This window comes from Laceyella sacchari (genome assembly GCF_024927925.1).
GTDB classification, from domain to species: Bacteria; Bacillota; Bacilli; order Thermoactinomycetales; family Thermoactinomycetaceae; genus Laceyella; species Laceyella sacchari.
This window is the reverse complement of sequence record NZ_CP103866.1, coordinates 3,004,969-3,351,583: the sequence shown is the minus strand read 5'-3', so window position 1 is coordinate 3,351,583 and position 346,615 is coordinate 3,004,969. Positions and strand designations below refer to the sequence as shown.

Annotated in this window: 336 protein-coding genes, 2 tRNA genes, 1 rRNA gene, 1 other RNA gene, 3 pseudogenes and 2 riboswitches (1 of these 345 cut by a window edge); of the genes and pseudogenes, 264 read left to right on the top strand and 79 right to left on the bottom strand. The window is 48.7% G+C overall.

All coding sequences use genetic code 11. The features are described 5' to 3' along the window. Positions 1 to 48: 48 nt before the first annotated feature. From NYR52_RS16425 to rsmG, 9 genes are all read left to right on the top strand, one after another. Positions 49 to 288 carry a hypothetical protein gene (locus tag NYR52_RS16425; protein ID WP_157053265.1) on the top strand — a complete coding sequence of 80 codons (240 nt, stop codon included), beginning with the start codon at positions 49 to 51 and terminating at the stop codon, positions 286 to 288. A gap of 311 nt (positions 289 to 599) precedes the next feature. Then, on the top strand, positions 600 to 734 hold the full coding sequence (rpmH, locus tag NYR52_RS16420; protein WP_083464932.1) for a 50S ribosomal protein L34: 135 nt from the start codon (positions 600 to 602) through the stop codon (positions 732 to 734). Positions 735 to 853: 119 nt separating this feature from the next. After that, complete coding sequence (gene rnpA / locus NYR52_RS16415) at positions 854 to 1,219, top strand: ribonuclease P protein component (protein WP_022737280.1); 366 nt, start codon at positions 854 to 856, stop codon at positions 1,217 to 1,219. Between the two features lie 13 nt (positions 1,220 to 1,232). Beyond that, positions 1,233 to 1,484, top strand: coding sequence for a membrane protein insertion efficiency factor YidD (yidD, locus tag NYR52_RS16410; protein WP_132221864.1), 252 nt, complete (start codon positions 1,233 to 1,235; stop codon positions 1,482 to 1,484). 77 nt (positions 1,485 to 1,561) lie between these two features. Beyond that, complete coding sequence (locus NYR52_RS16405; protein ID WP_132222060.1) at positions 1,562 to 2,278, top strand: YidC/Oxa1 family membrane protein insertase; 717 nt, start codon at positions 1,562 to 1,564, stop codon at positions 2,276 to 2,278. Between the two features lie 5 nt (positions 2,279 to 2,283). Further along, positions 2,284 to 2,910, top strand: coding sequence for an RNA-binding cell elongation regulator Jag/EloR (gene jag / locus NYR52_RS16400; RefSeq protein ID WP_246026922.1), 627 nt, complete (start codon positions 2,284 to 2,286; stop codon positions 2,908 to 2,910). 204 nt (positions 2,911 to 3,114) lie between these two features. Continuing rightward, entirely contained in the window at positions 3,115 to 4,491 is a 1,377-nt protein-coding gene (gene mnmE, locus NYR52_RS16395; RefSeq protein WP_132221860.1) for a tRNA uridine-5-carboxymethylaminomethyl(34) synthesis GTPase MnmE, read from the top strand. Between the two features lie 17 nt (positions 4,492 to 4,508). Continuing rightward, positions 4,509 to 6,395 carry a tRNA uridine-5-carboxymethylaminomethyl(34) synthesis enzyme MnmG gene (mnmG, locus tag NYR52_RS16390; RefSeq protein ID WP_259436052.1) on the top strand — a complete coding sequence of 629 codons (1,887 nt, stop codon included), beginning with the start codon at positions 4,509 to 4,511 and terminating at the stop codon, positions 6,393 to 6,395. Positions 6,396 to 6,464: 69 nt separating this feature from the next. Next, positions 6,465 to 7,187: a 16S rRNA (guanine(527)-N(7))-methyltransferase RsmG gene (gene rsmG / locus NYR52_RS16385; protein ID WP_022737286.1), complete on the top strand. Its 723-nt coding sequence runs from the start codon at positions 6,465 to 6,467 to the stop codon at positions 7,185 to 7,187. A gap of 68 nt (positions 7,188 to 7,255) precedes the next feature. On the opposite strand, the gene NYR52_RS16380 is transcribed toward rsmG, so the two are convergent. After that, on the bottom strand, positions 7,256 to 8,719 hold the full coding sequence (locus NYR52_RS16380; RefSeq protein WP_259436051.1) for a hypothetical protein: 1,464 nt from the start codon (positions 8,717 to 8,719) through the stop codon (positions 7,256 to 7,258). 162 nt (positions 8,720 to 8,881) lie between these two features. Beyond that, entirely contained in the window at positions 8,882 to 10,081 is a 1,200-nt protein-coding gene (locus NYR52_RS16375) for a ParM/StbA family protein (protein WP_132221854.1), read from the bottom strand. Between the two features lie 329 nt (positions 10,082 to 10,410). On the opposite strand from NYR52_RS16375, the gene noc reads away from it, so the two are divergent. The 5 genes from noc (at position 10,411) to NYR52_RS16350 (ending at position 16,499) form a co-directional block, all read left to right on the top strand. Next, on the top strand, positions 10,411 to 11,244 hold the full coding sequence (noc, locus tag NYR52_RS16370; protein WP_181352819.1) for a nucleoid occlusion protein: 834 nt from the start codon (positions 10,411 to 10,413) through the stop codon (positions 11,242 to 11,244). A 1,115-nt stretch (positions 11,245 to 12,359) separates the two neighbouring features. Further along, positions 12,360 to 13,721, top strand: coding sequence for a reverse transcriptase family protein (locus tag NYR52_RS16365; RefSeq protein ID WP_259436050.1), 1,362 nt, complete (start codon positions 12,360 to 12,362; stop codon positions 13,719 to 13,721). A gap of 15 nt (positions 13,722 to 13,736) precedes the next feature. Then, complete coding sequence (locus NYR52_RS16360; protein WP_132221848.1) at positions 13,737 to 14,495, top strand: ParA family protein; 759 nt, start codon at positions 13,737 to 13,739, stop codon at positions 14,493 to 14,495. Next, the gene (locus NYR52_RS16355) at positions 14,488 to 15,345 is read left to right on the top strand and encodes a ParB/RepB/Spo0J family partition protein (RefSeq protein WP_132221846.1); all 858 of its coding nucleotides are present in this window, start codon (positions 14,488 to 14,490) and stop codon (positions 15,343 to 15,345) included. Before NYR52_RS16360 ends, NYR52_RS16355 begins: the two co-directional genes overlap by 8 nt. Before the next feature lie 17 nt (positions 15,346 to 15,362). Further along, on the top strand, positions 15,363 to 16,499 hold the full coding sequence (locus tag NYR52_RS16350; RefSeq protein WP_259436049.1) for an aminotransferase class V-fold PLP-dependent enzyme: 1,137 nt from the start codon (positions 15,363 to 15,365) through the stop codon (positions 16,497 to 16,499). Between the two features lie 68 nt (positions 16,500 to 16,567). Here the strand turns inward: NYR52_RS16350 and yyaC are convergent, their stop codons facing one another. Then, a complete protein-coding gene (yyaC, locus tag NYR52_RS16345) occupies positions 16,568 to 17,158 on the bottom strand; it encodes a spore protease YyaC (protein WP_132221842.1) in 591 nt (196 codons plus the stop codon). Positions 17,159 to 17,430: 272 nt separating this feature from the next. On the opposite strand from yyaC, the gene NYR52_RS16340 reads away from it, so the two are divergent. From NYR52_RS16340 to NYR52_RS16285, 12 genes are all read left to right on the top strand, one after another. Continuing rightward, positions 17,431 to 17,643 carry a DUF951 domain-containing protein gene (locus NYR52_RS16340; protein ID WP_022737297.1) on the top strand — a complete coding sequence of 71 codons (213 nt, stop codon included), beginning with the start codon at positions 17,431 to 17,433 and terminating at the stop codon, positions 17,641 to 17,643. 36 nt (positions 17,644 to 17,679) lie between these two features. Next, positions 17,680 to 17,802, top strand: coding sequence for a hypothetical protein (locus NYR52_RS16335; protein ID WP_259436048.1), 123 nt, complete (start codon positions 17,680 to 17,682; stop codon positions 17,800 to 17,802). A gap of 29 nt (positions 17,803 to 17,831) precedes the next feature. Beyond that, the gene (gene ychF, locus NYR52_RS16330) at positions 17,832 to 18,932 is read left to right on the top strand and encodes a redox-regulated ATPase YchF (RefSeq protein WP_022737298.1); all 1,101 of its coding nucleotides are present in this window, start codon (positions 17,832 to 17,834) and stop codon (positions 18,930 to 18,932) included. Positions 18,933 to 19,121: 189 nt separating this feature from the next. Continuing rightward, entirely contained in the window at positions 19,122 to 19,412 is a 291-nt protein-coding gene (rpsF, locus tag NYR52_RS16325) for a 30S ribosomal protein S6 (RefSeq protein WP_132221840.1), read from the top strand. Positions 19,413 to 19,462: 50 nt separating this feature from the next. Continuing rightward, a complete protein-coding gene (gene ssb, locus NYR52_RS16320; RefSeq protein WP_022737300.1) occupies positions 19,463 to 19,939 on the top strand; it encodes a single-stranded DNA-binding protein in 477 nt (158 codons plus the stop codon). A 41-nt stretch (positions 19,940 to 19,980) separates the two neighbouring features. After that, positions 19,981 to 20,208, top strand: coding sequence for a 30S ribosomal protein S18 (gene rpsR / locus NYR52_RS16315; protein ID WP_132221838.1), 228 nt, complete (start codon positions 19,981 to 19,983; stop codon positions 20,206 to 20,208). 113 nt (positions 20,209 to 20,321) lie between these two features. Then, positions 20,322 to 20,633 (top strand): MazG-like family protein, encoded by a 312-nt coding sequence (locus tag NYR52_RS16310; protein WP_022737302.1) that lies wholly within the window; start codon positions 20,322 to 20,324, stop codon positions 20,631 to 20,633. Between the two features lie 8 nt (positions 20,634 to 20,641). Beyond that, positions 20,642 to 21,547, top strand: a complete 906-nt coding sequence (locus NYR52_RS16305; protein WP_158283324.1) for a DUF2232 domain-containing protein — start codon at positions 20,642 to 20,644, stop codon at positions 21,545 to 21,547. Positions 21,548 to 21,678: 131 nt separating this feature from the next. Then, positions 21,679 to 23,643, top strand: coding sequence for a DHH family phosphoesterase (locus tag NYR52_RS16300; protein ID WP_259436047.1), 1,965 nt, complete (start codon positions 21,679 to 21,681; stop codon positions 23,641 to 23,643). Next, on the top strand, positions 23,640 to 24,086 hold the full coding sequence (gene rplI, locus NYR52_RS16295; protein ID WP_022737305.1) for a 50S ribosomal protein L9: 447 nt from the start codon (positions 23,640 to 23,642) through the stop codon (positions 24,084 to 24,086). The genes NYR52_RS16300 and rplI overlap by 4 nt, the downstream gene beginning before the upstream one ends. Positions 24,087 to 24,233: 147 nt before the next feature. Further along, positions 24,234 to 25,583 (top strand): replicative DNA helicase, encoded by a 1,350-nt coding sequence (dnaB, locus tag NYR52_RS16290; protein ID WP_132221832.1) that lies wholly within the window; start codon positions 24,234 to 24,236, stop codon positions 25,581 to 25,583. Positions 25,584 to 25,703: 120 nt separating this feature from the next. Then, positions 25,704 to 26,990, top strand: a complete 1,287-nt coding sequence (locus tag NYR52_RS16285; protein ID WP_259436046.1) for an adenylosuccinate synthase — start codon at positions 25,704 to 25,706, stop codon at positions 26,988 to 26,990. 196 nt (positions 26,991 to 27,186) lie between these two features. Here NYR52_RS16285 and rlmH read toward each other — a convergent pair whose 3' ends face one another. The 3 genes from rlmH to NYR52_RS16270 all read right to left on the bottom strand — a co-directional run bounded on the left by rlmH (position 27,187) and on the right by NYR52_RS16270 (position 29,176). After that, positions 27,187 to 27,666, bottom strand: coding sequence for a 23S rRNA (pseudouridine(1915)-N(3))-methyltransferase RlmH (rlmH, locus tag NYR52_RS16280; protein WP_259436045.1), 480 nt, complete (start codon positions 27,664 to 27,666; stop codon positions 27,187 to 27,189). After that, positions 27,663 to 27,875, bottom strand: coding sequence for a CxxH/CxxC protein (locus tag NYR52_RS16275; protein WP_132221828.1), 213 nt, complete (start codon positions 27,873 to 27,875; stop codon positions 27,663 to 27,665). Before NYR52_RS16275 ends, rlmH begins: the two co-directional genes overlap by 4 nt. A gap of 119 nt (positions 27,876 to 27,994) precedes the next feature. Then, positions 27,995 to 29,176, bottom strand: coding sequence for a S1C family serine protease (locus NYR52_RS16270; protein ID WP_259436044.1), 1,182 nt, complete (start codon positions 29,174 to 29,176; stop codon positions 27,995 to 27,997). Positions 29,177 to 29,511: 335 nt separating this feature from the next. On the opposite strand from NYR52_RS16270, the gene NYR52_RS16265 reads away from it, so the two are divergent. Further along, entirely contained in the window at positions 29,512 to 29,733 is a 222-nt protein-coding gene (locus NYR52_RS16265) for a hypothetical protein (protein WP_022737311.1), read from the top strand. Between the two features lie 29 nt (positions 29,734 to 29,762). On the opposite strand, the gene NYR52_RS16260 is transcribed toward NYR52_RS16265, so the two are convergent. Genes NYR52_RS16260 through yycF form a run of 5 tightly spaced genes read right to left on the bottom strand, consistent with a single transcriptional unit; the run spans position 29,763 to position 35,291 of the window. Continuing rightward, positions 29,763 to 30,560: an MBL fold metallo-hydrolase gene (locus NYR52_RS16260; protein WP_132221825.1), complete on the bottom strand. Its 798-nt coding sequence runs from the start codon at positions 30,558 to 30,560 to the stop codon at positions 29,763 to 29,765. Continuing rightward, complete coding sequence (yycI, locus tag NYR52_RS16255) at positions 30,557 to 31,333, bottom strand: two-component system regulatory protein YycI (protein WP_132221823.1); 777 nt, start codon at positions 31,331 to 31,333, stop codon at positions 30,557 to 30,559. Before yycI ends, NYR52_RS16260 begins: the two co-directional genes overlap by 4 nt. A 13-nt stretch (positions 31,334 to 31,346) precedes the next feature. After that, positions 31,347 to 32,744 carry a YycH family regulatory protein gene (locus NYR52_RS16250; RefSeq protein ID WP_259436043.1) on the bottom strand — a complete coding sequence of 466 codons (1,398 nt, stop codon included), beginning with the start codon at positions 32,742 to 32,744 and terminating at the stop codon, positions 31,347 to 31,349. 10 nt (positions 32,745 to 32,754) lie between these two features. Next, entirely contained in the window at positions 32,755 to 34,557 is a 1,803-nt protein-coding gene (locus tag NYR52_RS16245) for an ATP-binding protein (protein WP_259436042.1), read from the bottom strand. Between the two features lie 17 nt (positions 34,558 to 34,574). Then, on the bottom strand, positions 34,575 to 35,291 hold the full coding sequence (yycF, locus tag NYR52_RS16240) for a response regulator YycF (RefSeq protein WP_132221817.1): 717 nt from the start codon (positions 35,289 to 35,291) through the stop codon (positions 34,575 to 34,577). A gap of 189 nt (positions 35,292 to 35,480) precedes the next feature. On the opposite strand from yycF, the gene NYR52_RS16235 reads away from it, so the two are divergent. The 4 genes from NYR52_RS16235 to NYR52_RS16225 all read left to right on the top strand — a co-directional run bounded on the left by NYR52_RS16235 (position 35,481) and on the right by NYR52_RS16225 (position 37,415). Further along, entirely contained in the window at positions 35,481 to 36,068 is a 588-nt protein-coding gene (locus NYR52_RS16235; RefSeq protein WP_259436041.1) for a YheC/YheD family protein, read from the top strand. After that, a complete protein-coding gene (locus NYR52_RS16820) occupies positions 36,028 to 36,243 on the top strand; it encodes a YheC/YheD family protein (RefSeq protein WP_375163210.1) in 216 nt (71 codons plus the stop codon). The genes NYR52_RS16235 and NYR52_RS16820 overlap by 41 nt, the downstream gene beginning before the upstream one ends. Before the next feature lie 212 nt (positions 36,244 to 36,455). Further along, positions 36,456 to 37,046, top strand: a complete 591-nt coding sequence (locus NYR52_RS16230; protein ID WP_132221813.1) for a hypothetical protein — start codon at positions 36,456 to 36,458, stop codon at positions 37,044 to 37,046. A gap of 192 nt (positions 37,047 to 37,238) precedes the next feature. Then, entirely contained in the window at positions 37,239 to 37,415 is a 177-nt protein-coding gene (locus NYR52_RS16225) for a hypothetical protein (RefSeq protein ID WP_259436040.1), read from the top strand. Here NYR52_RS16225 and NYR52_RS16220 read toward each other — a convergent pair. Next, positions 37,376 to 38,758 carry a PTS transporter subunit EIIC gene (locus NYR52_RS16220; protein WP_132221809.1) on the bottom strand — a complete coding sequence of 461 codons (1,383 nt, stop codon included), beginning with the start codon at positions 38,756 to 38,758 and terminating at the stop codon, positions 37,376 to 37,378. The two genes, NYR52_RS16225 and NYR52_RS16220, sit on opposite strands and share 40 nt — an antisense overlap. A gap of 244 nt (positions 38,759 to 39,002) precedes the next feature. Here NYR52_RS16220 and NYR52_RS16215 point away from each other — a divergent pair, with 244 nt between their 5' ends. The 3 genes from NYR52_RS16215 (at position 39,003) to NYR52_RS16205 (ending at position 42,200) form a co-directional block, all read left to right on the top strand. Next, on the top strand, positions 39,003 to 41,093 hold the full coding sequence (locus NYR52_RS16215; protein WP_259436039.1) for an ATP-binding protein: 2,091 nt from the start codon (positions 39,003 to 39,005) through the stop codon (positions 41,091 to 41,093). A 191-nt stretch (positions 41,094 to 41,284) separates the two neighbouring features. Continuing rightward, positions 41,285 to 41,779 (top strand): YwhD family protein, encoded by a 495-nt coding sequence (locus NYR52_RS16210; protein ID WP_259436038.1) that lies wholly within the window; start codon positions 41,285 to 41,287, stop codon positions 41,777 to 41,779. 196 nt (positions 41,780 to 41,975) lie between these two features. After that, entirely contained in the window at positions 41,976 to 42,200 is a 225-nt protein-coding gene (locus NYR52_RS16205; RefSeq protein ID WP_054095810.1) for a hypothetical protein, read from the top strand. Between the two features lie 127 nt (positions 42,201 to 42,327). On the opposite strand, the gene NYR52_RS16200 is transcribed toward NYR52_RS16205, so the two are convergent. Further along, positions 42,328 to 44,364 carry a transglycosylase domain-containing protein gene (locus tag NYR52_RS16200; RefSeq protein WP_132221803.1) on the bottom strand — a complete coding sequence of 679 codons (2,037 nt, stop codon included), beginning with the start codon at positions 44,362 to 44,364 and terminating at the stop codon, positions 42,328 to 42,330. Positions 44,365 to 44,572: 208 nt separating this feature from the next. Here NYR52_RS16200 and speE point away from each other — a divergent pair, with 208 nt between their 5' ends. From speE to kamE, 12 genes are all read left to right on the top strand, one after another. After that, positions 44,573 to 45,412: a polyamine aminopropyltransferase gene (gene speE, locus NYR52_RS16195; RefSeq protein ID WP_029071957.1), complete on the top strand. Its 840-nt coding sequence runs from the start codon at positions 44,573 to 44,575 to the stop codon at positions 45,410 to 45,412. A 3-nt stretch (positions 45,413 to 45,415) separates the two neighbouring features. Further along, positions 45,416 to 46,288: an agmatinase gene (gene speB / locus NYR52_RS16190; RefSeq protein ID WP_132221801.1), complete on the top strand. Its 873-nt coding sequence runs from the start codon at positions 45,416 to 45,418 to the stop codon at positions 46,286 to 46,288. Positions 46,289 to 46,420: 132 nt separating this feature from the next. Next, positions 46,421 to 46,837, top strand: coding sequence for a YwiB family protein (locus NYR52_RS16185; protein WP_246026921.1), 417 nt, complete (start codon positions 46,421 to 46,423; stop codon positions 46,835 to 46,837). Between the two features lies 1 nt (position 46,838). Next, positions 46,839 to 48,509: an arginine--tRNA ligase gene (gene argS / locus NYR52_RS16180; protein ID WP_259436037.1), complete on the top strand. Its 1,671-nt coding sequence runs from the start codon at positions 46,839 to 46,841 to the stop codon at positions 48,507 to 48,509. Positions 48,510 to 48,780: 271 nt separating this feature from the next. Next, positions 48,781 to 50,253: a protein kinase domain-containing protein gene (locus NYR52_RS16175; RefSeq protein WP_132221795.1), complete on the top strand. Its 1,473-nt coding sequence runs from the start codon at positions 48,781 to 48,783 to the stop codon at positions 50,251 to 50,253. A gap of 175 nt (positions 50,254 to 50,428) precedes the next feature. Further along, complete coding sequence (locus NYR52_RS16170) at positions 50,429 to 51,796, top strand: sigma-54 interaction domain-containing protein (protein WP_259436036.1); 1,368 nt, start codon at positions 50,429 to 50,431, stop codon at positions 51,794 to 51,796. A 309-nt stretch (positions 51,797 to 52,105) separates the two neighbouring features. Further along, positions 52,106 to 53,155, top strand: a complete 1,050-nt coding sequence (gene kdd / locus NYR52_RS16165; RefSeq protein ID WP_132221793.1) for an L-erythro-3,5-diaminohexanoate dehydrogenase — start codon at positions 52,106 to 52,108, stop codon at positions 53,153 to 53,155. A gap of 63 nt (positions 53,156 to 53,218) precedes the next feature. Next, positions 53,219 to 54,490 (top strand): lysine 2,3-aminomutase, encoded by a 1,272-nt coding sequence (gene kamA, locus NYR52_RS16160; RefSeq protein ID WP_132221791.1) that lies wholly within the window; start codon positions 53,219 to 53,221, stop codon positions 54,488 to 54,490. A 21-nt stretch (positions 54,491 to 54,511) separates the two neighbouring features. After that, the gene (kamB, locus tag NYR52_RS16155) at positions 54,512 to 55,537 is read left to right on the top strand and encodes a lysine 5,6-aminomutase reactivase subunit KamB (protein WP_259436035.1); all 1,026 of its coding nucleotides are present in this window, start codon (positions 54,512 to 54,514) and stop codon (positions 55,535 to 55,537) included. Continuing rightward, positions 55,521 to 57,164, top strand: a complete 1,644-nt coding sequence (kamC, locus tag NYR52_RS16150) for a lysine 5,6-aminomutase reactivase ATPase KamC (RefSeq protein WP_158283321.1) — start codon at positions 55,521 to 55,523, stop codon at positions 57,162 to 57,164. The genes kamB and kamC overlap by 17 nt, the downstream gene beginning before the upstream one ends. After that, positions 57,133 to 58,737, top strand: coding sequence for a lysine 5,6-aminomutase subunit alpha (gene kamD / locus NYR52_RS16145; RefSeq protein ID WP_259436034.1), 1,605 nt, complete (start codon positions 57,133 to 57,135; stop codon positions 58,735 to 58,737). Before kamC ends, kamD begins: the two co-directional genes overlap by 32 nt. Continuing rightward, positions 58,712 to 59,476, top strand: coding sequence for a lysine 5,6-aminomutase subunit beta (kamE, locus tag NYR52_RS16140; RefSeq protein WP_132221783.1), 765 nt, complete (start codon positions 58,712 to 58,714; stop codon positions 59,474 to 59,476). The genes kamD and kamE overlap by 26 nt, the downstream gene beginning before the upstream one ends. 54 nt (positions 59,477 to 59,530) lie before the next feature. Here the strand turns inward: kamE and NYR52_RS16135 are convergent, their stop codons facing one another. From NYR52_RS16135 to NYR52_RS16125, 3 genes are read right to left on the bottom strand one after another with little or no spacing between them, the layout of a single operon-like run. Continuing rightward, a complete protein-coding gene (locus tag NYR52_RS16135; protein ID WP_132221781.1) occupies positions 59,531 to 59,887 on the bottom strand; it encodes a hypothetical protein in 357 nt (118 codons plus the stop codon). Between the two features lie 24 nt (positions 59,888 to 59,911). Further along, positions 59,912 to 60,196 (bottom strand): hypothetical protein, encoded by a 285-nt coding sequence (locus tag NYR52_RS16130; protein WP_102993677.1) that lies wholly within the window; start codon positions 60,194 to 60,196, stop codon positions 59,912 to 59,914. Continuing rightward, positions 60,193 to 60,987 carry a ParM/StbA family protein gene (locus NYR52_RS16125; protein ID WP_102993676.1) on the bottom strand — a complete coding sequence of 265 codons (795 nt, stop codon included), beginning with the start codon at positions 60,985 to 60,987 and terminating at the stop codon, positions 60,193 to 60,195. The genes NYR52_RS16130 and NYR52_RS16125 overlap by 4 nt, the downstream gene beginning before the upstream one ends. A gap of 636 nt (positions 60,988 to 61,623) precedes the next feature. On the opposite strand from NYR52_RS16125, the gene NYR52_RS16120 reads away from it, so the two are divergent. From NYR52_RS16120 to pyrG, 10 genes are all read left to right on the top strand, one after another. Further along, the gene (locus NYR52_RS16120; RefSeq protein ID WP_132221779.1) at positions 61,624 to 63,702 is read left to right on the top strand and encodes a (Fe-S)-binding protein; all 2,079 of its coding nucleotides are present in this window, start codon (positions 61,624 to 61,626) and stop codon (positions 63,700 to 63,702) included. Positions 63,703 to 63,975: 273 nt separating this feature from the next. Further along, positions 63,976 to 65,157 (top strand): acetyl-CoA C-acetyltransferase, encoded by a 1,182-nt coding sequence (mmgA, locus tag NYR52_RS16115; RefSeq protein WP_259436033.1) that lies wholly within the window; start codon positions 63,976 to 63,978, stop codon positions 65,155 to 65,157. A gap of 16 nt (positions 65,158 to 65,173) precedes the next feature. After that, positions 65,174 to 66,028 (top strand): 3-hydroxybutyryl-CoA dehydrogenase, encoded by an 855-nt coding sequence (locus NYR52_RS16110; RefSeq protein WP_132221775.1) that lies wholly within the window; start codon positions 65,174 to 65,176, stop codon positions 66,026 to 66,028. 28 nt (positions 66,029 to 66,056) lie between these two features. Beyond that, on the top strand, positions 66,057 to 67,199 hold the full coding sequence (locus NYR52_RS16105) for an acyl-CoA dehydrogenase (RefSeq protein WP_259436032.1): 1,143 nt from the start codon (positions 66,057 to 66,059) through the stop codon (positions 67,197 to 67,199). Positions 67,200 to 67,367: 168 nt separating this feature from the next. Next, the gene (locus NYR52_RS16100; protein ID WP_022737344.1) at positions 67,368 to 68,507 is read left to right on the top strand and encodes an acyl-CoA dehydrogenase; all 1,140 of its coding nucleotides are present in this window, start codon (positions 67,368 to 67,370) and stop codon (positions 68,505 to 68,507) included. A gap of 15 nt (positions 68,508 to 68,522) precedes the next feature. Further along, positions 68,523 to 69,497, top strand: coding sequence for a methylmalonyl Co-A mutase-associated GTPase MeaB (gene meaB, locus NYR52_RS16095; RefSeq protein WP_022737345.1), 975 nt, complete (start codon positions 68,523 to 68,525; stop codon positions 69,495 to 69,497). Beyond that, positions 69,460 to 70,122: a TetR/AcrR family transcriptional regulator gene (locus NYR52_RS16090; RefSeq protein ID WP_022737346.1), complete on the top strand. Its 663-nt coding sequence runs from the start codon at positions 69,460 to 69,462 to the stop codon at positions 70,120 to 70,122. Before meaB ends, NYR52_RS16090 begins: the two co-directional genes overlap by 38 nt. Continuing rightward, entirely contained in the window at positions 70,097 to 73,351 is a 3,255-nt protein-coding gene (gene icmF / locus NYR52_RS16085) for a fused isobutyryl-CoA mutase/GTPase IcmF (protein ID WP_259436031.1), read from the top strand. The genes NYR52_RS16090 and icmF overlap by 26 nt, the downstream gene beginning before the upstream one ends. 233 nt (positions 73,352 to 73,584) lie before the next feature. After that, positions 73,585 to 74,061, top strand: coding sequence for a DNA-directed RNA polymerase subunit delta (rpoE, locus tag NYR52_RS16080; protein WP_259436030.1), 477 nt, complete (start codon positions 73,585 to 73,587; stop codon positions 74,059 to 74,061). A 264-nt stretch (positions 74,062 to 74,325) separates the two neighbouring features. Continuing rightward, positions 74,326 to 75,945 (top strand): CTP synthase, encoded by a 1,620-nt coding sequence (pyrG, locus tag NYR52_RS16075; RefSeq protein ID WP_022737349.1) that lies wholly within the window; start codon positions 74,326 to 74,328, stop codon positions 75,943 to 75,945. Between the two features lie 84 nt (positions 75,946 to 76,029). Here the strand turns inward: pyrG and NYR52_RS16070 are convergent, their stop codons facing one another. Beyond that, complete coding sequence (locus tag NYR52_RS16070) at positions 76,030 to 76,605, bottom strand: ECF transporter S component (RefSeq protein WP_132221769.1); 576 nt, start codon at positions 76,603 to 76,605, stop codon at positions 76,030 to 76,032. A gap of 181 nt (positions 76,606 to 76,786) precedes the next feature. Further along, positions 76,787 to 76,925, bottom strand: a riboswitch (FMN riboswitch). A 214-nt stretch (positions 76,926 to 77,139) separates the two neighbouring features. Here NYR52_RS16070 and NYR52_RS16065 point away from each other — a divergent pair. Then, the gene (locus NYR52_RS16065; protein ID WP_132221767.1) at positions 77,140 to 77,457 is read left to right on the top strand and encodes a cytochrome C oxidase subunit IV family protein; all 318 of its coding nucleotides are present in this window, start codon (positions 77,140 to 77,142) and stop codon (positions 77,455 to 77,457) included. A 96-nt stretch (positions 77,458 to 77,553) separates the two neighbouring features. Next, positions 77,554 to 78,057 (top strand): GNAT family N-acetyltransferase, encoded by a 504-nt coding sequence (locus tag NYR52_RS16060; RefSeq protein WP_259436029.1) that lies wholly within the window; start codon positions 77,554 to 77,556, stop codon positions 78,055 to 78,057. Positions 78,058 to 78,153: 96 nt separating this feature from the next. Here NYR52_RS16060 and NYR52_RS16055 read toward each other — a convergent pair whose 3' ends face one another. The 4 genes from NYR52_RS16055 to NYR52_RS16040 form a co-directional block, all read right to left on the bottom strand. Continuing rightward, complete coding sequence (locus NYR52_RS16055; RefSeq protein WP_259436028.1) at positions 78,154 to 79,251, bottom strand: hypothetical protein; 1,098 nt, start codon at positions 79,249 to 79,251, stop codon at positions 78,154 to 78,156. 277 nt (positions 79,252 to 79,528) lie between these two features. Next, a complete protein-coding gene (locus NYR52_RS16050) occupies positions 79,529 to 80,455 on the bottom strand; it encodes a PIG-L deacetylase family protein (protein WP_259436027.1) in 927 nt (308 codons plus the stop codon). 218 nt (positions 80,456 to 80,673) lie between these two features. Beyond that, complete coding sequence (locus NYR52_RS16045; RefSeq protein WP_158283319.1) at positions 80,674 to 81,591, bottom strand: PIG-L deacetylase family protein; 918 nt, start codon at positions 81,589 to 81,591, stop codon at positions 80,674 to 80,676. A gap of 356 nt (positions 81,592 to 81,947) precedes the next feature. After that, positions 81,948 to 82,388 carry an SRPBCC family protein gene (locus tag NYR52_RS16040; protein WP_132221757.1) on the bottom strand — a complete coding sequence of 147 codons (441 nt, stop codon included), beginning with the start codon at positions 82,386 to 82,388 and terminating at the stop codon, positions 81,948 to 81,950. Between the two features lie 361 nt (positions 82,389 to 82,749). Between NYR52_RS16040 and NYR52_RS16035 the strand changes: the two genes are divergently transcribed. The 10 genes from NYR52_RS16035 to NYR52_RS15990 all read left to right on the top strand — a co-directional run bounded on the left by NYR52_RS16035 (position 82,750) and on the right by NYR52_RS15990 (position 91,297). After that, on the top strand, positions 82,750 to 83,115 hold the full coding sequence (locus NYR52_RS16035; protein WP_132221755.1) for a response regulator: 366 nt from the start codon (positions 82,750 to 82,752) through the stop codon (positions 83,113 to 83,115). Positions 83,116 to 83,141: 26 nt separating this feature from the next. Then, entirely contained in the window at positions 83,142 to 83,519 is a 378-nt protein-coding gene (gene kal, locus NYR52_RS16030; RefSeq protein WP_022737359.1) for a 3-aminobutyryl-CoA ammonia lyase, read from the top strand. A gap of 33 nt (positions 83,520 to 83,552) precedes the next feature. Beyond that, on the top strand, positions 83,553 to 84,377 hold the full coding sequence (kce, locus tag NYR52_RS16025) for a 3-keto-5-aminohexanoate cleavage enzyme (protein WP_022737360.1): 825 nt from the start codon (positions 83,553 to 83,555) through the stop codon (positions 84,375 to 84,377). Positions 84,378 to 84,457: 80 nt separating this feature from the next. After that, complete coding sequence (fba, locus tag NYR52_RS16020) at positions 84,458 to 85,312, top strand: class II fructose-1,6-bisphosphate aldolase (protein WP_022737361.1); 855 nt, start codon at positions 84,458 to 84,460, stop codon at positions 85,310 to 85,312. 74 nt (positions 85,313 to 85,386) lie between these two features. After that, positions 85,387 to 86,040 (top strand): fructose-6-phosphate aldolase, encoded by a 654-nt coding sequence (fsa, locus tag NYR52_RS16015; protein ID WP_132221753.1) that lies wholly within the window; start codon positions 85,387 to 85,389, stop codon positions 86,038 to 86,040. A gap of 747 nt (positions 86,041 to 86,787) precedes the next feature. Further along, entirely contained in the window at positions 86,788 to 87,750 is a 963-nt protein-coding gene (gene glpX, locus NYR52_RS16010) for a class II fructose-bisphosphatase (protein ID WP_132222054.1), read from the top strand. Between the two features lie 64 nt (positions 87,751 to 87,814). Next, complete coding sequence (gene rho, locus NYR52_RS16005) at positions 87,815 to 89,086, top strand: transcription termination factor Rho (RefSeq protein WP_022737364.1); 1,272 nt, start codon at positions 87,815 to 87,817, stop codon at positions 89,084 to 89,086. 97 nt (positions 89,087 to 89,183) lie between these two features. Further along, positions 89,184 to 90,161: a peptidoglycan DD-metalloendopeptidase family protein gene (locus tag NYR52_RS16000; RefSeq protein WP_132221751.1), complete on the top strand. Its 978-nt coding sequence runs from the start codon at positions 89,184 to 89,186 to the stop codon at positions 90,159 to 90,161. A 160-nt stretch (positions 90,162 to 90,321) separates the two neighbouring features. Beyond that, on the top strand, positions 90,322 to 90,522 hold the full coding sequence (rpmE, locus tag NYR52_RS15995; protein ID WP_029071962.1) for a 50S ribosomal protein L31: 201 nt from the start codon (positions 90,322 to 90,324) through the stop codon (positions 90,520 to 90,522). A 169-nt stretch (positions 90,523 to 90,691) separates the two neighbouring features. Continuing rightward, positions 90,692 to 91,297, top strand: coding sequence for a thymidine kinase (locus tag NYR52_RS15990; RefSeq protein WP_375163164.1), 606 nt, complete (start codon positions 90,692 to 90,694; stop codon positions 91,295 to 91,297). Positions 91,298 to 91,352: 55 nt separating this feature from the next. Here the strand turns inward: NYR52_RS15990 and NYR52_RS15985 are convergent, their stop codons facing one another. Then, the gene (locus NYR52_RS15985; protein ID WP_259436025.1) at positions 91,353 to 92,405 is read right to left on the bottom strand and encodes a CPBP family intramembrane glutamic endopeptidase; all 1,053 of its coding nucleotides are present in this window, start codon (positions 92,403 to 92,405) and stop codon (positions 91,353 to 91,355) included. 217 nt (positions 92,406 to 92,622) lie between these two features. On the opposite strand from NYR52_RS15985, the gene prfA reads away from it, so the two are divergent. From prfA to spoIID, 36 genes and pseudogenes are all read left to right on the top strand, one after another. After that, the gene (prfA, locus tag NYR52_RS15980) at positions 92,623 to 93,693 is read left to right on the top strand and encodes a peptide chain release factor 1 (RefSeq protein WP_132221747.1); all 1,071 of its coding nucleotides are present in this window, start codon (positions 92,623 to 92,625) and stop codon (positions 93,691 to 93,693) included. A 26-nt stretch (positions 93,694 to 93,719) separates the two neighbouring features. After that, complete coding sequence (prmC, locus tag NYR52_RS15975) at positions 93,720 to 94,601, top strand: peptide chain release factor N(5)-glutamine methyltransferase (protein WP_132221745.1); 882 nt, start codon at positions 93,720 to 93,722, stop codon at positions 94,599 to 94,601. A 74-nt stretch (positions 94,602 to 94,675) separates the two neighbouring features. Next, positions 94,676 to 95,308 (top strand): stage II sporulation protein R, encoded by a 633-nt coding sequence (gene spoIIR, locus NYR52_RS15970; RefSeq protein WP_132221743.1) that lies wholly within the window; start codon positions 94,676 to 94,678, stop codon positions 95,306 to 95,308. Positions 95,309 to 95,424: 116 nt separating this feature from the next. Beyond that, the gene (locus NYR52_RS15965) at positions 95,425 to 95,889 is read left to right on the top strand and encodes a GNAT family N-acetyltransferase (protein ID WP_259436024.1); all 465 of its coding nucleotides are present in this window, start codon (positions 95,425 to 95,427) and stop codon (positions 95,887 to 95,889) included. A gap of 104 nt (positions 95,890 to 95,993) precedes the next feature. After that, the gene (locus tag NYR52_RS15960; RefSeq protein WP_132222050.1) at positions 95,994 to 97,052 is read left to right on the top strand and encodes an L-threonylcarbamoyladenylate synthase; all 1,059 of its coding nucleotides are present in this window, start codon (positions 95,994 to 95,996) and stop codon (positions 97,050 to 97,052) included. Positions 97,053 to 97,204: 152 nt separating this feature from the next. Next, positions 97,205 to 97,768, top strand: coding sequence for a manganese efflux pump MntP (locus tag NYR52_RS15955; protein WP_259436023.1), 564 nt, complete (start codon positions 97,205 to 97,207; stop codon positions 97,766 to 97,768). A gap of 201 nt (positions 97,769 to 97,969) precedes the next feature. After that, complete coding sequence (locus tag NYR52_RS15950) at positions 97,970 to 98,617, top strand: low molecular weight protein arginine phosphatase (RefSeq protein WP_132221739.1); 648 nt, start codon at positions 97,970 to 97,972, stop codon at positions 98,615 to 98,617. A gap of 85 nt (positions 98,618 to 98,702) precedes the next feature. Beyond that, entirely contained in the window at positions 98,703 to 99,152 is a 450-nt protein-coding gene (rpiB, locus tag NYR52_RS15945) for a ribose 5-phosphate isomerase B (protein WP_022737376.1), read from the top strand. 5 nt (positions 99,153 to 99,157) lie between these two features. Continuing rightward, a complete protein-coding gene (locus NYR52_RS15940; RefSeq protein ID WP_259436779.1) occupies positions 99,158 to 99,718 on the top strand; it encodes a TIGR01440 family protein in 561 nt (186 codons plus the stop codon). Between the two features lie 64 nt (positions 99,719 to 99,782). Continuing rightward, positions 99,783 to 101,024, top strand: coding sequence for a serine hydroxymethyltransferase (gene glyA / locus NYR52_RS15935; protein ID WP_259436022.1), 1,242 nt, complete (start codon positions 99,783 to 99,785; stop codon positions 101,022 to 101,024). A 223-nt stretch (positions 101,025 to 101,247) separates the two neighbouring features. Continuing rightward, positions 101,248 to 101,877 carry a uracil phosphoribosyltransferase gene (gene upp / locus NYR52_RS15930; RefSeq protein WP_106341797.1) on the top strand — a complete coding sequence of 210 codons (630 nt, stop codon included), beginning with the start codon at positions 101,248 to 101,250 and terminating at the stop codon, positions 101,875 to 101,877. A 443-nt stretch (positions 101,878 to 102,320) separates the two neighbouring features. Further along, positions 102,321 to 102,536: an AtpZ/AtpI family protein gene (locus NYR52_RS15925; RefSeq protein ID WP_022737380.1), complete on the top strand. Its 216-nt coding sequence runs from the start codon at positions 102,321 to 102,323 to the stop codon at positions 102,534 to 102,536. A gap of 7 nt (positions 102,537 to 102,543) precedes the next feature. After that, on the top strand, positions 102,544 to 102,939 hold the full coding sequence (locus NYR52_RS15920) for an ATP synthase subunit I (protein WP_022737381.1): 396 nt from the start codon (positions 102,544 to 102,546) through the stop codon (positions 102,937 to 102,939). 10 nt (positions 102,940 to 102,949) lie between these two features. Then, a complete protein-coding gene (gene atpB, locus NYR52_RS15915) occupies positions 102,950 to 103,729 on the top strand; it encodes a F0F1 ATP synthase subunit A (RefSeq protein WP_132221733.1) in 780 nt (259 codons plus the stop codon). Between the two features lie 44 nt (positions 103,730 to 103,773). Beyond that, complete coding sequence (atpE, locus tag NYR52_RS15910; protein ID WP_022737383.1) at positions 103,774 to 104,001, top strand: F0F1 ATP synthase subunit C; 228 nt, start codon at positions 103,774 to 103,776, stop codon at positions 103,999 to 104,001. Positions 104,002 to 104,120: 119 nt separating this feature from the next. Then, on the top strand, positions 104,121 to 104,609 hold the full coding sequence (atpF, locus tag NYR52_RS15905; RefSeq protein ID WP_246026905.1) for a F0F1 ATP synthase subunit B: 489 nt from the start codon (positions 104,121 to 104,123) through the stop codon (positions 104,607 to 104,609). Further along, positions 104,606 to 105,151, top strand: a complete 546-nt coding sequence (locus NYR52_RS15900) for a F0F1 ATP synthase subunit delta (protein WP_132221731.1) — start codon at positions 104,606 to 104,608, stop codon at positions 105,149 to 105,151. The genes atpF and NYR52_RS15900 overlap by 4 nt, the downstream gene beginning before the upstream one ends. A gap of 33 nt (positions 105,152 to 105,184) precedes the next feature. Beyond that, complete coding sequence (gene atpA, locus NYR52_RS15895; RefSeq protein WP_132221729.1) at positions 105,185 to 106,699, top strand: F0F1 ATP synthase subunit alpha; 1,515 nt, start codon at positions 105,185 to 105,187, stop codon at positions 106,697 to 106,699. Positions 106,700 to 106,799: 100 nt separating this feature from the next. Further along, positions 106,800 to 107,672, top strand: a complete 873-nt coding sequence (gene atpG / locus NYR52_RS15890; RefSeq protein WP_132221727.1) for an ATP synthase F1 subunit gamma — start codon at positions 106,800 to 106,802, stop codon at positions 107,670 to 107,672. A gap of 87 nt (positions 107,673 to 107,759) precedes the next feature. Beyond that, positions 107,760 to 109,160: a F0F1 ATP synthase subunit beta gene (gene atpD / locus NYR52_RS15885; protein WP_022737388.1), complete on the top strand. Its 1,401-nt coding sequence runs from the start codon at positions 107,760 to 107,762 to the stop codon at positions 109,158 to 109,160. Positions 109,161 to 109,314: 154 nt separating this feature from the next. After that, positions 109,315 to 109,560 (top strand): annotated as a pseudogene (gene atpC, locus NYR52_RS15880) (ATP synthase F1 subunit epsilon); the annotation flags it as partial. A gap of 800 nt (positions 109,561 to 110,360) precedes the next feature. Then, complete coding sequence (locus NYR52_RS15875; protein ID WP_022737390.1) at positions 110,361 to 110,735, top strand: NADH-quinone oxidoreductase subunit A; 375 nt, start codon at positions 110,361 to 110,363, stop codon at positions 110,733 to 110,735. Beyond that, entirely contained in the window at positions 110,726 to 111,244 is a 519-nt protein-coding gene (locus tag NYR52_RS15870) for a NuoB/complex I 20 kDa subunit family protein (protein WP_022737391.1), read from the top strand. Before NYR52_RS15875 ends, NYR52_RS15870 begins: the two co-directional genes overlap by 10 nt. Further along, positions 111,241 to 111,957 (top strand): NADH-quinone oxidoreductase subunit C, encoded by a 717-nt coding sequence (locus tag NYR52_RS15865; protein ID WP_132221725.1) that lies wholly within the window; start codon positions 111,241 to 111,243, stop codon positions 111,955 to 111,957. The genes NYR52_RS15870 and NYR52_RS15865 overlap by 4 nt, the downstream gene beginning before the upstream one ends. Before the next feature lie 3 nt (positions 111,958 to 111,960). Beyond that, the gene (locus NYR52_RS15860; protein WP_132221723.1) at positions 111,961 to 113,061 is read left to right on the top strand and encodes an NADH-quinone oxidoreductase subunit D; all 1,101 of its coding nucleotides are present in this window, start codon (positions 111,961 to 111,963) and stop codon (positions 113,059 to 113,061) included. Next, positions 113,061 to 114,035, top strand: a complete 975-nt coding sequence (gene nuoH, locus NYR52_RS15855; RefSeq protein ID WP_102993639.1) for an NADH-quinone oxidoreductase subunit NuoH — start codon at positions 113,061 to 113,063, stop codon at positions 114,033 to 114,035. The genes NYR52_RS15860 and nuoH overlap by 1 nt, the downstream gene beginning before the upstream one ends. Positions 114,036 to 114,053: 18 nt before the next feature. After that, positions 114,054 to 114,506: an NADH-quinone oxidoreductase subunit NuoI gene (nuoI, locus tag NYR52_RS15850; RefSeq protein ID WP_132221721.1), complete on the top strand. Its 453-nt coding sequence runs from the start codon at positions 114,054 to 114,056 to the stop codon at positions 114,504 to 114,506. Then, positions 114,503 to 115,012 (top strand): NADH-quinone oxidoreductase subunit J, encoded by a 510-nt coding sequence (locus NYR52_RS15845; RefSeq protein WP_259436021.1) that lies wholly within the window; start codon positions 114,503 to 114,505, stop codon positions 115,010 to 115,012. Before nuoI ends, NYR52_RS15845 begins: the two co-directional genes overlap by 4 nt. Then, entirely contained in the window at positions 115,009 to 115,320 is a 312-nt protein-coding gene (gene nuoK / locus NYR52_RS15840; protein WP_022737397.1) for an NADH-quinone oxidoreductase subunit NuoK, read from the top strand. Before NYR52_RS15845 ends, nuoK begins: the two co-directional genes overlap by 4 nt. 77 nt (positions 115,321 to 115,397) lie before the next feature. Continuing rightward, positions 115,398 to 117,248: an NADH-quinone oxidoreductase subunit L gene (gene nuoL / locus NYR52_RS15835; RefSeq protein ID WP_259436020.1), complete on the top strand. Its 1,851-nt coding sequence runs from the start codon at positions 115,398 to 115,400 to the stop codon at positions 117,246 to 117,248. Continuing rightward, entirely contained in the window at positions 117,245 to 118,786 is a 1,542-nt protein-coding gene (locus NYR52_RS15830) for a complex I subunit 4 family protein (RefSeq protein WP_259436019.1), read from the top strand. The genes nuoL and NYR52_RS15830 overlap by 4 nt, the downstream gene beginning before the upstream one ends. 4 nt (positions 118,787 to 118,790) lie before the next feature. Then, the gene (locus NYR52_RS15825) at positions 118,791 to 120,308 is read left to right on the top strand and encodes an NADH-quinone oxidoreductase subunit N (RefSeq protein WP_259436018.1); all 1,518 of its coding nucleotides are present in this window, start codon (positions 118,791 to 118,793) and stop codon (positions 120,306 to 120,308) included. A 150-nt stretch (positions 120,309 to 120,458) separates the two neighbouring features. Then, positions 120,459 to 120,701 carry a DUF1146 family protein gene (locus NYR52_RS15820; protein WP_022737401.1) on the top strand — a complete coding sequence of 81 codons (243 nt, stop codon included), beginning with the start codon at positions 120,459 to 120,461 and terminating at the stop codon, positions 120,699 to 120,701. A gap of 71 nt (positions 120,702 to 120,772) precedes the next feature. Continuing rightward, positions 120,773 to 121,504 (top strand): YwmB family TATA-box binding protein, encoded by a 732-nt coding sequence (locus NYR52_RS15815; RefSeq protein WP_158283318.1) that lies wholly within the window; start codon positions 120,773 to 120,775, stop codon positions 121,502 to 121,504. A 19-nt stretch (positions 121,505 to 121,523) separates the two neighbouring features. Next, positions 121,524 to 122,825, top strand: coding sequence for a UDP-N-acetylglucosamine 1-carboxyvinyltransferase (gene murA, locus NYR52_RS15810; protein WP_132221711.1), 1,302 nt, complete (start codon positions 121,524 to 121,526; stop codon positions 122,823 to 122,825). A gap of 245 nt (positions 122,826 to 123,070) precedes the next feature. Next, a complete protein-coding gene (gene spoIID, locus NYR52_RS15805) occupies positions 123,071 to 124,102 on the top strand; it encodes a stage II sporulation protein D (RefSeq protein WP_132221709.1) in 1,032 nt (343 codons plus the stop codon). A gap of 36 nt (positions 124,103 to 124,138) precedes the next feature. On the opposite strand, the gene splB is transcribed toward spoIID, so the two are convergent. Further along, positions 124,139 to 125,161, bottom strand: coding sequence for a spore photoproduct lyase (gene splB, locus NYR52_RS15800; protein WP_132221707.1), 1,023 nt, complete (start codon positions 125,159 to 125,161; stop codon positions 124,139 to 124,141). A gap of 150 nt (positions 125,162 to 125,311) precedes the next feature. Between splB and NYR52_RS15795 the strand changes: the two genes are divergently transcribed. The 6 genes from NYR52_RS15795 (at position 125,312) to fabZ (ending at position 130,237) form a co-directional block, all read left to right on the top strand. After that, positions 125,312 to 126,001, top strand: a complete 690-nt coding sequence (locus NYR52_RS15795) for a M23 family metallopeptidase (RefSeq protein WP_132221705.1) — start codon at positions 125,312 to 125,314, stop codon at positions 125,999 to 126,001. 216 nt (positions 126,002 to 126,217) lie between these two features. Beyond that, positions 126,218 to 126,502 carry a sporulation transcriptional regulator SpoIIID gene (spoIIID, locus tag NYR52_RS15790; RefSeq protein WP_022737407.1) on the top strand — a complete coding sequence of 95 codons (285 nt, stop codon included), beginning with the start codon at positions 126,218 to 126,220 and terminating at the stop codon, positions 126,500 to 126,502. Positions 126,503 to 126,761: 259 nt separating this feature from the next. After that, positions 126,762 to 127,580 (top strand): DNA-directed RNA polymerase subunit beta, encoded by an 819-nt coding sequence (locus NYR52_RS15785; protein WP_158283317.1) that lies wholly within the window; start codon positions 126,762 to 126,764, stop codon positions 127,578 to 127,580. Positions 127,581 to 127,643: 63 nt separating this feature from the next. Next, positions 127,644 to 128,159 (top strand): CDP-alcohol phosphatidyltransferase family protein, encoded by a 516-nt coding sequence (locus NYR52_RS15780; RefSeq protein ID WP_022737409.1) that lies wholly within the window; start codon positions 127,644 to 127,646, stop codon positions 128,157 to 128,159. A gap of 83 nt (positions 128,160 to 128,242) precedes the next feature. Then, positions 128,243 to 129,577, top strand: coding sequence for an NAD-dependent malic enzyme (locus tag NYR52_RS15775; protein WP_054095792.1), 1,335 nt, complete (start codon positions 128,243 to 128,245; stop codon positions 129,575 to 129,577). A gap of 234 nt (positions 129,578 to 129,811) precedes the next feature. After that, positions 129,812 to 130,237 carry a 3-hydroxyacyl-ACP dehydratase FabZ gene (gene fabZ, locus NYR52_RS15770; protein WP_054095791.1) on the top strand — a complete coding sequence of 142 codons (426 nt, stop codon included), beginning with the start codon at positions 129,812 to 129,814 and terminating at the stop codon, positions 130,235 to 130,237. Positions 130,238 to 130,292: 55 nt separating this feature from the next. Here the strand turns inward: fabZ and NYR52_RS15765 are convergent, their stop codons facing one another. Then, positions 130,293 to 130,424 (bottom strand): hypothetical protein, encoded by a 132-nt coding sequence (locus tag NYR52_RS15765; protein ID WP_022737411.1) that lies wholly within the window; start codon positions 130,422 to 130,424, stop codon positions 130,293 to 130,295. A gap of 16 nt (positions 130,425 to 130,440) precedes the next feature. Here NYR52_RS15765 and NYR52_RS15760 point away from each other — a divergent pair, with 16 nt between their 5' ends. The 8 genes from NYR52_RS15760 (at position 130,441) to NYR52_RS15725 (ending at position 140,473) form a co-directional block, all read left to right on the top strand. Further along, a complete protein-coding gene (locus NYR52_RS15760) occupies positions 130,441 to 131,754 on the top strand; it encodes a glycosyltransferase family 4 protein (protein ID WP_259436017.1) in 1,314 nt (437 codons plus the stop codon). A gap of 192 nt (positions 131,755 to 131,946) precedes the next feature. Then, the gene (locus NYR52_RS15755) at positions 131,947 to 132,975 is read left to right on the top strand and encodes a Gfo/Idh/MocA family protein (protein ID WP_132221699.1); all 1,029 of its coding nucleotides are present in this window, start codon (positions 131,947 to 131,949) and stop codon (positions 132,973 to 132,975) included. A gap of 36 nt (positions 132,976 to 133,011) precedes the next feature. Then, a complete protein-coding gene (locus tag NYR52_RS15750; RefSeq protein ID WP_259436016.1) occupies positions 133,012 to 134,121 on the top strand; it encodes a DegT/DnrJ/EryC1/StrS family aminotransferase in 1,110 nt (369 codons plus the stop codon). A gap of 19 nt (positions 134,122 to 134,140) precedes the next feature. Beyond that, the gene (locus NYR52_RS15745) at positions 134,141 to 135,457 is read left to right on the top strand and encodes a nucleotide sugar dehydrogenase (protein ID WP_259436778.1); all 1,317 of its coding nucleotides are present in this window, start codon (positions 134,141 to 134,143) and stop codon (positions 135,455 to 135,457) included. A gap of 13 nt (positions 135,458 to 135,470) precedes the next feature. Further along, positions 135,471 to 136,217, top strand: coding sequence for an acyltransferase (locus NYR52_RS15740; RefSeq protein WP_022737416.1), 747 nt, complete (start codon positions 135,471 to 135,473; stop codon positions 136,215 to 136,217). Positions 136,218 to 136,240: 23 nt separating this feature from the next. Further along, positions 136,241 to 137,707, top strand: coding sequence for a lipopolysaccharide biosynthesis protein (locus NYR52_RS15735; protein ID WP_022737417.1), 1,467 nt, complete (start codon positions 136,241 to 136,243; stop codon positions 137,705 to 137,707). A 6-nt stretch (positions 137,708 to 137,713) separates the two neighbouring features. After that, positions 137,714 to 139,108, top strand: a complete 1,395-nt coding sequence (locus tag NYR52_RS15730; RefSeq protein WP_375163163.1) for an O-antigen ligase family protein — start codon at positions 137,714 to 137,716, stop codon at positions 139,106 to 139,108. A gap of 237 nt (positions 139,109 to 139,345) precedes the next feature. Beyond that, complete coding sequence (locus NYR52_RS15725; protein ID WP_054095789.1) at positions 139,346 to 140,473, top strand: glycosyltransferase family 4 protein; 1,128 nt, start codon at positions 139,346 to 139,348, stop codon at positions 140,471 to 140,473. A gap of 59 nt (positions 140,474 to 140,532) precedes the next feature. Here the strand turns inward: NYR52_RS15725 and NYR52_RS15720 are convergent, their stop codons facing one another. Beyond that, on the bottom strand, positions 140,533 to 141,441 hold the full coding sequence (locus NYR52_RS15720; protein ID WP_259436015.1) for an LCP family glycopolymer transferase: 909 nt from the start codon (positions 141,439 to 141,441) through the stop codon (positions 140,533 to 140,535). 270 nt (positions 141,442 to 141,711) lie between these two features. Between NYR52_RS15720 and NYR52_RS15715 the strand changes: the two genes are divergently transcribed. From NYR52_RS15715 to NYR52_RS15695, 5 genes are all read left to right on the top strand, one after another. Then, entirely contained in the window at positions 141,712 to 142,650 is a 939-nt protein-coding gene (locus NYR52_RS15715) for an NAD-dependent epimerase/dehydratase family protein (RefSeq protein ID WP_132221689.1), read from the top strand. Positions 142,651 to 142,870: 220 nt separating this feature from the next. Beyond that, on the top strand, positions 142,871 to 143,515 hold the full coding sequence (locus NYR52_RS15710; RefSeq protein WP_022737422.1) for a sugar transferase: 645 nt from the start codon (positions 142,871 to 142,873) through the stop codon (positions 143,513 to 143,515). 514 nt (positions 143,516 to 144,029) lie between these two features. Next, a riboswitch (SAM riboswitch) is annotated at positions 144,030 to 144,136 on the top strand. An 89-nt stretch (positions 144,137 to 144,225) separates the two neighbouring features. After that, entirely contained in the window at positions 144,226 to 145,191 is a 966-nt protein-coding gene (locus NYR52_RS15705) for a methionine ABC transporter ATP-binding protein (protein ID WP_132221687.1), read from the top strand. Beyond that, entirely contained in the window at positions 145,185 to 145,841 is a 657-nt protein-coding gene (locus tag NYR52_RS15700) for a methionine ABC transporter permease (protein WP_022737425.1), read from the top strand. Before NYR52_RS15705 ends, NYR52_RS15700 begins: the two co-directional genes overlap by 7 nt. A gap of 127 nt (positions 145,842 to 145,968) precedes the next feature. Continuing rightward, positions 145,969 to 146,760, top strand: coding sequence for a MetQ/NlpA family ABC transporter substrate-binding protein (locus NYR52_RS15695; protein ID WP_132222042.1), 792 nt, complete (start codon positions 145,969 to 145,971; stop codon positions 146,758 to 146,760). Between the two features lie 91 nt (positions 146,761 to 146,851). Here the strand turns inward: NYR52_RS15695 and NYR52_RS15690 are convergent, their stop codons facing one another. The 4 genes from NYR52_RS15690 to NYR52_RS15675 all read right to left on the bottom strand — a co-directional run bounded on the left by NYR52_RS15690 (position 146,852) and on the right by NYR52_RS15675 (position 151,079). Continuing rightward, entirely contained in the window at positions 146,852 to 147,481 is a 630-nt protein-coding gene (locus NYR52_RS15690) for a YigZ family protein (protein WP_035952298.1), read from the bottom strand. Between the two features lie 100 nt (positions 147,482 to 147,581). Further along, on the bottom strand, positions 147,582 to 148,616 hold the full coding sequence (locus NYR52_RS15685; protein ID WP_259436013.1) for an LCP family protein: 1,035 nt from the start codon (positions 148,614 to 148,616) through the stop codon (positions 147,582 to 147,584). A gap of 170 nt (positions 148,617 to 148,786) precedes the next feature. Next, positions 148,787 to 149,815, bottom strand: coding sequence for an LCP family protein (locus NYR52_RS15680; RefSeq protein ID WP_259436012.1), 1,029 nt, complete (start codon positions 149,813 to 149,815; stop codon positions 148,787 to 148,789). A gap of 205 nt (positions 149,816 to 150,020) precedes the next feature. Continuing rightward, the gene (locus NYR52_RS15675; protein ID WP_259436011.1) at positions 150,021 to 151,079 is read right to left on the bottom strand and encodes an LCP family protein; all 1,059 of its coding nucleotides are present in this window, start codon (positions 151,077 to 151,079) and stop codon (positions 150,021 to 150,023) included. A gap of 229 nt (positions 151,080 to 151,308) precedes the next feature. Here NYR52_RS15675 and NYR52_RS15670 point away from each other — a divergent pair, with 229 nt between their 5' ends. Next, a complete protein-coding gene (locus NYR52_RS15670; protein WP_259436010.1) occupies positions 151,309 to 153,027 on the top strand; it encodes a S8 family peptidase in 1,719 nt (572 codons plus the stop codon). A gap of 322 nt (positions 153,028 to 153,349) precedes the next feature. Beyond that, complete coding sequence (metK, locus tag NYR52_RS15665) at positions 153,350 to 154,555, top strand: methionine adenosyltransferase (RefSeq protein WP_132221677.1); 1,206 nt, start codon at positions 153,350 to 153,352, stop codon at positions 154,553 to 154,555. Positions 154,556 to 154,610: 55 nt separating this feature from the next. On the opposite strand, the gene NYR52_RS15660 is transcribed toward metK, so the two are convergent. Further along, positions 154,611 to 155,492, bottom strand: coding sequence for a metallophosphoesterase (locus NYR52_RS15660; RefSeq protein WP_022737433.1), 882 nt, complete (start codon positions 155,490 to 155,492; stop codon positions 154,611 to 154,613). A 469-nt stretch (positions 155,493 to 155,961) separates the two neighbouring features. Between NYR52_RS15660 and NYR52_RS15655 the strand changes: the two genes are divergently transcribed. The 27 genes from NYR52_RS15655 (at position 155,962) to NYR52_RS15525 (ending at position 182,482) form a co-directional block, all read left to right on the top strand. Beyond that, positions 155,962 to 156,705 (top strand): response regulator transcription factor, encoded by a 744-nt coding sequence (locus NYR52_RS15655; RefSeq protein ID WP_022737434.1) that lies wholly within the window; start codon positions 155,962 to 155,964, stop codon positions 156,703 to 156,705. Between the two features lie 70 nt (positions 156,706 to 156,775). After that, positions 156,776 to 157,207 carry a glycosyltransferase family protein gene (locus NYR52_RS15650; RefSeq protein ID WP_022737435.1) on the top strand — a complete coding sequence of 144 codons (432 nt, stop codon included), beginning with the start codon at positions 156,776 to 156,778 and terminating at the stop codon, positions 157,205 to 157,207. A gap of 189 nt (positions 157,208 to 157,396) precedes the next feature. Then, on the top strand, positions 157,397 to 159,094 hold the full coding sequence (locus NYR52_RS15645; RefSeq protein WP_259436009.1) for an ATP-dependent helicase ComFA: 1,698 nt from the start codon (positions 157,397 to 157,399) through the stop codon (positions 159,092 to 159,094). Beyond that, complete coding sequence (locus NYR52_RS15640) at positions 159,091 to 159,819, top strand: ComFC family protein (RefSeq protein WP_132221671.1); 729 nt, start codon at positions 159,091 to 159,093, stop codon at positions 159,817 to 159,819. Before NYR52_RS15645 ends, NYR52_RS15640 begins: the two co-directional genes overlap by 4 nt. A gap of 84 nt (positions 159,820 to 159,903) precedes the next feature. Next, positions 159,904 to 160,179, top strand: coding sequence for a non-specific DNA-binding protein Hbs (gene hbs, locus NYR52_RS15635; protein ID WP_022737438.1), 276 nt, complete (start codon positions 159,904 to 159,906; stop codon positions 160,177 to 160,179). 313 nt (positions 160,180 to 160,492) lie between these two features. Further along, complete coding sequence (locus tag NYR52_RS15630) at positions 160,493 to 161,266, top strand: basic amino acid ABC transporter substrate-binding protein (protein WP_158283312.1); 774 nt, start codon at positions 160,493 to 160,495, stop codon at positions 161,264 to 161,266. A 242-nt stretch (positions 161,267 to 161,508) separates the two neighbouring features. After that, entirely contained in the window at positions 161,509 to 162,195 is a 687-nt protein-coding gene (locus tag NYR52_RS15625) for an amino acid ABC transporter permease (protein ID WP_022737440.1), read from the top strand. Positions 162,196 to 162,200: 5 nt separating this feature from the next. After that, on the top strand, positions 162,201 to 162,923 hold the full coding sequence (locus NYR52_RS15620) for an amino acid ABC transporter ATP-binding protein (RefSeq protein WP_132221667.1): 723 nt from the start codon (positions 162,201 to 162,203) through the stop codon (positions 162,921 to 162,923). 204 nt (positions 162,924 to 163,127) lie between these two features. Further along, positions 163,128 to 163,325 carry a cold-shock protein CspD gene (gene cspD, locus NYR52_RS15615; protein ID WP_029071979.1) on the top strand — a complete coding sequence of 66 codons (198 nt, stop codon included), beginning with the start codon at positions 163,128 to 163,130 and terminating at the stop codon, positions 163,323 to 163,325. A gap of 238 nt (positions 163,326 to 163,563) precedes the next feature. Next, on the top strand, positions 163,564 to 164,121 hold the full coding sequence (gene hpf, locus NYR52_RS15610; RefSeq protein WP_102993599.1) for a ribosome hibernation-promoting factor, HPF/YfiA family: 558 nt from the start codon (positions 163,564 to 163,566) through the stop codon (positions 164,119 to 164,121). 235 nt (positions 164,122 to 164,356) lie between these two features. Further along, entirely contained in the window at positions 164,357 to 165,427 is a 1,071-nt protein-coding gene (gene wecB / locus NYR52_RS15605) for a non-hydrolyzing UDP-N-acetylglucosamine 2-epimerase (protein WP_132221665.1), read from the top strand. Positions 165,428 to 165,884: 457 nt separating this feature from the next. Further along, complete coding sequence (locus tag NYR52_RS15600) at positions 165,885 to 167,108, top strand: glycosyltransferase family 4 protein (protein WP_158283311.1); 1,224 nt, start codon at positions 165,885 to 165,887, stop codon at positions 167,106 to 167,108. 161 nt (positions 167,109 to 167,269) lie between these two features. Further along, on the top strand, positions 167,270 to 169,795 hold the full coding sequence (secA, locus tag NYR52_RS15595) for a preprotein translocase subunit SecA (protein WP_132221661.1): 2,526 nt from the start codon (positions 167,270 to 167,272) through the stop codon (positions 169,793 to 169,795). 107 nt (positions 169,796 to 169,902) lie between these two features. After that, positions 169,903 to 171,016, top strand: a protein-coding gene (prfB, locus tag NYR52_RS15590; RefSeq protein ID WP_132221659.1) for a peptide chain release factor 2 whose coding sequence is annotated in 2 segments (ribosomal slippage) — positions 169,903 to 169,974 and positions 169,976 to 171,016 — 1,113 coding nt in all. Because the reading frame shifts where the segments join, the coding sequence is not laid out codon by codon here. A 142-nt stretch (positions 171,017 to 171,158) separates the two neighbouring features. Beyond that, on the top strand, positions 171,159 to 171,947 hold the full coding sequence (locus tag NYR52_RS15585; protein ID WP_259436008.1) for an enoyl-CoA hydratase-related protein: 789 nt from the start codon (positions 171,159 to 171,161) through the stop codon (positions 171,945 to 171,947). Positions 171,948 to 172,170: 223 nt separating this feature from the next. After that, positions 172,171 to 172,929, top strand: coding sequence for a hypothetical protein (locus NYR52_RS15580; protein WP_259436007.1), 759 nt, complete (start codon positions 172,171 to 172,173; stop codon positions 172,927 to 172,929). Between the two features lie 16 nt (positions 172,930 to 172,945). Beyond that, positions 172,946 to 173,290 (top strand): c-type cytochrome, encoded by a 345-nt coding sequence (locus tag NYR52_RS15575; RefSeq protein ID WP_259436006.1) that lies wholly within the window; start codon positions 172,946 to 172,948, stop codon positions 173,288 to 173,290. A gap of 171 nt (positions 173,291 to 173,461) precedes the next feature. Then, positions 173,462 to 174,493, top strand: a complete 1,032-nt coding sequence (argC, locus tag NYR52_RS15570; RefSeq protein ID WP_259436005.1) for an N-acetyl-gamma-glutamyl-phosphate reductase — start codon at positions 173,462 to 173,464, stop codon at positions 174,491 to 174,493. A 16-nt stretch (positions 174,494 to 174,509) separates the two neighbouring features. Further along, positions 174,510 to 175,745, top strand: a complete 1,236-nt coding sequence (argJ, locus tag NYR52_RS15565; RefSeq protein ID WP_259436004.1) for a bifunctional glutamate N-acetyltransferase/amino-acid acetyltransferase ArgJ — start codon at positions 174,510 to 174,512, stop codon at positions 175,743 to 175,745. A 16-nt stretch (positions 175,746 to 175,761) separates the two neighbouring features. Beyond that, a complete protein-coding gene (gene argB, locus NYR52_RS15560; RefSeq protein WP_158283309.1) occupies positions 175,762 to 176,559 on the top strand; it encodes an acetylglutamate kinase in 798 nt (265 codons plus the stop codon). Next, positions 176,528 to 177,712, top strand: a complete 1,185-nt coding sequence (gene argD, locus NYR52_RS15555) for an acetylornithine transaminase (protein ID WP_132221645.1) — start codon at positions 176,528 to 176,530, stop codon at positions 177,710 to 177,712. The genes argB and argD overlap by 32 nt, the downstream gene beginning before the upstream one ends. 110 nt (positions 177,713 to 177,822) lie before the next feature. Continuing rightward, the gene (gene argF, locus NYR52_RS15550) at positions 177,823 to 178,776 is read left to right on the top strand and encodes an ornithine carbamoyltransferase (RefSeq protein ID WP_132221643.1); all 954 of its coding nucleotides are present in this window, start codon (positions 177,823 to 177,825) and stop codon (positions 178,774 to 178,776) included. 279 nt (positions 178,777 to 179,055) lie between these two features. After that, entirely contained in the window at positions 179,056 to 180,054 is a 999-nt protein-coding gene (pilM, locus tag NYR52_RS15545) for a type IV pilus biogenesis protein PilM (RefSeq protein ID WP_132221641.1), read from the top strand. Then, complete coding sequence (locus NYR52_RS15540; RefSeq protein ID WP_259436003.1) at positions 180,051 to 180,641, top strand: PilN family protein; 591 nt, start codon at positions 180,051 to 180,053, stop codon at positions 180,639 to 180,641. Before pilM ends, NYR52_RS15540 begins: the two co-directional genes overlap by 4 nt. Before the next feature lie 71 nt (positions 180,642 to 180,712). Further along, entirely contained in the window at positions 180,713 to 181,306 is a 594-nt protein-coding gene (locus tag NYR52_RS15535) for a hypothetical protein (protein ID WP_259436002.1), read from the top strand. Positions 181,307 to 181,696: 390 nt separating this feature from the next. Then, positions 181,697 to 181,903 (top strand): hypothetical protein, encoded by a 207-nt coding sequence (locus NYR52_RS15530; protein ID WP_132221635.1) that lies wholly within the window; start codon positions 181,697 to 181,699, stop codon positions 181,901 to 181,903. Positions 181,904 to 182,293: 390 nt separating this feature from the next. Continuing rightward, entirely contained in the window at positions 182,294 to 182,482 is a 189-nt protein-coding gene (locus tag NYR52_RS15525; RefSeq protein WP_132221633.1) for a hypothetical protein, read from the top strand. 28 nt (positions 182,483 to 182,510) lie between these two features. Here the strand turns inward: NYR52_RS15525 and NYR52_RS15520 are convergent, their stop codons facing one another. Continuing rightward, positions 182,511 to 182,882 carry a helix-turn-helix domain-containing protein gene (locus NYR52_RS15520; protein ID WP_132221631.1) on the bottom strand — a complete coding sequence of 124 codons (372 nt, stop codon included), beginning with the start codon at positions 182,880 to 182,882 and terminating at the stop codon, positions 182,511 to 182,513. A gap of 363 nt (positions 182,883 to 183,245) precedes the next feature. Between NYR52_RS15520 and NYR52_RS15515 the strand changes: the two genes are divergently transcribed. Beyond that, positions 183,246 to 183,434, top strand: a complete 189-nt coding sequence (locus tag NYR52_RS15515) for a hypothetical protein (protein WP_259436001.1) — start codon at positions 183,246 to 183,248, stop codon at positions 183,432 to 183,434. A 56-nt stretch (positions 183,435 to 183,490) separates the two neighbouring features. Here the strand turns inward: NYR52_RS15515 and NYR52_RS15510 are convergent, their stop codons facing one another. Next, positions 183,491 to 183,850, bottom strand: coding sequence for a helix-turn-helix domain-containing protein (locus NYR52_RS15510; protein WP_029071984.1), 360 nt, complete (start codon positions 183,848 to 183,850; stop codon positions 183,491 to 183,493). A 240-nt stretch (positions 183,851 to 184,090) separates the two neighbouring features. On the opposite strand from NYR52_RS15510, the gene NYR52_RS15505 reads away from it, so the two are divergent. The 11 genes from NYR52_RS15505 to NYR52_RS15455 all read left to right on the top strand — a co-directional run bounded on the left by NYR52_RS15505 (position 184,091) and on the right by NYR52_RS15455 (position 191,173). Next, positions 184,091 to 184,246: a hypothetical protein gene (locus NYR52_RS15505; RefSeq protein WP_259436000.1), complete on the top strand. Its 156-nt coding sequence runs from the start codon at positions 184,091 to 184,093 to the stop codon at positions 184,244 to 184,246. A gap of 77 nt (positions 184,247 to 184,323) precedes the next feature. Next, positions 184,324 to 184,713 (top strand): hypothetical protein, encoded by a 390-nt coding sequence (locus NYR52_RS15500; protein ID WP_259435999.1) that lies wholly within the window; start codon positions 184,324 to 184,326, stop codon positions 184,711 to 184,713. Further along, on the top strand, positions 184,614 to 185,120 hold the full coding sequence (locus NYR52_RS16815) for a peptidoglycan recognition protein family protein (RefSeq protein ID WP_375163209.1): 507 nt from the start codon (positions 184,614 to 184,616) through the stop codon (positions 185,118 to 185,120). Before NYR52_RS15500 ends, NYR52_RS16815 begins: the two co-directional genes overlap by 100 nt. 165 nt (positions 185,121 to 185,285) lie before the next feature. Beyond that, entirely contained in the window at positions 185,286 to 186,353 is a 1,068-nt protein-coding gene (locus NYR52_RS15490; RefSeq protein WP_259435997.1) for a phage major capsid protein, read from the top strand. 43 nt (positions 186,354 to 186,396) lie between these two features. Further along, on the top strand, positions 186,397 to 187,206 hold the full coding sequence (locus tag NYR52_RS15485) for an HK97 family phage prohead protease (protein ID WP_259435996.1): 810 nt from the start codon (positions 186,397 to 186,399) through the stop codon (positions 187,204 to 187,206). Between the two features lie 34 nt (positions 187,207 to 187,240). Beyond that, on the top strand, positions 187,241 to 187,447 hold the full coding sequence (locus NYR52_RS15480) for a hypothetical protein (RefSeq protein WP_132221573.1): 207 nt from the start codon (positions 187,241 to 187,243) through the stop codon (positions 187,445 to 187,447). A gap of 494 nt (positions 187,448 to 187,941) precedes the next feature. Next, the gene (locus NYR52_RS15475; protein WP_132222036.1) at positions 187,942 to 188,604 is read left to right on the top strand and encodes a TerC family protein; all 663 of its coding nucleotides are present in this window, start codon (positions 187,942 to 187,944) and stop codon (positions 188,602 to 188,604) included. Between the two features lie 121 nt (positions 188,605 to 188,725). Beyond that, positions 188,726 to 189,181 (top strand): hypothetical protein, encoded by a 456-nt coding sequence (locus NYR52_RS15470; RefSeq protein WP_132221571.1) that lies wholly within the window; start codon positions 188,726 to 188,728, stop codon positions 189,179 to 189,181. A gap of 8 nt (positions 189,182 to 189,189) precedes the next feature. Further along, the gene (locus NYR52_RS15465; protein ID WP_259435995.1) at positions 189,190 to 189,474 is read left to right on the top strand and encodes a hypothetical protein; all 285 of its coding nucleotides are present in this window, start codon (positions 189,190 to 189,192) and stop codon (positions 189,472 to 189,474) included. Position 189,475: 1 nt separating this feature from the next. Further along, positions 189,476 to 190,738 (top strand): glutathionylspermidine synthase family protein, encoded by a 1,263-nt coding sequence (locus NYR52_RS15460; RefSeq protein ID WP_132221567.1) that lies wholly within the window; start codon positions 189,476 to 189,478, stop codon positions 190,736 to 190,738. After that, entirely contained in the window at positions 190,739 to 191,173 is a 435-nt protein-coding gene (locus NYR52_RS15455) for a DUF350 domain-containing protein (RefSeq protein WP_132221565.1), read from the top strand. Between the two features lie 64 nt (positions 191,174 to 191,237). On the opposite strand, the gene NYR52_RS15450 is transcribed toward NYR52_RS15455, so the two are convergent. Beyond that, positions 191,238 to 192,116, bottom strand: coding sequence for a polysaccharide deacetylase family protein (locus tag NYR52_RS15450; protein ID WP_132221563.1), 879 nt, complete (start codon positions 192,114 to 192,116; stop codon positions 191,238 to 191,240). Positions 192,117 to 192,123: 7 nt separating this feature from the next. Continuing rightward, positions 192,124 to 193,083 carry a magnesium/cobalt transporter CorA gene (gene corA, locus NYR52_RS15445; protein WP_259435994.1) on the bottom strand — a complete coding sequence of 320 codons (960 nt, stop codon included), beginning with the start codon at positions 193,081 to 193,083 and terminating at the stop codon, positions 192,124 to 192,126. 172 nt (positions 193,084 to 193,255) lie between these two features. Between corA and NYR52_RS15440 the strand changes: the two genes are divergently transcribed. The 17 genes from NYR52_RS15440 (at position 193,256) to NYR52_RS15360 (ending at position 213,827) form a co-directional block, all read left to right on the top strand. Next, positions 193,256 to 193,591, top strand: a complete 336-nt coding sequence (locus NYR52_RS15440) for a hypothetical protein (RefSeq protein ID WP_259435993.1) — start codon at positions 193,256 to 193,258, stop codon at positions 193,589 to 193,591. Between the two features lie 15 nt (positions 193,592 to 193,606). Next, the gene (locus tag NYR52_RS15435) at positions 193,607 to 194,872 is read left to right on the top strand and encodes an argininosuccinate synthase (RefSeq protein WP_259435992.1); all 1,266 of its coding nucleotides are present in this window, start codon (positions 193,607 to 193,609) and stop codon (positions 194,870 to 194,872) included. Then, a complete protein-coding gene (argH, locus tag NYR52_RS15430) occupies positions 194,808 to 196,238 on the top strand; it encodes an argininosuccinate lyase (RefSeq protein WP_259435991.1) in 1,431 nt (476 codons plus the stop codon). Before NYR52_RS15435 ends, argH begins: the two co-directional genes overlap by 65 nt. A 243-nt stretch (positions 196,239 to 196,481) precedes the next feature. Continuing rightward, on the top strand, positions 196,482 to 197,168 hold the full coding sequence (gene ftsE / locus NYR52_RS15425; protein ID WP_022737502.1) for a cell division ATP-binding protein FtsE: 687 nt from the start codon (positions 196,482 to 196,484) through the stop codon (positions 197,166 to 197,168). After that, positions 197,158 to 198,057, top strand: coding sequence for a permease-like cell division protein FtsX (gene ftsX, locus NYR52_RS15420; protein WP_259435990.1), 900 nt, complete (start codon positions 197,158 to 197,160; stop codon positions 198,055 to 198,057). The genes ftsE and ftsX overlap by 11 nt, the downstream gene beginning before the upstream one ends. A gap of 36 nt (positions 198,058 to 198,093) precedes the next feature. Further along, positions 198,094 to 199,245, top strand: coding sequence for a murein hydrolase activator EnvC family protein (locus tag NYR52_RS15415; RefSeq protein ID WP_259435989.1), 1,152 nt, complete (start codon positions 198,094 to 198,096; stop codon positions 199,243 to 199,245). Positions 199,246 to 199,277: 32 nt separating this feature from the next. Next, positions 199,278 to 200,333, top strand: a complete 1,056-nt coding sequence (locus tag NYR52_RS15410) for a murein hydrolase activator EnvC family protein (protein ID WP_259435988.1) — start codon at positions 199,278 to 199,280, stop codon at positions 200,331 to 200,333. 151 nt (positions 200,334 to 200,484) lie between these two features. Then, positions 200,485 to 201,567, top strand: a complete 1,083-nt coding sequence (locus NYR52_RS15405) for a M23 family metallopeptidase (RefSeq protein WP_132221547.1) — start codon at positions 200,485 to 200,487, stop codon at positions 201,565 to 201,567. A 222-nt stretch (positions 201,568 to 201,789) separates the two neighbouring features. Then, complete coding sequence (locus NYR52_RS15400) at positions 201,790 to 202,875, top strand: M23 family metallopeptidase (RefSeq protein ID WP_132221545.1); 1,086 nt, start codon at positions 201,790 to 201,792, stop codon at positions 202,873 to 202,875. Positions 202,876 to 202,976: 101 nt separating this feature from the next. Beyond that, positions 202,977 to 204,440 (top strand): S41 family peptidase, encoded by a 1,464-nt coding sequence (locus NYR52_RS15395; protein ID WP_132221543.1) that lies wholly within the window; start codon positions 202,977 to 202,979, stop codon positions 204,438 to 204,440. Positions 204,441 to 204,517: 77 nt separating this feature from the next. After that, the gene (locus NYR52_RS15390; protein WP_259435987.1) at positions 204,518 to 205,660 is read left to right on the top strand and encodes a PDZ domain-containing protein; all 1,143 of its coding nucleotides are present in this window, start codon (positions 204,518 to 204,520) and stop codon (positions 205,658 to 205,660) included. A gap of 195 nt (positions 205,661 to 205,855) precedes the next feature. Next, positions 205,856 to 207,835: an excinuclease ABC subunit UvrB gene (gene uvrB / locus NYR52_RS15385; protein WP_132221539.1), complete on the top strand. Its 1,980-nt coding sequence runs from the start codon at positions 205,856 to 205,858 to the stop codon at positions 207,833 to 207,835. A 6-nt stretch (positions 207,836 to 207,841) separates the two neighbouring features. Next, positions 207,842 to 210,721 carry an excinuclease ABC subunit UvrA gene (uvrA, locus tag NYR52_RS15380; RefSeq protein WP_259435986.1) on the top strand — a complete coding sequence of 960 codons (2,880 nt, stop codon included), beginning with the start codon at positions 207,842 to 207,844 and terminating at the stop codon, positions 210,719 to 210,721. Between the two features lie 118 nt (positions 210,722 to 210,839). Then, entirely contained in the window at positions 210,840 to 211,040 is a 201-nt protein-coding gene (locus tag NYR52_RS15375) for an alpha/beta-type small acid-soluble spore protein (protein ID WP_022737514.1), read from the top strand. 288 nt (positions 211,041 to 211,328) lie between these two features. After that, positions 211,329 to 212,399: a permease gene (locus NYR52_RS15370; protein WP_132221535.1), complete on the top strand. Its 1,071-nt coding sequence runs from the start codon at positions 211,329 to 211,331 to the stop codon at positions 212,397 to 212,399. Positions 212,400 to 212,418: 19 nt separating this feature from the next. Next, positions 212,419 to 213,210: a TIGR03943 family putative permease subunit gene (locus NYR52_RS15365; RefSeq protein ID WP_158283302.1), complete on the top strand. Its 792-nt coding sequence runs from the start codon at positions 212,419 to 212,421 to the stop codon at positions 213,208 to 213,210. 281 nt (positions 213,211 to 213,491) lie between these two features. Next, positions 213,492 to 213,827 carry a phage holin family protein gene (locus NYR52_RS15360; protein ID WP_132221531.1) on the top strand — a complete coding sequence of 112 codons (336 nt, stop codon included), beginning with the start codon at positions 213,492 to 213,494 and terminating at the stop codon, positions 213,825 to 213,827. A gap of 119 nt (positions 213,828 to 213,946) precedes the next feature. Here NYR52_RS15360 and srtD read toward each other — a convergent pair whose 3' ends face one another. Further along, positions 213,947 to 214,576, bottom strand: coding sequence for a class D sortase, LPxTATN-specific (gene srtD / locus NYR52_RS15355; RefSeq protein ID WP_132221529.1), 630 nt, complete (start codon positions 214,574 to 214,576; stop codon positions 213,947 to 213,949). Positions 214,577 to 214,791: 215 nt separating this feature from the next. Between srtD and NYR52_RS15350 the strand changes: the two genes are divergently transcribed. The 7 genes from NYR52_RS15350 to NYR52_RS15320 all read left to right on the top strand — a co-directional run bounded on the left by NYR52_RS15350 (position 214,792) and on the right by NYR52_RS15320 (position 224,641). After that, positions 214,792 to 215,766 carry a PucR family transcriptional regulator gene (locus tag NYR52_RS15350; RefSeq protein ID WP_259435985.1) on the top strand — a complete coding sequence of 325 codons (975 nt, stop codon included), beginning with the start codon at positions 214,792 to 214,794 and terminating at the stop codon, positions 215,764 to 215,766. Positions 215,767 to 215,895: 129 nt separating this feature from the next. Next, entirely contained in the window at positions 215,896 to 217,005 is a 1,110-nt protein-coding gene (locus tag NYR52_RS15345; RefSeq protein ID WP_022737520.1) for an ABC transporter ATP-binding protein, read from the top strand. A gap of 69 nt (positions 217,006 to 217,074) precedes the next feature. Next, positions 217,075 to 218,010: an HPr(Ser) kinase/phosphatase gene (gene hprK, locus NYR52_RS15340; protein WP_259435984.1), complete on the top strand. Its 936-nt coding sequence runs from the start codon at positions 217,075 to 217,077 to the stop codon at positions 218,008 to 218,010. 554 nt (positions 218,011 to 218,564) lie between these two features. Next, on the top strand, positions 218,565 to 219,575 hold the full coding sequence (gene lgt / locus NYR52_RS15335) for a prolipoprotein diacylglyceryl transferase (protein WP_132221523.1): 1,011 nt from the start codon (positions 218,565 to 218,567) through the stop codon (positions 219,573 to 219,575). Positions 219,576 to 219,647: 72 nt separating this feature from the next. Next, on the top strand, positions 219,648 to 220,298 hold the full coding sequence (gene ppaX, locus NYR52_RS15330) for a pyrophosphatase PpaX (protein ID WP_132221521.1): 651 nt from the start codon (positions 219,648 to 219,650) through the stop codon (positions 220,296 to 220,298). Between the two features lie 5 nt (positions 220,299 to 220,303). Beyond that, the gene (locus NYR52_RS15325) at positions 220,304 to 220,801 is read left to right on the top strand and encodes an acyltransferase (protein WP_132221519.1); all 498 of its coding nucleotides are present in this window, start codon (positions 220,304 to 220,306) and stop codon (positions 220,799 to 220,801) included. A gap of 330 nt (positions 220,802 to 221,131) precedes the next feature. Beyond that, complete coding sequence (locus NYR52_RS15320) at positions 221,132 to 224,641, top strand: efflux RND transporter permease subunit (RefSeq protein ID WP_158283300.1); 3,510 nt, start codon at positions 221,132 to 221,134, stop codon at positions 224,639 to 224,641. 54 nt (positions 224,642 to 224,695) lie between these two features. On the opposite strand, the gene NYR52_RS15315 is transcribed toward NYR52_RS15320, so the two are convergent. After that, positions 224,696 to 225,025 carry a YolD-like family protein gene (locus NYR52_RS15315; RefSeq protein WP_259435983.1) on the bottom strand — a complete coding sequence of 110 codons (330 nt, stop codon included), beginning with the start codon at positions 225,023 to 225,025 and terminating at the stop codon, positions 224,696 to 224,698. Between the two features lie 150 nt (positions 225,026 to 225,175). Here NYR52_RS15315 and hfq point away from each other — a divergent pair, with 150 nt between their 5' ends. After that, entirely contained in the window at positions 225,176 to 225,412 is a 237-nt protein-coding gene (hfq, locus tag NYR52_RS15310) for an RNA chaperone Hfq (RefSeq protein ID WP_022737527.1), read from the top strand. 34 nt (positions 225,413 to 225,446) lie between these two features. Here the strand turns inward: hfq and NYR52_RS15305 are convergent, their stop codons facing one another. Beyond that, on the bottom strand, positions 225,447 to 226,532 hold the full coding sequence (locus tag NYR52_RS15305; RefSeq protein ID WP_259436776.1) for a quinone-dependent dihydroorotate dehydrogenase: 1,086 nt from the start codon (positions 226,530 to 226,532) through the stop codon (positions 225,447 to 225,449). A 118-nt stretch (positions 226,533 to 226,650) separates the two neighbouring features. Further along, on the bottom strand, positions 226,651 to 226,995 hold the full coding sequence (locus tag NYR52_RS15300; protein ID WP_022737529.1) for an EthD family reductase: 345 nt from the start codon (positions 226,993 to 226,995) through the stop codon (positions 226,651 to 226,653). Between the two features lie 446 nt (positions 226,996 to 227,441). Here NYR52_RS15300 and NYR52_RS15295 point away from each other — a divergent pair, with 446 nt between their 5' ends. The 20 genes from NYR52_RS15295 to NYR52_RS15200 all read left to right on the top strand — a co-directional run bounded on the left by NYR52_RS15295 (position 227,442) and on the right by NYR52_RS15200 (position 243,493). Further along, positions 227,442 to 228,005: a non-canonical purine NTP pyrophosphatase gene (locus NYR52_RS15295; protein WP_022737530.1), complete on the top strand. Its 564-nt coding sequence runs from the start codon at positions 227,442 to 227,444 to the stop codon at positions 228,003 to 228,005. A 94-nt stretch (positions 228,006 to 228,099) separates the two neighbouring features. Then, positions 228,100 to 229,296: an ATP phosphoribosyltransferase regulatory subunit gene (gene hisZ, locus NYR52_RS15290; RefSeq protein WP_259435982.1), complete on the top strand. Its 1,197-nt coding sequence runs from the start codon at positions 228,100 to 228,102 to the stop codon at positions 229,294 to 229,296. Next, positions 229,274 to 229,906, top strand: coding sequence for an ATP phosphoribosyltransferase (gene hisG, locus NYR52_RS15285; protein WP_022737532.1), 633 nt, complete (start codon positions 229,274 to 229,276; stop codon positions 229,904 to 229,906). Before hisZ ends, hisG begins: the two co-directional genes overlap by 23 nt. Further along, positions 229,903 to 231,189, top strand: coding sequence for a histidinol dehydrogenase (gene hisD, locus NYR52_RS15280; protein ID WP_259435981.1), 1,287 nt, complete (start codon positions 229,903 to 229,905; stop codon positions 231,187 to 231,189). The genes hisG and hisD overlap by 4 nt, the downstream gene beginning before the upstream one ends. Further along, positions 231,186 to 231,785, top strand: coding sequence for an imidazoleglycerol-phosphate dehydratase HisB (gene hisB, locus NYR52_RS15275; RefSeq protein ID WP_022737534.1), 600 nt, complete (start codon positions 231,186 to 231,188; stop codon positions 231,783 to 231,785). Before hisD ends, hisB begins: the two co-directional genes overlap by 4 nt. Continuing rightward, positions 231,785 to 232,402: an imidazole glycerol phosphate synthase subunit HisH gene (gene hisH, locus NYR52_RS15270; protein ID WP_022737535.1), complete on the top strand. Its 618-nt coding sequence runs from the start codon at positions 231,785 to 231,787 to the stop codon at positions 232,400 to 232,402. The genes hisB and hisH overlap by 1 nt, the downstream gene beginning before the upstream one ends. Beyond that, complete coding sequence (gene hisA, locus NYR52_RS15265; RefSeq protein WP_259435980.1) at positions 232,403 to 233,137, top strand: 1-(5-phosphoribosyl)-5-[(5-phosphoribosylamino)methylideneamino]imidazole-4-carboxamide isomerase; 735 nt, start codon at positions 232,403 to 232,405, stop codon at positions 233,135 to 233,137. A 7-nt stretch (positions 233,138 to 233,144) separates the two neighbouring features. Then, the gene (gene hisF, locus NYR52_RS15260) at positions 233,145 to 233,906 is read left to right on the top strand and encodes an imidazole glycerol phosphate synthase subunit HisF (protein WP_132221500.1); all 762 of its coding nucleotides are present in this window, start codon (positions 233,145 to 233,147) and stop codon (positions 233,904 to 233,906) included. Then, a complete protein-coding gene (hisIE, locus tag NYR52_RS15255) occupies positions 233,900 to 234,520 on the top strand; it encodes a bifunctional phosphoribosyl-AMP cyclohydrolase/phosphoribosyl-ATP diphosphatase HisIE (RefSeq protein ID WP_259435979.1) in 621 nt (206 codons plus the stop codon). The genes hisF and hisIE overlap by 7 nt, the downstream gene beginning before the upstream one ends. Next, on the top strand, positions 234,501 to 234,677 hold the full coding sequence (locus NYR52_RS15250; RefSeq protein WP_158283299.1) for a hypothetical protein: 177 nt from the start codon (positions 234,501 to 234,503) through the stop codon (positions 234,675 to 234,677). The genes hisIE and NYR52_RS15250 overlap by 20 nt, the downstream gene beginning before the upstream one ends. Positions 234,678 to 234,733: 56 nt before the next feature. Further along, positions 234,734 to 235,318, top strand: coding sequence for a hypothetical protein (locus NYR52_RS15245; RefSeq protein ID WP_259435978.1), 585 nt, complete (start codon positions 234,734 to 234,736; stop codon positions 235,316 to 235,318). Positions 235,319 to 235,690: 372 nt separating this feature from the next. Beyond that, positions 235,691 to 237,322, top strand: coding sequence for a tetratricopeptide repeat protein (locus NYR52_RS15240; RefSeq protein ID WP_259435977.1), 1,632 nt, complete (start codon positions 235,691 to 235,693; stop codon positions 237,320 to 237,322). Between the two features lie 13 nt (positions 237,323 to 237,335). Continuing rightward, positions 237,336 to 237,665 carry a thioredoxin family protein gene (locus tag NYR52_RS15235; RefSeq protein ID WP_259435976.1) on the top strand — a complete coding sequence of 110 codons (330 nt, stop codon included), beginning with the start codon at positions 237,336 to 237,338 and terminating at the stop codon, positions 237,663 to 237,665. 274 nt (positions 237,666 to 237,939) lie between these two features. Next, positions 237,940 to 238,890 (top strand): ROK family glucokinase, encoded by a 951-nt coding sequence (locus tag NYR52_RS15230; protein WP_259435975.1) that lies wholly within the window; start codon positions 237,940 to 237,942, stop codon positions 238,888 to 238,890. Between the two features lie 41 nt (positions 238,891 to 238,931). After that, positions 238,932 to 239,813: an RNase adapter RapZ gene (gene rapZ, locus NYR52_RS15225; protein ID WP_132221490.1), complete on the top strand. Its 882-nt coding sequence runs from the start codon at positions 238,932 to 238,934 to the stop codon at positions 239,811 to 239,813. A 2-nt stretch (positions 239,814 to 239,815) separates the two neighbouring features. Continuing rightward, the gene (mgfK, locus tag NYR52_RS15220) at positions 239,816 to 240,820 is read left to right on the top strand and encodes a gluconeogenesis morphogenetic factor MgfK (RefSeq protein WP_022737545.1); all 1,005 of its coding nucleotides are present in this window, start codon (positions 239,816 to 239,818) and stop codon (positions 240,818 to 240,820) included. A gap of 14 nt (positions 240,821 to 240,834) precedes the next feature. Beyond that, entirely contained in the window at positions 240,835 to 241,773 is a 939-nt protein-coding gene (gene whiA, locus NYR52_RS15215) for a DNA-binding protein WhiA (protein ID WP_132221486.1), read from the top strand. A gap of 22 nt (positions 241,774 to 241,795) precedes the next feature. Then, on the top strand, positions 241,796 to 242,053 hold the full coding sequence (locus tag NYR52_RS15210; protein WP_022737547.1) for an HPr family phosphocarrier protein: 258 nt from the start codon (positions 241,796 to 241,798) through the stop codon (positions 242,051 to 242,053). Positions 242,054 to 242,390: 337 nt separating this feature from the next. Then, positions 242,391 to 243,059, top strand: a complete 669-nt coding sequence (locus tag NYR52_RS15205; RefSeq protein WP_132221484.1) for a hypothetical protein — start codon at positions 242,391 to 242,393, stop codon at positions 243,057 to 243,059. A 77-nt stretch (positions 243,060 to 243,136) separates the two neighbouring features. Beyond that, positions 243,137 to 243,493 carry a hypothetical protein gene (locus NYR52_RS15200; RefSeq protein WP_259435973.1) on the top strand — a complete coding sequence of 119 codons (357 nt, stop codon included), beginning with the start codon at positions 243,137 to 243,139 and terminating at the stop codon, positions 243,491 to 243,493. Positions 243,494 to 243,732: 239 nt separating this feature from the next. Here the strand turns inward: NYR52_RS15200 and clpP are convergent, their stop codons facing one another. The 7 genes and pseudogenes from clpP to NYR52_RS15165 all read right to left on the bottom strand — a co-directional run bounded on the left by clpP (position 243,733) and on the right by NYR52_RS15165 (position 249,250). Beyond that, positions 243,733 to 244,323, bottom strand: coding sequence for an ATP-dependent Clp endopeptidase proteolytic subunit ClpP (gene clpP / locus NYR52_RS15195; protein WP_102993510.1), 591 nt, complete (start codon positions 244,321 to 244,323; stop codon positions 243,733 to 243,735). A gap of 592 nt (positions 244,324 to 244,915) precedes the next feature. Beyond that, a pseudogene (locus tag NYR52_RS15190) lies at positions 244,916 to 245,140 on the bottom strand (peptide ABC transporter ATP-binding protein); the annotation flags it as partial. A gap of 148 nt (positions 245,141 to 245,288) precedes the next feature. Continuing rightward, on the bottom strand, positions 245,289 to 245,753 hold the full coding sequence (locus tag NYR52_RS15185; RefSeq protein WP_259435972.1) for an SMI1/KNR4 family protein: 465 nt from the start codon (positions 245,751 to 245,753) through the stop codon (positions 245,289 to 245,291). A gap of 138 nt (positions 245,754 to 245,891) precedes the next feature. After that, positions 245,892 to 246,551: an amino acid ABC transporter permease gene (locus tag NYR52_RS15180; protein WP_259436775.1), complete on the bottom strand. Its 660-nt coding sequence runs from the start codon at positions 246,549 to 246,551 to the stop codon at positions 245,892 to 245,894. A 2-nt stretch (positions 246,552 to 246,553) separates the two neighbouring features. Beyond that, on the bottom strand, positions 246,554 to 247,366 hold the full coding sequence (locus tag NYR52_RS15175) for an ABC transporter substrate-binding protein (RefSeq protein ID WP_375163162.1): 813 nt from the start codon (positions 247,364 to 247,366) through the stop codon (positions 246,554 to 246,556). Positions 247,367 to 247,535: 169 nt separating this feature from the next. Next, complete coding sequence (locus NYR52_RS15170; RefSeq protein WP_259435971.1) at positions 247,536 to 248,741, bottom strand: S8 family serine peptidase; 1,206 nt, start codon at positions 248,739 to 248,741, stop codon at positions 247,536 to 247,538. A gap of 233 nt (positions 248,742 to 248,974) precedes the next feature. Then, positions 248,975 to 249,250 carry a hypothetical protein gene (locus NYR52_RS15165; RefSeq protein ID WP_259435970.1) on the bottom strand — a complete coding sequence of 92 codons (276 nt, stop codon included), beginning with the start codon at positions 249,248 to 249,250 and terminating at the stop codon, positions 248,975 to 248,977. Between the two features lie 209 nt (positions 249,251 to 249,459). On the opposite strand from NYR52_RS15165, the gene NYR52_RS15160 reads away from it, so the two are divergent. Next, positions 249,460 to 250,300 (top strand): IS5 family transposase gene (locus tag NYR52_RS15160; RefSeq protein WP_375163157.1). Its coding sequence is split into 2 segments (ribosomal slippage): positions 249,460 to 249,795 and positions 249,797 to 250,300, totalling 840 coding nucleotides; the frame shifts between segments, so codons are not numbered across the junction. Positions 250,301 to 250,480: 180 nt separating this feature from the next. Beyond that, complete coding sequence (locus NYR52_RS15155) at positions 250,481 to 251,071, top strand: BglII/BstYI family type II restriction endonuclease (protein ID WP_102993502.1); 591 nt, start codon at positions 250,481 to 250,483, stop codon at positions 251,069 to 251,071. A 1-nt stretch (position 251,072) separates the two neighbouring features. Here the strand turns inward: NYR52_RS15155 and NYR52_RS15150 are convergent, their stop codons facing one another. The 12 genes from NYR52_RS15150 to NYR52_RS15100 all read right to left on the bottom strand — a co-directional run bounded on the left by NYR52_RS15150 (position 251,073) and on the right by NYR52_RS15100 (position 260,225). Continuing rightward, positions 251,073 to 252,290: a DNA adenine methylase gene (locus NYR52_RS15150; RefSeq protein WP_223247990.1), complete on the bottom strand. Its 1,218-nt coding sequence runs from the start codon at positions 252,288 to 252,290 to the stop codon at positions 251,073 to 251,075. Between the two features lie 825 nt (positions 252,291 to 253,115). Next, complete coding sequence (locus NYR52_RS16810) at positions 253,116 to 253,304, bottom strand: site-specific integrase (RefSeq protein WP_375163161.1); 189 nt, start codon at positions 253,302 to 253,304, stop codon at positions 253,116 to 253,118. Positions 253,305 to 254,018: 714 nt separating this feature from the next. Continuing rightward, complete coding sequence (locus tag NYR52_RS15145) at positions 254,019 to 254,450, bottom strand: hypothetical protein (RefSeq protein ID WP_106341712.1); 432 nt, start codon at positions 254,448 to 254,450, stop codon at positions 254,019 to 254,021. Between the two features lie 212 nt (positions 254,451 to 254,662). Continuing rightward, complete coding sequence (locus NYR52_RS15140) at positions 254,663 to 254,863, bottom strand: hypothetical protein (protein WP_146130584.1); 201 nt, start codon at positions 254,861 to 254,863, stop codon at positions 254,663 to 254,665. Continuing rightward, on the bottom strand, positions 254,860 to 255,045 hold the full coding sequence (locus NYR52_RS15135) for a hypothetical protein (protein ID WP_106341711.1): 186 nt from the start codon (positions 255,043 to 255,045) through the stop codon (positions 254,860 to 254,862). The genes NYR52_RS15140 and NYR52_RS15135 overlap by 4 nt, the downstream gene beginning before the upstream one ends. A 15-nt stretch (positions 255,046 to 255,060) precedes the next feature. Further along, positions 255,061 to 255,693 (bottom strand): hypothetical protein, encoded by a 633-nt coding sequence (locus tag NYR52_RS15130; RefSeq protein ID WP_106341710.1) that lies wholly within the window; start codon positions 255,691 to 255,693, stop codon positions 255,061 to 255,063. Next, positions 255,672 to 256,067, bottom strand: a complete 396-nt coding sequence (locus NYR52_RS15125) for a hypothetical protein (protein ID WP_259435969.1) — start codon at positions 256,065 to 256,067, stop codon at positions 255,672 to 255,674. The genes NYR52_RS15130 and NYR52_RS15125 overlap by 22 nt, the downstream gene beginning before the upstream one ends. A 1-nt stretch (position 256,068) precedes the next feature. Then, positions 256,069 to 256,296: a helix-turn-helix domain-containing protein gene (locus tag NYR52_RS15120; RefSeq protein ID WP_106341708.1), complete on the bottom strand. Its 228-nt coding sequence runs from the start codon at positions 256,294 to 256,296 to the stop codon at positions 256,069 to 256,071. A 570-nt stretch (positions 256,297 to 256,866) separates the two neighbouring features. Continuing rightward, the gene (locus NYR52_RS15115) at positions 256,867 to 257,694 is read right to left on the bottom strand and encodes a TlyA family RNA methyltransferase (protein ID WP_106341707.1); all 828 of its coding nucleotides are present in this window, start codon (positions 257,692 to 257,694) and stop codon (positions 256,867 to 256,869) included. Beyond that, on the bottom strand, positions 257,684 to 258,520 hold the full coding sequence (locus tag NYR52_RS15110; protein WP_259435968.1) for a TlyA family RNA methyltransferase: 837 nt from the start codon (positions 258,518 to 258,520) through the stop codon (positions 257,684 to 257,686). The genes NYR52_RS15115 and NYR52_RS15110 overlap by 11 nt, the downstream gene beginning before the upstream one ends. A 54-nt stretch (positions 258,521 to 258,574) precedes the next feature. After that, entirely contained in the window at positions 258,575 to 258,850 is a 276-nt protein-coding gene (locus NYR52_RS15105) for a PqqD family protein (protein WP_106341705.1), read from the bottom strand. A gap of 214 nt (positions 258,851 to 259,064) precedes the next feature. Beyond that, complete coding sequence (locus NYR52_RS15100) at positions 259,065 to 260,225, bottom strand: radical SAM protein (protein ID WP_181352797.1); 1,161 nt, start codon at positions 260,223 to 260,225, stop codon at positions 259,065 to 259,067. A gap of 159 nt (positions 260,226 to 260,384) precedes the next feature. Between NYR52_RS15100 and NYR52_RS15095 the strand changes: the two genes are divergently transcribed. Beyond that, complete coding sequence (locus NYR52_RS15095; RefSeq protein ID WP_106341703.1) at positions 260,385 to 260,993, top strand: class I SAM-dependent methyltransferase; 609 nt, start codon at positions 260,385 to 260,387, stop codon at positions 260,991 to 260,993. A gap of 73 nt (positions 260,994 to 261,066) precedes the next feature. Here NYR52_RS15095 and NYR52_RS15090 read toward each other — a convergent pair whose 3' ends face one another. Together NYR52_RS15090 and NYR52_RS15085 are read right to left on the bottom strand one after the other, a co-directional pair. Continuing rightward, positions 261,067 to 261,378: a hypothetical protein gene (locus tag NYR52_RS15090; protein WP_106341702.1), complete on the bottom strand. Its 312-nt coding sequence runs from the start codon at positions 261,376 to 261,378 to the stop codon at positions 261,067 to 261,069. After that, positions 261,372 to 261,560, bottom strand: coding sequence for a hypothetical protein (locus NYR52_RS15085; RefSeq protein ID WP_106341701.1), 189 nt, complete (start codon positions 261,558 to 261,560; stop codon positions 261,372 to 261,374). The genes NYR52_RS15090 and NYR52_RS15085 overlap by 7 nt, the downstream gene beginning before the upstream one ends. A gap of 261 nt (positions 261,561 to 261,821) precedes the next feature. On the opposite strand from NYR52_RS15085, the gene NYR52_RS15080 reads away from it, so the two are divergent. From NYR52_RS15080 to NYR52_RS15070, 3 genes are all read left to right on the top strand, one after another. Then, positions 261,822 to 263,153, top strand: a complete 1,332-nt coding sequence (locus NYR52_RS15080; protein WP_181352796.1) for a tetratricopeptide repeat protein — start codon at positions 261,822 to 261,824, stop codon at positions 263,151 to 263,153. 406 nt (positions 263,154 to 263,559) lie between these two features. Continuing rightward, positions 263,560 to 264,400, top strand: a protein-coding gene (locus NYR52_RS15075; protein ID WP_375163146.1) for an IS5 family transposase whose coding sequence is annotated in 2 segments (ribosomal slippage) — positions 263,560 to 263,895 and positions 263,897 to 264,400 — 840 coding nt in all. Because the reading frame shifts where the segments join, the coding sequence is not laid out codon by codon here. A gap of 180 nt (positions 264,401 to 264,580) precedes the next feature. Continuing rightward, the gene (locus tag NYR52_RS15070; protein WP_102993502.1) at positions 264,581 to 265,171 is read left to right on the top strand and encodes a BglII/BstYI family type II restriction endonuclease; all 591 of its coding nucleotides are present in this window, start codon (positions 264,581 to 264,583) and stop codon (positions 265,169 to 265,171) included. Between the two features lies 1 nt (position 265,172). Here NYR52_RS15070 and NYR52_RS15065 read toward each other — a convergent pair whose 3' ends face one another. From NYR52_RS15065 to NYR52_RS15060, 3 genes are all read right to left on the bottom strand, one after another. Further along, entirely contained in the window at positions 265,173 to 266,390 is a 1,218-nt protein-coding gene (locus NYR52_RS15065; protein ID WP_223247990.1) for a DNA adenine methylase, read from the bottom strand. An 825-nt stretch (positions 266,391 to 267,215) separates the two neighbouring features. Beyond that, positions 267,216 to 267,404: a site-specific integrase gene (locus NYR52_RS16805; RefSeq protein ID WP_375163161.1), complete on the bottom strand. Its 189-nt coding sequence runs from the start codon at positions 267,402 to 267,404 to the stop codon at positions 267,216 to 267,218. Between the two features lie 468 nt (positions 267,405 to 267,872). Further along, positions 267,873 to 267,947: transfer RNA gene (locus NYR52_RS15060), tRNA-Arg, on the bottom strand. 217 nt (positions 267,948 to 268,164) lie between these two features. On the opposite strand from NYR52_RS15060, the gene rpoN reads away from it, so the two are divergent. The 22 genes from rpoN (at position 268,165) to NYR52_RS14950 (ending at position 300,193) form a co-directional block, all read left to right on the top strand. Then, positions 268,165 to 269,520: an RNA polymerase factor sigma-54 gene (rpoN, locus tag NYR52_RS15055; protein WP_259435967.1), complete on the top strand. Its 1,356-nt coding sequence runs from the start codon at positions 268,165 to 268,167 to the stop codon at positions 269,518 to 269,520. Positions 269,521 to 269,667: 147 nt separating this feature from the next. Then, complete coding sequence (locus NYR52_RS15050; RefSeq protein ID WP_022737559.1) at positions 269,668 to 270,705, top strand: sugar-binding transcriptional regulator; 1,038 nt, start codon at positions 269,668 to 269,670, stop codon at positions 270,703 to 270,705. Between the two features lie 55 nt (positions 270,706 to 270,760). After that, the gene (gene gap / locus NYR52_RS15045) at positions 270,761 to 271,771 is read left to right on the top strand and encodes a type I glyceraldehyde-3-phosphate dehydrogenase (RefSeq protein WP_132221472.1); all 1,011 of its coding nucleotides are present in this window, start codon (positions 270,761 to 270,763) and stop codon (positions 271,769 to 271,771) included. Between the two features lie 142 nt (positions 271,772 to 271,913). Beyond that, positions 271,914 to 273,098, top strand: a complete 1,185-nt coding sequence (locus NYR52_RS15040) for a phosphoglycerate kinase (RefSeq protein WP_022737561.1) — start codon at positions 271,914 to 271,916, stop codon at positions 273,096 to 273,098. A 16-nt stretch (positions 273,099 to 273,114) separates the two neighbouring features. Beyond that, entirely contained in the window at positions 273,115 to 273,876 is a 762-nt protein-coding gene (gene tpiA, locus NYR52_RS15035) for a triose-phosphate isomerase (protein WP_259435966.1), read from the top strand. Between the two features lie 2 nt (positions 273,877 to 273,878). After that, entirely contained in the window at positions 273,879 to 275,420 is a 1,542-nt protein-coding gene (gpmI, locus tag NYR52_RS15030) for a 2,3-bisphosphoglycerate-independent phosphoglycerate mutase (RefSeq protein ID WP_022737563.1), read from the top strand. A gap of 42 nt (positions 275,421 to 275,462) precedes the next feature. Beyond that, positions 275,463 to 276,749 carry a phosphopyruvate hydratase gene (gene eno / locus NYR52_RS15025; RefSeq protein ID WP_022737564.1) on the top strand — a complete coding sequence of 429 codons (1,287 nt, stop codon included), beginning with the start codon at positions 275,463 to 275,465 and terminating at the stop codon, positions 276,747 to 276,749. 178 nt (positions 276,750 to 276,927) lie between these two features. Further along, positions 276,928 to 277,161, top strand: coding sequence for a preprotein translocase subunit SecG (gene secG / locus NYR52_RS15020; RefSeq protein WP_054095753.1), 234 nt, complete (start codon positions 276,928 to 276,930; stop codon positions 277,159 to 277,161). A gap of 107 nt (positions 277,162 to 277,268) precedes the next feature. Then, positions 277,269 to 277,383, top strand: a 5S ribosomal RNA gene (rrf, locus tag NYR52_RS15015). A 293-nt stretch (positions 277,384 to 277,676) separates the two neighbouring features. Continuing rightward, positions 277,677 to 278,423, top strand: a complete 747-nt coding sequence (locus NYR52_RS15010; protein ID WP_259435965.1) for an alpha/beta hydrolase — start codon at positions 277,677 to 277,679, stop codon at positions 278,421 to 278,423. A 61-nt stretch (positions 278,424 to 278,484) separates the two neighbouring features. Further along, complete coding sequence (gene rnr, locus NYR52_RS15005) at positions 278,485 to 280,821, top strand: ribonuclease R (protein ID WP_132222026.1); 2,337 nt, start codon at positions 278,485 to 278,487, stop codon at positions 280,819 to 280,821. 141 nt (positions 280,822 to 280,962) lie between these two features. After that, positions 280,963 to 281,430 carry an SsrA-binding protein SmpB gene (smpB, locus tag NYR52_RS15000; RefSeq protein ID WP_022737568.1) on the top strand — a complete coding sequence of 156 codons (468 nt, stop codon included), beginning with the start codon at positions 280,963 to 280,965 and terminating at the stop codon, positions 281,428 to 281,430. 91 nt (positions 281,431 to 281,521) lie between these two features. Further along, positions 281,522 to 281,886: a transfer-messenger RNA gene (ssrA, locus tag NYR52_RS14995) on the top strand. 13 nt (positions 281,887 to 281,899) lie between these two features. Further along, positions 281,900 to 281,975 (top strand) — tRNA-Thr (locus NYR52_RS14990). Positions 281,976 to 282,319: 344 nt separating this feature from the next. Then, positions 282,320 to 285,628: an SNF2-related protein gene (locus NYR52_RS14985; RefSeq protein WP_259435964.1), complete on the top strand. Its 3,309-nt coding sequence runs from the start codon at positions 282,320 to 282,322 to the stop codon at positions 285,626 to 285,628. After that, positions 285,628 to 288,240, top strand: a complete 2,613-nt coding sequence (gene dpdF, locus NYR52_RS14980; protein ID WP_259435963.1) for a protein DpdF — start codon at positions 285,628 to 285,630, stop codon at positions 288,238 to 288,240. The genes NYR52_RS14985 and dpdF overlap by 1 nt, the downstream gene beginning before the upstream one ends. Positions 288,241 to 288,254: 14 nt before the next feature. Further along, entirely contained in the window at positions 288,255 to 289,082 is an 828-nt protein-coding gene (locus tag NYR52_RS14975) for a hypothetical protein (RefSeq protein WP_259435962.1), read from the top strand. A gap of 3 nt (positions 289,083 to 289,085) precedes the next feature. Continuing rightward, entirely contained in the window at positions 289,086 to 292,277 is a 3,192-nt protein-coding gene (locus tag NYR52_RS14970; protein WP_259435961.1) for a hypothetical protein, read from the top strand. A gap of 1 nt (position 292,278) precedes the next feature. After that, complete coding sequence (locus tag NYR52_RS14965) at positions 292,279 to 292,935, top strand: hypothetical protein (RefSeq protein WP_259435960.1); 657 nt, start codon at positions 292,279 to 292,281, stop codon at positions 292,933 to 292,935. Positions 292,936 to 292,945: 10 nt separating this feature from the next. Beyond that, a complete protein-coding gene (gene dpdJ, locus NYR52_RS14960; protein ID WP_259435959.1) occupies positions 292,946 to 297,430 on the top strand; it encodes a protein DpdJ in 4,485 nt (1,494 codons plus the stop codon). After that, positions 297,423 to 297,929 (top strand): phospholipase D-like domain-containing protein DpdK, encoded by a 507-nt coding sequence (gene dpdK, locus NYR52_RS14955; RefSeq protein ID WP_259435958.1) that lies wholly within the window; start codon positions 297,423 to 297,425, stop codon positions 297,927 to 297,929. The genes dpdJ and dpdK overlap by 8 nt, the downstream gene beginning before the upstream one ends. After that, on the top strand, positions 297,926 to 300,193 hold the full coding sequence (locus NYR52_RS14950; protein WP_259435957.1) for a hypothetical protein: 2,268 nt from the start codon (positions 297,926 to 297,928) through the stop codon (positions 300,191 to 300,193). Before dpdK ends, NYR52_RS14950 begins: the two co-directional genes overlap by 4 nt. Positions 300,194 to 300,273: 80 nt before the next feature. Here the strand turns inward: NYR52_RS14950 and NYR52_RS14945 are convergent, their stop codons facing one another. The 3 genes from NYR52_RS14945 to NYR52_RS14935 are packed head-to-tail and all read right to left on the bottom strand — an operon-like array spanning position 300,274 to position 304,655. Continuing rightward, positions 300,274 to 303,108, bottom strand: a complete 2,835-nt coding sequence (locus tag NYR52_RS14945) for a hypothetical protein (RefSeq protein ID WP_259435956.1) — start codon at positions 303,106 to 303,108, stop codon at positions 300,274 to 300,276. Continuing rightward, positions 303,038 to 303,754 carry a hypothetical protein gene (locus NYR52_RS14940; protein ID WP_259435955.1) on the bottom strand — a complete coding sequence of 239 codons (717 nt, stop codon included), beginning with the start codon at positions 303,752 to 303,754 and terminating at the stop codon, positions 303,038 to 303,040. The genes NYR52_RS14945 and NYR52_RS14940 overlap by 71 nt, the downstream gene beginning before the upstream one ends. Then, a complete protein-coding gene (locus tag NYR52_RS14935; protein WP_259435954.1) occupies positions 303,726 to 304,655 on the bottom strand; it encodes a tRNA guanosine transglycosylase family protein in 930 nt (309 codons plus the stop codon). Before NYR52_RS14935 ends, NYR52_RS14940 begins: the two co-directional genes overlap by 29 nt. Positions 304,656 to 305,024: 369 nt before the next feature. Here NYR52_RS14935 and dpdA point away from each other — a divergent pair, with 369 nt between their 5' ends. Together dpdA and NYR52_RS14925 are read left to right on the top strand one after the other, a co-directional pair. Further along, positions 305,025 to 307,034 carry a tRNA-guanine transglycosylase DpdA gene (gene dpdA, locus NYR52_RS14930; RefSeq protein ID WP_259435953.1) on the top strand — a complete coding sequence of 670 codons (2,010 nt, stop codon included), beginning with the start codon at positions 305,025 to 305,027 and terminating at the stop codon, positions 307,032 to 307,034. Positions 307,035 to 307,050: 16 nt separating this feature from the next. Then, entirely contained in the window at positions 307,051 to 307,611 is a 561-nt protein-coding gene (locus NYR52_RS14925; RefSeq protein WP_259435952.1) for a VUT family protein, read from the top strand. 130 nt (positions 307,612 to 307,741) lie between these two features. Here the strand turns inward: NYR52_RS14925 and NYR52_RS16800 are convergent, their stop codons facing one another. After that, positions 307,742 to 308,215 (bottom strand): tunnelling fold family protein, encoded by a 474-nt coding sequence (locus NYR52_RS16800; RefSeq protein ID WP_375163160.1) that lies wholly within the window; start codon positions 308,213 to 308,215, stop codon positions 307,742 to 307,744. A gap of 277 nt (positions 308,216 to 308,492) precedes the next feature. After that, a protein-coding gene (locus NYR52_RS14920; protein WP_375163146.1) for an IS5 family transposase occupies positions 308,493 to 309,333 on the bottom strand; the annotation gives its coding sequence in 2 pieces (ribosomal slippage) (positions 308,493 to 308,996 and positions 308,998 to 309,333; 840 coding nt in all). A 26-nt stretch (positions 309,334 to 309,359) separates the two neighbouring features. Between NYR52_RS14920 and NYR52_RS14915 the strand changes: the two genes are divergently transcribed. Continuing rightward, the gene (locus tag NYR52_RS14915) at positions 309,360 to 309,629 is read left to right on the top strand and encodes a hypothetical protein (RefSeq protein WP_259435951.1); all 270 of its coding nucleotides are present in this window, start codon (positions 309,360 to 309,362) and stop codon (positions 309,627 to 309,629) included. A 195-nt stretch (positions 309,630 to 309,824) separates the two neighbouring features. Here the strand turns inward: NYR52_RS14915 and NYR52_RS14910 are convergent. Next, positions 309,825 to 311,257 (bottom strand): annotated as a pseudogene (locus NYR52_RS14910) (IS1182 family transposase). A gap of 265 nt (positions 311,258 to 311,522) precedes the next feature. Here NYR52_RS14910 and NYR52_RS14905 point away from each other — a divergent pair. The 4 genes from NYR52_RS14905 (at position 311,523) to NYR52_RS16675 (ending at position 315,031) form a co-directional block, all read left to right on the top strand. Further along, positions 311,523 to 312,623: a hypothetical protein gene (locus tag NYR52_RS14905; RefSeq protein ID WP_259435950.1), complete on the top strand. Its 1,101-nt coding sequence runs from the start codon at positions 311,523 to 311,525 to the stop codon at positions 312,621 to 312,623. After that, positions 312,571 to 313,095, top strand: coding sequence for an AHH domain-containing protein (locus tag NYR52_RS14900; protein ID WP_259435949.1), 525 nt, complete (start codon positions 312,571 to 312,573; stop codon positions 313,093 to 313,095). The genes NYR52_RS14905 and NYR52_RS14900 overlap by 53 nt, the downstream gene beginning before the upstream one ends. Before the next feature lie 52 nt (positions 313,096 to 313,147). Then, positions 313,148 to 313,711, top strand: coding sequence for an imm11 family protein (locus NYR52_RS14895; protein WP_022737572.1), 564 nt, complete (start codon positions 313,148 to 313,150; stop codon positions 313,709 to 313,711). 1,029 nt (positions 313,712 to 314,740) lie between these two features. After that, positions 314,741 to 315,031 carry an N-acetylmuramoyl-L-alanine amidase gene (locus NYR52_RS16675; RefSeq protein ID WP_106341687.1) on the top strand — a complete coding sequence of 97 codons (291 nt, stop codon included), beginning with the start codon at positions 314,741 to 314,743 and terminating at the stop codon, positions 315,029 to 315,031. Between the two features lie 200 nt (positions 315,032 to 315,231). Here NYR52_RS16675 and NYR52_RS14885 read toward each other — a convergent pair whose 3' ends face one another. The 3 genes from NYR52_RS14885 to NYR52_RS14880 form a co-directional block, all read right to left on the bottom strand. Continuing rightward, the gene (locus NYR52_RS14885; RefSeq protein WP_259435948.1) at positions 315,232 to 315,666 is read right to left on the bottom strand and encodes a tetratricopeptide repeat protein; all 435 of its coding nucleotides are present in this window, start codon (positions 315,664 to 315,666) and stop codon (positions 315,232 to 315,234) included. Continuing rightward, positions 315,636 to 315,893, bottom strand: coding sequence for a tetratricopeptide repeat protein (locus tag NYR52_RS16795; RefSeq protein WP_375163208.1), 258 nt, complete (start codon positions 315,891 to 315,893; stop codon positions 315,636 to 315,638). The genes NYR52_RS14885 and NYR52_RS16795 overlap by 31 nt, the downstream gene beginning before the upstream one ends. Before the next feature lie 72 nt (positions 315,894 to 315,965). Beyond that, positions 315,966 to 316,806, bottom strand: a protein-coding gene (locus tag NYR52_RS14880; protein ID WP_375163144.1) for an IS5 family transposase whose coding sequence is annotated in 2 segments (ribosomal slippage) — positions 315,966 to 316,469 and positions 316,471 to 316,806 — 840 coding nt in all. Because the reading frame shifts where the segments join, the coding sequence is not laid out codon by codon here. Positions 316,807 to 317,048: 242 nt separating this feature from the next. Here NYR52_RS14880 and NYR52_RS14875 point away from each other — a divergent pair. The 3 genes from NYR52_RS14875 to NYR52_RS14865 all read left to right on the top strand — a co-directional run bounded on the left by NYR52_RS14875 (position 317,049) and on the right by NYR52_RS14865 (position 319,259). After that, complete coding sequence (locus tag NYR52_RS14875) at positions 317,049 to 317,600, top strand: imm11 family protein (RefSeq protein WP_259435947.1); 552 nt, start codon at positions 317,049 to 317,051, stop codon at positions 317,598 to 317,600. Positions 317,601 to 317,996: 396 nt separating this feature from the next. Beyond that, a complete protein-coding gene (locus NYR52_RS14870) occupies positions 317,997 to 318,455 on the top strand; it encodes a hypothetical protein (RefSeq protein ID WP_259435946.1) in 459 nt (152 codons plus the stop codon). Positions 318,456 to 318,578: 123 nt separating this feature from the next. Beyond that, positions 318,579 to 319,259, top strand: coding sequence for an EcsC family protein (locus tag NYR52_RS14865; protein ID WP_246026916.1), 681 nt, complete (start codon positions 318,579 to 318,581; stop codon positions 319,257 to 319,259). A 97-nt stretch (positions 319,260 to 319,356) separates the two neighbouring features. On the opposite strand, the gene NYR52_RS14860 is transcribed toward NYR52_RS14865, so the two are convergent. Next, complete coding sequence (locus tag NYR52_RS14860) at positions 319,357 to 320,844, bottom strand: DUF4153 domain-containing protein (protein WP_259435945.1); 1,488 nt, start codon at positions 320,842 to 320,844, stop codon at positions 319,357 to 319,359. A gap of 289 nt (positions 320,845 to 321,133) precedes the next feature. Here NYR52_RS14860 and NYR52_RS14855 point away from each other — a divergent pair, with 289 nt between their 5' ends. From NYR52_RS14855 to hutI, 6 genes are all read left to right on the top strand, one after another. Then, positions 321,134 to 322,351, top strand: a complete 1,218-nt coding sequence (locus tag NYR52_RS14855; RefSeq protein ID WP_259435944.1) for a Tm-1-like ATP-binding domain-containing protein — start codon at positions 321,134 to 321,136, stop codon at positions 322,349 to 322,351. A 12-nt stretch (positions 322,352 to 322,363) separates the two neighbouring features. Then, positions 322,364 to 323,197, top strand: coding sequence for a phosphoenolpyruvate hydrolase family protein (locus tag NYR52_RS14850; protein WP_132221434.1), 834 nt, complete (start codon positions 322,364 to 322,366; stop codon positions 323,195 to 323,197). 327 nt (positions 323,198 to 323,524) lie between these two features. Next, a complete protein-coding gene (gene hutH / locus NYR52_RS14845) occupies positions 323,525 to 325,051 on the top strand; it encodes a histidine ammonia-lyase (RefSeq protein ID WP_375163207.1) in 1,527 nt (508 codons plus the stop codon). Between the two features lie 36 nt (positions 325,052 to 325,087). Beyond that, positions 325,088 to 326,062, top strand: coding sequence for an agmatinase family protein (locus NYR52_RS14840; RefSeq protein WP_259435942.1), 975 nt, complete (start codon positions 325,088 to 325,090; stop codon positions 326,060 to 326,062). A 90-nt stretch (positions 326,063 to 326,152) separates the two neighbouring features. Continuing rightward, positions 326,153 to 327,817 (top strand): urocanate hydratase, encoded by a 1,665-nt coding sequence (gene hutU, locus NYR52_RS14835; protein WP_259435941.1) that lies wholly within the window; start codon positions 326,153 to 326,155, stop codon positions 327,815 to 327,817. A 56-nt stretch (positions 327,818 to 327,873) separates the two neighbouring features. Further along, on the top strand, positions 327,874 to 329,160 hold the full coding sequence (gene hutI / locus NYR52_RS14830; protein WP_259435940.1) for an imidazolonepropionase: 1,287 nt from the start codon (positions 327,874 to 327,876) through the stop codon (positions 329,158 to 329,160). A gap of 136 nt (positions 329,161 to 329,296) precedes the next feature. Here the strand turns inward: hutI and NYR52_RS14825 are convergent, their stop codons facing one another. Continuing rightward, positions 329,297 to 329,863 carry an NAD(P)H-dependent oxidoreductase gene (locus NYR52_RS14825; RefSeq protein WP_132221430.1) on the bottom strand — a complete coding sequence of 189 codons (567 nt, stop codon included), beginning with the start codon at positions 329,861 to 329,863 and terminating at the stop codon, positions 329,297 to 329,299. Positions 329,864 to 330,166: 303 nt separating this feature from the next. Between NYR52_RS14825 and NYR52_RS14820 the strand changes: the two genes are divergently transcribed. The 6 genes from NYR52_RS14820 to NYR52_RS14795 all read left to right on the top strand — a co-directional run bounded on the left by NYR52_RS14820 (position 330,167) and on the right by NYR52_RS14795 (position 335,166). Then, positions 330,167 to 331,129 (top strand): class I SAM-dependent methyltransferase, encoded by a 963-nt coding sequence (locus tag NYR52_RS14820; protein ID WP_259435939.1) that lies wholly within the window; start codon positions 330,167 to 330,169, stop codon positions 331,127 to 331,129. A gap of 211 nt (positions 331,130 to 331,340) precedes the next feature. Next, entirely contained in the window at positions 331,341 to 331,709 is a 369-nt protein-coding gene (locus NYR52_RS14815) for a DMT family transporter (RefSeq protein WP_259435938.1), read from the top strand. Positions 331,710 to 331,714: 5 nt separating this feature from the next. Then, on the top strand, positions 331,715 to 332,029 hold the full coding sequence (locus NYR52_RS14810; protein WP_022737971.1) for a DMT family transporter: 315 nt from the start codon (positions 331,715 to 331,717) through the stop codon (positions 332,027 to 332,029). Positions 332,030 to 332,146: 117 nt separating this feature from the next. Further along, positions 332,147 to 333,007 carry an HNH endonuclease gene (locus tag NYR52_RS14805; protein WP_194830640.1) on the top strand — a complete coding sequence of 287 codons (861 nt, stop codon included), beginning with the start codon at positions 332,147 to 332,149 and terminating at the stop codon, positions 333,005 to 333,007. Between the two features lie 68 nt (positions 333,008 to 333,075). Continuing rightward, positions 333,076 to 333,918, top strand: coding sequence for a GNAT family N-acetyltransferase (locus NYR52_RS14800; protein WP_102993473.1), 843 nt, complete (start codon positions 333,076 to 333,078; stop codon positions 333,916 to 333,918). A 405-nt stretch (positions 333,919 to 334,323) separates the two neighbouring features. Next, complete coding sequence (locus tag NYR52_RS14795) at positions 334,324 to 335,166, top strand: LPXTG cell wall anchor domain-containing protein (protein ID WP_223247988.1); 843 nt, start codon at positions 334,324 to 334,326, stop codon at positions 335,164 to 335,166. 57 nt (positions 335,167 to 335,223) lie between these two features. Here the strand turns inward: NYR52_RS14795 and NYR52_RS14790 are convergent, their stop codons facing one another. From NYR52_RS14790 to NYR52_RS14780, 3 genes are all read right to left on the bottom strand, one after another. Next, positions 335,224 to 335,784 (bottom strand): hypothetical protein, encoded by a 561-nt coding sequence (locus NYR52_RS14790; RefSeq protein WP_102993471.1) that lies wholly within the window; start codon positions 335,782 to 335,784, stop codon positions 335,224 to 335,226. Between the two features lie 418 nt (positions 335,785 to 336,202). Next, positions 336,203 to 336,346, bottom strand: a complete 144-nt coding sequence (locus tag NYR52_RS14785) for a hypothetical protein (RefSeq protein ID WP_189318905.1) — start codon at positions 336,344 to 336,346, stop codon at positions 336,203 to 336,205. Positions 336,347 to 336,406: 60 nt separating this feature from the next. After that, positions 336,407 to 337,978 (bottom strand): esterase/lipase family protein, encoded by a 1,572-nt coding sequence (locus NYR52_RS14780; RefSeq protein ID WP_259435937.1) that lies wholly within the window; start codon positions 337,976 to 337,978, stop codon positions 336,407 to 336,409. A 394-nt stretch (positions 337,979 to 338,372) separates the two neighbouring features. Here NYR52_RS14780 and NYR52_RS14775 point away from each other — a divergent pair, with 394 nt between their 5' ends. Further along, positions 338,373 to 339,722, top strand: coding sequence for an alanine/glycine:cation symporter family protein (locus NYR52_RS14775; protein WP_132221416.1), 1,350 nt, complete (start codon positions 338,373 to 338,375; stop codon positions 339,720 to 339,722). 47 nt (positions 339,723 to 339,769) lie between these two features. Here NYR52_RS14775 and NYR52_RS14770 read toward each other — a convergent pair whose 3' ends face one another. From NYR52_RS14770 to NYR52_RS14760, 3 genes are all read right to left on the bottom strand, one after another. Next, on the bottom strand, positions 339,770 to 339,967 hold the full coding sequence (locus NYR52_RS14770) for a hypothetical protein (protein ID WP_132221414.1): 198 nt from the start codon (positions 339,965 to 339,967) through the stop codon (positions 339,770 to 339,772). Positions 339,968 to 340,050: 83 nt separating this feature from the next. After that, a complete protein-coding gene (locus NYR52_RS14765; RefSeq protein ID WP_259435936.1) occupies positions 340,051 to 341,583 on the bottom strand; it encodes an MDR family MFS transporter in 1,533 nt (510 codons plus the stop codon). Positions 341,584 to 341,852: 269 nt separating this feature from the next. Beyond that, positions 341,853 to 342,101 (bottom strand): hypothetical protein, encoded by a 249-nt coding sequence (locus NYR52_RS14760; RefSeq protein WP_054095735.1) that lies wholly within the window; start codon positions 342,099 to 342,101, stop codon positions 341,853 to 341,855. Positions 342,102 to 342,284: 183 nt separating this feature from the next. On the opposite strand from NYR52_RS14760, the gene NYR52_RS14755 reads away from it, so the two are divergent. The 4 genes from NYR52_RS14755 to NYR52_RS14740 all read left to right on the top strand — a co-directional run. Next, positions 342,285 to 342,791, top strand: a complete 507-nt coding sequence (locus tag NYR52_RS14755; RefSeq protein ID WP_259435935.1) for a GNAT family N-acetyltransferase — start codon at positions 342,285 to 342,287, stop codon at positions 342,789 to 342,791. 337 nt (positions 342,792 to 343,128) lie between these two features. After that, a complete protein-coding gene (locus NYR52_RS14750; protein ID WP_259435934.1) occupies positions 343,129 to 344,184 on the top strand; it encodes a hypothetical protein in 1,056 nt (351 codons plus the stop codon). Positions 344,185 to 344,333: 149 nt separating this feature from the next. Then, positions 344,334 to 346,100, top strand: a complete 1,767-nt coding sequence (locus NYR52_RS14745; protein WP_259435933.1) for an HSP90 family protein — start codon at positions 344,334 to 344,336, stop codon at positions 346,098 to 346,100. A 13-nt stretch (positions 346,101 to 346,113) separates the two neighbouring features. Continuing rightward, positions 346,114 to 346,615 carry the 5' end (the start) of a hypothetical protein gene (locus NYR52_RS14740; RefSeq protein ID WP_259435932.1) on the top strand. It continues 1,640 nt past the right edge of the window, so the window shows 502 of its 2,142 coding nt (coding positions 1-502); the start codon lies at positions 346,114 to 346,116; its stop codon lies off the right edge, out of view.

Genomic DNA, 346,615 nt, shown 5'->3' with positions numbered 1-346,615 from the left:
TTGAACCCCTCCTTTGCGACAGTTTATTGACAAAATATGGACAGAGACGTGTCCAAACTGAAACAGATTTATGAAATCATTTATGCACAGGTTTTCCCCTGTATTTATAAGCGTTTGAGGCAGTTATCAACACAACTCACAGGCTGTGGATATTTTTTTTCACAGGCTGTGGAAAGAGACAAATCGACTTATCCACATTGTGTGGATAAAGAACCATCAAACGACAATTATCCACAAGAAAACAAAATAAGAATATCAAAAGATACCAGTATTTACAATGAAAAATAATAAGTTATCCACAATCCACAGGGGGTTCCGTCGACAGTTATTAACAGGTGTGGATGTTGTGGACAGATGGAGGATAATGTCGGGATAACGCATGGATAGAAAACCCTATATCCACATGTGGATAACTGCTTGTGCACAAATCCCGTTCCTTGACAGGGCACAGCTCACCTGGCTATAATGAGAGAGATTGCCCATCGGTATGTAATCCAAGTAAGTTACAGAAGGGAGGGTTCCTGGTTGATGGATTCCCTATCTGGTTACCACCATGGTTGCTTCACCAGATAGTGGGCTGATAAGACCAGGTCGTCTATATGAAACGCACTTATCAACCAAGCAAGCGCAAGCGCAAGAATGTCCATGGTTTCCGTGCTCGCATGGCAACCAAAAATGGTCGCAAGGTATTGGCGCGCCGCAGAAGAAAAGGAAGAAAAGTATTATCCGCTTAATGGCCACGCACTGATGTGGCCTTTTTTCCTATCTTCTTATATCCCCTCTGTTTAATTCGCCCGCTTTTGCTCTATAATGGTGATTGATTGGTACTTTTGTTTGGGAAGGAGCCGTCTCTTTGCAACAGGAATATCGTCTAAAGAGGCGAAACGATTTTACAAGGGTTTTTCGAGCAGGACACTCGGTGGCGAATCGCCAATTTGTCGTCGTGATGTACGCACGCAAGGATGAAGGGCTTCCGCGCATCGGTGTTTCCGTCAGCAAAAAAGTGGGAAACGCAGTAGTGCGCAACCGAGTGAAGCGGTTGATCAAAGAAGCGATGCGGGCTTGGACTTCCCATTTGCAACCGCACACCGACTTCGTGGTTATCGCCCGCAACCCCGCCAAGGACATGGATTACCATCAAGTGAGGTCAAGCCTTTACCATGTGCTGAACAAAGGAAAAGCCTTTGCGAAGAAGCCGCCGCATCCACTTTCAAAATAAAGAGGAGATCGGGATGAAAGCGTTCGCCCTGGGCCTAATAACATTTTATCGTCGGTTTATCTCACCTTTGAAGCCGCAGCCTACCTGTCGTTTTGTGCCTACCTGCTCCGAGTATGCACTGATCGCGATACAGCGCCACGGTGTTTTCGTGGGGGGGTGGCTCACATTGAAAAGGTTGCTCAAATGTCATCCCTTTCATCCTGGCGGATTTGATTATGTACCAGAGAAATCCGTGAAGCGGACGGAGAAACGGACGGGCCAATAATAAAATATGGAAGAGATGAGGGGGGCACTCCCGTGTTGAAACATAAGCGTAGCATCGCCATCCTGTTGTTATTTGTGATGGCTGTTGTCATGCTGACTGGCTGTACGCCAAATCAACAACAATATAAGATTGATCGTGAAAATCCAAGTTTGTGGCAGAAGTTCTTAGTTATTCCCATGTCTGAACTGTTGGACTGGTTTAAGGTGTTGCTCGGCAACTATGGCTGGTCGATCTTGGTGGTTACCTTCCTTGTGCGCTTGATCGTTTTCCCGCTCACATGGAAACAGCAGCAAAGCTCCAAAGCGATGCAAGAGTTGCAACCGCACATTGTAAAGATCAGAGAGAAATATAAAAACAACCAGCAGAAGCTACAGGAAGAGACAATGAAGCTGTTCCAAAAGCACAATATCAATCCCATGGCGGGTTGTTTTCCCATGCTGATCCAAATCCCCATTTTGTTCGCGTTTTACCAAGCGATCATGGGAAATGAGCATATCTTTACATCTGATTTCCTCTATCTTGAATTGGGAAGACCAGACCCTTATTATATTTTGCCTCTGCTCGCGGCATTTACTACGTATTTGCAATTTATCGCTACCGGTGCAGCGGATAATCCACAAACCAAGGTGATGCTGTGGATCATGCCGATCATGATCTTTTTATTGGCGTATCAGTTTCCATCGGCACTCTCCCTGTACTGGGTGTATGGGAACATTTTCACGATTATCCAGTATTTAATCTTCTTCAATAAGAAAAAAGTGAAGGGCAATGTATCGGAGGGGACTGCTCGTTGACGAAAGTGACCGTCGAAGCAGAAACAATCGAAGAGGCGCTCGATCAGGCCTGCGCCCAATTACAGACTTCCCGCGACCAGGTTTCCTATCGGGTGCTGTCTGAACCGAATAAAGGATTGCTTGGCATTATTGGTCGGCGCCAAGCTGTGGTGGAAGTCACGCTTGTGGAGGATCCCGTCCAAAAAGGGGTGCGCTTCCTGACGGAGTTGGTCGCTAAGCTCGGAGTGGAGGCGCAAGTACATGTCCACACACCACTTGATGAGCAGGATGCCGTGGTGTTGGAGTTGGTCGGGAAAGAGTTAGGGCCGCTCATTGGACGCAGGGGCCAAACGATCGAGGCTTTGCAATTGTTGACGCACACGGTGGCCAACCGGGGGGCGGAAACCCCGGTTCGGTTTCAATTGGATGCCGGCGGGTATCGGAAACGCCGCTTGGACCTTTTGGTGGGGGTCACCGAAAAGGCGGTGGCGGAAGCGCAAGCAAAGAAAGGCTCTGTGGAGCTTTCTCCGATGCCTGCGCATGAGCGGAAACTGGTGCATCTGATCGCCCAGAATCATGCGGGCATTGACACGCGGAGCATCGGCGTCGAACCTGAGCGCCGTGTGGTCATTGAGTGGACCAGCCAAAGCTGAATCACGAAGGGCTTATCGATATAAGAGCTGCTTTCCACTCATGATGCCGCGTAAAACGAAAAGCGCAATCATCGGGCTCATGCCACTGTTTACGAAAGCTCGTCTCTCCCCAAATCGGGGAGTTTTTTTGTTTACTAATCTGTTTTGCTTGCCGTTTCAGGCTATGCTAAGATTAACTATTAGGAAAATCTTAGAGGTGACACAATGGAGACGGATACAATCGCAGCGGTTGCGACACCGGCGGGCGAGGGAGGGATCGCCGTCATACGGGTGAGTGGTCCCGAGGCGGTGTCGATTGTCGACCAACTCTATAAAGGGAAAAAGAAATTGGCTGAAGTGGAGACGCATACGGTGCATTATGGGCATGTTGTGCATCCACGAACAGAGGAACGGATAGATGAAGTGCTGGTGACGGTGATGCGTGCACCGCGCACCTTCACCCGTGAAGATGTAGTGGAAGTGAGTTGCCACGGCGGGATGGTTCCCGTGCAAAAAACATTGGAAGCGTTATTTGCGGCCGGTGCTCGGTTGGCTGAACCGGGTGAATTCACAAAACGCGCCTTTTTGAATGGCCGGATTGACCTTTCGCAAGCGGAGGCGGTGATCGACTTGATCCGGTCCAAGACAGATCGGGCGGCCAAAATCGCTCTGTCTCAGGCAGAAGGGCGGCTTTCCCGCTTAATCAACAAACTGCGCAGCGAAATTCTGGAGACGTTGGCTCATTTGGCAGTCAATGTCGATTATCCCGAGTATGATGCGGAAGAGATGACCTCTCAATTTTTGGAGGAACGATGCCGTTACATATCTGGCCAAATCGAGAAATTGCTCTCCACCGCCAAACAGGGAAAAATCTATCGCGAAGGAATTCAAACAGCGATCATCGGACGCCCCAACGTGGGGAAATCTTCGTTGATGAATGCACTGACTCAAGAGAATAAGGCGATTGTGACGGATATACCGGGCACCACTCGCGATGTCATCGAAGAGTATGTGAATGTGCGGGGGATTCCCTTGCGTTTGTTGGACACTGCCGGCATCCGCGAGACGGAGGATGTGGTGGAGAAGATTGGGGTAGAGCGTTCGCGTCAAGCATTGCAACAAGCTGATTTGGTGTTGCTGGTACTTAACTTTGCTGAACCACTTGCCGAGGAGGATCGGCGGCTGTTGGAACTGATTGAGCGCCATACGGCAGTGGTTATTGTCAATAAAATGGATTTGCCGGGCCAATTGGATTTGGAAGAGGTCAAGCAGCTGATCGGCGACAAGCCATTGATTACCACTTCGTTGAAAGAAGAGCGGGGCATTGAAGATTTGGAAGAGGCGATTTCCCAACTCTTCCACTTGGGCAAGATGGACATGGGAGAGGGAACGTATGTGAGCAACGCGCGGCACATTCACTTGCTAAACCAAGCCAAGGAAAGCGTGGATGAAGTGATTCAGGGAATCGAAGCGGGGATGCCGCTGGATATGGTGGAGATCGACCTGAAGAATGCTTGGCAATACTTGGGCGAAGTGATTGGGGATGCCGTGGCGGAGGATTTGATCGATCAAATATTTTCGCAGTTCTGCTTAGGAAAATAGAAAATGGGGTGACAAAGATGACGACCTATGATGCTGGGCATTATGATGTGGTCGTGGTGGGAGCGGGCCATGCCGGATGCGAATCTGCTTTGGCTGCCGCCCGCATGGGGTGTTCCACCTTGTTGTTGACAATCAGCCTGGATACGATTGCGTACATGCCTTGCAATCCGTCCATCGGGGGACCAGCGAAAGGGCATGTGGTGCGGGAAATCGATGCGCTAGGTGGGGAAATGGGAAAGGTGATTGATAAGACCCATATCCAAATGCGCATGTTAAACACGGGTAAAGGCCCTGCTGTGTACGCATTGCGGGCGCAGGCGGATAAGGTGTTGTACCAGCGTGAAATGAAGAAAACCTTGGAAACGACGCCTAATCTGACAGTGCATCAAGGATTGGTGGAGCGGCTGATCGTAGACAACGGTGTGTGCCATGGGGTAATAACCCGCACCGGTGCGAAGTATTACGCCAAAGCGGTCGTATTGACTACTGGCACGTATCTGCGGGGAAAAGTCATTATTGGGGATCTTTCTTATGAAAGTGGGCCGAACAATCAACAGCCTGCGGTTGAGTTAGCGCATCATCTTTTGGAACTGGGGTTTGACATGGTGCGCTTCAAAACGGGAACGCCTCCGCGTGTGAACAAAAATACCATTGATACGAGCAAAATGGAAGAGCAACCGGGGGATAAGGAGCCGCGGGCTTTCTCATATGAGACGACCGAGTTTATCACTGACCAGCTACCTTGTTGGTTGACCCATACCAATGAGCGCACGCACCAACTTATCCGTGACAATTTGCACCGAGCGCCTATGTATTCAGGTGTGATTGAAGGAACGGGGCCGCGCTATTGCCCGTCGATTGAAGATAAGATTGTGCGTTTCGCTGACAAGGGACGACATCAGATCTTTATCGAGCCGGAGGGCAGGGAGACGATGGAGATGTACGTGCAAGGGCTCTCCACCAGTTTGCCGGAAGATGTCCAATTGTCGATCCTGCGCACGATTGAAGGGATGGAAAAAGTAGAGATGATGCGCACGGGGTATGCGATTGAGTATGATTCAATCGTCCCTACACAATTGTGGCCTTCGCTGGAAACCAAACGGGTGGAAAATCTGTTCACCGCTGGCCAATTGAATGGCACGTCGGGATATGAAGAAGCGGCGGCGCAAGGGATTATGGCCGGAATCAACGCCGCACGTAAAGTGCAAGGCAAAGAGCCGGTAATCCTTGACCGTTCCCAGGCGTATATCGGTGTGCTGATTGATGACTTGGTGACCAAAGGAACCAATGAGCCGTACCGCTTGCTCACATCCCGTGCTGAATACCGCTTGCTGCTTCGCCATGACAACGCTGATTTGCGATTGACCGACATCGGCTATGAAATCGGGCTGATCAGCGAGGAGCGCTATGCCCGCTTCAACAGCAAACGACAAGCAATTGCCCGGGAAATCGAGCGATTGCGTGAAACAAAAGTGCGTCCGACGCCTGAAGTGCAATCCATTTTGGTTTCCATGGGTACGACGGAAATCAATAATGCCGTTGAGCTGGCGACGTTGATCAAGCGTCCGGAGCTGGGGTATAAGGAGATTGCGCAGATGTCGCCGCCACCTGAGCCGCTGCCGGTCGATGTGGAAGAACAAGTGGAGATTCAATTGAAATATGAAGGTTACATTAAAAAAGCGTTGCAACAAGTGGAGAAGATGAAACGAATGGACGAGAAGCGGATTCCAGCTTGGGTCGATTATAGCAAGATTGCTGGCATTTCCTCGGAAGCGCGCGAGAAGTTGGAGAAAGTGCGCCCTCTTTCCTTGGGCCAGGCGTCCCGCATCTCCGGCGTCAATCCTGCTGATATCTCCATATTGATGGTTCATATTGAACAAGGCGGTAAAGCATACAGGGCCTGAATGAGTAACACTTAGCACGGAATTTAAAACGGGTCGCGAGCGGGCGGTCGGTTTTTAAGGAGGACGTTTATGCATGAGCTAGGCGAATGGCTCCGGGAACAGGTTGCGCCGTGGGGCCTGTTGTTGTCGGAACGCCAGCTACAACAGTTTGCGCTGTATTATGAGCATTTGATCAAAATCAATGAAGTGATGAATCTCACCTCCATCACGGATGTGCGGGAGGTGTATGTGAAACACTTTTATGATTCGCTCACCTTGGCGCAAGTGGTGGATGTAAGCCGAGTGACTTCGTTGATCGATGTAGGTACTGGAGCCGGATTTCCAGGGATTCCGCTAAAAATCGCTTTTCCGGAACTGAAACTGACGTTGTTGGATTCATTAAAGAAAAGGGTGGGGTTCTTGCAGGAAGTGGCGGATCTGTTGGAACTGGATCATGTCACTTGCGTGCATGGCCGGGCGGAAGAGGTAGCCAAACAAAAAGGGTTCCGAGAGGCTTATGACATGGCTACTGCCAGGGCCGTCGCCCGCCTCAATGTGTTGGCGGAGTACTGTTTGCCGTTTGTAAAAGTGGGCGGAACATTTGTGTCAATGAAAGGGCCGTCGGCAGAAGAGGAGATGAAAGAGGCCAAACGGGCATTACATGTGCTGGGTAAAACCACATGCCAACGCAAAGAGCTCGTTCTCCCTGAAGCGATGGGGACACGCAATCTTATCATGATGCAGAAAAGAGATCACACGCCCAAGGCGTATCCGCGCAAAGCGGGGACACCGACAAAACAGCCGTTGGTATGACGAACCTGAGAGAAAAAATAAAAGCCGAATGACTCAATGATGGTGGAGTGCGCATTCGGCTTTTCGCTTTATCCTAAATTGTTGATTAAACTGTGGAGGCCGCGCAAAGCGAGCTTCCTTTTTTCTATTTTGTCCATTTCTTGCCGTTTGCGGCTGTTTTCGGAATGGGGGGTTAAGAACTCTTCCCAAGAGTTGTAGCCGCCATAGGCATCTTCAAATTCAATGTCATCCCGTTTCAGGCTGGCATCCATTTCCGGCTCTTCGTCTTGAGAAGAGTCATGGCTAAATGGTTGCATGGTTGGTTGTGTGTTTTCAAATAATGGACCGTCCTCAAAGGCGAAAAAAGGAGATTGATGATTCGTTTGTTGTTGCGGTTGCTCTTCCCAAAAAGAGGCCGTATTTTGTTGCATGGGAGCTTTGTTGGCCCGATGGTCTACGAGCGACTCGATTTTCTGCTGGAAGCGGGCTTTTTTCTGGCGGTTCCGCCTGCGAGAGGAAAATGGCTCCAATGGTTGCGATTGTGTATCCGCTTCATATTGAATCCCTTGAGTTGCCTCTTGGAAAGAGGATGACTCTTGGTAAGAGATTGATTCCCGATAGGAGGATGATTCACGGAAAGGTGAGTGATGCATGGGAGCCTGCGATTCAAATGAGAATGGGCTCATGGGTTGTTGGTTGGCTTGCTGCCCATTGTCTTGTTGTTCTTGCCCGTCATGATCCATGTATTGAATGCGTTTGTTCGCTGCAAGACGTTTCCGTAGTTTCAAATCCCGTTCGCGATAAATAGGTTGGATCGGTTCCTCTTTTTTTGGTTCGTCATTGTCAGGTTGTTGGGCGGCATCTGGTTCAAAAGCCAAGGGTGTGAACAAGTTGGGCATGGAAGAGGGTTCTCCCCAAGGCGAATAAGAGAAGGTTTCCTGTTCTCGCTCCGGTTCGTCATCTTCCAAAGCGATCCGTTCCACCGGATAAACCGTATGTTCTTCTTTCTCTTCTTGTTCCGCTTGAAAGGGAATCCGATTTTTCCGTCGTAATCCTTTTTTGCGAGTTGAAGCGGGCGGGGTTTCTTGAAAAAAGCTATACGGACTAGCATATTCAACTTCTTGTGCTTCCAGCACTTCCCATTCTTCATCGGCCTGTTCCGTATCTTCCTCTAAGGGGTGAGTCTGGTAATGCGCCGATTCCTGGTAAGCCGTTTCCTCAGAATAAGAGATGGATATCTCCTCTTCTTCTTGTTTCACCTCGCCCCTAGCGACATGGATGGTGTGCGTGGTTGTTTCCCCAGTGGGTGTATGTAAGGTGGTTTGGTGCAAGGTCAATTTGAGATCCGCATCTGCATGTTCGCTAGCAGAGGAGGGTTCGTCAATTGACTCCCTATTTGTTAACGATTGGCTTACCAGGGTGGTAATCATGTTGGGAGTCAATTGGATGTAATAAGCCGTTTTTCCGCTCTCTTGCAATTTTCGGACGCTTTCGTGATCGGAAGGTTCCGTGCCGATGATGATCAAGTCGTACTGGGATTCATGTTGTGTCATTTCTCCCCCTCCTTTTTCGTAGCCAGGTGGTGAATCCCTACGCTCTGACAAGTTCTCCTGTTTTTATTATCGCTTTTTTTTCAAGCAATCGCTAGGGTTATTTTATAAAAATGGGTTTTAAAAGCATTCCCCCAAGGGTTTCCTTGGGGGTTGTGTATTGTTTCATTTTTTTACCGATTTACTGCCTTTTTTCTCGGTGACTGCAGCTGCTTCAGCGAAGGAGTCAGGTACATGGAATTCTTGATGAATTGTGGCTGCTGCTTCCAGCATGTCTTTGGTTGGTACTGCACGAGCTTTGGATTGGGCAAACTTGCACAGCCCGAAACCATTGGCGAATTGGGCTTCAATGCCGTAATCTTCAGCGAAGATCAGCTTGTCCCCGAAACGTTCACGGTAAAATGCTTTAAACGGAATGGAAGCCCCACCAGTTAGGATGATGTAGGTGATGTCATCCCCGTAGTCGAGACGGTTCCAAACTTCGTTGACCAACGCTTCACCCACTTCTTTGATGCATTCTTGGACGATCGCGCTAACGTCATGCACTTTCCCTTTGAAGCTGATCTCGCCGGAACGTACGACGCGAGGCAAACTCCAGATGGGATACTCTTTTCCGTTGGAATCCGGATCAGCTTGGCGAGTGAAGTCCAGCAAGCGTTTCGCCAACAATTCATATACGTTGAGCATGGCATGGCGGGAAGTGAAGCTTTGACGTTTGATGATGGTTTCTCCGTGCAGTGTTTCAATGTCCGAAGTACCAAATCCTAAGTCGTTGATGCTCACTTTTTGAATGAACAGATCCTCATTCAACAATTTGCCATCCCGATCCAAGGCGATGTGGAAGAGGGTGGCCATCGGCTGGCTGATTACGAAGAGATTTTCACGCTTGATTTCAAACTCAATCCGGCGCCATGGCAGGTTGCCTTGTTTCACTTCAAAAGAATGTTTACCGATGAGACGGCGTTTTAACTCATCTTTATAATCAATATAGCTATCCGTTGGCAGAGCGACGGACACTACCGGTTCCGTGCTTCCTTGCAACATCAATCCCGTGCTGACGCGGAACATGATCAGATATTCTTGCTCACGGAACCATGTAGGGCTGAATAACCGACGCTTATGGGAGTCGAACAGTTCATCATCGCCGGCTTGTTCAATGGCCAGCTTACCGCAGAACCATTCACGGTCACCTTCACGTTCACGATACATAATGTTATGTGGATCATTGTTATAAGTGATCTCCCCAACGCGGTTCGGAACGACCATGTTCCGAATAAACATCTTATAGAACTTGCCGTTGGCACGTGTGACGACTTTGGTGCCATAGTACCCTTGGTCATTCCCTATGTATACAGGTACACTCATTTTCAGATATCCTCCTCAAGTGAATGAAATGCCCTTCTTCCCACGATTCTATCAATTGTGAAGGCGAAGGGTCAACAGAATCAGACCAATATCTACAAAGATGTGCAATTTATGCAACAGCCAAAAAACTGACAAGAAAATCACACAGATTTGCGCGCGATTCATGCAATGAAACTATTTGTCACCAGAAGGGTTGCCGTGTTCCACGTGGAACATTTCCTGAACATTTTTTGAGAAATGGCCAGCGGGCAGGGTGTAATGTAACTGCCAGCGAATGGTATTAATAGATCGGGCTACTTCGAGATAACCGTAAGGTGGTGTCTGTGTCAATGAAACAACCGTTCACACGACTATTCGGTTTGGTGGATAAAGAGGACAAAAGCCTGGACCAAGTGAAGCACATTTCAGTGGAAATCATTGAGCCAAGCCCGTATCAACCTCGAACGGTCTTCCAAGAAGATCGAATTGATGAATTGTGCCAGTCCATTCGTTCGCATGGCGTTATTCAGCCGATAGTTGTGCGACGGAACGGGCACGGGGGTTATGAACTGATTGCGGGTGAACGGCGCCTGCGGGCAGTTAGAAAGCTAGGCATGGAAACCGTCCCGGCGATCATTCGCAATATGACTGACAACCAAGCGGCGTCGGCCGCCTTGATTGAGAATTTGCAACGGGAAAATCTAACGGCAATCGAAGAAGCACATGCGTATCAACGATTGTTGGAATTGAATCAGTTGACACAAGAAAGTTTAGCACAGCGCTTGGGTAAAGGACAATCAACGATTGCGAACAAATTGCGGCTGTTGCATTTACCTGAAGAGGTGCAAACGGCCTTGCTCAAGCGATCCATCACCGAGCGGCATGCCCGGGCGCTCTTGTCCCTCAAAGATGAGGCGCTGCAATTGCAGGTGTTGGCGGATATCATTGAACACGATTTGAATGTGAAACAGACGGAAGAGCGAATCAGCAAACTGCTGGCTTCCACGGAGAAAACGAAGAAAAGCCGGCGCAAGTCAGTGTCTCGCGATTTACGCATCGCCATCAATACGATTCGGCAATCAGTGGATATGGTGAAGCAGAGCGGCTTGCTGGTGCAGGCGGATGAACAGGAGCATGATGAGTTTTATGAGGTGATTATCCGCATTCCGAAACAGGGGGATTAAAACGATTTCATGATTTTTTCCTTTCGTTCTCACTTGACTATTATTAAAATAAAGGGAGAAAAGAATGAAAAGCGAGGCAACAAAGCTTCAAAGACGGTTGGACAGGATGGTTTCGCCAAGACGTCTGTGGAGGCGGTCGCCTCTTTTTCTTTACAAGAGCTTTGAAACGTCGTTGTAAGCGGGAAAAGGGAACTCGATCCCGGTTTCGCCCCGCATGAAGAGAAGAACGGCATGGAATGGAAGCGGCGTCGCTTGCCTGGAAATGGGTTGAAACGCCTTGAATGGAAAGGGTGGGTTTGTTTCCGGGATAAGGTGTTTGGCCATCCCCTTCTGCTTAATAGGCTGAAGTTTCATGAGGAAACAGGACGGCCTGAGAATGGAGAGCTTGAACGGTTTAGGGATGGGGAATAGCGGCATGCGGCACCTTTGCTTTACTCCAATCTCGCTACAACGATAGGCAGGAAAGCCCCAGTTCATGGAGCGGGGCGATGAATCCTCGAACATGCCAGCGGATGTTTGGGAGAAGAGGTGGAACAATGGGCAAAATCATTGCAATTGCCAATCAAAAAGGAGGCGTGGGCGTGCGTCCGTAAGGGGCGGTGAGTATCGCTTCAAAGGAAGCTCGGGATTAGAGAGAGATCCCGATGGTCGACTGACTTACCTGAGGGGGAAACACCGATCAGGGAACATCGCCTGTCAGTAACGCGCAAGGCTTGCATGGCTGATGTCAAGTGGATGCGCAAGACCAAGGAGTGATATGGTCAAGGCTAGACTGCTTGAAACCCAGTTTCCTTGCCTTAACCATCCGGGGTGCGCCAGCCAAGAGGGGCAAGCGCACAGGAAAGTTTGTCGGGAGCATTGCCCGCGCTCTTCGGCACTCTCTAACTTTCCTCGGCGTATCGACGATACGTAAAGGAGACGAACGGGAACCTAAGTCACTCCCTTGTACTCATCGTTCTAAACGGAGATCACCTAAGGTGAGGCTGGGTCTAAAGAAGAGCCCACTGTTTTCACTATGGTGACGGAGCCCCCATAGTAGTCTGAGGTAGGGAAAGCCTGCTACGTGGCGAAGGGGGGCAGGTTGTCCAAATGATAGTGTGCCGGAGGTATGCGTAATGCAGAGAGCCGAGGTCATCCTATCATTGCTAAGCCAAAAAGCGAAGGAACAGCCGCACTTTCGCTTTCGTCGACTTTACCGCAATTTGTTTAATCCCGATTTCTATCGATATGCGCTTACGCAGGTGCAGGAAACATCCGGTACGGAGGCCGATTTGGCACCGCACGGACAGGCTTACATAGCGATGATAGAAAAAATGATTCATCAATTGAGAACGGAGACCTACCGATTTGCCCCCGATGACTTTGGCAAGGTGGACGAGCCAGGGCGACAGCCCAAATGGGAAGATCGTTTGTTGCGCGGGGCAGTTATTCAACTTATTTCCGCAATCTTTGAACCGCATTTTTGGCATGGTTCGCATGGTGTCTACCCGATGCCTACCATAAAAGGCGCTTTGCGGGCCATACGTGAAGCGATTGGCGTGGATTGGTTGGTAGGAGGGGCACTTCCTGTTCATTGGAATCCAAACCAACAGGCTTTATTGCTGGAGTTGTTACGGGAGCGGTTGGAGGATGGGCGGTTGTTGGAGCTGGTTCGGCGTATGTTGAATGCCGATCGCTGGCAGATGACCGAGCGCACTGAACCGATCGTCGTTCATGCCGATGAGGAAAGGTTGTTGTTTCCTTGCCAGTTGCTGTTCCATGCGCTGGATCGGTGCATGCGGCGATATGTTCAAGTAGCATCATCTCCAATAGACATGCATTATATCCGATGGAACCGATATTTGTTTGTAGGTGTCAAAGGATCGAAACGGATGGCCCAAACACTTCGCGATCACCTGCATGATTGTCTGGAAAATGAACTTGGGTTTGAATCGTTCACGCCGTTGACGCTGGTTCATGTGCAAGACAAGCACCGGGTGCGGTTTGGCCCATATGAACTTGCGCCGGATTGCAGAGAACCAGGGCGACTTACTCCCTTGGTGCCACATGTGTCTATGCAAGAGCTTACGCGTCCTTTCCGCCGCGAAGGAAAGCCGGTGCGTCATCCAGGACGGCTCCACCTCAGTGTCCCGGAGTTGGTGAGCTTGTACGCCGGGGAGATGAAGGAATTATATCAAACGTACCGCTATGCGGCAGATGTAAGGGCCAAGTTGGGCAAGTTCCGTTATTATCACTATGGCAGTCTGCTTAAAACCATCGCCAGCAAAGAGAAGATATCGGTAAAACAAGTGTTGCGCAAATACGGTTCGCGCAAGTCGGGGGGCAAACAAACTCTTGCGGTAAAGGGGGAGACGGGGTGGATCTCTTATTTTAACGAACCACTCAGTCAGTGTTCTCTTATATATGAAGAACGGCTTAGGGACAACTGGAGAGCCGGATACATCGAAAGGTGTACGTCCGGTTCGGAGGGGGGCTGATAGAAACCGGCCCTTATCTGGGATAAGGGAACTGGCGCTGTCTGTCTACCCTACAAAACAACCACGTCAGTGAACTTGGCTGCAGCGATTGCGGCACTAGGGAGAAAAGTGTTGATTGTAGATATTGACCCCCAAGGGAACACAACAAGTGGGCTGGGCATAAACAAAGGGGATGTCAAGCACTGCATCTATGATGTGTTAATTGATGAAGCACCAGCGGAGCAATCGATCCTGCCGACTTTGTTGGAAAATCTTTTTTTGATTCCGGCCACGATTCAATTGGCCGGGGTGGAAATTGAACTGTCGCAAGTTATTTCGCGGGAGAAGCGATTGAAAAACGCCTTACAAACCGTGAAACACCGTTTTGATTACATCTTCATCGATTGTCCCCCTTCACTGGGGATTATCACCCTGAATGCGCTGAGTGCCGCCCAATCGGTGTTGATTCCGATTCAATGTGAGTTTTATGCGTTGGAGGGGTTGGGACAACTCCTTAATACCATTCGCATTGTGCAAAAGCATTTGAACAAAGGGTTGGAGATTGAAGGTGTTTTGCTGACCATGTATGACGCCCGAACCAACCTGTCTTCGCAGGTGATGGAAGAAGTGAAAAAATACTTCCAGACGAAAGTGTACAACACAGTGATTCCGCGCAACATCCGATTGAGCGAGGCGCCCAGCCATGGGCAACCGATTATCGTCTATGATGCGCGTTCGCGAGGGGCAGAATGTTACAATGAATTGGCGAGAGAAGTGGTGATGCAGAATGAGTAAACGTCTGGGCCGAGGATTGGATGCCTTGTTTTCGCAAGTTGACGTGAATGAGGAAGATGTGGTGACGGAGGCGGAGATCACTGAGCTGCGCCCCAATCCGTATCAACCTCGTAAGAACTTTGACGATGCAGCGTTGCAGGAATTGATGGAATCGATTAAGCAACATGGGATTGTACAACCCTTGGTTGTCCGCAAGAGCATTCGGGGTTATGAAATCGTGGCTGGGGAGCGTCGTTTTCGCGCGGCTAAGCTGGCTGCATTGCAGACTGTTCCCATTGTCGTAAGAGATTTTACTGATGAGCAGATGATGGAAATTGCGCTGGTGGAAAACATACAGCGGGAAGATTTGAATCCAATCGAAGTTGCCTTCGCCTATCAGAAACTGATGAATCATTTGGGGATTACGCAAGAGGAGCTGGCAGAACGAGTTGGAAAAAGCCGTCCGCATGTGGCCAATTTCTTGCGGTTGTTGCAATTGCCGGCGGAGGTGCAAGAGTATGTTTCACGTGGAACATTATCGATGGGACATGCTCGTACCCTGCTGGGGGTAAAAGATCGGGATATGCTGAAACGGCTAGCGGAAAAAGTGATCAAAGAGAAGCCCAGTGTTCGGCAGTTGGAAGAATGGGTGCAAAAGTTAAATGAAGTGATGCCCAAAAAGGAAGAGCGCAAAAAGAAAACTGCCGATCCATTCATCAAGCGGTATGAAGATGTGTTGCAACAAGTGTTTAGCACCCCAGTACGCATTAAACATGGGCGGAAAAAAGGGAAAATCGAAATTGAATATTACTCCGAACGGGAGTTGGAACGCTTGATCGAAATGTTAAATGGCGAGCGGGTGATTGAATAAACAGGGGGAAGAGGAAAGTGATTTATTTGGACAATGCGGCTTCGACCTGGCCCAAACCTCCAGAGGTAGCGGAAGCGGCGAAGACTGCTATTTCGGACTATGGGGCCAATCCCGGACGCGGAGGCCACCAATTGGCGCGCAGGGCGGAGCAGACCATCGCGAAAACCAGAGCCAAACTGGCACGTCTGTTTGGCGTGAAGGACCCCAATCGTTTTCTCTTTTGTTTTCATGCGACTCATGCCATTAACCAAGCGATTCAAGGAACGCTCTCGTCGGAAGACCATGTGATTATTTCTGGATGGGAACATAATGCTGTTGCCCGCCCGGTTACCGCGCTCGCCCAGACGAAAGGAGTTCGGGTCAGCGTGGTGGAACCTTCTGCATCAGGAGATTGGCTCACGGCAATCCAACAGGCGGTATCACCACAAACAAAAATGATCATCACTACCCATGGTTCCAATGTGACTGGAGAAGTGATGCCGGTTGTGGAGATCGGTCAGTATGCTCGAAGCAAGGGGATCCTGTACTTGGTGGATGCTTCGCAGACGGCGGGCTTGCTGCCGTACCGGCTTGATGAATGGCCCATTGATATGCTCGCTTTTCCAGGGCATAAAGGTTTGTATGGGCCGCAAGGCACAGGTGGGCTGTATGTGGCAGAAGGTGTTTCCATATATCCGCTTTTGTTCGGAGGAACCGGTAGCCGCTCAGAGGAGCTGGAACAACCGCTAGACTGGCCAAGCGGCTTTGAGAGCGGCACACTCAACACGCCCGGTCTTGCCGGATTGGGGGCGGGCGTGGATTTTGTGTTGCGGACGGGTGTGGAGTGCATTCATCAGCATGAAATGGAGCTGACCCGTTTGTTGTGGGAAGGACTGAAACGGCTGAATGGAGTGCAGCTATCCACTGAAGAAATGCCTTCGTTGCCGCTTTTCTCTTTCAATCTAGATGGTTTGGATGGTCAAGAGGTAGCGATGATCTTGGACCAACATTATGATATCGCTGTCCGGGCTGGGTTTCATTGCGCTGCTTTGAAGCATCGCAGCTTAGGCACGGAGGCGGGGGCTATCCGGGTGAGCCCCGGCTATTTCAACACCCCAGCCGAGATGGAATCGTTTTTAAAGGCCATTGCTGAGATTCAGCGTTATTTGTCATGATTCAGTGTACGAAACCAAGGCCGTCTGCTATAAGCAGGCGGCCTGCGTTTGTTGACCGAGCGTTTGGCTTACGCCGAGAGTGTGGGCATCTTTAAGCAGGCTTTTTTAATGGAAGTGGAGATGATTTCGGCCATGTTCATGACCAAGCTCAACCGGGTGTTTTGTAAGACGAAATATTCCATGAATCCGGATACGTTGACTATGCCGGTGATATGGATGTTTCCCACTTCTGGCAAGGATTTGTTTACTCCGGCTCCAGGCTTTAACGGCCCTAGACCCAGCTGGATGGAGCCTACGCTTTTAAAGTGGCCAAGACAAGCGTCTACGGCAATGACCAGCGAATGGGGATGGGCGGATGAGATGTTTTCTAACGTTTCTTCAAGATTGAGTGCGTGCACCGGATCATCCAGTGTGCCGTATATGAGCAGGCCGGGTGGGGGATCTTTGCGCAAAGCACTTCCAACCAGAGGGCCCAGCGCATCACCCGTTGAACGGTCGGTGCCGACGCAGACGCAAACGATGTCATGATAAGGGGCGAAAGAGCGGCAAGCAAACGCCAGATGATTTGCAAACTCCTCATCTGCCATAGGATGTGTATGTTCAATCCGAAAAGGATAGGTTGCTTTATGCGCTTGGCGGACAGAGGCATATTCGTTCATGGACAACCCTCCGAGAATCAATTCTGTAACAGTATACGGATTTGAGAGGGAAAATATACATAGGTTGCTAGATTATTAAAATAGATCGGAGAGTGAACCAAACAGTGTAGCCAACAGTCTCTAAAAAACAGCATATAATAGAAAATATCAGTCTGGTCGTGTAACAGGAGTTGCGGCAGTTAATAGCGGGAAAGAATCAAATACAAGCTGGTTGAATTTTGACCAGAGGCTTTCTATAATTGTAGCATTCACAGAAAAGAGAGTGATCTGAATTGCAAATGAAGCAATTTGGTCTTGGCGATGTCGTTGAAATGAAAAAGGCGCATCCTTGCGGAACGAACGCATGGAAAATCATTCGTATGGGAGCCGATATCCGCATGAAATGCACAGGATGCGACCATAGCGTCTTGTTGCCGCGGAGCCGGTTTGAAAAGAGATTGAAGCGCGTATTGGTGCCTGCGGGCGAACAGGATGCAAAAGAATAAGGATGAGCGGCCTCATGAATAAAGAGGCCGCTTTTTTTGTTCGGAGTACACGAGGTGATGATCCGCTTGGCCAATTCATCTGTTTTCCCGCTGATGGCACTCGGCCCCACTTTTCGCTATAATGGACAAGGATTCGAATATCAGTACGGTGTTCGGTGAGAATCGGACGTTAGAGGAGGAGCCAAAAGATGGCGTTAGCTACTGGAATTGTCGGTTTACCTAACGTAGGAAAATCCACGCTGTTTAATGCGATCACCCAAGCAGGAGCGGAGTCTGCCAACTACCCGTTTTGCACGATTGACCCGAATGTGGGGGTTGTCGATGTGCCGGATCCACGGTTGGATCGGTTGGCGGAATTAATCAAACCGCAACGGACTGTTCCCACATCTTTTCAATTTGTGGACATCGCCGGTCTGGTAAAAGGGGCGAGCCGAGGGGAAGGGCTGGGTAACAAATTTCTCTCCCACATCCGTGAAGTGGACGCCATTATTCATGTGGTTCGTTGCTTTGAAGATGAAAACATCACCCATGTGGCGGGCAAAGTGGACCCGGCTGCGGATATAGAAACCATCAGCTTAGAGTTGGTGCTGGCGGACTTGGAAACTGTTGAAAAACGGTTGGAACGTGTGAAAAAGCAGAAAAAGAGCGGGGACAAAGTGGCGGCGCAAGAGCATGCCATCCTGGAGCGGTTGCAACAGGTTCTGGCCGAAGGGAAACCGGCGCGTATGGTAGAGTTGGATGAAGAAGAACGCAAATTGATTAAGAGCCTGAACCTTTTGACGATGAAAAATGTCCTCTATGCGGCCAATGTGAGCGAACAGGATATCGCCAATCCCGACGAAAATCCCTATGTGCAGATAGTGAAGGAAATCGCTGCCGCTGAAGGAGCGGAAGTGGTACCGATCAGCGCCCAAGTGGAAGCGGAAATCGCCGAGCTAGAAGGCGAAGAGCGCGCTATGTTTTTAGAAGAGCTCGGCTTGGAGCAGTCAGGCTTGGATCGTTTGATCTCGGCTGCCTACAAGTTGCTCGGCTTAATTACGTATTTTACCGCTGGTGAGAAAGAAGTACGGGCTTGGACCATTCGCGAGGGCACCAAAGCACCGCAAGCGGCCGCAGTGATCCACACCGACTTTGAACGCGGCTTTATCCGCGCAGAGGTTACAGCGTATGAAGACCTGATCGCCTGTGGGTCCCAAGCGGTTGCCCGCGAGAAGGGATTATTGCGTTTGGAAGGGAAAGATTATGTCGTCAAAGATGGGGACATCATGACGTTCCGCTTTAACGTGTAGAAGCGGAAGTAGCTACAATCATTTTGCCACTTCCCAAGTTCTTCGCCTTACCTGTTTTTTGCTGGGAAGGTTCATTGATTTCTTCTCCGTTTTCTGTTACAATTACTAATCGTACTACGTATCAAACGTATTACTCCTTGCTCTGCGGCGCATAGCAGGGCCGTTTAAGTCCAAAAGGAGGTGTAGAGGATGCATAACTACGAAATCATGTTCATCGTACGTCCAGATGTGGATGAGGAAACCGTAAAAGTGACCCGTGATAAGGTACAAGCGACCATTACGGAAAACGGCGGTGAAATCACCAACGTCGACGAAATGGGCAAACGCCGTCTCGCTTACGAGATCAATAAACATCGTGAAGGTGTGTACACCGTGTACACATTCAAAGGCGAAGCGCGCGTTGTTGACGAACTTGATCACGTGATCCGCATTAATGACAACATTTTGCGTCACCTGATCATCAATATCGACGAAAAATAAGATCGATTGATATAGATGAAGGTTGATCATTAGCAAGGGAGAGGGGATCAATGTTAAATCGGGTCATCTTAGTCGGACGGCTCACCCGTGATCCGGAGTTGCGTTACACAGCCAGCGGAGTGGCGATCACACGCTTTTCCATCGCGGTGAACCGGAATTACACGAACCAGCAAGGGGAACGAGAAGCTGACTTTATCAACATCGTCACGTGGCGTGGACTGGCTGAGAACTGTGCCAACTACCTGCGAAAAGGCTCTTTGGTTGGAGTCGATGGCCGTTTGCAGACGGGCAAGTATGAAAACCAAGAAGGGCGCACGGTGTACACCACGGATGTGGTGGCGGAAGACGTCCGTTTCTTGGAGCCGAAAAACCGAAGCGAGTCGGTTTCCGATTTCGGCGGAGGTTCATTTGGCGGCAACTCCTACGGTGGAGGAAACAACAAAAACGTTGGCCGCAAACCGATGGATGATCCCTTTGCTGATGATGGCCAGCCCATTGACATCTCTGATGATGATCTGCCTTTCTGACATGTAAACCACTTGTTAAATAAGGAAGGAGGCAATTGCTCATGGCTCGTCGTCGTGGAAACAAGCGCCGCAAGGTCTGCTACTTCACAGTCAACAAAATCGATTATATCGATTACAAAGACACCGACTTGTTGCGCAAGTTTATCAGTGAGCGCGGTAAAATTCTGCCGCGTCGCGTAACGGGTACCAGCTCCAAGTACCAACGCCAATTGACCCGTGCAATCAAAAGAGCACGTCAAATGGCTCTGTTACCATATAGCAACGATTGATCGGCAAACAGGGGTGTGCGTCGCCCCTGTTTTTCGTATGTAAAAGAAGGAAAAAGTTGGACGAATGTGGAAGCATCTCCTAAACTTGTTTACATTTGAAGGAGTGCAACCATATGAGTCGGCCTGAACGGGGAGTGCAATTCGCTAAGAGCGTGAAAGTGATCGAATGGTTAAAAACCGAAATCCTTGATCAGATTGCCAACCTATTTCGGGGAATTTTTCATGCCAATCAGCATATGATGATAGATAGTTTGTCCAGTTTGGTTATTTCGGTGTATGTCATGGCGAGACGGATGGGTTTTTCGTTTCGCGAACTGGATCAGGCAGTAATTCAAAAATTACGCGAGCATATCCATGAAGGGCATCAATTGGAACAATGGTACGGTGATTTGTCTTCTTTGGAAGAATACGTGAATAAGAGGTGACAAGTGGTTTGTCTCAACAGTCTAAAGGGGGATGGAAGGATGGCCTTCTCGCTTGCGGAGGGTTTCTCTTCCTTCTCGTTTCTTTATTTATCCCTGTTCTTCAGTTTGTTGCGCTTTGGCTTCTTCCCCTTCCATTCCTCCTGCTTAAGGCTAAGCGACCTTGGTCGGCAACCCTGATTCCGTTCGGCATGTTGATTGTTTGGCTTCTCTTTTATCCGGTTCCCCTTTTTATTTGTTTGTTCCTGTTCGCTTGGTTGACTGGTAGCGTCATGGGGCATTTGGTTCGCAAGGAAGATGCGACAGGGACGGATGTAGTGTTGGGCGGCTTGGTGGCTGGGTTGGTTAGTTCTTGGATCATCCTGTTGGTGGGCCAAGTCGGTTTCCGGTTGTATTCGCAGTTGACCACGGTTTGGGATCAGCAATGGGCGGAAACGGTGCGCCTGATGGGGGAAAAGGGGATTGTTTTGCAAGATGCTGGGTTGTCTTTGTCAGTCGCTTTTCCGATCCTGCTGTTTATGCTCATCGTCCCGTCGGTGGTTGCAACGTTTTTAGTGGCTTCCCGCCTGCTGCATCGTGCGGGATTTCCCCGGAAATCTTTGCCGCCGTTTTATGAATGGCGCTTGCCCCGGATTTTTTTTACCGCGTACCTCTTGCTGATGATCGCATCGCTTGTGCAGCCAGATAACGAAGTGAGTGGTGATTGGCTTCTGGGATTCTTGTATTTGATGCAAATCCTGATGGTGTTGCAGGGTTGCTCGTTTGTGCTGTTTCTTTTGCAACGCCGTCGCGGTCGGGTCGGCTGGGGGAGCCATGCACTCGCGCTGGTGTTGGCCGTTCCGCTTTCTCCGCTGTTTATGTTGTTGGGGTTCATTGATACGGGAATTGACTTGCGGGGACGCCTGGCCAAAAAGTGAGATCCGATACGTTGGCGGAAATCCAAGTTTTGGCGGTGTGATCAGCAGGGGCGGGAGTTGCTCTATCCTATAACTGGGGTAAAATAAGAGTGAGATGAAATGCAGGGTCGACAGTTTGAGGGGATAGAATGATGCCAAAGTTTGTTATACAAAGATGGCATGGGTACCATATGATATTTGCCATGTGTTTTAGCCTGGTCTTAATCGCATTGCTTTCCATATACGAATGGGCTTATGGCTTGGTGGGCCTTGTACTTTTTGTCGTGCTGGCCTGGGTTTTGTACAAGGCGGAACGGGCTTTTCGCCATGATTTCACTGAATATGTGTTGACGCTAAACCATCGAGTCAAAAATGCAGGGCAAACGGCGATGGATGAGATGCCAGTCGGCATCTTGCTGTATGACCGGTCTGGTCGAATTGAGTGGCACAATCCGTTCATTGCAGGCATGGTGGACAAATGTGAACGAATGATTGGGGAACCGGTTGTTGATGTGTTTCCGCAATTGAAAGAAGCACAGGAGGCGGTTCCTTGCACGGTTGAATTGGAAGGGCGCGTCTATGAAGTAACCCATCAGCGCGAAGAGAGAGTGTATTTTTTTAGGGACATCACGCGGCTGGAGAGCTTGCGGCAAAAGCTACACAACGAACGCACGATTTTCGGGTTCATCCATCTGGATAACTTTGATGAGGCCGGACAAGGCTTGACTGATCAAGAGGCCACATTGTTGCTGTCCAATGTGGCGGGGACGATTTCCAAGTGGGCATTGGAATATGACATCACCCTCAAACGGCTTGATACAGATAAAATGTTTTTTGTAGCGGCGCAACAATCACTGGAGCGGCTGATGAAATCCCGTTTTGAAATTTTGGACGTGGTCAGGGAGATGACCAGGAAGAATAAGATTCCGATCACCTTAAGCATTGGAATCGCAAGCGTCGGGGACACCTTGGTCGAAAGGACGCAAAACGCCCAGGCGGCATTAGATATCGCGTTGGCTCGCGGTGGGGATCAAGCTGCCGTGAAACAAGGTGAAGAGACTGTTTTCTTTGGCGGCAAGACTAACGCGGTTGAGAAACGGACGCGGGTACGCGCCCGAGTGATCTCCCACGCGATGAGCAATTTGATTCAAGACAGCAAGCGCGTGATTGTCATGGGCCATACGCAGCCGGACATGGATGCGTTGGGGGCAGCCATCGGCGTTGTCAAGTTTGCTATGATTCATGATTGTGAAGCGCATATTGTGCTTGACGAAGAGAACGCTTCGATTGAACGGTTGCTGGCCGCTGTGCATAGCCACCCGCAATTGGGGGAGATGTTGATCCAACCCGAGCGGGCACTGTCCTTGGTGGATGATCCGGATACGCTTCTCATCTTGGTCGATACGCACAAGCCGTCGTTAGCGATGGATGCTCGCTTGTTGGAGCGGGCCCGCAAAATCGTGGTGATTGACCACCATCGCCGCGGCGAGGATTTTGTGAAAGATCCGGTGTTGGTGTATCTAGAGCCTTATGCCTCTTCCACTAGTGAATTGGTGACGGAGCTGTTGCAATATCAAGATCAGCGGTTGTCCATGGATACGTTGGAAGCGACGGCCTTATTGGCCGGGATTGTGGTAGATACGAAGAATTTCGCCTTCCGGGCTGGTTCACGCACCTTTGAGGCGGCATCTTTCTTACGCAGGCATGGTGCTGATCTTATGATGGTGCAATCATTGTTGAAAGAGGATTTGAACCAGTACGTCAAACGGGCGGAAATTATCAAGTCCACAGAAGTCGTGCGTGGGGACATCGCTGTCGCCATGGGTGACGAAACGACGGAGTATGATCAGTTGCTGATAGCGCAAGCGGCCGACACCTTGTTGAATATGCAAGGCATCCGCGCCTCATTTGTGATAGGCCGCCGTGGTGATGGATTGATCTCGATCAGTGCGAGATCGCAAGGGGAAATCAATGTTCAAGTCATCATGGAACAATTGGGGGGCGGAGGGCATTTGACCAACGCTGCTTGCCAATTGAAAAACGGTTCATTGGGCGAGGCCAAGTCGCGCCTGATGCAAGTGTTGCAAGAGAATTTGGATGGAGGGCCGGAGAAATGAAAGTCATTTTACAACAAGATGTGAAAGGCACAGGCAAAAAAGGGGAAGTCAAAGAAGTTTCCGAAGGTTACGCGCGTAATTTTCTGATTCCAAGGAAATTGGCGATTCCTGCCACTGATGGTAACATGAACACATTGAAAGAGCAAAAGCGCTTAGAAGAGAAACGCAAAGAAGCGGAATTGAAAGAAGCGCAAGCATTGGGCCAGCGCATTGACTCGTTGACGGTGAAATTGTCCACCAAGACCGGGCAAGGTGGTCGGGTGTTCGGTTCCATTACCTCCAAACAAATCAGCCAAGCGCTGAAACAGCAACATCAATTGCAAATTGACAAGAAAAAGATTCTGCTTGATGAGCCGATTCGCGCATTGGGTGTGACCAAAGTTCCCGTGAAGTTGCACCCCAAAGTGTCGGCGACGCTGTCGGTGCAAGTGGTGGAAGAATAAAACGGTGCGCATTCTGCATTCATGCGCGAACCGGGAAGCGGGCTCGCCTTAGGCTGATGGCGGGTCTGCCTTCTCTTCATCAAAGAAGTGATTTATAGCCCTCCACTCGCATGGAGAGCTTTTTTATGGAGCAAAGGGGGAGAAACGATGAGTGACTTGTTTGCTGATCGTCTACCTCCGCACAATCACGAAGCTGAACAAGCTGTGTTGGGTGCCATTTTGCTGGAGCCGGGCGTATTGGTTTCCGTTAATGAGCGCTTAAAGCCAGATGATTTTTATCGCCAGTCCCATCAACGCCTGTTTCAAGTGATGAATGAATTGGGCGAACAGGGAGAGCCCGTTGATTTGGTCACCCTGACAGCGGAGTTGCAAGACCGCAAGCTGTTGGAAGAAGTGGGGGGAGTGACCTATCTCAACGAACTGGCCAGTGCCGTGCCTACCGCAGCCAATGTCGAGTATTACGCCAAGATCGTTGAGGAGAAAGCGGTGCTGCGCCGACTCATCAGGACGGCATCCCAGATTGCAATGTCCGGTTATAGCGGCAACGATGAATTGGATCAATTGCTCAATGAAGCGGAACGGCGGATTTTGGAAGTATCGCAGCGCCGCATCCGCGGCAGTGGGTTTATCCCGATTCAAGACGCGTTGATGGAGTCTTATGAACAGATTGAAGCGTTGCACTTTAACAAAGGCGGCATCAGCGGGATTCCTACCGGATTTGTCGATCTGGATCGGATGACTTCCGGCCTTAAGGGATCGGAGCTGATCATTCTGGCCGCCCGACCAGCGATGGGAAAGACGGCTTTTGCGTTAAACTTGGCACAAAACGCGGCAGTGCGGAGTGGACAGACCGTGGCCATCTTCAGTTTGGAGATGGGGGCTTCTCAGTTGGTGTCACGGATGTTGGCATCGGAAGGGAACATTGACGCCCAAGCTTTCCGAACGGGGAATTTAAATGAGGAAGATTGGGAAAAGCTAACAATGGCGATGAGTACATTGAGCGAAGCGCCGATCTTTATTGACGATTCGCCGGGAGTGACTGTGTATGACATTCGCGCCAAATTGCGCCGCTTAAAAGTGGAGCGTGGCTTGGGATTGGTTGTGATCGACTACTTGCAGTTGATTTCGGGTCGCGGCGGCGAGAGCAGGCAACAGGAAATTTCCGAAATCTCGCGGTCGTTGAAATTGATGGCGCGGGAATTCGATGTGCCGGTTATTGCATTGTCGCAGTTGTCGCGGGCGGTGGAACAGCGGCAAGATAAACGGCCGATGTTATCGGACTTGCGGGAATCGGGCTCGATCGAGCAAGATGCCGATGTGGTAGCCTTTTTATATCGGGATGATTATTACAATGAGGATTCCGAGAAGAAAAACATCGCTGAGCTCATTATTGGCAAACAGCGGAGCGGACCGGTTGGCAAAGTGGAATTGCTCTTCCTTAAGAACTACAACAAATTTTTAAGCTTGGATATAAAGCAATCAGCTATACACGAATGATCGTTTATAATATTCCGATTAATGTTCGTGTTTTATTGACAACAACGCGGTAATATTGGTAAAATGAAGCGGTGCTTAAATTTGATGTTCGGAAATTGTACCGCTGAGGGGGAACAAACGATGTCCACGGTGGTTGTTGTAGGTACCCAGTGGGGAGATGAAGGTAAAGGGAAGATCACGGATTTCTTGGCAGAGAAGGCGGAGGTTGTTGCGCGTTATCAAGGCGGGAACAACGCAGGACACACCATTGTGTTTGGTGGAACCCGCTACAAGCTGCACATGATTCCGTCTGGGATCTTCTATCGTGACAAAGTGTGCGTCTTGGGTAACGGCATGGTAGTCAATCCTGAAGCCTTGGTGAAGGAGTTGGACTACCTGCATGAACATGGGATTGTCACCGACAACTTGCGCATTTCTGATCGGGCCCATGTGATTATGCCTTATCATTTGCGTTTGGATTTAGCTGAAGAAGCGAGCAAGGGCTCCTGCAAAATCGGAACGACAGGTAAAGGGATCGGCCCGGCCTATATGGATAAGGCGGCCCGGGTGGGAATCCGCATCAGCGATCTCTTGGATAAGGAATTGTTCCGGGTGAAGCTGACGCGGATCTTGGAGGAGAAAAACCGTATCTTGGAACGGCTTTATGGAGAAGAAGGATTTAGCTTTGAAGAGATTTATGAGCCTTATTTGGCTTATGCGGATCGGATTCGCGACTATGTCGTCGACACGTCGGTAGTGTTGAACGATGCCATTGACCAAGGAAAACGGGTCTTGTTTGAAGGGGCCCAAGGCGTGATGCTGGATATTGACCAAGGGACGTATCCTTTCGTTACGTCGTCCAACCCGGTCGCTGGTGGGGTATGCATTGGTTCTGGCGTCGGCCCGACCAAGATTCATCAAGTGGTGGGTGTAGCCAAAGCGTATACCACCCGTGTTGGTGACGGCCCATTCCCCACGGAGCTGTTTGATGAAATCGGCGATCAGATCAGAGAAGTGGGACGCGAGTACGGGACCACCACTGGCCGCCCACGCCGCGTGGGTTGGTTTGACAGTGTGGTAGTACGCCATGCACGTCGTGTGAGCGGCATCACTGGACTGTCTCTCAACTCGCTGGACGTGCTGACCGGCATCGACACGGTCAAAATCTGCACCGCTTATGAATATGAAGGGCAAATCATTGAAAATTACCCTGCCAATCTCGACATTTTGGCTAAATGCAAGCCGGTCTACGAAGAATTGCCGGGTTGGAAAGAGGATATCACGGGAGTGCGTAACTTCCATGACTTGCCTTTGGAAGCCCAGCACTATGTAGAACGGGTGTCACAGTTGACAGGGATTCCGCTGGCGATTTTCTCTGTCGGTCCGGATCGTGACCAAACGATCCAAGTGCGTCCGGTATACGCTTAATCATATAGACGCCGGCTTCGGCGAATAAAGAAACACACTGGCGATGAGACTTGTGGAGTCATCATCAGCCAGTGTGTTTTATTTTGTATCATCACGCATAAAGACAATGAGAAAACGGGGTTGGAGCCACTGGCTTATTTACAAGATGAAGCCTTAGACCGCTCGTTAACATTTAGGGACGAGTCCACGAAAAAACTTATTTATGGTATGTTTCGCCGCGGATGATTTTGAAGGCACGGTAGATTTGCTCCAGGAGGAAGATGCGGATCAGCTGATGGGGAAAGGTCATGGCTGAAAAAGACAGCAACAGGTCAGCCCGTTTTAGCACCTCTGGTGCGATCCCGTATGAACCACCGATGACAAAAGCGACATGGCTTTGTCCGTAGGTACCCAATCGCTCCAGTTTGATGGCGAACTCCGGAGAAGAGAGGGATTTGCCCTCAATGGCCAAAGCGATGAGGAAGGCGTCGGGGGATAAGGCTTTTAAGATACGCTCGCCTTCTTTGCGTTTGATCAGCGCCACTTCCGCTTCATGAACAGGGTCTTGTGCCTTTTCTTCATTCACTTCCACGATTTCCACTTTGGCATAGGGAGTAAGTCTTTTTAGATATTCATCGCATGCTTGTTTTAAATATTTTTCTTTCAACTTTCCCACGGTGATGAGTTGGATTTTCATGCGCCTTCCTCCGATGTCTCCTCTTGGTTAGCGAGTTGCAACACATAACGGGGAGTTTGTCCGCACCAAAAACATGTTGCTTGATTGTTCGGTTCGTCATCCATCAGTTCCATAAGGGGAGCTTGTTCATACATATCCACAATTTCATCAAGTGCAATGTCGACGTGCTCGTCGCATGCATACCATTTTTTCTTATCGGCAGAAGCCATTTGCTGTTTCACTCCTTACCGCACAGTAGTTATTCATAGGTTATCCACAATATCCACAAATTTATCAAAAGACAGGGAAAAGGAAAAGCCCCGTTTGTAAAAACGGGGCTTGAACGTTTTTATCTCAAGTTGCTTGGCGCTTCGCCCAAAGTAATCGTAGCAGTTTGTTTTTTGCCATCGCGGAAGTAGGTTACTTCCATTTTGTCATTGACAGCTTTTTTGGTGTACATGTATTGTCTGATATCCGAACCCTCTTTGACGGCTTGACCATCGAGGGCGGTGATGACGTCTCCCGGTTCCAAGCCAGCTTGATCCGCAGGGGAGCCAGGCTCCAACTCATACAGCGCCACTCCGGAAGTGATGTTGTTGGGGAGGTTGAGCTGTTGTCGAGCTTCTTGAGTGAGATCGGCGACATCGACCATTTGTACTCCTAAGTACGGGCGCGACACCTTGCCGTATTTGATCAATTTTTCAACAATCGGGCGTGCGTCATTGATAGGGATGGCAAATCCGAGGCCTTCCACCCCTTGTTCGGCAATTTTGAGGGTGTTGATGCCAATCACTTGGCCTGAGATGTTGATCAGGGCGCCGCCGCTGTTGCCGGGATTGATGGCAGCATCGGTTTGGATGACATCGGTGGTCGTTTGCTCATCCACTTTAAACGCCCGTTTGGGGGAGCTAATGACACCAGTGGTGACTGACTGGCCCAGTCCCAACGGGTTGCCGATAGCGATAGCAGGTTCTCCGGCAGTGAGTTGGTCGGAGTTGCCCAAGTCGGCGACGGCAGTCACATATTTGTCGCTGATTTCCAATACCGCCAAGTCTGTCAATTGATCTCCGCCCAGTAATCGCGCTTCGACTTCTTGATTTTTGTCGTTGCCCTTTGGAATGATCACCTTAAAGCGGCTACCACCTTGAATGACGTGATAATTGGTGATAATGCGCGCTTTGCCGTCAATCTTTTCAAAAATGATACCTGATCCGGAACTCTGTTGCAGTTCTTCGGTTTCAAAGAAATTAAATGAGCGTTTTAAGTTGATAACCCCAACCACGGCTGGAGCCGCTTTTTTGACAGCGTTGGTAATGTCTGAGTTCACCTTGACGCTGGTCACTTGTTTGTTGCCCACCGTGGTTTGCGGCAGGTTGCCATCCGCGGATGGAAGAAGCCCCATGCGCGTTAAGGATGGGCTTAACAGCAATACAATCAATCCCCCGATGACCGCGGATACGACCGAAGTGAAAATGGGACTGGCGGAGCGCTTTGGCTGTTTGTAATCCGGCTGTTCATCATAAAAACCCATGGCATTCCCTCCTTAAATTCAGGCCATATGTATGGGAGTGGATTCGCTCTCATTATTTCAACAACTCAAATGTATTATACTAAATCCCTATGTGGGGTGGTCTGGTTTTCAAAGAAACGTAAGGTTGTTGACACAGTTGGATCGAAACGGGCGAATCCAGGCTTTTGTGTACATATTTATTTTATAGCGGGTGTGTGAAGTTGATGTGGAGAATCATTGTTTTGCTTGTGTCAAAATGGCACAAGGAGAATGATACACAGATACAAGTTTGAAGAATAGGAAAAATGAGGAGAATAATAGAAGATAACTATTACAAGTGATTAGGAGATGAGAGAATGAAACAGGGAAAGCGACCCTCTGTCAATACGTTAAAACGGTTTGCTGGAGTTGATTTGGGCGCGCAGGTGGCTGATCTGAAATTGGCATTTTACCAACAGGGTTTGCTCTTATCGGCCTTAATCGACCTCCTCGTCGATAAAGGGTTGATCGAACCGGATGAGTTGGCGGAGTTGGCGACGCGGCTGGACAGGGAAATCACGGTGCCAACCGAAGAATAAAGGGAGTCCCATGTATGATGGGACTCCCTTTATTTGTCCTTTACCGCTCTTAGCGGGGTGGGGCGGTCGTCATACGTAGGCCACAGGTGGACATCACGCCCTACCTGCATGCCGGTTTCTTCTAGAATGTTTTTAACGGTCAGATGGGCCAACTCGCTTAAGTTGTTGTCCCGGCTCAAATGGGCCAGGTAGATGTTTTCACCCATCCCTTTAAGAATCTCGGTCAGCGCCACCCCGGCATCTTCATTGGAGAGATGGCCGGTGTCGCCTAAAATGCGGCGTTTCACATTCCATGGATACGTTCCCATGCGCAACATTTCGACGTCATGGTTGCTCTCCCAGACGATGGTGTGAGAACCGCTCACCCGGTCGATGATCCGTTGGTTTACATAACCTAAGTCAGTAACGATGGAGAGGAGGTCCTCACCGTGTTGGATGTGGTAGGCGACCGGTTCTGCAGCGTCATGCGAGATTGCAAATGATTCGACGCGCAGATCGGACAATTCCAGTGCCGCACCCGTTTCCAAGACATTTTGCAAGGATTCGGGGATATCCCCCACACTGCTTGGCAGGTGACGCCAAGTCGATTCATTCATATAGATGGGGATCTGATAGCGACGGGCTAAGACCCCGAGCCCTCGCACATGGTCGATATGTTCATGCGTTACCAAAATGGCGGACAGGGTGGATGGGTCCACATTGATCTGCTCTAAGCGCTGTTCAATCTGTTTGCCGCTTAATCCCGCGTCCACCAACACCCTGACGCTGTCGGATTCAATATAAGTGGAATTGCCAGTGCTTCCGCTGGCCAACACACTAAACTTCATGGCGTCTTTCCTTTGCTTTCAATAGATTGCTTGGGCACGATTTCCATTTTTTCTTTGGCTTCGCGCTTGGTGGCGTTTAAGTAAATCCAATTGTTGCCGAATTCAAACCGCCAATAAGGGACGAGAATGTATTCCTCTTTGGAACCACCATAGGCGGCACGGTAGCCGAGCTTGGGATTGGTGATGGAAGCCGGACCCTTTGTGTTCAGGTTGGTGATCACCTGGTAGAGCGCGCTTGGATAGGTCATGAGCTCCTCTGCTGTCGGCGATTGAGACAAGTCATAGTGTACCACATGGATGGCTTTGATCGAGGAAGCCGCCAACTCCACTTCCAACAATGCATCCAGTATGGGTCTCCCTTTGACATGCTGCATATAGATGCGTTTGTCTCGGCTGGTTTCCATCAGCTCATAATCGCCGAAACGAGGCACTTCCATGCTCAACAGCCGGTTTAACTCCCGCTCGTTGTGGAAGGTGAGGGGAGTGGCGTAGGTTTTGCTGTAACCATTCAGCTCATTTTTCTTCCATCCGGCCAGCCGGATCGGGGTGACGGTAGCTTTATACGCTGCCAGTGTCGTTGGTGTGTTGTCCGGCTCTTCCGGAAACTGGATGCGGCTCTTTTTGGCGATCTGTTTTAATTGTGCAAGCGAGATCTCTTCTGTTTCCACATAATCGGACTGCTGTTTTACCAGTTGGTTTAACTGCAGTCCCAAAAAGAGATTTAAGACGATGAAGGCGATAATCAAAATCGTTTTGGCGCGACTCCAATCCATGGAGATTTCCTCCCTATGACGTTGGCGAACCGATGAAGACCTGTTCTCCAGCCGTGGTGAGTACCACCCAGACAGGGGTGAACTGGACTGTTTTATCTTTCAGGTTATGGTTTGTCTCATAACCGGGATAGATGTGTTGGATGGCGGTCAAGGCGAGTTTGCGTTCGCTCAATTGCTGAAGCACTTCGTCCCGCCCGGGGAGCGTCGCCTCGCCGTCGCGGGCACCCTCGAGCATGTACACCGTTGACCGAGCGTACTGCTTGATCCCGTCTTCTCCACCGCTGGCCCCCGCTTGGAATTGCAACACATCGGGGTAGATCATCTGCCCGTCTTGCCGATTCCAGTATACGGGTAGGCCATTAATGATACGGCGGAAAGTAAGTTGGTTGGTGTCCCGTTCATCTTTGACCCGTTCCACACGGTCAAGCAAATAATCGCCTGTCCAACCGCGGTGCCGCTTGACAAAGTTGTTGACGTCGTATAACTGGTTCTCAACCAGTGGATGTGTCGATTCAGAAGTGGGAACATCTTCAGTGTATTGCAATGAACCCTTCTTATTATAAACGAGCCGTTGGGACCGAGCCATGTAAAGATTTTCATCATGGATGACGATTGGTTCCACGTCGGTTGATGTCAGCAAATACTCTTTGATGTCATCAATCTTGATTTGTTCCGTTTTATAACGCCACACCGGGAGCTTGGCTGATGCGGTCGGCAGATAAAAGATGCGTGACCATGGCTGTTTATCATTCGCTTTGTCCCAAGGCGCTTTGCCATTGGCCACCACCGGCGTTAGCTCCACTTGCGCGTGTTGCACAGCATGTTCCATCGTTTGTTGCAAGTGGGTCGGGTCCAGTTGCAATTGCGCTTGCAAGATCGTTTTGGCATCATCAGAGATCAGCCAAAGCTGGGGCTGACCGCCGCTTAGATGGAGCAGGATGCGGCTGATGTCGGCAGGTTGATGCAGGGAGAATTTCTCCAAGACCGACGTTTTGAAAAACGCATCCACCGTCTCCGAATGCATGTCGCGGGGGAATTGCAACTGGAGTGAAGGCCCGTCTAACAGGCGCTTCTTCCATTCTTCGGGTGTGACTTGGTTTACGGCCTCAAATTTGGTGATTTCTGCGCTTTTGATGCTTTCTACCAACGTGCGGTATTCCTCACTGTCGGAATGTAACCATGTCGCCCGGCCGCCCAGGTTGACGATCAATTGATACGGGGCGACAAATTGGGTGGATTTCTTTTCGTTGTATGTTTTGTCATTCGCCAAGACAGGAGGTGGCATGTTGTTGATCGGCTTCTGTTGGTATCCGGGCGAGTAAAACCACAAAAATCCCGTGAGACAGAAGCTGAGGGTGATGAGTAAGATCAGTACGACGGTTTTGATGTGTTCAACCCATTTTTCTTCCACTTGGGCTTATTCACCTCCGACTGACGGGGGGCAGTGTGAAGGTGACGACAGTGCCTTTTTGATAGATACTGTCAATCGCGATCGTCCCTTCATGCGCATGTACAATTTCTTGGGCGATTGCCAACCCCAGTCCGGTGCCCCCCAGACTGCGCGAACGGGCTTTGTCCACACGATAAAACCGCTCAAAAATCCGGCCCAAGTCTTGCTTGGGAATGCCGATGCCGGTGTCGGCAATGCCTACCTCCACCATGCCGTCCGAGTTACGCTTGGCGACAATCGCCACTGAACCGCCTTCCGGGGTGTATTTGATGGCGTTGGACACGAGATTGTCCAATACTTGCATCAGCTTATCCGGATCAGCGTACACACGGGGCAGGGAGCCATGAATGAAAAGCGTGAAGCTAATCTGTTTCTGCTGGCATTGGAAGCGGAAGCGATCCATGGTTTCTTCCAATATCTCGGTCAACGCCAGCGGTTTTTTGTAAAACTTCGATTTGCGAGCGTCAAGGCGCGAGAGATGCAACAAGTCTTGAATCAGGCGCGTCATGCGGTCAGCTTCTTGGCGGGCCACTTTGAGGAAGCGGACAGCCAACTCCGGATCTTCGACCGCTCCGTCTTCCAATGCTTCGATATAACTTTTGATGGTGGTCAAAGGCGTCCGCAGTTCATGAGACACATTGGCGACGAAATCTTTCCGTTGCCGGTCCAGTTTCTCTTGTTCAGTGACGTCTTCGAGTACGGCCACCATCCCGATCAAGTCATTTCCCTTCAGCTTGATCGGCGTAAAGTTAATCTTCAGCACCGTCTGGGTTTCCGCATCGGCATGGTGGTGTTCGACGAAAGTTTGCCGGGCTTCCTTCAGCGGCAGTTTTAACGGCTCTGATAAGGACAACACTTCTGTGATCGAGCTACCGAGCGTGATTTGGCGATCCAACAGTTTTTCTGCAGGAATGTTTTTCACAATGATTTTCCCTTGCAAATCGGTTGCGATCACACCGTCGCTCATGTTGGCCAGAACGGATTCCAGTTTCTCTGTTTCCTCTTCCTTTTCCTTGATCGCTGTTCGCAGATGAGCAGCCAGATCGTTGAAGGAGATGGCCAATTGGCCGATCTCGTCTTCACTCTTTACGGCCACTTGGCGGTCAAAGTCACCTGATGCCATCGCTTTCGTTTGTTCTCGAATCTCTTTGATCGGCAGGGTGATGGTGCGAGCCAAGATGATGACTAAGAATCCGGTCACCGCCAGGGCTACCGCTGCGATCTTGATTAAGATCTTGCTGATGCAATAGATGCGGTCATAGGTCGGTTTCAAGGGGGCTTCCAAATAGAGTGAGCCCAACTCCCGCTGTTGCCGATCCAGCAGTTTGGTCACGTATACTTGGTAGTCGTTTCCTTCCGCATCCTTCACTTTGGCGAACGGTTGCTTCTTATCCATCAAATCAGTGAGGCGGTTGGGCAGTTTAAATATTTTTTCGTTCGGCTCATTGGACGCGATCACCCAGTTGTTCTGGTCAATCACGCGCACGATGGTGAAATGCTGGCTAGTGTTGGGCGCCGCTTGCAACAGGCGGGCCCGCAACCGCTTGGCACGGTCGCGGTCATTTTCAGCTTTCGCTTCCAGTTCAGGCGAGACAATCAGGGACAGCACATATCCTTGTTCTTTCAATTGGGCGCGCAGGTCATTGATAAAAACCGATTCTAGTTGGCGGATGAAGTAGACGCCAACCAATTGCATGGCCATGATGATTAAAAGAATGTAGATCACGACCAGCTTCCACTGCACGCTGTTCATCAATTGCTTCCATTTCTTCATTGCGTTTACCCACCCATTCACCGATCTGCGCGGGGATCGCGAATCGTGTAACCGATGCCGCGCCGCGTGATGATGTACTTAGGCGCGCTCGGATCGTCTTCGATCTTTTCACGCAGACGGCGGATGGTCACATCGACAGTGCGCACGTCACCGAAGTAATCATACCCCCAGACGGATTGCAGGAGATGTTCTCTGGTCAGCACTTGATTGACATGTTTGGACAAGTAGAGCAACAATTCAAATTCGCGGTGGGTCAGGTCGATAACCCGATCTTGCTTGCTGACGATGAAACTGTGTGGGTCGATTATCAAATCACCGATGACCAGATTGTTTTTGGCAGGCTCCTCCCGCGTCGCTTCTTGGCGTTGCGACTGAGTGCGGCGCAAATTGGCTTTGATCCGCGCTAGGAGTTCACGGTTGCTAAATGGTTTGGTTACATAGTCGTCAGCGCCCATCTCCAATCCCAACACTTTGTCCAATTCCGAGTCTTTGGCGGTCAGCATGATGATCGGAAATTGGAAGTGCTGTCGCACTCTTCGACAAACTTCGATACCATCGGCGCCGGGTAACATTAAGTCCAGTAACATCAAATCCGGCGGCGCGTTGAGCACTTTTTGAATTGCTTCGTCACCATCATGGATGCATTCCACTTGGTAACCTTCTTTCTCCAAATTGAACTTAATAATATCGGCAATTGGCCGTTCATCTTCCACTACGTAGATTTTGGCGCTCACGTACAGATCCCTCCTGGACATAAAAAGCGTAAAATCATTGTCCCACAAGAACATTGGGAAAACAATCGCCCGCCTATGAAACTATTTTACCATCCCCGGTTGAGGGGATTAGGCAAAATTGGGTGAAAGGAGGATGACCCGATCTGGCGGAGGTGAATATAGTAAGGGGAGCGAAAGGATGGTAGATAAATGAGAAAAATGCCAAGGATGCAGTCGGTCCCCAGCAAATTGAAGAAAACGGCGGTGCTTTGGGAAAATGATCGAATCAGGCCTTACATCCCGGAAAGTCAAGCGTACAGTAGGAAGGAAGTAATTAACATGTTGCAACGCCATGGGTTTGTCTTTCTCAAACCCGACATTGGCGGCGGCGGGAAAGGGGTGGTCAAGCTAACCCCTGCCAAAAGAGGAGTAATATGTCAAACACTGAACGGCAGAAGAGAGTTGCCAGTACAGAGGGCGTTTAAATGGATTGAGCAGGAGATCATATCCGGAAGAAATTACATGGCACAACAAGGGATTCAAATGGCGAAAGTGGACGAGAGAAATGTCGATTTTCGCGTTCACCTGCAAAAACCGCAAAATGACTGGTTAATCACGGGTTTTTGCGCCAAATTGGCTCCTCCGGGGGGCTTGGTCACCAATCATTGTCGAGGAGGAACCCCGCTGGATGCAAGCGAGGTGATCAAACGCATTTCGCATTCAGTTGGTAAAAAAGAAAAAACATTAAAAAAAAGAAATATATGCAGTTTCCAAAGAAATAGCCAAAACATTAAATAAACGCTTTACAGGTTTAAAGGAACTTGGCATTGATTTGACCGTGGATGAGAACGGGAAGATTTGGATATTTGAAGTGAATACTGCCCCTGTGATTAAGATGTTTGAATGTTTGAAAGACAAGATCGCTTATCAGCAAATCAATCAGATTCGCTATCAAATGTCTGCTGAAAGCTAGCAATACCTTTACCTGATTAAATAAAAATTTAAAACCTGGCTTTTTGCCTTCGTATAGATTGTACATGCGTTAAGCATGTTTTTTTCGTTTCCGAGCATATATAACAGGATTCGACAAAGTATTCCCGTTGACGGTTTCGTAGTTCACCTGTTACCATTAATATTAATTCTAGGTATTTAAAATTTTTTGACCAATCCCGGAGGTGTATTTATATGTCATCCATTACCGTTGGCGTATATCTAGGAAAAAAGGATCGTCTGGTTCGTTATTGGTATGAAATCCTGCCGAAAGGCCAATTCCCGATGCTGGTGAAGTACTGCATCCAGTCCTATCTGCGCAACAACTATTTCCCCTTGCAATCGATCTGCGACTCTCGTCTGTTGAAGGAGCAAATCCAGAAGCGGAGCGAGTATGTGCCGACCCAGCGCAATGTCACGTTCACTCCGGAAGATGGCCCGGTTTATCAATGGATCAAGAGCTTGGAAAGCGGTTACCGTAGCGAGGAGATCAAAAACATCCTGAAGGAGACGGTGGTGCACACCCTGCTGAATGAGCAAATGCATTATCCACCACGGGCTGCAGTTGGACAATCCACCTATGGGATGGAAGCGCACGAAGCGCAAGGCGTCTACCATCCTTATGCTGAAGAGGCGCAAAAGTTCGCCTTGCTGAAGCGGGATCACATCGCGATGGAAGAGCCTTACGGTTGGGACAAGGTGAACAAGCATGTGGTGGAGAATGAAGTGGAAGGCAAAGACAAAGCGGCAAAGGGGTTTAACCATTTGGTCAATTATCTCGGATAATGGGGGCCTTTGGTCTTATCCGTTACGTCGCACAACGGGGCGAAAGAATAAATAAGGCCAAGGGCGACCAGCAATCCCCGCGGCGAATCAAGAACATCATGAGAATGAGGAGAAACGTGCGGTGGTTAAACTTAATTATTCAATTAGAATAAGTAGGGAGTCCGTGTCTTGATCCAAAGCGGGCTCCTTTTCATGTTCATTTGGGCGGCGGGCCGCTTGGGTGGCCAAATGAACATGAAAAAAACGCCTATGAAGGCGCGGGTGGGTTGCGTCGAGGCGCAGGCGGGCGGAGAGCTGTGGCCCACCGTCCGCTTGCGCGCGTTGCCAACTTATTGCAGAGACACCCCTTTGTTCGATGCCGGACTGTGAGACGAGAAGTGTTTGGCCATGTCCTCTTTGAAGCCAAAGAAATAAGTAAAGAAGAAGCCGGCCGCGTAAGAGATCACAATGCCGATCAGATATAGCATGATTTGATCCGGCTTGATCAGCAATGTGAGCGGCAACCCCGACACGCTGATACCAACGGAGGCCACTTTGAACACTGCTTGAAACGCGCCTCCGACCGCAGCTCCCAAACATGCGGTGATAAATGGGCGACCCAAGGGCAAGGTGACACCGTAGATCAGTGGTTCCCCGATGCCCAGAATGCCTACAGGTAAGGCGCCTTTGATCACATTACGCAACGTGGTGTTGCGTGTTTTGAGATAGACAGCGAATACCGCTCCTACTTGTCCGGCGCCAGCCATGGCGAGAATTGGTTGCAAGGGGTCGATACCAGTCGCGTTTAACAGCTCCATATGAATGGGAATAAGTCCTTGATGCAAGCCCAGCATCACCAAGGGCAGAAAGAAACCAGAGAGGATTGCGCCGGCGAACAAACCGCCTTGGTTTAACAGCGTCTGGATGCCACCAGTAAGCGCTTCAGACAGGAAGCCGCTGATTGGTTGCAAGGCGATATACGTGGAGAAGCCAGTGATTAGAACCGCCACAGTTGGAGTGACGATGATGTCAATGCTTTTGGGTACGAACGGACGAATGCTTTTTTCAAGCCAGACGATAAACCAGGCTGCCAACAGGACGCCGATCAACCCTCCGCGACCAGGGACCAGCGCTTCCCCGAACAGCTGGATGTTTTCGATATCGGGGAGAATGAAGAGGCCCCCCGCAATTCCGCCTAACGCCGGTGTTCCGCCAAACTCCTTGGCTGTGTTGATGCCGACAAAGACGGACAGGTATGCGAAAATGACCTTGCTCATGGCCTGTAACAACGGAATCACTGTGCTGCCTTCTTTGAGGCTGGGGAAGGAATGGATGAGCACATTGGTCAAGCCCATGATGATTCCGCCTGCAATAATGGCTGGAATCAATGGGATGAAGATGTTGGCGATTTTGCGCACCAGTTGCTTGGCGGTGTTGTGCCGTTGCACTTGGTGTTCTTCCGTTACCGTTGTGGAGGTCTTGCCGCTCAATTTGCTCAAGTGCGTGGCCACGCGCGTAACCAGCCCAGGTCCCAACACGATTTGGTACTCTCCGGCTTGCTCCACCACGCCGAGCACGCCTGGTATCGACCGCAATTGATCCAATTGGAGCGCAGACTCATCGCGCAAAGTCAGGCGCAGACGAGTCATGCAATGCGCAATACTCTGAATATTCTCCGTACCGCCGACTGCTGAAAGAATGGACTCGGCCAGGGAGATTTCCGCTTGGTTCATGGCGTCCCTCCTGGGTTTGGCTTGCAAACAATTAGAAGATATATTTATCTGAAAATAAGCCTATCATAACCTCATAAAATCGTCAAAGGTGTGATCGAAATATTAAATCTTATGTCGAAAGAGGGAAGATTGGGAGGATTTTTCATTTTACAGTGGAAGAGAATAACTAATAAAGTGGCATGTCTTGTAAAAATGCGTTGAATTATGGCATAAAAGTTGTGATATGAAGGGGTGGGTATTGGACGTGTTAGATATACAGGCGACCGAGAGCAAAGGTTGGTTATATTACTTTGTTGAGCAAATCTTCTCCCTACATCCGTCCCTCCATTGGATTAGTGTGGGATTAATCACAACGTTACTCAGTTTTCTGCTGGTGCTGAACCGGAAGTGGGTCAGTCATTTTCCACGTTATGGTTATATGGCATCCATTGTCGCCACGATTGCATTGCTTGACTTGTTTACGCAGACAATCCCTATTTTAACGGTATATTTAATTGTATTAGGATATGTATTATTTCGAGCATCTGATGAGAGAAACTATCTTATAACCATAAGTTTTTTTATTACTTACATATTGATATCTGCTTATACTGAATGGAGTTATTTGCGGGCGATCGAGCTGGTCAGCCACGGCTTGCTTTTTGTTTGGGTTGCGTGGATTAGCGACCAAGTGCGGGATCGGTTCTTTGAATTGAAGAAACAGAAAGAGAAAACGCGTCGCCTGATTGAACAGAAAAACGAGTCCAACCGACGGTTGAGAGAATTTCAGAAAGAGCTGGAAGAAACCTATCTGCGCGATTCGCTGACGGGCTTGTACAATTTTCACGGGTTTCAGGAGCAAGTGACCCGTGGATTGTCCCGATGCGCCCACTCCCTGTCCTATCATGTGGTTTGCTTTGATTTGACCGATTTTCGGCAAATCAATATGAAGGATGGAAACGACACAGGCGATCGGCTATTGGTGCAGATCGCTAACTTGTTAAAGCGACATTTGCCTCCTTCCGCGCGGATTGCCCGCTATGACGGAGATCAGTTTGCCATCGGGCTGATGGGGGATGGCGCGGTGTTGCGGCGTTTGATCGAAACAGTGGAGTTTGTCCTGGCCGAGGTGAAGGCCAATCATCCGTTGCTCAATTACTGTATGGCGTCAGCCTCCTATCCCACGGAAGCGAAGACAGGAGCGGAATTGATCCGACAAGCGGAAGATCGCCTGATGCTCGCCCAACGACAACGGCGCGACAAGGAGGAGGAGCACCGTCTCAGGCTGGAGAAGCTATCGGCGCTCGGGCAGTTGGCGGCCGGACTGGCCCATGAAATTCGCAATCCGCTTACATCGATTCGAGGGTTTGTCCAGATTTCCGCTGTCGAGTCGGAAGCGGTAAAAAAATGGGAATCAATCATTTTGCCCGAGATTGATCGCATCAACGACTTGTTGAAACAGTTTCTTAATTTGAGTGAAGCCAAGCCGGTGAAAGTAACCCGGTTTAATCTGAATCGCCTGATGAATGATGTACTCAGCCTGCTGCAACCAAAATCCCTCTTGATGGGACATGAGCTGATTGGCCATCAGCCGGATCAACCGGTAGAGATGGAGGCGGATGCCGAGCAGTTGAAACAGGTGCTGATCAATTTAGTGCAAAACGGGTTGGAGGCTTTGTCGGAAAAAGGGACAGTGCAAGTCTCATGGCAAAAGAGCGAGGAGCAAGTGCATATCCAGGTAATGGACAACGGAAATGGCATTCCTCCGGAATTGTATTCTCGCATTTTTGAACCGTTTTTCACCACCAAGGATGAAGGGACGGGAATGGGATTGGCCATCTGTTCCCGCATCATTGAAGATCATGGGGGAATCATGTGCGTTACCAGCACCCCGGGCTTGGGAACCTCGTTTAATATTCAATTGCCGCTGAAGCAAAAGACCTTGGGTGAAGTGGTGATATCTGAAGAATACCCGCCTGAAGCAGAGCCGGCGAAAGCGACAGTAGGATCATTGGTCGGTGCCCAAGAGGGGGCAGATATGGTGGCCTCACTTGAGGAGCCACAGTCAGTGCCCGAGCCAATGGAAGAGTCTGCGGAGGCAGAACAAAAAAAGGGAACGGAAGAACAAGAAATAGCGGAAGCAGATCAACAGGAGAGGGACAACAAGGAGATGAAGCGTACGGCGGAGAAGGCCGCTCGGAAACGGAAGCCGGGCAAGATGCAAGCTCCCAAAGTGGAGCCGATCAAGGACAAACAAAAGCGGGAAAAACACGTGCGCGGGGAAGTAACCGGCTCTCAGAAAGCTTCAGATGCGTCCACACCCTGCAATGAGGTGTTAGGCTTGGCCGGCGGATAACAGGTGGCGTTTCCCTCCCTGATCACCTTCCCGTTTCCCCCTTCTGCAAAAACGGGATTTTCGGCGATGAATCTTGTAAAATAAGTGGAGGGGGAAAACCGATCCGACGGATGGACGGGACAAACCCGAACGGCAAAGGGAGGTGAAGCGTTACGAAAGGGGAAACGCGCTTTCGTAACTGCTAAAAGCATATGGGCAACAAAAAAGATGTGCAATTCAATATTCTAAGCAACAAATCAACCACCCACGGGGCTTACCACACAGGCACCATCAGCTTGAGCAATCTTTCTTCCATATTGATCGAAGGAGATCAGGCTAAGATCGATCTCGGTTTGATTCACGCCAAAAGCGCGGTAGAGCGTGGTGTGAAGTTTACCAGCAATGAAGATGAAGTGCCTGGGGGCACCTTATATTGGGTCGTGTGGGTAGCGGTAGATCGTGATGAAAACGGCCCGTATTATGCCGGTGCCGCGGCTTGCCCGATGCGGATTGATCGGGAGAAACGCATCGGTTGGAAAAATCTCGCCTTTCATGTGAACCGCATGGATGATGCACTGAAACGGCGAGTCAAGCTGTCGGAAATGGGTGAAACGGAGAAGGCCGCGTTGAAAGAGTTACTCATCAAACACAATGAAGAAATGTGGAATAACAGCAAGGCGGAGTTAAAAGCGCAGCTTCCGTCATAAAATTGAACGAAATGTGAACAAACTTCATTCGCTATTGCCGCCTCATATGGGGCAGGAGTACACTAAGTAGTGGTTTCGGAATCTTTTGCTAGGACACAAAAAATGGCGGACAGTTGTCCGCCATTTTTTGTTTTTGTGATGGCATGGTAAATTTTCGCCTCTTTTGCGCAAGCTAAAGGATAGGGAGGCGGTAGTGATGGCAAATAACCATGAACATTTTGCGAGGCATGGCGGTACGCATTTCCGCGCCAATGTATCCGAGCAAGAGATTAACGAATTTGTGCGGTCCCTTCCTGAAGGGAAAAAAGAAAGCATGTATGAAGTGATGAAAGAGTTGGCTGCAGCAGGCAAAATCACGTTGCTGAATGATGGTGAATTTGCAGACGGCGAGGGACGCGTCGGCGGCAGTAACGAATGTTAAAGCAAACCTCCCCATGTCCTTGAAAGGCATGGGGGTTTTTTTGCTCATTGACAACTTTGTGGCCCACGCGCCATGCTAGCGCTGGGTGTGGGCCAATGTGTAGCTGTCCATCTTCATCGGATACGATCTACAATCGATTCCACCAGTCAGCCAACCGTTCCCAAAGTGACGGCTCCCGCTCCGGTAAACGGTGATGCGGTGCGATGATTTTCGGCTCGGTACCGCTGACGAAATACTCAAACCGGACTCGTTCACACAGCGGTGTTGCCAGTGTGCCGGTCTCTTCATCAATATAAACGCCTTTCACTCCTTCCGGAACGGGGAAGCGGCGGCTTGGGAACGGCTTGGTTGCCTCCTTCATATAATCGGCCCAGATGTACTGCGAATAACGGGCTTGATGGTGGGGAAGCCGTTTCCCTTGGTCATAACCGACCCAAGTGACTGTAACCAAATCAGGTGTGTATCCAGCCAGCCAACCGTCCCAGTCGGTCGTTCCTGTTTTGCCTGCGGCGGGGTGGGTGAATTGTTGGCGAACCCGATAGCCTGTCCCGCCCGGTTCAAACACGCTAGACAAAAGCTGAGTCAAGACAAAGGTGTGGGCGTCAGAGGCGACCCGCTCCGCTGGTTGTTGCGCTTGGATGATGGTACGGTTGAAAGGGTCGACCACTTTTGTGATGCCTATCAGGGGGCGGTGGATGCCGCCGTTGGCAATCGTCGCGTACGATTCGGCCATTTCGTAGGGCGAGACAGTGTAACTTCCCAAAGCCAATGAGGGGGTTGGTTTTAGCGGGCTTTTGATGCCGAGTTTCCGGGCCAAGGCGATTTCCCGTTCCATTCCGGTAGACAGCAGTGTGCTGACAGCGTAGATGTTGTCAGAGCGGGCAATCGCTTCCCTCATGGTGATCGGACGGTAAGCGTACTGATCCCGATAATTGGATGGCTTGTAAGTGCCCCCTTGGTAGACGAATGTAGTAGGCTTGCTCTCAATGCGTGTGATCGGGGTAAAACCTTGTTGCAACGCGCTAAGGTACAGGAACGGTTTGAATGACGAACCAGGTTGCCGTTTGGCGAACACGCGGTTGTACTGGGATGTCAGATAATCTTTGCCTCCAACCATCGCTTTAATGGCTCCTGTCCGGGGATCGACGGAGATCAAAGCCCCCTGCAATCCAGGAGTGGGTTCGGTGTGTTTTCTCAAGGCTTGTTCGGCTGCTTGTTGCATGCGGGTGTTGAGCGTGGTGTAGATTTTTAAACCACCTCGCCGCACCACAGCTTCATCCAATCCATACTGGTTCACCAACGTTGAAATGACATAATCCTGAAAGTAATTGGCTTTTAGTTGTTTGGGTTTCGTTTGGGGGGCGATGGCAAGCACGCGTTGTTTGGCTTGCTCGGCTTCTGCTAGGGAAATCGCCCCGTTTTTCACCATCAGGTCCAAGATGTGGCGTTGTCTGCGCTTGGCCCGCTCCAGATGGTTCCATGGGGAATAGTAAGAGGGGCCCCGGGGGATGCCCGCCAAAAACGCAGACTCTGCCAATGTGAGTTGCTCCGCTTTTTTGTTGAAATAAAGTTTGGCTGCTCGTCCCACGCCATAAGCGCCATGTCCGTAATAAATCTGGTTTAAATAAAGCTCCAATATCTGGTCTTTGCTGTAGTGGAGTTCAAGCTGGGCGGTTAACAGCGCTTCTTTGATCTTGCGAGCCCACGTGCGGTCATGGGTCAAGTAGAGATTGCGCGCCAATTGTTGCGTGATGGTGCTGGCCCCCTGCTCGATGCGCCCTTTTTTGATGTTGATTGCCATCGCCCGGAGAATGCCTTTTATCGAAAAACCGTGATGACGGTAAAAATCTTTATCTTCGGCAGCCAAAGTGGCGGAGATGAGCGAAGGAGGCAAGTCCCGCAAACGAACCGGGATGCGCGCTTCCCCTTCGTCTAGGCGTCCAAACACTTGCCCTGAATCGTCATAAAGTATGGACGCTGAGAAAAAGTTAGGGACGGGCAATGGACGCGACTTCAGATACAAAAGCAACAAACCGGATAAAAGAGCACCAATCACGAGTGTGATGATAAGGCTCTTTAATAACTTGTATCCCAAAGACAAGCCCTTCAGGATGAAAAGTAGTTTCGTTGATTCGTTTGGAGTGGCGTGTGGATGTTCCCTCATGTTTGCGGCTCCTTTTTCCGGTGTTTTCTTCCGTCTCTACTTAAACAGAAGCAAGAATATTATGCGGAGGTCGCAGGAAGAATATACCTGAGAAAAAGGTTGGTCTTATGGTTGAGGAAAATGATTGTAACTGATTCGCCCATGCATTATTCTTAGTAAGTTAGAGTTGTACATAGGAAAGGAGTAATCAATGATGGAAATGAGAGAAATGGATCTCTGGTACACAGAAAAACAAACGAAGAACCATGGAATCACGACGAAAATCAATAAGACGTTATATCACGATAAATCAGAGTTCCAAACGTTAGATGTAATTGAAACGGCCGAGTTTGGAAACATGTTGGTGCTGGACGGCATGGTCATGACCACCGACCGCGATGAGTTTGTCTACCATGAAATGATCACCCACGTTGCGATGAATACCCATCCCAATCCAAAGCGTGTGCTTGTTGTTGGCGGAGGAGACGGAGGTGCCATTCGGGAAATCTTGCGCTACCCGAGTGTCGAGCAGGCTGTGTTGGCAGAAATCGACGGCAAAGTGATTGAAGCGTCCAAACAATTCTTTCCCAAGATCGCCGGTGGGCTGGACGATCCGCGTGTGGATATCCAAGTTGCTGATGGGATTCAGCATGTGCGGGACAACAAAGGGAAGTACGATGTGATCTTGGTCGATTCGACGGAACCGGTCGGACCTGCGGTGGGATTGTTCCAAAAGCCTTTCTATGAGGAAATTTATGAAGCGCTGAAAGATGACGGAATCATGGTTGCGCAGACAGAATCCCCTTGGTTCAACCGGGATCTCATCCGCCAGGTTTTCCGCGACATTTCCAGTACTTTCCCGATCACCCGCCTGTATACGGCGAGCATTCCAACCTACCCCAGCGGATTGTGGAGCTTTACGATTGGCTCGAAAAAATATGATCCTCTGGCAGTGGACGAGACCAAGCTACATCGGTTCGACACCCGTTATTATCGTCCAGAATTGCATAAAGCGTTGTTCTCGCTGCCGGCGTTCGTCCTGGAATTGCTCCAGCCAGAGGGGGAATAATTGATGCGATTTGATGAGAAATACTCAGGTAATGTATTCATTGGTGCAAGTGATGACTTGGAGCAGGCGCAAGCCGTGTTGTACGGTATGCCCATGGACTGGACCGTTAGTTTCCGTCCCGGATCGCGGTTTGGACCGGCGCGGATTCGGGAGTCTTCCTTGGTGCATGAAGAATACAGCCATTATTTGGAACGGGAACTGACCGAGATTGTTTATTACGACGCTGGGGACATTCCGTTGGCTTTTGGCAATCCGGAGAAAAGCTTGCGGCAAATCGGTGATTTCGTCCGCCAAGTCTTGGACAAGAAGAAAATGCCGATCGGGATGGGCGGAGAGCATTTGGTCACTTGGCCGGTGGTGCAGGAAGTGTATAAAGATTACCCCGACTTGGCGGTGATCCATATCGACGCTCACGCCGATTTGCGTACGGATTATGAGGGGGAGCCGTATTCCCACGCCACGCCTTTGCGCAAAATCGCTGAATTGATCGGTGGGCAAAATGTGTATCAGTTTGGGATTCGGTCCATGACTAAAGATGAAGTAACTTATGTCAAAGAAGCGGGTATTCACTTTTATCCATTCGATGTGCTTGAACCGCTGGAAAAATGTTTGCCATCCTTGGCTGGCCGTCCCGTCTATGTGACCATCGATATCGACGCGCTCGATCCGGCTCATGCGCCGGGTACGGGAACGCCGGAGCCTGGTGGCATCACTTCCAAAGAGATGTTGGCGGCGATTCACGCCATCGCCCGTTCGGAAGTGAATGTGGTCGGCGCTGATTTGGTCGAAGTGGCACCGGCTTATGACCACAGTGAACAAACCCCTGTGGTAGCGGCAAAGCTGATTCGGGAAATGCTGCTTGGGTTTGTCAAATAGACCGCATTGACCCACACTCTTCCCTCCCTCACACAGGGCAGGGAAGCTTTTTTATTCGTCTGGCAAAAAAGTCCCGACCAGTGTTAAGATACAAGTATTAAAAAATTGGGGGAGGCTGGCGCTTTGATCCCAGTGAAAATCCACATCCAATCGGTCATACAGCAAGAAGCGGGACAAGAGCCGGAAGTGATTGAACAAGACTTGGTCGGCAAGTTTGAGGCCAAGGCGAATGGAGAATGGACACTGAAGTACAAAGAATATGAGGGAACCGTCGAAGAAGTGTTCACCTCTGTCCGATCTCATCAAGACCATGTCACCATTTCACGGCAAGGGCCTGTATCATACAGACAAACATATTGGCCGGGCAAAAAAGTGGAGAGCATCGTACACACCCCGGCAGGCAAGACCGAAATGGAAGTGAAAACCCTGTCCTACCGACGCGGTCGCGTGGAGACGGGGGGAGAGATTGCGTTTTCATTCGAATTGACGATGGGCACGCAAGAGTTGGGCAAATACCAATTGAGTTTGAAGTGGATGGAGGACGAGTGAAATGAATCCGCTTGAACAGATGAAGGAAACATTGAAACGAGAGATCAGGCAAGCAGTCATCCGCACCGGGCTGGTAGCGGAAGAGAGCGTGCCGGAGATTCTGTTGGAAGTGCCAAAGGAAAAAGCGCACGGAGACTTCGCAACTAACATCGCGATGCAATTAACCCGCATCGCCCGCAGAAACCCGCGCGAGATCGCGGCACAAGTCGTGGACGAGCTTGATCGCGGTGCCGGCAACATCCGCGATGTGCAAATAGCTGGCCCCGGCTTTATCAACTTTTTTATGGACAGATCCTTCTTGGTGCGCGTGTTGGAAGAAATTAAGGAAAAAGGGACGGCTTACGGCCATTCCAACACCGGTCGGGGAGAGAAGGTAAATGTGGAGTTTTGCAGCGCCAACCCGACCGGCCATCTGCATTTGGGACATGCCCGTGGTTCCGCAGTGGGTGACGCCCTCAGCAACATCTTGGAAGCCGCCGGTTACGACGTAACCAGAGAATATTACATCAATGATGCCGGTAACCAGATGAATATGCTGGCCCTTTCGTTGGAAGCGCGGGTTTTGGAGGCGTTGGGCCAAGATGTGGCTTTTCCTGAAGACGGTTACCGCGGTCAGGAGATTATTGACATCGCGAAAGAGTTGGCTCAGGAGGAAGGGGACCGACTCTTGCAGATGGAGCGGGAAGAGCGTTTGGCTTATGTAAAAGAAGTGGGCAAGCAGAAGCTGTTGGCCAAGATCAAAGCCGACTTGGAGAAATACCGGGTTAAATTTGATGTTTGGTTCAGCGAACTGTCCTTGTACGAAGCGGACGCGATTGAGCAAACGATTGCTGAACTGAAAGAAAAAGGGTATACCTATGAGGCAGATGGGGCGTTGTGGCTCCGCTCGACAGCATTTGGCGATGATAAAGACCGTGTCTTGATTAAACAGGATGGGTCATTCACTTACCTCACACCGGACATTGCCTATCACCGTGACAAGTTAAAGCGCGGCCATGACCGATTGATCAACATCTGGGGAGCCGATCACCATGGCTATATACCGCGGATGAAAGCGGCGCTCAACTCCTTGGGGCATGATGCAGATCAGTTGGAAGTGGTTATCACCCAGATGGTGAAGCTTTATCAAGGCGGCGAACTGGTTAAGATGTCGAAGCGTACGGGTAAAGCGGTGACCATGGAAGAATTGATGGACGAAGTAGGCGTGGATGCAGCTCGTTACTTTTTTGTGATGAGAAGCCCAGATGCGCACCTTGATTTTGATATGGATTTGGCCGTGTCCCAGTCCAATGCCAATCCCGTGTATTATGTGCAATATGCGTCGGCCCGGATCGCCAGCGTATTCCGCTTGGCCGAGGAGAAGGGGATGGAGCCTTCCTGGGATGCGAACGTGTTGGCGCGTCTCACCTTGGAGCAGGAATTGGATCTGATTCAGAAGCTGGGCGAGTTTGCAGAAGAAGTAGCTGTCAGCGCCCAACAGTTGGCGCCACACCGGGTTGTGCGGTATTTGTATGATTTGGCGACTTTATTCCACAGCTATTACAACGAACATCGCGTGATCACCGATGATGCAGAATTGTCTCAGGCGCGGCTGGCCCTGTTTGCGGGTGTGCGCCAAGTCTTGCGAAACGGGTTATCCCTGATTGGCGTGTCGGCACCGGAACGGATGTGAGCAACTCATCCAACCCTCATCATTTCCATCCGGGAGTGATGGGGGATTTTTTTTTGCGCAAAAACTGATATGATGATGACAGACACCTTTTTCCCTCTCTATCATTTTCAAAAAAATGTAACATCCATTAGGGGATTCTAGATTGATAATAGAAGTGCAGGAAAGATTGTTAGTAGATGGGAAACCAAAGGAAAAAGCAATTAATTAAACAGCAAACCGGACAGTGGTTACGCTGAAAACATGAACGTAATGAACACAAGGAGAATGTCCGATGGAAGGAACAGTGCTGGCTGGAAGGTACCAGGTTCTTGAGCGCATCGGTGGCGGCGGCATGGCTGTCGTCTACAAAGGGAGAGACTCGCTGTTGGACCGGTACGTGGCGATCAAGGTGATGAACCAATCTTTCAGCCATGATCAAGATGCAGTTCGCCGATTTATTCGTGAGGCAAAAGCAGCGGCAAGCATGTCACACGCCAATATCGTCAATGTGTATGATGTAGGGCGTGAGGATTCGATATATTTTATGGTTATGGAGTATGTCAAAGGCCCCACCTTGATGGATATGATTAAGAAAAAAGGCCGATTTGGGGCAGAGGAAACGATTGAAATCGCTATCCAGATTTGTGAAGGAATTCACCATGCCCACCTAAAGGGAATCATTCACCGCGACATCAAGCCCCATAATATTTTGGTGGCGCCGGGCAACCAGTATAAAGTGACCGACTTTGGTATCTCTTACTTTCCCCGGGTGTCAGCGATCACGCAGACGGGGTATGTGATGGGATCGGTTCATTATTTTTCTCCGGAACAGGCGTCCGGTACCAAAGTGAGCGCCGCTTCCGACTTATATTCGCTCGGTGTGGTTTTGTATGAAATGCTGACGGGACGAGTGCCGTTTAATGGCGGGAATTCCGTCTCCATCGCATTGAAGCATATCCATGATCCTGTGCCTGATCTCAAATCGCTTAACAGCGAGATTCCAGAACAATTGGCGGAGGTGATTCACAGAGCGTTGGCCAAAGACCCCGAACAGCGCTATCAATCGGCGCGACAGATGAAAGAGGCGCTGGAGGAGGTATTGGCATCGATCCGGCAAGTGGATGCCTATGTGGAAACGTATGACATCAAGCCGCGAAGGACAGCCACGCGCAATTGGGGTAAACGTTGGTGGGCGGTTGCTGGCTTGGCGGCAGTGTCATTGGTGTTCATCGGGTTTCAATTGGGCAACTTGGAAGGGAATTCCGCACCTCTTCCCGATCCGGCCAAACAGCAACAGGCGGAAAACCAAAAACAGAGTAGTGGTGCATTGCCTGACAACACCAAAAGGAATTATAAATGGTGGAAAGAAATACCCAAAGAGTCTCGTAAGCAAAGCGAATATTTCCGTGATGTAAAAGTAACTGGGAAAGACGGCAATTATATTGTTTCATTAAAAGTGAATAATGAATTAGACAGCGAGTTTCATTATGATATTTTTGTGGTTGACCAAACCAATTCCCGCTTAGTGGACCCGGGCGTGTATGTCCGGTTCAAGAAAACGCCAAACGAAAAATGGTCCGATGTTCGTTTTCCTGTGCGTTTTCCCGCGGCTTGGTTGCAGACGACGATCAATGGAATTGTCAAAATCGAAATGTACCAATCCAAGCGGGTAAAAGGCAAGCAAAAGCGCATCGGCTCGGCGGAAGCAGTGTTAGAATTAAAAGGCGAACTCCCCGAATTTGTGCGAAAAGATGCCAAGGATTAAGGCATCTTTTCTTTTTTTATGGAATTGGGGTGATTCTGGACAAATAACAGAGTCCTTCGTTAGAATGGATATGATGAATTTTTGTCAACCAGTGACCATTTTTCGGCAGTCGGATCGGAAGCGGAGGAAAGGAGAGTTGTCTCATTTGATGATTACCCCCGGGATAAAGCAGGACATGATCGTTGAATTTCTTGAATGTTTGGACGAAGGGGTCCATATCGTCAATGCGGAGGGCAACACCATTTACTACAATAAAGTCGCATCGCAACTGGATGGCATGCCTGCGGATGAAGTAATCGGCATGCATGTGTTGGAAGCGTTTCCATCCTTGACCCATAAGAGTAGCACCTTGTTGAGTGTGCTGAAAACGGGGCAAGCGCTGGAAGAGAGGGAGCAAACGTTCATGAACCGCAAAGGTAAGCGGGTGACAACCATCAATCGTACGATTCCGCTTAGATCCAAAGGGAAAGTGGTCGGGGCGGCAGAGATATCCAAAGATCTGACCCGCATGAAGGAATTGTCGGATCAAGTGCTTCATTTGCAGGAGCGCATACGGCATCCGCGGGGGGCACGCGAGCAGGAGGTGAAACGTTTTTACTCTTTTGATGACATTGTGACTCAGAACCCGTTGATGCTCAGAGAGATTGAGCGAGCCCGACGGGCCGCCCGTACGCATTCTCCTGTCTTGGTAATCGGGGAGACGGGTACGGGTAAGGAGTTGTTTGTGCAAGCGATTCACCGTGATTCGCCGCGGCGCGATCAGCCATTTATCGTTCAGAATTGCGCCGCTATTCCCGCTTCTCTGTTGGAGGGCATCCTGTTTGGTACGGCGCGTGGTGCTTTTACCGGAGCGGAAGACCGTCCTGGCTTGGTAGAGCTGGCAGATGGAGGAACCCTCTTTTTGGATGAAATCCATGCGATGCCGATTGATTTGCAGGCCAAATTGTTGCGGGTGTTGGAGGATGGGCAAGTGCGGCGCGTGGGCGGAACCGAGTTACGTTCGTTTGATGTTCGGGTGATCGTGGCCACCAACGAGGACCCTTTGTTAAGCATTAAGGAAGGGCGGTTGCGCCAGGATCTTTATTACCGAATTCATGTGGTAGGGATTCATCTCCCTCCCTTGCGCGAACGGCCGGAAGATATCACTTGCTTAACCCACTATTTCTTCAGAAAGCTAAAAGGGCAGTGGCATTCACCAGTAAATCGCATCGCTGATGAAGTGATGGAAGCGTTTGTTCGATATGATTGGCCAGGCAATGTGCGGGAGTTGGAGCATACAGTGGAAGGAGCTTTAAACCTGGCATTGGAAGAGGAGTTGCAGCTTGTTCATCTCCCTCGCCATTTCCAGGCGATTGAACCGACCCAAGTGATTCGGATGAAAGGGAGTGGAGGTTGCCTGCGCGAAATGTTGTGGGACGTGGAGGCACGGCTGATTCGTGAGGCATTGGAGGAAGCTGGCGGCAATGTGTTGCAAGCGGCCAAACGGCTGGGCATTCCACGCCAGACGCTACAGTACAAATTGAAAAAGCTAAAACGCGGCTAACTTTTTTTTATAACGGGCACGAACCAGATGTGTCTGGTGCATAGACCAGCGGCTTTAAAACCGTTTTCCATTTGCTTCATGTGTGACGAGGCGCTATTTGGAAAAGGTTTTCCCGTTGCATCTACCTCTTGATTTGCCAGATACGCCCTGGATGAGTTGCCCGTTTTTGCTTGTGTTACAAGCTGACTGCCCATATTTGGGCAGTTTTTTTATGGGGAGGTGGAAAGAAACGTGGAAATATGGGCTCTGCTTCAATGGCATGAAAATTGCATGATATGAGAATGGAAACCGGCGGAAGGGGGAGAAGGTTTGCGAAAAGAGGGTCACCACTATGGTTTGCACCGGGTAGTGGAACCGGCGGGTGTGTTGCCCCAACCGGCTTGGAAGTTGGATGCCACACCTGAGATTTGGGAGAATGAACTGCTGATTGACGTAGAGCGGTTAAATATCGATTCGGCTTCATTTCAACAGTTGAAAACCGAGGCAGAGGGCGATCCAGAACGGATTAAACGGCGCATTGTTGAGATCGTGAAAGAGCGGGGAAAGATGCACAACCCCGTCACCGGTTCAGGTGGAATGTTGATCGGTACGGTGGCGGAAGTGGGTTCGGCGTTTCCTGACCATACGCTTGCCCCGGGCGCCAAAATCGCCTCGTTGGTTTCTTTGACGCTGACTCCGTTATGGTTGGAAGATGTGAGAGAGCTATCACTGGAAACAGGGCAATTGAAAGTGACTGGCAAAGCGGTGTTGTTCGCCAGCGCGCCATATGCCGTGTTGCCGTCCGACATGCCTGAGCCGGTCGCTTTGGCCGCGCTTGATGTATGTGGCGCACCGGCGCAAACTGCTCGTTTGGTTCAACCGACCGATACAGTGGTCATCATGGGAGCGGGCGGAAAGTCAGGCTTGTTGTCTTTGTACCAAGCTTGGAAAAAAGCGGGGCAACAGGGATGTGTGATTGCTTTGGAAGCAAACCCTGAAGCGTGCCGCCGCATCGAAGCGATGGGATTGGCTCACCATGTCGTATGTTTGGATGCGACTGACCCCTTGCAAGTGCTGGAGACGGTATCCACGCTTACCCGGGGCCGCTTGGCTGATGTGACCATCAATTGCGTCAATGTGCCTCGCTCGGAGTTGCCGGCGATCTTGGCGACGCAAGAAGGTGGCGTGGTGGTGTTTTTCAGCATGGCCGTCCAGTTCACGACGGCGGCCTTAGGAGCCGAAGGAGTGGGAAAAGACGTACAGATGATGATCGGCAATGGATATGTTCCGGGACATGCCGCCTTGGCGTTGGAGAGCCTAAGGGAATGTCCGGCGCTTTATGATTGGTTTTGCCAACGATTTTCTTCGCAGATAGGGTGATCGCTTGTCAGATGGTGTGTGTGACGCGAGAGAGAACGGATAAATGAAAGGGGATGGAAGCAGATGCGTGATTGGCGCGAGATTGAACTGTGGAAAGATGTGACGGAAGAACAGTGGAACGATTGGCTATGGCAATTGACTCACACGATTCGCAATTATGATGACCTGAGCAAAGTGATTAATCTGACGCCGGAAGAAATCAAAGGAGTGGACATCTCTAAAGAGACGATTCCGCTCAATATCACTCCCTATTACGCCTTGCTCATGGATCCAGACGACCCCAAAGATCCGATCCGGATGCAATCGGTGCCCATTTCTTCCGAGTTGTATCGCACATCGTACGACATGGCCGATCCGTTGTTGGAAGACACGGATTCCCCGGTGAAAGGGCTGACCCATCGCTACCCTGACCGCGTTCTCTTTTTGATCACCAACCAATGCTCCATGTATTGCCGTTATTGTACACGCCGCCGCTTTTCGGGCCAAATCGGGATGGGTGTCCCCAAAAAGCAGATGGACGCTTGCATCGAATACATCCGCAATACGCCGACTGTCCGCGATGTGCTACTCTCTGGAGGGGACGGTTTGTTGGTCAATGACCGGATCTTGGAATATCTGCTGAAAAACCTGCGGGAAATCCCCCATGTGGAAATCATCCGGATCGGCACAAGGGCACCCGTTGTGTTTCCGCAACGCATAACGAAAGAATTGTGTGCCATTTTGAAGAAATACCATCCGGTCTGGCTTAACACGCATTTCAACCACCCCAAAGAGTTGACGCCAGAAGCGCGCCGGGCATGTGAGATGTTGGCTGATGCGGGTGTGCCGGTCGGGAATCAATCTGTCATTCTGGCCGGAATCAATGATTGCCCCCATGTGATGAAAAAACTGATGCATGAATTGGTTAAAACGCGCGTAAGGCCTTATTATATCTATCAATGTGACCTTTCGGAAGGGATTGGCCATTTCCGGACTCCCGTGTCCAAAGGGTTGGAGATCATCGAGTATTTGCGCGGCCACACTTCAGGATACGCCATTCCTACGTTTGTGGTGGACGCACCAGGAGGCGGCGGCAAAATCCCGCTCAGTCCCAACTACATCATCGCACAGACACCATCTAAAACGGTGTTGCGCAACTTTGAAGGGGTTATCACCAGTTATCCGGAGCCGGAGCATTACCATCCGCACGACTCAGAGAATTGTGAGTATTGCCGGCAGGCCGGGGATCAATTGGGTGTAGCTGCGCTGTTGAGTGACCAGCGGATCAATTTGGAGCCCAAACAATTGACCCGCGAGCTACGGCGGAAACAGGGGGAAGCACTGGGAAAAAGATGAGCAAGAGGGTTGTGGTGGCGGGTGAAAGAGAAAACATGTGAGAAAACCGCAATTGTCGGTGTGGCGAAAAACGCAGGGAAAACCACGGTTCTAAGCGCTTTTATGGAACAGTGGTCCCTGTGTGGCCCCCTGGGGGTGTGCAGCATCGGCATTGACGGGGAGGAACGGGATGCGTGGAGCGGAAGGCCGAAGCCGCAACTGTATGTTCCTGAAGGAGTCTGGGTGGCGACGACGGGTGCGATCATTGATCAAAATCCCGGTCATTTTGCGGTTTGGGAAGGAACCGGGATTACGACCACGTTGGGAGAGGTGTGGATCGCGCAAACAACGCGGCCAACCCAAGTGAAGCTGGCTGGCGTCCATACGCGGGAAGAGGCGCATCGGGTGATCGAAGGCTTGCAACGAGCCGGAGCACGAAGGATTGTGGTGGACGGCGCTTATGACCGGCGCATGGCGGCTAGCCCTTGGGTTACCGACTCCGTGATTTTGGTGGTGGGTGCCAGCCTGGGCACGTCGATGAGCGCATTGGTGTCTAAGACAGCAGAGTGGTTGCGCCTCTTTTCATTACCCGTCTGTCCAGAATCCGACCGTGAGGCGCTTACTCCCTTGTTGGTTCACCGTGGGGTGTATCGCAAGCGGGAAGGTAAATGGCAATCTTGTGCGGCATCGACCTTGATGGAGCAGGAAGCCCTGACCACCGAAGTCCTGGAGGCGGAGGCGGTGGCGTTGTCGGGTGCATTGACAGATCGCATGTTGCGCCACATGATGCAGCAAGGATGCCACCCGCGATTGATTGTATCTGATTGGACCCGTATCTTTACTGATCCCGTTCTTTTGCGGCGTTATTTTGAGCGGGGCGGGTCCATTGAAACGGTGCGGTCAGCGGTGTTGCGCGGAGTGGCGGTCAATCCTGTGTCGCCAGAAGGCCATGTGTTCCCGCCGCAAGAACTGAAGGCGCGTGTGGCCGAGTTGTGTAAGCCAGTGCCGGTTTTTGATGTATGGCGTGATCCCTTGGAGGAAGGAGGGGGTCGTGATCTATTGCGATGAAACGACATGGTCGGAGTTGGATGTAGCGTATTGTTGGAACTTGTGGCAACCTCTCACGCCGATGGGCAAGCGGGCCAAACGGCGGGCGCGCCCTTTTCGTCCGGGTGAAGAGCACGAGTGGGAACAAGTGCTTCGTGAACAGGATGAAATCAACAAATGGCTGGCGACCCATCCCCGTTGCCAAGCACTTGTTTCGCGTTGTTTGGAGAAGATGCCGGACATCGAAAACCAATTGGACAAATTGGGTGCGGATGAGGTGTTGGGGCTGACTGATTGGTTCCACATGAAACAATTTTTGTGGCAATTGGGCCAACTGCATCACCTTATACAGGAGCATCGGTGTTCCGTCGTTTCCCTGATGCCGGAAGAAGATGTTCCGCTTGTGGAACAGTGCTTGGCGCGACTTAATCCGGGTACCAATCGGACAGCCGCTTTTTGGATTGATGATGCGTATGATGATGATTTGCGCCGCTTGCGGCAACAATGGCGCCGCATGGAAATCAAGGAGCGGGAGCGCGTGGAACAATGCAAGCGGGAGATCGAGGATACGTATGGGATCCGCCGGAACCGCTTGGGAACTTGGACGATTCCGCGCCACACGCCTTTGGAAGAAGCGTTGCGCCGGGACCGGCGGGTCGTGTGCGAGGCAGAAACGGCATATGATGTCACATTTCGTTTGCCAGAAGTTGTTGGTCAAGAGATGGCGAGGTTGCAAGAGCAAGTGGAAGAGCGGGAACAGGCGGTATGCGTCCGGTTGACCGAAGAATTCAGGCGCGTGTATTCCCGTTTGCGATACTGGATGCAGCAGGTGACACACTTCGATTTGCAATGGTCCCGCTATCATGCAGGAAAGAAGTGGGCCGGTGTGCGGCCAGTGTGGGATGGAGACCGGTTCATCCTTGAGGGAGCCATCCATCCAGGCATCGCGCAAGACATGGCGGCGGAAGGGAGAAGCGTGACGCCGATTGATCTGGAAGTGGGCCGTGGTGTCACAGTAATCACTGGGCCTAACATGGGTGGCAAGACCGTCGCCTTAAAAACGGTGGGGCTGATTGCTGTCTTGGCTCATTATGGATTGTTTGTGCCTGCCACCGCTTGCCGGTTGCCCTTGATGCATTGGATTGCCAGCACGCTGGGTGACGGGCAGTCTACAAAGCAAGGCTTAAGCCGCTTTGGGGCGGAAGTGGTGCGTTTGACAGAATGGTTGAGCCAACCGGGAGAGGGCTTGCTTTTGTTGGATGAGATCGGCAGAGGAACCAATCCACGGGAAGGGGCGGCCTTGGCGCAAGCGATTACCAGCCGGTTAAGCGATGGGAATGATTGGGCCGTGCATGTGACGCATTATCATGAGGTGAATCAGTTGCCCGGCATCCGCCGTTACCGAGTGGCCGGCTTGTCATGGATGGATTTAGAGCGGGAATGGCTAGGGAGTGAAGGAACGTGGCGGGAGCGGTTGCACCGCCATATGGATTATCGACTGATTCCGGTGCAACGGGAGGAAGAGCTTGGTACCGACGCCCTCCACTTAGCCCTGCTCTTGGGGTTGCCGGAAGAGATTGTGGCGGATGCGGAACGACGATTGGGGAGTGGGGAAGATGAAGGGAAAACTGCGGCTGAATCAGGCTGATATCGATCGGGCCCGGGAAGCGGCGCGAGTGATTGCAGCAGATGTGGACCAATATATCTCCACCCGCACAACAGTGGCGGTGGAGCGGACTGTGCTGCGGTTGTTGGGGATTGACGGCATTGACCATGAGGGTGTGCCGCTCCCCAATGTGATCGTCGAACAGCTGCTGACTGAAGGGAAGATCGCTTCCGGGGCGGCGTTTTGGGTGATTCAGGCGATGTTGGCACATCGTCTCTCTGCGCAGGAAGTGGCGGAGAAAGTGGCGCGGGGGGAACTCCATTTGTTGCAAGTGCCCCCTCTTCCACGTGAGGAGATTCAGCGTGAAGGAGAGCGATTGGCCCGTGAGGCACTGGACTTGATCCAAGCGCGGCGGCGGGAACGGGAAGAGTGGATTGAGCGCATCGGCGAAGGGCGGCAGCCTTATCTCTATGTGATCGTCGCTACCGGAGACATTTATGAAGATGTAGTGCAGGCGAAAACAGCGGCGCGGCAAGGGGCCGATATTATCGCCGTGATCCGGAGCACAGGGCAAAGCTTGTTGGATTATGTGCCGTACGGGGCAATCCGTGAGGGATTTGGGGGAACGTTTGCTACACAGGAGAATTTCCGGATCATGCGGCGGGCACTGGATGAAGTAGGTGAGGAAGTGGGACGGTATATTCGGCTGTGCAACTATTGTTCGGGGTTGTGCATGCCGGAGATTGCGGCGATGGGAGCGCTTGAACGGCTGGATGTGATGCTAAATGATGCGCTGTACGGCATTCTTTTCCGTGACATCAACATGCAACGCACCCTGATCGACCAAGCGTTTTCCCGTATGATCAACAGCTATGCCGGGATTATCATCAATACCGGGGAAGACAATTATTTGACCACGGCAGACGCAGTTGAAGCGGCCCATACAGTGACAGCCTCTCAATTCATTAATGAACAGCTAGCTCTCTTGTCCGGACTGCCGCCTGAACAGATGGGATTGGGGCATGCATTTGAGATGAACCCCGACTTGGAGGATGGATTGCTGCTGGAGATCGCCCAAGCACAATTGGCGCGCGAGCTCTTCCCTGACGCCCCGCTTAAATACATGCCGCCAACCAAGCATATGACCGGTAACATTTTTAAAGGGCATGTACAGGATGCTTTGTTTAATCTGGTAAGCATCCTGACGGGGCAGGGGATTCAATTATTGGGGATGATGACGGAAGCGATGCACACTCCGCACATGCATGACCGCCAATTGGCTTTGGAGAGCGCGCAATACATTTTCAACAATGGACGCCATCTGGGTGAAGAGCTGTTGTTCCGTCCGGGGGGACGGATCGAACAGCGGGCGTCTGAGGTGCTGAAGCGGGCAGGGGATTTGCTTCAGCAAGTGTGCGAAAGCGGGTTGTTCGCGGCTTTGGAGCAGGGCGTGTTTGCCGATGTGAAAAGGTCGCGGGTTGGCGGCAAGGGTTTGCGCGGCGTGGTGGAAAAAGAAGTTGATTATTACAATCCGTTGGAGGCGGAACTCCGCAGAAGATTGGGATTGCCGGAGCGGGAGGGAAACGGGAATGAGTGTGGACTTTACCAGAGTTAAACCTTATGGGGACACCATGAATGACGGGGTGATTCAACTCAGTTTCACGCTGCCCGTTCCGGCGGGAGAAGAAGCCCGGGAGGCGGCGCGGCAATTGGTCACCAAGATGGCAATCGATGAACCGCAAGTGTATCACATGAAAGACTTGGGTGAAGGGTACACCTTTTTCATTGTTTACGGCAAATGTAGGGTGGATGTTGATTACAGCCGGATTCAAGTGCCCAAAGTGACAAGTAAAGTGATGGACTTTTATGAGATCAACCAGTTTATCCGCGAGCAAATCGGGCGCAAGCTGGTGGTGATCGGCGCTTGCACAGGCACCGACGCTCATACCGTGGGCATCGATGCGATCATGAACATGAAAGGGTACAACGGGGAGTATGGCTTGGAACGGTATCCTGAAATCGAGGCATACAATTTAGGGAGCCAGGTAGAGAATGAGGAATTGATCAGCAAAGCGTTGGAATTGCAGGCGGATGTGTTGCTGGTCTCACAAGTGGTCACCCAAAAAGGGGTGCATGTGACCAACTTGACACAACTGGTGGAATTGCTGGAAGCGGAAGGATTGCGGGAGCGGTTTGTTTTGATCTGTGGCGGCCCGCGTATTCATCATGAATTGGCGTTAGAGTTGGGATTTGATGCTGGATTTGGGCCAGGAACTTTGGCGCCGCATGTGGCTTCCTACTTTGTGCAGGAGATTGCGCGGAGGGAGCGGGCGCGCAAGGACACCCGTCGGTGATAAAAAACGGTTTTCTCCATGTTCAGTGGAGAAAACCGTTTTGCGATGTTTGGATCAAAATGGAAAAAGTCGATCTTCTGGCCGCACCTTCGTCCCTTGGTCCATGCTTTTAACGCGGATGAGATAATAAGACTGGAAGCCGCCTCGCGCAATGGGAGTAATTTCAACCAGATCTTTGTAGGCCAGGTGTTCGATGATAATCGCTGTCTGAGAATAAGCGTAATCCAATATTTTTGATAAGCGGTAATGGGAAGTGATGAGGCTTCCCGGTTCCAAGGTGACGCCAAATGTGGTGTCTTTTGTCGGTTCGGTCGCGGCTAAGCGGCACAATTCATAGTACACAAAGCGTTCCTTGGGGGTTAATTTCTCCGCTACATCATAAGGCACGCTAAAGGAATACGGTTTATTCACTGCATTTCACTCCTGAAGTTGGTATCAAAAATCAAAGGGCATGCCGCTCGCCTTGATTTGTTGAAAGGAAGAGGAACGTTCCGCTTTTGGAGTAGGAAGGGGGTTGTTGCTTCCGCCAGCCTGCAACAACGGAGAAGCGGAGAGTTCATCTGCTTTCAGCTGTCCCATGCAGTAGGCGAATAGCAGATTCTTCACCAACCCCGAAAAGTTGATGTCCTTGCGGTCAATAAATCTCAACAACTCCAGTTCCACCGCATCTTCGGTGTTAAACGAGACTTGCCGCCGTTCCCGCTTCTTGTATCCGCTCATTCACCAAGGGTCTCCTTTCCTAACGCGTAGTACCCTATCGCATTGGCAAACTGCGGATCTTCAAATGTGGTGGAATAGATGAAGCCCACGCGTTTGAAGGGTTCCAGCAGATCTTGTGCTTTGCCGCCGATCAATTCGACCACGTCGGTCGGCTCCCACATGCCTCCCAGATGGCCCACCAGCATGGCCGCCATCTCTTCCGGATCGGCTTCCCGCACATTGTCCCAACCTTTGGGGATCGTTCCGCTTTCCCGGTCGATGAAAATCCCGTCTTTAAATGTTGCGTAATTGGTCGTGCGGGCTCCGGGGTCTACGATCCGCACCGTCCCCATCCGGCGGTGAATCCAATAGGCCGCTCCCCCCTCAATCGTAATCGCTGCTTTTTTAATGTTGATCTTGCGATATGTACCATTCAGGATCACTTCATGCTCTCCCTCTAGCTTGGCTCGCAACCTTGCCCGTTCGTCATCTCTGTACATATTGATCGGCACACCGGTAACCAGCTTGACGTCTCCTAGTGCTCCTGCTTGGAACAATGCTGTCAAAATCAACAGAACGGTCTCTATGTTCACTTTGCTTTCCGTCATCATCTGACGCGTGAACGAACCCTCCCGTTCAGCCAATTGTCCAATAAAATAATCCTTTCCTTGATATCGGATCTCCATATCATCCTCTAGTGTCTGGATAAAGTTACGCTGCCTTGCTTTTGACACTTTGGAAGGAAATGTGAACCTACGGGTTCCCACAATGGTTTTCACATATGCGCGTCCAGCATCTACCGCCACTAACATTTTCTGGGCCACCTTTCTAGGTTGTGTTGACGACAGTCAGGACAATTGTCTTTAAAATATATTTCTTGTGTACTCTTGTACGGACTGTCGTCTTCAATCTGAGAAGTGTTGTGCACCATAGTCATGACTATTGTCAGCAATGGGGCGGGAGATCAGGACTGTCGTCCTGACTATAGTCATATTATAAGAGAAATAGGAGGGTTTGCGCGTAAAATAATTTGTGAACGACATACATCGTCCTTTTTGTCCAAAATATGAACAAGAAGAATGCAGTGAAAGACACCTTTGTTTTCAATTTGTTCACAAATCAAGGTGAGGACTTGGAATCATTGGCTTATCACTTGGGCGTAAGAAGCTTGCAAAGGGAGAAAACAGGAAAAAGAGTGAATAGAAAGTGGATAAAAAGTGAGCAAAAAGTGAAAAACCTATCTTTCAGGCATTGTCACATATTTGACAAGCAAGCTATACTCATATCACAACAATCGAACCAAAATTCCCGTAAGGAAATATTTTCTCTATATAAAAAATACAATGACAAATGAATGAACAACCACTCATTTTATGTTAGAATGTTAGCGAAATAGTATGAAAGCGAATTCAATCATTCATAAAGATGATGTGGAAGGGGAGAGGACAATGTCGCTGTTTGAAGTGGTCAATCTGGTTTTGTTTATTGCCGTTGCGGGTTATGCTTTTTATCTTTTCGGCAGTGTGGTTTATCGGCGGTATATGTACGTCCGCTTGGGGAAGCCCGCTGACTTTTCCTTGGATGTCAAAAAAGCGCTCGACGAAGTGTGGATCAATGTCTTTGGACAGAAGAAGTTGTTGAAAGATACCAAAAGCGGCATCATGCACGTGGTGATGTTTTATGGATTCATTGTGATCCAATTTGGGGCGATTGATCTCTTCATCAAAGGATTGGTGCCTGGCAAACATCTTCCACTGCCCGCTTATCCGGTGTTTACCTTGATCCAGGAAATCACTACCTTCCTCGTACTGCTGGCGACGCTATACGCTTACTACCGTCGTTACATTGAGAAATTGCCGCGATTGAAGCGCGGGTTGAAATCCGGCTTGGTCATTATTTTCCTGACGAGCTTGATGGCTTCCATCCTCTTGTCGGCGGCCTTTGAGAAAGTTTGGTTAGGGCATGGTTCGTCATGGGATACGCCGATTTCTTCCGTGCTAGCTAGCCCATTTCTCGGTTGGATGAGTGCAGACGCCGGCCAAGTGCTGTTTTATGTATTCTGGTGGATTCATGCTTTGGTTTTGTTTTCCTTTTTGGTTTATGTTCCCCAGTCAAAACACTTTCATTTGCTGGTCGCTCCGCTCAACGTCTTCCTCAAGCGGCAACAACCACCAGCGAAGTTGTCTTTGGTCGATTTTGAAGATGAAACGGTTGAAGAGTACGGCGTAGGAAAGATTGAAGATTTCAATCAGAAGCAATTGATTGATTTGTATGCCTGCGTAGAATGCGGGCGCTGTACCAATGTCTGCCCCGCAGCAGGAACAGGGAAGATGTTGTCTCCGATGGATTTGATGGTTAAGATGCGTGACCACTTGACCATGAAAGGGGCGGCAATCACTTCCAAAACGCCGTGGGTGCCCAACTTCGCCTTCGCCGAGGCAAACCAAGCTTCGTTGCGGTTGGCAGGTCAGGGTGAGTATCCGGTAAGCTTGATCGGCGATGTCATCACAGAAAAGGAGCTGTGGGCTTGTACCACCTGCCGCAACTGTGAGGATGCCTGCCCGGTGATGAATGAACACGTAGACAAAATTATCGATATGCGTCGCTACTTGGTGATGACGGAAGGGAAGATGAACGCCGAAGCTTCCCGGACGTTCTCCAATATCGAGCGCCAAGGTAACCCCTGGGGTATCAACCGCAAGGATCGCGACAAATGGACGGCAGACGCAGAAGTGAAAGTGCCCACGGTCAAAGAAGAAAAAGAATTTGAATATCTCTTCTTCGTCGGTTCGATGGGATCGTTTGACAACCGCAGCCAGAAAATCAGCCGGGCGTTAGTGAAGGTATTGCATCACGCAGGCGTCAAGTTTGCGATTTTGGGCAACAAAGAGAAAAACTCCGGGGACACGGCCAGACGGATGGGCAACGAGTTCTTGTTCCAACAATTGGCCGCTGATAACATCGCTTTGTTTGAAAAGCATCAAGTGAAGAAGATCATTACCATCGACCCTCATGCTTACAACACATTTAAAAATGAGTATCCTGATTTGGGCTTGACGGCGGAAGTGTATCATCACACGGAAGTGTTGGCTGATTTAATCAAAGAAGGGCGCATCAAGCCGACCAAAGAGGTGAAAGAGCGGATCACCTACCATGATTCCTGTTATTTGGGCCGTTACAACGGTGTATTCAGCGCGCCCCGCTACATCCTGAGCCAGATTCCAGGCGTGGAAGTGGTCGAGATGGAACGCAATCGCGAAAACGGCATGTGTTGTGGCGCCGGTGGCGGGATGATGTGGATGGAAGAAACAGAAGGGGTGCGGGTGAACGTTGCGCGTACGGAACAAGCGTTGCAAGTAAATCCGACGGTGATCGGCAGTGCTTGTCCTTACTGTCTCACCATGCTGTCGGATGGTACCAAGGCCAAAGAAGTGGAAGACCAAGTGAAAACAATGGATGTGGTCGAAATCTTGGCCTTGTCGCTGGAGTTTGATTCAGAAGCTGAGGTGGCGGACGGGGTTCACTAAGAAATAACAAAAGCATGTCTGAGTGAGACACGCTTTAGAAAAGGCTGTCGGAATTAAAGCGACAGCCTTTTTTATGTGCAAAACCACAGTGGAAAAGAGCGCGCAACTATGCATCGAAACAGAATTAAATATGTTATTTGAATAGAAGAATTCGATTAACTATTGTTAAAACAGAATGGTTGAGGTAATCTGGAAATGAAGGCGTTTTCATTGTGCCGAAGTGCCGAACGAACGCTCGATAGAATGAAAATCAACCTTTGGGGGGTGCCGATCATGGCAGAAACCGTGATTTTAGGAGGGGCGCGTACGCCGTTTGGCAAGTTTGGTGGAGCATTGCAAGGAGTGACCGCGGCGGAGTTGGGTGGCGTTGCCATCAGAGGTGCGTTGACGAAGGCGGGGATTCCTGATGAAGCGGTGGAAGAAGTAATCATGGGTATGGTTTTGCAAGGGGGAGCAGGACAGATCCCTTCCCGGCAAGCGGCGCGCCATGCGGGTTTGTCTTGGGAAGTGGGTACGGAGACGATCAACAAAGTCTGTGCTTCCGGCTTGCGTAGTGTCACACTCGGCGACCAAATCATCCGGGCGGGTGACGCAGATGTGATCGTCGCCGGTGGGATGGAGAGCATGAGCCAAGCTCCATACATGCTGAAGGGCGCGCGGTTCGGTGAGCGCATGGGTCATGGGGAGTTGACGGATTTGATGATCCATGATGGGCTATGGTGCGCTTTTCACGGTGTGCACATGATCGTGCATGGAAGTCGGACGGCGAAGGAACAAGAGGTGTCTCGCGAAGAACAAGACGCTTGGGCACTGCGGAGCCACCAAAAAGCGCAAGCTGCTGTCGAAGCAGGATGGTTTGCGGAAGAGATCGTGCCGGTGACAGTAAAGGCGAAACGGCAAGAAGTGGTGGTGGATCAGGATGAATCGATCCGGCCTGATACCAGCTTGGAGAAACTGTCCAAACTGAAGCCGGTGTACGACACCAACGGAACCATCACTGCCGGAAACGCGCCGGGAGTGAATGATGGAGCGGCCGCACTTGTCGTCGCTTCATCCAAACGGGCCGCTGAGCTCGGAGTCCCACCACTGGCCACAATCGTGGGGCATGCCGCTGTTGCCATGGAAGCCAAAGATTTCCCCATCACCCCTGCTTACGCTGTGAAAAAATTGCTCAAAAAACACGGCTTGACCGCGGATCAGGTCGATTTGTACGAGATCAATGAGGCGTTTGCGGCCGTCGCTTTGGCCAACATGAAGTTGTTGGGAGTCAGCGAGGAGAAGGTAAATGTGAATGGTGGCGCGGTTGCTTTGGGTCATCCGGTGGGAGCGAGCGGAGCCCGTATTCTATTGACGTTGATCCATGAATTAAAGCGTCGCGGTGGCGGCTTGGGTGTAGCGGCTATTTGCAGTGGGGCTGCGCAAGGGGATGCCATTTTGGTAAGAGTGGATGGATAGAAAGGAGCGAGTGGAGATGGAATTGCAACGTGTAAGTGTGATCGGCGCTGGCCAGATGGGCGGTGGTATCGCCCAAGTGGCTGCGCAAGCCGGATATCAAGTGGTTTTGCTTGATACGACAGAAGAACGTGTGCAAGCCGGTTTGGAGCGGATCGGCAGCTTGTTGTCGCGCAGTGTGGAGAAGGGCAAACTGTCGGCGGAGGAGCGGGAAGCCATTTTGGGACGGATCACGCCCACCACGGATCTGGCTGTGGCAGGTAAGGATGCCGACTTGGTCATTGAGGCCGTGGTGGAAAAAATGGAGGTGAAAGCCGAGATTTTCACGCGCTTGGATGAGTACTGTCCGAGTCATACGATTTTGGCCAGCAATACCTCGTCCCTGCCTATCACAGAGATTGCCGCGGCCACCCGTCGCCCGGAGCAAGTGATCGGTATGCACTTTATGAACCCCGTGCCGGTGATGAAGCTGGTAGAAGTGATTCGCGGATTGGCTACAAGTGAGGAGACATTCCAAGCGGTGATGGCGGCAGCGGAACGGATGGGCAAGACGCCTGTGGAAGTGAATGATTATCCTGGCTTTGTGTCCAACCGCATCTTGATGCCCATGATCAATGAAGCGATTTTCGCCGTCTATGAAGGCGTGGCTACGCCAGAAGCGATCGATGAAGTGATGAAATTGGGCATGAATCATCCCATGGGGCCGTTGACGTTGGCCGATTTCATCGGCTTGGACACCTGCTTGTACATCATGGAAACGCTTTATGAAGGGTTTGGCGACAGCAAATACCGCCCCTGCCCGTTGCTCAGAAAATATGTGAAGGCGGGTTGGCTGGGCCGTAAGAGCGGTCGGGGCTTTTATTCATACAGCTAAGGCGAGGCAACAGGAGGAGTGGAGAGGGATGCACTTTCTGTTAACGGAAGAACAAGAAATGATGCGCAGAATGGTGCGTGACTTTGCAGAGAAAGAGATTACTCCTTATTTTGAATCCATGGATGAAGGAGATCAGTTTCCGCGGGAAGTGATCCGGCGCATGGGAGAGGTTGGGCTGATGGGCATCCCCATCCCTGAAGCTTATGGTGGAGCGGGAGCTGACTTTTTGTCTTACATTTTGGCTTTGGAGGAAATATCCAAGGTTAGCGCTACGGTTGGCGTCATATTGGCTGTGCACACATCTGTGGGAACGATGCCGATTTTAAAATACGGCACAGAAGAACAAAAGCAAACCTATATCCCACGGATGGCCCGGGGGGAATACTTGGGGGCGTTTGCGCTAACTGAGCCACAGGCCGGATCGGATGCCGCGCGCATTCGCACACAAGCCCGCCGCGTCGGGGATCGGTATGTGCTGTCAGGGAATAAGGTGTTCATCACCAATGCGGGTGAAGCGGATGTATATGTGGTGTTTGCGGTAACCGACCCTGACAAAGGAACCAAAGGCATTTCGGCATTTATCGTGGAGAAGGACACCCCAGGTCTCACCATTGGGAAGAAAGAGAAGAAGATGGGGATGGGCGGGTCCAATACCAGTTCCTTGATTTTTGAAGAGATGGAAGTGCCGGTTACGCAGCGGTTGGGTGCAGAGGGGCAAGGCTATGAAGTGGCATTGTCCAATTTGGCTGGCGGCCGGATCGGTATCGCTGCGCAAGCGCTGGGAATTGCGACAGCGGCATATCGAGCCGCGCTTCAGTACGCCAAGGAGCGCAAACAATTCGGCAACACGATCAGCCGCCTGCAAGCGATTCAGTTTAAGCTGGCTGACATGGCTACTGAGATTGAGGCTGCTCGCTTGCTCACTTACCGCGCGGCTGTGTTGCGGGAAGAAGGGTCCAACTGCAAGAAAGAAGCGTCGATGGCTAAAATGTTCGCCTCAGATGTGGCCATGCGCGTGACCACAGAGGCGGTGCAAGTGTTTGGTGGATATGGATATACGCGGGAATATCCAGTGGAACGGCTGTTCCGTGACGCGAAGGTGACACAAATCTATGAAGGAGCCAATGAGATTCAGCGGCTTGTTATTGCCAATGAAGTGCTTTCGTCCTGATAGAATTGTAGAAATCCTTGCTCATGGATATGGAAGCGAATAGGAAGGGAATTAGGAGCGCTATCACATGTAGCATCCACCATCCGGGCGTGTCCAAACAGGTTGTGGCTTCTTTCGCATAGTTTTTTTGCGGACGCGCCCTTATAACAGAGATCAGGAGGGCAAAATATGCAGTTTCGATTGTCAGAAGAGCATGAAATGATGCGCAAAATGGTGCGCGAATTCGCTTTGCAAGAAGTGGCACCAAGTGCAGGGGAGCGGGATGAGGAAGAGCGGTTTGACCGGTCTATTTTTGACAAGATGGGTGAGTTGGGCTTGACCGGAATTCCATTTCCAGAGCAGTGGGGTGGTGCCGGGGCTGACTATCTCAGCTATGTGATTGCCGTGGAAGAATTGTCCCGCGTGTGTGGATCGATCGGTGTGACATTGTCGGCGCACATCTCTCTAGCAAGCTGGCCCATCTACAAGTTTGGCACTGACGAGCAAAAAGAACGGTTTTTGAAACCGCTTGCTGAAGGAAGCAAATTGGGCGCGTACGGGTTGACCGAGCCTGGCTCCGGCTCTGATGCCGCCGGGATGAAAACGACAGCGGTACGCGACGGTGATGACTATATCCTTAACGGAAACAAAATCTTTATCACCAATGGTGGAGAAGCAGAAATCTATGTCGTGTTTGCAGTGACTGATCCGTCCAAAAAGCACAAGGGCATCACTGCCTTCATCGTAGAGAAGGGTACGCCTGGGTTTTCCATCGGCAAAAAGGAGAAAAAGCTGGGTATCCGGTCGTCACCGACCACAGAAATCATTTTTGAAGATTGCCGCATCCCGGCCAGCCAGCGGTTGGGAGAAGAGGGGCAAGGTTTCAAAATCGCCATGATGACGCTGGACGGTGGGCGCAACGGCATCGCTGCTCAAGCGGTTGGTATCGCCCAAGGCGCCTTTGACGCGGCTCGTGATTACGCCAAAGAGCGCAAGCAATTCGGGCAACCGCTAAGCAAACTGCAAGCCATCCAATTTAAGCTGGCGGATATGGCCACGCAGATTGAAGCGGCGCGTTTGCTGACGTATCAAGCGGCTTGGTGCGAGTCCGAGGGGCTTCCTTATGGCAAGGCTTCGGCCATGGCTAAATTGTATGCGGGGGATATCGCGATGCAAGTGACCACCGAAGCAGTGCAAATCTTCGGTGGATATGGGTACACCAGGGAGTATCCGGTCGAGCGGATGATGCGCGACGCCAAGATTACGCAAATCTATGAAGGAACCAACGAAATCCAACGTGTCGTCATAGCCAATTATTTATTGAAATAAGCGGGAGGAACGGCGATGGAGACATGGCTGACACAGATCAAGGAGGGAAACAAACGGCAGATCGCCCGCCTGATTAGCCGGATGGAGAATGGGGACCCCGAGAAAGAAAAGTGGTTGGACGCATTGTATCCCCATACAGGCAATGCCCAATTGATCGGCGTCACCGGTTCACCGGGCGCTGGCAAAAGCACTCTCATCGCCGCCTTGATCCGCCTGTTGCGCCACATGGGAAAAACAGTGGGGGTGTTGGCGGTCGATCCGACCAGCCCCTTCACTGGTGGGGCCATCTTGGGGGACCGGGTGCGGATGACGGAACACGCGTTGGATGAGGGAGTTTTCATCCGCAGCATGGGAAGCCGGGGAGGATGGGGCGGTTTGGCCCAAGCCACCTCAGAGGCAGTCCGTGTGCTGGACGCGGCAGGGTATGATGTTATCTTGATCGAGACTGTGGGTGTAGGTCAGGCGGAGTGGGACATTATGCATCTGGCTGATACCGTCACACTGGTGTTAAACCCGACGGCGGGCGATGTGGTGCAGGTGTTTAAAGCGGGAATCATGGAAATCGCCGATCTGTTTGTTATCAACAAGGCTGATCTTCCCGGGGTATCGCGCTTAAAGCAGGAGATACAAGATTTGTTGGCTTTATCCAAGCATGACGCCCCATGGCACCCGCCGATCATTGAAACATTGGCGACAGAGGAGAAAGGGTTGGAGGATTGGTGGGAAGCGGCGGAACGACACTATGCCCATCTGCGGGCGCATGGCTTATTGGTGCAGAAGCGGAGAGCGCGTATTGAAAAAGAAGTGAGCGACTTGGTTTTTTCCGCTTGGCGGGAACGTTTCAAGGCCAAACAACAGGCGCCCCGCTTCCGGCGGGATATCCAGGACGCATTGGATCAACGCATCAGCCCGCATGAGGTGGCGCGCCGTTGGCTAAAGGAGGAATTACGAATTGAAACGCAATTCCAAGCTGATCCCGTCGATGATTAAGGATCAGCGCCTGATCGCGGAGCGGCGGCGGCAGATCATCGAAGGGGCGGTTCGGCTGTTTGTGAAAAAGGGATTTCACAAGACCACGACGAGGGAAATCGCGCGGGAGTGCGGTCTGTCGATCGGCACGATGTATGAATATATTCAAAGCAAAGAAGATGTGCTATATCTCGTTTGCGAAGACATCCACTCCGATTTGGAAAAGCGTTTGTTGGAAGTGGTGACCGAGTCTGATTCGGGGATGGAATCCCTGCGCAAAGGGTTGAAACAGCTGTTTCGCGTGATGGATGAAATGCGTCCGTTGGTGCTGTTGATCTACCAAGAGACCAAGTCCTTGCCGAACGACAAGATGAAGTATGTATTGAGCAAAGAAGAGGAAATCACAGGACTTTTTGAACGGATTTTGCAAAAAGGGATGCAGGACGGAACGATCGGCATCGACCCATCTTCTATTAAATTGATGGCACATAACATCATGGTGATGGGACAGATGTGGACATTCCGCCACTGGTCGCTCGGTAAGCACTATGACGTGCAGGAGTACATGGATCGGCAGATGGCATTGTTGCTGGGTGAGTTTACCAATGGAGGGAAGCGGGATGGAAACAGAAGTGATTCGACCTAAACATGCGGTGCGATTTGTGACGGCAGCCAGTCTGTTTGACGGGCATGACGCTTCCATCAACTTGTTTCGTCGCCTGTTGCAGGCATCAGGGGTGGAAGTAATCCATCTGGGTCACAACCGTTCCGTAGATGAGATTGTGGAAGCGGCAATCCAAGAGGATGTCCAAGGCATCGCGGTATCGTCTTACCAAGGAGGCCATATGGAGTTTTTTAAATATATGGTCGATTTGTTAAGGCAGCGGGGTGCAGGACACATCAAGGTGTTCGGGGGAGGCGGGGGCGTCATTATTCCCCAGGAAATAAAAGAGTTGGAGGCGTATGGCGTCTCGCGAATCTTTTCCCCGCACGATGGCCGCCAGTTGGGATTGCAGGGGATTATCAATACCATGGTGCGCGAAACCGACTTTCCGACGGTTGGTGAGATCACATGGGAAATGGACGCCCTTTCTGAAGGGAACACGCAAGCGATTGCGCGTCTCATCACAGCGGCGGAGGAAGTGGCTGAGGCGGATGGAGGGCTCGATCATCTCCGCCAGGCGCTGGATGAATTGCGCCTCCAACCACCGGTGGACAAAGTGATTCCTGTGGTGGGGATCACCGGCACAGGGGGAGCGGGAAAAAGCTCTTTGACCGATGAATTGGTACGGCGCTTTGTGGAGGACTTCACTGATAAAAAAGTGGCGGTACTCTCGGTGGACCCCTCCAAGCAAAAGACGGGAGGCGCCTTGCTGGGTGACCGTATCCGCATGAACGCGGTTCACCATCCGCGCGTTTATATGCGGAGCTTGGCCACAAGGAGAACGCGTTCGGAGTTGAGTGCCGGCATCCGGGATGCCATTACTGTGTTGAAACGGGCCGCATATGATTTGATCATCGTTGAAACCAGCGGAATTGGGCAAGGCAACGCGGATGTGGTAGGGATCAGCGATGTGTCCTTGTATGTGATGACCTCCGAATTCGGTGCCCCCTCCCAGCTGGAGAAGATTGAGATGTTGGATTACGCTGACCTGGTCGCCATTAATAAGTTTGACCGCAAAGGTTCGGAAGACGCGTTGCGCGACGTCAAAAAACAATTCCGTCGCAATCACGGGCTGTTTGACGCGCCGGATGAAGCGATTCCTGTCTATGGCACCATGGCTAGCCGGTTCCATGATCCGGGGACAAACCGGTTTTACCGGGCACTGATTGAAAAAATCAATGAGAAATGTTCGCTCGCATGGCAAACGACGTGGGATCGCAACGAGGATGATGTGACCAAGGGGCATGCCATCATTCCGCCGGAGCGGACGCACTATCTGCGTGAGATTGCGGCCACCGTTCGCAAATACCATGCGGAATCCGAGGAGCAGGCTCGGCTGGCCACCCAATTGTACCAGCTGGAAGGAACCAAAACGTTGCTTGCGGACGATGATGATCTCAATAAGCGGCTTTCGGCCAAAATCAAGGAAATCGAAGAGCGGTTGGCGCCAGAGAGCAAAAAGGCGTTGGCGGATTGGCCAAAAGTACAAGAAGCGTATCGGCAAGACGTGTTTATCACCAAAGTGCGGGATCGGGAGTTGCGGGTGCCCCTCTTCACGGAAACATTGGCCGGTTCGCGCATCCCCAAAGTGGCCCTGCCTAAGCTAAAGGATTGGGGCGACTTGTTGCGGTGGTTCCGCAAAGAGAACTTGCCAGGTCACTTCCCCTTCACTGCGGGTGTGTTTCCGTTTAAGCGGACCGATGAGGACCCGAAGCGGCAATTTGCGGGAGAAGGAACACCTGAGCGCACCAACAAGCGCTTCCATTACTTATCTAAAAATGATACAGCCAAACGCTTGTCTACCGCGTTCGACAGCGTGACCCTGTATGGAGAGGACCCTGCTGAACGGCCCGACATCTACGGGAAAATCGGGGAATCCGGGGTGAGCATTTGCACGCTGGAAGATATGAAAAAGCTGTATGCTGGCTTTGATTTGTGCGCGCCCAACACCAGTGTGTCGATGACGATCAACGGGCCCGCGCCCATCATCTTGGCGATGTATTTTAACACCGCCATTGCCCAACAAGTGGATCGATTCCGGGAACGGGAAGGCCGGGAACCGACAGCGGAAGAAAGAGAGCAAATCAAAGCAGAGACGCTACGCAGTGTGCGGGGAACGGTGCAAGCCGATATTTTGAAAGAAGACCAAGGGCAAAACACCTGCATTTTTTCGACTGAGTTTGCCTTGAAGATGATGGGGGACATTCAGGAGTATTTTATTGAGCATGGAATTCGTAATTATTATTCGGTCAGTATCAGCGGTTACCATATCGCTGAAGCGGGCGCCAATCCCATTACCCAGTTGGCGTTCACCTTGGCCAATGCCTTCACGTATGTGGAGTATTATTTAAGCCGGGGGATGAAGATCGACCAATTCGCCCCCAACTTGTCCTTCTTTTTCAGCAACGGGTTGGATGCCGAATATTCCGTGATTGGCCGTGTTGCCCGTCGGGTGTGGGCGATCGTGATGAAGCATCTCTATAAGGGCAATGAGCGTAGCCAAAAGCTGAAGTATCATATCCAAACGTCCGGCCGTTCACTGCACGCCCAGGAGATCGATTTCAATGATATTCGTACCACATTGCAAGCGTTGATGGCTATATATGACCAGTGCAATTCGCTCCACACCAACGCTTATGACGAAGCGATTACTACGCCAACCGAAGAATCGGTGCGCAGAGCCATGGCGATCCAATTGATCATCAACCGGGAATTGGGATTGGCTAAAAATGAAAATCCGTTGCAAGGCTCCTTTATCATTGATGAATTGACTGATCTGGTGGAAGAAGCGGTATTAAAGGAATTTGAGCGGATCAGCGATCGGGGCGGCGTGCTTGGAGCGATGGAAACGCAGTACCAGCGCGGCAAGATTCAAGAGGAATCGTTGTATTATGAAATGAAAAAGCACTCGGGCGAATTGCCGATTATCGGTGTGAACACTTTTGAAAATCCCAATCCGCCGGCAGAAACGGTAGAGATCGAATTAACCCGGGCTACACCGGAAGAGAAGCAAGCGCAAATTGACCGGCTGAGGGCGTTTCAACAGGCGCACCGCAATGAGGCGCCGGAAGCGCTGGAACGGTTGAAGGAAGTGGCTCGAAGCGGTGGCAACTTGTTCGCGGAATTGATGGAAACGGTGAAAGTGGCGAGCCTTGGGCAAATTACCCACGCCTTGTATGAGGTGGGCGGTCAATATCGGCGAAACATGTAGATGGATTCCTTTGCTTTCAGCCCTGTGGGCGCAAGAGCTCAGGGCTCGACATGGAGAGCCGCGCAAGCCTATTTGTTTGCGCCCGGCATTCTTTGATGGATGCCGGGCTTTTTCCATGCGTAGGGATGTTTTTTAGGAAGATTGGTTGACTTCAACCGTTTTTTGGATAAAATAGTTGTACGAGAAACATAGGGATTTTGTGGACTTCGCCCTGAGGGAAGGATGTGTCCAGGTTGAATGACAACCTCGCTTTAGAAAAGATCAAAGAAACGTCGATGGTTGATCTAGCGTACGACCTGCTCAAGCAAAGAGGCGACGCGATGCAATATAGAGACATCATGGCGGAAGTTGCGAAGAAAAAGGAATTTACCCAAGAGGAAGTTGAACAATATATCGCGCAATTGTATACGGAAATCAACATTGACGGACGCTTCGTTTGTGTGGGCAGAGGCACTTGGGGCTTGAGGGAATGGTATTCGACAGAGCAGGCAACCGATTCCGCTGTGGCCATGAACGTAAAAGACGACTATTTAGACGAAGATTTGGATGAAGATTTGTTTGATGCAGATGACGAGGATTACGGAAATGCCGGCCTGGATGAATTGGATGATATCGATGTGCCTTATGCCGACAAAAACACGTCTTTTGACGGTGATGAGGATGGATTGCCTGACGAAGACGTGGAAGACGACGAGGAAGACGAGCTTTAATCCTTGACAAATAAAGGTACGTGAGATAAATTATTTTTTGGGCTCATTATGAACGGAAATGAGAAGAGCGCCCCTGCATTCGGGGGCGCTCTTTTCTATTTTGTGCAGTATTTTCAACCGCTACGACAGGCAACCAACCTTTTTTCAGTGAGTGCCTCGTAAACAAGTGAAGCGATTGAGAAAAATGGTTGCGGGCCTGAACGCGAGATTTTGAAATGCTTTCAGCGAATAGGGGCATCCTTAGATACAGGAGGAAGATAAAACATGGCAAAATACATTTTTGTGACCGGAGGCGTGGCATCCTCCCTTGGCAAAGGTATCACGGCTTCCGCATTGGGAAGATTGTTGAAAAACCGGGGGCTCAAAGTGACGATTCAAAAATTTGATCCATATATCAACGTCGACCCGGGCACGATGAGCCCATACCAACACGGCGAAGTGTTTGTGACCGACGACGGTGCGGAGACCGACCTCGACCTCGGCCACTATGAGCGTTTTATTGATATCAACCTGAGTAAAAACAGCAATGTTACGACAGGGAAAATCTATTCTGCCGTCATCAACAAAGAGCGCCGCGGTGATTATCTGGGTGGGACGGTACAAGTGATTCCGCACATCACCAACGAAATCAAGGATCGCGTTTTCCGGGCGGCGCGCGAAACAGGTGCCGATGTGGTCATCACTGAGATCGGTGGTACCGTTGGCGACATCGAAAGCTTGCCGTTCTTAGAAGCGATTCGCCAGATTAAAAGTGATGTGGGCCGTGAAAACGTCATGTACATCCATTGCACGTTGGTGCCGCTGATGAGAGCCAGCGGCGAATTGAAAACCAAACCGACGCAACACTCGGTCAAAGAATTGCGTAGCATCGGGATTCAGCCTAATGTCATCGTCTGCCGCACCGAATATCCGTTGGCTGAAGAAATCAAACAGAAGATCGCTCTGTTCTGCGACATTGACCGTGAAGCCGTGATTGAAATGTGCGATGCGGAAACATTGTATGAAGTGCCTTTGATGGCGCAAGAACAAGGATTTGACCAAATTGTGGTCGACCACCTTGGCTTGGAATGCGGCCAAGCAGATATGACAGATTGGATCAAGCTGGTCAATAAAGTGAAAAATTTGGCGCATACCACCCGCATTGCCATCGTTGGTAAATACGTCGCTTTGCACGACGCATATATGAGCGTGGTGGAAGCATTGCGCCATGCCGGGTTTGAGCGCGACACCGATATTGAGGTCAAGTGGATCAATGCTGAAGAAGTGACCGATGAGAATGCCGCTCAGCTGTTGGGGGATGTGAACGGGATTCTGGTGCCGGGTGGATTTGGCGACCGCGGCATCGAAGGGAAAATTGCTGCTACTCGCTACGCTCGCGAAAACAACATTCCGTTCTTGGGCATTTGCCTAGGCATGCAGATGGCTTGCGTCGAGGGTGCCCGTCATGTGCTTGGGCTGGAGGGAGCCAATAGTTCGGAAATTGATCCGTCCACCCCTTATCCGATTATCGACATTCTCCCTGAGCAAAAAGAGATTGAAGAAAAAGGCGGCACCATGCGACTCGGCCTCTATCCGTGTAAGCTTATGCCAGGTAGCGTAGCTCACCAAGCGTATGGTACGGATCTGGTGTACGAGCGCCATCGCCATCGGTATGAGTTTAACAACGAGTATCGCGAGGAGATGGAAAAAGTGGGTTACCGCTTCTCCGGCACCTCGCCAGACGGCCGGTTGGTGGAAATTGTGGAGTACATTCATCACCCTTGGTTTGTCGCAGCCCAATTCCATCCTGAGTTCATCTCTCGTCCTAACCGTCCGCAACCGCTTTTCCGCGGGTTTGTGACGGCTGCGCTAAACGCGAAACTGAAAGAACATGTGAATGCCTAATTTCAACTGCCAAACGGCAACAAAAACCCAGTCACGCGGGATGTTCCCTGTTTGACTGGGTTTTTCTATGGTCAAAGGCGCTGTTCAGAAACTTAAGCGCCGTTTCAGATGCGGTTGTAATTTCAAATAAAGCGGGATGAAAATCGCGGTCACAAGTACGCCTTTAAGTAAGTTAAACGGGGCAATACCATACATGATTAAGGCGAATTTTTGTGAACCGGTCACTGTCCAATGGATCAGTTTGCTGTAAAGCGGGAAGAAGACATACCAATTGGCCGAAGTCATGACGACTGCGCTGATCACCGTGGCGGTGGCCAAACCGTATATGAGCCCTTTCAGTTCTCCCACTTTGCGACCAATGATGGAAGTGACAGCGACAAAGACGCTGCCGGCGAGGAAATTAGACAATTGACCGACAGGGATAATGCCGGTTTCACTGCCGCTGAAGAGGAAGTGTAGGAAGTTCTTGAAGAACTCCACCAACACCCCGGCCAACGGCCCATAGAGAAGTCCTGCGATCAAGGCAGGAACTTCGCTGAAATCAATTTTTAAAAACGTTGGAAAGCCGGGCAACGGAAATTCAAGTTTTTGCAAGATAAATGCGATGCCCGCCATCAAAGATAAAAAGATCATTTTTGTCAGTGCTTGCGATCGTTGCATCAGAACACGCTCCCTCGTTTGTGCTTCTGATGACAACGGGTACGAAGGCCTGAAAAAGCTAAGAAACCCCGAAAGATGGTGTGGCCATCTTCGGGGTATCAGAAAGAAAGGTGCAAACAACCCATTTTTGTAAAAGGGCAGACTCCACCCTGGGTCGTGTACCTTGATTTTCGTACGCGTCATCATCCTTCTCCCATCCAGACTATACTGTCGGCTTCGGAATCACACCGAATCCACCGCTTGTAAGCGGGTCACGGGCTTAGGGAAACGCCGTTCCCATCACCGCCGGTCGGGAATTTCACCCTGCCCCGAAGGATATCCCTATGTTATTGTCTTGTATTCCTCATTTTTATATTATAAATGACTCCAACACGATCGGGAAGGGGATTCTGTTAAATACGTTTGCATCTATCAAGCGATTAGGGAGGATGGCGGGAAAAGACCAGGGTATCCCGATGGGTGACTATATCTATCGCTTATGGTTAGAAAATTCATTATAATGAAATAAAAAGGTGGAAAGGCGAGGTGGTTGGAATGGAACCGCAATTGCAGCAGCAAACCCAGCGGCCGGTGAAACCGAAGGAAAAGCCGGAAACGGCATGGCGCTATGTCCTCTCGTTTATATGGATGATTTTGTTCACGGCGATTGCCTTCGTCGTAGTCGGCGGAGGACTGGTTGAATCCAAAACGGCCATTTTTTGGGTGCTGATCATTTCGGCTTCAATTCAGGTAGTGCTACAACTCTTCACATTCATGCACCTAGATCAAAAAGGGTATGGCATTGTGATTGTGTTCATGGGGGTAGGGTTGGTGATCGCGGTCGTGTCCGCCGTCGGCATGGTGTTGATGTAATGCCCAGAGAGGGGAGCATGTCTGGTATGTTCTTTCTCCCTGGTGGAACCCTAGAGATAGATTCTGCGGGTTGAAGCGAGGGAGGCAAGATGCAACATGCGGTTAGTACATGCACATTTGGATCAGTTCGATGAGATCTTGGAGATTTACCGGCATGCGACACGCAAGATGAATGAGCAAGGCATTAGCCAATGGGCGGATGATTATCCCAGCGAAGAACTGGTTAAGGACGACATTCAGAAGAGAAATCTTTACACCCTGCTCGATGAAGATCGGGTGGCGGCTGTCGTCGTATTGGATCAGGAATATGAGGATGACTATGAAAAGGTTTCTTGGTCAGATCAATCTGGGCGTTTTTTGGTGGTGCATCGACTGTGCGTCAACCCGGCCATCCAAGGAAAGGGAGTATCCCGCATATTGATGGAGGAGATCGAACGGTTTGCCAAGGAGCACGGGTACACCAGCATACGATTGGACACGCAGATCAAGAATGAAAAAGCGATGCGGCTCTACAAGGTAAATGATTATGAGCAAAAGGGGATCATTTACCTTAGAGGGAGCGACGATCCGCACATGGCGTTTGAGAAGCAATTGGACTAAACACCGGCAACCTTCCTCTTTGTGAAGGTTGTTTTGCGCATCCAAACAAAAAAACCGCCCACGGGGTAGTGATCGTGTGGGCGGACGGGATGGGTGTTATCTTCTTTTCGCTTTGACCACGTTGATTTGTTCCATTTCCCTCTGGGTGAGGGGTTGCGTATAAGCAAGGCTTTTTCTCGGAGCCCTTTTAAGGGAGCCTGCTTCCGGTCTGGCGGAAGAGGTAGCTGGGATGGCAATTCTCAACCCGAACGTCTGCATGGCGTATTGAATGGGGAAGCACAACGAACGGGTCATGTTGGAAGTGGACGAGTAGTGAACAGCGGCGGCGTAATCGGAACCATTGAAACCTCGCCCAATCCAGACGGACCCGGAATCACCGGGGCCTCCCACGACGCCATCCCCTTGAACGATGGTTTGGTTTTCAAACGTGCCGATCCCGAACGGATATTGGATACGCGTTGTGGCGTTGATGGACTCTACAGTTCCTGTGCCGTATCCCGATGTACGCCCAGTCTTCCTGAGACGCAAGCCCACAGGGTAGCTGACGAAATGACCTGACAACACAATTCGTTGTCCTGTGTTGCCCAACAGATAACGGGGATCCAACAGGCTGTTTTGGTCGGCTATGGCGATGGAAGCGTCCAAGTAATTGACAGACGTCGTACTGATAATTACCGATTGGTATGTTCTGCCGATGCGATCCGTTCCTGGTTGCCCGCCATCCGATCGGCCCGGCTGAATCACTTCATGAAAAGAGGTGTCATTGGTCGGATTGAGCACATGGGCGTTGCTCAGCACATACAGGCGCGACGGATTGGGGTAGTTGACGGTAATCACTCCCGCCGTGCCGGTGCCGGCAGTGGCCGTGCCCACGCTGACTCCCCCGGGGACCGGACGCAATCGGGTTTGATAGATTGGTTGGGCTGCAACCAATTTGTCTGTGTAGAATCCTCCACTTTTGATGAAACGGATCGGAACGTTGGATGCGGTACCCACGGTTCGTTCCATGGTAGCTTTCAAAGTGGCTAGCCGCTTTGAAGAAATGTTTCTCTCCACATAAACAATGGTGCCAGCTCCTTGGGACGGTTTTCGTGGGTTGGCATATCCCACACCAATCCCGTGCACTTCACTGTGGCTTAACACTAACTTAGAAAGCTTATTTTTTTGCGAGGTAGCTTCAAAGAAAGTAGCCATATTTCTACTCCTTTCAATAGTGATACTCTAATTTATGAGATTGGTTCTATATTTGATAGGAGTAGAAAAACATTTTTATAGAATAAAAAGAGGGAATTGGGCGCTAGATATTGCCAATAAAAAAGCAAGCGTCTGCTTGCCAGGATCTAGCGACGGAAACGCCGTCCGTTTTCCAACCGCTTCCGCTCCCATTTGGGGTGTGACGGGCTGATCACTTTGACTAGTATAGATGTGATTTGTTGATGAAGAAGCCGCCGTACATGATCGCTGGGTATGCCTAGCTGTCAAAATGGGCTTCAACGCGGATGTTTTTCATAAATGACTCAAACTGGTGAGGAACGCTGTGTAGCCCCAACGCATGCCAACCTTGGCTGGGTTCCCAACGCAGATAAATCCGGGCGGCTTCCAGGATTTTGTTGCGATCTCGGGGGTCGATCACTTTAAGTTGTACGGTTTCCACAGGTGGGCGGCGTTTGGTGAAACGAGACTTGTATATGGACAGGAAATAAACGGTGTCCGTGGGCTTCATTTTCCCTTCCAATTCATATTTCCGCATGATTTGTCCCAAAAACGCATGGTCACGGTGATAATCATATCGACTCATCGTTCTGAAAATAGCGTGGGGATAGCGGGACAAAAAGTAATCATACACTTGGCGCACAGCGCGTTCTGTAAAGCGTCCGTTGACCAGACTGCGCACATGTACGCGGTCGCGGGGAATGCCCAGTCGCTCCGCCGCTGCGTAAAACTCCCTCACCCGGTCGCGGGCTAGATCCTTAGGGCTGTAGTAGCCGTCGGGGTCATTGACGTCAAGCGCGCTGTGATACGTGTTGTGCCAAACGCAATAAACAGGGATTTTGACCACTTTTCCTTTTTTTGCCACTTCACGGAAGCCGTTGATTACGAAGCGGGCTCCGCTGTGCTCGCCGCCGCTCATCAACACCAAGTGAACTTCGTAACCCATCCGTTGCCGATTGACGATATCTGGTGACATGGACAAGATTTCGTCATCGGCATGGGGCACAAAATAAATGGCTACCGGGCGAGGTTTTGGCTGGTTCACGGGAGCGGAGCGAGGGATGGGGTGGCTTTGTGCGGCCACGATTTTGCCCAAAAAGAACCCAACCATGGCGAGATTGATCAGAATGAGGGTTAACCAGAAGATAACCCTGCTCTTTTGTTTCACTCCAGCAGCTCGTTTCATGCCCATCTTCCTTTTTCGCGAACCAATGTCGAATTTTGAAGATTCATTACTTTTCATCATAATCCATTTTAAGGAAAATGGGAATAGCGGCCCGAATGTAAATACGCTCGTCCGTTTAGCAGTGAAAAGACCGTGAAGACGGTGATACACCCGCTTTCGGTTCTCAGATTCTTGCGTGCAAGAAAAAAGAGTCCCCCTCTGTAGGAGACCCTCGTAGATCAATAATGCATGATCATTGATTTATCTCTAAAGTAAGAGTCGAATTGTTGTGGAACGCTATGGTAACCCAGCGCCAGCCACCCTTTCAGCGGCTCCCACAGGCTATACACTTCCGCAGCATGTTGCAGACGCTTTGTTTCTTCTTTTCCCATCGGTCCTACCTTTATCAACTCAACAGGCAACTTGCCGTACTTGGTGAACCGAGTTTTATAAATGGATAGAAAATAAGCCGTATCCGTGGGATCGATTTTCCCTTCTTTTTCATACTTCATAAGCACTTTGCCCATCATGGCATGATCGGGGTGATAATCGTATGGACTCATGGTGCGGAAAATCGCATGCGGATACCGGGCGATGAATTCATCGTAAATGGCACGAAGCCCTTCTTCGGTAAATTTGCCGTTGACTAATTCATAGGTGTGGGTGTTTTCTTTAGGGACGCCCAAGCGGCGGGCAACTTCATAAAATTCGCGGATTCTCGCATCGCCAAACTCTTTTGTATCCAAATAATGATCTGGATCTCTTAGTTCATCAGCACTGTGATACGTGTTGTGCCAATGGCAGAAGACGGGATGCTTCACCTTCTTTTTCCCTTCCCACATTTCCCGGAAGCCGTTGACCACGAACCGGGCTCCACTATGCTCACCGGGGCTTGCCAATACCATCTGGATGTCATAACCCATGCGTTGGTGGTTGACAATGTCTGCTCCCATGGAGAGCAATTCGTCATCTGCGTGTGGTACAAAATAGATAGCGACTGGTTTTGGTTTTGGCGTGCTGGTGTCCAAGATTTTTTGTGGCTTGTTTTCTGCGGACACGATGGACACCAAAGAACAGCCCAACAAGGACAGGGTAAGAATGGAGAAGGCAGCGAATAGTGAAAGTCGTAAAATGTTTTTGCGTTTACACAACTTCATGCCCATCGTCCTTTATATCTAATTTTATATGTGATGATAACAGGTGGTTTTTATAGGAAAGAGGGAATGTCTTTGGGAAATGATATCTACTCAATCATAATACATTCTGAGTCGTTTAGTGATGACAAGATAATGACAATAAAGAGGTTTATTGTCATGAAAAATGATAAATCGCGCGTAAGATTTAAAAGAGGCGGATGAAGGTCACATAGGGGAAGCTGGTTGGCGTGGTGCTTGGGCCAGCGGGGATGCAAAAGCCGAACTTCGGCAACGGGTATGGGTGAAGGCGCAGGGGTGTCGCCGTTCAGTACTTGGGGACCGTTGCCTGCGTTCGGCGGTGGATGTAGGAGGTTGACTTATTGTTCTATTTGTTGCTTTAGACGTTGCAACTGTTTGACATGATGAAAGCGGGAAGGCAGGAAGGCAAACCATTCCTTTGGTTTTGACACCGCTGTCCGGGATTGGACTGTGCACTTGAAGTGTAGTCGGCATTGCTTGGATGTCAGAGGTTCCAGTCGATAAATGATTTCTTCAGAGAGAGAACCTTTATTTATTTTCACCCCATATATGTTCGGACGATAATATTCGATCACTTCCCCATCAAGCTCCAAGGTGTTTTTGCCTTGGCGCACGGTTTGGGTGAACCGAATGCCAACCGGATTCTCCGGATTGTAAAGCTCCAGCCATTTGGTCTCCAGTAGCTCGGTTTTCCACTCTTGTTGTTTTTGAGGGTCCACCAGCCAATGAAAAACCTCTTCAATGGGTGCGTTAAATTGAATTTGATAGGTAAATTGCATGGCTTTCCTCCTTTGTCAGTGCCAAGGGTGCGGCTCGAGCGATGCCGTCAGCACGCTTGCCAACTATGAATAGAGTAACATGTTCCAGATTTGATAGAAAACCGAAATGATTGAAACCGATTTTCATGTTTTTTTGCTTCTTTGCAGGAAATAGCGTTGCAGATAAAAAATAATAGTCATACATATTCACTAAGATAAACTAATAGACCCAGGGCGTGTCTGACAAATCGCGGAAAAACCTTTTTCATGTAAGTGCCTTGTCACGTGTGAAGCAAATGAGTAAACGGGTTAGCACCGCAAAAAACGCCCGCATAAAATCCAGTTAGAGAAAAGCCGAGCTGAAGGGAGGGGATCGTCGCGCATGAATAATAAAAAAGTGTTGGTGGTCGACGACCAATATGGCATCCGCCTGCTGTTGAAAGAAGTGTTTTCAAAAGATCAAATCCTCTTCTATCAAGCGTCCAACGGCAAGCAAGCATTGGAGATTATTCAGATGGAAAAGCCAGACCTCATCCTGCTGGACATGAAAATGCCAGGAATGGATGGATTGGAGTTGTTGCGCCGATTGCGCAAGTTTGATGCCAAGGCTAAAGTGATCATGATGACGGCGTATGGAGAGTTGGATATGGTGGCGGAGGCGAGCCGTCTTGGAGCGCTGACCCATTTCACCAAACCGTTTGACATTGAAGAATTGCGTTCAGAAGTAATCCGTCATTTGGCTTCATGAATTCAATGCGGAGAGAGGGAGACAGCATGATTGAATCGAAGATCCGCTTGCGCCTCAGCCAAGCGGACGCGCACTATGGCGGAAATTTGGTGGATGGTGCCAAAATCATGTCGCTGTTTGGCGATGCGGCCACGGAGATATTAATCAGGCATGATGGGGATGAAGGGTTGTTTGTGGCTTACGATATGGTTGAATTTCTGGCGCCGCTGTATGCAGGCGACTTTGTTGAAGCGGTTGGCCGTTTGGAGAAAGTCGGCAATACCAGTCGGAAAATGATATTTGAGGCGTACAAGGTGATTGAAGCAGGAACAGATCCTGCCCGTCCGTACGCAGCACGCGTACTTGAACAGCCTCTTTTGGTTGCCCGTGCTTCCGGCACGTGTGTGGTACCAAAAGGACGATAGGCTGGTTTTTTTGTGTTGGGAGGGGGATACATCATGAAAAAGTTAGTCATCACAGCGGCTTTGGTCGGAGCAGAAGTGACCAAAGAGGATACGCCTCATTTGCCGGTGACACCGGATGAGATTGTGCAGGCGGCGGTGGAAGCATGCCAGGCCGGCGCCTCGATCATTCACCTGCATGTGCGGGATGCGGAGGGACGGCCAACACAAGATAAAGAGATTTACCGTGAAGTGATAGAGGGAATCGAACGGCATACAGATGCCATCATCCAAGTATCCACTGGTGGGGCAGTGGGCATGTCGTCGAAAGAGAGGTTGCAACCATTGTCGCTTCGGCCTGAGATGGCTACGCTCACCACGGGCACGGTCAATTTTGGGAATGAGGTATTTATGAATTCGCCGGAGCAACTTCAATTGTTTGCGGAGGAGTTTGAGCGATACGGCGTCCGGCCCGAGTTTGAAATTTTTGATGTGGGCATGGTGGCTAATGCGCTTCGTTTGGTAGAACGCGGCTTTTTTACAGGGCATCTCCACTTCGATTTTGTGATGGGTGTGCCTGGGGCCATCCCCGCGACGCCGGAAAACCTGCTGCACTTGATGCGCCAGTTGCCGGAAGGAGCGACATGGAGCGTAGCCGGAGTGGGTCGCGCGCAATTGCCGATGGCAACACTTGGCATCCTGTGGGGCGGGCATGTCCGCGTGGGTTTGGAGGATAATATTTATTACAGAAAAGGGGAGCTGGCCACCAATACCCAATTGGTGGAACGGGTCGTCCGGCTGGCAACGGAATTGGGAAGACCAGTCGCCACACCGCAAGAAGCGCGGCAGATCTTACACCTCACCCGCAATAACTTTTATTGATGCGATTACCCAATTCGAATTCGTAGTGTTATAATGTCGAAATGACACAATAAGTTTATCTATTTGAAGGAGGCTTTCACATGCCGCTTGTATCAATGAATCATTTTTTACCTCAAGCAAAAAAAGAAGGATTTGCGGTGGGGCAGTTTAACGTGAACAACCTGGAATATTTCCAGGCGATCACTGAGGCTGCCAAAGAGGAGCGCTCTCCGCTTATTTTCGGTGCAAGTGAAGGCGCCATTCGTTATGTTGGGTTGAACAACATTGTCGCCCTGGCGAAAGTGGCTGCTGAGGAATCCGGACTGCCGATTGCATTGCACCTTGACCACGGCAGCAGCTTTGAGATGGTTATGAAGTGTATCCGGGCTGGTTTCTCCTCCGTAATGTTTGACGGATCACACTATCCATTTGAAGAAAATATCCGTTTGACCAAAAAAGTGGTCGAAGCCGCCCATGCCGTCGGTGTTTCTGTAGAAGGGGAATTGGGTACCATCGGAGGAGTGGAAGACGATCTGGATGTGGCAGAAGAGGATGCGACCCTGGCCAATCCGGAACAAGCCATCCGCTTCTGGGAAGAAACCCGCGTAGACGCGATGGCGATTGCTGTTGGTACAGCTCACGGTATGTACAAAGGCGAGCCAAAAATCCGTTACGACATCATCGAGAAAGTGGCCAAAAACATCGATGCGCCCATCGTGTTGCACGGCGGTTCGGGTGTACCGGATGAATCGATCAAGAAGGCCGTTTCCCTCGGTGTGGGCAAAATCAATGTGAACACGGAAAACCAAGTAGCCCAAGTGCAAGTGATCCGGGAACTGCTTGACAAAAATCCGGACATGATCGATCCGCGCAAATACTTGGGACCGTCCCGTGAAGCGATTAAAGAAGTGGTTAAAGGCAAAATGCGCCTGTTTGGAAGCTCCGGCAAAGCTTAATTTCGCCCTGGGCCAGATACAGTTGGCCCGGGCTTTTGCCCAATCATTCAGTTGTTAACGAAGGGGATGGAGACATGAAGTTTTTCTTGGATACCGCCATCGTAGATGAGATTCGCCAAGTGAACGAATGGGGATTATTGGCCGGGGTGACGACCAATCCCAGCTTGGTAGCCAAGTCCGGCCGTGTATTTGAAGAAGTGCTGTCCGAAATCTTGACCATTGTGGATGGGCCGGTGAGCGCCGAAGTGATGAGCCGCGAGGCCCGGGGCATGATTGAGGAGGGGGAGAAACTCGCTCGCCTTTCTGAAAAGATCACCATCAAGATCCCCATGACCATTGAAGGGTTGAAGGCGGTTCACCATTTCTCTAAGAAAGGCATCAAAACCAATGTCACGCTTATTTTTTCCGCCAACCAAGCGTTGATGGCAGCACGTGCCGGGGCTACGTTTGTAAGTCCGTTTGTGGGACGCTTGGATGATATCAGTCAAGACGGCATGCAGTTGATTGAACAAGTATCCGCGATTTTTGATACGCATCGCATCGACACCGAAATCATTGCGGCCAGCATTCGTCACCCTATGCATGTGACCCAGGCGGCTCTGGCTGGCAGCCATATTGCGACAGTGCCTTACAAAGTGCTGGAGCAGATCGTTCGCCATCCCCTGACGGATCAAGGGATTGAAAAGTTTGAAGCCGACTGGAAAAGCGCGATGAAGAAGGGCAAATGAGCATGCGGAAGGCGGGAAAGGGATTCCCGCTTGCGGCCACTTCTGCCCAGAGCGGCCGTCTTTGGCGCGCTTAAAAGTCAGCCCAATCGCTCCGGGGCTTCCATGGGGTGTTTGGATAGGGGGGCGATTGGGCATACCATGGTTAAAGATGGGTTGAATTGAAAAAAGAAACATGTTTTTCTTGGAAAAGGATTTCGCGCATGCAAGGCGAAGATGTTTTGTGTACACTGTAGATTCACAAGTGAAACAAATGTTCATCAACATCTCTCTTCTTTTTTCTGCTAAAGTAAAGTAGTTGGGGGTACTGTTGAAAGAATAAAACGTTACCGGTTACTGGAGAGAATGTTTTGTTTTCCGTCTGTCTCCATACAACCTGCCCTTCATTCTGAATTGTTCCATCGTTCTCCTGCGAACTATCTCCTCTCAATCGAAGTTGACGCGGGTGCGCCGCTGTCAATCATTGCCATTTTCCCTTTTCAGCGTGTATCTGCCACGTGGGTTGCATGCCGTGCGTTTGATTGTCACAGGGAGAAACCATCCTTCATCCTGTCTTTTTTCTTTCTTTTGCCACTTATTGTTTTCATACGGTGGAACCTTGTTTGTGACAACCGAACCAACTCGCAACCCAGCCTACATATGCACGGATAGGCCGTGGATGGAGTATGACCTGTCGGGTAAAATGTGATACTCTAATCCTATACATGTGACATACTAAATGAAGATGCGAGGGGATTACACATGGCAATGATGGAACGAAGTTTGACAATGGAATTGGTTCGCGTAACAGAAGCAGCGGCGATCGCTTCAGCGCGGTGGATGGGATTCGGGAAGAAAGATGAAGCTGACGGGGCGGCCACGGAAGCGATGCGCAAGGTGTTTGACACCATTCCGATGCGCGGCACGGTTGTCATCGGTGAAGGGGAGATGGATGAAGCGCCCATGTTGTATATCGGGGAGCGTCTCGGTTTGGGGTACATGCCGGAATTGGATGTCGCTGTAGATCCGCTTGAAGGAACGAACATTGTAGCCAAAGGGTTGTGGAATGCTCTCTCCGTCGTTGCGGTGGCTGATCGTGGGTGTTTGTTGCATGCGCCTGACATGTACATGGACAAAATCGCGGTAGGGCCGAAAGCCGTTGGTTTGGTTGATCTTGATGCACCTGTGGTTGACAACTTGAAAGCGGTGGCACGCGCGGCGGGCAAAGACATGGATGATTTGGTTGCCGTGGTGCTGGATCGTCCGCGCCATGCCAAACTGATCGAGGAAATACGGAACGCCGGAGCACGGATTAAGCTGATTCCAGACGGAGATGTGGCAGCGGCCATTCATACGGGCTTCCCAGATACGGGCGTGGACATTCTATTTGGCTCTGGTGGAGCCCCGGAAGGTGTGTTGGCAGCTGTAGCTCTTAAGTGCTTGGGTGGGGAGATTCTCGGGCGCCTGATGCCGGAAAACGAGGAACAAGTTCAGCGTTGCCTGAAGATGGGCATTTCCGATCCAAACAAAGTGTTGCGCATGGACGATCTCGTCAAAGGCGACGATGCCATCTTTGCGGCGACTGGGGTGACTGATGGCGAATTGTTGAAAGGTGTCCGTTATCAAGGGAACTTGGCGAAAACGCATTCCGTTGTAATGCGCGCCAAAACAGGAACCGTGCGTTTTATGGAAGGTACCCATCGACTTGAGAAAAAACCAAACCTTGTTTTATAATACCCTTCTTCCTCTCTGTTTGGCGGAGGAGGGATGAAACTAGAATCGAGTGGTGATGGTACCCATGGAGCTCACCTTGAGCGAATTGGAGAATCGCCGGTTGGTCGACTTGTACAAACTGGCAAAAGAATATCAAATTCCTTATTATTCACAGCTGAAAAAGAAAGAACTGATTTTCGCGATATTAAAAGCAAAGGCGGAGCAAGACGGGTTGATGTTCATGGAAGGCGTGCTCGATGTACTGCCGGAAGGGTACGGTTTTTTGCGGCCGATCAACTTCCTGCCCTCGTCGGAAGACATTTATATTTCCGCTTCCCAGATCCGTCGCTTTGACCTGCGCTCAGGCGACTTGGTATCGGGAAAAGTGCGTCCGCCGAAGGAAAATGAGCGTTATTTTGGTTTGTTGCATGTGGAGGCGGTTAATGGCGAAGATCCGAATGTCGCCGCCGAGCGACTGCACTTTGCGGCGTTGACGCCTCTTTATCCAGAGCAACGCTTGGTATTGGAGACGACGCCGGAGCGGATATCGACGCGAATGATGGACTTGATCGCCCCGGTGGGATTGGGGCAACGCGGTTTGATCGTAGCCCAGCCCAAAGCAGGGAAAACGATGTTGCTCAAAGAAATCGCTAACAGCATTACAGAGAATTATCCTGATATCGAGCTATTTGTGTTGCTGATTGATGAGCGGCCCGAAGAAGTGACTGACATGCAACGCTCCGTCAAAGCGGAAGTGGTGAGCTCCACGTTTGATGAGTTGCCCGAAAACCATATCAAAGTGGCTGAGTTGGTGTTAGAACGGGCGCAACGGCTGGTAGAGCACAAAAAAGATGTCGTGATTTTGCTGGATAGTGTCACACGGTTGGCCCGCGCTTACAATTTGGTTATCCCGCCGAGCGGGCGCACATTGTCCGGGGGGATTGATCCCGCTGCGCTCCATCGTCCCAAGCGGTTCTTTGGAGCTGCCCGCAATGTGGAGGAAGGCGGAAGTTTGACAATTTTGGCGACGGCTTTAGTCGAGACTGGTTCCCGGATGGATGATGTCATCTATGAAGAGTTCAAAGGGACAGGCAATCTGGAATTGCATTTGGATCGCAAGTTGGCAGAACGCCGCATCTTTCCTGCGATCGACATTCGTAGATCCGGCACGCGCCGCGAAGATTTGCTCTTGAGCAAGACGGAGTTGGAAAAATTGTGGGCGCTGAGGAAATCGCTTAACGATGCGCCGGATTCCACGGAGGCGCTTGTCAAACGGCTGAAACAAGCCAAAACCAATGAGGAATTCTTAGACTCCCTTGAGTTGAAATCCCCCCGCCAAACCACTCCCGTATCATGAGCGGTACATTTTACTGACATATCGAGCGAGTGCCTCACATAAGATGAAACCGGGTGAATGTATACCCGACACTTTCATCTTTTTGTGAGGTGCTGACATGTCTTCCAAACGCGCATTGTTGGCTTCTTCCCTCGCTGTTACCACATCGGCCTCATGGATGTTCGGTACAGACAGACATCCGGTTGTCTCCGCGGAGATGCTGGAGGGAGCGGATGGGGAACCTGAGCAGAAACAGATAGCCGAGGAAGCGATCTTTCAATATCTCAATCCGGTCATGGCTGTGGCCGAAGGAAATCTGGCCGCCAGGGTGGAGACAAAGCCATTGGTTTACGAGGTGAAGCAAGGAGACACCCTGATGGAGATCGGCCAGCTATTTGGCTTGGATTATCAAGAGATTGCCCAAGTCAATCGGTTACCCGATCCCGACCAATTGCGTGTAGGGCAAAAGCTGACGATTCCGCTGACCAAAAAATGGATTCGCCTTAAACAGAGCGATTCCGTCGCGCGGTTGGCCAAAGAGTTTAAGACAGTGCCGGAGCTGATCCGTTATCTCAACCCGGAACTGGCCAACACCGAACTGACATATATTGGCCAATTGATCGCCGTTCCGGTGCGGATGGCCCTCCCGCCGAAGAAGGTCAAGGAAAAACGCGGAAATGCGGCGCGATTGGCGACAACACCAACGCGGCAATCGAGCGGGGAGTTTATCTTTCGTTGGCCTGTAGCCGGTCAGGTCACCAGCAATTTTGGTTGGCGTAATGGGCGGCAACATAAAGGAATCGATATCTGGAGCCCGGCGAAAGAAAAGGCGGAGATTCACGCAGCGCTTAGTGGACAGGTTGTCCAAGCGGGGTATGTGAACGGATATGGGAATTTAGTGGTCGTGGATCATGGCGGAGGCTGGGTCACGTACTATGCGCACTTGAGCCGGATTACAGTTAGCAAAGGCGAGCAGGTCGCGACGGGGCAGGTTTTGGGCTTTATGGGGATGACCGGCAGGGCAACCGGGTATCACTTGCACTTTGAAGTGCGCAAAGGAGATAAAGCGATTAACCCATTGCGGCTATTGAGATAATTGGCATTCATTTATTTTTTGTGGACAGACATCGCCTTGCTTCCTGCTGTTAACCATGCTATAATGTTGCAGTGATTTTCTAGAAATCGTGCGAATAACTTCTCTGCATTTTGCGGGGAGTGAGTCACAGATGGAATGGCTAGGAAAAGAGGTGAAAAGCATGAAAGCAGGAGTTCATCCGGCATACAAATTGACGACTGTTACCTGTGCATGTGGAAATACATTTGAAACCGGATCTACCGTTGAGAACTTGAGAGTGGACGTTTGCTCCGAGTGCCATCCTTTCTTTACCGGTAAACAAAAAATGGTAAACGCGGGTGGTCGCGTAGACCGTTTCAAAAAGAAATACAACCTCAAATAATGAGATTGTTGGCGTTAAAACCTGCCAGGCAAGCCGATCGTTGGAAGCTTGCCTTTTTTGTTGCGTAGAAAGTTGATCCAGGGACATCCTGGATTTTTTTGTGCGGGAAAACTTGTAACTATCCGTTTTCGTCAAGATCGGTTAAAATGACAATTTGTAACGAATACGGATGGGAGGAACGATAGTGAAAAGCGAACGGCTTTACATCAAGCGCCAGGGCTGGATCGAGATTATCTGCGGTGGGATGTTTTCCGGGAAGAGTGAAGAGTTGATCCGCCGGATTCGACGCGCCAAAATCGCCAAGTTGCAGGTGATGGCATTTAAGCCGGCCATCGATGACCGCTATCACACTGAAGCGATTGCTTCACACAATGGTTTGATTGCCGATGCCCATCCGGTTAGCAGCGCAACGGAACTCATGTCGCTGATCACATCGGAAGTAGATGTGGTGGCTATCGACGAAGTGCAATTTTTTGAACCGGAGATTGTAGAAGTCTGCCAGGATTTGGCCGATCAAGGGAAACGCGTAATCTGTGCGGGACTGGATCAGGACTTCCGCGGAAAGCCATTTGGCCCTACCCCCCTCTTGCTTTCCGTTGCCGAGTATGTGACTAAGTTGCAAGCGATCTGTGTGAAATGCGGGGCTCCGGCCAACCGGACCCAACGTTTGATTGATGGCCGGCCCGCCGCCGTAAATGATCCCGTCATCCAAGTGGGGGCTTCTGAGCAGTATGAAGCGCGCTGTCGCCATTGCCATGAACTGGTTGTCCGCTGAATAAAAAAATCTCAACACAGCCATGCGCGTGTTGAGATTTTTTGCCGTTTGGCCCTTATCCAGCCAGCATATAGAGCAGGCCGAGGGTGATGTTGTAGGTTGCATGGATGACCATGCTCAACGTAGTGTTGACGCGTAGGCGAGCATACGCCAACACCAGCGCCACGAAGAAAATCATCAGGGTGGACAGGCTGAGCCCGTAGTTAGTGTGTACCAAAGCGAACAATACGCTGGTGTAGACGATGCCAAAGCGGGGCAAAAGTGCTCCGCGGAAGATGAGTTCTTCACCCAAAGCGGCCGCCAATCCGAGTGTGAGCACACCGGGAATGGAATCGAACAAGGGACCCAGCAACTTGGTGGTCAGATCGTTTGCATTTTGGTCTACGATTGGACCAAGTAGGGTTTCCACCCATGTTATCAAGGCTGGAAACAGGGTGAGCGCAGCGCCAATGCCGATCCCGGCAAGGACTTGTTTCAATGTGAGAGGGCGCATACCAAGGCGCTCCAGCACTTCTTTCCCATCGCGGCGGGTCAACCACCCTGTTCCGATAAAGGCGAGTAAGGCGAATAATATGTTTTGCGACCAGATGGAGGCAAACGTATAGGACGCGGCCACATTTGGCGCGGTGGCGTCATTGATCAGGCCGAGTCCAATGGCAACGGTGACGAAGAGTTGGACCCAGACCACCATGCTGAAAGATAGCGCCATCGTATGTACACGATGAGCAGGGTCGATCGGCAGGAGCTTTCCGGCCAAGAACCGGCGCAACGACGGGATGAAGACAAGCATGCCTATCAAGGACGGAATCCACAAGCTCATTCCGATGGCTGCGTGCTGGCCAGCAAAGTGATTGATGAGGCGTTCAGAATAAATGCCTTGGAGGGTATGTGCCAGCTGCTCGCCTTGGAAGTGGGCGATGAGGCCAAGCAAAAAAACGATGGCAAAACTGAGAGCCATCAACATATAAAGAACCAAGGCGAACTCTTTTCCTTCGCGCGGATGCTCTGGTGTGCGCGAACGCTCGGCGAGATTGACCAAATAGAACAAGATGATGATCGGGCCAAACACGGTCAGGTTTTCAATGATTGCAGAAAGTGCTTCGTACATGTATCAGTGTTCTCCCTTTAATTTTTCTGTCATTTTCTATCATCATAACATTATCATTGGAACGGTGTCTTTGGTTTCTTCCAAAAAAGGTGCGGGATGTGGTACAATCAAATAACGTGTTTATAGAGTCGGATTTGCATGGGCGTTGGCGTTGGGTGGGAAAGCGCATCCAAATTCCAACGGGTCGGCGATTTTATGATATGTGGGAGTGAGAACTGTGTTAGATCGTTTAGAGGCGATTCATCAGCGATATGAAGAACTGAGCCGCTTGCTATGCGATCCCGAAGTTATCAGCGATAGCAAGAAATTGCGGGAATATTCCAAGGAACAATCGGGATTGGAAGAGAAAAATCAAGCGTATCTGGAATATAAAAATGTGGTTGAACAATTGCGCGACGCAAAGGCGATGTTGGAAGAAAAGCTGGATGATGAGATGCGCGAATTGGTGAAGGCGGAGATCGAAGAATTGACGGCGAGCAAAGAAGCGTTGGAAGAACGGATCAAGATCCTCCTGTTGCCAAAGGACCCCAACGACGAGAAAAACGTCATTGTCGAGATCCGTGGTGCGGCCGGCGGAGAAGAGGCGGCGTTGTTTGCGGCAAACTTGTACCGGATGTACACCCGTTACGCCGAACGCCAAGGTTGGAAAGTGGAGCTGTTGGAAGCCAATGCGACGGGATTGGGCGGATTTAAGGAAGTGGTCTTCTCGATCCAGGGACGTGGCGCTTACAGCCGGTTGAAGTATGAAAGCGGCGCCCACCGTGTGCAGCGCGTGCCGGAAACGGAATCAGGCGGTCGGATTCACACCTCCACGGCAACGGTGGCGGTGTTGCCGGAAGCGGAAGAGGTGGAAATCGAAATCCACGATAAAGATTTGCGGATTGACACCTTCTGTTCGAGCGGCCCAGGTGGCCAAAGCGTGAACACCACACAATCGGCAGTGCGGATCACGCATATTCCGACGGGCATCGTCGTATCCTGCCAAGATGAGAAATCGCAGAACAGCAACAAGGAAAAAGCGATGCGGGTATTGCGGGCTCGGCTGTACGACCTCAAGCAACAGGAAGAGAACGCCAAGCTGGCCGACGCTCGTCGTAGTGCGGTTGGAACCGGGGACCGGAGTGAGCGGATTCGCACGTACAACTACCCGCAAAGCAGAGTGACGGATCACCGCATCGGCTTGACCCTGCACAAGCTAGATTTGATTTTGGATGGTGACTTGCAGGAAGTGATCGATTCCCTGATTTTGCATGAACAGACGAAACTGCTCAGCAAAGAGGCGCAGTGAGCGAGTGAACCAAAGGAGTCGGTGGGATGCATAGGGAATATACGCTGAGAGAAGCCTATCGCCGGGCTTCTTCTTTTTTGCAGGACAACGGGGCAGAAGAAAATGCAAATTTTGAGGCGGAATTGCTGATTCGGCGCCTGGTAGGCTTGGATCGAACACAATTCTTCATGCGTTTGTCTGACCCGTTTCCGACGGACTTGGCAACAAAGCTGGAGGAATGGCTCAGGCGGCGGGCGTCCGGGGAGCCGTTGCAATACATTGTGGGTGACCAGGAGTTTTACGGAAGGGTGTTCCAGGTTAGTCCGGCTGTGCTTATCCCCCGGCCGGAAACCGAATTGCTGATTGAAGCGGTGATTGATGAGGCCGAGCGGCGCTTTGCCGAGGATGAGTTACGCGTGGTTGATGTGGGGACGGGCAGTGGCGCGATCGCAGTGACCTTGGCGCTGGAGAAGCCGCAATGGCAATTGACGGCGATCGACTTATCTGTCTCTGCGCTGGAAGTGGCGCAGATGAATGCTAAAAGGTATGGGGTCAGAGAGCAAATCTGCTGGCTTCAGGGCGACTTATTGGCGCCGCTGGGGGCAGGACTATCCGATATCGATATTCTCGTCTCTAATCCGCCGTATATTCCGTCTCAGACGGTTTATGAGCTGGAGCGGCAAGTGCGCGACTTTGAACCGTACCTTGCCTTGGACGGTGGCGAAGATGGCCTCTCACCCTATCGTCGGATGGTGAGCGCCCTCGCTTCGGTGAAAGCGGGTCCGAAGCTGATCTGCTTTGAGATCGGGGCCGACCAGGGGCGCGCAGTGGCAGAGCTTTTGGCCAGTGTCTGCCAAGAAGTGACGGTAAAACAAGATTTGGCTGGACTAGATCGCATCGTCGTCGGGTGGCGTTCTACAGTAGGGTGAAAATTACAAAAACATGTATAAACGGGTTGTCCCCCTGTCCATACTTTGGGTAAGGACAAGGGGGAGGATTTTAGATGTGCAAACGGACTATTTTTTTATTTTTGTTGAGCGGTTTTATCTTGTGTTCTTTTGTTCGTGCGGAATCGTCCGCAGTGGTCTCCGGTCGTAAGGCGCCGGATCATCCGGAAAAGGGGATTCCGGAACAAGCGATACGGTTACGCATTTTGGCTAACAGCGACCAGTTGCAAGATCAGTGGTTGAAGCGCAAAGTACGGGATGAACTGGTAAAAGAGATTGAGACTTGGGCTGAGCAACCGGACGACATCGAAGAAGCTCGGCAGTTGATTCGATCCCGTCTGCCCCGTTTTCAGGCATTGGCCGAACACACTGTCGCCCGACATGGATTTGATTATCCGGTTAAAGTTGATTTTGGGCGCGTACCGTTCCCGACCAAGCTGTATGGAGAAAAGATATATCCGGCTGGCAATTATGAAGCGTTGCGCGTAACAATCGGGCGAGGAGAAGGGGAAAATTGGTGGTGTGTGCTGTTTCCGCCTTTATGCTTTATCGACATGAGCAACGGTGACGCGGTGGAGCCACCCCCGGAGTCGTTGTCCGCCTCGCTAGAACCGACCCAGCCAGCACAACCCAAAGAAGAGAAAATCCAAGTGCGGTTTTTCCTGTTGGATAAGCTGTTGAAAAAATAAGCGTAGAAAGAAGATATCCCTGCATAGAGCGCTTTGCTTACTGATTTTTGTTCTACGCGTTTGCTCCCTGTCATACCGTCATATTGTAGGACAAGCGAGACAGGGGGCAAGGTTGTATGTTCGTGATACGACGGGCCATTGAGCGAGACGTCTTTCAAGTGCGCAAATTGTTGAGGGAAGCCGGACTCAATGATAAAGGAATTGATGAGCATATCGATCATTTTTTTGTGGTGGAAATGCCCGCGGATGAGGGAGAGACACCGCAATTGGCCGGGGCGGTAGGCATAGAGGTCCACGGACAGTATGGGTTGTTGCGTTCGTTTGTGTTGGAGCGGGCGCCGTGGAACACCAAAGTGGGCATGAACATGATCCAAATCCTTCTGTCCTATGCGAGCAAACTGCGCTTGTCGCATGTGTACCTGTTAGCGGGCGCTTCCCAGGAATTTTTCACCCAATTGGGTTTTTCGGAAATTGCATTTGACGAATTGCCGGTGGATATCCGGGAATCTGAACATGTGGAACGGTCCCGGAACCAAGGAACGGCAATGGTGTTCTGCTGCGTCCCTTCCCATCAGCAATGACGGCTGGTGTCTGAATTCTTTTCTCTATTGTGTTAAGATAGGTGGACAGATGTGACAGCGGATGAGGAAAAGGAGAATGGATTGTGGAATGGATAGAGACACGCTTGAGCCGGGTGGTTGTTGATGAGGGAAAGGGAATCGCGGAATTGCGCGGTAGGGTAGAGATTCAGGAGGCGGCCAACATCCTCAAGCGAGGGGGATTGGTCGCTTTTCCAACAGAAACGGTTTACGGATTGGGAGCGATCGCTACCTCCGCGGATGCGGTGTCCGGCATTTACAAAGCCAAAGGGCGCCCCTCAGACAATCCGCTTATCATTCACTTGGGAGCGGTGGAGCAGGTGGGTGACTGGGTGGAATCCGTTCCGCCCATCGCTGCTGAATTGGCCCGCCGGTTTTGGCCCGGCCCGCTGACGATGGTCTTTCGACACAGAGGCAACTTGGCGTCCAATGTGACTGCCGGTTTGCCCACTGTTGCAGTGCGGGTGCCGGATCATCCACTTGCTCAGGCGTTGCTGTTGGAAACGGGAATTCCCGTTGCGGCTCCCAGTGCCAACCGCTCAGGGCGCCCCAGCCCCACGGAAGCTCTGCATGTGTGGGATGACCTGCGGGGAAAAGTAGCCCTGATTCTTGACGGAGGTGCGACCGGGTACGGCTTGGAGTCAACGGTTGTCGATGTGACTGGGGAAGTGCCTGTCCTGTTGCGCCCGGGTGGGGTGACGTTGGAGCAGTTGCAAGCGGCAGTCGGCACAGTGGAGGTGGACCCCGGCTTGGTTCGTGACGATGAGTCTCCGCGCTCCCCAGGGATGAAATATCGCCATTATGCACCGGAAGGGGACGTGTGGTTGGTGCGGGAGCCTTGGGCTGAAGTGAAAGAGGCGCTACAACGTGAAATCAGCCGTCAGCAGGATCAAGGGTACCGGGTGGGGCTGTTGGTGACCGAGGAACACAGCGACCTTGTTACGGCGGATGTGATTGTTCGCTGTGGATGGCGCCGGGACCCGCTCAGTGTGGCTCGCGGATTGTACCATGCATTGCGGGAGTTTGATGAGCAGCAGGTAGATGTGATCTTCGCCGAGACTTTCCCTGAGGAGGGGATATACCGGTCCGTAATGAACCGCTTGGCCAAAGCGGCGGCAGGGAAAACACTCGATTTGTGCAAGTAAAAGCCAGATGGTTGAGCCGTCTGGCTTTTTGTCAATTCTTAAGGGGCAAAGGCCACGGTCGTTGGAGGTGCGTTGAGTCCGTCATCTCGACAGTTCTTTTTTCTTGGACGAGGGCATACCATGAGACGAGGACTTGGACGGGAGGTGCGGATATGCCGCTGACGACTGTGGAATGGGGGCAACTGTTCACCCTCTCCATGATCGCCCTTGCGATGGGGACAGATGCGTTTTCATTTGGCGTCGGCATGGGCATGAAACGGCCCGCGGTTGGTACCATTTCCAAGTTGAGCGCATCCGTCGGTTTTTTTCATGTGTTGATGCCGCTCATCGGCATGGCGATTGGGCAGTTGCTGGGCAAAGTGATGAAAGATGTCGCAGTCATGGTGGGTGGCGGAATGTTGTGCTTTTTGGGCCTATCTATGCTGTGGCATGTGATCAGGGGCGAGGAAGAGGATGAGCGCTCTCGCATCTCCTCATGGGGAAGTATCCTGCTTTTTTCGCTCAGCGTAAGTTTAGATTCTTTGTCGGCTGGCCTCAGTCTGGGGCTGTTCGATGCGGATATATGGTTGACCTTGTTGTTGTTTGGTTTGTTCAGCTTTGCCATGACCGGGACCGGGCTGGTACTGGGAAGATTCATGGGAGGATGGATTGGCACCTATGGAGAGGTGATTGGCGGAATGATCCTGATCTACTTGGGATGCAAATTTATGATATAAGCCCCCTATTGCCCCAAAATATTCCTTTGAGTAAAGTAGATGATAAGGATGTTTATTTTTAATTAAAATAAGTTTATCCACTAGTCTCGTCGGCAAAGAGACGCGGGACGCAAAGTTGCAAATGCGCTGGCGCGATGGCCGAAATGAGATGTCCGGTTGCCCCCGGGCGTGCGAGAATAGGTGGAAGCGAGGTGAATAAATGTGCGTAAGGTGTTGTTTGTCTGTACCGGAAACACTTGCCGAAGCCCGATGGCCGAAGCGCTGTTGCGGAAGTGGGTTGAGCGGGAGCGGCTGGATGTGGATGTGAAATCGGCTGGGATATCGGCGTTGGACGGAGCTGCGGCGTCGGAGCAGGCGACCCAGGTGTTGGAAGAGAAGGGGATCGCTCATTGCCATGCATCAACCCCGCTGTGCAAGGAGTTGGTGGCGTGGGCTGATGTGATCTTGACGATGACCGCACAGCACAAATCGTTTATCATCCACGATTTCCCCGAGAGCGTGGATAAAATTTTCACGTTAAAAGAATACGCTTTCGGTGGTTCAGAGCAGGTTTCGGTACATCAAGCGTTGGATCGGTTATATGCGGAGATGGAAAGCCATCGGGCGGCGGTACAAAGCAGGTTTTCACTCAAAGCGGACGAGCCTTGGCCAAAAGAAGCAGAAGAAGCGTGGATGAAAGAAGTGGGCCCGCTGCTGGCTGAGGAAGAACGGTTATTGCGGGAATTGAAACAGATGGCATTACAGCAGGACATCGCCGACCCCTATGGTGGATCGGTAGAAGAATACCGGGCATGCGCCGGGGAGATCGAGGCGGCGATCGAGGCGATCGTGGCCAAATGGAGGGAATGACCGGATAGGAACGCCCAATTCAAAGCGCCAGCAGGGGAAGCACTGCGTTATACTGGGGATGGATGTTTCCAAAGGAGGAATAAACATGCGTATACTACTTGGCTCCGACCACGGCGGCCTTCGGTTGAAGCAAGAAATCAAGGATTTGCTGGATGAAATGGGCATCCATTACAGCGATGTTGGCTGTGACTGTGCGACTTCTGTCGATTATCCAGATTATGCACGTCCGGTCGCGGAAAAGGTGGCTAGCGGTGAATATGACTTGGGTATCCTGATCTGCGGAACCGGCATTGGCATGTCCATTGCCGCTAACAAAGTCAAAGGCATTCGCTGTGCAGTGGTGAGTGATGAATTTTCCGCTCGCATGAGCCGCGAACACAACAACGCCAACATTTTGGCCCTTGGGGAGCGCGTTGTTGGCCCCGATTTGGCCCGCTCGATTGTGCGAGTGTGGCTAACTTCTGAATTCCAAGGGGATCGGCATGCCCGCCGCGTGCAAAAGATCCACGAATTGGAAGGGGCTCTCCAGTCGTGAACGGAATGGAACGGCTGTCCGCAGAAATGAAAGATGCCATGCGCGAGCTGGTGGCGGCTGCCGGTTTGACGGACAAGCATGTGGTGGTCCTGGGAGTGAGCACGAGCGAAGTGGCCGGGCATCGGATCGGTTCGCAAGGGAGTGACGAGATAGCCGCGGCTTTGTTTGCAGGCATGCGGGAGGTGCAACAAGAAGTCGGTTTTCATTTGGCTTTTCAATGTTGCGAACACCTGAACCGAGCACTTGTCGTCGAGCGAGCAGTGGCAGAGCGGTTCGGTTGGCAGGAAGTGATGGCGGTACCTGTCCGCCACGCAGGTGGCGCGATGGCTGCTTATGCTTTTCGGCATTTAGCTGACGCGGTGTTGGTGGAATCGATTCAAGCTGATGCTGGGATCGACATCGGTGACACGCTCATTGGCATGCATCTCAAGCCGGTGGCTGTGCCGGTTCGTCCTGGGCGGAAAACGATCGGCGGCGCGCATGTGACCATGGCCAAAACCCGTCCAAAGCTAATTGGTGGCGCACGGGCAGTTTATGTACGGGAAATTGAAAAAGTGTCTCCTTAAAACCGAAAGATCTGTTAAAATGAGGATTGGAATGTTAAGTTTTTTATTCGAGGGGGCAGGTTGAATGGAACAGTTAAAGCGGAAAGACCCACAAGTGGCTGAGGCAATTACCAACGAGTTGCGCCGCCAACGGGACAAAATCGAACTCATCGCTTCTGAAAATTTCGTTTCTGAAGCGGTAATGGAAGCGATGGGAACGGTATTGACCAATAAATATGCGGAAGGATATCCTGGCAAACGTTATTACGGCGGTTGCGAACACGTGGATGTGGTGGAAGATCTGGCGCGGGAACGGGCCAAACAACTGTTTGGTGCCGATCATGCCAATGTGCAGCCTCATTCAGGGGCGCAAGCCAATATGGCTGTGTACTTTGCGGTGTTGGAACCAGGTGATACCGTATTGGGCATGAACTTGGCGCACGGCGGCCATTTGACCCATGGCAGCCCGGTCAACTTCTCCGGCCAGCTGTATAAATTTGTTGCATACGGCGTTGATAAAGAGACGCATCGAATCAACTATGAAGAAGTGCGCCAGATGGCACTTGAGCACAAACCGAAGCTGATTGTAGCCGGGGCAAGTGCCTATCCGCGCCAAATCGATTTTGCCCGCTTCAGAGAGATTGCTGACGAAGTGGGGGCGCGGTTGATGGTGGATATGGCTCACATCGCCGGCCTCGTGGCGACGGGCCATCACCCAAACCCTGTGCCGTATGCTGACTTTGTGACCACCACCACCCATAAGACATTGCGCGGTCCGCGCGGCGGGATGATCCTTTGCAAGGAAGAATTTGCCAAAGTGATCGACAAATCGATCTTCCCCGGTGTCCAAGGCGGGCCACTCATGCATATCATCGCCGCAAAAGCTGTCGCCCTCGGCGAAGCGTTGTCCGATGAGTTCAAGTCTTATTCCCAAGCGGTGGTGGACAACGCTGAACGCTTGGCTGAATCGCTCAGAGGGCATGGCCTGGAACTCATTTCTGGCGGTACCGACAACCACCTGGTGCTCATCGATGTCCGCAACTTGGGCTTGACCGGGAAAAAAGCGGAGCACCTCTTGGATGAAGTGGGCATCACCTGCAATAAAAACGCGATTCCATTCGATCCGGAAAAACCGTTTGTCACCAGCGGAATCCGCATCGGGACGGCGGCGGTCACCAGCCGTGGCATGGGTGTGGAAGCGATGGAAGAGATTGCCGCGATCATCGCGCTGACCTTGAAACACCCCGAAGACCAAGCGAAGCATGAAGAAGCAAAACAACGTGTAGCCAAATTGACAGGTGCATATCCTCTGTACCCGAACAAATAAAAAAAGCGGAGCAGCCCTGGGAGCCAAGTGCTCTCGGGGTTTTCGTGTGTGTAGACAGGTGGCGTAGCGCACCCTCTTCCAGGGCTTTTTTTGCACCGTGGGAAATTTAACCCAACATGTGGCAATAATAATCTAAGAAAAGGTTGTCTCGCGGGGAACCTTATGGTTAACTATCATGGGAACAAAATTCGAAGACATTCAAGACAGAAAGAAGGGCGCTAACATGGGGAATGTTTATGTATTCGATCATCCACTTATCCAGCACAAGCTCACATTTATTCGGGACAAGCACACCGGAACCAAAGAATTCCGCGAGTTGGTGGATGAAGTTTCCGCACTGATGGCTTATGAGATCACAAGGGATATGCCGCTTAGAGAAGTGGAAGTGGAAACACCAGTAGCCAAGGCGAAGTGCAAAGTCTTGGAAGGGAAAAAGCTGGGGCTAGTGCCGATTCTGCGTGCAGGATTGGGGATGGTAGACGGCATTTTGAAATTGATTCCAGCTGCCAAAGTGGGGCATCTCGGCCTGTACCGCGATCCGGAGACATTGGAACCAGTGCAGTACTATTCAAAAATGCCATCCGATATCGGTGAACGGGAACTGATCGTGATCGACCCGATGCTGGCTACGGGGGGATCGGCATCGGCCGGGATTCGCATCCTGAAGGAAATGGGCGCGAAACAGATCAAGCTGATGTGCCTGATCGCGGCGCCGGAAGGTGTGGACAGAGTGCAAAAAGATCATCCGGATGTAGACATTTATGTGGCAGCCATTGATGAGAAGCTGGACGAAAAAAGTTATATCATCCCAGGATTGGGTGATGCAGGAGATCGGCTGTTCGGCACCAAATAATAACAAGGCGGCGCCGGGGCCCGCGGTCAATTCGCAACATGCGTTTGCCTGTGCCCCCGCGCATGAGCGACCTTAAGGGGGTTGAAGCCGCATCTATCCATTTGACCTGTTGGATCGCTCTAGCATGGGAATCTGCAATCGGATCTGGTTGTTTATGACGCGATGTTGAGAACAACGTCTGTTCATATGTCAATAGTGAAATGGTGAATGACTTGTTCTATGATGGCGTCAAAACCCATAAAAATGCAGTAACAGAAAGCCGTTTTTCAAAATAACGACTTTTTTGTCACATATGTTTTTGAGAAAACGTTGACAAAAAGGATGAGGCTTCGTTACTATAGGCAGGGGAAAGGGAAGTTTTCCTAAGATTCTCCGAACGAATTCCAAGCAACCGGAAGCTGTCTGCCCTTTTCTGAAATCCTTCCTACATATGGGGGTTTTTCATGAAAAATGACACGAATCTGTGGCGCATTGCCGCGTTGGTCAGTTCAATTGGCACGGAGATCGTGTTGTTGACTGTGGGCGGGGCTTGGGTGGGGAACAAATTGGATGCCTTGTGGGGCACCAAACCATTTTTGCTCCTCGCAGGTGTGTTGGTCGGGCTTGGAAGCGGTTTTATCACTGCTTTTTTCACTTTGAAAGCATTTGTGAAGGAATGAACTCCTCATGGATCCATTGCATACCATTCGCCGACGAGTGGTGATCCTCACAGCCGGATTCCTCGCGTTACTCTTAGTCCTATGGTTACTTACTCCGTATAAGAAAATGGTCGCTGGAGCAGGCCTTGGCTTGTTGGTCAGTCTGTATAACGTCTTGTATATGGCGCGTAAAGTGCGCCTGGCAGGAGAGACGACTTTAGCGACTGGTTCCACCAGACATAGAGGAACAGGCATGATCAATCGTTATCTCATGGTTGCCCTTGCGATACTCGTCGCTTTCAAATATCCGATGCATTTTGATGTCCGCACGATTGTCGTGGGGTTGCCAATCTGCTATATACTCATCATTGTATTGGAGTTTTGGGAGGTTCGAAAACTCCGAACCACGTCAGGAAAGGGGTGAAGCTGGATACATGGAAAAAACACCAAAGCTAGTGTTTGACTTAATGGGTTTGCAAGTAAAGCTGGACGTGACTGTGATGATCACCACGACGATTTGTTGCATCCTAGTATTCCTCATCGCCATGTTGGCCACTCGCCGCTTGGCAATGGTTCCGACGGGTATGCAAAACTTTGTGGAAATGATCATTGAGTTCACCCAGGGTATTGTCCGTTCCAACATGGATGCCAAAACAAGCGAACGCTTTTATGGCTTTGCTTTCACGCTCTTTTTGTTCATTTTTATCGCGAATCAGATGGGACTCATGTTTAACGTGGTGACCGAACACCATGAACCCATACCTTTCCTGGGAATTGAAGCAGCGGGAGAGCATCATGGTGAAGCGGGCAAGGAAGCGGAGCATCATAATGCCTACGCTTGGTGGAAATCACCGACTGCTGACATCAACGTGCCGATTGCGATGGCTTTAGCAATCACGATTGTCGCTCACTTCCTGGGGATCAGAAAGTCACCCAAGAAGTACGCATCCCATTATTTCCAACCATTCTCTTGGATGTTCCCGCTCCACATCATCGATGAAGTCGCTAAGCCCGTCACACACGGCTTGCGTCTATGGGCGAACATCTTTGCCGGTGAGATTCTGATCATCGTGTTGCTCAAAGGCGGGTTCTTGACCGGAGCACCGCTGATCGTATGGTTGGCGTACTCGGTCTTTGTCGGAACGGTGCAAGCGTACGTATTTACAGTGTTGGCCATTGTATACATGTCACAAAAGTTGGCTGACGACCATTAATCAACGACTCAAAAATTGATTTAATTTTTAAGGAGGATTTTATTATGGATTTGACGATTATTGCTGGTGCTATCATGTTGTCTTTTGCCGCTATCGCGGGTGCATTTGGTAACGCTTGGGTGTTTGGACGCTATCTGGAAGGGATTGCTCGTCAACCTGAAGTTCGTGGTATGCTGTTCACCCAAACCTTCATCGGGATCGCTTTGGTAGAGGCGTTGCCAATTATCGCAGTTGCTTTCGGCATCATGGCTGTACTCGGCATCATCGGCTAATGTCTTCACCAATGCAATGACGGGGAATATGTTTTTCTATTCCCCGTCTGCTTATGATTAAGCCTTTTATTCGTAATTTGCATACACAAGTTCCCGCAAGTCTGAAGGGAGTGAATCAAGTGTTAAGTATTGAATGGGGTACGATGGTATTCCAGCTTATCGCATTTATCATTTTAATGCTGCTCGTTTCCAAATACGCTCTTCGTCCAATGCTGAACACCATGAGGCAACGTCAAGAGCACATTGACGGCCAGATCAAGGCTGCTGAGAAAAGCCGCAAAGAAGCGGAGGATCTCATCAAAGAGCAACGCGAAGCGCTGGAAAAAGCCCGCCTAGAGGCGAAAGAGATCATCGAACGCGCCAAAGCGCAAAAAGAGCGTGAAGCGGAAGAGATCATCGCCAAAGCGCAAGAGCGCGCTGAGAGCATGATCAAAGAGGCGACCAATGAAATTCAACGCGAGAAAGAAAAAGCGCTTGCCAGTTTGCGCGATGAAGTGGGTGCCCTGTCCGTTCAGCTCGCATCCAAGTTGATCGAGAAAGAACTGGATAGCAAAGCCCAAGCTGAGCTGGTGGGTCGTTATCTCGAGCAGGTAGGCAGAGTGCAATGACCAGCTCGGTAGTAGCGAAGCGATACGCCAAAGCATTGTTTGAGGTCGCCGCAGAACAGAAATGCTTGGATGGCGTGGAGCGAGATTTAAAAAAAGTGACGGCAACATTTAACGCTTCCCCTGAGCTGGTGGCGTGGGTAGGCCATCCTTCCACTTCCTCCGCCCAGAAGCGTGAAGTGTTTGACAAACTGTTCGCGGATGTGAACCAATACACGAAGAACCTCTTGTACGTATTGGCTGACCGTCGCCGCGAGAACATCGTGTTCGACCTGGCGCAAGCGTTTAATGAGTTGGCCAACGAAGCGAGAGGGATTGCTGAAGCGCAAGTGACGACCGCGTTCCCCCTCACCGAGGAGAATAAGGCGGAGATCGTTCAAGCGTTTGAACCGATTATTGGCAAGAAGATTAAAATTACCGAAAAAGTTGATTCCGACATCCTGGGCGGTGTGATCGTGCAAGTGGGCGACCGGTTGTTTGACGGAAGCCTGAAGACGAAGTTGGCCCGTTTTCAGGATGGGTTGAAGCTGGGCAGAATCGGATAGAACATACAGACGGAAAGATTGGGGTGAACCATTATGAGCATTAAACCGGAAGAGATCAGCTCCCTTATTAAAGAGCAGATCAAAAATTACCGTGCCGAAGTCGAAGTGACCGATGTAGGCACCGTTATCAATGTCGGGGACGGTATTGCCCGCGCGCACGGCCTGCAAAATGCCATGGCTGGTGAGCTGGTTGAGTTCAGCAATGGTGTGATGGGTATGACGCTGAACTTGGAAGAAAACCACGTAGGTATCGTTATCTTGGGCCCATATCAAGATATTCGTGAAGGAGACCAAGTGAAACGCACGGGTCGCCTGATGGAAGTACCAGTAGGTAAAGCACTGTTGGGTCGCGTTGTAAACCCGCTCGGACAGCCACTGGATGGTAAAGGTCCGATCGAAACGACTGAATTCCGTCCGATCGAGTCGGAAGCACCTGGCGTTATTGACCGTAAATCGGTACATGAGCCGTTGCAAACCGGGATCAAAGCGATTGACTCCATGGTTCCGATCGGTCGCGGTCAGCGCGAGCTGATCATCGGCGACCGCCAAACCGGTAAAACCTCGGTGGCGCTTGATACCATCATCAACCAAAAAGGCAAGGACATGGTCTGTGTTTACGTGGCGATCGGCCAAAAGGCTTCTACCGTCGCGCAAGTGGTAGAGAAGTTGCGTCGTTTTGGTGCTCTTGAGTACACCATCGTCGTTGTGGCTGGCGCATCTGACCCGGCTCCGTTGTTGTTCTTGGCTCCGTATGCCGGATGTGCGATGGGTGAATACTTCATGTACAACGGCGGACATGTACTCTGCGTATACGATGACTTGTCCAAACAAGCGGCTGCATACCGTGAGCTGTCTTTGTTGCTCCGTCGTCCGCCAGGCCGTGAAGCGTATCCCGGGGATGTATTCTACCTGCACTCCCGCCTTTTGGAGCGTGCAGCGAAACTTTCCGATGAGCGCGGTGGCGGATCGTTGACAGCCCTGCCGTTCATTGAAACCCAAGCGGGTGACATCTCCGCTTATATTCCAACGAACGTGATCTCCATCACCGACGGACAAATCTTCTTGGAGTCCAACCTGTTCCACTCCGGTGTGCGCCCGGCGGTAAACGTAGGTACTTCCGTATCCCGCGTAGGTGGATCTGCACAAATCAAAGCGATGAAAAAAGTGTCCGGTACATTGCGGCTGGACTTGTCCCAATACTACGAGTTGGCGGCGTTTGCGCAATTCGGTTCTGACTTGGATAAAGCGACCATGGCGAAGCTGGAGCGCGGGAAACGCGTTGTAGAAATCTTGAAACAAGGTGAGCATGAACCGCTGTCCGTTGAGAAACAAGTAGTCTCTCTCTACCTGGTAACCAAAGGCCATTTGGATGAGATCGCGGTTGAAGACGTTCGCCGTTTCGAAGCGGAGTTCCACGCTTTCCTTGATGCGAACCATCAAGATGTGCTGAAAGACATCGTTGATAAGAAAGAGCTGAAGGAAGACAACGAGAAGAAACTGCTCGAAGCGATTGCTGCGTTCAAAAAAAATTTTGTGGCATCTAATTAAGCAGGAAGACAAGTTTTCACTGCCGGCGCTCGGTTGAGCCGCTCACGTGTAAGAAAGCGGCGGCTCGACGAACGATCGGCAACAGAAAGGCGGTGAACACATGGGACAATCGATGCGGGACATTAAGCGGAGCATTAAAGCTAAAGAGGATATCAGAAAGACGACCAAAGCGTTGAAACTGGTATCTGCGGCCAAACTTCGCCGCGCACAGGAGCAAGCGCAGGCGGCGCGTCCATATGCGGAGAAGTTGCGCGATGTGATCATCAACATCGCTCAAAATACGGCAAATGCCAACCACCCGATGCTCGTTTCCCGTCCGATCAAAAAAACCGGTTATCTGATCATCACTTCGGATCGCGGCCAAGCTGGCGGCTACAACTCCAACCTGTTGCGTATGCTGGTGTCTGCTCTGAACAAGCGCCACCAAAGCAAAGATGAGTACGTGATCTTTGTGATCGGGCGCAAAGGACGCGATTTCCTACGCAAACGCAATTACCCTGTCATCAATGAAGTGACAGGCTTGCCCGATTCGCCAACGTTTGCCGATGTGAAAGAAATTGCGGAGCAAGCCGTTCGTTTCTATGCAGAAGAGAAGTTTGATGAGCTGTACCTCTTGTACAATGAGTTTGTTAACCCAGTGGTTCAGCGTCCGACGGAAAAACGCTTGTTGCCGCTGGCTGGGGATGACTTGGCGGGATCCAGCCAAACTGGAAAAACCATTTACGAGTATGAGCCATCCCAAGAAGAGGTGTTGTCCACTCTGCTTCCAAGTTATGCAGAAGCACTTATCTATAGCGCTCTTTTAGATGGTAAAGCGAGTGAACACGCTGCTCGGATGAACGCGATGAGCAATGCGACCGACAATGCTACGGAAATGATCGAATCGCTGAAGTTGCAATTCAACCGGGCACGGCAAGCGGCAATTACGCAAGAGATTGCGGAGATCGTCGGTGGGGCGGCTGCGCTGGAATAGAAGAAGCGATGAGTTGAACGAAACAACGATTAGCGGGTTGGCCATCCCGTTTTGATAGATGTAAATGCAGTTTAAGGAGGGAACGAGATGAGCACTGGACGTGTGCTTCAGGTAATGGGCCCGGTTGTGGACGTGCAATTTGAAAGCGGCCAATTGCCTGAGATTTATAACGCGATTAAAGTTAGACGTAACGATGGAAGTGAACTGGTGTTAGAAGCTGCCATTCACTTGGGTGACAATATTGTTCGTACAGTAGCGATGGCTTCCACCGACGGATTGGTTCGCGGCATGGAAGCGGTTGATACAGGTAAGCCGATCAGCGTTCCGGTAGGCCGTCCGGGATTGGGACGTGTATTCAACGTATTGGGTGAACCGATCGACGAAGCGGGTCCGGTCGTTTCAGACGAATACCTGCCCATTCACCGTCCGGCACCGAGCTTTGAGGATCAATCCACCCAAGCGGAAATGTTGGAAACGGGTATTAAAGTCGTTGACTTGCTTTGCCCATATGCAAAAGGTGGTAAGATTGGTCTGTTTGGTGGTGCGGGTGTAGGGAAAACCGTACTTATCCAAGAATTGATCAACAACGTTGCTCAAGAGCACGGCGGTTTGTCTGTATTCGCAGGGGTAGGGGAGCGTACCCGTGAAGGGAACGACCTGTACCATGAGATGAAAGATTCTGGTGTAATCAACAAAACGGTGATGGTCTTCGGTCAGATGAACGAGCCGCCGGGTGCGCGGATGCGCGTGGCTTTGACTGGCTTGACCATGGCTGAGCATTTCCGTGACAGCGAAGGGCAAGACGTGCTGTTGTTCGTAGATAACATTTTCCGCTTTACACAAGCAGGTTCTGAGGTGTCTGCGCTGTTGGGCCGCATGCCTTCCGCGGTAGGTTACCAACCGACCTTGGCTACGGAAATGGGTCAATTGCAAGAGCGGATCACATCTACCAAAACCGGTTCGATCACATCGGTTCAAGCGATTTATGTACCGGCGGACGACTATACCGATCCGGCTCCGGCGACCACCTTCGCTCACTTGGATGCGACCACCAACTTGGAGCGCCGTCTGACCCAAAAAGGGATCTATCCGGCGGTAGACCCATTGGCATCCACTTCTCGTATTCTGACCCCAGACGTAGTCGGGGAAGAGCATTACCGTGTAGCTCGCGGCGTACAGCAAATCCTGCAACGCTACCAAGAACTCCAAGACATCATCGCGATCTTGGGTATGGATGAGTTGTCTGATGAAGACAAACAACTGGTAGCCCGTGCGCGGAAAGTAGAGAAATTCCTTTCTCAAAACTTCCACGTGGCTGAGCAATTCACCGGCCAACCAGGTGTGTATGTGCCTGTGAAAGAAACGGTTCGCAGCTTCAAAGAGCTGTTGGAAGGCAAACACGACGATCTGCCAGAAGATGCGTTCTACATGGTGGGAACCATTGACGACGCGATCGAAAAAGCGAAATCGATGGGTTACACCCGTTAAACCATAACATTCTGCCTGGCGGAGAGGAATCGGGTTTCTGCCAGGCAGTTTTCTTAGCTAGCCTCAACTCGAGATGGGGAGGTGAATCACTGCTACGGGGTGCGTCGCTTGGCTGATGCCAAGATGACACCCGAGGGAGTAGCAGGACGCCCACATGAGCAAAATTCAGTTGGACATTGTGACACCTGAAAAGGTCGTCTACTCAGAACAAGTAGAAATGGTCATCACCCGTGCTGCGAATGGGGATGTTGGGATTCTCCCAAAACACGCCCCCTTTGTCAGCCCGCTCAAAGGGGATACGGTGCGCATTAAAAAAGACGGTTCGGAAGAGGTCATTTCTGTCAGTGGCGGATTTATTGAAGTGCGCCCTGACAAAGTGACGATCTTAGCTAAGTCGGCCGGCGTATAATTGGCGTAGCGCTTAATAAAAGTCGCTGTGCTATTGGAGGGGATTTTAGTGAAGCTAAAGTCCTCTTTTTTTTACCCTGAAAACATAGGGGGAAGCGTGGACGTTGTTTAGGTAATGATGAATGTAAAGAGGGTGCCAAGGCAAGGAGTTGCTGTCCATTCTGCTTTTCTTTCGGCATAAATGAGGGAATATTTGCTTATGTTAGGAGTGACCAGGCCCAAGCGAGGAACGGCATTTCGTCAATGTAGAAAATGGGACAATTTTTCGTCGTTTTCGTCAACCTTCTCACAATTAGGAAAGTGTTGTATAATCAAACAATAGAAACGGGCTATTTTTTATGTATCTCTTTAAGTTTTATATATGAATGCGCCTGACACTGTGGCGTGTCTGACAAGTCCGATTGACGCATGAGAGGCGGCGGAAACATCATTTCCCAATGAGTACCGATGGGCTAGTAAAGAGAATGGGATGAGGTGTTGCGCCCACGGGCATCTTCTCCAAGCGTGCGATAGAAGGTGTCCAGAGTGAAGTTTGTTTGATTTGTTAGGCGCGATTGCTTTTTTTGGAGCAGGGTGGGTGCCCCCCCTTTTTTTGCGCTGTGGCAGAAGGGAATCACATGCTGTGGCAGGCTTCCCTGAGGGGTTGTCAGGCCCGTGGGGAACCTCGAAGTGAGGGAAGTGTTCGCGGGGCGCTTTTTAGGAGGAATCCCCTGCCCGAATTTGATTGATGTAAGCGTTTTTACAGACGGATGACAGATCCGTCTCCTTCATTTTCTGCTAGGAGGGATAAATATGGCGCTTGATCCCACCCACCTGCAACTCGCTATCTTCCTTTTGATCGGCATCGCGTTGCCGATTGTGGCCTTGTCGCTGGGACGCGTGCTTCGTCCGCACAATCCCACCCCTGATAAGGCGATCACATATGAGAGCGGTGTGGATCCCAAGGGTGACAGCTGGGTTCAGTTTAACGTCCGGTACTACTTGTTTGCGTTGCTGTTTGTGATATTTGATGTGGAAGCTGTTTTCCTGTATCCGTGGGCGGTCAGTTATGATGCCCTTCGCTCGGATGTGGGACTGTTTATTCTTGTGGAAATGTTGATCTTCATTTTCTTCCTGGTGCTGGGTTTGGCTTACGCTTGGAAAAAGAAGGTGTTGGAATGGGAGTAAATTTTGAACAGATGACGCCGTTTGAGCAACAGGAGTTGGAAAGAAACGTCTTGTTCACCAGCTTGGAGCAGGTAAAGGCTTGGGCGCGCTCCAACTCCATGTGGCCGCTGACATTTGGACTTGCATGCTGTGCGATCGAGATGATGGGTACAGGCGGTTCGCACTATGATCTAGACCGTTTTGGCGTGTTTTTCCGCGCTTCACCCCGTCAGTCGGATGTGATGATTGTAGCGGGAACTGTCACCAAAAAGATGGCCCCCTTGTTGCGCCGGCTTTATGACCAGATGCCTGAGCCCAAATGGGTGATCGCCATGGGTTCCTGCGCGACGGCGGGTGGACCTTACGTCAAATCTTACGCTGTGGTGAAGGGAGTCGATCAGATCGTGCCTGTGGACGTATACATCCCCGGTTGCCCACCCAATCCGGCGGCATTGATCTACGGCATCCACAAATTGCAGGAGAAAATTCGCTATGAGGCCAAGCATGGGAAGAGGGTGACCAGTCAATGAGCGAACAAGGGGATAAAAACAACAAACCGGAAACCGGCCAAGGCATGAACGAGACGGAAGCAAAGGGGACCGAAGCCAACGCGGATCAAGGGACTCCCGCAGCTGGAGGGAAGACCGGAGAAGAGGCCCAAGGAAAAGCCAAAGCAACTCCGACAGGGCGAGCCCGACCGGCGTCCGGCGCCAGACCTCGTCCGGCAGCCAAGAAAGCGGAAGAAAAGAAGCCGGAGGAGCCCTCTCCAATGCAACCGCTGTTGGAACAATTTGTCGCCCGAATCAAGGAAGGTTGCCATCCGGAAGCGGTGGTGGAAGCATATATTAACCGCCCCAGCGGGCATATCCCCACTTTGGTAATCGACCGGGCACATTGGAGCAAAGTTGCCCGATTCTTGAAAGAAGACAAGTCGCTGGCGTTTGATTACATGCGCAATCTCTCCAGTGTGGATTATGAGACGCATCTGGAAGTGTGTTATCAGCTGGTATCGTTTGCACACCAACATCAAGTGGCTGTTCGCGTCAAGGTGGACAGGGAGGAAGCGGTGTTGCCGACCGTCTCTGATGTGTGGGCCGCGGCGGGTTGGAATGAGCGTGAGGCGTATGACTTGATGGGGATACATTTCACCGGTCATTCCGATTTGCGGCGCATCTTGCTCCCGGACGATTGGGTTGGTCATCCACTTCGCAAAGATTATGAACCACTGGATAAGGAGGTGTAACCTTTGCTTCGAACAGAAGAGATGTTATTGAACGTCGGCCCGCAACACCCGAGTACGCACGGAGTGCTGCGCTTGGTGGTTAAAATCGATGGGGAATCGATTGTGGACGCGGAGCCGGTGATCGGTTATTTGCACCGTGGAACGGAAAAGTTGGCTGAGGATCTAAATTATACGCAAATCATTCCGTATACTGACCGTCTCGATTATGTGTCGGCGATGACCAACAACTATGCAATTGTGCATGCGACCGAACGGTTGATGGGATTGGAAGTTCCTGAGCGAGCGGAGTTTTTGCGCGTGATTGTGATGGAACTGAACCGCATTGCCAGCCATTTGGTCTGGATGGGAACCTACCTGTTGGACATCGGAGCGCTAAGCCCGTTTTTATACGCATTCCGCGACCGCGAACAGATTTTGGATTTGTTTAATGAATTGTGCGGAGCGCGTCTCACCTACAACTACATGCGCGTGGGCGGTGTGAAATGGGATGCTCCCCCTGGATGGATTGACAAAGTGGGAAGCTTTGTTGAATACATGCAAAAACAGATGGTGGAGTACCATGGGTTGATTTCCGGCAATGAGATCTTCAAGCAGCGCACCAAAGGAGTCGGCGTTTATGACCGCAAGATGGCATTGGATTACGGATTGTCCGGAGCCAATTTGCGGGTGACGGGGGTCGATTGGGACCTTCGCAAAAAACAGCCGTATTCGATCTATGATCGATTTACATTTAATGTGCCTGTGGGCAAAACGGGTGACTTGTATGAGAAGTACATGTGCCGCATGAATGAGGTGGTGGAGTCGCTCAATATCTTGCAACAGGCGGTGAACGCATTTCCCGCTGAGGGTAAGATTATGGGCAAGGTACCACGTGTGCTTCGGGTACCGGAAGGTGAGGTTTACGTGGGGATTGAGTCGCCGCGGGGAGAGTTGGGTTGCCATATTGTCAGCAAAGGCAAGGATAAGCCTTGGCGCCTGAAGTTCCGACGCCCTTCGTTTTACAATTTGCAGATTTTGCCTGAGTTGTTAAAGGGCCAAAACATCTCCAACTTGGTCGCCATCTTAGGCGGGATCGACATCGTGCTTGGGGAGGTGGACGGCTGATGAATCCGTGGCTGGTGTTGGGTCCGGTGATCTTGCTCTTGATCGTGTTGGGGTTTGTTACATACGCAATCTTTTTTGAGCGGAAAGTGCTTGGATGGATACAAGGCCGCATCGGGCCAAATCGTGTGGGGCCGTGGGGGCTGTTGCAGACCGTCGCTGACGTACTCAAACTGCTTCTCAAAGAGGATGTTACACCGAAAAAGGCGGACTTGGCCCTGTTTAAGCTCGCCCCCGCGCTGGCGTTTATTCCGGCGTTTGCCATCCTGGCGGTGATTCCTTTTACCGATACTATCCAATTTGCCGATTTTGCGGTGGGACTTTTGTATTATCTGGCCTTGTCCAGCGTGACCATCATTGCGATCTTGGTCGGCGGTTGGTCTTCAAATAACAAATACGCGCTTTTAGGCGGGATGCGTTCTGCGGCGCAAATGATCAGTTATGAGATTCCGCTGGTGATGTCGGTGGTGGGCATCATCATGACGGTGGGATCGCTCAACCTGAACGAGATTGTGGAGGCGCAAAAAGAGGTCTGGTTCATCTTCCCGCAGGCGATCGGGTTCGTCGTCTTTTTGATCGCGTCCATCTCGGAATTGAACCGAACCCCGTTTGACCTCCCGGAAGCGGAGTCGGAGTTGGTGGCCGGTTATCATGTGGAATATTCGGGATTCCGCTTCGCCTTCTTCATGTTGACGGAATATGTGTATATGTTTGCGATGGCTTCTTTGACCACTGTGCTTTATTTGGGTGGCTGGAATGCACCGTTCGGCCTTACTTTTATCCCACCGATCGTGTGGTTTGTTTTGAAATTCGGGTTTATCGTATTCTTCCTCATCTGGTTGAGAGGGACGTTTCCGCGGATTCGTGTCGACCAGCTGATGCAATTTGCTTGGAAAGTGTTATTGCCGCTGGCACTGTTAAACATCCTGGTGACGGCGCTGTTAAAAGAAGTCCCCTTTTTGGGGAAATTCTATTAAACGGGAAGGTGATTGGCGATGTTAGGACTGGTTAAAGGGTTAGGCATTACCCTAAAAAATATGACCAAACCCAAAGTCACCTACAAGTATCCGGATGAGCCGCTGGTCATGCCAGATCGCTTTCGCGGAATTCAGCATTTTGATCCTGAAAAATGCATTGTCTGCAACCAATGTGCGCGCATCTGCCCGACGGATTGCATCACGTTGACGGGCAAGAAGCATCCAGATCCGGAACAAAAGGGCAAAGTCATCGATACCTACGACATCAATTTTGAAATTTGCATCTTGTGCGATTTGTGTACAGAAGTGTGCCCGACGGAAGCGATTGTGATGACAAACAACTTCGAATTGGCGGTGTACAGCCGGGATGAGTTGTTTAAGGATTTAAACTGGCTCCACAACAACAACACCCACATCCGTTCGGAAAACAGCACCAATCTTATGCCGAAAGCAGGGGGAAAAGCAAAATGAGTTTTCAGTTTTCCGGCGAGTTCATCGCGTTTTTCATCCTGTCAGTCATGGCAATCTGCGGAGCCGTTTTCATGATTAATGCTACTCGCGTCATTCACATGGCTTTGTCGCTGGCATTTACTTTTTTCAGTATTGCGGGGATCTACTTGTTGCTGGAAGCGGAGTTTCTGGCGGTTATCCAGATTCTCATATATACGGGTGCGGTTTCGATTCTCATGCTGTTCGGCATCATGCTGACCAAGCATAAAGAGGAAGAGCAACCATCCATTAGCTCCTGGCACAGCATCATCAGTTTTTGCGCGACTGGGGCGTTGTTCGGTTTGCTCATTTGGGTTATTTACCGATCTCCACTGCTCAGCCCGCCCCAAAAGGTAGCGACCACCGTGGGGCAATTGGGGGAAAGTGTGTTTAAACAATACGTCATCCCGTTTGAATTGACATCGGTGCTGCTGCTGGTGGCTTTGGTGGGGGCCGTAATCTTGGCCAAGAGGGAGGGGAAAAAATGACGCTTACACTTACTTCTTACTTGGCTTTAGCAGCAATTCTCTTCGTCATTGGCTTATATGGCGTGCTTACCAAGCGCAATGCCGTGCTGGTGCTCTTTTCGATCGAATTGATGCTCAACGCGGCAAACATCAATCTCGTCGCTTTTTCCAAATACGGATTGTTCCCGGGAGTAACCGGTCAAGTTTTCACCTTGTTTACCATCACTGTGGCGGCCGCGGAAGCCGCTGTTGGTCTCGCTATTCTTATCGCATTGTACCGCAACCGCGAAACGGCTGAAGCGGACCGTTACAATTCGATGAAAGGCTGATTGTCCGAAATACGCCGTTTGCACGGTAAGAATGCAAAATACTTTCTCTATCAGAACAAAAGAAGGAAGGATTCAATATGGGCACAAATGTTGCTTTGCTGATTCCCCTCTTTTCTTTTCTCGCCTTTCTGTTTCTGCTCATGGGCAAGAAATGGTCGAAACCCGTCATAGCGGGAATGGGGATCGTGGCGACCGGGCTCTCCTTTCTGTTGACGCTGCCCCTGGTATGGAACAGCGCGATGGGAGGGCCGCCGTTGGCATGGCAGTTCCCTTGGTTATCCATCGAAGACCAGATGGTCCAGTTGTCCGTGACGTTGGGACCTTTGCAAGTATTGATGCTGTTGATCGTGACCAGTGTCAGCTTATTGGTTCAGATCTACTCCTACGGTTACATGCATGCTGATGCGCGGTTTCATGTCTTTTACGCCTATTTGTCCTGGTTTACTTGTTCGATGCTTGGCTTAGTGATGTCAGCCAATCTGTTGCAGATTTATGTTTTCTGGGAATTGGTCGGGGTTTGTTCATTCTTGTTGGTCGGCTTTTGGTATATGAAACCGGAGGCCAAAAAGGCTGCCAAAAAGGCGTTCATTGTTACGCGGATCGGAGACATCGGCTTGTTTATCGCCATCTGTCTGATTTTCTGGCGTGTGGGCAGTTTTGAAGTGGATGCGCTGGCGAAGGCGGTGAGCAGCGGACAACTGAACGAAGGCTGGCTGTCATTGGTCGCCATTCTGATTTTTGTCGGTGCTGTGGGCAAATCGGGCCAATTCCCACTCCATACCTGGTTGCCCGATGCGATGGAGGGCCCTACACCGGTCAGTGCGCTGATCCACGCCGCGACGATGGTGGCTGCAGGTGTGTACTTGGTAGCCAATCTCTTTTTTCTGTTTGCGGCGTCGGACTTAGCCATGGACGTAGTGGCTTATGTTGGCGGATTTACAGCACTGTTTGCCGCTACCATCGGGATTGCGCAAACCGATATCAAACGCGTGTTGGCTTACTCCACGGTGAGCCAGTTGGGCTACATGATGCTGGCGCTCGGCTCGGCGGGTTATACGGCAGGCGTGTTTCATTTGACCACACATGCATTCTTTAAAGCACTGTTGTTTTTGGCGGCTGGGGCGGTCATCACCGCGTTTGGCCATCAACAGGATCTCCGCCAGATGGGGGGATTGTGGAAAACCCATCGCTGGCTGGGTGTGTGGTTTTTGATCGGCTGTCTGTCGATTGCAGGGATTCCTCCGTTTGCCGGATTTTTCTCCAAAGATGAAATTCTGGCGGCCGTTTATCAGGCAGGAAGAATGGATTTGTTTGCCATCGGCTTGCTGGCGGCGTTCTTCACTGCGTTTTACATGTTCCGCCTCTTTTTCCTTGCTTTTGCGGGTGAAAGTCGCGGCCAGGCCCAGACCAAAGCCGTGCCTACCGTGATGATGGCGCCACTCGCTGTGCTGGCGGTTATGGCGACGGCAAGCGGTTTGGCCAATCTGCCCGGACACTGGTTTGACCATTGGCTGGCGCCTGGATCGGCTAAGACGGGAGTCCCGCTCTGGTTGCCGGTGGTGGCCATTTTGGTGTCTGTCTTGGGAATAGGCTTGGCAACGATGATGTACGGGGTGCGCAAATGGGATGCCGCCAAGTGGGCAAAAGCCGTACCATGGCTTCATCGGCTGGTGTTGCGCAAATATTATGTGGATGAGTTCTACCAAGTGTTGGTTGTCTGGCCGCTCAAAGGGTTCGGCTGGGTGCTCAACGGCTGGGATCGATTTGTGATCGGTGGTCTTGTCCACTTGAGCGGCTGGTTTATGTCGGCGATCGGCGGCCTTGGTTCCCGGTTGCAGACAGGTCAGGCGCAAACGTATGCCTTGATTAGCGTGATCGGACTTGTCCTATTATTCGTCGGCTTGACAGCGGGGAGGTTGTTCCAATGACCCAATGGTTAAACGCACTGCCGACACTCATCACTTTCGCGCCCTTGATCGGCCTCGTTGTTTTGCTTTTCTTGCCACAAGACAAATCACGCGCCCATCGCATTGTGGGAATTGCGGGAACCTTGCCGTCATTGGTGCTGGCGTTGGTGATGTTTGGGCGGTTTGACCCATTGAAGCAAGGGCTACAATGGGCACAGTCGATACCGTGGTTTGACATTCCGCTGGACTTGATCAATCGGCAAGCTCCGGCGACCAAGCTTTTGTTCAATTACAGCATGGGAGTAGATGGCCTGTCGATGCCGCTGGTGGTGCTGACCTGCCTGGTTGCCACATTGGCTGCCATTGCTTCCGTGTATGTGAAACAGCGTACCAAAGCTTATTACACGTTGTTGTTGCTGTTGCTTGTCGGGATGAACGGGGTGTTTCTGTCCGCCAACTTCTTCTTGTTCTTTATCTTCTTTGAAGTGACGTTGATTGCGGCATTTTTCTTGATCGGTATCTGGGGCTTCCTGGGACGGGAGAAAGCAGCTAACCACTTCTTGCTCTACAACGGGCTAGGCTCTGGCTTTCTGCTGTTTGCCATGATCGGTTTGCTCTTGGTATCGGGTTCACTGGATTATGCAACCATTCAGCAACAGGCAGGCGAGCTGGTTAAACAGCTCCATCTGTTGGAACCGCAACAGGTAAGCTTGGTTTGGTTGATTTTTATTTCGCTGATCGTGGCGTTCGCAATCAAGCTTCCGATGTTCCCTTTCCACTCCTGGATGTTGCGGGTGCATGTCGAGGCTCCTACTCCAGTGGTGATGATCCATTCTGGCGTATTATTGAAAATGGGCGCCTACGGGCTGATTCGCTTTGGCGTCGGCTTCTTTCCCGGATTGATGGATCAGGTGGCAACGGTGTTGGCCGTATTGGGATTGGTGAATATCCTGTATGGAGCCATTTTGGCCTTTGTGGAGACGGAGCTGAAACGGGTGCTGGCTTATTCCAGTGTTAGCCACATGGGCATCATTCTGTTCGGTTTGGCGGCGATGAATGAGGCCGGCTTGAAGGGGGCAGTGTTCCAATCGGTGTCCCATGGGTTGATTTCGGCCTTGCTCTTTTTCATCGTCGGTAGCCTGTATGAGCGGACCAAAACGACGGAGCTTAACGAACTCGGAGGCCTTGCCAAGCCGATGCCGATCCTGTCGGGTTTGCTTTTGTTCGGGGGGATGGCTTTGTTGGGGTTACCGGGATTGTCAGGATTCATCAGTGAATTCATGGCTTTCTTGGGATTGTTTCAAGAACGTCCGGTTGTGGCCGCAGTGGGGGCACTAGGATTGGTGCTGGCGGCGGCGTATACGTTGCGCGCTTGCTTAAAAACCACTTTTGGTCCGCTCAAGGAGCGCTTTGGCGACATGGCCGACGTCAAAGGATGGGAAGTCGGCTCCCTGTTTACATTGGTGTTATTAATCGTAGTCATCGGAGTTTATCCGGCTGTGCTTGCCTATCCGATGGAACAGACACTGGAAGTTATTTTAGCGGGAATAGGAGGGTAGAGGCGTGGAACAAATATTGCTCGATTTTGATCTGAGGGTGATGGCGCCCGAGTTGGTGATTGTCTCTGCCGCCGCCCTCCTTTCCATTATTGATTTGTTGCTGAAGGAATCGCGTTCGCGCAAAGTGATTGGCTGGTTCGGCTTAGCGGCGGTCGTGCTGGCTGGCGTGTTCGTGGCGATGGCGTTCGGGCATGAGCCATATCAGATTTTGGCTGATACTTATCGCATTGATTCATTTAGCTTGATGTTCAAAGCGATTTTGCTGGCTGGAACCGCTGGGGTCTTTCTGTTTTCCCTGGCGTCGGGGAAGGAAGAGTGGAAGTCGCGGGAAGGCGAATACTACTATTTGCTCCTTACTGCCTTGCTTGGGGCAATGGTGATGGTTTCCTCCGCTGATTTGATCACGTTGTTTGTGGGATTGGAACTCCTGAGCCTTTCCTCCTACATCTTGGTGGGCATCCGCAAAGAGCGGGGGGAAGCCAATGAAGCGGCTTGGAAATACGTGGTGCTCGGGGGAGTTTCCAGCGCGTTCATCCTGTATGGGATGTCGTTTGCCTACGGCCTTGCAGGTAGCACGAGCCTGTTTGAAATCAGCCAGCGTTTCGCCGAAGGGATGGGCGGTTCAGGGCACTTGTTTATTTACTTGTCCCTCTTCTTGATGATGGTGGGATTTGGTTTTAAGGTTGCCTTTGCGCCATTTCATATGTGGGCGCCCGATGTGTACCAAGGGGCATCCACGCCAATTGCCGCCTTTTTGGCCATCGTGTCCAAAACCGCTGCATTCGCTTTTATCATCCGGGTGCTCCTTGTAGCTTACAGCCCGTTGATGTCGGACGCGAGCTGGCTGGAAGTGGTTTCGTGGATGTTGATGATCGTCGCTGCTTTGTCAATGATCTTGGGTAACACGATTGCTTTGAGGCAGACCAATGCCAAACGGTTAATGGCCTATTCCAGCATTGCCCAAGCTGGCTACCTCGTTGTACCGTTTGCAACGATTGGCTTGGTGCCTTTTGACCTGTTCCCTAGTATGCTGTTCTATTTGGTCGCGTATCTGTTTATGACCTTTGGGGCATTTGTAGTGATCGAATTCGTTACCAAAGATCGGGGGCATGGAGGCATTAGCGCGTTTGCAGGATTGTCCCGCCGTTCGCCGTGGTTGGCGGCAGCCATGACCCTGTTTCTGATTTCTTTGGCGGGGCTACCGTTGACCGCTGGGTTTTTCGGGAAGTTTTATTTGATTACCAGCACGCTGTTTAACAATCAGGAATGGTTGGCAGCGGTGATGATCTTGACGACCATTGTGTCGTACTACTATTACTTTGGTATTGTACGCCAAATGTATTTTCGCCCTCCCTACTCCGATCAAAAAGTGCCGGTGCCGTGGTTGGCTACGATCGCAATCCTGTTGGGAGTGGGTGGGACGATCGGCTTGGGTTTGTTCCCCGAACCGCTCTTGACGTTTATCGGTGAATTGGATTGGACTTCGGTGTTGTCCATCGCCTCCAACGGCGCACCCCAGTGACGGTGCGGCCGCAAAAGAAACCCCCCGTTTGCCAAAAGCGAGCGGGGGGTTTAATGTTGATGACTTGTAATAAAAAATTCTTTGCTATTCAGGACGTTTTTTTGTACCATGATACCATGTGCAGAACCTGCGATTGGGGGTGTGCATAAAATGAATGGAGTGGGGCAACTGGCGATGGAATCATTGGTGAACATCCTCATCTCCCTCGGTAGCATCGTGTTTTGCTGGTGGATTCTGACGGGAGTCCGTTGGGATGTCCTCATTCGCCCCAACCGGGTGATGCAGGCCAGACTGTTGCTTTCAGTGGTTTCGATTGTGCTGGGGCACGGTTTGGCATCGTTTGTGATCGACTATCTCGGATGGTCACGGTTGGTGGGCACCCTGTTGCGATAGAAGCGGAAGGTATAGTCTTTGCCACGAATGCGAAAAATGGAAATAATGCCAATTCGTGGGAGAGGTTGAAAATGAAAAATTTGCGCCGTATCGAATGGGGCTTGCTCATTGTGCTATCGCTGTTGTTGCAAGGGGCCCAGATGCAACCGATCGAACCAGAACAGCGGTTGCTAGCGGCTTTGCACACCCTGAACGTTCAACCTGAAGTTTTCATGCTGCACCATGGGGGACGCTTGCGTCAAGCCATACAAGCGCAGCAGTTGGAAGATTGGGTACAGCGTTTATCGCATGGGCTAGGTACGGGGAACGTGCACAAGACCGTCGGCCGAGATGGGGTAAAATACACGGCTGTCGATCAACGCTATGGAAATACAGTAATCAAATTCATTGTAATTCATGATAGACTTGGAGATAAATATGTTACCCCATACGTGTCACTTCAATTGATGGGACGAGGGGTTCCGACGCAATCCTTTCAAGCACTGAAGAGACGTTGTACAAGACTGTTGCAATCATATGGAATTATTGCCGATTATCATTTTTCGATCCGAGGCAGAACATTGCATGTGACGACCGGGCTAGCGCAATATGCGCAAAAGGTGCTGACTCTGTTGGGAGCGAGGGAAGTGGAAGGGATGCGGACAGACCGCACTGTGAGCCTTTCCGCACGCTCCCCCGTGTTGCCCGAGGGTATTGAAACGGGCCGCGGCTCGATGAACCTGCAAGTGGCCGCACGGATGGATTCGGAAAGGCCCGCGGTTGTCCTGACAATCGGAACGCCCATCATAACCATAGAATACTAGAATAATGGGGGGAAGAGTTTTGGAAAAGATCATTGTTCAAGGTGGAGCGCGCTTAAAAGGTAGAGTGAAGGTGCATGGGGCGAAAAACGCGGTGCTTCCGCTGATCGCAGCATCTTTGCTGGCTTCACGTGGGGATATCACCATTTTGGACGTCCCGATGTTGGAGGACGTGAAAACGATCACCCAAATGATGAAGTGCTTGGGTGTGAAAGTCGAATTGAAAGAAGATCAAGTCACCATCAACGCGGAGAAGGTGGCCTCCACGGAGGCGCCTTATGAATTGATGCGCAAAATGAGAGCTTCGGTGTTGGTGATGGGGCCCTTGTTGGCACGGAAAAAGCATGCCCGCATTCCTCTGCCTGGCGGTTGTGCCATCGGTAGCCGGCCGATCGACCTGCATTTAAAAGGGTTTGAGGCGATGGGTGTGCAGTTTGAAACGGGACATGGCTACATCGAAGGGCGTGTTACCGACCGGTTGAGAGGTGCGACGATCTATCTTGATTTCCCGAGCGTGGGAGCGACGCAAAACATCATGATGGCGGCCGCTTTGGCGGAAGGTCGCACAGTGATTGAGAATGCAGCGTGTGAACCGGAGATCGTTGATTTGGCCAACTTCCTCAATGCGATGGGCGCTAAGGTGCGCGGCGCCGGAACGGACGAAATCCGCATTGATGGGGTTGACTTCTTGCGCGGAACGGAATACACGGTCATTCCTGACCGGATTGAAGCGGGCACCTACATGGTGGCGGCGGCGATTACGCGCGGGGAAGTGTTTGTGGAAGGAGCCATCTCCGACCACTTGGTGCCACTGATTGCCAAGTTGCGTGAAATGGGCGTACATGTGCTGGATGGGGAGAATGGCATTCATGTCCGCGCGGAAGGAAAATTGAAGCCGGTGGATGTGAAGACGTTGCCATACCCCGGATTCCCAACAGACATTCAGTCACAGATGATGGCCCTCTTATTGACTGCGGACGGCAATAGCCTGTTGACGGAAACGGTGTTTGAAAACCGGTTTATGCACGTGGAAGAATTTAAACGGATGAATGCCCGGATCAAAATTGACGGCCGCACGGCGATCATTGAAGGGGGTCACCCCTTGTCAGGTGCCCAAGTGAAAGCGACCGACTTGCGCGCGGGAGCTTCACTGATCTTGGCTGGCTTGGTGGCTGAAGGGACGACTGAATTGACCGAGTTGCACCATGTTGACCGCGGCTATGTCGATATTGTAGGCAAACTGCGTGCGCTGGGTGCAAATATCACTCGCGTGAAAGTAGAGGAAGAGGAAGAAAGTCCAGTGCATCAAAAGACATTTGCATAAGATAAGCCAGCACAAGCGGCATCCCAAAGGATGCCGCTTGTTTTGTTTTCCGTGGAAGCTGGTGTTTCTACTGGATGGTTGCTTGTGTCCGCTTCTTTTTCGATCGTTTTCTGTTATCTCGTTCTAAAGAGCCGTTTTTGTTTCATAGATTGGTAGCGTAGTCTTGTTGGAGCGGGAGATCTAGAAACGCATTTTTCATTGCTGCAGGCTCGTGGCAAGAGATCACGGGAGAAAGGATGACGGTTATGGGTTCAAGAGGGATACTCATCGGCATAGCAGGATTGTTGCTCGTGATCATGGGAATTCCCGCGCTGCTGGTGTCATGGGTGGGAGCGGATACAGCAGATGCGGGGGACAAGCTGGGGAAGGAAGGGGCGGATCTGGCGAGTCAAAACTCGCTTCAGGTTCGTGTTTATTTAAGCAAAGAAAAACGAGTGATTCAGCTACCTTTGGAATCGTATATTGAAGGGGTGGTGGCGGCCGAAATGCCGGCACAATTCCATTCGGAAGCTTTAAAAGCCCAAGCATTGGCGGCACGCACCTACATCGTGGGCCGATTGATGAAAGGGCAAGTGCTGGATGCCAAAGAATGGGGTGAAAAAGCCAGCGGAGCCCATGTGACAGATACGGTACAGCACCAAGCGTATGAGACAGACGCTGTGTTGCGCAAAAAATGGGGCTACAACTATCCCAACAATAAACGGAGAGTGGCCGAAGCTGTACATGCCACAGCGGGGCAGATTATCACCTACGGCGGCAAGCCGATCTACGCGGCCTTTTTTTCCACCAGCAACGGCCGCACGGAGAACTCCGAAGAATATTTCAAGGAGAAGTACCCCTATTTGCGCAGTGTGGACTCTTCCTGGGATCAATTGTCACCCAAGTATATCAACCGCGTCAGCATGAAGCCGGATGTGTTTTTAAGCAAGCTGGAACAAGCGACCGGCAAACGGTTGGCTGTTGCCGCATTGCAAACCACAAGCAACCAGTCGTTTGCCGTCCTCAGCCGGACGCAAGGTGCGAGGATTGAGCGGGTACGGATTGGCGGGGAAGTGTTTAAAGGCAGAGAAGTGCGAGAAGCATTAAACCTACCTTCGTCTGACTTCCAATTGCAGATGAAGGATGGTCAAGTCATCATCACCACAAAAGGTTACGGGCACGGCGTAGGGATGAGCCAGTGGGGCGCCAACCTGATGGCCGCGCAGGGCAAGTCGGTGGATGAGATTATCAAGCATTACTACCAAGGGGTGGAAATCAACCGCCTGCGCTTGGACTGAGCATCGCCAAGCACAGGCGGTTGCTGCTCTGGCCGATCAAGTGATGTAACTGATTTCGGCGTTCGGAAAAGAAGTTTTCAACCATGCGGGGATTTTTTCTTTTATTTCGCGCATGGGTTCATCGGGATACACATATTTCACTCGTCCGTATCGTCCCCATTTCTTTTTGCGTTCTTCCTCGTTCATTGCCAGCTTTGTTTTGGGATATCGCTCTTCGATGATGCGTTTGGCGGTCGCGGTGTAGCGGTGGGTAATCAATTCAAAAGTTAAGTCCGGCAGGTCGGGAGGCAGGGCTTCTGCCAACCGGCGGATCAGGGAGGCATATTGTTCCTCCCAACCGTCGAAGATCATGATCGGTGCGATAATAAAACCGAGTGGATAACCGGCTGCAGCTACTTTCTTAGCCGCTTCGATGCGGTCGGAAAGCGGCGAGGTGGCCGGTTCCATTTGGTTGATCACATAGTCGGCATTTACGCTGAAGCGAAACCGGGTATGGCCGCGGTGATCTGCATCTAACAGGGAGTCGACGTGAGCGAATTTGGTAACGAAGCGCAGTCGGCCCATGGGTTGGGTAGCCATAAATTCAATGGCTTTTTTCAGCGATCCGGTCAAATGCTCAATCCCCACCGGATCTGAGGTGCAGGCCGCTTCAAAGCGGGTGATCTCCGGTGCCCGTTCGTCGATGTATTTTTGCGCTTGGGCGAAAATCTCGTCCAAATTGACGTAGACCCGGATATATGGGCGATTGCCAAGGGTGGTTTGCAGATAACAATAATGGCAATGGCCCATGCATCCGGTAGCCAGGGGGATTGCGTACTCCGCAGACGGCTTGGAGGGTTCAAACTTCAGCGTTTTGCGGATACCAACAACCAAGGTGCGTTTGGCGATGCGGTATTTTTCCAGCTCGGTTGATCCGGGAAGGTCGGTGATGCGATTGTGGGACGGGGTGATTTTGACGGGGGTGCCGAGTGCGCTGAACTTCTCGTGCAATTCCTGGCCCAACGGGTATTTGAGTGCGTCGGGTTCAAAGTATACGAGATCTGGCATGAAAGGTTTCATGATACCATTCCTTTCTTCTTTCGTCTAAAGCGGGTCCGGTGCGCGAAGATTTGCATGCGCGTTTGACGCCTATAAATTGACGAAACATTTACCAACTTGGGTATAAAAAGGAAATAAACCGTCGAGAATGGTACCTGAGGTGATACAAGCATGAGACCTGAGGAACCAAATAAAACAGTGACATCTCTTGAACAAGCCCAAAAACGGTTGAAGTGGAAAAAACTTTTTGCGAAGAAGTGGTTTTTCCCGGCAATTTATCTAGTGACGGCAGCACTGATTCTAACCATTGCTTGGCTGTACCAAGAGCATGGGAGCCGCGTGACGGAGACGAACAAGCCGATCCCCGCCTCCTTGCCAAAAGAAAAAATGCCGACCAACCCAACCGATGATGATATGGTGTTGCCTACGGCCAAAAATTCAGGCGCTGTCAAAACCATGGATTTTTATGATGAAGCCAAATCCAACAAAGATCGGGAAGCAGCTTTGGTTGATTACGCCAATGCTTTCTGGCCCCATGCTGGAATCGACTTCGCTCGCAAAGATGGAAAAAGCTTTGAAGTAGTAGCGGCGCTGGAAGGAAAAGTCATCCGCGTCGAAGAACATCCCGTGTTGGGTCATCAAATAGAAATTAAGCATGAAAGCGGTATTTCCACTGTTTACCAAAGTTTGGACGACATTCGGGTCAAACAAGGGCAAATAGTGAAAAAGGGCCAAGTGATCGGCAAGGCCGGACGCAACTTGTTTGAAAAAGAAGCTGGCGTTCACTTGCACTTTGAGGTTCGCGGACGCGACCAACAGGCAGTCAATCCGGCCCAATATTTGCCGCAAACGAAACAATAATCCGAGACAGGCACTCTTCTTGATGGAGAGTGCCTTTTTACTCGTTGTGGGCAATTCCATTTGTCCATGACAGGATTATGCGCGGCTTCGCGATCTTGTCATAGTTTATCCAAAAAAAAAGCTTGTTTATTCTTGTCCAGGCTTGTTTGCAAAGAATAACCGAACGTGCCTTCCAATATAATGTAGCAAATCATGACGAAAGGGGGCGCGGGGCGGGTGCATGATTATATAAAGGAGCGTACCATTAAAATCGGTAATTATTTTGTGGAAACACGAAACACTGTAAGGACGATCGCCAAAGAGTTCGGCGTGTCAAAAAGCACAGTCCATAAAGATTTAACGGAGCGCTTGCCTGAGATCAATCCCGAATTGGCCAACCAGGTGAAAGAGATACTGGAATACCATAAGTCGATCAGACACATAAGAGGAGGGGAAGCGACAAAAATTAAGTACAAGCGGCGATCGCAACCAGAATGCCAAGAAGTTTCAATGAAAGTTTAAATTTTATTCGGGTTGTGGCACCGGTAGCATGACATAATATCCTTTGTATAAGTGATACACACCCCGTTTACACCCTTCTTCCGGTGCTATTTTTTGTAAACGAAACAGACCCGCGTCTATACGGTGTAAGTATAGACTTATGTTCATAGTTACGATATATTCAATTATGAATAGTGACAGACATAACTAAAGCCTTTTATATTGGACGAGCTTTTTTTTCAAACAAATTGGAGAAGTAAGCCTTTGGAGAGGAATGCAGATGAGTTACGCAGATAAAAACCAAGACAACAACAAGCGGGATCAAGTTCATCCCGCACAGCAGGAAGAGGCAAAAAGCTCGTTGACCGAAGCAACTCAGCAGCCAGAACCCAAAGAGCAAGAAAGCCCAAAACTCACCAAAAGCGCCAAAAAAGACACCTTGCCAGTGGGGATGCTGAAGTGGAGCAAAGAAGATGAATTGGTGCAAGACACCCATCTTAATTTGGATAAGAGCGGTGCCGTCGACAGAGAACAAGACTATCAGAGTCCGGACAATAAACAATCATCGGTTCTTCCGCTTGCTCAAAAATCTGTTGCCGCTGGGCAAGAAGGTCAATCTGCATTGGACGAACCGGTTCAGGCCGACCAATCCCCGGCCCCCAATCAAGCTGAACGCAACCTTTCTCTAGAAGACACACTGACTCCCATCGATTTTAAAGAATACTCCTTGACTCCGGTTGACGAAGCCGATAAAGAGCCAGAGATTCAGTATAAACAACCCGCCTATACCGTTGATTTCTCCGAAGACATTGCCAAGGCCGATGAATCAGGCCAAGAGGCTGCTTCCAAATCGACGGAACATGTTTCAAAAGAGGAGAAACGTGGGAAATATACAGAAGAGGTTAAGGGACAGGATGAGGCCGACGCGCGTCCGGCTTGGAAGAAAGTTGTAAAAATCGTTTGGTTGCCTGTTTCGTTGCTGGCGGCCTTGATTATCGGGTTGATTGTAGGTCACGCGGTGATCGGCAAACAACCGGCTGGCGACGTTTTTGATATGGATATGTGGCAGCATATCTACAAATTGATCTTTAAAACGTAACCCGTTTGCAAGTGTGGGGCGGGGATTTTGCATTTATCTGATGGCGTGAGGAGGGACCCAGAATTGAATTTGCCCAATTTATTAACCTTGGCGCGGTTTTTTTTGATACCGCTGTATTTGGCCGTGTACTTCTCCGATATGGCTGGGCGCATGTATTGGGCACTTGGGATCATCCTTCTCGCAGGTTTGACGGATGTGGTGGACGGTTACTTGGCACGCAAGACGCAACAAATCACCCAGCTGGGGATCATGTTGGACCCTCTTGCGGATAAGCTGATGATGCTGGCGGTCTTTTTGTCCTTGCTCATTTCAGGCAAAATCAGCCTGGGTGAGGCCGCAGCCATATTCTTGCGGGATGTGGCGATGATCGTCTACTCGGCGATCTTTCACCTTCAAGGAAAAAAGACATTGCCAGCGAATTTTTTCGGCAAACTGACGACGGTGCTGTTTTATCTTGCTTTATTTATGCTCATGCTGGATTATACCCAAGCGCATGTCTTCCTCTGGTCTGTTATTATCTTGTCCTATATCACGTCATTAATCTATCTGTTCCAATTGCGGGTGGTACCTCGCGAATGAGTGCGGAAAGAATCGGTAAAAATAGACCGATTCTTTTTTTATTAATTGAGATTTTGTATGATTAACATTTAGGGGGTGCGCAGATGACAGTACGAAACATCATACGAACCATTATTGTGGAAACCCCGTCCAAACCGGGGAATCTTGGGAAAGTGGCAACTGCTATCGGAATGGCTGGCGGGGATATCGGGGACATTACCACCATTAAAGTCGGCCCCTTGTCCACTGTCCGGGACATTACCGTTCATTGTGAGAGCAAAGAGCAATTAGATGCAGTGATTCAATCGATTCAATCATTGGAAAACGGAATCTACGTCCATGCCGTGTCTGATGACGTACTTCGTGCCCATGAAGGCGGAAAAATCCAGATGAAAAGCCGGATGGATATTCGTTCGCTCGCCGATTTGCGTCGCGTGTACACGCCGGGAGTGGCGGATGTGTGCCGGGTGATTCAGGATGATCCGGATAAGGCCCGTTATTATACAAGCATCGGCAACACGGTGGCCATCGTCACCGATGGAACCGCGATCTTGGGCTTGGGGAATATCGGTTCATTGGCCGGCATGCCGGTCATGGAAGGAAAAGCGGCTTTGTTTGACCGATTTGCGGGCATCAGCGGGATTCCGATCCTGTTAAATACCAGCGATCCGGATGAAGTGGTGAACACCATTAAAAAAATTTATCAAGGATTCGGCGGGATTCTGTTGGAAGACATCGGCTCGCCGCATTGCTTTGAAATTGAAGAACGGCTTAAAGAGGAGTTGCCGATTCCTGTCATGCATGACGACCAACATGGTACGGCAGTGGTGACACTGGCTGCGGTGATCTCTGCTTGCCGCTCAACGGGTGTTGACTTGAAAGATGCCGTCGTGGGACAGATCGGCTTGGGTGCAGCTGGGCTGGCGATTTGCCGGATGTTTATGGCCTACGGTGTCAAAGAGATGTGCGGTGTTGACCGTCAAGAGGCGGCGCTAGAGCGGTTGCGTCGTTACGGTGGCACAGCGCTTCAATCCATCGAGGAGTTGATGGAGCATTGTGACATCATTATTGCCACGACAGGGGTGCCAGGCTTGATCAAGCCGGAGATGGTTCGCAAGGGGCAAGTGATTCTGGCTCTGTCCAACCCGAAACCGGAAATCACACCAGCAGAAGCGGTTAAAGCGGGAGCCGCGTTTGCAGCAGATGGGCGTTCCGTCAACAACGTGTTGGGCTTCCCGGGTATTTTCCGCGGAGTGCTAAATGCCGGAGCGAAAGAAATTACCCACTCCATGTTGGTGGCCGCTGCGCAGGCGATCGCCGATTGCACCGCATCCGGAGAATTGGTTCCCCATCCGCTTGATCCCAAGGTGCATGTGGAAGTAGCCCGTGCCGTGGAGCGAGTGGCTGAACGAGAGATGGAGATGGAACCTGTCCTGTAATAATCTTTCTTGGCAATCGTGCATGGAATCATTGTGAATGTGCAGCCGTTGCGGGGGACAAGCCCTGTTGCGGCTGTTTTACATATATGAGCGGGAAACACCGCAATCTGGCAGTGGCTAGGGATTGTCATGAATCCGTCCTGATTTCGTTCTTATGTCAACATAGTTTTTTACCATACGTTTCGCTATAATGAGGACAAATGGTCACCGGAATAGTGAAGGGAGAAGCAAACCATGAAATGTGATGTGAAACAGATTCAAGAAATTATTCCCCACCGTTACCCATTCTTATTGGTGGATCGCATCGTGGAGTGGGAGCCGGGCAAGCGCGCGGTGGGAATCAAAAACGTGACAGTGAACGAACCTTTTTTTCAAGGACATTTCCCGGATTACCCAGTCATGCCGGGTGTGTTGATCATCGAAGCCTTGGCGCAGGTAGGTGCGGTCATCGTGCTTGGCTTAGAAGAAAACAAAGGGAAATTGGCCTTTTTTGCGGGCATTGACAAAGTCCGTTTCCGCGAGCAAGTGAAGCCGGGCGACACGCTCACTCTTGAAGTGGAAATGATCCGCTTAAGAGGTAGCATGGGCAAAGGCAAAGGCATTGCGCGCGTGGGAGACAAAGTAGTGGCGGAAGGGGAATTGATGTTCGCCATCTCATAAGCGAATACATAGCGGCGGAAGGTCCCCATGAGCGGGACCTTCCGCCTCGTGTTACCTACCAACTCCATAGGTGCAACATGCGCCACAGAAAATAAAGCACTCCCCATACGGGCAAGCTGATCAGCAACCCGTTAAAAATGCCCAACATGGAATTATAAGCGTCACTGGCCATTTTTTGTCTTCTCATACAAGATCTCTCCTGAATGATGGATGTCCTTATTATCGACCGTTTTCGTGCAATCTATCTGCGTTGTTTGGCAGGAAAAAATCCTACCCACGCTGCAAAGGATGTGATCACGATGGGCACCCGCGTACTGGTGGTTTCCCACATGTATCCAAATCAAGTTAATCCAATGGCTGGCATTTTTGTGCACAATCAAACAAAGGCGTTGAAACAGGCGGGAATGGATGTGCGTGTAGTTGTGCCGATTCCGCACTTTCCGCTTTATCGCAAATGGCGAGGTTACCGCCAATTGCCCGCGCGCACGGAGTTGGATGGCATTCCCGTCTACTATGTCCCGACACGGATGTTTCCGGGTGGGTTTTTCTTTTCTCAATACGGCAACCTATATGTAAATGCGTTGCGGAAGGTTTTGCCATCCATTTATGAAGAGTTTCCGTTTGAGTTGATCCATTGCCACACCATTTATCCCGATGGTTATGCGGGAAGTCTGCTGAAACAAGCGTTTGGCGTGCCGGTGGTAAGCACTGTTCACGGATCGGACGTGATGCTTTATCCCAAACGGAGCCGGCGTGTGTATGAGCGGACCGAGCAGGCGCTCCGTGGCAATGATTTTGTCATCACGGTGAGTGAACGGGCGCGGCAAGAAGTGATCCGGATGGTTCCGGATGCGAAGGTGGCTACCATCTACAACGGATTTGACCCTAGCCGATTCCAGCCGATGGAGAAAGGCGTTGCGCGAAAAACATTGGGTTTGCCGTTGTCTGGAAAGCAGGTGTTGTTTGTCGGCAACCTGTATCAGGTGAAGGGGATTCCTTATCTGTTGGAGGCGTTTGGAACAATTGCCGCTGAATGTGAAGAAGTGAGCTTGAATCTGATCGGTGAAGGGCCACTTCGCGCAGAATTGGAACGACAAGTGGAGCAGTTGGGATTGCAGGGACGCGTCACCTTTTTAGGCCGAAAGCCGTACGAGGAGATCCCGGTGTGGATCAACAGTGCGGATGTGGTGGCGTTAACCAGCTTGAGTGAAGGCTTGCCTTCGATTTTATTGGAAACGATGGGATGCGGGCGGGCGATGGTTGCCACCGATGTCGGCGGCATTCGGGAAATCCTGCAAGACGGGCGCACAGGGTTGTTGGCCCAGTCACAAGATGTGGACAGTATCACTCGCGCGCTACGCAAAATTCTCATTGAAGATGAATCGTTCATAGACACCATGGGCAAACAAGCATTAGAGGCGTCACGGAAATTAACATGGGAACAGAACGCAGAGAACACCAAAGCGGTGTATGCGCGCGTGTTGGAAGAGAAACAGAGCTGGGACGTCAATCCCTGAGACTGCGTTGCCAAGCGGGAGAACGTAAAACTTTATGACTTTTTAGATGCGGGGATACCCAAAAAATTTCAACTATGTTACAGTTGGTGATAGGTTTGTAATGTTCCTGTAACATACCTGTGTGAATTAAATAAAACATTAATTGTAACAAGATGTTTGATAGATGAACTTGAATAGAAATGAGGGAGATTTGTGATACGCTTTGGAATTGTGGGCTGCGGCCATATCGCCAAGAAGCACGTTGCCGCGATTGACGCGGTGGAAGACGCTCAATTGGTAGCGATTTGCGACACCAATGAAGAGCGTTTGAAAGAGTTTGCCCGGGAAGGGGTTACCGCTTATACCGACCTCGCCGACATGCTGAAATCGGATGTCGACGTGGTGGCGATTTGCACGCCGAGCGGCCTTCACGCCAAACTGACCTTGCAAGTGGCGGAGGCCAAAAAGCATGTCATCGTCGAGAAGCCGATGGCTTTGACTTTGGAAGATGCGGACGCCATGATCGAAGCCTGCGAGAAAAACGGAGTCAAGATGGCTGTGGTGCATCCAAACCGTTTTCGCCCCGCTGTGGTGGAACTCCGCCGGCAATTGGACAGCGGAGCCTTTGGCAAAATCGGACACGCTAACGCGACAGTGCGTTGGAACCGAAACCAGGCATACTATGACCAAGCGCCATGGCGCGGCACCAAAGCGATGGATGGCGGCGTCCTGATGAACCAAGCGATTCACAATATGGACCTCTTGTTGTGGATGATGGGTGAAGTAGATGAGGTTTCCTCTTACGCCGCAACGCGAATTCGCGACATTGAGGCTGAAGATACATCCGTGTCCGTGATCCGCTTTAAAAACGGGGCGTTGGGCGTATTGGAAGCGGCTGTTACCATTTATCCCAAAAACTTGGAAGAGTCGTTAGCGATCTTTGGTGAACGCGGAACGGCCATCATCGGGGGACCGACGGCAAACTGGATTAAGCATTGGTCGTTTGCGGACCTGAATGAAGAAGAAGCGGAACAAGTCAAACAACGTGTGGAGCAAGATCCATTCGGCATCCCAGGTCATCAATGCATCATTCAGGACATGTGCGATGCCATCCGTGAAGACCGCGCGCCGATTGTGGACGGGGAAGCCGGGCGGCAAGCGCTCAGCCTCGTTATCGCGTGCCAAGAGGCCGCCGAGTCTGGCAAGCCGGTGAAAATGGACGATCTGAAGAAACGCGGTTAAACTCACAACACTTACGAAACAAGGAGCATGATGATCATGAAAAAGATTCCTCTGTTGGACCTTAAAGCGCAAATGGCACCGATTCGCGAAGAGCTTTTGCAAGCGGTGGCCAAGGTGTTGGATAACGGGCAGTACATCATGGGGCCGGAAGTGAAGGCGTTCGAAGAAGAAGTGGCCCGTTATGTAGGAGTGAAACATGCCATCGGCGTAGCTAACGGAACGGATGCCCTGTTGTTGGCGCTGGACGCGGCGGGCGTGGGTGCTGGTGATGAAGTGATCACGACGCCTTTCACCTTCTTCGCCACTGCGGAAGTGGTTTCCCAGCTGGGTGCGACCCCGGTATTTGTGGATATCGATGAGAAAACTTACAACATCGATGTCAAACAAATCGAAGCGAAAATTACTGACAAGACGAAGGCGATCATTCCGGTGCACATCTTCGGTCAGCCGGCCAATATGGATGAGATCATGGCACTGGCTGAAGCGCACAACCTGTTCGTGCTGGAAGACTCCGCGCAAGCCTTGGGTTCGGAATACAAAGGACGCAAAATCGGGACGCTGGGCCATGCGGCTACCTATTCCTTCTTCCCGACCAAAAACCTGGGTGGCTACGGAGATGGCGGTATGGTTGTGACCAATGACGATGAACTGGCCCAAAAAATCCGCATCTTGCGCGTACATGGTAGCAACCCCAAATACTATCACAGCATGATCGGCTACAACAGCCGTTTGGATGAGATGCAAGCAGCTATGTTGCGTATCAAACTGCGCCACCTCGATGATTGGAACAACGGACGGCGTGAGCGTGCGGCCCTGTACAATGAGCTGCTGAAAGATACTCCGCTCATCACCCCGTATGCGGCTGAAGATCGTAAGCACATCTATCACCTGTACATTGTGCAAGCGGATGACCGTGATCAGTTGATGGCTTATCTGAAAGAAAAAGGCATCTCCACTGGCGTTTACTATCCGGTACCGCTTCATCAACAAGATGTGTATAAGCCATTGGGATATGAGAAAGGCAGCCTGCCAGTGTCCGAATACATGTCCAACCGCACGTTTGCTTTGCCGTTGTACGCGGAGTTGGAGACAGAAACCATTCATAAGATCGTTGATACCATTAAGGAATACTATGCAAACAACTAATGGGCAAAGGATGGAATGAATCGTGAGCGGAAAAACATTACTTACCAAAATCCAAGATAAAACGGCAGTCATCGGTGTAGTGGGCCTGGGTTATGTTGGCTTGCCGCTGGCCGTTGAGAAAGCAAAAGCGGGTTACAAAGTGATCGGCTTTGACATTTTGCCGAACCGCGTAGAACAAGTGAATCAAGGGATCAACTACATTGGTGACGTCGTTGACGAAGAGCTGAAAGAAATTGTGAATAACGGTCAGCTCCAAGCGACCACCGATTACTCCTTGATTGCGGAAGTGGACGCGGTAGCCATCTGCGTGCCGACTCCGCTGGATAAATACCAACAACCTAACGTCTCTTATGTGGAATCTTCCGCAAAGAGCATCGCCAAATACCTGCATCCAAACATGCTGGTCGTGCTGGAGAGCACAACCTATCCAGGCACGACGGAAGAGATCGTGCAACCGATCTTGGAAGAGACAGGCCTGAAGGTGGGTCAAGATTTCTTCCTCGCGTACTCTCCAGAGCGCGTTGATCCAGGCAACAAAGTGTTCAACACCAAAAACACCCCCAAAGTGGTGGGTGGGGTTACGCCGGAGTGTACCAATGTGGCGGCTGCACTGTACCGCTCGGTGCTGGAAGGCGAAGTACATGTTGTGTCGAGCCCCAAAGTGGCGGAAATGGAAAAAATCCTGGAAAACACGTTCCGCAACATCAACATTGGATTGGCAAACGAAATGGCTATCTTGTGCAACAAAATGGGTATCGACATCTGGGAAGTGATTGACGCTGCCAAAACCAAGCCTTACGGTTTTATGGCGTTTTACCCGGGCCCTGGTTTGGGTGGGCACTGCATCCCGATCGACCCGTTCTATCTCACCTGGAAAGCGCGTGAATACAACTATCATACCCGCTTGATTGAAGTGGCTGGGGAGATCAACAACGAGATGCCCGACTTTGTTGTCGACCGCATCATGAAAATCCTCAACCGTTATGGCAAAGCATTGAACGGAGCCAAAGTAGCGGTGTTGGGCGTCGCTTACAAGAAAGACATCGATGATTACCGCGAATCGCCAGTGATGGAAATTGTAAAACTGCTGGAAAAATACAATGCTGATTTCGTCACGGTCGACCCGCATATCAAAAACTTCCGTGTGGACGGCAAAGAGTACGAAACGGTGCCATTGACCGATGAACTGCTCACTTCCGCAGACATTGTGCTGATCACCACCGACCACACAGCATTTGACTACGAAGCGATCGCAAGCAAAGCCAAAGTGATCTTCGACACCCGTAATGCGATGAAAGGTGTACAAAAAATCGAAGCGGATTACGAAAAACTATAAAGGCGGGTTTTTCATGAAAAATGTGGTGCATGAATCTGTGCGGATGGGGACAAACGTCTCCATCGGCTACTTTTCTGTTATTGAAGAAGGCGTAGTTTTAGGCGATAACGTGACGATTGGCAATAATGTGACCATTCATGCAGGAACTGTTATTGGATCGGACGTATTTATTTCAGATAACTGTGTATTGGGACGTTGGCCGAGACCAGCCAAATCTTCCACAGTGAAAGTGGATGCCTCCTTGGCGCCGCTGACCATCGGGGACGGGACGACGATCGGGGCTAACACGGTGCTGTACCGCGGTAGCACGTTTGGTCGGGAAGTGATGATTGGCGACCAAGCATCGGTGCGTGAGAAATGCACCATCGGTGACTGCGTGGTAATCGGCCGGGGCGTGGCGGTGGAGAATCAAGTTGAGATCGGTTCGTTCACCAAAATTCAAACCAACGCATATATCACGGCATACACCACGCTGGAAGAGCGGGTGTTCATCGCGCCGACTGTGACCACCACCAATGACAACTTCATGGGGCGCACCAAAGAGCGCTTCAAGTTTGTCCGGGGTCCGTTGGTCAAGCGCGGGGCGCGCGTGGGCGGCGGTTCGATCTTGTTGCCGGGGGTTACCGTCGCTGAAGAAAGTTTCATTGCGGCCGGAGCGCTGGTTAACAAAGACACGGAACCGAAAAAGCTGTACGTTGGCGTACCTGCCCGCGTGCTGCGTGATGTTCCGGATCGTGAACTGTTGGAAAATCAAGAGTAACACCGGTTAGAAGGTGTATGACGATGAAACAGCTCATTAAACGACTCTTCTCAGACTCTGCCGCGTTTGCTGTTGCAACGATGGGGAACAAGCTGGTTTCGGCCATGCTTGTCCCCTTTTATATCAAATATTTGACGAACGGACAGTTTGCTGATTGGGGCCAAACCAATACATTTACGCTGATCCTAACCTATTTGTGTGTGCTAGGGACGGATACGGCGATGGCCTTTTACTATTTTGACGCCAAGTCGGTGCAAGAGCGCAGAACGTATTTGTTCAACGCCATTGCTTTCAGTGTGACCATGTGTTTGATTTTTACGGCTTTCGCCTATTTTTTTGGTGCACCGTTAGCTGAAGTGGTATATGATCATAGTGGCGATTATACCTATTTATTGGCCGTGGCGTTTTTGGCGACGGTTGGCGCAATCATCATTCAACATTTGCTTGGTTACGCTCGCTATGCCGGTCGCGTATGGTTGTTCAATATTTTTAGCATGGCCTATGTGATTGGTTCCAATTTGCTGAGTCTTTATTTTGTGATCGTCCAAAAGGACGGTGTTATGGGGATTTTTTACGGACAGCTCGTCGGGCAGACGGCTGTGGCCGTGTTGCTTCTCATTATATTCCGCAAAGAGCTAGTATTAAAATTCTCCCGAAAGCACTTATCCGATCTGATCAAATACGGTGCCCCACTTTTGCCCACATTGATGGCATTCTGGGCGATGAGTTCCATTTCCAGACCCATGTTGTACCATATGTCTTCGATAAATGATGCAGCGATCTATGAAGCCATGATGCGGCTCGCAAGCATCATTGTGCTGGTGACATCGCCATTTCAATTGGCTTGGCGTCCTTTTTCGATGTCGATCAAAGACAGAGAAGATGCGCCTCAGCTGTATGGTTTGGTCGGCAGAGGGCTCTTGGTAGTGGGAACATTGGCCGTCATGTTGCTCGCTTTTGTCATGGAACCGATTTATCAATTGTTCACCACCGGAAAGCCGGGACTTGGCAGTGGTTACCTCTATGTTTGGGCGCTGTCGTTGGGTACACTATTCAATGTGTTGCATACTGTTTTTGGTGTGGGGCTGTTGATTAAGAAAAAGACCAAAATCATCTCGCGGGGATTCATGATCGCGGCGGTGGTCTATGTGGTCGGCTGTTTGCTTTTGATCCCCCTGTTCCGGATTTGGGGAGCGGTCAGCATGACCGTCGTAGCATATCTGATTGTGATCATCTATGTCTACACACAAAACCAGAAAGAATATCCGGTTGATTTCCGTTTCCGCGCGATGTTAATATATTTGACGATTTTCTTGGCCGCCATGATTGGTGTGACTTGGGTGCAGAGCAATGAGTTGCCGAACGCGTGGGCGTATTATTTGATCGCGCTTGGCGTCACGGTGGCCGCGGTCTTTGCGACGGGATTATTTTCGGTTCGTTCATTCCGACAGATCGGCCGTTTATTGCCGAAATTGGGTGGGAAAGGGTGAAAAAAAGTGAGTGAAATGTTGATTCCGAGGCAAAAGCGATTAGACACCCTGTTTTATTTGATGATCGCTTTTGCGCTCTTGGGACCAACGCTGGGGATTCCTTTGACTGAAGGATTTAATTTAACATTCTTCCGCATCGCATATGTACTGCTCGCCGGTGGGATTATCTTGCGGCTGGTGACGCAGAAGAATCTGGAAACATCTTATATGTATCCCGTCCGCTATTATGCGGCGTTTTTCGCCTTCTGGTTTATGTACGGGCTCCTCTCCCTGTCTTGGGTGATGAGCATGGGGGCAGCGCTAAAGTATTTGTTCTACATGGCGTTTATGTTGCCGCTCACGCTGTCGTTTCCTTTTTTCCTGCAATCGGAAGAAAAGCTGTGGAAAGCGAAGCGGGTGTTGTTTTGGGTGTTTGCGGCGATTATTTTTTACGCCGTGTTTGAGTCGATTACGTTGATTCATTTGCCTCCCTCAGCTTTCTTTAAAACAACGTCTGCATCGGTTACGTCGGTGTTTACCAATCAAAATGACTTGGCTACCTGCATCACACTGGGCTTGCCGTTTTTGACAACAGCTTTGTTTATGCTTGATCTGCAGAAAAAGCATAAATGGTTTATCTATATTACCGGTGTGTTGACGATCTATATATTGATCGCTACGGGTTCGCGCAGTAACACCGCGTTTGCTTTGCCGCTCGCTTCTTTGATGTTGATTATTGGACTGCCGTTTGCAGTTGAAAGGGAGAAGCTGACTAAGAAAAATATCGCCAAAGCTGTGGCCGCTATTGTGGCGGCGGTCATCTTGGCCAATGGCTTGAGCGCGATTTTCTTGTCAGAAGAAGCACGAAATGCGGCAAAAACGAAGCTGTCCAGCACACTTGGATTTTTGCAGGATATTAAGAACAGCGCTTGGCACGTGGAAGATGGAGATACGGGCATTGAAAAAATGGAGACGGGTGAAAGCGCGGGGGTTCGTAAATGGCTGTTGATCAACGGCTTTAAATTCTTGCAACAAAGCCATTACATGGGCATCGGAGCGGGCAATGTGGAGCCGTGGATGGCTAAATACGGCGTCAAGGTGAACAAAGTCAACCTGCACAACTGGTGGGGCGAGGTGTTGGTTAACTTTGGCGTGTTGATCTTTGTGCTCTATATGTCCCTCTATTTTTGGATGTTGTGGCGCTTGTGGAAGCTTGCCAACCGCAAGCATTCGCCATCGTTAAGCCCGATGTTGCGCTGGGCCGCGTACTCCACGATGGCCGCATTGACCGGATATTTCTTCGGTGGGATGGCGCCCAGTTCAGCCATTCATTTTACTCCGATGTGGATCACCTATGGGATAGGACTGGCTGTGATTGCGCTCGGGGAAGCGAAGAAAGCAGAAACGAAAGAATCCGTTTAGATCAGGCAGGAATCGGTTAAAGGTGCCTTTCTTCACAGAGAGGCACCTTTTTTGCATGAATGGGAAAGACCCGATAAATACTACATTTTATTGACATCCCGTCTGACCGAAAGTGACGAACTGAGGAAAAGATCATTGAGAACATATTCATTTGCAACGTTTTTTTGTACTATGTAATTTAGAGAAAAGAGATGGTTGATTCGTGGATATTGGCGTAAATGAAAGGAGTACCTTTTAGTGGCGGCAAAAGTAATGATATTCAGTTCGGTTCATCCATACGACGATTCGCGTATTTATCATAAACAAGCCAAGTCCCTCGCGGAGGAGGGATATCATGTGGAGTTGCATGCCGTGGCCGATTTTGAGGAGCGGCTGGAGCATGGTGTGCGGATTGTCGGCGTCAAGCGGGTGAATAAGAAGTGGAAGCGGCTTATGAACGGTTGGGTGCTTTATCGGCGGGCGCTGAAGAGCGGGGCCGATATCTTTCACTTCCATGATCCGGAGCTGTTGCCATGGGGCGTATTGATCGCCTGGCGGACAGGGTGTCCCGTCATTTATGACTCACATGAGGACTTGCCAAAACAAATCCATACCAAGCCATGGATTCCTGCCGGTGTGCGCGGACCTTTGTCCAAGCTCGTTCACAAGGTGGAAAAGGGGTTGGCCCGCAAGTTGTCGGCGGTGGTGACGGCGACGGAGTCCATTGCGCGCCAGTTTGCAAGTGCCAAACGGACGGAAGTGATTAAAAATTATCCGTTGCCGATGCCCGCCGTGGAGAAGACGGAGGACGAGGGCAACAAGATTTTGTATGTGGGCGGGGTTTCTTATCTGCGCGGTTATCGTGAAATGATTGAGATGATGGATTACATCCCACCAGAATTGCAAGCGGAATTGCACATTATTGGTCCCCTGCAACATATTCGGCCGGAAGATCAGGACGAAGCAATGCTCAAAGAAAAGCGGGTTACCTTGCACGGACGTGTGCCCTTTGAGGATGTGAAGCAGTGGTTGGGCAAGGGCAAAGTGGGATTGGTGTGCCTGCATCCTATCGAGAACTATCGGGAATCCCTGCCGATTAAAATGTTTGAATACATGGCTGCCGGCTTGCCGCTGATCGCGACCGATTTTCCCATGTGGCGTGAGATTGTAGAGAAAAGCGGTTGCGGATTCACCGTTGACGCACTCAATCCGAAAGAGATGGCGGAGAAAGTGACAACCATTTTGAAGGACGAGCAATTGCGCAAGCAGATGAGTGAAGATGGCCGCAAGGCGCATGAAGAAGTGTATAACTGGCATGTGGAAGAACGGAAACTATTGGCCCTTTATGCCGGATTGCTGGGTACGCAAACAGTCACATCAAGTTGAACGAAGCAAGGAACCCCTGTCTACGCATAGACGGGGGTTCCTTCTTGCTTACGCGCGTTTTACTGCCCGACGGGTTGCCAGTCGATGTGCTCTGCCAGTTGGCGGTGAATGCGCTGTTGTTCCTGTTTGCTCACTTGAAAATAGTACACGCCGTTAATTTTGGTGTTTTTCCCATTGATTTCGCAGGAGCGGAATTGCTCTGAGGGCAGATTGGCGTAAAGTCGTTGCAACTTCAGGATGTGAACCGGGGTAATGTCTGTTTTGACATTGGTGCTGAGGTGTTCCAAGACATCATCCAACTGAGTGAGGGAATGGAGGGAAGTGCTTTGATGGATGATGCCGCGAATCAGCTCCTGTTGCCGTTTCATCCTGCCAAAGTCTCCACGGGGGTCACTTTTGCGCATGCGGGCGAAGGCGAGGGACTGATCCCCATTCAATCGCATGATTCCCTGCTTGAACTGGTGTCCGCCAAAGCGAAACGACATGGGGACTTTCACTTCAACGCCTCCCAATTTATTCACGATGTCTTTCAGCCCTTGCATGTTTACCTTGACGTAGCCATCTATCGGTATATGGAGAAACTGCTCCACTGTTTTCCTTGTCAAGTCAATGCCACCGTAGGCGTAACTGTGGTTGATTTTGTCCCGTTTGATCCTTCCAGGGATGTCCACCAGCGTGTCGCGGGGGATGTGGGTTAGCATGATGTTTTTTTGATGAGGGTTGATCGTAGCCACAATGATTGAATCGGCTCGTCCTTGATCCCCCCGGCGTTCATCCACCCCCACAAGCAACAGGGCAACAGGATCTTTGGCGATGTCCACCGCATGGGAACGCAACGCCGATTTGGACAAGGAAGTTGGTTCATACACCCGTTCCGCTGCCGACCAGATGTGGTAACCAAAGTACACGACGCCCCCCATGATTGCCAGCAGTAAAGTGCAAAGCAAGCGCAACAACCATCGTATCACAAGGACGCCCCTTCCGTTTCCAACATTTGGATAGGTATCATTATATGATGTTTCATACATTTGTTCAAATATGTTGCGGCTTAACTTGATAAGATAGGCATAAGGGGCATCTTCATGGCGGAGATCAGAGGCATCCGCTTGGCTTGATTTAGCTTTTTGCAAGCGCTTGACGACCAAATCCGCCACCGCCTCTTTTGCTTTGCAAAATGGATTCGCAGTAGGTTCAAAAAGAAAACAAGTCATCGCGTCTATGAGAGAGGGGTTCATCCAATGAAAGTGTTAGTGACCGGCGGGGCCGGGTTTATTGGCTCCCATATTGTCGATCAGTTGATTGCGCGCGGAGATCAGGTAGTGATTGTGGACAATCTTTCTTCCGGAAAAGAGAGTCAAGTCAACCCGGATGCCGTCTTTTACAACGTAGATATTACCAGTCCTGATTTGCATGCAGTAATGGAGCAGGAGCGGCCTGAGGTGGTTATTCACCAAGCGGCGCAAATCCATGTGAATACCTCTGTGGACAATCCGTCTCTGGATGCCAACATCAATATCTTGGGCTCTATCAATTTGTTGGAGGGTTGCCGTAAGGCTGGTGTAAAGAAAGTGGTCTACGCTTCTTCGGCCGCAGTGTACGGCACGCCTGCTTACCTTCCTGTGGATGAGCGCCATCCGATCGGCCCCTTGTCCGGATATGGCGTTTCCAAATATACGGTGGAGCATTACCTGTCGGTGTACCATCATCTGTACGGCTTGAATTACACCGTTTTGCGCTATGCCAATGTTTACGGTTTGCGCCAAGATCCGCGTGGTGAGGGGGGCGTGATCTCCATCTTCATCGACAAGGTGCTGGGCCGTGAACCGCTTACCATCTTTGGTGATGGTGAACAGACCCGTGACTACATTTATGTCGAGGATATCGCTCGAGCCAACCTCAGTGCGATTGAGCGCGGGGACGGCGAAGTGTTAAATGTGGGAACTGGGGTTAGCACGTCTTTAAATGAAGTGGTTCGCCTCTTTGATGAAATCGCAGGTGTGAAGCATGAGGTGAACTACGGTCCGGATCGGGCGGGAGACATCAAGCACAGCTATTTTAACAATGAAAAAGTGCGTCGGGTGCTCGATTGGGAGCCGCGAGTGAGCCTCAGGGAAGGATTGGCCAAAACTTACGCATATTACCAAGAGGAATATCGTAAAATGGGCAAGGAACAGTAAACACTAATAACGAACCCGCACACCCCATGCTTGAAAGAACGGGCCATGAAGATTTCATTTTTCACAATTCGGCTATTGTCAACGTGGAAAGATTACAGTATACTTGGTAACAGTAATCGGTTTGAAACATTGCTGTAATGTTACTGTCATTTTTGTAAAGTTAGTCGATAGCCGAAAATAATTGTGATTTGATACTATACACAGCAGGAGTGGTTTGCGGATGAGTTCAAAAGTAGCCTACGAGAGCAATTCGCGCGCATTCTCCGGAGAAATGAAAACACCCGCCTCTTTCTATTTGGCATTTAAGCGCGGGTTTGAAATCGTATTTTCCATTGGGTTATTGCTCTTCACTCTACCGGTGCTGATTTTGACGGCAATCGCGATCAAATTGGAATCACCAGGTCCCATCTTCTACAAACAGGAGCGGGTCGGTTTAAACGGCAAAACGTTTAACATCTTCAAATTGCGCTCGATGCGTACGGATGCAGAGAAAAACGGTCCGCAGTGGGCTGCCAAGAATGATCCGCGCGTCACTCGTGTAGGCCAGTTCATCCGCAAAACCCGGATTGACGAACTGCCGCAGTTGATCAACATCCTGCGCGGGGATATGAGTTTGATCGGCCCGCGTCCGGAGCGACCGATGTTCACGGAGCAATTTGACAAAGAGATTCCGGGATTTAAGAAACGGTTGATGGTGAAACCGGGATTGACAGGTTGGGCTCAGGTGAACGGTGGATATGAGGCGACCCCTGCTGAAAAGTTGGAACTGGACTTGGAGTACATCAGAAATCAATCGTTCAAGATGGATTTTCACATTTTGCTCAAAACCGTTTGGATCGTGATCTCCGGAAATGGGGCGCGCTAATGAGAAAACGGGTGGCTTTTGCTTTGATTTAGCAAAAGCCACCCGTTTTTATATACCCATCAGCCTGGTTTTCCAGGGTGTAATCAGTTTGTTAATGGTGCGCCAACGATGTTGCCTCATTTAGAAAATCAACTTTAGGCCGAAGTACAAGAGAAGCCACAATGGGATACTTAAACATGTCGCGTTCAACACACCAAACCAAAACGATTTTCCGACAACCGTGTATTCCATGTTGGGCACCTCCAGCAGTTCAATTTGAGGATCTGTCTTTATTATACGCCAGCGGCCCCTGATTTAGTGGGGAGTAGCCGTATTGTTATCTAAATGTAATCTCGTGGTAAAAATGTGATAAATGTGTGAACCAAAAACGTTTCCTGTAACATTGGAAGGGGATATCGCTCCCGTGTGGATGGTTAAGATTTTCCAGTCATAAATAACGATTGACATAATGTCTTTTATTGTGATAATTTATAACTCAATAGTTGATATGTTAATAATTGAATACAGCAACATTCTCTTATCAAGAGAGGGGTAGGGACCAGGCCCGTTGAACCCTCGGCAACCATCTGACAACCATCAGAAAGGTGCCAATTCCTGCAGATTCGTTCTGACAGATGAGAGAAAGGTGTGTCAATAATAGACGTATCCCTTCTTGCCATCTTCAGAGCAGAGGGATTTTTTTATTGCATAATAAAGGTGGTGAAACCTCAATGATTCAGATTAAAGAAGTCATCAAAACCTATCCGGCGCGCGATGGGGGCTCGGTCGTGACTGCGCTGGACGGGGTGACGTTGACGATCAACCGAGGTGACATCTTCGGCATCGTAGGTTATAGCGGTGCGGGCAAATCGACACTGTTGCGGCTGATCAACGGGCTGGAGATGCCGACAAAGGGTGAAGTCATCGTGGATGGGAAAGAGATTTCCCGTCTGAAAGAGAGAGAATTGCGCCAGGCACGGCAGAAGATCGGCATGATCTTTCAGCACTTTCATTTGCTTTGGTCGCGAACGGTTCGCGAAAATGTGGCTTTTCCGCTAGAAGTGGCAGGGTTGCCGAAAGAACAGATTCGCAAGCGAGTCGATCAGCTTTTGGAGCGGGTAGGACTAGCTGAACGTGCTGACGCATACCCTTCCCAGTTGAGCGGAGGACAAAAACAGCGGGTCGGTATTGCACGGGCTTTGGCCAATGAGCCGGATATCCTTTTGTGCGATGAAGCGACATCAGCACTAGATCCAGAAACCACGGCATCCATTTTGCAACTGCTCAAGGAGATTCATCGGGAGATGGGGATCACCTTGGTATTAATCACGCATGAAATGAGTGTGGTACGGCAGATTTGCAACAAGATGGCAGTGATGGAAAACGGCCGGGTCGTGGAAACGGGCATGGTCTCCTCCATCTTTAGCCAACCACAACAGGCGTTGACCAAACAGTTTGTCAAAGAGCTGCAGCCAAGTATCCAAGACGATGACACATCAGGGGAAGTGGTTGAATTGCCGCTTGCTGATGCAGATAAGTTGGTGACATTGGCTAAAAAGCATGGAATTCGGTTCAGTGTTGTCAGCGGAGCCATTGCGGGAGAACAGGATGACCGCTTGCGCGTCAGAGTTGATGGGACAGAGGAGCAAGTGCTGGCCGTGCGCCAAGTGTTGAATGGAGGTGAACGGGCATGTTGACCGGCATTGATTGGAATCAAGTGTCCGTCGCGCTGGGGGAAACCTTGTATATGGTGAGCATATCCACTTTGTTCACCGCGCTTCTGGGAATTCCTCTGGGTGTGATGCTTACCGTCTCGGATCGCGGTTATTTTTGGGAGAATGTATGGGTGCAACGAACATTGGGCACGATTGTGAATATCTTCCGCGCTGTACCGTTTATTGTCCTTGTCCTTTTCTTATTTCCTGTCGCGGAGTTTTTGGTGGGAACCACGCTCGGACCCACAGCAGCAACTGTGCCTTTGATCGCTGGTGCGGCACCTTTTTACGCCAGAATGGTGGAGACCGCTTTAAGGGAAATTGACCGTGGGGTGATTGAAGCGGCGCAAGCGATGGGGACTTCCCGTTTGCACATTATCTGGAAAGTGCTGTTGCCAGAAGCGATGCCGGCCATTGTCTCCGGATTAACCGTCACTTGCGTATCCTTGATTAGCTTTTCGGCGATGGCAGGGATTGTTGGCGGAGGTGGTTTGGGAGATGCTGCGTTTAGGTACGGTTTCCAATCGTTCAATGATGGCATGTTGTATATTTGCGGCTTGCTGTTGGTTGTGATGGTACAGCTCATTCAAATGGTAGGGGATTGGTTGGTTCGTCGGTTGGACAAACGGTGAATAGAGGGTAAGAGCCGGAATTGAAGCGGGAATTCCCCGTGTCAGGGCAAATAGACGTGACATAATCCGTCTAATCCGATCGATTTTATTAAATAAGTTGATGCATGGGAGGATGGCAATGATGAAAATAAAAAGATGGATTGCGGCAGGTTTGGTCGCATTGGTGGCCGCGTTTGGCGTGGGTTGCGGAAAGAAAGATGAATCAGCAGTGTTGACGGTGGGGGCGTCGCCCATTCCACATGAGGAAATTCTGAAGTTTGTTCAGCCGGAATTGGAAAAGCAGGGAGTGGAGTTGAAGATCCAAGCGTTCCAAGATTATGTGTTGCCGAATAAAAGTGTGGAAGAAGGGCAGATCGACGCCAATTTCTTTCAACACATTCCTTGGATGGAAGCCACCAACAAAGAAAAAGGGTATCACTTGGTGAAAGTGGCTGGGGTTCACATTGAGCCGATGGGGGCGTATTCCAACAAAATCAAAAACATCAGTGAACTGAAAAACGGAGCCACAGTCGCTCTGCCTAACGCAACCAGTGAAATCACACGTGTTTTGCTGCTGTTGGATCAAAACAATTTGATTAAGCTGGACAACCGTCAAGGTGACAAAACGCTGAAAAACATCAAAGAAAATCCAAAAAACCTGCAATTTAAGCTGCTGGAAGCTGCGACGTTGCCACGTATGCTGGATCAAGTCGATTTCGCAGTGATCAACACCAATTATGCCTTGCAAGCAAAACTGAATCCGTTGAAAGATGCTCTGTTTATTGAAGGAAAAGATTCTCCGTACGTCAACGTATTGGCCGTGAAAAAAGGCAATGAAAATGATCCACGCGTTCAAAAATTGGTGAAGGTACTCACTTCCCAAAAGGTAAAAGACTTTATCCTCAAAAAGTATAACGGGTCTGTCGTGCCGGCGTTTTAAAGTTGCAAGAGCCACACCCCATTTACAGGGTGTGGCTCTTCATTGTTTAATCAGTAGCGGAAGCCGCGATGATGTTCCCATCTAGATACCTTTAAAGGGGCACATCTTTATATTCGGCTTCACCGAGCGATAGCACCGCCTGGCCGTGGGTCCAGTTGGTTACTTGCTCAATCAGTTTTTGTTCTTCGCCCAGTGGTGTCCAAACGGCCCAACTCACTTTGTCGGCAAAGGACGGCGTCTCCAATAGATAACCGGTTCGATGCAATTCATGTTCCATTTTGCCCATGAAAGAATAATCAAATGTGATTATCACTTGTTGATGCATCATCCGTTTGACGAGCCCAGCCGCTTCAATCGCCGCCGCGGCTCCTTGGCTGTAAGCGCGCACCAATCCGCCTGCGCCCAGCTTGATTCCACCAAAATAGCGGGTGACGACGACGGCAGTGTACAGACACTGCTTGGCGTGGATCACTTCAAGGATAGGCCTTCCCGCCGTTCCGGCAGGCTCTCCGTCATCGGAGGATTTCTGCGTGGTTTCGGTGATGTGATAAGCGTAGCAATTATGGGTCGCATCCCAATGCTTTTTGGAAATTTCCTGTACGAATTGGACGGCTTCCGCTTCGGTTGCCACATGTTTAGCACGGCAAATGAAGCGAGATTTCTGGATGATAATTTCTGTTTCCCCATAAGGGGCTATGGTTAGATAGCTGTCTGGTTTCATCGTTCGTTTCACACCCTTCCACCTTATTATAGGGGAATTGGGCATAGAGGCCAAAGAGAAAGCGATGGTTCCGGGATGGCCGGCCATCGCTTTCTTTTTATCAACGATTAGCAGGGGATTCGATCTCTTCCCCTTCGGTCTTATTAATCATGTCATCATCAGGCTTGTACTCCAATTGTTGATGCAGAATTTGGCTAAGCCGTTGAATTTCCGTTTTGGGAATGATGACGACCGAACCGGAGCGGGCATACTTTTTAGGATAGGCTTCAAAGGTGACGGTTTCAATTCTTTCTTTGGGAATTTGCTGATATGTTTTAATCAGAGAAGGGATCTCTTTGAAATGGAAGCTATGGTCAAAGTTATTACCCACGGCCTTGGTAACTTGGTTGAACTTGGTAACTCCGTCGATGCTGGTCATTTTGTCAATTAGTTGCGAGATAACCTCCCGTTGGCGTTCATTACGGGCAAAATCCCCTTCAGCAAATGATTTACGGTTGCGTACATAGGCTAAGGCTTCAGGGCCGTTCAAATGGCGCGGTCCTGGTTCAAAAACAATCATTTTTCCGCCGATCGCACGTTGTTTGAATGGCTTTTTCACATTGACATCAACGCCGCCTAAAGCATCAACAAGATCTTCAAAGCCTTTGAAGTTTACTTTAGCATAATAATCAATGGGAACATGGAAAATGTTTTCTATCGTTTGTCTGATATTTTCTACTTCGCCGATCCCTTTCATCCGACCGTAAGCTGCGGCGGCGTTAATTTTCGTTCTTACATTCGTATTAGCGATCTTGACATAGAAATCCCGGGGAATACTAATCAATTTGATGGAATTGGTTTTAGGGTTGACAGCGGCCAAGATCAAGACATCGGAACGCCAATTGTTAGGGTCGGTGCTACGCTGGTCCGTACCGATCAACAACACAGTGAAGGGGTCTTTTTCCTCGAGGACCACTTTTTCCGTCCGCCAAGTGGATTTTTTTAATGATTTTCCGGTTTTGGCGAAGACGCCCCAGAGTTGGGTGCCAAAATATATTCCGACACCGACCACAATAAGCAGAAGAAGGATGGCGATGCGCTGAATTAGGCGCTTGCGGTTGTTGTGGGGAGGTGTTGTTTGTTTATCAAATGACATTGTCTGCTCCTTACATGAATGAATTAGTCTTGGTAACTTTAGTATTTAGATTTTATATATAAAAATGCATACTGAGAATTTAGATACGGGGAAAGATTATAACTCGATTATAGTAAAATTCTTTACAGGCGCAATGGACAGGGCGTTGAAGAAATTTGACATTCTTGTGATTAATTTGTTACATCAGATGCGAGGTTATCATCGGTTTGGTCGAGCCATTCCGCTTTCGGTTGATATTCCAATTGTTGCTGGAGCAATTTGCGGATTCGCTTCTTTTCAGACTGTGGGATGTCAAGCATATCCGCGCCACCAACTTTGATGTCGACCACTTTGATGTGGATGCTACGGATGTTTTGTTTGGGTATCTCACGATACACTTTGATCAAGGCGGGGATATCGTCCAACCGAAACCCATGTTGGAAGTTATTACCGAGCGCGGATGTGATCTTTGAAAATTGACTGATGCCATCAAAACTGACCAATTTGTCCAGCAACAGGCCGATGACTTCTTGCTGACGTTCATTGCGGGCAAAATCCCCTCCGGCGACATCTTTGCGATTGCGTACATAGGCGAGGGCCTGTTTGCCATTTAAGTGCATCATTCCCGGCCGGAAGACCGCTTTGCCTCCACCGATCATCGCTTGTGAGAAAGATTGCTTCACGTTGACATCGATTCCACCTAAGGAGTCGACAATGTCTTCAAACCCTTGAAAATTGATCATCGCATAATAATCGACGGGAATGTGAAGCAGATTTTGCACAGCCTCCCGCGTGTTTTCGACCACACCCACCCCCGATTGCCTACCGTAGAAGGGGGCGGCGTTGATGCGTGTTTTCACACCATTGGAATTGGGGATGGTCATATAGACGTCCCGGGGAATGCTAACCAACAGGATCGATTGTGTCTTCGGATTGATCGCGGCCAGCATCAGCACATCGGTCCGAAAATCATTGGGCCGGGTAGTGCGTTGATCGGTGCCGATCAATAAGACGGTAAACGGGTCTTCTTTGATTTTTACTTCTTGGTCCCGCAAGGCTGAGGTATCCAAGCGATTGCTACTGTCGGCCAAGGCTCCCCACAGCAGGGATCCATAGTAAATGCCGAAGCCCAACACCAACAGGATGACTGTTACGGTCAAATATTTGAACCATTTTTTGCGCCGTTTGCGCAGGGCGCGGCGCTGATCCACTTTGTTCATGGCACATACCTCTCTTTGCGGTATTTGCTGAAGCCGGGGGTTTTTCGGATGTGATAAAAGAAGGCGGAATATTGCGCCTAATCTGCCGGGATTAAAAGCCTTTGTATCGTTATCATTCCCTTTGTTTTGTAGTTTGTAAACGTGCTTCGTCTATTTGTGTTGCTGTCCGCATATGGATGGAAAAGAAAAGGGAGTGATGGCCTCCCTAGTTGCCATCGCTCCCGCTGTCTGTTGTGCCGTCAACGTCACTGTTCTCATTATTCAATTGCCCTTCTTTGGGCTTGTACTCCAATTGCGTTTGCAGTAGTTGTCTGATCCGTTGTTTCTCTTCTTCAGGAATGCGCAACACTGCGCCGGAACCAGGGACTTTATCGTCAAATACTTTTATTTGTATGGTTTCGATGTTCTGTTTCGGAATCCCTTGGTAAATCTTCACCAGAGCTGGGAAATCGGTGATATCAAAGCTGTATTCAAAGTTTTTGCCAACCGCTTTCGACACTTCGCTAAACTTGGTTACCCCGTCGAAACTGGCCAGTTTGTCGATCAGTTGGGCGACGACTTCCCGTTGCCGTTCATTGCGCCCCAGATCGCCCCGGGGGTCTTCATGCCGTTCCCGCACGTAAGCCAGTGCTTTTTTTCCATTGAGGTTGTAAGTGTTTCCTGGATAGAACTTGGCGTAGCCTCCACCGATCATCGCTTGGGTGAATTTGAACTTGGGAGTCACTTGAATGCCGCCTAATGCATCCACAATGTCTTCAAACCCTTGGAAATTGATGCGTGCGTAGTAGTCGATTGGCACATGAAGCAATTCTTCCAGGGTTTTGCGAACGTTTTCCACATCGCCCACACCGGATTGGCGACCATAGTATGCAGCCGCGTTGATTTTCGTTTTTACACCACCGGAGTTGGGGATGGTGATATAGGTGTCGCGTGGAACGCTTACGACTTTAGCCGTTTTGGTTTTGGGATTGATGGCAGCCACGATCATGACATCAGCCCGCCAATCATTGGGACGTGTCGTCCGCTGGTCGGTTCCGAGCAAAAGCACAGTGAATGGTTCGTTTTTGATTTCGACTTCTTTTTCGCGCAGGTCGGACTTTTTGAGATCTTTGCCACCGTTGGCGAATACGCCCCAAATTTGCGAACCAAAGTACAGCCCGAATCCTAACACGAGGACAGTGACGATGGAAATGATACGGAATGTCCATTTTTTGCGCCGTTTTTGTTTGACACGGTCAATGCGGCTGTCGTTTACTCTTTGCATCTTTGAATCCCCACTTGCCGTTTGGTTTTAGTGACCTCTCCTGTCTTTCTTGATAAAAGGATATTTTTCTTTCTATTTAGAATGTTACTAGACTACAAACAATTAAATTCAAACTTAAAAACAATAATGAAAGCTGTTTACAACTAATTATTCTATCGGATTTATTCGACATATTCCACCCGATTTGTGGTGCTGTTTTTGAAAATAATAGGACTTTTTGGTGAGAGCGATGACATTTGTCCGAATGCTTGCGAGATCGATCTTTGCGATTGTATTTGTCATGGGCTCTGTTTCATCTGACGGATCAGAACGGGCGCGGGAGCAGGCAGGTCAGCCAGAGCCGTTGCCAGCGCAAGAACCCGATGCGTTTCGGCTTCCGTTTCTGGAGCAGATTAAAGCGCCGGAGGCATGGCAAGCGTTCATGCGGCGAAGTGATTCGTTGGGGACGGACCCGCTGGTGGTAGCGGTCGTGGACACAGGAGTCGACTTGCAGCATCCCCTGTTGCAACCCTATTTGGTACCTGGAGTTAATCTTCGTTTTCCCGATGAACCACCTCACGACCGGATGGGTCATGGAACGAAAGTGGCAGGAGTCATCGCTTCCGTGTGGGGAGCGGGGCAATGGCGAACGCCCATGGGGCAAGGTCGGATCATGCCGGTCAAAGTGATGGAAGATGGCAATGATGGCCAAATGAGCCGCACCATTGCCGGCATCCGAGAGGCGATCTCACGTAAGGCCCGAATTATCGTGTTGGCTCAAGGAAGTTGGCGTCACCACCCAGCGTTGGCAGAGGCTGTCGCCGAGGCGGAGCGGAAAGGTGTGTTGATCGTAGCGGCGGTGGGCAACGCCAAGTATGATGAACAGGGGCGCTTGGCATTTGATCACCCGTTGTACTTTCCAGCGGCTTATCCCACCGTGCTAGCGGTAGGGGCCGTTACCCAGGACGGCCGGCACGACCCCACGTCCAATTGGGGGCCGGGAATTGATTTGGTCGCACCGGGGGAAAATATTCGCTTGACACCTGAAGAAAATCCGCTCATGCAGAATGGAACCTCATTTGCTGCTCCGCAAGTGGCTGCTGTCGCCGCCTTGGTATGGCAATTGCATCCCGAATACACACCGGCAGAGGTGAGGCAGCACTTGATGCAGACCGCCCGCCGGCCTACTTCTTCCGCTTGGCGTTGGGATGAGCAGATGGGCTACGGGCAGGTAGATGCCGCTCAAGCGATTCGCGGGACATTGCATCCAGATCCCTATGAGCCAAATGACCGCAAGGAGGAAGCTAAGCCCATCGCGAGTGGCTTAGAAGTGTACGGAGTGAGCCGGCGCGGCGATCCGGACCTATTTGAGCAACAAATCCATCAAAAAGGATGGTTGGAACTGCAAGTGTCTGTGCAAGGGCCGGCTCCCGAGTTGTTGCTAGAAGCGTATGATGAGCGGGGGCGTACGCTCTGCCGCACGCGAATCTCAAGGCAAGGAAACGTGCGATTTCCGGTGGAAGTGGGCCATGTGCAGCTCAGAGTGGAAGGGCTGGATAAAAGGGAGGCGCATTATCGCTTGACCAGCCAAGATCTCCTCGGCCCCGATGCGATGGAGCCCAACGATGATGCCGACCAAGCAGCGGTAATTTCTGTCAGACTGGGAATTCAAATCATTGAGGGTACCATGGATCGGCATAACGACCGGGATTGGTTGGAATTGCGGATCGCCGAGCCAGGTCGACTCACACTCGAAGTGCGGCCTTTGACTCCGCGGTTCGACCCCGTGTTGCAACATCCTTTTGCGGGGCGTATAGATGTGCAAGAAGACCAGGGAGACGAAGGGGAGCAGGAAGAAATTCGGGTTCGGGTGGGTCCGGGAAGATACCGGATTTGCATTAGCGATTACGATGGCAATATAGCGGATCGTCCCTACCATGTGGTGATCCGGTACACGCCACAAAAATAAAAAAGATTAATAGGTCGCTCAACCGCAGGTCGTGATGCCGCTTGCCCGGCACCATGAACATGGCCTGTATACACCTTGCTCGGGAAGGGGCGACGTGATGCATATAAAAGTGTTGTTTTCCCATAGATCTTAGTTGTAATTGCAGGGTCTTTAGGTTATTCTATTGATGATGTAGAACTCGTCTCCTTATAACCAGATGAAGATGAAGGCAGAAGACTTGCTCCACAAAGTCTCGAGGATGTTATCAAAAGGAGAACACAGCACCTTTCCTCGATGGAAAGGGTTTTTTATTTGCGACTGATTGCGCGAAGGGGGAAAACCAATGGCAGAGAAAAAACGCAGCATATTTACTTCTGAGTCGGTAACCGTAGGTCATCCGGATAAAATCTGTGACCAAATCTCCGACTCCATTCTGGATGCAATTCTAGAAAAAGACCCAAATGCCCGCGTGGCATGCGAAACATCCGTGACCACCGGTTTGGTGTTGGTAGCGGGTGAAATCTCCACATCTTGCTATGTGGACATTCCAAAGCTGGTTCGTCAAACGATCCGCGATATCGGTTACACCCGTGCCAAATTCGGATTTGACGCGGATACTTGCGCGGTGCTGACCTCGATTGACGAGCAATCCCCTGACATTGCGCAAGGGGTTGACCAAGCGCTGGAAAAACGTGAAGGGTCTATGACCGAAGACGAAATCGAAGCGATTGGCGCTGGCGACCAAGGTCTTATGTTTGGTTTCGCCTGCAATGAAACAGACGAACTGATGCCATTGCCAATCTCTTTGGCACATAAATTGGCTCGCCGTCTGCATGAAGTCCGTGTGAACGGCACCCTGCCGTACCTGCGCCCGGACGGAAAAACCCAAGTGTCGGTGGAGTATGAAGACGACAAGCCCGTGCGCATTGACACGGTTGTGGTATCAACACAACATGCGGAAGACATCAGCTTGGATCAAATTAAACAAGATATCCAAACCCATGTGATCAATCCAATCGTGCCGGCGGACATGATGGACGAAGCGACTAAATTCTTCATCAACCCCACCGGTCGGTTTGTTATCGGTGGGCCGCAAGGAGATGCTGGCTTGACCGGCCGCAAAATCATTGTTGACACATATGGTGGATACGCTCGCCACGGCGGTGGAGCCTTCTCCGGAAAAGACCCGACCAAAGTGGACCGTTCCGGCGCGTATGCAGCGCGTTACGTTGCCAAAAACATCGTGGCTGCCGGTTTGGCTGATAAGTGCGAAGTGCAATTGGCTTACGCGATCGGCGTTGCCCGCCCTGTTTCCATCCGCGTTGAAACCTTTGGCACAGGCAAACTGAGCGAAGAGGTATTGGTGGAGCTGGTGAAAAAGCACTTTGATCTGCGTCCAGCCGGAATTATTCGCCAACTGGATTTGCGCCGTCCGATCTATCGCCAAACGGCTGCTTACGGTCATTTCGGCCGCACTGATGTGGAGCTGCCATGGGAGAAAACGGATAAAGCGGAAGCATTGAAAGCAGACGCTGCAGCTGTGCTGTAAGGCGAATTGAAAAGCCCAATGTCATTTTGACATTGGGCTTTTTCGTTTGCTTTGTTTATCCCCTTTTTAATTCAAGGACGGTGATCTCCGGCCGGCACAAGAACCGCAAGGGGAGGATGGTGGTGCCGATTCCGCGGTTGGTGTACAAGGCAAACCGCTCATTAAGCCGGTAGAGACCTGCCGGATAACGTCGGCCCCCAGGAGGAGTGATCGGTGCTCCCAAAAAAGGCAAACGGATTTGCCCGCCATGGCTGTGCCCGGACAATTGCAAATCGATGGGAGCTGTGCGATGGGTTGCTGCTGAGTCAGGCTCATGGGCCAAGAGGAGGTGGAAGGCATGGGGGTCATTTGGCAATTGGGCCAGCACCGCTTCCAAGTCGGGTTGCCCTTCCATATGGTCATCCAATCCGGACAGGTAGAGGGTATCCGTGCCTTTGACCAGTGGGTAGACTTGATTGATCAACACATGAAAGCCCCCATCGCTTAGGGCTTGTTTGACCAACGCCACGTCTCCAAAGTAATCATGGTTTCCCAGTACGGCAAACTTGCCGAGCGGCGGGTTGCATTGTTGAAATCGGCGGGAGATGCTCTTAGCTTCCGTGATTAAAAGCTGATCGTCGATCAGATCGCCAGTGAAACAGAGCAGATCTGGCTTAAGTGCTTCTACACGCCCGATGATGACGTCCAACTGGGAGAGATCGAAGTGGTGACCAAAATGCAGATCGCTGATGTGTACAATCCGCATCCCGTCAAATGAAGTGGGCAGGCGCGGCGAGCGAAGAGTGAGGCGAGTTGTTTCCAGCCAGCTTACTTCAATGATGCCAGCATAAAGCGGCGCGCCGAGACAGAGCGCACCAAGGGCAAGGGACAGCTTGAGGAATTTCCGTCGGTGGATGCGCGGTTCAGCAGAAACGGTATGTACATGATGAGAGGTCATGGGGATTCACTCCTGTCTGCATAAGAGGCTTCAAGTTTTGAGTCTGGATGGAAAATTATTTTTCGGGGCGGAGGGTGCATGAAGATAAATAAATAAGGGAAAGGTTTTGACGGGTAATTTTGTCAGTAAGGGTTGACGATTGCTCACCTTTTCAGAATAATTACATCTAGGCTAAAAGTATAACATGGCGCTGAAAAATGCAATCGGTGAAAGGCCTGTACTGACACCTAGTAGCTCTGACGTCAAATGCATGTCGCAATTGCCAGCATTCCAGCTGTTTTTTTGTAAAAACAACAAGAGGTTGGCAGAAAGGTCGAATTTCCATTTGTTTATTGAAAGCAAGGGTTAGCGGTTATATCCGCGAATTCCTTTGTTTGTGTTTGATCCGGGTTTCTTTGCAGTTTCTAGTTTCATCTTTTCGTGATAAAATTTAAATAAGAGCGAATATTATGAGAAGGGAGTGAGCCCTTTGCAAGAGAGGAAGCCACAGACTGGACATGGCAACGGGAATCGCCCCGAGACAGAACTGTCATTGCCGATCCGCGTATTTATTGCCGACGCGGATGCGGAGTACCGCCAAGCATTGAAGCAAGCGGTGGAAAAGGAGAAAGACATGGTGTTGGTTGGGGAATGCATGGATGGCTACGATGTCCCCTTGATCTGTGGAACCACGGCACCCCATCTCGTGGTGTTGGACTTGCATTTGCCCCGTGTTGACGGGGTGGAAACGACGTACCGTCTGAGTCAAATGGCTCCTCACACAAAAATCCTTATCTTGTCTGAACGCGCGGATCCGTATGCGCTAGAAACGATTCGCTCCGGGGCGTCAGGATATCTATTGAAGGATCTAAAGATGGCTTCCTTGATAGAAGCGATTCGCGTTATCGCTCATGGAGGCGTTTACATCCATCCGATCATGATGGGACGGTTAGTGAATGAACTGCGTCGCCTTAGCCGGATGGAGGGGGCGATGTATTATCACTACGCTTCGCTTCCTCCACTCTCATGGCAAGAAGTGTTGACATATAGGGAAATGGAAGTTTTGAGGTTGATGTCACAGGGAAAAAATAATCGAGCGATCAGTGAACATTTGTATATCAGTGAAAAAACAGTAAAAAACCATGTTAGCAACATCCTTTATAAATTAAACGTCCAGGATCGCACACAAGCTGTGTTGCTTGCCTTGAAGTATGGATGGGTACAACTGATTTAGCCTAGTCGTAGGTATGCACACAAACCCTGCCTTTCTCGCATAGAATGATCAGAAGAGGAGGGGCGATGTGATGGAACATTGGGTTCTATGGAGTGCAGCCCTTTGTTTCGCTGTCATTTTTTTGGTAAAAACGATTCCCAACTTTTATGGAAACACTTATCATAACAAGGCTGTCCATCTTGTGCTCATCACGGAAAACAGCCAGCAAGCGGTTGAATGGATGATCCGGTCATATCATGGTTGGAAGGATGCCAAAGGCAAACCGGGCAAAATCACTTGCATCGACACAGGCTCCACAGATGATACCAAGGCGATCCTCGAACGGTTGATACATCGTTTTCCTCATCTGGAAGTTTTGCACATAGATGAGGAGCACCAGACAGATGAGGCCATTTCAAAGTGGTTGCAGGCACAGGAACAGGGCAAGGAAAAACTGGTGGTGCTTGATTTGCGCAAAATGGAAGCCAATGGGGACAATGAATCGGAACGCAATTTAGCGTGAAGCATGACAGTAGCTTTGCCAGAGCGATGGTTGGTATAAAGGACAAGAGACGGGAGAGTTGATTCATTTTTCGGGTCATATGGATCACCTGCGTACAGGCCGATACGGCCTGTTTTTTAATGCGCAAAAAAGGAAATGGTCCGTTTATTGCAAAATAATGGTAAATTATGTCGATCGAAGGAGGTTCTGATGGAGATTGCCCTTTATCAGGTGGCAGGAGACGAGGAGTGGCGAATGAGTCTAGCCCTTGAAGTAGATGAGCGGCATTGGCGGGAGCGGGGCCGGCAGATCACTTGGTTAGGCGCAACCCGTTCGGTTGGGTTGGCCGCCGCCTTCATCCGCAAACGAAGCCTGCCGCACCATATGAAAACGGGGCTGGCACCACTGCCGGCGCTTACTGACAGGGATTGGGATGAAGTGAAACAGACCGGACAGAAGTGGATACCGCTTTTGACAGGCAGGGCGCTACTGTTGGAAGAGATTGAAGCGTTGTTGTTCAAACATGGGCAAACAGATGCTTCAGAAAGATTGCTGCGCGTGTTGCAATGGCTGATATTGGAAGGGGAATGCGATATGCGGCCGGGAGTTGACAGCGCCCGGCCAGCTTGGCATTGGCGATGCGAACGGTGTGGAGCAGGTGGGGGCACATTGGTAGTGCGAGCTTGCGCCAGTTGCCAAGAACATTGTGTCGTCTGTGAAACGTGCCTGATTATGGGCCGTTCTCGAACCTGTACGCCTTTTTTTCTGTTTACAAAGACACCGGGGCGGGCTTCAGGCGCCGTTTCGTCATTGCCTGAAGTGCAGGTTGGTGCGAGCCGACATTCGCTCACTGTAGCTCAACGGCGGGCAGTGACAGAGTTGAGAGGGCACTTGTGCGACTCGGCGCGGCAGGTTCTTGTCTGGGCGGTGACGGGAGCAGGCAAGACGGAGATGATGTTCCCGTTGTTGGAAGAAGCTTTGCGGGCAGGAAAGAAAGTGGCATGGGTGACCCCGAGAAAAGACGTGGTGCTTGAACTGGCACCGCGCATCAGGCAAGCGTTCAATCGGGTTCGTGTCTTGGCGTTGCATGGCGGTTCGGCGGATGCTTGGCTCACCGGGGAAGTGGTTGTCGCCACGGCGCATCAGATGTGGCGATTTGCACAGGCGTTTGAATGGATGGTCGTCGATGAAGTTGATGCGTTTCCGTTGTACGGCAACCATGCGCTGGAACAGGGGCTTCACCGAGCCTTGGCCCCATCGGGCAAACAAGTGCTGTTGACGGCGACGCCACCGGCTGGATGGCAAAGTTTAGCGAAACAAGGGCGGTTGCCATGTGTCGTTTTGCCAGCACGTCACCATGGCTTCCCCCTCCCCGAACCCCGGTTGGCGGTGGTGTGGGGATTGTGGCGCAAGCTGAGGCGGTATCGGCCAATCCCTGTTGTGAAGCAATTTTTGAAACAGGTGGAGGCGCGATCTGGACAAGCGATGTTGTTCGTGCCCCGCGTGCAGGATGTGAAGGTTGTAGTGACGTGGTTGATCGGCCAGGGCTGGCCGCAGGAAGAGATCGCCGGTGTTTACGCCGCGCAGCCCGACCGGGAAGAAGAGGTGGCACGGTTTAGGGATGGCAGCCGCAAATGGCTGGTTACCACGACCATTTTGGAGCGTGGGGTTACTGTACCGCGCGTGCATGTACTTGTGTTAGGCGCCGACCATCCTGTATTCGACCGAGCAGGTTTAGTGCAAATTGCGGGCCGGGTGGGGCGACGGGCTGACTATCAAGAGGGTGAGGTGTGGTTTGTGGCGGAAGAACGAACCGAGGCTCAGATCAAGGCGCTGAAAGAGATCAAGCAGCTAAATCATTGGGCGGCAAAAGAAGGATTTCTCCAAAAAGAGGCGTATTCACATTGAAGGAGTGGTGGTCGTTTCTGTTTCCGCCTTCATCCGCTTGTTGGTTTTGCGGCACTCCGATGCAGGCTCGTTTATTCGCGCCTCCGGAAAAGCGCTTTTGTCCAGTTTGCTTGGAAGCGTTGCAGCCAATCAGGGAGCCAATCTGCCAAGTGTGCGGCCGCGGGTTTGATAAAGCGCCATCGGCGGACGTCTGTTTTGATTGCGTTCGGATCGCTGAAGAGGAAAGGGTGATGAATCGAAGCCCCGTTGCCTACACCCAACAAGTGGCGGCGTGGGTGCGGCTCTTCAAATATCGCGGCAAAGAGGGCTTGGCGACGCCGATGGGACGGTGGATGGCTGAAGTGGCGCGGGTGCATTACGCCAGAGAAAACATTTCACTCGTCACGTTTGTGCCTCTTCATGAAGAGCGATTGATTCAGCGGGGATTTAATCAAGCGGAGAAGCTGGCGGATGAAGTGGGACGGAGATTGAGGTTGCCCGTGTGCCCTTTGCTTGTACGAAACAAGGATACAGCTTACCAGAGCAAGCGGACGCGCGAAGAACGTTTGTCAGCGCTGGGAGGAAGTGTGATCCTCGCGGACGGAGCGTGGAAGAGGCAATTGGCCAATCAGGTTGTTCTCATTGTCGATGATGTGTACACGACGGGGGCGACCGTGCGAGAGTGTGCGAAACCGTTGCGGCAGGCTGGCGTGAAAAAAGTCTGTTCCGTGACGTTTGCTAGATAAAAGAGGTATAGAAACGATCTAACTCGTCAACACCTTATGATAGGCATTTTCATAGACAGTACCTAAATTAAAGGAGAGTTGAACATGAACAAAACGGAATTGATTGAACGTGTAGCGGAAAGCACGGGAAAAACAAAGAAAGAGGCGGGCCTGATCATTGACAGCGTTTTTCAAACGATTTCTGAAGCGCTGAGCGGAGGTGAGAAGGTGACCCTGATCGGCTTCGGTAATTTTGAAGTGCGTGAACGGGCAGCGCGGACAGGCCGCAATCCCCAAACGGGAGAAGAAATTACGATTGAAGCTAGCAAAGTCCCAGCCTTTAAACCAGGCAAACAATTAAAAGAACTGGTAAACCAGTAATGAAAACAACACCCTGGCCAAGAGTACACTTGGCCGGGGTGTTTGTTGTTTGTAGGGAGAAGGGGCAAAAGCAATTGGGGCGAATGGGTGTTTTGCATACTTATAAGAGAGGGTGAGAGACGGGTTGCAGATATACAGAAACAGGAAAATGGTCATGCAAAAAGGGTTTTTGTGAAGGTGTGAACATGAATGGAAAAGTATTGTTATTGCATAAATAACCATTCAAATGTATAATAAATCCATTCAAACGACTTGTTGGGGCACGATATTTTGCAATGATTAGATATTCATTATTAAAAAAGGAGAGATGGCGATGAGAAAAAAAGGGATGCTGTTCGCGGCGTTGGCAGTGATTCTGTCCGGTTTGCTAACCGGTTGCGGGGGGCAGTCGCAAACGAAAGCAGACAATGTGATTCAGGTTGGTACCAATGCCGAGTTTCCTCCGTTTGAATTTCAAGAGGGAAATGGGGAAATCAGCGGATTTGATGCTGAACTGATTCACGCCATTGGCAAAGCCGTGGGAATGGAAGTGCAAATCACTCATATGGGATTTGACGCTATTTTTGAAGGGCTCAGCCGGGACAAAGTGGATGTCGGTGTGGCGGCGATTACGATTACTGATGACCGCAAACAAACCGTTGATTTTACAACGCCTTATTTTGACGCCAAGCAATATATCCTGGTGCCGAAAAATTCAAATATCAAGACGCTGAATGAATTGAAAGGGAAGAAGATCGGGGTGCAGGCAGCCACTACGGGAGAAGCAGTTGTCCAAGGAGTGTTTGGCAAGACGTATGAAGGAATCAAGGCTTACGACGAAACGCCTTCGGCCATTAATGATTTGCAGATCGGTCGCTTGGATGCTGTGGTAGTCGATAGTGCTGTGGTGGTGGAGTTCAATAAAAAATTGGGCGAAGGCAAATTCAACATTGTGGAGGATACTTCCTTGCCGGTTGAACAATACGGAATGGCCGTGAAAAAGGGCAACAAAGATATGCTGAACAAGCTGAATGAAGGCTTGAAAAAAGTAAAAGAGAACGGCGAGTATGACAAAATCTATCAAAAATATTTTGGTGACCACAAGTAAACGGCGCAAAGCCAATTTTACTACGGGGGACAAGCATTGAGCGGAGGGAGAACGGGGACAAATCATCGTTTTCGCACCCGTGTGACGGTCACTTCAGTTGCTCCTATGCGCAACCCTTGTTTTTGTGGATAACTTGTTTACAAATTGTGTGGAAAACTGCCTGTGGACGTTGTGGATAATGTGGATAAGTCTGTTAATAACTGAAAAGAGATGAGTTCAAGTGAAGGGGGTTGTGGATAACTATGGAGTGGAATTGGTCTGTCATCGTAGAATACCAGGAGTTGTTCATCCGTGGTCTTTGGATGACCATTCAACTAACCGTGGTGGCGGTCGCAGCGGGCTTGTTCATCGGACTTATATTGGGATTGATGAGATTATCGGACAAAGCGTGGTTGCGTCTGCCGGCGGTCGCCTATGTGGATCTCTTCCGGGGGACACCGCTTTTGCTCCAAATTTTGGCTATTCATTTTGCCGTATTGCCGGCGTTGTTCCAAGATCTGCTCGGCCTCCCTGCGCCTGACGCTGCGACTTCCAGTTTTATCGCACTGTCGCTAAATGCTGGGGCGTACATTGCCGAAATCTTCCGGGGTGGCATTCAATCGATTGACAAAGGACAGATGGAAGCGGCGCGCTCGCTTGGGATGACTTATCGGCAAGCGATGAAGCTGGTTGTTCTCCCCCAGGCTTTTAAACGCATGTTGCCGCCGTTAGGCAATGAGTTTATCGCTTTGCTCAAAGATAGCTCCCTGGTCACGGTCATCGCCGTCAACGACATCACATATGCGGCGTTCGCCACGGCCAAGAACACGTTTGTAAGATGGCCCCCTTACATTACCGCGGCTTTGGTGTACTTGGTGCTGACCCTGGTGTTATCCCGTCTGGTGGGCTATATGGAAAGACGGTTAGATCCAAACGGACGGAAAGGGTGAGACAAATGATCCAAGTAGAAAATCTCAATAAGCGGTTTGGCGATCATCATGTGCTCAAAGACATCCATGTACAAATCGGAGAATCAGAAGTGGTTTGTGTGATTGGGCCCAGCGGTTCCGGCAAAAGCACTTTTCTGCGTTGTCTTAATCTGTTGGAGCGAGTGAGTTCAGGTCGTGTCGTGGTCGGCGGGTTTGACCTGACGGACCCCAAGACGGATATCAACCGCGTTCGCACAGAAGTGGGGATGGTGTTTCAGCAGTTTGAATTGTTTCCGCATAAAAACGTGTTGGACAACATCACGTTGGCGCCGATTCATGTGCGCAAATGGCCGAAAGAGCAAGCTGAGGCCAAAGCGTTGGCGCTGTTGGATAAAGTGGGATTGCGGTCCAAGGCCGAAGCTTTTCCCGGCGAGTTGTCGGGCGGGCAGAAGCAGCGGGTTGCCATCGCCAGGGCGTTGGCAATGGAACCTAAGTTGATGCTGTTTGACGAGCCGACCTCTGCTTTGGACCCGGAGATGGTCAAAGAAGTGTTGGACGTGATGAAACAATTGGCCGAGGAAGGGATGACGATGGTCGTCGTCACCCATGAGATGGGATTCGCCCGTGAAGTGAGCGACCGGGTCATCTTTATGGATGATGGCCGAATTGTTGAGGAAGGTTCGCCGTCCGAGATCTTCTCCCGGCCTAAACACGAACGCTTGAAGACGTTTTTGAGTAAAGTGTTGTGATGCCTATGCTGACTAAGGGCCTACGTTCCCATGTCATTTTCAATTTGCTTTATCTGACTATCGGCGCTCATTTGAGAAAAGGTGGCGCCCGTTTGTAGGCTTAAAGTACTACCTTGACAGTATTTTTAGACAAATGGTATAGTTAAGTGGCATAAGAGTGCGTTCTTTATGCGACGACTACGATTTGAGAAGGGATTGTGTTTTATGCAAGGCAAAGTCAAGTGGTTTAACGCGGAAAAAGGCTATGGCTTCATCGAGCGTGAGGGTGGCGAAGACGTATTCGTACACTACACCGCTATTCAAATGGAAGGCTTCAAGTCGCTGGAAGAAGGTCAAGAAGTTGAATTTGAAATCGTAGAGGGTTCCCGTGGACCACAGGCTGCAAACGTTGTGAAAAAGTAATTCGCTTTGGAAACAACGAATTTCCCGCTCCCTAGAGCTTGCTCTGGGGGGCTTTTTAATTTCCGAAAAAAAGAAAGCTCAAGCCCAGCGCGAGTTGCTATTTTTGAATAATATTACAATTCTATGTGTGTTTATTTAAGATTTCCTTAATTTTCTTCTGTATTTTTTTAAAAAAAGAGGAGGGATTTTATCAAATTCGGGGAATAGAAGTAGTACAAAGCGGAAGGAGGATTTCTCTATGAGATATGTCATCCGTGGTCATAACCTTGAAGTAACAGATGCGTTGCATGAATTTGTGGAGCGGAAGCTGAGCCGCCTCGAAAGGTATTTTGAGGATGTCGGCGAGACTGAAGCCCACGCCGTTTTGGCTGTGATCAAAGATCAGCATCGGGTGGAAGTGACGATTCCCTTCCCTGGGGTGATTGTCCGTGCTGAAGAATCCAGCGAGGACATGTACGCATCCGTCGACTTAGTGGTTGAAAAGCTTGAGCGGCAGATCCGCAAGTATAAAACGCGGATTAACCGCAAAGCACGCCAGGATGTAAGCTTCCGCAGTGGTTACAAAGAGCATGCGCGGGAGATGGAAGCGGCTCCCGTGGCGGTGCAAGATGAGGAAGAACTTGATCTCGTGCGAACAAAGCGTTTCGAGTTCAAGCCGATGGATGCGGAAGAAGCAATGCTTCAAATGGACATGCTTGGACACAACTTCTTCGTGTTCACCAACGCCGCATCCAACCAAGTGAATGTGATTTACAAAAGGAAAGATGGGAAATACGGGTTGATCGAACCTGAGTGATAAGAAAGCCCCCGCTATGAAGGCGGGGGGTTTTTACTTTGCGCGCTTGAACCAAGGGAGTGGATCAACTGCCAATGCGGTGGTGACCCCATCGTTTTGGAGGGCTCGTTGCTGTTTTTATTTTGATAAGAGGGCGTGGCGATTGTAGAAAAGTACCCGACCTGTGTTATGATAGCAAAGGACAGACAAAGATTCTCTCTATTCCGACTGGTGAGATGCAGGAGGTTTCAATTACATGAAAGTGTTGACTGTTGTGGGGGCGAGACCGCAATTCATCAAGGCGGCTCCCGTATCGCGCGTCATTCGCGAACGCGCGCAAGAGGTGCTGGTACATACCGGGCAACATTATGATAAATCGATGTCAGACGTTTTCTTTGAAGAGTTGCACATTCCTGTGCCGGAATACCATCTCCACGTCGGGTCCAAATCACACGGGGCCCAAACGGGGGAGATGCTGGCCAAAGTGGAAGAAGTTATCGTAAAAGAGAAGCCGGATTGCGTGTTGGTATATGGCGACACCAACTCTACCTTGGCGGGCGCGCTTGCAGCAAGCAAACTGCATATTCCCGTCGCCCATGTGGAAGCGGGCCTGCGCAGTTTCAACCGGCGGATGCCGGAAGAGATTAACCGCGTGTTGACAGACCATGTGTCTGAATGGCTGTTCTGCCCCACGCAGACGGCGGTGAACCACCTGCGCACGGAAGGCATCACCAAAGGCGTTCACTTGACCGGCGATGTGATGCTGGATGCAGTTCGTTACAACAGCCGCCTGGCCGATGAAAAATCGACGATCCTGTCCGACTTAGGTCTGGAAGCTGGGAGTTATGTGCTGATCACTTTGCATCGTGCAGAAAACACTGATGATCCGGCCCGCCTCAGCCAAATCATCGGTGCCATCAACGAATTGCCGATGCCGGCGGTATTGCCGCTCCATCCTCGTACCAAAGGCAAGCTGGCGCCGCTCGGCTTGGAAATCACCAATCCAAATGTGAAGCTGATTGAGCCAATCGGCTATCTGGATATGTTGCAATTAGAAGTAAACGCCAAGAAAATCTTGACCGATTCCGGCGGGGTGCAAAAAGAAGCGTTCTTCGCCAAAGTGCCTTGCATCACCATGCGCGACGAAACAGAATGGACCGAGACAGTCGAACTGGGCACCAATGTCTTGGTGGGTGCAGATCAAACCCGCATCTTGGAAGCAGTCAACGGATTTGAAGTCGATTTCTCCCAAGTGCATGAAGTGTTTGGCGATGGGCGCGCGGCAGAGAAGATCATGGATCAACTGCAAAAAGACTTGGGCAAATAAGCGAGGCGAACCGGCTCTTTCCACAAGAGGGAAGGGGCCGGTTTTTTGTTGAATTACTTGAGGTATGCCCATTTCCAAGCGGGAAATCATGTCATGAAGCGGGGAAGACGCTTATGAGTGGCACGACGGGACCCTGCATGCCTCATACCTGTCACGCCAATGTCAAACTTGACTATTTTTCAAAAGGGATACCCAAACCGAGACCATTTATGTTACAGTGTCACTAGTTTCTATTACGATGCTGTAACATAGTGACAATAATATTACAATATACACGGTTTTTATGTTTTCGAGCCAAGCGTACAAGCCCCAGATGGAAAGGCCATGACGCGTTTTGGCTGTAGCAACCGCCTCGATGAGGGGCTTGAGATAGATTCAGCTATAATGGAGAAAATCGGTTGTACGAAAACATGACAGTGATCATAAATCGGAATGGATATAAGGAGACGTGAAGAAATTGCGTATCTGGTTAGCCAATCATTATGCCGTTCCCCCGAATATTGCGGGAATTACGCGTCATTATGAACTGGCGCGCGAATGGGCGCAAGAGGAAGAGGCAGAAGTAACCCTGTTTTTGTCCAAGTTCGTTCATCCGCGCCGCACATTTATCACCGAGGCTGAAAAAGAGGGAATCGAGAAGGTGAAAGGGCTGAAGTTGAATTGGCTTTGGTCTTTTCCTCACAAACAGAACGATTTTCGCCGCATCATCAACATGGGAAGCTTTGCGGTTGTCTTCTTTTTAGCTGGTTTGTTGAAGAAAAAGCCGGATGTGTTGATCGCTTCTTCGCCCCATTTGTTCACGGCTTTTGCGGGCTGGATGCTGGCTAAGCTGAAAGGTTGCCCGTTTGTGCTGGAAGTGCGCGACTTGTGGCCAGACTCCCTGATCAAGATGGGCGGTTTAAACAACAAACATGTAGTCAAGTTGCTCACTTGGATGGAATCGTTCTTGTATCGGAACGCGGACAAGATCATCGTTTTGACAGAGCATCAACGCACGTTTATCGCTGACAAGGGAATCGACCCGAACAAAATCGACTTGATCCCCAACGGGATTGTGGTTAGTTCTTGGCAGCCAAATCCGGAGAAGCGAACCGCTTTTCGGCGTAAGATGGGCGTGACCGAGGACCAATTTGTAGCTATTTACACCGGAGCGCACGGCCCGGCCAACGCATTGGAGTATGTGGTGAAAGCAGGGCGGCACTTAAAGCCGGATACGGCGATCGTCTTAATCGGGGACGGGCCTGAGAAGGAAAAATTGCAACAGATCAAGCAAGAAGAAGGATTGGATAACATTCATTTGCTCGATCCGGTGCCCAAGTCCGAGATTTTTGACTACACCTATGCGGCTGATTGTGGGATCATTTCCTTGGCTGACAATGAGGTGTTCCGTGGGGCTCGGCCCAACAAATTATTTGATTACACGTTTATCGGCTTGCCGATCATCTCCACGGTTGACGGGGAAGTACGTGAGATCGTCGAGAAAAACCAAGTCGGGGTTTTTGCAGGGGCAGAAAATCCACAAGGGCTGGCTGAGGCGATTGAACGCGTGCGCTCATTCAGCGACCAAGAGCGGGAAGAAATCAAGCGGCGTGGACGAGAGTACATTGACCGCGAAGGGGACCGCAAAAAATTGGCCCATCGTTTCTACAATATCCTGAAAGAGTTGGTCAATCGCAAATAGGGGTAAGGCGGCCCCAACAGCGGTCCGCCTCCTTTTTTATCACGGCGCAAGTGAAAAAGGTGCATAAATTTGATAAACTGAAATGAGTAGCCTTTTGACAATGTCGGTGCCGAAAATGCGTTACATCATAAAAAAACCAACTCTAAGTAGGAGATGATAAGGTGTTAGGTACCCTTAAGAAATTATTCGATCCACACGAACGGCAATTGAAGAAATTTTTCAGCATCGCGGATCATATCGACTCGCTGGAAGCAGAGTTTCAAGCATTGAGCGATGCGGAATTAAGAGGAAAAACGGATGAGTTCCGGGCCCGACTGGAAAAAGGGGAGACGCTGGACGACCTTCTGCCAGAGGCGTTTGCCGTGGTGCGGGAAGCGGCGAAACGCGTGTTGAATATGCGCCATTTCCGCGTGCAGCTCGTGGGGGGGATGGTGCTTCACCAAGGGGACATCGCCGAGATGAAAACGGGGGAAGGGAAAACCCTCGTATCCACTTTGCCTGCGTATTTGAACGCGTTGGAAGGCAAGGGTGTCCACATCGTTACTGTCAACGATTATCTGGCCAAACGGGACAAAGAGTGGATGGGCCAGGTTTTTGAATTCCTGGGGTTGACTGTGGGCTTAAATCTGCCGATGATGTCGCCGGAGGAAAAGCGGGCCGCTTATCAAGCAGATATCACCTTCGGTACGAACAATGAGTTTGGTTTTGACTATCTGCGGGATAACATGGTGTTGTACAAGGAACAATTGACCCAGCGTGAGTTGAACTTCGCGATCATCGACGAGGTGGATAGCATCTTGATCGACGAAGCGCGGACGCCGCTCATTATCAGTGGGCAAGCCAACAAGGCGACAGACTTGTATTACACCGCCGACAACATCGTGCGTCGCTTGAAAGAAAACGATGATTACACGATTGATATCAAGACCAAACAGGTATCGCTGACGGAAGATGGCGTGAAAAAAGTGGAGAACTTCCTCGGCGTTGACAACTTGTACGACATGAAGCACGTTACGTTAAACCATCACATTCAACAAGCATTGAAAGCCCATGCCATCATGAAGCGCGACGAAGATTATGTAGTGAATGAAGATGGCGTCGTGATCGTGGATGAATTTACAGGCCGTTTGATGTATGGCCGCCGCTACAGCGATGGGTTGCACCAGGCGATTGAAGCAAAAGAAGGGTTACAAGTGCAGCGTGAAAGCATGACGCTGGCCACCGTCACCCTGCAAAATTACTTCCGCCTGTACAAAAAGTTGTCTGGGATGACCGGTACGGCAAAGACGGAAGAAGAAGAGTTCCGCAAAATTTACAACATGGATGTTTATCAGATACCGACCAACCGCCCGCAATTGCGTGAAGACTTGTCGGATGTGCTATACAAAACGGAAGAGGCCAAGTTTAACGCAGTGGTGGAAGAGATTGCCCAACGCCACGCCAAAGGGCAACCTGTGCTGGTAGGTACTGTCTCGATCGAAAAATCGGAGCGTCTGTCCCGGTTGCTGAAGAGACGTGGCATCCCGCATGAGGTGTTAAATGCGAAAAACCACGCTCGAGAAGCGGAGATTGTGGCGCAAGCCGGACAGCGTGGGGCGGTGACCATTGCCACCAACATGGCTGGTCGCGGAACGGACATCGTGCTGGGAGAAGGTGTAGCCGAGCTGGGTGGTTTGCACATCATCGGAACCGAGCGGCATGAGAGCCGGCGGATTGACAACCAGTTGCGTGGTCGTTCGGGACGCCAAGGCGATCCGGGTTCCTCCCAGTTTTACCTTTCCTTGTCAGATGATCTGATGCGCCGCTTTGGTGGAGAAAACCTCGAAAACATGCTGGAGCGGTTGGGGCTGCCTGAAGACCAGCCCATCGAAGGCAAAATGTTCTCCCGTGCGGTGGCCAATGCGCAACGCAAGGTGGAGGCCAACAACTTTGATGCTCGTCGTTGGGTGCTTCAGTATGACGATGTCTTAAATCAACAGCGGGAAGTGATTTATAAGCAACGTCGTGAAGTGTTGGAAAGCGACGACCTCAAGGATGTCGTGCTCAACATGGCCAAAGCGGCGATTGAGAACATCGTGCAAGTCCACACCTCCGAGGACTTGGAAGAGGAATGGGATCTTGAGGCGATTGTGGAGTATGCCAACAATAATCTACTGCCCGAAGGTCGCCTGACAGAAGAAGATTTGGAAGGCAAAGAACCGTCGGAGATGGTGGACGACATCTTTGAAGAAGTGAAGAAATACTACCAAGAACGCCAGGAGGAACTGGGGAACGAGCGCTTGCAGGAGTTTTCCAAAGTAGTGATTCTGCGCGCTGTTGACCGGAAGTGGATGGATCACATCGACGCGATGGAACAATTGCGTCAAGGGATCCACTTGCGCGCGTACGGGCAAGACAATCCGCTTCGCGCTTACCAGTTTGAAGGCTTCGCCATGTTTGAGGCGATGATACAAGAAATCCAAGAAGAGATCGTCAAGTATGTGATGAAATCGGTCATCGCAGAAGAAGAAGAGTTGGAGCGCGAAGAAGTCGCTGTCAATCCGACCGCCGTTTCCGGCAGCTCCGAGCAGGAAGCGGATGCGCCGAAGAAGGAGCCGATTCGCCGGGCGGATAAAGTGGGACGCAATGACCCATGCCCTTGCGGAAGCGGCAAAAAGTACAAAAACTGTTGCTTGAAAAATGGATAAGTCGTGACTGTCGGGCAACGAAAGGTAGGGAGTCCCTCCCTGCCTTTTTAAAGTGAGAGGTTTGGCGATATAATAGGCATAAATAGTCAGTCGAGGTGACATGAAAAATGGAAATGAGTGAAATTAAACAACAGCTAGCGACTACAGCCAAGCGTTTGGCGGACATCAGGGGGTCTCTTTGACCTCGATCAAAAAAAAGCGCGCTTGAGTGAACTGGAGGAGCAAATGGCTTCGCCTACTTTCTGGGACAATCAAGATGAGGCGCAAAAAGTGATCGATGAGATGAAACATCTCAAAGATCAGATTGAAGTGATGACGGGGTTGGAAGAGAGTCAAGAAGAGTGTCAGGTGATGCTCGAACTGATGAACGAGGAAGGCGAAGACGCCGGCTTGCAGGAGGAGTTGGCCAAATCGGTGCGCTCGTTGTCCAAAGAGATTGATGCGTTTGAGCTGGCGCTGATGCTGAGCGAGCCGTACGACCGCAACTCGGCCATTCTGGAACTCCATCCCGGTGCAGGGGGGACCGAATCGCAAGACTGGGCGGAAATGCTTTTGCGCATGTACACCCGTTGGGCTGAGCGGAGCGGTTACAAAGTGGAAACGTTGGACTACCTGCCTGGGGAGGAAGCGGGTGTCAAAAGCGTGACGCTTCTGATCAAAGGGGTTAACGCCTATGGTTACCTCAAGGCGGAAAAAGGGGTGCACCGGCTTGTGCGCATCTCGCCATTTGACGCTTCGGGCCGCAGACACACTTCCTTCGTGTCCTGCAATGTGATGCCTGAAATTGATAATGATGTGGAGATCGAGGTGCGTCCTGACGAGTTGAAAATTGATACTTATCGCTCCAGTGGCGCGGGTGGACAGCACGTGAACACCACTGATTCGGCGGTCCGCATCACGCACATTCCCACCGGGGTTGTCGTGACGTGCCAATCCGAGCGCTCCCAAATCAAGAACCGGGAAAAAGCGATGAAAATCCTGAAGGCCCGTCTCTATGAGCGCAAGTTGGAAGAGCAACAGAAAGAGATGCAAGCACTGAAAGGGGAACAGACGGAGATTGGCTGGGGGAACCAGATCCGTTCATACGTCTTCCACCCTTACAGCTTGGTTAAAGACCACCGCACGCAAACGGAAGTCGGCAATGTGCAGGCAGTGATGGATGGAGAAATCAATGCGTTCATCGAAGCATACCTGCGCCAGATGATGAACAAAAAGGGGTAAGAAGGAAAAAACGGCACACGCCTAGAATGGGTTGTCAAGATGTGAGGCAAACGGCGCGGTATCATGCCATGGGCTACCGTGTCAATCAGCTCCCAACGGCATAAGGTTAAGACATCACCGTTTGAGATGGAGGGGAACCAACGTGACCAACTGGAAGCATATTGTGTGTGATCAAGGGGAAGGATGGGCTCAGCTTACCCTGTCCCGCCCTAAAGTGTTGAATGCGTTGAGCCGAGAAGTGTTGATGGAGTTGGATGCCGCAATCGATTGGGTGGAGCGCAATGACGCGGTGCGCGTGTTGATCATTACCGGTGCGGGAGACAAGGCATTTGTGGCGGGTGCCGACATTACCGAATTGAACCAGATCAAAAGCAGTGAGGAGGCGGAGCGGACGGCGCTCCTCGGTCAAAGGGTATTTGCCCGGTTGGAAGAGCTGGATAAGCCAGTTATCATGGCGATCAACGGGTTTGCCCTTGGCGGTGGCATGGAATTGGCGATGTGCGGGGACATTCTGTTGGCCAGTGAAAAGGCTAAATTCGGCCAGCCAGAAATCAATCTGGGCGTCATTCCCGGTTATGGGGGGACGCAACGGCTCAGCCGTTTAGTCGGCAGGCAGATGGCGAAATACCTCTGTATGACGGGGATCATGCTGACTGCAGATGAAGCGGCTCGTTGCGGACTGGTGCAAAAAGTGGTGCCAGCAGAGGCGCTGCTGGAGGAAGCGAAGCGTTTGGCTGAAACATTGGCGAAGAAAGCGCCCATCGCTCTCAAATACATCAAAAAAGCCATTCATCATGGGGTCGACATCGATCTTCCGTCCGGACTCAGATTAGAAGCTTCTTATTTTGGGTTGACGTTTGACACAGACGACCGCAAAGAGGGGATGGACGCGTTCCTTAACAAGCGGGAGCCCCGTTTTACAGGAAAATAAGCTTCGCCGTGGCCGGCTTACATCGCCGGTCTTTTACGTTCCATTCATTAAGGTGTAACCGGTAAATAAATTGGTGAGGAAGAAGCGGTGGAAAAATCTTTTCTCAGGTAGCTTGCTTGCCCGGCAATGCGTGAAGCGAAAGAGAAAATGGTTTTGGAGCTGCCGGCTTATTCATCAGACACGCCCTAATGGGAGCTTTCATGGGGACAAAGGAGGTTGAGTGATGGATATGATTATGATTGGCGGTGGCGCCGTCGTCTTGGTGGTGGCAGTGATCATCATCGTGAGCGTCATCGTCGGGAAAAAAAGAAAGCAAGAAGTGGAGGAGCTCGAAAAAATGTTTCCGGACGGAAGCATGTCGAGCGATAACATAAAAATCAGCGTGGAAAAAGTACGTCGGACAACCTTGGAGCGGGAACGCCGCAAGAAACAGCGAATTCACCGAGAAAGACCCAAAGAAGGGCAGAAGACGTTACCATATGAGGATCAAGAAATTATTTATCGTGATGATATACAGGGTGGAGAGTTAAACAAAGACGTTAACGATTCGCAGGGTGAAAAAGAGACTGTTTCTGAGTCTAAGCGTTCTAGCCGCACGCGTTCCAACCTCTTCAAATCGCGCGGCAAGAAACAAGCCGACGATCTGGATAGAACCCAGGCGCAGGAAGCGGAGACGGCGCTGGATGGCGAAGGGGACAAAACGCTTGCCGTGCGCAAAAAGACCCGGAAAACATCGCGCGAGATGCCGGTCGTTGAAAATGAGCCGGCTGCCGAAGAAAATACCGACGCAGCCAAGAGCCGGCGTTTATACAAGCGCAGTTTGTTGAAAGCGTCGGACGAGAACCGGGAAACCTCGCAGATCCCAAAAGCCAGCTTGATCGACACGCAGATGTATGTCGGGGAAGATGAACAGAAAGAGGAGCAAAAGTCCACCTTGTCCCGCTCGCAAGCGAAAGGCGGGCGCAACTGGTTTAAAAAATAGGCAGAGGTGATCACGCATGATGCCGAGCAAACAGCGGATGATTCTTCTTGCGGGAGTGAGCGCAATCGCCCTCGTGGTATCCGGTTGCGGCGGTAATAGCGCCAAACAAGAGTCGACTCAGTCCAAAGAGGCGCAAGCCAACTTGACAGCGGACAAAATCTATGCAAACAACTGTGCATCCTGCCACGGAGGCAATCTCCAAGGCGGGTTTGGACCGAGCTTGGAGAAAATCGGTGCCAAACTGAAGAAAGAGCAGATTGTGGAAATCATGCAAAAAGGCAAGGGCAACATGCCTTCGCAAGGACATATCTCCAGCCAGGATCAAGAGAAATTGGCGGCATGGCTGGCAGAGAAAAAGTGAGACTTCATCCATTGGGATGACCAAAAAGAACATGGCAGTGAAGAGCGGTAGACGCACAAGTCTGTGTGATCTATCGCTTTTTTTATGCAATACATTGAATAAAAATAAATATAGATGTATAATAATGCAAAACGATCCAATGGTATGTGACAAGTGATGGGGAGGCTAGTGATGAAAACAGCGGTAATCGGTTCGACGGGGTATGGTGGGGCGGAATTGATTCGGCTGATCGAAGGGCATCCGCATTTGGAACTGGCGATGCTGATTTCCACTTCACAGGCGGGGGATGCATTGTCCCAGGCTTATCTACATTTGCGACACCTCGCTTACACTTTTCAGGAGCTTGATATCGCACAGATTGGCCAGGAGGCAGAGCTGGTGTTTTTGGCGACACCGCCCGGTGTGAGTGGAGAATTAAGCCCTCAGTTGCGAGAGAAAGGGAAGTTGGTTATTGACCTGTCGGGGGATTTCCGCCTGAAAGACGGACGAAGTTATGAGGCTTGGTACAACCGAAAAGCGGCACCGGACAAGTGGCTTGCTGAAGCGGTGTACGGACTTCCGGAATGGTTTGCAGAAGAGATTCGTACCGCTGATCTGATCGCCAATCCCGGTTGTTATCCGACGGCGACGTTGCTGGGTTTGCTTCCCCTGCTTCAGCATCGGATGATTGACCACCGGGCTTTGGTGATCGATGCCAAGTCAGGTGTGACTGGCGCAGGGCGCAAGGTGGATCAGTCATTGCTTTTTAGTGAAGTGAATGAGAATCTACGCCCATACAAAGTGGACGGACACCAGCATATCCCTGAGATTGAGCAGGCGGCTGAACGGCTTGCGGGCGCAGACGTGCGGGTACGGTTTGTTCCGCATTTGGTGCCGATGAACCGGGGGATCTTGGTTAGTCTCTATGCACCTATGTTGCATAAATATACGACAACAGAGGTGCTCCACATGTATAGGGAAGTGTATGAGGACGCACCATTTGTTCGTATCGTGGAGTCTGGCTGGCCGTCAACCAAAGCGGTGCAAGGCAGCAACTTTTGCGATATTGGAATCCATGTGGATGAACGGACGGGGTGGATCACGGTCTTGGCTGTGATCGACAATCTGATGAAAGGCGCAGCGGGGCAAGCGGTTCAAAACGCTAATCTGCGGATGGGTTGGGCTGCCACAGCCGGATTAATGCAGTCGCCGCTGTTTCCATAGAAAAGGGGGAGCGAAGATGGGGAAAGAATCAGGGGTTTTGTCACCTGCATTCACAGTGCAAAAGGATGCGTGCATTACTTCGCCCAAAGGGTTTAAAGCAGCAGGGATGCATGTGGGCATCAAGCGCAAGCGGCCCGATTTGGGAGCGATCGTATGTGAACGGGAAGCGACGGCTGCCGCTGTTTATACAGTGAATGCCTTTCAGGCGGCGCCGATCCAAGTAACCCAGGATAGTTTGGGAGTATCCGGGAAATTGCGTGGTGTGGTCGTCAACAGCGGCAATGCCAATGCCTGCACTGGACGGCAAGGGATGATGGATGCCTATGCGATGCGGGCGAAGCTGGCCGAAGAGCTTGCCTGTCCGCAGAGCATGGTAGCAGTAGCTTCGACCGGTGTTATTGGGGTATTGATGCCGATGAACAAGGTGATTCAGGGCATTGAAGCGTTGGTACCGAAGTTAACAGCGCCAGACACTTCGTTTGCGGAAGCGATCTTAACGACAGACACATGTACGAAGCAAGTGGAAGTGAGCGTGGAGATTGAGGGCAAACCGGTGACCATTGCAGGGGTGGCCAAAGGCTCCGGCATGATTAAGCCCAATATGGCCACCATGTTGGCGTTTATCACTACCGATGCGGTGATTGAACCGGAGATTCTCCAATCTTTGCTGTGGAAGACCACTGATCAGACCTTCAACATGATCACAGTTGATGGGGATACGAGCACCAACGATATGGTTTTGGTGATGGCAAGCGGAGAAGCCGGGCATGCCCCCCTCGACATGCACCATGCTGATTGGTTTAAATTCCAACAAGCTTTTCAGTATGTCTGCCAAGAGTTAGCCAAGATGATCGCCCGTGACGGAGAAGGGGCGACGCGCTTGATCGAAGCGGTGGTTGAAGGGGCGATCAACGAACAGGAAGCGCAAAACATCGCCAAAACGGTGGTGGGTTCCAGCCTGGTGAAGACGGCGGTGTTCGGCGCCGACCCCAATTGGGGGCGAATCGTGTGCGCGGCTGGTTACGGCGAGCCTTCTTTGCGACCGGAATCAATCGATGTTTACCTGGGACATGTACAAGTGATTGGGGGAGGCATGCCGTTGCCATTTGATGAAGAGCAGGCGCGCGCGGAGCTGAACCGGGAGAAAGTAATCATCCGCGTCAATCTGCATCGGGGCCAGGCCACGGCGACGGCGTGGGGATGCGATTTGACATATGAATACGTGCGTATCAATGCCAGCTACCGCACGTAACGGGAAGGAGAGGCTGATGGAACAGCTGATTGTGCTGAAAGTGGGAGGCAGTGTTCTGGAACGGATTCATCCGGCGTTTTTTGCCCAATGTTTTGATGCATGGCGCGCAGGAACACAAGTAGTCATCGTTCATGGTGGCGGCCCGATGATATCGCGATTGATGGAAAAGCAAGGGAAAAAGCCTGTGTTTGTCGAGGGGCGGCGCGTGACCGATGAAGAGACGTTGTCGCTGGTGCAGATGGCTTTGTCCGGACATGTAAACAAGCAATTGGTGACGCAACTGATCAACCATCAAGTGGCGGCCATCGGCATAAGCGGGGTGGATTTAGAGTTGTTGAAGGCGGAACCCGCGGCCCCTGAGTTGGGGTATGTCGGCCGTGTCACCGATGTGAATGTGGAGGCGCTCGATCATGTACTTAAGCAAGGTTGGATGCCGGTCATCGCCTCTTTGGGAGTGGATGGAGAAGGTCAAGTGTACAACATCAACGCGGATGAGGCTGCGGCGGCGATTGCGGTTGCTATGTGTGCCGACCAGCTGATTTTGTTAAGTGACGTTGATGGTATCCAAATTAGCGGCCAATTGCTCCAGGAAGCCAACCCTGCGGCCATAGAACAGGGGATTGCGGACGGAGCGATCACGGGAGGCATGATTCCGAAAGCAAGGTCGGCTTTGCAATCGCTGGCGCAAGGGATTCCCGAAGTTCGTATTGTGAATGGCGCTCATGCCAATGGGTTTAAACAGGGTGCGGGCACCCGCATCGTCAATCAAGAGGTGATCGACCATGGGATTGTTTCCGACGTATCTCCAGCATGATATTCACTTCGTTGATGGAGCTGGCGCCGTGTTGGTAGATGAGTCCGGCAAGGAATATCTCGACTTTGCCTCTGGGATTGGCGTGGTGAACTTAGGTCACCGACACCCGCGAGTCGAGCAAGCCCTCATCACTCAGGCGCAAGGAATCTGGCACACATCCAACTTGTTTGCCAGTCCCTTGCAACAGGAAGTGGCGAACCTCTTGTGCAAGATGAGTGGGTTGGGTGCCGTCTTTTTCGCCAACAGTGGGGCGGAAGCCAATGAAGCGGCGATTAAGTTCGCCCGCCGTTGGGCCAAGATGGTGAAAATCATTCAGGAGCCGGAAATCATCACCTTTCAGCGTTCTTTCCACGGACGGACTTTGGCGACGTTGACGGCGACCGGACAAGACAAAGTGAAGGATGGTTTTTCCCCATTGCCGGCGGGATTTCGCATTTTGCCGTACGGGGACATTCAAGCGGTCAAGCAAGCTACAGGAGCGACGACGGCGGCGGTGCTTTTGGAATTGGTGCAAGGAGAAGGAGGCGTTCGGCCGGCTGATCCAGAGTTTGTCCAAGCATTGGCGGCTTGGTGTCGGGAGAAAAACATCTTGTTGATGATTGATGAGGTGCAAACCGGCATGGGCCGCACAGGGCATTGGTTTGCCTATCAAAAGTACGGGATTGAGCCAGATGTGGTCACTTTGGCCAAGGGATTGGGCAACGGCTTTCCTGTAGGGGCAATGCTGGCCAAAGCAACTTGGAAAGAAGTATTGGGGCCTGGATCGCATGGGACGACATTCGGTGGCGGTCGTTTGGCGATGGCGGTGGCTAGAACGGTGTTGGAAGAGTTGTCACAACCATCCATGATGGCTGAAATACGGGATAAAGGCACATGGCTTAGACAATTGTTGGAGAAAGAGTTGCGTGGACTGACAAGCGTACAGGAAATCCGCGGCGAAGGGCTGATGTTAGGCATCGAGCTGAACACTTCGGCCGGCCCGGTGGTGAAGTCGCTGTTGGAGCAAGGATTGGTTACGCTGGTGGCCGGGGAGAATGTCTTGCGCTTGTTGCCGCCCTTGGTGGTAACGCACGGCCAGATTGTGCGTGCTGTTTCATTGATTAAAGAAGTAGTGCAGGAATGGGAATGGACGGCTCCGGTTCCAGCCGACTAGCGCATGCCGGATACACCGTTGGCGGCTGAAACCGTTTTTCCATGGCCGCTTCTGGGGAGCGTTTGTGGACATGGGCCGGTGAAGAATGAAATCGAAAGGGCTGAGGAAACATGATCGAAGCGCCTTTGGCGACGGGATGGACAGACAAGGATTTTATCGGTTTGGCCAATTGGGGGCCGGAGGAGGCGAAAGCGTTTTTGCAGCATGCCCTGCAATTGAAGGCCGACAAAGCGGAGTGGGTGAAGAAAGCCCCGTTGCAAGGAAAAAATTTGGGTATGATCTTTGATAAGCCGTCGACCCGGACGCGCATTTCGTTTGAAGTGGGCATGGCCCAATTGGGTGGTCACGCGCTGAATCTCCATCGACATGAGTTGCAATTGGGGCGGGGAGAGACGATTGAGGATACGGCCCGCGTGCTGTCGCGGTATGTGGATGCGATTTTGATCCGCACCCATAGCCACGACTTGGTTACCCAATTGGCAGAAGCGGCGGACGTTCCAGTGATCAACGGGTTAACGGAGCGGGAGCATCCCTGCCAGGCTTTGGCGGACATCATGACCCTGGCTGAGTGCAAAGGGGAGTTGGCCGGCCGTATTTGTTGCTATGTGGGAGATGGCAACAATGTCTTGCATTCGTTGATGCACATCGCGGCGCTGACCGGTATGCATCTGTCCATATCCACGCCAAAAGGCTATGAACCCAGTCCGGCGATCTGGCAAGAAGCGGAGGCCATCGCCCGCGTCACTGGTTCTACCTTCTCTTTCAGTTATGATCCGGTGCAAGCGGTCAAAGACGCCGATGCTGTGTACACGGACGTGTGGGCGAGCATGGGGCAAGAAGAGGAGAAGGAGCAACGGGCGCAGGCATTTGCTGGGTACCAGGTCAACCAGGAGCTGATGAGCCACGCGAAACCGGATGCGATTTTTATGCACTGCTTGCCTGCTTATCGCGGCTTGGAAGTAAGCGCCGACGTGATCGACGGTCCGCAATCGGTGGTATTCCAGCAAGCGGAAAACCGCCTGCACGCACAACAGGCCTTGTTGCTCGGTTTGTTGTTATCATGATCGTAAGTCCCGGTCGGACGCTTCAAAAACGGAGCCTGAGGCTGATATACGTATAATCCCGCTGGCCAATTGGCCGGCTTTTTTCTTTGTGGCGAGTGGGTAACCAGAGGATTGATCAAGACAAAAATGGGGAAAATTCATCGAAAGAAATGAAGGGTGAAACGAAGCATAGTTTTCTATTTCGTCACTCTTTTCATGATCTGGTTTAATATAATGAAGATATCGAACAGATCGTGATGATGAGCCAGCATCTGGTTGAGAGCAAAGGAGTTAAGCGTGATGTCTTATCAAATAGGAATAGAGCTCTCCGCCTCTTTTTTCAAACTGGTGGAAGTGAAAAAACGAAGAAAATCCATGGAACTACAACAGATGGTGGTTCATCCTTTGCCTAGCATTTGGGCCAGAGAGCCGTACTTCCTGGAACGTGAAGAATTGATCCAAACCATACAGGAGGCCTTGCTGGGGCGGCGATTGCACACGGAGCGTGTCCGAATCGGCATCAATTGCCGGGAAGTGATTTTCAAAAGGTTGATGGTGCCGGAAATGCGGAAACGGCAATACCGCACCTACATCAAAGAGCAACTGATTCCTCTGTTGGAGCTTCCGTTTCCCGATCCGGTGTTTGACTATCAGCTCATCGATCATGTGTGGGCGGATGGGGATCGCCAAGAGATCATGTTGGCTCTGATGTCCCGCTCGTACAGGGATGCATTGGTACGATGCTTCCGTTTTTGTGGCTTGGATCCGGTGCAGATCGACATCGCTCCTTTCTGCCTCTATCGCTGGACCAATGCTTATCGTGGACTCACCGCCCCGCAGTCGCTGATTTTGCAAATTTCCAAACTGGGTGTGGAAGCGAGCTTTTTCAGCGACAATCAATTGATCGACACCCAAGTGTTTTCCCTGCCGGTGGCGGATTATATGGAGGGAGAAGATCGGCCGCACCCCAACCCGCTTCACCCTCTGTTAGAGAGTGAGGAAGAGATCAATGCGTATGGGGAAGCATTGCTGGCCAAGCTGTACGGACTGATGGATGAGAAGAAGCAGCGGATGTTTGCGTGTCCGCAAGCTGAATGGGTCCTGGCGGGCGAGGGATTGGACATGTTTTTATTGGAACAATGGCTAGAGCAGAACCAATTGGCCAAAGTCACCCAAGCCCCAGCGGCGGAGCTAGTCATGTCCGAAGCGCTGAAAGAGAAAGCGTTACGCTTTGTGGGAAGCTCGCTTGCTGTCCCGCTCGGCTTGATGGTAGGCGAGAAGGAGGGGATGGGACGATGAATTTTTTGCCACCCCAACCGCTGTCCCGCCGCTTTTTTTTCTGGTGGCTGGCTTTGATTTTGTTGGTCGTGGGCGCTGGGATCGGTGGTGTTTTATACTTCGATCGGGTGCTGGAGAAGAAGGTGGCTCGCTTAGAAGACGCCGTGATTGAAAAGCGGCGCGCTGTCAACGAAGCGATGCTGGAAGAAAGCAAAGAACAGAAGTTTTACGACAAGTACCAAGCATTTTTCACCTATCGCGACACCATTGAACGTGCTGAGGAGAAACGCCAAGCTTGGAAAGAAGCGGCGGAAGCCATTGTGACTACGATGCCCGCGGGTGCTCGGCTGTTTCAGTTGCAAGGGCTGGGCAATCGATTGGATGGTTGGGCTTTGTTTCCCTCCATACAAGAAGCGTCCGACTTTGTGAGCATGCTGGCGCAGGAAGAGAACGAACATTTCAGCGAAGGCTGGATCGATTGTGTCGGCGATCAATGTGCCGAGACCAAAGTGAAAAAAGAAGCGGACAAAAATCATGTCATTGTGCGGTTTCATTTCACTCTGCAAAAGGAAAAAGAAAGTGTTCCGCCATCGCAAGGAGGTGACTGACCATCCGGCAACCCATCCCCCCAAAACGCTGGAAGTCGGGGAAAACATTAAGCTTTCTCTGGTGCCTGGGGTTGGTCGGCTTACTCGGGCTGGCTTACCATCAATTGCAACCGGACTATCTTGAGTACCAGCAACTGAAACAAGAAGGCGAACGTCTGACGAGAAATTTGAAGCGGTATGAAAAATACACCGCTTCCACTTACCAGTTGCCGATTGAACCTTCACAGGCGGAGTTGGCCGGATTGGAAAAAAAGGTCCCCGTCATGCAAAACCAGCCGGATTATATGGTCCAGTTGGAACAAGCCGTCAATACGGCGGGCGCATCCTGGAAAAAAATAGAGCTGCTCGATGATATCAGCGAGCTGTTCAAGTCTCCCGCCCAAGCGAAGGGCTCGGCGATGATTCCGCCTGATACGGATGTGGTAAACGAACAATTAGGTATCGTTTCGTCTGAAGCCCTGCGGCCAATCTGGATTAAGCTGGAGGTTCAAGCCACCCAGAACCAATTCACCAACTTGTTGCACCAACTGCAACAAGGGGAACGCCTTGCTACTGTCGTTGGGTGGAATTATCAATGGACGGATGACACCAAAGCCGAGTCAGGCCTCGTTTATCTGGCACTGTATTCATATCAGGATGAAAGAGTAAAGCAACATCTAAAATAGCGAAACCCCTCATCAAAGGAAAGATGAGGGGCTTTATCTATATGGAAGGAAAAGGGGGCTACGGATGGAACACTGAAAAAGATAGAAGGTAGTACTTAGAATGAATGTGGGTAAATACAAGGATCGGTGCTGGACAAGGATTGATTTAGTTTAGATCAAGGCAACGGCCGATGGGGAGAGGTTGTTTAAAATACGGTACTGATTGCATCAGTGTTTCCTGTTCCTTGGCATGGTTCGATTCGGGTTTCCCTTGTCAAAAAAACGAACCATTTTACGAATAGGATAGATAACTAGTTTAATTAGCATGTTTCCTCAGAAGTATGATAGAATCCACGTCTTTTGCAATCAGGGGAGGAATGTGGGAGAACAGTGGAAAGGGGAGCCGTCAACATGAAATGGATGGGTTGGACCGCGCTAGGGCTGGTGATGGCTGCACTCGCTTATGGGCTGGGGATGCAACTACCCAAACCGATGCCGTTTCCCGGGTATGTGATGATCATCGGGCTGGTGGTGATTGTGGTGATGTTTGCTGTGCTCCGATTTGGGACAGCGCTGGCGCGGCGCGAACGTGAGGAGGAGAAAGACGGATCAGGTTGAGTTTACCAGGATCGTGGAGGATTGTCGGTCAGCGCCGACTTGAGTGGACGGGATGACCAGCCCGCCTGCATTGTTCAAGTGTCGGCTTGGAAATGCAGGCGGGCTTTGTTTTTGATGCGATGGTGCAACAAGTGGGGCAGACAGTATTTGAATACGAACATATGTTCGTATATAATGAATAATAACCAACTCTTCTGTCCAAACAGGAGAGCAGAAGAAGAGGGGCCTATGTATGCATAAGGCCCCTGGGCGCGGATGATCCCAATCAATGATTGCGGATAGAGATGACGTTGGAAAGATGAGCTTGTCACGATAAATCAGCGATGAAATCAAAGTGTTGTCAGGGTTTAGTAGCATGTGCTAGCTTATTCAGCTTGGGAGTGATCACAAATGGTAGGTCATCTTGAAGACAGCAATGCCAATGCAAAAACAACCCACTGCCACAGCGGAGTCCCAAACGATGATCCGGGCGTGGATGTTGAGCGCCTGTGTGAGTTATTGCTGGAGACAAAACTCTTAACGCAAAAGGAAATCGACGAATTGGCCCGCATTCAGCAGAGAATGCGCGGGTTGACCTGAACAGAATGTGGAAGAAGTTTTGGTTTTTCTATTTGTTGCCGATTAATCGATCCAATATGGCGATGAGGATTTCCCTTATCTGGGTTTGATCTGCTTCTGGAATCGCCTTCCCTCCCCAAGTGAGGGGTTTTTCGGCCAAGGCCTGTCGCACCTCGCGTAGGTCGATGTGCGACTGAGAACGGAAGTCTAGGGAGGGACTGTCAGTGTGACCCAACAGGTAATCCACGGAGACGGAGAAGTGAGCAGCCAGCTGTTTGAGCTGGCTGGTGTCCGGCTCGTACTGGTTCCGTTCCCATCTTGAGATGGTAGCAGTGTCTACATCCAGGTGATTAGCAATGTCACCTTGTGTTTTTTTGTGTTTTTTTCTTAATTCCCTCAATCGTTCTCCTAACATACTCATGCTTAACACCCCGGTATTATGTCATGCACTATCTAGTTTATATTTGCACTATCTACAATTCATTGTATCATCCCTTAGCCGTAATTGGTATATGTAAATCGGTATTTTTGCTTATTATGCAAAAAGGGTCGTTGTTTTTTTCGTTTTTGTATTTACATTTGCAATAAATGCAAATATACTTAAATTAAATATTTGCATTTAGTGCAAAATAGTGTGGCTGATGCGAACAGGCTGGGTAAAGGCAGTTTGATGTCGCAACCAGCTGGTGAGGTTGATTTGGCACATATTTGGCACCTTGGCAGGACAAGTTCGGATTAGTATAAAAGCAGAACGCCACTTATAGAAAAAAGGGAGGATGGCGGCATGGGGAAAGCACAAGGCACATTATATGACGTATTGTCTTACTTGGCAGTGTGTTATGATGTGGAGCTGATGGGCGAGTATGTGAACTTGAAGACGTTGTCCAGCCGGATTGAGGCGTTGGGTTCAAAAGGGAAAACGGATGAATTCATCGCGACCGTCAAAGCGTTGGCTGAGGAGAGGGCCGAATAAGGGGGAAACAACACAACCAATAGGCGGGCCCACTGGATATGTTGTTTCGGTTTGCTTTATTTCCCCTCTGACTGTTTTAGCTTTTTTTTGATGATGAACTCAAAGGATTGTTTCAGGAAGGCAATGTCTTCTTCATCAAGGGTGATGTGATCGTATACGAAGATCCCATCAGCTAAAAAAGCTTTAACATCTTTTACTTTTCCCGAGTCATAAAGGTATTCTTCCCTCCCGAGCAGGTAGTCCATGGATACCTCATAGTAATCGGCGAATTTCTGGATGAGGTCAAAGGGGGGTTTGCGATAATCTCGTTCATAATTGGATATGGATTGATTGGGAATGCCCAAAGCCTGGGCCAGTTCGATCTGGCTCAATTTCCTTGATTCCCTGAGCAGGCGCAAGCGCTCGCCTAAGGTCATGGTGATCTCCTCCGTCTAGGGTAGTTTGAATGTACATGGGGTGAGAAACCATCGGTGGCTTCTCTTCTCTCCGGTTTGTTTTTATTCTATTATATATTCTTCATTTAGTATAATCAAATAGGAGATAAAATAATTGATAATAAACGAAGTGAAAAATCAAATGGCTTTCATATCTCCTTTCGGGAGAAAATTGTTGTATAATTATCCATATGATTGAATGTTGGCGCAGTGAAGGAATAAATGATGAAATTTTATTTGGATCAAAGCAGTTTAACGCGTTACGCCAGTGAACACGGTGAAAGGTGTGCCTTTTGCGGAATTGGCCAAGAAAATGGACAGGCCGTCGATTTGGTTTTCAGTGAAGAGCTAAACCAGTTTATGTGGAAAGAGCGGTAATGGCGATGGATACCGAAGAGCAGGAAAGATGGGGCAGTTGCCGCCGAGTTTCACTTCATTTAACAGGAGGGAAAGAAATGAACGTGATGATGTCGCCGCACATCATGCAACAATGCAAAGAATGGGATATTAATTGCTTTCAACTTTGTTTGTTGATTTGGATCAAATCGTTGGAGCAGGAGCAAGAGGGAAGGCGTCATTTTAACCAACGGGAAGTGGCTATGAAACTGGGGGTGAGCCGGGAAACGGTCAATAAGAACCTGGCTGTGTTGCTTAAGAAAAAGTTGTTGCACAAGCCCACGCCCGCCTGTTGGCAAGAGGGAATACCCGAACTGCGTCATGGCATTTTACCGTTGACGACCAACGGATCATCCAACATATTCCCGAAAATGAGGTGGCGTGGCATGCCGGGGACGGGAGGAATGGCCCCGGCAACCGAAAATCCATCGGCATCGAAATCTGCGTGAACGCCGATGGGGATTTTGGCCGTGCACAAGAAAATGCCATCAAGCTTGTCAAAATGCTCATAGATAAGTACAAGATTCCAATCAGTCGGGTGGTTCCTCATAAGCACTGGTCCGGAAAAAATTGTCCGGCAAATCTTCTTAAGCAATGGTCATCATTTATTGCCCGGGTAAGACAAGGGGGTTCTGCGTCGCCGGCAGCGGGAAGTGGCCTGCGCCGTTTGTTGAAGGTTACTCGCCCGATGATGCGAGGGGATGATATCAAACAAGTTCAAGTGAGATTGGGTGTGCCGGCAGATGGAATCTACGGCCCGGTGACCAAACGTGCGGTGCAGGCTTTCCAAAAGGCCCGCGGTCTGGCTGTGGATGGCATCGTCGGTCCGCAAACATGGGGAGCGCTGTTCTCATAAGCGGGGCCAAGGGTGTGAAGGGATTGTCTCTACCCTGAGCGTTTGATCCGTCGTAAAATAAACGTATAGGAGAATATTTATATAAATTTAACCGTGTTGTTTATATCTGTTTAAGCAGGGTCTGCGCATTGCAGGCCAACCAACATCATTTAAGGAGTGAGCGAGATGTCTACTTATCCATTCAGAATCACCCGTAGTTATTACGCTGGAGGAACCCCGCAGATCCACATTAGTTCGGGCAAGTACGCTGCTTTATCCCCGGCCGATGAGCAATTGCTGGACGCGATTCTCCACTGCAAAAGCTACAGTGAGGAAATCTCCTTGTCCGATCTGAAAATGATCGAGGCGAAAGCGGCCGGGGATTTGCCTGAGACACAGTGGGAGCCGGAATCGTTGGGCGCGCAAATCATAGACAAAATCCGTCAGCAGTCCAAAGTGCGCAATTACCACCAAATCTTTAATGCTCCCAAGGATCCGTTTGAGCTACCGGTAGTGGCCAGTGATTTTACCGCTTCGCTGATTGGATCGGAAGGGGAGACGGTGGCGTCCCAACCGGTGAGTGACCACTACGGCAAGGTTGTTTTCAACCACCGCAAATTAATGATTACGGCGGAAGCGACAACCGAATTTGAAGAGGAAAACATCCCGGAAATGATGGCGTTTCTGAAAAACCAACTGGCGGTCAATTTGATGCGGGCGGAAGAGAAAATGCTGTTCCTGGATGATGCCACCCATGGCTTGCTAGCCAACGCTGCCGACAAGACTGCTGCGGTGCCAGAAGGGAGTTTGACCCCGGCTAACGCCGCGCAGACTGTGATGAGTTTGTTATCGGCGATGGGAGCCCCGTACAATTTGGACCCGGCCAATATTGTCATGTATCTCCATCCTGAATTGTATTGGAATCTGGTTCAAGCCGGGGAAGTGAAGACGCAAGACATGTATGGTCCAAGCGCCACGATCATCAGCGGAGAGCTGGGCAAATTTTACGGTATGAGCGTAGCGCCACTCACCACGTTGGACGCTGTCGACGGAACAACCCCCACTTATCCGATCATCTTGGCGAACCGGGCTTCGGTCTTGCTGTCCCAGCGCCGAAATGTAACGATACGGGTCTTCCCGCTGGAGGGTGACAAAAACAAGATTGAAGCGACGGTACGTACTGCCATCGCCTATCCGCACAAGAGCGGTGGGTTTGCCGATGGGGTCGTCAAGGCACTGTTGAAGAAAGCGTGAGGCCGGATGCGGCCCCACGCTTCCTTTTAGAAAGGAGGTTCCCATGAGTCGACCATTTCCCGTCATTCATCGCATCCGTAAAGCCAAGGACGCCGAAGAAGGCGCGCTTCTGCTGGAGGGGTATGCCAGTACCTTTCATGAGCGAGACCGCCATGGGGATACGATCGATCCGAAAGCGTTTGACGACAGCATAGAGCAGTACATGAAAAATCCGATCCTGCTGGCTTATCACGACCATAAAAAACCGATAGGCCAAGTGCTGGAAGCGCATCTGGATCAGCGCGGATTGTACGTTGTAGCCCAAGTGAACCGATCCCCCGACCCCCACCTTGAGGGGATTCGCAAACAAATCGAGCTAGGCACGTTAAGATCGTTTTCCATTGGCGGTTATTTTCACCGCCGGCAATTGGCTCCTCATCGCCATCTCATTGAAAAAATCGATTTGGTGGAAATCAGCGTCGTCAGTGTCCCCGCCAACCCGCATGCTGCCTTTCAAGTGCAAAAGGGCGCTCGGAACGCATGGGGTACCGACGCGGACTCCGCTTTGGAGTACGGAACGCCCATTTCATTTAAATCCCTGCGGATTTCGGAAGCGGGTAACGTGCGCCGGCAACTCTCTTCATTCTCCGCCAGTGAAACGTTGCGCATGCGTGTGTTTGTGACAGGAGCCAACACCGGACGGTTCCTTCATTATCTGTTTGGCATAAAAGAGCAAAACCGCGCGTCTTTCGCGTTTGAGCTGGAGGGGGAGATGGGGGAGTTGAACCAGCGCCTGCGTGTGATCGAGCACTATGCCAAACGGACAGGGGTGTCTGTCAAAGTGGACTCACCTTGTGCTTTCAGAAGGGGATAAAGCGGCGTCCCAGCAGAAAAAGGGAGGAATCACCATGAATAAGATTGTGTTGACTGTCCAGTTGGAAGAACCAGTGAGCGAAAGGTTTGATGTAAACACCTACGCCAAGAACATCGCTTACCGTGCTTTGAACTGGAGCCGCGCGGTCAAGGTGACTGGCGCGGGTGTGAGTGTATGCATGATCAATCAAACGGCTCTAGAGCCGGGGACGCTCAAACAAAATAAAACGTCGATGGCTTAGGGTTTTTAAGGAACACGACTCAGGCATCTGCGCTGGCTTTTTGCCAAACGGAATGACCGCTCCCGGTTTACGGGAGCTTTTTTTATTTTCTCATCGTTCTTCTCATATACGTCTTATTTTTCGTTTGCCGTTACATAAGAGGCGACTTTGTGGCGTAAGTATGATATTATGTGAAAAAAGAAGTGAAACTTACGAAATTCATCATGGGTTCTGGAAACATTGTCAGCTCTATCCATTGACGGAGAATATGCTGTTGACTATGATAGAAGGGTAGTTCGCCAATGGAATACTTTCTCGTTTAGAATAAAGGGGAGTAGCTGGTACAGCAAAGTCGTCATTACGGGCATATGCCCCGGCTTTGTTGGCAACGTAACCGTTGTTGGCAAGACCTTTACTTTTCCAAGCGTGATTTTGGGTTTGGAAAAGTAAAGGTCTTTTTGTGTATTTTGCCAATGTGGAAGGATACTATTTTCGGGGGTGTATGATCAAACATGATGGAATTTTTTACAGCGTTGCTATCGATTGTGATCATTGACTTGGTGTTGGCGGGTGATAATGCGATTGTGATCGGGTTGGCCGCACGCAATTTGCCCAAGGACAAACAAAAACAGGTGATTATCTGGGGAACACTCGGGGCGGTTGTGATCCGGATATTGGCGACGCTGGCGGTCGTCTGGTTGCTGAAAATACCTGGCTTGCTTTTGATCGGCGGGATTATTTTGACTTGGATTGCGTTTAAGCTGTTGATTGAGGAGAAAGAGCATGATGTAAAAGCAGCTGATAGCATGTGGGCGGCGATCCGCACAATTATCATCGCCGATGCGGTGATGGGTTTGGACAATGTGTTGGCAGTTGCAGGCGCAGCTCATGGCGACTTTTTACTGGTCGTGCTAGGACTTATCATCAGCGTGCCGATTGTGGTCTGGGGTAGCACCGTCTTCCTCAAGCTGATGGACAAATACCCATGGATCATATATATTGGTTCGGGAGTTTTGGCGTTTACCGCCGCCAAAATGATTGTCGATGAGAAGTTGATCAAGGCGTACTTTGAAGAACCCTCTATTAAATACGGATTCATCATTCTGCTGATTGCCGCGGTGCTCTTGCTTGGTCGCTGGTTTAAACAAAGACAGAGCAAAGCGGGTGCGCAAAGCTGAAAGGATCGAACTTAGCTCTTAGCTGTCCGTCAAAGTTGCGTGCCTGTCGTTGATAGAAGGACCATTGCTGGTGTGCGAACCGAGTCAGATGTGAGAATGGGAGGGGAGTTGGGGGAGCACCATGGTCAGATTGGAATATCGGCTGTGTGATGAAAAACAGGGGTTTCCCAGCCTTTTCGGTTATTCGTCCTTGTTGTATGGAGAAGTGTTGATGCGGTTTGCTTGCGACTACTTGGTCAAGGGAACCCGCGTCTACGAGAAAACATCCACCGCGATTGAAGGGGATCTGTATGTGGTATATGTAATTGAAAGCCCCGATGAGGATGAAAATCCATCCGGCCCCGTCTTTATGCCGGACTGGGAAGGGATTTGTATGGAGGTACGCCATTTCCGCGAGGGGATGGATGATTATCCCTTGGTTCGCCGGCTTCGTTTCTATGATTCACAAGAAGCGTTATTGCACTTATTGAGTGATTATCTGATGATTGGCGATCAAGAATGGGAAAAGACATCGACGGAAGTGGATGAAAACCGAAAAGTGTATGTGATTTACGCCAAGCCAACAACGGAAGAGTGAGGGGAAAAATGGGAGAGCAACAAGGGAAAAGCCAACGGTTGGTGAAGCTGTTTACCGCCGCGATGGTTGCCGTGCCCTTGGCGGGGTGCGGAGATGACGATATTGAGCTGTGTTTTGACGACAATTGGGATCGGCGTTGCGATGATGATGGCAGCTACTATGATCCAGATAATTATATGGTAAAAAAAGGGAAGCGCTTCGCCTACATCAAACCGGATAGCCGCCTGGTTACCGAGAACGACGTCGATTTCAAAAAAGGGATTGGCCGGAAATCGGGAGGCTCCAGCGGATAAGATGCGACATGACGATTATGGGCGGCGCCGGGCGGAAATTTATGCTCCGATTCGGGAAGCCGGAATTTTTACATGGGATTGGGATAAAGATAATCAATCTGAATATGCGTTGGCCACTGTCCATCCCATTAGCGAAGCGTTTCGCCAAGAGCTGGCATTTGCCACAGAGCGCTTAGGCCAGATTTTCGCGAAAACGGCCCGCATTGTTCAGGAAGGGTCTGATGCCCTGTTAAGGGAGCTGGGTATCCCTGAAGCGGCTTGGGGAGCTGTACGCTTGTCCCTCAATTCGTCGGTACCCACTGCCATCGGTCGTTTTGACTTTGCTCATACGCCGCAAGGATTGAAGATGCTCGAATTTAACAGTGATACTCCCACCTGTATCGTGGAAGCTTTTTATGTAAACGGATTGGTGTGTAAGGCCTTTGGCGCCACTGATCCCAACCGAGGCGAACACCGCCGTTTCCGCCCGGTTTTCCAAGAACTTGTGGAACGGTACCGGCAGAGCGGATACGCTACCGAACGGGTGGTGTTCAGCGCGTTGGACTGGCACGAGGAAGACGCGGGGACAACCAAGTATTTGCTTCGGGAATCCGGGTTGGAGGCCGCATTTGTCCCGCTGTCGGAGCTGGCGGTCAAGGGGAGTCGCCTGTATGCGCCGGATGGGAGCGGGCTTGCCCCGGTGGATGTCTTGTATCGGCTACATGCGTTGGAGATTTTGGCCGATGACGAGGATGAACAAGGTTATCCGACAGGAAAACATTTGTTGCGATTGGTCGCTGACAAGCACTTGGCGTTAATCAATCCACCCCACGCGCTGCTGTCGCAAACCAAAGCCATGCAAGCGCTGATATGGAACTTGAGCGACTCACAGTTGTTTTACACAGCGGAGGAACGGGCGTGCATTCAACGCTACATGTTGCCCACCTATATGGATAATCCGTTTCATGGCAAACGGGCATATGTGCGGAAGCCGATTTTCGGTCGGGAAGGCGGGGCCGTTACCCTGTATGACCGCAATGGCGCGATTATCGCCCATGACAAGGAAACGTTGTATTGGGAGCAGATGATGATTTATCAAGAATTGGCCGAGATGGAGCGAGTGGAAGTGGAGACATGGCGTGGTCCGTTTACTGGGGAGTTGTTGTGGAGCTCGTTTTTGATCGGTGGTCAAGCCTCGGCGATTGTTGCACGGGTGGACAAGCACATCACCGGCGACCGCTCCTATTATTTGCCAGTCGGTCTGTTGGGAGAGAGGGGAAAATAGATGAGTCAAATCGCATTGTTCCAGAATTTTGCATTATACTTGGCCGTGACGATTCCGCTGGTCATTGTGGGGTTTATCGCCTTTTTATGGGCGACACCTTACAAGGAAGTGGAATTGATTCGGCAGGGCGCGAACACAGATGATCCCGCCAAAAAAAATGCGGCGGCTGCCGCAGCTCATGATTTGAGCGGCAAGATGCTCGGATTGATGTTGGTGGTGGCTTCGGCGATATTCCACTCGGTGAGTGTGGTCGACTTATTGATCTGGGGTTCTGTGGGAATCGTGTTTCAAATTATCATGTTTTACTTGTTTAACTTATTGGCCCCGTTTAGTGTGGTCAAAGAGATCCCCAAGGGGAATGTGCCCGTCGCCATTTTTGCATCGCGCTTAAGCGTTGGAGTGGGTTTGGTGATGGCCGCGTTGATCAGTTATTAAGGGGCGAGGGAGTATTGGTTCTGGCGAACAAACGAAGGCATGGATCAAAAGATCCATGCCTTTTTCATTTCAACACATCCTCCAGCTTTACAAAGCGGTATCCTTGTTTTCGCAGCAGAGGGATCGCTTGTTTCAACCCTTCGGCGGTCTCTCCTTGCGGCTGATTGAAATGGAGGATGACGATCGAGCCGGGCTTAGCTGTAAGCAAAGCTTGTTTTACTTGGCGGGCGGAGAAGGTGGCACCCGCATCGCCAATTATATCGAAGTTGACGGGGCGTTCCCCCGTTTCATGGATGATTTTGACCGCAACATCATCATAATAGGCGGTACCTGAACGGAAAAACTTTGGCTTCTTTCCGGTCAACTCCATGATTTTGCGGTCATTGCCCAGCACTTCTTCCAACGCTTCGTTCACGTTTGCCGTGCCGCGGATGCCGTAGACGGCGCGCCCATTGACGGAAAGGGGGCGGTGAACCGTGCCGTGGTTTTCGATTTCAAACAGCGGCTGCCGCGCCAAGCGCAAGAAAATCTGTTTATTGCGTTCAATCCAGCGGCTGTTGATAAAGAGCGTGGCCGGAATCTGCTCGCGCTCCAAATATTGGATCAGCGATGCATCATAGCCGCTACCGTGCTGTCCGCCACAGGCGTCGAAAGTCAGGGCGATCAGTTTTTCTTGGGTGGGTAGGCGATCGATGACGCCGGGAAGGTGTTCTCCCCATTTTTGGGGCTTTTGGCCTTCAAATTTGGTTTGCACCCGCTGTTTGATCTCCTCTACTGAGGGCAATGCGGCTGTGTTGGTCGATGGCTTTGCGGTTGGCGCGGCAGTCGATTGGGTAGTGGGGCGTGCTTGGGAGTGATCGGTAGTGACCTGGGTTCCGGAGCACGCGGTTGTTGCCAGACATAAAGAAATGATTGCGGTCAGTGATTTGATTGACGATTGCATGGGCTGACTACTCCTTTTCAAACCAGCCTTTCTTGCGGAACCACTTATACATGGCGACGCCGATAAAACCCATCAGGCCCAGTACGAAGAAATAACCGTAACGCCATTTCAATTCCGGCATATGCTCGAAGTTCATGCCGTAGATGCCAGCGATAAACGTCAGCGGCATGAAGATTACCGTGATGACGGTGAGGGTCATCATTATGGAATTCATCCGGTAGGAATTGAGCGAAAGATAATTGTCGCGGATGTCGGCTGTCATATCCCGGCTTGATTCCACCATCTGGCTAAGCCGTTCCAGATGGTCGTGGATGGATTTGTACTGGCGACGCTCTTCAATTGAAAGATTTAGGCGCTCTGAATTGAGGATACGATACAAAAGGTCGCGCATGGGCCAGATGGTGTGGCGCAATGCCAACAGTTCGCCGCGAATTTTAAACACTTCTCTCATCAAGGTGTGTAGCCTCGCGTGCGGCCTGCGCGTTTTCTCTTCCAATACGGTGATCTGGTCTTCCAACCCTTGGGCGATGGGAAAATAGTAATCGACGATTTTGTCGATGATTTTCACCATGATGAAGGGAGTCCCTTTGGATTGGATCGCGGCGTCGGTTTTGACCCGTTCCCAGACCTCGTCGATTTCCTCATGCGCTTGGTAGTGGAAGGTGACGATGAAGCGGTGACTGGCAAAAAGGTCAATCTCTTCCGGCTTCCACGTTTTGTTGTTCAAGACTTGCAACACATAAAAAGTATAGGTGTCATAGTAATCGAACTTGGGGCGCTGCAGATAATGGAGGCAATCTTTGATCGCCAACGGGTGAAAACCCAACTTTTCCAGGTAAGTGGCTTCCTGCATGGTTGGGGCGTGAAAGTCGATCCAATACCAAGCGGGATCAAGGGCCTGCACTTCCTCGATCGGCAGGTTTTCAATTATGCGGCCTTCTTGGGTGTATGCCAATGTGCGGATCATGCGAGTCCCCCCTGTCGGGTATGGATGGTTTGTAACGAGAAGCAAGAGTGAAATTATAACCCTTGTTTATCAGTGTTCTGCAATGAAATGAGGCTGGATACGAGTTATATGATTTACCAAAGAAATAGAACGTATAGCTAATGATAATATTCAGCGGTGCATAACGGAAAGGATGACTGGGAAGTTTCGTCAGATTGACATAAAAATTGTTGCTATCATGGTCGTTATCATCTGGCCGAAGTTGTGGAGCTGCGCGGATGATCCCGATGCGAAAGGCCCTTTTGGCGTTGATGTGGGCCAGGGCGTGTCAATATCGTTTGCAACCACGCCTCTGCATAAACAAGCGTTTAATTATACACGCTTTATCCATTGTAAATTTTTTTATTTTGGCGGCTCCACCTTGTATGGCGCCGGTTTTTTCATCTCGGCCAATGTTTACCATCGGGAGGCATGGGTGGACTTTTTACGCATGATATGTATAATAATTCATGATGATGAATTTTTATAAAAGGAGAGGGCACGAATGAAACCAAAAGTGGTATTGGCCTATTCAGGCGGTTTAGATACATCGGTAGCTATTAAATGGCTTGGGGAAACGTATGGATATGATGTGATCACGGTGGCGCTCGATGTAGGGGAAGGCAAGGATTTGTCGTTTGTCCGGGAAAAGGCGCTCAAGGTTGGTGCCATTGAGTCCATCGTGTTGGATGTGCGGGAAGAATTTGCCGAGCGTTTCTTGAAGCCGGCCTTAAAAGCTAACGCGATGTACGAGGGGAAATACCCGCTGGCAACGGCGCTGTCTCGTCCCTTGATCGCGGAGAAGCTGGTGGAAGTGGCAGAAGCACGTGGCGCCGTCGCTGTTGCGCATGGTTGTACCGGCAAAGGGAATGACCAAGTCCGCTTCGATGTAGCCGTTGCCGCGTTGAATCCCAACTTGCAGGTGATCGCGCCCGTGCGGGAGTGGGGCATGTCCCGTGATGAGGAAATCGCGTACGCCGAGCGCCATAACATTCCTGTGTCGGCCAACTTAGACAATCCATTTAGCGTTGACCAGAACTTATGGGGACGCAGCTGTGAATGCGGAGTGTTGGAAGATCCGTGGAACGCGCCTCCAGAAGCGGCATTTGAGTGGACGAAGGCGCTCGCCGACACGCCGGATGAACCTGCTGTGATCGAACTCACCTTTGAAAAAGGGGTGCCGACGGAGCTGAACGGCGTGGCGATGCCTTTCCATGAGATGATTGCCAAGTTGAACCAATTGGCCGGCGCGCATGGGGTGGGACGGATCGACCATGTGGAAAACCGCTTGGTGGGAATCAAATCCCGTGAAGTATATGAATGCCCGGCTACGATCACTTTGTTGACCGCCCACAAAGAGTTGGAATTCCTTACCCACACCCGGGATATCACCCGCTTTAAGCCGATTGTAGAGCAAAAGTGGTCTGAATTGACATATGACGGGCTGTGGTTTTCACCGCTTAAGCAGGCGCTTGATGCGTTCATCGAAGAGACGCAACAGCATGTCAACGGAAAAGTGCGCCTTGCGCTGTTCAAGGGTCAGGTAACTGTTCTCGGACGCACCAGCCCCAGCTCGCTGTATGATGAGAAGCTGGCAACTTACTCCAAGGATGATCTGTTTGACCATACAGCTGCCGTGGGCTTCATTAAGCTGTGGGGCTTACCAACGAATATTTATGCAAGCGTGCATAGAGGGGAGGGCACTCATGAGCAGCAAACTGTGGAGCGGAAGATTCACCAAGTCGACGCATCGGTGGGTGGAGGAATTTAACGCCTCCATCGCTTTCGATCAAGTGTTGGCGGAAGTCGACATCCAAGGAAGCTTGGCTCATGTGGCGATGTTGGGGAAATGCGGAATTTTGTCCTCCGATGAAGTGGCTCAGATCGAGCAGGGGTTGAAGCAAATCTTGGCAAAGGTGCGGGAAGGCCGTTGCGTATTCACCATCGAGCAAGAAGATATTCATATGAACATCGAAAAAATGCTGACGGACGAGATTGGACCGGTGGGCGGGAAGTTGCACACGGGGCGGAGCCGCAATGACCAAGTGGCATTGGATATGCATCTGTATATTCGCATGCAGACAGTGGAATTGGTCCGCTTAATCCATGAGCTCCATGGCGTGCTACTCAAACAGGCATCGCAGCAAATCGACGTCATCCTGCCGGGCTACACACACTTGCAACGGGCGCAACCGGTGCGGTTCAGCCACCATCTCCTCGCTTACGCCTCCATGTTTGAACGGGATATGGAGCGACTGATAGACAGTTACAAGCGCGTCAATCTCTGTCCCTTAGGGGCAGGGGCCATCGCGGGCACCACGTTCCCCATCGACCGGGAATGGGTTGCTGAGCGACTGGGCTTTGATGGCATTTATGATAACAGCATGGATGCGGTGAGTGACCGTGACTATTTGCTTGAATTTCTCTCGATTGCGTCGATTATCATGGTGCATTTGTCGCGGCTTGCTGAAGAATTGATCTTGTGGAGTAGCGAGGAATTTAATTTTGTGGAATTGGATGACGCGTTTTGCACCGGCAGCAGCATGATGCCGCAAAAGAAGAATCCCGATATTCCGGAGTTGATCCGCGGAAAGTCCGGCCGGGTGTTTGGACACCTGATAGGTCTGTTGACTACGCTTAAAGCTTTGCCGCTCACTTACAACAAAGATTTGCAGGAAGACAAGGAAGGCGTGTTCGACACAATCACTACCTTGACCGGTTGCCTCAAACTGATGGCACCGATATTGGAAACGATGAAAGTTAACGCCCGGCGGATGCGGCAAAGCGCTGAGCAAGGGTTCGCCAATGCTACGGATCTGGCCGATTACCTGGTGGAGCGGGGATTGCCCTTTCGGCAGGCGCATGAAGTGGTCGGCCGAATGGTCTTGCATTGTATTCGCGAAGGGAAAGGGCTTGCTGACTGCACCTTGTCCGAGTGCCAATCATTTTCGCCGCTGATCGGAGAGGACGTGTATGAGCGGCTGGGATGTGAGCAAGTAGTGGAAGCACGTCGGAGCGCCGGAGGCACGGCGAAAGAACAAGTGTTGTCCACCCTAAGCCAAAAGAAGGAAAAACATGACAATATCAACCAATGGATTAACAGCATTTGGGAATTTACAGCATCAAAAACCCCATGACACAGGTTCTGGGGTTTTTTGGCTTTTTGAATAAAATTTGATTTTGAAAAATATTAACCTGGCTTGCCTAATAGATGATGTTATAATAAGTAAGAGTTTATCTGGGGAAATAAGGCGATTTCTAGTTTTTTTGGATGCCTAATGAATGTATTCTCATTTTTTGATACTATTAAGCAATGCAGGAGTTTAATAGATTGAGAGACTAATAATAAGAGAAAAATATGTGTTCCTGGGGTGAGTTTCGTGATTGAAATGCATGATGTGTGGAAGGTTTATCCCAATGGCGTAGAAGCTCTCCGCGGCATCGATGTGCGCATCGACTACGGCGAGTTTGTCTATATTGTGGGGCCGAGTGGCGCGGGAAAAAGTAGCTTCATCAAACTGATGTACAGGGAAGAGAAGCCGACACACGGCGTCGTATTGATCAACGGCGTCAATGTCAAAAGGGTTCGTGACTGGAAGATTCCCCATGTTCGCCGCAAAATCGGCGTCGTCTTCCAAGACTTTAAGTTGTTGCCGCATATGACGGCATTTGAGAATGTCGCGTTTGCGATGGAAGCAATTGAAATGCCACGCCGTAAAATCAAACCGCGCGTGGAAGAAGTGCTGGAGCTGGTAGGATTGTCCGACCGGATGCACGCGTTGCCGTCGCAATTGTCCGGCGGTGAGCAACAACGGGTGGCGATTGCCCGGGCGATTGTCAACAACCCCAGCTTCATCATTGCGGACGAGCCCACGGGTAACTTGGACCCGGAGAACTCCTGGGATATTATGTACCTGCTCGAAGAGATTAACCAACGCGGTACAACCATTGTGATGGCGACGCACAATAAAGAGATCGTGAACACGATGAGACAACGCGTCATCGCTATCGAGCAAGGGGTCATCGTGCGTGATGAGTTGGGAGGTGAGTACGGCTATGAAGATTGAGACTTTATTTCGCCACATGCGGGAAGCTTACAGGGGCGTGAAACGGAATACCTGGATGAGCTTTGCCGCGATCAGCGCCGTGGCGGTGACGTTGTTCATCTTTGGTATCTTCTTGATTTTCGCTTTTAACGTGCGTTACATGGTGACAGAGTTGAACAAACAATTGGTGGTTCGCGCTTCTCTGGAAGAATCGATCACCAATCAGGAACAAGAAGAGCTGCTGAAACAGGTCCAAGGGATCAGTGGTGTGAAAACGGCGAAGCTTGTGCCCAAAGAAGAGGGATTGAGACGGTTCAAGGCCGACTGGGGTGACGATGATGCCGAGAAGCTGTTTGAAGGCTTCGACAAGGACAACCCATTGCCGGACGTTATTGAAATCGAACCGCAAAATCCTGACACCATTAAACAGATTGAAGAGAAGGTGAAAGGGCTCCGGGGGGTAGCAGAAACCACTTCCGGTGACCAAGTGACGGACAAGCTGGTCAGCCTGTCCAGTTTCACTCGTAACATTGTGTTGGTATTCGGTCTGGGTTTGGCGGTGTTGGCAGCATTCTTGATTTCAAACACAATTAAGCTGACGATCATCGCCCGGAAGCGTGAAATCGAGATTCAGCGTTTGGTGGGAGCCAGCAACTGGTTCATCCGTTGGCCGTTCTTTATCGAAGGGGCGTTTATCGGGATCGTTGGCGCGATTGTACCTACCGTGATCGTGTTGACCTTGTACCAAGTAGCTTACACCACCTTGGGCGCAGGGGAAGCCTCTTCCGTCTTGAAAATGATGCCGCTGTTGTCGCTGGGGACATATGTGGCATTGAGCATCTTTGCGCTGGGCGCGGCGATTGGAACCACGGGAAGCTTGATCTCTGTTCGTCGTTTCTTGCGGGTCTGACCGTCAGTGGGACGATCGGGCGTAAGGAGGAGAAACGTGAAACGGAAAATCCTAGTCGGAACCTTGCTTGTGGCACTCGTTTTTTCTTTAATGCCCCAGGGAATCGGTTTGGCGAATCCCACTTCCTCAAGCATTGAACAGCGTAGACAAGACATCAAGAAAAATGACAAGGAGATCCAGAAATTAGAGAAAAAGAAGCAGTTGGCCAAGCAAGACGAACAGGCGATTTTGGCTGAAATCGACGCGAAAGAGAAAGAACTTAACCGGCTGGAGCAGCGAGTGTATGAGACCGAAGAACGGATCAAAGAAGGACAGCGACATCTAGACGAGATTGAACAATTGATGAATCAGAAACGGCAATCCTATCAAAATCGCCTACGTACCGTCTATTTGCAGGGAAACATGTTTTATCTGCAGATGTTGTTGAAGTCCGCATCATTCGGCGATTTTCTGGAGCGGATTGACATGATCACGATGATCAACCGCTCCGATCGCCAATTGCTGGACAAGTACAATCAAGAGCGGCGCAGACGGGCCCAAGTCCAAGCCGCATTGAATCGAGAGCATAAACGGCTGGAAGTGCAGAATCAAGAAGTCAAACAGTCGTATGATGAATTGCTAGCTCGAATGGATGAACATAAGGAATTGATTGCATCGATCGATTCCAGCTTGCAAGAGTTGGAAGAGAAAAACCAAGCGGCCAAACGCGAGTTGAATCGTTTGGTGGCCGATGCTGAACGCCAGGCCAAAAAGCGTGAACAGCGACAATACGTGTCGGCCAACACGCACGCCAAAGATGGCCTGTTGTGGCCAGTTCGCGGGGGAGTCCTCACTTCTCCTTTTGGACCGCGTTATCATCCCATTCGTCATACAACCCGCATGCATGAGGGCATTGACATCGGGGCCGCGATGGGCACCCCGATCATGGCTGCGGCACCTGGCGAGGTGATTGCGGCCCGCCCTTCCAACGGTTATGGATACATTGTGGTGATTTACCACGGCAACGGACTGTCCACGCTGTATGCGCACATGTACGCAAGCACTGTCAAAGTGCGAGTGGGCGATCAGGTGAAGCAAGGGCAAGAAATTGCGGCTGTGGGCAGCAATGGCTGGTCGACCGGCCCGCACTTGCATTTTGAAGTGCATGAGCATAGCAACCCTGTCGATCCAATGAAGTACTTCCGCTAAAGGGAGAGCGACAAAGGAAGGGAGCATCGGACATGATACGATCTTTGGGTATCGGTCTCCTGGCGGCGGCCGCCTTGATTCTCCAATCTTGGCCTTCCGGGGTCTGGGCGGAAGGCACCACGTCAGACACGAACAAGCTGAAACAGATTCAAAAAGAAAAGCAGCAAGCGGAGAAAAAAGTGGATGTCGCCCAATCGGAATTAAGTGCGGCCAAAGAGAAAGTGGACCAAATCGAAAAGGAAATCGGCTCAATTGACGACCAGATAGCGAAACACAAAGCGGATCTTCAGAAGAGCCAGCGGGAATTGAAGCAAAAGCAGGAAAAGTTCAACACGGTTGTTGCGCGGATGTACCAGCAGGGCCAATCCCATTACCTTGCATTCATGCTGAACGCAGACAGCTTTAACGATTTCTTGGCCCGGTTCGAGCTGGTGCGCATTGTGCTGAAACGGGAAAAAAACGTGTTGGACGGTTATAAAAAAGCGCAGAGCGACATAGAGAAGCAAATCAAGGCCATTGAGCAAAAGAAAAAAGAGAAAGAGCCTTATCTCAAAAAGGCCCAGGCGGAATTGGCCAATTACACCGCCGTGTATAATCAGCACGCATCTAAGCTGAAACAGCTGAAACACGACGAAGCAGTGACCAAAGAAGCGATAGAACGCAAAAACCGCGCTGTCCGCGCGGCCAAGTCGTCCGGCACCAGCTACGGCACGGGCAAATTGGCTTGGCCGCAACCGGGTGGCACCGTCACTTCGCCCTTCGGTTATCGGAGCGGGCGCATGCATGAGGGGATCGATATCGGTAACAGCATCGGCTCTCCGATTTTGGCGGCAGACAATGGCGAAGTGGTGCTGACCAAATCTGATCCCGGCGGCTATGGATATTATGTGGTGATCGATCACGGCAACGGATTGAAAACCTTATATGCCCATATGTATCCCAGCACCGTGACCGTTAGCGTAGGTGAACGGGTGCGGAAAGGGCAACGGATCGCTTCAGTTGGGAACAATGGCCGTTCCACTGGACCGCATTTGCATTTTGAAACGCACAAAAACGGCACACCTGTCAATCCGATGAAGTATTATTGACGGGTGAAGAGTGATAAGATAAAGGGTTGGCGGTCGATCTAATGATTCCCACGAGGAATGGTTAGATCGACTTGCCGTTTACAGGGCAAATTTGTCCAAACCTTGACGGGGAAATGATGAATAGAGCAATAACTGAGGGGGCTACAAACAAATGAGGAAAAAGCTGGTTGCAGTGGCGCTCACGACTTCTCTCATTGCGACCGCCATGCCGCTACAAGCGGGAGCGGAGATTACGCGAGAGCAAGTGCAACAGCAACGCGAGAAAAAGGGAGAGTTGTTGGAAAGCAAAAGCAAATATACCGAAGAAATCAATAAATATAAACAAGAAATTGCCAAAATGACGGAAGAGAAGAAAAAACTGGATGTTAAATTCGCTCCGCAACAAAAACGGTTGAAAGAAGCACAAGATCAGCGGGACAAAGCGTGGGATGAGTATAAGAAGCTGATTACTCGGCTGTATCAACAAGGTGAAAACCAATACATGGCGATGTTATTGTCTGCCCGTTCCTTTAACGATTTTCTGCACCGGTTTGAGATCGTGCGCATCATGGCCAAAGCGGATTTTGCAACAGTGGAGAGATACCAGGAACGCCTGAAAATGGTGAAGAAGGAAACAGGCGTATATGATAAGCTGGTCAGCGAGATCCAGAAGAAACAAGATGAGATCAATGCCAAAAACGAGAAACTCTTGGAGTTGATGAAAAAAATCGACAGCAATTTGGCAGCGATCCAGGATTGGGAAGAAGCAAACGAAGATGAGATTTTGCAGATCAACTTGGACGATTGGAAGAGCGGGAAGTTGCGCTTCCCATACACCGGGCCGCTCTCCAGACCGACTAACACGAGAAAGACTTCCGGTTTTGGCGGAAGGTTCCACCCGGTGCTAGGGAAGTACAAAAAGCATGAAGGGATCGACTTTGCCGGACCGTTGGGCACACCGGTGCGAGCGGCGGCCGACGGGGTGGTTGTGGCAAGCCGACCTTCTTCTGGTTATGGATGGCTGATTACCATATACCACGGACAGTACAATGGCAAACCTTTCTTCACACAATATGCACATAGTTTTCCGGGACAAGTAAAAGTACAATTAGGACAAGAAGTGCATCGAGGGGAACAGATCACTTCTGTTGGAAACAACGGCCGTTCCACGGGTCCCCACTTGCACTTCGAAGTGCGCATCGGTCAAGGTGAACGCCCGCCGGCCTATAATCCCGACAATTACATCAAATACTGATGCCAGCTGTGTTTAAGGATGACGATGATAGTTAGCGAGTTGGTCATTTCGTTTAGGATGTGTCTGGCAAATCAAATTGTGTAGAGAAGAAGCGGCGAAAAACCTTTTCTCGAGGAGCGCCGATGCATAAGTGATGCGAATGAGAAAAGGTTTTTGGAGCCGCTGGCCTATTCATCAGACACGTCTTAGAAAAGATGGGTTGACACCAAGGGAGGACAGCGTATGAATGCCAAGCGAATAGCCGCCTTGCTTTCGATCGCGTTATTGGCGACGGCGTGCATAGCCCCTCAATCGGCAAATGCGGAAGTGACCCGTGAGGAAGTGCAGAAGCAACGGGAGAAAAAGGGGCGCTTGTTACAAGATCAAAGCAAGATGACAGATGAGATGCGACGCCTGCAGAAAGAGATCAATGACCTGAATGAAGAGATCAGTCGGCTGTCCAAAAAGTTTGCGCCACAACAGAAGGCGTACCTGAAGGCCAAACAAGATCTTGAAGTGAAGAAAAGGGAGTACCACAAATTGATCCGCCGTATGTATGAACGGGGAGAGAACAAGTACATGTCGATTCTCTTGTCTGCAGACTCGTTCAATGACTTTTTGCATCGGTTTGGAATGGTGCGAATCTTGGTGAAATCCGATTTTGCGAAAGTGATGAAATACAAAGAGGCCTATGAAGTGGCGAAAGAAGCAAACAAAGAGTACTTGGCGCTTGTGAATCAAATTGAGGATAAGCAAAATCAGATGAAAAGCAAATTAGAGCAGTTGACCGAAGCAACCAAGAAGATCAACGGGGATTTAAAGGCGATTCATGATTGGGAAGATGCCAATCAGGACGCGATCCTTGAGATCAACTTGGACGATTGGAAGAAAGGGAAGTTGCGCTTCCCATATACCGGGCCGCTCTCCAAACCGACTCCAGGGCCCAAGACATCCAATTACGGCATGCGCCTGCATCCAGTGCTCCACTATTACCGCTTCCACGCCGGGGTAGATTTTGGCGGCGGGTTCGGCAAGCCTATTTATGCAGCAGCGGATGGAGTGGTGGTGTCCAGCCGTCCGTCTTCCGGTTATGGTTGGCTAATAACCATCTATCACGGCCAGTACAATGGCAAACCATTCTTCACACAATATGCACACAGTAGACCGAGCCAAGTGAAAGTGGAGCCGGGCCAAGAAGTGCATCGGGGGGATCAAATTTCTTCGATTGGGGACTATGGGCTTGGCAGCGGGCCGCACTTGCACTTTGAGGTTCGCATCGGCTATGGTGAGCGCCCCCCGACTTATAACCCATTGAATTTTATACGGTAGTGGGCAAAGCACGATTGGACGACTAATTTGTTAATGTGTATCATAGATTGGAGAGTGTACAAGTTTCTCCTTCGGGCGAGTGGCCAAAAGGTGGTGTATCCGTGGTATTTAAAGGAAGAACCGTAGCGATTATCGCAATTGTCGCGGTGATATTCAGCAGTCTCGGCACAGCCCTGATTGTGGGCGAGGGTGGCCTGATCGACCAGTGGGAAGCGGGAACGCTACTCTCCGGCAATTTTTCGCAAGATGCGTCGTTTGAAGAACATGTGGATAAGCTGCGTCAGGCGTACAGTACAATTAAAGGGAATTATGTCCACGAGATCAACGATCAGAAGCTGATCGATGGAGCGATTCAGGGGATGGTCAGTTCATTGGGTGACCCTTACTCATCATATATGACCCCCCAACAATCGAGTCAATTCAAAGAAGACTTGCAGTCTTCATTTACTGGCATCGGTGCCGAAGTGTCCATGAAAAACGGCCGTTTGACCATTATTTCCCCAATTAAGGGATCTCCTGCTGAAAAAGCGGGCATCCGGCCGAACGACCAGGTACTGAAAGTGAACGGAATCAGCCTAGAGGGTATGGATGTGAATACGGCCGTGAGCAAAATTCGCGGTCCCAAGGGAAGCAAGGCCAAGCTGGAAATTGTCCGGCCGGGCGTGAAGGAAGTGCTTCACATCACCATTATCAGGGATGAGATTTCCCTGCAAACCGTTGAGGCGACGATGCTGCCAGACAAAATCGGACGCATCACCGTCTCCCAGTTTTCCGAGAACACAGCCAAGGATTTCGCTAGCGGCTTGAAGAGGCTGGAAGGGGAAGGCATGAAGGGGCTTGTCATCGATGTGCGAGGCAATCCCGGTGGCTTGTTGCCCGTGGTGCTGGAAATGTGCGATCTGTTGGTTCCAGGCAAAAAAACAGTGATGATGACGGAAGACAAAAACGGCAAACGCGAGAAGTACACGTCCAAATTGGATGAAGCGAAGCCGTATCCCATCACGGTTCTAATTGACAAAGGAAGTGCGAGCGCCTCCGAAATCCTGGCTGCTGCGTTGCAAGAAGCGGGCGGATATCCGTTGGTGGGCGAAACTACGTTCGGCAAAGGAACCGTCCAGACGACGAGAGATTTCCATGATGGCAGCAACATTAAGCTGACCATTGCCAAATGGTTGACACCGAAGGGGAATTGGGTGCATCAACAAGGCGGCACCAAAGGGATCAAGCCTGATGTGAAGGTCCCATTGCCCGCTTACATGCATGTTACGCCATTCCATGTGGAGAAGCCGCTTGGCCGTGATCAAAACTCTACGGAAATCAAAAGCATGCAAACCATCTTGGATGCGCTTGGCTACAACCCCGGTCGCCAAGATGGGTATTTTGACGAACGAACCGAACAGTCGCTGAAAGCGTTCCAGAAAACCAAAGGGCTTCCGCAGACAGGCAAACTCGACCAGACTACCGCCGAGGCGGTGCAAGCCGCTTTCATCGACTTTGTGAGCGATCCAAAAAACGATGTCCAGTTGCAAGTGGCTGTTGAATTGTTAAAGAAAAAAGCGAAATAAAGGATTTGCAGTGTCATTGTAGAAGTAACCCCAGATATTACCGGTTTGGGGTTACTTTTTATTTTGGAGGAATGCTTGTGGATGCAGTCTGGTCTTCGGTTTGGCAATGGACAAGTGCGTGGGGGCAGTTGGTGATCCATCCGGGGAGTTGGCTGGCGCTGATCTTTTTGGTGAAGCATACGGCGGGGCTGGCGCGGTATGAGCGCAAACGGTTTGCGACCCGCTTGACGCCGCCTTTTCCCCTGGCGCTAAGGGCATGGGTGATGGGGCTGTTGTTGGGCGCAGGGTTTTCTCTCTGCTCGCTGTGGGGTCAATGGGTGATCCGTCCCACCGATCTTGCCTGGATTTGGGCCTGTACCGCGCTACTTGCCATCATGCGCGCCAGGTGGGCGTGTATCGCCTACTCGGCGGGCTTGGTTGCTTTGTTACAATGCGGGGTGACCTTCGCACCGGTCGCGGAATTGCCTGTGGCATGGCAACCTTACGTGCGCAGTTTGTTGGAAGTGCGTGTGTTGGACTGGCTTTGGATCGTCTGCCTGGCGCATCTGGCTGAATGGCTGTTGATTCGGCTGGATGGCAGCCAAGGGGCCCGACCCGTCTTGGTGAAAGGAAAGCCCGCCCTTCAATTTCACAGGATTTGGCCGTTTCCGTTGGTATTGGGGTTGGCGCCTGTTCCCCTGTTGCTCGGATTTGGTTGCCTTAATTATGACAAGCCGTTGGAGCGGGAAAAGCGGTTGGCCTCAACAATGACCTTGGGCTATACCTTGATTTTGGCAGGGCTAATCACTCTGGCGGAAGTGTGGCCGATGGGGGTGTGGGCGGCAGCGGTCTTTTCCATCGCAGGACATGAAGGGATCGCCATATGCAACCGCCTCCGTGTAAAGCGGCTTAGACCGTATTATGTTTCAGATGGCAACGGGATCAAGGTTATTGCCGTGATGCCGGGAAGCCCGGCCCAACAGATGGGTATCAAGCCGGGGGACGTGGTACACCGTGTCAACGGCAAAAGTGTCCCTACCATGGCCGCACTTTTGCAAGTGACAGAGAAAGCGGCTTTTTGCAAGCTGGAAGTGTTGGACGAGCAAGACGATCGGCATATTATGCAAAAAGCCCTGTATGAGGATGACCCGCGCCATCTGGGGATCATCGGTTCATCCAGCGCTGGGCTGAGCATACCGCAAACGACGGCGGTGCGGTCAGGGACGACAGCGTCGCAATAACCAGATATCACAAAAGGCCGGCAGATTTGCCAATCCACATAAGAACCTCTGATGAGCGAGGTTCTTATTTTATGTGTTTCAGGCAATGCTGGAGATACACAAAAGTGACATAAAGCGAGAAAGGAACGGATGTTCCCCGGTCGAAATGGTTTATGGTATAATACCCTTTAAGTGAGAAAAGAGGTGAATGCGAGGATGGAGAAGAGATTTCAACTGGTTTCGGAGTTTCAACCGCAAGGTGACCAGCCACAAGCGATACAAAAGCTGGTGCAGGGGATTGAACAGGGTGAGCGGTACCAAACATTGTTGGGGGCCACCGGAACAGGAAAGACATTCACCATCGCCCAAACCATTAACCGAGTGAACAAACCGACGCTGGTGATTGCACATAATAAAACCTTGGCGGCGCAATTGTGCGGGGAGTTAAAGGAGTTTTTCCCCCACAACGCCGTCGAGTATTTTGTAAGTTATTATGACTATTATCAACCGGAGGCCTATATCCCGGCCACTGATACGTATATTGAAAAGGATGCTTCCATCAACGATGAGATCGACAAGCTGCGCCACTCGGCCACGAGTGCATTGTTTGAGCGTTCTGATGTGATCATTGTGTCCAGTGTTTCTTGTATCTACGGTTTGGGTTCGCCGACCGAATACAAGGAAATGGTGTTGTCGCTTCGGGTGGGGATGGAAAAAGAGCGGAATGAAGTATTGCGTAAACTGGTCGATATCCAGTACGAGCGGAATGACATTAATTTCACGCGCGGCACGTTTCGCGTGCGCGGCGATGTAGTTGAAATCTTCCCAGCCTCTCGCAGTGAACAGGCGGTACGGGTCGAATTTTTTGGAGACGAGATTGAACGGATTCGCGAAATCGACGTGCTGACGGGGGAAATCCTCGGTGATCGGGAGCATGTCGCCATTTTTCCGGCTTCCCACTATGTGACGAGACAAGCCCAATTGGAGCGGGCTCTCACTTCGATTGAGGCTGAATTGGAAGAACGGCTTAAAGAGTTGCGGGATGCGGGCAAACTGCTGGAAGCACAGCGTCTTGAGCAACGAACGCGTTATGATATGGAAATGATACGTGAAGTAGGTTTTTGTTCCGGAATTGAAAACTATTCACGACACCTAGTGGGTAAACAACCGGGGGAAGCCCCTTACACTTTGTTGGATTTCTTTCCTGATGATTATTTGATTATCGTAGACGAATCACATGTGACTATCCCACAGATCAACGGAATGTACAATGGGGACCAAGCGCGCAAAAACATGTTGGTGGAGCACGGATTCCGATTGCCGTCGGCGAAGGATAACCGCCCGCTCAAGTTTGCCGAGTTTGAAGAGAAAATCAACCAGATCGTATTTGTTTCGGCGACTCCAGGGCCGTATGAACTGGAAAAATGCCCCACAGTGGTCGAGCAGATCATCCGTCCGACCGGTTTACTTGACCCTGTGATTCACATCCATCCGATTCAGGGGCAAATCGACCACCTGATCGGAGAGATTAACAAGCGAATTGCCCGAGATGAGAGGGTGTTGGTAACTACCTTGACCAAGAAGATGGCAGAGGACTTGACCGATTATCTCAAAGAAATTGGGATCAAGGTGCGTTATTTACATTCAGACATCAAGACGATTGAGCGGATGCAAATTCTGCGCGATTTGCGTTTGGGTGAATTTGATGTGCTAATCGGGATCAACCTGTTAAGAGAAGGGTTGGACTTGCCAGAAGTTTCATTGGTTGCCATTTTGGACGCCGACAAAGAAGGGTTCCTGCGCTCAGAACGCTCCCTGATCCAGACGATTGGCCGGGCGGCGCGAAATGCCAGAGGGGAAGTGATCATGTATGCTGATAAGATCACAGACTCCATGCGGCGAGCAATAGAGGAAACCGAACGTCGGCGCGAGATTCAGATGAAGTACAACGAGGAGCACGGCATTACGCCGCAGACGATTCGGAAAAAGGTGCATGATGTCATTGAAGCGACCAAAGTGGCTGAAGACCAAGCAGAATACCAAGTGGGCAAGGAAATGAAGAAATTGTCCAAGGGTGAGCGACTGAAGCTGATCGAGCAGATGGAGAAAGAAATGAAGCAAGCTGCCAAGGAGCTCAATTTCGAACGAGCGGCCGAATTGCGCGACCTCATCTTGGAGCTTAAAGCGGAGGGTTAAGTGATTATGGCACATGAAAATATTGTGATTCGCGGAGCGCGGGTTCACAACTTGAAAAACATAGATATCACCATTCCGCGAGACAAATTCGTGGTGGTGACGGGACTGAGCGGATCGGGCAAATCGTCGCTCGCTTTTGACACCATCTACGCCGAAGGGCAACGGCGGTATGTGGAGTCGTTGTCTGCGTATGCCCGACAATTCTTAGGACAGATGGACAAACCCGATGTGGATGCGATTGAAGGTTTATCCCCCGCCATTTCAATCGATCAAAAGACGACCAGCCGCAATCCGCGTTCTACCGTGGGTACCGTGACTGAGATTTACGATTACCTGCGCCTGCTGTTTGCTCGGGTCGGCCATGCGCACTGTCCTGAGCACGGCATCCGTATTACCTCGCAAACGGTGCCGCAGATGGCTGACCGCATCATGGCCTTGCCAGAGCGGACGCGGATTCAGATCATGGCACCGCTGGTAAAAGGGCGTAAAGGAGAACATGTCAAGTTATTGGAGGATGTTGCCCGCCAAGGTTATGTGCGGGTGCGAGTCGACGGGGAGATTCGCGATTTGTCCGAAGAGATTCGGTTGGAGAAGAATAAAAAGCATACGATTGAAGTAGTTGTCGATCGGGTGGTGGTAAAGGAGGGAGTGCAGGCGCGTTTGACCGACTCCTTGGAAACAGCCCTTTCCTTGAGCGGAGGCGAAGTGCTGATAGACGTGATTGGCGGAGAAGAGTTGTTGTTCAGTCAAAACCTCGCCTGCCCGGAATGCGGTTTTAGCATTGATGAACTGTCACCGCGGATGTTTTCCTTTAACAGCCCGTTCGGCGCCTGCCCGACATGTGATGGGCTGGGGTCGCGCATGGAGATCGATCCCGATCTGGTCATCCCCAATCCGCAGTTGTCGTTGTCCGAAGGGGCGATCGAGCCTTGGTCTTCGGGAACGAGCAGTTATTATCCACAGTTATTGGAAGCTGCTTGCCGCCACTTCGGCATTGATATGAATATTCCGTTTGCGGAGTTGGACAAAAAGGACAAAGCGATTATCCTGCATGGATCGAAAGAGCGTTTCCCTTTTAAGTACACGAATGAAAACGGCTTTACTCGAGAATCGCAAGCGTTGTTTGAGGGGATCATCCCCCATCTCAACCGTCGTTACCGAGAGACCAGCTCTGAGCTCATGCGCGAACACCTAGAAAACTACATGAGCAACAAACCTTGCCCGACATGCAAAGGGGCGCGGCTCAAAAAAGAGATTCTCAGTGTGACCGTTGGCGGAAAAAACATCGATTATGTGACCAATCTATCAATCAAGGAAGCCCATGAATTTTTTTCAACACTGGAATTGTCGGAGAAAGAGATGCAGATCGCCCGCCAAGTGTTGAAAGAGATCAAGGAGCGGTTGGGATTCCTCGTCAATGTCGGCTTGGATTACCTTTCATTGAGCCGCTCGGCGGGAACCTTGTCCGGCGGGGAAGCCCAACGGATTCGTCTGGCGACGCAAATCGGTTCCAGCTTGATGGGTGTCTTGTATATCTTGGATGAGCCCAGCATTGGCTTGCATCAGCGCGATAACAACCGTCTCATTGCAACACTAAAAAAAATGCGCGATCTTGGCAACACGCTGATCGTGGTGGAGCATGATGAAGATACCATGCTGGCTTGTGACTACATCATTGACATCGGGCCAGGTGCCGGAGCGCATGGCGGGCGTGTGGTGTCGGCCGGAACGCCCGCTGAGGTGATGGCTGATGAAAACTCATTAACCGGGCGGTATCTGAGTGGGCGCAACTTTATTCCCGTGCCGGAACAACGAACCAAGCCGGGCGACAAGTGGATCACCATCAAAGGGGCCAAAGAAAACAACCTGAAAAACATCGACGTCAAGTTTCCGCTGGGCGTGTTCACTTGTGTGACCGGGGTGTCCGGCTCCGGCAAGAGTACGCTGGTCAATGAGATTTTGCTCAAGGCGGTGGCGCGCGAGGTGAACAAAGCCAAAGCGGTGCCAGGCAAACACCGCAAAATCGAAGGCATCGAGCACATCGACAAAGTGATTAACATCGACCAGTCGCCCATTGGCCGGACGCCGCGTAGTAACCCGGCTACTTACACCGGCGTGTTTGATGATATCCGTGAAGTGTTCGCTTCAACTCAAGAAGCCAAAGTGCGCGGTTACCAGAAGGGGCGCTTCAGTTTTAACGTCAAGGGGGGGCGGTGCGAAGCGTGCCGCGGGGATGGCATCATCAAGATTGAGATGCACTTCTTGCCTGATGTTTATGTGCCTTGTGAAGAATGCAAAGGCAAACGCTACAACCGCGATACCCTGGAGATCAAGTACAAAGGCAAAAACATTTCCGATGTATTGGAGATGACGGTGGAAGAAGCGCTCGACTTTTTCCAAAACATCCCGCGCATCAAGCGGAAAATCCAAACCCTGTACGATGTCGGGCTTAGTTACATGAAGTTGGGCCAACCAGCAACCACCTTGTCCGGTGGGGAAGCGCAGCGCGTGAAATTGGCTTCGGAGCTGTACAAACGAAGCACAGGGCGGACATTATACATTTTGGATGAGCCGACGACCGGCCTCCACATTGACGATATCGCGCGTTTGTTAAAAGTGCTTGGCCGGTTGACCGCAAACGGGGATACGGTGGTCGTCATTGAACACAACTTAGATGTGATCAAAACAGCTGATTACTTAATCGACTTGGGGCCTGAAGGGGGCACCGGCGGCGGAACGATTGTAGCCAAAGGTACTCCTGAGGAAGTAATTCAAGTGAAGGGCTCCTATACAGGCCAATTTTTGGCGCCAGTGATGGAACGGGACAAAGCGCGGATGGCCAAACGGTTGGCTGCACAGGAGCAACCAACTCCGGCGACGACGTGACGCAAGCACGGATATCATGTGTTTCCGCTTATTTCCGGCATAGAGCGATGGAGGACGAAGCATGCTAGATAATAGGCAAGACGTCTTTCATATCCTACAGACAAGGGAGTGACGGGACATGGCGAGAAACAACAAACTGTTGGTTCCAGGCGCGAGCGCTTCACTTGATCAGATGAAGCGGGAGATTGCGAACGAGTTTGGTGTTGAGCTGGGTGCGGACGCAACCGCCCGTGCGAACGGTTCTGTAGGCGGTGAAATGACAAAACGTCTTGTTGCTATGGCTTCGCAGATGTTGAAGCAGAAAAACGCGGGGGAATAATCCCCCGCGTTTTTTTGTTGTGTGAGAGAGCTTTTGATGATTGTTCGCAAAATCTTAAGAAGCGGTCGGATTGACAGTTGGCTCCATGAAGCCATACAATGCCAATATGACCAATATAGGAATCATTCCTATTTGGTTGCATAGATTAGATTATAGTTATTCAATAGAGACAAGCTGGTAAGATGCATGATTATGGGATGAATTCCCTATTGGATTTGGTAATTAGTTAATGATAAACAACTTTTTTCTTATTCTAATTAGGAATAAAACATATTTAGGAGGACGAAGATGGGTCGGATTCTCAAAAATTATTACCCTGAATTGACAGGGGTGCTAGTCTTGGGGCTGATCTTCTTCTTTGTGACCACGGGCGTCCCCTTGCTTGCCCCATTCACCGAGGTCACGCGCGAGTGGAGCAGCGGGCTATCAAGTGAGATGCACAATTTCACTGCCATTTTCCTCAGCCTGTTTATTGAAGGCTTGCCATTCATCCTGTTTGGCACTTTGTTGTCCAGTTTTGTACACGTTTATGTGAAACAGGAGACTTTGTGGCGTTTTTTGCCCAAGCATCCGGTGCTGTCAATTCCATTGGCCGCCAGTTTCGGCCTGTTTTTGCCGATTTGTGAGTGCGGTATCGTGCCCGTGGCTCGGCGATTGGTACAAAAGGGACTTCCCAGCTATGTCGCGTTCACCTTTTTGCTTGCCGTGCCGATTGTGAATCCGATCACCATCGTATCTACTTATATGGCGTTTGGCAATTCATGGGAGATGGTTTGGAAACGCATTGGTTTGGGAGCTGGTATCGCCATTTTTATGGGGATCATGTTTTACCTGTTTTACAAAAACAGACCTGTGTTGAAAGAGGAAACGGGGGGACAACGGACGCAGGAAGGTTGTTGTGGCGGAGCCCACGACCATGACCACGAGCATGGGTCTCATTGCGCTAATCACTCGCATGAAGGGCAAAGCCGACTGATGCACGCCTTGTCCCACTCGGTGTTTGAATTTATTGACATGGGCAAATACTTTTGTTTGGGCGCATTGATTGCTACGGGCTTTCAAACCTTTGTCGGTGTAGCCGCGATCAAACAGTTGGCCCAATTCGACGGTTTGGCCTTACTCCTGATGATGGCGTTGGCGTTCAGCTTGTCGATCTGCTCTTCGGCAGACGCTTTCTTGGCGGCTTCTTTCCGTTCAGTGCTGGGTCAGGGGCCGCTGTTGGGCTTTTTGGTGTTCGGACCGATGGTGGACATAAAAAATGTGTTGATGATGGCGGGTGGTTTCAAACGGTCGGTAGTATTCTTCTTCGTCGGTTGCACCACGTTGGTTACCCTGCTCACACTGTGGATTTTGTTCTGATATAAAGGGGGGAATGGTGTTGAAAGCTTGGTTGCGTGTGGGGGTTTGCTTGGGATTGGCTGTTTTGCTGGTGCAACTCATCGTATCCGGTGAACTGTCGTTGTTTGTCAATCCACGGTTTACATGGTTGATCGTTGCCAGCGTCTTGATTCTGGTGTTGCTGGGATTGGTTCAGCTGTGGAACATGAAGGGGAGCGAGTTGCATCGGATCAGCGCATGGGGGTACGTGATGTTGTTGTTGCCGCTGGCGATGTATCTCTTGATCCCTCCAAAAGCGTTGGATGCATCCATCGCGAGCAAAAAAGGGGTGAGCTATATATCGGCTAAAAGCGTGAATGAACAGCAACAAAAGAAATCCGCCCCAGCGGCTACATCAGATACCAACGCCGATCCTTTGGCGGTGCCGGAAGATCCCTACAAAAAATTTATTCCGCAGTTGCAACGAGAGCCCGTGATCCATCTATCACAGGAAACGTATGCCGATTACTACAATACGCTAAACTTTTATCCTCAACAATTCAAAGGGAAGAAGATCAAGCTCAAAGGGTTTGTTTACCGCGATGAAACGATGAAAAAGGATCAGTTGGTAGTAGGGCGCTTTTCAGTTACCTGTTGTACGGCGGATGCGATTGTGATCGGGTTTTTGGCTGAGGGAACAGAGACCGCTACTCTCAAAGACAACGATTGGGTGGAAGTAACCGGTTCGCTGGATGTGGGAATATATGATGGCGTTGACATGCCGGTAATCAAATTAGAGGCGGTAGAGAAGGTCAAACCACTGAAAGATCCGTATATCTATTTTACATATTAGAGCGTAGGTCGATGAGCGGCGAAGGGAAAGCAATTACCACCCGGCGCCGCTTTTTTGTTCTGATTGCACATCCTGCTCCCTGTCTCAAACAAGAACACAGCAGGCTTATTTCTCTATGAGTTTCGCCTGGGGCACGTTTTAGTGCCAAGCGGTTTCATTCCATGTAGAAACAGGTTTCAGAACTTGCTGAGGTGGTATGCTATTGCTAAGGTGTACAAATCTGATTCAGAACCTGTAATATATGTAGCGATGAATTGAAAAAAGACAGGGAGATGGGACAAATGGGTTTATTGGTGCGTTTTTTGGCCAGCGCAGTCGCAGTGGTCGCCGCGGCGAAATGGATTCCCGGGATTGAGGTGGATAGTTGGGGAACGGCATTCATGGCCGCCTTGGTGTTGGGGCTGATCAACTTGATTGTGCGCCCGTTAGTGATGTTGTTAACCTTGCCGATCAACCTGCTGACATTGGGCTTGTTTTCCTTGGTGATCAATGCGATTATGTTCTGGTTGACTGGGGTGTTGGTGGACGGTTTAGAGGTCAGCGGCTTTGTGCCCGCGTTCTTGGGCGCTTTGCTGGTGGCTGTGGTGACTTGGGTGGCTGATAAGTTTGTCGATTAGGGTGTGTTAGACATTGCGTGACAAGATGTACCAGACACATCCCTGACAGATGCCTACTCATTATTTTAATGAATATGGCATCGAAAAAGGAGTGCTTCTGCCAATGGAAGCACTCCTTTTTATGCAGATGATGCGTTTGCCTTGTCAGGCTTAATTTCAATCAATTCTGCGCGAATGATGTAACGGTCGGGGGCGTCCCCGATGTAATCAAACGGGTAACAGGTAGTCAATGTCAATACGGGCCGCGGTATAGGTACGATCACCGTCCGGTCGTCAGCATGGGTGATCCAGTGTTTGCGAAACTGATAAGTAAAGATGTTTCCGTTGTACCGGATATACAGCTTATCCCCGGCCTTCAGGTCCCCCAATCCGCGAAATACTGTATCACGGTGTCCGGATAGAACCACATGTCCCGTCTCGCCGGGGTTAACTGTGCCGTAGCCTTCATAGAGACCAACCCCTTTTTTAAGGGATTGATCATCCGTTCCTTGGACGATGGGCAAGATGGCTCCCATTTTGGGGATAACCAACTCTCCCACTTTGACACCATTGGCGACTTGTGCGCTGTTATCTTTCTTGCCCTGCGGCAGGGCCGGCGCCCTGGCGGTTTCGTTCCAGTCATCTGATATGGACATGGCCAACTCGGGATCGACCACGGCGATGCTGATCTCGTTCCACCAATGAAAAGCGTTGTACCCTAAAATCAGCGCTCCAGCGATCATCAAGAGCCAAGCCGCTTTCTTGGCCATGTTTATCACTCCTTTGTGCGGTGCATGAACCTGATGTATAAAAGGGTTCGCGTTGGTTCATGCGATTCCTTCACTATATCTATTCGTAGGACAAGGACGTTTTGTGTCTGTGCGGTTGTTGTGATGGCATGGGCGTTTTGCCCCGCTTTCCCATCTCCACCAAAAACGATATCCTAACATTGTCGGACAAAAGGGCGGACAAAGGAGTGACAGCGATGCATGCGTGGGAAAGGGTGAGGCGGATTGAACGGATTCTTGGCGTCCAAGCTAATCGTGTGGAGCCATCGCGTCTTGCACCGGGGGAGACGGCATTCCAACTTTCTTCAGGAGAGTGGATTACCTTTGACTTGGCATTGACCAAACGGGAACAAGCGTTGATCGAGTGGTTGCTGAGTGAAGAAATGAAACCAGCGAAGCGCCTGGGGTTGGAGGAATGGATCAAAGGCGTGTTGGATGGTGGGCCGCCGGCACCGGTACCGGCGCATCTTAACCATCACCTTCCCGGCGGGCGGATGCCGGCGCTGTTGGTATTTGAACAAGGGCGTCCTTTTTTGGCCAAAGAAGATCTGACTGTGCTGTTGAATACATACTTTGCCGGGAGTTCCCCGTGGTTGGTGGGCCTCAATGAGTGTGACTGGTTGCTGTTCGTCCCGTTGCGGGAGTGGATCGGTAAGGAGAAGTTCACTTTGGAAGCAGAAGAGATGTTGCTCGAAGCAGCATCTGGATTGCAGGAGGCGCTAGCCGATGAGTTGGGGTTAACCGCGAGCATGGTGCTTGCTCCGCCGATTATTTCTTGGGAACAACTTCCCGGCATGTGGCAGCGCATGGCACAGGTGCGGGAAGCGGTGCGTTCATTCGGCATGGAAAAAGCCGTCTGGGTGACATGGAAACCGCGGTTGGAACGACTGTTAACGCAATTGGACGATCAGGCGGCCAAAACCTTTTTGGCAGAGATGCCGGGCTTGGCTTTGTTGCGCGAAGAGGAAATGCGCAAGACGATTGAGGCCTTTTTGCGGTTGAATCTAAATATCAGTGAAACGGCTCGCCATCTGTATGTGCACCGCAACACCCTTTTGTACCGGTTTGATCGGGTGAAACAGGAAACGGGACTCGATGTGCGGCGGTTTGCGGATGCGATGCTGATCAAGGTGGTACTGTTGCTTTTGAACCATCAGGAAGGTGAAAGGTGAAACCATACAGCGCTTTTTGTGACCTTTGCACAATGATTCATCGCCCAACCTGTCATAGAATGAAGCTGAGAGATGTCCGAAGAACAAGGCGGACATGCATTAGATCATGCTTCGGGAGGGTGTATAACCATGGCGAAAGTGTGTCTAAACCATGTGTATAAAAGATATGGGAACCATTTGGTGGTGAAAGACTTTAATCTTGAAATTAAAGATAAGGAATTCTTGGTGTTGGTGGGGCCGTCGGGTTGCGGAAAATCGACGACTCTGCGCATGATTGCGGGACTGGAGGAGATTTCGGAAGGGGAATTGTACATCGGCGATCGCTTGGTAAACGATGTGGCACCGAAAGACCGTGACATTGCCATGGTGTTCCAGAGTTATGCGTTGTATCCGCACATGACCGTTTATGAAAACATGGCGTTCGGATTGAAGTTGCGCAAGTTTAAAAAAGATGAGATTGAAAAGCGGGTACGGGAAGCGGCTAAGATTCTTGATATCGAGCATCTGCTTGACCGCAAGCCCAAGCAACTTTCCGGTGGACAGCGCCAACGCGTTGCACTTGGGCGGGCGATAGTCCGCGAACCGCAAGTGTTTTTGATGGATGAGCCGTTATCCAACCTAGACGCCAAGTTGCGCGTGCAAATGCGCACAGAGATCAGCAAATTGCATCAGCGCCTTGAAACCACCATCATCTACGTCACCCATGACCAAACCGAAGCGATGACGATGGGCGACCGCATCGTAGTGATGAAAGATGGAGTGATCCAACAAGTGGACACGCCCACCGAGATTTACAACAACCCGGCGAACATGTTTGTTGCCGGTTTCATCGGGTCACCGGCCATGAATTTCGTCGAAGGGGTTCTCAAAGAAGAAGACGGCGAGCTTTATTTCCAAACAGAGGGCGCAAAAGTGAAAATTCCGGCTGGTCGTGCTCATGGTTTGCGTGAACAGGGGTATGTAGGCAAAGAGGTGATCTTCGGCATTCGCCCGGAAGCCGTTCACGACGAACCGGTCTTCATCGAGGCGTCGCCGGATAGCCGTTTCACCGCCAAGGTGGAAGTAGCCGAAAACATGGGTGCGGAAATGTACCTGTATGTCAGCGGCTTGGGCGACAAGTGGCTGACTGCCCGCGTCAATGCCCGCACCCAGTACGTGCCGGAAGCGCAAGTAACTTTGGCGCTCGATATGAACAAGGCACACATCTTTGACAAAGAAACAGAAAAAACGGTACTGTAGTGGTAATAAAGACAAGAGCGGCTGGAAGACAGTCGCTCTGTCGCATATGTGACGGTAGGAGAGTGCCAGATGAGCAAAGTGACGATTAAAAGCATCGTTCAACAATTCGACTTGGAAGTGGTCTCTGGTTGGGGTCAATTGGACCGGCGCCGGGTCACGGTCGCGGACTTGTACCGCCCGGGCTTGGAATTGGCCGGCTTTTTCACGTTCCACCCCGTTGAGCGCTTGCAGCTGCTTGGGAAAACGGAATTGTCCTTCATTGAAGGATTGACGAAAGCGGAACGACAAGAGCGCTTTGACCGATTGTGCCATCCGGAGATTCCCTGTTTTATTTTGACGCGGAACTATGACGTGCCTTCGGAGTTGGTTCAAGCGGCCCAAGAGAAAAAAGTTCCGATTCTCAGAACCGAGATGGCGACCACCCGTTTTGCGAGCAAGCTGACCAACTATCTGGAAAAGTTGCTTGCTCCCACCACCACCATGCACGGGGTGTTGGTTGACATTTACGGGATTGGCGTGTTAATCACCGGCTCCAGCGGCATCGGGAAAAGCGAAACCGCTTTGGAGCTGGTGAAGCGCGGGCACCGCTTGGTGGCGGATGACGCGGTGGAAATTACCCAAACGGAGGAAGGCAGCTTGGTGGGGCACGCCCCTGATTTGATTCGCTATCTGCTGGAAATCCGCGGCTTGGGCATCATCAATGTGATGACTTTGTTCGGGGCTGGTGCGGTCAGAGATAAAAAGCGGATATCGCTGACGATTCATTTGGAAGCGTGGCAAGAAAAAAGGCAGTATGACCGACTGGGCTTGGATGAGGAGAAAGTTCGCATTATCGACACGGAGCTTCCCAAGTTGATCGTCCCCGTGCGTCCAGGGCGGAACTTGGCTGTCATCATTGAAGTGGCGGCGATGAATTTCCGACTGAAACGACTGGGCTATCACGCGGCACAACAATTTGTGCAAAAGCTGGGAGAAGTGATCGATGAAGGGGACGAGATCGATTGAGGAATAGGGGGCAAGCTTAGGCTTTGGAGGGTGGAACTTGGCATCCGAAGCCGCCGCAAGTTATGGGCATCCCCACAAGACTCTTTTCGCGACGGCTCCGTAGCAAGTCATTGATCATGGATCGAAGTCGTTCATAAATGGGAAAAAAGGGCGGCCTTGGCGGCTTGCTTTGGGCTTGGGCCAGTGTGGAAAATAGACGAACTGGATCGGTGTGTCCTGTAAGCATCCCGGTGTGAGGCATGTCCCTTTCCCATTTTTGACGCTTACGCTTGCCAGCTTGTTACATTCTAAGCAATCGTAGCGTTCGTTTATTTTATTATCAGAGAAATATGTCGGATGCAAAATAAATACCTCCGCGGCGTGTGTAACCTATTTTAATAAATCAGACATTTTGTGTCTATGGATAAGATGTTAAAATATGGATGAAAAAACAAATTACGGGGATGAAGAGGCGGGTTTTTCCTGATTGCTCTTAATCCCTTTTCCTATCTGAATCGTTTGCGATAAAATACAAGGGATAGTGGATGCGAAGGGAAGAAAGGAGTGTGCAAACCATGTGGCAAGCAGTCATTGATCCGGTTGCGTTTAAGCTGGGTCCATTTCAAGTGCATTGGTACGGTGTCATCATGGGAACAGCTGCGTTGCTGGGTTTGATCCTGGCTGTTCGCGAAGGCGAGAGGCGCGGGCTGGACAGTGACACGATCCTTGATATGATGCTGTGGATACTGCCTTCAGCGATTGTCGGTGCCCGCCTATATTATGTTTTGTTTGAGTGGGAATACTATGCCATGCATCCTGAGGACATCGTGGCTGTTTGGAAAGGCGGTCTGGCTATTCACGGAGGCTTGATTGCCGCTTTTCTCGTTGGATACATATTTGTGAAGAAAAAAAACATCGATTTCTTGCAGTTGGCCGACATTGTGATTCCTAGCGTGCTTTTGGGCCAAGCGATCGGACGATGGGGCAACTTTATCAACCAAGAGGCCCACGGTGGCGAGGTGAGCCGGGCCTTTTTGGAAGGCTTGCATTTGCCGGATTGGATTATCGAGCAAATGAACATTCAAGGGGCTTACTATCATCCGACGTTCTTATATGAATCGATGTGGAATCTGGTCGGGTTCGGCTTGTTGTTGTTGATCAGGCATTTCAACCCACGCCGCGGCGAAGTGCTGTTTAGCTATATGATCTGGTACTCGCTCGGGCGCTTTTTCATCGAAGGATTGCGTACCGACAGCTTAACCTTTACCGGCCCTGACTGGTTAGTGTCGGTGATGGAGCTGTTATGGTCTCCGATGTCGCTCATGTTTGACCCGGGGGTGATGAATGGAGGGAACGTGCGGATCGCCCAGCTGGTGAGCTTAATCTTAGTCTTGGTAGGCGCTTTTCTCATCGTTTGGCGCCGGGCCACGGGAAGAGCCACGGTCTTTTATCGGGATGAAGCGACCTTAGAGGCGCCAGCCACATCCAGCGCACAAGCTTCCGCCGAAAATGAACCATCGGCATCAGAGGCGGAAACGAAAACCAATGCGCAAGCGGAGGAGAAAGAAGGCCAGGCAAAAGCATAAAGCCAGCACCATTGGGAGATCGGAAGAGGTGTCTTCCATCTCCTTCTTTCATGCCAAAAATGAGGTGACAATGTGAAATACAGAGTGATATTGTTCGATTTGGACGGAACGCTGATTGACACCAACAACTTAATTCTTTCTTCATTTATGCACACGCTTGAAACACATTGCCCGGGAAAGTATACCGAGCAGGATGTGCTGGCATGCATGGGTGAGCCGTTGCTTGACCAAATGCGTCGGTTTGACCCTTCTCAAGCCGAAGAGATGGTCAAAACGTACCATGCCTATAATGTGGCCAAACACGATGAGCTGGTGGCATCGTTTCCCCATGTGTGCGAAGTGTTAACTCAGTTGCATGAAGCGGGAGTCGTTTTAGCTGTCGTGTCCAACAAGCGTCGCCTGGTTGTGGACATGGGCTTGAAACGGATGGGGCTGGATCACTTGATGTCCGTTGTTGTTACCGTGGATGACGTGAAACGGGGCAAACCGGAACCGGACATGATCCTTCTCGCACTAGACAAGCTGCAAGCCACTGCCGAACAGGCATTGATGGTAGGTGACAGCCGCTATGACCTCATGGCCGCTGAAAGAGCTGGTGTGGCTGCGGCAGGGGTGGCTTGGAGTTTGCACGCCGATGAGTTGAAACGGCTGGCTCCTGCGTATTTTATCGATGATATGCGTCAACTGCTTGACATTGTCCAGATCCAATCGGCCAGGGGATGATGGAGATGAGAAAAACAGAGCGCTTCCCGGTTCAAGGAAGTAATGCATTATGGCAACTCTATCAAACGATTCCCTTTTGGAAAGTGTTTTGGAATACCTTAATCATCTTGATTGCTCGTTATGTTCCCTTTTTATCGATGAAACGGTGGCTGTATCGCACCTGCTTGCGGATGGAGATCGGGGAGCAGACGGCCGTGGCGCTGATGGCCACGATGGATGTGCTGTATCCTGAAAAAATTCGTATCGGTAAAAATACCATCATCGGGTATAACACAACCATTCTGACGCATGAATACTTGATCCACGAATACCGACTAGGTGACGTGGTTATTGGCGACCATGTGATGATTGGCGCCAACAGCACCATTTTGCCCGGTGTCACAATCGGCGATCACGCGATGGTGGGAGCGGGATCGGTGGTTACCAAAGATGTGCCGCCTCATGCGCTCGTAGCCGGAAACCCGGCGCGGATCATACGCGAGCGGGTCACTGAAGGCAAATGATACGGTATCCGCCACAGGCATCTGATTGTTAATATCAGATGCCTTTTTTGCGTTTCTAGCATGGAAAAAGAGTGAACCGCCCTCAGATGGCAGACACTAGGAGCAAATGGTTTTTGGGAGCGGACAAAAGTGCTGTTGGAAGTGTGACCAGATTGTGACGGATAGGCCATTTCCCGGGGAATATTCACAAATCAGAAATTGACTCAATATATACTGTTCGGTAATATTGGGGTGATTTAAGGCCGGTTTCGAAAGCGGAAACAAACATTGAACGCATCAACGTTCAGGGTTTAGCTCATCATGTATACCTTGGTGCAAAGGAGGATCCAAGTGAACTGGCTGACACGATTTTCTGTTCGCAATGTCGCCGCCGTTTTGATTTTGACCCTTCTTATATCTGGCGGAGGACTTTATACAGCGACACAATTGAAGATGGAATCCATGCCGGATATCAGTTTTCCGGTGGTAGTGGCGATTACGCCTTATCCTGGCGCTTCGCCAGAAGACATATCTAAAAAGGTGACCGATCCGATCGAGAAGGCGGTTCGGGGGATGAAAGGCTTGCAAAAGCTGAATTCCATCACCGCAGACAGCACCTCGGTGATTGTCGCTCAGTTTGATTTTGACGCAGATTTGGACAAAGCGGAACAAGAGATGAAAAGTCTCATCAGCAAAGTTCGCTTGCCCGAAGATGTGCAAGACACCGTGTTCAACCGTTTCGGGTTTAACACGACCCCTGTGGTCAGCTTGTCCGTTTCCAGCAAGGACAAGACGGCTGCACAATTGGAACAGTTGATCAATGACAAAGTGAAACCCGCCCTGGATGGAGTAAATGGGGTGGGGGAAGTGCAAGTAAAAGGGGAAGGGCCCAAAGCGGTATACATCCGCTTGAAACCGGAGCAACTAAAGAAATACAACCTCTCCGCTCAAGCCGTCCAACAAGCTTTGCAAAGTGCCAACATGTCGTTGCCGTTGGGTGATTTAAGCACAGACGGTATTGAATTGCCGGTACGTATCGATCAGAAAATCACGAGTGTGGATCAGTTGCGAAATTATGAACTGACTGTTCCGCCTAACCAGATGGAAGGCATGCAACAAGCGTTTGACCAAATCGGCCAAGGTTTTCAGACGATGGGCCAACAGATGGGCGCACTTGGCCAAGCTGTCGGAGGCTTGGGCAATGCGGTCAACGGGATTGGCCAAGCGGTAAATGGATTAGGGCAAGGGGTTGCGGGCCTGTCACGGGCGCAAGCGACCCAGGCTGATTTGGTGGCCAAGCTGATCGGCTTGCAGATCGCCTTGAACAATGAGATGAGCAAGCCAGAACCAGACATGAAAAAAGTCGGCCAGTTGTATGGTGCGATCAATGGGGTGAAAACCGGGCTTACCCAGCTTTCGCAACAACTCTCCAAAGTGAAGGGCCCGTCCAGCAAGAAAGTGCCGGGCATGAAGATGCCTAAAGGCCAGGCGTCTACCCCGCGCTCAGCTGGCAAGCCAAAGCAACCGAAGCTCGCCGAAGCAGAGATCAAGACGGTGAAGTTGGGAGACATTGCCTCCATCACCGAGTCGGCTGCTGAGCAAACCTTGATCACCCGCACCAATGGCAAGCCTTCTGTCAACATCGATATCATCAAAGATCAGGATGCCAACATTGTGGAAGTGGCCGACGAGATCTTCGCCAAGTTGGGGCAACTCACCAAAGAACACCCTGAGCTGAAGGTTATCACCTTGTATGACCAGTCCAAAAGTGTTAAAGCCTCCATTCATTCCATGGTGCGCGAAGGGCTTTTGGGTGCGTTGTTTGCTTCAGTCATCATTTTGATCTTCTTGCGTGATTTCCGCATGACCCTGATTTCCATCGTCTCCATCCCAGTGTCTGTGTTGGCGACGTTGATCTTGTTGAAACAGGCAGATATCACGCTCAATATCATGACATTGGGTGGAATGGCGGTTGCGATCGGGCGGGTCGTGGATGACAGCATTGTCGTGATTGAGAACATCCACCGCCACCTGATGCACAATGCGGATCGCAGTGTGAACATTATTCAGGTAGCGACCAAAGAAGTGGGCTCGGCCATCACGTCGTCCACCTTGACCACTGTGGCGGTATTCATTCCGCTCGGCTTTGTGACCGGCATTGTCGGTGAAGTGTTTTACCCCTTTGCGTTGACTGTGGCTTTTTCATTGTTGTGCTCATTGGTAGTGGCAGTTACGGTTGTGCCCGTGCTGTCCAAGCTGATGCTGCTCCGCGGTACCCCGATGCGCCACAAACGGGCGGAAAGCCGGATGGCCCACTGGTACCGGAAGTCGTTGGCGTGGGCCCTAAACCATAAAGCAATCGTGATGAGTCTGTCAACCGTGTTGCTGGTGGCAAGTCTCTTCTTAATTCCGTTGGTGGGAACGTCGTTTTTGCCAGCGGAAAAGGATAAGGCATTGCGTGTAACAGTAGAGTTACCGTCGGGCACAGAGTTGCAACAAACTGACAAATTAAGCAAGCAGATCGAGCAATTGTTGCGGAAGCACAAAGAAGTGGGAGTCATCTCCACGACGGTCGGTAGCATGGCTGGCCAATTGGGCGCCGATGGCAGCATTGGCAGTGCCAATCGGGGCACGATGGTTGTGATCTTGGATGATAACACCAACATGGAACCGTTCTTGGCTGATGTACGCAACCAAGTGAAGCCGTTGGCAGAGGAGCATAAGGCTGAAATCAACGTAACCGAGATGAGCAGCATGGGCGTGCATGGCGGCGGGATTAACGCCAGCGTTCGCGGTGACAACATGGCAGACGTCAAGCGGGTGACCGATGAATTGACCGCAAAGCTGAAAAACGTTGACGGGCTGACCAATGTGTCCAACAACTTAAGTGCTCAAAAAGAAATCGTCACTCTGCAAGTAGATGAGGCCAAAGCGGCCAAAAAAGGACTGGTGGCCCAACAAGTGGCCATGTCGGTACGCGGCTTGCTCCAGGCGGACAAAGTGATGGAGATCGAGCGAGGCAACGAAGCGCAGGAAGTGAAATTAGGCTTGGAAAAAGAAGGGCTCGCCTCGGTTGAGCAACTGAAAAAGGTGGAAATTTTGTCGCAGACGGGAGATATGATCCGTTTGGATGAAATCGCCACCTTGAAGGTAGAAAAGGGGCCGGTGAGCATTCAAAAAGAAGACGGCCAATTGTATGCCTCTGTCACGGGGGATGTGACGGTCAAAGATACCGGAGCAGTGTCCCGAGAAGTGATGGACATCATCTCCAAAATGAAGAAGCCGTCCGGCGTTGCCATCAAATTGGGCGGTGACACCGAAGAGATGAATAAAAGCTTCGCCCAGTTGGGAGTCGCGATGATTGTCGCCATTTTCGCCGTCTACTTGGTTATGTTGATCGCATTTGGCGAGGCGACGGCGCCTTTCACCATTCTGTTCTCCCTACCGTTTGCGGTGATTGGCGGTTTGGTTGGTCTTTATGTGGCGGATCAGCCGATTAGCGTGTCGGCGATGATCGGGGCGTTGATGCTGATTGGTATCGTAGTGACCAATGCCATCGTCTTGATTGACCGCGTCATGCAGAAACGCAAAGAAGGCTGGGAGATCACAGAGGCTTTGCTGGAAGCAGCAGGTACCCGGCTCCGGCCTATCTTGATGACTGCCTTGGCGACCGTGTGCGCGCTCCTGCCACTTGGATTGGGTTATGGAGAAGGAACATTGTTGTCGCAAGGTCTGGCAGTGGTGGTGATCGGCGGATTGCTATCGTCGACGCTGTTGACGCTGTTTATCGTGCCGATCGTGTATCAGCTGTTCGCAGGGCTACAAGCGCGGTTTGGCGGCAAAAAGGAAAAGGAGGCATAAATCAAAACAAAAACATCATCCCCTGGCAAACGGTTGTCAGGGGATGATGTTGTATCACAGCCAATCGACATTGATCAATTGGGAGAAGACGATCCGTTTTTTCCATTCACCATTGGCGATGATAAACCATTCTTCAAAAGGCTGGATTTTGGCGACCCGCCCAAAAAACTGCAATGGAGAAAAACGACCGCTATAGGTGACCAGGACAGGCCGTTCCAAATCATATGCTTCTTCTAACAGAAAACCCATATACTCGCGCTGTTCCTTTGTAAGTGGGGGTGGCTGGTATGATGGGAGTGTGTCGTCAATGTGCTTAGTCGGTTGCGTAAAGGCGGATTGGGCCCGATGGTGTTCATACCACCGGTGAAAATGAATCGCATGCATGGTTGATCTCACCGTCCTTTGTTTTTGATAATATACGAATATATGTTCGTATTGCAAGAGGGGAATTTCAGTAAATGGCTCATGAGGTGCGAAATGATGTGCAACAGGGGGAGGATTTTTTGCGATTAAAGGGGAAATGGGAAGAAAACAGTGACTGAAAAATGGGGTGAATCGATGAACAATGTGCAGGACTTGTTTTTGCAGGAAGTGATGGACAAACAATTGCCGGTAACCCTGTTTTTGGTAAATGGCTTTCAGTATCAAGGGCGGATTCGGAAGTTTGATAAGTTTACGGTTTCCATCGAAGTGGATGGGAGCGAATTTTTGATCTTTAAGAAGATGGTCAGCACTGTGCAGACCGCAGCGCCTTTGCAGCTGGATTGGTAAGAAAAAAGCGGAGTCCCATATGGGCTCCGCTTTTTTACCGATGCGCCGAACCGACAGCTTCCTTCACGCTGTTGAATCCCTCTTGTTCCAGCAAGCGCAATAGCTCTTGGTTGATCCATTTGGCAATGGAAGGGCCACGATAGATCATGCCTGTGTATACTTGCACCAAGTTGGCGCCGGCCTTGATCTTATCGAGAGCGTCTTGGCCGGTGAAAATGCCACCTACGCCAATGATTGGCACTCTGCCTTGGGTAAGCTGGTAGACATGGTGAATGAACGCAGTGGACCGGGAGGTGAGTGGCTTGCCGCTGAGTCCGCCCATTTCATTGCGGTGGTTGGCAGTGAGGCCGTCCCGGGCCAATGTGGTGTTGGTCGCGATGATGCCGTCAATGCCGAGTTGGAGAGCGGCGTTGACGATTTCTTCCACTTGCTCTTCGGACAAGTCAGGAGCGATCTTCAATAACACCGGGCGAGTTGTTCCATGCTCAGCCGCAAGCTGTTCCCGTTTACCGATCACTGCGGACAGAAGCTCTTTCAAGGCGGTAGCATGTTGCAGATCACGCAAACCAACGGTGTTGGGGGAACTGATGTTAATGACAAAGTAATCGCCATGGAGATAGAGGGCTTCCAGTCCCTTCTGGTAATCGGAGGCCGCTTCTTCATTGGGCGTGTCTTTGTTTTTACCCAGATTGATGCCGATGGGGATGGAAGGGCGCGCCAATATTTCAAATGCGCGTTTAGCCTGTTCTACGCCATGGTTGTTGAAACCCATGCGGTTGATGACAGCTTGGTCTTCAGGAAGGCGAAACAGGCGCGGTTTGGGGTTGCCGCTTTGGGGACGGGGGGTCAAGGTGCCTACCTCGACAAAACCGAAGCCGAGCGCCGCTAGGCCGGGGTAAACGGTGGCGTGTTTGTCAAAGCCGGCTGCGAGTCCGACTGGATTGGGGAAAGTTGTGCCAAGGCAAGTAGTTTGAAGGCGGGGATCAGCCACGGTCATGCTCTTCTGGTACAGATGGCGAACGGGGGGTGTGCTTTGCAACAACTGCAACCCTTTGATCGTCATTTCATGGGCCGTTTCCGGGTCCATCTTGAACAGCATTCGGCGAAGTGCAGAGTAAATCATACTGATAACTTCCTTTCCGATATCCGCGCATAGGACGAGATTTCTCTAACCAACACACCATTATAGCAATTTTCCCCCAAAAAGAAAGCCGGCTATCCACATAGCCGGCTTGGGTTTATTTGATGTAATGCGGTTTGGTAAAGATGTTGGTTTTGAAGGATTCTTCTTGCCCAACGTACGCTGTCAAAAACTCTGCTGATTCCTTTAACGCGGTGGCGAGTGCGGCTTTTCCTTCCGGAGTGGTCATGGTGCGTTGGAACGACTCATAGTTAGCAAAATAAGTTTCACCCATCAAGAAGTAATTCGAGTCGCCGCTGACTCGCGTGGAGTGAAGCCGGGTCACCTCCACTTTCAGGACACCGGGAATGTTGAGCAACTGAGGTACGACAACATTGGTGTAATAGTCATAAAATTCATCTTCATTATCCATTCGCTTGTATAAACCAACGGTTTTATACATGATGGGATCCCTCTTTCGTTATTGGAGAAGTATAAGGAAAATATAAACAGATAAGTTCTGTGTATATATGAATATTTTTATTTTATCATCCAGTATATATTTATGGGTAAAAAGTGTAAACTGTCATATAGATTTCAAGAGGTTGTCTAAATTTCGAAAGTAGCAACCGGTTTCAGTCCCCCGCTTGGCCACATGCCATCGGAGGCGTTTATGGGATTGTCAATCCTGGTGGCGCATGTCATTTTGGGAGAATGCGTTGATATAGAAATCAAAAGGTGGATTGATTATGTGTCTCTTGCAGTTGACGGTGGACGTCGCATCTGCAACTCTTACCCACGGTCATCTTCGCTTCCTGCCATTTAATGGCTTAATATCATCCGTGATAGAATATCAATAAATCATTTCTACAAGGACTCTTCAAGAGATAGCAGCTAGGGGGAACGACCTTGAAAATTTTATTCGCGACACAGAACGAAGCCAAATTAAAAGAAGCGATGGATGTTTTAGCGCCCATGGGGATCGAAGTGGAAAGCCTGCCAATTGTCCTGCACGAACCAGATGAGGGGACGATGGCGGAGGTGGCGGAATTCAAGTTGAAGCAGGTGTTGGAGCAGGGATATGACACGGTGATGGTAGACGATGCGGGCATCTTCTTCGCCGCGTTCGATTCGTTTCCAGGCGTGTTGACCAAGCGCGTGTTTGACCGTATCGGTTATAAAGGAATCCGCAAGCTTTTGGAAGGGGAAGTACGGGATGCTTGGTTTGAAGGGGCGGTCGCCGTCGCTTGCAAGGGGCAGACGGCCATATTCACGGCCAAGACGCACGGGCGGATCTGTGACCAGATCGATGATGAGATGATACCCAACCGGGCCATTCCATTTGACCGTATCTTCATCCCTGACGGGGATACGCGCGTATTACATGACGTGCCATTGGAAGAGAGGCTCCGCTATTCATATCGGCGCAAGGCGATGGAAAAGATGGCGGAGTGGTTGAAAAAATTACCGTAAATAACAGTGGTCAGACATTCACCTTCATGTTATAATAACGAAAACACTTTAGTTTGGTAACGTGATAATAAGATGAAGCGTGAAGGAGAGACCGATGGAAAAACCGCGAGAGTTTGAAAAGCCCATGGGATTCCGAGACTTGCCTCCGAAGCTGGCAGCGCGGAAGCGGCAGTTTGAAGAACGAGTGCATGCCCGGTTTTCCGCATGGGGTTATGAGGAAGTATGTACCCCGACACTGGAGTTTTTTGAGACGGTTGGCCGCGCGAGTGCGATTTCGGAATCGCGCATGTTCAAGTGTTTGGATCGGGAAGGCCATGCATTGGTGTTGTGTCCTGACCAGACTGCTCCCATCGCGCGGATGGCGGCCAGCTTGCTTAAAGATGAGCCATTGCCCCTGCGCTTGTGTTACCATGCCCGCGTGTTCCGAGCCCAAGAAGTGGAAGCCGGGCGGCAAGCGGAGTGGTTTCAATCGGGCGTGGAGCTGGTAGGTTTGGAAGGGCCGGCAGCCGATGCCGAGGTGATGGCGCTGGCCCTCGACTGTATGCGGGCATGCGAAGTGGAGGATTTCCAATTGGCGTTCGGCCACACTGCCCTGCTGGACGGTTTCTTGCGGGAGCGGATATCTGACGAGTCGGTATTGGAACAATTGAAAGAAAAGTTGGGGGAGCGGGACTTGGTCGGGTTTCAGGAAATCGTAAACAACAGTCCACTTCCGCAACAGGCTAAGCAGGAAATCCTTTTTCTTCTGCATGTGGATAAAGGTTCCGAGGGGATGAAGGAACTGGCGAAGCGAACTCGTAGCGAGACGGTTTTGCAAGCAGTCGCTTATCTGGAAGCGTGCCGCGCGTGTCTGGAAGCCTACGGCTTTGGCGAGTGTTTGGTGTTTGACCCTTGCTTGGTCGGGAACTTGGGGTATTATTCCGGCGTTTATTTTGAGGGCATGGGGAGCGGGCAGGCATTTCCGTTGTTTAGCGGTGGACGGTATGACAGATTGTATGAGCGTTTTTCCAAGCCGATGCCCGCGACGGGATTCGCTATTACGCTGGACCGGTTGATGGCCAGCGGCAAGTTGGAAGTTCCTGAAACGAAGTGCGTGGGCGTTTTGTATCCTCCCGCCGCGATGCGCCCAGCTATGGCCCTTGCGGAAAAACTGCGCAACGAAGGAAACCGAGTGATCGCCGAAGTGTGGCAAAGCGAGCGGGACGAGGAGCGGATGCAGCGGAAAGCGGAGCAAGTCCTGCTATTGGATGAGAAGGGGGGCGTGCGACGTGTTGACGATTGCTCTGCCTAAAGGGCGGGTGTTGGAAGAGTTGATTCCGTTGTTTGCGAAAGGGGGCTATGCGTTTCCCAGCGAATGGTTCACATCTTCGCGCAAGTTGGTATTTGCTTTGCCTGAACAAGGGTTCACCCTTTTCTTGGCCAAACCGATGGATGTGCCAACTTATGTGGAATACGGTGTGGCCGACTTGGGGATCGTGGGAAAAGATGTTTTGCTCGAAGCTGCCCGGGAAGTGTATGAACTCCTCGATTTGCGCATCAGCCCCTGCCGATTGTCAGTAGCGGGCAAACCGGGTGCTGAGCCGGGGCTTTACCCACGGGTGGCGACGAAATACCCTCGCATTGCCGAACGTTATTTTAAAGAGCGGGGGCAACAGGTAGAGGTGATCTTCCTCAATGGTTCGGTCGAATTAGCGCCGCTGACGGGGTTGGCAGAGCGGATTGTCGATATCGTGTCAACGGGCAAAACGTTGAGGGAGAACGGCTTGGTTGAGCTGGAGCGGATCACGGAGGTGACGGCGCGGCTAATCGCCAATCAAGTGAGTTACCGTTTGAAGCGGGAAGCGATTCAGACATTGGCTGAGCGGTTGGGCAAAGCTGTGGAAGGGGAGGTGTCTGCATGATAGAAATAGTGGGGCGCGAGGCGCTCTTAAGAAAGCGGAAACGGGCGGAATTTAGCGATGAAGAGGTTGCAACGGTGCGGAAGATCATCACCCGCGTCAAGGAAGATGGGGATCAGGCACTGGTGGCGTTCACCAAACAATTTGACGGCGTGAAGTTGAATTCGCTTCATGTAGAAGAAGCAGAACTGGCCGAGGCTGCACAGGCGGTGGAGCCGAAGCTGATGACCGCGCTTCGCCACGCCGCTGAGCGAATTCGCCGTTTTCATGAAAAACAGCTGACTGCCTCGTGGATCATGGAAGAAGCAGATGGCACAATATTGGGGCAACGGGTTCACCCATTGGAACGCGTGGGTGTCTATGTGCCAGGTGGCCGGGCGGTTTACCCCTCCACGGTGCTGATGAATGTGATTCCAGCTGTGGTCGCGGGGGTGAAGGAAGTCGTCATGGTGACTCCGCCGCAACCGGATGGCTCGATACCAGCCGCCACTTTGGCTGCGGCTAAGGTTGCCGGTGTGAACCGGGTCGTAAAAGTGGGCGGGGCTCAAGCCGTGGCCGCTTTGGCCTACGGAACAGCATCGGTACCAAAAGTGGATAAGATCGTGGGGCCGGGCAACCGCTTTGTCGCACTGGCTAAGCAACTGGTCTTTGGGGAAGTGGACATCGACAGCGTCGCCGGGCCGAGTGAGATCGTGGTGATTGCCGATGAGACGGCAGATCCTGTGTTTGTGGCGGCCGATCTGCTGTCGCAAGCGGAGCATGGGGAGGATTCCTCCGCTATTTTGATAACCACTTCTGATGATTTGGCTGCCAACGTGCAAACCGAGGTGGCGCGTCAATGCAAGCAGTTGGAACGGGGCCGGATTGCGCAAACGGCACTGGAGAGGTATGGGGCAATCACTGTTGTCGGCGACTTGCAGGAAGCGGCCGAATTAAGCAACCAGCTGGCTCCGGAGCATCTGGAGTTGATGGTCGCTGACCCATGGAGCCTATTGGGGCGGATTCGGCATGCCGGAGCGGTTTTCCTCGGCCCTTACAGCACTGAACCGCTCGGAGATTATGTGGCTGGGCCCAATCATGTGTTGCCGACGGCGGGAACGGCTCGCTTCTTCTCTCCGCTGGGTGTGGATCATTTCCTCAAGAAATCCAGTTTGCTCTGTTATGGCAAAGAAGCGCTTCTGCGGGACGGCCCGCAGGCAATGGCATTGGCTGAAGCGGAAGGATTGGGAGCCCATGCCGCGGCGATCCGAGTGAGGTTGGAACGGGAAGGGGCGAAAGGCAGATGAGTGAACGGCAAGCGCGGGCGGCAACGGTCACCCGGACAACGGCTGAGACGGACATTGCCCTGACATGCAACTTGGACGGTCGGGGACATGTCAAATTGGATACAGGGGTTCCATTTTTAGAACACATGTTGACGTTGCTCGCCAAACATGGGCAAATGGACTTGGAAGTGAAAGCGCGCGGTGATTTGGAAATCGACGCCCATCACACGGTGGAGGACATCGGTATCTGCTTAGGGCGGGCAATCAGGGAAGCGCTCGCTGATAAGCGTGGAATCAAGCGCTATGGTGCGGTGTATGTGCCAATGGACGAAGCCTTGGCGCAAGTGGTGCTTGATTTGTCCGACCGTCCGCACTTTGTTTTTCGTGGGGAATTCCCACAACCGCGCGTAGGGGAGTTTGACACTGAATTAGTGCATGAGTTTTTTTGGAAGTTGGCACTGGAAGCGCGGATGACGCTGCATGTGATCGTTCACTACGGCCGGAACACGCACCATATGATCGAAGCGTGCTTCAAGGCGTTTGGCCGGGCCTTGGATGAAGCGTCCAACTACGATCCGCGCGTCCAGGGGGTGCCATCGACGAAAGGGGTCTTATGATGATTGCCATCATTGATTACGGGATGGGGAATTTGCATAGTGTGTCCAAAGCATTGGAGCGGCTGGGGCATACCTGCATCATCACCTCCGACCCGGAGGAAATCGAACGCGCATCTGGCGTCATTTTGCCCGGAGTGGGCGCGTTTGGCGATGCGATGCGCGAATTGGAGGCGCGCGGCTTAGTTGCCGCCATCAAAAAAGCGGCGTTGGGGGGCAAGCCATTGCTGGGGATTTGCCTCGGCATGCAACTGTTGTTCACAAGCAGTGATGAGCATGGTTTGCATCAAGGGTTAAATTTGTTGCCGGGTCATGTGGTTAAGTTCACCGGTGATTATCGGATTCCTCACATGGGCTGGAACTGGCTGTCGTTTAAGTTTCCCCATCCCCTGTTCCGCGGATTGGAAGAAGGGCATGTGTATTTTGTCCACTCTTTCCACGTCAAGGCGGCCAACCCGGAGGATGTGATCGCCACTACCGATTATCACCAACCTGTCACGGCGATCATCAACCGCAACCAGATTTACGGTATGCAGTTTCATCCGGAGAAAAGCGGCAAGCTCGGGTTGGGGCTGTTGGATCGGTTCGCCCGGATCGCCAATCAGGGGGTGCAGGTGTAAATGGCTTTTACCATCTATCCAGCCATCGACATTCGGGGCGGGAAATGCGTCCGCCTGATTCAAGGGGATTATGCGCAAGAAACCGTATACGGGCATGATCCGCTGGATGTGCTGAATCGCTTTGTCGACGCAGGGGCAACATGGGTGCACGTGGTAGATCTCGATGCGGCCAGAACCGGAGAATTGGTCAACTTTCCGCTCATTCAGGAGTTGGTAAAGCAATCCCCCATCCCAGTGCAAGTGGGTGGCGGCATTCGGGATGAAGCCAGTTTGGAGCGTTTGCTCGCTGCCGGGGTCGCCCGGGTTGTGATCGGATCGGCGGCGATTGAGCAACCGGCGTTTGTCAAAGCCTCTCTGCGGCGCATGGGTTCCAAGATTGCGGTTGGGCTGGACGCACGCGGTGGCATGATCGCCACCCATGGTTGGCTACGAATCCAGACGGTGACAGCGGCTGAATTGGCGCAAGAGATGGCAGAGCATGGAGCGGAGACGTTCATCTTCACAGACATTGAACGGGATGGCATGCTGTCGGGCACCAATCTCACTGCGGTGCGAGAATTGGCTCGGGCCACAGGCAAAGCGGTCATTGCTTCCGGTGGCGTTCGCTCATTGTCGGAGCTGAACGAATTGAGAGAGTACGAAGCGGAAGGGGTTGCCGGAGCGATCGTCGGCAAAGCGATTTATACGGGGGCAATCCCATTGGCGGAGGCGTTCCGCGTGACACGAGGGGGTTAAGGCGAAAATGCTGACGAAACGGATCATTCCATGTTTGGACGTGAAAGACGGCCGTGTGGTCAAAGGGGTTTCCTTCAATCATCTGCGGGATGCGGGGGATCCGGTAGCGTTGGCGGCGCAGTATGATCGGGAACAGGCTGATGAATTGGTGTTTCTCGATATCTCCGCCACCGTCGAAGGGCGCAAGACGATGCTCCATGTGGTTGAACGGGCGGCGGCGGAATTGACGATCCCTTTCACCGTTGGGGGCGGGATCAGTAGCGTGGAAGAGATGACAGCCCTGTTGCGAGCTGGCGCGGACAAGGTGTCTATCAATACGTCTGCTGTCTTAAACCCAGATTTGATCACCGAAGGGGCAGCCCGCTTTGGAAACCAGTGCATCGTCGTGGCAATCGATGCCAAATATGATGACGAGTGGCGGGATTGGGTGGTATACACCCACGGCGGGAGACAGAAGACCGATATGCGCGCGGTGGATTGGGCTCAAGAAGCGGTTGCCCGCGGGGCAGGGGAAATCCTGCTCACCAGCATGGATCGGGATGGGCATAAAAACGGGTTTGACGTGCCCCTGTTGGATCAAATTTGCCAAGCGGTCAACGTTCCCGTAATCGCATCCGGAGGAGCGGGGGAAACCGCGCATTTCGTGGAAGTGTTTGTCAAAACCGATGCAGCGGCGGCATTGGCTGCTTCCGTTTTCCACTTCCGGGAACTCACAATCGGCGAAGTAAAACAGGCGCTTGTGGAGAAAGGGGTGGAGGTGCGGTGTTAGTCAATGTGGATCCGAGCGAGTTGAAATTTGGCGCGGATGGATTGATTCCGGCGATCGTGCAGGATGGACGCACCAAGCAGGTGCTCACCTTGGCTTATATGAACAGGGAATCGTTGGAGAAGACGCTGGAGACCGGGGAAACATGGTTCTTCAGCCGGTCGCGGCAAGCGCTATGGCATAAAGGCGCCACTTCCGGACATACGCAAAAAGTGATCGCGGTAAGTAGAGATTGCGATCAAGATGCGCTGTTGATTCAAGTGGAACCGCGCGGGCCGGCCTGCCACACGGGAAGCGTCAGTTGTTTCGGAGGAGAAGCGGACAAGCCGGAGCCCGAATCGATTCTCGCCCAGTTGGAAACCGTGATCGCCGAGCGCCAGCAGGAACGTCCGGAAGGCTCTTATACGACTTATTTGTTTGATAAAGGGATCGATAAAATTCTGAAAAAAGTGGGTGAGGAGGCGGCGGAGGTGATCATTGCCGCCAAGAATGAAGGGCAGGCAGAGTTGCGATATGAAGCCGCCGACTTACTGTATCATTTGCTTGTTTTGTTGCGAGAAAAAGATTTGCCGTTTGGCAATGTTCTGGCGGAATTGCGTGAACGGCACGGAAAATGAGGCCTGGCGGCGCGGATCGTTTATGAATGAATTGCCACTCTTTGCAAGGAGTGGCTTTTTTTATGAAATCAACCGCAGAATCGGCCAAGAAAAAGGCGATAGATGTGAACAGGATGTGACAAAAAGACCAAGTGGGATGAAAGATGTGATAAAATAATTTTATGAATAATGTTTTTTTTATAATTTATTGATGGGATGTGAGGGGGGCTAGGGATGGAACCGTGGTATCTCAATTGGGAAATGTGGGGAGCAATCGGGCAATGGGCTGGAGCGATAGCCACCGTGGCGGCTGTATGGGTGGCTTTGCAACAAACCAGAGAAGCGCGTGATGCGATTAGGCCTTCATTGGAATTAGTTTGGACCTTGATTGAAGAAGAGAAGGAGTACCTTGTGGTGCGGGCGGTCAATCAGAAGCCGATCTCCATCTACGTCATGAATGTGCACAGTCTGATCATTTTTGAGAATGATCATGGTTCCATTCGCGTGCCTTTGCCGCAGACATTTATGGAAAGTGATATTCCGCAATCCTTGCCGCCGGGAAATTTCCTCATTTGTAAAATATCATTGACTGATTTGGTAATGATGCTCAAAGATTATGGACTACATGACAAAAGCGGCTTTTACTTACGCGTCATTTTCCGCGATTCTCTCTACACACCGTATACCTTGAACCTGTTTGGGCAATGGTTTGATGATGGGGAGTATGTGGGGATGAGAGTGTGGGAGCAGGTAGGCCGAATTAAAGGATACAAGCCTGAAAACGCTGACAATGTGGTAAAAGTGGTAAAAGATGAGTAAAGGATGTTTGATGTATCAAGCTGACCGATCGAAGCGGCGAAAAAACCTTTCCTGATGGGCGCTAAGAGGCAAACGAGGCAAAAGAGGGATGGTTTTGGAGCCGCTGACATGTTTTCCGACGCTAAAAAGGGCTTGGGTTTATCACGTCGAGACAGTGGGCGAAAAGTGGTTCAAAAGGTAACGCCAAACACCGATTAAACGGGGTTCTTTGGCGAAGGATGAACGTTTCCGTCGTATTTGCCGTCGACTTGGGTTATAATGTTCCTGAACCCAAGAGATTGTCCCGGCGCACCCGTTTTGCGCCAAATAGCGATGCTCTGGCGCAGGCGTCAGACCACCAGCTTTGACAGAAGTGCTGGTTGGAGGGAAAATATGAAAAAAACACACGTTGGCTTAAATAAAAAAGTTGTTCGTTTGAATATGGATGCCGGATTCTTTTTTGAGCGGGCGGTGCGTTCGCTGGATCGCCATCGGTACGATCGTGCAGTCAAGTATTTCCGTCTGGCGATGGAGAAAGAACCGGAAAATCCGATTAACCACTGCAATTTGGCGGGGATTTTGTCAGAGTTGGGCCGCTTTGAAGAGTCGAATGAAGTGTTGGAGCATGTCCTTAACACGGTTGCGCCTGACCTGCATGAATGCCTGTTTTATATGGCGAATAATGCGGCCAACATGGGAGATTTGGAGTTGGCCGAAGATTATTTGCTCGAATACCTCCAGCATGACCCCGATGGGGAATTTGCGGAGGAGGCGGAAGAAATGTTGGTGATGTTGGCGCAGGAATTGGGGCGTCCACCTCGGGAGCCGTTGCCACCCCATCAGCCGATTTATGTGCAACAACATGAAGAAGCCCGCCAACATCTCGAACAGGGGCGTTTTTTGCAGGCGATTCAAATGATGGAGGATATGTTAGAGGAGTATCCAGATTTCTTGGCAGCTCGCAACAACTTGGCTCTGGCGTATTATTATATCGGGGAGATGGAGCAGGCCTTGGCGGCCATCAACGAAGTGCTGGAGATGGACCCCAACAATCTGCACGCCCTATGTAATTTGGCAGTCTTGTCCCACCATATGGGGGAGACGGAAATCAGTACGTTGATTATCGACATGTTGAAAAAGCTGATTCCCCTGAATCAAGAACACGCCTGCAAGCTGGCGACCACGCTGGGGATTTTGGGCGAACACGCCGTGGCTTATGAGCTGTTTGCGCGCTTGGTGAAATATGATGACGTGCAGACAGTCAGCTTATACCATTATGCCGCGGTGGCTGCCTGGAACAACGGAAACCCGACGCGGGCTTTAAGTTACTGGCGCCGCGCGGTTAAGATAGCCCCGGATGAGGATGTGCCTGCTTTTCATCTTATCCATGCCCAAGAGTTGCTTGATCAGGAGCCATTGCCCAAACTCCAATATCATTATCAACTGCCGTTTGAGGAACAGTACTTGCGCTTGCAAGACTTAGCTTCTGATCAAGCGTTGCTGGAACAGTGGAAAGGGAATCCGCTGATCCGTTCTTCTTTTTTCTGGGCCTTGAGTCGTGGCGACTTTGAAACCAAGCGTCAGGTGCTGAATCTGCTTGGTTGGATCGCTGACGAAGAAGTGTCGCGATTGTTGGAGCAGTTCATACGACAAGAAGGCCTGGAGCCAGAGCTGAAGAAGTTGGCAGAGGCGATTTTGTTGCGGCTGAAAGGGGACGAGTCCCCGCGGGCAGAGGCGGGCCGGCAGATCTTAGCATGCTGCTTGTCCCACATGTTCGATGCATCTGCCGAAATGAAACAAGCTGTGGAACGATTGTGGATGCTGGTGCGGGATGAGCATGAAGGGCAGTGGCGGCAGTTGCGAAAAGCCGAAGGTTGGGCTGCTGCGCTGGAGTACTTGGTGTCTAAGCACTTGGGCGTTCGGATTACGCAGAAAGAAGTGGCTGAGAAGTATCAAGTCTCGCTTTCATCCGTGTCCCGTTACGTAAAGTTGCTGGGTCCATTGGCGCAACGTTGCTTTGATTAAGGAGGAACAAGGGATGCAAAAGTTAAACCAAGAAAGCTTTGCTGACTTTATCACAGAAGGCAAGAAAGTGGTTGAGTTTAGTGCAGACTGGTGCGTGGATTGCAAGCGGGTTGCGCCGGACATGCCCGAATTGGCACAGAAATTTGCCGACCACATGACTTTTTCCGAAATCGATGTGGATGAAGCGCGCGAGGTTGCTGAAGAATACGGCGTGAAAGGCATTCCGACTTTCATCGTGTTTGAGGGCGGCAAAGAAGTGGGGCGGTTGCCGAGCCGCTTTGCCAAAACGAAAGAACAAATTGAGGCGTTCTTGCAAGACTATATCGACGGAAAATCATTTTAACCAACCATTAAATAAACAAACACACAGAACACATATGCAAGTATTAAGCTAAAAGAGCAAAAAGCCCCCTTGAATATAAAGGGATTACTGCGTTGAAGCCGTTGACCCGGGCGATGTCAGCGGCTTTTTTTGTGTCGAGAAGTCCGCGGGTGCGGCTCCCCGATTTTTGTGTTATTCTTATCGTTAAAGGTGTAAACGGATTCAATTTTTGTTGAGATATTACGCAATCAATGTTAAAATAGGTTATTTTCGAACAACAATTGAGGTGTCAGCAATGGGGAAACGATGGATTGGCATTGACCTCGGTGGGACAAGCATGAAACTGGGGCTGGTGGACAGTCACGGCAACACGGTGTTGGAAATGGAAAAACCCACGCTTGCGCAAGAGGGCGTTGACGGCGTCATCGGCCGGATGGTTTCCCATGCGCGCGAATTGGCTAAGGAAGCGGGACTCCGCTGGGCTGATGTAGCGGGAGTGGGTGTTGGCCTGCCTGGATTTTTGGATGTGAAGGCGGGTGTTGTCAAACAGCTGACCAATCTTGGTTGGCATGAAGAAGTGCCGATTCGCCGGTTGCTCGAAGAAGCCTGGCAAATTCCGGTCAAAATTGACAATGACGCCAATGTGGCCGCTCTGGGTGAAGCTTGGTGTGGAGCCGGTGCCGGCGTGGATGATGTGGTGTGCATTACCTTGGGAACCGGAGTAGGTGGCGGCCTTATTCTGGATGGCCAATTGTTGCATGGCAGATACGGCTTTGCAGGGGAAGTGGGGCACATGACCATCGACCCTGAAGGCCATCCGTGCAACTGCGGCATGCGGGGATGCTTGGAAACCTTCTCTTCCGCCACGGGGATGGTACGCATGGCCAATGAAGCGATTGTAGCCGGACGGAGCACGGTGTTGGCGGATGTGGAGAAAGTCGGAACCAAAGAGATTTTTGCGGCGGCGGCGGCCGGGGATACGGTGGCGCTGGAAGTGAAAAAACGAGCGATTGATGCTTTGGCGCAGGCGATGTCAGCCTTGTCCGTGGTGTTAAACCCGGCGCGCTTCATCATCGGAGGCGGGGTATCCTATGCCGGAGAAGCGCTGTTACAGCCGCTTCGCGAAGCGTATGTTAAGCGGACGCAACCCAATGCCCGACAAGGGGTGGATGTGGTGTTGGCTCAATTGGGGAACCGGGCCGGTTACATTGGGGCCGCCGGACTTTTAGCACGCGAGCGAAAATAAGGTATAATAGATGATAACGAGTTGAGATGGAATTAGAGGTGATGGCTGTGAATAAAAGCAAAGAAGGAAAGCTTATTGTCATCACCGGGATGTCCGGGGCGGGTAAATCCGTCGCGATGCAAAGTTTAGAGGATAATGGGTTTTTCTGCGTTGACAATTTGCCGCCTGTCTTATTACCCAAGTTTGCGGAGTTGTTGGAGCAGTCCCAAGGGAATTTGAACCGGGTGGCCTTGGTGATCGATTTAAGAGGGAGGGAATTCTTTTCCTCCTTGTTTGAAGCGTTGAACCAACTTGAACAATGGCATGGCATTCAGCATCAGATTTTGTTTTTGGATGCAGATGACCAGACTTTGGTGCGCAGGTATAAGGAGACGAGGCGCCGCCATCCGCTCTCACACAACGGCACGCCACTCGAAGGCATTCTCCAGGAGCGCAAGCTGTTGGAAGAGCTGAAGGGCAGGGCGCATCAGATTATAGACACCAGCCGGCTCAAACCGGCCGAATTAAAAGAAAAGATTGCGAGACGCCTGTTGCACATGGAATCCAACAACATGGCGGTCACCTTTATGTCGTTCGGTTTTAAGCATGGAATCCCGATCGACGCCGATTTGGTGTTTGATGTGCGTTTTCTCCCCAACCCCCACTATGTGGATGCATTGCGTCCACAAACCGGCAAGGACGCCGCTGTAGCAGAATACGTCATGAAGTGGGCTGAAACTAAACAATTCATGGAGAAAATGGAGGATTTGTTTCAGTTTTTGATTCCGCAGTACCAACGCGAAGGCAAGCAACAATTGGTCGTTGGGATCGGTTGCACGGGAGGGAAGCACCGGTCTGTGGCATTGGCTGAAGCGTTCTGCAGGAAATTTAAAGAGCAAGTTCATTGCCGGGTAGCCCATCGAGACATCGAGAAAGGCGGATAAGCGTGGCGAGCAAACAGAATTTCAATGGGGAATCGTTCACCCGCCCCAAAGTCGTATGCATTGGAGGGGGAACGGGCCTCTCTGTCATCTTGCGAGGTTTGAAGAAATTACCCATCGATATCACTGCCGTGGTGACGGTCGCTGATGATGGGGGGAGTTCCGGGCGTTTGCGCAACGATTTGCAGATGCCCCCTCCCGGCGACATTCGGAATGTGCTCGTCGCCCTGGCCCAGACGGAACCTCTGTTGGAAAGTGTGTTGCAATACCGGTTTGAAAATGGAGAAGGATTAAAAGGGCACGCATTAGGGAATTTGATGTTGGCAGCGATGACCGAGATCACTGGTGATTTCACCAAAGCGGTCAATGCGATGAGTCGCGTGTTGGCTGTGCGAGGACAAGTATTGCCAGCTAGCGAGCAGGATGTTGTCCTGATGGCAGAGATGACGGATGGAACGATTGTTAAAGGCGAGTCGCAAATTCCCAAAACGGGCAAACGCATACGCCGGGTGTTTTTAAATCCGCAGGACCCCAAACCTTCGGACGGCGTGTTGCGGGCGATCGAAGAGGCGGATGGCATCATCGCAGGGCCGGGAAGCCTTTACACCAGCATATTGCCCAACCTCTTGGTAAAGGATGTGAGCGAAGCGATCCGCGCTTCCCAAGCGTGCAAGGTGTATGTGTGCAATGTCATGACCCAACCAGGGGAAACGGATGGCTTTATGGCCAGCGATCATTTGCGGGCAATTTATGATCATGTCGGCGAGCGCTTGTTTGATGTTGCCATCATCAACAACGAGGTGCCGCCACTCAAGATTCAACGGCAGTACGCCAAAAAGAAACAGCGCATGGTAATACCCGATATCGAACGGATCAACAAATTGGGTTGCCATGCCGTCGCCGATAATCTACTTTTATACCAGTCTGTTTTGCGTCATGATGCAGACCGAATCAGTGCTCATATCCTTCGTTTGATTCGCGAACGCATGGCTCAGCGGCAAAGCGGATAAAGAAGGGATGCTGTATGTCGTTTACTTCCACCATAAAAAAGGAATTGACTCAACTGGAATCAGATGATTGCTGTAAGCGTGCCGAGCTGTCAGCCTTAATCAGAATGAATGGTTCTGTGCACGTCAAGCAGAAAGCGTTGGTGCTTGACCTCATCACTGAGAACCCATCGACAGCGAGATATGTCTTCTCTTTGATCAAAAAATTGTATCAGTTGCAGCCCGAAGTGCTCGTCCGCAAAAAAGTGCGCCTCAAAAAGAACAATGTGTATCTGATTCGCTTATCGACCCGTACAGACGAGATATTGTCTGATCTCTGCATTTTCAAACAAGGATCGTGGGAACGGGTGACGGGGATTTCACCGGACCTGTTCACGGAACCGTGTTGCAAGCGGGCGTATTTGCGAGGTGCTTTTTTGGCGGCGGGATCGGTAAACAATCCGGACAGCGCCTCATACCATCTGGAGATTGTGTCCACGTATTATGATCATAGTGAAGCATTATGCCAGTTGATGAATGATTTCCAGTTGCACGCCAAAACCATTGAACGAAAAAAAGGTTTTGTCGTTTATATCAAAGAAGGGGAAAAGATTGGGGAATTCCTTAATATTATTGGAGCCTACCCGTCACTCTTGCGTTTTGAAGACGCAAGGATTTGGAAGGATATGCGGAACTCAGTCAATCGCATAGTCAATTGTGAGACCGCCAATCTAAACAAAACGATTCAAGCGGCCATGCGCCAGATTGAGAATATCCGCCTGATTGAAGAGGTACTGGGACTGGATCATTTGCCCGACCGTTTGAAGGAAGTGGCGGAGACGAGGTTGAAGTATCCCGATGTGAACTTGGCTGAATTGGGGCAGCTTCTTCCGAGTGGGAAAGTGAGCAAATCAGCGATCAACCACCGTTTGCGCAAGTTGGATGAGCTGGCTCACAAATTGCGCGAGGCGGAATGAGCAACCATAGGAGGAATGTATGATGGTAGAGAAAAAAGTAGTAGTGCAATTGGAAACGGGATTACACGCCCGCCCTGCGGCGCTGTTTGTGCAAGAAGCGAACAAATTTGCCTCCGATGTATTCGTGGTGAAAGGTACGAAGAAAGTGAATGCGAAGAGCATTATGGGGATCATGAGCTTGGCGGTGTCCCGGGGTACGGAAATCACGATCATCGCGGACGGTTCCGATGAGGAAGAAGCGGTAAAAGTGCTGGCGGAAATGGTCGGCAAGTCAGAGTGAACACGAGCGTGCCTTCCAAAGGGAACGCCATCCATGCTTGAAAGGTCGTCCGCACATGCCGGTGGGGACGGCCTGTGAATGAAATGGCCTGTTGCGACGTCCACAAAGTGGATAGCAACGAAGCAATGGGCCGCTTTGCTTTGCCTATAACGCCTTCAGAGCCGATGATTGGCTCTTTTCTTCCGATTGGGCCGATAAAGACAGACGCGCCTATGCCCAAACCGTATCAATCATGTCACAATTGGTGCGGTCACGGGGGAGCCTTTTTTTATAAGATGGAAGTAACAGAAGAGGAAAAAAGTACAATTTAAGAATGTACGTTCCATTGGAGGAAATTATGGACGTTTTTCTGTATCCGATTCTTACGGTTGCCTATATTGCACTTTTTATTTGGAGTTTTCGTTTTATTCGCGAGTCGGCCTATTGGGGAACCTACTGGCTGATGTTTATCACACTGGCGATGATCTACGATAACGCCATCTTGGCGCTCGGCAATTGGATTGGCGAAGGTGATATGTTGGAAGGCCTGAGTTTGGTTCGTTCCTTGTTCCATGTCTTGCTCACACCAACATTGGTGTTTGTTGCGTTAGATATTGTGCGCCGTTTGCGGCTGGAGTGGACTGAGAGTCTGCTCGTACAGGTGCTGTATCACTTATATACCTTTGTGGTGACGGTGATGGGCATCTTTATGGAGATCTTGTGGGTTGACATGGAGCCGGTGGTTGAACGCGGCTTGTTGCGTTATGCGCCGGTGCAACCCCAAATTCCATGCGCAAGCGCATTGGTTCTGGTACCGCTTCTCATCTCGGGGATCTTGGTATGGCGCAAATTGCGATGGCCCGTGCTATTGATCGGACTGTTGTTGGTCATGATCGGAGGGAGTGGGGCCGTTTTGCTCGGCCAACCGGCGCTGTCGGCGGTGTTCGTATTCATTTTCATCTGGGTGCTCGTACTAACGGAACAAATGCTACTGCCAGAGGATTATGGTCCAATCAACCGGGTGTAGAAAGTCGCGGCGCAAAGCTGCGGCTTTTTTTGCATAAACGGCTCACCAAGTCAAACACTAAGGCTGGAGGTGAGCACATGAGGAAAGCTTGGATCTTTTTGTGCATGGTTGTGCTGGTGCTGACAGGATGCCAACGGTTTGAAAAGCCGACGGAGCGCACTGGACTTGATAAAGATAGCCATTCATACAGCTACGTCAGTTTCCAGGAAAGCAAATTCAAGCAAATCGCGATGAACGTCCCGGGCGTTCGCGATGTACGCATGGAGTACGATGGACGCAAAGTGATCTTGATGGTTTTGCCGGACAAGGGATGGAGTCCGGAACAGTACCGAATATTGGCAAATCGGGTTTACCACAAGGTGAACATGGGTTCACCGGTTACCCCTGTCCATGTGAAAGTCATCGCTCCGGAAAATTGGCTACAAACCCCGTGACAAAGAAAATCAACACCTGATCTCTCTCGGGAATCAGGTGCTTTTTTAGGCTGATTGGATCAATCAGTGGAAAAGCTTGCTGAGGAAGGACAAGCCCATAATGGCGGCAATCACCATGCATACCCAGAACAAAGCGCGGTCGTGACGGTTTTGCATCAGGCATCTCCCTTTCATTTTTAGTGTCCACTTTATCATAAACGAAAAAAAGCCTGGGGGAGGAGAATCCCCACAGGCACTTTTTACCGTTGGTTGGTAGAAGTCAAGATTTTGTCAACCAATCCATATTCGAGCGCTTCTTGCGCACTCATGAAGTTGTCACGGTCTGTGTCACGCTCGATTTTCTCCAATGGTTGGCCTGTGAATTCAGCCAGTTGGCGGTTGAGGTTGTCACGCATGCGGATGATGCGTTTGGCGCGAATTTCAATATCCGAAGCCTGTCCTTCTGCTCCACCGAGCGGTTGATGGATCATCACTTCGCTGTTGGGCAGTGCGAACCGCTTGCCTTTGGCACCGGCGGCTAACAAGAAAGCGCCCATGGAAGCCGCCATACCGACGCAGATGGTGGAAACGTCAGGTTGGATGAGTTGCATGGTATCATAAATGGCCATCCCAGCTGTAATGGAACCACCCGGTGAATTGATGTACAGGGAAATATCTTTCTCCGGGTCTTCGGCAGCCAAAAACAGCAATTGAGCCACAATCAGGTTAGCCACTTCATCGGTCACAGGGCTACCGAGGAGGATGATCCGGTCTTTGAGCAAGCGGGAGTAAATATCATATGAACGTTCACCACGATTGGATTGCTCTACTACAATAGGGACTAGGTTCATTTGTTGTGGGTGACTGTTTTAGCAGAACAGCCCCCTTCCCCCTTTCTTTCTTTCGCAAATTGGTGTGTAACCTTATCATACTCTATTGGTCAAAAAAGGTCAAATAAGAGGGAGCCGAATTTTACATGGCGCCATTTTGGCGGTAGAGGAGTGGGGTACACTCATAAAAAAAGCGGATTGCCTCCCAGCAGGGAAGCATCCGCTCTTTCAATAATGAATCATTGATTGTATTTTTATATTGAAGATAATTGGATGATTAAGGCAAAAATAACGAGATAACATACCATTCCATCGACACGCCGATCGGGATAAGTAATAATAAGGCCGCACAGGCCAAACCAAATTTTTTCATCCAACTTGCCATTGATGATTCTCTCCTGATGATGTGATTTTTGTTGGATACATGGAGATATTCTATCACATTGATTACAAATTATATTTGAACACCATTGTTCGATTGTGCGGACGATTTGTGAAAGCGGCCTCATCCGAGATGTGGCGTATTCTTCTCGTTATTTCTCCTTGGTGCGAGTAAAAGGGAAAAAGTCTGTAACCCATATACATTGGTGCGGCAGATGGCTTACAGGCTTTCTCATTTGTAGACCTGGCTTACGAAGCGCCGGGTTCGTTCTTCTTGGGGCGCGTCAAATATCTGTTCTGGTGTGCCTTTTTCAATGATGCGCCCTTCGTCCATATAAACCACTTTATCGGCCACTTCGCGAGCGAAGCCCATTTCATGCGTGACCACAACCATCGTCATGCCGTCTTGGGCTAGCTTTTTCATGACGGCAAGCACTTCCCCCACCAACTCGGGGTCATGAGGATCACCGCAACCAGAATCAGAGGCAAGATATAAATCATTCCGCTCAAACTCCTTTCCAACCCATTGTATCGATTCTTCAAAGGAATATGAAGGAATAAGCGGATAGGGTCTTTCCGTGAGCGCCATATAGGCGCTATAAAAGTTAGTAGTCTGTTCTCACATATAAATCATTGATAAACTCCGTAAATGTAGGCCTGACATGTCTTACCAAATCCAGATTTAATTCCGCTCCATTAAAAAGCTCTGATACTGCTTCATCAGATGAAAACCAGATGATAATAGGATGTTCTTTTTTTTGACCATAATAAAAACAATAGGGATTTAATGCAGAATCAAATCCAAACGGGACAAGAAGATTAGTTTCCTTGAGTTCTTCATCGTCTTCAAACCAAGCTTCCACTTCTTCCGGAATTTCATCTAAATCATAAAACTCATCAAAATGATAAGGCTCATCATCAATAAGAATATGAGCATTTCTATTCTCGATAGCGTTATATTGTTGAAACCAGTCAATATAGTCTTGCGGCAAACGCACACCAAGAATCTTCTCTACCTCGGCAAAATTTTCAACAGAGAGTTTTTCTCTTCGTTCCACCCAATTAACCATGTAACCCATTCCTTTCTCTAAAAATACTAATTTACACTTTGAGCTCCCAAACTTTGTGTTTTGTTTTTCCAGAAAAATCATATTGACATATAGATGAGGTTCTAGCGACCTTTCATTTGTCTAATCCTTTGATGGAAATCATCCTTGTGTCACCCTTTCTTCCACCTGAAGGCGCCGCTCTAGTTGCCGTAGCAGACTAGTGAACAGCAGGATGAGTGCCAAATAATACAAGCCGTTAATAAAGTACGTCTCAAATTGCTTGAAATTGTCGGCAGCAGCTCCCAGACCGGCTGACCATAGTTCGGTGCCGCCGATATAAGCAACGAGTGAGGAGTCCTTCAAGCCGATGATAAACTGATTGCCTAAGGGGGGAATGGATCGTCGGAAAGCTTGGGGCAAAATGATGAGGCGCATGGCCAGCGAGTAACTCATGCCGAGAGAGCGGGCCGCTTCCATTTGGCCGCTGTCAACAGCTTGGATGGCGCCGCGAAAAATCTCAGCGATGTAGGCGCCAGCGTGGATGGCTAACGCGAAGACCCCTGCGGTAAAAGAGTCCAAGACAATAAACTCGGCCAGCCCGAAGTAGATGGCAAAAATCTGGACGATCAGGGGAGTGCCGCGAATCACGGTGATGTACAATTGGGCGAGGCCGTTTAATAACTTGTTGCTTGATATCTTGCAAAAAGCGAACACTAGGCCGATCGCCGTTCCGACCAGCAACGACCAAAAAGTGAGCAATACCGTTTGCCAAGCAGCCTTGCTGAAGCCGATGAAGGTGGTTTGGAAAATCTCCAACAAAGTCATGGTTTAGAAATGGCCTCCTTTCCGGCATTAGATGACAAAATATTCCGATTAAAATACTTGCGGCTGATTTTTTCATATGTTCCATCTGCAATGATTTGAGCCAGTGCTTGGTTCAGCCTTTGTCGCAAGCGTTCGTCTCCAGCATGTACGGCAATGGCCATGTTGTCTAAAGTCAGAGGTTCTCCAACCGTTTGAATAGGGAATTTCATTTGCTTCATAGCGTACAGCCCCACCGCTTGATCGGTGATGACGGCATCGATGCGTCCCGTTGGCAAGTCTTGCAAAGCCGTAATGTCGCTGGTGTATTCCACAATCGATGGGGAGTGAGTCAATGCCACATCTTTGAAGGTACTCGCTTTCACTACGCCGATGGTCTTGTTTTTCAGATCCTTGATCGACGTGAGGGTGCGATTCCCTTTTTTCACGAAGACCTGCGCTCCCGACCGGTAGTAAGGGTCTGTGAAGTCCACTGCTTGGTCGCGCTTTTTTGTGATCGCCATGCTACCTAAAATCGCATCGTATTTGCGTGCCTCCAGCCCGGCGATGATGGTTTCCCAAGGCGTGGTGACGGGGCGTGGTTTCATACCCATTTCTTTGGCCAACGCATAGCCAATCTCCACGTCAAACCCGCTGATTTTCCCGTTTTGCTGAAAGTCTCTGTAACTGAACGGTTTGTACAAGCCGCTCATCGCAAAGGAGAAGGTCCCCTTTTCCAGCGTCAATTGATCGGCAGGCTTGGCGGGGGAACAGCCGATGGGAATGAAACAGAAACACGTCAGAAAAAAATAGATGAAACAGTTGCGAAACATAAAACCCTCCTTTGCTTCGATGATTAAGCAACCAGGAGCGAGGTTTTCCGGTTTGAAAACAGTTACCCTTTGTCAGCGACGATGAAACGGAAGATTTCTGCGCGGACAATGAAAAAGCCGACTGGCCATTTTTGTGGCACCAGTCGGCATGGTTGCTCTGTACGGGATATTAATAAGAGATTGCGCGATAGGCGTTGACACGCCCATGTGTCCAGTCGGTGCCTGTGCCCGGCACTTTATCGGCAGTGTTTTCAATCGCAGCACGGATTTGGACGTTCGTCCGGCCTTGGCCGGCTAACAACCCGGCAATACCTGATACGTGGGGGGCGGCCATCGAGGTGCCGCTGTCGTATGCGTACCCACCTCCAGTTACGGTTGAGTAGATATTGCCTCCAGGTGCGGCCACATCCACCCAATGTCCATAATTGGAAAACCAAGAGCGCTGATCGTCAGAATCGGTGGAGGCGACAGCCAGTGCCCGACTGTAATAAGCCGGATAGCTGGGTTGATCGGTGCTTTCATTGCCGGCGGCGACCACGACGATCGCCCCTTTGTTCCAAGCGTATTCTATTGCATTTTTAATGGTGAGGCTGTTCTCCGGCCCGCCCAGGCTTAGATTGATCACTTGAGCTCCCTGGTCGGCGGCGTACTTGATTCCGTCAGCGATGTCGGCGGCAGTTCCTTCGCCTTGCTCATCTAACACGCGTACGGGAAGCAACTTGGCGTTGGGAGCTAGGCCAGCGATTCCAATTCCGTTGTTGGATGTCGCGGCGATGATGCCGGCGCAGTGGGTGCCATGCCCGTTGAGATCCTGTTGGGTATTATCGTCATCTACAAAATCCCAGCCCCTTAGCACCTTGCCCCGCAAATCAGGATGATTGGGTTGGATGCCCGTATCGACAACCGCAATTTTTACGGTTTTGCCAATCGGAGCCGTTTGCCAAGCCAAGTGAGCCTGCACGCGCTTGGGGCCCCATTGTTTGTTCCAAAAGTAAGGGTCATTAGGCGTGATAGAGAACCGGGTTTGCCATGAGCGGATATGCCGCGCGGAGGGTAGGACGCTGGCGCGGTAGACATAGTTGGGCTCCGCATAGGCTACATCGGGATGTTGCTTGTATTTCCGTAACAACGTAGCCAACGAACTGCGTTTCACCTTCACCACTTGGTGGCCAAGAGTAGAAGTTTCTTCCACCTCCGAACGGATCTCGGCGTGGATGGCGGCCATTTTTTTCTTGGAGGTGTGTGGTTTGAATTTTACAATGATTTCTCCCGTCGCTTTGTCGGGAGTGGCCGTTGGTGCTGCACTAGCAACCGTGGACCACGGCGCCACTGTTAGTGCGACGGTTAGGGCAACAAAGACTAAAATGGGTTTCATATGTACCTCCCGTGGGGTAGTTTGTTATATTTAACAGGAAAAGCAGTGTTCATCAGCATGAACGAGATCATTATATATTAAAAATAGATATATGAAATGTAAGGAAACGTGGCAATAAAACGAAAAAACCGTCCCTCACAAGAGGAACGGTTTTCAAACGCGCAATATAATGCGCCTAATTAGTGATTTTTAGCGGATTGCTCCGCTAATTTTCCCAACGCGTTCTGCGCCTGCTAAGCGCTAACCACAAACAGTACGACATTTTCCAATTTTTTCTGCATGTTATTTAGTCGGCGTTCGTGTTCGCTTGGCGGATCGACAGGCGAAAATAGCACGTCCTCGGCCTGCTTCTGAATGTCTTTCACAATGCGCTGGTAATCGCGCTTGAGTTTATGAGCAAGCTGTAGCGCTTTGTGTTCATAGTCCTTCGAGGCTTTTCCTTGTGCTTCAATTTCCCGTAAGGGATATATAATACCTTTCAATTTCTGCGTATTTTTGCCTGGCTTCAATAACGCGCCCCGTACCTTCGCTGTGTCTTCACATACAAGCACTTCTGCTAGGGCGTTCACTTTTTCATATCATCAGCAATAGTGCAACTCATGTATGAGCAGCTGGCGTAAATTCTCTGACACGCTTGTGGATGCTAGGGCGTGTCTGGTGAATCCATCATGTTTTCCTGTTAGAATGTTCATAACAACAAAAGCAAGGAGACATCATGATGAGACGGCGTTATGAGATTACAGATGAGGCTTGGGAAAAGATCGAGCCTTTATTGCCTTCGAATGGGAAACGAGGCGGACAGTGGAAAGACCACCGAACCATTTTGGACGGAATCCTATGGAAGTTTGGGACGGGAGCTCCCTGGCGGGATCTGCCTGCACGTTATGGTTCTTGGAAAACTTGCTACTATCGTTTTACACGTTGGCAAAAGGATGGGACGTGGGATCGCTTGCTTAAGCATGTTCAGACTTACTCCCACGCCGTTTCCGATGTCGATTGGGTTGTTTTCGTTGACAGCACGATTGTCCGAGCTCATCAGCACGCCGCAGGCGCGCCGAAAAAAGGGGGACCCTCGCTTCCAGAATGAGGCACTCGGACGAAGCCGCGGAGGTCTGACGACCAAAATCCATCTTGCTTGTGACGGAAAAGGTCGACCGCTTGCTTTTACAATCACTCCCGGTCAACAGCATGACTGTACCCAATTACAAGCATTACTCGATTCCATTTCCGTTCCCTGTTTGGGAAAAGGAAGGCCTCGCAAGAGGCCGGATCATCTGATTGCCGATCGCGGCTACAGTTATCCGTCTTGTCGTCGATTTCTTCAAAAACGTGGGATTTCCCATACCATCCCCGAACGCAGAGATCAGGCGGAGCGTCGGGCAAAAAAGCCGGGACGTCCTCTGACCTTCAACAAAGAACAATATTCACGCCGAAACGTGATTGAACGCTGTATTAACCGCCTGAAGCAATGGCGTGGCTTCGCCACTCGTTATGAAAAACGGGCGGTTTATTTTTGTGCTGCCATTACCTTGATTTCCTTGATCATGTGGCTCAATTAATCATTCACCAGACACGCCCTAAAAGCATCTTCATAAAAGAAAGGACATCTAAAGGTAAGGCCTCCTATATTTATTAGATTCTTATGGATTCTCGTAAAGCTGCTTAAGTGTATGTATAATATGTGTAGTATTAAAAATATTTCTTTATATAAAAAATGTTCTAAAGAGGGTGTTTATAACGTGGGCATTGAACTACTACCTAAACATATTACTGATTTGTATGAAGTACATGAATGGCGCCATGCTTGCGCAATATTAAAAAATGATTTTCCAAACGAATGGGACGATATTCTTACTGTTCTAGAAAATTTTCGATTACCAAAAAGTAGTATAGTAGATGGAGGGGGCAGAAAGTCTAAAGTTTCCAATATGATTGATAAACACTTTTATAGCCTTGGTTGGGAAGAGAGGTCTTTTAAAACACAAGTAGTTATAGACGACAATGCTTTTGATTCACCAACACATAAGGTTGATTGTTATAAGAATAAGATAGCCTTAGAAATTGAGTGGAACAATAAAGACCCTTTTTTTGATCGTGATTTAAATAATTTCCGTTTGTTGTTTGAGTTACAAGCAATAAGTGTTGGTATTATTATAACTAGATGCGACCACTTACAAGAATTATTTAATAAACTTGGAAAAGGAAGTAAGTATGGCACTTCTACTACACACATGTCAAAATTATTGCCCCGCATCCAGGGTGGAGGGGGCGGAGGTTGTCCATTATTAGTATTTGGCATCTCTAAAGAGCTCTATGTAGAAGATAATTAAGTCATTGGGTTTTAGCTATCACTAGACACTCTTTCACGTCTCTGCTTTTATCTTCTCTGCGCCCCATCGTACTATGTTGGTAGTCAAGTAGCCTTACATCGATTTGATAAGCAGAACCTAGAATTTTTTGGGATAACTTTAACAATTTTTCTAAATCAATCATGCCTGTGTTACTGTAACTGAGCACTAAGTTAGCCTCTTTTTGCTTAATCTTACTAAACATGGCTTCAAATGCGCCTGCTACCTGAGTACGAATGCAGAAAGGGGACTGGTGTCGATCAGTTCTGTATCTGCCTTTATACTTGACCTCTGGATAGTCGTATTTTACAAGTGTCTCAATTGCATGATAGAAGCGGGAATAATGTACAAAACAGTAGGGTGGGTCAGCATAGACAGTTGCTCCAGATGGAAGAATATCTAGGCAGTCTCTGTAATCCATCGAAACTATTACATGCTTTAGCTGATTCCGCCCGAACTTTTGCTTAAATTCTTCCATTTTACGTATAAAGAATGGAAGTATTTCTTTCCTACGATAAATTAGAATGTCGTTCATTGACGCAACGGACGTAGCATCTCTATATTGCGCATAATGCCCTGTACTTTGAGAATTGTACGACATAGCAAACATTAGGCTAGAGATAATAGCGTAATAATAAGGTGTACCTTTGTAATCATCAGCTACCGCTCTAATAGAATCGATCCATACACATTGGTCGTAAGACCAATACCTTCCTGAATAGTTTTTTGTGAAAAGGTGATAAGGGAACTTAGAAAAGTCCTCATTTACCAGCTGGCGCTGCTCTTCTTCTAGCTTAATAAACTCATCTAATGTAAAAGGGCGATCATAATCAAAGTATAAATACGGGTAACTTTGCTTAAACTGCTTTACAATCTCAGATGCTTTACTCACAACATCCTCAATTAGTGTTGTATTGTCGCTCCACTTATAATCTCCTAGGTATGTCTTAGCCAATACCGCAGAATACTCCTGAATATCGTTAGACAGTATAGGAACCTGATCTCTTAGAGCGCCTGCTAAGACGCTAGAGCCTGCAAACAAGTCGCAAACTACTCCACCCTTATATACCTCTGAAATGCCCTCAACTACAAAGCCCATTAAGTTTCGCTTTGACCCCATATACTTAATAATGTGTGGTACATCCTCGTTATAGTTTAAACGGTAATAGCTACTTAAGTCTAACTTATTTGTAGCAGTCATTTTCACACATCCTCACGGCTTAAGGTGATTAAAGCCTATAATAAAGGCTACCATTATTGTTGACGAGCGTCAACTATTTTTAGGTCTACCCACTTTAGGATTGTAGCTAGTTCTTACGTAATCATGTAGGTCTTCCTCTGTTATAATAAGTAAGTTATTAGTTCCTACTTTCATGTGCCTTAGAGCACCGGTACTACATAGTTTATGGATATATTGCTTTGAGTATGGCTTGTCACGTCCGACTATTTCCGCCAATCTTTTACCTGCTTCTGAGGAGGTATATGCCATTCTATCACCTAGTTTTTCCTCTTTGCTTTATAAGTTTATCTGACCTTCCGTTAAAATAAAAGCGGCATTAAGAATCTGCGATACATATAAAGTTTACCAGTCTTATAATACTTATAAATAATATTAATCACATAAAAGATGATAAGACTTCAATCTTTTGCATTGTTATATTCTACAGTCATTTGAATTAGATTTAATGCAAAACGGATACAAAGAAATTCCGCGGCGCAGGAAACACCCTTATATCAGGCAAAATTTCCGTCTGCTGTCCCTTAATTTTCCATAGCAATTTCCTAAGTTACATATTCTATACTGAACCCCTCAGACCAGTGGATATGTCAGCATGTTCTGCAATACGTTGTTACGTGAATATATCGCCACCGTTTAGAACATATGGCGGAATAAATGCGAGCTTACTCGTTTTTCGATGCCTGCTTTTTCATTATAAATGAGCAGGCGGCGTCTAAATGAATTAGGGTTATATTGAGTGCTGCAGTTAGACAGGAAGACATATTTTGTATCAAAGTGCGCCTTGTTTTAGGTTACAGGCTCTAACAGCAGCTTTACTACGTGGATAGATAATGTTATGATTCGTAGCTTTCGGTTTTTGTTCTTGTGTGCGGGCAGAATAAAAGCTCGTGTTTTAAAATCAATGTCTTGTAGCTCTAGGTTGCAGATATCGGAAATACGCATGCCTGTGTCCAGTATCAGGTACATAATTACCAAGTCCCTGAATTGCGCTTATTCTCTGGTATTTGTTAACGGTGGTAAATAGAAAGCCCTTTTTCGCGTCTGCTTGCTCGTTATAGCGATAATTGCTTAGGTAAATGGTGTAGGCGCGAAGTATGGCGGCATTAATTGGTTTATGGTTTTAATATCGGGGTAAGTTTCGTTAAGCCGTTGAGGAAATTGCCCATAAGCATGTGGTAATCGCTTGTATGCTCGCGGACGCCTTCGTTTTCTTCAAGTTAATGAAGTGGTTAAAGGTCTATTATAGGAAGGTCAATAATGGGGGATAGTTTCGTGAAGTCTCTGCGTCTGGTTATAATGTGCTTACCTTTTTAGACATGAAAAACACCTCCCAGCATGTTCTGATCCGCTAAGATACAGAAACACGCTAGAAGGTGTTGTGCAAACCGGCAGTTTATTTGCGGTATTAGACAAGCGCTCATAAATTGCGGTGATATCTGGTTTTGGTGCGCCTACCAGGATTCGAACCTGGGCACCTGGTTCCGGAGACCTAACGAGTCCCCAAAATGCGCTATATCAGGCGATCAAATGCCGAAATATCAGTCGTTGTGCTAATCGAAGCCTTTACCGTAGACAGCACACGTTTTCATTCCGTCTAACGGTCTTGTGCTTAGCGATATTGTCGGTTAAATTATAATCTCTTACAGCCCTTTAGCGCAATATCTAGGAAAGCCTTCTTTTGAAATAATTTTATTCTGTTTGAGAAGCGATAATCGTCAGGGTGTCGCGGTCATCTTTAAGTTTTCGTACCTCAGACTGTATGCGATCTAAAAACCGTGGTGTAGCATAGTCTACCGTTAAAACATAATCCAATCGAACATCTCCCTTTTCTCGAGCATTTCTCTCCAAGTTGCTATACTGATTAAAATAAATAGCACACTTAATCTTGTCATCAAAACTTTTCTTGAGATGTTTGAACAGCCGAAGAAATAGTTCTGTTTTATGGAATGTCCCTTCACCAAGCACGGAAAATTTAATTTTAACATCCCAAGGCCCAACAACCGGAGAACTGAATATTGTTTTGCCAACATACTCATTAATAGCTTCGATAATACCGTTTGTTGATTCATCGATCTCTCGATATTTGGAATAGTCAATGATACCGTCTTTATCTTTTACCATAGCAATACCTCCGTTTTGCTTTTTATTATTAGGAACATCATTTGTTCCTTGATCAGTATCTGTTTTCTAAGCGCAAGCACCTTAGAGACAGGGACACAAGAGATAAAAATTTTTTTGTTGTGTCACCCTAAGTTAATCACTTATATTAGCGCAGCCACTTTCTTAAAAAGGACATTCTTACATTCAACAACATAAAAAAAGTGGGGCGGTTTTTATTCCGCCCCTAATTCGTTCTTTTGTCTTTGTCTTTCGCGTCTTTCCCGATCAACCAACCGGCTACAATGGATGCACTTTCCCTTGGTATACTTCGTAAATTGGTCGAGTGTTTTAACCGTACCGCATCGGGAACAGTATTTCCCATACCGAATGATTCCGTCTATTTCGATTCGCAACACACGAGGTAACGCAATCATTTTCCTTCTTCTCCGCTTTCTTGAATTTCCAGCAGACGTTTAACCCTGCCGTAAAGTACGCGATAATCTAAATTGCCACCGGATCGGCTAGCTGCATCATATAACCTGTCTTTCAGTTCTTTCGTCACTTTTCCGTTATTAACTGCTTCCTTCGCTTCTGCATATACCGCTCTGATATTCATTAACGATTCCCCCTATTATAATACTGTTGGCTTTCGTTTAACATCGCTTGGCAATTGACCGCGTTCAATCATTTGTAATTCCTCATCGGTGATTAGTTTGGCTAATCCCAATGACAGAACTGGGCCCATAACAACCCATGAGCCTTCTTCATTTCTCACGTCACCTATTTTGTCTTTGACTTCTTTGTATTTCTCATCGTAAAGGTCAATCATCTTCAACAAATCGAGAAGTGAATTGTAATATTCAGATCGTGCTTCTTCAATTCGTTTTAAAATAGGTTCGGCTTGCTTTCGAACACTTTCGGCATACTCACCATGCCAGGAACGGATTAGATTAAGCCTCGTTATTTCGGCTTTTTTGGATTGGCTAATGACCGAATTTGCCTGGTCGCGTTCTTCGATTGCATGATTAACGGCTTCTTCGGTCTTTTTAATTTCGGCTCTAAGTTTTTCCTTTTCACCGGATAAATCTACTTCCTCAGTCACTTCCCGATAAATGACCGCTTTTAATTCGTTATGAAGGCAGGATAATTCGTCTTGGGTTTCCTGCACCTTCTCATTAAACCGTGAAGATGCGCGAGCTAATTTAGATTGCTCTTTTTCAAATTCCTCCATAAGTTTCCATCTTAGAACTTTGAACTCACCCATAACCAAAATCTCTCCCATCTCGTTAAATGCTCCGTTTCCTTCGTTACAAGAAACAAAGACTGTATAGCTTCGAACTCCCTTGTCGCGGGATCAAACAACTTATACAGCCGTTCAAACTCGTTACAGGGGAGAAAGTGAGCGTGTAATCCGACTATCGGCAATGCTGTTTTATACACTTCCTCGCTGTCTGTTCTGATCCCGCAGGATTTCGATAAATCGTGTTGTACGATCAGGTCAACCAACAAATCAAGAATAGACGAATCTGCTTGGATTTCCCGAACGTTGGTGTCGATATGCCTTCCGTCTTTGAAAACATGAGTGGCAATGAACTTTTTTCCTTGTAACTCTGTCGTGATCGCTTCGATAATGTCCATATTAGACACTCCGCAATTGCTCCATGATCTTGCGCAACTTTGCCAGTCGGTAGTCACTGAGCCCTAACCGATTCCGTATGTCGGTTTCACGATCTTTCGGGATTCGGCATTCATCCCTTTCAATAAGCGCCACATATGGGTAACTGATTTCGAGACGGTCGGCAAGGTCTTGGCGTGTAAGACCATGGGCAAATCGGTATATCTGTAAGTCCTTACCGGTTAATTCCATCGTACAACCCCCTTTGCGAAATTAGATACAAACAAAAAGACCGCCCAGCATTGGACGGCCAAAAGCGGAAAGGAGAAGTTTAGAAGAGCAAACAGGAAGTAAACCAAGAAGTTTAACGAAAGGACAAGATCGCTAATCATCGTCCCCTCATTCATAATTAATAGCTGAGAGTCTGATTTTTGTATTTTCTACAACACTAATCACCGGAATAATAATAGTTTCGGATGTAAAGTTTATTAAGACCACGCTCCACAAGTCGATTACTAATCTCTATCGGGCGGAACGGTATTATGACTGGCGGCGGTGGTCTTTTATTATTGTCTTTTAACGGCCTTTACTTTTAACGGCAGTGACCTTATCCCTTATTCCGAATAAAAAGTAATCGTAATTAGATAGATATAAATGCCGCTAACAAGTACAGTCGCAAGACTGGGCTTGTAATCATTAATTCTTGTTCTTTAATTCTTGTTTAGTAATTCTAGTTTACCGTCAATAATTGACTATCCCTCTTTACGATTTTTGCACTCCTCTTTTTTAAAAATCACAGAACCCTAATACCATTAGCTCTTTCTAATTATTTTTGTATGGTTGAAGTTTCATTACTCTGTCTATTGCAGTTCTAATATCTTCGTCTAAATTCCGTCTCTCTTTTGACTTATCTAAAGATGTCCATAGAAAAAATTCATGTGTTCCTTTATTACCGGTAACTGGACTATGAGTAACACCTAAAGTATTTAAACCAAACTCATCGGAAAATTCCACGAGGTCTTCTAATACTGCCTTATATTGGTCTGGACTTTCAATTTCTCCAGTTCTTCTAACTTTGGAGTCCTCAATTTCGAATAACGGTTTTACTAAACATAACATTTCTCCATTTTCATCTAACAGTTCACTAATAATTGGTATCGCCTTTTTCAAGGAGAGATAAGACAAGTCAACTGTAGCCAGAGATGGACGCGGAGTTAGATGTTCAACCTTAACATCACCAATATTGGTTTTTTCCATGTTTACAACTCGTTCATCCTGTCGTAGTTTTCCAGCCAGTTGACCAAATCCCACATCAATTGCATATGTACGGCTGGCTCCATGCTGTATGAGGCAATCCGTAAACCCGCCCGTAGATGCTCCTGTGTCCAAGCAAACCCGTCCATTTACATCAATGCCAAATTGAGCGATTGCGCCTTCTAATTTAAGTCCACCTTTACCAACATATTTCAGGTCAATTCCTTTAACTTGGATATTTGCATCTTCTTTGACCATTTCACCAGCATTAGAAGCACGTTGTTGGTTGACAAGAACTTTACCCATCATAATCCAACTTGTAGCAGTTTTCCGATCTTCAAAGAAACCTCTATCAATTAGCGCTTCCCAGAGAGGTTGCTTCTTTTTAGCAGCCATAATCAATCTCCTCGCTATGTTTTAAACTAAATCGTTCATGTGCTTGTTGAACGATTTCTTCAATGTGTAAATCAATCTGTTCTTTTTCATACTGAAATTTACAGTAGGCAAGGAATTCAATATTCCCTTCATTACCTTGAATTGGAGAAGGAGCAAGTTGAAAAGCAGTAAAACCATTTGATTGAACTATCTGAACAAAACGTTCCAAGACTTGCTGATGAATATGCTTGTCTCGAACAATCCCGCGATTTCCTACTTGATGTCGTTCAGCTTCGAATTGTGGTTTCACAAGTGAAGCCACTTCTCCATTAGGAAGTAACAATTCTCGTAGTTTTGGGAAGATAAGGGACAGAGAAATAAAGGAAACATCGATTGTCGCTAAGTTTGGCGGCTCACCTGTGAGGTCTTCTTTTTTTAGATAGCGGAAATTTGTCCGTTCCATCACGATAACTCGGGGGTCTTGTCTCAGTTTCCACGCTAGCTGTCCGTATCCTACATCAATGGAATAGACCCGCTTAGCTCCACGTTGCAAAGCGCAATCCGTAAACCCGCCCGTAGATGCACCAATGTCTAACATTACGCGATCTTCCATATGTACGGGAAAGACCCGAAGTGCTTCTTCTAGCTTAAGGCCTCCCCTACTCACATACTTTAGATTTTTAAGTTTTAACTCTATAGAGCTGTCGATTTTGATTTTAGTCCCTACATGTTGCATTCTTTCCTGATTAACAAAGACATAACCCGATAAAATCATTCGTTGAGCAATGTCTAGAGTAGCGCATAGGCCTTTTTGAACAAGCAAAACATCCAAACGTTCCTTTTTCATCACAGACACCACAATTCTATACTTTCAGTAATATTAGAATATATTATAGCGGAATTATGCAGTTTCTTCCACAAGTATAATGCTTTCCTCTTTTAACAGTTCAATGACTTGCAATATATCTGCTTCAACCAAATCCGGCTCACAATCATAGTATTTTTGAAATGACTGGATAAGTTCCTGAACTGTTACAGCCTTTTCAATTAATATTTGCCAAATAAATTCGCTTGTTTCATTGCAAACGAAATATTTTTCGTTTTCTGGGCGATAAATGACCAACTGCCCATCAATTCTAGTCCATCCCACTTTAGCCAAATTCACTTGAATGCGCATATTCTTTCTCCTTTCTAAAAAAGGCGGGGGATTTTTAATCCCCCTAGGGTATCAGCGAATAAGCTATACACAGCAAGTTCTGCAACTATTCGAAGACTTCCCAGTGAACGCCACTGCTTCCACAACACCATAAGGGCGAATAACGGGTTTCACATATGGACGTTTGACCGTCGCGGTCGTTTTGTTCGCTTTTATCGGAATCACCTCCCTTCAATCACATTCGTGGCTTCAATCCTAGGTTTCTCGTTCTCCTTATTCCGGCAGGTTCGAAATTCTCGTTTCTTAACTTCATGCTTGTTGCTGTCTTGTTGCAAGTTGATGGACCGGCAATATCGATCACTCCCCAAGCACGGTAATTATTAGCCATACATTTCGGACAGTCCTTAAAGGCATCGCATGTCGTACAGATTGTTAAGTCTCGTGCTGTAATCGAACGGATTTTTTGAAACATTGGAGATTGATTCCAAATCTCTTTAAAGGATTTTTCTTTGATATTTCCACAGTTTGCGGATGGTCCATTGCCGGCCCATGATGTAGAGCTACTACTTTCTTCACCCATTCCAATTTTGAATTGGAGACAAGGATATACATTTCCTTTGGCATCAATAAAACAGAAGTTACGACCTGCGCGGCATAGTCCATCTGAATCAGGATTCGGGTCGAGGTTTGCATAATCTGGAGGGAACATTAGGAGACTTGAATATTGCGGAAAATCGACCCAGAACTGCTTCATGTCCTCATAGGTGAGAGAAAAATCATCAGTTGGAACAAAGGAACCTTCGTAAGTGGGTGTAATATCGACATCTACATTCCATTCAAGGCTAAGTTCTTGCAGGAGGGATTCTAATTTTTTCAAAGAAGGAAGTGCTTTTCTTGTAACCGGGGTTTTTACAAGGACTTTCGTACCATTGGCGTGGATATTCTTGATTCCTTGGAGTGTCTTATAGAAGGAGCCTTTTTTTCGGGAGAGTTCATCATGAATTTCTGAATCGCCAGCTAATATGCTGATCTCCACTTCTGCAAACATCCGTGATACTTTTTCTGCTATTTCTGGATCAGCTAGTTTTTCACCGTTGGAGTACAGGCAAAGAACTATTCCCTTTTTCTTCGCATACTCAGCAATCTGAAATAAATCTTTTCTTACTAAAGGCTCACCGCCTGTTAAGATAAGTTTGAGAGTTCCCAATTCACTAAAATCATCAATAACACGCTGAATTTCTTCTGTACTTAATACTTCTGTGATATGCTCATCCTGGTAGCAAAATCTACAGTTCCAGTTACAGCGTTGAGTGATTTCCCATTGAACAATCATTGGAATCAGTTGTTGACGGATCTTCTTAGCAATATGCACGTCTTGTGGGACTTGCTCTTGCATTTTACCCCTCATTTCCGTCTATAAGGTAAAAATAAATAAATTTTCATAATTCATTATACCTTATAGTTGTTTTCATTCGCATTGTTTTTTCAGTATTTCATTCACTTTTTCAAGAAATAATAACAAGCAACAGGAGCCGAATAAGCAGGGGAGAACACAATGATAGTTAACGAACAAATCACTGACGAAAAACTTCTCAAATATTATCTGGATTCAAGACAACCCGAAGCATACGAATGGAACATTTCCCCGCAAAATCTTTACATCGAATCAACAATTCGAGATTTTGTGCAAAAGCATCTTAATTTATTTCCAGGAATCCAAGTTTGCAATGTGGGAATCGGATCGGGGGAATGGGACGATTTTTTGGGTTTTTGGCTAAATGGAATGGGTCAACTCACGAGTATAGATAAAAACAAAGATATTTGTGACATATTTCGTTATAGACAATCCAAAGAAAACCATCCCAATCCATCGAAAGTTATTTGCGAAGATGTATTATTCACAAGTTTAGACAATGCGCAGTTTGATATTGTTACTGTTATTGGGTCAACAGTGAAAGAATCTGGAGCATATGACGATATACTAAACCAGTGTTTCAATTTGGTTAAAAAGGATGGTCGCATCCTTTATATGGACTTTGTAAGATACCACCATCCAAGACAATTCGAAAATTACATTTATGAATCCAAATACACTATTGAGAAAGTGTACATGGATAATAAATACCCGGAGCTTTCATTTTATATCTTTTTGGCAGGTAAATGAAATCAGAAAAAGGGTTGACAACAAAAACATCTTCATTTATGAGCCGAATAATATCGGCTCTTTTTTTCGTCTACTACTTTAAAAGCCTTGGTGTTACTTTACCCGAAACAGAAATAACATCACCGATTCTAAGGACACTTCCCCGCAACAATGCAAATGTTAAATCTTTTCCATCGGGAGTTCCAAATGTAACAGTGATCGGCTGATGAATCACGTTTAACGGATAATATTCGAAGTGACAAAACGATCTCACATCACCGTTTTCCAAATGCTCATCCTGGTACGGTTTTGACGTAGCTTTCACATTATGTTGTGGAAGAACCGAAAAATCGCGAATGAATGTCCTTACCTGATTAGCTGGCCCTTCTACTCGAAGTCTTAGCATTTGCTAACCTCCTCAAGTTCACCAAGTGCCATTTTTAACTTTCTCCAAGTTTCATTGACTGATTTTGTCTTTCCTGCATCAGATGTCGCTACGGTAGGCAAAAGTTTTAAGCAGTCTGGGCATCGATAAGCAGATACTTTCAGATCAATTTTGTTTCCGCAACAACACACTGCCACGTTCATGCCATTCCTCCTTCTCCAAAGCAGTAGATTTTGATTGATCGGAATTCCTTGATAATTAAATTATAACCTTCCATTTTTTAGCTTTGTTTAATGTTTGAATTGAAATCGGACCCAGTAAAATACTGAAACACTCGTTTATGCTGTTTTTGTCATCTTCTAATCACATAAACTTTAAAATTCGGCCTTAAGCTAAATATGTGTCTATGGTCATTAGACTTTATGCCATAATATAATTATCAGAATTGAATGAAGGTGGATAAAATGAACAATCGAGATGAAGTTTTAGTTCGGTATGTCGTTAAAAAAATGAGAAAAGCGCACGGACTTCGTCAAGAAGATATTGCTGGCATATCAACTGCTACGGTAAGTAATATTGAAAATGGAAAAATCCCAGTCACAGATGATACTTTCATTCACTTTTTGAAACAGATTAACCTTTATCCTGTTGAAAAACTGCATCAAGAGGTAAAAAAAGAAAGAGAGAAAATGGAGGACTTAAATCTTACTCTTAAAAGTATTGAAGCGATTATGGAGAAAGGGAACGAAGAGATAGCGATGGAACAGCTAAAAAATATTGAGATTGAAAACTTTCATCCACTTGCGCTGTCCATTCGTTATTTGGAGGGAAGATACTACCGCCTTAAAGATGATTTAAAAAAAGCCAATGATATATTCATCAATGTAATTAGGCTTGCCGAAAAAAACAACATAGACCCGCCAACCAATGTTTTGGCCTATTGCTATAAAGAACTGGGCAATAATTCGTTTCTGAAAAATGATTTAACCAATGCTCTTCACTATGTGAATAAGGGATTAGAGGTATTTGATGAAAATAAAGGAAGAAAAGAGGTTAAGCAACGTTTACAAAGCAATAAAATACAATATCTTTTGAAAATGGGGCAGTCTGATCACGCTGCTCAAATCCTTAATGACCTCTGGCAACATCTTTCGGAAATCGAAAATATTCGTGTTGTTCTCAACATATATCGTTTTCGTGCTGCTATCTTAAGGGGAAGAGGGGATTATGAAGAAGCGATTAAAGTCTGTCAAGAAGGAATCGAAATTGCTGTAAGAAATGACATTAAAAACCGTCACCTTGATTTGTTAAATATATTAGGAACAGTTTATCTAAAACAAAATAGATATGAAAAAGCCCGAAAATGCTTTCAAATTGTCCTTTGGATGGACGCAGGTAGCAATTATCCCCGTAGAAACATTGATTCTCTAAGTAATCTTGGGACTCTTTTCATCCAGTTAGCCGATTGGAAACAGGCTGATGTACATCTGGACGAAGCTATCAGGATGGGGCGAGAAGTTGGGGATTCTTACCGGTTGGCGAAGGCTTTAATTGTTCGAGGGAATTATTTCTTTTATCAAGGACAATATAATAAGGCGGTTCCCTTTTACGAAGAAGCTGCGGAACTACTGCGAACACACGGCTTTAAACAAAGGCTTAGTACGGCTTTATTGATGTTATCTCATTGTTTTGATAAGATGGATAAAAACGATGACTTGGTTCGATGTTATAAAGAGTTGCTTAAAATCCAAGGCGACATCGACTTGCAAAGCGAGGAGGAGCTTTATGATTTTTAGTTTATCTATCCGGTTGGGTGATGACGATAGTGATGACGATTAGCAAGTAAAGTAATCGTCCGGATGGTATCACAGTAATAATAAGATTTTAATGATTGGTAATAAAAAAGAGCTTTCGGGCATTCCGAAAGCCTTTTTAATTTAAATCGGATTATTTACGGTCTTTAAAATATGTTATCTCTTTATCGTCCTTTACTTTGTTTTAACGGCAGTAACCTTATCCCTTATTCCGAATAAAAAGTAATCGTAATTAGATAGATATAAATGCCGCTAACAAGTACAGTCGCAAGACTGGGCTTGTAATCATTAATTCTTGTTCTTTAATTCTTGTTTAGGGCGTGTCTGGTGAATCCATCATGATTTCCTGTTAGAATGTTCATAACAACAAAAGCAAGGAGACATCATGATGAGACGGCGTTATGAGATTACAGATGAGGCTTGGGAAAAGATCGAGCCTTTATTGCCTTCGAATGGGAAACGAGGCGGACAGTGGAAAGACCACCGAACCATTTTGAACGGAATCCTGTGGAAGTTTGGGACGGGATCTCCCTGGCGGGATCTGCCTGCACGTTATGGTTCTTGGAAAACTTGCTACTATCGTTTTACACGTTGGCAAAAGGATGGGACGTGGGATCGCTTGCTTAAGCATGTTCAGACTTACTCCCACGCCGTTTCCGATGTCGATTGGGTTGTTTTCGTTGACAGCACGATTGTCCGAGCTCATCAGCACGCCGCAGGCGCGCCGAAAAAAGGGGGACCCTCGCTTCCAGAATGAGGCACTCGGACGAAGCCGCGGAGGTCTGACGACCAAAATCCATCTTGCTTGTGACGGAAAAGGTCGACCGCTTGCTTTTACAATCACTCCCGGTCAACAGCATGACTGTACCCAATTACAAGCATTACTCGATTCCATTTCCGTTCCCTGTTTGGGAAAAGGAAGGCCTCGCAAGAGGCCGGATCATCTGATTGCCGATCGCGGCTACAGTTATCCGTCTTGTCGTCGATTTCTTCAAAAACGTGGGATTTCCCATACCATCCCCGAACGCAGAGATCAGGCGGAGCGTCGGGCAAAAAAGCCGGGACGTCCTCTGACCTTCAACAAAGAACAATATTCACGCCGAAACGTGATTGAACGCTGTATTAACCGCCTGAAGCAATGGCGTGGCTTCGCCACTCGTTATGAAAAACGGGCGGTTTATTTTTGTGCTGCCATTACCTTGATTTCCTTGATCATGTGGCTCAATTAATCATTCACCAGACACGCCCTAAAAGCATCTTCATAAAAGAAAGGACATCTAAAGGTAAGGCCTCCTATATTTATTAGATTCTTATGGATTCTCGTAAAGCTGCTTAAGTGTATGTATAATATGTGTAGTATTAAAAATATTTCTTTATATAAAAAATGTTCTAAAGAGGGTGTTTATAACGTGGGCATTGAACTACTACCTAAACATATTACTGATTTGTATGAAGTACATGAATGGCGCCATGCTTGCGCAATATTAAAAAATGATTTTCCAAACGAATGGGACGATATTCTTACTGTTCTAGAAAATTTTCGATTACCAAAAAGTAGTATAGTAGATGGAGGGGGCAGAAAGTCTAAAGTTTCCAATATGATTGATAAACACTTTTATAGCCTTGGTTGGGAAGAGAGGTCTTTTAAAACACAAGTAGTTATAGACGACAATGCTTTTGATTCACCAACACATAAGGTTGATTGTTATAAGAATAAGATAGCCTTAGAAATTGAGTGGAACAATAAAGACCCTTTTTTTGATCGTGATTTAAATAATTTCCGTTTGTTGTTTGAGTTACAAGCAATAAGTGTTGGTATTATTATAACTAGATGCGACCACTTACAAGAATTATTTAATAAACTTGGAAAAGGAAGTAAGTATGGCACTTCTACTACACACATGTCAAAATTATTGCCCCGCATCCAGGGTGGAGGGGGCGGAGGTTGTCCATTATTAGTATTTGGCATCTCTAAAGAGCTCTATGTAGAAGATAATTAAGTCATTGGGTTTTAGCTATCACTAGACACTCTTTCACGTCTCTGCTTTTATCTTCTCTGCGCCCCATCGTACTATGTTGGTAGTCAAGTAGCCTTACATCGATTTGATAAGCAGAACCTAGAATTTTTTGGGATAACTTTAACAATTTTTCTAAATCAATCATGCCTGTGTTACTGTAACTGAGCACTAAGTTAGCCTCTTTTTGCTTAATCTTACTAAACATGGCTTCAAATGCGCCTGCTACCTGAGTACGAATGCAGAAAGGGGACTGGTGTCGATCAGTTCTGTATCTGCCTTTATACTTGACCTCTGGATAGTCGTATTTTACAAGTGTCTCAATTGCATGATAGAAGCGGGAATAATGTACAAAACAGTAGGGTGGGTCAGCATAGACAGTTGCTCCAGATGGAAGAATATCTAGGCAGTCTCTGTAATCCATCGAAACTATTACATGCTTTAGCTGATTCCGCCCGAACTTTTGCTTAAATTCTTCCATTTTACGTATAAAGAATGGAAGTATTTCTTTCCTACGATAAATTAGAATGTCGTTCATTGACGCAACGGACGTAGCATCTCTATATTGCGCATAATGCCCTGTACTTTGAGAATTGTACGACATAGCAAACATTAGGCTAGAGATAATAGCGTAATAATAAGGTGTACCTTTGTAATCATCAGCTACCGCTCTAATAGAATCGATCCATACACATTGGTCGTAAGACCAATACCTTCCTGAATAGTTTTTTGTGAAAAGGTGATAAGGGAACTTAGAAAAGTCCTCATTTACCAGCTGGCGCTGCTCTTCTTCTAGCTTAATAAACTCATCTAATGTAAAAGGGCGATCATAATCAAAGTATAAATACGGGTAACTTTGCTTAAACTGCTTTACAATCTCAGATGCTTTACTCACAACATCCTCAATTAGTGTTGTATTGTCGCTCCACTTATAATCTCCTAGGTATGTCTTAGCCAATACCGCAGAATACTCCTGAATATCGTTAGACAGTATAGGAACCTGATCTCTTAGAGCGCCTGCTAAGACGCTAGAGCCTGCAAACAAGTCGCAAACTACTCCACCCTTATATACCTCTGAAATGCCCTCAACTACAAAGCCCATTAAGTTTCGCTTTGACCCCATATACTTAATAATGTGTGGTACATCCTCGTTATAGTTTAAACGGTAATAGCTACTTAAGTCTAACTTATTTGTAGCAGTCATTTTCACACATCCTCACGGCTTAAGGTGATTAAAGCCTATAATAAAGGCTACCATTATTGTTGACGAGCGTCAACTATTTTTAGGTCTACCCACTTTAGGATTGTAGCTAGTTCTTACGTAATCATGTAGGTCTTCCTCTGTTATAATAAGTAAGTTATTAGTTCCTACTTTCATGTGCCTTAGAGCACCGGTACTACATAGTTTATGGATATATTGCTTTGAGTATGGCTTGTCACGTCCGACTATTTCCGCCAATCTTTTACCTGCTTCTGAGGAGGTATATGCCATTCTATCACCTAGTTTTTCCTCTTTGCTTTATAAGTTTATCTGACCTTCCGTTAAAATAAAAGCGGCATTAAGAATCTGCGATACATATAAAGTTTACCAGTCTTATAATACTTATAAATAATATTAATCACATAAAAGATGATAAGACTTCAATCTTTTGCATTGTTATATTCTACAGTCATTTGAATTAGATTTAATGCAAAACGGATACAAAGAAATTCCGCGGCGCAGGAAACACCCTTATATCAGGCAAAATTTCCGTCTGCTGTCCCTTAATTTTCCATAGCAATTTCCTAAGTTACATATTCTATACTGAACCCCTCAGACCAGTGGATATGTCAGCATGTTCTGCAATACGTTGTTACGTGAATATATCGCCACCGTTTAGAACATATGGCGGAATAAATGCGAGCTTACTCGTTTTTCGATGCCTGCTTTTTCATTATAAATGAGCAGGCGGCGTCTAAATGAATTAGGGTTATATTGAGTGCTGCAGTTAGACAGGAAGACATATTTTGTATCAAAGTGCGCCTTGTTTTAGGTTACAGGCTCTAACAGCAGCTTTACTACGTGGATAGATAATGTTATGATTCGTAGCTTTCGGTTTTTGTTCTTGTGTGCGGGCAGAATAAAAGCTCGTGTTTTAAAATCAATGTCTTGTAGCTCTAGGTTGCAGATATCGGAAATACGCATGCCTGTGTCCAGTATCAGGTACATAATTACCAAGTCCCTGAATTGCGCTTATTCTCTGGTATTTGTTAACGGTGGTAAATAGAAAGCCCTTTTTCGCGTCTGCTTGCTCGTTATAGCGATAATTGCTTAGGTAAATGGTGTAGGCGCGAAGTATGGCGGCATTAATTGGTTTATGGTTTTAATATCGGGGTAAGTTTCGTTAAGCCGTTGAGGAAATTGCCCATAAGCATGTGGTAATCGCTTGTATGCTCGCGGACGCCTTCGTTTTCTTCAAGTTAATGAAGTGGTTAAAGGTCTATTATAGGAAGGTCAATAATGGGGGATAGTTTCGTGAAGTCTCTGCGTCTGGTTATAATGTGCTTACCTTTTTAGACATGAAAAACACCTCCCAGCATGTTCTGATCCGCTAAGATACAGAAACACGCTAGAAGGTGTTGTGCAAACCGGCAGTTTATTTGCGGTATTAGACAAGCGCTCATAAATTGCGGTGATATCTGGTTTTGGTGCGCCTACCAGGATTCGAACCTGGGCACCTGGTTCCGGAGACCAGTGCTCTATCCCCTGAGCTATAGGCGCAAGTCAATATAGCAATCCGACAAAAAAGATTATAGCATGTTCAATATCCGTGTGCAAGTAAAAAGTGAAAAATATGCGATTCTCAAGTGGAAAAGTTGTTGGAAAAAAAAGAATCCAAAGCTGGCACTAGGATTATGATAAAATGAAATTAATATGAACTGGCATGGAGGTTCACACTTGCCCTGATCTTACACGGCAGCGGAGGTGGGAGGGGAGAATGGCTTTACAAATGGGGTTTAGCTTGGTGCAAGAGCAACGGATGAAATTGGTGATGACACCGGAATTGCGCCAAGTTATTCAGCTGTTGCAATATTCCGCGGCGGATTTGCAAACGTACTTGGAAGAACAGTTTGCAGAGAATCCGGTTTTGGAAATGGAGGATGCTGCACTTGCCGAATTGGAGAAGTGGCTGAAGCATCTGACGGAGCATCCAGAGCCCAGGCGTAAGGGTTACAGCCGAGAAGAACGGGCAGATGCGAGGGATTATGCGCGGGCCCAAACCGGAACGCTTGCCGATGAGCTGATGATGCAGTTGCGAGAGATGCGTCTTCCCAAGCAAGAACGGAGCATTTGCGAATACATGATATACAGTTTGGACGAAAGAGGCTATCTTGATCTGGAGCTAGTAGAGATATGTAAGCGCTTTCAGATAAGTGAGAAATTGGCGGAGAAATGTTTATCCATCATTCAGGAAATGGACCCGATCGGTGTGGGGGCCAGAAATTTGGGAGAGTGCCTCGAAATTCAACTGCGCCACCGTGACACGCCTAATGAGTTGGCCATTCGCATCGCTCGATGCCATTTAGAAGACGTGGCGGACAGCAAATGGCGCAAAATCGCCCAAGCTTTGGGGGTGGATGTACCTACCGTTCAGGCGGCGGTGGATGAAATCAAATCCTGCCATCCGCGCCCGGGGGCGGCATACGCATCGGAACCTCCGCGATATGTGGCTCCCGATGTGGTGGTGGAGAAAGTGGATGGCGAGTATGTGGTGTTACTTGAAGAAGGAGAGCATCCCCGCTTGACCATCAATGCCGCCTATCAGCGGTTAATCAAACAACGGGAACGGTTGGATGAAGATGTGGCCCAATATCTGAAAAATTGGGTGCAGTCGGCCATGTGGTTGATCAAAGGGATTGAGCAGCGCCGGGACACCATCATACGGGTTGCGGAAGCGATCGTGTCAAAACAGAAAGCCTTTTTGGATCACGGGGTGGATTATCTGCGGCCGCTGACGTTAAAGCAGATCGCTGAGGATGTAGGGTTACATGAATCGACGGTCAGCCGGGCGACCCAACATAAATATATTCAAACCCCCCGGGGGTTGTATCCTTTTCGCTTCTTCTTCCCGTCAGGTCTTTCTACGCGTTCGGGTGAGGGCATGTCGCAAAAAACGGTACAGAAAAAGATTAAGATCTTGGTAGAAGGGGAAGATAAGAAACAACCACTGTCCGACCAGAAAATAGCCGATTTGTTGAAATTGGAAGGAATCCGCATCTCCAGAAGAACCATCGCCAAATATCGCGAAGAGCTGGGGATTGCCTCTTCAACGGGACGTAAGCGTTTTCTATGAATTTTCAATAAAACGGGCCGACGAACTTGTCAAAGAAACTTTATTTAGGATAAAATGAAAGTGATCCCGATACGGGGATTTTTTTTGAACGGATCGGGACACTTTTGTCTTATGCGGGACATAATGTGTCCTACGATGGGGGATCCGATGGAAAAGATCTTGAACTTACAAAAGCAATTATTGCCTGATCTGTTACAAACCATGCAGAAAAGATATGACATCTTGCGTCATATCCAGTTGATGCAACCGGTAGGACGGAGAAGCCTGACGTTTGAGTTGCAAACGACTGAGCGGGTGTTGCGGGCGGAAGTGGATTTCCTGCGGGCACAGGGATTGGTGGCGGTCGGTTCTGCCGGGATGCAGTTGACCCAAGAAGGCATCGATCTTTTGTCCGAGATGGAACCACTGATGAAAGAGTTGTTTGGTTTAAACCAGTTGGAAGCGGAGTTAAAAGCGTTTCTGGGTGTGAAGCATGTGGTGATTGTGCCAGGGGACGCGGATGCCTCTGATTGGGTGAAAAAGGAGATGGGCAGAGCGGGCGCCCGATACTTGAAACAACAGGCCGCGCCGGAGCAGATCGTCGCCGTGTCGGGTGGAACTACCATGCTAGCGGTGGCTGAGATGATGATGCCGACGCCGGCGTTCAAACAAACAACTTTTGTGCCGACGCGCGGTGGTGTGGGGGAGGCGGTAGAGTTGGAAGCCAACTACATCGCCTCGCTGATGGCCAAACGCACTGGCGGAACGTACCGCATGTTGCACATCCCCGATGAGCTCAGCGATGAAGCTTACCAAACCTTGCAGAAGGAGCCCCACATCAGGGAAGTGTTGGATCTGCTCCGATCGGCGCGCATGGTAGTACACGGGATTGGAGACGCCAAAACGATGGCCATCCGACGGAAATCTTCGGCAGAGGTGCTTGCCAAGCTGGAGGCAGGAAAGGCAGTCGGGGAATCGTTCGGCTACTATTTTGACCGGGACGGCCAGATTGTGCATCGCGTCCGCACTTTGGGATTGGATTTGGAAGGATTGGAGCGCGTTGAACAGAAAGTTGCCGTCGCCGGGGGTGCCAGCAAGGCGGAGGCGATCGTGGCTGTCTGTTCGCTGGTTTCCCAGGATACGCTCATCACAGATGAAGGAGCGGCGAGAGCCATCCTGAAAAATGCGATTGTCCATCAGGAATGAATGGCTCATTCAATCGGTGATAATACAACAAGAGATTAAGAGGAGGATTTTAATCATGGCAAAAGTGAAAGTGGGCATCAATGGTTTCGGCCGCATCGGCCGCAATGTGTTTCGGGCAATGCTGAATCATCCCGAATTGGAGATCGTAGCAGTAAATGACTTGACTGACTCCAAAACACTTGCCCATCTGTTGAAATATGACTCCGTTCACGGCAAGCTGGACGCAACCGTGATTGCAACGGAAGATGGCTTTACCGTAGATGGTCGCGAAGTAAAAGTGTTGGCTGAACGTGATCCGGGCCAAATCAAATGGGCTGATTACGGTGTAGACATCGTGGTTGAATCGACCGGCCGTTTCACCAAACGTGAAGATGCGGCGAAGCACATGAACGGCGGAGCTAAAAAAGTGATCATCTCCGCACCGGCCTCCAACGAGGACATCACCATTGTGATGGGCGTAAACCACGAGCAATACGACGCTTCCAAACATCATGTCGTATCCAATGCTTCTTGCACCACCAACTGCTTGGCTCCGTTCGCCAAAGTGTTGCATGAGAAGTTTGGCATTGTGCGTGGTCTGATGACGACCGTTCACGCTTACACCAACGACCAACAAATCCTTGACTTGCCACACAAAGACTTGCGTCGTGCACGTGCAGCTGGCGAGTCCATCATCCCCACCACCACCGGTGCGGCTAAGGCGGTTTCTCTGGTGTTGCCGGAGCTGAAAGGCAAGCTGAACGGTTTCGCAATGCGCGTACCGACCAAAAACGTGTCTGTTGTTGACTTGGTTGCTGAGCTGGAAAAAGAAGTAACGGTAGAAGAAGTGAATGCTGTACTGAAAGAAGCGGCTGAAGGCGAGTTGAAAGGTATCCTCAATTACACCGAAGAGCCGCTCGTATCGATCGACTACAATGGGGATCCTCATTCCTCCACCATCGACGCCCTGTCCACCATGGTAATGGAAGGCAATATGGTGAAAGTTGTTTCTTGGTATGACAACGAATGGGGTTATTCCAACCGTGTTGTTGATCTTGCAAGCTATATCGCAAGCAAAGGCCTATAATGTTATACTAATGTAAAATGTGTTATCCTATTTCTCGGGTAACCATGAGTATAAAAGAGGAGAGCTTTTCTCCTCTTTCTCATGCTCACAGGCGCGGGTTGATGAGATGAAGCGCCTGTGCTGAACATAAGGAGGAAGGGCCATGCATAAAAAGTCCGTCAAAGATGTTGATGTTCGTGGTAAACGCGTGTTTTGTCGGGTAGATTTCAATGTGCCGATGGAGAATGGTCAAATCACTGACGATACACGGATTCGCGCTGCATTGCCCACCATCCAAACATTGGTGGAGCAAGGAGCTAAAGTCATCTTGGCTAGCCATTTGGGACGTCCCAAAGGAAAAGTGGTTGAAGAAATGCGGCTTACGCCAGTGGCGGCCCGCTTGTCAGAGCTATTGGGCAAACCAGTGGCCAAAGTGGATGAAGTGGTTGGAGCCGAGGTGGAAGCCCGTGTGTCCGAGCTTGCTGACGGCGAAGTGTTGTTGCTGGAAAACGTTCGTTTCGAACCGGGTGAAGAGAAAAACGATCCCGAGCTGGCGAAAGCCTTTGCCAACCTGGCTGACCTGTACGTGAATGACGCATTTGGTGCCGCTCACCGCGCACATGCATCCACGGCAGGCATCGCAGAGCATCTTCCGGCCGTTGCCGGTCTGCTGTTGCAAAAAGAGTTGGAAGCTCTTGGAACGGCGCTTGCCAATCCGAAACGTCCTTTCACCGCTATCATCGGTGGGGCGAAAGTGAAGGACAAAATCGGCGTGATTGAAAACTTGCTCGACAAAGTGGACAATCTGATCATTGGTGGCGGATTGTCTTACACCTTTATCCACGCGCAAGGCCATGGGATCGGCAAATCCCTGTTGGAAGAGGACAAGGTGGAGTTGGCAAAGCAGTTTATTGCGCAGGCTGAACAAAAAGGCGTTCGGTTGTACTTGCCAATCGATGCCGTCGTCATCGACGAGTTCGGTCCCAATCCGTCCATTGTGAAAACCGTGTCCATCGATCAAATTCCAGAGGATTTGGAAGCAGTGGATATCGGGCCGAAAACCAGGGAATTGTTTGCTGATGTGGTGAAAGCGTCCCAATTGGTGATTTGGAATGGACCGATGGGCGTGTTTGAATTTGAACAGTTTGCTAAAGGGACGAATGCAGTCGCCCAAGCGTTGGCCGAATCTACAGCGTACACGATCATCGGCGGCGGGGATTCCGCGGCAGCAATCGCCCAAGCGGGCATGGCTGACCGGGTGGATCATATCTCCACTGGCGGTGGAGCTTCGCTGGAATTCCTGGAGGGCAAAGTGCTGCCGGGTGTAGCGGCTTTGGATGATAAATAAGTGAGGAGGAAACCGCATGCGTACTCCTGTCATTGCGGGTAACTGGAAAATGCACAAGACGGCGGCGGAGGCCCTTTCCTTTGTTGAAGAAGTGAAACGGACCACGTTGCCTGCTGATGTGGAAGCGGTGTTGTGTGCTCCCTATCTTGCTCTGCCGGCATTGGCCGAAGCGACCCAAGGGACAGATATCGGCATCGGTGCGCAAAATGTCCATTGGGAAGAACAAGGGGCATACACTGGTGAAGTGAGTGTGCCGATGTTGAAAGCGGCCGGCGTCCAATATGTGATTATCGGTCACTCTGAACGGCGCGCCTATTTCGCGGAAACGGATGAGACAGTAAACAAAAAGACACGGGCAGCACTGGACGGCGGGTTGACCCCTATCGTTTGCGTGGGTGAGACGCTTTCTGAGCGCGAAGCTGATCAAACCAAAGAAGTGGTGCAAACGCAGGTGAAAGCGGCTTGCGCGGGGCTGTCGTCGGCGGAGATGAAGCGGACGATCATCGCTTATGAACCCGTCTGGGCCATTGGCACGGGCAAAGCATCAACAGCGGCGGATGCGGAAGAAGTGTGTGCTTTCATCCGTAAAACCGTGGCTGACCTTTATGATCAACAGGTGGCTAATGAAGTGCGGATTCAATACGGAGGTAGCGTGAAACCGGAAAACATCAGCTCCTTCATGGCAGAGCCCAACATCGACGGCGCGTTGGTGGGCGGAGCCGCCCTCAAAGCGGATTCGTTCATTCAGCTCGTACAAGCAGCAAGTGCAGGTGAATAAAGATGAGCAGACCAAAACCAGTTCTGTTGTGCATCTTGGACGGGTTTGCCCTGCGTGGGGAAACGGAAGGAAATGCCGTGGCCCAAGCGAACAAACCCAACTTTGACCGATACTGGAATACGTATCCCCACACGACGCTGACCGCCAGCGGCAACGCAGTGGGTTTGCCGGAAGGGCAAATGGGGAATTCAGAAGTGGGACATCTTAACATCGGGGCCGGTCGGGTGGTTTATCAAGACCTTACCCGCGTGACCAAATCCATTGAAGATGGAGAGTTCTTTCAGAACGAAACCTTTTTAGGTGCGATAAACCATGTCAAAGAACATGGCTCCGCCCTCCATCTTTATGGGCTGTTGTCTGATGGTGGCGTGCACAGCCATATCCGCCATTTGTTTGCCTTGCTGGATTTAGCGGCGAAAGAACAAGTGGAGCGCGTTTACGTCCACGCCTTCTTGGACGGGCGTGACGTAGCACCGGACAGTGCCGTTACCTATATCAAACAACTGCAGGACAAACTGGATGAAGTGGGCGTTGGCCAAATCGCGACCGTTCAAGGCCGTTATTATGCGATGGACCGCGACAAGCGCTGGGAGCGTACGGAAAAATCCTACCGGGCGATGGTTTACGGCGAAGGGCCTACATATCGCGATCCTGTGGAGGCGGTGCAAGCCTCTTATGAGCAGTCAGTCTATGATGAGTTTGTGATGCCGACGGTGATTGTCGATGAGCACAATCAGCCGGTGGGTACGATCAAAGACAATGATGCGGTCATTTTTTACAACTTCCGTCCCGACCGGGCGATCCAGATCTCGCTGGCTTTTACCAACGATGATTTTCGCGGATTTGACCGGGGGCCGAAACGGCCGCAACATCTGTATTATGTCTGCCTGACCAAATTTAGCGAGACGGTAGACGGTTATGTGGCGTACAAGCCTACCGACTTGGACAACACCTACGGGGAAGTCGTGTCGCAACAAGGATTGAAGCAACTGCGCATCGCTGAAACGGAAAAATATCCTCACGTCACCTTCTTTTTCAACGGCGGGCGGGAAGAGGAGTTTCCAGGGGAAGAGCGCATCCTGATCAACTCCCCCAAAGTGGCTACCTATGACCTCAAACCGGAGATGAGCGCCTACGAAGTGACGGAAGCGCTTCTCAAAGAAATCGAAGCTGAAAAGTATGACACCATCATTCTCAACTTCGCCAACCCGGATATGGTCGGCCATTCAGGTAAGTTGGAACCTACCATTAAAGCGGTAGAAGCAGTGGATGAATGCTTGGGTCGCATTGTTGACCTGGTGATCTCTAAAGGCGGCGTCGCCGTGATTACCGCTGACCACGGCAACGCGGACATGGTCATCGATGAGAATGGTCGTCCGCATACGGCACACACCACCTTCCCGGTACCGTTCATCGTGACCAAGCAAGGTGTCACGTTAAGAGAAGGCGGCATCCTGGCGGATATTGCGCCGACCATGCTTGACTTGTTGGGGTTGGAGAAACCTGAAGAAATGACTGGTAACACGTTGCTCAGCCGTTCGTAAGACAACGATTTAATCACATCTTGAGGAAAGAAGGAATGTTCCATGACGACCATTATGGATGTATATGCTCGCGAAGTGCTGGATTCCCGCGGGAATCCGACCGTAGAAGTAGAAGTGGTACTTGAATCTGGTGCCATCGGCCGCGCCATTGTGCCATCCGGCGCTTCCACCGGTGCGTATGAAGCAGTGGAATTGCGCGACGGCGACAAAGGGCGCTATCTGGGCAAAGGTGTGCTCAAAGCCGTGCAAAACGTAAACGACGTGATCGCTCCTCACATTGAAGGGATGGATGCACTGGATCAAGTAGCGATTGACCATGCCCTCATCCAACTTGACGGCACGCCGAACAAAGGCAACCTGGGTGCTAACGCGATTTTGGGTGTCTCCATGGCGGTAGCGCACGCAGCTGCTGATGCTTTGGGAATGCCGCTTTATCTCTACCTGGGCGGATTTAACGCCAAAGCGATGCCGGTACCGATGATGAACATCTTAAACGGTGGCGCACATGCCGACAACAACGTGGACATCCAAGAATTCATGGTTATGCCCGTTGGCGCTGAAAACATGCGTGAAGCGATCCGCATGGGCGCAGAAATCTTCCACAACCTCAAATCGGTATTGAAAGCGAAAGGTTACAGCACTGGCGTAGGCGACGAAGGTGGTTTTGCGCCAAACCTGAAGTCCAATGAAGAAGCCCTGTCCACCATCGTGGAAGCAATTGAAAAAGCGGGTTACAAACCGGGCGTTGACGTTATGCTCGCTCTCGACGTGGCTTCTACTGAGATCTATAAAGATGGGGCTTACCACTTCGCAGGCGAAGGCATCACCCGTACATCCGCTGAAATGATCGACTTCTACGAAGAACTGACCAACAAATATCCGATCATCTCCATCGAAGACGGTCTGGCTGAAGATGATTGGGAAGGCTGGAAGCAACTGACCGAACGCCTGGGCAAAAAAGTGCAACTTGTCGGTGACGACCTGTTCGTAACCAACACCGAGCGCCTGGCTGAAGGAATCGAAAAAGGCGTAGGTAACTCCATCCTGGTTAAAGTGAACCAAATCGGTACCCTGACCGAAACGTTTGATGCTATCGAGATGGCAAAACGCGCTGGTTACACCGCTGTCATCTCTCACCGTTCGGGTGAGTCCGAAGACACCACCATCGCTGACATCGCTGTGGCGACTGGTGCTGGCCAAATCAAAACCGGTGCACCATCCCGCACTGACCGGGTGGCTAAATACAACCAATTGCTCCGCATTGAAGACCAATTGGGTCACACCGCCCAATATCCTGGCCGTACCGCATTCTACAACCTGCGCGGCTAATTAGTAGAGACGCCGTTTGGCAGATCAAGATAAGGGAGAAGGTTTTCATCGTACATTGCGATGAGGACCTTCTTTTTTTAAAAGCGGCGATTGGATGGGTACTGTTTGTTTCTCATTGAAAACAAGCGTTAAATGTGTTAAAGTCAATGCAGTGGAATAGAAGCAAGGAGGGACGCTTGTGGAACTCGCAGCAAAAATTGTCCTTGCAGTCATCAGTGTGATTCTCATCATTGCTGTATTGCTCCAATCGGGTAAGAGCGCGGGATTGTCCGGAACCATTGCCGGTGGGGCGGAACATGTGATGGGAAAAGCGAAAGCGCGCGGTTTTGATGCTTTCCTTGGCAAAGCGACGGCTGTGCTGGCTTTCCTGTTCATGGTGATGGCGCTGGTGGTTGGATATTTCGTAAAATGAAGCAATACAGCCGATGTTTTTGGTCGGCTGTTTGTTTTGGGGAGAAATTTTTATAAAAACCTCTTGCATTTTTCGTAGATGCCTGATATTATAATCAATGTAAGATGTCTGGTGATGATGGCGGAGGGGATCCACCCGTTCCCATACCGAACACGGAAGTTAAGCCCTCCAGCGCCGATGGTACTTGGGCATGAGCCCTGGGAGAGTAGGTCGTTGCCAGGCCACAGAAAGCCGCTCAGTGTGAGTGGCTTTTTTATTTTTTATAACTGGACTAAAGCTTCAGGGTGCTGTGATAGGCCCTGAAGCTTTTTTTGTTTGGCAACAGCTTGGTGTTTGGGCCAAGTGGGAGGGTGAAATGTGAATGAACCGTTATTCTCTGCGAAAAATGGGTAATTTTTATAATGAAGCGTGCCCGTAACCATAAACGGGAAACGTAGTGTTGCAAATTGGCGGCGGTGTGCTATCGTTAAGATGATCTAGAAACATTCATGCAAATCGAACGGTGGGGAACGTCAATGAAGACTGTACAAAGATCTCCAGAACCTTTTTTTTATCCAGGAGGAAAAACGGGCATTCTACTGATACATGGGTTTACCGGAAATCCCTCAGAATTGAGGCCGATGGGGCAATATTTTAAAGACCGGGGTTACACTGTCCATGCCCCGCTTTTGGCCGGCCATGGCACCAGTCCGGAGGAGATGGAGCAGACCGGTTGGCGCGATTGGTGGCAAAGTGCTGTAGACGCGTATGACAGGATGCGGGCGGAGCCGCTTGAGAAATTATATGTGGCGGGATTATCGATGGGTGGTTGCCTGTCGTTGGCGTTGGCGGCGCAAAAACCTGTGGACGGCGTGATTCCGATGTGCGCTCCTATCTATATCCGGGATCGGCGTGCGTTCTTGGCTCGGGTGGTGGCTCCTTTTTATCGTTATAAAAAACGGTCCAGTCATCGCGACCCACATATCGAGGCGCATCTGTGTCCATATGACCTGACGCCGGTGAGATGCGTGGCTGAACTGACGCGATTGATCCGCCATGTCAAAAGCATGTTGGCAGATGTGAAGGTGCCGGCGCTGATCGTGCAGGCGGGCAAGGACGAATTAATTTTGGAGAAAAGCGCCGATTATATCTACGAGCATATCTCATCAACGGATAAAGAGATTTCGTGGTATGAGAGATCCACACACATCATCACCGTGGATCGCGAGCGCAATGAGTTGTTTAAAGAAATAGAGCAATTTATTTTGGAACGATCGTCCTAGACGAAAGTGAGGTGGCAGTCTGCCTTTGGGTCCTTGGTGGGCCCCAGGGGCGGATGAAGTGATGTTGACTGAACAACAGATTCGGCAGTTTATGTTGGAACAAGCGTACAAACCGCTCACCTTGGCTGAATTGATCGACCAATTCCAGGTGGCGGAAGAGGAGCGGGAGGCATTTGCCGAGCTCTTGGAGGCCATGGAGGCAGATGGAAAAATCGTCCGTACGCGCACGCAGCGGTACGGTGTGCCGGAGCGATTTAACCTTATCCGCGGCACCTTGCAGGGGAGTTCCAAGGGATTTGGCTTTGTCATCCCGGATACACCCGGTAAACAGGATATTTACATCCATCTCAATGATATGAACGGCGCGATGGACGGCGATTTGGTTTTGGCGCGAATTCACAAGAGCAAGACAGAGAGTCGCCGTCCGGAAGGGGAGATCGTCCGTGTCCTGAAGCGGAAAAGGGACAAAATCGTCGGGACGTTTTCTCGGTTGTCCTCGCACTTTGGCTTCGTGATTCCGGACGACAAACGCATTGCCGCCGATATCTTCATTGCTCCTGAATTTCAGATGGATGCCCGTGATGGCCAGAAAGTTGTAGTGAAACTACACCATATCACAGGACGTCATTCGGCCGAGGGGGAGATCATCGAGATTTTAGGTCACCGCAATGATCCCGGCGTTGACATTGTGTCCATCATCCGCAAGCACGGATTGCCGGAAGCGTTCCCGGAAGCAGTGATCGCTGAAGCGGAGGCCATACCGGAAACGATCAGCGAAGAAGACCTGAAGGGGCGGCGCGATCTGCGCGGGCGAAACATGGTGACCATTGACGGCGAAGACGCCAAAGACTTGGACGATGCTGTGTCAGTAGAGCGGTTGCCCAATGGCAATGTGCGTTTAGGCGTCCATATCGCCGATGTCAGCTACTATGTCCGGGAAGGGTCTGCACTGGATCGGGAAGCATATGAGCGGGGATGCAGTGTCTACCTCGTTGACCGGGTGATTCCTATGTTGCCCAAGCGCCTTTCCAACGGCATCTGTAGTTTGAACCCACAAGTGGATCGCCTGACCATGACCTGTGACATGGAAATTGACCCCACAGGTGATGTTGTTGACTACGAAATCTACCCCAGCGTCATCAAAACCAACGAGCGGATGACTTATTCCGACGTCAAGAAGATTGTCGTCGACGAAGATCCGGAATTGATCGAGCGTTACCGGCCGCTTGTCGATGATTTCCGCCTGATGGCTGACTTGGCGATGCTTCTGCGCAAGCGGCGCCTAAGTCGGGGAGCGATTGACTTTAATTTCACCGAAGCCAAAATCATTGTCGATGAAAAAGGTAAACCGGTGGATGTGGTGAAACGGCCCCGCACCATTGCCGAGCAACTGATTGAAGAGTTCATGCTCAAAGCCAATGAGACAGTGGCGGAACATTATTTCAATCTGCAAGTGCCGTTTGTTTATCGGATTCACGAGAATCCCGATGCTGAGAAATTGAAGAATTTCTATGAGTTCATTACCAGCTTCGGTTACTCGGTAAAAGGCAAGCCGGATCAAGTCCGCCCACATGCCTTGCAGAGTTTGCTGGAAAAAATATCCGGAAAGCCGGAAGAGCATGTGATCAGCACCGTTTTGTTGCGTTCGATGAAGCAAGCCAAGTATGCGACAGAAAACGTGGGGCACTTTGGCCTGGCGGCGCCCTTCTATTCGCACTTCACATCGCCCATCCGCCGTTATCCCGACCTGTTGATTCATCGTGTCATCCGCGAAATCGTGGAGAAAGGGGCGTTAACCGTCGAGCGAATTGACGAATTAAACGCCTATTTGACCGACGCAGCCCAACAATCCTCCATCCGCGAGCGGGTCGCTGTCGACGCCGAGCGGGAGACCAACGATCTCAAAGCGGCTGAGTTCATGATGGATAAAATCGGGGAAGAGTATGAAGGCATCATCTCCAGCGTCACCTCATTTGGGATCTTCGTGGAGTTGGAGAACACGATTGAAGGATTGATCCACGTCAGCTTCCTGACAGACGATTATTACCGTTACGATGAATCCCATTACTGCCTGATCGGTGAACGGACCGGACGCATCTTCCGGATCGGAGATCGCGTGCGCATCAAGGTCAGCGGTGTTAACATCGACGAACGCAAAGTGGACTTCGAACTCTTGGAGCACTTCTCCGATGAGCGTTTCGAACGTCCAGCCAAAGGAAAGAAGAAAAAATTTAAGCGCAACAAAGATGCTGACGCCGCTCGCTCCGCCAAAGGCAAAAAAGGCAAATTCTATGAAGTAAAATGGGAAGATACTGCTGCCAAGAAAAACGGAGACAGCAAGAAAAAAGGGAAAAAGAAAAAGAAGAAAACCTATCGCAACAAGAGCAAGAAGAAATGACAACACGTGAAGGAAAAAGCCAAGCTTGCGGGCTTTTTCCTTTTCTCGCTGTGCTTTTCCGTGGCCTTCAAGCATTGACTCTTTCCCAATCTTCTTGATAAAATATAAGTTGCACGACTTTTGAGGGCTGAGGTGAAAACGATGGGAAGCAAATCATCCAAAATCATTGCCAAAAATAAAAAGGCATTTCATGATTACCATATCGAAGAACAATTCGAAGCCGGCATCGTTCTCACCGGGACGGAGATCAAATCGATCCGCCAAGGCAAAGTGCAACTCAAAGACAGTTATGCCCGGATCGACAAAGGGGAAGTTTTTATCGTTGGCATGCATATCAGCCCCTTCGATAAAGGCAACCGCTTCAACGTCGACCCTACCCGCACCCGCAAACTGCTCATGCACAAGCGTGAGATTGACAAATTGCTGGGTATTACCAAGATCAAAGGGTTGACCTTGGTTCCGCTCGACGTGCATCTGAAAAACGGCTTCGCCAAAATCCAGCTTGGACTGGCGCGCGGGAAGAAGCTCTATGACAAGCGGGCGACCGAAGCCAAGCGCGAAACGGATCGGATGATTCAACGGCGCTTGAAAGAACAAAACATGCGATAAAAAAATGAAATAACCTCTTGCATAATGCATGGAACCCTGCTATAATCTAAAACTGTGATCGACATATTCGCTCGACAAACAGTTGAATTCCGGGGGCGTTCTTGGGATTCGACGGGGATAGTTCGAGCGTCAGTAGCGAGCCGAGGGGTTGCGTCTCTCGTTAAACACGCAAATGCCAAATGTAACTGGCAAAAACGAAAACTTTGCTCTGGCTGCTTAATTAAGCGACCAGGATCCGCTTCTCCATCGCCCATGTGGAGCTGTCGGGTCTCATACCTTAGTGGGCTAGCTGCCTGATCGGCCACTGGTCAGAAAGCGAATCTCAAGTGGCTAGTCTCTGGTAAACGCCTGTCACTGGGCAGTTATCGAGGCGAACACACAGTACAGTGACTGCGCTCGGAGAAGCTGGCGTGACGATGTCTTCGGACAGCGGTTCGACTCCGCTCGCCTCCACCAACCAATACAATATGCTGATGTAGCTCAGCTGGTAGAGCACTTCACTCGTAATGAAGGGGTCGCAGGTTCGAATCCTGTCATCAGCACCAAACCAAAGCCCGAGAAGTCGGGCTTTTTTTGTGTTTAAAATTGCTCAATTGGATCTAGATGCAGTTATGATTATAATATTATTAATCATTTATAATATATAATAGATGTTAATATAATTTTTTTATGGATAACTTTAATGTTTGATCAATAACGACAATTAGATGGAATAGTGATGATAGTAGATTGTCTAAAGTCGTATCTGCTGTATAGGGAATGATAAAATAGTTGGACAAAAAGACGCTCTGGTTTACGAATTATTTATTTGATGCTATTAGCTCTTGGCAACTATATTTATCGACTGTTGATAGATGAATATGATCTTTAACTAATTATGAGAAGAAGGGTGGCAGAGGTGCCATTGATTAATACAGATATTAAATTGGGGATGTATGTAAGATGTCCAATTGAAGATGAGTATACGAATGAACCGAGACGGTTTGCACTAGGACAAGTAATAGAAATAAATGTATTTTATGGAGAGGTTAAGGTTCGATTTTATGTTCCAGAAAAAAAGAGAGATTTATATGAAATATATAATCTCCCACCTGTAGAGAAGTATCTAATAGAGCAAGTGGAAAAGGTCAGAATCTTACCAAATACAGATGTCTTACTCAAAAAAAGTGATAAAAATGCGCGCTTAATTTCTTTTTCTCATACGGATGAAAATGGATTCCACCATTATTATATTCAGCATAGAGTAAATGGAAAAAATGTTATTAGACTAGAATCTGAAGCTGAGCTTATTGCTTTTTTCACTAGAGGTGACTCCGATGTAAGAGATCAAATACTAAGTTACGAACTGCATAATCCAAATTGGTATTTTCATCGACAAGTAGTAGCAGATTCTATTCACAGCTTAAAAAATGCCACGTTTGGATTCGAAACTTTGGTTGGTTCAAGAGTTTTTTTGTTACCACATCAGGTTGATACAATTGTTCGTGCTATTACGAATACACCCTGTCGCTACATGTTAGCTGATGAAGTTGGATTAGGGAAAACGATAGAAGCATCTGTAATTATGAAGGGATTGCAGAAACGTTTAGGTTCGTTAAGAATTTTATTAGTTGTACCTCAATCCCTAGTATATCAGTGGCGTAATGAATTATCGTATAAGTTTTGGACGGACTTTTTAGTTTATAAGACTGAGGATTGTTTGGAAAGTGAGAAAGCTATTATTTTCCCATTGGAAAAGTTAAATACTGCTCAAGGGAGAAAAGTTCTTTCATTACATTGGGATCTATGTCTGATTGATGAGACTCATCGTTTATTAAGAAGAAAAGAAGAGTATAAGCAGATTTTTATGCTTAGTAAAAGAGTGGAACATATTCTCTTACTAAGTGCTACACCCATACAATCACGTCATGAAGAATTTTTAAAATTAGCTGCTCTTCTCGATCCACAAAAGTATGGTGAAATGTCCAAAGAAAGATTTAAATTCCTTTTAGAAAAACAAGATTATCTGCGAAAAAAAGTATACCGTATGATGCGCGATTTACCTGATTATATCGAAGATGAATTAGCTGAAGAATATGTCGAGGAGCTAGAAGAGATTGCTGATCGATTAGAAGATCCAATTCTACATGGCATTGTAAATCAAATTAATCCAGATTCTGAAGATCAAGGACTTGATCAAGTGAAATTAGCTTTAGCTTATATTGCTGAGCACTACCAAATTGAGCGTAAAATTATTCGTCATCGTCGGAAAGAGCTTAGTGATAAGTTACCTAAACGCGTTTTTGATTTCATGTCATATGAAATGAGAGGCGGAGATGAGAATTTTTATGAGGCAGAAGTATATGATTCTCTTCTGGAATATTTGCACTATATAAACCAACAAGTAACTAATGGTGGGGATTATGCTAAATACTTTTTAAGTGCAATGTTTAGCTCCCCGTATGCATTGTTAAATGTGATACAGACCAGAGAAAAAGTGATTGAGAACAAATGTGTACCGATAAATAGTCCATTTGTTCCAATTCAGGAAGGAGAAAGGGAGTATTTGAAAACCCTTCGCTTTTATGCTGAGCGTTGGCATCGAGCAACAGAACAAGAGTTTACCCAAATTAATAGATTATATGATGATCCTGATTTGATTAAAGGTCGCTTAATGAAAGTTATTGATTATATATCAGCTTATACAGTTGATGAGAAGTTAGTCATTTTCTCTTCTTGGACAGAGACGATTCGTGCATTTGAAAAGATATTGAAGGAGCAGTATGGTTCAAACGCAGTTGTTAGCTTTTATGTTGGAAAGAATGATCAGGAACTACAAGAAGCAGTGGATTGTTTTCAAAGAGAGGCGTCTTGTCGGTTTATGCTGTGCGATTCACTAGGTGGAGAAGGACGTAATTTTCAGATGGCTGATCAAATTCTTCATCTCGATTTACCATGGTCTCCTACTGACTTAGAACAACGTATTGGCCGATTGGATCGTATTGGGAGAGAAAAAGAAGTACGTTCAATTGTATTCTGTACAGAACAAACACTAGAGCATGACTTATTTAATATTTGGGATCAGGGATTGCATATTTTTCGTGAGTCTCTCAGTGGTGTAGAAATTGCCATTGGTGAGATTCAAGAGGAAATCGTTCAAGCTCTATATAAAGATGTTCGATATGAGTTAAGAAAAATACTTCCTAAAATGCAAAAACAGCTGGATAAAATGCGTGCGGTAGTAGAAGAAGAACGTTATTTTGATATGGCTCGGCAGTTGGACAAGCATGTCCAAGAGCAATTAATGAGACTTATTCAGAAGTTTGAGCGCGAAAATGGACAACAACTTGCTGAAACTATGTTGGAATGGTCTTCTATGACAGGTCTCAGAAGCAGTTCAGCAGAAAAGGGAAAAGTTGTTGTTTTTCGCCCTGAACAAACATCTATTAATTCGATGAAAAAGACTTTATTTGTTCCCCCTGACTTAGTAGAAGCAAGAAGAAGAGCAAAGCGAACAGGCGAACTTAGAGGAACCTTCAATCGCAGTATTGCTGTTAATCGAGAAGATTTAATTTTTTATGCACCAGGTGATCCCTTTTTCGAAGCTATTGTTAATAATGCTTATGAAATGGATAGTGGACGTTCTACCGCTTTTACAATTTGTAGAGCAGAATTAAATTGGGAAGGATTCATATTTACATGGTCTGTTGTGCTTAATCCGAATTACTTGCTAGCTTTAAAAGAACCACTGGAAAGTATTGCACTAGCACAAGGCTACCTGCCATTAGAACATATCTATACGACAGAAAGTCTTCAAGAAGATGATGTTGATGACCAAACTGTACTTTCTTGGCTAAATCCACATATATCAAAATCACGTATAGTTCATTTAGGGAAAAGAGGAAATGGAAGCATCACACGCTTTAAAAAGCAATATCCGCCTGAGTATTGGAAATCAATATTTGAACAGGCTTATGAGAAGAGTGAACAAAAAGTCTACGAAAGATTGAAGAATGAAATCGACTTAAAACGTGCCACTAATGACTTTCAGACAATGTTAAGTGCACAAAAAGCAGCACTTATCTATTATGGATCTCATGAAAAGCATTCACAAAGTGAATCGCGTATGAGACGGATATATGAAGCATTACTCCAAGGTTTGAAAGACCCTATTGTTCGTCTGGAATCAGTGGCTTTTGTTAGGTTGGTGAAAGAATAATGCATAATACAGTTTACCATTTGGTTCAGGAAGTATTAAACGGTCATCGACCAATACATGAGGGAATAAGCCTATTACAACAATATAGAAGAAAAATGGATGAGGTAGAGTACTCACGCTCTTCTTGTGCTTTTCGGTTATTTAAGCATTTGAATAATGTAGAGAAAGGATTGAATCAGACTTCTTCAATTTATGATGTAGCTAGCTTGTTAAGACAATTTATCGAGATGTATCGTACTAGAGTTAGTGTTTCTAGTGAATTGGCTAGAAAATTGTATCCCGCTATAGATGGTTGTGGCTTGCATATTGATTCGGTGAATGAAGTAGATATTTTGGACGAATGGCCTGATTGGTTACCAAAAAGGGAAAAACTTGATCCTATCTTTCAGCTTGAGCAGAGACGGAAGCAAGAGCAGCAGATGGGTGATAGTCTCTTGTATGGAATGACAGGATATGTTTCATATACCTCTAGGGAACAAAAACTAATGATTCAAGCCAGTATGAATATGAAACCAGGAGATACTTTATTGGCTTGTCTGCCCACAGGTGGAGGAAAAAGCTTAGTGGGCCTCTTACCTTCTTTTTTTGAAACCAAAGGAGGTACTTTGCGTGGAGCGATCGACACAGCAGGGACGACTATTGTAGTTGTTCCTACCGTATCTTTAGCACTGGATCAGTGTCGTGCAGCAAAAGATTTCTTTTCAAGAGTTTCAGATACCTGTTTTATGCCACAAGCATATGTAGGGGATATGAAGAAAGAAGAACGTGCTAATTTATTTCGATCGTTGTCAGAAGGGACAATCCCTGTTTTGTTTACATCTCCAGAGGCATTAATGAATAGAGGATTAAATGATGTAGTGATGCAAGCTGCTAGGAAGGGTTTTATTAATCGTTTAGTCATAGACGAAGCTCATATTGTTGTGGATTGGGGGATCAAATTCCGAACAGAGTTTCAACTCCTATCTGCTTGGCGCAAGCGCTTGCTAGAAGAGAGTAAAGGTCGTCTTAAGACGATATTACTCTCTGCTACAGTAACGGATTGGACAGCGAAAATATTGAGAGAGTTATTTTCTGAACCAGAACATTATACGGAAGTTCGCAGTGATCAGCTTCGTCCTGAACCCACTTATTTGCTAGATACATCTATTAGTGAGGAAATTAGATACAATAAAATTGTTAATAGTATTCATTTGTTGCCGAAACCAATGATTTTGTATGTTAGTAAAAAAGAACACGCAAAAAAGTGGCGCGATCTGATTCGAGAGAAGGGGTACCGATCGGTAGAGATTTTTACTGGAGATGTTAGCGGAGGAGAGCGACAAAGAATTGTGGAGTGGTGGAATGAAGATAAGATCGATATCATGATAGCTACTTCAGCCTTTGGAATGGGTGTTGATAAAAGGGACATTCGTACAATTATTCATTGTTGTATGCCAGAAAGTATTAATCGATTTTATCAAGAGGTGGGACGAGCAGGAAGAGATGGATTAGCATCATTAAGTTTGTTAAGTTTCGTTCCACAGGATGAAGAAGTATCTCGTGGATTAATGAGCAATGCAGTTATTACGACTGAAACGTTAACAGAGCGATGGGATCGTCTTTTCTCTCGTTCTACGAAGACCGACCTCTCGGATGAATATTGGATTCGAATGAGTGTGCAGCCTTCTTACTTAGAAGGGACACAATCAGGGAAACAAAATCAGGACTGGAATGAGTCGTTGTTGCTTCTTTTGTATCGTCATAAATTTATAGATGTTAAACAGGTAATACATGATGAAAATGGCAATCGGGAAATTCTCGTCAAAGTACTTGATTATGAAACAATTAATGATCCTAAGTTGTTGTATGAGGCTGTAGAGCCATATCGTAAGCAAGAGCGCGATAGGATAAATAGAGAATTAGCACAGATGAAGAAGCTGATTGATCAAGGGAATGAACACTGTTTTTCTACTTTTTTTAGTAATATGTATCCATATGTGGAACGAATTTGTAGTGGCTGTCCATATTGTTGGCGAACCGAATCGGAAACCTTATATATGAAGCAAAAAACGTCGATTCCTTATCGAAACGCATTATCTAGTACTAGAATTGAGATTGTGGGACCACTTTCTGATTATGTTTGGGGAAGTAATGAAGTCTTATTGATAGGAGATCATACTCAACGTTCAAAACCTAAAAAGATTGCTGAACTAATGCGACAATTATTAAAAGCGAATGTATCCGTGTTCCTCTTGCCGCCACTGGACAGTGATGCGAAAAAGAGAATTATCGAACAACTACCATGGGAAGAAATAAAGCTAGCCCATACAATTCTCCCCTATGATGAAATAGATTCATGGTTCATAGAGAATGAAAAAGACCCCATTGAATTTTTTTTAGAAGGGCATATGGCTATTTTTTACTCTGAAAATGAAGCAGTGAACAATCACCTTTATCGGTGGTCAAAGGAATATCAACATCGAACTGGGGCCGTAGTTATTCATATTGCAGAAACAAACTTGTGGATTCGGGATGAAGGTCGTACTCTGGATAATCTAGTCAATGCTATCCCCTTTGAAGTAGATGATTATATGGAAAAGCAAGCCGATTCACTTGATTTAAAATTAATTTAGAGGAAGGTGAGAAAATGCCGTTTGATAATAGTTTAAAAGCAATGCAGACACCAGAGAGACTTTATGCCCTTTGTCGTCTAGTACATCAGATGCCTTTATCACATAACGAGCTGAAGGAAATGGTTCAACCTTCTACCCTTAATCAAAAACAGGATCAGTTTACAGAAGTGTTAAAACTGGCTAAGCGAGGAGACTTAATTGAGCTTGACCCGCAAACCAATCAATATCGTTCAAAATTACAAGATGAGCAACTTGGTGATCTAGAAGCTTTTAAAACAGAAATTGCTAAGCGAGTGTTTTCTTCAACGAATTATATCTTTACTCAATTTACTTGCTGGTTTCTAAACAGAGGAGAAGAAGTATTAACGATGAAGAATGGAGATCTTGCAAGGCAATTTTTCCACGAAGTTACACTTGACGGGAATTTAGAATATAACACAACGAATATTACTGCATGGAAGCAATGGGCTGTATTTTTAGGACTTGGATACCAGTACGGAGGTGTATTTGTGCCTAATGCAGCTAATCGTATTCTGACTCTGTTAAAGAACCAAACCATTCTTCCTCTTCATCAACCTATCCCTTTTCGGCAATTTATCAATTGGTTAGCTAATGAAGCACCCGAACTAGATGGAGGAAATGTAAACATAGAATTTAATCGTCGTTTCCAAGAGCAGCAACTTTCTTATGCTCTTTCATCGGGATTACGTACGTTACATAGCTTAGGGAGAATTTATCTTCACTATATAGCTGATGCAACGGATGTATGGCATTTGACACTTAACCAGATGCATGAGATTCCGAATCAGGTTTCTCAAATTGAATTAAGAATTGGAGGCTAAGATATGAATCGATCAAATCGACTTCAGAGATTACGTGATGTGTATCATTTCGACGCCACGAACGTGAAATCGGAATATTTTCTTCTTACTCATAAACCATTTCGTAAGATTGAATTAGTGACTCCATATATGTCAGCAGATGAAAAAGTAGTAGTTAATGAGAACGAGTTTTTGCAAAACTATTTACTCCAAGAGAGAGAACGCCATAAGTTTATTGTAGTTAGCGGAGATAATGGCTCTGGAAAATCCCATTTTATACGTTGGCTCAAGGAGATGTATTTAAAAAATGTATCTCCCGAAGAAGATGCTATTATTTTTATTGCTCGCGCTCAAAGTACGCTTCGAGCTACATTAGAACAGATTATTCATGCAGAAGTTTTACAAGACCACCAGATGGCAGAGAAATTACAATCCTTAATTGAAGCCAATGAGCATTTAGGAAAAGAAAATTTAAAGAATAATATTTTGCATCAGTTTGCTATTGCTGTTAAAGAGGATAATGAAGAAACTTCTTTACAAGTGAAACTAAAGAAAACAGAAAAGAGACGATTATACGATTTTCTGGTCAGCATTGAAACCCAAACGTTATTAATGAGAGAAGATGGTCCGATCGATCGCATTTATAAAAAGTTAGCTTCAGAAGCTACAAATGAAGTGATGACTGAAGTAACACCACGATTTTTGCCTGAGGATTTTTATGTAACGGTGGAACAAGCCAAAGCGATCCGAGAGTCGGAAGCAAGTAGAAAAGTGCAGCATTTTGTTGAAGATATTATGGAACCATCTTCAAGAAATTCGCAAGAAGTACACGAAGTTTTACAGAAGAGAGAAACATATGCTAATTATCTAAATCAATTTTTAGATATTGTTGTTCAACGTTGTACACAACTACGTGGGACGGATTTAAAAGATGTATTGATGACATTACGTAAGGAGTTAAAAAAACAAGGTAAAAACTTGACATTGTTTATCGAAGATATTACGGCATTTACTGGGATAGACAAAGCTTTAGTTGAAGCATTGATAGCTGAGCATGAAGGAACGGAAGTGAACAATGAATTATGCCGGATTGTTTCTATTATTGGAATTACTAATAGTTATTTCCATTCATCTTTTCCAGATAACTTGAAGAATCGCATTTCGTATGAACTTAAAATGGATCAATCAGCATTGGGAACAGAGGACGACGTAGTTGAGTTGGCAGCCCGTTATATAAACACCATTTATTTGGATGAAAAGGAAATTGAGCTGTGGAATGCAAGAGGTGCAGATGTTAATGAGATACCAACGGCTCGTTTGTATAATGAGCATTTATCTTGGGCGTCTTGTCAGACTGAGGAAGGCTATGTCCTACCATTATTTCCATTTAACGAGAAGGCTATTTATCAATTGTTTATGATGCATGGCGTACGAACTCCTCGTGAGTTTTTGAATCAGGTATTAATACCATATATGATGCGTTTTCTACAAGATCCATCTAGCTTTCCTCCTGCAATAAGCGAGTTTCGCCGTAGAAAGTTAAATGTGCCGATAATGGATAATATCTCAGATGAAGGGACATTGAATCGACTAACAGGATCTCAAGCTGAAAAGTATCAAAGTTTATTATGCATTTGGGGCAATCAAACACTTGAGTCAATTATAAAGGAAGGGAAGCAGTGGATTGGTGGGTTAGAGGATCAAGTATTTGTGTCTTTCGGTTTGACACCATTACAAGAAATGATAAGTAAAGATAAAACCATAACCGCTAATCATGCGAATAATACGAAAGCGAATCCAGAGAATTCTATACCTACACCTAAAGAAGGAAAAAACCAACCTTCTTTAAATAACAATACTTCTCCTTCTGTTCCAGATGAAGTAAGCAAAAGGCAACAGGAGTTTAAACAAATAAGAGAAGAGTTGCTAGATTGGATGGATGGCCAACCGTTAGTAAATGATGTTTATCGGGAAAGGCTTATCGATGTAATAAGGGATACTATATCTTGGGAAGCAGAAGGTGTTCCAGTTCATATTGTTGATGAAGTGTTAACAAAAAACAGAGTAGAGATTGAAGGGCAAGCGATTTCAACCAAAACGAAAATTCATACTCTTACCTTTTATCGTAGTCCGAAACTTCGTTATGCCTTAGAAGCCATAATGGCATGGAAGATTTTAGGTAAGAATAGCTGGGATTTTAAAGATGCTCCACAGTATGCTTTAGCTCTATTTACTTGGATCGAGCTGGAGAAAAAAAAGATAATTGAATATGTACAGAAACCATCTGAGATTAGTGTATCTAACTGGCGCGCAGATGAATGGGCAGTGGCAGCGGAATTTTATCTTCGCGTGTTGAGTGGGCACTTTACATCTGATATTCAAATAGAACCTCGTTCGTTATATGAATTACTACTATTACAACCAAAAGAGATAACAATGGAATCAGATCGTGCTTCAGCGTGGGGCAACCTACAAAGTTTACTAAAACAGAATGATATGACTGTAAAACATACAGAGGAAGGATTTCTTCGTTTCTTTAATAGAACACAAGGAAGTGTAAAAGAGCGTAGAAGTACAGACAAATTTATACTAGACTCTGGGCAAATCCTACAAGTAATTAAGCAGTTGATTCAAAGTGATTTTGATATCGAAAAACTAGCTTTGCCCAAGAAAAAAGAAAGTCCGCTTGCTTGGTACCGTTCTATTAATTTGCTATATCTAATTAAAAGTCGCCTTCAGAATGCTTTTGAAGAGGAAAAGAAGCGGGTTGAAGATACTCGTGAAGAAATAAGACAGATTTTAGGTGATGTATCTACCGAAACTGAAATGCAAAGTTTACATCTACAAATGATAAAAACGCTTAAATTTTTTGTTGATAAGAAAGAACCATTCGATCAAGACTTGCAACAAAATATTGTACAGGATCCATTTTTTACCCATCATTTGGTGACATTTATTACTCAAGCAGAACGTCTAAAACAAGGGAAAACAAGAACAGAGCAATTGTTGGTGCTATCTTCCAATCCGGTGAAGGAAGTTGACAAGTATTTAGAGACTCTAAAAAAGTTTAATCGACTTCTAGATGGTATCAAAAATAAATATAGTGCTCGTGTACAAAACGCGCCATCAAGTTTTGAAAATGAACAGGATTGGCAAGAAGCACGAAATCATCTGGAGAAGTTAAAAATAGAATTAAATAAATTGGAGGAGGTGTAACATGTTAATTGAAAAAATGGATTTGTCCATTCGACTTATTCAAGATGTGGTAGAAGTAAAGAAAAATGAGAAAAAAATAAAGGATCAGCTGCAATTTTCTTCAATTGTTAAAAAAGAAATCCCCAATAAAATAGCTGCTCTACAAAGTATTTACTTACTCAAAAAAAAGGAAGGATTTCCTTCCTTCAATATTTCAGTTTCATCTGTCCTACACAAGGTAGAACAACTGCTAGAGGTCATGGAGAAACAACCAGGCAAGGAGAAAATCGAGCGGATTATCAGGGAATTGCAAGAAATTGAAGATGAAGGGAAAAAACAATGGGCAAATTATGTAAGAAAACAAAATGAGGGGATTTTAAATGTTTTACTTTTGTTACAAAAAGTAGCTCCTGATGATGAATCACTCTCTCATTTAATTGTTTATTTTCAGCGTTCGACCAAGATATGGCCACTTACATCGGCAAAGCTGGAGCAATATGAGAATAAATTGAAACAGGGAAAACAGAAGCTATCAGAGTGGAAAACAAATGAGACCATTCATGCTTTCTTAGAAAAGGTGAGCAATAACGAAGCGACTTTGGATGATTTAAATGATGAGGTTCTAAATTGGTTAAGAGTTCACCAATTATCATCTAATCTCATGATCAAAATCAAGTAAGGAGTAAGAGATGAAAAGAGATGTTATTGATATTGTGGCAGAAGAAATGCTGACACAAATAGAAAAAAAAGAGAATCAACTATTGGAATGGGGAATGATTGGGGGAAATGTAGATGCGGAGCAAGAGATTATTCGCATGCTCCGCCAACCTCCTACTCGTCTATTGGAAGACTTGGTTAAACAAAATGAATTGGATGAAAAAGAGGCTAGTATTTTACTGCAAAATCTAATTGATAGAAAACTATTATTACCGTTAAACGATGGATTTCGGAGTCGATATGCCGAAACAGTTCGCTTGCTTTATTTATTGAAACAGAGATTTAAATTTGAGGACTGGCAAGAAGCGCCTAATCTTGTAAGCAATATTAAACCCTTTGTTGAATATAGGGAGTATCCTAAACGTGATCAAAAGTTCTCACAAGTGATGAACCAGTTAAAACATATATCTGGTGATGCAAACTTTAGGAAAGATATCTTATATACTTTGCTTGAAAATGGAAACATTCAACTAGCTAGGTTTCAAGTTGATTCACTACAACGCCTGCTTGGATACCGAACAAAAGTAGATGTTGGGGTAGTAGTTGGCGCTGGAACAGGGTCTGGGAAAACAAAAGCATTTTATCTCCCAGCTTTTGTTAAAGTGCTGGATGCAATTCGCAACCGTCAAACACCATGGACGAAGATATTGGGTATTTATCCTCGTGTTGAGCTTCTCAAGGACCAATATAAAGAAGCGATAAAAGAAATTTTGAAATTAAATCATTATGCGCTGAAAAAAGGCATTCGCCCAATTACCATTGGTAGTTATTATAGAGAGACGCCTGATCATGCTCAAGATGTAGTGGATCATAAGGACCGTAGTTGGAAAAAAGTAGAGAAAGGTTATATTTGCCCATTTTTTTCTTGTCCTACTTGTGGTGGAACAATGGTTTGGGCTGAGGAAGATGTGCAAAGAGAGATAAAAGAAGGATCAGGTAAATATGAGAGATTGGTTTGTATAGAGGCTGCATGTGAAAGTGTCATTCATTCGGAAAATATCATTCTCACTCGAAAGAGAATGAAACAAGCACCACCAGATATTTTATTTACCACTACTGAGATGTTGAACCGTAAGATAACTAACACAAAGGAATGGCCTGTATTTGGAATTAACGCATTTCAACCTCCACTATTTTTACTATTAGACGAGATACATATTTATGATGGTATCACAGGTGCAAATGTCGCTTATCTTCTACGCCGCTGGCGGCATTTGGTCAAGTTAACACAGAAAGTATCAAGAGGAATACAGTTTGTTGGTTTATCAGCAACCCTTTCTAACCCTTTACCATTTTTTTCTCAGCTTACGGGGTTACCACAAGATTCTATTCATTATATATCTCCTAAACCGGAGGATATGGTTGTAGAGGGAGCAGAATATAACTTAATTGTTCGCGGAGATCCTTTTTCAAGCACTTCATTATTATCGACTACCGTGCAGACTGCCATGCTCATGGGGCGTATGCTAGATCCTTTGCATCGAAATGTTTCTCGAGATGCATTTGGTTCTAAAATCTTTGGTTTTACTGATAAACTGGATCTAGTCAACCGTTGGTATCACATTGAATTAGATGCTGAAAAAAGGAACATACTCAGTCAGTTTCGTGATCATAGTCAACTTCCTAATAATTTGCTACCCACAGCAACAAAACAGCATGTAGCTGGACAAATTTGGGAGTTTGCAAGACAAATTGATGCCAATAGTTTAATACATCCGTTAGAAGTTGATATTGCTTCTTCTCAGTATAAGGGTGTTAATGAACAAGCTAAATTAGTCATTGCAACAAGTGCATTAGAAGTGGGATATAACGATAGTAAAGTAGGTGCGGTGCTACAACATAAATCTCCGCGTAACATGGCATCATTTTTACAACGTAAGGGACGTGCTGGGCGTAAACGAGGGATGCGTCCTTGGACTATAGTAATTACCTCAGCATTTGGAGGAGATCGATTTGTGTATGATTATCCAGAGTATCTATTTAATCCTACATTAAATCATTTATATCTTCCTTTAAAAAATCAATATGTGCAGCGTATTCAAGCAGCATTTGCGCTAATGGATTGGTTAACATGGAAATTATCATCACTTGATGAGCAACAGGATATACGGATTTTGTTGACCAAAAGAGGAAAGATTAGGCATCAGAGATATATACAAGATCTGTTACTACAAATATTGCGGGGTGATGATTTAGAGTTTAAAGATTATCTTTCACAAGCTCTTCAACTTCCTGTAGAGCAACTAGAACAAATCTTGTGGCTACCACCACGTTCACTTTATATGGAGTTATTTCCAACACAAATCAATTTATTACAAACACAGTTTGAGAAAGCAAATGAGGAAGAGCAGAATACTCCGCTTTGTGGGTATGTTCCGAAAGCCTTATTCGAGTCATTATATATGACTGATCTAGAGATCCATGTGCCTGGAGGAAAAAAAGAACACTTGCCCATTGTACAAGCGATGACGGAATTTGCTCCTGGTAATGTTTCTAAGCGTTATGTAAATGCTTATAAAACTTACGAAGCTCATTGGCTTCCTATTCTTTCTCCTAAAGGGGTAGATCTAGATGGAAAAAATGTTCGTTCTCGCGTATTAGAAGAGGTAGAAGAAGGGGATACAAATCTAATCGTTTGTGAACCCTATTTATTTTCACTTGAACAGATTCCTAAGCATATTAAAGATCAAAGTTATGCAATCATGGATTGGCGAGTAAAATTGAATCCATTCAGTACTTCCGAACAAAATCATATATCGCTTCCAAGACAGTCCAATCTCTATGGGTTATTAAAAGGAATTTCCTATTTTACAAGTGATGAGAACAACTATGTTCGAGTTGTTCGGTATGCTCCAGTATCGCATGCTACTGTAAAATATAAGAGGAGAAACACAGAAACAAAAGTAATTCCTTTTCACTATAAAGGAAAGTCGGCTGCGATAGGTTTTGAACGGTTTGTAGATGCTATTTGCTTCTCACTTCATAGTATAGAACCACAGAAACTATTTGCTTTACCTGAATGGAACGAGATAGAGAAGTCTGTTAAACCAGAGTATTATCTCTATATTACACAACAAGATCCCAAGATTATTGGGCGTCTCAATGTGTTTGAGATTCAGTGGTTGTCCCAAATTATTCTTTCTTCAGTCATTGCGATTGCAGTAAGCAAAAAGGTAGCTCTTTGTGAAGCCATTGATGAGTTTAAGAAAAACTATATCCGGATTGCTCATCGTACATTAGAAGTGATTTTTCATTCGACTGTAGTGAAAGCCAAAGGTAGTGAAGATAGTAGAGATCGTGAGCAAGATGAAAATCGCGTATATAAGGAATTGTTAGGCTTTATTCAAGACGAGTCATTAATGGAAATACTAATAAAACACCTTTCTATATTTACTATTGATCTTCGTAAACAGGAACAGTTTATCTATTGGATGAAAGAAACGCTTATTGCAACTGTAGGAGCAAGCATTCAGAAAGCGATTGAAGGGTTATTACCTGGAGTTAACACCAGTGATTTAGTACTCGATATTTGTGGGACTGATATCTGGTTGTCTGAAAGCGAATCAGGTGGAATAGGAATCGTAACGAAAGTAGTGTCCATGCTTAAAAACAAAGTAGCTCAGTTTGAAGAGCTTTTTATAGAAAGTTTAGAGCGTTGTGTACGTCATCATGTTACCGCATCCTTACGGGCCATGTTGCCACATATCACAACGGATCATTTCGCAGGATTGTTAGAGAATATTCGCAGGGAAACAAAAATTGAGCAACAACGAGAGCTGCTGATGGATTTGCAACATAAACTAGATCAATTTGGCATTGTACCAGAACATGAACTGATTATTAGTTTTGCTACACACTTCCTTCGAGGAAAAGGCAACCGTGAGCTCGATTTGCTAAGACAAGAATTACATCAACTTTGGCATGAAGAAGAAAAACGTTTGCAATGTAAAATCGATAGTCATGTATTTGCTGTTGCTTGCTTTAATCGAGAAGGAAAAGAAGATAAAATAGCTACCAAAATTGAATTTTTGTTCCAAAAATCTTTCCCAGGCCATGATGTGCCTGAAAGACAGCGCTTTTTATTAGTCGAGTCTTTACTATTTGCTGATTGCGTAGACTCTTGTCCAGAATGTTTGGTTTTGTATAGTCCATTTCAACGTTTTGTTAAGCCATCACGTATTTTGTTACGTCACTATTTACCTCAACCATACAAGATCGTGAAGTTTAGAGAGGAAGATTGGAAAAAACAATTGCGTGAATCCCTTTATCATGGACAAACAGTCCGCTTGATTACGGATGCTGCCCAAAGAGAAGAGATACAAAAAGAATTATTTGAAATTATAAATGAACCAATCGAATATGATTATGAACTCTACTATCCTTATATAGACAAGGTAAGGCAGGATGGGTTATCATGGCAGTTCGATTTGCGAATCCGGGAGGTGTCATATGAGTAGCCGTGTAATTCGCTCTCAAGGGGGAGGTCAATCATTACAAGATTATCTTATTTCGATGTTTATTACAGAGCTAATTCAACCAAGTAGTGAGATATACTTTATTTTTCCTTATTTAAGTAATTATCCACTTATGGATAATCGATTTAATCAATATACAGCACTTATCCCTTTTGCTAAGGGAGCGACGATCTATCTAACTGATATCCTAGAAGCATTGGTATTCAAGGGTTCGGATGTGAGAGTAATTTGTAATCCTGAACGTAAAGAAACTCGTCTCTTTATTGATCGCCTTGAAGGAAGAGTTCAATTTAAGAGGCTAGAGAATAATCATGATAAAGTGTTGGTCTCAGAGAAGTTTTATCTTCACGGATCTATGAATTTTACTTATAGAGGAATTCATGTAAATAGAGAAAGCGTTCGTATTACTACCTTCGCGCCCGAGGTAAATTCAGCCTTACTTGCAGCACGTGAGCGTTGGAAGGAGTCCTTGAATTTATGACGAATGATGCAAAAAAGCTGGATTTTATTAGCCAGTTGTTTGATGTAAATGGGGATAATCCTTATGATATTCGTATTGTTGATCATAAGCCATTTAGTATGGATGAACACATGATGATGATGCTTGATCGGTTCATGGAAGATAAAACGGTTGTATTTCCTTTTCCTAAAAGAGGAATGATACATTGGTTAATTTGTAATAAAAATAGACACCAATTGCACCGAGATTATAAAGAGATATATAGCTTTATTAAAGTGTTTTGTACTGATGGCATATGTTTTCGTCATTTCAATCCGGAATATCGTATTGGCAAATTAGGTAAAGACTTATTTACTGATGGATATTTTCTCTTAAAATCCGTTAATCAAGAAGCAGATAATATCTGGAAGATGCTTAGTTTATGGATGCAGTTGGATGAAAGAAGACCGGCGGATCAGTTAGAAAAAACTGAGCGTAGTGCATTTGCATTACGCTCTGAATTCCAACAATACTTAGCTCTTGAAAATTGGATAGAAGCAGAACGTACTCTAGAAGAGATTCGACAAGGATACTATGTAAGTGATGAGAACTACATTTTTTTACAAATACAGTTTTGGACACACCAAAGAAAATGGGAGAAAATCTGGTATTCTAAGTACTTTGAACTTATTGCTGCAATGGAGACAATTCCGTTACAAATACGATGTTCTCTTCTATCTGCTTTCTATTATGTAATCTTATCTCCTACTGAAATCGAGGAGAGATATGAGGAAGCACATCAAAAGTTCCAGCAGCATCGTTTTCGTTTAGGCAATCTTCTTTATACATCACTTGGTTTAGATGAGGAAATTTATTTACGCATTTTTGCACATGAGGCATTTTTGAATGGGGATAGGAACAGGTTAGAGAATTTGATGCAAAATACAAATGATCTAACTACTAAAGAACTACTCCAGTATTTTGTCTCACAGATCACTATAGGTTCTATCGAGGCAGAGATAAAAGTAGATCCGGAATTGGAAGGTGAAGAGTTAGCACTTTATTATATAAAAGAGAAAAGATATGATGACGCCTATAACTCATTAAAGGAATGTTCTCCTACTCCAAAAGTAGCTGAGTTATTATGTAGATTAGCTGTTGTCACAGAAGCCAAACAAGTATATTCATCAGCCTATGAAGTGTACAAACAATTATCCGAAGATGAGCAAGTGGAATTAGAACAAAATCCTGATAGTAAGCCGCAGGTCTTGCTTGTAAAGCAATGGAAGGAAGGCTTGAAAAGTCAGGTAGAACAACCGACAAATGAAACATGGAATTACTGGTTTCAATCTTTTCTATCCGGTGAATTATCAGAGGATAAACTTGGTGAGCGACTAAAAAGAATTGATGAATTAAACAGTGCTTTTGATTGGTCTCCTTCTATGCTTACTGATCTCACAGAGGTCTTGACAAGTATAGCCATTGAGGAATTAACAACATCCAAGAAGATTTTATTGGACAAAGCACTTCCTTTCTTTGTTTCAGATTTTTTATTGCATCATCAATTTCCTAATCCGCAAGCACAGGATGTTTATGATTATACGGTAGAGTTGATGAAAATTCATAGCAAAAGGAATAGAAATAATACAGAGCTTCTCTTAAAGTTAATGGAGGGAATGCTCTTATTAGAAGTTACACTGGTTAATAATCTGTGGAATTCTGCTAAGTATTGGTTTAATATCAATCCAACCAAAGCTTTGCTATCTCAAGTTTTGGTAGCTTTAGAGTTATTTGAGGAATACGGATTAAGTCATGATGAACTACGTGCTCTTTGGGGACATTGGACAGCCAGTATTGGTGAAGGGATTAGGACAATCTCTCATACTGATTTAGTATCATGGTGGGAATTTGGTCGGATCATTAGTGGCGATGAGTACTTGCTTCGCATGATAGAGGAAGCAATTAACACAATGTCAACTGATGAAGAAACAGATGTGATTAGTCAGCAAGATCCTCTTATAGTGACGATCTTTACCTTGCGTCCTCAAACAGCTAAGCGTGCTATTGAGCGTTTACAGCCGCGAAATGAAAAGATTAAGTATCGAATTTGTGCGGATGAGATTCTAACGGATCAAGCAAAAGTGTATGCAAAAAGTTCCGATATAAATATTGTTGTGACCTCTTGTTTAACTCATGCTCTTTTTTACGGAATTCAACGCTATCTAAATAAAACTGTGTATCCTAAAAGTTCAGGAACATCAGGAATTATTAAAGCATTTGAGGATTATTTGCAGAATAACTATTAATAGATTTTAGGATATATATCTAAACTTTTCAAAATGTGGAACCCCCTTCTGTTTTCGGAAGGGGGACTGTTTTGTATAAATTAATCATTCGAAGACTTTAGCTTTATTTGAAGATGTAAGTATTGAATGAGACGCGGACAATGTTTATATAAACTTGTCAAAGCATCACTTTCTTTTTCAAGTGAGATAATATATTCTCCTTTGTTAATAATGGAAAATAGTAGATCACGAGTTGATGGAGGAAGTTGTGAATCCATAGAGATGCATTCTAACATCTGTTCTAGAGATTTGGGGATTACCGTCCATCTCCGATCGGCGAGCAATGGATGTATGAGAGAATTTAATAACCGCTGACTCGCTTCTTTTTGTTTTAGCCAATTGTTGTAGCTTTCGTATATACCATGATACAGCAAATGCGTTTCTAAATTTGCTACTTCTTTTATTAAATTTGGATTTGGTACTAGCTGTTTCTTAATTTGTTGACATACCGTTTTAATTCGAGTGTTTATTGATGGATGGTAACTTTGTATATATTGGGTCATCGTTTCGTATTCAACACACTTATTTTTAAGACAAGTTCTCAAATCGGATTGGTATACTTGAAAGGCTTGTTGTAATTCAGTCAGAAATGTATAGAGTGATACATTTACAAGTCGATATCGCTCTAGGCTTTTAGGAAACAACCGGGAAATAAAAAATGTTTCGAAGTCAGGATTTACTTTCATTTTATTTATTTTTGTCGCATCAATAATATTGTCACGTAACGCAAACCAATCTAAGAAAAATTCTTCCACCCATTTTTGAGTCTCTTGGGAGATCGGTATAGAAGGTAGGGAAAGTACAGAAGAATACTTACATGTTTCTAACCATGAATTTATCCAAGTAAGAAGTTGAAAAGCAAACTCATCTGTAGGGAGTCCAAGTGATTTTTCTAATTCAGTTAACCACTGGTCACTTAACATTTCTCCTTGATAGATCCATTCTGCTACATCCCAACTATTAGATAGATCAGAAAAAATTTTTTTCCTCTGTGATGTTTTTTGTTGTTGGAATCCGTACATTTTTAATAGTATTACTGAACGATGTACCTTGATTTCGTTTTTCTTCTCTACGGCAGAAAATGAGACTGGATAGCGAATTCCTTTGGAAATTTCACTTCGTTGAAGAACTGCAGATTGCCTAGGCGTGAACCGGCGGCTGATATGAATTGCTTTTATTGCGTCATGTATAAGGGTGGCAATACTTCCTCGTAGTGAATAAATTAGTTCTTCATTAACTTTTTTGCCCTCTATCCAATCACGCAAGTGTAGAAGGGGGGTTGCCTCTTCCTCGTGTTTCATAGAATGAAAAGGTAGAGATGAATGATTTCTTTTTACTGTTTGTAATGAAAGAGTAAGAGAAGTAGATTGGTCACTACAATGTTTTACCCAACCCTCTGGTAAAAACACATGATCTGTATCGTGATCAGCAAACATTTCTCCCAAAATTTTTAGCAAGGGATATGGATGATTTGCATAAACGTTTCGATCAATAAGAGCTTCTACCCGAGACAGACCCCAAGAAGTACCGCGAAGTAAAAATCTAATAATTTCACGTGTGTGCAGGATGGTGTAACGTAACTTTCCTTTTCCACTTGGAACTCCATCATATATACGCTCAATAAGAGGTTCATTAAGAGGGAGAAGTGAAAGACGGGCACGTTCACCTACGAGAAAACGACTACAATTAATTGCATGAGGACAGTTTGAGTTGCACACAAAACCTTGTGTCGATTTCAGTTCTATTAAATATTTTTCTAAATAAGGCACAGCATCATTTCGACCTAATGTGTAAAATACTTGTCCACTCTCATCTGTTAACCAAAGTTTTTGGATGCGATCATCTATGGTGTCTAAATTTAGAATACGACTCATAAGAGTAGTTCCCTTTTCTGAATCCTGTAAAGCTCCTGGTGTTAAACCAATAACTACATCCCAGTTACCCTCTTCAAGGGTGATAAAGTAATCTAGGAGTTCAGAAGCATAAATATTTATTGATTGTACAAGATCATCAATAAGAATAAGTGGACGGATGTTTTTTTTCATAGTTATATGAGATAACTGTTTAAGAATAGATATCATATCATGACCGGAGAACAAGAATTGCTCTAGCTTTTTTCGTAAGGAATGGCGAAAACTTTGGTATGGAATAGATATTGGCAGAGCTGTGCTACGTTTAATTTCATCCAATTGCTCTTCGCTAATGATCTCAAGTGATTGTACAATATTCTTTTCTTTCACTTGTTGAGCAAACGATTTAATATTTTGTTCAATAATTGGCCGTAATAAAAGAGCAAGTGGTACGATCTCCTCATCAGAATCAAAAAATTCAGCTAAAGTAGACCAAACAATTTGATTGATAATAGTAATGGGTTTTTGGAGTAATATATGCCATTTACTATCGTCAATGGCCTTATCTTCGGATATTTGAAGTGCTTCATAACAACGGGTAATTAATAGCTGAGGATTAAGCTCTGTTCTAGATAATCGTATTACTGGACGATAAACATTTTGTTGTATACATTGATCTCTTAGCCAACATAGGAGTTCTGATTTGCCTGACCCAGTCGATCCTAGAATAGTGTAAACTCTATTTCCTATGGCGGTATCTTCTTGTAACTCATCAAATAATTCTTTTTCTGTTATTTCCTGAACAAGTTGATGTTGATAGTACTTATGTAAAACTTGTGGGTAATGTGTTTGTCTAAAATATTCTGGAGAGAATGAATAACGTTCGTCTGCCGTAGCTACTAACAATTTTAGTGATTTGGATGAGAGACAGGGAAGCACTGGCACACTCCACCTTTCAAATAGTAATCCAGTTCCATTGTTGTTTTGATCCAAATGATGGATATGGAAGGTCTTGCTTTCTTTCAAGATGGATAATTTCTTCTTTATTTAAAAAAGAGAGACCCATTAGTAAACCATCGAAAATTTGTCCTTGATGTATGCAAGGGATAATTGGATGAATATTATCTAAACAGTATTGGTAAAGAGAACCGCTAAAAGAACCTGATCTTTTCACAAGTTGTTGTAGTAAAGAAAGATGTGGGAGTGCATAAAATCCAGTGTACATTCGATAGCCTAGACCGAAAAACTCCATTATTCGTTTCCAAGCATTTATTTTTTCTTTTCCAACCATGATTTCATTGAAATGTTTATTTACACTGTAGTGAACATCTTCTATATATAATTTATTAGGCTTAATAAATAGCTCATAATACAAAGTGGTGAACACATAATTGAGTGAGTTAGTTGGTTCATTTTTACTTATTTCTACTAAACGTTTTAAAAACATAATTACATCCCAGTCACCGCAAATAGCAAGATAACCTGATTCTTTCTTTTCTATGAATTGAATTGTCATCAGGAAAGAGATAGTATTCTCAATTAATGACGAAATATCTGTAGCCGTAGTGTATTGAAATATCTCTTTTAGTTCATCTATGGTTATCCGAGGATTTTCTTTAATCATTTCATATATAGAAGGGATTTCAGGGCCGTAGCACATTTGGAACAACATGATCATTTGTCCTTTCTGTTTGGCTTATTATATTTTGTATCGTATTTCTCAAATGATAGTAGTTATGAATTGAACGTAGTTTCATATAATGTCTCGGGGATGGAATGAAGATATCATAAGGATTAATGCTACAAACTGGACAGGAGCAAGGAAGTGGTTCGAAAAGGCGTGGTCCAGATTTGGCTATTCTTGAAGTGCCAAGTATATAAGTACGGAATGGATTACTATAAAAAACAGAATAATATGCTGCTGCTTTAGTTGGACGAGTCGAATCAAAAGAAGAAATATTCATAGATGACATTTCATAAATTTGATTTATACCTGTAACACCAAATATATGTAAGTATTGGGCCTCAACCAAACGAACAACCGTTTGAATTGTAGAAAGTTGCTCGTTAGAATTCTTGGATAAAAGAGATCCAATTCCAAAGTATTTATAACCCATCTTTTTTAATTCAAGAACACTGTGTTGTACACTAGGTCCGTCAAAACCTTGGATAACAGCCATAGGTTGAATGTTACTTGGTAAGCGTGATTTGGTAAAAAGGTTCATATACTCCCAAGCGAAATATAAGTTTTTTTCCATTGTTTGGTATTTGTCGGATAAACTCCTTTTATCTAACATAGGTATATCTAATTGAACTAGCTTAATTGTTTCGATGGAGTTGTTAGCATCTTGTAAAGCGTCTAACTGCAGGTTGAAAATTTGTTCAACCGTGGTTTTTTTATTTTGATTCCTATAAAAAATACCTCCAGAATCAATAATTAACTTATTAGGTAATGTATTAAGTTTACGTAAAGGGCGTTTATTATCAGGAATAACGCTAATAAGCATTGGACATTCTTTGTAATAATCGCAATATTTAGCGTCGCTATGAGACCAGCTGATATAAAATTCCATTGTTTCACCTTTTATTCATAGTGTTACTGGAAAAAGTATATCTTAATCACTCGCCACCTGCCTCTACTATCTATCTAAATTCAGTAAATTGACACATTACTTGAGTAACTATAATCAACGATAGTATTTTTAGTTATTTACAAGATTGATTATGTAATTAGATATATTATCAAGATTAATTAGGGAACAATTTACAAAAAGATAAAAAGGTTTGTATGTACCTAGATACTTGTGTTTGTGCTATTCTAAAAGATGCACCATTGTGTGAACTAAAAGGATAAAGAATATAGAAGGAACAATAATAAAAGGGTATCCTTGTGTATATTTAACTAATTTTAGCAAATCGATGATGAGGTGAATTTACTAACAATGCGAACGTTAGTCGTGACGTCTTGTACCGGACAAAAAAAACATAGCCCAGAAAACCAATTAACAATTAATGATTTTAGAGATGCATCTCTTTTACATAAGAGAAGCCTAGAACTTTCTGCTTATGAAGAAACTGCCGGAGAGATGTATACAGGCAGACAACATACTTCGTTAATGCATGGGATTAAAGAATATAGAAAGCATCGAGATGATATTGATGTAGCCATTCTTTCTGCTGGTTACGGCCTTCTAAAAGAAGATGATAAGATCGTACCGTACAATGTTACTTTTAATTCGATGAATGGCACCGCAATTAAAGAGTGGTCTCAGTATCAAAGAATGAATGACCAACTTCAAAACTTCATTTCAAAATATGACTTGGTATTTTTTCTTCTAGGTGACTCTTATCTAAAAGCAATTGATTGGGAAAGCATTAGAATAAAGGAACATCAGAAATTTATCTTTTTTGTAGGCAACGCAAGTCAAAATAAAGTACTTGTGCAAGAAAATATGTATACACTTGCGATGGGAAGTAAAGAAGCGAGTTATTTTAAAGCTGGTTTAGTCTGGTTAAAAGGAGAACTATTCTCTCGTTTGTTGAAATCTCTGATTAAAACTCCAGAACATACTTGGGATGACATATTGAAAAATCCGATGTGCATTCGTGATTTTATTATAAATGGTGAACAGGTAGAACAACTCTCGTTTTTTGAAGAAAGTAAAGTAGAGAATGATTTACTTCCTATCAACAAGTATGTCCCTCCTTTTTTTGTATCACAAGATCTAATAGCAAAGAATTACACAGGTCAGTTCCGATTTTTTATGCCCGAAAATGATGATCGTGTAGATGGCGATTATGATTTCATCCGAGACTATTCTGATCCCAATCGCAATCCTTTATTAAATGATGTCTATGCTCATGAGTTATACGGGTCTCCTCAATATGATGGGGTTTTGATTTCTAAAGTTAATATTGATGCTACAAAGAGAAAGCGTGAGTTAATAAAAGAAATGGGTGGGTTGCATAATTTCTTAAGGCTTCCGCTTTCTATTCCGATTATGGGTGACTGCGGTGCTTTTAGTTATTTTTCCCAAGAGGAACCACCCTATAACACTGCCGAAATACTAGAGTACTATGATCAATTCCGATTTGATATTGGTGTTTCGATTGACCATTTAATCGTTGGTTCTATTGAGAAAGATGAATCGGAACGTGCCAGACGGTATGAAATCACGTTAAAAAATGCCAGAGAGTTTATTGAGAAGCATAAAGAGCGTGGATACAAGTTTATTCCGATGGGGGTTGTACAAGGCTGGGATCCTTTTTCCTTTCGTAGTGCAGTAGAAGAAGTTATTTCTATGGGATATAAGCATATTGCACTAGGTGGATTGGCAAAAGATAAATCAGAAAAGATTTTTGAAATCTTGAAAGAAATTTCACCAATCATCCCAGATGATTCTTATCGAGTGCATTTGTTTGGTGTAGCAAGAAGTCCAGAAATCATGGATGTTTTTAGTAAGCTTGGGGTTACTTCTTTTGATTCAGCTTCTCCTCTACGTCGGGCTTGGTTAGGAACAGGGCATAATTATCATGCAGTTTCAGGTAAACATTATGCTGCTATTCGCATTCCAGAAGCAAAAGGGATTCGTATTCAAAAAAGGATGGAGCAAATTGGAATGTCGTTAGAAGACCTGCAGGCTATGGAACAAAAAGCATTAGATGCTTTAAGAGCTTATGATCAAGGAAGTCTGGATTTGGAAACTACTCTAAACGTAATTATGGAATACGATAAACTGGTCGGGGAAGGAAGAGATAGACACTGGGATCTGTATAAGGAGGTATTAGAAGATAAACCGTGGAAGGCATGCGATTGTCCTATATGTAAAGAAGTAGGAGTAGAAGTAATTATTTTTCGGGGCAATAATCGTAATCGTCGTCGGGGATTCCATAATACGTTTGCCTATTATGAGCAATTGAAAAGATACCAAAAAATGAAATCTAATTGTTAGACGGAGGTGTGTATATGTGAGGGTTCTCTTATATATACTTGCCATTTTAGTTGCAAATGTACTCACAGCGAAGTTACGACCTCTAAACATGGGGATTTTTGTTGTGCCGATTGGGACGTTTTTAATTGGTATTACTTTTATTATGCGAGATTTGGTGCAAAATCAGTTAGGACGTCGTAAAACGTATTATATTATTATAACTGCGCTCTTTCTCAGTGCTATTACATCATTACTGCTCGGTGATACTTTATGGGTAGTGTTTGCTTCAGCTATATCCTTTGCTCTTTCAGAGACAACTGATACAGAAATATATAGTCGATTGCGAACGTCTATGAGCTATCGCGTTATGTATAGCGGTTTAGTGGGTGGTTTGCTAGATAGCACTGTGTTTGTGGTTGTAGGAATTAGTCCTTTGGGTACAGGATTTGTACCATGGGATGCTGTGCCACTTGCTATAGCTGGGCAGGTTATTGTGAAAAGTGTTATGCAACTGATAGGTGCTTTGATTATAGGGAAATTTATTAACACATTAGAAGATACAAATGCAACCAAAAATAGAGTATCTTCTACTTTATAGTGTGATGAGACAAAAGAAGCATTGGCAGAATATGAGGCAATATTTGTTTATGAGTAGGCTGTACCTATAATGAGTACAGCCTACTTAGTTTTGATTGTTTATTACATCGTTGTTTGGTAATCAGATTGTTTCAGTTACTCAAAAAGGATTCAAAATGTGTTAACCTGAGTTCAGCGAATTGTTCCCATCTTGTTTCTGGTTTTCCGTAATTCACATATGGATTAACACACAACCTTTTATGATGGAAAGAGGAAAAGGATATTTCCATATATTTGGGGTTATATGTGTTTACTAGATCTTTAAGAATAATATCAATACAGTTTTGATGAACATTTACATAGCTTTGATAACTGAGGAGATATTGCTTAAGTGATTCTTTTTCGATCAACTTTTTATCAGGGACATAGTTGATAAATATAGAAGGAAATTTAGATGGTTCAGTAACCGAGGGAATTCCAAAAAAATTGGGATAGGTTATTTTAACAAAGTAATTCGTATCTGAGTTTTGATTATTTATGCTCTTTAAGATAGATTGTCTACGATAAAAAGTGAGACGGCTTTGGTTTTGTATAGAGTATAAATTCTCATCTTTTGTATATGTCACTTTTGTAACCACCTTTTTAAGTTATGCATAATGACCATTCGTCTTCAAGTATTAATTCGAATTCTATTAGACATAGAGGTTGCAGTTTTAGTAACTCAATGTCTTTGCTACATACGATCTCTGATTGATAGTAATTTTTTATATTGGATTTTGATTTAGATAAATCCTTTAACCTGATTATATATTACATTTTGTTCGTTTTGGGACACTCACTTACTGGTGTTGATCGCTTTTTTGTTGTTAAGGTAGGACTGACTAGGGCGTGTCTGGTGAATGATTAATTGAGCCACATGATCAAGGAAATCAAGGTAATGGCGGCACAAAAATAAACCGCCCGTTTTTCATAACGAGTGGCGAAGCCACGCCATTGCTTCAGGCGGTTAATACAGCGTTCAATCACGTTTCGGCGTGAATATTGTTCTTTGTTGAAGGTCAGAGGACGCCCCGGCTTTTTGGCCCGACGCTCCGCCTGATCTCTGCGTTCGGGGATGGTATGGGAAATCCCACGTTTTTGAAGAAATCGACGACAAGACGGATAACTGTAGCCGCGATCGGCAATCAGATGATCCGGCCTCTTGCGAGGCCTTCCTTTTCCCAAACAGGGAACGGAAATGGAATCGAGTAATGCTTGTAATTGGGTACAGTCATGCTGTTGACCGGGAGTGATTGTAAAAGCAAGCGGTCGACCTTTTCCGTCACAAGCAAGATGGATTTTGGTCGTCAGACCTCCGCGGCTTCGTCCGAGTGCCTCATTCTGGAAGCGAGGGTCCCCCTTTTTTCGGCGCGCCTGCGGCGTGCTGATGAGCTCGGACAATCGTGCTGTCAACGAAAACAACCCAATCGACATCGGAAACGGCGTGGGAGTAAGTCTGAACATGCTTAAGCAAGCGATCCCACGTCCCATCCTTTTGCCAACGTGTAAAACGATAGTAGCAAGTTTTCCAAGAACCATAACGTGCAGGCAGATCCCGCCAGGGAGATCCCGTCCCAAACTTCCACAGGATTCCGTTCAAAATGGTTCGGTGGTCTTTCCACTGTCCGCCTCGTTTCCCATTCGAAGGCAATAAAGGCTCGATCTTTTCCCAAGCCTCATCTGTAATCTCATAACGCCGTCTCATCATGATGTCTCCTTGCTTTTGTTGTTATGAACATTCTAACAGGAAATCATGATGGATTCACCAGACACGCCCTAGACGGTTTTTTGTTTCAAGCTGATTCAAAATTAGATTGCTCCGTGTTTGAAGATGATGATATGATTGACGAAATTGATAACTTTGTTAAAGATTATTTAGTTACTTTTCTTCAAGAATGTTTTAATGATGCAGGGGGGAAACTTTCGAAAATTCCTTATTACTTGTACTATCCCAATACAGGGGCGGCTTATGATTTGCTAAGTGAGAAATGGTTAGAATAAAAGTAATTGAATAAAGTACTTAGTTTAGATAAGCATTATCATAATCTAGTATGGGGTTTCATCTCGTTACTGAAATTTGACGCGGGTTTATTTGCTCTAAATGTTTCTAATATATCCTTAGCCTTTTACTTGTAATGAAGAGGTACAGATTCGAACCATATCATAAGTACTAAAAGAGCCCAAGATCTTGGGCTCTCAGACTGTAGACAAACCCCTTCTGAAAACGGTGTTCAGAAGGGGTTTGTTGGCTAGACGATAAAAATATCGGGTAAGGCGATGGTTGCGCCATCGCCAATTGGCCAACTTCTTTAAATTCATGGCAACAAAAAGTAGCATCGCTTGCATTTGAACTCGACGCTTCCCTCGAAGCGTCGTCCAACGCATTCCATGCTTTTCTTTCATATCGGCAAATACTCGTTCAATTGTCAATTGTTTCTTTCCGTTGTTTATAAATTATTTTATTCTGTTCCGTGTGCCGGAGATGTTCAGCTTCATCTAAATAGGCTTACCAAATATGTCGTTGAATCTGTTTTGTATGGTTCCGGCTGTTCGTACATTGAGAAAGGAATGGACAATCTTTACAGATTTTTGGATCAGATATGTACTGACGGTAGCCTTCACGATTAGTTGTACGGTAAGTCAACGTTTCATTAGCAGGGCAAATATACCAGTCATAATACTCGTCATAAACAAATTCATGTTTTCGAAACAAACCTTTTTTCGTTTGAGGTCTTGTATAAGGCATAACGGGACGAACTCCGTCATCAAGCAAGATTTTGCTAATGTAAGGAGTTTTGTAGCCAGCATCAACAGCGACCGCTGTTGGTTGAGTAACTGTGAGTTTGATCCGATCATAAAGAGATGAGAAGACTTGGCTATCGTGAACATTACTTGGTTCTACTATCGCTCCCAAGACAAAGCCATTCCGATCACAACCAGTATGAAAGGAATAAGCGAAAACGGATTCGCGTTCATTTTTTACAAAGTATCCGCTATCCGGGTCAGTTGTGTTTTTCTTAACTTCTTTGACTTCAACATTAGTCTTGGGAGCTAGTGCCTTTTTTCCGTTAGCCAAACGAATCTTGATTGATCTCATCATGAAGTTGCTCTTGATAGGTTCGGGTCTGCGCCCGAACCAACTTCTTTACATATTTCTTTTTGTTTGCATTGGCTTTTACATGTGTTGAATCAATAAAGATGACTTCTGGATTAACAAAGCCATGATCGATTGCTTCTTGTAAAATACGATAAAAAATCACTTCAAAAAGATCGGTGTCTTGAAAACGGCGGACATAATTCTTTCCGAACGTTGAAAAATGGGGGATTTTTTCTGTGAGCCCATAACCAAGAAACCAACGATATGCCACATTGGTTTCAATCTCTTTAATGGTTTGCCTCATGGATCGAATGCCAAATAAATACTGAATGAGCGTCATTTTAATTAAGACCACTGGATCAACACTAGGGCGTCCATTATCAAGGCAATAATAGTCTTCAACCAGATCATAGATAAAGTCAAAATCAATACTGGATTCAATCTTGCGGACCAGATGGTCCGCGGGCACTAAATCATCTAATGTTATGATTTCAAGCTGGTTTCGACCACTTTTCCCATGTTTGGATAACACAAAAAATCCCCCATTATTCATTTTCTTATTAATGGGATTCGACAAAAAAAGCTTGTCGACCTGTCTGCAATCACAGACTTTGTCGACAAGCTGGGCAACGGAATATCCTTTGCTTTTTACTTTTCAACTTAAAATATTTCCTTCTATTTCCGGTTGACATAAAATAGGGTTGTAATAAAAAAATCAACCGGAAGGTGAACGCCTATTGAAAAGGTTCTTAAGTAGAATGGCCAGAGTTCTGCAGAGTCGGAAAGGGTCGCCAACGATGGAATATGTGGTGGTCATCGCCTGTGGTGTTGCGCTGGCTTTATTGTTAAACCAAGTGATGGCCTTTGCAGAGGTGCAAGGAGCTCTGAAAGATAAGATCATGCAAGTGATCACAGGACAAAACATGGTTGTCTCAGTGGATGAAGATCCTAAAGAACAATCACTTGACGAAAGAAAAAACGATTTTTTTAGAAAGCCAGAATGGATAAACGATCTTGCATCTGGTTATCAAGCATTAAAAAACAAGTTCAAAGAAGGATTATCGGAAACAAGGGAAAATGTAAAAAACATCGAGTTGGAGGAAGTCACCCAGTCTTTATGGAATAACACTACCAACGCTTTAGAAAGCGTATGGCAATGGGTGAAGGAAAATAAAGAAGTGGTTGCTTCAGCTGGGGTGATCATTGCTGGAGTCGGGCTCTTACTCATCCCAGGATTGGAGCCGTTGGGGCTTATGCTGTTGGCGAACTGGGGCTTATCGTTAGGCTTCGGAGCGTTACTTAATGGCGGCCAAGTAGACAAGACGGTGCTGTTGGGAGCGGCTATTGGTGGAGCGGCTGGAGCCATTGGTGGTGGAGTAGCGAGTGCGCTCTTTTCCGGTTTGGCAAAGTTTGCGCCAGGGCTTGGAGCCGCTATAACAGGATCGCGTTTTCTAGGTCCTATTATCAGTGGTGGGAAGCAGATTCTTGGTAAAGCTCCCGCTTTTGTCCAACGCATGGCCAGCGGACTCTTTAGCAAAATGGGTGCCATGGCGGCAACAGAAGGGGCTATCACCAGTGGCGTAGATGACTGGTTAAGAGGGAAAGAGCTGAATTGGAAACGAGCTATTCTCTCAGGGTTGGCTGGAGCTACATTAGTTGGTTTTGCTTCAGGTACGTATCCGCTTGTGCAACCGCTGCTTAACAAAACGACGGCTGCAATTGAAAAACATGCTGGCCCGGTTGTGGCTAAGATAAAGCCGGTTGTTCAAAATGCAGGAAAATGTTTAGGTTACCAGCAGACTCCGCGATATTTTGCGTTGATTAAACTTGGCAATGGGAACTTTATTGAGTGTTTGTTATGCACAAGCGGATCGAGGAAGTGGTGGGGGAAGAAGTAAAAGCAGTAATGGAGCAAAAGTAACTTCAGCTCAGGGATATGCTACCCTAGTCAGTAACCGTACTCAGTTAGCAGGGGATTATAAGGAAGGAACACAGGCATCCGTTATATTGCGTGAAGAGCTCAAGAAGGCAGGTGTCGAAACTCCTCCTTATCCTAATGCCGCGCATCATATTATCCCTTGGAATGATCCGAGAGCGCGAGAAGCTCAACAGCTGATGAGGGAATTCGGCATAAACGAAAACTCTGCAGCGAATGGAGTGTTTTTGCCTTACGTTGACAGTAAGCATCCACAAGGAAAGTATGTTGGGAGCGAGTCATTGCATCGAGGAAATCACTCTGGCGCATATATTGAATATGTCACTAATCGTTTGATAAAAGTAAGAGAAACTGGTGGGACAACTGCTGATGCTGTAGATGAGTTGAATGACATACGGGCTAAGCTTTTAAATGGATCGTTGTCATTGAATTGATGTTCAAAAAAAGTGTTATACTGTTTTTAACATTAGTAATGGAGGAACGAACGTGAAAATATGGGAGTTAAAGGCGTCTTTGGATGAACGTTTTGAAACAATACAGCTAGTGAATTTCGATCAAGATTATGAAAAATATTTTAAGGAAAGGTTTAATTCCATTACTCCTTTAGAAGATGTCTGGGAAGAAGTTAAAATATATACATTGGAAGAAGGGGAGTCTAGCGATTGTCCAAAGTTTTGGGGTCATTCAGCTGCACCTGTTTTCAGTGAGAGAGCCCTTGATGTAACCCAAGATTTTTTGAAGGATAAAGTAGAGGTATTGCCACTTGCCCATCCAGAAAAAAATTATTTTGCTATTCATGTTATGAATGCAATTGATGCAATTGATTACAATCGTGCAGTTATCAGACAATTGAGATCTGGGCTTAGAGTAGGATTTGAAAAGTATGCGTTTATTAAGGAAAAGGTTAAAGGTGAACACATTTTTCGTATTTTCTTAGATGACCGGATTCGCTCGATGGTGTTTGTTTCTAATGAGTTTAAAGAAGCTGTTGAGTCTAATGGGTTGGTTGGATTTCAGTTTAATGAAGTTTGGGATTCAGAGAAAGAATAATTTCGAGGAAATATGTTATAGCGGTTTTTTAGCTAATGGCTTTTTACTTTGAATATTTTTTGTCTGATTCTATAAGGATTGCTTTATTTTGCATGATAAGGTCCACTCCTACTCTTCAATTGGCCTTCTAACAAATCTTCTAATGAAACTTCTAATGTGCGGCATACTCTGGGGTTTCATCCGGTTTACTAAAATCGGCGGAACCTTTGATATGACTAGGGTTTATTTGCTTCTAATGCTTCTAATTTACCCTATGCCTTTCACTCGTAATGAAGGGGTCGCAGGTTCGAACCCTGTCATCAGCACCAAACTAAAGCCCGAAATGTCGGGCTTTTTTTGTGTTTGAAATTGCTCATGAAATATGGCGGGTTGCACCGTAGCCATATTATAAAAATCTAGCCGAGCAACTCTTATATTCTTTGTTGAAATCAGAGGATATAGATTAACATTAGTTTCTTGAAAATGAAACGGACGAAGTAGCCCCCCTTAGTTTCAGGGGGTATAACTTACTAATTTTATTGTCCTTATTCTTTCAAACCAATCCACAGCTTCCTGTTGCATGTTGGTAAGTACATGGCTATAAATTTCCATTGTGATCCGGGTATCTGAATGGCTCAACCGTTGCGCGATTTCCGCGCTTTTTTTGATGCTTCAAAAATAAGGTGATGAGTTGTTCAGGATGAACCGCATGTTACCTAAATTACGTGACCCCAAGGTATGGGTTGTTATTCGCTTTTGTAAAGGTATTTTTAGACGCGCTGCACGTCAATATTGGCCCTGAAGAGTGGCAACTGTGGGAGGGCGTTATTAACTCCGCTTGCAGCGTTGCAAATGGCAGAATTAGTTGGAGAAAAGTTCAATGACTATAAAGGGGTGGCAGTTATATTCCCGCGTAACAAAAATACCTCATCCTCATATCCGGGGCCGCCTGAAGGACTCCGCAAACGGATCGCTTATGCGAATAATAAAAATTCTAATTTTTTCCTGTTTCTGCATTGCAATGCAGGTGGCGGTGGCTTTTAGTCCTTTGTGGCCCAAAATGCACCGGCTCGGATCAAGCAAATCCAAAAAGCAATTAACAAGGTACTGCTTTATCTCAAAGGCTACGGCTTTGGGCCACATGGGAACCCGGCAAAAGTTGATAGTCAGGCAGCTCGTTCCGGGATCGCGGTTCTCCGGGATACCAAAATGAGTGCCGTTTTGCTGGAGAACCTTTTCATCGACAATCTGAAGGAAAACAAGATGTTGCGTGATCGTCGATTCTTGGATGGGCTGGCATGGGCCATCGTTAAGGGAATAGTTTTTGCTAAGAAAAAGTGAACAAGCCGAAGCCGATGTACAGAGTGATGGTGGTTGGGAAGGAGTTTTTTGATACGGCTTATGTGGCGAAGAGTTGAAAAGGCGGTCAAAAACAACAGAAAAGAAGTTAGCATCAAACGGATTTAACAACTTTCCCAAAAAAGAAGAACCCATTTATTTTTAGATGGGTTCTTCTTTACATAAATAATTGTGTATAGCATTTAGTCATCGGGGGGCTCTGGCTGGAATTCCCTTTCAGCATGTGTATTATTGGAATAGCTTTGGTGCATAGTTAATTCACCTCCATTCTGGGATTTTATACTGAGCTCATAAAAACGGGAAAGATATTTGTTGTATTTTACTGTGTCCCTTTTCTCATAGCACTGTGCTAATTTTAGCATAATATCTTTTTCTTTTTTAGTAAAATGCCTTTCGGCTATTTTACCAGCTTCATCAAATTGTTGAATAGCCTCAGTTATTTTGTTCTGCTGAAAAAAACATTCACCTAAAGCAACTTGGGCCTCCAATTGTTTAAGTCCATTATTTACTTTTTTACTTAATTTAACTGCAGAGGTTAGGTATTTTTCAGCAAGTTCCATATTGTTTAACTGTTTGTAGAGTTTCCCTAATTCTGTGTAGTTATATGCTGGTAGCAAATACTTGTCTCGAAGCTTATTTTAAATCGGTATGCTGTGTTGAAGCAGGTTTTTGCTGAATCAAAATCGCCTAAGTTCTTATAAGAAACGCCAAGTGTCGTCCAAAGCTCAAAACAATGGTCGAAGTGTTTAGAACGTTGAGCCATATCAATAGCTTTATTGATACATAATATTGCTTCATCATGATTCTTAAGTTCGTTGTGAAGAATCGCTTGAAGACTATACATAGTTAATTGGGTTTCAGTGTCCATCTCAGATAAGTAAGTCCACATTCTTTCTAGGGCGTGTCTGGTGAATGATTAATTGAGCCACATGATCAAGGAAATCAAGGTAATGGCGGCACAAAAATAAACCGCCCGTTTTTCATAACGAGTGGCGAAGCCACGCCATTGCTTCAGGCGGTTAATACAGCGTTCAATCACGTTTCGGCGTGAATATTGTTCTTTGTTGAAGGTCAGAGGACGCCCCGGCTTTTTGGCCCGACGCTCCGCCTGATCTCTGCGTTCGGGGATGGTATGGGAAATCCCACGTTTTTGAAGAAATCGACGACAAGACGGATAACTGTAGCCGCGATCGGCAATCAGATGATCCGGCCTCTTGCGAGGCCTTCCTTTTCCCAAACAGGGAACGGAAATGGAATCGAGTAATGCTTGTAATTGGGTACAGTCATGCTGTTGACCGGGAGTGATTGTAAAAGCAAGCGGTCGACCTTTTCCGTCACAAGCAAGATGGATTTTGGTCGTCAGACCTCCGCGGCTTCGTCCGAGTGCCTCATTCTGGAAGCGAGGGTCCCCCTTTTTTCGGCGCGCCTGCGGCGTGCTGATGAGCTCGGACAATCGTGCTGTCAACGAAAACAACCCAATCGACATCGGAAACAGCGTGGGAGTAAGTCTGAACATGCTTAAGCAAGCGATCCCACGTCCCATCCTTTTGCCAACGTGTAAAACGATAGTAGCAAGTTTTCCAAGAACCATAACGTGCAGGCAGATCCCGCCAGGGAGCTCCCGTCCCAAACTTCCACAGGATTCCGTTCAAAATGGTTCGGTGGTCTTTCCACTGTCCGCCTCGTTTCCCATTCGAAGGCAATAAAGGCTCGATCTTTTCCCAAGCCTCATCTGTAATCTCATAACGCCGTCTCATCATGATGTCTCCTTGCTTTTGTTGTTATGAACATTCTAACAGGAAATCATGATGGATTCACCAGACACGCCCTAGAGTATATCAAATATGTAACGTCTGTGTTGGAAGATGTAAAGAGGAATAATGGAACAACTGGCGACGCTGTAAAAGAATTAAACAATATTCGAGCTAAATTGTTAGATGGTTCTTTGCCATTGAATTAAATAATTCTCTTGTTCAAAATCTATAATGGTGGGATGTTCATGAAAGTATGGCAATTAGAAGGCTCGCTGAAAGGCTTTGAAACATTAGGCTATACCGATTTTGATCGAGATTATAAATGGAATGATCTACTGATCGAGACTACTCCTCTCACAGATAGATGGGGCTTTGTAGAAATATGTACAATCGATGAAGGAGAAGAAAGTGATTGTCCTCATTTTTGGGATTGTCCTATTCCCGTTTTCAGCAAAAAAGCTGTTCATGTTTTGAGTGATTTTTTAAAAGGTAAGGCAGAGGCGTTACCACTTCATCATTGTGAAAAGAGTTTTTTTGGAATACATGTGATAAACGCAATCGATGCAATTGATTATAATCAAGCGATTGTTAGACAGTTGGATACAGGGCTTCGTGTTGGCTTTGATAAATATGAGTTCATTCAAGAAAAAATAGTAGGTGAGCATATTTTTCGCATATTTTTGGATGACCGAGTGCAGTGGAAGGTGTTTGTTTCTGACGGGTTTAAGGAAATGGTTGAGTCTAATGGATTAGTTGGATTTCAATTTAAAGAAGTATGGGATTCGGAGAAAGAATAATTTTTGAGCGAATCATGATTGTGCAGTAGATTCTTTGGTTAATCAGTTCACTGAAATTGTTCAATTTTACTTAGCATATTGTCATCAGCACCAAGTAAAAGCCTGGAATCTCGTGTGGATAAAAATGAATATGGGCCAATAGCTAAATGACCCTTGTTTTGAATATTTTTTATAATTTTAAAATGATTGATTATTTTTTATTATGAGCTGGCCTGAAGAAGAACAAGGGCCATTTTTGTTATTAAGATATGATTACACGGGAGAGATAAATAAAGAACCAAAGAAGTAAAAAAATGTTTTGTCCATCCCCCGTTTGCGAGGCAATGAATAAAGGAAATAACAAGAAGACGGCGGTTTTGCCGTCTTTCTTCATTGATCGCGTAATGGGGGATTTCTGTGAAAGGAAAAAAAGAGAAGCTTGTCTTATGGGGCAATGTGATTGTTTTCGCTTTATTAGGTGTTTTAGTCTTAGTTATTCTGAGTATTCCTGTACTGATCAATATGGGGATTCTCTCTTTGCTCAAAAACGTTGTCACACTCGGCATTAAAGTCCAATCGACCACCGGTCTGATTTTGTTTGGAGTGGGGGTGTTGTTTTATTTCATTCCATCGATGACGGTGGGCTTTGTATTGGAATTGGTAATACAATTTCTATTCGCTGAAAGGGAAAAGGTAAAAGACGGTTTGGGTGCTGCTGCAGGTTTCTTTCTTGTTTTGTTTCATATGTATGTATTAGATGTGATAATTGAAGATATCACTTTTTCTCTGTATGGGCTTTTGGCTTTGGCATTTGTTTATTCCTTGATATTTGACGCAATGGAACACATGGATGGGCTTTGGAACAAAAAGGAATGAGCATCAGCTTCTCGGCAACCGGGTATATATCACTGTCGCACATACCAGATTACATACGAAGGGTGAAGCTGATTGGATTACGAACAACGTGCACGCCAAGAATGCATTGCTTGGCAGGCAGAAATGCAGAAGTCTCCAACGGTGTTGCAATGGGCGGCCAAGTCAATCCAGGATAAAATCAATGAGAAGATTCCGCAAAAGGTGCATGATGTAATAACTGAAAGCATCAAGCACCTGGTGCGAACGGTGCTTGTCGGTTCGGAGTGGACGACCAAATCAGCTGCCACCGCCGATTCCTTAGAGGAAAAGGAAAAACAAGTACTGGAAAAGATCAAGATGTACAAATACACAGCGACGGTGGAAGGAGCCGGGACGGGAATGGGCGGTTTGTTATTGGGATTGGCCGATTTCCCGATGTTACTCTCGATCAAGATGAAGTTTTTGTTTGATGCAGCCAGCTTGTACGGGTTTGATGTGAAAGATTATCGTGAGCGGCTGTATATTCTGCACATCTTCCAGCTGGCGTTTTCAAGTGGGGAGGTACGCATCGAGACGTTTCATAAGATGAAAAATTGGCAAGAGACGATCCGAGCTTATCCGTCCCATGCGGATTACTTAAACCAGCTGGATTGGCAGAAGTTCCAACAAACCTATCGTGATCACATCGATCTGGCCAAGATGTTGCAATTGGTGCCGGGATTGGGCGCAGTGGTGGGTGCCGCCGCCAATTACCAGTTTCTCGATGAGTTGGGACGTGCAGCCATGAATGCTTACCGGATGAGGATTTTGCCTTTGCCCCGCTAGTCATGGAGCGGCCTCTTCTACGAGAGATTCAACCGCCTTGCCACAATCAATGAAAAGCGAGTCTGCCATGTAGAAGCAGACTCGTTTTTGTGTATGGTCAGTGGATATTTTTGACGATCTGTTCGGCCCGATGCCGGGAAAAATTAAATGTTTGCCACTCGGGCTTGGTCTCAAATTTCAAGCGGGACTTCATTTTCTTCAGCTCAGCTACCGCCTTGTCGCCAATCTTGGGGTCTTGTTGCAGTTTGGCCAGTTCCGGCGCTACATCATAAGAGAGGCTGCCGATATATTCCAGATCAATCTCACCTGTTTGCTGGTACCGCTGAATGTTGCTTTTGGCGATGATTAGATCCAGGTTGGCGTAGTTGAGGGTGACCAGCCACACCAAGGTGATGATGGTGTAGCTTTTGTACAGGGAGACATTGCTTTTCCAGACTCGCACCAATGAGACGGCAAACAGGGATAAAAGCAAAATCATAAAGGCTTGGGGCAACAAGCGCAACAGAGTGAAACCGTAGGCTTGTTCATACATGGTTAACCGGGTGAAGGCGGAGAACAGGATGAACAGACTACATACCGTGAGAATGGTGAGCAAAACTTGGACGGCCCGGTATAAGCCTTTTTTCTGTTGTGAGGCAAAGTGAAGCAACAACAGCAACACGCCGATATTGATGAAGCTGACAATCAACATCTCGCCGAATCCTTGGCGGGCGTATTCCGAATAGGTTACTCCCGCGGGCAAAGCAGATTCTGCCCCGCCAAACAAGAAAGTGATTTGGATTGCGGTGAAAATGACGTACACCAGGTTGAGCATAGTAAGGATGGTGACGGAAATGACACTGTCCAATTTTTTGGGTTTCCGGTTTTTTTCTTCGCTTGCCCCCGTTGGTTCATTTTCTTTGGTAGGGTGGAGCAGGCTCCAGAAATAAGCGAACAAAATCAAGGTGATAAAGGTGGTGAGAATGATGTGAGCAGGAATTTCGCCAAAATCGATATCCAATAGTTGTTTGGGTATTTCAATCACGTAATTCAAAAAGATGCTATCAGCAGAGGAGAGTAGCACAATGACCATCAATAACAAGGGGCAAGTGATAACAATTCCCAACCCGACTTTGATGGCCACACTACTTGGCATGAATCGAGATCGAACCATTGAGGAAAAGGGTTTTAACAAGTTGCTGAGGGTGTGGATGGTGACCCGTTCGGCCATTTCTATCAGAAATCCGATGTGGTGCCAAGGGCGTTTGTGGGTGCCGGTCACCAGCATTGTATGGGCGACAAACAGCAGGGGAACGAGGAAAAAGTTCAACACCAGAAATGCCGGATTGGAAAACAGGACAAAGGTAAGGCTCAGCAATAGAATCAAAGCGACCAGTAGCCATGGGAAGGTAAACGACGGTTTGAGACGACCTTGAGAATGGAACAGCCAAGCGAACACGCCGTAGACCGCTACGATGAAGATCGGGTAAGCGATCCCGGCAAAGGTGGTGTCAAAGAACATGAAGTCATACAGCAGGCCAAGGGCGAAACACCATAACAATAGCTTGCTTTCTTTAGTGACTTGATTTGTGTCTGAAACCCCCATAATGAACTCCCTTTCTCTGTGTTTTCTTTTTTTATACATATCATTTCATATTTGAATTCTTTTGCAAAGTTTTATTTATATTGGCAACCGTCAGCCTGATTATTAAGAAAGTGCTAAGGTGTGATTGATCACGATGAGGAGTTTCCAAGAAAAGATGGAATGAACTGGCGGGAAGGGATTGTTTTTCTTTATTTGAAGGAGATTTGACTAATTCTACAGAAATATATCTTTTGATTTAATACATAAATAAGCATGACAAAAAAATCATTTGATTGTCGAGGAGGTTGTTATGGGTAAAACGATTGCACTGATTGGTGCATTGGATACCAAAGGGCCTGATTATGCATTTGTGAAACAGGAGATTGAGAAGCGCGGCCATTACGCTCTTACCATCAACACTGGGGTGCTAGGGGAGCCTTTGTTTGAACCGGATGTTCCCGCAGAGCGGGTGGCGGAAGCCGGTGGCATGTCCTTGGCTGAGCTGAGAAAAGTAAAAGATAAGTCTTTGGCCATGACGGTCATGACCAAAGGGATTGCCCGTGTGGTAAAAGAGTTGTTTGATCAGGGATTGATCGATGGCGGGTTATCCATGGGTGGTTCAAACGGAACCATGATCGGCACGTCAGGCTTGCGCGTGTTGCCCGTAGGGGTGCCCAAGGTGATGGTCAGCACGGTGGCTTCGGGGGACACACAGCCTTATGTGGGCATCAGTGACATCGTCATGATCCCATCGATTTTGGATATAGCTGGGCTGAACCGTATCAGCGCCAAGATTTATTCCAATGCGGTGGGAACGGTGGTCGGCATGGTGGAAACGCAAGTGCCGAAGATTAAAACCAAGCCGCTTATCTCGGCGTCGATGTTTGGTAACACGACTGTATTGGTAAATCAGTGCACAAAGCAACTGGAAGAGAACGGTTATGAAGTGCTGGTGTTTCATGCGACAGGTACCGGTGGCAAAACCATGGAGTCATTGATTGACCAAGGGTATATCACCGGAGTGTTGGAAGTGACGACGACGGAGCTGGCGGATGAATTGGTTGGTGGAGTTCTGTCGGCGGGCCCCTCCCGCTTGGATGCCGCGGGCAAATGGGCGTTGCCCCAAGTGATTGCTCCCGGATGCTTGGATATGGTCAACTTCTGGGGCATGTCCACTGTTCCGGGGAAATACCGAGATCGCTTGCTTTACAGCTGGAATGACAATATCACTTTGATGCGGACCACACCGGAAGAAAACGCCATGTTGGGGCGGATTTTGGCTGAAAAGGCCAATCGATCCAAAGGGGAATTGGCTATTTTCCTGCCTTTGCAAGGTTTGTCCGAGTTGGATGCGCCCGGCAAACCTTTTTGGTGGCCGGAAGCAAATCAGGCGTTGTTTGATGCCATCAAGGAGCACCTCCGCAAGGATATTCCGGTCTACGAATTGGATTGCAACATCAATGATCCGCAATTCGCCAAAGCGGTGACAGACAAATTATTGGAAATGCTGAGAAACGAAGAAGAATAGGAGCTGAGAAACATGCCATTCATATCAAGAGATGAATCTCTCCGCCGGTTGCGTGAGACGGTAAGCCAAGGATCCCCGGTTATCGGTTGTGGAGCGGGCACGGGCATATCCGCGAAATTTGCGGAACAAGGCGGTGCGGATCTGATCATCATCTATAACTCAGGCCGTTACCGGATGGCGGGCCGCGGTTCACTGGCCGGCCTGTTGCCATATGGGGATGCCAATGGGATTGTGGTGGAGATGGCGAGCGAGGTTTTGCCAGTGGTAAAAGATACTCCTGTGCTGGCAGGAGTGTGTGGAACGGACCCATTCCGACTGATGCCTGTATTCTTAAAAGAACTGAAAGAAATGGGATTTGACGGTGTACAAAATTTTCCCACCGTGGGTTTGATCGACGGCACGTTCCGCCAAAACCTAGAGGAAACCGGCATGGGTTTCGATCTGGAAGTGGAAATGATCCGCTTGGCTCATGAATTGGACATGCTAACCTGCCCGTATGTGTTCAATGAGCGAGAAGCAGTGGCCATGGCAGAAGCGGGTGCTGATGTGCTGGTGGCCCATATGGGTTTGACCACCAAAGGCTCCATTGGTGCGGAAACGGCATTGACTTTGGAGCAGTCTGCTGAGCGCATTCAACGGATCCATGACGCGGCCAAAGCAGTTAATCCCCATGTGTTGGTGTTGTGCCATGGCGGCCCCATCGCCGAGCCGGAAGATGTGCGCACAATCCTCTCGCTCACGAAGGGAATTGACGGCTTCTTCGGGGCTTCCAGCATGGAGCGGTTGCCTGTCGAGGTCGGGATTCGTGCGCAGGTGGAAAGCTTTAAGTCTTTGGTGAAAGTGTGAGCAACATGGCAAAAGGAATGATCCGGCCAGGGTCATTCCTTTGTTGTTTATGCGATTGTAGGAGAAGGTTTTCACAAAGTTGACAAATAGTAGTTTGTTATGTGAGAATAATATAACGTAATAAAATTATCTGAAACCAATAAAGCGAGTGGTTGCGATGAAGGTTAGCAAAACGCCAACAATACAATCGCATATACCCCTCTTCAAAAAGGGACTGTGTGGAAGTGAGTAACTTCTGCGCAGTCCCTTTTAGTTTGGTAAAGCGAAGAAAGAGGAAAGGGTGGGGCAGCGATGTATGCCGAGCGAACAAAACCTGTTGGGCAATTGATGGGAATAGAGCTGGATGGGAACCGGATTACAGCGGAGGATGTGGCCGCGGTAGCAATCAACCGGGTTCCCGTCGTTTTGGGGGATGAGGCAATCAAGCGGGTAATCGCTTGCCGGCGGATGGTAGAAGAATGGGTCCGTGCCGGCAAGGTGGTATACGGGGTGACCACTGGCTTTGGCAAGTTTAGCGATGTGCACATTTCTGCGGATGATGCGGTGGCATTGCAGGTCAATTTGATTCGCAGCCATGCCTGCGCGGTGGGAAAGCCTCTGTCAGAACCAACCGTCAGGGCGCTGATGATGCTGCGGGCAAACGCCCTGGCCAAAGGGCACTCTGGTATTTGTTTAGAAACGTTGCAATTGTTGGTCGATTGCCTTAACCGGGGAGTTCATCCGGTGATTCCTGAGCAAGGATCGCTGGGAGCGAGTGGTGACTTGGCACCTTTGTCACACTTGGCGTTGGTGTTGATGGGGGAAGGGGAGGCGTTTTATGAGGGCGAACGTTTGCCGGGCGCCGAAGCGTTGGCCAAGGCGGGCTTGAAACCGATTACCCTGAAGGCCAAGGAAGGGTTGGCCTTGATCAACGGCACCCAGGCGATGACCTCGATTGGCGCGCTAGCTTTGGCCAAAGCGGAAAGGTTGGCCAAAGTGGCTGATGTTATTGCCGCGCTGACTGTGGAATGCCTGAGGGGAATCCCCGATGCGTTTGCGGATGAAGTGCATCGGGTGCGCCCTTATCCGGAGCAGAGCGGTGTGGCGAGAAATTTGCGGACTTTGTTGCGGGGGAGCAAGCTGGTCACCCGGCAAGGGGAATTGCGGGTACAAGATGCGTATTCGCTACGCTGTTTGCCGCAGGTGCACGGGGCGACACGGCAAGCGTTGGGGTATGTGAAGGAGAAAATCGCGATTGAAATCAACGCTGCAACCGACAATCCCCTGTTGTTTGTGGAAGAAGGCAAAGTGATATCAGGCGGCAATTTTCATGGCCAGCCGATTGCTTTGGCAATGGACTTCTTGAAAATCGGGTTAAGCGAATTGGCCAATATTTCTGAGCGTCGCACAGAGCGCCTGGTCAATCCTTCCTTGTCTGGCGGGTTACCCGCATTTTTGAGCCATCAGCCGGGAACGCAGTCGGGGCTGATGATTTTGCAATATGTAAGCGCTTCGCTCGTGTCGGAAAACAAAGTTCTTGCCCATCCGGCTAGTGTGGACTCGATTCCTTCATCGGCTAACCAAGAAGATCATGTGTCGATGGGAACCACCGCCGCCCGGCATGCCGCTCAGGTGGTGGATAATGTGGCCAAAGTGTTGGCCATTGAGTTGATCTGCGCCGCAGAAGCGGCCGACTTTGTGGGTGCCGAAGGATTGGCCCCGGCCACGCGGGCTTTGTATGACCGGTTGCGCACCATCGTGCCACCGGTGGCGGCAGACCGTTCCACCAGCCAAGAGATTGAAAGCGTGGCGACAGCCCTCCTGGAAGGCGAATGGTTGCAAGCCGTGGAAGCGGTGTCCGGCCCACTGTTTTAAAGGATTTGAGTGTAATCCATGAAAGAGGTGATGCTGATGAAACGATTCGCGTTGTTAAATCCGCCAGAGCTCGTCCGTCGCACCAACTGGCGTGACCGGCATGAAACCAAAGTGGCTCACTGGTTAACGCCGTGGGACGGACAAACGGATGTGGAAGTGGGATTTATCGGGGTGCCCCTGTCCAAAACGTCGATCAGTGTGTCGGGAGCTTCCATGACACCCAATGCGCTCCGGGAATTATTCCCCGCCATGACAACCTATGACATCGACCATGATGTGGATTTGCAGGTGCTACGGGCACATGATCTGGGAGATATCCAGATGCATGTGACCGATCTCCTGCGGTGTCACAGCAACATTGAGCAAGGCTTGACGGAGATTTATCAGGCAATGCCGCGAATGTTTCCCATTATCGCGGGTGGGGATCATTCCATCACCTGCCCGTCGGTCAAAGCCTTTAAGACCCGATATTCGGGCAAAGTAGGCATTGTGCAACTGGATTCCCATATGGATGTAAGAAATCTGGAAGACGGAGGCCCGTCCAACGGAACCCCGATCCGCGGGCTGATTGAGTCGGGAACAGTCGAAGGGATTCACATTGCCCAAATCGGGCTACACAGCTTCGCCAACTCCAAGCCTTACCGGGAGTATGCCTTGTCCAAAGGAATCACCCAATTCACGGCCGCGCAAGTGGCCAAAGAAGGCATTGTCCCGCTGGTGGAGCAGGCATTAGAGGTGGCTGGCAATGGTACCGAAGCTATTTATGTCACGGTGGACATGGATGTGTTGGATCAGGCGTATGCACCGGGAGTGCCTGCAATGGTGGCGGCGGGCATGACTTCGTGGCAGTTATTAGAGGCTGTGTACCTGTTGGGTGTACATCCAAAAGTGCAAGGGTTTGACATCGTCTGCGTTGATCCGGTGCATGATGCGCGCCGGGCCACTGTGCGCATGACATTGCACACGATATTAACCTTCCTCGCAGGATATGCGAAACGGATGGGCAGATAAATGGACGGCAAAAGGGAATGACGCGTCAGTCTCCGAGCAACCGGGTTTGTGTCCAATCCAACTCAAAACCAACGATGGGAGAGATGACAAATGAGTAAAAAAACAAAAAGAATCGTCCGCGCTCCCCGCGGCACGCAGCTGAATACCAAAGGCTGGCAACAAGAAGCGGTGTTGCGAATGTTGATGAACAACTTAGACCCCGAAGTAGCGGAACGCCCCGAGGATCTCGTCGTTTATGGCGGAATCGGCAAGGCAGCCCGGAACTGGGAGTGCTTTGATAAGATCGTGGAATGCTTGACCGACTTGGAGGCAGATGAAACATTGCTGATCCAATCGGGAAAACCAGTGGGCATTTTCAAAACACATTCTTTGGCGCCGCGCGTTCTTATTTCCAACTCTGTGCTCGTCCCCGCTTATGCCAATTGGGAGACATTTCATGAGTTGGATAAAAAAGGGTTGATGATGTACGGGCAAATGACGGCTGGAAGCTGGATTTACATCGGGACGCAAGGCATTTTGCAAGGCACTTATGAGACATTCGCCGAAGCTGCGCGCCAGCATGCCGGCGGGACGTTGAAAGGCACTTTGACGCTGACCGCCGGGCTCGGTGGTATGGGTGGTGCACAACCATTGGCTGTTACCATGAATGGAGGGGTGGTAATCGGGGTGGAGGTGGACCCGGCCCGCATTCAACGCCGTATTGATACTCGCTATTGCGATGTGATGGTTCACGAGCTGGATGAAGCGTTGACGCTGGCGCAAGCGGCCAAGGAGGAAGGCAAGCCGTTGTCCATCGGCTTGGTCGGGAATGCGGCTGAGGTGTTCCCTGCATTTGTCCAACGGGGAGTGGTGCCTGACTTTGTGACCGATCAAACCTCGGCTCATGATCCGCTAAATGGCTATGTGCCGGCTGGTTACTCACTTGACGCTGCGGCGGAATTGCGCCGTGACGACCCGGCTACCTATGTGAAGTTGTCTAAACAATCGATGGCCGTTCATGTTCAGGCCATGCTCGATTTGCAAAAAATGGGGGCCGTCGTCTTCGATTACGGCAATAACATCCGGCAAGTGGCCTTTGATGAAGGGGTGAAAGATGCTTTCAACTTCCCCGGCTTCGTGCCCGCCTATATCCGTCCTCTTTTCTGTGAAGGGAAAGGACCATTCCGCTGGGCGGCGCTCTCCGGTGACCCGAAAGACATTCATAAAACAGATGAGTTGGTGTTAAAGCTGTTCCCGGAAAATGAACACCTGTGTCGCTGGATAAAGTTGGCCAGAGAAAAAGTGGCATTCCAGGGATTGCCGGCGCGAATCTGCTGGCTGGGCTATGGTGAACGCGTCAAAATGGGCTTGGCGATCAACGAAATGGTGCGCACAGGGGAGATTTCCGCACCGATTGTAATTGGCCGCGACCATCTGGATTGCGGTTCCGTCGCCTCGCCCAACCGTGAGACGGAAGGAATGAAAGACGGTAGCGATGTCGTGGCTGACTGGGCGATCCTAAATGCGCTTGTCAACACTGCTTCCGGCGCTAGCTGGGTATCGGTGCATCATGGTGGTGGTGTGGGCATGGGTTACTCTTTGCATGCGGGCATGGTTGTTGTGGCTGATGGTTCCAAAGAAGCGGAAGAACGTCTGTCACGCGTGCTGAATACCGATCCGGGCATGGGTGTGATCCGCCATGCGGATGCCGGATATGAATTGGCGGTGAAAACGGCCAAAGAGCGGGGAATCCGCGTACCCATGCTGGGGATTTAACCGAACACAGCGGGCCTGGATTCGGGTCCGCGGCCATTTGGAAAAGGAGTGGTCCGATGGAAAACAAAGCAATCGATTTGCTGGTGCATCACATTGGCGTTTTGGTGACCATGCGGGGGAAGGATGAGCCGCGCACCGGACGTGATATGGCTGAAGTGGGCGTTGTAGAACACGGGGCGGTTGCCATTCGGGACGGGAAAATTTTTGCCGTGGGCCAAGAAGAAGAGGTTCGTGCGCAAATTGCGGGCATGGCGGTGAAACAAGAGCTGGATGTCCAAGGCCGGTTGGTCACACCAGGACTGATCGACCCCCACACTCACTTGGTGCATGGTGGGTCACGGGAACATGAATTGTCACTCAAGTTAAAAGGGGTACCTTATCTCGAGATTTTAGCTCAGGGCGGCGGGATTTTGAGCACGGTTCGGGCCACCCGCACCGCATCAGAAGAAGCCTTATATGAAAAAGCTAAAAAAAGCTTAGACCAGATGCTTCTTTATGGAGCGACGACGGTTGAAGTCAAAAGCGGTTATGGATTGCGGTTGGAGGATGAACTCAAGCAATTGCGGGTAGCCAAACGGCTGGATGAGACCCACCCGGTAGATGTGGTGTCTACGTTTATGGGAGCGCACGCTGTGCCAGAGGAATATAAGGGACGCTCGGCGGAGTATGTGGATCTCGTTATTCACGAAATGTTACCCGAAGTGAAGCGGCAAGGCTTGGCAGAATTCTGCGATGTGTTTTGCGAGCATGGCGTTTTTTCGGTGGAGGAATCCCGCCGTATATTGTCGGCTGCTAAAGCGAACGGGTTTGGCCTCAAGATCCATGCAGATGAAATCGAACCGATGGGCGGGGCGCAACTGGCTGGCGAGCTGGGTTGCATCTCGGCGGAACATCTGTTGGCGGCCACGGACGAAGGCTTGGAAGCGATGCGCGATGCGGGAGTGATCGCCGTCTGCCTGCCCGCCACCTCATTTAATCTGCGTTTGACCTCCCATGCCCGGGCGCGGGCGATGATCGACATGGGTGTGCCAGTAGCCTTGTCCACCGACTATAATCCGGGAAGTTCCCCCACCGAATCTTTGCAGTTGGTGATGACGCTCGGTTGCCTCAACTTGGGAATGACTCCAGAAGAAGTGTTGACGGCGATGACCATCAACGCGGCCCATGCTATTGGCCGGGCGGATACGGTTGGTAGCTTGGAAGTGGGCAAGCAAGCCGACTTGGTGATTTATGACGCCCACAATTTGGCTTATCTGCCTTATCATTTTGGGGTAAACCATGTAGACACGGTAGTCAAAAACGGAAAGGTGGTTGTCGCTGGTGGCCGGTTGACGGCTGACTGATGGTGGGAGCCATTTAATTTGCCAATAAGTCTTACGGGAAGGACGCGTTTACCGGTCCTTCCCGTTTTTTGATCACTCCCGCAGAGGCGGGAAGCAATAGCATTCTTCCGCGAATGGCTTATGGGAGGGATGGCCGTCAATCGGCTGAGGCGGTGACTGTGGATCGGGGATGAAGCGGTTTCAGATGAGGGTTGGTGATATGCTTCACATATTCTTGCGCACTGAGAAAGATTTCTGTATCGGTTGCTTGGAGTGCATGATAAAAACTGAACATCGGCAGGAAATTCAACCCATTCATGTTAGCCATCGCTTGATATGGACGCATCAATTCTTCCAATGTGAAATGATTGAACCCATCTGGCCCATAAGACGATTGGGGCGCGCCAGTGGAGATAGCCAAAATGAGGTCTTTGCCGGACAATTGTTTGCCTTCCGTTTCCGACCATAGTGAGGCCAACACTTCATCTTGCCATTTTTTCAACAAGGCGGGTGCGCTAAACCAATACAAAGGAAATTGGAATACAATTCGATCATGATTAAACAGCATTTCTCTTTCCCGAACATGGTCGATGATACCGTTAGGATAAGCGGCGTATAAGTTGTGCACAGTGATATCCGGATGCTGCCGCAAGTACTGTTCCCAATAGCGATTCACTCTTGAGTGACGAAGGTCGGGATGGGCGATTAACACTAAAATCTTCATGGTTTCCCCCTGTGTATCTCTTTGGAGTTGGAATATACTTTCTATACTTATATAATCACAAAACGCAATGGTTTTTTGATATAAAATGTTAATATTAATCATATTTTTAGGGGAATCATCCGCCTAGGCAATCCTTCCTCGCGACTCGCGAAAAAGGTGGAGAAAAGAGTCCACTTTCCGGGTGCTGGCGCTGGTGGAAATTGAATCGGAAGCGCTATGGCTGTATAATTGTGCCAACTGGCTCGAAGCCGTGTCATACTGCCGCGCAGGCGTATGCGTTCAAGGAGAAAGGGACGTTAGCTCATGTTAAGATCGTTATGGCAACAGCACGGTTTGTTTACAAAGCATGGTGACAAAGGCCTCCTCTTGGTTCCACCGCCGACACTTGTCCCCGCTTTCATCGCCGAACAGGAGCGATATCAAGTGGAATTGGCGGCGATCTGTGCCGACGGAGAACAGCTGAGCCGGCAGGCCGCCGACTTCGCCCGCTTCACGATGGCGTCCTTGCTCGCCACCAATCAATATCTCAACTTCCGCCAACGCGATATCCGCCGGCTGGAACGGATGATGCGTTCATTTTTGCTGGAATTGGCCGATCTTTGCCAGCAGGGAAAGGTCAGCTCTGCCCGGTTGACGCAAGTGTTCAACCAGCAAGCGCTCAAGGTGAGCCAATGGTTGTTGGAGTCCAACGGCCTTCACGCCTTTCAGCTGGAGGGGGACCAGGTGCTGGTGCGGCGGGTTCCCTGTGCTGAATACGATGCTTCATTCCAATTAGAATTATTGCAGATTGAGCCAGCTAACCTCCGGGAACCGGTGCTTGACATCGGTTGTGGAGCCCAGGCGCTGCTGGTTAGCGCCCTCAGGGAGCGAGGCATTGACGCCTATGGATTGGAGCGCTTAGATCAGGAGGAGAACCCGTTTATTTACGCCGCCAACTGGCTTGATTTTCACTTTGTGCCAGACAAATGGGGTACGATTATCTCTAACATGGCCTTCTCCAACCACTTTTGGCATCATCACATCAGGAAAGACGGGGATTATGCCAGCTATGCGCAGAAATACATGGAAATCCTGCGTTCTCTCCAAGTGGGAGGCAGCTTCATCTACGCCCCGGGTCTGCCCTTCGTCGAAGATATCCTGACCGACAGCGGTGATGACTACACGGTTATCCGCCGTCCGCTGGACCCTTTCCCCTTCGCACAGGAGGAGACGGAAGAGTTGCATGGTTCACGCTGGTATGCGGTGTCCGTGCGGCGCAATCGGTAGGAACGGTCATGCTCTTACTAGCCCCTAACCGGTAAATGAAGGTTGGGTTAAATTTGCCATAAGAACGGAAAAAGTCGGTTCTCACATACCATTGAGGACAGGCTTTTTTATATTTTGACCGAACCATGTTTGCAAGATCGGGTGGTTTGGGTATGAATGGATTGGAACTAAAGAAAGATTTCATGTGACATCACGGAAGGAGACGAAGGAGATGAGTGCGGAAGATACCGCCAAAAAGAATAACGAAAAGCCGATTAGCATACAGCGGGCTTGGTTGTATGTCCTTTTAGGAGGATTGTTGGAAATCGCGTGGGCTACAGGGCTTAAAACAGGAGGCATCAGCGGGATATTGATCGTCTTGATGATCATCAGTTTCGAGCTACTGGTCCGCGCCCTCAAAGCGCTTCCCATCGGAACCACTTACGCCGCCTTTACGGGGATTGGTACGGTCGGACTTATTATCGTTGATGCCCTGTACTTGCGCCAGCCCATGAGCGGGTTGCAAATCGTGCTGACCTTGGTGCTGATCGCCAGCATCATCGGCCTCAAACTAACCAGCGATACCAAAGGAAAGGAGTGAGGGACATGGCTTGGGTTTACCTCATTATTGCCGGACTGTTCGAAGTCGTCGGTGTCATCGGTCTCAAACGCGTGTCTGAAAAAGATAATTTCCTCAACAACGTCATCCTCATTGGTGGGTTCATCGCCAGCTTCAGCCTCTTATCTACGGCGATGAAAGAAATCCCTCTCTCCGTCGCCTACGCCGTCTGGACCGGCATCGGCACACTGGGCTCTACCGTGGTGGGGATGTTGTTTTTCAAAGAGTCAAAGAGCTGGATTCGGCTGGCCTGCATCTTGGGAATTGTGTTTTCGGTGATGGGGTTGAAGTTGGTGCATTAGGGTAGGGGTAGAAACACTTGAGTAGGTCAATGGCTTTAAATTAGGTGTTTGTTTCGAATATAGAGTTATAAAAAGATGAGCAGAAAGTAAATGAATTCACCGTTGGAGTTGACACCTATGTTAACCATTCATATGCTAGCTGAACTTAAACCGGGCTTTAAAGTGAAAGCAAGTGATGTTTCTCATCTCTCGGGACAAAACCGGATCAAAGGCATTCACCCGATCGGTTCAAATGATGTTACAGGTGTAATCATTCTTTGTACTATAGGTAGCGGTGGGGAATATCCTAATAAATGGTTGGATTCCTCACATACTAGATTGAAGTATTATATGGAGGGAAGGGAAGATAAGCAGCTCGGGCGCAAAAAATATTTCCCGCATTGGAAATCGAACCAGGCAGTGATGAATGCGAAGCGAGACAGCTACCCGGTTTATGTCTTTGTGAGGGAAAGACAGGGAGATGCTTATCAATATCAAGGCCAGTTTTTTTGCGAACAAGTGGTAGATAAAGAGTGGGATAGTTATTTTATTCTAGCGAACAAGGATGCATATGAAGAACAGAGTAAGAAGCAACATATTGAACAAATCTGGGAGGAAACACCCTACTATGACATTGATGAGGCAGACATTCGCGTGAATGAAGGGAAAAAAGTGCTGCGAATCCATATGCAGAGGGAACGGGCGTCTAGCAAACTAAAAAAAGAAGCAATCAGGCGCGTCAAGATGAAGGGACAACCGGTCTCCTGTGAAGTGTGCGGTTTTGTTTTTGAAGAGGTGTATGGCAAGCATGGTGCCGACTATATTGAGGCGCACCACAAAGTGCCTTTGTCAGAGTTGGAGGCAGAGGGGGCCGAAGTGCGTGTAGAAGATATTGCATTGTTGTGCTCAAACTGCCATAGTATGATTCATCGCAAGCGTGAGTGGTTAACTGTTGAAGAGCTGAAAAAAATAGTGCAATCCCAACGCGCGACAAAATAGGGATGTCGTTAAACTTTATTTGCAGAATGTTTAATAAGTAAGGATGGAACAAAAAGGAGCCACCAGCCTTGGAAATACGCACATATGAACATTTCACCTTAAATGAACTGACGGTTTTATGGAACCGGGCGTTTTCCGGTTATTCCGTGAACTATGAAGTGGATGTCGATGCATTTGCCCGGCAATTGGCGAATTGGGGACTGGACCCAAGCCGGTCGTTGGTGGCGCTGGTAGACGGCAAGCCGGTGGGGTTCATTCAGTCGGGAGTGAAAGATATTTCCGGACGGCGCTTGTCCTGGAACGGGGGAACGGCGATCGTGCCAGAGTACCGGGGGCAAGGGGTTGGGAAGCGGTTGATGGCGGCGGCGATGGAAGTGTATCAGGAAGCGAGGGTGGATGTGGCCACGCTGGAGGTGTTGGTGGAGAACACCCCGGCCCTTCGGCTGTACGAATCCTTTGGCTTTCGACCAGTGAAGCGGCTGGTGACGTTGGAATGTGAGGCCGTGCGTCCGCTCTCGAGAAGGACACCGCTTGTTTACCAGTTGGCTTTGCCGCAAGCGGTGTCTGGAAAGTCATATTATGATCCTGATGCCCCTTGGTTGGCGCACTGGTGCAATCTCAATCAGGCGCAAGCGTTTCTTATTGCCGACGGACAAGGAGTGGATCGGGGGTATGCGTTGTTCAGTATCAAGGAGGATGGCATAGTGACCTTGCACCAGTTTGTATCCAATCCGAGGTGCGCGATGACGGAAGCGGAACTTTGCGATGCATTGCAAACGATCTGGGACATGGGATCAGGCCGCGCGGTGTTGGACGATTTTCCGGTGCATGATGAGCGGATGTTGCCGTTGTTACAAGAGATGGGGTTTGTGTGGAAAAGAGAGCGGCATCTGATGCATTGTAGATTATAACTAATTGTTTCTTCAGCGTTACGAGATTGGAAGGCCGGCTTTTTAGAGTTGGCATTTCTTTTTTATTAAGGGTGGATTTGTGTTCATTGTTAATAGAAATATTCGTCTTTTTCGGGCAAAGAACAGGGTTTACTACTGTTCACCTTGCACTCATTATCTGGATCAAGGATATACGGAAGACTTATCAGGAATTGAGCCTAAGGTATTTTAAATGTAGACGAGGATTTAGTTACCTTCTCTTTTAATTGTTCATGAAATCTTGTATGGTTTCATTCTTTTCTGACACAAATTAGCCAAAGTTTTCTTTTAGAAAATGAACCATAAATGCGCGATTAAGTAACGAATTAATTTATACAACAACATAAACATATTGTATTTTTTAATAGTTAAAGGAGAGTAATGGATATGAAAAAGATTTCTATTGCATCAGCAGCTATTGCGTTGGCACTGGCCAGCATGCCACTGGCCGCATTTGCAGAAGAGAATGCAGAAACCAAACCGGCTACGGACGTGACCACTTCCGCTCCAGAAACGGAACAAAAACCGGCCACGGCTGATGATAAACAAACCGGTGAAAAACCAGCGGGTGAAGAAACCAAGCCAGCTACAGGTAACGAAGGCAAAGACAACAACAATGACACTACCTCACCGCCAGCAACGAATCCGGAGCAACCACAAAAGCCGGAAGAGCCAAAGCAACCGGCTGATGAGTGCAAAGCTGAGCCAGATGAGGATGACTTCCATGACATTACGATTGTTGATATCAAAGACTTGGGCAACAACAAAGTGAAGATTATTGCAAAGCTGAATGGCAAAACTGCTAAAGGCACCTGGTACATTGCAGCTGGTTCGGAAGACGCCGAAGCTCCACAGATTGAAGCTGAAGTGAAAGGCAACAGTGTAAACTTTGAATATGTTTTGGACATCACAAAGCTGAATGCTGGCGAAAATGCGATCTTTGTTGCTTTTGAAGGAACCATCGACGGGAAAGCTTGCCAATTCGGCTTGGGTTACGAGTCCTTGCTTGTTGAAGAAGATGGAGGCAAAGGTGACAGCACGGTTAAACCAAATCCTGACAAACCAAACACTAAGCCAAACCCGAAACAAGGTAAAGAGGGCGTGAAGCAAATCAAAGGCGGCAAATTGCCGAAAACCGCTACTTCTTACCCAGTGGGTGCAGTAGCTGGTCTCGCTCTGTTGGCGGGTGGCGCAGCGCTGATGATTCGCAACCGTCGCGCGGCTGAATAATAAATGACAAAAGGATGGGAGAGATTTCCCATCCTTTTTGTATGGTTGTGAAACGCTTTAGTTAGTGTGAATGACATGGTTGTCGAAAAACAATAAGGGGGTGTTTTGTACCAAAGAGGGAATCTGTATGCCCCATGATTCGACTGGAGACAGGTTGCAAGTATAGGAAAGGTAGCCGCCTACATGGGTTGCTCCTGCCTTGTCTGCGATTTTGACAATGAGGTTGTCATGCAGGGGTTGAAATTTCATTAGACAATCAGCAAGTACTTGTTTGGCATGGATTTCGTCCACTTTCGCGTGGATGACCACTTCAAAGAGGGCGAGTTGTTCTGATTTGTATACCCGATTTGCTCGATATTTGGGAATGTCGGTAAAAGGGACACCGAGTTGCGCGAATCGCTGTTCATACTCTGTCTCTTTAGGAGAAGCCGGGAGTCCGTTCAGCTTTTTCACAATGAAAACAAAAATTCCTACTACCGTCCCCAACACCACTATGAAGCTCAGACAGGTATACAGCCATGCTTGTGTTTCGGATACGACAGTTGTGAGTGCGAAAAAGAGAATGAGATGAATAGTGATAACTGCGATCGCCCCGCGGAGGTACCATTTTTTTAACAAACTTCTTCCGAACGAGTAGATAATTCGAAGAAGGCATCCAGCAATATACCTGCTAAAGTGAAGATAAACAAAACCTTTACTGTGCTCCAATTGATCCATTGAAGTTTTTCATATAACATGTAAATCACGATGAAATATGTAAAAGTCAGTTCAATAGAGCTTTTGACGAGCCATTTTAAAAGACTGACTGTCTTATTCATATAGTACATCCCTTTATATTCACAAAAAATATTGTAGAAGCAATACGATTTATGTTTATTTATTAGTCAATTCATCCATAAATTTATTGATATATTATATGGATCAACTCCTTTATAAACAAAAATATATTGAATGGAATATTCGGTAAACATTTATATGATATAATATATCTATTATAAATTAAAGTTAAATATTTTATATTAATGGGTTAAACAAGCTAGGGCGTGTCTGATGAATATGCCAGCGGCTTCAAAACCATTTTCTCATTCGCTTCACGCGTGGCGAGGCGCTCTTTGAGAAAAGGTTTTTCCGCCGCTTCTTTCCCACCAACTTGATTTGTCAGACACACCCTCATCTCCATATACTATCCCCTTCCATACTTATGTTGAAGGGGATAGTTATAAGTTCATTTATTATTGTGCTACGGACGACCGTGGATGCGGCCTTGCTTGTCCACTGCCACTGATTTGACAATGGTGCGGGCAAAGGGAGCACCGCTTGTAGTGGTTCCGCGGATATTAATGGTCAGGTTGTAGGTGCCCGCTGATGTGACCGGAATCTGGATGGCGCGGGAATCGATGGGGCCGCGTTTGCGGAGGATGATCCGTTCTTGTTTGGGGTTTGTGCGTGGATCGGGAATATATTGGATTTGCGCTTCTGTTTTGATTTCCTTGATCAGGTTGTGGCTTTTCCCTTTGTTGGTTGCAGTGACAAGGTATTCTGGAGCATAGGGTCTTTTTTGTTGTAAAGCGAGTTGGGCTGACAAGGGGGAGTTGAAGGTTGCGATCAGGGCATATGCGCTTTTGCGGTCGGTAGAAGTGCGGATTTTCCAAGTGCCCGCCATCGGTTTGTTCAGCTGAGCGATATGTTGCCAAGCGCCTTTGAAGAGGGTTTGTTGGTCTTGCGTCACTTTGAACGAAGCTGGTTGCACTTGACCGTCAGGGCGGATGAGTTCTATGCGGCTGAGTGGGTGATTGCTCATCCAGTTAAGCGCGACGCTTTCCGTTCCGGGCTCAATCACAAGGGATTCCTCCAAGGTGCCTTCCTGTTCTCCGCCGGTAAGGTAGATATTGTTTTCTGCAAGGAGTGGGGAAGCGCTTTCTATCGTGTTATTGGCGGAAGCGGTTTGCCGGGTGGAGGTGAGATAGGGGCGGATCACATCAAAGGTTTCTTTTCCTTGATAAATGGAGAGATGATCCCAATTTCCTGTTTTTATATGGTTGCCGTAGGGGAGCTTGGTGCTGCGCAAGGGCACGACGCCATCACTGTCTTCCAGCATGTAAAGTCCGCCAAACCAAGTCGGGGATAGGAAAGAGCCCCAGCTGTTACCAGCAACAGTGAAGTAAGCGTTTTCATTTGTTTCCGGACGACTGTCGGTCTGGGTGCGGAAAGATTGCATAACGCCGGTTTGCAGACTGTATACGGCTTCGTTTCTTGTGCCAAGCAGGGATGACAGCCACCAGACCCAGTCACTGTAAGCCAAGTCAGCTAGCGGACTGCCATAATGGGGTGAGCCGATGGTGATTACGTTGGACACCAAAGGGTGTTTGCCATAGTGAACCAGTGCGGTTTGCGTGTCGATCCCCCCTTTGCTGTAGCAGACCATGACCAACTTCTTGCCTGGGAAATGGTCGGCGATCTTCTGTAACTGTTCGGCAAGCATCTTGCCATTGTTCCAATTGCTCCGGGGATCACCACCCGCATCATGTAACTCGACGAAAGCGGTTTCAAAACCGGCCTCCCGTGCGCGCTGATACATGTCGTTCCCAGTGTGCCAGATGCTGGACGCGTTGAACAAGCCTTGAACGAACACAATGACTGGTTTGGCGGGATCGGGTTGGGATGGAGCGTCACCAATGTAAACGGTTCCAGGAACGCCGGGAATACCGATCACGATCGGAAAAATCGAACCACCGTGTGATGTCGCTTGCGGGACGATCATGGAGAATAAGAGTAACAGGATGAGACATCCGACAGCCCAAGTTTTTCGCATGTGCGCAATCCCTCCTTATTTGAAAGATATTGAATGTAACTGTATTATAACAGATAGATAATTTATTGTTAATATTCATATTATTCTTGTTTTGGTGAATGATTATATAGATATTCCATAGATGATGCGCGATCTTTCAACAGTTGGCATTCCCATATAAGTGTTGATGGGTGGAACATAGGAGAGTACTATTTAGCTCTTGGCGTGTCCGGATTGCCTAAAATCGGTGCTACTATGAGGAAGGTATGTTTTTTGTAAAAGGTTAATTGTTACAAATGATTGATAATTGTTATTTATCGTGTTATTCTTTTGTAAATTGATAAAATGTCTTAATAACTATTAATAAAAAAGGTTATGGAAGATGCTCTGCCGATTGAAAAAGGAGGCGTAAGAAATGCAGAAGATAACGGACATATTAGGGGAGATCAGCACCTTCGTTTGGGGCCCGCCGTTGTTGGTGTTGCTGGTGGGAACGGGCATTATCTTGACTTTTCGGTTATCGTTTTTGCAATTTTCTCAACTCCCTTATGCGTTGAAATTAGCCTTTTCAAAAAATCAGGATCGTTCTTCGGCCGGAGACATCTCCCACTTCCAGTCATTAATGACTGCGTTGGCGGCGACCATCGGTACCGGTAACATAGCCGGGGTGGCAACGGCGGTGGTGGCCGGAGGTCCGGGAGCAGTCTTTTGGATGTGGATCACTGCGATCGTGGGTATGGCCACCAAGTATGCGGAAGCGATCTTGGCAGTGAAATATCGGATCGTCAACGAACGCGGAGAGATGGCCGGTGGGCCAATGTACTATATCGAACGGGGCTTGGGCTGGAAGTGGCTGGCGGTATTGTTTGCTTTGTTTGGCGCCATTGCCGCCTTTGGAATCGGTAGCACGGTACAATCCAACTCCGTCGCCGCATCCGTCCAATCCAGCTTTGGGATTGACCCTTGGATCACAGGCATTGTGTTAACAGTGGTGACGGCGGTAGTGACGATTGGCGGCATTAAAAGCATCGGGCGCGTCTCCAGTTACATGGTTCCGATGATGGCCGTGATGTATGTGGTTGGCGGCTTAGCCATTATCTTGTTGAACCTGGAGAAGTTGCCGGCGGCAATCTCATTGATCATAACCGACGCTTTTACGGGGCAAGCGATGGCAGGAGGCGCGATTGGGACGGTGATTCGTTACGGAGTGGCCCGAGGGGTGTTCTCCAATGAAGCGGGGATGGGTTCGGCTCCCATTGCCGCAGCAGCAGCTATCACCGATCACCCGGGGCGGCAAGCGCTGGTGTCGATGACGGGGACGTTTCTCGATACCATTGTCGTCTGTTCGATTACAGGTATTGGGCTGGTGATGGGCGGTTTATATACTGGCGATTTGACGGGGGCGGCGTTAACGACGGAGACATTTAATCAGCTGTTGCCAGGTCCCGGCGGTTGGATCGTTACGATCGGGTTAATCTTCTTCGCTTATTCGACTGTGCTCGGTTGGTGTTACTATGGGGAAAAATGCTTTGAGTATTTGTTTGGCTCCAAATCGATCAAGGGGTATCGTGTGGTTTACACCTTATCGGTGTTGGTTGGGGCGGTCATGAATCTGGGGTTGGTTTGGTCGATCGCCGATATTTTTAATGGGCTGATGGCCATTCCCAACTTGATTGGTTTATTGGGGCTATCGGGGATTGTCGTAGCAGAAACCAAGCGTTTCCGGGAGATATTGAAAGAAGAGCGGACACGTTCCAAAGCATAAAAAAAGGAAAAGGCGAGCCTCTGTTGGGACTCGCCTATGCCACCCCATCATAAGAGATAGACGAACAAGATGCCGATGATGGTGGCGACCAGATAGATCATTGACAGTAAGATAATGCTTTTCTTTCTGCTTTGGGTATATGCTTCGTTATTCTGATTGGACTGGGTCGCTCCCAAACGAAAAGTGACGAAAAAGGCGATGAGGCACAGCAACCCGCACAGGATGATCGCAGCTGTAGTCATCATTGCGATAAGCTCCTTTGATAATTGATAGGTTTACTCTTATTTAGCATACCATACTTAAACACTTGTGCCCGCCTTTTCGATTTTTAGGCTTCGCTTGGTTGGACCGAAGGTTGTTCCGTTGGTTCCACTTTGCTATTGCCCATCAAGGCGATGGCAATGGCTGAGATGGCGATGGGAATCAAAGCCAGTAAAAAGGTATAGGTAATTGAGGAAGACATCGCATCTACGATTTTGTCCAAGACCATGAGCGGAATCTGCGCCCGCTCGCTCGATTCAAAAATGGAACGCGCGTCATTGAGTTGGGCCGGATTGAAGGCGGCCGGGCCATGCATGCCTTTAAAAGCATCTGCTAACTGATTGGTAAAGACTTTATTTTGGATGGTCCCGAATATGGTAATGCCCAGAGTCATGCCCAGCGATCGGAAGAACGAGTTGGTCGAGTTTGCCGATCCGCGGAAACGGGGCTCCATATTGTGAACAGTGGCTGTCGGCAGGAGTGAGAACGAAAAACCGACGCCGAAGCCGACCAGAATCATGTAGGCAGTCAACAACCAACGCGTTGTGTCAGGGGTCATCGTGCTCAAAAGGAACATACCCGACAGATAAGCGATGACCGATAGGATCATCAGGGTGCGGAAGCGGATTTTGGTTTGGAACACCCCAGCGACTGCGCTACCAGCCACTGACCCCAACATCATCGGAGTCAGCACCAAGCCAGCGTTGGTGGCCGATCCACCGTACACGGCTTGCACAAAAATCGGGATGAACACGGTTAAGATCACAAACGTGGCGCCGTACAAAAAAGCGATCACTTGTGAAGTGGCGAACAGGCGCCGCTTAAACATCCAAAAAGAGATAATCGGATCGGAAGCTTTTCTTTCTGCAAAAATGAACAACAGGAAGAAGATCGCGAAGCAAGCGAACAACCCGATGATTTGGGTGGAATCCCATGCGAATTCCTTGCCTCCCAATTCCAGGGCGAACATCAGGCTGACGACGGCCACCACCAGCGTAATCGCGCCCCACCAGTCGATTTTCTGCTCTCTGTGTTCTGTTGATTCCTTATAATAGATGAAAATAAGAAACAGAGAAATTAAACCGAGCGGTACATTAACGTAAAAAATCCACTGCCAACTGATGTATTCAGTGATATATGCACCTAAAAGCGGGCCGAAGACGCTGGAAGTACCAAAAACGGCGCCCAAGAGTCCAGTCATTTTGCCCCGTTTTTCAGGCGGGAAGATGTCAAATACGATAGTGAAAGCGATGGGCATCAATGCGCCGCCACCAATTCCTTGGATTGCGCGGTAGATGCTGAGCTGAACGATGCTTTGCGCCGTACCACACAAGATTGACCCTAGCAAAAACAGAGCCAAGCCCAAGATGAAGAAACGTTTGCGACCGTACATATCGGACAGTTTGCCGAAGATCGGCATGCCGGCCATCACTGTGACCATATAGGCGGAAGTGACCCAGACGAATTTGTCCAGCCCGCCCAGATCCGCCACGATGGTGCCCATGGCGGTGGCGACGATGGTATTGTCCATCGCCGACATCAAAATCGCCAACAGCAAGCCGGCGACGACTAGACGGAGATTACTTTCTTTGGAAACCATTTGTTTAGCTCCTTTTTAACCAGTAATGAAGTGATGAGAATATTTTATAGTTGGTTCGCCGATTCAGCAAGTGAAGGTGCCGCGTTGGCGGCTTGCCAAGAGCGGCGAAGGTGGGGGCATCACATGCCATAGAGGGGGAGGAGCGGGTGGTTATGTATCCGTTTGTCCGGGTAAAGATTGGCCTGATGAGTGTCACTTGCTCTTGAGTTATCCTCTTTAAAAAAGAAAAAAAGGCGTGACCAAGCCGGGGGTGTACTCCCCGGCGCATTTTATATTTTTTCCCGTAAATGGTTAAGAAACTCTATGTGATAATCATCCCGGCGCTCCATGGCTTCATCGAGATAGGCATTGATTTGCACTTGCAGATAGTGGGCTTCCTCTGCGGTGAGAATGATGTCAGGGTTGCTAAATTTATTCAAGATGGATGTGATCAATGACCGCTCTTGTCCGGCGTGGTTCAACGATCTCATCAATTTTTGGGCCAAGAAATACCGTTCTTTCAAATTGATGTAACTCATCAGGCTCCCTCCCTTTTGTCCAAATGAACGCAGGACAGGATAAGTTGTGACGTAACGCATCTTTTTCGTGAAATTCAATAAGAATAGTAGGATTTTAATCTAATATAAAGTAACTATCCGTTAGAGTCAATATTGATACAATTATCTTTATATACATAAGGATGTGTAAAAGGGGGCGGGCACGTGGTCTTCAGATTATTGTGGGAGACAGACGCCGAAGCGTATCGCGACGTACGACTGCGGGCGTTGCAGGAGGCTCCGGAAGCCTTTGGCAGTTCGTATGAAGAGGAAACGCAGTGGACAGTAGCCCAGTTTGCAGAGAAACTGGCGGTCACGCCGGAGCGTTGGATGTTGGGCGCCTTTGATGGGAAAGGCAAGCTGGTGGGTGTCATCGGATGGTATCGGGAAGCGCGATTGAAGATCCGGCATAAGTCCCATTTCGTGGCTGTGTATGTGGAACCGGAGCACCGGGGAAAGGGGATTGCCAAGCAGTTGTTGTCGCAGGCGATTGACCGGGTGCGGACAGAGACGGATGTAGAACAGATCCAACTGACAGTAGCAGCGGATTCCGCCGCGCACGCCTTGTACCGGTCAAAGGGCTTTGCGGAATTCGGGAGAGAACAGCAAGGGCTGAAAGTGGGAGAGGGTTATGTAGATTTATGCCATATGGTTTTGCATATAGAAAAATAAGCGGGAGTAAAAGCGGTTCAGGTGCAGCATGGAGAGGCGCCTAAACCGCTTTTTTCTGGAGTTTTCGAAGAGCCTGTGCCGTGTGAGTCAATCGGAACAGCAATGAGATGGGATGGATTCCCAGAAAAGTGGGGGCAATCCATTGACGTGCCTTAGTGTGATGTGAAATGATGGGCGTGTTATGTAAAATTCTAAGAAATATCTCATATATCATGCATCAGATGACATGATTTGATGGGCTGTGATGAATGTGTTTGGCTGTGCGCTGATGGGAAAGAGCATTGCAATCCTATGGCGAGAAATACAGACTTTAAGTAAAGGGGAATCATAGATACTTATGACAGCATTGCTCCATGAATTAAAACAGATTGCATTAGAAGTGGAGGCTGGGGTTTCCGAAGAGAGGCGGAGAGAGTGGATTGAAGAATTGTCGCTAAAGTGTGGCGAGTGGATGGGCCATGCGGACGCAGAGGTGCGGTGGACGGCGGCGTCGATCTTGTATTGGTTGGGAATTGATGCCGAATATACGGGCGATTTGCTGGAAGTGCGCAAAAAAGCGCTTAAAGTGTTGCATGATCATCCTCTTTTTTGCAATCCGGTAGCGGAAGCGCTGCTCAGTGGATGGGATGAGCTGGATTGGGGAGCATTGCATCATGCGTTTGGCACGGCGGAGGATGTGCCGATCCACTTGAAGGCGATGTGTGCGGAAGACGAACGGCTCCGTGAACGGGGATTGACTCGCCTGGTCGATCATGTGCGCCACCAAGGGGGTTACTGTCAAGCCCTTCCCTATGCACTCCGTTTTCTGCTTCGCTTGCTGGCAGAAGAATATCCTTATCCGGATACGCAAAAAGAGATCATCGGCGTGCTGTTGACTCGCTTCGTTGATGATGAGGCGATTGTTTACGGCAAGGCCGGGCAGGTGCTTCGGGAAGGGATGATTTTGTATCTCCCTTATTTAAACCATGAGGAATTGGTGGTTCAAGATCAGGTGATCACCTTGTTGGGGAAAGTAGGCAAGGATCATCCGCTGGCGCACCGGGCCTTGATGGATATCATCGAAAGGTCTCCTTGGGAATATCAGCAGTCGCTCGCTCTTTACGCATTTGGGCATTTGCGGCACTGGTCGCCGGAGCATGAACAGTTGGTGCATGATTGGCTCAGTTTTCACCCATCTCGTGATTGGCAACGGGATGCTGCAGCGGCGCTCATCTTTTACCACGGGGGCAAAGGTCCAGCTGAAGCTTGGCAGAATATCCTCGATTATTTTCTTCATTATGGGCATGAATCGTCGCCGTCTGATCAACTTTTTATCAACTGGTGGACGAATTACACTAGGGAATCCCTCCCAACTGATTTAGAAGAGATCATTTACCGCATCTCTGATTTATAACCTTTCTTTCTTTTTTTAGGGGTGGCTGGGTAAATACCATGCAGTGATGATCTTTTTATTGACCAGTCAGTTTTTTTTCTACTCACCGGATTTTTTTCTATATAAAATGGTGAAGAGCAATAATCTTTATATTAGTCAGGTGAGAAAAGATGAGCGATTTCCACTTTAAAGTGAATCTTAAAGGCATGATTGATCTGTTGTCCAATCACTTATACAGTACACCCCAAGTGTTTGTCCGCGAGCTGTTGCAAAATGCAGTGGATGCCATCACCGCCCGCAAACAGCTTGAGCCGGATCATGATGGGAAAGTGGGCATGGAGGTGTTTACCGCCGAGGAGATGGCGCCCACCTTGTATGTGGAGGACAATGGTGTCGGCCTCACAGAAGAGGAAGTGCACCGTTTTTTGGCCCAGATTGGACAGACGTCAAAGCGGTCGGAGTATGAGACGGATTTCATCGGTCGGTTTGGGGTGGGGCTTCTGTCCTGTTTTATCGTCAGTGAGGAAATCGTGGTGATCTCGCGTTCTATCAAAAGCGAAGAAACGATCGAGTGGCGGGGACGCCCGGACGGAAGCTATCAGATTCGCAAATTGACGCAGACGATGTCCCCGGGCACCCGCATTTATATTCAAAGCAAAGAGGGATTTGAGCGTTATTTTGCACCAGAGCGGGTGCAAGAGTTTGCTAGGTATTATGGAGAGTTTTTGCCGTACCCGATTTTCTTCTACGGGGAGAAAGCGATTCGGCTGACAGCCGATCAAGCTCCGTGGGAGATGAGCTCCATCGATGCATTGGTGTATGGGAAAGAAAAGTGGCATGTCGACTTTATCGATGTGATTCCTCTACATTCACCGCTCGGTGATGCGCAAGGCATCGCTTACATTCTGCCGCATTCGGTTACTGTCAATGCCAAGCGAAAACACCGCGTTTATGTGAAACAGATGCTATTGTCGGAGACGGTGGAGAAGATTTTGCCGGACTGGTCCTTCTTTGTTACCTGTGTGCTGAATGTGAATCATTTAAAGCCGACGGCCTCGCGTGAAGAGTTTTATGATGACGCCCTCTTGGAGTTGGTGAAAAAAGAGCTGGGCGATTGCATCAAACGTTATCTCCGGCAATTGGCAGAACGGAAATCACCGCTGCTGGGGGAGATTATTCGCGTTCATTATTCCTCACTGAAACTGCTGGCGTTGGAGGATGATGAATTGTATGCGCTGTTCATCGACTGGCTCCCCTTTGAAACGTCACTGGGCACGATGACGATGGGAGAGATCCGCCGCTTGACGCCAACGATCTGCTATACGCCGGGCGTGGATGAGTTTCGGCAGATCAGCAAAGTGGCCAAAGCCCAATCGCGTTGCGTGATTAACGGGGGATACATGTACGATCTGGAGTTAATTGAAAAGCTGGGGCGCGTGTTTCCAGACACCCATGTGGAACGAATCGATTCTGCGGCATTTACGCAAGGATTTACCGAATTATCCATTGAAGAGCGAGAGCTAGCCTATTCTTTCATCCGATTGGCCAATGCGGTGTTGTTGCCTTACCGGTGCAAAGCGGAGATTAAGAAGTTCTATCCCCATGATCTGCCGGCGTTGTACACGACAAGCGAAGAAGGGTTGTTTTTACGTATGGCCGAGCAAACCAAAGAAGAGGCCAATCCCCTGTTCGCTTCGATCATTGAGCGGGTGACGACAAATCAGGCCGGACAGGATTATGCTCAATTATGTTTTAACTTTGAAAATGAGATCATTCAAAAAGTGATTCGGGTGCAAGATCCTGAGCTGTGCCAGTTAATTGTGGAAACGCTTTATGTGCAGGCGTTGCTGATGGGTCATTATCCCTTGAAGTCGCAAGAGATGAGTCTGCTGAATAGCGGGTTGGTTCGTTTCATTGAACGAGGCTTAGACGCTTAGGAGGGAACAAGTGATGAAAGAACAATTTGACTCGTTGATGAAGCGAGCAAAGGATTTGCCTGACGGTGAAGCGAAAATCGCCCTGTTGGAAGAAGCGGTGCGGCTGGCCGACACGTACCAACAGACGGAACTTGGGTTTTCAGCCCGCATGGAGCTGACGAAGGCGACGGTGTATGCTGGCAGAGCGGACAAGGCATTTACGACGTTTGGTTGGTGCTTGGCTCACTATGATAAACAGCCTGAGGCGTATAACAGCCTGGCTGTCATGTGGCAGTATAAATGGATTGTGGAAAAGCTGGACCGGTTCCCGACGATCAGTCTGGAGCAAATGGAAGCGATGCTGGAGGATCTTAAGCAAAGGTATACAGCACTGGGTTACAATGAGCGGTTTTATCATCAGACCAAATTTGTTTTTGCCTGGAGAAGAGGAGACTGGGAAGAGGCCGAACGAGAGTATGAACGGTGGCTGGCAGTACCTCGCGACACAATATCCGACTGTGTGGCGTGTGAGCTTG

Bases quoted from the DNA above. Each gene is read 5' to 3' on its own strand.
- hpf (WP_102993599.1), top strand. From the start codon at position 163,564: ATGAGATATGTCATCCGTGGTCATAACCTTGAAGTAACAGATGCGTTG.
- NYR52_RS15115 (WP_106341707.1), bottom strand. From the start codon at position 257,694: ATGGCTGCTAAAAAGAAGCAACCTCTCTGGGAAGCGCTAATTGATAGA.
- NYR52_RS15715 (WP_132221689.1), top strand. From the start codon at position 141,712: ATGAAAGTGTTAGTGACCGGCGGGGCCGGGTTTATTGGCTCCCATATT.
- ychF (WP_022737298.1), top strand. From the start codon at position 17,832: ATGGCGTTAGCTACTGGAATTGTCGGTTTACCTAACGTAGGAAAATCC.
- NYR52_RS15350 (WP_259435985.1), top strand. From the start codon at position 214,792: ATGCATGCGTGGGAAAGGGTGAGGCGGATTGAACGGATTCTTGGCGTC.
- NYR52_RS15955 (WP_259436023.1), top strand. From the start codon at position 97,205: ATGCCGCTGACGACTGTGGAATGGGGGCAACTGTTCACCCTCTCCATG.
- NYR52_RS15370 (WP_132221535.1), top strand. From the start codon at position 211,329: ATGGGTCGGATTCTCAAAAATTATTACCCTGAATTGACAGGGGTGCTA.
- NYR52_RS15710 (WP_022737422.1), top strand. From the start codon at position 142,871: ATGAGTTCAAAAGTAGCCTACGAGAGCAATTCGCGCGCATTCTCCGGA.
- rpsR (WP_132221838.1), top strand. From the start codon at position 19,981: ATGGCTCGTCGTCGTGGAAACAAGCGCCGCAAGGTCTGCTACTTCACA.
- NYR52_RS16125 (WP_102993676.1), bottom strand. From the start codon at position 60,987: ATGTTAGTGGCGGTAGATGCTGGACGCGCATATGTGAAAACCATTGTG.
- NYR52_RS15480 (WP_132221573.1), top strand. From the start codon at position 187,241: ATGAATAAGATTGTGTTGACTGTCCAGTTGGAAGAACCAGTGAGCGAA.
- NYR52_RS14765 (WP_259435936.1), bottom strand. From the start codon at position 341,583: ATGGTTTCCAAAGAAAGTAATCTCCGTCTAGTCGTCGCCGGCTTGCTG.
- mnmE (WP_132221860.1), top strand. From the start codon at position 3,115: ATGGAGACGGATACAATCGCAGCGGTTGCGACACCGGCGGGCGAGGGA.
- NYR52_RS15150 (WP_223247990.1), bottom strand. From the start codon at position 252,290: ATGACTGCTACAAATAAGTTAGACTTAAGTAGCTATTACCGTTTAAAC.
- NYR52_RS16300 (WP_259436047.1), top strand. From the start codon at position 21,679: ATGCCAAAGTTTGTTATACAAAGATGGCATGGGTACCATATGATATTT.
- NYR52_RS16405 (WP_132222060.1), top strand. From the start codon at position 1,562: ATGGCTGTTGTCATGCTGACTGGCTGTACGCCAAATCAACAACAATAT.
- NYR52_RS14775 (WP_132221416.1), top strand. From the start codon at position 338,373: ATGCAGAAGATAACGGACATATTAGGGGAGATCAGCACCTTCGTTTGG.
- NYR52_RS15085 (WP_106341701.1), bottom strand. From the start codon at position 261,560: ATGAACGTGGCAGTGTGTTGTTGCGGAAACAAAATTGATCTGAAAGTA.
- meaB (WP_022737345.1), top strand. From the start codon at position 68,523: ATGGAGACATGGCTGACACAGATCAAGGAGGGAAACAAACGGCAGATC.
- NYR52_RS15760 (WP_259436017.1), top strand. From the start codon at position 130,441: ATGATGGATGTCCTTATTATCGACCGTTTTCGTGCAATCTATCTGCGT.
- kce (WP_022737360.1), top strand. From the start codon at position 83,553: ATGAAAAAGTTAGTCATCACAGCGGCTTTGGTCGGAGCAGAAGTGACC.
- NYR52_RS16225 (WP_259436040.1), top strand. From the start codon at position 37,239: ATGTTCATTTGGGCGGCGGGCCGCTTGGGTGGCCAAATGAACATGAAA.
- NYR52_RS14905 (WP_259435950.1), top strand. From the start codon at position 311,523: ATGGAATATGTGGTGGTCATCGCCTGTGGTGTTGCGCTGGCTTTATTG.
- hutI (WP_259435940.1), top strand. From the start codon at position 327,874: ATGGAAAACAAAGCAATCGATTTGCTGGTGCATCACATTGGCGTTTTG.
- NYR52_RS15110 (WP_259435968.1), bottom strand. From the start codon at position 258,520: ATGAAAAAGGAACGTTTGGATGTTTTGCTTGTTCAAAAAGGCCTATGC.
- rsmG (WP_022737286.1), top strand. From the start codon at position 6,465: ATGCATGAGCTAGGCGAATGGCTCCGGGAACAGGTTGCGCCGTGGGGC.
- NYR52_RS15990 (WP_375163164.1), top strand. From the start codon at position 90,692: ATGGGAGGAACGATAGTGAAAAGCGAACGGCTTTACATCAAGCGCCAG.
- NYR52_RS14785 (WP_189318905.1), bottom strand. From the start codon at position 336,346: ATGGAGATGAGGGTGTGTCTGACAAATCAAGTTGGTGGGAAAGAAGCG.
- NYR52_RS16110 (WP_132221775.1), top strand. From the start codon at position 65,174: ATGGAATTGCAACGTGTAAGTGTGATCGGCGCTGGCCAGATGGGCGGT.
- rho (WP_022737364.1), top strand. From the start codon at position 87,815: ATGGAGCTCACCTTGAGCGAATTGGAGAATCGCCGGTTGGTCGACTTG.
- NYR52_RS15470 (WP_132221571.1), top strand. From the start codon at position 188,726: ATGGTCAGATTGGAATATCGGCTGTGTGATGAAAAACAGGGGTTTCCC.
- NYR52_RS15525 (WP_132221633.1), top strand. From the start codon at position 182,294: ATGGTAGGTCATCTTGAAGACAGCAATGCCAATGCAAAAACAACCCAC.
- NYR52_RS16120 (WP_132221779.1), top strand. From the start codon at position 61,624: ATGTCGCTGTTTGAAGTGGTCAATCTGGTTTTGTTTATTGCCGTTGCG.
- argJ (WP_259436004.1), top strand. From the start codon at position 174,510: ATGGGGAAAGAATCAGGGGTTTTGTCACCTGCATTCACAGTGCAAAAG.
- NYR52_RS14840 (WP_259435942.1), top strand. From the start codon at position 325,088: ATGAAACGATTCGCGTTGTTAAATCCGCCAGAGCTCGTCCGTCGCACC.
- gpmI (WP_022737563.1), top strand. From the start codon at position 273,879: ATGAGCAGACCAAAACCAGTTCTGTTGTGCATCTTGGACGGGTTTGCC.
- NYR52_RS15485 (WP_259435996.1), top strand. From the start codon at position 186,397: ATGAGTCGACCATTTCCCGTCATTCATCGCATCCGTAAAGCCAAGGAC.
- NYR52_RS15775 (WP_054095792.1), top strand. From the start codon at position 128,243: ATGACAGTACGAAACATCATACGAACCATTATTGTGGAAACCCCGTCC.
- tpiA (WP_259435966.1), top strand. From the start codon at position 273,115: ATGCGTACTCCTGTCATTGCGGGTAACTGGAAAATGCACAAGACGGCG.
- NYR52_RS15090 (WP_106341702.1), bottom strand. From the start codon at position 261,378: ATGCTAAGACTTCGAGTAGAAGGGCCAGCTAATCAGGTAAGGACATTC.
- NYR52_RS15735 (WP_022737417.1), top strand. From the start codon at position 136,241: ATGAAACAGCTCATTAAACGACTCTTCTCAGACTCTGCCGCGTTTGCT.
- NYR52_RS15230 (WP_259435975.1), top strand. From the start codon at position 237,940: ATGGGGAAACGATGGATTGGCATTGACCTCGGTGGGACAAGCATGAAA.
- NYR52_RS14825 (WP_132221430.1), bottom strand. From the start codon at position 329,863: ATGAAGATTTTAGTGTTAATCGCCCATCCCGACCTTCGTCACTCAAGA.
- NYR52_RS15670 (WP_259436010.1), top strand. From the start codon at position 151,309: ATGACATTTGTCCGAATGCTTGCGAGATCGATCTTTGCGATTGTATTT.
- yyaC (WP_132221842.1), bottom strand. From the start codon at position 17,158: ATGAACGAATATGCCTCTGTCCGCCAAGCGCATAAAGCAACCTATCCT.
- NYR52_RS14850 (WP_132221434.1), top strand. From the start codon at position 322,364: ATGCCATTCATATCAAGAGATGAATCTCTCCGCCGGTTGCGTGAGACG.
- spoIIR (WP_132221743.1), top strand. From the start codon at position 94,676: ATGTGCAAACGGACTATTTTTTTATTTTTGTTGAGCGGTTTTATCTTG.
- NYR52_RS15125 (WP_259435969.1), bottom strand. From the start codon at position 256,067: ATGGACATTATCGAAGCGATCACGACAGAGTTACAAGGAAAAAAGTTC.
- NYR52_RS15300 (WP_022737529.1), bottom strand. From the start codon at position 226,995: ATGTATAAAACCGTTGGTTTATACAAGCGAATGGATAATGAAGATGAA.
- NYR52_RS16050 (WP_259436027.1), bottom strand. From the start codon at position 80,455: ATGAAACGAGCTGCTGGAGTGAAACAAAAGAGCAGGGTTATCTTCTGG.
- NYR52_RS15140 (WP_146130584.1), bottom strand. From the start codon at position 254,863: ATGATTGCGTTACCTCGTGTGTTGCGAATCGAAATAGACGGAATCATT.
- NYR52_RS16170 (WP_259436036.1), top strand. From the start codon at position 50,429: ATGATCGTTGAATTTCTTGAATGTTTGGACGAAGGGGTCCATATCGTC.
- metK (WP_132221677.1), top strand. From the start codon at position 153,350: ATGGCAGAGAAAAAACGCAGCATATTTACTTCTGAGTCGGTAACCGTA.
- NYR52_RS15765 (WP_022737411.1), bottom strand. From the start codon at position 130,424: ATGAGAAGACAAAAAATGGCCAGTGACGCTTATAATTCCATGTTGGGC.
- argH (WP_259435991.1), top strand. From the start codon at position 194,808: ATGAGCAGCAAACTGTGGAGCGGAAGATTCACCAAGTCGACGCATCGG.
- NYR52_RS15240 (WP_259435977.1), top strand. From the start codon at position 235,691: ATGAAAAAAACACACGTTGGCTTAAATAAAAAAGTTGTTCGTTTGAAT.
- mnmG (WP_259436052.1), top strand. From the start codon at position 4,509: ATGACGACCTATGATGCTGGGCATTATGATGTGGTCGTGGTGGGAGCG.
- lgt (WP_132221523.1), top strand. From the start codon at position 218,565: ATGTGGCAAGCAGTCATTGATCCGGTTGCGTTTAAGCTGGGTCCATTT.
- NYR52_RS16220 (WP_132221809.1), bottom strand. From the start codon at position 38,758: ATGAACCAAGCGGAAATCTCCCTGGCCGAGTCCATTCTTTCAGCAGTC.
- NYR52_RS16375 (WP_132221854.1), bottom strand. From the start codon at position 10,081: ATGAGTGTACCTGTATACATAGGGAATGACCAAGGGTACTATGGCACC.
- NYR52_RS16000 (WP_132221751.1), top strand. From the start codon at position 89,184: ATGTCTTCCAAACGCGCATTGTTGGCTTCTTCCCTCGCTGTTACCACA.
- ssb (WP_022737300.1), top strand. From the start codon at position 19,463: ATGTTAAATCGGGTCATCTTAGTCGGACGGCTCACCCGTGATCCGGAG.
- NYR52_RS14965 (WP_259435960.1), top strand. From the start codon at position 292,279: ATGTTAATTGAAAAAATGGATTTGTCCATTCGACTTATTCAAGATGTG.
- NYR52_RS15750 (WP_259436016.1), top strand. From the start codon at position 133,012: ATGAAAAAGATTCCTCTGTTGGACCTTAAAGCGCAAATGGCACCGATT.
- rplI (WP_022737305.1), top strand. From the start codon at position 23,640: ATGAAAGTCATTTTACAACAAGATGTGAAAGGCACAGGCAAAAAAGGG.
- argS (WP_259436037.1), top strand. From the start codon at position 46,839: ATGAATCCGCTTGAACAGATGAAGGAAACATTGAAACGAGAGATCAGG.
- kamE (WP_132221783.1), top strand. From the start codon at position 58,712: ATGAGTGTGGACTTTACCAGAGTTAAACCTTATGGGGACACCATGAAT.
- NYR52_RS16260 (WP_132221825.1), bottom strand. From the start codon at position 30,560: ATGAAGTTTAGTGTGTTGGCCAGCGGAAGCACTGGCAATTCCACTTAT.
- pilM (WP_132221641.1), top strand. From the start codon at position 179,056: ATGTCTTATCAAATAGGAATAGAGCTCTCCGCCTCTTTTTTCAAACTG.
- NYR52_RS16355 (WP_132221846.1), top strand. From the start codon at position 14,488: ATGAGTAAACGTCTGGGCCGAGGATTGGATGCCTTGTTTTCGCAAGTT.
- rpmH (WP_083464932.1), top strand. From the start codon at position 600: ATGAAACGCACTTATCAACCAAGCAAGCGCAAGCGCAAGAATGTCCAT.
- NYR52_RS16365 (WP_259436050.1), top strand. From the start codon at position 12,360: ATGCAGAGAGCCGAGGTCATCCTATCATTGCTAAGCCAAAAAGCGAAG.
- NYR52_RS15510 (WP_029071984.1), bottom strand. From the start codon at position 183,850: ATGACCTTAGGCGAGCGCTTGCGCCTGCTCAGGGAATCAAGGAAATTG.
- fba (WP_022737361.1), top strand. From the start codon at position 84,458: ATGCCGCTTGTATCAATGAATCATTTTTTACCTCAAGCAAAAAAAGAA.
- NYR52_RS14865 (WP_246026916.1), top strand. From the start codon at position 318,579: ATGCAGAAGTCTCCAACGGTGTTGCAATGGGCGGCCAAGTCAATCCAG.
- NYR52_RS16310 (WP_022737302.1), top strand. From the start codon at position 20,322: ATGAGTCGGCCTGAACGGGGAGTGCAATTCGCTAAGAGCGTGAAAGTG.
- NYR52_RS15505 (WP_259436000.1), top strand. From the start codon at position 184,091: ATGATGAAATTTTATTTGGATCAAAGCAGTTTAACGCGTTACGCCAGT.
- dpdK (WP_259435958.1), top strand. From the start codon at position 297,423: ATGAGTAGCCGTGTAATTCGCTCTCAAGGGGGAGGTCAATCATTACAA.
- NYR52_RS15940 (WP_259436779.1), top strand. From the start codon at position 99,158: ATGGAACGGCTGTCCGCAGAAATGAAAGATGCCATGCGCGAGCTGGTG.
- eno (WP_022737564.1), top strand. From the start codon at position 275,463: ATGACGACCATTATGGATGTATATGCTCGCGAAGTGCTGGATTCCCGC.
- NYR52_RS16795 (WP_375163208.1), bottom strand. From the start codon at position 315,893: ATGTATAGTCTTCAAGCGATTCTTCACAACGAACTTAAGAATCATGAT.
- NYR52_RS16235 (WP_259436041.1), top strand. From the start codon at position 35,481: ATGAGAAAAATGCCAAGGATGCAGTCGGTCCCCAGCAAATTGAAGAAA.
- NYR52_RS16210 (WP_259436038.1), top strand. From the start codon at position 41,285: ATGGGCAACAAAAAAGATGTGCAATTCAATATTCTAAGCAACAAATCA.
- NYR52_RS14935 (WP_259435954.1), bottom strand. From the start codon at position 304,655: ATGGAATTTTATATCAGCTGGTCTCATAGCGACGCTAAATATTGCGAT.
- NYR52_RS14760 (WP_054095735.1), bottom strand. From the start codon at position 342,101: ATGAGTTACATCAATTTGAAAGAACGGTATTTCTTGGCCCAAAAATTG.
- atpB (WP_132221733.1), top strand. From the start codon at position 102,950: ATGGAAAAAACACCAAAGCTAGTGTTTGACTTAATGGGTTTGCAAGTA.
- NYR52_RS16200 (WP_132221803.1), bottom strand. From the start codon at position 44,364: ATGAGGGAACATCCACACGCCACTCCAAACGAATCAACGAAACTACTT.
- upp (WP_106341797.1), top strand. From the start codon at position 101,248: ATGGGGAATGTTTATGTATTCGATCATCCACTTATCCAGCACAAGCTC.
- hisA (WP_259435980.1), top strand. From the start codon at position 232,403: ATGGCTTTTACCATCTATCCAGCCATCGACATTCGGGGCGGGAAATGC.
- kal (WP_022737359.1), top strand. From the start codon at position 83,142: ATGATTGAATCGAAGATCCGCTTGCGCCTCAGCCAAGCGGACGCGCAC.
- NYR52_RS15675 (WP_259436011.1), bottom strand. From the start codon at position 151,079: ATGCAAAGAGTAAACGACAGCCGCATTGACCGTGTCAAACAAAAACGG.
- NYR52_RS15050 (WP_022737559.1), top strand. From the start codon at position 269,668: ATGGAAAAGATCTTGAACTTACAAAAGCAATTATTGCCTGATCTGTTA.
- NYR52_RS14860 (WP_259435945.1), bottom strand. From the start codon at position 320,844: ATGGGGGTTTCAGACACAAATCAAGTCACTAAAGAAAGCAAGCTATTG.
- yycI (WP_132221823.1), bottom strand. From the start codon at position 31,333: ATGGATTGGAGTCGCGCCAAAACGATTTTGATTATCGCCTTCATCGTC.
- rpsF (WP_132221840.1), top strand. From the start codon at position 19,122: ATGCATAACTACGAAATCATGTTCATCGTACGTCCAGATGTGGATGAG.
- NYR52_RS15680 (WP_259436012.1), bottom strand. From the start codon at position 149,815: ATGAACAAAGTGGATCAGCGCCGCGCCCTGCGCAAACGGCGCAAAAAA.
- NYR52_RS15705 (WP_132221687.1), top strand. From the start codon at position 144,226: ATGATTCAGATTAAAGAAGTCATCAAAACCTATCCGGCGCGCGATGGG.
- uvrB (WP_132221539.1), top strand. From the start codon at position 205,856: ATGGAGAAGAGATTTCAACTGGTTTCGGAGTTTCAACCGCAAGGTGAC.
- NYR52_RS15785 (WP_158283317.1), top strand. From the start codon at position 126,762: ATGAGTTACGCAGATAAAAACCAAGACAACAACAAGCGGGATCAAGTT.
- glpX (WP_132222054.1), top strand. From the start codon at position 86,788: ATGGAACGAAGTTTGACAATGGAATTGGTTCGCGTAACAGAAGCAGCG.
- hutU (WP_259435941.1), top strand. From the start codon at position 326,153: ATGAGTAAAAAAACAAAAAGAATCGTCCGCGCTCCCCGCGGCACGCAG.
- NYR52_RS15170 (WP_259435971.1), bottom strand. From the start codon at position 248,741: ATGAAACCCATTTTAGTCTTTGTTGCCCTAACCGTCGCACTAACAGTG.
- NYR52_RS14810 (WP_022737971.1), top strand. From the start codon at position 331,715: ATGGCTTGGGTTTACCTCATTATTGCCGGACTGTTCGAAGTCGTCGGT.
- NYR52_RS15985 (WP_259436025.1), bottom strand. From the start codon at position 92,405: ATGTACGAAGCACTTTCTGCAATCATTGAAAACCTGACCGTGTTTGGC.
- NYR52_RS16245 (WP_259436042.1), bottom strand. From the start codon at position 34,557: ATGAAGAAATGGAAGCAATTGATGAACAGCGTGCAGTGGAAGCTGGTC.
- NYR52_RS16265 (WP_022737311.1), top strand. From the start codon at position 29,512: ATGAAACAGGGAAAGCGACCCTCTGTCAATACGTTAAAACGGTTTGCT.
- NYR52_RS14820 (WP_259435939.1), top strand. From the start codon at position 330,167: ATGTTAAGATCGTTATGGCAACAGCACGGTTTGTTTACAAAGCATGGT.
- hutH (WP_375163207.1), top strand. From the start codon at position 323,525: ATGGGAATAGAGCTGGATGGGAACCGGATTACAGCGGAGGATGTGGCC.
- NYR52_RS15405 (WP_132221547.1), top strand. From the start codon at position 200,485: ATGAGGAAAAAGCTGGTTGCAGTGGCGCTCACGACTTCTCTCATTGCG.
- NYR52_RS15410 (WP_259435988.1), top strand. From the start codon at position 199,278: ATGATACGATCTTTGGGTATCGGTCTCCTGGCGGCGGCCGCCTTGATT.
- hisB (WP_022737534.1), top strand. From the start codon at position 231,186: ATGAGTGAACGGCAAGCGCGGGCGGCAACGGTCACCCGGACAACGGCT.
- nuoH (WP_102993639.1), top strand. From the start codon at position 113,061: ATGAATCCGTGGCTGGTGTTGGGTCCGGTGATCTTGCTCTTGATCGTG.
- NYR52_RS15520 (WP_132221631.1), bottom strand. From the start codon at position 182,882: ATGAGTATGTTAGGAGAACGATTGAGGGAATTAAGAAAAAAACACAAA.
- nuoK (WP_022737397.1), top strand. From the start codon at position 115,009: ATGACGCTTACACTTACTTCTTACTTGGCTTTAGCAGCAATTCTCTTC.
- atpG (WP_132221727.1), top strand. From the start codon at position 106,800: ATGGGACAATCGATGCGGGACATTAAGCGGAGCATTAAAGCTAAAGAG.
- NYR52_RS15205 (WP_132221484.1), top strand. From the start codon at position 242,391: ATGGACGTTTTTCTGTATCCGATTCTTACGGTTGCCTATATTGCACTT.
- NYR52_RS15185 (WP_259435972.1), bottom strand. From the start codon at position 245,753: ATGGTTAATTGGGTGGAACGAAGAGAAAAACTCTCTGTTGAAAATTTT.
- glyA (WP_259436022.1), top strand. From the start codon at position 99,783: ATGGAACAGTTAAAGCGGAAAGACCCACAAGTGGCTGAGGCAATTACC.
- splB (WP_132221707.1), bottom strand. From the start codon at position 125,161: ATGAAACCTTTCATGCCAGATCTCGTATACTTTGAACCCGACGCACTC.
- NYR52_RS15450 (WP_132221563.1), bottom strand. From the start codon at position 192,116: ATGCAATCGTCAATCAAATCACTGACCGCAATCATTTCTTTATGTCTG.
- yidD (WP_132221864.1), top strand. From the start codon at position 1,233: ATGAAAGCGTTCGCCCTGGGCCTAATAACATTTTATCGTCGGTTTATC.
- NYR52_RS15465 (WP_259435995.1), top strand. From the start codon at position 189,190: ATGGGAGAGCAACAAGGGAAAAGCCAACGGTTGGTGAAGCTGTTTACC.
- NYR52_RS15120 (WP_106341708.1), bottom strand. From the start codon at position 256,296: ATGGAATTAACCGGTAAGGACTTACAGATATACCGATTTGCCCATGGT.
- NYR52_RS15920 (WP_022737381.1), top strand. From the start codon at position 102,544: ATGGATCCATTGCATACCATTCGCCGACGAGTGGTGATCCTCACAGCC.
- rpoN (WP_259435967.1), top strand. From the start codon at position 268,165: ATGGCTTTACAAATGGGGTTTAGCTTGGTGCAAGAGCAACGGATGAAA.
- NYR52_RS15900 (WP_132221731.1), top strand. From the start codon at position 104,606: ATGACCAGCTCGGTAGTAGCGAAGCGATACGCCAAAGCATTGTTTGAG.
- NYR52_RS14970 (WP_259435961.1), top strand. From the start codon at position 289,086: ATGAATCGATCAAATCGACTTCAGAGATTACGTGATGTGTATCATTTC.
- NYR52_RS15965 (WP_259436024.1), top strand. From the start codon at position 95,425: ATGTTCGTGATACGACGGGCCATTGAGCGAGACGTCTTTCAAGTGCGC.
- NYR52_RS16065 (WP_132221767.1), top strand. From the start codon at position 77,140: ATGGAACCGCAATTGCAGCAGCAAACCCAGCGGCCGGTGAAACCGAAG.
- NYR52_RS16040 (WP_132221757.1), bottom strand. From the start codon at position 82,388: ATGCAATTTACCTATCAAATTCAATTTAACGCACCCATTGAAGAGGTT.
- NYR52_RS14770 (WP_132221414.1), bottom strand. From the start codon at position 339,967: ATGATGACTACAGCTGCGATCATCCTGTGCGGGTTGCTGTGCCTCATC.
- kamA (WP_132221791.1), top strand. From the start codon at position 53,219: ATGCGTGATTGGCGCGAGATTGAACTGTGGAAAGATGTGACGGAAGAA.
- whiA (WP_132221486.1), top strand. From the start codon at position 240,835: ATGTCGTTTACTTCCACCATAAAAAAGGAATTGACTCAACTGGAATCA.
- NYR52_RS15740 (WP_022737416.1), top strand. From the start codon at position 135,471: ATGAAAAATGTGGTGCATGAATCTGTGCGGATGGGGACAAACGTCTCC.
- dpdA (WP_259435953.1), top strand. From the start codon at position 305,025: ATGCGAACGTTAGTCGTGACGTCTTGTACCGGACAAAAAAAACATAGC.
- NYR52_RS15820 (WP_022737401.1), top strand. From the start codon at position 120,459: ATGAATGGAGTGGGGCAACTGGCGATGGAATCATTGGTGAACATCCTC.
- NYR52_RS15475 (WP_132222036.1), top strand. From the start codon at position 187,942: ATGGAATTTTTTACAGCGTTGCTATCGATTGTGATCATTGACTTGGTG.
- rnr (WP_132222026.1), top strand. From the start codon at position 278,485: ATGTTGACTGAACAACAGATTCGGCAGTTTATGTTGGAACAAGCGTAC.
- argC (WP_259436005.1), top strand. From the start codon at position 173,462: ATGAAAACAGCGGTAATCGGTTCGACGGGGTATGGTGGGGCGGAATTG.
- NYR52_RS15875 (WP_022737390.1), top strand. From the start codon at position 110,361: ATGGCGCTTGATCCCACCCACCTGCAACTCGCTATCTTCCTTTTGATC.
- NYR52_RS14745 (WP_259435933.1), top strand. From the start codon at position 344,334: ATGAGCGATTTCCACTTTAAAGTGAATCTTAAAGGCATGATTGATCTG.
- srtD (WP_132221529.1), bottom strand. From the start codon at position 214,576: ATGGCCAAGAAAGCGGCTTGGCTCTTGATGATCGCTGGAGCGCTGATT.
- prmC (WP_132221745.1), top strand. From the start codon at position 93,720: ATGCATAGGGAATATACGCTGAGAGAAGCCTATCGCCGGGCTTCTTCT.
- NYR52_RS14875 (WP_259435947.1), top strand. From the start codon at position 317,049: ATGAAAGTATGGCAATTAGAAGGCTCGCTGAAAGGCTTTGAAACATTA.
- NYR52_RS15620 (WP_132221667.1), top strand. From the start codon at position 162,201: ATGATCCAAGTAGAAAATCTCAATAAGCGGTTTGGCGATCATCATGTG.
- NYR52_RS16205 (WP_054095810.1), top strand. From the start codon at position 41,976: ATGGCAAATAACCATGAACATTTTGCGAGGCATGGCGGTACGCATTTC.
- NYR52_RS15795 (WP_132221705.1), top strand. From the start codon at position 125,312: ATGAGACCTGAGGAACCAAATAAAACAGTGACATCTCTTGAACAAGCC.
- NYR52_RS15650 (WP_022737435.1), top strand. From the start codon at position 156,776: ATGGAACATTGGGTTCTATGGAGTGCAGCCCTTTGTTTCGCTGTCATT.
- NYR52_RS15200 (WP_259435973.1), top strand. From the start codon at position 243,137: ATGAGGAAAGCTTGGATCTTTTTGTGCATGGTTGTGCTGGTGCTGACA.
- NYR52_RS16035 (WP_132221755.1), top strand. From the start codon at position 82,750: ATGAATAATAAAAAAGTGTTGGTGGTCGACGACCAATATGGCATCCGC.
- NYR52_RS15845 (WP_259436021.1), top strand. From the start codon at position 114,503: ATGAGTTTTCAGTTTTCCGGCGAGTTCATCGCGTTTTTCATCCTGTCA.
- NYR52_RS16130 (WP_102993677.1), bottom strand. From the start codon at position 60,196: ATGAGCGGATACAAGAAGCGGGAACGGCGGCAAGTCTCGTTTAACACC.
- hisZ (WP_259435982.1), top strand. From the start codon at position 228,100: ATGGAAAAACCGCGAGAGTTTGAAAAGCCCATGGGATTCCGAGACTTG.
- icmF (WP_259436031.1), top strand. From the start codon at position 70,097: ATGGAAACAGAAGTGATTCGACCTAAACATGCGGTGCGATTTGTGACG.
- NYR52_RS14915 (WP_259435951.1), top strand. From the start codon at position 309,360: ATGAACATTCTAACAGGAAATCATGATGGATTCACCAGACACGCCCTA.
- NYR52_RS15660 (WP_022737433.1), bottom strand. From the start codon at position 155,492: ATGACCTCTCATCATGTACATACCGTTTCTGCTGAACCGCGCATCCAC.
- NYR52_RS15500 (WP_259435999.1), top strand. From the start codon at position 184,324: ATGAACGTGATGATGTCGCCGCACATCATGCAACAATGCAAAGAATGG.
- NYR52_RS15580 (WP_259436007.1), top strand. From the start codon at position 172,171: ATGGATATGATTATGATTGGCGGTGGCGCCGTCGTCTTGGTGGTGGCA.
- NYR52_RS15625 (WP_022737440.1), top strand. From the start codon at position 161,509: ATGGAGTGGAATTGGTCTGTCATCGTAGAATACCAGGAGTTGTTCATC.
- NYR52_RS14750 (WP_259435934.1), top strand. From the start codon at position 343,129: ATGACAGCATTGCTCCATGAATTAAAACAGATTGCATTAGAAGTGGAG.
- rapZ (WP_132221490.1), top strand. From the start codon at position 238,932: ATGGCTGTGAATAAAAGCAAAGAAGGAAAGCTTATTGTCATCACCGGG.
- clpP (WP_102993510.1), bottom strand. From the start codon at position 244,323: ATGAACCTAGTCCCTATTGTAGTAGAGCAATCCAATCGTGGTGAACGT.
- NYR52_RS14940 (WP_259435955.1), bottom strand. From the start codon at position 303,754: ATGTTGTTCCAAATGTGCTACGGCCCTGAAATCCCTTCTATATATGAA.
- NYR52_RS15815 (WP_158283318.1), top strand. From the start codon at position 120,773: ATGAAAAATTTGCGCCGTATCGAATGGGGCTTGCTCATTGTGCTATCG.
- NYR52_RS15065 (WP_223247990.1), bottom strand. From the start codon at position 266,390: ATGACTGCTACAAATAAGTTAGACTTAAGTAGCTATTACCGTTTAAAC.
- NYR52_RS15690 (WP_035952298.1), bottom strand. From the start codon at position 147,481: ATGAAACCAGACAGCTATCTAACCATAGCCCCTTATGGGGAAACAGAA.
- hisF (WP_132221500.1), top strand. From the start codon at position 233,145: ATGCTGACGAAACGGATCATTCCATGTTTGGACGTGAAAGACGGCCGT.
- NYR52_RS15645 (WP_259436009.1), top strand. From the start codon at position 157,397: ATGGAGATTGCCCTTTATCAGGTGGCAGGAGACGAGGAGTGGCGAATG.
- ftsX (WP_259435990.1), top strand. From the start codon at position 197,158: ATGAAGATTGAGACTTTATTTCGCCACATGCGGGAAGCTTACAGGGGC.
- NYR52_RS16270 (WP_259436044.1), bottom strand. From the start codon at position 29,176: ATGGGTTTTTATGATGAACAGCCGGATTACAAACAGCCAAAGCGCTCC.
- NYR52_RS15870 (WP_022737391.1), top strand. From the start codon at position 110,726: ATGGGAGTAAATTTTGAACAGATGACGCCGTTTGAGCAACAGGAGTTG.
- NYR52_RS15040 (WP_022737561.1), top strand. From the start codon at position 271,914: ATGCATAAAAAGTCCGTCAAAGATGTTGATGTTCGTGGTAAACGCGTG.
- speB (WP_132221801.1), top strand. From the start codon at position 45,416: ATGCGATTTGATGAGAAATACTCAGGTAATGTATTCATTGGTGCAAGT.
- fsa (WP_132221753.1), top strand. From the start codon at position 85,387: ATGAAGTTTTTCTTGGATACCGCCATCGTAGATGAGATTCGCCAAGTG.
- nuoL (WP_259436020.1), top strand. From the start codon at position 115,398: ATGGGCACAAATGTTGCTTTGCTGATTCCCCTCTTTTCTTTTCTCGCC.
- NYR52_RS14805 (WP_194830640.1), top strand. From the start codon at position 332,147: ATGTTAACCATTCATATGCTAGCTGAACTTAAACCGGGCTTTAAAGTG.
- gap (WP_132221472.1), top strand. From the start codon at position 270,761: ATGGCAAAAGTGAAAGTGGGCATCAATGGTTTCGGCCGCATCGGCCGC.
- uvrA (WP_259435986.1), top strand. From the start codon at position 207,842: ATGGCACATGAAAATATTGTGATTCGCGGAGCGCGGGTTCACAACTTG.
- NYR52_RS15325 (WP_132221519.1), top strand. From the start codon at position 220,304: ATGAGAAAAACAGAGCGCTTCCCGGTTCAAGGAAGTAATGCATTATGG.
- NYR52_RS15490 (WP_259435997.1), top strand. From the start codon at position 185,286: ATGTCTACTTATCCATTCAGAATCACCCGTAGTTATTACGCTGGAGGA.
- NYR52_RS16230 (WP_132221813.1), top strand. From the start codon at position 36,456: ATGTCATCCATTACCGTTGGCGTATATCTAGGAAAAAAGGATCGTCTG.
- cspD (WP_029071979.1), top strand. From the start codon at position 163,128: ATGCAAGGCAAAGTCAAGTGGTTTAACGCGGAAAAAGGCTATGGCTTC.
- rpiB (WP_022737376.1), top strand. From the start codon at position 98,703: ATGCGTATACTACTTGGCTCCGACCACGGCGGCCTTCGGTTGAAGCAA.
- NYR52_RS15515 (WP_259436001.1), top strand. From the start codon at position 183,246: ATGGGGAAAGCACAAGGCACATTATATGACGTATTGTCTTACTTGGCA.
- hprK (WP_259435984.1), top strand. From the start codon at position 217,075: ATGAGCAAAGTGACGATTAAAAGCATCGTTCAACAATTCGACTTGGAA.
- NYR52_RS15460 (WP_132221567.1), top strand. From the start codon at position 189,476: ATGCGACATGACGATTATGGGCGGCGCCGGGCGGAAATTTATGCTCCG.
- NYR52_RS16045 (WP_158283319.1), bottom strand. From the start codon at position 81,591: ATGAAGTTGTGTAAACGCAAAAACATTTTACGACTTTCACTATTCGCT.
- NYR52_RS16275 (WP_132221828.1), bottom strand. From the start codon at position 27,875: ATGGCTTCTGCCGATAAGAAAAAATGGTATGCATGCGACGAGCACGTC.
- kamD (WP_259436034.1), top strand. From the start codon at position 57,133: ATGAAGGGAAAACTGCGGCTGAATCAGGCTGATATCGATCGGGCCCGG.
- NYR52_RS16175 (WP_132221795.1), top strand. From the start codon at position 48,781: ATGGAAGGAACAGTGCTGGCTGGAAGGTACCAGGTTCTTGAGCGCATC.
- NYR52_RS15360 (WP_132221531.1), top strand. From the start codon at position 213,492: ATGGGTTTATTGGTGCGTTTTTTGGCCAGCGCAGTCGCAGTGGTCGCC.
- NYR52_RS15245 (WP_259435978.1), top strand. From the start codon at position 234,734: ATGGAACCGTGGTATCTCAATTGGGAAATGTGGGGAGCAATCGGGCAA.
- NYR52_RS15010 (WP_259435965.1), top strand. From the start codon at position 277,677: ATGAAGACTGTACAAAGATCTCCAGAACCTTTTTTTTATCCAGGAGGA.
- NYR52_RS15105 (WP_106341705.1), bottom strand. From the start codon at position 258,850: ATGCGCATTCAAGTGAATTTGGCTAAAGTGGGATGGACTAGAATTGAT.
- nuoI (WP_132221721.1), top strand. From the start codon at position 114,054: ATGTTAGGACTGGTTAAAGGGTTAGGCATTACCCTAAAAAATATGACC.
- NYR52_RS15575 (WP_259436006.1), top strand. From the start codon at position 172,946: ATGATGCCGAGCAAACAGCGGATGATTCTTCTTGCGGGAGTGAGCGCA.
- NYR52_RS15440 (WP_259435993.1), top strand. From the start codon at position 193,256: ATGACTGGGAAGTTTCGTCAGATTGACATAAAAATTGTTGCTATCATG.
- atpE (WP_022737383.1), top strand. From the start codon at position 103,774: ATGGATTTGACGATTATTGCTGGTGCTATCATGTTGTCTTTTGCCGCT.
- argB (WP_158283309.1), top strand. From the start codon at position 175,762: ATGGAACAGCTGATTGTGCTGAAAGTGGGAGGCAGTGTTCTGGAACGG.
- dpdJ (WP_259435959.1), top strand. From the start codon at position 292,946: ATGAAAAGAGATGTTATTGATATTGTGGCAGAAGAAATGCTGACACAA.
- rpmE (WP_029071962.1), top strand. From the start codon at position 90,322: ATGAAAGCAGGAGTTCATCCGGCATACAAATTGACGACTGTTACCTGT.
- pyrG (WP_022737349.1), top strand. From the start codon at position 74,326: ATGGCAAAATACATTTTTGTGACCGGAGGCGTGGCATCCTCCCTTGGC.
- noc (WP_181352819.1), top strand. From the start codon at position 10,411: ATGAAACAACCGTTCACACGACTATTCGGTTTGGTGGATAAAGAGGAC.
- NYR52_RS14780 (WP_259435937.1), bottom strand. From the start codon at position 337,978: ATGCGAAAAACTTGGGCTGTCGGATGTCTCATCCTGTTACTCTTATTC.
- NYR52_RS15700 (WP_022737425.1), top strand. From the start codon at position 145,185: ATGTTGACCGGCATTGATTGGAATCAAGTGTCCGTCGCGCTGGGGGAA.
- NYR52_RS15345 (WP_022737520.1), top strand. From the start codon at position 215,896: ATGGCGAAAGTGTGTCTAAACCATGTGTATAAAAGATATGGGAACCAT.
- corA (WP_259435994.1), bottom strand. From the start codon at position 193,083: ATGATCCGCACATTGGCATACACCCAAGAAGGCCGCATAATTGAAAAC.
- atpD (WP_022737388.1), top strand. From the start codon at position 107,760: ATGAGCACTGGACGTGTGCTTCAGGTAATGGGCCCGGTTGTGGACGTG.
- NYR52_RS14795 (WP_223247988.1), top strand. From the start codon at position 334,324: ATGAAAAAGATTTCTATTGCATCAGCAGCTATTGCGTTGGCACTGGCC.
- smpB (WP_022737568.1), top strand. From the start codon at position 280,963: ATGGGAAGCAAATCATCCAAAATCATTGCCAAAAATAAAAAGGCATTT.
- NYR52_RS15130 (WP_106341710.1), bottom strand. From the start codon at position 255,693: ATGGGTGAGTTCAAAGTTCTAAGATGGAAACTTATGGAGGAATTTGAA.
- NYR52_RS15315 (WP_259435983.1), bottom strand. From the start codon at position 225,025: ATGCATGCGATTCATTTTCACCGGTGGTATGAACACCATCGGGCCCAA.
- NYR52_RS15540 (WP_259436003.1), top strand. From the start codon at position 180,051: ATGAATTTTTTGCCACCCCAACCGCTGTCCCGCCGCTTTTTTTTCTGG.
- NYR52_RS15210 (WP_022737547.1), top strand. From the start codon at position 241,796: ATGGTAGAGAAAAAAGTAGTAGTGCAATTGGAAACGGGATTACACGCC.
- NYR52_RS15865 (WP_132221725.1), top strand. From the start codon at position 111,241: ATGAGCGAACAAGGGGATAAAAACAACAAACCGGAAACCGGCCAAGGC.
- NYR52_RS15530 (WP_132221635.1), top strand. From the start codon at position 181,697: ATGAAATGGATGGGTTGGACCGCGCTAGGGCTGGTGATGGCTGCACTC.
- fabZ (WP_054095791.1), top strand. From the start codon at position 129,812: ATGAAATGTGATGTGAAACAGATTCAAGAAATTATTCCCCACCGTTAC.
- NYR52_RS15455 (WP_132221565.1), top strand. From the start codon at position 190,739: ATGAGTCAAATCGCATTGTTCCAGAATTTTGCATTATACTTGGCCGTG.
- NYR52_RS15435 (WP_259435992.1), top strand. From the start codon at position 193,607: ATGAAACCAAAAGTGGTATTGGCCTATTCAGGCGGTTTAGATACATCG.
- NYR52_RS15095 (WP_106341703.1), top strand. From the start codon at position 260,385: ATGATAGTTAACGAACAAATCACTGACGAAAAACTTCTCAAATATTAT.
- NYR52_RS15175 (WP_375163162.1), bottom strand. From the start codon at position 247,366: ATGTTTCGCAACTGTTTCATCTATTTTTTTCTGACGTGTTTCTGTTTC.
- hisH (WP_022737535.1), top strand. From the start codon at position 231,785: ATGATTGCCATCATTGATTACGGGATGGGGAATTTGCATAGTGTGTCC.
- mmgA (WP_259436033.1), top strand. From the start codon at position 63,976: ATGGCAGAAACCGTGATTTTAGGAGGGGCGCGTACGCCGTTTGGCAAG.
- NYR52_RS15145 (WP_106341712.1), bottom strand. From the start codon at position 254,450: ATGGTAAAAGATAAAGACGGTATCATTGACTATTCCAAATATCGAGAG.
- dpdF (WP_259435963.1), top strand. From the start codon at position 285,628: ATGCATAATACAGTTTACCATTTGGTTCAGGAAGTATTAAACGGTCAT.
- NYR52_RS16100 (WP_022737344.1), top strand. From the start codon at position 67,368: ATGCAGTTTCGATTGTCAGAAGAGCATGAAATGATGCGCAAAATGGTG.
- NYR52_RS16285 (WP_259436046.1), top strand. From the start codon at position 25,704: ATGTCCACGGTGGTTGTTGTAGGTACCCAGTGGGGAGATGAAGGTAAA.
- NYR52_RS15685 (WP_259436013.1), bottom strand. From the start codon at position 148,616: ATGTCATTTGATAAACAAACAACACCTCCCCACAACAACCGCAAGCGC.
- NYR52_RS14855 (WP_259435944.1), top strand. From the start codon at position 321,134: ATGGGTAAAACGATTGCACTGATTGGTGCATTGGATACCAAAGGGCCT.
- dnaB (WP_132221832.1), top strand. From the start codon at position 24,234: ATGAGTGACTTGTTTGCTGATCGTCTACCTCCGCACAATCACGAAGCT.
- rlmH (WP_259436045.1), bottom strand. From the start codon at position 27,666: ATGAAAATCCAACTCATCACCGTGGGAAAGTTGAAAGAAAAATATTTA.
- NYR52_RS15135 (WP_106341711.1), bottom strand. From the start codon at position 255,045: ATGAATATCAGAGCGGTATATGCAGAAGCGAAGGAAGCAGTTAATAAC.
- argF (WP_132221643.1), top strand. From the start codon at position 177,823: ATGATCGAAGCGCCTTTGGCGACGGGATGGACAGACAAGGATTTTATC.
- NYR52_RS15830 (WP_259436019.1), top strand. From the start codon at position 117,245: ATGACCCAATGGTTAAACGCACTGCCGACACTCATCACTTTCGCGCCC.
- speE (WP_029071957.1), top strand. From the start codon at position 44,573: ATGGATCTCTGGTACACAGAAAAACAAACGAAGAACCATGGAATCACG.
- NYR52_RS16105 (WP_259436032.1), top strand. From the start codon at position 66,057: ATGCACTTTCTGTTAACGGAAGAACAAGAAATGATGCGCAGAATGGTG.
- NYR52_RS14815 (WP_259435938.1), top strand. From the start codon at position 331,341: ATGAGTGCGGAAGATACCGCCAAAAAGAATAACGAAAAGCCGATTAGC.
- NYR52_RS15080 (WP_181352796.1), top strand. From the start codon at position 261,822: ATGAACAATCGAGATGAAGTTTTAGTTCGGTATGTCGTTAAAAAAATG.
- NYR52_RS16070 (WP_132221769.1), bottom strand. From the start codon at position 76,605: ATGCAACGATCGCAAGCACTGACAAAAATGATCTTTTTATCTTTGATG.
- NYR52_RS16055 (WP_259436028.1), bottom strand. From the start codon at position 79,251: ATGGCTACTTTCTTTGAAGCTACCTCGCAAAAAAATAAGCTTTCTAAG.
- NYR52_RS14950 (WP_259435957.1), top strand. From the start codon at position 297,926: ATGACGAATGATGCAAAAAAGCTGGATTTTATTAGCCAGTTGTTTGAT.
- NYR52_RS15630 (WP_158283312.1), top strand. From the start codon at position 160,493: ATGAGAAAAAAAGGGATGCTGTTCGCGGCGTTGGCAGTGATTCTGTCC.
- hbs (WP_022737438.1), top strand. From the start codon at position 159,904: ATGAACAAAACGGAATTGATTGAACGTGTAGCGGAAAGCACGGGAAAA.
- NYR52_RS15375 (WP_022737514.1), top strand. From the start codon at position 210,840: ATGGCGAGAAACAACAAACTGTTGGTTCCAGGCGCGAGCGCTTCACTT.
- NYR52_RS15400 (WP_132221545.1), top strand. From the start codon at position 201,790: ATGAATGCCAAGCGAATAGCCGCCTTGCTTTCGATCGCGTTATTGGCG.
- hisD (WP_259435981.1), top strand. From the start codon at position 229,903: ATGATAGAAATAGTGGGGCGCGAGGCGCTCTTAAGAAAGCGGAAACGG.
- NYR52_RS16060 (WP_259436029.1), top strand. From the start codon at position 77,554: ATGCGGTTAGTACATGCACATTTGGATCAGTTCGATGAGATCTTGGAG.
- NYR52_RS15100 (WP_181352797.1), bottom strand. From the start codon at position 260,225: ATGCAAGAGCAAGTCCCACAAGACGTGCATATTGCTAAGAAGATCCGT.
- argD (WP_132221645.1), top strand. From the start codon at position 176,528: ATGGGATTGTTTCCGACGTATCTCCAGCATGATATTCACTTCGTTGAT.
- NYR52_RS14975 (WP_259435962.1), top strand. From the start codon at position 288,255: ATGCCGTTTGATAATAGTTTAAAAGCAATGCAGACACCAGAGAGACTT.
- spoIID (WP_132221709.1), top strand. From the start codon at position 123,071: ATGGGTTCAAGAGGGATACTCATCGGCATAGCAGGATTGTTGCTCGTG.
- NYR52_RS16380 (WP_259436051.1), bottom strand. From the start codon at position 8,719: ATGACACAACATGAATCCCAGTACGACTTGATCATCATCGGCACGGAA.
- NYR52_RS15235 (WP_259435976.1), top strand. From the start codon at position 237,336: ATGCAAAAGTTAAACCAAGAAAGCTTTGCTGACTTTATCACAGAAGGC.
- NYR52_RS15925 (WP_022737380.1), top strand. From the start codon at position 102,321: ATGAAAAATGACACGAATCTGTGGCGCATTGCCGCGTTGGTCAGTTCA.
- atpA (WP_132221729.1), top strand. From the start codon at position 105,185: ATGAGCATTAAACCGGAAGAGATCAGCTCCCTTATTAAAGAGCAGATC.
- wecB (WP_132221665.1), top strand. From the start codon at position 164,357: ATGAAAGTGTTGACTGTTGTGGGGGCGAGACCGCAATTCATCAAGGCG.